Source organism: Breznakia pachnodae, assembly GCF_030814225.1.
GTDB lineage: Bacteria > Bacillota_I > Bacilli_A > Erysipelotrichales > Erysipelotrichaceae > Breznakia > Breznakia pachnodae.
On sequence record NZ_JAUSUR010000003.1, the window covers coordinates 57,672 to 519,044 of the forward strand.

Genomic DNA, 461,373 nt, shown 5'->3' on the forward strand with positions numbered 1-461,373 from the left:
AAAAAGTGCTCGCTCTTTTCTGTGTACTAACTATTCTACTTGTGGGATGTCAATCGGAAGCGGCTAACAATAGCGATACGTCAGAAAAAGAGCTAAAATCAAAAGTAGTTCTGATTGTTGGTCAGGATGATGAGTCAGAAGTTGTGTTGAGTGACGAAGATGCCAAGAAACTTCATGATCTTTTAGATAGTGCGGTTTATGATGGCGACCAATATGATGAAGAAACGAATCCTGATGGTTATCGTTTAAATCTTGCAAACAGTGATTATACATTGATTGAGAAAAAAGGCGATAAAATTGTTCAGACAATTTATGTGTGGAAGGAAACTGACCACATGAAAAAACAAAACAAATGGTATTTCTGTACAGATACAAAAGAACAGATTATAGAAATCGTTGAGAAGTATGTGTAGAAAGCAGTAAAAGTGTGTGGAACTTCCACACACTTTTATTATCTTTATATGCTATAATTTATATATGAAATTGAAAGAAGTAATTGTTGTCGAGGGAAGACATGATACTGTAAAACTGCAAAGTTTTTTTGATGTAGATACAATTGAGACAAATGGTTTACATTTATCTAAAGATAAAATTGAATCAATTCGTAAACTGAATGACAAACGTGGAGTGATTCTGTTTCTTGATCCTGATAGTGCAGGTGAGCGAATACGTAAACGTCTGAATGATGCCATTCCTAATTTGAAGAATGCCTTTATTGATAAAAAGAAATGCAGGACAAGTAAAAAAGTAGGAATTGAACATGCAGATAAAGAAGCGTTAGAAGAAGCTTTGGCACATACAATTACGTATGATAAAGAAATCACAGAAAGTCTGTCTTATACAGATTATCTTTCAATGGGATTTCAGGGACGTGAAGATTCGCGTCAATTAAGAAAGGTTATTGGAAACCATCTCTTTTTGGGAGAGTGCAATGCTAAGACATTGTTTAAGCGTTTAAATATGTTTCAGATAACCAAAGAAGAACTAGAAGAGATGATCGAGGAACTTTATGAGTAAAATAATTGCAACACCATCGAATACCAAAGAAATACTGGAAACTTATGATCTGTATGCGAAGAAGAATTATGGACAAAACTTCTTGGTAGAATCACAGATTGTAGAAAAAATTGCCAGAAACGCAGTACCAAATGACGATACTGTTGTAATTGAAGTAGGACCAGGAATTGGTGCACTTACTCAGTTTTTGGCGAAGTATGCCAAGAAGGTCGTTGCATTTGAGATTGATGAGCGATTAATTCCTGTTCTTGCAGATACATTACAGGATGAAGATAATGTGGAAGTGATACAGGAAGACTTTCTGAATGTTGATTTAAAAGAATTTGTTGGGAAGTATGGAGAGGTCGTAGTTGCCGCAAATCTTCCTTATTATATAACAACACCAATCTTATTTAAGATATTTGAAAGTAATGCAGATATAAAGCAGATTACGGTAATGATGCAAAAAGAAGTAGCAGATCGTTTTGGCGCAGAAGTAAATACAAAAGATTATAATGCTTTGAGTATTATTACACAGTATAATTATGAAGTAAAAACAATTATGAAGATAAGTAAACATGTATTCAATCCAAAACCAAATGTGGATAGTGCAGTTGTTCAGTTTACCTATTGCCCTAGTAATTTAGTAAAGGATGAACAAGGATTCTTTCAAATGGTAAAGGCTTGTTTCAAACAGCGCAGAAAAACGATATTAAATAACTATGGCGAATATTTAAAGGATAAAGAAAAAGCAAAACAGAATCTTGATAAAGCAGAAATTGCTTATGCAGCAAGAGCAGAGAGTTTGCCACAAGAAGCGTTTGTTCGCTTATATGAGGTAGAATGCAATGAAGATTAAGGCATATGGAAAAATCAATTTATCACTGAATGTATTACGAAGAAGAGAAGATGGATATCATGATCTGGATATGATTATGGCACCAATTTCCTTACATGATACACTAGATGTGGAGTTATCAGATGCTGATATGTTTACAAGTAATATCGAGATGGAATTTACTTCAGACAATACCATATGTAAGGCGATTGAATTAATGCGAGAGGCATATAATATAAAAGAATGTTTTAAAATTCATGTGGATAAGCAAATCCCAATGCAAGCAGGCCTTGCTGGGGGAAGTGCAGATGGTGCTGCTATGTTAGTGGCAATCAATGAACTGTGTAAGCTGCAGGTGAGTGAAGAAGAACTCGCAGTGATTGCACTAAAGATTGGTGCGGATGTTCCTTTCTGTTTAAAAAACCAGATATGTCGGGTTCGTGGGATTGGTGAGAAGTTAGAAGCGATTCATACTCAATTGGAATACAAGGTACTGTTGGTGAAGCCGCAAAGTGGTGTCTCTACGAAAGAAGCATATGAAAATATTGATTTTGATACTTGTATTCATCCTGATATTGAAGAAGCATTAAGTCGATTAGAAAACAATGATTCATCGTTTGTAAAGTATCTGGGTAATACCTTAGAGGCTTCAGCGATGAAAGTGAATAAAGAAATTATAGAAGTTAAGCGTAAAATGAGCGATTTCCCCTTCGATTGTGTTATGATGTCAGGGAGTGGTTCATGTGTGTTTGGGCTAACTGCAGATCAGGGGATCATCAATAGTGCGAAAGATATGTTACAGGGACAATATGAATTTGTAGAAGAATGCAAATTGTTGAGTAAAAGGTAAGGTGAGGACTGTGGCTTTATTTAAGAGAAAAGAGAAAAAAAATCACAAAAAGAAAGTTCATAAAATCAAGATTCATAAGGTAAGTGAAAACTGGGAAGTTTACTTCACAGATACTTCTGCTATTCGTTTGGATCTAGGATTGCCAGAGGAACGAATTTTTGATGATTTAAATCATACTTATATCTTACGTGTTTTCTTTGATCACCAGTATGCCAGTGGTTTCCCAACAAAGGATACATCAGCGAAACTTTATAAGATTGAAGATGAGTTTGCTACCAGTTGGGATATGGATGGATTCTATATGGTTGGAGTCAAAACAAATCAGGGAGCACGTGAATTTGTTTTTATGAGTGAAGTAGAGGTTAAGTGGGATGTGATGTGTCGTAAAGTAATGCGTCGTCACAAGAACATGATGTATGAACTGGAATCAATTTTCTATGATGAAGGAGAATACTATAACACAAACTTATATCCTGATATTTATGGATTTAACTGGATTAAGAATCATAAGATTATTAAGAACTTAGAAGCACAAGGTGAAAAGTTTGAAACGAAACGTCAAATTGATTTCTATGCATACTTCAATGATGAAGCAAATGCTAGATTATTTGAAAAAAGTTTAAATGAATCAGAATATGATTTTGAACTTGTGGAAGTAAGCTTAAGTGAACGACAAGATTATCAGGTGTATTTCACGATTAAGGATATTCCAGAGATGGGTTTGATTACAGCAATCAGTGAATATGTTGTACAACTTTGTGAAGAAGGTAAAGGTACTTTTGATGGATGGGGTACAACAATTAGAAAATAAAGAGCAGCACATAATGAATTTTGTTATGTGCTTTTTATAAATAGGAGAGTTATGGAACGTATATACAAACCATTGTCTGAGAAGACAAGAGAAGAAGTAAAAGAAATATTGGAATCAAATGATATGGATGCACTTATCACATTACCATTGTCACTTGGTGAATATGAACCAGACTGGAAGTTTGCGCAAGATACATGTATGAAACTTGCTCAACATGAAGATGAACGAGTGAGGGCGAATGCGGCACTGGGACTTGCCTATGTTGCTCGTACCAAAGGTAAGCTAGAAAAGAATCTTGTAAAGCCAGTGCTGCTGCAACTTCTAAATAATTGTGAAGAGTATCAGTGGAGAGTGATTGATGCAATTAATGATATTAATTTGTATATGAATTGGCGTATTGGGAAAAAGGCAATTAAAAGGATTGAAAAATAGTATAAATTTTTTCATTGAAATTTTATATTAACTATGCGATTATGAAACCATGAAAACAGTAAAAGCAAAAACCATTATGCAAACAATGAAAAATGGAAATAACTGGTTTGGTCCAGATTATAATATGAATCTATACCGTGGATGTTGCCACGGTTGTATTTATTGTGACAGCAGAAGCAATTGTTATCGAGTAGAGAACTTTGATGAGGTAACAGTGAAAGAAGATGCATTACGTATCTTAGATCGCGAATTATCTTATAAGAAAAAAGGAGTTGTAGGCTTAGGTGCAATGTCTGATCACTACAATCCATTTGAAAAAGAAATGAACGTTACTCGCGGAGCACTGGAATTATTAGCCAGACATGGGTATGGTTTATCGATGGAAACAAAGAGTGCTATGATTACTCGTGATATTGATGTATTCAAAAAGATTATGGAACGTCATAACCTGCTTTTAAAAATGACAATTACCTGTGCAGATGATAATCTCAGTCGCAAGATTGAGCCATATGTATCCGTATCAAGTGAGCGCTTTGCAGCGATTAAAGAGTTGAGTGATGCAGGAATCTTTACTGGAGTATTATTTACCCCATGGCTTCCTTTTATTACGGATACAGAAGAAAATGTAAGAGAAGTGGTTAGAAAGTCATATGAAGCAGGTGCTAAGTTTGTCTTTGCCTTTTCTGGGGTTACATTAAGAGAAAATCAGATGGAATACTATTTTGAGAAACTAGATGAATTATTTCCTGGGTTATCAGATAAGTATCGTCAGGTATATCGAGGAAAGTATATGTGTAATACGTTAAATAAAGGATTACATAAATTGTTTGAGAGTGAATGCAGGAAATATGGACTGTTATATCGGATGGGTGATATTATCGCTGCATATAAAAAACCAAGGGGTATTGTGCAGGAAAGCCTGTTTTAAATGTCATGAAAACATTGGAAAATGTACCATGAATGATGGTAAAAAGACTTGATTTATGATAGTATAAGCAGTACAAAATAAGATTTTGGAGGACAACTTATGCAAGACTTAAATATTAAAGGATTAACTATTGGTGAGATGCCATCAAAAATCTGTGTGCCAATTACGGCAAGTACACAAGATACAATTCTTGAAGAAGCAAAAGAAATTACAAAAACAAAAGCGCAACTAGTAGAGTGGCGCTGTGATTATTATGAAGACTGTAAGGATATCGCAAAGGTAGTGGATACATTAAAGAAACTGTCTGCTATCTTAGTTAAACTTCCATTGATTTTCACATTCCGTACAATCAATGAAGGTGGAAACTGTGATATTAAAGCAAGTGAATACTTACTGCTTTATAAAACAGCAATGTTGAGTAAAACAGTAGACTTGGTAGATGTAGAGTTTATGCGTGAAGAAGCAACAATCAACAATATTATAAAACATGCAAAGACAGCAGGTATTGCTGTGATCCTATCACACCATGATTTTGATTCTACTCCACCGCAAGATAAGATTGTCAGTCGCCTTCGTATGATGGAGAAGATGGGTGCTCATATCTGTAAGGTGGCATACATGCCTAGAAATGAGAGTGATGTTGAAAATATGAAAGCATCATGTAACTTGGCAAAAAATGAAGAAATTCGTTTTGTTGCAATCTCAATGGGTGAGTTAGGAAAATCAACAAGACTGGATGCAAGTGAACTTGGAAGTTGTATAACTTTCGCTTCATTTGGTAATGAAAGTGCACCTGGGCAAATTCAAATAAACGAACTGTGAAAATTATTTCCTTATATTGATATACAAAATCAGATATAAGTGAACCTTTTTCCTCTAAAAAGTGTCTTATATATGTAGGGGTTATTTACTAAAAGTAAGATAAAAAGAAGGTAGAGGTTACTAATGGAAATAAGAAGAGACGTTATTCAAGCGGTAAAAGTTGAAATTGAAAATATGCCAGTAAAATACAAATTCATTGCTTTGCTTTGGTATTTTGAGCAGTTTACAGTGGTGGATATTTCTAATATATTAAATATACCAGAAGAGATTGTAGAAATACGGATTGATAAGGTAGAAAGTCTGATTCGACCAAAAATTGATACTCAGGTTGAAGAAAGAATATCAAATTCTTTACAAATGCCTTTCATTGTATCAAGAGCATTTGATCTGATTATTCAAAACTACAAAATGCCATCAGATGCTGAGAACCGTATTTATGGTAATATAATGAATAAATGTTTATCTTAGGGAGCAGAAATTTTCTGTTCCTTTTTGTATCGTTGTTGACGCATAATTTATTCTGTGATATTCTATGTATAAGTTAGCTAAGGCTAACTTAGGAAACGAGGCACATATGAATGATGTATTATATGCGTTTATGCTGACGGCAATTGCAGGCTTGAGTACTGGTATTGGAAGTTGTATTGCCTTCTTCGCGAAACGTACAAATAAAAAATTTTTATCAGTTAGTCTTGGATTCTCTGCTGGAGTAATGATTTATGTATCAATGATTGAAATCTTTGTTAAAGCCCAAGACTCATTAACAAGTGAATTAGGAGAAAGAATGGGAAGTTGGTTAACGGTTATTGGTTTTTTTGGAGGAATGTTAGTTATTGCGATTATTGATAAACTAATTCCATCAGAAGAAAATCCCCATGAAATAAAAGAAATAGATTATGAGGAGACAGATCAGGAACGCTCTGTAAAAGACAAAAAGAGTCTGCTGAGAATGGGAATGTTCACTGCACTGGCAATCGGTATTCATAATTTTCCAGAAGGTCTGGCGACCTTTGTATCTGCTTTACAAGATCCAACTCTTGCGATACCAATTGTAGTTGCTATTGCTATTCACAATATACCAGAAGGGATAGCGGTTTCAGTTCCTATTTATTATGCAACTGGATCAAAAAGAAAAGCATTTGTTTATTCTTTTCTTTCGGGATTGGCGGAACCTATTGGAGCTTTGGTAGGTTGGTTAATTCTGATGCCGATAATGAATGATGTAGTATTTGGAATGATCTTTGCAGGAGTTGCAGGTATTATGGTTTTTATATCATTTGATGAATTATTGCTAGCAGCCAGAGAATATGGTGAACATCACCTTTCTATATATGGTTTAATAGCTGGAATGATTGTAATGGCAATCAGTTTATTACTGTTTATTTAAGGTGTAATTTTTGCTTTTAAACCACAAATATGAAAATTTCTTACGAAAATATGAACGATTTGTCAATTTAAATTGTCTAAATAATGAAGCGTGTTTGTTTGTCTTTTTTCCTTATTTATGTTAATTTTATTATGACATATAGGGAGAATACGATGGCTAGAAAAACGATAGATACCAAATATGTAAAATTATTGCAGCAAGGTGACAGTGAGGCATTTGAAGAGATCTTTCGTTTTTACAAAGATTCCATTTTCTATTTTGCACTCAGTTTCGTAAAAAATAGAGCTGATGCAGAGGAAATTGTTCAGGATACCTTTATTCAGGCATTGAGATATATCAATGACTTGGAGAAGCCTAGTTCCTTTCATTCTTGGATCCACAAAATTGCTTATAACAAGTCAATGACTTTATATAAGCAAAACAGCAAACATGTTCAAATGGATAATGATTTTGATTTAGAGAATATGATTGAAAATAAGGAAGGACCGGAGAATATGTTGGCAAGAAGCGAAATTGTTTCAGTTATTAAAAGTGAAATTGAAAATATGCCTGAAGGTTTAGTTCAGGTTGCTCAATTACGCTACTTTGACGATTTTACGACTCGTGAGATTGCGGATATTATGGATATCCCTGAAGGAACCGTAAAAACGAGATTGAAAAAAGTACGTAAGATAATTCAACCAAAATTATCGGCAAAAGGTTTTACACCTGCAAAATATTTCTCTTTCTTATTTACGCCGATGGTGTTTGAGGCATTCCAACAGATTATTTCTTCAAATGGAATATCTAGCGAATCAACATCGCGACTGATTGGTAATATGGCAAGTGTAACATCTGGACTATTGGCTAGTATTGCAGCAGGTGCTGCAGGAATGGCTGGAGGTGCAGCCAGTGCAAGTGCTGGTGTCAGTACAACAATTGAAACAGCAACTAAGGTTGCAGTAGCAGCGGTATCTGGGGGAGCTGGATTATATGGAGCATATCAGATTGCTCAACCATTACCAGCACATATTGATTCTATTTCTTACTATGAATCAATGACAAATGAAAATATTGAAATCGAAGTAGCTCTTAGTAATACGGAGAGTGAAGATGATATACATATATATTTAGACAACACAGAATTAGCATTTAATCTTAATGAGAATACATTGGTATTTGAAGCAACTCAGAATGGTGACTATATCATTCAGGTCGGCGAAGAAGAACATCAGTTCACAGTTTCAAATATTGATAAGACTTCTCCGGAATTAGCAACTGTAGAAAAGCAAGGAAGTACTCTAAAAATTGCTTCATCAGATGATTTGGCAGGGATCGATTACACCAAATCATACTTGTTAACAAGTGATGGTCAAAAGGCAATGTTGAATGAAAGTGGAGTAGTGGAAGGAGACTACGAAGGTGTAGTTCAGATTTATTTATATGATAACGTTGGAAATGAATCTGTATACAGTGTTGACTTAGATGCATAATGGGGGCGACAGTATGAAAAAAATAAAATTAAAACTATTATCGTTGTTGCTTGTACTTGGTGCATTTGTAGTTAGTGGACAAAGTATATCAGCGCATGAAGATGATGGTATTCAAGATAGTTCTGCAAACGTTAGTGAAAAGTATGGATATTATACATGTCTTCACTGGGATAAAGAAGGCGCGGGAAGAAACTGGGTCAATTTACCTCAAAGTGGAAGTGATGAGTGGATACCAAAAGGATCAGATGTGATTCTTCATATTTATTTGAATAATGCAGAAGGTGAAAGTGCAAATGTAAGTTTACAATTATTAGAAGGTTTGGAATTCATGGATTACACAGATAATGTGTTATGGATTCACAAGAGTGCTGGTGATTATAGATACGCAACAGAAGAGGAATATGAGCAATTTAAAAATGGTGGATTACTTACAGATATCAATAAAACATCAACAATGACATTTACTGTAAGGTTGAAGACAACATCTTCTAGTGCTACTGAAGCAAGAACACAAGTGACAGTAGAAGGTGCAGGAGTGAAGGAAATAAAAGAATATACTCCGTTTTATAGTAATTACCAACAAACATTTCATTATATAAACATATATGATGGACAGAATCTTGCAAATACATATAAATATTTAGAAGGTGATGCTTCGGATTTACCAATTCTTGAAAAAGAAGGATATGATTTTCTAGGTTATAGTTATAGTCCTGATGGTAATGGAGATTATTATCAAGGTGGAGAAGTATATAGTAATATTACTTTATATGCTATCTATCAGAAGAAAACCTTTAATGTAAATTATTATGTTGATGGAAAGATATATGAAACAATCGTGGTTGAATATGGTGAAGATGCACAGTCACTTCAAGTTGATGGTGGTGACAATAGAATTTTCAAAGGCTGGGATGGTGATCTTAGTAATGTGACAAGTGATCGTGATGTATATGCGATATTCACAAAGAAACCAACACCACCTGTTATTCCTAAGCCGGATCCAAAACCGCAACCAGATCCAGATCCGATTGAACCAACACCGGATCCTGAGCCAGAACCAAAGCCAACACCAAAACCTGTGGAGACAGTTAAGGTGAAGGAAGAGGTAGTGCCAGTAGTTGCAGTGGAGCCAATAGCAATCATTGAAGAAGTTGAAGAACTTGTTGAAAAGAAAGAAAATTCTAAGGCAAAGATTCAAAAAACTTCTTCGGTTGATGGAACAACGAAAACAAATAAGAATAAGACGAAGACATTGTATACTGATACAGATAAGAAAACTTCATCATCTGGTGAAAGTAGTGAAGGAAGTAGTGATACTTTAGTTGCTACAAAAACAACAGATGATAACTGGTTGAATAAAATTCTACCATTTGTGATTAGTGGAGCTGGAATTCTGGTGTTAGTTGGAATGCAATTAAAGTCGAAATTTAAAAAATAAGTCCACAATTGTGGGCTTTTTTGATGTTTTTAAAAAAAGTTTTAAAAAATTTGAAAAAAACGTGAACGAAATGCAAACCTATACAGTCTAAACTATGAAGAGGGCGCAATGAATGAAAGGAGCGATGTGATTAGTTAGTTGTGAAAGAATAAATATTAAGAACCTATAAACCTATGACCTATTATTATATGTAAGAAAATACATTGTCCTTGGAGGGGCGGTATATCTAACAAATGGGAACCTAAGCCCATATAATTCAAATGTTAACACCATAATATAGTTAACGCGTATGATGACCTATCGTATATTTGAATATAAAGTTCACAAAATTAGTGAACTTTTTTTATATTAAATACGACTAATGTATGAATGAGTATTTTAATTGTTTTTTTAGGGGAAGTGTGATAAATTTTGTGAACATAAGGAGTTCTCATGAAAAGAAAAAAATTAGATGTAAAATATATAGAACGTATGAAGGATGGTGATATGGATGCCTTCAATACTGTGTTTGAATTTTATAAAGATTCAATTTACTATTTTTCTTTATCGTATGTGAAAAATACAGCCGATGCTGAAGAGATTGTACAAGAAACTTTTATACAGGTATTGAAGAATATTCACAAACTGAGTAAACTCCAAGCGTTTAGTTCATGGATCCATAAGATTGCTTATCATATCGCAATGGATTCTTATAGAAGGAAAGGGAATAAACATATACAATTAGATGAGGAATATGATATCGAAGAGTTATCAATTCAAAAGAAAGGTCCGAGGGAAATGTTAGACAATAAGGAAATCGTTAACATCGTAGAAACAGAAATTGAAAAAATGCCCCCAAAATTATTGAGGGTAGCTCAACTACGTTATTTTGACGATTATACAACAAAAGAAATTGCTGATTTGATTGAGATACCTGAGGGAACAGTAAAATCAAGATTAAATCGTATTCGTAAAATTATACAACCAGTCCTAGAAGGACATGGAGTAAAACCTAGCCGTCATTTTTCAGTTGCCTTTGCTCCGATTATGGCGCAGGTAATGGCCACTACAATTGCCGGACATTCATTGCCTGAAGAAGCAAAAGCACCAATGAAAGAAGCAATTCTGGCACAGGCGCAGACTGAGTGGCAGGATAATGTAGGATTAGAAGAAGAAACGAAGGTTGGCCTTCCAGCAAAATGGAAAGCAGGGATTGCGTTAGCGACTGGTGGAGCTGCGAGTGTGATAGGAATTCATAGTCTTACTAATACAGATGACAGTAGTAGTGATGGTATTAGTCATGTAGAAGAAATACATATACCGGATAAAACCGTAAACCATCCTTTTGAAGTAGAAGTTGTAATGGATCATGATGTAGAGAATGAAGAAATTCATGTTGTTCATAATAATAAGGAAGAAGAATTTGTAGTAGACCATAATATGGTTGTATTTGAAGCGGAAGAAAATGGTGAGTATACGGTTATAGTTGATGATGTGGAAAGTGTAATTCGTGTCATTGATGTAATTGATATGGAACCACCAGAATTTACTGGGATTTCGCGTGTAGAAAATGGAATTATCATTGAAGCAATAGATTACTTATCTGGAATCGATTATGAATTATCTCATATAACATATAATGATAAAACTTATTATATGGATGAAACAGGATTTGTTGAAGGTGAATTCAGTGAAGGAATTGTTCATATATACTTATATGATAGTTTAGGAAATAATGAAAAGTATACTCATAACTTACAACAAATGTAAAACAGCGATATCAAATTTATCGCTGTTTTTTTAAGTTTGCTAAATCAGAGGTACGTTTCTTCTGTTTTAGTTTTTTTAGATTACTTGCAAGAGCTCGTTCGTACTGGCTGTTTTCATTAGGTGTATAAAAGGTCTCGTTACGTATTTCATTTGGAAGATATTGAATCTGATCAACAAGATCCAAACGACCATAATCATACTTATCTTCCTCAGCCATTCCTACAGGAGTATAACGCAAGTAAGGGGGTACAGGATACGCATGCTGTTTAATAATTGCTGTCGCATTACCAATTGCATCAATTGCTGATTTGCTCTTTGGTGACAGACATAAATCAATGATTGTATGTGCCAGAGGGATTCTTCCTTCTGGAAAACCAACTCTTTTTGTTGCGTCAATAGCATTGATGCATCGAGCAACAGCTGCTGGATTTGCTAATCCAACATCTTCATATGCAGTAACTAGCAGTCTACGTTCAATCGATTCTAAATCACCAATTTCAATTAAAATACCTAAATAATAAAGCGCAGCATCTACATCACTACCACGAATTGATTTCTGAAATGCACTTAGTAAATCATAATGGTAATCACCATCACTGTCAGAACTAATATTTGGTATAAATGCATATACTTCCACAAGTTCTTCATCAATATGATCACTTGCAACAGCACAGATTTCCAAAATGTTTAAGGCATAACGAATATCACCATTGCTTTGTTTTGCGATAAGTTCTAATGCAGCATCAGTTGCAGTTACCTTATTGTCCAATCCATCCGGATGTTCAATTGCTCGTTTCAATGCAAAGATAATATCGTTATTCTCTAGTGCCTTGATTTCAAACAAATGAGTTCGGCTGCGGATTGCCGGATTGATTGAGAAGAGTGGGTTTGCTGTAGTAGCTCCAATCATAGTAATTGTCCCATTCTCAATATGTGGCAAAAGTAAATCTTGTTTATCTTTATTTAAACGATGTACCTCATCGATAATTACAACCATTCCAGGAAAGAACTTCGCTTCTTCAAAGATTGTTGTTAGTTCTTTCTTATTTCCAGTTACCGCATTGAATAATCGATAATTGATATTCAACTCATTTGCTAACACCGTAGCCAATGTTGTTTTCCCAGTGCCTGGAGGCCCATAGAAAATCATAGAAAATAATTTTCCCTGCTCTAGGCATTTTCTAATTATTTTCCCTTCTCCTATGAGATGTTGCTGTCCAATGACATCATCTAGTTTTTTTGGTCGCAAGCGAAACGCCAGCGGTTTTTTTATCATTTCGTCCATAGACATATTTTATCATATATTTACATAAATAGATGTTCGATTAAAATTTTCACACCTAATATTATTAGGATGGAACCTCCAAACAATTCAGCATATTTTTGAAATGCACTACCAATTCGTTTTCCCATATGCACGGCAAGGAAACTTAATACAAAGGTAACAGCACCAATAGTAATACAAGCAGATAAGATATTTACATTTAGAAAGGCAAAGCTGACTCCTACAGCTAATGCATCAATGCTGGTTGCTATTCCTAATACAATGATATCTTTCATTGTAAGAGATATATCACAATCTACATCTTTTTCTTCAAATGCTTCTTTTACCATCTTAAGTCCAATAACAAGTAGCAGAATAAATGCTACCCAATGATCAAAATCTTGAATGTAGGTTGCTAGTTCCGCACTGCAGAAATAACCAATGAATGGCATAGCTGCCTGAAAGAAACCAAATACCAGTGCAAATACTAATGCATATTTGGTAGCATCTTTCTTACTAAAACACATACCTTTCGCTAGTGAGACTGCAAAAGCATCCATCGCTAAACCGACACCTGTTAAAATAATTGAAAAAATACTCATAATAAAATCGCTCCTTTTAAGAAAAAAAGACTTATACGAAAAGAATCGTATAAGTCTCGTTTTTTACAATAAGCCAGACCGAAAAGGTCAATATGTTGACTTAAATACTTGCTGGGAAGGCAAGATAACTACTCCCTTATGACTAGTATATTATAACAAGATTGTTTTAAAGATACAACGTTGAATGTTCAACAATTGCGAATTCATGTTAGTAAGCCTTCATTATTAGTTATGGTATACTGGTAACAGGTGATAATATGAAAAAAATACATTATGGAATTTTAAGTACTGCATCAATTGTTCCTCGCTTTATCAAAGGAGTACAGTTAAGTGCAGATGGAGAAGTGGTTGCACTTGCTTCTCGAAACTATCAGAAAGCAAGAAATATGGCAGATCAGCATCATATTGAAAAAGCATATGGTGATTATGATGAGTTATTTCAGGATGAAGATATTGATGTAGTCTATATATCAACACCAAATTATCTTCATTATGAACATTGCATGAGTGCATTAAAAGCATGCAAGCATGTAGTATGTGAAAAACCATTTATGCTTACAAAGAAAGAAGCACTTGAAGTGTTTGCATTTGCAAAGGAGCAGAATCTTTTTGTGATGGAAGCACAGAAGTCAGTTTTTCTTCCAATCAGCAAATGGTTGAAGGAATCAATTGAACAGAAACTAGTTGGTGATATTAGTTTTGTTCGTCTATCTTCTTATTATGCAGCTGGTGATGATAAAGAACACTGGATGTATGATCATAAGAAAGGTGGAGGAGTCTTCTATGGTAGTGGAAGCTATACGATAGAATATATGAAGTATCTGTTTGATAAACCTATTATTTCATCACAAGGTAATGCAATCATTGGACCTACAGGTGTAGATGAGATTGGTACTATTAATTTAAATATCAACAATGAACATCTCATTACCACAACCATCTCTCGACTGGCACCGATTGAAGCAGAGGCAATTTTCTATGGTGATAAAGGAAAGATTAAGGTCCCTTTTTACTGGCGCCCAAAACAGGCTACAGTTGTATACAATGATGAAGTCATTGAAGAAGTACACCTTCCTTTTGAAAGTGAATTTGTTTATGAAGTCGATCATATCAATGAATGTATTAATAAAGGCCTATTAGAAAGTCCAATTATGAGTAAACAGGTAACCCTTGAATGTATTGAAATTATTGAATCAATCGTCGAAAAAGATTATAAATAAAAAAATTAGCACTCTAGTTGACAAAGTGCTAATTGGTGTTATAATATAATCGAAGTTAGAAAGAAGTAGTCTTCTAACTGTAAGAATTTTAGGTAATGATAGGAAAAGAAAAGAGGCGATGTTTATGAAATTCTTACCAAGTTTTGACGTATTTGATGATGTTTTTGATGATACATTTAGAAAATCTTTTTTCTCAAAACCAATGAATAACATGAAAACAGACATTAGTGAAAAAGATGGAAATTATTTGTTGAACATGGAATTGGCAGGTTATGATAAAGATGATATCAAAATCTCATTAAAAGATGGTTACTTAAATGTAACAGCAACAAAAAACCAAAATAAAGAAGAAAAAGATGAAAAAGGAAATGTAATCCGTCAAGAACGTTACAGTGGCACATGCTCACGTAGTTTCTATGTATCTGACAATGTGAAGGAAGACGATATTAAAGCTAAATTTGAAAATGGAGAATTAAAGATTGTAGTTCCTAAAGCAGATAAAAAAGAAATAGAAACTGACAAATACATAGCAATTGAATAAAACTTAATCGAAGGACATCTACCCAGAGTGGCAGATGTCTTTTTTTGTGACAGAAATATCCAAGTATCCATATTATATACATGGTATAATATGGAGGATCAATAATAATGAGGGATTCGTATGAAAGTTTTATTAATTATAGGGTTTGCTGGAATAATATGTTTTTCAATTTTGCTTTATTTAATCAAAGTATTAAACAAACAAAAATCTACTACGAATAAGATTAAATATAAATCAACATTTCAGACAAAAGAACCAAATTCAATTTTATTGATGCATGCACTACAACTAGTTACTTGCATTTGTTTTATATATATATTATTTCGAATTCATGATTATCGTTTTCAGAATGTGATTAAGACAATAGTGAAACAAGAACTAAAAAGTCAAATTATCATGATAGGGTTTTATTTATTCTTATTAATTGGATGTATCTATTCGATAATTCAATGTTTTCTTCATTTTAATTTATACCTAAAAGTTGATAATGATACCTTAAAGATAAGGAATAAATTTAGAAAGCTTTATACTATTGATAAAAGCCAAATTCATCTTATTCAAATAGGTTCAAACAGAAGACCAAGCGATTGTTCATTAAGGATAGAATTTTCAGATAATTCAATTCATCATCGATTTACGATGACAACATCCTGGGAATTTTCTTTATTACTAAATGAGTGGATAAAACATAATGGAATTAGAGACAAGATGAGGAAAAAATAATGATTAGAGAAACACTATTGAAAGAGCCTTGGTTAAAGTGGGCAATTGAAATACAAAGTATAGCTCAAAATGGTCTGGCTTATGTTAGAGATGAGTATGACAGAGAGCGTTATGAGCAGTTAAGAGATATTGCTGCAGAGATGTTAAGTTATCAAAGTGATATTCCCAAAGAAACAGTGAAGTCATTGTTCTGTTGTGATGAAGGATATCAGACGCCAAAAATCGATACAAGAGCAGCGATCTTTCAAGATGGAAAGATACTACTGGTTCAAGAGAAAAACGGTACATGGTCCCTGCCAGGTGGCTGGGTTGATGTGTTAGAGTCTGTGGAATCTAATACAATCAAAGAAGTGAAAGAAGAAGCAGGGTTAAATGTAAAACCAGTAAGAATTATTGCCCTTCAGGATCGTAAGAAACATAATGTACCAGTATCAGCATATGGAATATGTAAGGTGTTTGTGTTGTGTGATTTAATAGATGGAGAGTTTGTACCTAATCTTGAAACAATTGATTCAGGTTATTTTGATTTGAATTCACTACCAAATCTTGCGGTTGAGAAAACAACCTATGATCAGATTAAGATGTGCTTTGATGCATCTAAGGATGATAACTGGGTAACCCAATTTGATTAGGAAAGAATAATATGGATGGAGTTTTGATTATTTTAAATGCAGTTATTTTTGTTACTGCATTAATTCTATTAATATACATTAGAAAGAATAAGAGATAAGTGATTATAAATGAAAGGATAGGGTGTATATGTTTCTATGAGAAGGAAAAACAAAGTAAGACTAATTTTTGTATTTATAATGTGTGGAATAGCTGCAGTTTTATCATTATTTACATTTGATATTATAATAACTTTATTAATTGTACTATGCATGGGACTGTTTGGATTTTCCTGGTATAGAATGAGATAATAAGAAAAAACTTGGTTTAGAATCTTATTAAAGTTTATAAGATTTCAAACCAAGTTTTTATTTATCAAATTTCTTTCTGCGACTAGTAGATTGAATAAATAATTCTTTCATTTTATTAGTATCTTCATTTTCTAAAGTATCCTTAAAATCCTGAAGTGATTCCTGAAAAGATGTAATTTCCTCTAATAAGATTTCTTTATTGAAGAGAAATAACTCACTCCACATATTTTCATTAATCTTTGCAATTCTTGTCAGATCACGAAATGAGTCACCAGTATAATCTACCAGTTTTTCATCATCATGAGTATTCATTAAACTAACAGCAATAACGTGCGTCAGTTGCGATAAGAAACCAATCATACGATCATGTTCCTGGATACTTAGAATACTTATATGGTGGAACTTTAGAATCTCCGCAACTTCCCACATGACATCAATTGCATGTTGAGTATTTTCCTCAGTAGGAACAATAATAAAGTTGGCAGTTAGAAACATTTCCGTGTTTGCATATTCAATCCCACTAGACTCTTTTCCAGCCATTGGGTGAGTCGAAATGAATTCATTGTTCTGTCCTTCCAAGATATCTTGAATTGGCTTCACAACACTCGCTTTGACCCCGCTGATGTCACTTACGATAGCTCCATCCTTTAAATATTGTTTATTTGCTTCTAACCAGTCAATCATAATGGAAGGATATAAACATAGAATTACAACATCAGCTTTTTCTACTAATTTTGTATCTGTGGAACCTTCATCTATATAACTATGTTCTAATGCATAATCAATTGTTTCCTGACGTCTTGCAATCCCATATACTTTGTATCCAGCTTCTTTTAATCCTTTGGCATAACTACCACCAAGCAATCCTAAACCAACGATTGCAAAAGTTTTATCCTTATTCATAGTTCACCTCAATACCTACAGAAGCAAGATCTTCAAAGAAGGTTGGATAAGATTTATTGATAAAGTGTGCCTCATTAATGGTTACTGGTTGTTTGAATAACGTAGCTGCAACTGCCAGACTCATAACGATACGATGATCCTTATGTCCACTTAATTCTTCATTACATTCATATGGTGGATTACCTACTACTTTAATTTCACCTTCTGTAGAATGGATTTCAACTCCACATTTCTTTAGTTCAGTTTCCATTGCAGCGATACGGTCACTTTCTTTATAACGAAGCCTTATCGCATTATAGATTTCTGATTCACCTTTTGTGTAAGCCATTAGAACCGTAAGAATTGGACCCAAGTCAGGACAATCCTGTAAATCTATTTTACCAGGTGTTAATTCACCTTTTTTAATGCTATAACCATCAGCGTTCTCTTTTACTTCAATACCAAAGTCTTTGATAATATCAATAATTTGCTTATCACCTTGTTTACTTTGTGGATTTAATCCAGTTAATGTAAGATCATTGCTGATACTTGCAAGAACTGCAAAAAATCCAGTTTGAGAAAAGTCACCTTCTACAGTATAATCGTTCGCTTTATAAGCCTGTCCACCTTTGATAAACAATGTATTTGAATCACTATAAGTTGCTTCAATACCAAATAATTCCAGAATTTCTAAGGTAAGATCCACATAACTGCGAGATTCATATGGTTCTTTGATATGGATTGTTGAATCTTCGCTTAATAAAGGAAGAGCAAACAATAATCCTGAGATAAACTGAGAAGATACATTACCATCTAACTCATAATTTCCACTTTTTAAAGAACCACCGATTTCAATTTTTTCATCATCTTGAATATACGGAATATTCTGTGACTTAAAGATATCCTCATATATCTTTTGTGGTCGTTTTAATAATCGATTTTCTCCAGTAAAAGCAATTGTCTGATTACATAAAGAGAAGATAGGAATAAAGAAGCGTAATGTAGATCCACTTTCCTTACAAAACACGGTTGGATCTTTTAAGTGTTTAAAGTCTTTGATTCCTTCTACTTCAATAGAATCATCAAAGCATGTAATTTTCGCTCCTAAATTCTTCATTCCTTCAATTGTTGTTGTTATATCTTCACTAAATGCTAAATTTGAAATGGTGCTCTTTCCATCTGCTAGCGATGCAGCGATGATGGCACGATGTGACATACTTTTTGAAGGTGGTATCTTTACAGTTCCACTACAGGTAGAAGGAAAGATGGTAGCCTTCATTAGATATCTCTCCCAATTACCTGAGCAATCTTTCTAGCTTTATCGATAAGTGATTTGAATTTCTTTGGTTTCAGACATTGAGCACCATCTGAGAATGCACATTCTGGGTTATCATGCACTTCAATAATCAAACCATCACATCCAGCAGCTACTGCTGCCAATGATGCCGATTCCACAAGTTTCCAATCTCCTGTTGCATGAGATGGGTCAATAATAATTGGTAAGTGTGTTTTCTCTTTAATGATAGGAATTACACTTAAATCTAATGTATTTCTAGTTTCTGTTTCAAATGTACGAATTCCACGTTCACATAAGATTACTTTTTCATTTCCACTCGCCATAATGTACTCAGCACTCATAATCCATTCATCAATGGTATTAGAGAATCCACGTTTTAATAGAATTGGTTTTGTTGTGCGTTTTCCAAGTTCTTTTAATAATTCAAAGTTTTGCATATTACGAGCACCAATTTGAATAATGTCCACATGTTCCTCAAATTCTTCAATTTTATCACTGCTCATAAGTTCAGAAACAATTGGCAATCCTGTTTTATTACGTGCTTCCACCATTGCCAGAATTCCTTGCGTTTGCATTCCTTGGAATGCGTAAGGACTTGTTCTAGGTTTGTAAGCACCACCACGTAGCATTACTCCACCAGCATCTTTTACTTCTTGCGCTAGTTTGATTACCATCTCTTGGTTTTCTACCGAACAAGGTCCACCAATAACAACAATGTTTTCCTGTCCACCTATCTTAATTCCATTGACATCAATAACGGTGTCTTCCGGATGCATCAAACGGTTTGCCAGTTTGTATTTTGCTGCAATTCTCGTAACATTCTCAACACAGTCATGTGCCTGAATCGCTTTTTCATCAATTGCTGATGTATCACCAGTTAATCCATAAACGTCAAAATTAGACCCTTGAATTTCAAAAGCTGTAACTCCTTGCCTTTCTAAACCTTTTATTAACTTCTTGACCTCTTCGCTATTTGCGTTCTTCTTAATTGTAATAATCATATCTGTTTTCCCCCTATCGATTGATTTCTGTGATATGTTCTTTGTATTCTTTACGTATGCTTTGTACTGTGGATTCAATTGATCCGTTATTATCGACAACAAGTTCTCTTGAGCTGCGATAAAGAGGATCCCTCTCTTTCCATAATGTGGCCACAGCTTCTTTGCTGGAGCTTAGTGGTCGTGAATCATCACTAATTAACTTTTCGATGTCACGATCCAAATATACAATCAACCCATTGTGCTTTAAGTAAAAGACGTTCATTTCGTTTTTTACGATTCCACCACCACAAGAGATGACGCAATTTGCTTTCATGCTTACTTCTTTACATATTCTTGATTCTATTTCGCGAAATGCTGGTTCTCCGTTTTCCGCAAAGAACTCAGAAATCGGCATCTTTATTTCATCAACAATTCTAGTATCAATATCAATAAATTCTTTATTTAGTTTTTTTGCCAATCTTCTGCCAACGGTTGTTTTTCCACAACTTGGCATACCAATTAATACAACATTACTTGTTTCTAATAAAATTTCTTTGTAGATTCGATCAATTTCACTATCATCAATCTTAATATCTTTAAAGAATTCCAGTGCGTATTTTGCCTGTGCAACCAACATCTCCAAACCATTGATTCCTTTGATACCAAGTGCTTGAGCAGTTAATACGAAATCGGTACGTAATGGATTGTAGACCGCATCAATACAAGCAACACAGTTTTTAAATCTTGCGATATCAACGCTGGTACCATCGGTATTTGGATACATTCCAATTGGTGTTGTATTCACAATCACTTCACAGTCCAGATGATCTGCATATACTTCTTCGATACTTAGAATTCCATTTGTCTTTACGATATCCACAATCACCACCTGTTTTGGTTCTTGATTATGAATAACAGCTTGAATTGCTTTACTGGCACCACCGTTTCCCATGATTAATACTTTTTTATCTTTGATTTGAATTTCATGTTTTTGCAGTGTGTATTGAAATCCTAGGTAATCAGTATTATATCCAATCAGTTTTCCATCTTTATTTATGACTGTATTGACTGCGCCAATCTGTTTTGCGGCATCACTCATTTCATCTAAGTATGGGATAACTGTTTGTTTATAAGGAATCGTTACATTGATGGCAGAAAATGTTTTTTCCTTCATAAATGTATCTACTTCATTTTTTTCTAATGGGTGTAATTCATACTCGTAGTTATCAATTAACTGTTCATGTATGATTTTTGAGTAACTATGTCCTAGTTTCTCCCCAATTAATCCGTATTTCATATTATTCTTCTCCCATCCATAAGTAACCGTATCGCTGTGTCAGTAAATCCAATAATCCAATTGCGATTACACTATCAATTACAACACGTGCACGGTGTACGATTGCTGGATCATGTCGTCCTTCAATCTGTAAGACTGTATCTTCTTTTGATTTGAAATTAATGGTATCCTGTTTTTTATAAATAGAAGCAGTTGGTTTCAATACCGTTTTTAATGTTATTGGCATTCCATTACTGATTCCACCATTGATTCCACCATTGTTGTTTGTTTTTGTTTTTACTTCTTCTTTATCCATATAGAAGGTATCATTCACTTCACTTCCTGTGTGATTCACAAAATCGAATCCTAAACCAAACTCAATTCCCTTTACTCCAGGAATACTGAAAATTAATTGTGATAACACACTTTCAATGGAATGAAAGAATGGTTCTCCTACTCCAGCAGGAAGGTTGATAATCGTACTTTCAATAATTCCACCAACACTGTCACCATCGTTTGCATGTTGCTCAATCAGTTGAATCATTTCTTCCTGTTTCTTGTTGTTTAATACAGGGAAGTAAGCATGATTCATTTCGTGAATCTGTTGGATTAGTTCTTTTTCATCTTGTGAGAAACTATCATCTACTAAGTTATTAATTTGCTTCAAATGTGAACCAATCAAGATTCCTTTCTTTTTAAGAATCTGATTACAGATGCTACCAGCAGCTACAAGAGGAGCAGTTAATCTTCCTGAGAAGTGTCCACCACCACGGTAATCCTGAAATCCAAGATACTTCATATTCGCTGTATAATCCGCATGAGAAGGTCTCATCAAATCTTTCGTTTTTGAGTAATCCTTGCTTCTTGTATTACTGTTTTCCATTAAGATACATAATGGAGTACCAGTAGTATGATCATCAAAGTATCCACTTACAATATTCATCTCATCACTTTCTTTACGTGCTGTAGAAATTCTACCTTTAGGTTTACGTAAAGTAAGCTGATGATTAATGTAATCCATATCTAAGGTAATACCAGGACATAATCCATCAATTAATACCCCAATACCATTTCCATGTGATTCCCCAAATAAGGTAATCGATATTGCTTCTCCTATTGTACTTTTCATAAAGGATTCCTTTCTAATATAGCTTTCACTTCACTCAGTGACATTTCTTCTATATATGATTTACCAGGTTCACGAACTTTCACAATACTAATTGTATCTGCATGTGCTTTCTTATCCATAGTAATATAATCAAATACTTTATCTATATCTAAATCAGCATGCGTTGGTAACCCCATCTTTTCCAAAATTTTAATTACTTCTTTTTTTACTTCATCATCATCTAAGAAGTACAACATTCCCATACCGACACACTCACCATGATAATAGGTTTCTAAATTATAATATGCCTCAATCCCATGTCCAATTGAATGGCCAAAGTTTAAGGTCTTTCTTAATCCTACTTCTTTTTCATCTTCTTCCACTACCCACTTCTTCATACACAATGCTTTGTATACGATTTCATCTAAATGATCTTCATAATCATCTTGCTTAAAGATTTCATAGATTGACTTATCGTGAATCAATCCAGCTTTTAATGCTTCTACCAACCCACTTTGAATATGGCGTTTTGGCAGAGTAGCAAGAGTATCAAAATCTATTAATACTAAATCAGGGTGATAGAAACTACCAATGATGTTTTTTACTTTTCCAAGATTAATTGCCGTCTTTCCACCAATACTGCTGTCAATTTGCGAAAGTGTAGTAGTTGGAATACTAATAAATGGAATTCCACGCATATAACTTGCAGCCACAAATCCACCTAAGTCTCCAATTACACCACCACCCAAAGCAATTAGTGTATCTTTACGACTCATATGGAAGTCCAGACAAGCCTGACAGACATCTTCAAATGTTTGTATACTTTTGCTTTGTTCTCCTGGTGCTACCTTATATACGGTGCTGTTAGGACACTGTGCAACGACCTCATCAATCAGCGACTGTGGGATATTTGTATCAGTTAAGATAAAATATCGTTTTGTTGTATCAATATAGGTATCGAGTGTTTTAAGACATCCTCGCTCTAAGATAATGTCATAGGTTTTGTGTTTTACATCTACTGTTAATTTCATGGTAACTCCCCCTTTTAATAAAAAAAGCACCAACTAGAAGTTTGTGCTGTATGTAAATCCCAAATCAATATGAAATAACTAATAACTTTGTATTAGTTGATCTGGGACTATTCAAAATAAAAATAAAATGTTGTACTTAATATCATGTATACATAATAATATAAAATAAAACGAGATGCAAGAAGTTTATGAAATTTTTTCATAAACTTTGAAAACTGTTACATTTCGTTTTGTCTTAATATACTATTGATTTTGATTCATTTCTGATAATTTACTTTCTAGTCTTTCTCTTTTTGCTTCATCAAATGAATATCCAATTTCTGCATTTGCAACTAAATAAATTAAAAGCGCTCCTTCTAAAATAGATACAATGAATGAAAATCCAATTAGCATGTCTGCACTAGAATCATAACCTAAATAATCAAACATTTGAAATGCTTGAAGAAAGCCAATAACCCAAAATACCAACATAGTAACAGCTGCCCAGCGACGACCACTGCAAATACATCCGATAAAAATCCAGTTAATAACCAAACCAAAGAATGTACTGCTATCTAATGAAAGTCCTAATGAACTTGCATAAGAAGCAAGACCAAAGACACCAACAAGCTGCAGACAGACAAATGCAATTGCTACCTTATTACGTTTTGAAATTGCCTTTTCAAGATTAAATGTGTTTGTGTTTTCCATAAAATAAAATCCTCCTAAATTAACACCTATACATCTGTAATACATCAACAGATGGCAGAAAGTTTCAAATTCTTTTGTATTACTCCATTTCAGCAAGTTTTCTTCTCACAATATCAATTTTCGTAATTTCAAAAGAATAACTGATTTCAGGATTTAAAATTAAATAAAAATACAAAACACCTTTTACGATAATGAGTATGGTTGTAATTACAACTATATGATCCCAGTGAGAATTATAACCAAGGTATCCATATAATAAAATTAACTCAAAGATAGAGAAGAACCATACAAACAGTTGTGCTATTGCTCCCCATCGTCGACCAGTGTATGCACATATAACTAAATAAATGGTAAAAAGAAATACCCAGAAACTGCGAATTGGGATTGTTGCAGACATGTTGCTGGCTATACTTGATACAATCAGATACTCTACAATTTCAATACCCAACAATCCTCCAGCAAGTCGTTTTCTTTTCTTATTTGCTTGATCAATATCAAATTCTTTTTTATCTTCCATCATCAGATTCACCTTCCTACGTAATTAAAGACGAACAAACAAGTAAAAAAGTTTCATAAAGAAACAGATAAAAATGATAAATATAAGATTTCTTTGTATAATTAATAAAAAGGGCTTGACCTTGTCACGATGTCAAGGAATAGAATAAAGATGAGCTCAGGAGGAACCCATGTTTAAAATAGGAGAATTCTCAAAATTAACACAGATCAGTGGAAGAATGCTTCGTCATTTTGATAAGTTAGAATTACTGACACCACAACAGATTGATGATAATGGTTATCGTTTATATGCATCTAACCAGTTACAAGATGCCTTAAAGATAACTTCATTACAGCGAGCAGGTTTTCAACTGCAGGAAATCAAACGAATGATGTCAGATGATATTGTAAATGATGAATTGCAGCAAATTATAATAACATGCAGGCAGAGAAAAGAAATGGAATATAAAAAAGTAAAAAAAGAATTATCAATGTTGGATGATATTGATGAAATCTTAAGCAGAGGAACAAATATTCATACATATACATTGGAATTAAAACATATTCCTGGACATATTGTTGCTTCTTTAAGACAAAGAATTCCAAAATACTCAGATGAAGGTAGGTTATGGGGAATGATGATGTCAGAAATCATGCCTCAACAACCAAAGTTTTCAAACTCAATGCGTAAGTTGGCAATTTACCATGATGAAGAATATATGGAAGAAGATCCAGATGTGGAAATCAGAATCAGTGTCGATAATATATATAAGGATACAAAACATGTAACCTTTAAAGAAGTAGATGAAGAAGAAGTGCTGACAATTACATTCCATGGAAGTTATGAACAGATTGGAAATGTAAATGCCGAGGCAATCAGGTGGATGGAACAGAATGGCTATAAATTAGATGGTAAGTTCTATTGCGTCTATCTAAGTGGCCCAGAAAAAACAGAAGAAAGTGAGAAGTGGACAACCGAGTGTTGTTTCCCAGTGAAGAAACTATGAAATATGATTGGCGAAAAGAAGAAAAAGAACTATATGCACCAAAGACAAAACCACAAGTGCAATTAGTACCAAAACAAAAATATATAACAATTAAAGGTGAAGGGAATCCAAATGAACAAGAGTTTGCGGACCGAGTAGAAGTTCTGTATGCACTTGCCTATGGAATTCGTATGGCTCCAAGAAATGGTGTTGATATTGAAGGTTATTATGATTATGGAGTATATCCATTAGAAGGAATTTGGAGTACGAAGAATCCAGACGATGTTTATGATAAGAGTAAATACACATATACTATTATGATAAGACAACCAGATTTTGTGAATCAGAAAGACTTTGATACAGTACTGAAAAAAGTAAAACTAAAAAAGAATTTACCATTATTAGATAATATTAAGTTTGAAGAATTAGAAGATGGTAAGATTATTCAAATCTTACATAATGGAACTTATGATAATGAAACTGCTAGTTTTAATATCATGAAAGAGTATATGAAAGAACATGGTTTGAAACAACGTTGTTTTGAACATCGTGAAATCTATTTGAACGATAGCAGAAAAACTGCACCAGACAAATTAAAGACAATACTTCGTTATTTTTTAGAGGAAGAATAATGAAACATATAATTAAGGGATTTCCTGCAACTGGTGGAAGGCATTGTATTACTAGTGCTTTAAAGCAAGTATTTGCATATTATAAAATTGATATTAGTGAAGCAATGCTGCTTGGATTAGGAGCGGGATTATCATTTATGTATTTAAATGGAAAAGATTCACCAATGGTTTCAGGAAGAACCAAAGTATTTGAATTGGAAGAAAAACTAGCTCAGCGTTTGAATGTAGAACTTGTGTGTAAGAAACCAAAGAACTATGAAGTGGCTGAGGCAAAAGCACATCAGCTATTAGATGAGGATAAACCACTACTAATTTATGTAGATATGCCATACCTATCTTACTTGCAGATGAATGAGGACAGTCACTTTGGTGGTCATGCGATTGCTTTGTTTGGTTATGATGATGAAATGAGTGAATACTATATTAGTGATCGTGATAGTGAGTTGCAACCGATTCGTACCCCTCAGGGTAGTGTAGGAAAAGATTATCACACGATAAGTTATGAAGAAATGAAACTTGCCAGAAACAGTTCTCATCGACCATTCCCTGCCAAGAATAAATATCTTGAGTTTGATTTAAGTACTTATACATTTCCTTCGGATGAGGTTGCTAAGGAAGCAATACTGGAAGTCTGTAATCAGATGTTACGACCAGCAACAAAAATGCTGGGAATTACTGGAGTTGAAAAATTCTCAAAAGAAATTTTGAAGTGGAAAAAATTCACTCCAGAAAAACTGGAACATTCTGCAGTAACAAACTACTTTCAAATCAGTCATGATGGTGGAACTGGTGGAGGAATCTTTCGTAAATTATATGGAGAGTTTCTGCTTGAAATTAATGAACAGCTGAAGATAAAAGAATTAGATATGGTTGGTAATGGTTATCTTGAACTATCAGTTCTGTGGGATGATATCGCTGATGAATTATGGAAGTTATTCCAAAGTAAAGCTGCAACATCTCTGATATCAATAAGCAAACAGATTGATGCTTGTTATCAGAAAGAATATAAATTATTAACAACATTAGAATCAAAAATCAGACGTGAAGTGTAAGAACTTCACGTTTTGGATATTTGAAGGATGTAATCGCTTTAATTAAATAAAATTGCAGGGAAAGCAAAATAATGCTAGAAATAATAATAAAAAGCAGTGAAAATGATGTATAATAATGGTCAAAGAGGTATGCTATGAATAAACTGGAAAATGCACGTAAACAAATCAATCATATTGATAAAGAGATGGCAGAATTGTTTGAGAAGAGAATGCAGGCAGTAGAAGATGTTGTTGATTATAAACTCAGCAATCAGATGCCAGTCTTAGATAGTTCAAGAGAACGTGAACTAATTGATAAGAATTTGAAGTACATCAATGACTGTAAGTATCGAGATTCATATTTATCATTTCTACATCATATGCTTGAAGTTTCAAAAGACTATCAGAAACAGATTATTAATCGTGATGTAATTGCTTATCAGGGGACATATGGAGCATTTTCTTACATTGCCTCAACCAAGATATTTGAAAATCATAAATATCGCTCCTATCCAACCTTTGAAGATGTCTTCAAAGCAGTTGAAAGTCAGGAAGTATCTTATGGAGTTATTCCATTCGAAAATTCTTTTACAGGAGAAGTTGGAGAGGTTAGTGATTTATTAAGAGAATATAACGTTTACATTATTGATACCTATGATTTAAAAGTAGATCAAAACTTATTAGGAAAAAAAGGTGCAAGCGCACAAACGATAAAAAAGGTGTATTCACACCCACAGGCAATTTCACAGAGTTCACAGTTTTTAAAAGGAAGAGGCTATGAAATTATGCCTTATCCAAATACTGCACTTGCAGCGAAGTTTGTAAGTGAACAGGACCGTGATGATCTTGCAGCAATTGCATCCAAAGAAACAGCAGAGTTGTTTGGATTGGAAATTCTGGAATCTAACATTCATACAAGTGGTGATAATACCACAAGATTTATTGTAATCAGTAAGCAGTTAAAACCACAGGGAACCAATTTCCAGATGTTGTTTACAACAAAGAATGAAACTGGTGCCTTAGCAGAAGCAATCAATCTGATTGCATCCTATGGATTTAATATGGAAAGCATCAAATCCCGAGCAATTCCAAATGAACCATGGTCGTATTATTTCCATGTGGAACTGGAAGGTGAACTGGAAAGTAAACAGACCAAAGAGATGTTGAAGAAACTTGAAGATATTTGTACAGATATAAAGATCCTGGGATCTTATACGAAATAGGGAGAAAACTTATGACAAGATTTATTCGTAACCATGTAGACGATACACCAATCGTCGATAACGTATTTGCAGTAGTAGACCTGGCAAAAAAAGCCAAAGCACAATTAGGAGAAGCCGCAGTTGTGGATGCAACAATCGGAGCTCTCTATGATGAAAGTGGACAATTAGTTGCTTTTCGTTCGGTATATCGACCATATAACGAAATTGAAAGTAAGATCAAAGCAAATTATGCAGAGAGTTTTAGTGGCAACCCTGACTTCCGTAAACAGGTATATAACTGGGTAGTACAACAGGCTGATATGCGTTTGGCACATAGTACAATTGCGACACCAGGAGGAAGTGGTGCAGTAAGTACAACCATAAACAATATATTAGATCAGGGAGAAACTCTGATTATTCCTGATATTGCATGGGGTTCTTATCGTTTAATGGCAACAATGAACAACATGGATGTGGAAACCTATAACTTATTTGAAGGTGACCACTTTAATATTGCTTCCTTTAAAGAAGTATGTAAAAGCGTAATGGATAAGCAAAAGAAAGTTCTTGTAATCATTAATGATCCATGTCATAATCCAACTGGTTATTCCTTATCACAGGAAGAATGGGAAGAAGTTGTTATGTTCCTAAATGAAATTGGTGAACAGGGACCAGTTGTAATGTTGAATGACATTGCTTATATTGATTATTCTTATGACTTTAAAAACAGTCGTAATTATTTAGAAACATTCAATGCAATTAGTGACAATGTAGCAATCGTCGTTGCCTTCTCTTCTAGTAAGACATTAACGGCATATGGGCTACGTTGTGGTGCTGCAGTTATTATGGCACAAAGTGACGAAAGTGTACGTCAGATTGAAATCGTTATGGAAAAGAGTGCCAGAGCAATCTGGAGTAATATTCCAAATGCAGCGATGGAAAACCTTGTGTATGTAACTACTGAAGGATTGAATGATTACTTGGAGGAAAAAGATTACTTTGTTTCTTTATTGGAAGAGCGTAGTAAGATTTTCCTAAAGGAAGCAAAAGAAGTTGGATTAAAACACTATCCATATAAAGAAGGGTTCTTTGTAACATTAAAGATTGAAGATAAAGATTTATGTACAAAACTTCATGAAGCTTGCATGAAAGAACATATTTATACAGTACAAGTGAATAAAGGGATTCGTATCGCTTTATGTTCATTAAGTATAGAAAAGACAAAAGGACTGGCGAAAAGAATCAAGGAAATCTTTGATACACTATCGTAAATGTCTGTCTGTATTTATTTGATACAGACATTTTGAGGTGAAGATGAAAAGAAAAGTAATAATGATAGCAGCAGTGCTGTCAGTTATTCTTTGTCTAGTATTTTTAGGATCAATAGCATTATCAAATTCAGATGGAGCATATGGAGAGATGAGTTTGATGATACCCAATATACCTTCTTATGGTATTGTAATTTATGCTGTTGTAATTACAGCTTACATTATTGTATCAATGGTAAGAAGACGAAGAGCAGACGAAGAAGGAAGAAATCCAAGAAGAATATTATTACCAATTGTTATCTTAACGGTAGTGCTTGGTGTCTTGATTGCGTCTGGAAATAGAGAACCACAGCGATCAGGTTACGATACTTTGGCTGATATCAAAGATGGTGATTATCTTGAAATGGATGACTTACCGCCAATTAATATTGTTGGTGATATATCCGAAGATAAGATTGATTATATTATTCGTGAATGTATTGAGAACCAGCCAGAAATATTATTGAAGGAAACAAAACTGATTCATTTGTGTACGCATGATGAATTTGAATCGCTTAAAGAGCGAATGAATGTAAAACAAGCAATTGCCTTTGCAACATCCATTGATAATAATATATATGTTGATTCCTCTATTTATGGATTACAGAGAGTAATAACTCATGAACTGGCACATAACTATGATTTTCGAAATGGATATATTAGTGGACAGTCATGGTTTAAAGCAAAATATGAAAGTATGATTAAAGATGATCGATTTAATTCGTTACATGGTGTAATTGATATTATGTATGCAAGAAGTGATGCCAGTGAGTTTTTTGCTGAAGTAAGTGATGCATACTTCAATCGACCACACCATTTAAAGAAAGATTTCCCTGAATTATATGAGTTATTTAATGGGATATATAAAGAGGAGTAAAGATAGGTATGAAAGTTGTTATTCAAAGAGTAAGTTTCGCTTCTGTAAAGGTTGATGGCAACATAATTGGAGCTATTGATAAAGGATTCTTACTGCTTGTGGGAATCACCCATAGTGATGATGAAAGAATAGTAGAAAAAGTTGCGAATAAGATTATTAATATGCGAATTTTTGAAGATGAAAATCAGAAGATGAATAAAAGTCTTTTAGATGTAGATGGTGCGATTCTTAGTATTTCACAGTTTACATTATATGCAGATTGTAAGAAGGGAAACCGTCCTGGATTCACCAATGCTGCAAAACCAGATGCAGCAAATGCATTGTATGAATATTTTAATGAACTGTTATCAAAACAGATAACAAAAGTAGAATGTGGTGAGTTTGGTACCGATATGAAGGTAGAACTTCTAAATGATGGACCAGTAACAATCGTATTAGATAGTGAGGAGTTATAAATGGATAAAATAGTATATGGGAATGTGATTGCACAAAAAGTAAAAGATCAAATTAAAGTAGAAATCGATCAGCTGAAAGAAGAAGGCAAACGACTTCCTCATTTAGTTGTTATATTAGTAGGAGATGATGTAGGAAGTAAATCCTATGTTGCAGGAAAAGAAAAAGCGAGTATCGCTGTTGGGATGCAGAACAGTACTCTTCGCTATGAAGATACAATTAGTGAAAATGAACTGATTCAGGTAATTCAGGAATTGAACTATGATGACAATGTAGATGGTATCCTGGTTCAACTTCCACTACCAAAACACATAGATACCAACCGTGTACTATTTAGTATCAATCCTGATAAAGATGTGGATGGATTCCATCCATACAATATTGGAAAGATGCTGATTGGTGAGGAAACAGTATTACCTTGTACACCAAAAGGAATTATGAAGATGCTGGAAGAAATTGGATATGATGACTTAAGTGGTAAAAAAGCAGTTGTAATTGGACGTAGTAATATTGTTGGAAAACCAATTGCTCAATTGCTTTTAAATAAAAATGCTACCGTTACCATTACTCATTCAAGAACAGAAGATATTGAGAAAACAACAAGTCAGGCAGATATTGTAATTGCTGCAGTTGGAGTTGCTAAGTTGGTAAAAGGTGACTGGATTAAAGAAGGTGCTGTTGTAATTGATGTTGGAGTAAATCGTGGTGAAGATGGAAAACTTTGTGGGGATGTAGACTTTGATGACTGTATTGATAAAGTAAAATACATAACTCCAGTTCCAAAAGGTGTCGGTCCAATGACGATTGCGATGTTACTTGAAAACACATTAGAAGCTTATCGACAAAGGGAGGATAAATAATCATGGAATACGATTTAAATGATATTGTAGAGATGAAGAAACCACATCCTTGTAAGAAAAGTAATTATTGGAAAATCATTCGTATGGGAGCAGATATTCGAATCAAATGTGAAGGTTGTGGATCATCAGTCATGTTTCCACGTAGAGAATTTGAAAAGAAACTAAAGAAAGTTGTAAAGAGAGCAGGTGAAGGTGATGAGTAAACGATTATTGATTGCATCACTTTTGTTCTTGGCAGTAGGTTGTTCCCAAGAAGAACCAGAGAAGAGTACAACTGTATGTACCTTCAATGATGCAGATTCAGGAATTACCATTGACCAGAAGATTAAATTAACAGCTGGTGATGATGAACTGTATACAATAGAAGACTCTGAATCATTTACGTTTGAAAGCGTAGAACGTTATCAAAGTGATATCGATGCAAGAGTAGAAGATTATAAAGAGAAAAAGAAATGTGGCGAAAAAGTTGGAGACAAGTGCAGTGAAAGTGTTAGCTTTGACTGGGAATTAAAAGATAATGTTCTTTCATCAACAACGACAATTGATATAACCAAAGCAATTGAGAATGAAGAAAAGATTAGTGTCTTTGATGAAATGCCAAAAGATGATGAGTATATTTCTTTAAAACAGACAATCAAATCGTTAAAAGATCAAGGATATACTTGCGAGGATACAAAGAAAGAAAAAGCTAAGTAAAAACGTTCAGGAAAGAGGGGACCATGAAAAGATTATTAAGTGTAATGCTAATATTGGGAATCGTATTGGCAGGATGTAGTGAAGATAAAAAAGAAACTTCAGAAGATAGCGCAAATACTACTATATATAGCAACTTTGAAGACAATGGGTTTAAAACTTTATATCGCTTTGATTATGGGAATAATGCATATTCAAAAGATGTAGTTTGTGAGAACTTTGAAACAGGTGATGAATGTAGTGATGAAGAAGTATTGTTTGAAACAATACTAATTACAATTACAGCAGAAGATGGACACTTCTATCATGCTTATTTAAATGAAGATGGTGAAGTGGAACTTGTGACAATTGGAAAACGTACAAGTGATTCTTCACTCTATTATGTAAATAACCTCAAAGAAGATACAAAAGAGATTACTGCATTTCTTGGTGATGAATACTGTATCGCTATTGTTGGTGAAAATGATACCTGTAGTGGTGAATTAGGTGAACTAATAAACAACTTTGAAGGCGAAGCGCAAGAACTTATGGAAAAAGATAAGGTATCTGTAGACAGCTTAAAGGAGTACTTTAGCTGGCTTTATGACACGGAAGGAAAAGCAGTTGAAAACGATTTAAAATAAAACAATATTGATAATTACATAAACCTGTAATTATCTTTTTTAGGTAAGAAGTAGAATGAGGCATAAAGTCGCTTATTATCTTGCTTATTTAAGGAAAAGATTGTAAACTATAAAAGTTGAGAGGATGATGAAATAATGGCTTTAACAGCAGGAATTGTAGGATTACCAAATGTAGGAAAATCGACATTATTTAATGCGATTACAAAGTCACAGGTGGAAGCAGCAAACTATCCATTTGCGACAATAGAACCAAATGTAGGAGTAGTGGAAGTACCAGACTATCGTGTGGATCGTTTAGTTGAAATTGTAGTACCAAAGAAAACAATTTATACAACTTTTGAATTTACAGATATTGCAGGTCTTGTGAAAGGTGCAAGTAAAGGAGAAGGACTAGGAAATCAGTTCTTATCAAATATTCGTTTAACTGATGCTATCTGTCATGTAGTACGTTGTTTTGAAGACAATGATGTTACCCATGTAGAAGGTAGTGTAGATCCGATTCGTGATATTGAGATTATTAACTTAGAGTTAATCTTGGCAGACTTACAGACAATTGAAAATCGTCTGTCGAAAGTAGAACGTAAGGCAAAAGCAAAAGATGCAGAAGGTATTGCAGAGAAAGCAGTGCTTGAAAAAGTAAAGGCAGCACTGGAAGCAGAAAAACCAGCTCGTAGTGTAGAACTAAATAAAGAAGAATCAGCAGTAGTAAAAGGATTTCAATTGCTTACATTAAAACCAATGATTTATGTAGCAAACATTGGTGAAGATGAAATCAATAACCCAGATAAAAATGAACACTATTGTAAAGTAAAAGAATTAGCTGCAAGTGAAAACAATGATGTAGTTTCTATCTCGGCTAAAATCGAAGAAGAACTATCAGTATTGGATAAAGAAGAAAAAGAGATGTTCCTGGCAGAATTAGGAATTGAAGAAAGTGGTTTGGATAAAGTAATTAGAGCAAGCTATCATATGCTCGATTTATGTACTTACTTTACTGCTGGTGAAGTAGAAGTACGTGCATGGACATTTAGAAAAGGTATGACTGCTCCTCAATGTGCTGGTATTATCCATACTGACTTTCAAAGAGGGTTTATCCGTGCGGAAACAATCTCGTTTGAAGATATGGATACATATGGAAGTGAACAGGCTGCAAAGGATGCAGGTAAACTTCGTTCTGAAGGAAAAGAATATATTGTACAGGATGGAGACATCATGCACTTTAGATTTAATGTGTAAAATCACTACACAACATTAAAAAATCGATAATTTCATGTTATCATAATAGTATAAAGCGAAGGTAGTCACAGAGATTACCTTTTTTAATTCGGTAATTTCTCCTATGGAGATAATAGAAGTACAAACATATAATGAAAGTGGATAGAGGTAATACGATGAGTAAACGATGGATCGATATTATGGATTACTTGGATGAACATACGGTCGCAACAAGCGAAGCCATGGCAGAAGCACTATATGTCAGTCCTAAAACAATTCGAACAGAGCTAAAGAAACTTGGTGCAGTTTTGAATCATCATGGTGCAGAGATTATTTCAAAGCAAAGAATAGGATATTCTCTGATTGTGAATGATGAAAAGAAACTTCGTGATTTTAAGGTGGAATTAAATCAGGAAATCATCAATCATCCAATGACAAAGGAAGATCGCATTCAGTTTCAATTGGAATTACTTTTACTAAATAATGACAAGTACATAAAGATTGATGATATAGCTGATCAACTATACATTTCTAAATCTAGTGTATCGCAGGATTTAAAAGAAGTAAGAACAATTCTGGAAGAATTCAATTTAACGTTAGTTACCCGTCCAAATTATGGCATCAAAGTAGAAGGAAAAGAATTTGATTTTCGACTTTGTACTGCCTCGCATACAATTAAGAGATTAGATTTTAACTATCATGAAGATACCAACGAACAAGTTCGTAAGATTAATTATTGTGTATCAAAACACCTGAATGAATCCAACATCAAAATTAGTGATGTTACTTATCACAACTTACTGATTCATATTTATATTGCAATGATTCGTATTAAAGAAGGACATTATGTTCCAATGAATGTAGATCAATTAAAAGATATGAAGAAAAGTGATGAGTATCGCTTAGCGATGAAGGTAGTTGCAGAGTTAGAAGAAATCTTTGATATTGAAATACCAGAATCAGAAATTGGTTATCTGGCAATACACTTCTCTGGAAAACAGTTTATTGAAATCAAACCAGAGGAAGAGAACTTTGTAGTTACTACAGAAATTGATAAGATTGTAAAACATATGTTATCAGAAATAAAGAGTAGCTATAACATTGATTTGACCAATGATTTTGAACTGAGGATGAGTCTGGCATTACATCTGGTACCAATGGATATTCGTCTAAAATATGATATGTATTTAAGGAATCCACTGTTAAGTGAAATCAAGCAACGATATACATTAGCCTATATGCTGGCAACATCAGCCTGCGGGGTTTTAAGAAAACATTATCAAAAGGATATTTATGAAGATGAGATAAGTTATATTGCTTTGCATTTTAATCTGGCATTAGAAAGAAATAAAAGTACGATTTCAAAAAAGAATATTGTGATTGTCTGTGCAACAGGAAGAGGTAGTTCTTCACTGTTAGTATACAAATTTGAAACCGAAGTAGGTGCGTATCTGAATACGATTGAAACCTGTGATGTAGGACAGTTAAAGTTTTTTGATTTTGACACTGTTGATTATGTAATCACAACGGTGCCAATTCCATTTAGTGTACCCAAACCAATCTTAGAAGTACAGTTCTTTCTTGATGATGGTGATGTAAAAGCGTTAAAGAATTTCTTAAGTGGAAAAACATCATTTTCATTTAGCGAGAACTTTGATCCACGTCTGTTTATCAGTAGTTTATCTGCAAAGACCAAAGAAGAAGTAATTCAAAAAATGGTTGATAGAATTAAAGAAGTAAAAACAATACCAGATAATTTTTATGATTTGGTAATGAAGAGAGAAAGTATGGCAGTAACAGCGTTTGGAAACCTAGTTGCTATTCCACATCCTAGTGAAGTGCTTGGTGATGAAACGTTTGTCTGTATTGCTATTTTAGATGAGCCAATAAGGTGGGAAGCAGTAGAGGTACAATTTATCTTTATGATGTCGATGAAAAAAGAACGTGATGAAGATATGGAATCTTTTTCAACAATGATTTCACGATTGTTACTAAACCCAGCTTATATAAATGAGATGATACGAACAAGAGACTATCAGACATTGGCAAATTGTTTTAATCAGATAGAGAAGGAAATGAGGAGTGAATAATATGGATGAGACTTATGAGGTGTCTTTTCAACTAATCTTGGCTGCCGGAAATTCTAAGTCGGAATCAATGGTAGCAATTCGAAAGGCACGTGAAGGCGATTTTGAAGAGGCACAACAGCATGTGAATAATGCACAAGATTCCCTGACTGAAGCGCATCAGATACAAACGAATCTGATACAGGGAGAAGCAAGAGGAGAAAAACCTGAGGTTACCTTAATTATGGTACATGCACAAGACCATTTAAATATGGCATTACTTACAATGGATCAGGCGAAAGAAATGATACATTTGTATAGAGAAATATATAACTTAAAGAGATAAAGGGAGAAAGTAAGGGAATATCAAGGAAAAAAATAGGAGAAAAATATGAATAAATTTGTTACAGCATTACAAAAGGTTTTAATGCCTATTGCAAACAAAATGAACAAAAACAATTATATTAAGGCAATGCGTGATGGATTCATGTTGGCATTACCATTTACTATGACTGGTTCTATTTTAACTGCATTGGCTTCGATGCCGTTTTTGGCAGATATCTTTTCAGAATCTACATTACAGATGATCAATACATTTGTGGCACCATCTTCGGTATATTCAAATAGTATATATTCATTATTTGTAGTAGTTGGAATATCTTATAGTTTAGCTAAGACTTATGGTATTAATAAAATTCACTGTGCTATGACCGCATTAGTTAGTATGTTGATTACTATTCCAACATCAATCATTACGGAAAGTGGAGAAGTTGTTGAAGGCGCCTTGTCACATTCTCAACTTGGTTCATCAGCCATCTTCACTGCGATGATTATGGCATTTGTAATAACAGAACTATATCGCTGGGCAGTAAATCATAAATTAACAATTAACTTACCAAGCAGTGTTCCAGCATCAATTCAAGATTCATTTACATCATTTATACCATCAACATTATGTATGGTATTTGCATTGATTATTTGTGCAGCATTCAAACAAACATCATATGGAACGATTGGCGCATTCTTATTCACAATGCTTCAACAACCACTGTCAGTATTAGGAAACAGTCCAATTGCGGCAATTGTTGCAGGTGTACTTAATAATATTTTCTGGTTCTTTGGATTGCATGGACAAACATTGGTTAGTAGTATATTCTCACCATTCTGGAAACCGGCAGCAGCTGAAAATATTGCAGCTTTAGCAGCAGGAAAAGCATTGCCAAATCTGATTTCATCAGGATTTGTAAACACATGGATCTGGTTTGGAGGATGGATTTCAATTCCACTTCTAATTGCATTATGGTTATACAGAAAGAAACGTAAAGACTGGAAAGAAGTTTTGAAGATTTCTGCAGTACCTGGATTCTTTAATATCTATGAACCATTAATGTTTGGTTTACCACTCGTACTAAACCCATTTATGTTAATTCCAATGATTCTTACTCCACTAATTAGTGGTACTGTTGGTTATCTGGTAACAGTGGCTGGAATTGTACCATTTAGTACAGGGATTGATTTACCAATTACCATTCCACTAGGATTAAATGGAATACTTGGGTCCAATGATATCTTGACTGGAGTAATCCAATTGTTATGTGTTCCAGTTCTGGTGGCCATCTGGTATTTCTTCTTAAGTGTACAAGATAAATCAGAACGAGAATCTGGTGTTTATACAGATGAAGCATAATAAAGTCTTAGGTGCATTATATGGAGCTGCTTATGGTGATTCCTTAGGTGCAGTAACAGAATTTTGTACCTATGAAGAAATAAAGAAGAAATTTCCTGAGGGAGTACATGAGTATACAGATTCAATAAGTGTAATTACAAACAGCATCGATCCTGGAAGTGTTACTGATGATTTTGGATCCAGCTGTTATGTGATGCAGGAAATTATAAAAAATAAAGGAAGCTTTAATCGTGATATTGCGATTAAAGCAATCCTTACTTGGTCAAAGGACGAAGAAGTATTTGTGAAGTATGCTGGTTCAAATACCAAAGCTGCAATAGAGCGTCTAAGACAAGGAAGTATTGTTGAAGAAAGAGATAAACTATTCCATTTTCAAGGAAAAAACACCAATGGTGGTGCCATGAAAATCTCTCCAATTGCTCTTCTTGGAGGTAATGATAATTCAAAGGTAATCCAATATACAAAAGATTTATGCTGGCCAACCCATTACAATGCATCTGCTGTATCAGCAGCATCTGCAATTGCTTGTGCAATAAGTGAGGCACAACGTGAGACAGCAACGATTAATAGTATAATTGAGCAAGCACTAGCAGGTGCAAGGATTACGTGGGAAGAAGTCAGTAATGAAGGATATGCAACTTTTGGCCCAAGAATTGAAAATCGTATTCAATATGCAGTAAACCTTGGATCTAAATGTACAAATCAAGAAGAACTGTTCGCTGCATTGAATAACGATATTGGTACAGGAATTCAGGTGGCTGAATCCATACCGGCAGTATTTGCAATTCTGGCATATACAAAAGGAGACTTAAAGGAATCTATTTATTGCGCAGTTAATGCAGGAGGAGACAGCGATACAATTGCCTCTATGCTTGGTGCAATTGTTGGTGGATATCAGGGAGTAGATGCTATTCCAATTGATATCAGAAATAGAATAGAAGAGAAAAATGAGAATATCAGATTAAAAGAGACAATTGAAGAATTTACTCAAATAGTTTTATGTAATGATAAGGAGGACATCGTATGAGAATTATGTTGGCATGTGCCTTGGGAATGTCTACTGGAATGCTAGTAGAGAGAATGCGTGAAGAAGCAGCAAAACAAGGTAAAGAGTACAAAATCTGGGCAGTGGATACATCTTCTGTAGACAAGTATGTTGGTGAGTTTGATATATTATTGTTAGGCCCACAAGTAGCATTTGCATTTGATGAAATCAAAGAGAAGTATGATGCGAAAACACCAGTAGCAATGATCAAGCCAGTAGATTATGGAAGAATGAATGGAGCTTCAGTTTTGAAAGAAGCTGAGGAATTGTACAATTCCAGAAAATGATAGAAAAAGGAACACTTCCTTTTTCTTTTCATATCTAAAATGAAAAAGAAATTAATAAACATTCTTTGGATCATTGTTGGTAATTTCATTCTTGCGGTAGGTGTCTCAGCTTTTATTCTTCCTTATGGAATTTTATCTGGAGGAATTGCAGGGTTTGCAGTGGCAACGGAATCAATCTTTCATATCGAAAAAGAGTTCATCATTAATGGCTTTATTCTAACCGCATTTCTACTGGGTGTTCTTATATTAGGAAAACAATTTGCGGCAAAAACCATCGTATCTTCCATTGCTTATCCCATCTTACTAACAATAGTTAAAGCACATATGCCATTGATTGTTGTAGATGAAGCAATTGCCTCTTTTTATGGTGGAGCAATCTGTGGAGTTGGTTTAGGGATTGTAATGCGTTGTGGAGCCAGCACAGGAGGTATGGATGTAATATTGCTCATTCTAAATAAACTGTTCCATTTAAAAGTAAGTAGTGCAGTTTTACTTCTTGATACCTGTATCGCAGTATTAGGTTTCTTTACTTGTGGTATAGCATCGGTTTTAATTGGATATATTGCAATCATCGCAACATCATTTATGGTGAATAAAGTATTGAGTTTTGATAGTGACGGCAATAAAGCGGTAAAAATATTCTCTGATAAATACGAGGAAATTAATACAAGAATTCATCAGGAAATCAATCGCGGAACAACAATAGAACAGGTTCATGGTGGATATACCAAAGAATCTAAGATGATGATTTATTGTGTTGTGAAGTCAGAACAATATATGAAACTAATTCAACTAATTGATGAGATTGACTCTAGCGCATTTGTGATTACTACAAATGCAGTAGAAGCTAAAGGTGAAGGTTTTGATTATGTATTCTCTAAAACATAAAACAAAAAGACTGAAGACAATCAGTAAGTTACTGTTTCATCTTCAGTCTTTTTTTCTATAAAGCTTGTCTCATAGTTTTCAGGAATATGATCATGTCCCCAGTTACACATTGCGTCTAACACAGGTAACAATGACTGACCTTTATCCGAAAGACTATATTCAACCTTTGGTGGAATTTGTGGATATTCTACTCTAGTCACAAGTCCATCCGCTTCCAGTTCTTTTAACTGAACACTAAGCGTTTTATAAGTAATCTTTCCAATCTTACGCTGCAACTCATTATAACGAATTGGCTGATGATCTGAAATAATATATAGAATCAACATTTTCCATTTACCACCAATAATCGATAATGTATATCGAAAGGGAAAACTTTGTACATCCAAATTGGAATATTTATTATCACTCATAGTACTTTCCTCCAAGATAGTATATGTCAAAAAAGTGCATACTAGTTATCTTTATAGCAACATTATATAATGACATCGTACATAAAGCAAAGGAGATTGTCATATGAGAAAAATAGTAGTACTTAGCGGAAGTCCAAGAAGGAATGGGAACAGTGAAAAATTAGCTGATGCGTTCATTAGAGGGGCAGAGTCTGCAGGACATCAGGTAAAGAAGATGTCAGTGATTGATTATCCAGTAAAAGGATGTTTGGGTTGTGATTACTGTATGCGTAATAATGGAGAATGTATTCAAAAGGATGGAATGCAAGCGATTTTTGAAGAATTATATCAGGCAGATATGGTTGTGTTTGCGACACCAGTTTATTACTGGAATATGACTTCACAGTTAAAAGCAGTAGTTGATCGTTTATATGCATCAATTGCAAAACCATTACCAATTACTTCTTCAGCATTGCTAGCTTCTTTAGGTGGAAATGTGCAAGAGGATGGAAAACTAACTGTGGATAACTATAATATCATCACAAACTATATGAAGTTAAAAGATGAAGGAGTTATTATAGCTGATAAAGTAATGAATAAAAATGAAATTGATGGAAACCCAATTCTTGAAGAAGCAGAAATGCTGGGAAGAAGTTTGAAATAATATAAAAATGGATATCTCAAAAGGGATATCCATTTATTACTTTTTATGAATAAGCAATTGTAACTATAGCAAACACAAGCAAAGTGACAACCATATACAAGGATAAGAATGTTGAGAGATAACTTTCATCAACATCATCTTTGTACAAAGGAATTAGTTGTAATGGTGTTGCAAAACCAGTAGGACACATAAAATAAACAATTACACCAATAGCATAAATTTTACTAGTCATTAATTCTGGAAATAAAACAAAGAAACCCAAGATAATTGCTATACTAGTTAGTATTCTAAGTAAAGTTAACTTCAATAAAGGTTTTATAGTTATTGTAGATAACTTAAAATCATATCCAATTGTAAATAAAATTAATCCTGAAATTGAACCAGTCGCTGTTGTAATGGTATTCGAGTAAGTATCAAATAGTGAAGACGCCCTTAATGATTCATATATACCTAGAATGTTTAACAAGATACCAAATAAAACAGCTAAAACAAATGAATTTGTAAAAATTTTAATTATTAGTTCTTTTATACCGACTTCTGATGAAGTCATTTTGGCGACCATAATTGGAATAATTATAAAACCGATTATAACACCAGCTATATCAAATGTAACTGTATTAACAGCATATGCTGAACCAACAATTGAAGTGTAAAGTGGTAGTGCAACACTTCCACCTTCACAAGTCATCATCATGAAAGGTGACAGTTTTTCAAATCTTTCACCTGTCCACTTTCTGAGTACTAAACCAATTATATATGCAATGATAAATGCAATAAGCACATAAATCACAATATATATAGTGGATGAACTTATACTTGATGAAAATAAAATATTGAATATAAGAATTGGAAAAAAGATATTGAATACAACTTTTTTGGTACCATCTTTTTGCTCAGGAGTTACCCAGCCTTTAATCCGGCAGATAATACCTATAATAATCATAAAAAATACAGGGAATAACAAATTAATTGCGCTCATTATAATATACCTCCTAAATCAAATGGTCGCAGTTCTTTTTAATTGAAATAATGAGTATGCAAGTAAATTACATAATATTAATAATTTCATAATTTGATAAAATCAATTCAATAAAATCATCATAGTTTATGCAATCTAATATCTTTTCTGAGGTCTTCTTATCATTAAGAACAGAAACTACAATATTAAATACATCAGGAAACAAAGGGATATCTTTTGGAAGTAACGCAAGCATAAATACAAAATTTACTTTATTGTTGATCCAGGTAACAGGATTACGATTAATATACACAGCAATTGCTGAAGACTTAATATGACTTCCATCACTTAATAAAGGATGGGGAATTGCCACATTATTATACTCAGTCGGTGTAATCTTCTCATGTTCTAAAATATCATTTATAAATTCTTTGTCCACATAATTCATATCCACAAGTTTTTCACATAGAAAACTTATAATTTCATTGCTTTCTGAAAATGGAATATCTGTAAAGAATAAATCTTTTTCAAATAATTGTATGAAAATTTGTCGTATTTTTTCTTTCTCTCGTTTGTTGCGAATGAACTCAACTTTCTCTGCTACATTACGAATATCTTGTTTTGTTAAAAGTTGACTAATTTGTACTTGAGAAACGTCAACTGATGGATTCACACTAAGTGTTGAAAGAATTAAATCAACTTCCTCAATATTTTTAATATCCTCGTATGAAGATACAATATCAGTAAGGTGCAAGTAATTGATTTGAGATGAAATTTGTTCAAAAATTCGATTTCCAAGATTTAAATAATCATACATAACTAGAACACATGAAATGTTCTCAATACTATTTTTTTCATCTGCTAAGAGTGCCCCTAGATGCAACGTTAGATACATTGTTTCATTATCTGGAACCTTACAGTCTATTCCTGTAGAAATCAGTGATGATATATGATTTGCAATCATATATAGAAAAGGGTAATCATCTTTAATTTCTGTTATTGGGTTCAAAGGAATCATAATTTTATCTCTAACTCTAAGAATTAAATTCTTCAAGTGAAAAGCAAAGCGAACAATAAAATCCTCGTTGTTTACATTTATTCCAAAATTATCATATAAGGAACGTATAATAACAGACATTAAATCATTGACCTCACTACCAACATAATTTTCTAAATTTTGTAAGTCAGCCCATTGCTTGTCAGCAGGCATAACTCTAGTAGACATCAACAAAGATGCTTCAGCAATTTGCTCCTGAGTAAAATTACAATCAGGATATACTTCTTTTAATCTTTCATAGGTAGTAACAATAAAGCGATAGAAGTGTGTAGAGAATTCATAATCACTTTTCTCAAAAATATGTTCTGCAGATTGTGGATTCTTAAAACTAGTTTCAATCAGAATTGAAAGATGTAGAACATAATTCAACAGTGAGAAATCATCCAAATCAAAATTTTCTTCCTCTAATATTATTTTTATGATTGTATTAATTTCATTAATATTTGCTATTTTGAAAAAATGTTGAATTGAAGATACATTAAATTGTGAAACTTGCCACTCCTCACTTAACAGGTCCATTAAGAACTTTTGTCTGTCTTTTTCTTTTCCAACAATAAAAATTTGTTCGTTTTTTGTTCGAATAAACAACTTCCTCTGTTTTAATTCATTGCGTAATTTTGCTAAATCTTTTGTAATGGTTAACTCCGAAACATATAATTCATCTGCTAAATCTTGTGCACTTAATAATTCCTTATCCAATAATAATCTTGATAAAATGATTCTCTTTCTTTTTTCATATCCATAATGTGAAAACTGTTTGGAAGCTTGTTCAATTAATATGACAGCATCTTCTCTCTTAGCAATTTCATAACCTCGAGATGTTGAAAGAATAAGATTAGGAGACTCATTATTAAGTTGACTAATATAGTTAATAATACTTCTTCGACTCACTTTAAAAGTATCCTGTAATATAGTGCTCGTTACAGGAAGAGTTTTCGAGTATAGAAACTGTAAAATCTCGTATCTTACATCCATGATTTTTCCTCCGTTTTTGTTAATTGGATTTCGCCATAATTCATTCAAATTAAAAAGAACTTTCAAAATTTTGTAATATCTAAATTACACTTTAATAGTACTGAACGTTATTAAAAATTTCTCTACCATGATTTGCACATCCTGTGTGCAAGTTAAGAATTAATACATACTATAAATCTATTATAAGTTGATTTTGTATGACTGTCGCTTATAGATAGATAATTCGTATTATTTTTAGTGATTATAATAACACTTTTTATAAACTTTTCATTGTATATTATGTCATTTGTTTAAAATGGTAATTATATAAGAATACAATCATTGCTTGCACATCCACTGTGCAAATCATGGTAAAGACAAACTGTAAAAGATTAAGTACTATGAGATTGTAGTTAGCTAACACATTGGATATTACTACAGAAAGGATAGGTAGAAAGATAATTATATGGACTTAATTCAAACAGTTGTCTCAATCATCGCATTTGCTGGGGACAGTCAAAGTGCTTCAAGACAAGCAATAGAATTTGCAAGAGAAGGTAAGTTTGATGAATGTGATGAATATATGCAAAAAGCTAAGGATAGTGCATTGGAGTCTCATAAAACGCATACAAAGTTATTAGCGGAGTGTGCTGGGGAAGAACATGATGTAAATTTCCTTATGGTACATGCATCAAATCACTTATCTGTAGCTGAAATGATGATTTTAACGGCAGAATTATTTATTGAAGTAAAAAAAGAGAAAGTTGGTGAATAGAAATGTTGAATATTGTGTTACTCTGTCAATTTGGCGCAAGTACAGGAATGTTGGCAAAAAGAATAGAAGAAGCTGCGTTAGCTGAAAACGTTGATGTAACAATTAATGCTTACGGAGTGACCGAAATCGGAAGAGTTATTAATGGGGCAGATATTATTCTTCTCGGACCTCAGATGAGGTTCCAATTAAAAGAGTTTGAGGAATCATATGCTGAAAAAAATGTACCTTTTATGGTCATTGATACATTAGATTATGGGATGATGGATGGTAAAAAGGTGTTTCATTGTGTTGTGGAAAAAATTAAGGAATTTGAAGGAGGAAATGTAAAGTGAATAAATTGTTAGATCGTTTAGAAAAATTATTAACTCCTGTTGGAGAAAAACTACAAAAGATTAAAGCGATGTCAGCTATTGCGGAAGCAATGCAGGCAGGAATGCCAATTTTGATTATTGGATCATTTTGTACATTGTTTTTATACTTGGATATTGGACCATGGCAATCAATTGTACAATCAATTCCAGGATTTGTAGATGTATGTAGTAAGATTTCGGCATTTACATCGGATACGTTTGGGTTGTTCATATTAATTCTTTTAACGTATATGTATGGACGTAGGATTGGTCTTAAAGAAAATCTTACATGTATCCCTTTTGCTATTGCTGTAATGTTTATTTTAGCTCCAGTAGCTGAAGATGGAAGCATTCTAAAAAATACAGTTGGTATGCAGGCATTAATATCAGCAATGCTTGTTGGGATCGCTGTGCCTAGAGCAGTTCAATTTTTAATAAACAAAGGGATTGTAATTCGTATGCCTTCAAGTGTACCAAAGTTTGTTGAAGAAGGATTCAAATTATTAATTCCAGGGTTTATAGTTTGTATTCTTGCGGGAATTATTAATACTGCTTTTGTATCTACAGAATTTGGAAGTTTCCAAGGGTTTATATATACAGTGATTCAAACTCCATTGCTTAGTATCGGACTATCATTTGGAGGGTTTGCGCTAATTATTACCTTAGCTTCTGCAATTCTTTGGCCAGGTTTACATGCGAATACAATAATGGGAGTAATTACGCCGCTAACACTTGCTGCATCTGCTGCTAATCAAGCTGCAATTGCTGCTGGAGAAACAATTCCCCATATAATTGATTTTCAGTTTATGATGATTTGTGATCCAGGAGGTCAGGCAGCGTTATTGCTTCCATGTCTAATTGGATTATTTATGAGTAAATCTAAGCAAATTAAACAGGTATCTAAAGTAGGAATTGTACCAGCAATATTTGGTATTGGAGAACCAATTTTATTTGGGTTCCCATGTATGTTTAATGTGTATATGTTCTTACCAATGGTGTTAAGTACATTTGTGAATGTATGTATTTGGTACTTTGCGATTGACTTCGGATTAGTAGGTTATTTTTCAGGAGTGGTACTTCCATGGACAACACCACCAATACTAAATGCATTTTTAGCAAGTACAACTCCAGTTGCAGCTGTCATATGTCAAATTTTCATGTTAGTAGTTGATGGACTTATCTGGTTACCATTTGTTCGCTTATATGACAAAAAATTAATGGAACAAGAACAAGAAGCTTTATCAGACGGTGAAGCAGTAATGCAAACGGAATAGAGGTAGAAAGAAAGGAGATATATAACTTACGGTATAATTAAAACAAGTTATATAAAATAAATATGAGTAGATTTCCAGAGAATTTTTTATGGGGTGGTGCAACAGCCGCCAATCAGATTGAAGGAGCATATGATGTTGGGGGGAAAGGGTTAAGTATTGATGATGTATTTTCCAACGGTAGTTATACACAACCTCGAATCATGTCTAAAGAAACGGAGGATGATTTATATTATCCCAACCGTGTAGGTAGTGATTTTTATCATCATTATAAAGAAGATATTGCACTGATGGCAGAGATGGGGTTTAAAGTATATCGATTATCCATTGCTTGGACTAGAATATTCCCTACTGGTGAAGAAGAAACACCAAATGAAGAAGGTTTAAAATTTTATGACAGAGTATTTGATGAGTGTATTAAACATGGTATTGAACCATTAGTTACGCTATCTCACTATGAAGCTCCATTACATTTAACAAATAAATATAATGGATGGGCTGATAGGAAATTAATCGAAATGTTTAAACGCTATGCTACGGCTGTATTTAAACGATATAAGAACAAGGTAAAATATTGGCTGACTTTTAATGAAATAAATGTAGCAAACTTACCATTAGGAAACTATCTGGTATTAGGAGTACGAAATGAAGGTTCTCGTTACTATACAGAACAAGTGGATAATCCACAAATAAGATATCAGGGGTTACATAATCAACTTGTGGCTGGTGCATGGGCGGCTATTATTGGTCATGAGATTAATTCAGACTTTATGATTGGTAATATGATAGCAATGAATCCGGCGTATCCATATGCCTGTGATCCAAAAGATGTACTTTTGTGCCAACAAAATTGGGATGAAAATGTATATTATTGTGGAGATGTTCAGGTTCGTGGGGAATATCCATACTTTGCACAAAAAATATGGGCAGAAAACAATGTTACGATTGAATGGGGAGAAGAGGATGCAGATGTATTGAAGAAAGGTACAGTAGATTTCTTTTCATTCTCTTATTATCAAACACTTACAGTAACTAATAGAGATGATGTAGAAAAATCAGGCAGTATGCTAGGTGGAGTAAAAAATCCATATTTGAAAGCAAATGATTGGGGATGGGCAATTGATCCAGATGGATTAAGATACACACTGAATATGTTATATGGAAGATATAACATTCCTTTAATTGTAGTAGAAAATGGATTAGGTGCTTTTGACAAACTAGAGGAAGATAAAACGATTCATGATCCATACCGTATCGAATATTTACGTAAACATATTATTAGCATGGAAGAAGCGCTTGCAGATGGTGTTGATTTATTTGGATATACAATGTGGGGATGCATTGATTTGATTAGTGCTGGAACCGGAGAGATGGCAAAACGCTATGGATTTATCTATGTAGATTCAGATGATTATGGAAATGGTACATTTGATCGTTATCGTAAAGATAGTTTCTATTGGTATAAAAAGGTGATTGCTACAAACGGTGAAGATTTAGATTAGACAACTTTAAGAAAGGAGAAACATCGTCCTCATCATTTATAAGTGATGAGGACGATGTAATATACACATGATTAAATCAGTTGAATTTAAAAATAAAACAGGAAAAATGCCAAGCGTTGAATTCAGAAAATATGAAACAAATTTTCTAGTTGCTGGAACTCCAGATATTTTTTCTAATGAAGAAGATGATAATGCAGTAATAACTGTTATAAGTACGTATGGAGAAATGTTTCCAAATGGGAATACAGATGAAAAACCATATTACTTTTTTCGCCATACCAATGGTCTTACTTGGGATACTCGTTTCGTAGGATTTATTGAACTGGGTGATACCCCTTTAGAATATCAAAAGGGAGGGCATATAGATAATTTATCAGTAGATAATGCAAAAAATCCGTATTATAAAAAGATTTCAGATTATCCTAATGAATATTATTCACTAGGTACTGAAGAACCATATTTTGAATATCAGTTTACAGATACCTATGCAATTTTAAAAGAAGGAGATTTTTTTGATGTAAAAGCTGAGTACTTTCCATTTGCAGTTGTTGATCATTCATCGATTTGGAACAATGTTTGTCCAATTTATCAGACTGCATTGTTAACTGGGACATATGAAGGAAAACCAGTGCTAGGACTAGCTCATATTGATCGATCATTCAAACAGCATGGTAATGATAAGTACGAGTTATTAGGTTATATAGATAACGAATTTGATGGAATTAGAGAAGATGGAAGAAGAGAAACAGCAATTATCCATATTGATACAACTACAGAAAAAGTATTTGCATATTATTGGTTGGAAGGGGAAGAGCCAATTGTTTCTGATACAGTCATTATGGAGGCGGAATGGGTAAGACTTCCTTATTGTAATGATGGTACATGTATTTATAAGGAAGCAGTATATCGCTTTGCAGGTAAAGAGATTCATTTTACTGCTAAGTGGGGGACAAAAGGTTTTACAGCACATCCACGTCTAGATAAATATGGACAATCGCAAGTTATGGGTACATGGTATGAGGGTAAAACACCATATAAACATAAATTGTATATGACATTCAATGAAAACCAGGAAGCGTTTGATAATCATATTGAACAACTTGGTTTTGATGTTGTTGATGAGTAATAAAAAAATGAGTAGCTCCTTCTAAAGAGTTACTCATCTTTTTATTACTATTCTGGTTTAACTATACTATGTGTATCTTCGTATAATTTTTGAATATGATTCGGCATTTCGCTAGCAGAGATTGTTTTTACAACTTCTTCACTTCCTGCCTTAGTTGCTGTTTCATAATACCAGCATTTGAATTTAATCATATCCAACGCTTTTTCTAATTCTTGAATTTCATTTTCCATTGTCTCTTTTTGTCTTAAAAACATCTCTTTCCTTTGCTCAAGCGTTTGGTCACCTAGAGTACACCAGTGCATGAATTCCTTTATTTCTTTTATTTGCAAACCTGATTTCTTAAGACAGTCAATAACTTTTAAAGCTTCCAATGATTTATCATTGAATTTTCTGATACCCGCTTCATTTCTTTCAAGATCAATTAGTAAGCCTTCCTTATCATAGAATCTCAATGTTGGGATTGGTAAATTAAACATTTTTGATACTTCACCAATTGTATACATTACTTCACATCCTTTTTTTAAATAAACCCTTGACCTAAAGTTAGGTTTAGGTATTACAATTATGTTAGCACATATAATTACATGGTGTCAAGAAGGAGGAAATAGTTATGAGTAAAGGATATATTCAAGAACTTAGTAATAATGTAGAAAGGATTCATGTCCGTTACAATAATCGATATGGAATCGCAATAGCAGGTGATTTATATATGATAAAAGATATCGATAAGAATAAAAAGTATCCTGCAATTATTGTAGGAGCACCTTATGGTGGAGTAAAAGAACAAGGCCCAAGTGTATATGCAAATGAATTGGCCCAAAGAGGATTTGTAGTATTAACATTTGATCAAGTATTTATGGGAGAATCAGGTGGTGAACCAAGAAATGTTTCAAGCCCGGATATTTTCAGCGAAAGTTTTAGTGCAGCTGTAGATTATTTAGGAGTTAAAATACCTTATGTAGATAGAGAAAGAATAGGTGTTATTGGAATCTGTGGTTCTGCAGGATTTGCTTTATCAGCTGCCCAAGTGGATACAAGAATAAAAGCAATTGCAACCGCAAGCATGTATGATATGAGTGTTGCAGCAAGATTAGGGCAAAATGCAGAACAGATTCAGAACATGAAAGAGGCATTATCACTCAAACGATGGGAAGATGCCCAAAACGGATGTCCAGAATATCTGCCAGGATTTCCTGAAGAACCATTTGATGAAGTTCCTGCTGGAACTCCAGAGCCAGGTGCAGAATGGATGCGATTCTATGCAGTTAAAAGAGGTCACCATTCAAGTGCTAGAGGTGGATTTACAACAACATCAAGCATGGCGATGATGAATTATGATTTATTAACACATATCGATGAAATTACACCAAGACCAATATTATTTGTAATTGGTAATCGTGCTCATTCAAAATTCTTTAGTGAAAGTGCATATGAAAAAGCAAATAATCCAAAAGAAATCTATACAGTTGAAGATGCAGAACATATTGATTTATATGATCGAACAGATCGAATTCCATTTGATAAGTTTGAATCATTTTTTAAGAAGAATATGTAATTTTACCATAAATTGATTAATCTATAAAGTGAGGGAAAATATGATTCGTATAAAGATAAATGACCAAATATTTACAGCGGACTTTAATGATGTTCCTGCAGCAAATGAGTTAATAGAAAAAATGCCATTTACTATTCATATGAGTGACTTAAACAATAAAGAGAAATATTATTATTTAGATTGTTCGCTTTCATCTGCAACTGCATATTGTCCTTCTACCATATATGAAGGAGAGATTATGTGTTGGTCTAGAGATACTTTAGTAATCTTTTATAGGACCTTTTCTAATTCATATGGAGGATATGTTAAGTTAGGGAGAATTAAAGAACTTGATGAGTTAACTTCCTTATTAAAAAAGAATCAATCAATTGAAGCTACATTTAGTTTGTTAGAAGAATAGTATAAATAAAGGAGATGTAATGAAATTAATCAGACAGGAATTATTATCTGGTGAAAGAGCACTATTTAATAGTAATGATTTAGAGATTGTAGATACAACTTTTGAAGAGGGAGAATCTCCTCTTAAGGAAAGCACTAATATTATATTGAAGGACAGTGTCTTTAAATGGAAGTATCCATTGTGGTATTGTGATGTAATAAAAGTAAGTAATACAGCATTACTTGAAACCGCCAGATCAGGTATTTGGTATACAAACAAAATAGAGATTAATGACAGTATTATTGATGCACCAAAAACATTTCGACGTTCTAATGATATTGTTTTAAATAATGTACTACTTACAAATGCTGATGAAACACTATGGAATTGTAAAGATATAAAACTAAACAAAGTAAATGCTAAAGGTAATTATTTTGGTATGAACAGCAAAGATGTTTATGTTGATAATCTTCAATTATCAGGTGACTATGCATTTGATGGTGTAAGTAATATTGAAGTACACAATTCAAAGTTACTATCAAAAGATGCATTTTGGAATTGTGAGAATGTTAAGGTATATAATTCAGTAATTATAGGTGAATACTTAGGGTGGAATTCTAAGAATGTAACATTTGTGAATTGTACAATTGAAAGCTTACAAGGGCTTTGTTATATTGAAAATTTAGTATTAGAAAACTGTAAGATACTAAATTCAGAACTACTTTTTGAATACACTACTGCGAATGCTGAAGTTATCACTGTTATTGATAGTGTTAAAAATCCATCAGGTGGGATAATACAAGCAAAAGGTATTGATGAATTAATTTTAGACGATACTAAAATAGATGTAAGCAAAACTACATTTGTATTGGAGGAAACAGCATGATTTATGACTTTGATAAATTAATCAATCGTCATCATACCAACTCAATGAAATGGGATGTAGATGATATGACATTATCAATGGATATAGCAGATATGGATTTCAAAACTGCTCCAGTAATAATTGAAGCAATAAAAAATAAAGCAGAATTTGGTGTTCTTGGATATCATGATATTCCTAAGGCATATTATGAAGGATATTGTAACTGGTGGAGAAAACACCATAACTTTATAATGAATGGTGATTGGATGATATTTAGTACGGGTGTAGTTCCTGCAATTTCATCGATTGTTCGTAAAATAACAACTGTTGGTGAAAATGTATTAGTGCAAGCGCCTGTCTATAATATTTTCTATAATTCCATTATTAATAATGGAAGAAAAGTCTTAACTTCTGATCTTGTCTATAAAGATTACAAGTATACAGTAGACTTTGATGATTTAGAAAGTAAATTATCAGATTCGCAGACTACATTAATGATTTTATGCAATCCTCATAATCCAATTGGAAAAGTGTGGGAAAAAGAAACTTTAGAAAAGATTGGTGATTTATGTCATAAGTATAATGTTGTGGTTTTAAGTGATGAAATTCATTGTGATATAACACAAAATAATAATTATACACCATTTGCATCTATTAATGATTATTGTAGAGATAACAGTATCACTTGTTTATCAGTAAGCAAAGCTTTTAATTTAGCTGGTTTACAGTCTGCTTGTATTGTTGTACCAAATGAGAATCTTAGAAATAAAGTGAATCGTGGTTTGAATACAGATGAAGTAGCTGAGCCAAATGCTTTTGTTGTAGATGCTACTTTGGCAGCATTTAGAGGTGGAGAAGAATGGTTAAAACAATTGAAATCATACATTGAAAAAAATAAAGCAGTTGCTGAAGAATATATTTTAAATAACATTTCTAATTTAAAATTAGTAAAGTCGGATGCTACATATCTACTTTGGATTGATTGTGAACAAATTACTAACTCCACAGCTTTATTTTGTGATTTCCTAGTGTCGAAAATAGGCCTTAAAATTTCAGAAGGTTCAATGTTTGGTGATTGTGGAAAACAATTTATTCGAATGAATATTGCTTGTCCAACGAAACGAATGTTAGAAGGTCTAGAAAAATTAAAAAGAGGAGTAGAAGAATTTCAAAAGATTTAGATGGGAGCAAATTATGAAAAAAGTTTTAATAATGTCTTCAAGTTTACGTAATAATAGTAATTCAAGTAGTCTGGCAAACGAATTTATGAAAGGTGTACAAGAAGCTGGGCATGAAGTGAAGATGATTCAATTACAAGATAAAGAGATTAAATATTGTATAGGATGTTTATCCTGTCAAAAAACACATCGATGTGTAATAAGGGATGATATGAAAGAAATCAATGATTTAATAAAGGAATCAGATGTAGTTGCTTTTGCGACACCTATTTATTTTTACGAAGTATCAGGGCAACTAAAAACTTTACTTGATCGGACGAATCCGCTATTTCCAATTGAATATAAATTTCGCGATGTATATGTATTAGCTACTGCAGCTGATGAAGAAAATGAATGGATTAAAAGATCATTGAATGCAATTGATGGTTGGGTTGAATGTTTTGATAAAGCAAAGATAAAAGAGAAAATAATTGGTGTGAATGCAGGGATTACTGATTCTGATAATATAACTAATAATATGGAAACATTGAAGAAGGTGTTTGAAACTGGTAAATTGGTTTAATAGATAAAGAAATCTTTCATTTTTAATTCTTGTTGTTTTTTAGGTTGCATTATATACTAAAACTATAAGAGAAAGGAGTCTTATTATGTCTTGTTATTATATTATAGGATTGCGTTTAAGTTATCGTCAGCATAATGCTGTATTATTACAGGAGGAACTGACTAAGTTTGGATGTAATATAAAAATGAGATTAGGTCTTCATGAAACAGATGAAAAATATTGTTCAAATGATGGTCTAATCATCTTGCAGGCATGTGGCGAAAAGGAAGAAGTTGAAAAAATGTTAGATGCATTCAATAATCTTGATGGTGTGTCTGCAAAATTAATGGATTTGAACTAAGGAGCGAAAGCTTCTTTTTTCTTAATAATATTCATCATAGAATTATTTAATTAAGGTAAATTAAGTTTATTATTGACAGTCATATTTTAGTGATATAAAATAATAACAAGTTAGCAGTAGAGAATTCTAAGTGAACCTGCTTGCGGACAAACATCTTCATTTAAATGAAGATGTTTGTTTTTATATTGTTAAGGGATTTAAAATAATAAAAATATTAATGGTATATTAGGAAGAAAGATAAAACTTGTTAATATATTATTAACCCTGCTTATGTAAAAAGTTAACTGTTTAAACTGATTCAAGTAGAAAAAATGATTCTGAGTTTGATGCATGCATTAATGAATAGTATAATAAAGAAAGAGGTGTTTTATGGATAAATTTACAAAAGACATTGATATAGCAAATGCTGAAAAAAAATACTTCGCTAAAAAGAAATTAGAAATTTTGCAAAAAAGGCAGATGGAAGAGATTTTAGAAAGTCATGAAGATATAAAACAAGGTAGGGTTATGAGTGAAGAAGAGTTTTGGAGAAGATTAGATAAAAAACTATGATGTAATAATTACTTATTCATTTTGGAAAGATGCAGATAAAATAACTGATTATTACATTGATAATTTTAAGAATGATAGGTTATTTGAACAACTTTATTATGAAATTAAAGAATGTGTGAAAACACTTAGTGCTTTTCCTAATTTGAAATTAATAATGAATATATTAGAAGATGGTTCAGAAATTAGAAGGTATACTTTAAAAAATCATGTAATAATCTATGAAGTTGATGAGCGAAATGAAATAGTTTATTTAAATCGTATTTATCATCAATTGGAAGATTATTTATCTCATTACAGTTAAAACAAGGTGTGGATTTCCACACTTTTTATTTTGTCAGGTGTTGACATTAAAGTTTGGTTTAATGTTAGTATAGTTGCGAGAGGTACAAATATGTGGACAATTAAAGAAATTTCAAAGCTGACAGGATTAGCTCCTGCAACATTAAGATATTATGACAAGATGGAAATTCTTCCATCAAAAAGATTAGAAAATGGTTATCGTGTATATGATGAATTAGATTTGTTAATTATTCAAAACCTTGTTGTATTAAAGTATGCCGGTTTTCCCTTGGATGATATAAAAGTACTCACTTCTTTATATTATAAGGAAGAAGGGGATGAATGTAATGAAATGGGACGTGAAGTATTTGATCGCCAACTAAAAACAATGAAGCAGAAAATTGATATGCTTCAGGAAGTAATCAAGATTATTGAATCAATTCAGCCATTATTTGAAACCCATGAATTATATAAAATAAATCAGGAAGATTTATATCAAAGAATTCAAGGGTTGTTTCAACGAATTCAAGAAAAGGATTTTGATTTTTTGAAAGTTGAGGAAGACAAGTAATGAGAAAGAAAGTAAAAGTTATGATAATAATTACATCAATTGTTTTAGTGATTGGAGTTGGTTTTGGACTATCTTATCTAAAACGATATAACGATTATAAAAGTGAAGTTGCTGATATAAAAATCAAAGAAGTGAATCTTAATGAAATTGAAGATGGAGTTTATGTTGGTGAATACGATGTAGATTTTATTAGTGCCAAAGTTCAGGTTGAAGTAAAGGATAATCAAATTAAAGTTATTGAATTTATTGAATATCATCATGATCGTGGAGAAAAAGCGAAAAGTATTCTTCAGGATATGGTAGATGAGCAACGAATTGATGTGGACACAATTTCTGGTGCAACGAATTCCAGCAAGGTGATTCAAAAAGCAGTGGAAAATGCACTGAGTGGCAGTTAGATGAAATTTCCTGCTTTGTTGGGATGGTTGAGTCTATTGTGTTGTATTCCATTGTTTCTGGTATCAATAAAGAGTAATAATAAAATAATAAGGTTATGTAGAGAGTATCATTTTGCATTTGGATGGCTAATGCTTCTATTTGCACTATTACATGCTTTATTTTCTATTAGAAGTATAATGGATGTTCCCTTTGGTGTTTTATCACTCTTAGGAGTAATGTGTTTAAATGCAATGTTCTTTATTAAGAAAAAGAAATCGATTCATATAAAATTACATAAATGGATTGCGGTAGGGTTATTAATCACTTTAATACTTCATATCTGGATGAAATTATAAATGGATAGTTATAAGCTAGTAATTTCTGCTCTGGGTACAGAGAACGAACTACATATCTGGGGAGAAGATGCAAAAACGATTGTATATTGTTTGGAAGAGAAGATACATGAGTTGGAAGCAATGTTCTCTTATTATAAAGAAGAAAGTGATATTGGTAGAATTAATAGGAATACTTCCAAAGAGTATATAAACGTCTCTGATGAGGTATTTGAAGTGATAAGGAAAGCAGTAGCCACCTATGAAGAATGCCCTTGTTTTAACGTTTTAATGCGTCCTATGCTGAATTTATGGTATGAAAACCAAAATAACTTGAGTTTTTACCAAAAAATGAAGATAAAGAAGCTTATTGATATGAATGGCATTGAAACGAAAGCACCTAATTATATACGACTTGGATTACATCAGCAGCTGGATTTAGGAGGAATAGCGAAAGGATATATTGCAGATCGATTGATGGATGAAGCAAAACGTTTAGGTGCATGGAAAGCAATTATTAATCTTGGTGGAGATATTGGGTTAATAGATACAAATAATAATTTATTTACTGTTGGAATAAGAAATCCATTTGATAAAGAAGAAGTATTGCTTTCATTATCACTATCAAATAAAGCAATTTCTACTTCGGGGATTTATGAACGTTACAATCCAAACCTAGGAATAGATGCACATCATATTGTGGATACAAGAAAAGTAGCACCAGTAAGTAACAATCTTATGAGTGTCAGTGTGATTGCGAATACAGTAATGGATGCAGATATTTATGCAACTATCTTTCTGATTCTTGGTATCAAACAAAGTATGACATTTATTAAGAAACATCATTTAGAAGTAATCTTTATCACAAAAGATCATGAGGTGATTGCAACCTCTACACTAGAAAAGAAAATAACAGAAACAAAAATAGCAATTCACTTCATTTAAAAGTGGATTGCTATTTCTTTAGAAATTAAAAGAGAACAATAAAAATATTGTCCTCAACTTATGTGTAACTTTCAATTTTAACTATATTCCCACTAAACTGACTAAGAGAGTTAAAGTCACCACTCAATGTAACTTGTGGATAACTAGCACTCACCTTTGGTATATCGATGACAAATTCGACCATTGCACCGCTTGAATCTTGGCATCCATTCACGGTATGTGCATCTGATTTTTCATCAACCTTGATTACTTTGAATACTTGTCCTGTATCAGTAGTAATACGATATTTTGTACCTAGGCTACCATATGTCGAACCAAGAGCTACTGCAATGAATCCATCACTTGTAGTTAATAGTCCATCTTCATTTACGGTTGTTGAAGAATTGATGATTGCCATCTGTGTTGAATTTGAGTTGATCGCTCGATAGTCCATGTATGTCTTTTTGTAAGAACCTACTGTACATACTCCAGCATCAGAATAACGTGCTTCTTCACGTGCGATTTCAGCTAAACGCTCAGCTTCTTTTTGCTTTGCAAGTTCTTCCTGGCGTAGCAATTCTTGTTGACGTTCTTGCGCACCTATGCTGACTTCCTGCTCAAGTTCAATTGTTGATATCTCGTTCATATCAATGCTTAAATTATTAAATGTTCCAACTGGATCTTCATTTACTCTTTGTGGATGACTTTCACTTGCATAAATTGTGTCATAGCTCATCCAAAGAATTAAACATATCAAAATAAATGAGATAATCCAACTGGAGGTGGGAGTTTCAATTTTACTTGCTTTCATAATAGTTTCTTCTCCTTCTACGCAGCATCTGCGGCTAATGATTAGTATCTATTCTTAAGCATACTTTTTCGTTGTGTAAAAAATACACAACCATTGCATTATATACAAAAACAAATAAAAAAGCAAAAAAAATGCTAAAAAAATGTCAAAAATAGCCTTATATGCCTTAAATTATGGTTTTTTTGAGCTTTCGTGTATAATAATCTCATGTGAAAAATGGAGGTAATCATATGAATCAGTATTTATTAATCGTGGCAATTATTACAATTATCTGTATTGTTTCAAGTAAGATATCTGCAAAGATAGGGTTACCTTCTCTGCTCTTATTTATTCTTATTGGGATGTTATTTGGCAGTGATGGAATCTTTAAAATACAGTTTGATGATTTTGTATTAAGTGAGCAATTATGTACCATAGCTTTAATCTTTATCATCTTTTATGGTGGATTTGGTATGAATCTTAAAAGTGCAAAACCAATCATGGGAAAAGCACTTCTGTTATCAACTGTAGGAACTTTTATGACCGCAATGATCACAGGATTTCTTGTACATTTTATATTTAAAGTGTCACTTGCAGAAGGAATTCTAATAGGTTCCGTTATTGGATCTACTGATGCTGCATCTGTATTCTCTATTTTAAGAGGCAAGAAGTTAAATCTAAAAAAAGGATTGGCACCACTTTTGGAAATGGAAAGTGGAAGTAATGATCCAATCTCGTATATGATGACAACTCTAACATTAGGATACATGACAACAAATAGTCTGTCGACCTTACCACAACTACTGATATCACAGATTGGTTTGGGTGTCCTTTGTGGATTTGCAATTGGACAATTGTTCAAGGTTATCCTAGAACATGTAAAGTTTAAAAACGATGGGCTAAAGTCAATATTGTTTGTGGCAATTGCCCTTCTTGCGTTTGCACTTCCAACGATGTGGGAAGGAAATGGATTTCTAAGTGTATATATTGTAGGTGTGATGTTAGGTAATGCTAAGTTAAAACACAAAGTATCACTTGTACATTTCTTTGATGGTGTAACCCAAATGATGCAGATTTTATTATTCTTCACATTAGGCTTATTAGCATTCCCATCACAAATTCCTAGTGTATTGTTACCAGCCCTTGGTGTAATGGTAATTATAACGTTTATCGCAAGACCAATTACAGTTGCTATTCTATTAACACCATTAAAGGTAAAGTGGAATGAGCAATTATTTATATCGTGGAGTGGACTTCGAGGAGCGGCATCTATTGTATTTGCAATTTTGACTGTAGTAAGTCCAGCATATACAAGTAAAGATATCTTTCATGTTGTCTTTGTAGTAGCTCTTTTATCGGTTGCTTTCCAAGGAACCTTATTGCCATATATGGCTAAGAAACTGAAAGTAGAAGATCCAACAAATGATATTATGAAAACATTCAATGATTACGAAGGAATTCGTCAACTTAGTATGATTCAGGTAAGTTTACCAGAGTATCATGGATGGATTGGAAAAACTTTAGCTGATATTGCAATGCCAAATGATATGTTGATAGCGCTTATTGTAAGAGATGGCGAGAATATCTTTCCAAAGGGATCTACAGTTGTTGAAGAACAGGATAGCCTAGTCTTGTGTGCTCCAAGTTTCCACGATGAAAGTGGAATTATATTGAAAGAGGTTATAGTTGATGAAGATAATGATTGGTTAAATAAGACATTAGATGATATTGATAAGGAAAATCGTCTGTTGATTATTTCAATCAAACGAAATAAAAATATCATTATTCCAAATGGAGAAACGATATTAGAGTTACACGATAGTATTGTATATATGGATGTAGGTAATAATGTAATTAAGAGGGCGTAATTATAGCCCTCTTTGCTTTCTGACGATTTTGAAGATATCATATATACAAATAATCAGAAGGAAATAAAAAGCAACCAACCATAAATCAATATTCATATATACGATTAACAAGTAGTTTGAAATTGATTCATTCCAAATATTGAAGAAAAATAAATGAGTAGAAACTCCAAGAAATAATAGATGTGGAAGTAACCAGACCATATCTTTTATATGTGTAGGCTTTGGACGCAATAAAGCAACAACAAATAAATAAATGCAAAGACCAAAATCTCTTAACGAACTGTAAATAATTAATGGTGTAACTTCATAAGTGGAATAAACTAAATTATTAGCATCTACATATAATGTACATAGTATATAGAATACTAATAAGAATCCTGAAGATATCAAAAAATAAGTTGTCTTTTTCATATTCGCTTCCTTCCTTAAACAGAGTGTTTGTTAATTTTATTATAATTCATAAAAACTGCTCATCAAGAGTTTAGTAGTAATTGGTTGTTGTATGGGAATAAATAGCATACATAGGTATAAACTTTATTCAATTTTTGTTTGATATTTGAATTATTATAGTATAATAAGTAGTCAGAGGTGATTTCATGGTAGATATAATCGTAGTGGGTGGTGGACATGCTGGTGTTGAAGCAGCACTTGCCAGTGCTCGTAAAGGAAAAAAAACAATTTTATATTCACTAAGCATTGAGAACATTGCGAAGATGCCGTGTAATCCGTCCGTAGGTGGACCAGCAAAAGGTATCGTGGTAAGAGAAATTGATGCTCTTGGTGGAGAAATGGGGAAAGCAGCAGATGCAACTGCAATCCAATTCAAAATGCTGAACACAAACAAGGGACCAGGAGTTCGTTGTTTGCGTGTGCAAAGCGATAAGTTGGAATATGCTAAATATATGCAACAGACATTACTGAATACACCTAACTTAGAAATACGTGAACAGATGGTTGAACAACTTGTTGTAGAGGATGAAAAAGTAAAAGGTGTTATTGCTGATAATGAAATGGTAGAAGCCCATGCTGTTATTCTTACAACAGGAACTTATATGAGTGGAAAGATATTGATAGGACATACATCAACTGAGAGTGGACCTGACAATGAGCCTACCACAAAAAATCTTTCTGCATCCTTACACGAATTGGGAATTAAAACATTTCGTCTAAAGACAGGAACACCTGCTCGTGTAAAAACAGAAACAATCGATTTTACAAAAACTGAAATACAACCAGGAACGGATGCGTTTGTATCTTTCAGTTATGATACAAAAGAAATTATGCCATTCGATGAGCAAGTGGTTTGTTATCTGACATACACAAGTCCTAAAACTCATGAGATTATTAATACAAATCTTAAAAAGAGTGCAATGTACTCGGGTTTAGTAGAAGGAGTTGGACCAAGGTACTGTCCTTCTATTGAAGACAAATTAGTTCGTTTTAAAGATAAAGAACGTCATCAGATATTTTTAGAACCAGAGAGTTTATCTCTAGATACAACCTATGTGCAGGGATTCTCTACATCAATGCCATATGATGTTCAAGAAGAAATGATTCATTCCCTTCCAGGGCTTGAAAATGCTGTTATTGATAAATATGGATATGCAATAGAATATGATGCAGTAGATCCATTACAATGTAAACCAACATTGGAAAACAAATTAGTGGAGAACTTATATACTGCTGGCCAGATCAATGGAACAAGTGGTTATGAAGAAGCAGCTGGTCAAGGTTTGATGGCAGCAATTAATGCATGTTTAAAAATGGATGGAAAAGCACCATTTATATTGCATCGTGATGAAGCGTACTTAGGTGTGTTGATTGATGATTTAGTGAATAAAGGAACAAAGGAACCCTATCGATTATTAACTAGTCGTGCGGAATATCGTCTGTTATTAAGACATGATAATGCTGACCAAAGACTGAGTCAATATGGATATGAAATAGGATTACTATCAAAAGATCGATACAATAGATTTGAAGAAAAACAACAACAGATTCATGATTTGATGGAGTATCTACGTGAACAGCGATTTACCCCGAAATCAGAGATTAATAAGTATCTTCAAGAAGTTGAAGATGATACGTTGACTGATGGAATATCTGCATATGATTTATTAAAACGGCCAAAAATGAAACTAAAAAATATGCTGGAATATTTAGAAGTTGGTGCAACTGATGAAGTGATTCAGGGTGCTGAAATTGAAATCAAATATGAAGGATATATAGTAAAGGCAAAGAAGGAAGCTGAAAAGTTATTGAATATGGATACAATGAAAATTCCAGAGACAATTAACTATGATGATGTTGACAACCTGTCTTTGGAGGGAAAACAAAAGTTACAACAAGTTCGCCCTTTAACAGTTGGTCAGGCATCTAGAATTAGCGGAGTAAGTCCAGCTGATATAGCGGTGTTGTTAATTGCTTTAAAATCAAAAAACTAAAGTGAGATAGAAATAATTTGCTTTAGTTTTTTTATTTATAAATCAAATATTGACTTACATATAGAATAAGATTACAATAATAATAAATGAATGAATATCATTCACTCATAACCAAATTAAGGAGGTGATCCTAATTTCAAGAATCACAAAAGAGCCAGATATTAGAAAGCAAGAAATTCTTGATACAGCTATGAAGTTGTTTTCGCAAAAGGGATTTGAGCAAACAACAATTAGAGATATAGCTAAAAATCTTGGTGTTTCACAGGGACTTTGCTATCGTTATTTTAAATCCAAGCATGAGTTATTTGATATTGGATTAGAACAGTATGCAAATTATTTTGTTATGGCGACTAAACAGGGATTTAGCGATAAGGCTATACCATTAAAAGATAGGTTACTTGCATCTCCAAATTTTTTCGAACTTGAAAAAAAACTAGACAATTCTTATCTACAATTCTTTTACAAACCTGAAAATAAACAGTATCAGATTTTGTTATCTCATAGAATTTGCAAAAAAATGTGTCCGATTCTATCAGATATGCTCAAAGAAGCAACAGAACAAGGTGAATATAGTTTCAATCAACCAGACACAATTGCTTCCTTTTTACTTTTTGGACAATTAGCTATTTTACTTGATGAATCACGATCTGAAAGTGAACGCGTAAAAGAACTCACAGAATTTATATCTTCCATAATCGATAAATATTTATGATTACTATTTAATAAAGGAAGGAGTATTAAATAATGATAAAACTAATAGCATTTTTTGATTTTTTAGGTAGTTGGTTTGAAGAACTTAGTACATGGCAGACAGTACTAATTATTTTTGGAGGGCTTCTCCTTGTATTGTTTTGGTTAGTTGTAATCACAGGTGCATCAAAATGGCCATGGAGAGAGTGGGCGGAGCATGTCAAGCGATTTCATTGATTATATCCCCCTTCATTCGTAGATAAATAAATTAATTATTTCTAAAGGAAACCTAATTATTGTTTAAGTTTCCTTTAAAATTGTAAACAAAAGGAATGATAATATGAATGTTCAATTTAATAAACTAAATGAGATAATAGATGAAGCTTTAATTTATGCAGTTATCATAGCGAAATACAAAAATCGTTGGATACTTTGCAAACATAAAGAGAGAACAACTTGGGAAATACCAGGAGGTCGCCGCGAACCAGGTGAACCAATCTTGGATACTGCAAAAAGAGAATTATATGAGGAAACGGGAGCAATAGAATTTGATATTAAGCCTATTTGTATTTATACAGCAAACGGAACATCAGGTCTTTTGTGCTTTGCATCTGTTGATGTGTTAGGCGAATTGCCTGATAGTGAGATTGAAAAAGTAGATCTATTTGACGAACTTAATGTTGAGTGGACATATCCTAACATTCAACCTAAATTGCTTGATTATTTCAAAAAAAACTATGATTTCTAAACCGTTTTTCTAATTTAACTATTGTGATTAATTAAAAATTATAAATTTTGTAAGACAAAAAGTTTCCCTAAATTGCCAAAAACAGCGAACCATTTTGCCCTGGAATGAGTCTTAATTATAGAGAGAGTCTTTTAATTAAAAGTAAAAATTCATAGGAGGGAAAATGAAAAGAATTAAATTATTATTCGGAAGCGCTTTAGCACTTGTTTTGGCACTTTCTTTATTTGTGCCTGCAACTGTAAGTGCAGAAGAAACAGATATTACACCTACTGATACGCCAGTTGCAACTGCAGCATACACAATGGATCAAGCAGCGTTTGATGCTGATTACCCAGACGGTGTTAAACAAGGTGAAATTTTTGATATTTCAGATTATTATGATGGAGATATCTCAGAACTATATTTATACGATTATACTGGAGAAGGTTTTGCTTTCTGGGAAATCGATGAAACAACAGGAGCATTCTTAGCTAGTGATATTTGGGTACTTAGTGTAGGTGATGTTAACCTTGAGTTTGTGGATGTTGATGGAAATCTATATGCTTTAGATTTTGATGTAATTGCAAACCCAGTTGATATCGTATTAGATCCAACAACAGTAACTCTTGCACCAGGTGAATCTAAAACTATCTTAATTGATACAGTTCCTGAAGATGCATGGTGGTTCTGGGCAGAATTAGCTTTAGAAGGATCAGATGGTGTAATGGTTAACACAAAGATTTCTGATACTACTGTAATTAAAGTGGAAGAAGCTTATGATGAAAACGATGAATGGATTGGATATACTGTAACTGGTTTAAAAGCAGGAACAGCAACTATTTCTATCGAAACAGAATTAGGACATACTTCAGTAGCAACAATTACTGTTAAAAGTCCTGAAAAACCAATCTCTCAACCACCAGCAACAACTACAACAACTAAACCAGCTGTTGCAGCTAACAATGGTGGACCAGTTACTGGTGATACAACAAACACAACAATGTATATGCTAATGATGCTTGCAGCTCTTGCATCAGTGAGTGGATATGCATTCTTGAAAAAACAAAAATAATTAAATAAATTAATTAATATAAAAAAATCGATGCCACTCTCTCATTAGCATCGATTTTTTCTTATGTTCTTTCTTTTACTATTTTGAAGTCATTTTTCTCTAATTCTTTAATAATTGCTTCAATATGCTCGTGGTTTTTTGTCTCCATTGTTATTTTTAAGAAGCAACTGTTGATATCCATATCCGGATCACCATTGTCATAATCAACGGCAACAACGTTACCACCACATTCACTTATGATTCTACTAACTCCAAGTAATTGTCCTGGTTTATCAACTAAGGCAATCGTTAATGAAGTCTTTCTTCCGCTCATCAGCAATCCACGAGTAATTACACGAGCCAGTATATTAACATCAATGTTACCACCGCTGACGATACAAACAACATTCTTATCTTTGATTGGCAGTTTATTGAACATGGCAGCAGCAACTGAAACAGCACCTGCCCCTTCCGCTACCATCTTTTGCTTTTCCATCAGCATAAGTATTGCTGCAGCAATTTCGTCATCAGTAACTGTAATAATTTCATCTACATATTTTTTGGTTAATTCATATGTTAAATCACCAGCACGTTTTACTGCAATTCCATCAGCAAATGTATTTACTTCATCAAGACTGACAATCTTATCACATTTGCGTGCTTCACTCATACTGGCAGCACCAGCAGCCTGTACACCGTATACTTTACATTCTGGTTTTAACGTCTTTACAGCAAACGCAACACCACTGATTAATCCACCACCACCAATTGGTACTACTACTGCATCTATATTTTCTAACTGATCAAGGATTTCAAATCCAATTGTCCCTTGTCCAGCAATTACATCTTCATCATTAAATGGATGAATAAAGGTATAACCTTTTTCCTTTTGTAATCGAAGTGCATCATCATAAGCATCATCATAAGAACCTTGAGCCAGATGAATATCTGCACCATAACTTTTTGTTGCTTCTATCTTACTGATAGGAGCACTGTCAGGCATACAGATCAAACAAGGGATATTGTTCTTCTGTGCTGCTAATGCAACTCCCTGAGCATGGTTACCAGCGCTACACGCAATAATACCTTTTGCCTTCTCCTCATCGCTTAACTGGCTAATTTTAAAGTACGAGCCTCTAATTTTGAAGCTACCAGTAATCTGAAGATTTTCAGCTTTCAAGAAAATGTTATTTTCGCTGTCAATGTTTGGCGCTGCCATTAATTCTGTTGGACGAATTACATCTTTCAAAACATAGCTAGCTTGGTATATTTTATCTAATGTAAGCATAGTAAACTCCTTTATTTAATGATACAATTATACCATAATTAAGGTGGTGGAAAAGATGAAGTTTAAAGAAATGCAGAAGAAGTTAAATTCTTTAACAATCTTTCGAAGTTTGTTGGATGAAGAGGTTGTAATTAAGCTTAGAAAGCTGTTGGATTGTGATACTCAAGACGTAACAAACTTTATAAATATTTACTGTGATTTCACAGCAGAACTATATCAATATGATACAAATTTAAGTCGTTATTTTTATCGTTATGTTATGAATAGCGAAAACATATTTATTCAAAAAGTAGCTGAAGGAAAACGAATAGATCAAGTTTTGGAACAGGCACTTTTATATGAGTTATCAATTATTCAGGATGTAAGTAAGATTACATCCAAAGAAATTCGTTTTGATGTTCCTTATCATGGGTTTCTGCCAAAGTGGAAAAATAAAAACTATCGTTTTCGCAAAGAATATCTGGAGAAACTGGAAAAACTTCCAGTTGAAGGATATGGAGTATTTGCGAAATACCATGTTTTCACAATGATGGATCAGGGATTAGTACCAGTGAAACATCCAGACCCTCAACAGTTAACTGATTTAATTGGGTATGAACGTGAACGTGAGATGGTAGTTAAGAATACAGAAGCATTCTTAAATGGAATGAAAGCAAGCAATGCCCTTTTATATGGGGATGCAGGAACTGGAAAAAGTTCTACTGTAAAAGCAATTGCAAACAAATATAAAGACCAAGGTTTACGATTAGTAGAAATAAAAAAACATCAACTATTTCATTTGCCTGAATTAATTGATGAGTTAGCTCGTAATCCGTTAAAATTTATTATCTTTATTGATGACTTAAGTTTTAGTGGTAATGATGATAACTTTGTTGCTCTTAAAACAATTCTTGAAGGTGGTGTAAGTGGTAATACCAAAAATATTATTATTTATGCAACAACCAACCGCCGTCACTTTGTGAAGGAAAGTATGAAAGATCGTAATAGTGATGAACTATTTACGAATGATTCAATACAGGAAACAATGAGTCTAGCTGCCAGATTTGGTTTAACAATTACCTTTCAAAAACCAGGGAAAGATTTGTTCTTGGAAATCGTAGAGTCATTAGCGAAAGAACAAGATTTATCACTTCAAGGTGATGAGTTAATCAAACAGGCAGAAGCGTTTGCACTTCGCAACAATGGAAGAAGTCCAAGAACAGCCAAACAGTTTGTAGAATTAGAGAAAATCAAAGAAACAGTAGAATAAACATTAGATACATGGAAACGTGTATCTTTTTCTATCTTTATATTAATTCAGTTAGGTTTTCTTTTGCAGTATCATTGACTTCAATACTGATGGTTTGTTTTGTTAAATGATATAATTCACTGTTGAATTCTTTTAATGGCAAACCAGTACTTACAGACCATCTTTTCATTGCTCGAGCCGCCATGTTTCGATGCGATACAACAGGAGATTGTAAAGCAGCCTTTATAAGGTTTACCCCTTTGTTTGGGTAAGCTCCTAACTCTTGGATAATAGACGTTAAAGACATATATAAAGAATGATTGTCACCAAAGCCTAATGAGTCCCCCATCCCTGTAGCAATTAATGTGAGATCAATACTGTTCTCATATAAATCGAGGATTTCATCAATCAAAATTTTATGTTTAAAGAAGTACCATGTATATGAAGAATATTTTAGATAGTTACTTTTAAGTAGTTTGAATAATTCATCAGCAATATCAATATTCATCTTATTAGCAATATAAACAGCAATCCAAATATGATAATTATCATTTTCATTTAAACTGTTTATTACGATTCTCTCTAGAGGGAGTTGTTCAATTTGGGTTTTGATTGAGTTTATTATAGTAATGGCAATCTCATTTTCTTCATGATTTTCAACAAGATATTCTTCAACATCGGTTAAAAATTTGATTTGTGTACAATCAACAAGTTTATCTTTTATCTGATTATAGAAGTTGCTTAATAATTCAACAGGATGTTCCATATCTGAAATTCCAGCACATGGTGCACCATCTTCGTTGATTAGTGCAAAAATTATTGTTTGTAATCCCACCAATTCTTCTTGTGATAGGTGCTCTTTTTGTACATACTCATAAATATTAATTTTTTGTGCACATTCATAAGATAAGTATCCATCCATTACTGCATTAGAACACCCTTCACTAGCTAACCAATATTTCATCTCATCATTTGTAACTTTTAAGTTCTCTACTGCATTTATTTTCCCCCAACCGTGTGTCTTTTTCGCAATATCAAAAATCCAGTCATTTCCATCTGGGAATTTCTTGAAAATGTAGATTACATAATTTGTGAATGATTCATACAAAGCTATCAGTTTCAATGGTTCTATTAATCTATCACCAAAATTTTCAAAAGAACCTAAAACAATCAAACCGGCTTTTACAACTTCAGGATTTGATGAACTTAGAATACATTCAGATGCGAACGCGTATCCATGATCTCCATCCAAAGTGGAACGGTTCTCGAATATATCATTATAAAGTGTATTATTAGCATCATAAAGAACATCAATAGATTCTTCACTAAGTTGTTTAACTAATATAGATATTTCTTTATCATTAGCCATTAGATATTTCATTACACAACTGGTCTTTTCGGCAGGTTTATTAGAAATTCCTAATATATTTTCTTTTGCCCCAGCTACGAAAGAGAGTTCATTGGGTTTGCGTTGTTCCTTTTTTATAAGTTCAAAAGTATAATCCAATTTTCCTTCAGAATTTAGACTATGCTTAATTTGATTAAGTATAGATGGTATTATATCTGTCATAAAGTTTCCTCGTTTCTTTTCATTCATTTTAGCATATAACTAACGAATAATAAAAAGGGTAGTGACGCTCATCACTACCCTTAAAACTTAAGTATTCATCCATTCATCACGAAGTACACCATAACCAACTGAGTCATAATAGACTCCATTGTAATAACGTACTTTACGAATCTGTTTTTCTAAAGTAAAACCAAGATGTTCACCAATCTTCATCATACCTGGATTACCAGACCATGTAGTATATCCTACACGCTGAATTTCAGGGTATTGATTAAACAACATTGTTGTGTATTGTTTAATACTAATTGTTCCAATGGATCTACCCCAATAATTATCATCATAGATGATAATACCCATTTCTAACCAACGAGTATCTCTGTTTTCCCAATAATGAGAAACTTGTCCAACCAAGATGTCATTATAATAAATGCCAAGACGATGATCAGATTCCAGACTTTTCTTATTATCAATCAGAAACTGATCATAGCTGACAGCTTTGTATTCATTAAAATATGGGGCATTGAAATGTACCCAAGAGTAATCCTCTTCTTTTTCACTTATCTCCCACAAACGTTTATAGTCGCTTGAAGGAACTTGCTTTAATACTATTTTATTGTTTACGTTCATAAATCCTCCTAATAAATAGTGAAGGGTTATTTTATGTACGCCCTCCTCATACAACTAGTTAACTGTTTCATGTAAATTCTCCTCTCTGTTTCTATATTTAGTATAGTTTATTAAGCAGAATATATCAAACAACTGTTGTCTTATCGGATAAAGTTTGTTCCTCTTTTCTTATTTACTGGTGTATCAATTCCATTTGCTTTTCCAACTTCAATACACTTTAGTAACCAAGCCATATTTTTACCTAATGCGTACATAACATCCATACCTTCTTCATCTTGAAGAACCTCTTCTGGAGTATGACCATGTACTTGATTCCAGTATGTAGATGATACAACTGGCATTTCATTGATAGTGAAATACTTATTAATTACATCCAATGAACTTGATGTACCAGCTCTACGTGCACTTACAACACTTGATGCAGGTTTGTGTTTGAATTCCTTTCCACCAGCATAGAATACACGACTAAGTACATTTAATAGTTTTCCTGTAGGATGTGAATAGTGAACTGCACTACCAAAGATAAATCCATCACATTCTTTTGCTTTCTCGATGATTTCATTCACAACATCATTAAATACACATAACCCAGTTGTTTTACACTTTCCACAGGCAATACAATCTTGAATTGGTTTTGCCCCTAAGCTCATAATCTCTGTTTCTATATTTTCTTCATGTAATGCTCCTGCAATATGATCAAGTGCAGTATACGTACATCCTTTTGGATGTGGACTCCCATTAACTAATAATACTTTCATTGTGTCTCCTTTACTCACCAATGACTTTGATGTAATAATTTCTTCTTCTAGGTCCATCGAATTCACAGAAATAGATTCCCTGCCAAATACCTAAGACCAATCTTCCATCTTCAATAATAATAGTTTTCTCACAACCCATAGCACTGCATTTTAAGTGAGCAGCACTATTACCTTCCATGTGACGAAATTCTTCGCGATCAGGGAAAGTTTTGTCTAATGCATAAAGCATATCATGAACAACATCAGGATCAGCATTCTCATTCACAGTGATTCCTGCTGTTGTGTGAGGACAAAATACAACACAGATACCTGATGTGACTCCACTCATGGAAACCGCATCAGAAACCTTTTTTGTGATGTTATAGAAGCCTTCATTATCAGTAGATAGTTCTTGTTTTACAACTCTCATAATAATTCCTTTCTAAGTTTATATCTCACAACCACAGGTGTTAGAAATAACTACACACATTGTGAAATTACTTGTTGTTTTATCTGTGATAGTTTGTAAGGTTTTATATACAAGTGAAGATGACCCTTTCATAATAGTAGACATATCATTAATTGTATAATCTAAATTACTGCTTTGGATAATTTCTAAAACCTGATCAATATCATCTATGTAATCTTCTTTTCCTAATGGATAGAAACTTAACTGACAAGATATTAATTTTTCTTTTTGAATTTCACGCATACAAACCCTCCTTTATCTTCTTTCTTTTTATACTCTGCTTCATGTTGTTTATCATATTCCTCTTCGTTTAAAGTAGGAGAAAGATACAAGCATTCTTTAAAGTCTACAACTTGATTGTTATCTAGATTCTTCAAATCTTCTAATGATAAGAAGGTAGCTTTGGCATATGCTGTATCTTTGCATATATCACTTGTATAAAGCTGATACCATGAGCCACCCTTTTGAATCGTTCCAATAATAATCGAACCATTTGGCTTTAATAAGCGTTGCATTTCCTTATAGATAAGATCTGGATAAGGCATAAATTCAAATGCAGTAACAGAAATAATACAGTCAAAACTTTCATCTTCAAAACTAGTATTCTCTGCATTCATTTCGATAAACTGAATCTTCTCATCTTGTTGTTTTGCTTTTGCATGTTTCAACATATTACCAGCAATATCAATTCCAACACAACTATATCCCATATCTGCAAATTTATAAGTAAAGTTACCTGTACCGCAACCAACATCTAACATCATTGCATTTTCTGGTAAATCAAGAAGGGAAAAGATTGCTTCACTTTCAAGTTCGTCAACAAACTTACCCATCTTCGTCTCATACCATGTATCATAATCTTCTGAAAACTGATTAAAAATCGTATTATTGTTTTTCATTTTCTCTCCCTTATGTTTCTATTGTAACTGTACTACCTTGCTGACTTCTGCTTACCACAATCTTTTGATCAATTTGTGCTTTTAATTCTTCCACATGGGAGATAATACCGACCATGCGATGACTGTCAGCCAGTCTTCCAAGAATTTCCATTGCTTTATCAAGAGAGTCACTGTCTAATGAGCCAAATCCTTCATCAATGAATACAGTGTCTATCTTAATTCCACCAGCAATATTCTGTATAACATCACTAAACCCAAGGCCAGAGAAAGTGCTGCCTTGAATGATTCTCCTCCTGAGAGCGAGCGAACATCACGACGTTTTCCTGACCATTCATCCAGTACTTCCAGATCCAATCCACTTACACTTCTTAGATTTACTGGATCCTCTTTTCTAAGTAATGAATATCGCTCATCACTCATAATAGAAAAGTGTTTGTTTGCTTCGCTAAGTACATAATCGAAATAAGTAGCCTGAACAAATAACTCAAAAGTGATTCGCTGTTTCTGACTCAGATTACCATTGGCAGTATCTGCCAGAGGTTTTAAGCTTTGTAAGGTTTGTTCAAGTTCGCTGTTTTGCTTACGAATCATTTGAATATCATTCAGTACTTCTTGATTTGTTTTGATGAAATGAGAATGATGATCAATTTGTTCATCTAACTCACTCTCTTTTAATTTCTCAACTTGAATCATATCTTCTAAACTTGTCAGATCAATCATCGATTTATCTTTGGTAGCTTCCTCTAAACGAGTGATTGCTTCATTATTTCTGGATTGATTATTCAAAAATTTATTTACTTCATCCTGATAACTATCTATCTGAGTTTCACTTAACCGATAAGGAGTTATATCAATATCTTTAAATGAAGCTAATTCATTTTTCAATTTGGTTTGCTCTTCAGCTAATAAATTTATATTCTCCTGAATCGACTTATTATTGGTTTGTAAGATAGTAGAGTCTTTAGTGATAGAATCTTCAATAGCTTTTATCTGATTACTAATATCTTCTTTTTTCTTTTCATATTCTTGAATCTGCATTTCCATCTTTTTCAATTCTTGTACTGCAATATCTTTTGAATCATAAGCAAGTGCTTCCTTTTGGTTCTTTGCAGTCGTTTGAAGTGTAGTTACCTGTGTTGATAATTCCTGAACATTTCTTTCAGTATCTTTTAGGCCTGATTGAAGTGAAGTTACTTCATTATTAAGCATTACAAGTTCATTTCTTTTGGTATTTAGTAATTGTTCAATAGAAAGGGACTCTTTTATTTCTTGCTGTAACTGATTCAACTCGTTTATGGTTGTTTCTTTCTGTGTGTTAATTACATGTGTTAAATCAATGTAATTTGATAGTTCAATCGATAATGATAAAGAAGAAAGAAGTTCTTCACTTTTCTCTTTACGATTTTCTTGTCGTATATGCAGACTGTCGATTGATGATTGTATTGTTTCTCGCTTTTTGTTTAGATCCTCTTTTTGTTTTCTAAGTATTTCAACTGCATCAAGGGTAACGCTACTATCAATCAGTTTAGCAGGCTGTGGATGGTTTGTAGAACCGCATACCTTACAAGGTTCACCTTCAACCAGTTCCTCTGCCAATAGTCCTGCTTGTTGTTTAAAATAGATGGTTTCTGTGCTTGTTAATTCAGATGATTTTTGGTTGTATTGCTCCAGAACATCTTTGATACTTAGTTGATATTCGCTTAATTGTTTCTCATCCTTATGATAATCTTCTATAAGAATAGAGAGCTGTTGTAATTGCGTTTGCGTAGTCTCCAGTTGTTTTAGCTGAGTTCTATTTTTCTCTATTGATAAAGATATCGATTCATTCTTTTTGATATAAATATCTGCATTTACAATCATTTCATTTTTACTTTGAATTGTTTGTTCAATTTGTTTTTGTTGCTGTTGCTTATTAGCTAACGTTTTATTTACAGAATTAAGTTTTGATATTGTCTCATCATATGCAGTAAATTGAGGTAACGAATTTTCAATTGCTTTTACTTTATAGGATAATTCAGAGAAATCATTCTCTCTTTCATTTAATGTTGATAATTGTTCTTTGTAGTTATTCAACGATGTGTTGTGATTACTAATTGAAATAGTAAGTTGCTTGTTTTGTTGTTCACTACTATTAATCATAGAAGTAATTCTTTGGATATTATCTTCAATTGGTTTGATTTGTCGTAGTACAATTTTTGCGTTTGTAATCAACTGTTTCTTTTCTTCTATTTGAGGTAATTGTTCTTTTAATTGTAGTTGTAAGTTTTTCTCTTTTTCCAACTCTTCAAAATTTTTATTAATGCTAATTGCAGTTGCTTGCTGTTGATAGAGTTTTGCTAAGTTTGTCTGCAATATTTGTTTTTCTTTTAATTGTTCTTTGTTTTCTGTATTAAGTTCCTTAATGTATTGCTCTAATAAAATAACAAATTCTTCTACCTTGTAGGATTCCCCTTTTACATTTAAGAATGCTGGATATAAGTCATGATTCTCATCAATTTTGACACGATCTTCATTGTCCAATATCTGTTGTGATTTTTGTGAATACTGACGTTGAACCTCTAGATACTGATCTCTAAGTTTCAGTTGTAGCTTTTCAAAGAAATGAGTAGAGAAAACTTTACGAAAGATTTCTACTCGATCACTACTAGAAGCAAATAAGAATTTTAGAAACTCTCCTTGGGCAATCATTGAGATTTGTTTAAACTGTTCTCTGCTTAATCCAAGTAAATCAACAATTGTTTCACTTACATCACTGCTTCCGCTTGCGATAACATCATCAGCTTTTAAATAAGCATCTGCATTTTGTTTGGTAACACCATCACCACGTTTTGCTTTTCGCTCATATGCAGGATTACGACGTAATGTATAAATAGTGTCATTATGTTCAAAAACTAACTCTACATAAGTTTCAATATCGCTTTCAACAAAATCACTTCGAAGCATTTCACGTTTACGATTATCTCCACTTGCTTCGTTGTATAATGCAAAGCAGATAGCATCAAAGATGGTTGTTTTTCCTGAACCAGTTTCACCTGATATCAGAAACAATCCATTTTTGAAATTTTGAAAATCAATTGTAGTAAGGTCAGCGAAAGGACCAAATGCGCTCATTGTAAGGGTTAATGGTCTCATAAATCCTCACCTGCTTTCTCGATTGTTTTGGTTAATATTTCTTGTTGTGATTTTGTTAGTTCACTGTTGTTTTGCCATTTATAAAACTTTTCAAATAATTCAATTGGTGTATGTTCATATATTTCCTGTTGTGATAATACAACTCGTTTCTGATTGTTATCACTACGACGATTCTTAAATGAAATCATCATTACATTCGGATAAATACTGCGTACCTTTCCAATCGCATCAATAATCTCTTCTTCATCAGTTAAGGTAACTGCTACATAATTATTTGATGGATAGTCACTTAAAGTTTTCTTATCAAGAATATCCTGAATGGTACTTTCAAACATAACCATATCATGAAGAGGTTGCAGTTTAATGAACTCTAATTGAATATTTCCTTTTTCTTGATATTCAATAATTGTTAGAGATTTATCAATGTTTGCCTCAGAAAAAGAATACTTAAGTGGGGAGCCACCATAGCGTATATATTTACTTCCCATTGCCTGTGGTTTGTGAATATGACCAAGTGCTACATAATCAAAATCTTTGAATACATGGATATCAACATTATCAATTCCACCAAGGGTTTTGGTTTCTGATTCACTCAACTCAGGTTCTTTATTACTTGCAGTCACAAACTGATGGGCTAATAATACATTACGTTTATCTGTATCTACTTTATGAATGTTTAAAATTTCCTGTACAGCTGCTTCATAAGATGGTGCTTCAGTACCAAGAATATGATTCACATAAACTGGTTTCACAAATGGAAGTAAATGAAATACGATTTCTCCAAATTCATCTTCTAATGTTACGGTTTGGACATGTCCTATGTAACGGGCAGAGATATAAATATTAGAATCTTTAAATATCTTTTGTCCAAAGTTTAACCGATCAGCTGAATCATGGTTACCTCCAATCATAAGAACTGGTAAATTTCTGGTATGTAATTCACTTAGAAAATTGTCCAATACTTTGACAGCTTCAATTGGTGGGATATTTCGATCATAAATATCACCACATAATAAAACACAGTCAATTTTCTGTTCATCAATGACTTGTAGTGTTTGATTTAAAATATATTTCTGATCTTCCAACATGGAAAATTCATTTACTTTTTTTCCAATATGCAGATCACTCATGTGTAAAATTTTCATAATTCACCTCATAAAAAAACATCAACGATACTATTATTATATCACTGATGTTTTTAATTTATATTGGTTTATTTCATTACTGCGCCTTTCGCAGCACTGTCTACAAGTTGAGCATAACGTTTCAACCAACCAGTCTTAACGTTAGGTTCTCTTGGCACAAAAGTTTTGCGGCGTTCTGCGAACTCTTCATCGCTGACTTTTGCTTCAATTTTATATTCAGGAATATTGATTTCAATTTGGTCGCCTTCTTTGATCAGACCAATTTCTCCACCACTTGCAGCCTCAGGACAAACATGTCCAATTGATGCTCCACGACTTGCACCACTGAAGCGTCCATCCGTGATTAATGCAACCGTACGATCTAACTTCATACCAGCTAATGCACTAGTAGGGTTTAACATCTCACGCATTCCAGGGCCACCTTTAGGACCTTCATAGCGAATAACTACAACATCACCATCGACAATTTTTCCATTGTAGATTGCATCAATTGCGTCTTCTTCACAGTCAAAGACTCTTGCAGGACCTGTATGTTGCAGCATTTCCTTAGCTACAGCACTACGTTTTACAACACAACCTTCTTTTGCGATGTTACCAAACAGAATGGCAATTCCACCAGTTTTAGAATATGGTGTTTCCACAGGTTTGATTGCATTTGGATTTGTATTGTAGATATTCTTAATATTTTCACCAACACTGAATCCAGTTACAGTTGGTAAAGTTAAATCTAATAAGTTCTTTTTTGCAAGTTCATTTTGAACTGCAGGAATACCACCAGCAGCATCTAAGTCTTGCATATGAGTATCACCAGCAGGAGCTAAGTGACATAGGTTAGGAACCTTCTCACTCATTTCATTGAACATATTTAAGTTTAAGTTAATACCTGCTTCATTTGCAATAGCTAATAAGTGAAGTACACTATTTGATGAACATCCAAGTGCCATATCACAAGCCAATGCATTACGAACTGCTTTTTCGGTAAGGATATCACGAATCTTAATATCATTTTCAACCAAGTTCATGATTGCCATCCCAGCTTTCTTAGCTAACTGTGTTCTCTTTGCACTGATTGCAGGAATTGTACCATTACCAGGTAATGCAATTCCAAGTGCTTCACTTAAACAGTTCATTGAGTTAGCAGTATACATACCAGCACAAGATCCACATCCCGGACAACTGTTTTGTTCAACTTCTGTTAATTCAGCCTCAGTAATTAAGTTTGCTTTAAATGCACCTACTGCTTCGAATGTTTTTGATAGAGATACCTCTTCACCATTTACATTACCTGCAAGCATTGGCCCGCCTGAACAAACAACTGCAGGAATATTTAAACGGGCAGCTCCCATGATCATTCCTGGAACGATCTTATCACAGTTAGGAACAAGTACCAGCCCATCAAATGCATGTGCCATGGTCATTGATTCTACACTGTCAGCAATTAGTTCTCTTGAAGGAAGTGAGTAACGCATTCCTGCGTGACCCATTGCAATTCCATCACATACACCAATCGAAGGAACTTCAATTGGTGTTCCACCAGCCATACGAATACCATCTTTTACTGCCTGTGCAAGTTTATCAAGATGAATATGTCCAGGAACAACTTCACTGTGTGCACTAACCACTCCGATCAAAGGACGGTCCAGTTCTTCTTTTGTATATCCCATTGCATAGAATAAACTTCTTGCAGGGACTTTTTCAGCACCAAGAGTTACATTGGCACTACGTAATTTTTTCTTATCGATCATGTCTCTACTCCTTTAAACAGTCTTGCAACTGTTCTAATCTCTAATATTCTTTCGAAAATAGAAGGCATATGCCTTCTATCTTTTTTATTTCTTTAACCAGCTCATCATTTTTCTTAATTCTTTACCAACTTTACATAATAATGTATCGCTTTCTTTTCTACGAGTTGATAAGAATTTAGCTTGTCCACCAGCGTTGAATTCTTGAATGAATTCAGAAGCAAATGTACCATCTTGAATTTCTCCAAGAACTTTTTTCATTTCTGCTCTAGTGTCTTCTGTAATTAAACGTTTACCAGTACGGTAATCTCCATATTCAGCTGTATTTGAAATTGAGTATCTCATCATTTCAAATCCACCACTGTTAATTAAGTCAACAATTAACTTCATTTCATGGATACATTCGAAGTAAGCCATTTCTGGTTCATAACCAGCTTCTACTAATGTTTCGAAACCAGCTTTCATTAATTCAGTAACCCCACCACAAAGTACTGCTTGTTCACCGAATAAATCAGTTTCAGTTTCTTCTTTAAATGAAGTTTCAAGAATTCCAGCACGTCCTGCACCAATTCCACAAGCATAAGCTAAACCAAAGTCTTTTGCTTTTCCACTCTTGTCTTGGTATACAGCAACTAAACTAGGAACACCTTTTCCTTCTAAATATTGAGAACGAACGGTATGTCCAGGTCCTTTAGGAGCAACCATGATTACATCAATGTAATCTGCAGGAACGATTTGATGGTAATGGATGTTGAATCCATGTGCAAACATCAATACGTCTCCTTCTTTCATATGTTTTTCTACTTGAGTTTTATAGATAGCAGCAGCACTTTCGTCTGGTACTAACATCATTACGAAGTCTCCAGCTTTTGCTGCATCTTCGATTTCCATAACTTTTAATCCAGCTTCTTCAGCTTCTTTCCAGCTTTTAGAAGTTTTTCTTAAACCAACTACAACATTCACTCCACTGTCTTGCAAGTTTAGTGCATGTGCATGTCCTTGTGAACCATACCCTAAAATTGATACTGTCTTTCCATCTAATAACCCAAGGTTACAATCTGTGTCATAATACTTCTTAATCATTTCTATATTTCCTCCCGTTATTCTGTCCCTACAAGGGGACCTCTAGATATACCTGTAATTCCAGTTCGACAAACTTCAATAATTTCATAGCAAGCTACCATTTCCATAAAACCATCTAGTTTTTCTGGAGCACCTGTTAATTCAACAATCATACTGTCTTTTGACAAACTAATAATTTTACCGCGATAAATATCAACGATTTCTTTTACTGCAGAACGAGTCTCTTTTGTAGCAGAGATTTTCATTAATAGAAGCTCTCTGTATAAACTGTTCTCTTTCTCCAATAAAAATATATCTCTCACAACCTCAAGTTTTTGAGTTTGTGTTAAGATCTGTGATAATGTCTGCTCATTACCTGTAAATACAATTGTAATTCTTGATAATTCTGGGTTGTCGGTTGTTGAAACCGTCAAGGAATCAATGTTGAAGCCTCTACGACCAAACAAACTGACTACACGAGTTAATACATTTGCGTGGTTATCCACAAAGATACTAATTACTTCTTTTTTATTAGCCATGTTCTTCCTCCCTTAATCAATATATACATCATCAATGGTTCCACCATTTGGAATCATTGGAAGTACTTTCTCTTCACGATCAATCAGACACTCAATCCAAACTGGACCAGTTTCCTTTAATGCTTTTTGGAATACATCATTGAACTCTTCAATCGTTTCAGCACGATAACCTTTTGCACCAAATGCTTCTGCAAGTTTTGGGAAATCAGTTTTACGCTCTGGTGTTGTCTGAGAATAATGCTTATCATAGAAGGTTGTCTGCCACTGATATACCATTCCAAGAACTTTATTGTTCATGATTACAGTAATAATTGGTAAGTTCTCACTTACAGCAGTACAAGCTTCATTTAAGTTCATATGGAAACTTCCATCACCAGTGATGTGAACAACGCGTTTATCTGGACAACCAATCTGAGCACCAATTGCTGCTCCATATCCATAACCCATCGTTCCTAAACCACCACTTGTAAGGAATGATTTCGTATTTTTATGTTTGATGTATTGAGCCGACCACATTTGGTGCTGTCCTACATCTGTTACATAAATTGTATCATTATCTGTTAATTCATTAATAGAAAATAAGATTTCTTTTGGACGAAGTTTAGCATCCTCCAATTTCATATCTACTTCCTGACGCCATGAGTCAACTTGTTTTACCCAATCGCTGTGATTGTCCTCTTTTACTAATGGTATCAGTTTGTTAAGTGCATCTTTGATGTCCCCAACAATACTGTAATTGATTTCTACATTCTTATTAATTTCACTCGCATCAATATCGATTTGAATAATTGCTGCTTTCTGTGCAAAACGTTGCGTGTTTAATGCAGCACGATCACTGAACCTTGCACCAAGTACAATCAATAAATCAGCTTCCTGTACGGTACGGTTAGCAACCATACTACCATGCATTCCCAACATTCCCAAGTTTTTAGGATCATCACAATCGATAACTCCTGCAGCCATAATTGTATAAGTAGCAGGAATATCTGCTTTCTCAATCAATTTTGCTACTTCATCTTTTGCATCACTCGCAACAACTCCACCACCAAAATAAATCATTGGGCGTTTCGCTTCGTTAATTACTTCAGCGATTTCCTCTACCTGACTCATTTCAAATTCAGGTGTTGGATGTAACTCAAGTGGTTTACCTGGAGTGAACTCACATAACGCATTTGAAACATCTTTTGTAACATCAATTAATACAGGTCCTTTTCGACCTTCGTTTGCAATACGGAATGCATTTCTTAACGCATCCTCCAAATCTTCTACACGATTAACGAAATAATTGTGTTTTGTAATTGGCAGAGTCACACCAGTAATACTAATTTCCTGGAATGCATCACGACCAATTAGACTATCAGCAACATTTGCAGTAATCGCAACCATTGGAATACTATCCATAAACGCAGTTGCAATACCAGTTACCAAGTTTGTAGCTCCTGGACCACTAGTTGCGAATACAACACCAGTTTTACCAGTTGCTCTAGCATATCCATCAGCTGCATGAGCAGCTCCTTGCTCATGTGCTGTCAAAACGTGTCTTATTCTGTCTGAGTAGTCGTATAAAGAGTCGTAAATAAAGAGCGCAGCTCCCCCAGGGTACCCAAAGACGGTATCCACCTTGTGCTCCATCAATACTTCCATAATAATTTGCGATCCTCTTAATTTCATAGACTTTCCCCCATTCATACATTTCTTTTCTATATAAATATAACGAAGTATATTATAAATATTATAACGAGGTTTCACCAAATTGCAACCTAAGATGGCATAAAAATTGATAAAATTTTCATATTTATGAAACTGTTTCATAAATTTACAAGATGTTTTCATAAAATTTCATAGGCAAAAAGAAAAGGTTGCGATTGCAACCTTATATATTATCTACTACTTTTACGCTTAAAGAATGAAACAAATACCATTGATGAGATACCTACAACAGCAATCCATAAACCAATATTTGTAGCGTCTCCAGTAGCTGGAGCAGTTGATGGTTTTGCAGTCGGTGCTGTAATTGTTTTCACAGGAGCAGGCTTTTCAAAACTTACTTCTACTTTGTGATCATTTGCAATACCAGTTAATGCATATGCATCGCCATCTACACTTTGAGCAATATCATTATCTTTTAATGACACTAACTCATAACCTTCATTTGCACTAAAGCTTACGGTGTGTGATGCACCTCTACCAACAAAACGTCCAGAAGAAATAATTCCATTTCCATCCGATTTTGTTGTGATTTGATAAATTGGTGCATCTACTGACAATTCACTTGTCTTTTGTTTTGGCTGACCATTATCTACATAATCATAAGTGTAAGTTACAGGAATATTATTTGCTGTGTAACTTTCACTTGCTGTAGCTTTGGTTTGATCAATTTTAATTCTGAACTGAATTGTATGTGAAGAATTCGGTGCAACATTCAGGTAATTTGCACTTATTTTTCCATCAGCACTTGTAATCGATGCAGCTGTTGTTGCTTCTACAGAATCTTCTACAAGGGTGAAGTTTTCAGGTACAACGATATCTACATTTACTTCAGGAACACTTGATTGAATTGCTGTTGCAATATCTGTGAACACAGTACTTAAATCATCTGTAGATGCATTATAGTATTTCCCAGAAGATGTATCTTGTGCTGCCAGATTAACTAATGTTGTCTCTGCTGAAGAACCAGCATAAATTTCATAACCAATTGTTTTGATTGTTAATCCAGGATACGCACTCAGAAGTGCAGCCGTAGATGCATTATATCCAGCAACATCACTAGTATCGCCATCTGCCAAGACAACTAAAACTTTTTTCGCATCACTGCGACCATTCGTATCAAATTCATTTTTTACTTCATCGATTCCACTTCCCAAATACGTTAATCCATTTGTTGAAATTGTATCGATTGCAGCATGTGTGTCAGTAACTGAATTATTCAGATGAATATAATTGGTTGCATTGGAACCAAAACAGATAACACTTACATTATTGTTTGGGTTTGCTAAGATTTCTGATGCAAATGTTTTTGAATTATCTTTTGCAGTTGCAAGTGGAGTACCACTCATACTTCCTGAATTATCCAATAATAAAACAACATCCAGCTTCTGGTTAGAAGCACCAATCTCTTCTAGCTTCCCATCAAACCCAACAGTTACCAGATATTCATCATCTGTTCCATCAACGACAGATGTAGAAATCGTAGCTGTTTCATTTGTTGAAATGGAAACCGCCCCCACGTTCGCATTCATAAGTATCAATGAGAAGATAAATATGAAGCTAAGACTAAGTCCTTTAAATTTTCTTTTTGCTTTCATTCAAACCACCTTTCATGTATGATTATGTTGTCATACACTATAAAGACGAATTAAATATAAAAAAAGTCTCACAAATTAAAAAAATGGAGGAACTATGAAAATTTTAGAAGAACCATTATTATTAAATAACCTAAGTGATATGCTGGATTTTACGCAGCAGAATGAAAATGATGTTACCTTAGTGAAACGATCGCAGAAAGAAGCAATTGTCGCAATGTCATTAAAGCAGTATAATGATTTACAAGCAAAAATATATCGTTTACAGCAAGAGGTAAAGAAACAAAATGAAAACAAAGATATTTAAGAAAGAAGAACTATCAACAATAAAAGAGTGGATTAAGGATGGAAAAGTAATTGCCTTTCCTACCGATACCGTGTTTGGGCTTGGCGTTCTTTACAGTAATGAAGAAGCACTGAAGAATCTGAAACAGGCAAAACTAAGAGATGGAAATAAACCAATTCCTATGATGGTAAAATCAATAGAGCAACTAGAAAAGGTGGCCTATGTGGATGAGCGAGTAAAACTTTTAGCAGATCGTTTTATGCCAGGAGCTCTAACTTTGATTTTAAAAAGAAGAGAAAGTGTACCAGCATACGTAAGTGATTATAAAGATACAATTGCTTTACGCATCCCTGATGATAATTTTGTGTTATCATTATTAGAAGAACCGATGCTGGTAACCAGTGCCAATCTAAGTGGAGAAACACCAGGCAAGAATGAACACGATGTGTTACTTCAATTAAATGGACGGATCGATGCAATTGTAGAGGGTGAAGCAAAGAGAGATATACCATCAACAATTGTGGATTTAAGTAGTGATAAGGTTATTATTCTGCGTGAAGGTGAGATTTGTGCAGATGATATAAATGAAACATTAACAAAAGGAGATAAGAGATGAAAGTAGCAGTAGCATGTGATCATGGAGCATTTGAATACAAAACAAGAGTAGTTGAGATTTTAAAAGAAATGGGACACGAAGTAGAAGATTTTGGAACTTATGATACCAAATCAATGGATTATCCAGATAGTGTTTATCCAGCAGCAAAATCAGTAGCTGATGGTAAAAACGAGAAAGGAATTGTTCTTTGTGGAACAGGGATTGGTGCAAGTATTACCGCAAACAAAGTAAAAGGTATTCGCTGTGCCCTAGTAAGTGATTTATTCACTGCACAAGTAACAAGAGAACATAACGATTCTAATGTTTTGGCAATGGGTCAGAGAGTCATTGGTGAAAGTATTATGGAATCAATTGTTCGTATTTGGATGTCAACTGAGTTTAGTGAAGATGCACGTCATATCACAAGAATTGATAAAGTAGCAAAGATTGAGGAGATAGAACGATGAAAGATATTGAAGTAAAGAAGGCAATGGATTTAGAAGCAGATCGTCAGTTATACAATATTGAACTGATTGCTTCAGAAAACTATGTATCAAAAGATGTACTTGAAGCAGCAGGATCAATCCTGACCAACAAGTATGCAGAAGGATATCCTGGAAAACGCTATTATGGTGGGTGTGAATATGTGGATATTGTTGAAGATTTAGCACGTGATCGCTTAAAAGAGATTTATGGTGCACAACATGCAAATGTTCAGCCACATTCAGGTTCACAAGCAAATATGGCTGTATACTTAACCGTATTGGAACCAGGAGATAAAGTGTTGGGAATGGACCTTGCAGCAGGTGGCCACCTTACCCATGGTCATCCATTAAACTTCTCTGGAAAACTATATAACTTTGTTTCTTATGGAGTCGATAGAGACAGTGAAGAAATTGATTATGATAAGTTAAGAGAAATTGCATTGGCAGAAAAACCAAAATTATTGGTAGCTGGAGCAAGTGCATATTCAAAAATTATCGATTTTAAAAGAATTGGTGAAATCTGTAAGGAAGTTGGATGTTACTACATGGTCGACATGGCACATATTGCTGGTCTTGTGGCGGCAGGTCTACATCCAAATCCAGTAGAATATGCTGACTTTGTAACGAGTACAACACATAAGACATTACGTGGACCAAGAGGTGGTATTGTATTGTGTAAGGAAGAATTTGCGAAAGACTTAGACCGTAATGTATTCCCAGGAATGCAAGGTGGACCTTTGATGCATATTATTGCAGCAAAAGCAGTATGTTTCTATGAAGCATTACAACCTGAATTTAAAGAATATCAACAACAAGTAGTAAAAAACATGAAAGTGTTAGAAGCTACATTACGTGACGAAGGATTCCGTCTGGTCGCTAATGGAAGTGAAAACCACTTATTGTTGGTTGATGTGAAAAACTCATTTGGATTAACAGGAAAAAGATGTGAGAATGCATTAGATTCTGCAGGTATTACTTGTAATAAAAATGCAATTCCTTTTGATGAAGAAAAACCATTTACTACAAGTGGAATTCGCCTAGGAAGTGCGGCTATGACTTCTCGTGGATTTAAAGAAGAAGAATTCAAAAAAGTTGGATTATGGATTTCAAGAGTTATTAAAAATATTGATAATGAAGATGAAATCAAAAAGGTTCGTGAAGAAGTTAGAGAACTTACAAAAGATTATCCAATCGTTCGTGACTAATCGACACTCGCAAGAGTGTCTTTCTTTTGGTATAATAAAAATCGAGAGATTATTAAAAAGAAAACAAAAAGCGAAAGGATAGTATAAATATGAAAAAGTTTTGGATAGGATTTCTTTGCTTAGGTATATTACTAAGTGGGTGTGGAAGCAGTAGTGATGAAGACACAAAAGAAGATGATACTGCAGACACAACTAAAAAAGAAGAGAAAAAAGAGGAAGAGAAAAAAGAACTAACCGAATTGAAGCAGTTCCCTGAAAGTTTTGCGGATGATACACAAGTAGCTGTTTTTCATACCTCCAAAGGTGATATCACAGTTGCATTATTTCCAGAGGAAGCACCAAAGGCTGTAGAGAATTTTGTAACTCATGCTCAGGAAGGCTATTATGATGGTGTGATCTTTCATCGTGTAATTGCAGATTTTATGATTCAAGGTGGTGACCCTGAAGGAACTGGAATGGGTGGAGAAAGTATCTGGGGTGAAGGTTTTGAAATTGAAGCGAGTGATGAACTATATAATTTCAATGGTGCATTGGCGATGGCAAATACAGGACAGGCAAATAGTAATGGAAGTCAGTTCTTTATTGTTCAAGCATCTACGCTATCATCAAGTTTAGATAATAGTCTACCTCAACTTGTTAAAGAAAAATATCAAGAAGTTGGTGGAGCTAACTGGTTAGATGGAGATTATTCTGTTTTTGGACAGGTAATTTCAGGAATGGACATTGTAAATGCAATTGCTGCAGTTGAAACAGATGAAAATGATAAACCAGTAGAGGATATTATAATCCAAAGTATTACAATAACTACATATGGTGAAATAAAATAATTATAAGGTTTATCAATAGCGAACGCTCGTATTGGTAAACCTTTTTCTTATGTCAATTAAGCAATATATCTATCTTATTGCTTATGATATAATGACATTATTATAGTTTAAATAATAAAATTTATAGAGGGGAAATTTTATGAAGAAGAAATATATAATTATTTCCGTGTTTGCAGTGCTATGTGTACTAATTACTTTTTTAGGAATCTCAGTATTGCAGTATTCAATTACCTATATTTATAGAGTAATAGCAAATCAAGAATCAACAGTAGAGGATTATACTTTTTTTCCAAAAGTAGAAATAAAAAAGAGTGATACAACTTATAAATATAAACGTAATATTGATAATGAAATTGGCAATATGGATATTGAATATCAAGATAGTGATGGAGAAAATAAAAAAGCATTAAAAGAAGTATTGGAAATGAGTGATACAACAAGTTTTCTAATTATTAAAGATGATGAAATCATTTATGATTATTATGGAGAGAATCATGACGAAAGTTCTATTGTGACATCTTTTTCAATGGTAAAATCGGTAGATTCATTATTGATTGGATGTGCAATAGAAGATGGATATATTACATCAGTAGAAGATCCTATTTCGAATTATATAAATGAATTTGAAGGAAAGGAAATTGGTGAAATAACAATTGAAGAATTGTTAGAAATGCGGTCAACTATTGCTTATAGTGAAGGTTCTTTTTTGTGGTATGGTGATGATACACTGACTTATTACTTTGATGATTTAAGAACGCTTGCTCTGGGCAACACAACACTGAATAAAGATATCTCAGGATTTCACTATAATAATTATCATCCATTGTTATTGGGGATTATTTTAGAGAGATCAACAGGAGTATCAGTTTCGCAATATTTGGAAACGAAGATATGGCAACCTATAGGTAGTGAATATGATGCTTCATGGAGTATTGATAGTAAGGAAACATCTTTTGAGAAAATGGAATCAGGACTTAATTTTAGAGCAGTAGATTTCGCAAAAGTTGGAAGTCTTATACTGCATGATGGAAACTGGAATGAGCAACAAATTATAAGTAGTGATTGGATTAAGCAATCATGTTATCCTCAACAAGCCTATAATGAGCAAGAGTATCTGAATACATTTTTAGAAGGAACAGATATTAGCTATAATTATATGTGGTATTCAATACAAAATAGTTATGGTGAAATGGACGTCTTTGCGTGGGGTAAATATGGACAATTTCTATATATATCACCATCACAAAATATAGTAATTGTACGAACTGGAGTAACTGATAATCCAATTGTGAATTGGCCAAATGTACTAATGGAAATAAGTGAATTAAACTAAAAAGGATTACCTTATTATCGAGGTAATCCTTTTTGGTTTTGCTTATTTTTTTATTCTTTTTTTGATAGAACTTAAATTGAAATTAAAAATAGATTGTGGAACATTACATACAGCAGTAATTCCAAAGTAGGCAAGACAACTAATGATTCCCATAACTCCTAAGTAAAGTAGACTTAGGATACGGTTTCCAGTGTAATCAATCATTCCAAATAATCCAAATACTTGAGCGATTAAATAAAATCCTACTAAACCAAGAAACATAAAGAATACTTTACGAAGTGTATACTTCCAATTTACATTGTATGATTTCTGAATAATCAAAACATTCAATCCTGCAAATATTACATAGGCTAAGAAACTTGAGAATACCATACCAGGGACTCCAAACATTGAAATAAACCATCTGTTTGTTGCAATCTTAATAATAGCAAAAATCATGGTTGTAATAATAATCTTTTTTCGTTGTCCCAGTGACATTACAAGAGATGTAAAGATTGGGCAGACAGTAGCTGCCAATCCTTCTAATGCGAAAATTTGTAAGATTTCGGTATAGACTTCTAAATCATTTCCAGTGGGACCATACAATGTATAAATAATCGGACGTGCAAATACAAATAATGCAAAACAGATAGGTAAAGCAATGTAAACAACAGATTCAACACAATTAGATATGTATTTCTTCACTAAGCTAGGTTGTTTCTTTTCTCTTGCTTCCGTTATATATGGATAGATTGCTGAACTAAATCCTGGAGCCAGAATCATTGGTATGGCAATTAATTTCATTGCCTTAAAGTAAACACCATCTTGAAAGAGCGTTATTGTAGCTTTGTCAGTTACTCCATTTGCAGTCAACCCAGGTATAAAATCCCATTGATTTACAAGTGTATCACAGTACCCAAAAGCTGCAGTAATTAAGAATGGTATGGCTAAATAAACGAGTTCTCTAAATATTACAGAAGCTTCAATACCACTACCATCCTGCTGATTTGCAAGTTGTTTAATTGGTGCTATCTTCTTTTTATCGTAGCTCTTAATATAAAGGATCGTAAGAAAACCAGATACTGATGTGGCAATTACTCCAAAATAAACAGCCCACACGCGATCTGCTTGGAAGATATATATTGCAATACAACTCGCACCTAAAAGGAATACGATACGAACAATTTGTTCAATTATTTGAGATGCAGAATAAATTTCCATTTCTTTTAATCCTTGATAAAATCCACGAAAACTGCTTAGTATTGGAATGATAAATACAGCAAGTGACAAAATAATTAATGTAATTCTCATAATCCTAATATTATTACTACCTTCAATTATTTGCTGAGCAATTGGAGCACTAAAAACTACCATGAAGCACATACAAATAAAACCTAATGCTGTCATGGTGTAGAATGATATTTTTTTGACTAGTAATGCACTTTTATAATCACCTCTTGCAACATAACGAGCTACAAGTGTAGCGACAGCAAAAGGCAAACCTGCTGATGCAATCATTAGAATATATGAGTAAACATTATATCCTTGAGAATAAATAGAGCGGTTTGCCTTGGTTTGAAGAATTGTATCAAAAGGGATAGTATAAAATAAACTCAAGAATTTGGAAATTAATAATCCAGCGCTTGAGATTAAACCACCAGCTAATAATGATTGTTTTCTGTTATTATCCATTGTTTATTATTCCTTCATAATTAGTCTAATTGTACATAAATAGTGTTGCATTTGCAACATTTCAAGAAATAATAAAAAGTCGCAAAAGAAAAAAATAGAATATTGAATAAACAATATTCTATCGTATTAAATTAACTGTGTTTACGTTTTGAAATAATAATATATACTACCTCAATTCCTAATAGTCCAATTGCATAGAACAGCAAGCGATTATTATTGTCACCTGTCTGTGGTGCAATTGTACTTGGTTTATTAGCTGTTTGTTTTTCCTTGCTGGTTGGTGTTTGCGGTTTTATATTAGGTTTTTCAGTTTCTACTTCAATTTCTTTTTCAGGTTCAGGAGTAGGTGCTGGTTTCTCTGGCTCAGGTACAGGTTCTGGATCCACTTCTGGTTGCGGTTCTGGTGTTGGCTTTGGAGTGGGTTCTGGCTCTGGAATAGGATCAGGGTTGTTTGGTTCTGGCTCGGGTTCAGGTTGTGGTTCAACAATCTCTTTATCTGTTTTTACTGTAATTGAAAAACCAAAGTCTACATAACGAAATGAGTTAAACGCATTTGGTAAATCCATCCCTATATCAAGTGTATCAATTGTAATGATATCACCATCTTCAATCCATGTATCTTTTACAAATGCTTGTTCAATAGCAGTGGTTGAAGTATCCGTTTTATCAATATATTTTTTTAAACCAATTGCTGGTGCTTCATAGTTTTCTACACCAGTAACATTGATTGGGTATTGGACATTATCAAATGTAATTCTCATACAACGATCATATAGATATTCATATCCCATTGCCAATACTTCAGGGTCACTTTCTAATAAGTTGTAAGTTTTTGTATATGGGTAGTCTGCAGGTGTGAACTTACCACTTCCACTAAATACTCTGGCAACTCCCCAAGTCTGGAAATATTTCAATGATCCATCACTTAAAGCATTTGCAGGTATATAGAAATCATCAGTCCCACCACGATTGCCTTTATAGTTCATAATCGTACTTTGACCATCGGCACCATTTACACTTCCACTACTTCCACTTCCTAAAATGTTTGTCTTTTCAACAATCGATAATTCATCTAACGAGTTTACTCCATAATATGCTTTTAAAAATTGTCCATAGGTTCTAGTTGAATCTGCTTCTAATGTAATATCTACACCTTTACTATTTTTGAATGTATTCTTCTCTTTAATTTTTTCTTCTAAGTTATTCATTTCAATTAGTGTAATCGTAGGTGCACTTGTCTTTTTATATAAAGAAATGATTGCAGGATTGATACAGCGTAATGGAGCGATAACACTACGAACAGGTAAGCCATCAAATCCAGTTGCATTTAATGTCATATCTGAAATCTTGTTTCCCACTAACATTTCATATGGATCACGCCATGCCTGACCCCATCCATAACCACTACCATCTTCTAAAGTAGCACTATTCATATCAGGAATAAATGGTGTGTTTGCTTCAATCTGATTTACTGTATCAAACTCATAATCTTTGTAGGTAACTTTGTATCCTGTATTGTTTACAATCTTTACTGGTACATGAGTTACACGATTTCTCTTGGTTCTCATCATATATGACATATAGTCTGCCAATGGATCTCCATCGATGGTAATCTCACCATTCTCATCGATATCTTCTTCACTCAATGTGTATACAAAATATCCATCTTCATTTGTTGTGATTGAGTTGTTTTCATCAAGCAACCAACTACTTGTTGTAGTAGCAGATACACTTGCTGTACCTGTAAATAATCCAAAGCATAGGGTTGATACTATACTAAATAATATAAGTCTCTTTAATTTCATGTTCTTTCCTCCATTTTTGCGACTGTGCTAGAATATCATGAGAAAATGAATAGATAGGAGAAGATGTTATGTAGGTAAAATAAAATGTAACCAACGAAAAGTTCATGATATAATGAGATGAAGGATGTGAGACTATGGAAAAACCAATCATTGCTATGATGTATGATTTTGATAAAACCCTATGTACAAAGGATATGCAGGAGTATTCTTTTATACCCAGTCTAGGTATGGAATCCATTGATTTCTGGGGTGAAGTAAATGTTCTGGCACAACAGGAAGGAATGGATCGAATCTTGGCTTATATGTATCATATGATTCGCAAGGCACAAGATCGCAGAATTCCAATTCGCAGAAGTGACTTTCAAGAAGCAGGAGATAATGTGGAACTATTTCCTGGTGTAGAAACTTGGTTTGAGCGAATGAATGCTTATGGAGAAAAACTAGGTCTACAAATTGAACACTATATTATTTCTAGTGGATTAAAAGAGATTGTAGAAGGAACACCAATTGCGAAAGAATTTGAAAAGATTTATGCATGTGAATTTCACTATGATGAAAATGGAGTAGCAGATTGGCCAGCACTTACAGTTAACTATACCAACAAAACCCAATTTTTATTTCGAATTAATAAAGGGGTTTTAGAATTATATGAAGATGAGCAACTGAATGAGTTTAAAGAAGATAAAGATCGCAGGATTCCATTTCGTAATATGATTTATCTTGGAGATGGACTCACAGATGTTCCATGTATGAAACTGGTAAAAGTAAATGGAGGACAATCCATTGCTGTATATACAGAAAAACAAAAAGTAGAAAAACTACTGCAGGATCGACGTGTCGATTTCATTACCCATGCGAATTATGAAGAAGGTAATGAGTTGGATTATCTAGTGAAAAAGATACTGGATAAGATGGCGATTGTAAATGAACTTGTAGATGTAAATCACGCTCAAAGAGGCTATGTCAAAGATTGACATAGTCTTTTTTTTCAAAGGGTAGTGTAATTTCTTTAATAAAGTTATATAATATATATGAACAATAAATAAAATTATATAGGAGATAGGTTATGAAGAAAAAAACATTAACGAGAATTGATAATGTAGCATCCATAGTATTATTTATATACATTATAATTACACCAATATTTATAGATCATAACAGAGCGGTTTTTATGGCTGTTACAAGTATTGTAGCAGTTGAGAAACTGATTTACATCAATATAATAAGAGATGATATTTCAAAGCGAAAATATTGGTTGAATGTAGGATTTGAAATACTTATTTTAATTCTTCTTGTATTATCACTGATGAATATTTTACCAATTAAATTCTAGTTATTAAAGTGAAAATTATAATAAGTAAGCTTATGGGAAAGCCAATCTGGTTTTCTTTTTTTCTATTGTTGAAATGACATGCTAACCTCTAAAACTAATGAAAAATTAAGAGTGAAATATATTATTTTTAGTCTGAAATAATTATATTTAAGTATGCTTTTTTAGGTTTGTGATAATTGCAACATATCTTGTAAAAATGTGGTTAATTAGAAATCAAGTTGCTTGCTTTTGTATATGGAAAGGAGTACTTTTTGCTTGAAGATAGATAAGTAGTTTGATTAATAAATAAATGAATATAAATTAAGACTAAGTTAGGAGTCGTTATATGAAAATAAAAAGAAAGAAAAAAAATCTTTTGAGGATTTTTCCCGCAATAATAGTTTCACTATTTTTGATTTTTAGTTTATTTGGAAATAATGTGATGGCATCTGTAGATCAAAATGATACTCCAGATAATGATCCATATTATGATATGATATCTGTTCCTGAAACATCTGCTGTATTGATGGGTGAAGATGGTTCTTCTGCGGATGGCAATGCTATTGTTAATCATAGCAATGATGGAAATGTACTAACAGTTGATTATGGTATATCAAAAGCATTAAATGGAACAGTTCCAATACCAAATAATGTATATAATTCTACTATTACAATTACCAATGATACATCAGATGCATGGGAATTGGATACATACAATTCAATGCAGATATATATGTGGACATACTTAAATGATTCTGCAACATATACTGATTTCCAAGAAGTATTGGATAAATGGATTATGTTTAAGTTTCTTATGGTTGGACCAGATGGAACTACAACAACCATAAGTCCATATGCAACCATTACAGATTATAGTGGATCTGCAAATTATCATTTTCCAAGTGAAAGTGAATCTCATGTTCTGATAGATGATTATTCGTCTTTAAATGGAGGTTATTATGCGAAAGCAACTGTGCCTACTCAAAGTATTATATTAAATCCTGGAGAAAGTATGGAGATTCCATGGAATTTAGGACTTTCTTGGATGGCAGATAATAGTACGCAAAATATGCAAATGGACTTTAATATTCGTTTGAATTTTACTCGTGTTGAAGCGGACACTTACGGTTATCGTGTAAATTATTATAAAGATAATGTAGATGAAAGTAATTTGTTAGGAGTTGAATATGGAAAGTCAACATTTAAAGAATATCATGAGTTAATAGAAATAGATGTTGAAACAGATTTAGGACAAAATTGGATGAACTTGTATCAACCAGCGAATTATGAAGAGGGTACAGTAGAAACTTATCCAGTCATCTCAATTAATGAAGAAGAAAATATGGTCAATGTAGTATATGCACCAATCCCAGCAGCTACAACTTATGGTTATCAGGTAAACTACTATAAAGATAGTATAGATGAGGATAATTTGCTTGCAACAACAAATGGAATAACTGAATTTGAAGCAGATCATCAACTGACAGAAGAAGAAATCGAAACAGATTTAGGACAAGACTGGATAAATGCATATCAACCAGCAGATTATGAAAGTGGAGTAGCAGGAAGTTATCCAGTAATTTCAGTTGAAGAAGATACAAATGTGGTCAATGTAGTATATGCACCAATACCACCAGAAGAAACCTATACTTATCAAGTAAACTATTATAGAGATAGTATAGACGAAGATAACTTGATTGCATCAGAAGAAGGAATAACTGAATTTGAAGCAGGGCATCAGCTGACAGAAGAAGAAATTGAAGCAGATTTAGGAGAGGATTGGATTGATGAATATCAACCAGATGGTTATGCTGATGGAATGATAGGAAGTTATCCAGTAATTTCAATTGATGAAGAATCAAATATAGAAAATGTAGTCTATATATCAATTCCATTAGAAGACACTTATAGTTATCGAGTAAACTATTATAAAGAAAGTATAGATGAAAATAATTTGTTAGCAACAACAAATGGAATAACTGAATTTGAAGCAGGGCATCAGCTGACAGAAGAAGAAATTGAAGCAGATTTGAAAGATACATGGATTGTTGAATATCAACCAGATGGTTATACTGATGGAATGGTAGAAAGTTATCCTGTTATTACCAATGATGAAGCTAACAATGTAATAAATGTAGTTTATAAAAAAGCTGAAGCAGTTGATACCAGTTCCGGTACTACAACCCCTCCAACTACGTCTGATGATACTAATGATTCAGGGGAAACAGCAGAAGAACAAACACCTCCAGTAACAGGACAAAAAGATATATTTTTAGAAAGTGTAGTGTTATTACTTGGAAGTCTAGCTTTGGTATTATGGGTTGTAAAAAAAGAAACAATAAAGAAATAAATTTTATAGAGATAGACAGTTTAAACAGCTGTCTATTTTTTTGTGTTTCTTTTGCTCAATACTGAACAAATGATTAAGTGAAATTATGCACATTTGCACTTATACATATGTTCAACACTGGAATATTGACAACATAAGAGAGCGAAGGTTATATTTCTTGTAAGGGCATACAGACTTTGTGTGAAAGGAGAGCCTTATGAAGAAAATAGTTGATGACCTAAGATTAATTTATAAATGTTGTTGCCTATATTACTTAGATGATATGAGTCAACAAGAAATCTGTAATCATATTGGAATTTCCAGAGCAACGGTTTCACGATTGCTGAAAGCAGGAAGAGATACAGGCATTGTGAATATCCAAGTGAAGAATCCAGTTAGTTTATCTTATGGCGAATTAGAGAGAAAAATAGAGAAAGAGTTTGGCATAAAAGAAGTGGTTGTTGCGAATGGGTCTCCCCTAGATTCAAAAGAAGAACAGATGAACCGAATTAATACCGAAGCATTACGGTATCTGTCCAGATTGTTTAAGGATGGTGACTATGTAGGAGTTTCAATGGGGTCCACATTAAACAATGTGGTGAAAGATACACCAGATGTAAATGAGAAAAGTGAATGTACCTTTGTACCAGTTGTTGGAGGGATTAGTTCTAATCAGCAGTCCGATCGCAGTATTCATGCGAATGAGATTGCAAACAGCTATGCAAATAAGTTTGGTGGAAAAGCAATTCAGTTCTTTGCACCAGCACTGTTTGCTGATATCTCAGTTATGAAAGGATTCATGAAAGAGAAACCAGTTCAGGAAGTATTAAATTATTATGAAAAACTATCAACAGTCGTTATGGGGGTTGGTATTCCGGAAATTGGAGGATCTACATTAGTCCAGCATGGATATGTTGAAAAGCAACAGTTACAAAAGTATATCGATGATGGTGTGGTTGGAGACTTATCCTTAAAATTCTTTGATCGTAGTGGTGATACAGATAAGTTTAAAGAATTTAATGATCGAGTATCAGGATTATCTCTTTCACAGTTAAAAACAATTAGCAATCGAGTGGGGATTGCTTCAGGAAAACAAAAAGCCGAAGCACTACTAGGTGCAATCCGTGGAGGGATGATTAATATTTTGATTACTGACCTAGAATGTGCAGAAGAATTACTAAAGTTAATATGATGGAGGACGATATATGAATCAAGATATGATGTTAATTTTTATGATTGCAATTGCTTTGTTTGGAATGCAGGCGCTTGGAGGGTTTATGCAAATCAAGAACTATAAAGTTGCAATGCGTCGATTACATAAGAAAGGAAATGTTGGAGTTGGTCAGAAAAAAGGAAGATTTCTAAATGGTCATATTGTAATGATTTCCTGTGACTCACAAGGAATTATTACTGGATGTGAAGTTCTTGATGGAATGACTTTTCTGTCAAAGTTTCATTCAGTGAAGGAGTTACTAGATAAACCACTCATTGGTAGAAACATTGAAGAACCATTAAATGAAATTGATGGAATGGGAAAAAGAAAGAAGCATTATAAAGGATATGTAAATGCGTTAGAAGCACTACAGCTTCGTTTGAATACGCAGAACTAGTTAATAATTACGAAGGTGCGCGCGACGTTCGTTTTTATAGAAGTAAAATTTGAAAGGAGAATAATATGGATATTATTTCAGAAATAGCACAGGATTTTATGGGATTATTTCAAGCTGGTGGAGACACATTTGTTAGTTGGGTAACTGGGATTATCCCAATGGTTATCTGTCTGATGACAGCAATAAATTCAATTATTAAACTGATTGGAGAAGAAAGAGTAGAGCGAGTTACGAGAAAAGCAACTGGAAACATTATTACACGATATACGATTGTTCCAGTATTAGCAGTCTTATTCTTAGGGAACCCAATGTGTTATACATTTGGACGATTTGTAGAGGAGAAGTACAAACCAGCATATTATGACTCATGTGTTAGTTTTCTTCATCCAGTAACTGGATTATTCCCACATGCAAATGCAGGTGAGTTATTTGTATATATGGGAATTGCTACAGGTATTACAACCTTAGGATTATCATTAGGAGATTTAGCTATTCGTTACTTTATAGTAGGTTTGATTGTAATTCTGATTAGAGGAGTCTGTACAGAAAAAATCTATTTGTATATGGTTTCTAAATACAAAGGAACACAAAGTGAGGAGGTAGCAGAGAATGTATAAGTCAGTCAAAGTAAACCATGGATCTGGTGGATGGGGAGGACCACTGGTTCTTACACCTAACGAAAAGACAAACAAAGTATTAAGTGTTACTGGTGGAGGTATTCATCCAATTGCTGCATTAATTGCAGAGATGACTGGTGCAGAGGCGTTGGATGGTTTTAAGACAAATGCACCAGATGATGAGATATTGGTTGCAGTTGTTGATTGTGGAGGGACTGCAAGATGTGGGGTTTATCCAAAAAAGGGAATCTTTACCATTAATCTTACACCTGTTGGACAAGCAGGACCACTAGCTCAATATATTACAGAAGAGTTATATGTATCGGATGTAAAAGAGAGTTGCATTAGTTACAGTGATGAAGAAGCAAGTTCACCTGCAAGTGCTACCAAAGCAGAAACACCAAAAGCAGGTGCGCCAAAAACCAAGGAACAGGCAAGAAAAGAATTATCAGATATGAATACAGGTAAGAAACCTGGGATTGTTACACGCATTGGTATTGGTGTAGGTAAAGTAGTAAATAAATTCTTCCAAGCTGGTCGTGAAACCATTGATATGGTAATTAAGAATGTATTACCATTTATGGCATTCACAAGTACACTGTTAGGAATTATTAGCGCAAGTGGATTGGGTGATATGATTGCTAATACGATTTCGCCGATTGCAAGTACCCTACCAGGAATGTTAGTAATTTCATTTATTTGTGCATTACCATTCTTATCACCAATCTTAGGCCCAGGAGCTGTAATTGCCCAAGTAGTAGGAACATTACTAGGGGTTGAAATTGGATTAGGTAATATTCCAGCAGCATATGCATTACCAGCGTTATTTGCAATCAATGCTCAAGTTGGTGGAGACTTTGTACCAGTTGGATTATCATTGGGAGAAGCAGAACCTGAAACGATTGAACTTGGGGTACCAGCAGTATTGTATTCAAGGGTTATTACTGGACCACTTTCAGTAGTGATTGCATTTATCTTCAGTATTGGAATGTATTAAACCATAGGTACCAATATGAAGTATTCAGCAAAAATCACTGGACTTGGACCAGAAGCATTACTGTTTTTGGATGATGAATACTGTAACTTCATTATTATATTTAATGAAGATGCACCTCCTGAATTAGCAGCGATTTCAGTATTACATGAATGTAGTACATTATTGGCTGATCCTAAAGTTGGAGATATTGTGGTGATTTGTGAGAAGGTCTACACAATATTAGACATAGGAGAAGAAGCAATACAAACGCTGAGAGAATTGGGGCACTGTACCGTGTCATTCAAAGGACAACAAAAAGCAGATCGACCAGGAATTATTGAATTGGCGGGAGAACCAATGACAAAAGAAGAAATTATGACTGGTGGATATATTGAGATTTATTAGTCGAAGAGAGAAAAGATGAAACATAGTGAGAATTTCAGAAAGGAACTTGAAATATTATGTTAAACATGAATGAAAAATTAATACAAAGAGAAAAAGAAGGAAAAATAATCAAAACTGGGATTGTCGGAGCAGGACAAATGGGTAGAGGTATGGTTACACAGATGGTACTTATGAAAGGAATTACACCAGCAATCGTATCGGATATAGATATGGATAATGCAGTGAATGCTTTCAAGTATGCAGGAGTAGCCGATACTGATATTTCATGTGTTGACAACTTAGAAGATGCTGATCGTGAAATGGCTGCAGGTAAGTATGTAGCAACTACAAATTCAGATCTTATTTCTAGATGTAAATTAGTTGAATGTGCAATTGATGCAACAGGAGTACCTGATGTAGGTGCTAAAGTAGCTACAGATGCGATCAATAATGGAAAACATGTTGTTATGCTGAATGTAGAGACAGATGTTGTAATTGGTCCTTATTTAAAGAAACTGGCAGATGAAAAAGGTGTAATTTATACTGGCTCAGCAGGAGATGAACCAGGTGCGGTAATGGAACTTTACTGTTTTGCGAAAGCAATGGGATTAGATGTTAAAGTTATGGGTAAAGGGAAGAATAACCGTATTGATAAAGACAGCACACCAGATACTGTATTAGAAGAAGCAACAAGAAGAAAAATGAGTCCAAAAATGCTATGTGCATTTAAAGATGGAACAAAAACAATGGTAGAAATGACTGCAATGTCTAATGCTACAGGACTTGTTCCAGATGTAATTGGAGGTCATGGAATTGCTTCAGATGTAAAGAGTTTAAATGAAACTTATAAATTGAAAAAAGATGGTGGTATTTTAGATAACCATGGAGTTGTGGAATATGTAAATGGTATTGCACCAGGAGTATTTGTAACCGTTTCTACTGATAATGAAGAAATTGCGTATCAGATGTCATACCACAGTATGGGTCCTGGTCCATTATGGACATTATACAGACCATATCACTTATGTAATCTGGAAACACCACTTACAGTAGCAAAAGCTATTATTGATAAAGAACCAACAATTGTACCAAAGGGACAACTTGTTTCTGAATGTATCACAGTCGCAAAACGTGATTTAAAAGCTGGAGAAACAATTGATGGTATTGGTGGATTTACAACGTATGGTTCAATCGCAAAATATGAAGAAGCGAAAGAAAAAGGATATGTTCCATATGGACTTGTAAACAACAAAGCAGTTATGCTAAAAGATGCTAAAAAAGGACAATTACTTACTAGAGATATGATTCAATTAGATGAAAGTACATTAATCTATAAGTTAAGACAAGAACAAGAAAAAATGTTTGATTAGTAAAAATAAGTACTACGCAATCAATGTGTAGTACTTATTTTTTGGGATTTATTAATTCTATTTGTTTTTTTAGGTCCTGGTTGGTTTTGCATATTTTGACAAGTTCATTTGCTAATATTTTAAACGATTCAGCACTCATTAATTGATCTTCTGCATGAATTAACAATAATGAAATTCTCTCTAACATACCATTTGCTTCTTCCTGTATCAACTTTGCATGAGAATGATGACCTTTAATAAATAATTCACATCCGTCTTCAATTAATTGTTCAGCTTTTGTAAAATCTCCATTTTGTGCTTCTTGTATACTATTTATAAAACAACTTCTTGCCATTCCTACATTTGATATTATCTCAAAACAAATTAATTCTAAACCTTCCATAATTTACACCTCTCTTGCAAATTTATTATATGGGGATATGGATAATTCTTTAAGTTATTAAATGTCCTTATCGATAAAGACATTTATTATTGAATAATTTTGGCAATTCTTATTATAATGAAGAAAAGGAGTTAAATGTATTATGGAAACATTTAATCAAAGATTTATTGAGATTATACAACTGCTCTATCACAACCACAGTGATGAGTATTTTTCTGCGGAGAGAATAGCTTCAATATTAGATATTAGTTCAAAAACCGTTTCTCGTACAATGCAAACGTATTCAACTTCAAAAGTATATGATAACTATGGATTTTTTTTGGATATTAAAAGAGGGAATGGATATCTGCTTAAAATTGTAGATGGAAATAAATTTGAGAAGTTTATTGAAAAGTATTTGATTGGTATCGAAACCGAGAATTACAAAGAAGAAAGAGAAGTGGAGATTATCAAAATACTGTTATTGAATGAAGAGAACTACATAACCGTACAAGATATTGCTGATAAGATTTACGTGAGTGAAGCAACGATTTCTTTGGATTTAAAATATATTAAGCATAAATTACAGAAGTTTGGCTTATGTATAGGGAATAAGCCAGCAAAAGGTATCAGAATAGAAGGTAGTGAGATGAGTAAGCGGCTTTGTTATTCTAAATATTTATTTAATCATAAAGAGTTAATTGCAAATGAATTTGAATATTCTAATGAAGATATTCAATACATTGAACAAACAGTGTTAGATATATTAAATATTCATCAGATACAGATGTCAGATATTAGTAGGAATCACTTAGTGTTACATATTGTGATTTCAATCTATCGAATGAGAAGTAATTATTTTATAACTTTTGAAAATGAAGAGGCAAAGCAAATTATTCATACTAGAGAGTTTGTGATTGCTAAAGCAATTGTAGATGCATTAAAAAATCGCTTTTTTATTGCTGATGTAAATGAAGAAATATTGTATATAGCTATTCAGCTATTAGGCAAGAAATCTTTAAGTGGTAAATCACAGTATTTATTAGCAAAAGATATTGAAGAAATTTTAGTAGAAATCTTTTTAGAAATAAAGAAAAAAATGGAGATTGATTTACAAGAAGATGTAGAAGTGTTCAATTATCTAGCAATGCATTTTGAACCAATGCTTACTAGATTAAAGTATGGAATCAAATCAAATAATCCACTGACAGAAGATATAAAAGTACAACAAGCGACTTCCTTCGAGATGGGGCTGATAGCAAAAAAAGTAATTTTAGATTATTACGACTATGATTTAGATGATAACGAGGTAAGTTATTTAGCAATGTACTTTTCTTTAGCTCTTGATAAATTAAAGTATTTAAAAAAGCCAAAGAATGTTCTAGTTGTTTGTGGTCTAGGTGTTTGTAGTTCAAGGATATTACTATATAAAATAAGACAACAATATGGCGATTATATCAATGATATACTCACATGCCAGATTCATGAATTAAGGCAAATTGCATTGAGTCAATTCGATTGTATTGTATCAACTGTAGAAGATCCTATCGCAACTGATCTTCCAGTTATTTATATTGAAGACTTTATTACTGATTTAAGGAATGAAGAATTGGATGAGTTTTTTTTGAATGATAAATATACAAAGTTTGAAATTGAAAAATATGTTCGAAAGGATTTATTTTTAAAAGCAAATACAATGAAGGATGAAGAAGAAGCAATTTCATACATTCTTCAAGAAATAAAAAAAGTCTATGATATTCCAAATGAGTTAAAGAAGAATATCTTAGAAAGAGAAAAATTGTCCTCAACTGCATTTGGAAGTTATTGCGCAATTCCTCATCCAATTATGATGTGTACAGAAGAAACAATTTTTGCAGTTTTAATTTTGAATAAATCAATGATGTGGGATAAGAAAAAGGTGAAATGTATTTTTCTTTTATCTCCAAGCAAGAATAGTCCTGGTGATTTACGATACTTCACAGATACTCTGGCAAAGTTTATAGCCAATCCACAACTGGTTGCGAAATTCAGTAAAAGTCAAGATTACAACACGTTAAAGAAATTATTAACAAGTGTTGAATAAATGTCTTTATCGATACAGACATTCTTTAGATTAAGCAAAAGAATAGTTTCTTATATACTGAGGATGTAGAAAAGTGATCACAAAATTTCTATTTAAAATCGAGGAGGAGAACATATGAATAAGTTTTCGGAATTATTACAAAATAAGTTAGTACCCATTACGAATAAATTTGCTTCATTGCCATTTATGATTGTATTGAGAAGCGCAATTATGACAATCGTACCACTGATGATTGTAGGGGCAGTTGGTACACTTATGACAAACTTACCATTTGAAGCAGCAGCGAATTTTGTTGCACCAGCAGCACCATTCTTTACAGCGCTTACAAATGTCACATCGAATATCTCAGGATTAGTAGTAGTCATTGGGGTTGGTTACTATGGTTCACAGCATTATAATTTAGATCCAATTTATGGAATCACTGCAGCATTGGCATCATTTTTTGCGGCTTCATTATCTGAAGAACTAACCATTGATACAGGTGCTTTCGGAGCAACAGGAATTTTTACTGCAATCATTATTGGATTTATTAGTATCTATATTCTGAATCTATGTAAAAAGTATCGTTTAGAAATAAGAATGCCAGATGGAGTTCCACCAGCAGTAGCGGGGTCATTCTCGGTGATTATTGCATTAGCGATTTCAGTGGCTTTAGTATTATTAGTTAGAATTGGATTGAATTTAGATGTTAATACAGCAATAACAAATCTATTTATGCCTTTGGCAAACATTTTAAATACTTTACCAGGATTAATGTTGTACTCAGTGTTAGCAAGTTTATTATTTATTTGTGGTATAAACCCAGGAGTAATAACAGGATTTCTAGCGCCAGTATTTGCATTGAATGCAGAGGCTAATGCAGCAGCATTAGCTGCAGGCATCTCACCAACAGGATTTGTAACATGGGGAATGTACACAATTATGGCTTGTGGAGGCACTGGTGGAACGATTGGTTTATCATTATTGCTGTTGACATCAAAAGCAAAAGCACATAAAACATTAGGGAAAATCAGTATACTACCATCACTTTTCAATATCAATGAACCAATTATTTATGGGTTTCCAATCATGTTTAACCCAGTTATGTTTATTCCATTTATTCTTGTACCACTAATTAATATAACAGCGACATGGCTGTTGATGTCATCTGATATTATAGGAAGAATATTTATAGATATTCCATGGTCAACACCAGCAATTTTTAATGGATTTCTAATGACAGGAGGAGATATAAGAACAGCAATTTGGACAGGTATAGTGGTTATTATTTCAATGGCATGCTATTATCCATTCTTTAAAATAGCAGAAAAACAAGAACTTGCAATTGAACAAGGTATTGAAGAAAATTAGGAGAAGTTTATGAAAAAAATAATGTTAGTATGCGCAGCAGGAATGTCGACTAGTCTAATGGTTGATAAGATGAAACAAGCTGCCGAAAGTTATGATGAATTAATTGAGATATTTGCAATGTCAGAGGCAGAAGCTCGCAAGATGATGGGACAGGTTGATGTTATTATGCTAGGTCCACAAGTATCTTATGTGTTAAATGATTTCACAAAAAAAGCATTAGAGTTTAATGTTCCTGTAACCCTTATTCAGGCAGTTGATTACGGAAGAATGAATGGAGAAAAAGTATTAAAAGACGGACTGTCTTTAATAGAACAATAACGGAGGAAATATGAAGAAAATAATTGTAGATACATACGATGAATTGAGTGATTTAATGAATTCAATCATAGTTGCAGAAATGACAAAAGATAAGAAAAGTAATATCTCTATTACTGCAGGGGCTAGTCCAAAAGGTGTGTATGAGAGATTAGTGAAATTTTATAAAAAATATAGTAAAGATGTTAAGAATACATATTTCTATAATTTTGATGAAGTTCCAGCAATGAATCCAAATGAGGAGGGAATGACTTTATCATCACTTAGAGAACAGTTTTATACACCAGCAAATGTTGAAGAAGAAAATATAGTAAAGCTAAATTTAGATAATTACGATACATATGATCAAATAATTGAGGATAATGGCGGGTTAGATTTAATGATGATTGGACTAGGAGCAGACGGACATTTTTGTGGAAATATGCCGATGGGAACTGACTTTTCACAATACACTTATAGAATGTATATTAAAGAAGAGTACCCTTGGTATGCGCCAATAAAAGAACAATATGGAGATAATGAGGTTCCAGAGTACTTTGTAACAATGGGACTTAAAAGCTTACTAAAAGTTAAACACTTAGTGTTGATTGTTAATGGAACTTCTAAAGCTGAAGCATTAAAGAAAATGCTGACATTAGATATGACAAATGAGTTCCCAGCAACAGGGTTATTATTACATCCGAATTTTACGATAATTGCAGATAAAGAAGCAGCAGCTTTATTGTAAATAAAATAAGAAAAGATAATTAATATAAAAGCAATACAGTATGATTTTGTATTGTTTTTTTAATTATAATCTTTCCCACTCGACACTGTTTTATTCTAATAATGTATCTATTGAAATAGGTATTGACATTATTCATCTACTCCTTTCATATTTGACTTTTAATAAAATATATTAAATGGCAATCGACTAACTACATATGTAAATACGATTTATAACGGATATCCGATAAATAAAGGTTTTATAACAATCAGATAGACTCACGACTAAACTCATGACTTAATACAATTAGTGTTAAAATATACTTTTGTGGAATAAAATTTATGTGTAAATATACAATAATAACTTATTCCTTTATTAACATAAGAAAAGAAAAATCCTACTTTAATTTTTAAATAAAGTAGGATTGAGTAATTTTAGTGTTTTAATCACTTGTAGTATAAAATAATTATTTTCTTAATGATTATCAATTGCTAACAACAGATTCACAAGAGATGCTGAGACTTCTTCGATAATCTGTTCATCTAACAATTCTTTGCCATCTCGTTTTGTGTGAGTATAGAATACACCTTCCTTATTGAAGTCTTCTACTATAACAGCTAAGGTAGGAATTCCCTGCATCGCGAATGGCATATGATCACCTGCATACCAAGGCTCTCCAATGCATAATTGTTTTTCTTTAGAGACAACATCCTTAATCATTTTAGAATGATTATCCATATTAAAGAGTGATATCTGACTTTTGTTGTTTTTAAAACAAGGAGTATCTATATTTAAGACGTAAGATACTTTCTTATCTTTCAATTGTTCTAGATGAACTAATTCTCCACCTGCATGATAAGTTTCTTCACTATTATAAGGCACAAACTGAATGGTGTGAGAAGTTAAGATTCCATCTAACAACTCTAACATCCTTAGTAATACAAGAGTTCCACTTCCATTATCAATTGCTCCATCTGTATCATCTTTAGAATCCATGTGCGCGCATACAACAATTAGATCATCTTTATTTCCTTTTTTAGTTGCAACTAACTGAGAAGATGTCGCAGGTAATCGTTGTGAGTTGATTTCAATTTCGACAGATTTATTTAAGTGACGCAAAAATAAAGGTAACTTTGATTCTTCAATATATGCAGAAGGAATTTCAAAGTTTCCATCTTCGAATAAAGGAAAAGGATTTAATCCACAGTTTGATGCCTGTCCAGTAAATGCAAGAATTGCTTTTGGTTTTCTTGATTCAAAGATATCATTTATTTCTTTATGTTCATCAGGATAATAGAACGGATAGTCTTTTGCTGAAATAGGATTAGCTGTTAAGTCGCCATATACTAATACGATGCAATTTTCCATATCACACACTCTTAATTCTTCAATTGTAGATACACTGCATAGTTTTCCTGTTGTCTGTACTCCTTTTGAAAATGGACTGGCAAAGATTTCCAACTCCTCTCCATCTAGATTCACATAAGAATATTCTTTCTTCCATGTCATACAATCAAATGGAAGACTATCTACAAGATCACTGGTCTTTTCCATTTGCTGTTTTATATAGTGAACAACCTCATTATTAGTTTCACTACCACATGCTCTCTCCTTAATAATCGCTTCAATATGTTTCGTAAGTTGTGTCATAAACGTACCTCCTGATACAACTATATCAATTGGTTATAGGGTGGTGAGCAAATGTAGGGTTTTTAATTTATTAACAGCATCCTCTAGTGAAGGAATAGAATTAAGAAGTGAGTTTAATTCAATCAACCAACGGTCTCCTGCAGAAAATGCTTCTTCTTTAGAAAGGTTTAATGAAGGTTCATCCGTATCTAGTGCATGAAGACATTGGTGAATAGCATGCATACTAAACCCAACTTGACGAAGTAGATAAATAATTCTACAACGTTTCAGTGCTTCTTCATCAAAGTAACGTTGTTGTGGATCATCTAGAAGCGATGACTGTACAAGATCATTTCTTTCCCAATTACGTACTGTTTCTTTGGTTGTGTCTAATATTGATGCAATTTCTTTACGTGTATAATAATACTCTTGTTTTTCTTTTGTGTTATCTTTCATCCAATGCAGAAGAAGTTGGTTTGCTTGTTGCGCTTTTTGTAATTCTTCTAATATAATGGAATGATAGTCTTCAAGTTTTTCATCAAGTAATTCTACTTTCTGCGCACCACTTGTATAAATGATATCAATTCCTGATTTACGAATTCTTGAATTAGAGTAAGGGAACTCAAATATCTTTCGACAAATGAATAACTGCCAAAAATGGATTTCATCAAATTGACGATATCCATTTTTTAATCTTTTTGCTTCGCTGATGAAGTGTTGTTCTTCATATAAGCGGACCGTGTTTGCGTGTATCTGAAATTGCTTTGCAAGTTCATTTGTCTTATACGTTTTCATAACTACTCTTATTATAGCATGCAAATCTTATAGTTTAATTGTATCTGTATGTTGCATGTCCGGAGTTACGATAAACTCATTTGCAGTAATTTCATAGACATCCAGCATTGGTCCTGCCATTTCTACGGTTTGTTTGAAGCCAGGACTTTTCTTGATAAAAATATCTGCTTTATCAAAAATTGAAGAATCACTTTTCTTGATAACTGCATTGATACTACGGATATGTTTTTGGCTTGCATAAGGTAGTGTTGTAATTGACACTTTATTGTTTGTTTCAAACTCTGCCGTTTTAGGATTTCCTCTGAATGATGTTACATAAACAACATTTGCATCTTTGTCATAGACAAAATCCATAATACGTACATTAGGTGTATTGTCTACACTAGTAGCAACTGCAATATTTTTTGCTTCTTCCATTACTTCATAAAATGTTTCTAAATAATTCATTTTTATTTCCTCCATTGAATCTATTAGTAATTTATCATAGTATTGTTGACACCTGTATGTCATATTTATAAAATAAGTTTAAAGAAGAGGTACTTTTTATGAAAATCGATCGTTTATTATCTATTGTATTTATCTTATTAGAGAAAAAGAAAACGAGTGCCAAAGAGTTGGCAGAAATATTTGAAGTAAGTACCAGAACGATTTATCGTGATATTGATACCCTTACCCTTGCTGGGGTTCCAATTGTGATGTTGCCTGGAGTGAATGGTGGAATTCAAATTCTTGAAGATTATAAAGTAAATAAGAATTATTTTTCATTAAGTGATTTATCAACATTACTGTTAGGATTAAATAGTGTATCACCAACATTAAGTATGGAAGAGGAATCATCAGCTCTATCGAAAATTAAAAATCTGATTCCAAAAGAAACATATGTTGAAGTGGAAAAGAAAATGTCTCAGATATCGATTGATTTAACCTCATGGGCATCAAATAATCAGACAAGTAAAACCTTTAAGAAAATTAAAAAGGCAATTGATCAATCAAAGGTAATTGAGTTTTCCTATTATGATCGAAGTATGAATGCAACAACTCGTATTGTGGAACCATATCGTTTAGTAATGAAAGATACGAGTTGGTATCTTCAGGCATACTGTCTATTACGTGAAGATGTAAGAGTGTTTCGTCTTTCAAGAATGGAGCATGTGGAATTAAAAGATACTTTCGAAAAACGTGAGTTGGAGTTTCAACCATTAAGTGGGGATAAATGGATTGGTGATCGACTGATGATGGTGAAACTAAAAGTGGATCTTCTCGCAAGGGAACGAATTGTTGAACGGGTAGGAGAAGATGCAATTGAATCCATAGATGGAGATGATATGATTGTTAACTTTCCATTTGTTGATGATGACTATGGGTATTCTATTTTACTTAGCTTTGGTGAAACCTGTGAATGTTTAGAACCAGAGTATGTACGTAATAAGTTAGTGGATAAATTGAGGAAGATTCTTTCGGTATATGAGTAATGAAATACACTTTTAAATATGGTATGATTTGCGTATGAAATATAGTACAGTGATTGTTGCCGCAGGCAAAGGAACCAGAACGAATCTGGGTTATAATAAATTATTTTATGAAATGCATGGAGAGATGATGATAGCAAAAACAGTGTCAGTGTTTGTGAATGATCCTGACTGTGAAGAAATCATCATGGTGATTTCTTTGGATGATCGTCAAATGTTTGAACGAATTTTATCAAGTGATAAAATCACATATACAAAAGGAGGAAGTACACGTCAGGAAAGTGTGTTCAAAGGTTTAGAGATTGTGAAAAGTGATTATGTCATGATTCATGATGGTGCAAGACCATATATTGATAAAAAAGAAATAACAAAACTGAAAAGAACGCTGCAGGAAGATGATGCATGCTTGCTTGCAGTTCCAGTTGTAGATACAATTAAAATTGTGAAAGATGGCTACGTTGAGTATTCACCAGAACGTTCTACTTGTTATTCAGCACAGACACCACAATGTTTTAAGACAGATTTAATTATTGAGTGTCATAAAAAAGCTGCGGCAGATGGGTTTGTTGCCAGTGATGATGCACAATTAGTGGAAGCGTATGGGGGAAACATACGAGTGAAGCTAGTACCTGGTGATTATGCAAATAAAAAGATAACAACAAAAGAGGACTTAATTTAAGAACCATATTTACTTAAATTATGTCTAAGTAATAGAAGTATACTGGAGGGAATATGAAATTAGTAAAACTAAGTTGTCCAAACTGTGGGGGAAAAGTAAAAGCAGATCCAGGTTTAAAAACAGCAACGTGTAAGTATTGTCACACTGAATTTATAATTGATACAGAACAGCCAACAATTAATAATTATTATCAGTCAGGAAGTTACCAGCCTGGTAAGAAGCCACCAAAAGCAGCAATTATTGTGATAAGTGTTCTTTTAGCTTTGTCCGCTTGTCTGTTTGTTTTTCTTATGGCTACTATGGATTCTGGTGGGAGTGACAGCAGTGGAGAAATTAGAGATTTACCTGAGAGTGTGGTAATCCAGGAATTTACTTCAACTGTGTTAGAAAAAGATACAAAAGATATCACTACAGATGACCTCAAGCAAATCAAATATGTAAGTATTAATTATGATAGTATTTCTAATTGGTATACATTTGAATATAGTTTTGAAGATTACTATGCAGACAGAGCGAATTTTGAAACAAATAAGAAAAAACTAATGATTGTTGGTAAAGAAGGCATTGATATGAGCGATGTACTAACAATGAAAGGTCTTACCAAGTTAGAAATATATAATGGATGTCGTATGGAATATAATCAGAATTTTTCAGACATGAAAGACCTTAAGGGGGTGTTACTTCATAGTAATCATATTTCACTTTCAGATTTAGATAGTTTCCCTAATCCGGAAAACGTAAAAGAGTTAAGTATGAGTTATTCTGACTATAATTATGAAAAGTTGCAAGAATTTAAAAATCTTGAAACATTGGACTTGTATATTAGTACAGATACAGAGAACTTAAGCGAAATATCAAAGTTGAAAAAACTTGAGTCGTTACGTGTATATACGATTGCAAGTGAAGCTTGGGATATTTCATGGATTTCAAACTGTACTCAAATAAAGAGTTTAGAAGTATCTGATTCGCAGGGAATGGTAACTGATTTTAATTTCTTATATAGTATGAATCAACTAAATGAAGTTAATATTTACTCGGAAAAATTAAAAGACTTAGATTTTGTGAGCAATATGCCAAATTTAAATTCAGTAACCATAGATAATACTTCTGTGATGACATTAGAGCCACTGCGAGATCGTGATTCTATTAGTTCATTAACGATTGGTTATAATTCTTCATTAAATAATATCGATGCTTTAGCGACATTGAAAAATCTGAAAACATTGAATTTACTTGATATAGCAAATGATTACGCTCTAAAAGATTCGTTTAATGTATCAAATATGTCACAACTAGAGAATGTATCGATTAGTGAATATATGTTTCCTGTTCTTGCAAATAAATCAACAATTAAGAATTTAGTTGTGGAATTACCAAGTGATGATGGGGATCAATACTTATATGGATTGAGTGGTTTAGAAACACTGGAAGTAACTGGCGGAAAATTTGAGGATGTAAATGGATTAAGAAGCTTACCAAATTTAAAAAAGGTAATTATTGGTGAAGATACTAGTTTTGGTTATAGTGGAAATGGGGCTGCACTGTTCTCATTACCAATTGAACAACTGGAAGTACGTGCTAAATATTTCTATCTTGATTCAGCATATTCTACTGTCAATCCAACATTAAAAGAATTACGAGTGATAACTGAATATACAGATTATGATCGAGTATCCGGTGGAAGTGATGTAGCGAGTGATTTGGGGATGGGAGACTTTGAGGATATACTTGTTCATCTAACTGGATTAGAAAAATTAGAACTCATCAGTGCTAATGTATCTACATTAGATTTCGTATCTTCAATGCAAAATCTTACTTATATTAATATTGCAAATAATTATGTAAAGGATTTATCACCAATAAAAGACCTTGAACATTTAAAAGTGTTAAATATCAAAGATAATAGTGTACAGGATACAAAGATATTAAGTGATAAAGTTGTAATAATAAAGTAGATTAATCAAATCAAGATAACATAAATATTATGGAGGTACTTTCAATGTTTAATGAAATCTGTATTTATGAAGTAAAACTAAATAAAGAACAGGAAGTTGAAGAACTAATGAGAGAAGTTGCGGATTTTTATAAATCGCAAAAGGGGGTCATTGATGTTTATTATGTTAAACGAAATCATCGTCAAAAAGATTTTAATGCAGTAAAAGAAGGTGTAGCTCCAATACCTTTAACGAGATATGTAGGTAAAATAACTTATGTTTTAGTTTGGCAGGTTGAAAATAAAGAAGTTCATGCAGAGGTTTCAAAACTAGGGATTGAGAAGTTTTATAAAAGATGGACGAGATGTTTAACTACTATGCCTAAGATTATTTTAGGAGAGCCTGTAGAATAGACGCAAATTAAATGAATGAAAGTCATGCAAAATGTATGGCTTTTTCTTATGCTGGTAGCGATTAAGTATTATAATAAATGTATGTGATAAAAGTGAGGACTTATATATGAACACAATTGAAGCAATTAAAACAAGAAAAAGTGTTAGAAAGTTTACTTCTGATAAGATTAGTGACCATGATTTAGCTTTGATTTTAGAAGCAGGAATGGCTGGGCCGAGTTGTGTAAATGCCAGAGATTGGATATTTATTGTAGTTAGAGATAAAGATATGTTAACTAAAATGGCAGATGCAAATGGAAAACCAGCAAAACCTTTGCGTCATGCAGATATTGGCATTTTGGTATGTGGTGATCTTGAACGGGCATTTCCGCATGCAAAGGATTACTAGGTAATCGATGCATCAATTGCTTGTCAGAATACTACCTTAGCTGCTCATGACCTTGGAATTGGTAGTGTATGGTTAGGAACATGGCCACAGATGGACCGTGTAAACGCTCAACAGGAGTTACTTGAATTACCTGAATCCATCATTCCGCATTCTATTCTGGCACTAGGTTATCCAATGGATAAGCAGGTTGATATTCCAGATAAATCAAAGTTGGAATCTGATAAGATACATTATGAAAAATGGTGAGATGTATAGGACTCGAAAATAATGAAATAATCCTTTGCAAATCACCTCTGGGTTTGGTATTATATATTAGCGAGTAAATATAGTTTACTCCTTGCTGTTTACGCTAGATAAACAGCCAAATGACCAGAAGGAGGTGTACAGAATGAGAAAATATGAAATCATGTACATCGTGAACGCATCATTAGAAGATGCTGCTAGAGCAAACGTTGTTGAATCAGTTCATAAAACATTAACTGACAACGGAGCTACTATCGACAAAGTCGATGAGTGGGGAAGCAAAGAGTTCGCGTATGAAATTAACCACATGACTAAAGGTTTTTACTATGTTATTAATGTAACTGCTGGAAATGAAGCTATCGATGAATTCAACCGTTTAACACGTATTAATTCAAATGTAATTCGTTTCTTAGTTATCAAAACTGATGAAGAGAAATAAGGAGGACTAGAGAATGAACAAAGTTTTATTGACTGGTAGAATTACCAAAGACTTAGAACTAAGAAAAACACAATCTGGGACTTCAGTAATCCGTTTTACACTTGCAGTAAACCGTCGCTTTAAACAAGAAGGACAGCCTGATGCTGACTTTATCTCTTGTACAGCATGGGGAAAAACTGCGGAGACAATGGGCCAATATTTACATAAAGGTTCATTAATCGGTGTAGAAGGACGTATCACTACTGGAACTTACCAAGATAAAGACGGAAGAACAGTATATACGACAGATGTAACGATTGAGAACTTTGATTTCTTAGAATCAAGAAGCACTGCTGGTGCTCAAACTCAATCTTATACTCCACAATATGCACCACAAGATCAAGTGCAAAATAGTGGGTATACACAAGATCAATCATCATCAGTTGCAGATGACTTTGCTAATGATACATTAGATATTGCAAGTGATGATTTACCATTTTAATGAAAGGAGTATATCATGGCTTATAAAAAACAAAGAGTTGGACGTAGAAAAGTATGTTACTTTACGAAAAATAAAATTGAAACAATCGACTACAAAGATGTTGAACTGTTAAGAAGATTTATTTCTGCTAATGGAAAAATTATTCCTAGACGTGTTACTGGTACAAAAGCTAAATACCAAAGAATGTTAGCTACTGCTATCAAACGTGCTCGTCAAATGGCATTACTACCTTACGTAGAAGACTAATCTATAACAATAAACAAGCATGTGATAATAATCGTCACATGCTTTTCTTATGCCTTCATATATAGTAGAATATATACGAATCAGTAAAGAAAAAAACACGGTCTGGCTGGTAGTCCAGACGCAGTATAACTGTCAGTAACCTGCCTCCTTGGTTGTCCGTTCTTTGCTTTGAAAACAACAAGGAGGTTTTATTGTGGAAAAAATTCAAAGCAAATTGACAGTGTATTTTGAGAATCCATTTTGGGTTGGAGTTTATGAGATTATAGACAATGGTAATTTAGAAGTTTGTAAGATTACCTTTGGTAGTGAACCCAAAGATTATGAAGTGTATGAGTATTTGAATCATAACTGGTATAGTTTACAATTTAGTAAACCTGTGCAGGCAGAAATGAAGTTTGAGAAGAAGATAAATCCCAAACGGATGCAGCGACAGGTAAAAAAGCAAACACAGACAATAGGTGTAGGGACAAAATCACAGCAGGCGATTAAGAACCAACAAGAAGAAGGTAAACTAGCAAGAAAGAAACAATCTTCTTTAGAACGAAAACAAAGAAGAGAAAAACAGTTTCTGTTGAAACAAATAAAGCGAAAAAGTAAACACAGAGGACATTAATATATGAAGAAACATACATTTAAAATAGATGATATTCCTGCAGTTATTTGGGGAGAACAATCAGAAAACCTATTTATAGCAGTTCATGGTGATCAATCAAATAAAGATGATGAAGTAATACAAATACTTGCGGAAGTTGCAACTAGTAAAGGTTATCAGGTCTTAAGTTTTGACTTACCTGCTCATGGGAAAAGAAAAGAAGAATCCAAAACATGTAAAGTTCAATACGCAGTAGAGGATTTAGAAAAGATAATGTGTTATGCGAAACAACACTACAAAGAGATTAATTTATATGGATGTAGTATTGGGGCATATTTTAGTTTGGTTGCTTATAAGGATGAAGATATTAAACAGACATTATTCTTATCTCCAATGGTAGAGATGAAACAACTTATAGAAAATATAATGATGTGGTTTGATATTAGTAAGGAACGTTTAGAAAAAGAGCAAGAGATTGCTACACCAATGAAGACATTATATTGGGATTATTATCAGTATGTAGTAAATCATCCAATTGTTTGGAAGAAACCAACTTCAATTCTATATGGAGAGAATGATGAAGTTTCCCAGTTTGATTATATAAAGAAGTTTGTAGAAGACTCTAATGCAGGGTTAACCATAGTAGAAAATGGAGAGCATTACTTTCATGCAAATGAACAATTAAAAATATATAAAGACTGGCTAATCAAAACAATGAAGTAGTTCACAATTTGTGGATTACTTTTTTTTATGCGAAAAATTTCTAATTAGAATGAACGATATAAGTGTTATTTACGACTAATGGAAGGAAAAGAAATTTATAAAATAAATAATCAAAAGTTTTACTTGAAAACCCAACCTTTTTTTAAGACTTGTTGCCTTAAGTATTAGGGTAAGTAAAATTTTGGTAATAAGGAGGGCAGTACTATGAAGGATGAGCGACTTACCCAAATTGTAAGAGAAGTCCAAAAGGACATTGAACAATTTGAGTTATTGTACTCATATGTGATTAAAAAAGTATATTTCTGGTGTTATACCATAATTGGTAATGAGGCGGATGCCAGAGATATGTCTCAAGAAGTGATGATTCGTATTTATAAGAATATCCATAGTTTAAAAAGTCCTGAGGCATTTACTTCATGGATGTATCGATTAGCAAGAAACAGTTGTTTAACTTACATACGAAATCATAAAAAGACGGATGTGGAATTTCTATACAATGACAATTATGAAGAGAGCTTTGAAGCAAATATAAAGGAAGAACGAATATATCGTTTACCAAAAGAATCATATGACCTACAACAGACGAAAGATGTTGTAAAAGAATTAATTGAGAAATTACCAAGAAAACAAAAAGAAGCAATTACTCTTCACTATTTAGATGAATTGAAGATTGAAGAAATTGCAAATATATTGGAATGTCCAGTGGGAAGTGTAAAATCGCGATTGCACGATGGAAGAAAAAAACTTCAAGAAAAGATTTCAGATTACCAAGAAGAGAATAATGTAAAACTATATAGCATTACCCTATTACCTTTATTAGCACTTATTCTTGAAGAACATCGAGAGGAACTTGGACAAATACAAGATTTAACATATGATAAAAATAATTTTATCTCTAATAAACTTGTAAGAATATTGAATTCTATTAGTTCAATTTCAAATTATATGTTATACATAACAATCAGTATGGTTTGTATTGTATCAATACTAGTGGTGATTATGACACAAGAAAATATGATAAAGAAACATGACTCCAAAGCGTATGATGAAATTGTAGAGAATGACAATATTATGTATAACAAGTCAAAAGGATATCAATATATAGAAAGTGTATATTATCCTCAATTTCCTAGAAGAGATGGTGTAGAAATAGTAGTTAAGTTACAACAAAGTGTAAATGAAAAAAATATCAATGTTGTACTGGATAATGAAGAACAGTCATTTTCTGTGAATGACAATAGCATTATTATAAAAGCAAAACGTAATGGGAATTTAATTGTTCAAGTGAAAAATGAACAGATATCTGTTGAAATAAATAACATTGATAGTAAAGCACCAGAATTAATTGAAGTATATAATTATGATAATTATATAGAACTAAAGATATCTGATGAGTTTAATCAGGTGGATTATGAAAAATCATATTTAGAATATGAAGGAAAAAAATATCAAATTGAAAACAGGAAGAAAGTGATTGGATTATTTAGGAATGAAATAACAATTGTTATTTTTAATCAAAATAATCAATACATAAAATATAGTATCGACTTCCCATAATCATTATAAAAAATCAAGTATGGAGGAATTATGAAAAAGAATAGTATAAAGAAAAGAATACTTATTAGCCTTTTAGCAATAGGAACATTATTTAGTTTAGCAAGTATAAATACAATTGATGCAACAGAGAATGGTGACTCAAGTAACATAGCTCCACTTTCTACAAGTGAACCAGCATTTCCGGCATCATCACAACCACTGCATGATGCTATATTAAGCATATATCCAGCAGTTGATGGAGCTGATGGTAGTGTCAAAGATGGAGTTATTTCAAAAAGTGAAGCAGCTGCATGGACAGGTACAAAGATCCATGTAAGGAACTTAGGGCTTGCAGGCACAATTACAGGAATTGAGTATTTTACAAACCCAAATCTATCATCATTATATTTAGATAAAAACCAATTTACTGGAGAAATACCTAGTGGTTTGGGAAGTATGAGTGGATTAACAGTTTTAAACCTTTCAGAAAACCACCTGAGTGGTTCAATTCCATCAGACATTGGTCAACTATCAAATTTACAATCTCTGCATTTACATACAAATAACCTTTCTGGATCAATTCCAACTACTTTTGGAAACCTTGGAAGTTTAGAACAATTGGCAATATCTTTTAACCAGTTAACAGGTTCTATTCCAGAAGAATTAGGAAATTGTTCTAGTCTGCGTCAAATATTGTTACATAGTAATTTATTGAGTGGTTCAATTCCTGAGAGTATAGGATATTTACCTCTTACAAGAATATCAATAAATAAAAATAATTTATCAGGAGAAGTTCCAGATTCGCTATTCACAAATTCTACATTAAAAACTTTAGAGTTGTGTGACAACGCTGGATTAACAGGGAATCCAGCAGAAAAAATTCCTGCTGATAGTCAATTGACGAAGGTTAGAATTCAAGGTACAGATATGATACAGGCTCCTGTATATACAACAAATTTGGATGAGAGTACAGGGGGGATTTTTGTATATGATGACTTGGCAGAAAATTTACTAAATACAGATCTTAGTGGACCCGCAGAAGGAATAACACAGGAAGATATTAAAAAAGCTCAAGAGAGTGCAGATTGGATTAGTGACCCAACAGAAAAGCAAAAATGGCAAGATAATATTGACTTGGCTCAAAGTATGCTAGATGCACAAACTGGAGTGGGAAATCTATTGAATGATACAAGAACAGACGTGTTAGATAATGTTACACAAGAGACAATTGATGATGCAAAAGAATTAATAAAAATCTTACCAGATGGTCAGTTTAAAACAGACCTACAAGCAGATATTGATTTAGCACAGGAATTCTTGAATAACAGAACATCAGCACAAGCAAAAGTAGACGCTCTATTCACAGATAGCACACATGAGGATATCAAGGATATAACAAATCAAGATACAATTAATGATGCATTAGCAGTAGTAAATGCATTACCAGATGGATCATTTAAAGAAAACCTATTAGCAGAAGTTGCAAAAGCACAAAGTATGTTAGATGCAAAAGCTGTAGTTGAAAATTTATTTACAGATAGTACACATACAGATATCAAAGATACAACTGACCAAGCTGTAATTGATAATGCTAAAATTGTAGTTAATAAATTGCCAGATGGAAAATTAAAAACAGAGCTTATGGCTGAAATTGATAAAGCACAGGATATGTTAAATGCGAAAAATGTAGTGGGTAATCTATTGGATGATGAGGGCAAGTTAAGTGATGGTGTAACCCAAGAGGATATTGATAATGCTCAGGATTTAGTAAATAAGTTGCCAAATGGTGATTTAAAAGATGAACTTCAAGATATTATTGATGATGCTCAAAAACAATTGGATGATTCAAATAAAGTACCAGTTGTTACAAACCCAAGTACACCAGGTACCAATCCACCAGTTGTGTCTAAACCAAGTATCAGTGGGGAGACTTCAACTACAACAGATGTTACGAAAAACGTGAATACAGGTGATACGACAAACTTATCATTATATGGAGGATTATTACTTCTTTCATTATGTGGTTTTGTAGTTGTCACAAAAAGAAGAAAAGCAGTTAAATAATAGATATATAAAAATGCTACAGCAGTTGTAGCATTTTTATATATAATTGGGGAACTTTATGATTCCATTACTTGTCTTACTACTATACAATAAAGATAAATGGAGGGACTATAATGGGTCTATTTGATAAACAGATAAAAAAGCAGATGGAGAGTTTAAGTATTGAGCAGTTAGAAGAAATGAGAGATCAGGGATTGGATGTTGAAGAGTATTTAGCTGCTGCATATCAAAAACAAGAAGAAGAGAATGCACTACTTGAAACAAATCAGATTGATGTATCTAAGTTAGAAAAGTATGCAAGAGTTCCAAGAGATATCGATAGTGAGTTCTTTGTGGAGATAGCTGGGAAAGCACCAATGCTAGGAAAGGATAAGTGGAGAAACGCTTATATGCATGCGCCAATTGTATACACAGGGATTGTACAGGCGGATGGTGTGTTATTTGCACCAGGGGATGAGACTACAGGATATGTTGCTTTAGTGGTGTTGGACAGAACACATGGTAATGATATTGATTGGATTGATCAGAAAGCAAAAGAGGTACATAAGGTTGTGTATGGAGCTAATGTGCCAAAAGATATGCGAAAAATTGCAGAAGGAATTCGTAAGCAAGAAGGATACTTTACTTATAAATTACCTTCTTCAATTAATGAGGGTATGGATATTTGGGTAACGGTGAATACAGTTAGTCAGAAGATATTGCCAAAAACATTTATTCCAAAACAAAGGGTAATTCCTTGCTTGTTGACAGATGATTTAAAAGAAAACAAAATGCCGAGTCTTAGCGTAATACCTGCAAGATTCTACGAGGTGTAATTATGAAAGTATATTCACCATTAAAAGATTTAGATAAGAAAGTACAAGATAGGGAGTATGGGTATCTAATTGATCGAGTTAATTCTCGTAGAACCGTTTTATTATTGTTGGCAGTAGGATTTATAGCACTAGCTATATTTGTATTTATGAATATGAATTTCTTTGATACAGATTCAGATTTTTATGAGATAGGTAGATATGTACCTTTGGTTATTTTTGGATTAACTGGATTATGGTTAATTAATAAAGCAATGACAAGTCTTGAGTTATATGAAAGAGGATTGATTTATAAGCGTCTGTTAATGAAAAAGCGTTATTCGTATGATCAGCTTTATCAGGTCTATGAAGATCGATCAAACCTTAATGCCAGAAATCATTATAAGTATAGTGGAGATGGATTATTTTCGAGAATGAATTCTTATCATGTATCAATTCTTCAATTTCAAGATGGAAAATCAATTAAACTTAGTACACCTTGCTTTTGGAAGGTAAAAAAGAAAATTAAAGATTTAAATCAAAATTTAGTAGAAGTTAATGAGTAACTGATTTAGTTTGGTATAATGGATAAGAAGAAACGGAGCATATATGAAAGATTCTTATTCTACTATAGAAGTTGCAAATATCATTGGTGTTCACTCAAATACTGTTCGTCTATATGAGGAATGGGGTTTTATAACGAAACCAAAACGAAAGAAAAACGGGTATCGTGTGTTTACTGATTTGCATATTCAGCAAATCAGAATCTTACGATATCTTTTTGAAGTTCCAATCGTACAGAATGGAATGCGTAAAAAAGTAGTAGAGATTGTTAGTGTGGTTGCAAGCCAAGATTATGACAAAGCTCTATTGTTAGTTGCCGAGTATTTAAATCAAATAGATGAAGAAAAGCAAAATGCGGAAGAAGCAATTAAAATTGTAGAGCAGATCCTTCATGGAAAAACTACTGATTCTGATTTGTGTTTGAATCGAAAAGAAACTGCAGATGAACTAGGGATATCAATCGACCGTTTGCGTAACTGGGAATTAAATGGTTTAATTCAGGTAAAACGAAAAAAGAATGGGTATCGTGTTTACTATGAAGATGATATAGAACGTTTAAAAATAATAAGAGCTTTACGATATGCTAATTATTCATTAATGGCGATTATGCGGATGCTGAATCAACTACAACAAGACCCAGATACAAGTATTCGTTCTGTGATTAATACACCTCATCCAGATGAGGATATTATCATGGTATGTGATGAGTTAATATCTTCCCTTGATAATGCAAAGGCGAATACCTTAAAGGCTTGTGACATAATAAAAAAATTAAACCCTCCATTTTAACACCAGACTTTGTTTTGGTGTTATTCTTTTGGAACGAAGGAGGTTTTATGGAGACAATTAACGTAAATAATTTATCAAAATCGTATGATCAATTAGAGGTGGTCAAAGGAATTAGTTTCACTTTAAGCAAAGGTGAAGTATTTGGTTTACTTGGTGCTAATGGTGCAGGTAAAAGTACAACAATCGAATGTATGCTCGGTACAAAACATGCTGATAGTGGAACCGTTTCAATTTTAGAAAAAGATCCTATAAAACAACGTAGAAGTTTATTTGAGAAAGTGGGTGTTCAATTTCAGGAAGCAAGTTATCAGGAAAAAATTACAGTAAAAGAGTTGTGTGAAGAAACATCATCGTTTTATAAAAATCCACAAGAGTATATGCCATTACTGGCCCAGTTTGGATTAAAAGAGAAGATAAAGAATCTGGTAAGTGAATTATCGGGAGGACAACGTCAGAGACTGTTCATTGTGTTGGCTCTCATTCCTAATCCTGAAGTATTATTTTTGGATGAACTAACAACAGGATTAGATACAAAAGCCAGACGTGATGTGTGGAAAGGAATCGCAGAGTTAAAGGAAAAGGGAATGAGTATCTTTCTTACATCACATTTCATGGACGAGGTAGAGATTCTGTGTAATCGAATCGGAATTCTGAAAGATGGAAGGTTTATCTTCTATGGAACTGTAGAAGATGCGATTGAAGAAAGTCCATATGATACGTTAGAAGAAACATATCTGTGGTTTATTGATGAGGAGGATGCATATGTGGAAAGCTTATAAGGAAATGTTGAAAGTAGAATTTAGATTATCAATTCGAGATATGAATATGGTTATATTTGCCATTATTATGCCAGTAGTTGTTATGTTTCTAATTGGTAGTATCTTTGGTGGAAGTGATTCGGGATCTCAGTCAATTGCGCAGTCATTTAGTGCGGTATCAACAATCGGTATTTGTGCTGGAGGTGTCATGGGATTACCAATTGTGGTAGCTGATTATCGTCAGAAGAAAGTATTAAAACGACTTCAGGTTACGCCAATCAGCCCAGTACTCATATTAGTGGTACAGGTAACGATTTATGCAATCTATGCGATTGCTTCATTAATCTTAGTTTATGGAATCGCTGCAATTTTCTTTGGCTATCAGATGCAGGGCTCGCTCATCATGTTTTTAGTTAGTTATCTGTTAACGATGGCATCAATGTTTTCAATTGGTATGATGGTAGGTGGATTGGCACCAAATATGAAGATGGCAAGTGTAATTGCTAGTTTGTTATATTTCCCAATGCTTATTTTCTCAGGAGCAACTTTACCTTATGAGGTAATGCCAGAAACCTTACAGAAAGTAGCTGATGTATTACCGCTGACACAAGGAATTAAGATGCTGGAAGCATCATCAATGGGACTTACAATGAACAATCTATTTGCGCCAATTATGGCAATGATTGTGATTATGATTATCTGTATGGTCTTATCAATAAAATTATTTAAATGGGAATAACCCTGAAAGCAGTGGACTTGTGAAAGAGTCTACTGTTTTTTCTTGCTTAATCTCTTTCATAATAGGCGAAAAATTGGTAAAATGGTAAGTAAGTTGTAGGTGATAATATGAAGTCAAAAACAAGACAGATAACAGAAGGCGCAATGATGATTGCATGTATTGCTGTTATTTTGCTAATTAATCGTCAAAGTGCTAACTTTTTTGAGGATATGATTTTTTGGCTTTTAAGTTTACCAATGATTGTATATGTAGTAAGGTATGGAGCGAAGGCAGGAATTATTGTATTTGTATCCTGTATGTTTACTTCTGTGTTGTTTTCAACATTCACAGGAATATTCTATTTGTTTTCTGCTTTAGGAATTGGTCTTATTTATGGGTATGGTTTAAGTAAGGACTTTAAGAATGGTGTATTACTGGCAATTAGCATTATTGGTCACCTTGTTGTGACTTTTCTAACGGCTGTGGTTATGGCAGGTATCTTTGGTTATAATATAGCTGAAGAATTTGTGGAATTAACCAAAGCACTTGGTGATGTTGGAGCAGTGGTTGATACAAAGACATTAGTAATGTCAGTGATTGCACTTAGTTATATTGGTCTGGCATTATTACAGGGAATTGTTGTTCATGCAGCAAGCCATGTACTACTTGAACGATTACGCATAAAGGTAAAACCATTAAAACCAATTCAGGAGATTGAACTGCCACGATGGCTGGGGTATCCAGTTGTAATCGGTTGGGGTTTGTATCTTCTAAGTGGTTTCGGTATGTTTTCTAAAGATTTAGAACCTTATATTTTTGTGATTTATTTTATTGCATTAATCGTTGGTATAGCAAATGGATTACTTGCACTGTTAAGTTATTTAATTAAGAAACGCAAACGTAACCTGGTTATGTTTGCCATTCTTGCATGTTTTATACCAGGAATTAATAATGTTGTGTTAATGATTGGGATTGTAGATTTTTTCTGGGGATTTCCTCCGGAAACAGGAAGTAGGTGATTCTATGAAGTATATGGAAAATATAAAACTACAGGTAGCAATGGTACTGATGTTGGAAGTCGTAGCATTAATACTTTTAGTTGCACTAGGGATGGGTGATATTGCCTTTGCATTGGTTATTATATTAGTTGTAAATGCAACGTTAGTATTATGGATTTTGTATACCGTACAAAATGAAAAAGAGAATCGTTCGATTGATATATCGCGAATCTTAGGTAAGGAAGCAAAGGGTGCTTTGGAATATGGTCAAGTAGGTATCTTAACTTATAATGATCAGTACGAAGTAACTTGGGTAAGTAATTTTTTATTGGAACGAGATATTCAGTTGGTTGGTAAGAAAGTAACTGCTTTTATTAAACAAGTGGAAGAATTGTTTCAGGGAGATCGTGATACAGTAATTGGAACTTATAACAAGCGTGTATATGAAGTATCAAGAAAAGATCAGGCACATGTGTTATTTATAAGAGATATTACAAGTTACAATGAATTGAAAGCGAACTATGAAAAAGAATCGTTAGTGGTTGGTATGATTCATATGGATAACTATTCGGATATTCAGGCGTTTGAAGATGAAACAACACTTACGAATATTAACCTTAACTTACGTCAGCCAATCGTTGATTGGGCGAAGGATCATCAGATTGTGATTCGTCGTCTGCGTAGTGATCGTTTCTTTTTGGTATTGAATGAAGAAATCTTTAAAAAGATATTGGATGAGAAGTTTGATATTTTAACTTATGTCAGAAAGAAAGCAGCAGAGATTGATGTGAATATTACATTATCCATGTCATTTGCCAGAGGACATACAGAATTAAGAGAATTGGATACGATGGTAAATGATTTACTGGAGCTTGCACAAAGCCGTGGTGGAGACCAGGTGGCAGTAAAAGAATCTGGTGATGATGTTAAATATTATGGTGGAAAGAGCGAAGCAACTTCCACAAGAAGTAGAGTTAGAGTAAGAGTTATGGCACAGGCAATCAAAGAGATTGTTATGGAGTCAGGTAATATATTTATTAGTGGTCATAAGGAAATGGACTTTGACTGTATGGGAGCCAACCTGGCAATTTCAAGCATGGTACAATCGTATGGTAAGAAGGCATATATTGTTTCTAAAAGTGGTGGTATAGAATCTCACTTACAGGAAGCAATGAATTATTATGATGCCCATTTAAGTGAACGTCATATCTTTATCAGTGAAGATGAAGCGCTTAAGTTGATGAGGAAAAATGATTTATTAATCGTTGCAGATTATCATAATCCTTCACAATCAAACGCACCAAAACTGATTGATAAGAGTGAACGTGTAATTGTCATTGACCATCACCGTCGTGGTCCGGATTTTGTGAAGAAACCAATTTTGGTGTATCTGGAATCTAGTGCCAGCAGTACGTGTGAATTACTTAGTGAACTGATTGCTTATCAGCCAGGTAAGTCAAATATTAGTGAAGTGGAAGCAACTATTATGTATCTTGGTATTCTGGTAGATACAAACCGCTTTAAGATGCGTACTGGTTTTAGAACTTTTGAAGCATGTGCTCAACTTAAAAAGTGGGGTGTAGACCCAATTGAAGCGGAGTCTTTACTAAAAGAAAGTTATGATGAATTTGAATCAAAGATTAAAGTATTGAAGTATTCAAAGATGGTAAACGATAATTTAATCGTATCATGCGTTGATGACAGTGAAGTGTTAACGCGTTCACTAATGTCAATTGGTGCTGATTCGATGTTATCGGTTAAGAATGTAGAAGCATCATTTGTCGTTGGACGTATTGATGAAACTCATGTAGCAATTTCAGCACGCAGTAAAGGTGTTGTAAATGTACAGGTGATTATGGAAGCAATGCAGGGTGGAGGTCACTTTACTGCTGCAGCGGTTCAGCGTGAAAATATGACAACCGATGAGTTGTGTGAAGAATTGTATGAAGCATTGAAAAAGTATTTGGATGAGGAGGACCTAGTATATGAAAGTAATCTTGCTTAGTGATGTGAAAAAGGTAGGAAAAAAGGGTGAAGTTGTTGATGTGGCTGATGGATATGGAAGAAACTTCTTAATTGCAAAAGGATTTGCAGTAGAAGAATCATCAAAGAGTAAAGCAATTTTAGATCAACAAAAAGAAGATAAGAAACAACATGAAAAAGATCTTGAGAAACAAGCAATTGAATTAAAAGATAAACTTGCTAAACTGGTAGTTGAATTTAAAGTAAAAGCTGGTGAAGGTGGAAAAGTATTTGGTAGTGTTTCAAGTAAACAAATTATTGAAGGACTTAAGAAACAACACAATATTGCATTAGATAAAAGAAAACTTGTTGATGTACATAATGTAGCATCACTTGGAACAACATTAGTAAAAGTAGATTTGTATAAGAATAAAGTAATTGGAGAGATTAACGTACACTTAAGTGAAAAGTAGGAGAATGATATGAGTAGACAACTACCACATAATAATGAAGCAGAGCAAGCCATCCTTGGTGCGTTATTAATCTATCCAAAAGTAGTCAGTACAGTATACGATCGAGATCTTCAAGGTGATGATTTCTATTTAGAAGCACACAAACGAATTTTTATGGTGATGCAAGATTTAATTGATGAAGGTAAACCAGTCGATCCTACAAGTATGATATCAAAACTACAAGATAAAGAAGAGTTATCGCTTGTAGGTGGTGCCGATTATATTTTGGTACTAAGTGACAGTGCAGTAACAAGTGCCAATGTTGGTTATTATATCGAAATTGTAAAGAACAAAGCAGATGCCAGAAGACTAATTGAAACTGCAGAGAAAATTGCTGCAGAAGGATTTGATACATCAAATGAACTTGATGTGTTGTTAGATGAGGCAGAACGTCAGATTCTTCATGTTACAAGAAACAGAAGAGTAAATGATTTCAAGAACAGTACCATGGTTGTTGAAAACGTTATGAGTGAATTAAGTGAACTGCAAAAATCAAAAGATGGGATTACTGGAGTTAAAACTGGTTATCGTCGTCTTGATCAGATTACCAATGGATTTCAACGTGGTGATTTGATTATTTTGGCTGCCCGTCCATCAGTTGGAAAGACCGCATTTGCATTAAATGTTGGACTTCGTACTTCTAAAAGTAATACAACAACAAGTAATGGAGCAGTTGCTATCTTCTCACTGGAGATGCCTGCAGAACAGTTGATGAAGAGAATGCTGAGTGCACAGAGTGAAGTTGAAGGGAATAAACTGAGAAATGGTCAGTTGAATAATGATGAACTTAATAAACTTTACGAAGCTGCAACTCGATTATCAAAATGTAAACTATTCATTGATGATTCGTCATCAATTAAAATGGCAGAAATTATTTCAAAATGTCGTAAGCTAAAATCAGAGCATGGTTTAGACTTAGTGATTATTGATTATCTTCAGCTGATTGAAGGTAGTGGGAAACGTAGTTCAGATAGTAGACAACAAGAAGTATCGGAAATCTCTAGGTCACTAAAGATGATGGCCAGAGAATTGGAAGTTCCAGTAATTGCCCTTTCGCAATTATCTCGTTCAGTTGAACAACGTGCTGGAGATAAACGTCCAATGTTATCCGACTTACGTGAGTCAGGAGCAATTGAACAAGATGCCGATATTGTTATGTTCCTGTATCGTGAGGATTACCACAACACAAACACGGAAGAGCGAGAACGTGAAGATGAAGTACAAGTAGAAGTATCACTTCAAAAACACCGTAATGGTGCAACTGGAACGTTTGAATTAAGCTTTAAGAAATCAGTGAATGCATTCTTTGATTATGCGCCACAAGGTTTCGAGGGCGTATCATAATGATTAAATTTGCACTGCTGGCAAGTGGTTCTAAAGGAAACTGCTGTCTGATTCGTAACTGTGAAACATCAATTGTAATTGATTGTGGAAGTACGAAGAAATATTTAAGTGGTTGTTTTGAACGTTTAAAGTATGATTACCAAAGTACAAATGCATTGTTTGTAACTCATACGCATACCGATCATATCAGTCAGTTGAAGATGTTTAATGGGATTGATACTTACTCAATGAGTGAACTGGAAACGGATCATTTTTATCAAGTAAGACCATATGATCGTATTGAACTGGATACGCTTAATATCACAGTAATTCCAACATCACACGATGCCGATGATTCATGTGGTTATGTAGTAGAAAGTGATAGTGAAAAATTAGTATATATTACTGATACTGGCTATATTAGTGAAGCAATGAAACCGTATTTAAAGAATGCGGATTATTATATTTTTGAAAGTAATCACGATATTGAAATGCTGATGGCAACAAGACGACCAATGTATGTAAAGCAAAGAATCATTGGCGATTTTGGCCACCTTTGCAATGAAGATTGTGCAAACACATTGGTAGATTTAGTTGGAAATAATACTAAAGAAATCGTTCTTGCGCATATTTCAGAAGAAGGAAACAGCAAGGAAAGAGCAAAAGAGGTTCTGATTGAAACTCTAGCTCAACACAATATCAACTACAATGATATACGGATTGTGAGTGCTCCCCAATTTGAAATAATTGTTGGTGGAAGACATCATTAAAAAAATGTAGTTGACAAAATAATAAAATATTTATATTATATAAATGTAAAGCGGAGTGGTATATATCCCTTTCCTATCTTCTTACTTCGTTTTACGATAATTAGTCTATCATCGGATAGACTTTTTTACTTTTTTCTGATTAAGTTCTTTTTGCGATGGTGATAAACTCTTGTAAGATATCAGAAATCCACTTATCTTTATGATGCATTAGCTGAGCATGAATATTATAATCTTTCTTATAGTTTAACTTAACTAAGGTATGGTTTTCCAACTCCTTTTGTACAACAATTTCAGGAAGAATACATACACCAATTCCACTCATTGTAATTTCTTTTATAACATCTGGACTACTGGTTTCTAATATTACTTTCGGTGAAATAGATACATCATTTAAATATTTTTCGAATTGTTTGCGATAACAACATTCTTTTTCTGTTAAGATTAAAGGTATGTCTATGAAGTCATTGATTGATAGTTTATGCTTTTTACTCAAAGGAAAAGAAGGTGCACAAACCATACTAATTTCTTCACTGTAAGAAGATGCATTTACTAAAATATCATTATCAATAGGTGTGTCTAAAACAAAAGCTATATCAATTGTATTGTTTATAAGTAAAGGTAGATAATTGGTATCCTTTAAAACAGTCAGGAATATTTCCACATTTGGATGTTGATTTTGGAATTGTTTGATTATTTCAGGCAGTCGATAAATACAAAGAGATTCAGATGCCCCAATTGTAATTCGATTCACCTTTTCTTTTTTGAATCGTTTTTTCAAATTATCTGATAGTTGCAGTAACTGTCTCGCTGAAATGACAAGTTCTTCCCCAGCAGATGTTAAAGTTACACTTTTACCAAGTCGCTCAAACAAGCGAACATTTAGTTCATCTTCCAATTTTTGAATTTGTGTGGTTACGTTTGATTGTGCATAATGTAATTGCTCAGCTGTTTTTGTGAAACTTTTAGTTTCGCTTAATACCAAAAAAGTAGTTAGATGTTTTAAGTTCATAATTCTTCTCCATAATTTTCTATCTTGAAATAAGATTGTTTCTATCATATTTATCAATTTCACAGATGGATATCTATATGCTAGCATAAATCTATACAACAACACAAATGGAGGTAATGATGAAAGCAATTAATTTAATGGATGAAGTATCATCACTGGAAGAACTATATGTATATAAAAAAATTGGTATATTAAATGATAATGTACTAAGTGTAGTTCAAGTAGAAAATCGAACTTTGGATTTTCATGTACATGAAGATTCAGATGAATTGTTTTATGTGATTGAGGGAAGTTTCTATTTAGAAACCGAAAAGAAGAAAATAAAAGTGAATGCTGGAGAATATATAATTGTTCCAAAAGGAATTAGACATCGACCAGTAGTTACACAATTGACTAAGTTTCTGATGATTGAATTAGCAGGCACCCTTAATAAAGAGAATAGTGGTGATAAGTATGAGGATTGATACAATATAAATAATTGAAGAACACTAAAAAGTGTTCTTTTCAATTTAATGTCTATGGTATAATGTTGGAAATATATTAGGAGGTCATTATGAATCAAACATTTTGCGAATTAAGCAAACATCCACAAATGATGGAACTATTAGAAACTGTAGAATCATTACATTTAAATCAAGCATGTATTTGTGCCGGTACGATTCGAAATAATATCTGGAATCTTTTGTCTGATAAAGAAGTTGCATTTGATGCAGATGTTGATGTAGTGTTTTATGACCCAAATATTTCCTGGGAAAAAACGATGGAGATAGAGACAAACTTAAAGAATGATCATCCTAAATATAAATGGGAGTTACGTAATCAGGTATATATGCATGAAATGAATTCCGGTACTGAACCATTTGTTTCAGTTGAAGATGCTTTATCAAAGTTTCCTGAAACATGTACAGCGATTGGGATGTATAAGGAAGGGAATGAAGTTAAGATTGTAGATCCATTGGGTATACATGACTTAATGAATTTTATTGTTACTCCTACTCCTCATTTTTTGAATAACAAAGAACGAATGAACGTATTCAAACAACGCTTACAGGACAAGAACTGGGAGAAACGTTGGGATGAGATTGCTGTAGTTATGGATGAGGATTTTGAAGTCGCAGAAAAGTGTGCTGGAGATTTATTAACGCAACATGCCATCAACAATAATAAACCAACTGACAAAAGTGAGTGTGCTTATTCAATTAAGAGAAACGGAGAAATTATTGGTGCAATTACAGCTAAACAGTTTGTAGACGAATTACATGTCTCTTTACTAGCTGTAGATAATAATTATCGTGGAAGTGGGTATGGTCAGGTTCTACTTAGGAAGTGTGAAGAATATGCAGCATCAGTAGGATGTAAGATAATTACCTTAACTACACTTTCATTTCACGCACCAGAGTTTTATAAGAAAAATGGATATACTGTATTCACAACTTTAGAGGATGTTCCTATAAAAGGAGTTACCAGATATTATTTATATAAGAAAGTAGAGGGATAATAATGATTACATTAATTGATGATTATGACAACAATAAAAAAGCAATTATTAATCCAGAAGATATTTTCAAAAAAGAAAATAAGTTTCCAAAGTATATGGTTGGATGCTTCACAAAATCAATTCTTGATTACTTTGGTGAAAAAGAAGAAGTAGAAGTGATTGGACATAACGCTTCTGCAAATGGAGCATCACCAATTTATAAAACAATTTATAATGGTGAAAAAATTGGAATGTGTATGTTTTATGTTGGTGCGTCACCAAGTGCTGCATTAATAGAAGAATTAATTGCACGAGGAGTTGAAAAGTTTGTTGTGTTTGGTTCTTGTGGTGTACTTGATCGTTCTTTAGATGATGGTACTGTAATTATTCCTAAAGAAGCAATTCGTGATGAAGGTACAAGTTTCCATTACTTAGCTCCATCGCTATCAGTGGAAATGGATACTCAGTCGATTGATATATTAGGGAAAACAATGAATGAAATGAATATTCCTCATATTATAGGCAATACATGGACAACGGATGCTTTTTATCGTGAAACAAAATCACGTATGGAAAAACGTATTAAACAAGGTTGTGTATGTGTGGAAATGGAATGTTCTGCATTACTTGCAGTCACAAAGTTTCGTGAAGTGAAGTATGCACAGTTTTTGTTTGCTGCTGATAATTTAGATGAAGAAATATGGCAACAACGTGGATTGCATATTGATCAGGGGTTAACTGCTTGTGATGTCTATATGCAGATAGCTATGAAAAGTGTACTGGAACTATAAATAATGTTTCAGTACACTTTCTTTTATATATCTAATTCCTTCATTAAATCAGTATGTTCCTTGGTGTTAGCTTTTCTTAAATGTTCTAAATAACGTTTATCAGCAAGTTGTATATCATAATCATCTTCAATAATTTCAAAAATAATTTTTTTGATGAAATCACTAACATTCATATTATGCGAATTTGCAGATTTTTGAATCAAATCTTGCTCATATTTGGTAACTTTAATAGAAATGTTTTTATCCACAATTATCACTCCTCTATGATTTTATTCTAACATGATTTTTAAGGTAATTTATTAGATTATTAAATTCTTTTCCCTTAAATCTTTTGTCTTTGTTATAATGAAACCATGATAAAAATTATAGGTATTGGAAAACTAAAAGAAAAACATTTAAAAGCACTATGTGATGATTACCAAAAAAGGATTCAGCCATATCATAAGATTGAGGTAATTGAAGTGAATGATGAATCTATTTCTAATAATGCTTCACCAAAGGAAGAAGAACAAATCAAAGAGAAAGAAGCTTTAGAAGTATTGAAACGAATCAAAGACAATGATTATGTTATTTTATTAGATTTACATGGTAAGACAATGACTAGTGAAGAACTAGCGCAAAAAATCAGTTCAATACAAACTTACCATACAAGTAATATTACGTTTGTGATTGGTGGTAGTTTAGGACTAGGTGAGTCGCTTCTTAAACGAAGTGATTTTCGTTTGAAATTATCAGATCTTACATTCTTGCATCAGATGACTCGTTTGATTCTGCTTGAGCAGATTTATCGCAGTTTTAAGATTTTAGGTAATGAAACCTACCATAAGTAGTGGTGAATAAGATGGAAGAACTATATATTGATGATAAGATTCGTCTTTATGATGAAGATATTCGCGAACCGTTATTTGATCATTTAGAACAAGTATATGGAAAGATTCGTTTCTTTGAAGAAAAGATTATTGGAAAATCAAGAGCTGACGTAATTGCAATTTGTTGTGATCGTATTGTTGGGGTGGAAATCAAAAGTGATGTTGATACCTATGAGCGATTAAAATCACAAGTTCGTAATTACAATAAATTCTGTGATTTTAATTATATTGCAGTTGGAAGATCGCATGAGCGCCATGTAGAAAAACATGTTCCTAAAGAATGGGGTATTCTTGTGGTGTATGTTGAAGATGAAGAAATCTGCATTATGGAACAGCGACCAGCAACATTGAATCCTAAGATGAAGCAGGATATTCAAATATCAATGATGTGGCGACCTGAACTTCAGCGGATTCTTACGAAGAATAAACTGCCACAGTATAAACAAAAAAGTAAGAAGTTTGTCCAGCAGAAGTTAATTGAAAAGATGGAGTGGACAGAACTGAAGTTACAGATGTGTGAAGAATTATTTGAACGAGATTATACGTTATGGGATGAGGAACTTGAACTATATAAGCAAACATCCAAACGAAAATGAGGTATGAGTGTGAAAAAGAAAGTGTTGGTAAGTTCTTGCTTACTTGGTGAAAAATGTCGCTACAACGGCAGTGGTGAAGAAGATGCATATGTTTTAGAATATATAAAGGATATGGAAGTGTATCCAGTCTGTCCTGAGGTGATGGGTGGAATGAGTACACCAAGATCACCTTGTGAGATTTATAAGGGTAGAGTAGTGAGTAAAGTTGGTGAAGATACTACGGATTATTTTGAAAGTGGAGCTAACATGGTCGTGGATTTAGCGAAGCAGGAAGGAATCGATTTGGCAGTTTTTAAGAGTTGCAGTCCAAGTTGTGGATGTGGTCAAATTTATGATGGAACATTTAATGGGATACTTATTCATGGGGATGGTATCTGTGTAAAAAAATTAAAAGAGAATGGTATTCAAGTAATAAATAATGAGGAATTGAAAAAAGAGGTGTAGAAAGCACTGAAATGTCGCAAAATAGCCATATAGTAGAAAAAAAGTGATTGTAAGTGCTTTCGATATGTTGTAAAATAGAGTTGATAGAAATGAGCTTAGGAGGAAATTGAAATGAAACAAATCACAGTAACTGTAATTGATCCAGTTGGTCTACACGCACGTCCTGCAACAGTAGCAGTACATGCAGCTGGAAAATTCAAATGTGAAGTGAACGTAGCATACGGTGGACGTGAAGTTAACATGAAGTCAATTATGGGTGTTATGTCTTTAGGAATCCCTACACAATCAGAAATTACTATTTCTTGTAATGGGGAAGATGAAGATGCAGCTATAGCAGCTATCGAAGATGTATTACGCGCTCAAAAAATTATTGGGTAATTAAAAAGGATGGCTCGACCATCTTTTTTTATTGATAGCTTTAATAAAAACAAGAGTGTTTAAGTCGACTTCAACAACTTAATAAGCTAAAATTTAATAGTAAAATCATGATATTCATATACTAATAGAATTATGAGTATTATAGATAGGAAGTTATAATTTACAGGGCTACAAGAAAGGTACCTGGTATTAAATAATATTTATTTAATATGGTTTCAAAGAAATCATTTTCTTATGGAAAATAGGAGGAATAACACTTATGTACAATAAGGAAAAGGATCAGGAGTATCTTCGTTGGGTAAACAGTCCTAACTTAGATGAAAAGTTACGTAAAGAATTGGATGCAATGAGTGATACAGAGGTTCATGACAGTTTCTATACGCAAATAGAATTTGGAACTGCAGGGATGAGAGGTCTGTTAGGACCGGGGACAAACCGAATCAATGTACACACGATTGCGAAAGCAAATGTAGGATTTGCAAAGTATATTTGCGACAATGGTGAAGAAGCGAAAAAACGTGGAGTGGCGATTGCATATGATAATCGTCATATGTCTTATGAGTTTGCGATGGTAAGTGCAAAAGTACTGGCAAGTTATGGAATTGCTTCTTATGTATTTGAGTCATTAAGACCAACTCCAGAATTGTCATTTGCAACACGTCATTTAAATTGTTTTGGTGGTATAGTAGTTACTGCATCACATAATCCAAGAGAATATAATGGTTATAAACTTTATGATGAAAGAGGATGTCAATTAATTCCTTCTTTAGTAGAGAAAGTAATTAACTATGTGAATGAAGTGACGGATGAATTATCAATCAATATGGATATTACCAAAGAACAGGAATCACTAATTACAGTGATTGGTAGAGATGTAGATGAAGCATACTATGAAGCAGTATTAGGAATTCAACTTCAGCCTGAAATTGATAAGAGTGATGTGAAGATTGTATTTACTCCACAACATGGAACTGCAAACATCCCAGTACAGGAAGTGTTCAAACGTTCTGGATACAACTGTATTCCAGTAGTGGAACAGTGTTCACCAGATCCTGATTTCTCAAATACGAAAACGCCAAATCCTGAAGAAAGTAGTTCTTATGATTTAGCAATTGAATATGCAAAGAGAGATAAAGCAGATATTGTATTGTCTTGTGACCCTGATGCAGACCGTATGGGAGTTGTTGTGGACCAAGATGGAGAATATATCCTATTAACAGGAAATCAAAGTGGAGCGTTGTTACTTGACTATGTGCTATCACAATTGGATGCACAAGGTAAAATGCCTGCTCATCCAGTAATGTTTAATACAGTTGTTACTGGTGACTTAGGAGAAAAAGTAGCGAACTCATATAATGTAGAATGTGAGAAAACTCTAACAGGATTCAAATTCATTGGTGAAAAGATTGCCAAATATGAAGTAACAAATGAAAAACAATATGTATTTGGATATGAAGAAAGTTATGGTAGTTTAATTAAACCATTCGTTAGAGATAAAGATGCAATTCAAGCGTGTCTAATGTTAGCGGAAGCAACTGCTTATTATAAGAAACAAGGAAAAACATTATTTGATGTTCTTCAAGACTTATATACAAAACATGGACACTATGAAGAAAGCCAAGTTTCATTAACTCTTGCTGGTAGTGAAGGGGCTCAAAAAATAAAAGATATTCTTAAGAATTTAAGAGAATCAAAACTAGATCAAATTGGTGACTACAAAGTAGTTCGATTTGAAGATTACAAGGATGCAATTGTTCGCGAAGGTGACAAAGAAAGCAAACTCGAAGGATTTGTACCATCAGATGTATTGAAATACTTCTTGGATGATGGAAGCTGGATTGCAATTCGTCCTAGTGGAACCGAACCAAAATGTAAATTCTATTACTGTGTAAAAGGTAGCAGTAATGAAAATGCACATGTAAAAGGAAATGCTTTAAAGAAAGCAATGGAGAAATATACAGCATGATACGTCATATTGTAATGTGGAAGATCAAAGAAGATTTAACCCCTTTTGAAAAGAAGCAGTTAATGCTTGAATTCCGCCAAAATATGCATGATATCAGTGATATTCTTCCTGGAATCAATAAGATTGAAGTAATTATTAATGAACTGAATTCCAGCAATATGGATATGATGTTGATTAGTGAATTTGAAACAAAAGCTGTTTTAGATGAATATCAACAACATCCAAAACACAAGTCTGCAACAAAATGTCTTTCAAATATGGTAGAAATACGCAGTTGTGTTGATTACGAATACTAACAAAAACAAACTGTCACTTCAAAGTGATAGTTTGTTTTATCTTAGCGTCATTATCAACACAATTATATAGTTCCATTCACATAAATATGTGATATAGTATGTACAAGTAAATGAAAGCGAGGAACGAAGAATGGAAAAGAGAGCCTACGTTTGTCCTAAATGTGGAAACACTCATTATGAGAGTGACCAGTTTCAGGCAACAGGAGGAAATTTTGCCAAAATATTCGATGTGCAAAATAAGAAATTCTTTACAGTAACTTGTACTGAATGTGGATACACAGAACTTTACAAAGGTCAGACAAGCGATGGATGGAATATACTAGATTTCTTTACGAACTAGAAATAGAATATAAGATGGAAACCGAACATTTGCTTCGGTTTTTATTTGCGATTGAATTAATTATAAATTGGTTATATAATATAATAGATATCCGAAATATTGATGAGAAAGAAGAACTTATTATGTATATACTAGACAATATATTGTTTGATTTTTTACTAAAGATAATTGCTGTTGCAAAGAAAAAGAGAAATGATAAAAGGGTTCCACTCATTATTCGATTAGGTTCTTGGTTAGTATGTATAGTGGACGCAGTAGTAAGGTATATTTTAATTCCAGTAATGTTTGGAGTATTTAGTTATATACTATTTGCTCATAAACAATATGCTTTTTTTGCTGTTATGTTATTTGCTTTTATATTTTCGTGTACTCCATACTATAGGTTAATAAAGAAATTTATCAAAAAGCGTAAGGAGTCATCTGTAGATATAAATAATGATCCTTTTGATATGGATAATAAGATAAATCATGTGGAATAATGAAAAATTAGATGAACACGATAAAGCGAGTCATGAAATAATAGCAAATATAATAAATGTATTAGCAATACTTTTATTGATTTTCCCCTTAGTCTTCTTCTTTGTACTCGTTGTTAATCAAGAATATAAAAGTAGTTTGTATTCTGTACAATTTACAATGATAGATATAATTAATGTATTCATTTTTTATATAACTGGAGTTGGCATCTATTATATAAACAAGAATCATAAACATAATATTTACACAGCATGTGTGATTGTAGGTGTTATCGCTTTGAATTGTTTGATGTTTAATTATACTAATTTATCATCTTATCATTTGTTTGAGATTTCTACTATATATGTTGTGGTCGCCATAATAGGATCTCTAGTGTTATCGATTATCTTATTTCGGATTGGAAACAAAATGATTACTCAATATTTTTAATTAGTGAACGAAATCAAGAAAAAAAACGACTAATTAATATAAATAAAAATATATGTATTTTTTTGTTTGAATAAAAGCGAACCTTTAGGAGATGAAGATGATATATATTATGGGTAAGCGGAAAATATGAGTAAAGAAGGAGGGCAAATAATGGATAAGAAAGAAGAACTTACCCAAATAGTAAGCAAAGTACAAGAGGATATAAATAAATTTGAATTATTATACACACATGTAATTAACAGAGTATATTTTTGGTGCTATACAATAGTAAAAAACGAAACAGTAGCACAAGATCTCGCTCAAGAGTCAATGATTTTAATTTATCAAAAACTACATATGCTAAAATCAGCAGAATTATTTGGCCCATGGATGTATACAATAGTCAAAAATAAATGCTATCAATACCTTAAGGCTCATAAAAGAAAAGATAAGTTATTTTTAGATTCTAATCCAGAAGCAAATGATTTTGAAAATATGATAAGTGAAAAGAGAAAAGAACATTTACCAAAAGAAGCCTATGACTTGCAAGAATCAAAGGAATTAATAAAAATCTTTATAGAAAATCTTCCTAGAAGACAACGCGAAGTGATTACACTATTTTATTTAGAAGAAATGAAAATTGCTGAAATAGCTGAGGTTCTTAACTATAAAATAGGTTCCGTAAAATCTCGTTTACATTCAGGGAGAAAAAATCTTGAATTACAAATAAAGAAATATGAAGAGGATAATGAAGATAAACTGTATGGTGTAGTTTTATTGCCATTGTTAGGTTCAATCTTTAAAGAATATCAAAAAGATATATGTTCTAATCAGAGTTTAACATATGATAAAAATATTTATGAATCACTTGAAATAGCAAAAGGAGAGGGCTTTATAAATAGATACATAAAACAATTAATAGTTTATAGTGGCTTTACAGTCGTTGTTCTTGCAACAGTATTTACAGTACTCCTTACAAATAATAGTAACTCTATAGGTAAATTAGATATTGATACAACACTTATGAATAATATAAAAATACTAGATAAAATGTATCATAATTCATATATTGAAAGTGTTAGCTATCTTAGTTATCCTAATAGAACAGCCGTAGATGTAACTATAATATTAAAGGAAGAAGCATTAAAAGAAGATGTGAAAATCTCGTTTAATGAGGAAGAGATTGATTGTGAAATAAATAATAAAGATATCCGTGTACAAGTAAAAGAAAATGGAGAATATGTAATATTAATAGGGGATAGTAAAGTTAAGTTTGATATAGATGTTATAGATATATTTGCACCTGAATTAGTAGAAGTAATAAATGAAGGTGATTATCTACAATTAGTAATAAATGATGAATTGTCTCAAATAGACTATGAAAAATCTTATGCAGAATATCAAGGAAGAGAATACTACATTCAGAATGATTTAAAAGTTAAAGGTAAATTTGAAGGATTTATGAAAATCAAAATTATTAATAAAAATGGTCAGTATATTACATATGGCTTAGATCTTTAACGAACACATATAAAGGAATAAAAGTAAAATAAAAGGAGAACAAAATGATTAAAAAATTTAATATAAAAGTAATAAGTATGCTAGCATTAATTGCAGTTATGCTTACGGTAACTGTAGTTCCAACATATGCTGCTGATGTACCAGCGAATAATGAAGTACTTATTACAGGTAGTAGAACAGAATTTGAAGCAGAAAACCTAAAGGATGGAGATAAAATTTCAGTTTTTATAGATTTATATACTGATCCAAATGCTTATGATTATATAGATTCGCTTAATGTTGCTATGGTATTTGATGAAACGGCATTGTCTTATGATAGAGTTGTGGATGTTGAAAATAATTATAGTGTTATGGCAATGCCAACTGCAGCGAATCAAGTCAATGTTGGTATTATGAATATATACATGACACCAACAGATGCAAATGGATATTGTACAACAGTAGAAATAAGAATGAATGTAATTGATGCTGATAAATTGATTAGTAATGGAGAAACAGCAATATCATTATCATTACATAATAATGATTTAAATGTGAACATTGGTGGGTCTCTCCTTTATTACCAAGATATTGCAGAAGGATTAGAAAATTTTGATATGCCTGTTATTATTACACCAATCAAAATTATTGTTAACAGTGAACCAGAAATAAATGTTGAAATTACTGTGCAACCAAATGCTGTAGAGGTAGAAAAGGGAAGTTCACATCAGTTTAATGCTACTGTAACAGGTGGTGTTGATAATACAGTTAATTGGAGCATAGAAGGAGCAACATCAACTAGTACAACAATTGATCAAAATGGATTACTAACTGTGGGAAGTGATGAAGATGCAACAACTATTACTGTTAGAGCAACATCTACAGAGGATTTAACTGTTAGTGCTATAGCTACAGTAACAATTGTTGAGTTAACGGATCCAACAGACCCAACGGATCCAACAGACCCAACGGATCCAACAGACCCAACGGATCCAACAGACCCAACGGATCCAACAGACCCAACGGATCCAACAGACCCAACAGACCCAACAGTTCCAATCGTTTCAAAACCATCAACGAAACCAAGTGTTATTGGTGAAGAAACGTCTACAACTACTCATGCAAGTGTGAGCACTGGGGATGCAACAAATACTAATATCTTGTATGGATTGTTAGCTTTATCATTAGTTGGAGCTATCATTGTAGTTAGAAACAACTTAAAACACAACAAGAACAAAGCATAATATAGCTTTATTCTATGATTAAATAACTATAGATTTATAAGAGTGACTATCTTTCAAAGGTAGTCATTTTTATTTTATATAAAAATAGTGAACGTTACTTCATATTGTTACGACTAATATAAGGAAAATAAATTTTATATAAAACCCAACCTTTTCTTTATGGGAAACATATAAGTATTAGGGTAAGTACATTTTTATAATCAAGGAGGGCGAAACTATGGATAAGGTAAAGCTTACCCAAATTGTCAAAGAGGTCCAAAAGGATATTGGACAATTTGAGTTACTATACTCACAAATAGTAAATCGTGTTTATTACTGGTGCTATACCGTTATTGGCAATGAGGCAGAAGCAAAAGATGTAGCACAGGAAGCAATGATTCGAATCTACAATAAGTTACACACATTAGAAAATCCTGAAACATTTAGTTCTTGGATGTATATTCTTGTTAGAAATGTTTGTTATGCATTTTTGCGTTCTCGTAGAAGTTCAGATAAGTTGTTTTTAGATTCAGAAGAGTATACTGAAGACTTTGAAAACAATTTAAGAGAGGAACGAACGGAAGTGTTGCCAAAAGAGGCATACGACTTAAAAGCAACAAAAGAAATAGTAGTTAAAATAATTCATGCACTACCAAAGAAACAAAAAGAAGTTATTACATTGTTTTATCTGGAAGAGTTTAAGATCCAAGAGATTGCAGATATGCTGAACTGTAGTGTAGGTACTATTAAGTCAAGGCTGTTTGATGGAAGAAAGAGTTTAGAAAAAAATCTAAGAGAATACCAAGAAGAAAATAATGTGAAGTTATATGGTGTTGCGTTACTTCCATTGCTTGGGTTAATTCTTTGTGAACATCGTGATGAACTATGTGGTAAGCAAGACCTTAGTTACAACGAGGATATTTATAAACTTTCTAAAGCAGGAAATTTTAATAACTTAGTAACATTTATTTCTAATCATATTTTTATGATTATAGGAACGATATTCACAATTACTATTATTACGTTAATTGTATTATTTGCATTTCCTAAAAATGAAGATAATAAGGTATTAAGTGCTTTTGATTTCAATGAGTTACTTACTGATGATATGGATATGTATGATAAGTTGCAAGGGCATCCCTATATTGAAAACATAATTTATTCTACATTTCCAACTAGAACAACAATCGAAGTAACTGTAATTTTAAAGGAAGAAGCAGTTGGAAAAGATGTGAAGATTTTATTTGAGGGAAATGAAATGAATATAAACAGTGAATTAAAAAAAGTAACTTTTGTGGTGGAGAAAAATGGAATTTATTCAATTAGGATTAATGAAAAAAGAACGAAATTACAAATTGATAATATTGATTCGCAGGCTCCAGAACTAGTTGATGCTTATCAAAAGAACGGGTTTCTATATTTGAATGTTTCTGATGAAAGGTCGCAAATCAATTATGAGAAATCATATATTGAATATAATGGGGAAAAATATAAATTATCTTCGAATCTATCTGTAAAGGGAGAATTCAAAGGGATGATAAAAGTAATTTTATACGATAAAGATGAGAATTATATCAAATATAATTTAGATTTTAATACTGTTTAGTGAATAAGAGAATATAATAAGATGGAGGAAAAAATGAAGTCAAATAAAAATAGAATTATTATGAGTTTGTTAGTTTTAGGAATGTTATTTAGTTTAGTAACTGCAAACACACTAAGTGCGAATGAAAATGAAGATATAGAAGAAATAGATGTGGAAACTCCAGTAGATGAATCAACAAATAATAATATAAAAAATACAGCTGTTTCAACAATGAGTGATACAATAACACCATATGCAATAACTGATAGCGTATTTAGTGACAGTTCCAGACCGTTAGAACAGGCAATTATTTCCAATTATGATGGAACGAATGGAACTGTAAAAATTGATACAGATAATGATGGATATATTAGTGCAAATGAAGCTAATGCTTATAGTGGAGCAATTATTTTAAATTCTAAAAATATAACAGGAACAATGGACGGAATCGAAAATTTTCTTAATATAAATAATTTGAGTTTAGCAGGAAATGATTTAATTGGGGAAATACCTGAAGGATTAAAAAATATGACATTGCTAAGAACTGTAATAATTAATGGTAATAGTGAACTAAGTGGTACTTTGGATTTGTCTGGTTCTAAAACAACGTTAATCAATCTTCAATATCACGGAACGGCCATCACTGCAGATTTATCAGGATATAGTTCATTGGCGTATTTATCTATTAGTAATGTGGTGAATCCAACAAATATGAATGCATTAAGAATGTTTTTGATCTCTTCGCCAGAACTTAATTCTATGGTAAGAGTATACGGAAATGCTGGATTTATTTCATGGGATTCACAAACAAACTATTATGTTTTAAATGCTGGAGCATATTATAATGTTTTCCTAGAAAAAGAAGATAAATCTGGGGCGGGAGTTTCACAAAATATTACCCTTACTTCGAATGCTTTGATGGATAGTGTAGGTAATTTAATTGTTGATGCAACACTGGATAATATTGTAGATGGTAAAGTAGTATTACCAAATGGTGGTACTGTAATAACTGCAACAGCAACTTATCACTTCGAAGACTACACAGAAATAGGAGGAGTGAATAGTACAACTACTGGAAGTATTATAATTGAGAAACATGTAGTTGATGGCGGGAGTGTCGATTTCATTGGAAATGTAACAAAAACTGCTAATCCTAATGGTAGTACTATTACAGTTGATATATCAAATAAAGGAGGAACTACAAGGGTACCAGCAGGTTCAATAATTACAAATAACGATAAAAGTATAACCTATGTCATTGATGATGCAACTATGACAAACGATGGAATACTAACTTCTACTGGAATACTAGTTACAGTACCAGAAGAAGCAGTATCATTAATTACTATAAATGGAAAAGAAGATACACTTCCTGCTGGTACAACGGTAACGATGGATGGAGAAACAGTAACTTATCCAGGAACAATTGTAATTGATACAGTAGAAAACACAGTTACATATTTACCAGCAGATTCACTATTTGATGAGACTGGAACAGGTCTCGCTAGTGGTATTACACAACAAGATATTGATGACGCTTTAGCCTTTGTTAATACGATTACTCCAGGATCACTACAAGATGAACTACTAGCAAAAGTAGAGTCCGCTCAAAAGATGATGGATGCTAAAAACAAAGCAGAAGGATTATTAAATAGTAGTCAAGATGACTTAGCTTCAGGAGTTGACCAAAATACAATTACCAATGTAGGAAATTTGATTAATGATTTAGTAGATGGCTCATTTAAAGATGCATTGCAATCACTTGTAGATAAAGCACAGGCTATCTTTGATGCTATCAAATCAGTAAATGATTTATACAACGATGATAAATCAGACTTAGTAGTGGGTGCTACACAAGATATGATTGATAGTGCTCAAAAAGAAGTAGATAAATTGGATCCAAATACAGATAGAGCGAAAGAATTACAAAAGTTAATCGATGATGCTCAAACAATATTGGATAACAGAGAAGCAGCAACAAATGCAGTGGATAACTTGTTTAATGACAAGAAAGATAACTTGGCAATAAATATTACACAAGATGATATTAAAAATGCACAAGACTTAGTGAATAAGTTACCTGATGGTGAGTATAAAGATAACTTACAAAAGGAAATTGATATAGCACAAGCAATGCAAGATGCGAAAGATGCTGCGAATGATTTATTGGATAAAGATGGTAACTTGAATTCAGGTGTAACACAAGAAGATATTGATAATGCTCAGGATTTAGTAAATAAACTACCTGATGGCAAATTGAAGGATGAACTTCAATTAATTATTGATGAAGCACAGAAGCAGTTAGATGAAAAGAACACATCTAAACCATCGACAGCTCCAGGTACAACCGTAAAACCATCAGTAGATTCGACATCCACAACAGGTGGAAGTAATGTAAATACTGGTGATGAAACAAACATGACATTATATATGGGATTGTTTGCTCTGTCATTGGCTGGAATTGTATTGGTAGTTAGAAAAAGAAAAATTAAAGAATAAAAAAAGAAACAAGTGCGAATCTGCACTTGTTTTTATGAACCATCATACGCTTTATGCTTTATTACATAAAACATTTTGACTGCTGTAAATATTATCATGACAATTATATATGTTATTGTTAGTGGATAAACAATATCACTTGCATGAATTGAATACCATCGAAATATTAGATAAGATGACAATACAATACAGACAATCTCACATAACAGAAGTAAGATAATTAAAACAATTCGATTTGCATATTTAAAGAAACTGTCGATATCAATATTGCGAAACCATATAAAGTTATATAGGAAAAAACATCCTATGATAACTAATGTTGATAGAACTGAACTAATCTGTAGAAATATTAGAAAAAATAGTATGTTTGTAATCATATAGGAATTGTATCATAGTTTATGATGACATATGATACAAAATATTGAATTTTATCACTATAATTAGGTAGTTAAAGTTGTGTAAGGTCTCAGAAAAAGGTAAAATAGGTATAAGAATACAAGGAGGTTTGCAATGAAACAAAGAGTAATTAATGCATTTTTTGAAGGACAGTCAATTAACGCATATACTTCATTGGGTGCACATCCTCGATTTGAGCAAATCTCTGGAGTGCGTTTTGCACTATATGCACCTGCAGCACAAAGTGTTCAGGTAATAGGTTCGTTCAATGATTGGAATGGAGAAGGTCATTTCATGGATAAAGTGGATGATCGAGGAATCTGGAGTGTATTTGTGCCAAATGCAAAAGAAGGGGATATGTATAAATATCGCATTGTTCAGACAGATGGAACATCCGTAGATAAGATGGATCCATATGCTTTCTATAATGAGTTGAGACCAAACACTGCATCAATTGTAGTAAATTTGGATTATCAGTGGAGTGATGATGAATGGATGAAGACACGTAATCGTTGTTTTCATAAACCACTGAATATTTATGAAGTTCACTTAGGTGCATGGAAGCATATAAATGATGAAGCGGTCAATTATCGAAGTATTGCCAGTGAATTGGTTTCCTATGTGAAAGAGATGAAATATACGCATGTAGAGTTTATGCCATTAAATGAATATCCTTTCGATGGAAGCTGGGGATATCAGATCAGTGGTTACTTTAGTGTGACATCTCGATATGGGACCCTACAAGATTTAAAATATTTAATAAATGAATTACATAAAAATGGAATTGGTGTTATCTTTGATTTTGTACCAGTTCATTTTGTTATGGATAATTATGCACTTCGCAGTTTTGATGGAACACATTTATATGAATATCAAAATAACTATGATGCATTCAGTGAATGGGGAACAGCTAACTTTGATTTACACAAAGAAGAAGTACGTAGTTTCTTAATGAGTGCAGCTGCATATTTAATTAAAGAGTTGCATGGTGATGGATTACGAATGGATGCAATTTCCAATGTAATCTATTGGCAGGGAAATAAGAATCGTGGAGTAAACGAAGGAGCTCTTACATTTATTAAACGAATGAATTATCTGTTACATCTTAACTTCCCTGAAGTTATGCTGATTGCAGAAGATTCTAGTGACTATCCTGGAGTTACCAAACCTGTACATGACAATGGTTTAGGTTTTGATTACAAATGGGACCTTGGATGGATGAATGATACGTTATCATATTTAAAGATGGATCCAATCTTTCGTCAACATAATCACAATAAGATAAACTTTAGTATGGCATACTTCTATGGGGAAAACTTTATACTTCCATTCTCTCATGATGAATCGGTTCATGGAAAAGCTACCATCGTTGATAAGATGTGGGGAACCTATGAGCAGAAGTTTGCACAGGCACGTATGTTATATACGTATATGTATACACATCCTGGAAAGAAGTTAAACTTCATGGGAAATGAAATTGGTCATTTGCGTGAGTTTGATGAAGATGAACAAATGGATTGGTTCTTACTGGAATATCCAATGCATGATTCGTTTAAACGCTTTATGCGAGATTTAAATACAATCTATACAAATGAAAGTGCATTATATAAGGATGACTTTGACTACAATTACTTTGAATGGATTGATGCTGATAATGCGAATGAAAACTTATTCTCGTTTATTCGTAAAGGTGAAGAAGAAACAATTATTGTTGTACTTAATATGTCACCTAATACATATCATGGTCATCAGTTTGGAGTTCTTGAAGAAGGCGTGTATAATGAGATATTGAATAGTGAAAAAGATATCTATTCTGGTGTGAATATCGTTAATGAAAAAACGATTGTTGCACAAGAAGGTTTTGTAGATTACAAACCTTACTATATTACAATTGATGTTGCTCCATTCGCGGGAATCATAATGAAGCATATTAATAAGAATCATAAAAATAGGTATTTCGAATAGGAGGACATATGATTAAGGACTTTACAAAGGAAAATTTTATTCAAGAATATGAAGATAAGATGGTGGAACTTTTTGGGACGTCAGTTGAAATTGCACATCCTACAGAACAATATTTTGTGTTAGGAGAGATTGTCAGAGAGTATGTGTCACAACACTGGAAAGAAAGTAAAGATGCGAATCACTTAGAACAAAAGAAACAGATTTATTACTTTTCAATGGAATTCTTAATGGGAAGATTGTTCACAAACAATCTTATGAACCTTGGAATTTATGATGTTGTGAAAGATGGATTAGATGAGTTTGGTGTTGATATTAACCAAATTGAAGAAATGGAAAGTGATGCAGGATTAGGAAATGGTGGATTAGGTAGACTAGCTGCCTGTTTCTTAGATTCACTTGCTTCTACGAATTATATTGGACATGGAAACTGTATTCGTTATGAATATGGATTCTTTAAACAACTAATTGTGGATAATAAACAAAAAGAAGTACCTGACTTATGGATGAAGTTAGGGAATGTTTGGGAAGTTAAGAAACCAAAACATACTGTTCAAGTTAGTTATGGTGGAAAAATTCACCAATATATTAATGGTAATGGAAAAGTAAAGATTGAAGTACGTGATGCACAAGTTATTAATGCAGTACCTTACGATGTACCAATTGTTGGTTATGAAACAAAACTTACCAATACACTTCGTCTTTGGTCAGCAGAACCTGCAGAAGAAGGATTGTATAAAGATCATGAGCAATACATCAAAGATGTAAGAGAAATCTGCAACAGTTTGTATCCAGATGACTCTACCCAAGAAGGAAAACTATTGCGTATTAAACAACAGTATTTCTTTGTAAGTGCTGGTGTTCATACAATTATTCGTCAGCACTTAAGAAACTATCCTACTCTTGATAACTTAGCAGATAAAGTAGCGATTCAGTTAAATGATACTCACCCGGTATTGGCGATTCCTGAATTAATGCGTATCTTGCTTGATGATTATGAATATGAATGGGATAAAGCTTGGGAAATAACAGTAAATACAATGGCTTATACAAACCATACGGTATTGGCTGAAGCGCTTGAAAAATGGCCAATTGATTACATTCAAGGTTTAGTTCCTAGAGTGTATATGATTATTCAGGAAATTCAAAAACGCTTTGAATATGATATGCAACATAAATACAATCACCCGGATTTTGTATCGAAATTATCAATATTAAAAGATGGACAGATTCATATGGCACATCTTGCAATTGTTGGTTCTCATAGTGTAAATGGGGTAGCTTCACTTCATACAAAGATTCTTATTGAAGATGTTATGAAGGATTTTTATTCAATTATGCCAGATAAATTTAATAATAAAACAAATGGGATTACCCATCGTCGTTGGTTGATGTACTCAAATCCTCAACTTACTAAGTTGCTTGATGAAACCATTGGTGATAGCTGGAAAAAACATCCGGAAGATTTATCAAAACTAATGGAATATGTAAATGATAAAGAAGTGAAAGACTCATTCTTACAGGTAAAACAAAGACGTAAGGAAATCTTAGCTGCGTACATTAAGAAAGTATGTAATGTAGATGTAGATGTTCATTCTATCTTTGATGTTCAGGCGAAACGATTACATGCGTATAAACGCCAGTTATTGAATGTATTACATATTATTTACTTATATCAAAAAATCAAAGAAGATAAAAATTATACAATGTATCCAAGAACATTTATCTTTGCAGCAAAAGCAGCACCTTCATATGTGTTTGCTCGTAAGGTAATTAAGTTAATCAACTGCTTGGCAGAGAAAATCAATAATGATCCAGATGTATCAAAATATATGAAAGTTGTATTTATTCCAAACTATGGAGTAAGTATTGCGGAAATATTAATGAATGCTGCAGATGTATCAGAACAGATTTCAACTGCTGGTAAAGAAGCGAGTGGTACTGGAAACATGAAGTTTATGATGAATGGTGCACTTACACTTGGTACTCTTGATGGGGCAAATGTGGAAATCGCTGAAAAGGTTGGTATGGAAAATACCGAAATCTTTGGATTACGTGCAGAAGAAGTTGCTCAATTAAAATATGAAAATGATTATGATGTTTGGGATATCTACAACAATGATCCAGAAATCAAGAAAGTTGTGGATTCACTTATGAGTGATGAATTCAGTGATATCGATAAAGATTTTGCAACGATTTATGAAGAGATTCTAAATAAGAATGATGAGTATTTAGTATTAAAAGACTTCTGGGCTTATCATGCTGCTCAACGTGATGTTGAAAGACGTTATGAAAACCGAAGTGAATGGGCAACCATGTGTTTAAAGAACATTGCTTGTTCAGGATATTTCTCAAGTGATCGTACAATTGAAGAGTATGTTAGAGATATCTGGCATGCGGAAAAGTTAGATGTATAAGACTGCAATTGCAGTCTTTTTTCTTATCTGGATGGTTTCGGACAGATATGCGCCAAAGTTGGAAGTGGATAGTAAAATATAACGAATTTTACTAGATTTATAAGCTGAAAAACAAACGAAAGTGAACACTAGGTGAAATTGAGTGTTGATAGTTTTACTCGACTTCCACTTGTGATACAATAAACAGGTGAGGTTACAACGATGGATGATAATAAAAAAATAATTAAGGTCGAAAAACATAAGTGGCCAGATGAAATAATGAAAGAAAAGAAAGCAAGAAGACAGAAACTTCTGATTGTTCTTGCATGTATCCTTTGTTTTGTTGGTGGGATTCTTGTAAGTACAGGATTATCAGGTTCTTCAAGTTCACCAATTGCATCTAGTGGCAGTAATATAAGTGCAGATGATGCAGATAAATATCAGGAAATATATGATATCTTAAGTACACAATGGTACTTTGGTAAAGATATTGATGATATAGATTCTTATCTGATGGAAAAGGCAATCAATGGGATTGCAAATGAAAATGAGTCAGATGAGCATACTCAATATATGGAACCAGAATCAGCAAGTTCACTAATGACATCACTGTCAGGTTCACTTACTGGAATTGGAATTCAATACTATCAAATGAATGATTCTATTCTGGTAGAAAAAGTATATATTGATTCACCTGCAGAAGAAGGTGGAATGAAAGAAGGAGATATCATTCTGAAAGTAGATGGAGTAGATATCGCAGATAAAGAAATTGATGAAATAAAAACAATGATTACGGGTGAATCTGGTACGAAAGTAACAGTACAGGTAAAACGTGGTAGTGATACGATTGATATTGAAATGACAAGAGCGAAAGTTTCGGTTTCAGCTTATGGATATATTCGTGATGGTGTTGGGGTATTGGAGTTATCATCATTCTCTGATAATTCAGCGGAAGAAATTCAACGTTACTTAGAAGCATTCGAAGAAAAAGGTGTAAAGAATATTGTAATTGATCTTCGTGACAATGGTGGTGGATATGTGAATACTGCAATTGATATTGCTGGATTGCTTGTTGGTAGTGACAAAGTAGTATTGTACCAAGAAGATAAAGATGGGGAAGTTACGAGTTATACAACAGGTAGTGTAGATAAAACATATGAGTTTGATAATATGTCAATCTTGGTTAATCAAAATACTGCCAGTGCATCAGAGTTATTGACGGCAGCATTAAAAGAACATCTTGGTGCATCAGTAGTAGGTGTAACGACTTATGGAAAAGGTACAGTACAGAATTCTGTGACTTTTGCAGATGACAGTATTTTTAAGTATACGATTGCGGAATGGTTAACGCCATCAAAAGAAAAAATTCATAAGGTTGGTATTACTCCGGATTATGAAGTAAAATTAGATGATGCAGTCACATATGGATCAACAGGTGATGAAAATTCATATAAAGTAGATTCAGTTGGCTCAGGAGTTGGAGATATGCAGATGTATCTTAGTTTCTTGGGATATAACGTTGATCGTAAAGATGGTTATTTCTCACAGGCTACACTTGATGCGGTAAAGCAGTTCCAAAAAGATCAAGGTCTGGAAGAGACTGGTGAGATTACACCAGATTTAGTAAGTAGTGCAATTTCAGCGACAGCTAGAAAATGGCATGATGGAAAAGATACACTGGATACTCAGATGTTAAAAGCATTGGAGGTAGTGAGTGGAAAATAAACTTTTTGATTTAGTTTCAGATTTCAAACCTCAGGGTGATCAGATTAAAGCAATCGAGGAATTAACCACAGGTTTGGAAGAAGGTAAAAAACAGCAAGTGTTGCTTGGAGCGACAGGGACTGGGAAAACCTTCACGGTATCAAATGTAATAGCCAGAGTAAATAAACCTACTCTGGTTTTTGTGCATAATAAAACATTAGCTGGACAGCTATATAGTGAGTTTAAGGAATTCTTTCCTAACAACCGAGTAGAATATTTCGTTTCTAACTTTGATTATTATCAACCAGAAGCATATATTCCAAATAGTGATACGTATATTGATAAGAGTGCAACAACCAACCAGGAGTTGGATATGCTTCGTATGGCGGCGGAAAACAGTGTGCTGGAACGTAGAGATACAATTATTGTAGCCAGTGTTGCCTGTATCTATGGGGCAAGTAATCCAGAGACGTATCGTAATATGTTCTTTAACTTACGGGTAAATGAAGTTATTGATCGTAAAGAACTGTTGGGTAAACTAGTCGCTCGTCAATACAAACGTAATGATTTGGATTTACAACGTGGTTGTTTTAGAGTTCGTGGAGACAGTATTGAAGTTGCATTGGGACATACAGACAGTTATATCTTACGAATTGAAATGTTTGATGATGTGATTGAAAGAATTGTGGAAGTAGATCCATTAACTGGAAAAGTGTTCCATGCATATCAGGTATATGTAGTATATCCTGCTTCAGGATATGCAACCCCAAAAGATAAGATTGCAAGAGCTTGTCAGACAATTGAAGCAGAGTTAAAAGATCGTCTGGCATACTTTAAAGAAGAAGATAAATTATTGGAAGCACAGCGTCTTGAACAACGTGCACTGTATGATATGGAAGCACTAAGAGAATTTGGTGTCTGTCCAGGGATTGAGAACTACGCTCGCCATATTGATGGTAGAGCACCAGGAGAACGTCCATATACATTGTTTGACTATTTTCCAGATGACTTCCTTTTAATAGTAGATGAAAGTCATGTTAGTTTACCTCAGGTAAGAGGTATGTACAATGGAGATAGAGCAAGAAAAACAACGCTCGTAGATTATGGATTCCGTCTGCCAAGTGCACTGGATAATCGTCCCCTTAAGTTTGAGGAATTTGAATCAATGATTAACCAGGCGATTTTCGTATCAGCAACACCTGGTGATTATGAGTTAGAGAAAACTAATGGAGAAATCGTAGAACAGATTATTCGTCCTACAGGATTATTAGATCCAGAAGTAGAAATAAGAAAAACGATGGGTCAGATTGATGATATTGTGGATGAACTCCATGAACAGATTAAACGCAATGAGCGTACATTAATTACAACATTAACCGTACGAATGGCGGAAGAACTTACGAATCATTTAAAGCAACTGGACTTTAAAGTTGCATGGTTGCACCATGAGGTTACAACCATTGAACGTACGGAAATTATTCGTGAGTTACGTCAGGGTAAATATGATGTTTTAGTAGGAATTAACTTACTTCGTGAAGGGTTAGACCTTCCTGAAGTTTCGTTGATTTGTATCTTAGATGCAGATAAAGAAGGATTCTTACGTAGTAAACGTTCCTTAGTCCAAATCATTGGACGTGCTGCTCGTAACAGCAATGGTCGCGTTATTATGTATGCAGATGGAATGACGGATTCTATGGTATATGCGATAGAAGAAACCAAGCGTCGGCGTGATATCCAGATTGCCTACAACAAGGAACATGGTATTACACCAAAAACAATTATTAAACCAATTCATGAAGCTCTTCATTCATTAGAAACAAAAGAAATGACGAAGAAGTACATGAGTAAAAAATCAAAAGTAACGAAGAAAGACAAAGAGAAGATGTTGGCGAATATCGAGAAAGAAATGAAAGAAGCTGCAAAAGTATTAGACTTTGAAAGAGCGGCAGAACTTCGTGACATATTGATGGAGCTTAGAAATGAGTAGTTATATCTCATCGAAAAAAATGTATATCTTCCTGGCGGTTGTTGCGCTGGAAAGTTTGGCAGCAAACTTTGCCCATCCAATTACCCCGACTTTGATTAAAAATTTAAATTTACCAGACTATATGTTTGGTGTAGCATTCGCAGGTATGTCATTTACCAATTTCTTATTCTCTCCCTTCTGGGCGAAGATGGTAAATCGTATCAGCAGTCGTCTAACGCTTCTTATCTGTTGTTGTGGGTATGGAGTAGGACAACTTATGTTTATGTTATCAACACAACAAGGAACCATTCTGATTGCCAGACTGGTAAGTGGGTTCTTTGTTGGTGGAGTATTTGTTAGTTTCCTTACCTATGTTATTAATAAAGGTGATCCACAAACTCGAGGAAAATTTCTAGCATTAAGTGCAACATGTACAACCGTATTTGGTGCGTTTGGATATCTGATTGGTGGATTTGTAGGAGTGGTATCCATTCCAATTACTTTTATGTTACAGGCAGGAACTTTAATTCTTAGTGGAATTTTATTTTATATCCTCTTGGAAGATGACAAGAAGCATATAGAAGAACGCTTTAGTTTTAAACGAGATGCGAATCCATTCAAAGCGTTTATTGATTCCAAACAGTTTATGACAAAGTTATTTGCAGTACTATTCTGTATTGTATTCTTAACATCACTTGCATCTACAACTTATGATCAATGTTTTAATTATTATATTAAGGATGCCTTTGATTTTAATTCAAGCTATAATGGTACCTTAAAAGCGGTTGTAGGATTTATATCATTACTTGCCAATACAACCATCTGTTTATGGATTATGCGTAATACAGATGTTAGAAAATCATTAGTATATATTTTCTTTGGCGCAAGTACATGTTTATTCTTAATCTTCTTATTAGGGGATATTGCACCATTTATTTTAGTGAATATAATCTTCTTTGCATTTAATGCAATGTATATTCCACTTGTACAGGATTTATGTGCTAGAAATAGTGATGATTCCAATAGTAGTATGGTTATGGGATTCTATAATGCACTAAAAAGTTTAGGAATGGTATGTGGTGGATTATTCGCTGGATTTATTTATGGTGTTGGTCCAAAATTATCGTTCTTATTCGCTAGTATATTTTTTATGGTAGCATTAATTCTAATGGTGTTTTATCGTAACCGACAAATTGCAAAAGAACGTATAGAGAGTAGTAATCTTTCATAAGATAACTATTCTCTTTTATTTTTGATATAATAGATACATTAAAAGGAGAAATACAATGATCGAATTTAGATATGATACACAGTTATTGATCGAAGGACAGGGATTGAATGAAGATGCGATCAATGATTATATTACAGAAAATTTTGAAGGAGACAGTTTGCTGGCAGTGGGAGATGATGAACTTATTAAAATTCACTTCCACACCAACAGACCATGGGAAATATTAGAATATTGTGCTACATTAGGAGAAATTTATGATATCGTAGTAGAAGATATGGACCGCCAATCAAGAGGATTAAAGGGGTAAACAAGTGCTTACTTTTTTTGTTCGTTTATGTTCCTTTTATGATGTGATTGGAACATAAACGAACAATTTTCAATAAAAACTAGGACTTAAGAATAATGAAATCTTAAGTCCTAGTTTTTATATTAACTTTAATTCTTGAAATGCATACTGCATTCCATCTTCGAGAATATGTTTCGTCACAAAATCTGCAACTTCCTTTAGTTGATGAACTCCATTTCCCATAGCGATTCCAATGTCACAATGTTGAACCATTTCTAAGTCATTCAGACTATCACCAATTGCAATCGATTGACTTTTATCAGCACCATAATAATCTAATACCTGATCACTTCCACTTGCTTTAGATACAAATTTGTCATATACTTCACCACCATAGAAATCACTTTCATTTTCTGCCTGTAACACATGGTGGTAATCGTCTTTTATCTTTTCACCAAACGCCTGTAGTGTAGGTAATGACTGAGAGAAGATTGATAGTTTCGCAATTTGATGTTTCGAATCAAAATCATATTCATCAATTTTTCTTGTGCCTATTTCTCTTATATATGCTTCGGTTTTTAAGTGGTCTCGATCATTTTCATCAAAGAAGAAACCAGAGAAAAGTTTGTAGCATCCATCAGTTAGGAAGCACTTTTCTACACCTTCCAATTTATAATCAATTCCCATATCGTTCATTAATTGTACAGTTTGTTTTAAGGTTGTCATCTCTAATGGTCTTATGTCTATAAGTTTATTTTCAACTTCAACTACTGCACCACAAGAAGAGATATAACCATCAAAGCCAATTTCTCTAATTTCTTTATCAATCTCACAATGAGCTCTTCCGGTGCAAATAAATACTTTATGTCCAATATTCTGTGCCTGTTTAATTGCGTTAATTGCAGACTGTGGCGTTCCCTGTCCATGATGGAATAGTGTTCCATCAACGTCTATAAAAATAAATTTCTGATTCATATGTCCCCCTACTTTACTAAAAAATAATATCAACCTGAGTAAAACTCAAGTTGATGATTGAAATATTTGCTATTACTATAATTGTAATCGTAATCTTAATTTCTTTCAATAATTATTGTTATTCTTCATCATCCATATTGATGTATTCAAATACAAGATTCTTAAAGTTCTGAAAGGTTGTACACTCTTTCACCTGATTGACTACTTCTTCTTTACTAAATAATGCTACCAGAGCTTCATAAAGCTCATGGAAGATGCTTTTATCTGCTTTGTTGATAGCAACTAGTAAAATCACATTTACGCTCTGTGAACCCCAGCGAATCCCTTTTTTGGATACACATAAACTGATGCATGTTTTTAATGCTTCCATTTTCATTGCATGAGGAATCGCAATATTACCAAAAGCGGTTGCCGCTGCGTTTTCTCTGGTTAATACTTTTTCCTCAAATGATTCATCTACCAGGTTTAAATCAACTAGTTTTTCAGTCATCATATGTAGTACTTCTTCCTTAGTATCTACTTTGGGATTCTCCAGAAATAACTCTTTACTAAAGAATTGATGGAACTGATGTTTTAGTATCTGATTCTTGCGATTATTAGAAATCTTAGTAATTAGATTATAAATCTCTGCTTTGTCGTGAGCCTGAAGAAATGGTGGAATTAGCAAGACATCCTGATGGATTTTTTCATGTAACTTAATGACGGTAAGACAAAAATCAAAAGAATACTTCTTCAAATCTTCCTCCACTGTAATGGTTTTAATAATATCAATCTGATTACCAAACTCAATCAGTAACTGATTATAAATCTGAGTACTGATTTTCATATAATCAGGACAGAAAAGCACACATTTCAACTTTGAATCATTGGTCTTCTGACGTTCAATCTCCGCACCAACATGTAGCGCTAAGAAAGTAACTTCATCCTCATTGATATGAATATTGTAGTGTTCCATTAATTCTAAAGAAATATAGATAGCAATATCATATACGGTTGGACAAGAAGTCTTGATACTTTGTGTCATTGGATTCTTTGTATACGTTTGGTTCTGTGCTCGTAACACTAAATTTTTTAAATGTAGTGCAAACGGTGTTAAGAAGTTTTCATTATCTAAGTTAATATAATAAAAATCATTTACTTTCTCTACAATATGAAGTGCCTGCTCAATAATTTCGCTACCCACAATCTTGCGTAGTGTTTCCTGACTCGATGGTAAAGAATAATTAGCGTTGGTTTTGAATAACATATAAATTTCATATCGTTCACTATTGTTGAAGGTAATTGAAAACTCTTCTTCAAATGCATTGCATAAATCAGATACCAGTGCTCGCTCATTTTCGTTTTCAATTACAAAATCTTCATTTTGAATATTTACATAGTTACCATCCTTGATTCGATCAATAATAATTGCAAAGTGTAACAGTAAGTTAATATTCGCGAACTCATTAATGTAATAATTATATTTTTCAAAAATAGAACGGATTGTTGAATTGATTCGATCAATTGGTAAGGTATCAAAACTATCTTTGATAATATCGGAATTCATAAAACGATTATTGGTTTCTTCATATATAACATAACTAACTAATTTACGTTTGTTCTTTTCACTACCTAGAATACGAATCGTATCATTCTCAATTACAAACTCTACATGGAAGTTAGAAAAAGCTTTGTTCATTTTAGAAATATCATTCTTTAAAGTAGAGTAACTTACAAATAATAAATCGCATAAATCAAACAGATCCAGATGTGAAGAATGCATAACTAGTAACTGTTTGATAATATAAAAAGAACGTTCCTCACTGGTCTGAGGAATTTGGGTTTCTTCATTTTCCAATAGTTTCGCTGCAATCATTTTATGAATGGTATATCCATTATTAGAGGATACAATCATTTGTTCGTTTGCGAGAATGTTTAGAGAGTTTACATAGTTCTTTATCGAACGTATGGATACATTTAAAGCATTGGAAAGCTCTTTGCTTGTAATTGGATTTTTATGATTGCAAAGATAGTTTATTAACTCTACATGTTGTTTTTTCATAATGATACTCCTTATAAGGTAGTTGTATAAGTACGTAATTTTCTAACTTTATTATAAGAGATGCCTTATTTACTGGCAACTTAGGTTTTGCACCACCCCATGCAAAAGTCTAGTTGAGCGAAAAATAAAATACACTCATAATGAAATTAGCAAAGCGATAACAAGGAGGTGAAACGCATGGCAGATATAAAAATTTTATTGTGTTGTGGAGCTGGGATGTCAAGTGGATTCTTAGCGCAAAAAGCAAGACAGGCTGCAAAAAAGAAAGGTATTATGGCATCAATTGATGCAAGAGCAGAAAGTGAAGTAAATGATTATTTAAAAAGTATTGATGTATTGATGGTTGGACCGCATTATGCAATAAGACTAAATGATTTTGAACAAATGGCAGCACCATATAATGTTCCAGTGGTCTTAATTCCCCAAAACATTTATGCTGGACTTGATGGAAATGCATTATTAGAACTAGCATTAGAATCAAAAAAATAAAAAGCTAAGAATGGTACTCTTAGCTCAAAGATTAGTTGTCAAAACCATCTTTATAAATAGTATACCTCATTTATAAAGAAACTTAAATAAGAGGAGAAATTAAAATGAAAAAATTTATGGACTGGTTAGCAAACTCATTTGCACCAGCAGCAAACAAACTATTTAGTAAACCATGGATTAGTGGGATTTCATCAGCAATGCAAAAGATATTGCCATTTATCTTAACTGGGTCAATTATCTTTTTCTATAACGTATTCAGAAGTTATTTGGAATTCTTACCAGATTTAGGAATTATATCATCTTATACATTTTTCTTAATTGGTATGATTACTTCATTTATGGTAGGTTGCCAGTTAATGGAAAAATTAAACTTACCACATTATAAAGTAAATGTTGGACTAGTATCAATCTGTTTAATGTTTATGTTCTGTATGCAGGCAGCACCTGAAGGAACTGACCTAATGAGTCGTTTAGGTCCGGATAGTATTCTAGTAGGGATGATTTCTGGGATTGTAGTATCAATTGTTTTTAATTTATATGCAAAATTACATGTATTAGAAAATAATCTTACATTACCTGATTTTGTATCAGAATGGATTAATAACATTTTACCAATTCTAGCAACTTTATTAGTTGGAATGGTATTAACAGTAAACTTGAAAATTGATGTATATATGGCAATTATTGATATGTTTATGCCACTACAAGTATTTGGCCAATCATTACCAGGTCTGATTATTTTGGTATTCTTACCAACATTCTTCTATACAATGGGAGTTTCAACTTGGTTATTCTCAGCACTGCAAAATCCAATATTCCTGGCTGGAATTACAGCAAATATTGCAGCAGTCGCAGCAGGGGAGCCAGCTACAAATATTGTAACGAATGAAACGGTATATACAATGGCATTAATTATGCTTGGAGGTACAGGAGCTACCTTGATGCTGAATGTGTTTATGTTATTCTCAAAATCTAAGAAATTAAAGACAATGGGAAGAATTTGTATTGGGCCATCAATCTTCAATATTAATGAGCCAATCGTGTTTGGAGCACCAGTTGTATTTAATCCAGTGTTAATGTTACCAATGTGGATTAATGCAATTGTAGGTCCATGTGTCATCTGGTTTGCTATGAGTTCAGGATTATTAAAAATCCCAAGTTTCTTAATGCAAGTAGGACAAATACCGGCACCATTCTCAAGTGTAATGATTACAAATGATATGCGTGCAGTATTATGGTGGGCACTATTAGTTGTGTTATATGGATTGATTTGGTACCCATTCTTTAAAGTATATGAAAAACAATGTATCCAAGAGGAACAAGCAGAAATAGAAGAAGCGAAGTAGGAGGTGCAACATGGATAAACAGGTACAAGATAATGAATTAGTTGAAGTTGCTATGCAAATTATCTTACATGCTGGTGATGCCAGAATGAAGACAGAAGAAGCATTGGAACAAACAAAGAACTTTGATTTTGCAGGAGCGAAAGAAAAACTGGTAGAAGCGAAAGAGTGTATTCGTAAGGCGCATCATGCACAAACGCAAATTATCCAAGATGAAACAAGAGGAAAAACATATCCACCTAGTTTGTTGTTTAATCATGCACAGGATACGCTTATGACAATTATGAGTGAACTTAATCTGGCGAATTCAATGGTAGAACTATTTGAAATACTGGATAAGAAATATAGTAAAGATGGAGGTAATAATGAGTAAAATAAAAGGATTTCCAAAAGATTTTTTATGGGGTGCATCTACAAGTGCTTATCAAGTAGAAGGAGCAGCACAGGAAGATGGTAAAGGGCTGTCTCAACAAGATATCATCAATCAAGAAAGACGTGAAAAGTTTGGACATGCAGATGCTAGTGTGGCAAGTGATCACTATCATAAATATAAAGAAGATATTGCACTGTTTAAGGAAATGGGATTTACTAGTTATCGTTTCTCAATTTCTTGGGCAAGAATCTTCCCAAAGGGAACAGGTGAAGTGAATGAAGCAGGAATTCAGTTCTATAGGGATCTTATTAAAGAACTAAAGGACAATGATATTGAACCAATCCCTACACTGTATCACTATGATTTGCCTTGGGCATTAGTTGAGAAGTATGGTGGATGGGTGTCAAGAGAAGTTGTAAAAGATTTTGCAGCTTTCGCAAAGTATGTTATTTATGAATTTAAAGATGACATTAAATATTGGACAACCATTAATGAGCAAAGTATCATTGTGCAGTATTGGACACAAAAGTGTTATATTCCTGAAAGTGATCAAAGTAATAATCAGCTTCGTTACCAAATCAATCATCATATGAATCTGGCACAGGCTGCTGCAGTGAAATACATTCATGAGGTAGGAGCACTGGCAGGTCCAGCACTTGGATATTCATCAATTTATCCACTATCTTGTAAACCAGAAGATATGCTGGCATCTTTGAATGCGAATGATTTAAGAAACTATTATTACTTAGATATTTATTTTAAAGGACATTACACAGTTGCAGCTCATAACTATCTTGAAGCAGCTGGTTTAGCTCCAGTGATTGAAGAAGGTGATATGGAGTATATTGCAGCTCACACTTCAGATTTCTTTGCCATTAACTACTACTCAAGTGATTGTGCAAAAGCTTGTCCAGAAGGTGCAGAGAGACGGTGGTCTGGGTATAACTTATCAGGTAAAAAAGGTGATATGTCAGGATTTGAAACACACCCAGGTTTCTACCAGATGTGTGCCAACCCGGAATTAGATACAACGGATTGGGACTGGGCAATTGATCCAGTAGGATTAGAGTATGTTTATCGTGACTTATACACACGTTATCAGATTCCAATGATGATTACTGAAAATGGGTTAGGTGCTTATGATGAGCTTACAAGTGATGGAAAGATTCATGATGAGTATCGTATCGACTATTGGCGTGATCACATCGCTGCAACCAAACGAGCAATTGAAGCAGGGGTTGAAGTAATTGGATTTATGCCATGGTCTGCAGTTGATTTATTATCAACAAGTAATGGATATAAAAAACGTTATGGTTTGATTTACATTGATCGTAGTGATGATGATCCAAAACAGTGTGAGAGAATTCGTAAGGACTCTTTTTACTGGTATCAGAAAGTAATTAAAAGTAATGGAGAAAATTTAGGATAATTAACAGTAAGGCACATCACGTTATGTGTCTTTACTTATTTTAGAAAGAGGTAAAAAATGAAACAAATAAACAAAGGATTTCCAAAAGATTTTTTATGGGGTGGTGCGATTGCTGCCTGTCAGGCAGAAGGTGCATATGATGTAGATGGTAGAGGACTGTCAACTTCAGATATTCATATTTATGATAAGCATATGAATCGTGCCAATATTGAACAAGAAGGTGGAGGAACCCTTGCTTACATCAAAGCAGCGATCGAAGATAAAGAAGGGTATTATCCTAAACGCTATGGGATTGATTTTTATCATACTTATAAAGAAGACTTGAAGTTGATGAAAGAGTTAGGGCTAAAAGCATTTCGTACAAGTATTTCATGGTCACGTATCTTTCCAAAAGGTGATGAAGAGCAGCCAAATGAACAAGGACTTTTATTTTATGACAAATTAATTGATGAAATTATAAAGAATGATATGGAACCAATCATTACCATGTCACACTATGATATTCCTTTGTATTTAGTAACAGAGTATGGAGGATTCGCAAATCGCAAAGTTGCAGAGTTTTTTGAAACTTATGGAAAAATATTGTTAGATAGATACAAAGGAAAAGTAAAGTATTGGATTGTGTGTAACCAAGTAAATTTAGTACCTGTTGTCCAGTTTGGAAGTTTAGGACTTTATGATAATCAGGCAGAGAATATGGAAGAACTGATGTATCAGGCAGTACATAATCAATTTGTAGCAGCAGCGAAAATCGTTGAAGCAGCAAGAACAATTGATCCGAATGCCATCATGGGAACAATGGTAGCGGATGGAACTGCCTATCCAGCATCATGTAAACCAGAAGATGTAGTATTAACAATGAAAAAGAATCGTATGCAATATTACTTTACAGATGTTCAATTGCGAGGAGAGTATCCAGGGTATGCCCTTCGCTATTTTGAGGAAAACAATATTGACTTGAAAATTCAAGATGGTGATGAAGCGGTTATTCGAAATAATACGATGGATTATATGGCTATTTCTTATTATTATTCGTTGATTGTTGATGCTAGTAAAAATACGATGGAACCTTTTGATGCGTTACAAAATCCAAACCTTGAGCCAACACCATGGGAGTGGCGTGCCGATCCATTAGGATTTTATAACAGTCTTTCACAATATTGGGATCGTTATGAAAAACCAATAATGATTGCGGAAAACGGATTAGGTGCAATTGATGAAATTGTTGATGGAAAAATTCATGATACCTATCGTATTGATTATCTTCGTAAACATATTGCCCAAATGAAGGAATGTATAAATGATGGAGTAGATATTATTTCCTATTTAAGTTGGGGGCCAATCGACATTGTAAGTTCATCATCAGCCGAAATGAGTAAGCGTTATGGATATGTTTATGTGGATTTGGATGACTATGGAAAAGGTAGTGGAAAAAGAATGAAGAAAGATTCATTTGACTGGTATCAAAAAGTAATCTCTAGTAATGGAGAGGACTTAGACTAAATGAATAGTATAAAAGACAATTATGGAAGAGGAGCAACTATTGAGTGAATGATAAATAGAATAGTAAAAGTAGTAATTGGTTCTGTTATATTGGGATTTGGAATTAGCCTGGCGGTTTTGTCAGGCCATGGAGGAGATTCGATTTCGGTCTTTTCACAAGGCCTAGGAAAGTGTCTGAATATTTCCATAGGTAATGCATCTATTTTGTTTTATGTAGTATTTCTAATTCCAGCATATTTGATAGATAAACATGAATTGGGGATTGGTACAATCCTATCACCACTGTGTAGTGCAATATCTTTGGATTTATTTCTGGAAATTCTTAATATACAAGTAAATGGAGTGATATCAGTTATAGTGTTATTAATTGGGATTATTTGTATCGGAATTGGACTGGGAATCTATGTAAGTGCAGATGTTGGGCGTTCTAGTTATGATGTAATCATTTTAGGGATTAGTAAAAAATTCAAAGCACCATTATGGTTAAGTAAAAGTGCTTCCGATTTGGTTTTATGTTTTATAGGATATTTATTAGGAGGAACTGTTGGTTTAGGACCGATTATTGGAATTTTGTTTATTGGAATTGTGTTGGATACAACATTAAAACTTATTAAGCGTACATAAGAAATAACACCCTATTTTAAAATAGGGTGTTGCTTTTAATTTGTAATTGACCATATACCACTAATCTGATATTGCAGTGTTTCATAAGACCAAGTTTTATTGGAACGTTCTTCACTATTAGGATCATGGACGATATATTCTCCATTACTGCTTATACCAGTAATTAGGATAAAATGTCCAGTGGATGTGAAATCACCTGGTCGCATACTGCATATTACTAATCCACCATTCTCTAATACACTATCAATAGAATGCTTCATATTAGATATTTCTTCTGCATGCAAACCAACTATATGAGCACCATCACTAATAAATGACCAATCAGTACCAACAGAAGGTACATAGTAACCATATTCTTCGCTTAGTTGAGCGAAGTAATATGGAGTGTATTTATAATCTTTTGAAAGGTACAATGCTGCCATTGAAAGAACCGTTGGTGCACACCCTGTGATAGCATGCAGATTGTCTCCATACATGGTATATCCCCATCGTTTGTCCCATTGATATAACTTAGGGACATTACTTAAATCCAAAGAAGATAAATCGTCGTCTAGGTAATCCTTGTGACTAGGATAATTTAATACAAAGTCTGCTGTTTCGGGATTTTTTTCTGCCAGATCAAGTAATTCATCAGGATAGAGATCTGGATTTTTATTGATTTCATTTAATTGTTGAGTAGAATCATCTTGCTTTTTGTTATTTGTCTGATTTTCTTCTTCAGCTTTGGGATACATGAAGAAAGATACTGCAACTAGTGAGAAAATTAGTATGTTTGCAATAATTAATGTATGTCCTCTGGAGTTTTTCTTTTTCTTCATGGCATTGTTCCTTTCATTCATATTAAACCACGTTCTTAAGTAGTGTTTGTAAAGAATAACACAATGAATTTTAAAGATTTTATAAACTTCGTACTTTTGAATTTAAGAAAAAATTAAGAAAGCAAAACAAGGGTTGTGATACTATAGAAGTGTAAGATTGTTAAATGAGGAGAGAAAATGGCAAAAGTATTAATCGTAGATGATGAAATTGAAATTCTAAATCTGTTGGAGCTTTATTTAAAAAATCAGAATTATGAAGTAATCAAATTTTTGGATCCAAGAGATGTACTAAATAATCTTAATGGAGTAGACATTGCTCTTTTAGATGTAATGATGCCAAATATTAATGGTTTTGATTTATGTCTTTCAATTCGGGATAAAGGATATCAGTTTCCAATCATTATGCTAACCGCAAAAGATGAAGATCGAGATAAAATTCATGGATTGACCATTGGTGCAGATGATTATATTGTTAAGCCTTTCAATCCACTTGAAGTAGTTGCGAGAGTAAGTGCGCAACTTCGCAGAGTCCATATGACAAATGAACAGGTAGATAATGAAGTTTGCTATGAACATCATGGATTACAGTTGTTTCCTGCCATGCATCGTTGTCTGCTTTATGATAAAGAAGTTGCACTAACAAATATTGAATTTTCAATTCTATGTCTGTTATTCAAAAATAAAGGAAGAGTTATCAGTAGTGAAGAAATTTTTGAAAAGGTATGGAAAGAAAAATATTTTGAAAACAATAATACAGTGATGGTACACATTCAAAGTATCCGTAAGAAGTTAAACGATACAGCAAAGAATAAGAAGTTTATCCAGACTGTATGGGGAGTGGGGTATAAAATTGAGGAAACTATATAATTCTTATAACAAAGATGTTATCTTTCGAATGGTATTAACCTTTGTAATCTCACTTATCATAACAGTGGTAGTTGGGATGGCAGTTCGAGCATTATTGTTATTTTATATTAATAATATAGCCGTTGATTATTATGGGATATCTTATGATATTTACCATTTTATATCGGACTATCAGTTTATTATTTATTTTATTGTTCCAATTATTGTGTTGTTTTTACTTTCTGGATGGATTGTAAAACCAGCATTTCAAGAAGTTGCTACGATTGTAAAAGACAATATTTTATTTGAAGAAAGCGATAAAGTATTAGAATTACCAGCACATTTAAAAGAAGTACAGGATGCAATCAATGAAGTGAATAGAGAAATACAATTATGGAAATATGCCGCAAGAGATGCAGAACAGCGAAAAGATGATTTGATTGTGTATTTAGCTCATGATATACGTACACCTCTTGCATCGGTTCTGGGGTATTTGATATTACTAGATGAGAATGCTGAGTTAAGTGATGAACAACGTTTGCGGTTTATTCGCATTGCTTTACAGAAGACCAATCGCATTCAGGCACTGGTGGAAGAACTATTTGAAATCACTAGGTTTAATATTTCACAGATTGAGCTGATGAAGCAGGATGTAAATATTAACATTGTAGTTCAACAGTTACTTGAAGAGCTTGATCAAAGTTTTAAAGCGAAGAATATTACTGTAGAGATTAAGTCAGATGCAAAGTATGTAGTGTTTGCAGATGCTGAAAAGATTGCAAGAGCGTTAGAAAACATTTTAATCAATGCAGCGCGCTATACACCAGTAGATGGGAAAATCACAATCACTTACTACGAGGAAGGAGTAATGAATTGTGTAAGTATATCAAATACAGGAATTGAGATTAGTAAAGGGGAACTAAGTAGAATCTTTGATAAATTCTATCGAGGAGATGAGGCACGTCAATCTACTACTGGAGGTAGTGGATTAGGGTTAGCGATTGCCAAGAATATTATTGATGCACATCATGGAATTATTAGTGCAGAAAGTAATAAAGACCAAACATCTTTCAAAGTGAAACTGCCAAAGAAAAGTGCAGATGTTTAAGGAGGTATATGAAAAAGCTAGGAATATTAATATGCCTTGGGTTCATAATCATTACATCAGGATGTTTAGCAAGTATACAGAACGATTCGAAATATACAGTTAATGAAATTGATGCAGCAAAGCAAGTGGTTGAAGAGGAAGTAGACCAAATGAAGGAAACATGTAATGTTGATGTCGTAAAGCTTTGGATTGAAGAAGGTGACAGAGATTCGAATGAAATTGTTGTTTATTCCAATTTAGAGGTATATGAAGATTCAGGAAAAGGGTGTGCATTTAATCCAAACTCAACTTATGAGGAATGGCTATGGATGCTGGCAAGAAAAGATGAAAAATCCCCTTGGGTATTACAAGATAGTGGATATAATTAAGGTTTTATGAAAAGTTCTCAATACGAGAATTTTTTATTTTGATTGACAAGTGAACAACTGTTCACATATAATATAGGTGAACAGTTGTTCACTGATAAATGGAGGAGAATATTATGCCTAAAAATGAAACAAGAAATACAAAAGAAGTAATAATGAATGTTGCACTAGAACAGTTCTCTAAACATGGTTTTGAAGGAACTGGTGTTCGAGATATCGCAAAAGTTATCGGAATACGTGAAAGTGCAATCTATAAACATTTTGGGAGCAAACAAGAAATATTCAATTCTATTCTGAAAGATATTGAACATCGTTATGAAAAAGAAATGGCCAACTTAGAGTTATCAAGAAATATAAAAGATACAATCAATGAGAATGATAGTAGAACCAATTTATTCTTAATGTGTACAAAGATGTTTGCGTTTTATTTAAAGTCTGAATATGGAATACAATTACGTAGAATGCTTACGATTGAACAATACCGTGATTCAGAAGCGGGAAACGTATTTCGAGAGTTAATTATTAATAATGGATTAACATATATTACTTCCATATTTCAGGAATTGATTGATGCAAAAGTTTATATTGATGAAGATCCAGTGACAATGGCAACGCAGTTTTATTCTCCGCTGTATTTATTATTGAGCAAGTATGATGGCCAAAAAGATGCTTATGATGAAGCTCTCTCTGCGCTGGAACAGCATATAACATTATTTAATAAGGTTTATGCGAGGAGGAAATAATAATGAAAGATTTAGGTATACTTGCAGTAGAATGGATTACAACTGGTTTGATTGTATTTGCTGGATTATCCGGAAAACAGATTTTATTTATTAATGGACCAAGGTCTGCAGTTATAACACTAGGTGCAATTGGTTTCATTATGTGTATGGTGATGCCATCTGTGGGATTGTTTGTAAGAAATGCGCCAGCTCACCCAGTAACGATTGTTGCTTATATTGTTGGATTGGCTGCGTTATTTATAACGTTGGTACAAGTATTCCGCTGGAATATTCCAGTAGTGAATGAGCCAACAATGGCACTGTATATTGTTGCAGGCTGCATAGTAGTGAAATCAATTATAGCCAGATGTGCAACCCTTATATTTTAAAAAAATTCACCACATGGTGAATTTTTACTTTCTATTTTTAAAATATGTTATTGCGATACGTACTCCCATATACGCAGCAGCAATGGCTACAACAATACTTGCAATTACTAATGCAGTATTTTCTAACATTCCTTCGGTAGCAAATAAGTTTGCAATTAATAGAATACCTAAAGCAAAATATAAACACATACGTAGGATTAACCCACCATTGCTTAATTCTGCAAGTTCCTCTCTAGCCTTTTTTGAAGCTTCAGGTTCAAAGTTTTTAAGTCTAGGGAATGATGAAACTAAAGTACGGAATCGATATTCTAAAACTGCAATGATAACAGCTGAGAGTCCAAGGGAAACCCAAATGTTAATCTTGAATAATAATTCACATAAAATAAAACAAACAATTCCTAAAATATAACGATACAACAATGGTTGCATCTTTGGTTCCATTTCTTTTGGGATTACATGTCCAACCTTCGAACGTTTGTTGTAATACACCGCTCGATTGTGTTTATCATAGTAGATATTTGCTCCACTAAGAACTACGTCTTTTTTTGCTTTTGCCATAATATAAAACACCTCTATGCTATATTATAATCGCTTACAAACATAATATCTATAAAGAATTAATAAATTATTTGCACAAATTAACACAATGAATGTATTTGGATTGAATTACTTGAATTATGCGATATATAATGTGTGTGACAAACTTGGAATGAAGGAGGACAGTATGTTATTTAATAAAGATTTAGATACTTGGAAAAAAGAGAACGGGTATTGGACAGCAAAAGAAATTAATCAACAACCAGAGACTTGGAAGAAAACATTACAGCTTGTGAAGGATCACAAAGAGGATATTCAGAAGTTTATTGATAAGGTAATTAAACAAGATGATTTTGATGTGATTTGCACTGGAGCAGGAACAAGTGAATTTGTGGGTAATGCGGTATTCTCATACTTGAACCAAAAGTTGGATCACAAATGTAAGTCATATGCGACAACAGATATTGTTGCATATCCAGAAAACTACCTGTCAAGAACAAAACCAACATTATTGATTTCGTATGGTCGTAGTGGAAACTCACCAGAATCAGTTGGAGCAGTAGAAACAGCAAATGTTGTATGTGAAAATATTTACCATTTATTTATCACATGTAATAAAGATGGTGCATTAGCTAAATATGCAGATGGAAAAGAAAACTGTTATGCAATTAATATTACACAAGAAACTCATGACCAAAGTTTCGCAATGACTTCTAGTTATACAAACATGTATTTAGCTACTGTGCTAAGCTTTAACTTAGATAACTTAGATGAAATGGACAAAAACCTAACAACAATCGCTGATGGAGCAGATCGTTTGTTAAATGGTGGATTTACAAAAATTCAAGATATGATCAATGACTTTGATTTTGATCGTTTAGTATATCTAGGAAGTAACACAAACAAAGGGGTTGCTCAAGAATCAGCACTTAAGATGTTAGAACTTACTGCTGGTAAAGTTACAACAATGTTTGATACACCTTTAGGTTTCCGTCATGGACCAAAATCGATTATTAATGAAAAGACATTAACAGTCGTATATTTGAGTGATAATGAATATACACGAGAATATGAATATGATATTATTAAGGAGATGAGTCCACAACGTCATGGAAACAAAATCTTGGCTGTTTCAACTCATCATGATGACGAAGTCGCTGGTTTAGTGGATTACTTCTATTCGTTTGATAATGATCAACGTTTAGATAATGTATTTGTAGGATTGGAATATATTATTGTTGCACAATTAATTGCACTTTATAAATCATTGTCTTACAAACTTACACCAGATAACCCATGTCCAAGCGGTGAAGTCAATAGAGTTGTAAAAGGGGTAATTATCTACCCTTATGAAAAATAAAGGAGAACTGAAATGATTGGAATCGTAGTAACCGGACACGGAAATTTCGGATCAGGATTAACTAGCTCAGTAAACTTAATTGCTGGAAATCCTGCAAATTATGAATATGTAGACTTTATTGAGTCTTACTCAACTGATGACTTAGATCGTGAACTTAGAAAAGCATTTGATAAACTAAGTGATTGTGAAGGAATTATTGTAATGTCAGACTTACCTGGTGGTTCACCATTTAAGACTGCTGTAATGGTTGGACAAGAATATGATAATATTCACGTAATTGGTGGAACAAACTTACCAATGATCGTAGAAATCACAATGGCAAGAACAATGATTGAAGATGTTGATGCTTTAGTTGATATGGCTCTTACTACAGGTAAAGATCAAATTGTTAAATTTGAAATTAAAAAACCAACACAAGTAGATGAAGAAAGTGATGGAATTTAGAGAGAACGCTGAAAAGTGTTCTTTTTCTTTGGTATACAAAAAAGAATACATCTGTATTTAGAAAAATTATTCGACAAGGACGAACGCAAGGTAAGAATTGATTGTTTATTCTCTTATTATGACGATGGATAAAGGGGATAACTGCTTTTGGTATGGAAATAAATTGCCCAAAAGTGCTAGTTTTTACTTAATGATATTATGGGAAAATGGATTTCTTGCGAACCTTTTTGACAATTCATGCATCTTTACTTATGAGGGAGGGAAATTAGACCAAGTGATACCGCCCAAAAATTTGATTATTATGAACATGCCCAAATAATATGAAAAATTTTTATCATTTGTAACCTCTTTCGCCCTTCAAAAAAGCCACTTCGCTGCCCGAAGTGACTTTTTTAGTTGTAAATTGTTTTTGCATAATCCGTTGGTGTGATACCAAACTGCTGTTTAAACTTCCTTGAGAAGTAGTGGATAGATGCAAATCCTAAAATATTGGATATCTCAGAAATAGTATATTTTGATTCTTTAATTAATAATTTTGATTTCTGTAATTTTAAATCGCTAATATATTGTTTTGGTGCAGTATTCAAATTATTCTTGAATAACTGTTGTAAACTAGAACGACTGATTGAGAATTCCTGACATAATTTTTCAATTGTAATTGCAGTATAAATATTATCATTAATATAAATAAGAACCTCATTTAATAATTCATTTTCGAATTTCTGTTGCATTGGTGTATTCGCAACCGGACTATCATCAATGAAGTCGCTGTAGATAAGTCGAACAACAATCTCTTGTAAATAGCAGATCATCAGATCCTTACTGAAGACTTGGTCATTGCCAGAAGCACGAACAAAATTGTTGATTGTTGTTAGTGCATCACGGTTTGCCTGAAAGACTCGATTCTTTAAATCATCTTCATGTGAACATTCCATATCAAACATAACAGTTAAGTATGAACATGAATGCTCATTGTTCGTGTGTTGTGTATGGTATTGTCTGGGAGCGTATAAGATTAACTCATAGTTATTTAAGTTAAAGTATTCACCATCAATTGAAGTTTCTAATTGACCACTGTCAATAAAAGTTAATTCCCAGTGTCCATGACTTTCGCCAGAGAAGTTATAATTTGCATTACGAACTTGATAGTAACACGCTAATACTTCATTCACTTGAACGTTTGGTAAGATTCGCTCATAAACAAACTCTTCATCAAGTGCATGTTTCTTATTGGAAATATTACTTAATGATGATATTTCGATTTTAGAGTTATTCGTAATACTAATGAAATTAAAATAAACACCAGCTTTAATTTTGATTACACGATGGATAACAAACTGTTCAATTGGAGCTTGGTTAATATCATCAGATACAACCAACATAACAATTCCATCATCAACACGAATGTAAGTATCCTCATCATTGCAGTATAAGAAGTTTACTTTCTTATTTGCAATTTTTAGTATCTTTCTTCCTCCAGGTTTACCTCTTGTTTTATCACGAGATAGATCTTGAAAGATTTCTCCATATTTCTGAAAAATAAAACTTGTAGTTTTGTTAAACATAAGATCACCTTTTCTATATTTTTAGTTTATCATACTTCGAAACGCGTGCAAAATAAAACTATTATAAATTATTTAATATTTATAAGTGTCGTCACAAAAATGGGAAAAAGCACTTCTTTTTGTTGTAAATACAACAAAAATATATGAAAATCACACAACTTTCACAAAAAGTACAAACCGTTTAACAAAAAGTGTAAATACATTTCTTCTTAATATACTAAAATATAAGTGTAGTGAAGCCTGTCTTCTATTTGCACTACAGAAGGGAGAGAGAAGATATGCCAAACATAGTATTAACAAGGATAGACAATCGTTTAATCCATGGTCAAGTGGCTACTCAATGGGCTGGTGTTGTTGGCGCTAACTTATTGTTAGTTGCAAACGATGCAGTTGCTGGTGATGAATTCAGACAAGGTCTGATGAACATGGCTGCGCCTGCATATGCACAGACTAGATATTTTACAATTCAAAAAACGATTGATATTATCGACAAAGCGAGCGATGCTCAAAAAATTGCAATCATATGTGAAACACCTCAAGATGTGTTAAAACTGATTGAGGGAGGTGTTCCGATTAAAAAAGTTAATATCGGTAACATGCATATGGCTGAAGGAAAGCGTCAAGTTGCTACAACAGTTGCGGTTGATGACAGCGATGTGGCTGCTTTCAAAAGAATGCAAGAGTTAGGTGTTGAGCTTGAAATCAAGCGTGTACCTGATACTTCTGCAGAAGATGTAAAAAAATTATTTAAATAGGAATTATTTTAAAAAAGGAGAAAAAATATGGACGTTAATATTTTTCAGGCTCTATTGGTTTTCGTTGTAGCATTTATTGCGGCAATCGACCAATTTAGTTTCTTGGAATCTTTATACCAACCAATCGTACTATGTCCGATTGTTGGGGCAATCCTAGGAAACTTTGAATTAGGAATTGTAGTAGGTGGAGCTTACCAATTAATGCAAATTGGTAGTATGCCTATCGGTGGAGCACAACCACCAAATGCCATCATGGGTGGTATTATGGCGACAGTATTCGCTATCGCTTTAGATTTAAGCCCTACAGCAGATGGTGTTGGAGCAGCTCTTGGTTTAGCTGTACCATTCGCAGTATTCGGACAATACGCTGTTACATTAACATTTACAGTTATGTCAGGATTAATGGCAAAAGCAGATGAATATGCTGCTAAAGCAGACACAGCTGGAATCGCAAAAATTAACTATTTATCAATGTTAATTCTTGGATCATTATTTGGTGTTATCGCTGTTGCTGGACTTTATTCAGGACAAGCACTGGGAGACACTTTACGTGAATTCTCATTGAACAACTCTTGGGTAATGGCTGGACTAGATGCAGCCGGAGGAATGATGAAATTTGTTGGATTCGCTATCCTTATGAAAGTTATGATGAGTAACGAAATGTGGGGATACCTACTTGCAGGTTTCGCAATTACAGTTGTTATGAAATCAATCCCAGAAGTGGATGGAGCTTCATTACTATTAGTTTCATTTATCGGTGTTGCAATTGCATTAGCTGATTACCAAATGAATACAAAGATTAAAAACTCAGCAGGAAGTGCTGGGAATGGAGGTATGAGCGATGGCATCTAACATTACACAAACCCACTATAATGATATGACTCCAGCAAAAAAAGTTAGTAAAAAAGCATTAAACAAAATGATCTGGAGATCATTATTCTTACAAGCATCTTTCAACTATGAAAGAATGCAAGCAGGTGGATGGTTATATGGAATGATTCCTGGATTGGAAGAAATTCATACTAACAAAGATGATTTAGCATTATCAATGAGTCACAACTTAGACTTTATTAATACTCACCCATTCTTAGTAACATTCGTTATGGGTATCGTTCTTTCATTAGAACAAGAAAAAGCTGATATTCAAACAATTCGTTCAGTACGTATTGCTGCAGCTGGTCCACTAGGTGGAATCGGGGATGCAATCTTCTGGTTAACATTAGTTCCAATTACAGCTGGTATTACTGGAAATATGGCAATGAACGACCGTTCGATCTTGGGTGCAATTTTATTCCTAATTATTTTTAATGGAGTACAATTCGCTGTACGTATCTGGTTGATGCACTGGTCATACAACCTTGGTACAAAAGCAGTTTCAGTTCTTACTGATAACGCAAAAGAATTTACGCGTGCTGCTTCTATTCTTGGTATCTTCGTAGTAGGATCTTTGATTGCTGCTTACGGTACTACATCTATTCGTATTATCCTTACAGATCCAGTAGTGGATGTACAAGGATTATTAAATGGTATTTTACCAAAAATGATTCCATTAGCAATTACATTAATGTTATTTGCATTAATCAGAAAAGGATGGTCACCAACTAAGTGTATCCTTCTGTTAATCGTAATTGGTTTATTTGGAACTGCATTTGGAATCCTTGCGGGAGATTCAAAAGCACAAAACGAAGATGGTTCTACTATTCCTGGTGGATATACTCCATTAGTTGAATGGTATGATTATCCAACAGAGTAAAACAAAATAATAGAATTGGACTAGTCTTTGGTTTAAGAAAACTCTCTCAATTCGAAATAGGAGTATCACTTCGGTGGTACCCTTTTTTATATCTCGGAAAAATTGGAAGTATTTGAGAAAAAATTAACAAGTAATGTTGAAATGTTCAAAAAATATAGTAAAAAAGCAGTAATCTTAATTGACAATGGGTTCATATAATCATATAATTTATTGGTACGAAGGAGGACTTTTAACATGGCAGTAAAAGTTGCAATTAATGGTTTTGGACGTATTGGACGTCTTGCATTTAGACAAATGTTTGGAGCGGAGGGATATGAAGTCGTAGCAATCAACGATTTAACAGATCCTAAAATGTTAGCTCATTTATTAAAATATGATTCAGCACAAGGAAGATATGCATTAGCAGACAAAGTTGTTGCTGGAGAATCATCAATCACAGTTGATGGAAAAGAAATCAAAATCTACAGTGAAGCAGATGCTTCTAAATTACCTTGGGGTGATATCGATGTAGACGTAGTATTAGAATGTACTGGATTCTATACTTCTAAAAAAGCTGCTCAAGCACACATTGATGCTGGAGCTAAAAAAGTTGTTATCTCAGCACCAGCTGGAAATGACTTACCAACAGTAGTATTTGGAGTAAACGAAGATGTATTAAAAGCTGATGACACAATTATCTCTGCTGCATCTTGTACAACAAACTGTTTAGCTCCAATGGCTAACACATTAAATAATTTAGCAAAAATCAAAAGTGGAATTATGGCTACAATCCATGCTTACACTGGAGACCAAATGTTATTAGATGGACCTCACCGTAAAGGTGACTTAAGAAGAGCTCGTGCAGCTGCAGTAAACATTGTACCTAACTCTACAGGTGCTGCAAAAGCAATCGGACTAGTTATTCCTGAATTAAACGGAAAATTAATCGGAGCAGCTCAACGTGTTCCAGTTCCTACTGGATCAACAACTATTCTTACTACAGTAGTAGAAGGAACAGTTACAGTGGACGAAATCAACGCAGCTATGAAAGCAGCAGCTGATGGAACTTCATTCGGTTATACTGAAGACCAATTAGTATCTTCTGATATTATTGGAATCACTCAAGGATCATTATTTGATGCAACTCAAACAATGGTAATTCCTCTAGATAACGGAACTACACAAGTTCAAACAGTATCTTGGTATGACAACGAAAACTCATACACTAGCCAAATGGTTAGAACAATCAAATATTTCGCTGAATTAGCATAATTTTGATTTATTAGAAGTTACAACATACGTTGTAGCTTCTTTTTTTTTTGTTGGCTTGATTATAATAAATTTATATTCTATAATTAAACAAAAGGAAGTAATGATTATGGAAGACTTTAAGGAGTATATTTTAAAGAATCATCAAGTAAGAAAAAATAGGAAACAAAGAAAAGCGTTTCGAGAGTGGCTACAACCATACATACAAAGTATGGGATATAACTGTACTTTTCAGGAGTATAAGAAGAATGGAAGAGGTGTGAATGTAATTGTGGGAGATCCTGAAAAGGCAAAGATAGTTCTAACTGCTCATTATGATACTCAGGCAGTAATGCTTCTGCCTGTATGGATGTTTGTGAGTAACTTGTTTATGTTTGTGGTGAGTCAGCTTATATTGCTGATTCCTTATATACTAATGGAAGTATATCTAGCTGATATTATTAATTACTTTATTAATAATGCAAGATGGGCAGAAGAAATAAGTGATATATTAATTCTTTTATATTTATGGCAGGGGGTATTTGGAATAGCAAATAAGCATACAGTGAATGACAATACTTCTGGGGTGATTACATTATTAACAATTATGAAACAGTTAAGACCTGAGTTAAGAGAGGATGTTGCATTTGTCTTTTTTGATCAAGAAGAATTAGGATTACTTGGCTCAAGAGGATTTAAAAGAGAAGGAAGATATGATGTAGATAATATGTTGTTGATTAATTTTGATTGTGTTAGTGATGGTAATAATCTTTGTTTTATTTATAAAGAGCGATTTAAGGAATCCGATAGTTATGACGATTTAAAAATAATTATTGATGAACACCAAAGTGATTCTAAGAAAGTAATGCTTGTATCATCATCTACTTATACCTATATGTCTGATCAAATGAGATTTAAAAAAGGAATAGGGGTAGCAGCATTAAAGAAAGTTCCAGTACTTGGATATTACCTAGACCGTATTCATACACCACTTGATACAAAATACGATCAACGAAATATTGATATACTAAGTAAAGTAACTATTGATTTTATTGAAAAATTATAAGATGATACCTGTAGTTTTAGGGGGTATATATGAAAATTGCAATCTTAGGATTTAGTGGTAGTGGAAAATCAACATTGGCAACAAAATTAGGTGAAATCTATAATGTTCCTGTCCTACATTTAGATTCGGTATTTTTTAAAGAAAGTTGGGAAGAACGTGATAAAGATGAAGCATTAGAAATTGTAGAGTCATTTATGAAAAAAACTGACTGGATAATTGAAGGAAATTATACTGGACTTTACCAGAAAGACCGTCTGAATGATGCAGATAGAATAATATATCTAAATTTTAATCGTTTTACTTGTTTATATCGTGTAGTAAAACGCTACTTCAAATATCGAGGAACTACTAGAGATGATATGGCTGATGGCTGTGATGAAAAGATTGATTGGGAGTTTATTAAATGGATCTTACATGAAGGAAGAAATAAAAATACCAAAAAACATTATCAAGAGATAATGGAAAAATATAATGATAAAGCAGTTATGTGTAAGAATCAAAGACAAGTAGATAATTATATAAATAGTTTATAGCATTGGACTCAGTAGAGTCCTTTTTGTATGATGGGAGAAACAAAAAGGCAACTTAGCATAAAAAGATTGTAGGTTAACGTACTTTTGTTTTAGTGAGATGATGAGTTTGTTATGATGTGCATGAGGAGGCAATGATGAAACTGAAAGTTATTCAAAATAAAGAGTTGAGAGAAGATGAAATAGAAGTGAATACACCGTTTGATGAAACGCATATAAAAAGAATAAGCAACTACATTAGCGCGTTTAATCAGACAATAAGAGTGAAGGATGAGCGAAAGGAAACAGTAGTTTTCATTGATGATATTCAGTATTTGGAATGGGTAGATAAGCAAGTATTCTTATATACAGTGGATGCTATGTATTTTAAAAGTACAACATTACAAGCAATTGCACAGTTACTTGATAAACATTCATTTGTACGGATATCGAAAACAACTATAGTCAATATTCATGCAATCAAACATATAGAGCCATATCCTAATCATCGTTTACTTCTACAACTGATAAGTGAGGAGAAGCTTATTGTAAATCGCAATTATATTAAAAAATTAAGAGATAAAATTAGAGAGGAGACACTATGAAATATTTCTTTAAAAACTATTTGCCATATGGGTGTATGGGGGCGGTGATAGCAACAGTAGTGAATTGTATTTATGCAATTGTGCGTAATGGGAATGAAACCCCAATTGAAGTACTTATCTTGATTGGGATTACTATGGTTCTAACGGTAGTTAGTTATTTATTATCGCAGGTTGATTTTAAAAGCGAACGAATGCTTTATTTGTGTGAGTATTTGTCGTATATGGCAATAATTGTAGTTTCATGTCTTATTGTGGCGAATCCAGATGCAATGCCAAGAATGCTAATTGAATGGTTAGCGTGGGCAACTAGTATTTACGTATTTATTCGCTGCTATGTGAATAAAGTATTTATGGATGATGTAAAAAAGATGAATGAAGATTTAAAGCAACTGCATAAAAACTAAAAAAGGTGGTTTATTTTTCCACCTTTTTCTTATCAAACATCGATAATTGTTTGTGAGTTTTTGGTTGGTAATCAACTTTATTGGTACTTGGAAATCCATACTTTTTGCGTAATTCTCCAATGTATTTATAGAGTACAGTTTTGTAAGGATTACGATCATTCTTATAAGCGTACATCTTTTTTAGTTTTTCATGTTGTTGAGGAAATAGTACTTCTGTTTTCTCAAAGAATACTTTTCGAGTAGGTCCACGTAAATACATGATCCCAGGTAAAACATAATCAACATTACACTCAGCTGCACGGCGATAGATTTCATCAAGATTCACTCTTGTATCAGTAATATATGGAATGATTGGCATCAAGTGAACACCAACAATTGCATCTGTCTCTTCTTTTAATCGTCTCAACATTTCAAAACGGCGTAAGCTTGGTACTGCTCCGGATTCAATTCGTCTACGTACATCTTCGTCCATTGTGGTAATAGTAGCTGCAATATTGATTTCAGCTACTTGTGATAATTCATTCATTAATTCAATATCTCGAAGCAGTAAATCTGATTTTGTGGAGATGGTAATAGGGATCTTATATTTGATACAGATTTTTAATATCTCTGGCATTAGTTGTTCTCGGTTTTCAATTGGTTGATAACTATCGCAGACACCACCAATATTTACTTTCTTTTTTGTCTTCCATTTGGATAGTTCTTTCTCTAATACTTCAGCTACATTTTCTTTGATATAGATTTCATCAAAGTATTCTTCACTATCCATATACTTGTGTGAATACATTGCATAACAGTAGATGCAGTTATGTGCACAACCACGATATATATTTAAGTCGTAGTCAAAAGGAAGACGACCTGGTCTTAGTTTATGTAATGCAGTTTTACAAGTAATTTTTTTATAATTCATAGAATTATTATATCATGATGAAATTCTATTTAAAATCTCATATAATTGTGTTATACTTTTAATACAGTAATACATCCAAGGGCAGTAAATTACATGAGGAGATAGAGAATGAAATTAACAGTAAAAGATTTATCAATGGAGTTTGAGCAGAAAGTAGTATTAAAAGGAATCAACTATACTTTTGAATCTGGAAAAATATATGCGTTATTAGGTCGTAATGGTGCTGGTAAGACAACACTTTTTAATTGTATAGCGTCAGATTTGCAAGCAACAACAATGGAAATTGAATTGGATGATGGAGTGAATGTACGTAATCAACTATTACAGGAAGATGTTGGATATGTAATTTCAACGCCAGTTGTTCCTGATTTTCTGACAGGAAGAGAGTTTTTACGTTTTGTATTGGATATTCATAAAATCGATTACACCAAAGAGGAGTTAGATGGCTATTTTGATTATCTGATTATTGATGAAGCAGACCGTGATATTCTAATGAAGAATTATTCCCATGGGATGAAGAATAAGATGCAGATGCTGGTGAATATAATTACGAAACCAAGTATCTTACTTTTGGATGAACCATTAACATCATTTGATGTGGTAATGGCAGAGCAGATGAAACAGATGTTAAGAGATATTAAAAAAGATCGTATTCTAATTTTTTCTACTCATATTATGGAGTTGGCTCTGGATCTTTGTGATGAAGTATTGGTGCTTCATGATGGGTATATTCAAGAAGTAAATATGGAAGATTTGAGTAAGGATGATGTGAAGACTAAAGTTATTGAGATGTTGAGTGAGGAAACTCTATGATTCAAAACTTTAATATATTACTGAAGTTAGAATTCACAACACGGTTTAATCGATTGGTGTATCGACTGAAAAAATTACCAGTTATAAAGAAAATTATTCCTCAATCATTTTATGGGAACAGTCTTTTAAAAACAGTGCTTTATATTCTTTCAGTATTAATGAGAGTGTTCTCCAATCTTATGAATATAGCGGCTTATGGTTTGTTTTTCTATGGACTACCATTTCTGTTTTTCTTTCCAGGTATCATTGAAGGAAACTGGCCGGACCCTGAAGCGTATCGAGTATACTTTATTACAATCTTTATTGGCGTCAGTTGTATTATAAGTCCCATGGGACGTTTTCATTTCTTGCCTACTGGGAAGTATGATGCAATTTATCTGATTGACAGTCTGCGGATGCGTGCAAGAGATGTGGCAGCAATCTGTTATATCAAACGTTATCTTGTGGATATGGTGAAATTCATCCTGTTCTTTATTGTTTGTGTCATGCTTGGTTGGGTTACCTGGTTGGATGCTGCTGCTTTATTGTTATTGATGAGTGGAAGCAGATGGCTGTTTAACCAAATCAGTATTGTTTACTATAAAGATAAATTATTTTTTGAAAAGAACTTTAAACAAGTAATCGTTGCACTTGTTGTGTTTGCGATTTTTGTAGCAATAGCAATTACGAAAGTAACCTATATTATTCCAAATCTTGTAATATGGTGTCTTGGAATTCTTATGACTGCTTTGGCATTCTTATTGTATTATTCACAGTATCGTACCATGAATTTATATATTCCACTACGTAAAGAAGCACATGGAATTTTAGATACATTAAACTTTGACAGTTCTGCAGCAGTAAAAGAAACCGTCAAGATTAGAGATCAAGACTTTGATGTAGATGAATCTATCAATAATAAAAAAGGATTTGATTTCTTTAATGCAGCATTCTTCAGAAGACATCGTTCCTACTTATGGAAACCAATTCGAATTACAACATTGATTATTCTTGGTGTAGTAATCGTATTGACGTTAGCTATGTTTTTTGTGAAAGAGTTACGAGAAGCAGCACATGGGTTCTTTGATACTCAATTAGCATCATTAATGTTAATTGCATACTTCTTAAATCGTGGAGAGAAGATATGTCAGGCAATGTTCTTTAACTGTGACAGTAGTATGTTGGTGTATCGTTTTTATCGCAAACGTGAAAATTTATTGCAGAACTTTATGCTGCGTTTAAAAACATTGATTCAGTTTCATTTGCTACCAGCACTTGTGATGTCATTAGGTATGGTAGTAATTATGTTAGTTAGTCGATATGATGCATCACCTATTATTTATATTTCAGTATTTCTGTCAGTAGTATTTATGAATCTGATTTTCTGTATTCATTCTTTGGTATTGTATTATTTATTACAACCTTATAATCTGCAGATGGAACAAGTTGGATTCTCTCATCGTATTGTAACTGGTGTAACCTATTTTGTTGTGTATGCATTCTATAGCGTTGATATACCTGTGGTGTGGTTTTCAGTTGGATTGATTACATTGTTTGTAGTATATGCGACAGTAGCAGCAATTCTAGTATACAAAGTTGCACCAAAAACTTTCCGTTTACGTGAATAACTTCTTGGATTATCAATTGCACACGTGGTCATTCCCTGTTATAATCAGTATGAAAATAACCAATGATAAAGAAGAAGAACTATATGGAAATGTACAGAGAGAACTTGGCTGGTGGAAAAGTTTGATGGAAGTATAGAAATGCATCTTTTAGGGAACACGTAGCTGGCGTTAACAGAGAAAAGACCAAAGTAGAGTGGGACCGCGTTATAAACGCCTCTATAGCAGAGGTGTTTTTTTATTACCAGGAGGATTTATGAAACTATATAATTCATTACATAACAAGTTAGAAGAGTTTGTGCCAATTGAAGAAGGTAAGGTCACAATGTATGTATGTGGACCAACTGTATACAATTATCCACATATTGGGAATGCTAGACCGATTGTTGTATTTGATACATTGAAGAAGACGTTGGAAGCAAGTGGGTATGAGGTTTTTTATGTATCAAACTTTACTGATGTGGATGATAAGATTATTAAAAAGGCAATCGAAGAGGAAGTAGCAGAAAGTGAAATCAGTGAACGCTACATCAAGGCGTACAATGAAGATCGTATTGCATTGAATGCAGAGATACCTGATGTAACTCCAAGAGTAACCCAAACAATGGATTCCATTATTGCGTTTATCAAAGACTTGGAAGATAAAGGGTATGCATATGCAATTGATGGAGATGTTTATTTTCGAGTAACTAAAGTAAAAGACTATGGTCAACTTTCAAAACAAAAGATTGAAGATTTAGTAGTTGGTGCTCGTATAGATGAAAATGACAAGAAGGAAAATCCATTGGATTTTACTTTATGGAAGAAAACCGAAAATGGAATCAAATGGGATTCACCATGGGGCGAAGGAAGACCAGGGTGGCACACCGAATGTGTGGTTATGATTGAAAACGAATTCAAACAACCAGTAATTGATATCCATGGTGGAGGAATGGACTTAAAGTTTCCTCATCATGAGAACGAAATAGCGCAAGGCTGTGCGGCGAACCATAGTCATGTGGCAAACTATTGGGTCCACAATGGAATGTTGAACCTGGATGGTCAGAAGATGTCGAAATCGCTAGGTAATGTTATCTGGGCGAAAGATTTCATCAAAGAGTTAGGGGCAAATGTAATTCGTTGGATAATGTTATCAACTCACTATCGTGCACCATTGAATGTAAATGATGAAACAATAGAAACCGCAAAAACAGAATTAGCTAAGATTCAAACATCACTTACACAAGCGTATGTGAAACTTGGATTAGCAAAAGTAACAATCAAAGAAGAATTGGTAGAAGAAGTATATGTACCATTCTTGGATGCGATGCAGGATGACTTAAATACACCAAATGGATTCAAAGCATTGTTTGATGCAAATAAACAACTGAATAGTGTGATTCGTCAACGTGAAATTGATATGGAATTATTAGGTCGTTATGTTTATACGATGCAAAAAATGTTAAAAGTGTTAGGAATTGTTATCGAAGAAGTGAAGTTAGATAATAAGGACATAGAATTGTTTGACAAGTGGAATGAAGCAAAAAAAGCAAAAGACTTTGAGCAGGCTGATGTTTATCGCGGAAAACTTCAGGAGCGAGGTTTACTATAATGGAATTAGCTGGATTAAATGGGACTACTCTGGCATTTATTGGTGATGCAGTATTTTCACTGCAGATTCGAGAGTACTTGGTAGAGTTAGGAAATCAGAAACCAAACACGTTGCAGAAGCTGAGTGTTCAATATGTAAGTGCCAAGGCACAGGATAAATTTCTTAAAACATTTTTAGATAATAATATCTTAAGTGAAGAAGAACAGTTGATTGTGAAACGTGGACGTAATTCAAAGACGCAGACCATCGCAAAGAATGCAGATGTAATTACCTATCGTAATTCAACAGGGTTTGAAGCGTTATGGGGGTATCTGTATTTAAGTAAACAGGAAGAACGACTAAATGAATTGTTAGCTATGATCCTGAAGAAAGGGGAATAATATGACACAATTTGTATATGGAAAAAACGTGGTAAAACAGTTATTAACCGACAAGAAAAAGATTTATCAGATAATTATTAGTGATAATTTTAAGGATAATGAACTTTTGTCGTTAATATATAAGAGTGGAATAAATTATTCGAAAACTGGAAAAAAGAAATTAGACCAATTGAGTGAGTTTCAAAATCATCAGGGAGTGATAGCTGAGATTGATAGTTATCATTATGCACAATTAGAAGATATCACACGTAATCCCAAAGGAAAGTATCCATTGATTGTGATGTTGGATGGAATTGAAGATCCACACAATCTTGGTGCAATCTTGCGTACTTGTGATGCTGTAAATGTGGATGGTGTAATCATTGGTAAACACCGTAGTGTTTCACTGAATCCAACAGTTGCGAAAGTATCTACAGGAGCAATTGATCATGTGCCAGTATGTCAGGTAACGAATTTATCAAAGACATTGTCACAACTTAAGAAGCAGGGGTTCTGGGTTGCTGGTACGGATATGACAAATGCAAAGAACTATCGTGATGCAGATTATGATTCACCACTTGTGTTGGTGATTGGAAGTGAAGGGTTTGGGATATCCGATTTGGTTAAAAAGAATTGTGATTATTTTATTTCATTACCTATGGAGGGGCATGTAACATCGCTGAATGCATCAGTTGCATGTGGTATATTGTTGTATGAGATTTTTAGCAGTAGGAAGGATAGGGAAAATGGAGGAGAGATTTCTAAATGATAATGAATTGCTCTATCTTTATCATCAAGGAGATGAAGAAGCGCTAGCATTATTAATTGAGAAATACCGACGCATTATGGGGGCATATGCTAGAGGTTATTCAGGAAAGGTAAAAACTAGTTGTGAGGTAAGTGATATTTATCAGTTAGCACTGATTTCACTTTACAATGCAGTGAACAGTTACAAAGAAAACATGGGATGTCGATTTAGTTCTTATTTCAAAATTGTGATGGAACGATCAGTTTATAACTATATCCGACATATCTACAGCGATGTATGTAGAGCGAATCGTGAAGCAATATCGATTGATCAGTTGGTTAATGATTATGAAGGTATTTATGTAGTTGATACAATTGCCTGCATGCAACGCCAAAGCGATCCTAGTTGGAATGTGAACATAAATGATATGATGGGTAACGTTAATAGAATTGTAGAAGCATTGTCACTAGAAGAACAAAAAATCTATCGATTATGGGAGAAGGGATTCTCCTATCGTGAGATCGCTGTTTTGGTAGAAGAAAGCGAGAAACGAGTCGATAATGTTTTATACAAAATTAAACGCCTTTTAAGAGAAGGAATTGAAGAGTAAAAAGATTGAAATCGTTAGGAAACATCCATGTTTTTAAAACCGGATGTTTTTCTTTGTTTCATTGACTATTAACTTCCATTGTGATAAAGTAGTAGAGCGATGAGGTGATGATTATGAGTGAAAAAGTAATACTAACGTGTAGCGAATGCTTATCACGTAATTATTCAACTCAGAAGAATAAACAAACCCATTCAAAACGAATGGAAATTATGAAATATTGTAAGAAGTGTGGAAAACACACATTGCATAAAGAAACAAAGTAGGAGGTAAATGGTATGTTGAAATGGTTTAGCATCCGTGGAATTTTTGCAGAAATTAAACGTATTCGCTGGTCAAAACCAAAAGTATTGGCTCAAGACAGTGGAACGGTTCTTATTTTTACTGTTGCATTTGCGTTGTTCTTTTTATTATGTACAACATTCAATGCTTGGTTTATCGCTGACATATTAGGTGTTTAATATGAGTCAAATGCAAAAAGAGTGGTATGTAGTAAATACTTATGCAGGACATGAAAACAAAGTAAAAGATAACTTGCAACGTCGTGTTGAAACGATGGGATTACAAGATTATCTGTTTCGTATCATGGTTGCAGAGGAAAGCGAAATAGAATACAAAAACGGTAAGAAAGTTGAAAAAGTTAAAAACTTATTCCCTGGATATTTGTTTGTTGAAATGATTATGACAGATGAAGCTTGGTATATTGTTCGTAATACACCAGGAGTTACTGGATTTATCGGATCAAGTGGTGGTGGAGCGAAACCATTCCCAGTTGCTGAAGAAGAAATCGATTCAATCTTACGTCGTCTGGGTATGAGCGAAAAGAGAGTTAATATCGACTTTGAAGTTGGTGATCATGTTAGAATTCTAAGTGGTCCATTCGCTAATGTTGAAGGTACAGTTGAAGAACTGAACCATGAAACACAGGTAGCTACCGTGTTAACAACATTGTTTGGTAGAGAAACACCAACTGAAATCGGATTTGGAGACTTGGAGAAATCTGAGTTCACTGATACGTTAGACGCACCAAAGATGGAAGAGGAATAATTCTCATCCATCTTTTTTTACGTAAAAAAGGAGGATAGTATGAAACGACAAGAACTACATAAAGGAATGGATAGTAAAGAATTTTTGGATTACTATTATTTAAAAGAAGAAATGGTTGCTTTCTGTAAACAAGAAGGATTAAAAACAAGTGGACAAAAAGGTGATTTGAAAAAACGAATTGCTCATTATCTGGATACTGGAGAGAAATTAGATTTTAAGCCTGAAAAGAAAGCAAAAGATCCAGATGTATTTGATTTAGATACGAAAATAGAATTGCCATTTACATTTAGTGAAAAGAAGCGAGTTTTCTTTGAAGAACACTTGGGAAAGAACTTTTCCTTTAAAGTAAGTTTTCAAAGATGGGTCAAGGCGAATGAAGGAAAAACCTATCAGGATGCAATCAATGCCTATCCAGAAGTAATCGCAAAGAAAAGTGAAAAAATTGATAAACAGTTTGAATACAATACATATATCCGTGATTTTTTTGCAGACAACAAGGGACGTTCACTAAATGATGCAATTGCCTGTTGGAAGTATAAAAAGTCACTGTCAGGGCATAATAAGTACGAAAAAGCGGATTTAACGTGTCTGGAAGAAGGTTTTTGCTTGTAAGAGTGAATATTCCATGATTTAATTTGAATAGAGGAAAAACGTATGAAAGATATTAGTATATTTGATGTAATTGGACCGAATATGATTGGTCCCTCTAGTTCTCATACAGCAGGTGCACTTCGCATTGCATTGATGGCAAGAAAGATTGTAGCTGATGAAGTAAAAGAAGTGACGTTTCGACTGTATGGTTCATTTGCGAAAACATATGAAGGTCATGGTACCAATCGTGCATTAGTTGGTGGTATTTTAGGATATCAGCCAGATGATGTACGAATCAAAGATTCTTTTGATTATGCCAAAGAACGTAATGTAAAATTTCATTTTGATTTGATTCATGGAGAGAATCCATATCATCCCAACACGGTAGAGTGTTTTATTGAAAGTGTTCATGGAGAAAAAACATTTATTCGTGGTGAATCCATTGGCGGTGGCGAAATGGTCATTAAAAATATTAATGGAGTTGAAATTGACCTTACTGGTGAGTACGATACCATCCTAGTGAAACAGAAAGATGAACCAGGAGTGGTTGCATATCTTAGTAACTGTTTAGCGAGATTTGATGTAAATATTGCATTCATGAAACTATATCGTGAAGATAAAGGTTCGATTGCTTATACGATTATTGAAATGGATGACCCGATTTGCGAAAAAGCATTGGGTGAAATAGAAGCAGATGCATCAATTATGTCTGCAGTTTATATTCCAAGGTAGGTGGATTATGGATTTTAAAAATGTAAAAGAACTGCTTGCTTTGTGTGAAGAACATAACGTAACGATTTCAAAGATAATGATGAAACGTGAATGTGATGTATTTGAAACTACAGAGAAAGAAGTAGAAGATAAATTAAAAGTATCACTGAAGATTATGCGTGATGCAATCAATCAGGCATTAGAAAAAGATATTGAATCCATGGGAGGACTACTTCATGGAGAGTCAAAGAAACTGGATGCTTATTTGAAAAGAAATAAACTATTTGAAAATGAAATCAGTAGTAAAGCTGCAGCTTATGCATTAGGAGTTATTGAAGTAAATGCTTCAATGGGGTTAATCGTTGCTGCTCCAACTGCTGGTTCTAGTGGGGTAATACCAGGCTGTCTGTTTGCTTTGCAGGAAAAAGCACAACTAACAGAAGAAGAGATGTTACAAGGCTTACTAAATGCATCAGCTATTGGTTACCTGATTACACGTAACGCAAATGTATCAGGTGCCCAGGGTGGTTGTCAGGCCGAAGTTGGTTCAGCTGCGGCAATGAGTGCAAGTATGATTTGTGAGTTGCTCGGTGGTACGCCAACACAGTGTACCCATGCAGCAAGTCATGCGCTAATGAATCTGTTAGGTCTTGTATGTGATCCGATTTGTGGGTTAGTGGAAGTACCTTGTCAGACCAGAAATGCGATTGGTGCAAGTGACGCATTTATATCCGCACAACTCGCTTTGTCAGGTGTACCTAATGTACTGCCACTTGATGAAATGATCCAGGTAATGGATGATGTTGGTAGGTCATTACCAATCACTTTACGTGAAACTGCGTTAGGTGGGAGTGCAATTGCACCGAGTGCCTGTAAAAAATGTATAAAATAGTGGAATCAAGGGAACCAAAAAGGTTTCTAAATTGTCTAATATAGTAGTGAATGAAATTGAGGTAGAAAAGGGAAACTTTTTAAACATAACAAAATTAGGAGGGAAAACAAATTGAAAAAGATTATTAGCTTATTTTGTTGTTTAGGATTAGTATTTTTAACAGGATGTGATATGTTAGGTGGTGGCGATTTAGATTACGCTACATTCGCATCAGCAGTTGCAAGTCCTTCAGGATCAACTGCAGCAGATTATGAAGGAGATTCAGTAGAATTTGCGGCAATGATTGTTGGTGAACCATTTGTGATGGAATCAGATGATGAAGACATCAATGGTGATCAATATGTAATTGCTTATATTTCTAGAGATTTCCAAAATTATATTCTACTAAATGTAGAAGATGTAAAAGATGTTCCAGGTGCTTATGAAACAACAGTTGTACATGGTAAAGTAGATGGATACATCTATTCAACTAGTGATAGTGGAAAAGAAGAAGCACTGAATATTAAAGTTAGTGAATTCACAAAACTTAAATCTGAAGATGTAAAGGTTGAAGAAGGATCATCTTATACAATGACAGATGGAACGAAAGCTACGTTTACTCGTGCACAAGTTACAACTGACACATTTGGAAGTACAGTAGCAGTTATCTACTATGAAATTGAAATGGGTGACAGTGTTGTAGGAAGTAGTTATTTACAAGAATTAGAATTGTATCAGGGAGATACACCTCTTGATTCATCAATTTTCTCAGTAAATGCAGAAACGGATCCAAATGCAATGCAGGCATCATACAGTGGATTGAAAGAAGGAGAAAAAGCATTGGTTTACTGTGTATACAGTGGCTTAACGGATGCAACAACGCCAATCTCAGTGGAAGCATATGATGATGAGTTTAACCTAGTTTATTATTATGAATTACCTTTAGGCGAATAAAGGTACAAATGAAAGCAAGAATTCATCGAAAATTCTTGCTTTTCTATTGGTTCTATTATATTATTAAATAGCCTGATTTTAGGTATGCGTGGTAGAAAGTGCGATTCTTTCGTTTCACCACTGCATAAGACAGACAAAGAAATATAGGAGGTGTCTTATGAGTAAGAAAAAAATCGCTAAAGTAGCGAAGCTACAATTCCCTGCAGGGGGAGCGAAACCAGGGCCAGCATTGGCATCTGTAGGTATTAACATGCCTCAGTTTACACAAGCATTTAACGATGCTACAAAGGACCGTCAAGGAGACGTTGTTCCAGTAATCATTACTGCATATGAAGATAAGTCATTTGACTTTGTTCTTAAGACTACACCAGCAAGTGTATTACTTAAGAAAGCTGCTAACGTTAGCAAGGGAGCTGCAGATTCTAAAACTCCAGTTGCAACAATTTCAGTTGACAAAGTAAAAGAAATCGCAGAATACAAAATGCCAGACTTAAATGCAAATGATATTGAAGGCGCAATCAAAATTGTTGCCGGAACCGCACGCAACATGGGTATTGTTGTAGAAGGTTTAGAATAGGAGGAACGTACAATGGCTAAAAAAGGTAGAAAGTATTTAGAAGCTGCAAAATTAGTTGATGCTACAACGTCTTATTCACTAGAAGAAGCAGTAGCTTTAATGAAGAAAGCAAGCTATGTTAAGTTTGACGAAAGTGTTGAATTATCACTTCGTTTAAATGTTGATCCACGTCATGCTGATCAACAAATCCGTGGAGCAATGGTACTTCCAAATGGAAGTGGACGTTCACAAAAAGTTTGTGTAATTGCTCAAGGACCACAAGAACAAGAAGCAAAAGATGCTGGAGCAGATTTTGTTGGTGGTAAAGAATTAATTGAAGATATGAAAAAAGGTTGGTTAGATTTTGATGTTATCGTAGCTACTCCAAACATGATGGGTGAGTTAGGGAAACTAGGAAAAATCTTAGGACCTAAAGGTTTAATGCCAAACCCTAAAACTGGAACAGTTACAATGGATGTTAAAAAAGCTGTTGAAGATATTAAAAAGGGTAAAGTTGAATACCGTGTAGATAAAGATGGAAACATCAACGTATTGATTGGTAAAATGTCATTTGATGACAAAAAGATTATCGAAAACTTTACTGCTCTATACGATGTAGTAGCAAAGGCTCGTCCAGCTGCTGTAAAAGGACAATACTTCTTGAATATTTCATTAAGTAGTACTATGGGTCCTGGAATTAAAGTTGCAGTTTAATATTGACTTTAATTTAAAAACCATATAAAATATTAAATGTTTCAATATGCCATAGACAGTAACGGCTTTATGCTTAATCAGGTTACCGAGGTAGAAAGATATAAATTTTTCACTCGTTTTTGTCTATAATGATAAGGGCGAGTTTTTATACTCTTAGGTATATTGTTCATATATAAATAGGAGGTTAAGATGAACCAAGCAATTTTAGATTCTAAAAAAGCAGTCGTTGATGAAATCGCTGGTAAATTCAATGAATCAGCTAGTACAGTTGTTGTTGAATACCGCGGACTTAGCGTTGCTGAAGTAACTCAACTTCGTCGTGATCTAAGAGAAGAAGGTGTTGAATTCAAAGTATACAAGAATTCAATGGTTACTAGAGCTGCTGAAGTTGCTAATGTAGAAGGTTTGAAAGAAAACCTAACTGGTCCAAATGCAATCGCGTTTGGTGAAGATGCAGTTGCTCCTTCAAGAGTACTTGTAAACTTCGCAAAAGATCACAAAGCATTAGTAATTAAAGCTGGAGTAGTTGATGGAGAAGTTGTTGGTGTTGACACAATCACAAAATTATCGAAATTACCAAACCGTGACGGTATGATTTCTATGATTCTAGGATGTTTCCAAGCACCAGTTAGAAAATTTGCATACGCACTTAGTGCAGTTAGAGATCAAAAAGAAGAAGCATAATTTAACCACAGGAGGAAAATTAAAATGGCAAAATTAAATAAAGATGATGTAATTGCATCACTAAAAGAGATGACAATTTTAGAATTAAACGAATTAATCGAAGCAATCGAAGAAGAATTTGGAGTAAGCGCTGCTGCACCTGTTGCAGTTGCTGGAGCTGCTGACGCTGGAGCTGCTGCTGCAGAACCAACTGAAGTTACAGTTACTATTACTGACATCGGAGCTTCAAAAGTTAACGTAATTAAAGCAGTAAGAGAAATTACTGGACTTGGATTACTAGAAGCAAAACAAAAAGTTGAAGCTACACCTGCAGTAGTTAAGGAAAACATCCCGACTGCTGAAGCTGAAGAAATCAAAACTAAATTGACTGACGCTGGAGCTGTAGTAGAAGTTAAATAATTAACTGATTAATTAAAATAACGCCAAAGGATGTGGTATTATGAATCATTATTTTGATGATAATCAACATTTAAAAAGCAACCGGAAGGAATTCTCTTTCCGGTTTTGGTGTTTTGATTATTCCTTCATAAGTGACCATGGAGTCTTCTCCAAAGATGGCATTGATGAAGGTAGTAAAGTGTTGTTGGAAGCAGTAAAAAAAACGGATATTGGTAAAAAAATATTAGATTTGGGATGTGGTTATGGAACGATTGGAATCATTCTTAAAAAGACCTATCCAGAGAAGCAACTGACAATGGTAGATGTAAATTCGAGGGCGTTAGAATTAGCAAAAGAAAATGCATCTCGCAACAAAGTCGATGTAGAGATTTTGAAATCTGATATTTTTGAATCAATAACTGATCAGACATTTGATTGTATAATTACTAATCCACCGATACGGGCAGGTAAGAAAGTAATCTATCAGATGTTTAAGGAATCGTATGAACATTTACATGCGTTGGGAAAGTTAGTCATCGTAATTAGAAAATCGCATGGTGCAAAAAGTGCACAAAACTACATTGCAGATATATTTGGAAATTGTGAAGTGTTAATGAAAGATAAAGGCTTCTATGTTTTATGTGCTCAAAAATAAAACTGAAGAAACTATTGACAATTTGACATTTTGTTGCTAATATATTAAATTGCATAATATTAAATAATTAGAATGGGGCAGTGTGCCCTAACGTAATTTGAAAACAGAATAGAAAGGATGGCATTCATGGCAAAAAAAGACACTTATCGTACTGTAAAAATCGGTAAAAAAGCGGAACGTAGAGATTATTCAAAAGTAAGTGGGGACCTTGAGTTACCAAATCTTGTTGAAATTCAAACTGACTCTTTTGACTGGTTTAAAGAAGAAGGAATTAAAGAAGTGTTTAATGAAATATATCCTATCACCAACCATGGTGGGAATATTAAATTAAGATTCGTAGATTATGAATTTGAAGAGCCAAAATTTAATGCAGAGGAATCTCTATATCGTGAGATTAACTATGCTACATCTTTAAAGGCAAAAATGGAGCTTGAAATTGAAGATCCAACAACTGGTGAATTAATTTCAAAAGAAGAAGATGTCTTCCTAGGAGATTTCCCATTAATGACAGATAATGGGACTTTTGTAATTAACGGTGCTGAACGTGTAATCGTTTCGCAAATCGTTCGTTCTCCAGGATCATACTTCTCGACTGGTTTTGAAGAAAAAACAGGTCGTGAAACATATCAATCAGAACTTATTCCGAGTCGTGGTACTTGGTTGGAGTTTATGAGTGAAATCAAAAAGCAGACTTCAGGTAGAATCCTGAATATGAGTATTGACCGTAAACGTAAAATGTTATCAACTATTTTATTTAAAGCACTTGGAATGTCAATTGACTTAGATAATAATATTGATTCTTTTGATGCAGAACAAATGAAGATTTTCCTAAAATCTTTGGATCGTGATCTTGTAGAAGATTTACCTGAAGATATGGAAGAGCGTGAGTTCTTAGAAGTTTACTTGAACTTATATGGTTCATACTTTGGTAAATATGAAGAAATTGAAAATACCCTTATGGGGGATAAAGTAGCGACTACACAGGAAGCTCTTTTAAGCATTTATGAGAACCAGAGAGCGGATGAAATTCCTACACTTGATGGATCAATTACATTAATGAATGCTAAGTTCTTTGATCGTCGTCGTTATGACCTTACAAAAGCTGGTCGTTTTAAATTAGGTAAGAAGTTATATGTAGTAGACCGTATGACAAATAACTATCTTGCTCATGATATTTTAGACTCAGATGGTAAAGTGTTCGCTAAGAGTGGAACTCTTGTCAACCGTGAAGTACGTAATGACTTACGTAAAGAAATGAAAAAAGGTATGCATATTTCTGCATTCCCTTATAATACGTTGTTCTATCATGCAGATATTGCAACTGTACCTACATCTTACAACCTTGCATTGGTTGGACGTGTGTTGGCAGAAGATGTTGAACTTAACAAATCAACATTACTTGCAAACTCAGTGTTAACTAGTGAGGATGTAAAAGCATTAGTAAAAGAAGTAGAAGAAGTAAGTGTATTTGCTGGTGTAGTAGCAAAAGAAGTTACATTAAACACATCAAACTTTAAATCAGTAATGAGCTATGGGCAAACATTATATTCTTTGGGTCGTTTAGTTGACGAAAAAGGAAATGATGTAGTTGATAGTGAAGGTGAAGTATATACATTTGAATTCCAACCAAAAGAAAAGAATGCTCCTTTATCTGATACACAGGAAAGTGAATTAAGAGAAAAAGTAGCAAATGGTGATACGATTAGAGCTTATTTAATTGGATGTGCTGTACAGGAAGTTAAAATCCATGATGGAGATAACATTCCAGTAAAACTAGTTGGTAATGATCCATTCATCAACATGCACACAATTACGGTGTCTGATATGTATGCATTATATTCTTACACATTAAACACAATGGAAGGAATTGGGGAAAGTGACGATATCGATATGCTTGGTAACCGTCGTATCCGTTCGGTTGGTGAGTTAATTCAAAACCAATTCAGAATTGGTCTTTCTCGTATGGAAAGAGTTGTTAAAGAAAGAATGTCAATTGCTGAAATTGAAACTTTAACACCTAAGAAACTTACAAACATTCGTCCATTAACTGCAGCAATTAAAGAGTTCTTCTCAAGTTCTCAGTTGTCTCAGTTCATGGATCAACAAAACCCTCTTGCAGAACTTACAAACAAACGTCGTATTTCTGCTTTAGGACCTGGTGGGTTAACACGTGATCGGGCTGGATTTGAAGTACGTGATGTTCATACATCTCACTATGGTAGAATTTGTCCGATTGAAACACCGGAAGGTCCAAACATCGGGTTGATTTCAAACTTGACTACTTATGGAAAAATCAATGAGTATGGATTTATTCAAACTCCATACCGTTTGGTAAATAAAGATGGAAGTGTTTCTCAGGAAGCGATTTACTTAAGCGCTGATGATGAAGCAGATTACGTAATTGCCCAAGCCAATGAGGTAATTGATGGAAAACTGGTAAACGACATGGTCGTTTCTCGTTTGAATGGTGAAACAATTCTTGCAAGACGTGAAGATGTTGAACTAGCTGACGTTAGTCCAAAACAAATCGTTTCGGTTGCGACTGCTTGTATTCCATTCCTAGAAAATGATGATGCGTCTCGTGCACTTATGGGTGCGAACATGCAACGTCAGGCGGTTCCATTAGTAAAACCACAAAGTCCATATGTTGGAACTGGTATTGAAAACAAAATTGCAAAGGATTCAGGTAGTGGAGTCGTTGCAGTTAATGATGGAGTTATCGAGTATGTAGATGCTGATAAAGTAATCGTTAGTGAAAAAGATGGAACACGTGAATACAAACTGAAAAAGTTTGAATGTTCAAATGCTGGTACTAGTATCAACCAAATCCCAATTGTTCAAAAAGGTGAAAAGGTTGAAGCTGGAGATGTAATCGTTGATGGTCCATCTATGCAAAATGGAGAATTAGCATTAGGTCAAAACGTTACAATCGCATACATGACTTGGTATGGATATAATTATGAGGATGCAATTATTATGTCAGAACGTCTGGTACGTGATGATGTATATACATCAATTCATATTGAAGATTACGATATTGACTGTCGTGATACAAAACTTGGACCTGAAGAAATTACAAGAGATATTCCTAACGTGAGTGAAAGTGCATGTCGTAACTTAGATTCACGTGGAATCGTAATGGTTGGGGCTGAAGTAAAAGAAGGAGATATCCTTGTTGGTAAGGTTACACCTAAAGGACAAAGCGAAATCTCTCCTGAAGAAAAATTATTATTAGCAATCTTTGGTGAAAAATCACGTGAAGTACGTGACAACTCACTTAAAGTTCCTCATGGTGGGGATGGAATTGTTCATAGTGTACGTGTATTCAAACGTAGCGAAGGACATGACTTGCCACCAGGAGTAAATGAAACTGTAAAAGTATACATCGTTCAGAAACGTAAAATTTCTGAAGGTGATAAGATGGCCGGACGTCATGGTAACAAAGGGGTTATCTCTAAGATTCTTCCAATCGAAGATATGCCTTATTTACCAGATGGAACACCAGTGGATATCATGTTGAATCCATTTGGGGTGCCTTCACGTATGAACATTGGTCAGGTATTTGAAATCCACTTGGGATTTGCTGCTAAGAAATTAGGAGTTAAATTCGCGACTCCAGTATTTGATGGTATCGATAATGAAGAATTAGCGGACATCATGGATGAAGCGGAAATGACAAAAGATGGTAAAACAGTTCTTTATGATGGAAGAACTGGTGAAGCATTTGATGAACGTATCAGTGTTGGAGTTATGTACATGATTAAGTTGGCCCACATGGTTGATGATAAGTTACATGCTCGTGCAACTGGTCCTTACTCACTTGTTACACAACAACCGCTTGGTGGTAAAGCACAAAATGGTGGACAAAGATTTGGAGAAATGGAGGTTTGGGCACTTGAAGCATATGGAGCTGCTCACACTCTTCAAGAAATCCTTACAATTAAATCAGATGATATTGCTGGGCGTACAAAAACGTATGAAGCAATTATTAAAGGTAAAGACATCCCTGAAGCTGGTATTCCTGAATCATTCAGAGTACTTGTTCATGAACTACAAGCCTTGGCAATCGACGTTAACATGTTCGATGAAGAAGGTAACCCTGTAGACATCAACAAAAAAGAAGAGGATGAAAAACCTAGAAGAGAATTCCCTTTAAACAGTGAAGCAACAACTGCTCAACTGGATGAAGAATTCAAAGACATCAACATTGACGAAGGTGAAGAACTTGTAGCCGAAGAAAATGATGATGACGATGATGATCAAATCGATGAAATCGATGAAGATTTCGATGATATTAAAGATATGGACGCACTAATCAGTGCGTTAGACTAAGGAGGCGTTAAATATGAGTGTTAATAGTTTTTCATCAATTCAGATAAATTTAGCATCTCCTGAAAGAATTTTAAAATGGTCATTTGGAGAAGTTAAGAAACCAGAAACGATCAACTATCGTTCTCAAAAACCAGAACGTGATGGATTATTCTGTGAACGTATTTTCGGTCCTAGTAAAGACTGGGAATGTTACTGTGGTAAGTATAAGAAAGTACGTTATAAAGGAGTAATTTGTGATCGTTGTGGTGTTGAAATTACAAAGTCTAGTGTACGTCGTGAACGTATGGGACATATTTCTTTGGCTGCACCAGTTGCTCATATTTGGTATTTACGTGGTATTCCTTCAAGAATCGGATTGCTTTTGGATGTTACTCCAAAACAATTGGAAGAAGTAGTATACTTCGTTTCTTGGATTATTACAGATCCAAAAGATACAAAATTAGAATATAAAAGAATTCTTTCAGAGAAAGAATATCGTGAAAACGTAGCGCTTTATGGTTCAGATGCATTTACTGCACAAACTGGAGCAGAAGCGGTTAAAACTTTACTTGAACAAGTAGATTTAGAAAAAGAATACAAAGCTATTCAAGATAATCTAAATGGAGCGCAAGGAGAAAAACGTAAGAAATTAATCAAACGTTTGGATACTGTAAATGCATTTAGAAATTCAGATAACCAACCGGAGTGGATGGTACTTACTGAACTTCCAGTAATCCCACCAGATTTACGTCCAATGTTGCAACTGGACGGTGGTCGTTTTGCAACTAGTGATCTTAATGACTTATATCGTCGTGTTATTACTCGTAATAACCGTCTGAAAAAGTTATTGGAACTTGGTACACCTGCGATTATCGTTCAAAATGAAAAGCGTATGTTACAGGAAGCTGTAGATGCTCTTATCGATAATGGACGTCGTAGTAAACCAATCACTGGTGCTGGAGGAAGAGCATTAAAATCACTTTCTCACTCATTAAAAGGTAAGCAAGGACGTTTCCGTCAAAACTTACTTGGGAAACGTGTTGACTTCTCAGGACGTAGTGTTATCGCCGTTGGACCAGATCTTAAAATGTACCAATGTGGTATTCCTAGAGAAATGGCAATCCAACTGTTCAAACCATATGTAATTAATGAAATTGTAAATCGTGAGATTGCAAGTAACCATAAAACAGCAGAGAAACTAATTGATAAATTAGATCCTCGTGTATGGGATATCGTTGAAGATGTTATTGAAGGTCACCCAGTATTACTGAACCGTGCACCTACACTACATAGACTTGGTATCCAAGCGTACTTGCCTAAGCTAGTTGAAGGACGTGCAATTCGTCTTCACCCACTTGTTTGTCCTGCATTCAATGCAGATTTCGATGGGGATCAAATGGCGGTCCACGTTCCATTAAGTGAAGAAGCTAGAGCAGAAGCATATATCTTAATGCTTGGTTCTAACAACATCCTTGGTCCAAAAGATGGTAAACCTATCGTTACACCATCACAAGATATGGTTCTTGGTAACTTCTACCTTACAATGGAAGAAACAAAAGAAGAATTCTATGCGGAAGCAAAAGAATATGAAGAACTTAATTGTCCTCAGGAAGCTGCTGTATGGAAAACATATGGAGATAATGAAGGGCATGCATACCACAGTGTAAACGAAGTAATGATGGCTTATGAAAATAAGCAAGTTCACTTACATACACGTATTGCATTAATTGCATCTTCATTAAATAAAGATGGATTCACAGATGAACAAAAACGTTCATACCTGGTAACTACAGTAGGTAAAGTTATTTTCAATAACATTTTCCCTAAGGATTTCCCTTACATCAACGAAGTAAGTGAAGAAAACTTTGTGGCTACACCAGATAAATATTTCTTCCCAATGGGAACAGATGTGAAAGAAGCAATTACTAAAATGCCAGTAATTGATCCAATGAAGAAAAAGGATCTTGGTCTTGTAATTGGTCAGGTGTTCAAACGCTACTCAACTGTAGAAACATCAGAAATTCTTGATGAAATTAAAAACAATGGATTTAAATATTCAACAATCGCAGGTATTACTGTATCTTTAGCTGATATTGAAGTTGCTCCTAACAAGAAGCAATATGTAGATGTTGGTAAAGAGAAAGCTGCTGTATTGATGGATTTCCGTGAAAAAGGAAAACTTACAATGCAAGAATGGGAACGTCACCTAAACAAACTTTGGGATGATGTTAAGAAAGACATTCTTGTTGAGTTTAAGAAAGCAATTGGACGTAAAAATCCAATTAATATGATGGCTGTTTCTGGAGCCCGTGGTAATGACTCGAACTTTACCCAACTTGCAGGGATGCGTGGACTTATGGCAAGACCTTCGCAATCAAAATCTGCAAAAGGTTACCAGCCATCCGTAATCGAGGTACCTATTTATTCTTCATTCCGTGAAGGATTAAATGTATCTGAATTCTTTACCTCTACCCATGGGGTGCGTAAAGGGTTAACTGATACTGCCTTGAAGACTGCCGAGTCAGGATACTTAACACGTCGTCTGGTTGATGTTGCACAAGATGTAGTAATCAAAGAAGAAGACTGTGGAACTGACCGTGGATACTGGGTTGAAGAAATTCGTGACCGTAGACAAGATTCACGTGTTGAATCATTGTTTGATCGATTAGTAGGTAGATATGCAAAAGATGCAGTTTACCACCCAGAAACAAAAGAATTATTAGTTGATGCAGATGAGTTCATCGATGAAGATAAAGCTCAAAGAATTGTTGATGCTGGAATCGAAGGAATGTTCATCCGTAGTGCATTCACATGTCAATCAGTACATGGGGTATGTAAGAAATGTTACGGTCGGAACATGGCTACAGGTGAAGAAGTTGAACTTGGAGAATCTGTTGGTATCATGGCTGCTCAATCAATTGGGGAACCAGGTACACAGCTTACAATGCGTACATTCCATACCGGAGGGGTTGCCACAGCAGGTGGTGGAGATATTACCCAAGGGTTACCTCGTGTTGAGGAATTGTTTGAGGCAAGAACACCAAAAGGTGCGACTGTATTAGCAAAAATCAGTGGAACAATTACTGATATTACTCAACTTGAAGGTGTTAGTGGTACTGAAGTTACAATTTCAAATGAAACAGAAAGTATCGTTCACAAGATTGGACCTACACAAATTATTCGTGCTTGGTTAGGTGTTGGAAGTGAGATGGTCGCTGGAGATAAGATTACAGAAGGACAAGTTGCACCAAAAGAATTACTTGAGGTTGCAGGAGTTCAAGAAGTACAAAAATATATCCTAAAAGAAGTTAAGAAAGTTTATGCTTCTCAAGGTATTGATATTTCAGATAAGCATATCGAAGTTATGGTTCGCCAAATGCTTCGTAAAGTAGTTGTGTTGGAAGGAAATGACACAAACCTGATCCCAGGAATGCAAATTTCATTAACACAAATTACGAAGATTAACCGTGATGCATTATTATCTGGAGGTAAACCAGCAACATTTACACCAGTACTACTTGGTATTTCGAAATCAAGTGTTGAGACAGATTCATTCTTGAGTGCTGCATCATTCCAGGAAACTACAAAAGTTCTTACGGATGCATCAATCAAAGGAAAACGTGATAACTTAGTTGGTCTAAAAGAAAACGTTATTATTGGTAAACTAATTCCAGCAGGAACTGGTTTAGATGTAGAACGTGGAACTACAGACATGATTATCGAAAAAGCAGCTGAATTGCGTGCAAAGCGTGAAGCAGCAAATGCTATTGATGAAAGTGATGAAGACAAACTAATGTCATTTATTCCAAAAGATAGCCTTCCTCAACCTGAAACGGTTCAGGAAACAATCGCAGAAGATGAATTAACAGTTCAGGAAGCTGAATAAAAACATAGAAAAAGGTGATTAACCAAATTGGTTAATCACCTTTTTTTCAATAATGGGTCAAGAACACTATAGTTTATATTCTTCCTGGTTTTTTATTTTATTCTTTTTAAATGCTTTGTTTAATTTCTCTGCTGTTTTTTTGTCATAATGATAAATAATTGATTTTATGAGTATAAATAGAATAACACTGAATATTGCATTAATAACATACACATATCCTCCTACAAATACCAATCCTCTAATCTTCATCATTGCAATATATATTACATTCAACATAATCACATAGATAACCTGAAATATAAACATCTGGGTATGACTCAAACTCTCAATAAACAAGATAATAGACATTACACTGTATAAAACAGACATAATGAAAAGGGATAGCAGCATTTCATTGTCGATAACAATTCCTAATAACATAAGAATCGCAATCATCCCAACAAAGGAACAACTAAAAATAATAAGCATATTCTTAATAATTCTAAGTGAATGCATATTATACCTCCATCCCCAGTTTGCGTTTTAATACACTGACATAATACCTGGAAATTTTTAAGACCTCTTCATTATCCAATTTTAACTCAAATGTCCCGCTAAGTGAAGGATAAATGGATTCAATCTTGTCTATATTCACAATCATTGACTTGGATATCCTGACAAAATTAAGTTCTTCAAACTTCTCTTCTAACTGATATAACTTTTCCTTGATCTCATATACATTCTTCTGCGAGTATACAAATACTTTTCTTTCCACTGCCTCAAAGTAATAGATGCTCTGCAGATGTAAACGAAAGATTTTATTTTCACTATATCCAATAACGTGCCGTTCCTTCGTTTTTAATAAGTTGATAAGCTTGGTTACATTCTCATCCATATTCATAATTCTTAAATGAAGACTTTCTTCACTAGGCTCATCAACTAACTCGACTTTAATCTTAATGGTATCGCCCTCCATTTCCAAAAAAGTATAATCCTTTAGTCCTTGTAATCATATCATGAAATGACTAGTTACTGATGTATTTCATTACACATTTTCTACCACTTATGTAGCGTATGAACCACTTGTTCCAAATCGATTGAATAAGAATTGTGCTTCGATATAATGAAACTACTCAAGGGGAGATAATGCGTTCATCATTTGTATCCAGGGAAGTTTACAAATAAAACGATTTATATACATTGACTAGGAGGGCAAAATGAGGGAAAAGATAAAAATAATAACTTTGAAAAGTATTTTTGTGACGCTCGTTGTCGCAATTGCAATGTCAGTTATTAATTACGTAGGAGCTCCTATGTTGATTAGTAATGCAGATGACCAGGGAACTTTTCAAGGTTTTTTAGTTAGCGGAGAACTTTACTCAAAGAATGTTGCCTATAACACAGCAAAAGAAGATATTGAATTACCACAAACACTACAAGCATCCATCTTACTCAATGATAGTAATGAAATGGCTGAAGGTGAAGGAACTGAGGAGACTGAAGAAATACAGGATGTTGTAGAAGAAAGAGAAGTAGAAGTTATATGGGATGATCAGGGGCTCTATAATAGTGAAGTTCCTGGAACCTATAAATTTGAAGCAACACCAAAGGAATTCACATACGAGGGTGAAAAGCCTTATATAACAATTGTTGTAGAAGAACAGGTAGAAGAGAAAGAACCTGAAGGTGAAGAGGAAGTTAAAACAGAAACATCTGTAGAAGAGGAAATAGAAGAGGAAATAGAAGAGCCATCAAGTGATACAAATTCATCTGAAACAGTAATAACACCTTTATCAGATAAACCTGCAGGATATCCAGTATATGGAGGAAATGATTATACCGAATATGTAAAGATATTAAGTTGGGATATATTAGATAGTGCAGGAAAACCACTATCTACTACCAATACAGCAAAAGATAATCTGAAGTATACATTTAAATTTAGTTGGAGTATTGAACTGCCTAATAATGGGAAGTTAGCTGCAGATGACCATTTCATTATTCCAATACCAGAAAATAAAAACTCAGGTGATGCAAAAAGTTACTGGAATATGTTGGCATCTGATTGGACTAGTTTTTATTTAAAGGGAACTAATACCGTATTGGGTCAAGTAAGAATCTATAATTCTGGTGGATATAATGAGATACATGTTCGCTTCACTGATGCGGCTGCAGGACAAAATGCTTTGACTGGAATCGAATTTGAATTTAAAGATGCAATAAAAAATCATAGTTTGGTTGCGATTACGCAAGGAGTTGGGTTTGGTTTAGGAACTGCTACTGGAGAAACAATAAAACAGATAAAATTTGAAAAACGCGTTCTGTCACCCAGTGCATGGGATACAAAATTCTTTTCATCAAGTAGTGATAACCTAATGTACTATCAAATTAAATTTAATCATGGAGGTGCCTATGAATTAAGTGGACATTACTACGATATGATTAATACTCCATGGCGCTGGAGTTATCAGGATCGTGCATCAGGTACCTATGACCCGAATAATACTGCACCATATTCTTGGGGAGAATATATGGAATCATCAACCACTGGATATCTGGAAGATAAATTAGATCCAGGAGTTGTTGTAAGTTCTATAGGGATTAACGCTCAAGTTCTAATTCCAATGGATTTGCCGTCTGATGCATCATCAGGAAGAGGTGGTACAGCATCAAAAGACCCAGCATGGAGATCATATTTACTATTTGATAATGGAAGAGGTCCTGAATATCGAGAAGATGGAAAATCCATTGATAATATTCAGTTTCCATCAAAAGCAAATTCCTTTGTGTTAGTAGAGCAGAACCCTGGGGAAAGTGAAACATCATTTCGAACGAGAGTAAAATCATCTCCACAACAATATGGAATATATGTTGATGGAGAAGGTGAAACTGCAGTAAGAACGATTATGATTAACTTTGGAGCAATGGGACCAGGTGGTGATCAAACAAAATACTCAGATTTAACCGATACTGCACTTACAGGAAGAAAAACACTTTACTCTAAAAAAGATATTCCAGTATTTGCAGAAGCAGCAGCAGACTTCTGTATAAGTAATCAATATTACAGTGAATCTGACCGTGATTTACTAGAAGAATATTTTACTGAAACGTATGGTGATACAAATGTTGCAGGTGGACAAGTTGCAACTTATGTAATTGGTTTGCAACTACGTTACTTACCAGGAGAAACATCTGGTACCAAAACCAATACAGCAACAGGACAGTTAAATTTAAGAACAACGAAGACAAAAGATTTCTCTTTAACTGGTTCTGGTAATATGAATAACCCCCGTGGTGATGTCGTTGTTAATAAGAACTCGGTATTACTTCAAAAATACGATGAAGAAACCAATATGGCTCTTACTGGTGCAGTATTTAAACTACAAAGAAAATCAGGGTCAACATGGGTGGATGTTCAGACAAACCTTGCAGTAAATACTGATGGGCAGTTACTGGTGGAAGGATTAGATACCAGTACTGCTGGTGTAGTATATCGATTTGTGGAGACCACCTCCCCCAAAGACTACGATCCTAAGAAGTCCAGTTTCTGGAATTCCACATTAAATGCAGTTGTGTCCAAAGAATTTACATTAAAAGATACTGATTTAAATGGACAGAAAATCTATGTGGGAAATGTGAAAAAAGAAGAAGCAAAATATGTTGTACAGCATTATCTTGAACAAAGTGATGGATCTTATGCAATTTATTCAGCAGATACGCAGTCCTTCTATGGAGTAGTAGGAGAGAGCGTTAGTGCGACAGCAAATGATTATTCAAGTACAGGACATGTATTTGATAATACGATTCCAGGAACCAAAGAATCAGGAGTAGTTCTGGCAGATGGTAGTTTGGTTTTAAAACTGTACTACAAACTGAATAACATGGACTTTGTATTTTATAAAGTTGATCAGTCGGGAACCCCAGTGTCCGGGGTTGAGTTCCAGTTAATGAAATGTACTAAAGCAGGAACATCAGGACACACCCATTCACCACTCGCAACCAATGATGCAGGGAATTGCTGGGATGTAGACAATCCAATAACGGTTGTTAGTGGTACTGATGGAAAGGTTAGCTTTCCTCAGTTAGCAGATGGTGATTATATGCTTGTGGAAACGAAAACAAGAAGTGATTTGGAGTTGCCACAGGGACAATGGCTTATTTCGGTCAGTGTATCTACCCAGAAGATAACAATTACAGCTAAAGGAGATGCATTACCACCAGCTTTCTATACGAAAACAAACGAGCAAGGAGAAACAATTTATTATTTACCAAACTTTCCTAAGAAATTACTAACCATTACTGGAGGTACAGGGACATTAGCCTTTACGGTTGTTGGGATAGTAATTATTGGAACAGCAGTTATGATTGCTGTTGTTTCCAAGAAAAGAAAGCGAAAGGATGAACAAGACGAATAGAAGTTCATCAAACAAATTTGGTTACAACAGTACACGATACTGGTAACAATAAATTTTTATTCAAAGGAGAAGGAGAACAAAAATGAAAAGAATAAAAAAGATTATATATGCAATATTTGCATTAACAATGGTAGTTGGTTTATTTAGTGCCAACACACAAGCAAATGACAGCTTACCTGCTGACACAGGTAGTTTAACAATCCATAAATATTTAATGGATGACGTAAATAATGCAGGACCTAATGGTATTGGTACTGAATTAACTCCAGCACAATTACCAACAGGTGCAGCACCTTTACAAGGAGTAGCGTTTGATTTATATAAGATTGACACTACAGCAGGAGTGCCAATGGGAGGGGATGTTAAGTATACAATTTCAGGAACTACATTAACTGTAGATGACAATGGAACTAAAACTACTTATCCACTTACTTTAGTAAGTCAACAATTAACAGATGTTAATGGGGAAGCGAAATGGTCTGCATTAGCTAAAGGATACTACTTTGCAGTAGAAAACTTAGCTGATTCAACACCAAAAACTGCAGCTGGAGATCCAGTTACAATTGGTACATCAGTTGCACCATTCGTTGTAGCTGTACCAATGACAAACCCAGCAGGAAGTGGATGGCTGACAGATGTTCATGCATATCCTAAAAACGAACCATTAACTGTAGACAAAGAAGTTGATGATACATCAGTAACAGTTGGAGATATTGTGAAATATACAATTAAACCATCTGTACCATCTGATATCGAAACTTCAAAATCATATGTTGTAACGGATCTTTTAGATGAAGCATTAACTTTTGATGCAACTAGTTTAAAGGTATATGAGTTAAATGGTGATGGAAGTGTAAATACTGCAAAAGAAATTGCTGCAAGTAACTATACAGTTGCACAAGCACCATCAGGAACAAGTAATAAAATTACAGTTACTTTTAATGACACAGGACGTAGTACTGCTTTAAAAGGTAAAAAGAAAATTGGTGTTGTATTTAATGCAGCAGTAAACAGCAAAGTGTTAGATAAAATTGATCACTCAGTAGAAAATAAAGCATCAGTAAGCTTTACAAATGAGTATGACCAAGCATCTACTACAGAATCTACACCTACAAATACACATACAGGATCTGTAAAGATTGAAAAGACTGCAAACGATACTAGCAATGCATTAGCAGGAGCTAAATTCCAAATTGCATCTTCATTAGCAAATGCAAAAGCTGGAAACTACTTGAAGAAAGATGCAGCAGGAAACATCATCGACTTTGGTGAAACTGGTTATGCAGCTGCAAACGTATGGGAATTAACAACAGACGCTAGTGGAATCGCTATATTCGAAGGATTGGAAGATTACACAGGAACAGCAGCTTCACCTGTATATAATTCATACTGGTTAGTGGAAACATTTGCTCCAGGTGACTACAACTTATTAAGTGACCCAGTACAAGTAACATTTACTGCGGGAAGTACATCAGCAAATGCGTATACTCATACAGTAGGAGTTGTGAATACAAAAGAATTCGTATTACCTAGTACAGGTGGTAACGGAACTGTAATATTTACAATCGCAGGTATTGCAATTATTGGATTAGCTGGAATTATGTTAATCACAAGCAAAAAATCAAAAAAAGGTAATATTTAATGTACTCAAAGGAGAAGGATTACCTTCTCCTTACCTTTATATAGCATGAGGAAGACTTGATGAAAAAGAAGATATTAACTATATGTTTACTTCTGATTGGAATAGGTGTATTAGCTTATCCAGTTGTTAGTAATTATATTTATGAACTAAATGGTTCTTTTCTAATTGATGATTACTCACAGAGCGTGAGTGAAGAATCAAGTGAAGAGATTGAAGCAATGTGGAAAGAAGCATATGAGTATAATGAGAATTTATTGGGTTCACCAGTAAAGGATCCTTTTATCGAAGGTTCTGGTGTTACCATGCCTAATAACTATTCAGAAATACTAAATGTGAATGGAATGATGGGAAGTGTCAAAATTCCTAAAATTTCTGTTGATCTGCCAATTTATCACACAACCAAAGAGAGCGTGTTGAAAAAAGGCGTAGGTCACTTGGAAGGTTCAACCCTGCCAGTTGGTGGAGAAGGAACTCATGCAGTGCTTACCGGACATACAGGTCTGTCCAATGCGAAGTTATTTACGGATTTAGATTTATTAGAAGAAGGAGATATGTTTTATCTTTATATTTTAGATGATGTGTTAGCTTATGAAATTGACGAGATTACAGTGATCGATCCTGAAGATACGCAAAAGATAAAGAGGGTGGATGGAGAAGATTATGTAACACTATTAACTTGTACACCATACGGAGTGAATTCACATCGTTTATTAGTAAGAGGAAAACGTGTACCATATGATCCAGAAGTAGAGAAGTCAATTGATTCAATTACAAGTTCATTATTTGATACAAACGTAATTGTGGCTGCAATTATTACATCTGTGATTATGTTATTACTAATTTGTCTTGTTTTATATAGGAAGAAAAAAGGCAAAGAACTAAACCTTATAAGACTTATAAAAAAATCTAAGTTGAATAAGTGGGGCGCAGGCGATGAAGAAACATAAACATGGAAAAATAATTTCTTTAATTTTATTGTGTGTTGGAGTAGCTGTTATTGCGTATCCTTATATTGAACAATATTTATATTCCAATAATGTGAATAAGCAACTAGATGCATTTAAAGTAGAAGTAAAAGAAAATGCAAATCAATATCTTGAGTTGTATGAAATGATGAAACAATACAACAAAGATATCTATGATACAAACCAATTAGGATTGAATGAACCTTTTGCTTTTGAAAACCCTAGTTTCAAACTGGAAGATTGGGGTCTTATAGATAATATTGTTGGCTACATTGATATACCAGATATGAATGTAAAGTTACCGATTTATTTAGGTGCAACCAAAGAAAATCTAACCAAAGGAGCTGCTCACTTATCACAAACAAGTGTTCCGATTGGTGGTGAAAATACGAATTCAGTAATTGCCGCACATCGGGGGTATTATAAAGCAGCAATGTTTAGTGATATTGAAAAGTTAGAACTAGGTGATGAAATCTACATTATTAATTATTGGGATACATTAACTTATAGCGTAGTTGAAATTAAAATTATTGAACCTTCACAAATTAATGAAATCTTAATTCAAGAAAACCGAGATTTAGTTACACTTATTACTTGTCATCCAAAATGGGAAGATAACAAACGATATGTTGTCTACTGTGAACGAGTGGATGATTAGTATATTTGTATAAGATTACTATATCATTGATTGCCCCGCCTTCATCTGTATTATATGTATCGTTCGCCCCTTACATATAACTACAATGATTTAATACAACATGCCCTTTCAGTATAGCACTCGCAATCAATTGTTATAGATGGAATACTGCCCTATTCCAGCCCAATAACAACGGACAAATGTTCGTTGTTATATTTGTTTTATTTAAGAAGAGGTGTTTATATGAATCAAGCAACAGTTGAAGCAGTAAAAGCTGTATCCACTTCTATGGTGGTGATTCTTTTGGCATTAATTATAATCGTTATTGTTGTCAGTTATTTAATTGGAAGAATAACAAAAATGAAAGGAATTAAAGAATTAGAATTATTGAAACTAGTATATAAAGATTTAGATACAGAGATACAATCCATCGATTGGGATTCTTTTCATACAATCATAAACAGTTGCAGAGATGAAGAACTGCTTGCACAGGCAAAAACGATTCACTCGCAAATGAAAGATGTTGAAGAAGTGATGGTAACTGTGAACACGCTTATTCATTCGTTTGATAAAAAGAAATTAAAGAATAGTAGGATCAAAGACATTGAGAAAGTAATTACCTATATTAGAAGTATTATTGAATCACAAGAAAGCAAGATTCACAAATTAAAAGATAATATAAATCTGATAACAGAATCAGAACCACAGAGAAAACATAAAGCAGTTCATGCAATTAAGAAAACAATTGAAGTAAAACGAGAACTAGTAAAAGAGGAGAAGAAAAAGATGGATGAAATTAATAACAGTGTGGAACGTGAGCATTCAGTATTTGCAAAAGGATTAGTTATCAATGGTGATGTAAGTATTGATACATCTTTAATTATGAGTGGAGAAATTAATGGGAATCTTACCTGTGAAGAATATGTTGAGTTAGGTGAAAATGCAGTCGTGAATGGTGATGTGTCAGCAGCTTCTCTTGTTGTGCAGAAGAGTAAGGTTGTTGGAAATATTAAAGTTGTCAGAGAAGTTACTATTGGTGATGGAGCTTATGTAAAAGGTGATGTGGAAGCAGAAGTATTAACTGTAAGTGGAATGGTTGAAGGGAATATAAGTGCCAGATCAGAAGTGTCACTGACCAAAGATGCGCAAGTGCTTGGAAATATTGAAGCAGCTTATATTGATATTGAACGTGGTGCAAAAATCTCAGGTTCAATGAAAACAGGTGATGATTCTTCAAATAACAAATAAAGAGTATGCAAAAGTTGCAAAAGGTTGTCTTGTACCTTCTTATCACTGTATCAATTTCAATTATGATGCTATCTCTATTTTTTCTACAACTTTCTGCACCCACTCAAAAGACAAAGAAAAATGATATTTTTGTGTATCAGCAACTTACAGATGGGAATTATCTGATTATTGACTGTTTGGCAGATGAAAAAAGAATAGTTGTTGATAATACATATTTAGAGGGAAAGGTAGTAGGAATTAGTGAGAATACTTTTATTAACAATACAAAATTAGAAGAAATCATAATTTCTAAAGATGTTGAATTGCTAGATAAAACCTTGTTTATCAATAGTTCTAATTTGGAAAAGATTCTTGTAGCGAAAGGCGAAGCTGATAATTATAAGCAACAAATAGATAGTGGAAGGGTTTCTTCAGATAATGTTTCTATATATGAACAAGGATATATTGAAGTATTTGTTGATGGGCAATTAGTTGATGAAGTTGTTGATCAACTACTAATTATTGATTCTGAAGTTGCTGAGATTGAAGTGCGTTCTGTTGCAAAGCAAATTTATCATCTGAATAATGGGAAATGGGAACAAGGTGATGGCAGAGTTATATTAATTGGGGAAGTATCTTGGCATTACAATAATCAAGGAGAACAGCCAATAATTAGTGAAGATGAAACATTAATTATTGATGAATTGAATCAGCAGGAGAGTTATACAGTAATGGTTGATGATGAAATAGTTTTACGGATAGAAAGAAAGAATTCACCATACATAGTGGAAACAGGACAACAAGAAAATTATATTGATAAGTATAGATTGCTTATCTGTTTAAGTATCATAATAATTGGATACATTGCTTATGGAGAATACAAACGATATGAAAAGTAACTCAATGAATCAAAAACGTAAACATCTTAAAAACATGAATCATATTCTGGAGGGATTATATATGATTCGCTTTTCCTTTGGACTGGTATTTATCTTATTAGTTATAATGATATTTCTTGTTCGTCCTGTATATGTACATGGAGATAGTATGTATCCAACCCTCAGTGATGGCGAAATTGGATTCACCAATATGATTGATGTAAAACTTAATGATATTGAACGCTTTGATATTGTAAGTGTTTATAGCGAAGATGAAGATAAGATTTTAACAAAAAGAGTCATTGGTTTACCAAATGAAACATTAGAATATCGAGAGGGAGAACTTTATATTGATGGAGAAGTAGTAGATGAGTCTTTTCTTGATGAACAGTATATAAAGAAACAGACAAATGATGGAAGGCTTTTGTTTACTTCTGACTATGGACCAATTACACTTGATGAAGATGAATATTTTCTTTGTGGTGACAATCGTTTGATTTCTAAGGATTCCAGAATATCAGGACCATATAAAAAGGAAGATATTATTAGTAAACATTTTTACTCTGTACTGAAATGATTTCACATTCTTCTTGCTTCTTTGTCGGATAGTTTATGATACAATATAAAAGAGGAGTAATATTATGGAAGATAAAAACTATAGTATGTTTAGTGCCCCAGTCAGTGGAAAGATTTATCCACTTCGTGATAGTTTAGATGAGGCAGTTGCTCAAGGTTTTCTAGGAAGAGGGATTCTAATATTACCTGAAGATAATATTGTATATTCGCCTTGTCATGGACAGGTGGTACTGGTGTATCCAACCAAACATGCAATCATCATTAAATCAGATGATGGGATTGCCGTTCTGGTTCATTTGGGAATGAATACAGCAGAGTTGAATGGGGAAGGTTTTACAGTACATGTGAAGGATGGCGATTACATTGAACAGGGACAGAAACTGTTGGAATTTGATCTGGCATTTCTTAAAGATAGTAAGTTGTCATTACTGTCGCCAATTGTCTTTCCTAACCTGAATGATCTGGATTTTATGTCAGTATTGCATCTGGGTGAGGCAGCAGCCAATGAACCACTAGTGATGATTTGCAAGAAAGATGATTAATGCTGGTGTTTCCGATATAAAAATTGAATGTAAAAAAATGAAAAGAGTGTTGACATCACTCTTTTATTGTTATATTATTAGATGGCTAGCGAGGTTCCTTTAGGGAACATTTTAAATGCTATGGGATGGCACGCCCGGAAATGTGTGCTAGAATCGAAAGGAGAAAATATGCCTACAATTAATCAATTAGTTAGAAAAGGTCGTAAAGATAAAGTATGGATCATGAAAGCACCTGCTTTGAACAGAGGTTACAACTCTTTGAAAAGTCGTCCAACTAGTCAAGCAGCACCACAAAAACGTGGAGTTTGTACTCGTGTTGGAACAATGACGCCAAAGAAACCAAACTCTGCTCTTAGAAAGTATGCTCGTGTTCGTTTAAGTAACGGAATGGAAGTCAATGCTTATATCGGTGGAATCGGACATAACCTACAAGAACATAGTGTTGTGTTGATCCGTGGTGGTCGTGTTAAGGATTTACCAGGGGTTCGTTATCACGTTGTTCGTGGTACATTAGACTGTGCTGGAGTGAGTGAACGTAACCAAAGTAGATCTTTATATGGAACTAAGAAACCAAAAGCGAAATAGTCGCAATCATGAAAAGGAGGAATTAATATGCCTAGAAAAGGACATGTTGCAAAACGTGATGTATTAGTAGATCCAATCTACAACTCTAAATTGGTCACTCGTCTGATTAACAAAATCATGGTTGACGGTAAGAGAGGAGTAGCTCAAACTATTCTTTACAATGCGTTTGATATTATTGAAGTAAAATCGGAACAAAAACCGATGGAAGTTTTTGAACAAGCATTAGAAAATGTAATGCCTATGCTTGAACTAAAAGCAAGAAGAGTTGGGGGTTCAAACTACCAAGTTCCAGTGGAAGTTTCTCAAGAGAGAAGACTTACATTAGGACTTCGTTGGATCGTCAGTTACGCTCGTTTAAGAAACGAAAAAACAATGGAACAAAGATTAGCAGGTGAAATCATGGATGCAGCTGCTGGAAATGGAGCTTCAGTTAAGAAACGTGAAGATATCCATAAAATGGCGGAAGCAAATAAAATGTTTGCTCACTATCGCTGGTAGGAGGAATGATACATGGCTCGTGAATTTACATTAAAAATGACACGTAATATCGGAATCATGGCCCACATTGATGCGGGTAAGACGACGACAACTGAGCGTATCTTATACTATACAGGGGTAAACCACAAAATTGGGGAAACTCATGATGGTGCTAGTACAATGGACTGGATGGATCAAGAAAAAGAACGTGGAATCACAATTACATCAGCTGCAACAACAGCTGCATGGAAAGGGTACCGTGTTAACATTATCGATACTCCAGGTCACGTTGACTTTACAGTAGAAGTAGAACGTTCACTTCGTGTACTAGATGGTGCTGTTACTGTTCTTGATTCAAAAGCAGGAGTAGAACCACAAACTGAAACAGTTTGGAGACAAGCAACTTCATATGGAGTTCCTAGAATTGTATTCTGTAATAAAATGGATGCTACTGGGGCTGACTTTGATATGAGTTGTCATACAATTGTTGACCGTTTAGGGGCAAAAAGTGCACCTATTCAATATCCAATTGGAGCAGAAGCAAATTTCAATGGTATTATTGACCTAGTTGAAATGAAAGCTTATAACTATACAAATGAGTTAGGAACTGAAATTGAAACAATTGAAATTCCTGCTGATTTAAAAGATAAGGCTGCTGAGTTACACCAAGGATTGATTGAAGCTGTTGCTGATTTCGATGATGAACTTATGATGAAAGTTCTTGAAGGTGAAGAACCAACAGTTGATGAAATTAAAGAAGCAATCCGTAAAGCAGTAATCACTGGTGAATTCTTCCCAGTATTATGTGGATCTGCTTATAAAAACAAAGGGGTTCAATTATTGCTAGATGCTGTAATTGCTTACCTTCCTTCACCTATTGATGTGCCAGCGATTACTGGTACTACACCAAAAGGTGATGAAGAAACTCGTGAATCAAGTGATGAAGCACCATTCAGTGCATTAGCATTTAAGATCATGACAGACCCATTTGTTGGTAAGTTATCATACTTCAGAGTTTACTCTGGAACTGCTAAATCAGGTACTTACGTATTGAATGCAACTAAGAATAAAAAAGAACGTTTCGGACGTATTCTTCAAATGCACTCAAACGAAAGAAAAGAAATCGGTCAAGTATATGCAGGAGATATCGCTGCTGCTGTAGGATTGAAAGATACTACTACTGGAGATACACTATGTGCTGAAAATGCACCTATTGTACTTGAAGCAATGGAATTCCCTGAACCAGTTATTCGTGTAGCAGTTGAACCTAAATCAAAGGGTGACCAAGATAAGATGGGATTGGCTTTATCTAAATTAGCTGAAGAAGATCCAACTTTCAAAACTTACACAGATGATGAAACTGGACAAACAATTATCGCTGGGGTTGGAGAACTTCACCTGGATATAATTGTTGACCGTATGAAGAGAGAGTTTAAAGTAGAAGCAAACATTGGGGCTCCTCAAGTTGCTTACCGTGAAACAATTCGCGAAGCTGCAGATTGTGAAGGGAAATACATTAAACAATCAGGTGGACGTGGACAATATGGACACGTTTGGATCAAGTTTGAACCAAACCCTAATGAAGGATTTGAGTTCCAAGACAAGACGGTTGGTGGATCTGTACCAAGAGAATACATCAAGGCTGTTGGTGAAGGGGTTGAATCTGCTTTACATAACGGTATGTTAGCTGGATATGAAGTAATTGATATTAAGGCTACATTATTCGATGGATCTTACCATGATGTCGATTCAAGTGAAATGGCTTATAAGATTGCTGCTAGTATGGCACTTAAAGAAGCTGCTAAGAAATGTAAACCAGTACTTCTTGAACCAATTATGGAAGTTGAAGTTACTGCACCAACAGAATACCTGGGATCAGTTATGGGAGATGTTTCATCTCGTCGTGGTATGATTGATGGGCAAGAAGAAAGAGGAAATGCAATTAGCGTTCGTGCTATGATTCCTTTATCTGAAATGTTCGGTTATGTAACTGACTTACGTGGGTTCACACAAGGACGTGGAAACTACTCTATGAAGTTTGCTCACTACTCAGAAGTACCTAAGAGTATTGCTGAAAAAATCATGAAAGAACGTGCAAGTGCATAAATCATTTTAGATATTGCTTTTATGATGGATTTGGATTAAAATAAAAAAGGATAACTTAATTATTGGTTATATACCAAAAAATGAAAATTTAACTTAAATTAGGAGGAAATTAAAAATGTCTAAACAAAAGTTCGATAGATCGAAAACGCATGTTAACATCGGTACAATTGGTCACGTTGACCACGGTAAAACTACTTTAACTGCAGCTATTACAAACGTATTAGCTAGTAAAGGTCAAGCAGAAGCACAAGCTTACGACCAAATCGATGGTGCACCAGAAGAAAAAGAACGTGGAATTACAATTAACACTGCTCACGTTGAGTACCAAACTGAAAAACGTCACTATGCTCACGTTGACTGTCCAGGTCATGCTGACTACGTTAAGAACATGATCACTGGGGCTGCACAAATGGATGGAGCAATTCTTGTAGTTGCTGCAACTGATGGGCCTATGCCTCAAACACGTGAACACATCTTACTTGCTAACCAAGTAGGTGTTGACAAAATCGTTGTTTTCTTAAACAAATGTGACATGGTTGATGATGAAGAATTAATTGACCTTGTTGAAATGGAAGTTCGTGAATTATTAAGCGAATACAACTACGATGGAGATAACGCACCAGTTATCCGTGGTTCTGCATTGAAAGCTCTTGAAGGAGAAGCTCAATGGGTTGAAAAAGTTAACGAATTAATGGACGCTGTAGATGCTTACGTACCAGATCCAGTTCGTGAAACTGACAAACCTTTCTTGATGTCAGTGGAAGATGTTTTCACAATCACAGGACGTGGTACAGTTGCTACAGGACGTGTTGAACGTGGACAATTGAACATCAACGAAGAAGTTGAAATCGTTGGTATTAAAGATACTAAGAAAACAGTAGTTACAGGAATCGAAATGTTCCGTAAATTATTAGATTACGCTGAAGCTGGAGACAACATTGGAGCATTGCTTCGTGGAGTTAACCGTGACGAAATCGTACGTGGACAAATTCTTTGTAAACCTGGAAGTGTAACACCTCATACTCAATTTAAAGCACAAGTATATGTTTTAAGTAAAGAAGAAGGTGGACGTCACACTCCATTCGTTTCTAACTACCGTCCTCAATTCTACTTCAGAACTACAGATGTTACAGGAGTAATCACTTTACCAGAAGGTACTGAAATGGTTATGCCTGGAGATAACGTAGAAATGAACGTTGAACTAATTGCACCAATCGCGATTGAACAAGGAACTAAGTTCTCAATCCGTGAAGGTGGACGTACAGTTGGAGCTGGAAACGTTACTGAAATCGTTAAGTAATTATTCTTAAACTTAAGCAATTCTCATTAGAGAGTTGCTTTTTTATTGTAAATATTGATTATTATCTGTGATTTTCTGTCCTTTCAACTATTTGTTTTCAAACTTATTGTCATGAAAAAATATTGATTTTCTTTGGTGCAGTATTATAATTTAGTTGACATCAATCACAAGCTAGAAAGAAATTTAGTCATAATAAATATAGTATCTAATTAATTAGATTTTAATTAACAGCTTCCTGATGCTAGCTTCTATATAAATGAGGAAAATATGATGAAAGATATACGAGGGTTATTTATTAAACTAAATCGAGAAAAGTTAGGATATTCCTTAGAAGCGCTATCAAATGGAATATGTTCTCCTTCGTATTTATCAAAAATTGAAAATGATGAATTAAAGGCTAGTGAAGATATCTATATTCTTTTACTCAATAAACTTGATATTGATTATAATTTCAATGATAATTTGAAAAATGAAAAAGAATGGTTGAATAAATATTTTGAGTTTTATATTTCATCTGATGTACAATGCAAAAAATATGCACTTAAATTAAGAGAGAAAGAGGATATACTTGATGTATCCGATTTGTTTATTTATTTTCAAATTTTTAAACTATATACAAATGATTATATAGAATGGAAAAATATTGTAGAATTAGAGCATTATGTAGTCTATATGAATAGTAAAGAAAAATTTCTTTATTATTTATATAAGGGATTATTAAATGATGAAGATATATCTGATGTATATCTCAATGAAAATGTAAGTCCATTAATTTTTAAATCAAAAGGAAATGCATTATTAAAACAAGAATTATATATTGAAGCATATGACATGTACAGTAAAGGTTTTCAAATAGCAGCACAAATTGGTCATACTACTACTATGTGCGACTTATCAATTGACTTAGGATTTATCTGTAGTTTCTTTGACTTCAAAGCAATGGAAAAGTATTACCAAAGAGCCATAAAGATTTCCCAAAATAATAAAACAGTAATCTCACTTGTTTTTTATAATATAGGATCAATATATTTAACTGATAGATCAAAATGGTCAGATGCATACAAGTATTTGAGTAAAGGTATACAACTATGTGAAGATAAGAAACTGCTAGAAAAATATAAGAATAATTTATTTATATATTATTGTCTAATTAATGATTCTAGTAAAAAGCAAAAGCAATTTAATCTTATTAACAAAGATAATGAATATTATATAATGTTTTCTGAAATGAATAAGAATAATAATTATGACCATGACATTTTATTTTCAGATGAACTTTTTAGAATTTATAAAGAAAATAGTGATAATCGACTATTAGAATATTTATATCATAGAAACTGCATTGCAAATCGAAAATATAAAGAGGTTATTTGCGATGATATAAAAAATAAATATTAAATAAATGCAATGGTATAGCAATGAGGATAATTCTCATTGCTATACTTTTTGTGTTCAACAGGATAAATTATAATAAACTTCTTAAATTGAGAAAAATGAATAATATATCTATCTTAACAGAAGAAATTCACTTAATATTTCACAACTATAAATTATTGAATCTTTGATAATCAAGGATGATAATAATCTTAGGAGGTAAAGAATATGAAAGAATTGTCATTTGATATTAACCTTAATGTTGCTGTTGCATGTGGTGGTATGGCGTGCGGAAACGTTATTTGTTAATATCTGGTATGGCTAAGCAAATTACTTAACCATACCTTTTCTTTCAAAAATAAAATATGAAAACTTTAAGATATAAAAATTTAATTTTAACTACTAAGGACATATTATTCGATGTACAATCATTTAAAATTTTTCGATTAAATGAAAAATATAAACAAGATTTTTCTCAATTATTAGATGGTACATTATCTGAAGAAAAGAGTTTGTTTAAAGACTATTTTAATTTTCAAAAAAAAGAAAACAGATTGCTTAAAATTGTAAAAATCAATATGACAAACTTTTGTAATTTAAAATGTAAATACTGCTTTGCAAATGAAGGTACTTATAACAAAACGGAATGTTTTTTTTCAGGGGAATTAATTGATGAGCTAATAGATTTTTTAATTCAATATCCTAGTGTTGAGTATATTACATTTTTTGGAGGAGAACCTTTATTAAATTTAGAAGGAATTAGAATGATTTGTGAGAAGGCGAGAAAAGTACGTGATAAAATGAAGTTTTATTGTCAGACAAATGGAACCATTATGAATGATGAATTGAAGTCATTAATTAGAGAGTATGATATTAAGTTCACATTATCTGTAGATGGCGAGAAAGAAGACAATGACAGAAATCGTATTTATAAGAATGGTGCAGGATCATTCGAAAAAATTGTTGGTAATTATGCATATTATAAAGATAATACTCAATCAATAGAAGCAACATATGATGGGGAATCTAAGAAATCAAAGAATGAAGTTTCAAAGTATTTGACGAAAACATTTGGTTGTAGAAATATTTCCGTAATTGATCTATTTGGAGAAAGTAGACAAATCAAATTTACAAATCCGAAAAAAGACATTAAGGAAATCATAGATAACGAATATATTCCAATAAGTAGGACTAGAGAATTGATAATAGGTTTCTTTACCAAAGTAAATCAATGCTTCTTTTGTAGTGCTGGAACACAATTAATTAATATTGATTCTGACGGAAAGATTTATCCATGTCATTTACTAATTGATAAAGGAAATAAATATTTGCTTGGAAATTTAAATAACTTTGATAGTATTTCCTTTGAAAGTAAAAGACAAGAATTTATAAGATTATTAGATAAAAATTCATACTCAAAATGTAGAGGTTGCTTTATGTCATGGAACTGTGCGCAATGTTTTGCTGCAAAAGAGTCATTTAGCTTTAAAGATTGCTCTTTGATGAAGAAAAATGGATTAGAGATTTTTGAAGAAATAGCTACAGAAATTATAGATGGACACTTACTGATGATTTTAAAAAAATTTGAAGGTACAGTAAAATATGTTTAAATTAGTGAAAAATAACAAACTGTTATATCTAGTTTCACTATTTCTAATTGTATTATATTCATGTATGGATATCGCAAAGTCAATTTTGATGAGTGAAATTTTTGATAATCAAAAACTTGTTGAGTCTGTTACTTCAGGAATTTGGATCGTATTGATTTTTCTGGGTTTTTATTTAATGATTATAGTATTTCAACAATTTGTTGTTGAAGTTTTAAAAAATAAAATACGTTTTAATTTGAACAAAGGATTATATGGTACATATTTAAAAATGTATCCAAATGAATTCAAGAAATATGATAGCAGTATGATTATAAATGAATTAAATAATGAAGTGAATGTAATTACGGAGCAATATATATCTGCAAAATTAAATGTATTTTTCCTGTTTATATCTTTTATATTAGGGAGTATTTACATAGGAATGTTAAGTCTGGGAATTTTGCTATTTCTATATATATGTGGATTAAGTATATTACTTTTAAATCAATTGTTTTCAGATCAATTTAAAAAGAATCAAAAGAAACTACTGGAATCACAACAGAGATGGATAAAAGTAATAAAGAATTTTTGTGTTAATTTTAAAGTGATTCGAAATTATTCAATTGAAAATAAATTTGAAGAACTGTTGGATAAGTCTAATCGAGATTTGGAAATAAAGACAGTTAAATCAAATGGGTTTATGAAAATAGTTTCTGCTATGAATACAGCCTTTTCACAAATCATGTTTTTTGGTACTTTGCTGTTTGGTGTGGTTCTAATTAATTCAGGGATGCTTACTGTAGGGAAACTTATTGGTATTGTACAGGCTAGTAATATGATTATTATGCCAATATCAAATTATATAAATCTTAAAAATAGTATAAATGCGAGTGTTCCAATTCTTATGGAGTTTGAAGAGAAATTAAAGTATGTTCCAAGTGATGGTACGATAGTTATGGAAAAGCCACTAGAGAATATTAATGTTTCGAATCTTAGTTTTGCTTATGAGGATAAATTGGTTTTAAAGGATGTAAATTTAATATTTGAGAGAGGAAATAAATATTTAATTGTTGGGAAAAGTGGTTGTGGGAAGTCAACATTGCTGGAGTTAATTGCAAAGCAGCAAACTAGTATGAATATAAGTGTTAATAAATATAGATTATCTGATGTTACATTTAGTTCTTATGCATCACACTTTTCTTATTTAACACAAAAGGATTATCTTCTGCCATTTGATTTAAAAACCAATATAACTCTGAATAACAAAAATGATAGTAATTTTGAAGATATACTAAGTATTTTGAATCTAGAAGAATTTGCTAAAAAATCAAAATACAAATTTGCTGATGACGCTCCAGAAATAAGTGGAGGAGAATTACAGAGAATAAATTTAGCTAGAGCAATTTATAATAAAAAAGAATGGTTGTTTTTGGATGAGGCATTTTCTTCATTAGATGAAAAAACTATGATTTCAATTGAAGAAAATTTATTGAAGAGAGATGACTTATCAATAATTGCAATTTCACATAAACTAATACCAGAAACAGTTAAACTTTACGATCAAGTGATTTTAATAAATGATAAGAAAGCGGTTGTATATGACAGTAGAACTTTTATTAGTGAAAAGTTAATTACATAATATTATAAAACTATATGGATAAAAAAAGATAGTTAATTAAGGCAGTATAAAGATTAATTTATTTTAGAATTAATTAGTATAAAAATAGTGATGCAAATAAATATTCTCTTAGTCTGAAGATGATTGTATGTTGCTAAAGGATGAAAAAACCGTTACAATCTAGAAAAAGAGGGAGTATTATGAACATTACAATGACAGAAATCGCAGTAGTAAAGAACGAAGTGGATAAAAAGAAAGATACTTCGTGGGGAAAAGATATATCAATTATAGAATTGAATGAGGAGTATGCAGGAGGATTAGAAGGCTTACAGGATTTTTCACATGTGATTATTATCTATTATTTGGATAAGGCAAAGTATGAGAAAGAAAAACATCTGAAACGTAGAGCTCAAAATCGTGAAGATATGCCATTAGTAGGTATCTTTTCACAACGTGGAAAGGATCGTCCTAATCAAATTGGAATGACTGCAGTATCTGTTGTCTCAGTTGATGAGAGGACTTTAACTGTAAGAGGTTTAGATGCAATAGATGGGACACCAGTTTTAGATATTAAGCCATATTATCCAATGTATGATTTAAAAGAAGGTGCTACTGTTCCTGAGTGGGTCGAGGAGTTAATGAAGGGATATTTTTAGTTGTTTCCTGATATAATAGAAATAAGTAAAGTGAGGGAGTATGGAGTTAAATCAGTTAAAGAAAAGTATGGTTCGATATTTACCAATAAGATTACTGTTCTATTTTTATGCTGTTTTGATTGTTGTAATTGTGGTCTTACCTGTTGTTATATTTGGGTTGTCTTATCTTATAGGAGTGGTAATGATGAATATAGGGATTGCTATTATACTTGTCTTAATTATGATTTCTATATTGGTATGGTTAATTAATAAGATTCTTAATAAGATACCACTATTTCATTTCCCTGAAGAGACTGAATTAATATATATAGGAGATAAGAAATTCTATTTTATATGTGGTGATTCAGGGAGTAGAAGTAGAAGAGCAAACTACAAATACTATAGTATTCATAAAATTAATGATATTAAACAGTTTCCTTTTCTTTGGGAAATAAATTGTGAAGTTAGTTTCATTGAAGACTTTATGGTTCGACGTAAAGAAAATCATAAGAAAAGATTAGAAGATATTGATGATAACATTACGTCAACACAAACTGTACGAATAGGAAAATATTATAATTCAATAAATCGAAAAGAACTTGAACAATTATTTGACCAACTAAAAACCAATCCAAAGTAGGATTGGTTTTTTTGTATATTCAGTTGTCTATAATATTTCTGGATCTACATGAGTAGTTTCTTTTTCAGTCACTTGTACTTGTGGTTGAGGTTCTTCAACTTCTGTGTAGATTTCATTGCTTGGTGTATATCCTTGCATATTTTCAATTGATTTAGTAAATGCTTTTGCTTTCTTGTTTGCAGTATTCATACCTTCCATAACCGTAGGGATTAAACCTAGGAATGCAGAAAGGTAACCAAACCACATAAGTTCAAGGAATAAACTGAATCCACCATAATAGATACGCTTAACAAAATATTGAATTGAGTACCATTGATCATTCATAAAGTATAGTGCAGCTATATAAGATGCATAGACCATAAACAAAGTCCAAACAATTACTAGGATCGTAGGAACAATTCCTGGTTCACCACCTAATAATTTATATCCATAAAATGATCCTAATGGAATTAATGCAAACAGGTATAAGAATTCAGTTTCCATAAATACCATTAATAAGATACTAGGAAGAGCACCAACGATACCTCCTCCAATTAACCCAACAAGGCCAAGAAGAAATTTTGAATTCTTTTCTTTCTCTGCATAGTTTTGGGTAGTTTGTTCAATAAGACTTGATTTACAGCTGCCATGTGCAGGTGTTAAACTGTTTGATTCATTAAAATACATTGAATCACAGTTTCCTTGTCCACATGCAGGACAAGTATAGTTTGCACGTATACCTTGTTCGTTGAGTACAGAATCAATTACTGAGTAAAGATGATTCATATAAGAATGTGGTTCGTCTTTCTTAGAAATCTTTAAAACAAAATGAAGTTGATTCTTCATTGGATATACTTTTATCTTATCTTGTTTTAGTTCCTGATTTAAAAGCTTACCAATATTCTTTGGACTGTATTCATTTGTTGCTTTTTCTGTTGTTGCATCATCTGCAAGATAAATCGTTAATACAGGTAATCCGTTTGCTACATTTGCTAGGGCAGGCATTCCAAGTGATAAAGACACTGGGAAACCATTATGTGATGTTGTATACACATTTTTTAAGTGCTGTGCTTCTGTTTGATTGTAGCCAAGATCAGAAGCTAACTGGTTAAATTTATTTACGTTCATATCGTTCCTCCAAAACACTACATACATTATATAGTAAATGACAATAAAATGAAATATTAGTCGGTTATTAAAATTGTAGTTGTGCTATTTAAATTCTATAATATATCTATATATTTATATTGGGAGGAAAGGAAATGAAAAGTTCAAAGAAGTTGTTATGGTATAATCTTGCTTTTATGGCGTTTGCTTCAGTTTGGAGTTTTGGAAATGTTGTAAATGGATTTGCCAAATATGATGGTTTAAAAGCAATTATATCTTGGATTTTAATGTTTGCACTATATTTTGTGCCGTATGCCTTAATGGTTGGAGAATTAGGTTCTGCGTTTAAAAAGTTTGGGGGAGGAGTTAGTTCTTGGATTAAGGAAACCATAGGTCCTAAGATTGCATATTATGCAGGATGGACATATTGGGTTGTACATATGCCATATATCTCGCAAAAACCCCAGAGTGCATTAATTGCACTTAGTTGGGCAGTTACAGGAAGTGCAGAATATGTAAATGATATGAACCCTCTGGTATTACAGATTGGGTGTTTAGTTGTCTTTTTACTATTCGCATGGATTACAACCAAAGGAATTAATCCACTTAAAAATATTGCAACAATCGCAGGTTCTTCCATGTTCATTATGTCCCTGTTGTTTATTCTGTTGATGGTTGCAGCACCAGCAATTGTTCCTGGAAATACCCATGCAATTGATTGGAGTCTGGATTCATTCTTACCAGCATTTGACTGGAAGTTTCTGACATCTTTATCTATTTTAGTATTTGCAGTAGGTGGTGCTGAACGTATTTCACCATATGTTAATAAGATGAAGGACCCTAGTAAAGGATTTCCTAAAGGAATGATCTTCTTGGCTATCATGGTTGCTTCTACTGCTATTCTAGGTACATTGTCTCTGGGTATGATGTTTGATCCTCAAAACATCCCTAATGATCTGATGATGAATGGTGCTTATTATGCATTCCAACAATTAGGTGCCTATTATGGAGTTGGTAATTTATTCTTAATTGTTTACGCTCTATGTAATGTAGTTGCACAATTATCAGTATTAATTGTATCAATTGATGCACCACTTCGAATGTTATTAGATTCTGCGGATACTGATTACATTCCTAAATGGTTACTAAAACAAAATGATAAGACTGTATATACAAATGGGATTAAAGTAGTAGTTATTATTGTATCCATTTTAATTATCGTTCCAGGATTACTTCCTGGAGACGTAAATGGAATGTTTGAAGCACTGATACAACTGAACTCAGTAACGATGCCGCTGCGGTATCTATGGGTCTTTGTAGCGTACATTGCGCTTAAGAAAGCAAAACAGAAGTTTGATTCAGACTATCAGTTTACCAAGAGTAAAACATTAGGATTAATTGCAGGAGGATGGTGTTTCTTCTTTACTGCATTTGCATGTCTGATTGGTATGTTTAGTGGAGACATTGCACATATTGCAATGAATATCTTAACTCCATTCGTATTGCTAGGTTTGGGATTAATTATGCCAGCAATTGCAAGGCGAGACAAAGCAAAACAAATAGAAGTATAACGTAAAAGATATCTTGAAATTATAATTCAAGATATCTTTTTTTCTTATAGTTCTTCTCCATTACTACTGATTACTTTTTGATACCAGTAGAAACTATCTTTTCTTAATCGCTGTTTACTTCCATTACCTAAGTCATCAATATCAACATAGATGAAGCCATAACGTTTACTCATCTCCGAAGTTGAACAACTTACAATATCAATTGGTGACCACATACAATAGGCAAATAGTTCTACACCATCTTTGATTGCTTCCTTCATTTGCGCAATATGATCTCCTAAATACTTAATACGATAATCATCATGAACCGTACCGTCTTCTACCTTGTCAATCCATCCCAAACCATTCTCCGCAATCATAATTGGTTTCTTGTAACGGTCATAGTAGTTGTTTAAAGCGTTACGAATACCAACAGGATCAATTTCCCATCCCCATTCACTTTCATCTAAGTAAGGGTTCTTATCAAGGTCATATGGATGGTCTGAGTGTTGAGCCGTATTTACTTTACTATAATAGTAACTAAATGACATAAAGTCAGAAGGATAAAGTTTTAGAATCTCTTCATCTCCACGTTCCATCTTAAATGAAATCTTATGTTCATCAAAGTAACGATTCAAATGTCTTGGATATTCTCCATCCAACATTACATCACAGAACACATGTTGCATCTGATTCTTTTTTAGTGTCCTCATTAAATCTTCTGGTTTACATGTCTTAGGATGTACAACCGTATCCGCTAGCATCATTCCTATCTGCATTTCAGGATTGATTTCTTTTGCATACTTTACACATAATGCATTCGCTAAGAACTGGTGGTGTAATGCCTGCCACGTTGCATTCTCTGTATTTTCTACCTGATCTTCCAAGATTCCAAAAGGAATAAATAATCCGCAGTATGTAAGGTTGATCTGGTTAAATGGAATCCAGTATTTTACTTTATCTTTGTAGCGGTTCATTACTACTTTTGCATAATTCATAAAGAAGTCGATTACTTTACGATTGTTCCAGCCATCATAGTTAATAACTAAGTATAGTGGCATCTCATAATGTGAAATCGTAATGATTGGTTCCATTCCATTCTTAATGATTTCATCAATTAGTTCATCATAGAATTTTAATCCATCTTCATTGGGCATTTCTTCATCACCGTTCGGAAATAGACGAGTCCAGTTAATAGAAGTTCGAAAACACTTCATTCCCATTTCTTTCATTAATGCTAGATCTTCTTTAAATGTATGATAGAAATCAATTGCATAACGTTTTGGATAATATCCTTCTTCGTCATTTAATACGGTTTTAATTTCGTCTAATGTATGTGCGAATCCATGAATTTTCTTACGATCCAAATTCGCATTATATAATTCTACATCTGCAATTGATATTCCTTTACGATGTTCATTCCATGCACCTTCTGCCTGATTGGCAGCAATGGCACCACCCCATAAAAAGTTATCAGGGAATTTTGTAAATGGTTGAAATTTATTCATGTTCTATGTCCTCCTGTATCTAATTTCAGTTTATTCTTTCCCTGTTATTCTTACAAATAAATATATTTCCTCGATAGATTTTCCAGAGGAAATTCTTTGAAATAATATGTTTGCGAATTTATCCTTAGCCATATAGAATAGAAGTATGGACACAACAAAACGACACCAGCAGTTATTGGATTACTTATATTATGAAAAAGGATGGGTGAGTGCTAGAAGACTGGCTCAGCTTTTGAATGTATCAACTAGAACGATACGTAACTATGTAACTGCAATCAATCAAAATGAAAAATTAATAACTTCAGCGAAAGAAGGATATATTTTAGATTCTTATAAGATTAATCGTAATGATGCAATGGATCCATCAATAGAGCGGATTATTTATATTGCGGAAGTCTTTTTGTGTAATGAAGAAGTTGATATCTTTGAAGTAGCGGAAGAATTACACGTTAGCACTTCTACAATTGAACGTGAATTGCAGATGATGCGTGAACAGGCAAAACAGCAACAGGTAATGATACATAAGAATAAGTTTATCGTATCGCTGGTTGGTGATGAACAACACATTCGCCAAATCCTATTTGTCTGGCTACAACAGAAAATGATTTATAATCATGTATTGTTTAGTGATGATAAAGTAAATGATGATTATAATAAGATGAAAGAACTGATTAACTCAAATTTTGATGGACTGTTAATCAATACGTTCTTTTTATCTTCGTTTATTATGCATTTATTAATTAGTGTGAAAAGAATTCAAAGCGGGTTTGAACTAAAGAATAAAGAAATTCCTCATTATCCAAAAGAAAAGCATGCTTACTTTGAAAAAATGAAAGAACAGTTAGAGTCTAAGTTTGAATATACGCTTAGTAGCTATGAGTTATATTATCTAATTGAATTGGTGATTGATCATATGACAATTAGTAGTAACTGGAAATCCTGGGTAGGATTAATCACGCAAAATGAACAACGTACAATCAAAGAAATTATTGATAGAATTAGAGTAATCTATCCTTTTGAGGTAAGTGAAAAATATCTGTTTCTATTTGCATTTCAAGTACGTCAATTAGTAAAAAAGATACGTCTGGATGAGGTTGTAGATAATCCATTTGTATTGGATATGAAAAAACATAATTCTGATTATTTTGAACTGGCTGTACTATCTGCAAAAAATATTAATGAAGTGTATGATGTACATTTACAGGATGAACATATTACATTTCTGGCACTTCAGTATGGATTTTATTTAAATGTTGAAAAACCAAAGATTCCATGTATTTTAGTAATCGGAAATTACTTAGCAATGGAAGAAATCTTTATTGCATCATTTAAAAACAGTTATGGTGAATTAATGGAAATCATTGAAGTGGTTAGTAATTTAAAAGAGGTATCAGATGAGTATAAAGATAAACGAGTAATGATTATTTCAACCTATCGTGATTCACATCTGGCAAACTTTAAATTTCATGCATTAGTTTCACCAATATTAAAACAGGAAGATCATTATGAAATTAATAAGGTGTTACATTATTATGACCAAAGCAAACTGAAAGCAGTTATGAAAGAACTGATTGCCAACAGTGAAGTTAGCTATGCTGGTGATGTATACCTTAAGGATGAGGAAGCTTATATTGATTATTTGGGTAAACAGATGGGGTTAAGTATAGAAGATATCAAGGCAGTAAAAAAGCGAGAGCAGTTATCATCTACAGCATTTCATAGTTTTGTAGCAATTCCTCATATGTTTTCTTCTGATTTAAGCAAAACCAAAATTAGTTTTATTATTAATGAAGTTCCTACAAAGTGGAGAGAACATAGTATCAAGGTAATTGCTTTGGTTTGTCCTGCAAAGAAGGAGTTAAGTAGGTTGCCAGAATATATTAAATTAATTAGTGAATATTTTATGGAACGCCCATTTATTGATTATCTGATTCGAGGAAAGAGTGAGGAAGCATTTCATCAACGATTATTTGATTTTGAAATGTATAAGCGAGGGTACTGGTAGTAACTTTCATATAATTGGATAGTGAGATAAAGAAGTGATATACTTAAGAAAGCAGGATACGGGAGGTAAATATGTATAAAAATGATGAATTAATATCTTTTTTAAATAAAAGTGTTAGTAATTTCCATGCAGTGAAAGAAGTCAGAAACCGATTGGAAAAAGAAGGTTTCAAGGAGCTGTCTGAAACTGAATTATGGAAAGTAGAAAAAGGTGGAAAGTATTTCACAACACGTAATGATTCAAGTGTGATTGCGTTTCAGGTAGGTAAAGAATTATCAGATTACCATTATCAGGTAACAGCAGCACATACGGATTCACCTACGTTTAAAGTAAAAGAGAATGCAGAGCTAAAAGGCAAAGGTGGTTATCTGCAGTTAAACACCGAAGGTTATGGTGGGATGTTGGATGCAAGTTGGTTTGATCGTCCATTATCATTAGCTGGAAGAGTGTTGGTAAAAGAAGGAAACCAGATTGTATCGAAGTTATTAAAAATCGATCAGGATTTACTTGTGATTCCTAATGTTGCAATTCATTTGAATCGTGATGCAAACAATGGATTCAAGTATAATCCTCAAGTGGATTTATTACCACTATTTAGTGCAGGAGCGTGCGAGGAAGGGGCATACAAGCAACTTCTGGCAGATAGCCTAGGTGTTGATGTATCAGCAATCCTTGGCCACGATATGACGTTATATAACCGCAACCAGGCAATTGAATGGGGAGTGAAGAAAGAATTTATTTCATCTCCAAGACTGGATAACCTACAATGTACATTTGCGACATTGGAAGGATTTCTAGAAAGTAACAATGAAAATATGATTCGTGTCTATGCTTCATTTGATAATGAAGAAGTAGGTTCTTCAACAAAACAAGGTGCAGGATCTACATTCTTATACGATGTACTACAACGAATTAATACAGCTTTAGGATATGAAGCAGATGATTACTACCAGGCAATTGCGAAGAGTTTTATGCTTTCTTGTGATAACGCTCACGCCGTACATCCAAATCATCCGGAACTATTGGATGCAACTAACTGCTCTTACATGAACAAGGGAATTGTAGTGAAGTACAATGCAAATCAACGCTATACAACTGATGCAGTAAGTAATGCAGTATTTATGGATTTATGTAAGCAGCATAATATACCAACTCAGTTATTTGCGAATCGTAGTGATATGATGGGTGGAAGTACATTAGGAAACATCTCATCAACAAAGGTTTCTATGAAAGCTGTTGACTTAGGATTACCACAGTTGGCAATGCACTCTGCATATGAAACTGCTGGTAGTAAAGATACAGGATATCTGATAGATGCAGCAAAAGCATTCTTCTCATCAAACATTTTAATTAGTGAGAATGCAATTGAAATAAAATAGAATTATTAAAAACTCTAGAGATAAAATCAATTTGATTATTATTTCTAGAGTTTTGTTTCTATTATGATGATTTTCAGTTTAGAGAAATTTGTGTATAATTAGAATATCATGAAACTATTAAGTGGAAAGCAGATGGCTAGTGTAGATAAACGAGCAATTGAGGAATATGATATTCCAAGTCTTCAATTGATGGAACAAGCTGGCACACAATTATACTATGCGATAAAAGATATGGTATCAAAGGATGACCGTATTTTAATCGTGTGTGGAAGTGGAAATAATGGTGGTGATGGTTATGTACTGGCACGATTATTTTATGGAGAAGGCTATCAGGTAGAACTGTTAGCATTAGAAACGAAAGATCTTAGCGAAGATTGCAGAGTTAATTTGGATTTTTGTGCAGATCTTCATTTAGACTTTGCGAGTGAGATTGGAAATCACAATGTAATTGTAGATGCAATCTTTGGTACTGGTTTAAGTAGAAATATAGAAGGCAAATACAAAGACATTATTGAGAAAATTAATACAAGCGATGCGAAAGTGATTAGTGTCGATATTCCTAGTGGGATTAATTCTAGTGATGGTAAGGTGTTGGGGGTTGCTGTTAAGGCAGATATCACGTTGACTCTACAGACTGCAAAAATAGGATTGTATTTATATCCGGGAAGAGTCTATAGTGGAAAGATTTCTGTGCTTGATATCGGAATTCCGCCAATTTTAATTGATGAGGTAAATAGTAATATTTATTTGTCTGATAAGGCAATGATGAAAGGCTTACTTCCAAAAAGAAGTATTCATTCCAATAAAGGAACTTATGGTAAAATTCTTTGTGTTGGTGGAAGTACAAAGATGAGTGGAGCCATTTCAATGGCGGCAATCGCAGCTCTTCGCAGTGGGTGTGGTTTACTGACATGTGCAATTCCTGAAAGTATACGTTCTATCGTTGCAACCAATGTTCTGGAGAGTATGTATCTTCCACTACCTGAAAAAGACGGACAGATTACCAAAGAAGCAACAACTGTTTTAAAAGAGCAGTTGGATAATTATAGTTGTGTGCTGATTGGTTGTGGGATTGGAAGAAGTGAAGATATTGTAGATGTCTTACAGGTGATATTAGACAGTGATGTTCCTTTGTTAATTGATGCAGATGGATTGTATGCTTTAAAGGATTTATTACCACACTATAAACATCGTGAGCATTTAATTATTACTCCACACATGAAGGAGTTCTCTCGGCTGATCAATATTGATGTTGATAAGATTGTTGATGATCCAATTAAACATGGATTACAGTTTACTGCAGAATATCCTAACATAACATTAGTATTAAAAAGTGAAACGTCGTTTGTGATGCAAGGCGATAGAGTTTATATTAATACCTATGGAAACAATGGACTGGCAAAGGGTGGCAGTGGTGATGTGCTTGCTGGAATCATTAGTGGTTTGAATGCACAAAAACAAAATGAGTTAGAGTCTGCGATTCTGGGAATGTTTCTTCATGCATATAGTGCAGATTTATTATTAGAAGAGCAAACCGTATATAGTATTTTACCTAGTGACCTTTTCAAGAAAATAGATGTTATAATAAAAGGGTTAGAAGGTGATACGTTATGATACATGTGATTGAAAAATTACCATATCTGGAAAAAACAGTGCGTGGAAATCTAAATGAAGATAAAGAATTTTTTAGTGAATTTGTAACTTATCGCTTAAACAATACTGCTATTTCATTAAGCAGATATTTAGAAAAGATGAGATTAGAGTTTCAAACATATGGAGTGGTTGGTAATCAGACATATGAGTATACCAATGATATTAAAAACTTCTTTCCAATTCAGATGAATATTCAAAATGAAATGCGAATTCAACTGATGGTTGAAGAAGAAAAGCATTATGAATATACTGAAGAAATTCCTATTTTGGAGAAATGGGAAGAGCGATTATTTTCAAGTATTGTATGTGATCGAATTCATAATGATGATATCAGTGTTGTAATCGAAGATGAATATCATAATAATTCCAGAAGTGTATATGAACTTCATAGTGAGATAAAAGCAAAATCTAGCCTGATGATTGGGTGTGTGCATCCAAAGTATTTGAAAGCATATCCTAAACAATTCTTTAGTGTGCTAGTGATTGACTATGCGAATATTGTGAATAGTTTCCATATGAAACAGCATAAATCGTTATTTGAAATTGGTAACTTTGTAAGAGAAGAACTATCATCACTTGCACGAATCGTTGTATTGAATGTTTCTAGCCATCAATTGGTGGTAAGCTTAAATGGAAAACTATATGCGGCAACGTATATGGTAAAAGATCCGATCCATGGACATTATTTGGATGCCATACTTGCAGGAATTATAAAGTGTTACAGTGAAGATGGAGATATTTATGTCTTATTGAATGAAGCATTATCAAGGAGTGTTGGTGCATCATTATCAAGTGGTTTATATGTTCCAACAGATAAAATATTAATGGATATTAAAACGAAGATTAAGATTCTTTCTCTGGAAGATTCATAATCTTCGTTTTTCATGTCAACCTTTTCGCTTAAATAGGTGTCTAATTAGTGTAAACCTTTGGAGGGGTAGTATGAAAAAAAGAATACAAATCGTTATAATAACATTTATAACACTTTTAAGTGTGTCGGGTTTTTACTATAAAGATACGATACAAGCAGATGAAATGATGCAGTGGGATACAATGATTCAAAAATTAGAATTGTTGGAAACATATGCAGAAGAATATTGTGAAGCAAACAACAAACCACTTACCAATGTGGATGGGTTAGTCACAAACTATATTCGTTCAACAAGGTATACTGGTTGGACATGGACTGCTTTAGCTGGTGGTGTTGACACTGAGTTTGCTACGTATGTAAATAATCAGTCTGCAATTGATAATGTACAGGTATCAGATTTAAAGGCAATTAATGATATCACAACACCTAGTGGAGAAGTAATTGATTATACACATATGTTTGCGACAATGGCAACAATTCAAAAAGGTGGAAACATTAATGGAGATGTAGGAGGCTGGGGTGGTGATTACTCCACTTTAGCGAAAGATGTAATGAATGCGACATCAAATTCTACAGATTATGATATTTTATATAGTAAAGCAAGTGAGTTATTTCGAGGAAGCAGTAGTTTTGGTGAAGCTGACTGGATTTCGGATTTGGATGCATATTTGATTATGCAACAAAGAAGTAGTGGAGAATCTTTTGCAACGATTATGGATAACTATTATCAGGCTGTAACGGAAACATCACGCATATCTGCATTTGCTCAAAGTAGAATAGGACTAGATAGGGATTCAACAATAGAAGATTTCCGCACAATTGTGTATACTCTTTTAGATAATCCATCTAATGGATATTTGCAAATTTTGCATAGTACAAATGGTATTGCTACTAATGCAACATTAAAAAAAGCAACTTCTGATGCAATAGCTGATTATATGTATAGCGTAATTGGAGTTAGTGAAATAGAAACTACATCAAGTGTAGAGGTTGGTTATCAGGATGTAATTGCACTATCTTATACAATCAAACCGTTAACTGCTGCTGATACAACTGTATCGTTTGTATCAAATGATTTAAGTGTTGCTACTGTAGATGCAAGTGGTAACGTGTATGGAATATCTGCAGGGCAAACTACAATTACTATTACAGCAGCAAATGGGATTACAAGAACCGTCACTGTAGATGTAATTCCTAAATATACAGTTACATTTGATTATGGAACATTAGGTCATGATGGAAATGAGCAAACTACAGTTTCAACAGTTTACTTAGAAGGTGATGTATTTGTAGGTCCACAAACACCTATGTTAAATGATGATTCCTATGAATTTGATTATTGGTTAGATATAAATAGCAATCAGAAAGTTAATGGATTTCCTCTAACTGTAGATGAAGATAGTTCTTATCAGGCTGTATATAGGAAACGAGAAGTAAAGACTTATACAGTAAAACATTACATGGAACAAGAAGATGGGAGCTATAAACTGGAGGAAGCCGAAAGTAAATCTGGTTATGTAGATAGCAGCGTTAATGCAGATGGAAATAGTTATGCTGGATATACAGTAGATTATGACAACACTGATACACAAAGAACAGGTGTGCTAGAATCATCTAGTGAGTTAACATTAGCGTTATACTATAAAGCAAATACTGATACAAAGTATGTGAGTAAATATTATCTGCAACAGGAAGATGGAACTTACAAACTAGTTGATGAGATTACAAGTGCAGGAACAACTGGACACACAGTATCTGCAAGTTTTGAATCTTATGAAGATTATGTCTTGGACTTATTTCATAGTGATACGATTGTCAGTGGGAAAATTAATGGTGATGAAAGTCTGGTATTGAAGTTGTATTATAAAATGAATAAGCCAATTGTAGATATACCTAAACCACCAGTAGATAAGGAAAAGCCAATAGATAATAGCGATGATAAGACAACCGATAATGTTGTGGATAAATCAACAGATTCAACCACAGCACAGGTGGGAAAAGATGCGGAATCAAAACCTAGTACATCTCCTGCTTTAGTGGCACCGGGAACAGGTGATTACACAGATAGTAGTATGTATTATGGAATGTTTATTTTATCAGGAAGTATCCTTTGTCTTAATTTGTTTAGAAGAAAAGTAAAACAATAAAGTAAAAATGTCGAGATTTATCTATATCATAAGTCTTGGCATTTTATTAAAAATTCTTAATAAATCTAAAAAAGAATGGGTTTTCAGGTGAAATATGATATTATATACCATAGGTAATTATGGAGGAATACATATGTTAAAGACATTTATTGGGGGAATTGCTGTAGGTCTTGCCAACATCATACCTGGTGTTAGTGGTGGAACAATGATGGTAGTTCTTGGAATGTTTAATAAGGTAATGAACAGTATTGATGGTCTGTTCAGTAGACATAATAAAAACAGATTAGAAGATTTTAAATTTCTATTTGTATTAGGAATTGGAGCGGTACTTGGATTAGTAGTATTCGCAAAAGTACTGGAAATCTGTTTTGCGAACTATCCAACACAAACGATGTTCTGCTTTGTTGGGATGGTAGCATTCTCAATTCCATCATTAGTAAAAACAGAAATGAAAGATGATCGTTTTAGTCCAATTCCATTTGCGGTTGGATGTGCTATTATTTTTGGATTAATGTTTTTAGCTCCAGAAAATAAAGAATTAGTATTAACGACATTTCCTGATATTGATCCTGTTTATTTGATCACAATGGTATTTCTTGGATTGATTGCAGGTGGTGCAATGTTTATGCCAGGAGTTAGTGGTTCGATGATTCTTCTGATTATTGGGAAGTACTATTTATTTAAAAGTTTATTGGCAAATGTGACAAGTTTTCAAATGGATATTATTCTTCCGCTTGGATTTATGGCAGTTGGAATTATCTTGGGAATTATCTTGTGTGGTAAATTATTGAAGTTCTTACTTGCGAATTACCATGGAATGACTATTAACTTTATACTAGGATTAGTTGTAGCGAGTAGTATTGTTTTAATTCCAATTAGTGCCAACTATGATGTGTTTACAATTGTTACTTCTGCACTTGCATTATTGCTTGGTGGAGTCATTGTATTACTGTTAGAAAAATTAGCGTAATTTCATAAGTTTCTCTAAGATTTATTCATAATTTTAGAGAAACTTTTTTGTATAGAAAAGTAGTGAAAAAACATGATGAAAAAGTTGACAGATTTGTTATAATGTAGAAGGTTCAGTAAAATGAAAAAAAACTGGCAAATAATTGTGCTAAAAGGCGCAATTTACCTAGAAATCGCTTTCAATTGGAGGCAAATAGGTCTATAATTAAAATGTTAGAGACATAAAGGAGGACATTTTTAATGGCAAAGAAATTCATGTCTATGGACGGTAACACCGCAGCGGCATATAGTGCGTATGCTTTGACTGAAGTGTCAGGGATTTACCCTATTACACCATCTTCACCAATGGCAGAAGTTACCGATACATGGTCAACGCAGGGGAGAGAGAACGTTTTTGGTCAACTTGTTAAAGTAAGCGAGTTGCAATCAGAAGCGGGAGCTGCAGGTGCAGTTCACGGTGCGTTACAGGGAGGAACTTTAGCAGCTACTTATACAGCATCTCAAGGGTTGTTATTGATGATTCCAAATATTTATAAAATGTCAGGAGAATTATTACCTGGTGTTATTCACGTTGCTGCTCGTGCATTAGCGAGTAGAGCGCTAAACATCTTCGGGGATCACCAAGATGTTTATGCTTGTCGTCAGACAGGTGCTTGTATGCTTGCTTCACATTCAGTGCAGGAAGCAATGGATTTGGGTGGAATTGCGCATTTATCTGCAATTAAAGGCAGTGTGCCATTCATACATTTCTTTGATGGATTTAGAACTTCTCACGAAATTCAAAAAATCGAAGCAATGGATTATGACTTCTTAAAATCACAATTAGATATGGAAGCATTGGAACGTTTTAGAGCAAACGCATTGAACCCTCACACCAACCCAGTAACTCGTGGTGGTGCTGAAAACGATGATATCTTCTTCCAAGGAAAAGAAGCTCAAAATGAACATTATGCTAAAATTCCAGATATCGTAAATGACTACATGGTTGCTTTATCAGAACATACTGGTAGAAACTATGCACCATTTACTTACTATGGAGACCCAGAAGCAGAAAACATTATTGTTGCTATGGGATCTGTAACAGAAACAATTCAAGAAACAATTGATGCAATGAGCGCAAACGGAGAAAAAGTTGGTCTTATTAAAGTTCACTTATACCGTCCATTCTCAACGAAATACTTATTAAATGTATTACCAGCATCAGTTAAGAAAATTGCTGTTCTTGATCGTACAAAAGAAATGGGATCAAGAGAACCATTATACTTAGATGTACTTTCAGTATTGAAAGATAAAGACATCAAAATTATTGGTGGACGTTATGGTTTGGGTTCTAAGGATACTACTGCTCAACAAATTAAAGCAGTATATGATGAGCTAGCTAAAGATGCACCAAAAGAAGAATTTACAATTGGTATTGAAGATGATGTTACTAACTTATCTTTAACACCAGATGAAAGCTTCAAAGTAACAAGTGATTACACTTCTTGTTTATTCTGGGGTCTTGGATCTGATGGTACAGTATCAGCAAATAAAAATGCAATTAAGATTATTGGTGATAACACTGACTTATATTCACAAGCATACTTTGCTTATGACTCTAAAAAAGCTGGTGGGGTAACTCGTTCTCACTTGCGTTTTGGTAAGTCACCAATTCGTTCAACATATTACATTAACCAAGCGGACTTCATTTCTTGTTCACTTGATGCTTATATGTTTAAATATGATTTATTGAAATCATTGAAAGATGGAGGAACATTCCTTCTTAATACGACTTTCTCTAAGGATGAAATCGTAAAACAAATGCCAAACCGTATCAAGGCGATTTTGGCAAAACGTAATGCAAAATTCTATGTTATTGATGCAACTGATATTGCAACTAAAATTGGAATGGGACGTAGAACAAACACGATTCTACAATCTGCATTCTTTGCATTAAACGAACAAATCATGCCTTATGATCAAGCAGTTGGATTGATGAAAGAAGCTGCTAAGAAATCATATGGTAAAAAAGGTGATGAAGTAGTTGAAATGAACTACAAAGCAATCGATGAAGGTAAAGCAGGACTTGTGGAAGTTACTGTTGATCCAGCATGGGCTGACCTTAAATATGATGAATTAGGAAGAACTACTGGTGATGAATACTTCGACAAACATGTGGAACCAATCAATACTCAAATGGGTAATGAAATGCCAGTATCAGCTTTCACAAAATATAACTTGTTAGATGGATCAATGAGAAACAATGTAGCGTTCAAAGAAAAACGTGAAATTGCTACTGAAGTTCCTACTTGGCATCCAGAAAACTGTATCCAATGTGGATTCTGTTCATTTGTATGTCCTCATGCAACTGTACGTCAGTTCATGTTAACGGATGAAGAAATTAAAAATGCACCACAAGAATTCGAAACAATTCCAGCAATGGGTAAAGGTTGTGAAGAATTCAAATACCGTATTCAAATTTCACCAGACAACTGTGTTGGTTGTGGACTTTGTGCAGTAGAATGTCCAGGTAAAGCTGGTAAGAAAGCTCTAGAAATGGTAGAAATTCACGAAATGATCGAAGAAGCTCCATTGGCTGATTACCTATACAAAGAAACGGAACCTAAATTAGGTTACCATACAGCAAATGTTGTAAAAGAATCTCAATTCATGACTCCTTACTTTGAAGTAAGTGGTGCATGTCCAGGATGTGGGGAAACTCCATACTACCGTTTAATTTCTCAATTATTTGGTAAAGATATGATGGTTGCTAATGCAACTGGATGTTCTTCAATCTATTGTGGATCCACTCCATCTACTCCATTTATCGCTGATAAAAACGGAGAAGGGGTTGCTTGGGCAAACTCATTATTTGAAGATAATGCTGAATATGGTTATGGTATGGCATTAGCACAAACATTCAAAGAAGGTACAATCTTAGACATTATGGAACAAAACCTTGATGCTGTAGAACCTGAATTGAAAGAAGCATTTGAAGCTTACATCGCTGCTGATGGTGATCGTAATGCTCAAAGAGCAATTAAAGATAACCTAGTTTCACTAGTTAAGGCTTCAAAAGTTGAAGCAGTTAAACCAATTCTTGAATACGAACGTGACTTAGTTGGTAAGTCTGTATGGATCGTTGGTGGAGATGGATGGGCATATGACATCGGTTACGGTGGACTTGACCACGTTCTTGCAAACGACTTAAATGTAAACATTATGGTATTAGATACTGAGGTTTACTCTAACACAGGTGGACAATCATCTAAGGCTTCTCAAGCTGCTAGTATTGCAAAATTCGCTGCTGGTGGTAAGGCTACATCTAAGAAAGATCTTGGACAAATTGCTATGGCTTATGGTCATGTATATGTTGCAAGTATCGCAATGGGTGCTAACCGTATTCAAACAATTAAAGCATTTAATGAAGCAGAAAGTTACAACGGACCATCACTTGTAATCGCTTATGCTCCATGTATTGAACATGGTATTAAAGGTGGATTATCGAATCACCAAAAAACGCAAAAAGCGGCAGTTGAGTGTGGATACTGGACATTGTATCGTTATGACCCACGTAATGAGGAAAAACCTCTTACAATCGATTCTAAGGCGCCAGACTTCGATAAATTCCAAGACTTTATCTTAAACGAAACTCGTTACTCTCAATTAGTTAAGATTAAGGGAGAAACAGCTTACGAAAGTTTTGCGAAAACGAAGAAAGATGCTGAAAGACGTTACAGTCGTTTAGTTAAATTATCTGAATTCTAGAAATAAACAGTTAATAGCAGAATCATTGATTCTGCTATTTTCTATATTAAGAGAGGAGTGAGAACATGGAATTAAAGGTATTGGAAAATAAGTTTAGTGTTTACAAACTGAATTCACTGAATAATCTATCATTAGATAGTGAGTTTGTGTTTTTATCTAAGACAGATGATGAGTTGTCACTAGTTTGTGATGAGAATATCGTCATTGATAACCACAGTGAAAAGGAAGATGGATGGTCATGTTTCAAGATAGTTGGGGTTTTAGATTTCTCACTAATTGGAATACTGTCAAAGATATCAACAATTTTGGCAGATCATAAGATTGGAATTTTTGTAGTATCTACTTATAACACAGACTATATTCTAGTGAAAACAGAGAACTTGGATGATGCAATAAAGGCATTAGAAGAGAAAAAGTATGTAATTACTTATTAATATCAAATACAATATTTATTGTGAAGAAAATAAGGACTAAGTCTATCATTGATAGCCTAGTCCTTTTGTTGTTTTATCTGAAAAGTGAAAACCAAAATATGTAGTGTCGCGTCTAACAGTAGTGCTTAGAAGATCACAATAGATAAGGAGAGAACAATGAAAATGAGAAAACTTTATAAGCGTTTTATTGGTGTATTTGTTGTAATGGTAAGCTTTGTATCAGTTTTAACTTTGCCCTCAGTAATGTTAGAAGCTGATGCAGCTAGCTATAGTGTATTAACTTCAAGCGTTGATTTAAAAGGTTATGATGCAACGATTACAACACAAAGCAATGGTACAAATGTTCTTACAACAAAAAAGGGAACATACTTGTTGGATGAGAGTGCAGTAATTTATAGTTCAAAGAATCAATTGATTTATTTGAACAATACAACACCAGTTAATATTGATTCGATTTATGCAAAGAAGAATTTGGAGTTTAGAGGGAATGGTACTTTAAATGCAAATACTGCGGGTCAATATGGAATTAATGTTGGTGGTCACTTAAAAGCGTTTAAGTATACAAAGTCTGGTGTAGGGGTAGTGAATGCTACGGGGACTACAGCAGGGTTCTATGTTTATAATGAAATCCAAATGGAAGGTGGAGAAATAAACGGTTATGGGACAAACTATGGTATCTGGTGTTATAACGATATCAAACCATATTATTCATCAATCATTAGGGGTTATGCATCTGGTGCAGACAGTACAGGTATCTGGGCATATAGAGATATTTATGCTTGGAAAGGTGCAACTGTATATGGAGAAGGTGGAAGTTGTGGGGCAAGAACACAGATAGCTCACATCCAAGCGGAAGATAATGGAAGTTCAATTACTGGAGTATCAAGAAACATCAACAGTGGTGTATCAGCTTTACAGGCAGATAAACAAATGTTAAGAGCTTATGATAATGCAGTGGTTAAAGAAATATATTTAAACTCAGGTTTAGTAGTAACTGATGATGTAGCTGTAGATGTAGTAAATACATATTCTACAGTAAAGAGAAATTTAAGTAACATGGGTAATTACTCATGGTATTCTGAACCAGAAGGAGTTTACTACAACGGAACTGGATTAATCGGGGATGCTAATAAAGCAGGATTCAAGGATGGAAACATCGTTGGAACGCGTACAAATGATGCATGTTCAAAAGGTAAAGAAGCAACTCAATTGAAGAAGGGCGGAACTCACCAGGTAGTATTCTCTAATTCAGCAACTTACTATACAGAAGATATTATTATTTATCACTGGTTAGCGGATACTGATGGAGAACCAATTGAAGTATTCTATGAAGAAGTAATTACTTTGGAAGTGGGAACATTAATCGTTGTAGATGATTACCAATACCCATTTGGTAATACAACAGAGTTTGAATATTTTGGAGCTGATCGCCCTGATTTCGTATTAGAAAAATCAGAAGATCCAATCGTAATTAACTACTATTACGATGCTGAAATATAGAGTTATAAGTTAGATATAATAAGGATTTGTATATCATTCTAAGCATGCAGATAAAGGTTATAGAAATATAATAAATTAGGTAATGAAAAGCAACTTGTTGATTGAAATGAGTTGCTTTTCATATGTTATAATGGAGTAAAATTGACATAACTGAATACAATTATATCAAGTATGTTATATCTGATTTCGATATGATTAAGATAGAGAGGAGTATCGTTATGAACTGGATGAATCAAATGAATGCAGTAATTGATTATATAGAAGAAAATCTTCGAGGTGAAATTGATATGAAAGAAGTAGAACGAATTGCACAATGTTCGATTCATAATTATCAGAGAATGTTTTCTTATATAGCTAACCAATCATTAGCTACATATATTCGTAATCGCAGACTGACACTTGCTGCATACGATATCATGAGTGGTAATGATTCTATTTTAGATGTAGCAATGCGGTATGGATATTCATCAAATGAAGCATTCAGTAGAGCATTCCAGAAGTTTCATGGTGTGTTGCCATCACAAATAAGAAAAAGGCGAGTACAATTGACATCCATACCTAAGATCTCCTTTCAGTTAATCACGAAAGGAGATGTAGAGATGAAGTATTCAATTGAAGACTGGCCTGCTTTTGAGGCAGCTGGATTCAAAGAAGAATTAAGAGCAGAAGATGCTTTCAAAGTAATACCAAAGATGTGGGATGATTCTTTAGTCGATGGAAGATTTCAACGTCTTATGGATATCTGTATGCAGGCTGATATGCGCCCTTCTGGAGTACTGGGAATCACAGAAGGTGATGTTGCCAGTGTAGAAGGTGATTTGAATTATTATTTGTCCGTTACAACGTATGTGGATGTAGAGGAATGTGTAAGATGTGAAGTTCCTGAAGATATTGAGAAAATAACAATACCAGCAGCTAAATGGGTTATTATCAATGCTGATGGACCACTTCCTCAATCTGTACAAAATGTATATAAAACATTCTATGCACAATGGTTACCAAGTAGTGGTTATAAGATGGCAGACTTACCAGTAATCGAGTGTTATATGCAAAATGAACATCAGGAAGTATGGATTGCGATTGAATAAGGAGGTATGTAATGGAGTTTGAAACAGTAGTAAAAAATAGAAGAAGTATTCGTAAATATCAGGACAAGAAAGTTGAATCTGAGAAAATAGAAAAACTGATTGAAAGTGCAAGGCTATGTCAATCAGCGAAAAATCGTCAGCCTTGGCAGCTGATGATATTGCAGGATGAAGAAAAAGATCAAGTAGCACAGATTATGCTGGATCTATTTGAAACAAATGTCTATGAATTACCAGGATACATGAATAGTTCAAAATACTCGGCATGGACAATAAAAAGTGCACCTCTCTTAATTTTAGTTTTTAGAGAGAAAGATGAGATATGGGATCTTGGTGATTATGTTTCAATTGGTGCTGCAATCGAACATATTTGTTTGGAGGCAGTGAATTTAGATTTGGGTTCAGTATGGATTCGTGATACTGCATATACAGAAAAAGAAATATGTACGTATGCAGGTTATCCTGATTTGGAACTGGTCTCTGCAGTTGCGATAGGATATCCAGATGAAGATCCAAAAGCAAGACCTCGTAAAGCAATTGATGAAATTGTAATTAAAAAGAAGAGTTAATTTGTCTAATATACTAAAAAAGTCCAAACGGACTTTTTTCTATAACTTCAAATTAATATTAACTTTTACTTCTTTACCTAATTCCACTTTTTCTTTTTTCCGAATTGCTGCTTTCAGTGGAAGCAGATAGGTATCTTTTTTTGTATCAAACCAGATAGCTGTGTTCCATTCACTCTTACCAACTTTAATGGTTGCCTTTAGTCGCCCCCAACCTTCTTCCTGCATTTTGAAGTTTTCTCTAATTTCTATGGATAGTTCTTTTGGAAGTGCTACAAAGGTCCAACCAGTCATTCCCGGAGTTGATGAATAATGATAAGGTTTTGCGCTAAATTCATATTTCATGTTGTGTCCCTCTTAATCTTGGTTTCTTTCATAAACAAATTATACTACATTTTATTGCAATGCAACCATAGGTATCAAAAAAGCAACTGATGATTGATGTTCATTAAAGATTGTAGATGATATACTAAGTTTATAGATGGAGGAGTCATTATGAATTTTTCTCAAAAACTTCAATTACTTAGAAAAAGCAGAGGAATCACTCAGGAAGAACTATCAGATAAATTATTAGTATCAAGACAGGCGGTCGCAAAATGGGAAAGTGGGCAGACATATCCAGATATTGATAATTTAATTCATATTAGTGATATCTTTAAAGTGTCAGTTGATTACCTGGTAAAAGATAATGATTGTGAGGTATCAATTACTGATTCGACTATTACATCAAAAGAGGTATTAACTGAATTCTTATTGAAAGCAAAACATCATACATATGCTGCAAAGCAAGGAAAATGTGAATCTTCAAGACCAAATTCATATGATTATAAGTATGAAGAAAATGACTATTTATATATTGACACTTATCTTGGTAGTGAATACTTCACAGGAGAAGAAGCAGTGTGGATAAAAGAAGTACCAGTGTATTCCATGAATTATGTTGGAAGAGTTTTGGATGATCGATTCAGTGGTGATTTTCTAAAAGAAGCACTGTTGAGAGGTGATAAAAGTAATCCATATCGTGGTCCAAAGTTTTATCAGCAAGGTTCTTACACTTATAGTTGTGAAGTGAATGGAGATATGGATTGGTATCAGGGATATGAAGAAATATATTATGAAAATGATAAGATATATGAATGTTATTTTCATGGGGGAATGGTACGATAACATAAGGTTGTTTCAGTAAGTTGAAACAACTTTTTTTGTTTTATTAGTGGCAGTGTTTCTTTATTTGGTATAGAATATAGGGGCGTATTGAAGTAAAGAGGTTTAGTGTTAAATAGACATGTTAGGAAAAGGAGAAACTACATGATTAAATTAGTATTTATGGATATGGATGGGACCTTATTAAAAGATAATAAAGAAATGCCAAAAAATACCAAACAGGTATTAAAGGCAATTATGGATAAAGGAGTTGTCTGTGGTATTGCAACAGGAAGATCACTTGCATCTCTGTATCGTGACTTTGATGGGATTGCAAAAGAATTGGCTTATATTGCAGAGAATGGAACAATTGCAGTATATGAAGATAAATATTTGTATGCTCAAGAAATGTCGAAAGAATATGTTCATAAGATTTTGCATATTGTAGATAAAATAGATAATGTATTGCCAATTGCTGCTTGTGTGAATCATACATATTCTCTAACTTGTGATGAAAAGATAAAAGAATATCTAAGACAGTATTATCCTACAATTGAAACTGTAGATAGTTTATATGATGTGAAAGATGAAATTGTCAAATTGACACTTTATAATTCTGATAATAATGCAGAAGGAAGAGTCGCTTTATTTGATAATTTAAAAGACGATATTAATATAAGTATTTCCGGTGTTGAATGGATTGACTTCTCCAGCAAGGGTGCAAATAAAGGAAGAGGAATCAAAGCGTTTCAGGAAAAGTTTAATATTAGCAAAGAAGAAACAATGGCATTTGGAGATTACATGAATGATTATGAAATGTTACAAAGTGTGGGTGAGTCTTATGCAATGGGAAATGCTTATCCAAAAATTAAAGAAATTAGTAAGCATGTAATTGGCACAAATGAAGAGGAAGCAGTAATTCAAACATTAATGAAAGAATTTGATGTAAAACTATAGGAGTTACAATATGATCAAAGGTATTAGTCACATTACATTTATTGTGAAAGATTTAGATAAGATGAAGTTATTTCTAGAAACAATATTTGATGCAAAAGAAGTGTACTCCAGTGATGGAAAAGAGTATTCACTTTCAAAAGAGAAATTCTTCCTGATTGGAGATATTTGGATTGCAACAATGGAAGGTGACTCTTTAAAAGAGAAGACTTATAATCATATTGCTTTTCGGGTAGACGATAATGAGTTTTCAGATTATGCAGATAGAATCAGACAACTGGGAGTTGAAATAAAACCAGAACGGAGCCGAGTAGAGGGAGAAGGTCAATCTATATATTTCTATGATTATGACAAGCATCTATTTGAAATTCATAGTGGTACACTAACACAGCGATTACAGCGATATAATCAATAAGAAGCAAGTTATTACTTGTTTTTTTGTGGTATACTATTTTTATAATATAAGAGAGGTTTATCTATGTTAGCAAGCGAGAGATTTATATATATATTAGATCAGTTGGAACAAAGTGGAGTAATAACTTTAAAGGCAATCTGTCAGCAGCTGAATGCATCGGAATCAACAATACGTAGAGATTTCGAAGAACTGGAGAAACAGAATAAATTAAAACGGGTACATGGTGGTGCTACAAAAGTCAGTTTGGGAACACTGACGGATGATAAAGAATTAACAATGCAGCAGAAGAGTGGAATTAATATTGATGCGAAGAAGAAGATTTGTCGATATAGTGCTTCACTGGTGCAGGATGGCGATTGTATCTTTATTGATGGTGGAACAACTTTAATGTTCTTAACCGATTATCTGGAAGGTAAACGAGTAAAGATTGTTACGCATAATAATTTTGTGAAGATCAAAGAAGGAAGTACACTGGAACTGATTCGCGTTGGTGGTAATTATATGCCAAGATATAATATGAATATTGGTTCGATTGCTTTACAGACAGTAGAGATGTTTAATTTTGATTATGCATTTATTGGTTGTGCAGGAGTTGATGTTGTAGAAGGCATTGCTTATACAGCTGAAATGGGAAGTGCTCAAATCAAAAGTGCTGCAATGAAACAATCATTAAAGAAATATCTATTGATTGATTCAGCGAAAATGGATACCAGAGGGTTTTATAAGTTCAGCACTATTAAGGAATTTGATGGTGTTGTTATGGATGCATTTGGGGCAAAATATAAAAAACCAGCAAACCTAATAATTGCTGAATAAGATAGAATTTGAATGTTAATGAAAGATTTTGAACGTTTTTCATTGACATTTTTTATTTCCTTCTCTATACTGTAATTAGAAAGAGGAGGTAACAGTATGAAGCCTACAAAAAAAGCGAGTGAGATGAGTGCTAAGGAATTGGCACGTTATATTGACCAATCAGTATTGAAACCAGAGTTTACACAAGAAGAAATTAAGAAGTATATTCAAGAAGGAATTGATTATGGATGTATTACCGTTTGTGTAAATCCATCATCAGTTGATATGGCAGCAAAGATGTGTAAGGGAACAGATACAAAAGTATGTCCAGTCTGTGACTTTCCTTTTGGAACAAGCACTACAGAGTCGAAAGTTGCACAAGCTGAATTGATTCTTAGTAACTATGCAGATGATATTTTAGAGTTAGATATTGTTGCTAATTATGGATGGATCCGCAGTGGTATGTGGGATGAAGTAACGGCAGATATTAAGGCAGTTGCTGATGTTTGCCATAAATATAATGTAGAGTTAAAGGTTATTTTTGAAACTGATGCACTAACAATGGATGAAGTGAGAAAATCATGTGAGTGTGCTGTAGCAGCAGGAGCTGACTTCGTAAAAACAAGTACTGGTTTCTTAACTGGTATCGAAGCACATGGTGCTAGTTATGAAGTAATTCAAGTGATGATGGATGCAGTAGATGGTAAAGCAAAAGTCAAAGGTAGTGGATGTATTCGCACAAGAGAACATTTCTTAAAACTGATTGATATGGGTATCGATCGTATGGGAATTGGATATAAGTCTACTCCAGTTGTTTTAAATGTCGATGGAGCGAAAGAGACGAAAGATAGTTATTAGGAAAGTGCATATGCACTTTTTTAAAACATATAATTTGAATTATAGGGTTTATCATTGTAGAATGAAGTTGAAAGATATTGGAGGTTTTTAGAAGCCTATGAAAGAAATGCTAGAGTACAAAATAATGAGCAACTGCATTGATGTGGAAAGAATCCGCCGATTGCAGCAAAAAATGGAAAAACGTCAGGCATCAATCTGTTCACAACGGGCTCTTTTATATACAGAGAGTTTTAAGCAGACAGAGGGTGAACCATACATTTTAAGAAAAGCGAAAGCATTTGCTTATACATTAGATCATATGAGTATTTATATTGAAGAAGATAGTCTTATCTTTGGAAATCAGGCTTCAAGAAATTTTGCAGCTCCAATCTTTCCTGAGTACTCAATTGATTGGGTAATTGATGAATTGGATGAGTTTGCATTACGTGAAGGTGATGTGTTTCAAATCGATCTAAAAACAAAGGAAGAATTAAAAAGTATTCATAATTATTGGCATGGCAATACACATGAAGATGAAGTGAAAAAGAATTTACCAGAAGTTAATTTATTGGCAGAAAAACAAGGTGTATTGCATCGTGGTGGTATCTCCATGAGTGGGGATGGACATATTGTCCCTAAACATGAAAAAGTACTGGAAGTTGGATTTCTGGGCTTAATTGAAGAAGCACGTATGCAGTTATCAAAAACGGATGACCAGGATAAAATAGACTTTTATAATGCAGTTATTATTTCTTTGAAGGCATCACTTCGTTGGGTTAAGCGTTATGGAAGACTGGCTGCTGATATGGCACATGATTGCAAGGATGTAAAACGCCGAAAAGAACTATTTGAAATTGCCAGAATGTGTGTTCATTTGCTGGAACGAAAAGCATTGAGTTTTTATGAAGCAGTAGAGTCTGTATATCTAGTTCATATCTTACAGATGATTGAAAGCAATGGACACTCTTTCTGTTATGGTCGTTTTGACCAATATATTGAACCATTCTATGAAGCAGACTTAAAAAATAAAATAATTAATGAAGATAAAGCATTAGAAATTATTACGCATATGTTTATTATGAATAGTAGTTTGAATAAAGTAAGGCCATATGGGCATACTCGTTTCTCACAGGGATATCCACTATATTCCAATCTGATGATTGGAGGATATCGTAAAGATGAAAGTGATGGAACCAATGATTTATCTTACTTATGCATTGAAGCGATGAACTTATGTTCACTTGCTGAACCAAACTTTTCAATGCGTTATAATAAAGAGACACCAGAAGCACTGCTACGACTTGCATCAAAGTTAATTCGTACTGGTTGTGGAATGCCAAGTATGTTTAATGATGATATTATTGTGAAGGCAAAAGAAGATTTAGGAATACCAAAAGAAGATGCACTGGATTATGTAGCGATTGGTTGTGTGGAGACAGGAATACCAGGAAAGTATGGACATCGTGCAACTGGTATGACGTATGTAAACTGGGGGAAATTAGTAGAGATACTTCTAAATAATGGTTATGATCCTTTATCAGGAATTCGCTTAACTACAATAAATAATAATGAAGAAACAAAAGAATCAGACTTTCATTCTTATGAAGATGTATGGCAAGGGTGGAAGAAGCTATTGAAATATTATACTGATTTAGCTGTCGACTGTGACCATATTTGTGATTACTCTTTAGCGAAGTATGATGCCGATCCATTTGCATCAAGCTTAATCGATAATTGTCTAGAAAAAGGAAAAATATTGAAATTGGGTGGAGCACAATATGATATTATTTCTCAATCTAATATTGGACCAAGTGTAGTTGGTAACTCATTTGCAGTACTGAAAAAATTGGTATTCGAAGAGAAAAAGCTGACCCTTGAAGAACTAAAAAAAGCAATGGAAGATAATTGGCAGTCACTAGAATCTAAGAAGATTCATCAGATGGTGAAAAAGGTTGAAAAGTTTGGAAATGATGAAGATTACGTAGATGAAATCGTAGTGGATATATTCAATTCTTATCTCGAATTATTACCAGATTATAAGACAACAGCCTATGGCAAAGGTCCACAAATTAGTAAGTATACAATGTCAACATCAAACATTACATCCTATGTTCCCAATGGCTTAGATGTAGGAGCAACTCCAGATGGCAGAATGGCAAAAAGCCCTTTGAATGAGGGGTGTTCACCTACTGAAGGAACGGATGTAAATGGACCAACTGCAGTAATTAATTCAGTATCAAAATTACCAAATGGACAGGTAGCTGCAGGACAACTTTTAAATATGCGTTTTTCACCAGAAGCACTTGAAGGTGATAATTTAGATACCTTTGTATCATTTTTGAAAGTTTGCTGTAAGAAGGGAATTTATCATAATCAATTTAATGTCGTCGATTCAGACGTCTTAAGACAAGCACAAAAGGAACCTGAAAATTATACGGATTTAATTGTTCGGGTTGCTGGATATTGTGCGCAATTTGTATCATTAATGAGTGATACACAGGATGCAATCATCCACCGCAGTGAGAATCGTTTTTAAAAACAAGATAAAAAGTTGGGAATTCAAAACAATAATTTGAAAAAGCCAACTTTTTACGCTTTTATTTCATAAAAAAGATACACTTCTATTGTGTTATCCCAACAAATAGTTATGATTAGGGTGAGAGGATACATTATGTCACAAAAAACAAAAAAACGTCGAGATGAAATATCAAAAATTGTCATCAGTGAAGGAAAAGTAAAAGTTAAAGATTTGGCTCATCAGTTTCAAGTGTCGAGTGAGACAATCCGAAAAGATCTGCATTTTTTAGATCGCATGGGAGTCATTAGTAAATCCCATGGAGGAGCGACTGTAATTAATGATTATTTTCAGTTGCCTTTGGATGTGAAACTACAAGAGAACTTGGAAGCTAAGAAGCATATTGCCAGAGCTACACTTGACTTAATTGAAGATGGTTCAATGATTTATTTAGATGCTGGAAGTACTTCTATTCAGGTCGCAAAGTTGCTTCGTGTAAAGCGAAACTTAACGGTTGTGACGAACTCAATTCAAGTAGCCAACATTGTTTCTGACAGTGAACACAATGTAATTGTCTGTGGAGGACTATTACAGAAACGAGGAAAAGCACTCATTGGTGGATATGCAGTAGACGTACTGAAAACAATTCACATTGATGTAGCGATTACTGGTAGTGATGGTTTTAAGAATATGGATGGATTTACAACATTTTCTTTGGAAGAAATTGCTGTGAGAAGACAGGTTCATAAGAGTAGTGATGTGAATGTCATTGTTTGTGATGCATCGAAGTTTGATAAAACATCAACCTACATTTATGGGAAGTTTTCTGAGTATGACTATTTTGTGACTGATGAACAGGATCCGATCAGATTAAAACAAGTAAGTGGAGTTAGAAAAATTATAAGCGTAAGGAGTGTATGATTATGAAATTACAGATTGCCTTAGATACATTAACAATTAATGAGTGTGTCGAGTTATTGGATGAAGTAAAAGATTATGTAGATATAGTAGAGGTTGGTACACCGTTTTTATTGGAAGAAGGAAATAAGCCAGTGCGTGTATTTAAAGAACGTTATCCTCAACTGGATATATTAGCAGATACAAAGATTATGGATGCTGGAGAGTTAGAGGCAACAGGAGCATTTAAAGCAGGGGCAGATATTGTAACAGTATTAGGTGTTACCAATGATGAAACGATTATTGGAGCATTAAAAGCTGCTAAAACCTATGGTGGTAAAGTAATGATTGATATGGTCTGTGTCAAAGACTTAGCCAAGCGAGTACAGGAAGTAGATGCAATGGGCGTAGATTATATTTGTTGTCATACTGCATTTGATGTACAAGGTAGTACAAAGAGTCCTTTGGGTGATCTGATTATTATTAATGCAAATGTAACAAATGCAAAATCAGCTATTGCTGGTGGAGTAAAATTAGATTCTTTGGATCCAATTGTGGAAGCAAATCCTGAAGTAATCATTGTTGGTGGAGCGATATCGAACGCAGATAATCGTGCAACAATGGCTCGTACAATGAAAGAAAGAATGAAGTAGGGGGTAACTTATGAATAATCAAGAATATGGAAAGATGGTAATTGAGGAATTATCACAGACATTGGCAAGTATTCCAACAGCAGATGCTGATAAATTTGTAGCTTTGATTAATGAGGCAGATGAGGTATTCTGTGCTGGAGCTGGAAGAAGTGGGTTCCAAATCAAAGGATTTGCGATGCGCTTAATGCACATGGGTGTTCATAGTTATGTGGTTGGTGAAACAACAACACCAAATATAAAAGAAGGTGGATTGTTGGTAGTCTGCAGTGGTTCTGGAGAGACAAAATCACTAGTGAACCATGCACAAAAGGCCAAAGAAATGGGTGCGAAAGTAGCACTGATTACAACGAATGTTGAATCAACAATTGGTCAACTTGCAGATGTTGTTATTGTGATTAATACAGCTTCACCAAAAGTACAGAAGCAAGATGCAATTATTTCGCATCAGCCAATGGCAAGTCTCTTTGAACAATCCGAAGGTATCTTTATGGATATTGTGATTATGATGTTAATGGATAGCAAGGGAATGGATGCAGATACAATGTATGGCCGACATGCCAATATGGAGTAAACAATGGAAAAGAAAATTGTTAAAGTATTGCCGTATTTCGAACCACGGATGTGGGGAGGAAAACGATTACTGGAGAATTTTAATTATAAGACAGAGGTATATCCTGTAGGTGAAGTCTATAATGTTGTTGCATTAGAAGGACATGCAGATTGTAAAATTGAAGGAACCGATTTGATGTTATCTCAGCTTTATGAACAATATCCTGATTGGTTTGAATGTGATACAGCAGAGTTACCAATTCGCGTGAATTTGCTAGATCCGGAAGCGGATTTATCAATTCAGTTACATCCAGATGATACATTCGCGAAAGCGTACAATGGAGGTCGTGGAAAGCCAGAGGCATGGGTAATCTTAGATGCACCAAAAGACGGATATATCGCCTTTGGGCATACAGCAACTACAAGAGAAGAGTTTGCTCAAAAGGTACATAAAAAAGAATTTGATTCATTAATTAAATACATTGATGTAGTAGTTGATGACTACTTAGATATTCCTTGTGGGACAATCCATGCAATTGGAAATGGTGTATTAACATATAATATTTCACGCAATGCAGATTGCACACTAAGGGTGTATGATTATGATCGTATTGATCCTTCTACGGGTGAGAAACGTCCAATTCAAGTAGAAGAAGTAATAGAGAATGTAAATATTCCAGATCGTTCAAAAGGATTTATTCATTTTCCTGAAGTAGAAGTAAATGGTTGTCTGGTTACTTCGTATTGGGATGAACCTGGATTGTATACATTACAAAGAGTAAGAGTACAAAAAGAAGGAAACTTTGATCATTCACGTTTTGCTTTTTATACGGCAGTAGAAGGAAGTGGAATGATCAACGGAGTGAAGATAGAAAAAGGAGAAACACTACTTGTTCCTGCCGGTTTTGGTACATTGAAAATTGAAGGAACCCTAGATTTGTTTATGGCTAGTTATAGAAATAATATTGATTAGTTTCAGATAGGGGGTACATTATGAAACTTACAAAGAATATGGGATTTATGTTTGTATTGTATTTTATCTCGTTTATATCCTTTGCAATACCATATGGATATATGCAAACCTTCCTTTCTCATGTTGGATATAACGTGATGGAAAGAGGAATTATTTTATCAGGAACCGCAGTTGTGGCAATTGTTGGTCAGTTTTTTGTAGGTTATCTTTGTGATAAATTCAATACTGATAAAAAGTTCTATAATCTATTGTTAATTTTATTCGTAATTGCAACCTGTATTATGTATAGCGTAACAGATCGAATCTTTTTCTTACATCTGATTTTTATTTCACTTGTTGGAGGGTTAGCAAGAACCGTAATGGCAGTACAGGATTCCTGGTGTCTGGAAACAGATGATCACTGTAAGCAAAACTATGGTTCCATTCGTGCCTTTGGGGCAATCGGTTGGATGATTGGTAGTCCATTGGGTGCACTGGCAATTCAAAAGTGGGGTTATGGTTCTTTAGGAATTATCTTTGCAGTAATGACGGTGTTTAATATTGGATTAACGTTCTTTATGCAAGATGCGACCAAACATGAAAAAAGTGCAGGAATTAAATTCAGAGATATTCAGATTTTATTGAAAGATAAGAAGTTTGTAATTGTTGTTTTAATTTTCTTAATCATCAATATTATTGCAACTGCTGATATGTATACTGTAGTGGATAAGATGATTGAGTTAGGGGGAGATGAAGGTATTGTAGGTGCTCGTTGGTCAATTCAGGCATTTACTGAATTACCTTTGTTTTTTGCTGGAGGTATATTACTGAAGAAGTTTGGTGATTATAAAATTATGATGTTTGGAACATTCATGTATATTGTTCGTTTCATTGGTTATGCAATTGTGCAAAGCCCAGAACTAGTGGTAGCTGTTTCACTGTTACAAGGTGTTACGTATCCACTAATTATGATTACTTCAAAAACATTGGTTGATGATGCAAGTCCAGTACATATGCGGGCAACCGGACAGACCGTTGCCAGTGCTGTATACGTTGGTGTATCAGCTTTAATTACACCAAGTTTAGCTGGTATTTTAGCTACTGCAGTTGGTATTGATATGACTCTTGTGATTATTGGATTATCCGGTTTTATTGCTTTAGGACTAGGAGTTCTATACAAAAAGATGTAAAATCGCTATAATAAGAATAACGAGTAGAGAGAGGTATATGATATATGGATTCGAATATTATCACAACGTTAATTGTAGTAGTAATCATTGGTTATGGTTTATTTATGGTATTCACAAATGTAAAGAAGTTTATTGAGTGTAATAAAGCGAAGAAAGAATTTCTAGAAGGAAACAAGAATCATCCTGAAATAGTTTCTGACTATATCCCTTGGATTATAGGGTGTGTTCTAATTGCAATATTGGTAGGTGTAGCTGTTGTATTTGAAATGCAAAATAATGGAGAAGCAGTTACCTTAGCAGCTTATGGATTTGTAACCCTTTGGGTACTTTCATTAACTACAGAGTTTATAGTAAGACGTACAATCATATTTACAGAAGATGGATTTTTCTATGAAAAAACATTCCATCGCTTTCGCAGTGTAAATGGTACTACACCAACTGGCGGTATGTTTGGACGTTATGAAGTTCGTCTAACAACAACTTCAGAAAAGATGCAATTGCCAAAGAAGTTTGGTGTAATCTTGAAAGAGCGTTTAGATGCTTACCAACAAAAAAGGAAAAAGAAAAGATGATAAAACTATTTCTAAGTGATTTAGATGGAACGTTATTAGATAAGAATATGCAATTTCGTGACTATGATATTGAAGCAATCAAACAGTTGAAAGATGCTGGTATTGAGTTTGGTATCGTTACTGGGCGCGATCTTGGTGTATATTATACACATGTGAAACCTGTTCTTAAGTTTGATATGGATTATATTGGAAACAATGGTGGAACTGTTTTTGCAGATGAAAAAAAGATTTATGAGATGAATATGAATTCTCAGGAAATATATGAAATGATGAAACACATACAGGATGTATATTTGGAAGATGTATATCCTTTTGTTGCTGATGATCACTGTAATTTTTACTTTTATAATAAGAGACCCAAAGATTTATTTTGGAAAGATGCAATTGAATTTATGGGTCAGGTAGGAACAATTAGTGATATTGATTTGTTGGATTATTTAAGTGAACCCAAAGATGGAATAGTAAAGATTTCTTTTTATACCAGAGAAGTGGATCCTAGTAGAATGTCAAAGAAGCTGCAGGAACTTTATGGTGATAAATTTGAGATATCAATGACCCATTTTCATTTTGTGGAACTTACAACCAAAGGGATTCACAAAGGAACAGCGATTCATAAATTATTAGAATATCGTGGATTACAGCCTGATGAAGTAGCAGTTATTGGTGATGGTGAAAACGATATTCCAATGTTTAAAATGTTTGAACATTCATTTGTGATGGATCGTGCAAATGATGATGTTAAACAATATGGAAAATATAAAGTGGAACGGGTTAAGGATGCAATTTTAATGATTTTAGAGGAGGAGAGAAATGATTAAATTAGCGGTATTTGATGTAGATGGAACACTTGTTGAAGAAGGTAATAAAGGTTTTAGTGAGAAAACGCTTTTAATGTTGAATCAACTACAAAAGAATGGAATAAAAGTTGCTATCGCAAGTGGGAGACCACCTTTTTTTGTGAAAGGTTCCTTGAATAAAGAGTTTACTTTTGATTACTATGTATGTGTGAATGGTGCATATGTAGCAGATAAAAATTTTAAGGAAGTAAATCGTAGTCCTTTATCGTTAGAGGATGTTGAAAGTTTGATTAAAGATTTTATAAAATTTGATGATGCAGTAATGTTTCAATTTGATGATGCAGCATATTGCTACAATGGAAACAAACGAATTACGAGTATGGTATCACACTGGATTGGACGTATTGATGTCTTAGTAGATCATCGTAAAGATAGGAATCGTCATTTGAAAGACCTTCCTTTAGGCGTTGTATGTAATATTGATCCAGCACATATGGACTATTATCAAACAAAGTATCCTCATTTGGCATTTGATGCATTTAGTGAGGATCACTATGATATTCATATGGATAATTACAGTAAAGCTGACGGAGTGAAGATTATTGCTGATGCGCAAGGAATCAAGATGGATGAAGTAATTGCTTTTGGTGATAACTATAATGACTTACAGATGCTAGAAGCTGTAGGGATTGGTGTTGCTATGGGGAATGCACTGGATGAAGTGAAGAAAGTTGCAGACTATGTAGCGAAGAATGTGGAAGATGATGGAACTTACTATACATGTAAGCATTTTGAATTAATTTAAGGAGAACACTATGAAAAAGTTTGTTGATGAAAGTTTTAAGATTGGTTTGGATATTGTAAATAAAATACATGATACGCAAAGTGAACAAATTGCTGCCGCAGGAAAAATGATTGGTGATGCACATCATAATGGCAACACATTTTATGCAACTGGGAGTGGTCACTCACATAGTGTGGCTGAAGAATTTTATGGTCGTGCTGGTGGTCTGGCATTTGTTGTACCAATTATGACAACGGAACTGACACTGAATGAACATCCAACAAAGAGTACCTATATTGAAAATTTAAGTGGATATGCTCATATCTTAGTTGATCTTTATAAAATCAGTGAGGGTGATGTGGTTTTGATTGCTTCAAACTCAGGAAGAAATGCATATCCAGTAGAACTTGCTGTAGAAGCAAAAGAGTTAGGTGCAAAAGTAATTGCTATTACAAATACTAAACACTCGTTAAGTGCGAGTCCACGAAACAAACATGAAAAACGTTTGATGGAAGTCGCAGATATCGTAATTGATAACTGTGGAGAGATTGGTGATTCAGCAACTTATTTTGAAGGACTTACAGTGCCAATGTATCCAACATCATCAATTGCAAATGCCTTTATTTGTGGGGCAATCAGTGTTGTTTGTGCACAACAGTTACATGCTTATGGTGATGAAGTTGAAGTGTTTATTAGTGCTAATGTTGATGGTGGATTTGAAAAAAATAGTGCATTTATGGAAAAATACGGTAGAATGTATAAGTAAAGAGGTGTGTCTATGGCAAAGAAAAATAGTATTCGTAAAACTGCTGCGAAGATGGTAATCGATATCTTTCATAAACATAATGCTTATGATGAAGCAACAGCAATCAAAGTAGAAGAGTTCAAAAATTTAAAACTGACAAGTGCGGTAATATCGTACACGATTGGAAATCTGATCAACGATGGAGTTGTTCATAAAACAGATGATGATCGATATTACTTTGATCAGGACGGTTGGCGTAAGCTAGAGAAAAAAGTAATGCGTGGTTACGGTTTACTGTTTATTGTGCCAGTTGCATTTATTGTAATTTTTCTAGTAATACAGTTTCTTTTATAGTTAACGATAATAAGCATCTATTTCAAAATAGGTGTTTTTATTTACCAAAAATTCCAAAATATGATATTTTAATATAATGTTATAACATTATATTGATTTTGTGTTTTTTTTCTTGTATAATAACTTTAAGGTGAGGTAAAGATATGTATCCATTTAAGTTGAAACCAATATATGATAAAACCATTTGGGGTGGACATCGACTAACTGATATTCGTGGTGATGAAGGTGATGGCTATGGTACAAGCTGGGAAGTGAATGCACATCCTTATTGTCAAAGCGAAATATTGAATGGTGAATACAAAGGACAAAACTTACAGGAAGTTTTAGATGCTCACCAACAGGAAATGTTAGGAGCAGTACCAAAAGAAAAGATTCTTCGTTTAGCATACTTAGATGCAAAAGACGATTTATCAATTCAGGTACATCCATATACAGCATATGCTTTAGAACATGAAAATGATTATGGTAAAACAGAAAGTTGGTATGTACTGGAAGCTGAAGAAAATGCAAGACTGGTAGCTGGTACAAAAATTACTGATAAAGAAGTAATCAGAAAAGCAGTTGAAGAAGAAAACCTTGAACAATATCTGAAGTATCATGATATTAAAGCAGGAGATTTCATTCATATTGATGCAGGTACCTTACATGCACTTGGTGGAGGAATCCTGGCAATTGAAGTAGGAACCAATTCTAATACAACGTATCGTTTCTATGACTATGGCAGAAAAGATGCACAGGGGAATGGTAGAGAATTGCATTTAGAAAAAAGTTTTGATGTAGTTGATCTGACTCATAAGAGTCATGTGGTACATTCACCAGTAGGTGAGAATAAGAAAACAACAATTAAGACGCTAGTCGATTGTGAAGACTATGTAGTTGAATTAATTGATGTGGTTGGAAGTATTACGATTCCAATGAATGATCGATTCAACTGTATATCATTCGTTCATGGAGATGGAACAATCACCTACCAAGATGAAAAAATAGAAAATAAATATACAGACAGTTTGTTTATACCAGCTGCTTGTAAAGAATATACAATCAGTGGAAACTGTAGGGTTATAAGAAGTTATGTGAGATAAATTTAAGGCTATATGCCTTAAATTTAAAGCATCAATTGAAAGCGTTTACAGAAATTGTGACAAATGTAACTAATTTATATATCATAATCATAAACTTTATGATTCAATAACAATTGAAATAGTCAATGTTAATCGTACTATTTGAAGTTTTAGATAAGAAATTAAACCAATCCAATTATGTGATGGTGGTGTGAATAATGTCGCAAACTGTTGAAATGATAAAAAAATTATTGTACGCTAAAGGTAGAGATGGAATCCCTTTCATTTTTACCAAGATAAAACAAAAGGAGAGATGTTATGAAATATGTAATCATGGTGAGTCATGGAGAATTTGCTCCAGGTTTACACAGTGCAGTAGAGATGATGACAGGAAAAAGAGATGATGTTCTTAGTACTAGCTTAACAGCTGATATGGGAACACCAGAGTTTATTGAGAATTTTAAAAAGCTTATTGAACCAATAACTGAAGATGATGAAATAATTTTATTAGCAGACATTTTGAGCGGTTCGCCATTCACTAGTTCACTCAGTGTTCTTGATGAAAAAGGAATGATGGATAAAACAACAGTATTTGCAGGTATGAACATGCCACTTGCAGTTTCTGCAGTACTGATGAAAGACAACATGGATGGAGACATCCTTAAAGAAAGTTTATTATCTGAGGGTCAAGTTGGGTTATGCATCTTTGAACAAGCGTCTGATGACTCAGATGATGATATTTAGTAATCAATAGGAGGACAAAATAATGATTAGTTTTGTAAGAGTAGATGACCGTATTATTCATGGTCAAATTGTAACACGTTGGTCTAAGGAATTCCCTTGTGATGGTATTGTAGCAATCAATGATAAAGCTGCTACTACACCTATATTGAAACAATCGTTCCAAGCTTCAACAGACAAAAAAGTATTTATTTGGACATATGAAGACTGGAAGAAAAAATGTCAAAAGGTTTTAGATAGTGACAAGAGATACTTCTTGATTACTAAGAATCCTGTCGACATGGCTAGAATTTTAGTTGATGATGGATTCAAACCAAGTGACGTTAAGAGAGTTGTTATTGGACCATGTAATGATCGTCCTGGAGCAACAAAGCTTGGGCAAAATCAAAGTATTACACAAGAAGAAGCAGAAGCTTGTGAAAAAATGACAAATGCAGGTTACGATGTTTACTTTGCATTATTAGAAGAAACGGCTATCGGGTCTTGGCCAAAATTCAGATCAAAATTTGGATATTAAAAAGACTTAATTGTAGTAGTCTCAATCTAAATCGGATGTTGGGAGCCAATTTAGATAAAGATAAAAATTAAATAAAATTTGAAAAGGAGATGAGTTTATGGAGATTTCTTGGTTACAAGCGGCTCTTCTAGCGCTTATGGGAGTACTTGCTGCTTCTACAATCGCTGCATTAGGAACTTCAATCGGTAACTATACGCTTAACAGACCTTTAGTAGCATCTTTATTTGTTGGGTTAATATTAGGTGATGTTGAAGGTTGTATCTTAGTTGCTATTCCAATGCAAATTATTTACATCGCATTAGTTACGCCGGGAGGAACAGTAGCTGCCGACTTACGTGCGGTATCTTATATTGGTATACCGCTAGCATATGTGGCATGTAAGTCACAAGGACTGGACTTAGCTGGAGCAGAAGCTCAAGGTCTTGCAGGATCTATGGGTGCACTAGTTGGTACAGTTGGTACAGTTATGTTCTATGGAACAGCTATGATGAACCTTATCTGGCAACACATTGGTTGGGCTAGATTAGATAAAGGGGACTTCAAAATTTTGGGTAAAGTTGAAGTATTATTCCCTTGGTTATCACACATCGTGATTTCATTTATTCCAATCATGTTAATCGTATATTATGGAGCTGGAGCAATTGCAGACTTCCAAGATGCATTACCAATGGATTCTTGGTATATGAAGTCATTATTTACAATTGGTTCATTATTACCAGCAGTCGGAATTGCAATTCTTTTGAAATCAGTGGTTACAAAAGCTTCAGACTTAATTATGTTTGTATTCGGTTTTGCAATCGCTGCATCAATGGGAGTTACTTTATTGGCGGCAACAGCAATCGGTGGTGCATTTGCACTGATTAACTACCAAATCGCTATGGTGAAATTAAGTAGAGCACCAGCGGTGGGTATAGATGACGACGAGGAGGACATTTAATATGAAGAAATTATCTAAGAAAACGTTAAATAGTTCATTCTGGCGTTGGTACTATGGAAACTTAACATGTTTCTCACATGAACATATGCAAACATTTGGATATATGTGGTCAATGTTACCAATTATCCAAGAATTATACGAATCAAAAGAAGAACAAAAACAAAAACTTCAAACATACTATCCTTTCTTTAATACTGAGCCACAAATTGGTGCAATCGTTGTAGGGATTACAGCTGGTTTAGAGGAAGCTAGAGCAAATGGTGCTGATGATATTGACGATGAAATGATCAATGGTATCCGTGCGGGTCTTATGGGACCTCTTGCAGGTATTGGGGATTCATTAATCGTTGGTACTTACATTCCTATCTTATTAGGGATTGCTTTAGGATTAGCTGAAGGTGGTTCTGCAATTGGACCTATCTTCTATATTATCGTTTGGAACATTACAATCATACTATTCATGAAATTTATCTATAATAAAGGTTATGAATTAGGTGGTACAGCTGTAGAGGTAATCGTTGGTGAAAAAGCAACGGCAGCTCGTGAATCAGTAATTGTCCTTGGACAAGTTATCGTTGGTGCGATGGCTGCATCTTGGGTTAATATTACAACTTCATTATCAATTAATAACGGTCAAGTAGAAACTGAAAAAGCTTTCACTATGATCGAAGGTGGAAAAGATGTTGTTGAAAAAGCTACTGGAAAAATTATAGTTGAAGGTGGAGAAATTGTTACAAAATACGTTAAAGTAATGGAAGATTCAATTATTAGTATTCAAGAAAAACTTGATGGAGCGTTCCCAGGAGTACTAACATTATTATTTGTATTATTATGTTGGTGGTTAATGGCTAAGAAAGCTGTTAGTCCTGTAAAAGTTATGTTACTAATGGTTATTGTTGCATTCGTAGGGGTATTCATTGGATTCTTCGATCCAGGATTAACTTACTAGTTTAGTAATTAAAGTTATTTAAACGATCCCTACCTCCCAAGTGGGGATTCGTTTTTAAGAAAGGAAATGATATTTATGAATAAAAGAGAAAAAGAGCAAATGAAGAATGAAATACAAATGAAAAATGTTATGACGAAGAAAATTGGAAACTGGTTTCGTAACAGTGCGATTGCGTGTCTTTTTTTCGCAATACTAACATTCTGGGCATTTAATGGAATGAGTGATAGTTTTATTCAATTTCCTGATTTAGTAGTTAATATCCTTAAATGGTTATTCCTTATCCTTTCAATATTGACTGGAGTGTTTGCGATTATGACGCTTTTAAGTTTTAGAAATTCAAAGAAACATGTATTAGGTTTAATTGACAAATTACAAAAAAGTTAGATTATGTTAGGAGAAAATATGAAAAAAATAGGTGTATTATTTATTTGTGCTTTAATGCTTTTTGGTTGTGGAAGTAATGATGAAAAGACAGTTGATGTATTTGATAATGAAAATTACGAAATTTCTGTTGAGAAAACAGATGACAACTCAATGGTATATATTCAAGATTCAGAAAATAAAGTAACAATAAGTGCGTTATTAAATGGTAATGATGTGGTATTTATTGGGTTTTATGATTTAACTGTTGGTGGTGATGATTACTATACAGTTGATGAAGATGATAAACTAACAGAAGAACAAAAGCTTCATAAGGAATCATATAATGAATGGCTAAAGACAGTTGGGGTTAATGGTCAAGAGTTAAAAGAATATATAATTGATTACTACAAAGAAAATAAGTAAATACTTAAATTGCACTAAGCCGAATTTCATACTGGTGGATTATATCTTTTAGATAATGGTTCGTTGCAAAGATAATCATGAAAAGGATGACAACTCATTCTTTTTTTATTTTGATAAGTTGCGAATCCAAGAAAAAAGTTGGAAAACGACAATTTATTGTTGTAAATGGTCAAAAAAATTGGGTTTCAAAATGATCTATAGACAATTAAGTTGGGTTTCGCTATATTAAGAGAAACGGAGGTTTTTATGGGTAAAATTAAAGATATTACAAAGGCATTTCCAATGACTGATATCTGGGTGGATTCGTTCCATGTAGAAGATCATAAACAAGCAATTGAGTTTGGAAGTGTAGGGGTAACAACTAGTCCAACTTGGGTATCAAGAATGATGCTGAACGAGTTGGGTGAACAAGAAGAAATAGTAAAAGCGATAGCTGATAAATATCCTGAAGATGATATGTTTGAAGTTATGTGGAAGTGGACATTACAGATGGGAGAAGCGAGAAGTAAAGTTATGCTTCCAATCTGGAGGGATGGCAAACCAAAGAAAGGTCGTTTCTCGATTCAGACATCAATTCTGGAATATCGTAATACAGAGCGGATGATAACAATGGCTGAAGAAGTACATGCATTAGGTGAGAATATGCAAGTAAAGATACCTGCTACCAAAGCTGGTATTAAAGCAATGGAAGAAGCAACTTATAAAGGGATTAGTGTAATGGCAACCATCTGTTTCAGTGTTGATCAGGCAGTTGCAGTAGCGCATGCGATTGAAAGTGGTATGAAGCGAAGAGAGAGTGAAGGAAAGTCGAATGAGATGTTGAATCCTGTTTGTGCAGTACTTCTGGGAATGCAAGATGACTGGTTAAAAGATTATACAGAAAGTAATAATATTGTGATAGATCCAGGAGCTATTAACTGGGCAGGAGTTGCGGTATGTAAGGAAGTGGCGAGAATCTTCAAAGCTCGTAATTATAAAACTCGTGTACTGACTGCTTACTATCGTCATCACCTGCACTATTCGCAGTTTATCGGTGGAGATATCATCATGACAATTCCACTAAAATGGCAAAAACGTTTTGATGCCAGTGATATTAAAATTGAAGAAACAATGTCAAAGTCAGTAGATGAAGATATTATGAAAGAACTAAAAAAGCTAGCTCCATTTGAACTAGCGATCGAAGAAGGGTCATTATCAGTAGATGAATTTGATACCTTTCCTCCAGTTGTATTAACGATACGTTATTTTACACAGTGCTATGAAGATGCACTAACTGCAGTGAAAGATATCATGTTACCAGATCCAATCAAATAAAAACTCCAGCGAATGGAGTTTTTTCTATTCTAAATTTGCGTGATATTGCCATAAAGATTTCAAATCGATGTTTTGATCTTTTACCATCATTAGCGCAATGGTATCTCCTAATAATAAGAGTGATTGTTCAAACAGACTTGTCATAATCTGTTGCGATGGAATTTCATCAGGCAGATATAATTTTGTTTGTACAGGTATTCTTACAAACACATCTGTGAATTCACTTAATGGACTTTCAGGGTTGGCGCCAATGTGTGCCACCTTTGCACCAAACTGTTTTGCCTTCTTTGCGATTCCTAAAGGAAACATAGTCTTTCCACTACCAGAACCAACAATTAATAAATCTTTCTCGGTAATAGCTGGCTCCGTAATTTCACCAACGATTACAGTCTGAATTCCTAAGTGAGCCAAGCGTTTGGCAATTGCTTCCAGTGATAGCAGTACTCTACCAACTCCTACAAAGAATACTTTCTCTGTATTATTGATAGCTGTAATTAGACTCTCGACCTGAAGTTCATCAATTGAGTTCATTGTGTTCTTTAGCTCATCCACTACAATCTGTTGTGTAGAATCAAATGATTGTTTCATATTAGAGACCTTCCTTTACTGCTACATCTAAACGTTTCTTATTTTCTTCTAAAGTATCATCTTTCATAAATAGACTAGTACTTCCAAGTACTAAGTTGTCTGCACCTACTTTTACTAACATTGGAATGGTATCAAGTGATACTCTTCCATCAACCTGGATAGTTGCATCATATCCTTTATCATCAATTAGTTTTCTCAGGTCTTCTACTTTTTGTTTTGCATAGGAAACTTGTTTTTCGTTTTTATTAGTCGCAAAACCTGGATTAATTAACATCAACATAATCAAATCTACCTGAGGCAGAATATAATCTAATGTAGATAATGAAGTTGCTGGATTTAAAGCTACACCAACGCCTACACCTCTTTCCTTAATCAAATTAATATAACGATCTACATGAAGACTTGTTTCATAATGAAAAGTAATATGCTGTACACCAATATCTAAAATTTCATTAATAAAGTATTCATTATTTAATGACATAATATGCACATCAAAAGGTAAATCAGTAATTGAACGTAACTTCTTTATGGTATCAATACCAAGTGGCATACTTGGGCTAAATGCACCATCGATAATATCGATATGAAGGGCATCAATACCAATTGCTTCAATCTCTCTTATACTCTTTTCAAGATTGGTTAAATCCATACACATCACGGATGGAGATAGGGTTATTTTTCTCATAAATCTCTTTCTCTCTCTCTCTTTTTATTTAACTATTGTATATATCGAAATAATTCTGATAAAGTCCAGGATCTTCTTCAGCTAGTATTTTAGCTGCGAATAAAGCATTTGGGTACTTCTCAATAATATCTTCAGTTACTTTATCGGCTCCTTGTGATTCAATCCATTTACCACTAGGACCTAGTACACGACAATCATCGTTAATATGATCATCCGCATTGAACTTTTTCAACATCGTAGGAATATACACTTCTTCTGCATACCAGGATAACTTAAATGTATCGGATACATAGTCAAAGTGTTCTACTAATAAAACAGCTGTTTTATGTTTCAAAATGAAATAAGGACTTCCAATAAGAATTTCATCTTCAATTTTTCTGCGTAATCCAAAGGTATTAAATATGGAAGCATTTGCCTTAGAAAAACCACGAGATACTTTTCCAGTTGGAAATGATAATAGGTTTGTCATTGGATAATACTTCAATGTCTTTTTTCTTAACTCACTATCTTCTTTTTCACTGCGATCTACATAATAAAAGTTATTATTGTTTTCTTCTAAATAAGAAACAATATCATTTCTTGATTTAATAGGAATCATTCCATCAGTTAAATTAATATAATAATCAAATCCAATTCCTACTGCTTCTCTCATCTGCAAGATGGTTCCTCTTGCCATTGATAAATCACCTTCCTGTGCAAATTCCTGAATCGATGAAATATGTACTTTGCTACTTTCGGCATAGACAAAATGTATCTGTTCTCTTAAATCATTATCATTAATCATGATAAATACATGATCTCCTTGTTTGATTAATTGGTCGATTGTTTCCACCAGTTCATCATACTCCCGATAAGAGTGGACTAAGTATGCAATTTTCATGAAAAAATCCTCGCTTTCATATATATATTATAACATTATAACTATAACGATTGATACCCCTTATAACGATATTTAAAATAAATATTGACATAAAAATTATAATGTTATAACATTTAAGTGTGGAGGTGTCTTTATGAAGATCTTTGAGCCGAAGGCTAAGCATGATTTTATGAATGGAATACTGCAGGGAGATGCGGTTGAAAAGAGCGTCAAACTGTACAAAGATGCAAAACATTTTTATAAAAATGTAGATGCAGATTTACGTGATGATACAGTAATGTATGAGGTGTATTTGTACAGTAAAGGTGATGATAAAGTTGGAAATTTAAACTGGGGTTTAACCGTATTAAAACCAGTTAGCGTTCTTGGAGAATGTAATATGACTCGAGGACATTTTCATAAAGATCTTAACTGTGCAGAGTTTTATTTTGGATTTGCTGGCAAAGGCTTACTGCTGTTAATGGATGAAGATGGAACTTGTTATAGTGAAAAAGTGTTTCCTGGTTCCGTTCATCATATTGATGGTCGTGTTGCTCATCGCTTAATTAATATTGGTGATGAAGATATGAAAGTAGGGGCCTGTTGGCCAGTACAATCAGGACATGATTATGAGCGAATTGAAAAGTTTCCATTCAAAGCACGGATTTATAAAGATGCTAACGATATAAAAGTTGAGGAGGAATAGCAATGACTTATTTAGATTTTAAATCAAAGTACGATAAGTATCCAACAACAAAGGTGGATAGTTTTGGTGCAATTTGTGGATATGAAAAGATTATCGAGGAATTAAGGAAAACAGTCACAAAAGAAAACTTTGTGATGGCAGTAGATACATACCCTGGGGTAAATGATGAAGAAGTATTACCACAGTTAGAAAAACTGGAGCCAGCTCTCGTAATTTCAATGTATGACATTTTCAAAGATGGAGCAACGATTACAGAACAATTAAAGTATCAGTTAACTGATGATCGAGTATTTGGAAACATGTACTATGGTAAGATTACCGACTTTATTGATATGGATAAATTGGAAGATGCTAAGAAAAAGATTGCAGAGACAAATGGACTAGTATTGGTATATGGATTTGGTGCATATCTTGTGGAAACATTTGATTTAGCAGTTTATCTGGATATGGCAAGATGGGAAATTCAAATGCGTCTTCGTGGCGGTAAAAGCAATTATAAAGCTGATAACGAAGATGAAGATGCACTTAGAAAATTCAAACGTGGATATTTTATTGAATGGCGTGTTGCGGATAAACACAAATTGAAATACTTTAATCGTGTAGATTATTTTATTGATACAAATAAAGCAGGTGAACCAAAGATGATTACTGGTGCAGCACTGCAAAAAGGATTGGATACTATTATTTCTAAACCATTCCGTACCGTTCCTTACTTCGATCCGGGAGTATGGGGAGGACAATGGATGAAGGAAGTGTGTAACCTTGATCCAAGTAAAGATAATTATGCATGGAGCTTTGATGGAGTTCCTGAAGAAAACAGTATCTTACTTGAATACAATGGAATCGTATTAGAATTTCCAGCAATGGATGTTGTATTGAATCGCCCAAAAGAGTTACTTGGACCACAAGTGTATGCTCGTTTTGGTGCTGAGTTCCCAATTCGTTTTGATTTCCTTGATACTATGGAAGGTGGAAATCTTTCATTACAAGTTCATCCTCTGACAGAATATGCAAAACGTCAGTTTGGAATCAGTTATACACAAGATGAAAGTTACTATATCTTAGATGCAGTAGAAGGTGCAAAAGTATACCTTGGATTAAAAGAGGGTATAAACAGTGAAGAGATGATTAGTGATTTACGTAGTGCCAACAAGGGTGAAATTACGTTTGATGCAGAGAAATATATTAATGTCTTTGATGCAAAGAAACATGATCACTTCTTAATTCCAGCAGGAACATGTCACTGTAGTGGTAGTGGGGCAATGGTATTAGAAATTAGTGCCACACCTTATATCTTTACCTTCAAACTGTGGGACTGGGGTAGAGTTGGACTAGATGGTTTACCTCGTCCAGTGCATGTGGAACATGGAAAAGAAGTAATCCAGTGGAACCGTACTACAAAGTGGGTGGAAGAGAACTTGGTAAACGCAACTTATGATGTGGAAGACAAAGGTGGAAGTAAGCGTGTAGAACATACAGGATTACATGAGTTGGAATTTATTGAAACCAGAAGATATACAATTGACGAAGTGTCATATCATAGTACCAATAATACGGTAAATATGCTAAACTTAGTACAGGGAAAAGAAGCAATTGTTGAAAGTACAGATGGTAAGTTTGAACCATTTGTTGTTCATTATGCTGAAACATTTATAATACCAGCAAATGTTGGTGAGTATACAATTCGTCCATATGGATTAAGTGAGCATGAAGAAATAAAAGTAATTAAAGCATATGTAAGGTAGGTGTTGAGAGTGAAACTAAACCATTCAAAAGAGGCAATCCCTCTTTATCTTCAGATTAAGAATCATTTAAAGGAAAAAATTGAGAATAAAGATTATAAAATCAATGATGTAATCCCTGGCGAATTAGAATTAGAAAAAGTTTATAATGTGAGCAGAATAACTGTTCGCCAAGCCATTCTTGAGTTGGAGAAGGAAGGTTATGTTTCCAGAGCACGTGGGAAAGGTACAACAGTTATTTATAATGATAAGATCAATGAGTTTTTATACGAAATCAAATCTTTTACCAAAGAAATGACTGATCGTGGGCTGACTCCTTCAACCAAATCTGTCAATATGAGTAAAGTAGAGGCGGATAAAGATATCGCAAAAGTATTTAAAATCAATGAAGGTGATGAAGTATATTTACTTCACCGTGTTCGTTGTGGTGATGGTGAGCCGATTGTAGTGTTTCACACATATTTGAGCAGTAAACATGATTTACCTATGAACAAAGAATCTTATATGGGTTCAATGTATGATGTATTAGGTGAAGCAGGTATTAAACGACCAGTTCGTGTATGTGAAACATTTGAAGCAATTTTGGCGAGTGAAGAAGTTGCAAAAGAACTTGAAGTTGAAGCTGGTAGTCCAGTATTCTTTCGAGTACGTAGATCTTACGATACCAATGATGATATCGTAGAATATACGTTTTGTTATTACAGAGGAGATAAGTATACTTATTCTATTGAACTAGACAATAGGGGGTAAACGATGGATACAAATAAGTTAGATGAAAGAAGTTTAGCTAAGTATTTTGATCATACATTATTATTTGCATATTCAAGTGAGGAAGACTTTAAAGAATTTGTAAATGATGCAATAAAAATGGAAGTAAAGATGTTGGCAATTAATTCTTGTCAGGTAAAACGATGCAAAGAATTATTAGGTGATCACAAAGGTATCAATGTTGGTGCTGCAATTGGTTTTCCTTTAGGACAAACAACAATTGAAGTAAAAGCATTTGAAACAAAGAAAGCTATTGAAGATGGTAGTGATGAGATTGACTATGTGATTAATGTTGGGAAACTAAAAGATAAAGATTATGATTACATCAAAAAAGAGATGGAAGTTATCGTAGATATTTGTCGGAAGCATAATGTTACCAGCAAAGTAATCTTTGAAAATTGTTATCTTGAGAAGGATGAAATTGTGAAAATGAGTCAAATCGCAAAGGAAGTAAAACCGGATTTTATTAAAACATCAACCGGATTTGGAACAGGTGGAGCAACCTTGGAGGATGTGAAACTGATGCTGGATACAGTAGATGGTGAAGTAAAGGTAAAAGCAGCTGGTGGTATTCGTGATTGGCCAACATGCAAAGCAATGATTGAACTTGGTGTAGAAAGAATAGGAACTAGATCAAGTGCAGCGATATTGGAAGGATTTAAACAGGAAAGGGGTTTGTAAAGATGAAGAAAGTAGCGATTACAGGTGCAAATGGATATTTGGCATCTTTGATTCAAAAGTACAATGAAACAAAATTTGAGTTTATACCAATTACCAGAGAGATGATTGATCTTGAACAGCCACAGCAGGTAAAGGAGTATTTTGAAAACTTAGATTTTGATATTGTATTTCATACTGCAGCAAATGCCAACACAGCATTTGGTGAAGAGCATCCTGAGCTAAGTAGAAAAATTAATACAGAATCAGCAGTCGTGATTGCGGATGTATGTAATGCGAGAGATAAGCGAATGATGTTTATTTCAACGGAGCAATGTTTTAATGGACATACGAAACCGGGACCATTCAAAGAAGAGGATGAATTAATTAGTGTTACCAATTATGGGAAACAAAAAGCAGAAGTAGATGAGTATCTGCAAAAGCATAACAAGAATTTTGTAACGCTTCGTTTGTCTTGGATGATGGGAATGGCACAGCCACAGATTCATCCAAGCCCAAATATTATTAAGAATACGTTGGATGCAATTATGAAGCAGACACCAGAGAAATTTACCGTAAATGAAGTTCGTGGAATGACCTATGCACAAAATCTTGCAAATCAGTTTGAACAAATTACAGACTTACCTACAGGTGTATATCATTTTTCAAATGTGAATATAATGAATACTTATGATGCAGCGGTATATGTAGCAAATGCATTTGGTTTTCCAGAAGATGTAATTGCGAAGTATATCTTACCAAATCATGAACGTTATGCGGATCGTTTCCGTGATTATCGTCTTGATAACAGTAAAATTAAACAACATGGAATCAAACTGGGAACATTTGAAGAAGATGTAGAACAGTGTTTAAAAGATTACGGTTGGAAATAACAAATTCAAGTCAGAAGGATTCATTTTTCTGACTTCTTTTTATTTTTAATTATGATACAAAATGAATGAATTTGGAATATTTTGAACGAAAATGATTGACTGTTAAGCAATTCGATATTATAGTATAAATATAAGGATTTATACTATAATTCCTATCTGTTAGGAGGTACAACATTGAAAACAACAGATGAACGAAAACGAGCGATTTTAGAAAGTTTTAAAGGTGGTTTAATTGTATCCTGTCAGGTTCAACATGATGATCCAATCTATACGGATGATATTGTGGTAAAGATGGCAGAAGCAGCGAAATGGGCAGGTGCCGTGGGTATTCGTGCAAATTCTCCTGATCAGATCAAAGCAATCAAAGATAAGGTAGATTTACCAATGATTGGATTATATAAAATATGGCATGATGATACAGATGTATTTATTACGCCTACCATAGAATCAGCAAAACAAGTATGGGAAGCAGGGGCAGAAATTATTGCTTTGGATTGTACATCGCAAATAACTCATGAAGGTACACAGGCATGGGATTTAATTAAAGAATTGAAAAAGGAAATTCCTGAAGCAATTATCTTCGCGGATGTTTCCACTTATGAAGAGGCAAGAAGAGCGATTGATAATGGTGCTGATATTGTTGCGCCAACATTATATGGATATACAAAAGAAACGCAACATATCGAAGAACCAGATATGCGTGAATTTGCGAAGATGTGTCGTGATTTCAAAGATGAAGCATATGTGATGATGGAAGGACACATCTATACACCAGAAGATGCAATGAAATGTATTTTCTTAGGTGCGCATAGTGTTGTTGTAGGATCTGCAATCACAAGACCACACTTAACAGCGAAACGCTTTGTGGATTTACTTGGAGGATATCAAGATAACTGGAGAGATGCTGAAAAGGCAAAACATTAATAATTACTGGGAGGTAATGTATGTTAGACAAAATTAAAGGAAAATTAGTAGTATCTTGTCAGGCTTTGCCTGATGAACCATTACATTCTTCATTCATTATGGGTAGAATGGCACTAGCAGCCAAACAAGCCGGTGCAGCAGGGATTCGAGCACAAAGTAAACAAGATATCGATGAGATTAAAAAGGTCGTAGATTTGCCTGTAATCGGTATTGTGAAGCGTAACTATGATGACAGTGATATCTATATTACGGCAACTAAAAAAGAAGTAGATGAACTACTTACTACAGGATGTGAAATGATTGCTTTGGATGCAACTGATCGTCCTCGCCCTCATGGAGAAAAAATTGAAGACTTGGTCAATTACATCCATGAGAATGGAGTACTGGCAATGGCAGACTGCAGTACATATGAAGAATGCTTAGAAGCTGAACGAATTGGATTTGATTGTGTATCTACAACCCTATGTGGATATACTCCATACAGTAAGAAAATAGATGGACCAAACTTTGAATTAATGAAACGTTTAATTGATGTATTAAAGACACCTTTGATTGCTGAAGGTAAAATCAATACACCAGAAGACTTAAAGAAAGTTATGGACTTAGGAGCATACAGTGCGGTTGTTGGTGGTGCAATTACCAGACCTCAGCAAATCGCAAAAACATTTATTGATGTATTATAAAATGAGCCGTTGGTTACAAACCAACGGCTTTCTTACTACTTATAACACAAACAATACAACCAATAATGATTACACCAATACTAACTATTAAATCAATAATGTCATACGTTTGCATATTCAGATATGCACTGGTAAGCAGATAGGTCGCAAAACGAATGATACCAGACAGCATAATTACTATACCAAATGAAAAATACACATCCTTCTTCTTTACTGCGATTATATAATAAATAATCCAACAGCTACCTACTACTAGTATACAGAGTGGAAGTGCTAATGGTAACATCCAACCTGAAGTATTTGTAAGTACTTCTATTATATAGAGAAATGGAAGAATCGACCAAGTAAGATTTATCAGTACTAATTTTATCCAATTCTTTTGTATCAATAATGGAGGAACGATAAGAAGACATCCATAGACAATTCCAACCACAGCATATACTGACCAGGTAAACTCTCCTGCCTCATAGTAATCAGCTACCAAACATACAACACTAACAAATATAGATAAACCTAATAATGCGAAACCTGCTATCTTTAAAATTTTAGGTGTATATTCTTTTGGCACCTGTTTATAGAAAGAAGAATGCAAGGAGCGTTCTGGCTCTTCACTCTTATTCCCATGAAGCAAATCATTGATGGAAATATCAAATAAATCTGCCAATGCAGTTAAGTTTTCTATATCAGGAATTCCATTTCCACATTCCCATTTTGAAATTGCTTTATCACTTACATGTAATTTATTAGCCAACTCTTTTTGAGTCATATTATTCTCTTTTCGTAATTGCTGGATTAATATCCCAATATTTTCATTCAAATCTTCATCACCTCTACTCGTATTCTATCAACTTCTAAACAATAGCACAATCTACGAATCGTAGAGTATCATAAATGCTTGTCAAATAGTTAGTTTTATGCAATATTGTAAAGGTATGAAAATAAATAGTAATTGAGTAATTACTATAATATTTAACACTATGAAATGAAATATAGAAAGTGGAGGGACTATATGGAATTCAGTATGATACTTATTTTTCAAATTTTAATTTACATATTTATTGTATATGCTCTGTATCGTGCATTTACAGCAAGTAAAAGAAAAAGAAAAGATATTAGTGAAGAAGCAACGATAATAAAAAAAGAATATTTTAGAGTATCAGGATTAGATTTGGGTTATCCGAAATACGATGATTCTTTTGAAGTTACATTTCAACTGAAAAATAAAGAAAGAACATTTGTTGTTAGTCAGTTTGAATACGAACTATTAGATGAAGGCGATCAAGGAATATTATGTCATGATCGCTATAAGATTATTTCTTTTGGAGATAAACTAAAAAGACCTGAAGATAGTTAATAGAAAGAGGATATTTAAATGTATAAAGATGATGAAGGATATATAATATGTCCTGCTTGTGATTGGAATGGCAGGTTTATGAAATATAGAATTAAAAATTCTAATAGGGATCTATATATGTGTGATGAGTGCAACGCTATTGCAGATACACTTGATGATTTGGATAAAAATATTTTTATTGGAAACATATCTGAATATTTTTTTGGTGATAGTAAGATTACTAAAAGATATGATAAATGGCATCGAATAGGATATATAAAATCATTTGAAATGGAGCAGTTAGAGTATCATATAGAAGAAATTTATCCTGAGTTGAGAGTTAAATACTTCTTTAAGACTGTTCACAAAGATAATTCAGAAGTTAATGATATTTTTTGATGAGATGATGATTGTGTATAAACAGAGGGGGGAATAAGATGAAAAGACTAATATTAGTATATATTGCAGCGCTATTGCTCAGTACTATATATTGTAAACCAGTGGAGGGGAAAGTTATAACGACATTCATAAACTCTATACTGAATACAATTTTATATGTTGGAATATGGTATGTTCTTGTAAAGTGGGAATCCTCAAGGGATGAGAAGTCATGGAGAAAGAAATTATCATATTATTTTTTGATTCCGCTTGGTGTAGTAACTCTGCTCGAAATACTTTTTTTAATTTTAGATCGAAATTTTGGTAATTTTGCAATCGTACTTCCTGCAATGGCTTATACTTATTTAACAATCAATGGTAATAAATACTTTGCATAAAAGTCTGTTCGTTAATTGGATACAAATAATAAAAGAGGCCTTCATTATGATTGCCTCTTGTTTTATATTAGTCCTTTTTTTCTATCTCTACTACTTCCTTAGTAATTAATTCTAATGGAAATGTACCATTACTGAGTTCATCGATATCTTTGGTAAAGTCATCAGTTGATCGTAAGACATAGGTGACTTTTTCTTCGTACTGTTTATCCAAAACAATGATATTGTTCTGGGAAATGTAGTAATCTAATTTTCCAATAAAGGAATAATCAAATGTAATCTGGAAACGGAAAGTATCACACTTTTGTGTAATAACTGCATGTTTTAATGCTTCGCTGGTACTTTTTGAGTAAGCACGAATCAAACCACCAGCACCTAACTTGATTCCACCAAAGTAACGTACAACAATTGCAATAGTATCATTCATATCATTCTTTCTCAGGCATTCTAAGATAGGAACACCAGCAGTTCCGCTAGGTTCTCCATTATCATTGCTTCTTTGTATTTCATCGTGCTCACCAATTAAAAAGGCATAACAGTGATGAGTAGCGTTAGGATGTAACTTCTTTATCTGCAGAAGATACTCTTTTGCTTCTTCTTCACTGAATACACGATTTACATAACAAATGAACTTTGATTTATCAATAATGATGGTATGATTGCTTTCTTCTTTTACTCTGTACATAAGATCTCCTTCCTATATTCTATATAATTATGGAAATATATTCAATTTTTTTCGGAATTAGCGAACCAAAATGCGATTGAGTGAATCTTATATACAGGGGGCTTATAATGTGGAGATAGTTAATTTGTTGTTGAAACCGAATGTATTTCCCTACTTGTTTCTGCTTTTAGCATTAGTAATAATGTGCGGACTCATCTTTTTTGCGTTCAAAGAGTGGCAATTAAAAAGGGCGGTTTTAAAGGAAGAAACGACAATCTTGGGCGAAGATGTATCGATAAGTGATTCTGTTGTGGAGAAGGGTAAAGATCTTCATAATTATGTAAATACGATATTTCAGTCAAAAAAGTCCGAAGATGTGGAAAAACATAATGATCAAGGAGAACTAGAGAAGATGGAACATAACAATTATGAAAATGATGATTACAATGGAATTCAAGTAGAAGATGTAAAGGATGACATGTTATCAAGTGGGCAGAAAGAAAAAACAATTTTTTCTACTACTACAGTGATCGAAGGAAATGTAAGAGTGGATTCTCCACTTATCGTAAAAGGAACGGTTACTGGAGATATTATAAGCAGTAGTGTCGTAGAGATATCTAATGGAGCAGTTATTGAAGGGAATATTCAAGCTAGTAATATTGAAATTGACCATGCCAAAATAACTGGAGATATGGTTGTGAGTGAGCGAGTATATGTAGGAACTGACACACACATCAAAGGATCAATCAGATCGAAGACGATGATTGTGGAAGGTGATATCGAAGGGGATGTTTACGCCAGCGAAGAAACAAAACTAGCGCATAATGCGAAAGTTTTGGGTAATATATATACACCATTAATTGACATCGATCGTGGAGCGAAGATGTCTGGTAGAATTATTAATGATGAACTAAAAAATAATATTGATTAATTGAAAAGCCGAAAAGGCTTTTTATTTTGCCAAATGATGGTATATTCAAACAAAAAAGTGTATTATAATTAGGATGAGAGGTTAAATATATGGCTAACTATTTAATTGTAACGGATACGACAAGTGCAATGAATTTAGAAATTGCAGAGAAACATGGTATTGAACTGGTACCATTAAGTGTTGTAATCAGTGGTAAAGAGTTTAAAGATTTAATTGATATTAGTAATGAAGTATTATATGAAAAATTACGAGATGGCTTAGTTCCAACAACCAGTCAACCAAGTACTGGGTATATTATGGAAAAGATGGAAAAGTGGAAAGAAGAGAATTATGATGCAATCATTATTCTGACTTGTTCCAGTGATCTAAGTGGAACCAATGCCAACTTCCATATGGTGAAAGAACAGTTGGGTATGGACAATGTTTATGTTGTTGATACACGAAGTGTTGGAGCACCTATTTTGGATGGTGCAATACGTGCAAAAGAAATGGCTGATGAAGGTGCCAGTGTTCAGGACATTTTATTGATGTTGGACAAGAAATACCAAAATCAGTTTTCATTCTTGTTTCCAGAGACATTAACGCAGTTAAAGAAAGGTGGAAGAATTTCTCCAATTGCAGCGAATATGGCTTCGCTTTTAAAAATTAAGCCACTTTTGTATTTAAAAGAAGATGGTAGTGTTGTTGATAAGTTTGGGTTTGCTAGAACAGAAGGTAAAATTGTTCAGTTAATCATTGATAAATTCAAAGATTTGAATGTAAACTCGCTTACAAATAAAATTTATATTTCGCATGCTGACAACTTACGAGGAGCACAGAAAGTTGAGCAGTTGTGTAAGGCATTGTTTGATAATATCGATTGTGAAATAGTAGAGCTTCCTTCGGTACTGACATGTCATGGGGGATTAGGCTGTATAGCAGTGCAGTCGACATTAAAGATCTAAGAGGAGAACTATATATGAAAATAGCAGTTATAACCGATAGCGGGAGTGGAATGAACAAAGAGCAGGCGGAAGAATTAGGACTTCATTTCCTGCCCCTTCAAATTGTTGAAGGTGAACAAGTATATCTAGATGGATTTGATGTTACTTGTGCAGAAGTATTTGATATGATTCGCGAAGAAAAATTATTGAAGACTTCATTACCACCAGTAGGAATGGTGGAAGAATTATTTAAAAAATTAAAAGATGAAGGTTATGAACATGGGATTTTTGTTCCACTAACAAGTGGACTTTCAAGTACGATGCAAAATGTAAAAATGATTGCTGATAACAGTGATTTTGATCTTACATGTATTGAGTGTTTTACAACTTGTCACATTCAACACTATGTTGCTACTAGTGCAAAACGTCTTGTGGATGAAGGTGTTGAATTAGAGGAAATTGTTGCTCGTTTAAATGACAGTATTGCTCACAGTAATACGTTAATTATTCCTGATGATCTGGATCATCTGAAAAGAGGTGGTCGTCTTACTCCATTAGCAGCAGCTTTGGGTGGAATGTTGAAGATTAAACCAGTACTGAAACTGAACGAGTCAAGTGAAGGTAAAATCGATACATTTGCAAAAGTAAGAACGATGAGCAAAGCGATGAAGATGGCAGTTGATACATTTGTGGATGAAGGTATTGATGAAAACTATGAATTAGTTGTGCTTCATACGGATGCACCAGAAAGTGCAGAGGAATTAAAGGAAATGTATTTTAGTAAATATCCAGGAAACAATACAACCTTTGGTTATATTGGACCAGTAATTTCCGTACATACGGGAATTGGATGTCTTGGATTACAATATATTAAAAAAGTTTAAAAAGGAGGATTAGTTATGAAAGTTGCTTTTGTTACTGACAGTGGTACAGGACTGAGCGTAAAAGAAGTAGAGGCATTGGGTTGTTATAGTGTTCCATTACAGATCTCTTATGACGATGTTTCCTTGCTTGAAAATGAGGATATCAATGTTGATGGTGTCTATAAATTAATGCAAGAAGGAAAGATGTTAAAAACATCTTTGGCACCAGTTGGAAAAATAGAAGAGTTATTTACTAGATTAAAAGATGAAGGATATGAAAAGATTTTTGCGGTTCCAATTTGTAGTGGATTAAGTGGAACGATTGATGCTATGCAGATGGTGGCAAAACAAGTAGGAATCGATTTCGATTACTTTGATAACCATGTAACAGCAATGGTAGAAAAATACATGGTTGTTCGTGCAAAAAACTTATATGAAGAAGGAAAAACGCTTGATGAAATCAAAGTGATATTATCAGAAATTTGTGATACTACAAATACATTGTTAATTCCTAATGATTTACATCATTTAAAAAGAGGTGGACGTTTAACTCCGCTTGCTGCAACATTAGGTGGACTTCTAAAGATTAAACCAATTTTAGAAATCAATAAAAAGACCAATGGTAAGATAGATGTATTAGACAAAGTAAGAACAATGTCTAGAGCACTAGATCGTACCGTTGAAATTATGAAGAAAGAAATTCTTGATGGTGGAACAGGGTACAGTATTACGGTTGCTCATGTAGTTGCCGAAGAAGCAGGTAAAGGGTTAATTGAAAAATATCAAGAAGTATTTCCAAATGCAAAATATGATTTGATTAAGCTTGTAAGTGTTGTTGGTGTGCATACAGGACTTGGATGTCTTGCAGTACAATATTATAAACAGTTATAAGTTGGTCAAATCAATTATCATCGTTTACTAAATAGGCTATAATTTTATTATAGAGAGGTATAGAGCTATGAAAGACCGTGTCGATAATTTAGTAACAATGATTGATGGCTACGCAATGAGTGGAGGTCATCACCTAAATGTGAATGTATTTACCAGAGAGACACTTCTTGATGCACAAAAGCATCCGGAGAAGTATCCACAACTTACAATTCGCGTTTCAGGATATGCAGTAAACTTTAATAAATTGTCTAAAGAACAACAGGATGATGTTATAAAAAGGACAATGCACAAAGGAATGTAATACAATGGAAACTGTGAGAAATTGCAGTTTCCTTTTTTGGTGGTTGTAATTATCTATCTATGATATAATATAAATGATTTGGCACTAGATGGCGGGTTAGTGCGGGGGCGAGCATGAATAAACAAGTGAATCGGAGAATTGAAACAGCGTATATCCAAAGGCTGAAAGATGGCGATAAAGCAGCCTTCAGAAAGATATACGAGTTTTATAAGGACTCCATCTATTATTTTGCATTAAAAATTGTCAAGAACAGGGCAGATGCAGAAGAGATACTTCAAGAGACATTTACTGTGGTTTACCAAAGTATTGGAACATTAAAGTCGAATGATGCTTTTCATTCTTGGATTTTTTCGATTGCGTTTAATTTTACACAATCAATGTATCGTAAGAAAGCAAAGCATAATGAGTCTGACGTCGGAATTGATGTAGAAGATTTATTTTGGATTGATAATGAACAAAGAACAATGGTAGAACGCAAAGAAATGTACGATGATGTAAAAACAGAATTAAGAAAATTGCCAGAAAAGTTTAAAGATGTTGGAATGATGAAATATTTTGAAGATCTTACGATTGACGAGATTGCACAGGAATTAGATATTCCAAGTGGAACAGTGAAAACAAGATTACAAAAAATTCGATCAGTTATTCAACCGAAGTTAGTAGAAAAGGGTTACTTTAGTGAAGGTTAACCCTTTCTTTTTGTAAAAATTAAATTAAGAATAATTCTTAATTTGGTCTTGAAATTGAAAAGAGATATGATATAATAAGAATGGTTCTTAGTTTGGAGGTAACGTTATGGCGTACAAACATTCAAAGCAAAGGGATCAGATTTTGGATTATATGAAGAGTTTATCAGATAAGCATGTTAGTGCTGAAGATATTCACCAACATTTTAATCGAGGTGATAAGAAAATATCTTTGGCTACAATTTATCGTAATCTGGGAATTCTGGAAGATATGAAAGAAATCAAAAAGATATCTTTGCCAAATGAAAGCAGTATATATGATAAGACGTGTGAACCACACTATCATTTCTATTGCGAAAAATGTAAAAAGTTGTATGATTTAGATGTACCCTACAAACTGGGATTACATGATGAAGTTAGTGATGATTCTGTTATTGGAGTAATAGACAGTCACGAAATCACATTTAAAGGAGTCTGCAAACACTGCACGAGTAATGGGAGGTAGCAAAAATGGACTTAAAAGGATCAAAAACTGAAAAGAATTTATTAGATGCATTTGCTGGAGAATCAATGGCGAGAAATAAGTATACTTACTTCGCTCATAAAGCACAAGAAGAAGGTATGGAACAAATCGCTGACATTTTCTTAGAAACAGCAAGAAATGAACAAGAACATGCTAAATTATGGTTCGCAGCATTACAAGGTGGAGAAATCCATACAACTGCTGATAACTTGAAGCAAGCTGCTGAAGGTGAAAACTACGAGTGGACTGACATGTATAAACACATGGCTGAAACTGCTAAAGAAGAAGGATTCACTAAGATTGCATTCCAAATGGAACAAGTAGCTAAGATTGAAAAAGGACATGAAGAAAGATACTTAGAACTTCTTAAAAATGTAGAAGAAGGAAAAGTATTCAAGAAAGATGAAGATACAGTTTGGGTATGTGCTATTTGTGGATACCACCACACTGGATTAGAAGCACCAAAAGTTTGTCCAGTTTGTGGATTCTCACAAGCTCAATTTGCTCCAGAAGAAGCAAAATTTACAAACAAATAAGGAGTCTTAGACCACTATTTAAGTGGTCTTTTTTAATTTTCATGACATTTTTGGTCTAATATATTTACAAATTAGTTATAAAGTATTACTATATAAATGTGATAAGTTATAATCGAGACTTATTATGCTAAGTTATGAAAATATTGGATCGCCCTCCAAAAGCCCTTTGTAACTTATAAAAAGGTCATCTTCGCCGATGACCTTTTTCTATTTCGCTAATTTATCTATTACCATTTTTAACTCTTCCATTTTCTCTTTTTGGAAGGTCTCATCATTTGATGAGAAACTGTCACTGACACATCCATCAATATGAGCAACTAGGATTTCTTTGCTGGCTTTATTTAAAATGGCTTGACTGGCAAGAATTTGATTCACAATATCAATACAATACTTGTCATCTTCAATCATTTTAAGAACCCCATCAATTTGTCCTTTCGCTGTTTTTAATAAACGTTCAACCTGTTTTCTGTCTGCTTTCATTATGCACCTTCTTTGATTGAAGTTACTTCATAACCAGCATCATCAACAGCTGATGTAAGCACTGCATCGTCAACAGGTTGATCCATTGTTACTGTTGCGGTTTTGTTGTCTAAATCAACTACTGCAGTTACTCCATCTAATTTGTTTAAAGCATCTTCTACTCGTTTTTGGCAATGTCCACATGACATTCCTTCTACTATCATAACTTTTTTCATCTTTGCTCCTCCTTTAGAAATAGTTACTTCTACGCGTTCGTGTGTTTGTTCTGTTATTTCACTTGTCTGATGTTCAGGTTTGAAAAAGCGTAAACGTAGTGCATTTGATACTACGAACAATGATGATAAACTCATTGCTGCTGATCCAAACATTGGGTTTAGTTTAAATCCAAATGCAGGGTAGAATACACCAGCTGCAATTGGAATACCAATAATATTATAAATAAATGCCCAGAATAAATTTTGTTTAATATTATGTAATGTTGCTTTTGATAACTTAATTGTAGTTACAACATCTAATAAGTCACTGTGCATCAATACAATGTCTGCACTTTCAATCGCAATATCAGTACCTGCACCAATGGCAATACCGATATCTGCTCTGGCAAGTGCTGGAGCATCATTGATACCATCCCCAACCATTGCAACTTTCTTACCACTATCTTTGATAGAACGAATATATTGTTCTTTATCTTGTGGTAATACATCAGAGATAATTGATGTAAGTCCAAGTTGTTTTCCGATTGCAGTTGCTGTTTTATTGTTGTCACCACTTAGTAATACAACTTCTTTGTTCATTTTTAATAGTTGTTGAATTGCTGCTTTACTGTTTGCTTTAATCTTATCAGCTAAAGCGATAATTCCTAGAACTTCATTATCTTTGGTAAAGAATAATGGTGTTTTTCCATCATCTGCAAGATTGCTGATGACTTGTTCAAATGATTGAATATCAATCTTATGTTCATCCATCATTTTTTGGTTACCAGCTAAATAAGTCGAATTGTCTCGTTTCGCTACAATACCTTGTCCAGGTACTTGGGTAAACTCATCCATCTTTACTGCGGATAATCCCTGCTCACTTGCTTTTGCTACAATAGCAGTAGCTAAAGGATGTTCTGAAGCATGTTCAATATCTAATGCAATTTGTAGTAATGAAGTTTCATCACCACTGTTTATATAAATATCACTAACAGTTGGTTTTCCTTGTGTTACTGTTCCTGTTTTATCTAATACAATAACTTCGATTGATTGCATAGTTTCTAAACTTTCTGCATTTTTAAATAAGATTCCATTTTCTGCACCTTTACCAGTACCAACCATAATAGCTGTTGGTGTAGCTAGTCCAAGAGCGCAAGGACAACTAATAATTAATACGGCAATACCAATTGATAATGAGAAACTAGTTGAGTATCCCATTAATAACCATGTGGCAGTTGCTACAATTGCAATTGCAATTACAATTGGCACGAATACTCCACTAACTTTATCTGCAAGTTTGGCGATTGGTGCTTTACTAGAGTTAGCATCTTCTACTAACTGAATGATTTGAGCCAGAGTTGTATCTTCACCTACTCGTGTCGCTTTCATCTTAAAGAATCCTGAGACACTGATCGTTCCACCAGTTACTTTTGCTTGTACACTTTTTTCTACTGGCATACTTTCACCAGTAATTGCTGCTTCATCAATGGTTGAATTACCTTCAACAATCACTCCATCAACAGGAACACTGCTACCACTACGTACAACTAGGATATCACCTTTTTGTACCGTTTCTAGTGGAACTTCCTGTTCTACTCCATCTACTTCAATAATTGCTGTCTTTGGTGCCAAGTTCATTAACTTCTCAATTGAATCATTGGTCTTACCCTTTGAACGTGATTCCAGATACTTACCTACGGTAATCAGAGTAACGATAGTTGCTGCTGACTCAAAGTATAAATCCATATGATACATTTCTACTAAATGCCAGTCCTGATAAGCAAGTCCCTGTCCCATCTGTAAGATTGCATAAACTCCATAGACAATCGCTGCAGTTGATCCAATTGCAATTAACGTATCCATCGTTGGTGCTAAATGAATTAAAGTTTTAAATCCATTAATAAAGTATGAACGATTCAAATAAACAATTACCAATGTAATTAAGAACTGACTCATCGCAAAGTTAATACTATTATGTAATCCACTCAGAAATGATGGTAGAGGAATTCCAATCATATGTCCCATTGCGATATACATAAGTACAATTAATAAAATTACAGATGTCCATAAACGTTTCTTAATTGAATCTGTATCCTTATGTAATTTATTTTCGATTGTTGCTGCTGTTTTAGTTACACCCTGTTGAGAGATTCCATATCCAGCTTTTTCAACTGCCTGTTTGATATCATCTGCAGATGTTGTAGCTTCATCATATTCAATCTGCAATACATTCTGCATTAAATTGACATTTGCTTCTTTTGTACCCGAAAGTTTATTTACAGCCTTTTCCACATGATTTGCACATGCTGAACAGGTCATACCGGTTATATCAAATTTTTGTTTCATATATCCTCCTACACCCTGTGGGGGTATCTAAAGTATAGTCCCATTGTCGAAATAAGTCAATGGGAATGATGAAAGTTGTTTTTATACTTCAAATTGTTTGGAGGTCTAGTGTATAATAGTGCTAGGAGGAAGGTGTATGCTGAAAGTTGTGATTGTTGAACAGGAAAAAATTGCAAAGGATGTAATTTTTTTATTACGCAATGTTTTAAATGATGAGTTTACATTTACTTATTATGAAAGAATTATTGATCTGGTGAAAGATCCAGTAAAAGATTATGATGTGATTATTTTGAATGAAGCATACAATAATATTCGAATTACCAGTGCACTGGAGTTTGATAAAACAAATAGCGTCTTTATTTATCTTTGTCATGAGGGATATGCAAATATGAATAATTCTTATGGACGTGTATTTAGTATTCATAGGATGAATGTTGAAAGTGAACTAATGGAAATTAAAGATTTGATTAATTCCAGATTAAGAAAACACCAGGAATATCTGTTCTCTTATAATGGGATTACATTAAAGTTAAAATTTCATGATATATATTATATAGAAAAAGAAGATAAGAATTTAATTTACTATACGAAAAAAGGTGAGTTCTATGAACGTGGAAGTATGAGTAATAAAGCTAAGGAATTTAGTATTTATGACTTTGTTCGTATCAATAGTGGAATCTTAGTAAATTATGAATATATATTTAAAATAGAAGGCGATGAATTGGAACTTCATAATCATGAACGTTTACCAATTTCAAGATCTAGAAAACCAAAGTTACTGGAGTTTATTCGCTCTAAAACCAATCTTTCCAAATAACATGCAAATCTTGCCACCCCCCTTAACAACTTTATTATTCTATATATAATGTAATTAGAAAGAAGTAGAAAGTGAAGGTGGTAAAGAGAAAAAGTTTATCATTTAATCAATAGAAAGAAAGGACTGAGACCAATGGGAACGTAAGTTAGGTTGAATGAAAAAGATTGTAAAATGATAAGATAAAGCAATAGGAATATATAATTAGGATGTTATGTAGGCTTTATCCTCTGTATTTTATAAGGTGAATATACTCAACAAGTAAAAGGAGTTTTGGAGTATTACGATATTATTACATTAATGACTATAAGTATAGCAAGAAGAAAAAAACGATAATGAAAAATGATAATAATAAATATTTTATCTAAGAGTAGTAATTGAGAAAGGAAATACAAAGGAAGATCAAGAGATAAAATTTAAAGTAAGAAACAAATAAAAGCAGAAAGAACTGCTACGAATTCTTGAGATAGAATTTATATATAGAAGGAGAATAATTTGGAAAATTCAAATAGTTGATAGGGCTCGTTATTGAAGATGAAATAATGGGCCCTATTTTTTTGTTTAAGGTTATATCATATTGTATGTTTTATGATATAATGTTAAACATAAGCGAGGTTATGATGGAAGATAAAAAAAATCAGTTTTTAGAAAATTTAAAGAATCATAATCTGGAATTAAACGAACATCAAAAACAACAGTTTGAAACATATGCAGAAATGCTGATTGAATGGAACCAAAAGATGAATCTTACGGCAATTGCGAAGAAAGAAGATATCTATGAAAAACATTTCTTAGATTGTATTTTAATGTCGTATGCAATTGATATGAAAGGTTCCATGTGTGATGTAGGTAGTGGTGCAGGATTTCCCAGTATTCCACTAAAGATCGTATATCCACACTTAAAGGTGTGGATTGTAGAGCCTTTGCAGAAACGATGTACGTTTCTTAATGCACTTGTGAAAGAGCTGGGATTAAGTGATGTAGTTGTAGTTAATGCAAGAGCAGAGGATTATGTAAAAGAAAAAAGAGAATATTATGATATTGTGAGTGCCAGAGCAGTCGCAAATCTTACTATGCTATCGGAGTTATGTATTCCTTTGGTAAAAGTAGGGGGAGTGTTCGTTGCGATGAAAGGACCCAATATCGATATAGAATTAGAGGAAGCGCAGTCGGCTTTAAAGGTTCTTAAAGGAGAAGTTGAGGCAATCGACTATCAGGATTTGAATGGTCAAATCAGAAATAATCTGGTGATCAGAAAGGTTGGCAGTACTCCAAAGAAGTATCCTAGAGCCTTTGGTCAGATTAAAAAGAATCCATTAAGGAGTAAGTAGGAATGAATGAAGTAAAGCAAATCAACATTAATGATATTGAAATCAACCCATATCAGCCAAGAGCCTTTTTTGATGAGGAATCAATAGCGGAACTGGCAAGTTCAATTGAAGAGAATGGGTTAGTGCAACCAATTACAGTAAGAAGTAAAGGGATGCGTTATGAACTGATTGCAGGAGAACGTAGATTAAGAGCATGTAAGTATCTGAATTATGAAGCAGTACCTGCTTATATTATTTCTTCTAGTGACAGTGAGAGTATGTATATGGCTGTTATTGAGAATGTACAGCGTGAGGATTTGAGTGCAATTGAAGAAGCAAAAGCATATTTAAGAATTATGCAATTAAATAATATGACACAGGGAGAACTGGCTCATAAGATTGGGAAATCGCAACCGGCGATTGCCAATAAGATTCGTTTATTGAATTTGAATATTAATGTTCAAAATGCAATTGAATCAAAATTAGTCAGTGAGCGTCATGCGAGAGCAATGTTGAACTTAGAGGCAGAAGAACAAAATGAATTGCTTTCAAAGATTATTAAAAATAAATGGACAGTAGCACAGACAGAAGCTGCCATTAAAAATAAGGATGAAAAAGAAAAGAAACCAAGAAATGTGGAAAAAGGATATTCTAGAAATATTCAGATTGGTGTGAATACACTGAAGAAAGCATGTGAAATGGTGGAAAAGAGTGGGCTTGGAATTACATTTCAGGAAACCAGTGATGATGAATATGTAACCGTAGAAATAAAGATAAAGAAGTAGAGGGTGTAATTTATGGCAAAAATAATCGCAATATCAAATCAAAAAGGTGGAGTTGGGAAAACTACAACATCAATTAACCTAGCTAGTGGGCTTGGTTATTTAGGTAAGAAAGTATTACTTGTGGATTTTGATCCTCAGGGAAATGCTACCCAAGGAATTGGTGCCAGTGATGCGAACAGTAAATTAAGTGTATATAATTTAATCATGGAAGACTATGAAGTAAATCAGATTAAGAAGAAGATTCAGAATCCACCACTTGATATTGTCCCTGCCAATATTTCTTTAGCTGGTGCGGATTTACAGATGGCACAATATGATACAGGTAAAGAAGAATTATTAAAAGTGAAGTTAGACAAGGTAAGAGATCAATATGATTTTATTATTATTGATTGTCCTCCTTCGTTGGGACTTTTGAATACCAATGCATTAACAGCAGCAGATTCAGTTATTATTCCAGTACAGTGTGAATATTATGCACTGGAAGGGTTAATGCAGTTGTTGCTTACAATTCGCTTAGTACAACAGTTATTCAATGAAAAACTTGAAATCGAAGGTGTTGTATTAACGATGTTTGATGCAAGAACAAAACTTTCTTTGGAAGTTCAACAAGAAGTACGTAAACATTTTAAAGAAAAAGTGTATAAATCGTTTATTCCTAGAAATGTTCGTCTTTCTGAATCTCCTTCAAGAGGAATGTCAATTTTTGAATATGATGTTCGCTGTGAAGGGGCAAAAGCTTATGCTGGTTTAGCAGCAGAAGTAGAAAAAGCTAACCGGGAGGAAAAAGAATAATGAGTAATCAAAAACTAGGAAAAGGATTGTCTGCAATTTTTGGTGAAAATGTTGATGATATTTTAGAAGATATCCAGCAAGGCAAAGTAGAAGGTGTCAGTGATACGACATTAATTGATGTGAAGAAGATCAAACCGAATCCTTACCAACCTCGTAAAGAGTTTGATAAGGCTGCGTTAGAAGAGTTATCACAATCAATTGCTACACATGGAGTATTTACACCAATACTTGTAAAAGAAGCAGTAAAGGGATATGAGTTAGTTGCAGGGGAGCGTCGTCTTCGTGCATCGAAACTAGCTGGATTAAAAGAAATTCCTGCAATCATTGTTGAGTTTAATGACCAACAAATGATGGAAATTTCACTGCTAGAAAATATTCAACGTGAAGATTTGAATGTAATTGAAGAAGCAATTGCTTTATCAAACCTTATTGAAAAGTTAGGATATACACAAGAGCAGTTAGCAAAGCAAATTGGAAAGTCTCGTGAGTATGTAACTAACACGCTTCGTTTATTAAAACTACCAGATAAGGTACAACAATATGTTGTAAACAAAAAGCTTACAATGGGACATGCAAGAGCATTGTTAGCACTTGATGACAAAGAAGATATTCTGTTAGTTGCAAAACAGGCAATTAATGAAAAGTTAAGTGTACGTGCAGTTGAAAAACTGGTAAAAGATGCAAAAAATCCTTATGTGAATAAAAAGAAAAAAGAAGATAAAACATCTGCATATGACGGTGTTGTAAAAGTAATGCAAGAAAAACTGCAGACAAAAGTTGTCGTTGATGACACACAAATCAATATCAAATATCAAGGTGTAGATGATTTAAATCGTATCTTAGAAATCTTAGGATTACTGGAAGAGGAAGAGTAGTCAGTAAAACTGATGAAAGCAATTTATAAAGTAATAACTGTTGCCACTATAATTCTTGTAGTGGCAATTATTGTATTCTGTCTCTGGCGATTTGAAAAAAGAGACTACACGAAAACATTTGATGTAGAAAATGATATTGAGAACGTAGAAACAATTCATGTAGCTACCTACAACGTAAAGATATTAAATAACGGAAATGATTTAGATAAAGCAATTAATGACTTAAAACCATTAGACCTGGATATTATCTGTTTACAGGAAGTGGATAAAAATTCACTTCGTTCAAAAGATATAGATATGGTAAAAGAGATTGCAGATGGTCTGGGAATGGACTACTACTATTTTTATAAATCAATGTGGTTATTAGATGGTCATTATGGTTTGGGGATTATCAGTAAGTATCCAATACAGGAAGTATCTTCACAAGAACTTCCAACTGATTTATTTTCAGAACCTAGAGTATTAGCGAAAGCTGAAATAGTAGTAGGAGATGAAATTATTAATGTATATAATACACATCTGACATGGAAATCATGGAATTATCATACCGATCAGATAGCATATATAAAGGAACATATTGAACGAGAGAATACTATACTGATGGGTGACTTCAATGCTTATTGGGATGAAAACAAAGAAACAGTTTTAGACTTGAATCAAATGAATCATGATCTAAATCCTTATATTACATTTCGAGGTGTTGCATCTCCAGATAATATCTTTTATACAGACGATTTTGAAATGATTGAATCAGGAATGGTTGAAACTAGTTTTTCAGATCATAATTCATTGAATTGTGTATTGAGAATAGTAAAAGAATAATGCATTTTATGGAGGGAATAAAATGAGTGATGAACAAATTGAGTCTATGGTAGATAACTATTTTATAAAATCTATGATAATTACAATAGCAGGGTATACTTTATACGGAATTATCTGTATAACTTATGTATTTATATTGTATCAAACAAATAATAAATCTTTGCTTTTTCTTATGCCTTTTATAATTATGGCATTTCTCTTGGTATTAATATTGATTGCAACGTTTATTTCAATGCAATTACCAATGTTTATTAAAATAATTGATGAGGATTGCGATTATGAATCGTATAAAAAAGCTCTTACATATGGATATGAAAAGAATGGATTTCCTAAGCCCGCAAGAGAGATTATGCTTCAATATTATGTTGATTGTTGTGTGATTGGAGGTAATGTAGGAAGAGTTAGGAATTTTTTTGATGATGAACAGTATCAGAATTTGATGCGAAAGAATATTTTTCAAAAAGAATGGATAAACTTTAGAATTGCGATTATTGAAAATGACGATGAACAATTGGAAAAATCTTATCAGTTGCTAAATGATTTTATAAGTAAAAAAAATAATTCTCGATTTCAACAAATTAAAAAGATTTTAGATATAAAATATGCAGAATATAATCACGAGTATGAAACAGCTATTCAAATAATTGAAGAAACAAAAGCATTTTCAAAATCAGATGAGATTGATTTTAATATGAGAAAGGGAAGCTGTTTATATAAATTAGGAAGATGTTCTGACGCCAAAAGCTATTTAGAATTTGTTTTGGAAAATGGTAATACACTTCCACAAGTTAAAGAAGCAAAAGCGATATTGTTAGAATTAAATTAGGAAGAATAGTTTTACTTTATGGAGGAACTAGAATGAGTGATGAACAAATTAAATCCATGATGGATTCATATTTTATAAAATCTAGAATTGTTGATTTTGCAGGACCTATAGTTTTTATGGCTGCAGTAATTTTTATTTCATCTATATTGCTTTCTTCGCCTAGCGAAATTAATAAATTTATTTTTATTTTTGTCTATCTTATCGCTAATGCGATATTATTTTATTCAGTCAATAAAATAAAACTTAAATTGATTGCTCCAATTAATGCAGTATTAGAAGATGATTGTGATTTTGAGTCTTACAAAAAACTTATTAAGTATGGATATCAAGAGTATTATGATGTGAATATTATTAGGAAGATAATGATTCACGCATATATTAGAATTTGCGATCTTGATAAGGACTCAGAAAAGATTAAAGAATTAATGAATGATAATGTTTTCATAAGATTTAATAAAAGAAACAAGATTTACTTGAATTACTTAGATCTCATAATAGCGTGGCACGAAAAGAATGAATTGAAATTTTCAGTATCTTATCAATGCTTAATTGATAAGATAAGAAAAAAAAGAGGAAGTAAATTTGAGAAATTAAAAAAGGAATTAGATTTTTTATATTTTGCATATGATGGTGATTATAAACAAGCACTTGACATCTTGAATGATACAAAATTAGAGACAAATATTTCGCAAGTGCTTATAGCTTTTAATAAAGGTTTAAGTTTAAATAAATTAGAAAGAAATGATGAAGCAATTGAACAATTAAATTATGTTATAGAGAATGGTAATACATTACCTCAGGTCGAAAGAGCCAAGAAATTATTATTAGAGATAAGTGAATAAACTCAAATTTGGAGGTCAAGTATGAGTGATGAACAAATAGAAGCATTATTAAAAAAGAACTTTCAAGGGTTAGCAAATGTTAAAAGAAATATTTGGTTGGTTGTATTTTTGATGTGTGTTGTGATTTTATATGTTGCAACTCAAGTGAAAGGAAGTCTCATATTAATAATACTCATAGCTTTGTCTCTTTTTATAGTTGTGAAATTAATTAATAATCTATATATTAAAAAATTAAATAAACAGTGGAAAAAAATCGAAAAAATACTATATGATGATTGTGATAGTGAGTTGTTTTATCGAATCTTAGCATTCGCATATGATAATTATTCCCAATCAAAAATTGTAAGGTTAATAATTATAAGTAATTATCTCCAAGCTTGTTTAGCGCAACGAATGAGCAATAAGGCAAAAGAATTATTGAAAGATCCGTTTTTTGTTGAGAGAGTTCTTTTGAAAAATCCTGCTACTGCAGCATATACAAATATGGAAATAGCTGCTATTGATAATGATTCTAAACTGTTTGAAAGTAATTATCAGAAACTAATGGATATGGTTAGTAATAATGATGAGAAGGCGGAAGCTATTTTGAAAATGGTAAATATTGATTATTTGTTTTATAAAGGAAACTATAAACAGTTCTTGGATATTCTTCCGAAAACCGAAACAGATACACAATATGCGAAAGTTACTGTATCATATATGAAGGGTTATGCGCTTTTTCAGTTAAGAGATTATAAAGAAGCAAAAGTTAATTTTGAATATGTTATTGAATATGGAAATACATTACCAATTGTGGAAATGGCAAAACAATTATTAATGAAAATAGATTAATATATGGAGGTTACTTATGAAGGATGAGCAAATAAAGCAAATAATAAATACTTATTATAAGAAGTCAAAACGAACTACTACAATTGTTGGAATTGTAATGTTCTTTATTATATTTCCTCCAGCAATTTTATTGCCAGGATTTATTCCAGAAGATTTCTCAGGAAGAATAGTTGTAATTGCAATTTGTTATATTGTGGTTTTGGTTATTGGAGTGGTTGTTGAAAACAAGATTCGCACATCTTTAACAAACCGTGCAATGTTTCCAGTTACTTCAGTGCTAAATGATCAGTGTGACAGTAAATCTTACCTGAAACTGACAACTGAAGGCTGTCAGAGACGAGAGTATGCTAGAAATGCAAAGAATTTTATGGTTACTTTATGTATAGGGGCAAATCGTATTGAAAATAATCTGAAAAAAGCAAAAGAATTATTTAATGATGCTGAATATCAAAGATATTTAAGACGTGATAAAATTACTGCTGCTTTATTTAATTTTCGATTTGCTATTGATGAAAACAATAATGATGATGTGGAGTTGTATCACTCTAATTTGTTGACATTGATGAAAGGGAAGCAACCTCAATTGGCTAAGAAGGTAGAATTGGATTATACAATTTATAAAAAAGATTATGAAAAAGCTTTATTATTGATGGATGAATTTCCTAATTCTACAAAGTATCGTGAAGTAACACATGCGTATTTAAAAGGGAAATGTCTTTATGAATTAAAACGTAAAGATGAAGCAAAAGTATTCTTTGAAGAAGTAGTTGAAAATGGAAATACACTTCCATATGTAGAGGAGTCAAAAAAGTATTTAAAGCGAATTGGATAATGAAGGATAGACGGTGTTCTATTCTTTTTTCTTGTAATGAAACAACATTGTGACACCTATATATGAATGGTATAATTTAAGTATCATAATGGAGAGTCACAGAGGAGGAAACAGGATGGATTTAATAAGAGTAAATAATGAGAATATTGAAGTGGAACATATTTGTTGTGCAATTTCCAACAACGATGATGTTCAGGTAAAGTCAAAGAAGTCTTGGTTAAAGGAACAGTTTGATAATGGACTTGTTTTTTTGAAGTGTGATGTAAGAGGAAAATGTTTTATTGAGTATCTTCCTGCTGAATATGCGTGGGTACCTGTTGATGCAGATGGTTATATGTTTATTAACTGTTTGTGGGTATCAGGAAAATATAAGGGAATGGGTTACTCAAATCTATTGTTGGAAGAATGTATAAGAGATAGTAAAGAAAAAGGGAAGAAGGGATTAGTAATTTTATCTTCGGCAAAGAAGATGGGATTTCTTTCAGATCCAAAATTCATGAAATATAAAGGATTTGAAAGTGTAGATAGTGCGCAACCATATTTTGAGCTATTATATTTACCATTTGATAAAGCAGCTGAAAAGCCTAAATTTAAAGAGTCATTAAAAGAAGCAAATAAAAAGGAAATGCCTTCAGGGTTTGTAATGTATTATACAAATCAGTGTCCATTTACTGCAAAATATGTTCCTATCTTAAAAGAGTATGCAAAAAATCGTGGTGTTGATATCGAAGTGGTTCATATTGAATCAAAAGAACAGGCAGATAAAGCACCAATTCCATTTACAACATTCTCTTTATTCTATAATGGAGAATTAGTATCTCATGAAATATTGTCAGAGAAGAAACTTGAGAAAATACTTGAAAGTAAAGGATATTAAATATTAATAAATTGTAGAAGTGATGGTCGTAATGATTGTCACTTTTATTATTTTAAAGCTATTTTGATAACATTATATTTAAGGTAAATAGTTTCTAGTTTGTGTAAGGCTACAATTAAATGAATTTGTGCTATCATACTTGTATGGAAAGTAAATAGTTAGTAATTGGAAGGTGGTAATAAGATGAAAATAGCAGTGTTAGCCGCTTCTGGAAAACAAGGAAGAAAACTAGTGGAGGAAGCGCACAATCGAGGTTTGGATGTAACCGCATTTGTTCGTAATGAAAAGAAACAGGTGGAAAATGTTCCAAATATCGTAAAGGATATATTTGATTTAACTTATGATGATATTAAGGATTTTGATGTTATCATTGATGCATTTGGTGCATGGGGTGATGAGAATGTAATTCAACATCAGACATCATTAAAGCATCTAGTGTATTTATTGAAAGGAAAACCAAATCGTTTATTGATTGTTGGTGGAGCAGGAAGTTTATATGTTGACTCCAATCGAAGAGTTCGTCTGATTGATACTCCTGATTTCCCAGAGAGTGGAAAATCACTTGCTGCAAGTATGGCAAAGGCATTTAATCGATTAAGCACACACAAGGATGTGAACTGGACGTATGTTAGTCCTTCTATGATATTTGATGCAGATGGAAAACGTACAGGAGAGTACCAGTTAGGTAGTGATGAATTGTTGAAGAATGCAGATGGTAAGAGTTATATCAGTTATGCTGATTATGCAGTTGCAATGATAGATGAAGCTGAGAATGGAAATCACATTAAAGAAAGAATAACCGTAGGGTCAAAATAAAGATCATTCAATAGCGAATGATCTTCTTTTTATATATTTTACAGTATCATCTAATCCATGTTCACTTAAGTAAGTTAGTAAATGCATAATTAGTTTATCAGTGTTGGGGTGAATCAACACATGATTTCTACCATTTAAATAATAAATCAATGCACTGTCATCACGATAATTCTCTTTTTGGTATATTCTGGACGCAACCACACGGTCACAAAACATTTCGATAACATAGTTCTCTGGCATATCCAAAGGCTTGATTCCATTAGGTCCATTGTCTAACCAATATTCCCAGTGATGTTTATTTCTACCTTTATGGTGTAACCACCCAAGTGAGTATCCTTTTACTTCTTTTTCTTTATCAATAGGACTTCTATTTCCTTGGAAATATTTTACTCCAGAAAGAAATTCTACAGGAGAATATTTTGATAAGTCATGGAGTAATCCCTGTTTGTATAAACCACAGCGAAAACATAGAGCAGTAACCTGAATTTTATGTTTAGTGATTGTTGAAAAATGACCCCATAATTTATTCATAAATGCTCCTTTCAAACAGTGCTATTTTATCATTTATTCACTTCGAAATAAAGTAGTATGAAAAAAGAAAAATATGATATAGAATAAAGGTAAGAAAGTTGGAGGTAAAAATGAAATACTTACAATTAAAAGATGATTTAAAAGTATCTCAATTAGCATTTGGATGTATGCGTATTGCAGGTATGAGTGTTGAAGAATTAGAAGATTTAGTAAAAGTTTCTTTGGACCAAGGTATTAATTTCTATGATCATGCAGATATCTATGGTGGAGGAAAAAGTGAAGAATTGTTTGGAGAAGTTTTAAAACGCAATCCTGATATGCGTGAGAAAATGGTAATTCAAACGAAATGTGCAATTCGCAGAGATAAAGTAGGTTACTTTGACTTTAGTAAAGAACACATTATTAACTCAGTTGATGAAAGTCTAAAAAGACTACAAACTGACTATATTGATATTCTGTTATTGCACCGTCCAGATACATTAATGGAACCAAGTGAAGTTGCAGAAGCTTTTAATGAATTAGAAGCAAGTGGAAAAGTAAAATACTTTGGTGTTTCTAATATGAATTCGATGCAAATGGAATTACTGCAAAGTGGAGTAAAACAAAAGTTATTGTTTAACCAATTACAGTTCAGTCCAATCCATGCTGGAATGGTAACAAATGGATTGTTTGCAAATATGAAGGAAGCACAAGCAGTAGATCATGATGGATCAATTTTAGAATACTGTAGACTTAAAGGTGTAACAATTCAACCTTGGTCAATTATGCAAGCTTCTTGGGAAGAAGGAACATTCCTTGATAACCCAGACTATAAAGAATTTAATGACTGCCTGCAAGAATTTGCTGATCAATATAATGTAAGTAAAACAGCAATTGTAATTGCCTGGATCTTACGTCACCCAGCAAATATGCAACCAATCTTTGGAACAACAAAAAGCAAACACTTAATTGAAATGTGTGCTGGTTGTGATATTGAATTATCAAGAGCAGACTGGTATTACATTTATACAAAGGCAATTGGCAGAATGCTACCTTAAACTCATTCAGACGAATGAGTTTTTTAATCGTCTCAGTAGGAAAAGAAGTGCTTATACAATAAAATAATAGTTGTATAGTAATTTCAAAGGAGGAAAGGAAATGAAATATTTAAAACTAGGAGATGATTTACATGCATCTCAATTAATTTATGGAGTTATGCGAACGGCAGACTTAAGTGTAGAAGAAATGGAAGAACTTGTGAAGACTGCTCTTGATGAAGGAGTGAATTTCTTTGATCACGCAGATATTTATGGTGCACCAGATGATGGAGCATGTGAGCAATTGTTTGGTGAAGTATTGAAACGTCATCCAGAATATCGTAAAAAGATGATTCTTCAGACAAAGTGTGGAATTATGCATGGGTCATATGATTTTAGTAAGAAACACATCTTAGAGTCCGTAGACAAGAGTTTAGAGCGACTACAGACTGATTATATTGATATCTTATTATTGCATCGCCCAGATGCGTTATATGAGCCAGAAGAGATTGCGGAAGCATTTGATGAACTTGAACGAGCAGGTAAGGTAAGACACTTCGGTGTTTCCAATATGCCACCAATGCAAATTGATTATCTGCAAAGTAAGCTGAATCAGAAATTGATTGTAAACCAGTTGCACTTTAATCCAGCACATGCAGGAATGTTAGGCCCAACACTGTTTATGAATACACCAGAAGAACCAGCATATGATCGTGATGGATATATTATTGATTACACAAGACTGCATAATATTACAATTCAGGCCTGGTCAATTTTTCAGCCAACATCAAAAGATGGTACTTATTTAGATAATCCTAAATATCAAGAATTAAATGATTGTCTGGAAAAGTATGCAAAGAAGTATAATGTTGAAAAAAGTGCAATTGTAGTTGCATGGATTATGCGCCATCCAGCTCATATTCAACCAATTTTTGGTACAACTAAAGTGGAGCACTTAAAACAGCTTGCGAAAGGTGTTGATATTGAACTGGACCGATTGGAATGGTATGATATCTACAATCACGCAGTACAGGAAGTACAGTAAACTTACTCGAAAATGAGTAAGTTTTTCTTTTTGAAACTTTTTAACTACTTAGATAGTTTTATTAGTGATAGCAATTAGAAAGAATTTCTGTCATACTTAAGAAGTTATTTAAGGAGGGAAAAAATGATAAAGATTAATAATCTATTGGTTAAGTATAAAAACTTAACTGCACTTGAAGTTCGTGAATTAGAATTTCAAGATGGAATTGCTTACGGTATTGTTGGAGAGAACGGTGCTGGTAAGACAACAATGTTTAAAAGTATTACAAATATCATTACAAATTATGATGGTGAAATTTACATTGATGATCAATTGGTCAAAAAACAAAACGAAGTATTAGCTAGTGTAGGTATCGTCCTTGATGGAATGTCAGTATATGCTGATCGTACAGGATGGTTCAACATTCGTTATTTTGCAGGATTAAGAAACTGCTATGATGAAGCTTATGCGATTGAACTAGCACAAGAGTTGGATATTTATGGTGTATTGGATAAGAAAGTAAAAACATATTCTTATGGGATGCAGAAGAAACTAATTCTGTTGATAGCAATTTTAAGTAAACCAAAGTATCTGATTTTAGATGAGCCATTTAGAGGTTTGGATTTTGAAACCGTAAAGTGGTTTAAAGAATACTTATTAAAACTTAGAGATACAGGAACAACACTACTGATTTCAAGTCATGTTCGTAATGACTTAGAAACACTATGTCAGAAAGTACATGTAATCAGTAGAGGTCGTATTGTAGACTTCTTGGACTTAGAAGAAGAAAGCAAAGCAATGATTCGACTAATTGATACTACAAACAACCAAAGAGCAACACAGATTATGCGTGATATGGAATTTGTATTTGATGAAAAAGATGGAAAAATCAGAGCAAGTATTGAACAAGGCAACTGGCAAGAGGTTCGTAATGCAATACAGGCGGAAGGAATTGAAATCATTGAGTTATCAAAAACAAGTAGTCTAGATGGGAGAATGAATTAATATGAGTGCAAAATTAATATTTAAGATGGAGTTTTATAAGTTCCTTAATGATAAAAAGTATTTGATTATTGCAATCGTTCTTGGGGTTGCAAACTTCCTGTTGACGCTTTCTTTGGTAGATAAAATGAATTCTAGTTATTATGGTTACTATGGTTCTTCATCATCTACAGCATCCAGTTTGCTTGGAATGTCAGCGATTATGTCCGTAATCTTCTTGTTTATTTATCCGTTCCATGCACTTGCAATTGATTATAAAAACAATGTAATGGCATTAATGATGGCATCAGGAGTAAATCGTACGAAATTGTATTTTTCAAAAATTGGTGCTACTTTAGTAAGTGCATTCTTACTATTACTGATTGTAGTAGTAATTCCAGTCTTACTTCTTTCATTAAGATATGGTTCTCTATCTGATTTTGGAGAAATATTTGAATCTCTGTTATGGGGATTTGACTACATGGGAGTATCATCAATTCTTTATTTCATTTATATGATTTTAAGTTATTTATCAGTGATTGTAATTATAAATATGGTAGTTATCTTTACCAAAGGATCTTCAGCAAAATCAGTATTACTTTTCTTTGGAATACAGATTGCAATGAGTATTCTAACATCATCGATTTTAAATTCATTCTTTGATTCGTATTGGATGGATGCAAATGATTTAATTATAAATAACATTATTATTTATTCAATTATGATTGTTGGATTTGGATTGTTGTCACTACGACAATTAAAAACACAGAATTTATAAAAAGAGAGCGTTCAGTCGATGAACGCTCTTTACTATTCCTGAATATTTATGATAGCTATTTTACATCCTTCTTCATGATCGAAGTAACCTACGATTGCTTTTCCATAAAGACAAAAGTAGCTCATATCACTAATGTTGATAGAAGAATTATTTTTGGTTGTTAGTTCGCTTTCTATTTTCATTGTTGTAGTATCTAAATTAAAGTAACTTTCATCTTGTTGAATGATAAGATGGGTATCATCAATAAACGCGAGAGAATAACCAAAATCAGAATCTTCATCAAATGAATAAGTAGATATTTTATTCAAAGAAGTTTTATCAAATAAATTAATTGTCAGATCATCATTATCGATGCAAACAAATTTTGTACTGTCATTATTGTTGAAGGTAGGACAAACATAGCATTCATTTCTTAGTCGCTTCATACTAATATCATTATTTTCATAACATATAAAGTAAAGAATACAGCCGTCCTGACCAGCCATTAATTCCAGAATGATTTCATTACTGTTTGGCACAGTACCTAATGAAACATCACTTCGATACAATTCATCCTCAATTGTTTTCGTGAATAGACTTGTTAGGTTGTCATCAAATACTTCAATGGATAAATGATTATCATCAATGCGTCGAATTGCATACAAGTAATCTTTGTAATATAAACCAATATAACTTCCATCAACATTTTTGATTTCATCTCCACTTTGGTTATATAGGTGTAATTTGTTATCATCGCCTGAAATGTATATAAGTTCACCATTTTTATGAATAGCAGTATTTCCTACACGTTTGTATGGAAATGTGATTTCACTAATTACATTAATATCTTTATCAACAATATAACAGTTCGATTCTCTTGTATTAAAAACATAGAAATCCTGTATTGCGGTATTATTAAATAATTCAATTCTGATAGGAAAGATTGTTTCCTTTGTTATTGTACAGTCCATAAGATACCTCTTTCCTTTAATTATAATAAAAAAATCAGTTCACGAAAACTGATTTTTAGGTTAATTTATTTTTCTGCGATTTGTCTTGCTACAAATACACCACTAGCACTTGCGTGTGATAATGAGTGAGTAACTCCACTACAATCTCCAATTACATATAAACCTTTGTGTTCGGTTTCAAGGTTTTTATTTACATCTACCTGAAGGTTATAGAATTTAACTTCCACTCCATATAGTAATGTATCATCACTTGCAGTACCTGGAGCAATCTTATCAAGTGCATAAATCATTTCAATAATGTCATCCATCTGACGTTTTGGAATAACTAAACTTAAGTCTCCAGGAGTTGCAGTTAAACTTGGTGTTACAAATCCACCTTCAATTCTTGAAGGAGTACTTCTTTGACCACGAATCAAATCACCAAAGCGCTGTACTAATACTCCACCACCAAGCATATTTGATAACTTGGCAATACTTTCACCATACTCATTGCTGTCTTTAAATGGTTCTGAGAAATGGTTTGATACCAGTAAGGCGAAGTTTGTGTTATCGCTAAACTTGCTTTCATCTTCATAGCTATGACCATTTACTGTGATAATTCCATTGGTGTTTTCGTTTACAACAATCCCTTTCGGATTCATACAGAACGTACGAACTTTATCTTGGAATTTCTTTGTACGGTATACAATTTTACTTTCATATACTTCATCAGTAATAGTTTCAAAAATTGCTGCAGGTATTTCTACACGGACTCCAATATCAACACGATTTGATTTCGTTTCAATATCCAAGTTGTCACAAATCTTCTGCATCCATTTTGATCCGCTTCTACCAGTTGATACAATTACTTGTTTTCCTAAATACACTTCATCTTTTACATATACTTCATAAGGATCATTAGCGACAATGTTATCCACTTGTTTATGGAATTTAAAGTCAACTTGATCTTTTAGTAGTTCATATAAGTTTTCTAAAATAATATAGTTTAAATCTGTTCCTAAATGACGTACGGATGCATCAAGTAAGTGAAGGTCATTTTCCAGACATTTCTTTTTCAAAGCAGAATTTGCTGTTGAAAACTTTCTGGCATTACTTCCACCATGTTTCATATTGATTTCATCTACATAGTTCATTAGTTCAAGTGCTTCTTTCTTGCCGACGTATTCATGAAGGTTACCACCAAATTCATTTGTGATATTGTATTTCCCATCAGAGAAGGCTCCCGCTCCTCCAAAACCATTCATGATTGCACAAGATTTACAGTTGATACAAGATTTTATTTTTTTACCATCGATAGGGCAGTTACGTTGCGCTAAAGGGGTTCCACTTTCTAAAACCAGTATTTTTAAATCTTTATTCAGTTTTACTAATTCATAAGCGGAGAAGATACCACCTGGGCCTGCTCCTATAATAATTACATCATATTGCATAACAATCACCATCCTATTAAAGTATAGGTATTTTATATAAAAAGGCAAGAATTATTTTATGTATTTATTTGTGGTATAATAATAGAAATATATAATGGAGTAAAAAATATGTTGAATGACAGTATAGCAGCGATATCAACCGCCCTCCAGCAGGGAGCAATTAGTATTGTTCGAATCAGTGGAGATGAAGCATTTGATATAGCAGAAAGAATTTTAACTATTTCAATTAAAGATAAACCAACACATACCATTCATTACGGCTTTGTAGTAGATCCATTAAGTGGAGATAGCGTAGATGAAGTAATGGTAAGTGTTTTTAAAGCGCCTAAAACATTTACGGGAGAAAATATGGTAGAGATTAACTGCCATGGAGGAACTTATGTAACCAAAGAAGTCCTTCGTTTGTGTCTGGAGAATGGTGCAAGAATGGCAAATCGTGGTGAATTCTCACAGCGTGCCTTTCTGAATGGTAAGATGGATTTAACCAAAGCAGAAGCAATTCATGACATGGTAATGGCAATGGATAAGAACAATGCCAGAATGGCGGCGAATGCGCTTCAGGGAAGTGTTAGAAAAGTAATGGATCCTTTACTTGAGAAGTTACTTGATATTATTGCGAACATTGAAGTGAATATCGATTATCCTGAATATGACGATGTGGAAATGTTAAGTGTAGAAACCGTAATTCCAAAATGTAAATCATTACTTAAAGATATGGATGAAGTCTTACGAAAAGCAAATAGTGGTAAGGTATTAAAAGAAGGAATTAAGACAGCAATTATTGGGAAACCAAATGTTGGTAAATCGAGTCTTTTGAATGCCTTATTAGAAGAAGATAAAGCAATTGTATCGGATATTGAAGGTACAACCAGAGATATGGTAGAAGGAAGTGTACGTTTGGATAATGTTACGCTTCATTTGATTGATACAGCTGGAATTCGTAATAGTGAAGATGTGATTGAAAAAATTGGAATTGAAAAAAGTAAACAGATTCTAGAAGAAGCGGAATTAGTAATCGTATTATTTGATGGAAGTCAGCCTCTGGATAATTTAGATAAAGAATTATTAAGTATCACAGAGGACAAAGACCGTCTGCTTGTTTATAATAAGAAAGACATAAAAAGATATGAAGGTATCAACATTAGTGCCAAAGATGAAGATATCGATGAACTGATGAATGCCTTAAATAAAAAGTATGATGAGTATCATGAAGCATATCAGGTACCAATGTTGCAGAACGAGCGACAACTTGCACTAATGCAGAACGCAAGACAGGCACTTATTCGTGCAGTGGATGCACTGGAAGCCGAGATGGAATTAGATTTAGTAACAATTGATTTACAAAGTGCATATTATGCACTTAAGGAAATTTTAGGTGAAGTAAGCAAAGATGATTTGCTGGATACATTATTCTCTAAGTTCTGTTTAGGAAAGTAGCTTATTATGATTCGATTAAAAGAAATTGACTGGAATAATTTCTGGGATGTTGTAAATATAAAAGTGAAAGATAATCAGGTTGATTATCTACCTCCTGTGTCGGTATTTATGGCACAGTCTTATGTGAATTTGAAAAATGGAGATCCAGATGTAAGTCTGGCAATTTACAATAATGATTTATTGATTGGATTTACCAAGATTGTGTATATTCCAAAAGATGGGGAACCATACAAATTAGATAAAACATCTTATATGATTGATGCAGTAGCTATAGATGAAAAGTTTCAGGGACTAGGATATGGTAAACTAGCATTTAATGAAATTATAAGTTTTATAAAAAAGAAACCATTTGGTGATGCAGAAACCATATCGCTTGTATGTAAAGAAGAGAATGTAAATGCGACTAGAATGTATGAAAAGAATGGCTTTGTGAAGAATAAAAAAACTTCAGATACAAAATATTTATTTTTAAGAGATATAGATTAAGGAGAGGACTATGGACTATACATTGATAGATACACATGCCCATCTGACGATGGATCGTTTGTATGTAAGAATTGATGAGGTAATTGAAAGTGCCAAAGAAGTAGGATTCGATAAGGTTGTAGTGATTTGTACAAACTTAGAAGAATTCTATCGTGCCAGAGATTATCAGAAAAAAGAACCAATGATTGATATTGCTTTAGGATTTCATCCTGGCGATGTGCAAGATGTGAAAGAATCTGATTTAGTTGAATTAGAACGAGCACTAAAAGATCATGAAGTAATTGCAGTTGGTGAAATAGGATTAGATTATCATTATGAAGGTTATGTGGAAGCAGACCAAAAGAAACTATTTATTGATCAGATTGAACTGGCAAATAAATATGGATATCCAATTCTTATTCATATGCGTGATGCAACAAAAGATACGCTAGATATTATTAAGGAACATTGTAAGACGAAGTTCTTAATGCATTGTTTTAGTGGAAGCAAAGAAACAGCAACTATTGTTATTAAGATGGGTGGTTATATTTCATTTGCTGGCCCAATAACATTTAAGAATGCTAGAGGATTATTAGAAGTACCTGCGGTTGTTCCAACGGATCGCATATTTGTAGAGAGTGATGCACCGTTTCTGACACCACATCCATTTCGTGGAAAAGAAAATGAATCAAAGTATGTAGCTTATACATTTGAAAAAGTGGCAGAACTTCTTGATGTAGATAAGAAGGCACTTGCAGATCAGATGCAGTTGAATTTTAAAGAGTTTTTCAAGTTGTAAGGGTATTCATTCAAAAAAACATTGACAAGTTTTTCAAAACGTAATAGACTACTAACATACAAAAGCAAAGAGGCTTTACATACATTGATATGTAAAGCCTTTTTTGTTTTTTCATGATGCACAAAGGCGTGGTTTACCTAATGGTAAGCTACGTCTTTTGGCATTTGTGTGGAAAGAGAGGAACTAATTTTATGGATGGTGTATTTTCGTCAGTAGACACGATTTGGGTGTTGCTTGGAGCAACCCTGGTATTCTTCATGCAGGCAGGATTTGCGATGGTAGAGTCTGGATTTACCAGAGCAAAGAATGCAGGGAACATTATTATGAAGAACTTAATGGATTTTGCAATAGGAACAATAATCTTCTGGATTGTTGGATTTGGTTTAATGTTTGGAGAGGACATTGCAGGTTTTGTAGGAAGTTTTGATTTCTTTATTCAGGGAAATTATGATTCTACATTTCCAACCTTTGTATTTGTAATATTTCAGACAGTATTCTGTGCAACTGCTGCAACGATTGTATCAGGTGCTATGGCAGAGCGTACAAAGTTCTCAGCATACTGTTTGTATTCCCTAATTATCAGTGCTGTTATTTACCCAATATCAGGACACTGGATTTGGGGTGGTGGATGGTTAGCGGAAGCTGGCTTCCATGATTTCGCAGGATCAACTGCAGTGCATATGGTTGGAGGTGTAGCTGCATTGGTTGGAGCTAAAATCTTAGGACCACGTATTGGGAAGTATGATAAGAAAGGAAAACCAAGAGCAATTCCAGGGCACTCATTAGCACTTGGGGCACTGGGTGTATTTATCTTATGGTTCTGTTGGTTTGGATTCAATGGTTGTTCAACAGTATCAATGACAGGGGATGCATCACTAATAAGTGCAGGTAATATCTTTGTAAATACAAACTTAGCAGCAGCAAGTGCTACCGTAGTTGCAATGTTAGTTACTTGGTTTATCTATAAGAAACCGGATGTATCAATGACCCTTAATGGATCACTAGCTGGATTGGTTGCCATTACAGCAGGGTGTGATTTAGTAGATCCATTTGGAGCTGCAATCATTGGGGCATTAGCTGGTGGAATCATGATCTTTGCTGTTTGGTTTATTGATCATGTATTAAAGATTGATGATCCTGTTGGCGCGATTGCCGTACATGGTTTCTGTGGAGCTTCAGGAACAATCTTTGTAGGATTGTTTGCAGTAGAAGGTGGTCTATTCTATGGTGGAGGAACTTCAATGCTTCTGACACAGTTAATGGGGGTAGGAGCAGTTCTCATTTGGGTTGTTTGTACAATGACCATTGTCTTCCTTGTAATCAAGAAAACAATTGGACTACGTGTCAGTGAACATGAGGAACTTGTTGGTCTGGATTTAGAAGAACATGGATTACAATCTGCGTATGGTGGATTTGTATTTGAAAATGAATATATTGGTGGAGCAACAGATGTAGATATTCCAGAACCTGCTGTACCTTTAGAAGATGCGGTTCCAGTAGAGGTGCATAGCAAAAAGATACGCGATAAGGAAAAAGCAGAAGGAAAGATGACCAAGGTAGTAATTGTCACTAACCCAGAACGCTTTGATGCATTAAAGACAGCAATGGATCGAATCGGTGTAATGGGAATGACTGTCACAAGGGTTCTGGGATGTGGAACCCAGAGAGGTCAGATAGAGTACTATCGTGGTGCAGAAGTGGATATGGAATTACTTCCAAAACTAAAAGCAGAAATTGTTGTTAGTGCAGTGCCAGTAGAGTTGGTTGTGGAAACAGCGAAAAAGACACTGTATACAGGAAATATTGGAGATGGTAAAATCTTTATTTACGATGTTGAGAATGTAATCAAAATAAGAACTGGTGAAGAGGGTGTTGACGCACTTAAAAATGAGGATTAATATTAGGCATGGATAACAAAGGTTATCCATGCTTTTTAAAGGGAAATAATTCCCACAGAAAATAATACATGATATAATAGACGAAATGGAGAGCAGAATATGATACTAGAATGTCAGGAGTGTAAGAAACCAATAGGGTATAAAGGTAAGAAGGCATTTTCACATATTAATTGTGAACATTGTGGTACTACTTATGAAATGAAACCTTCATCTTGGCGTATTTATATGTTGTTTCCATTTATCTCAGTAGGAATTAGTGTATTTCTGAGTGTGAATTTTATTACGACAGAAGATATATTTATTAAAGCAATCTTTATATTTTCTGTATCCTATATATTATATTATCTCTTATGTGTGTTTATGATTAAGATAAATATGATTCAATATATAAAGAGGTAGGAGGTTCTATGGCAGAGAAAGTACAAACATCAAAAAAGACAATGAAAGAACAAATGAAAGTTCGTTCTTCAGATTATAATCAATATGGCCGTTATTTGGCACAAGACTTTACATATGGAACACTTTGGTTACGATTTATCGGGCAGCTTGGTGACTTTGTTGTTATGCTGTTACCAATGATTCTGTGGGTAGATTTATTTTTACTTGTTGCAAATGGTTATTTAAGTATTGATTTATTATATAGCTTTATGCCAGTAACCTTGGTATTGATTCTTATTTTTACGGTTGTAGGAAATACCTATCTTTCGGTAATGAGTAAAGGTCAGTCATTTGGTAAACTTGGCCTTCGTACAAAAGTTGTAAATAGTGATAATACACAGGCAGATCGAATGACTCTGCTAATACGTGAAGCAGTGGGAAAAGAGATACCACTTATCCTATTATATATATTTACTGGATTATGGGGTGTTCTAGGGTTTTTGGTAGTAAATGGACTAGTTGTATTGATTGACCCTAAGCATCGCAGTATTATTGATTTCTTACTAAAGACAAAAGTAGTTATGTTAAGTGAGATGGGGCGTAAGCCAATTGATGAAAGAATCAAAGAAGAAGTTGTTGTAGAGCAACCAAAGGCTGAGAATACAATTGATTTAAAACTAGTATCGTCATTTTCTCATGATGGAGAGTATGGTGTGGAAGATTTATTGAAACAGGCAAAAGAGGTAGGATTAAAAACTATTTCGATCTGTGATCATAATAGTGTAAAAGCAAATCTGATTGCACAGCGAGTTTCGTCATTCTATGATATTGAATATATCCCAGGTATTAACATTGATTGTCAATACAACGGAAAACCACTTCGTTTACTTGGATACTTTATTAATTCTAATGATGAACGATTTGTCAGTGTTGAATATGAAAACCTAGCAAAAGAAAAAGCAGTGTCACTTCGTCGAATTCAGTTGTTTGAAGAAGCTACTGGACTGATGATTGACAGTGAGCAAATTATTAAGCACAGTCGTTTCCAAGTGATATCACCAGAAATGATTGCAAGGCATGTATTAACGAATGTAAATTATAAGGATCATAAATTACTTCAACCTTATTTGAAAGGTGAAAAGAAAAATTATCCGATTCGTAATTTTGTAGATGATTTCTTCGCAGAAGGGGAAATTGCATATGTTCCAATTGTGCATCCAGCAATTGAAGATATGTTATCGATTATTAAGGCTAGTGGTGGAGTTGCTGTTTTGGCACACCCAATGTATTACTTTAAGGATGAACCTGAATTATTAAATGAAGTTCTGGATTTAGGGATTGAAGCAATTGAAATCTTTAACCCTAGACATTCTAATAAAGATAAACAATACTTATTAAGTCTTGCGAAACAACGTAAACTTTATGTTACTGCAGGTAGTGAGTATCATGGAGAAAGTAAGAAACAATTTATTCTTGGTAAAACAACTTGTCCAGTAGATGGTGAGGTTGTAGTACAAGAATTTATTGATAAATATAAGAAAGTAGATGAAGTTGATCAAGGTGATGAACCAACAATGGATTTGAAATCACATAAATAAACCTTATACAGATGAGAAATCCTAAGCATAATGTGTAAACAGTGCTTAGGATTTTCTTTTGCATAAGGTAATAGTATAGTAAGAGAATAATAAAAATAACCAGTATTTATCGTGTTATTAAGAGATTATACAAAGTAAAAAAATCATACATTAGTTTGACGTTCAAAGCATCTCATATGAAATATGTGAAAATTTGGGATAAGGTTGAGTCAGACATTTGAATGTGATAAAATTACGATTGTAAAATCTGAAAAAAAATTAGAGGAGTGAGAAAATGGATTCCAAGAAAACATTAATCAAACGAATCAATGATTTTAGGATTAAAGGGATAAATAAAATCAATGACACAAAAAGCTATCTAGCACCTAGATTTAACAAAGGGCTAGAAGTAATGATTAAGTTTGCAAGAGCTTGTTGTTCTAAAGCTTATGCAGCTTACAAAGAATTAGAACCTGTATTAGTAGGAATTGCATCATCATGCTTAATTAAAGCAGGAGTTGCATATAGAGAATTAGAACCAGTATTTGTAAATGCTGCTACTACATTCTTATCTACAATGAAAACAGGAGCTACAAACTTAGTAGAATTAGTTGAAAGTAAATTTGGGAAGATTCACTTTGACTTCCGTCACTTTGTTATGACAACAAGTGCCGCAGTAGTTGTATTCGCATTAACTTTTACAGTTACTGGAATGGGACGTTCTAAGGTAAGTGCTGAGGTGTTAGAAACACCAGAAGTAGAAGCTTACAATAATGAAGTAATTGAAGTCAATTATGGAGATGACAGTGCAATCGTTGATGTAGCGAAAGAAATTCTTGCAGATGATGCAGGAAGTGTATACGATGCAAAACCTATTACATTAGCAAATGGTAATGAAGGTTATGAAATCGGTAACTACGTAGTAAGCGTAGATCGTGAAGCAACAAAAGAATTGAAAGACGATCAAATCACACTTACTGTTCAAACAAAAGAAACTTTCGATAAGGAAGACTTTGGTAAAGTTGTTGTAAATGATACAGCAGCAGATATCACAAAAGAAAATGGAACTGTACATACATATGTAATTGATGTTAAATATGTAGATACACAAGCACCAGTTATTAACTTGACTCAAAGTGAAGTTGAAATTGATGATGTTGATTATTTAAACAGATACTCATTTGTTGAATCAATCAGCGACAACTATGATGGTGCAATTGAAGCTTTCGATGTTGTAGGTGAAGTACCTGAAAAAGACGAATTACGTTGGGAACCAGGAGAGTATACAATTAAGTATACTGCTAAGGATTCAAGCGGAAACGTTGGAGAAGCATCTTTGAAAGTTAAAATTAATGCAACTGAAGATGAAGAAGATGAAACTGAAGAAATTAAAGACGCACTATCAAACTCTGAGAGTGGTTCAAGTTCAGACTCAAGTTCTGACACTGGTTCATCAGTACAAGCTCCTCAAGCTTCAACAACGGCAGGAATTGTATATGCAGCAGCAATGAATCAACTTGGGGTTTACCAAGATTGTACAATGCTAGTTACTAATTCATTAGCAGCAGCTGGAATTTACCACCATGGTTGGCCAGCAAGTTACTTAGGATTAGGAACAGTTATATCTGCATCTGAAGCAGTACCTGGAGATATCATCTACTATGCAGATGGTGGAACAGGATGGGCACACGTTGCGGTATACGCAGGTGGTGGACAAGCAATTCATGGTGGTTACTTAGGAAACCAAACAGTAGTTGCATCTGCTTACATGGGCTCAGGTCCAGTATTTATTAGATTACCATAGTAAATGAAGAAGTATGACTTAAATGTTGTACTTCTTTTTTTTATTACAGCATAATCTTACACTAAGAAAGGATTCTGATTCAGAGTCTTTATTTAGTATAAAACAGACAATAATAGTTGTGTGAAAGGTCACCGTAGAAGATTGGTATTAAATTTGTATTAAGATTGCAAAAATAATGAACTAAATGCAATCTTATAACGACTAAATATTGAAGGGCGGTTATTTTCTGTAACACATACTTTTTGATTAGTGACATATTGGCTCTATGTCATTGTTATAGAATTATAATTGCTTTAAGAAAGTAGATATTTTCGGAGGGCAAAAGAATTATGAAAAGATTAAAGAAACTACTTAATACGACTGGGCGTCGTTTCTTAGTAGCTTTGATTTGTGGTTTTTTGCTGCTTGGAGTTTACCAAGCGGGTAATAACCATATTTCAGGTGAAGAAACAATAACTCAAAGTGATGATGTTGTTCAACAAGAACAGCCACAAGCAAGAGATAATCAATATCTCGACAGTTATTTGATTCGGTATACTGGAATCCGTTTTGGCGGTGTTGAGAATAAAACGGGTGCTCCTATTACGATTCAAAGTGGAGCATCGATATCGGCATCAGTTGCATTTACTTTGAATACAGAAGACGGTACTACTACATCCAGTGGTATTGTTGAAAAAGGCAGAATAGCATTTCGTTTTAAAATACCTAGTTATGTAACAATTGGAACCAATACAGGTATTATTGATTACAGAGAAGGATCTGAAAATGACCCGAATGGTGTGTATGATAATGGAGATTATCGCTACTATTGGGGATTTTTAAGTGAAGACTTAGTTGTTGGTTCTGGGTCTACGGCTTCCGTTTCATTAACACCATATTTAAATGGAGTTACTGATGATGAAACAACAGTAGCAATAGAAGTGGAAGCATTTGATTTCTATAATAATCAATTGAAGCAGGTTGGTGTAATTGACAGTAGTAATGAAACTGCACTGAAAAATACAATAATTGCCAATACTGACCAATTTTCATGGAAAAGTGCAACTGTCACTCCTTCTTATACAACAAGTAGTAATGGTCCATCAAACGCAATGTTAAATGATTTAACATTTACATTAGCTGCATCTTCTGCGACAACTTCCACTACAACAGGTGTTGGTTATGCAAAACAGATAACTTATGAGAGTACATTTCAGTTACCAGTGGATGGCGATGGAAACCCATATATTGAAATAAGTAAAGCTAACTTTTTTGATGTGAATGGTACACAATTGTCAGATTCGGAAATCTCAATTGATACTGAAAACAATACTTTTACAGTAAGGCATATAGTAGTGAATCCAGATGAGTCAAAAGAGTTTATGGATACAGGATGGAAGTTTGTGATTAAAGGTGCAACAATTGATAAGACAAATACTGATTTGCAGGATGTTGAAGCAAACAAGTCAAAGACTTTCTCAATTACAGCTGTGGGCGGATCACATCAAATTGATCCAGCTGTGAAGATGGATGTAACAGTTGCTAATCCATATGTAATTGGACAAAACACAATGAATGCAGTTGTAATTACGTATACAGTACCGAAAGTACAAGTTGGTGATGAATCTTATAAAGAACCAATTAAGTATATTTCAAAAATTAATCAATCATCACAAATCAATGGAACTGATGATGGTGGAAAACCATATAAAGTTATGCCTGGTGATTTGATTACTTATCAGTTAGCAGCAGAACATATTAAAAACATCCAAAGTACGGATGATATGAATGGTGGAATAATTGAAAAGATTTCCTATAAAGAAGTTGAAAGCACAAATTTTGATATTAATCAGTTGATCCCTCAACAAATTAATGCGGGAACATGGACTAATTTTACTACAGGTAAGATTACTATAACGATTGAATACAATGATGGTTTACCAACAGATACTTTAGAAATCACTCCAGCTACTGCAAGCGGATCTAGAGAAATTAAAATTGATGATACAAAGCGCAGTAAAGTGAAGAGCTTTGAAATTAAGTATGAAGATGTGAATTCAGGATTCCAGATTGATACAGGTCCATTGGTGACTTATTTGGTAAAAGACCAAAAAGATATTCGTAAAAATGGAATGGTTATTTCAAACTCAGTAGAGTCTACTTATAAAAATACGTCTTCTCAAGAAATTAATAAAACAAAAACATCGAATGTAGTTGATGTAATTTATAACAGTATCTCAATGAGTGACGAAGGAATCTACGAACATAATAAAACTGGATTGAATTTAGGTGGCGCTACAACCCGTACTTTCCCTGTTGAGAATGACGTATTACTATTTGTGATTGAACTTAAAAACACAGAAGGAACACCTTTAAAGATAGATGAAGTAGCTGATATATATACAAATCAATATTTAGCGCCATATAATGGAGATACTACTACCGTTGGTGGTGCAAATCCAATTGATGGACGCTATATTAATGCTTCAAATATGATGAACCTTACATATTGGGAGAGCGATCCATTAGTTAATGGAAACAACCCAGTAACTAATAATGGTGTGAGTGTTTCAGCAGAGGGTTCAGATGAATTATCAATTAAGTTTACTAATGATGTAGTGATTCCAGCAGGAGAAACTTATTATCTGACTTATACAATGTCAGCAACAAGTAATATTCATACAAATGCAACTATTGGGAATACCTTCCAATCGTTCTATGAAGATAATCTAGTTGGAGAAGGTGCGTTCTATTGGGGACCACAAACTTCAGGAACAGGATTTACATCATTAAAGAATCACTATAATGTAACTGGTCCAGATGGGCTAATTGATGCAGTGAAACCTTATGCAGGTGATGTAATAGTATACAAAGCAACAATTAATAATATTACAGATACCGATTGGGGTCCTGGAATGAGTGTTACTGACACATTCTCAAATAATTTGACTCCATGGTCAACTGATCAGGGTTTTAATACAACAGGAACATATGGAAAGAAGCTAAATCTAAACACAACAATGAATTTAGGTGTGGCAGTAGATGAGTCAACAGGAGCAACTGTTGGAACAATTACAGCAACTGTAACTGGAAACAATGAATTTAAGATTGATTTAGGTAACACTAAAATAGAAAGTGGTGGAAAATTAGTTTTATATTACACAATGAAAGTAACAGATGATGTAAAAGCAGGTGATAAATTAGTCAATACTTATACGGTTTATTCTGATGATGATTCACAGTTAACAAGAGGGCAAGATATTTGGGAAGTAAATGCTCAACAAAATTATGAAGGTATCGTATCACTTACAAAAGGAGCTGCAGAACAAGCGTCTAATAATGAAAAACATTCTTCAGACCGTTTACGTGATAGTGATATTATTGAGTATACAGTAGCTGTATCAAATTTGAGAATTCGCAATGATGATGGAGTTACATTCCAAACAATTCAAGATACATTACCAGAAAATATGGAATATGTTGATGGGTCATTAAAAATTAAATTTCAATTATTAGAACGTAAGTATGATAAGAACAATGAAAATAATCCAGATACTGAGATTGTTAAAACAGAGCAATTAGATTTACCTGATGATGCAAAAGATTATACAGTATCAAATAGTAATGGGGTTCTTAAAGTTGCATTTGATAATCCAGTTGTATTGAATGATCGTTATTATACAAATGATTATGAACATATAAATGAATATCAATATGTTATTACCTATAAGTTAAAAGTAAATACAGATGATATTCCTGAAACAACAAGATTAAAAGAACAAACAAATACAGTAAAAGTGTTCTATCAAAATGAAATGACTAAAATAAAATCATTAAATGGTACACTTGCTGCAGATACATCAAATGAAGATGGAAATTCAACTACGCAAACATCTCATAAAGGTAGTGCAAAAGTAACACTATTAAATGATAACTATGTATATGGTGGAATTGAAAAAAATTCACTTGTTGATATTGAAGGAAAAGCAACAGGTACCAATATTGCAAATGCAAATGTAAATGTTGATATGAAAACAAATCGTATTTATAATGTGAATATTTATAACTATGGTGCGAAAAGTTTACCAATTGATAAAGTGATTGATATCCTGCCACAGTATGAAACGATTGTTGATGGAAGTATGATATTGATTGAGGATCCAAATGATCCTACAACTACAAAAGAATTGTCATTTACAACTGAAAAAGTAATTATAGATGGTGTTAACTACCAAATGATAACAATGGATGAAGACTTTGAAGTGGCATCAAATGGTGCAGCAAATGCATATTACCAAATTCGTTATGAAACAACGATTGATCGTACTTCTGTAAAGAACGTTCTTACAGAAACACAGACTAATTCAATTTCTGGACTTAAAAATCAAGTGTCATTCTATCTTCAAAAAAGTGATGGAAAAGAAGCAAAAATGATTATCACTGATAATAAAGGGAAAATCATGGATGATGCTGGTTCAGAAGTAAAAGACAACTGGGATAATAATGATGAAACTACAAAACGTTATCAAGCGGATTATGCTGTCATCGATAGTGCAAACTATATTAGTCCATTAATTGATATTAAGGGACAAACGGTTACCAAAGCAATGAGTAGTAATGTTGAAACATATAAAGACTATAGTACTACAACACCAGTAGAACCTGCAGAAATGGTTGCGTGGACAATTCGTATTGGAAATGGAAACCAGACTGATACACAAACGATTAAGGCAGGGTCAAAAGTCTATGTAGTATTACCAGATGGTTTGGATTATCAAGGATTTGGACAAGATGCATCAGGAAATGAGTCAGTTCCAGGGTACCTGGATGAAGATTCATTTAGCAAAGTTACAGATGCATATGGAAATACTGTACTTTCATGGCAGGTAAATAAAACATATGACAAAAATAAAAATGATTTATTTAGAATTCGTACAAAAACAAAAGCATTTACATATACTACATATTCTGTGAAAGGATACTTTGTACCTTTACAAGATGCTGATCAAGAGTTTTATGATCAACAATTGATGAGTAGTACAGAATATAAAACCACTTATATGTATTCAATTGCAAATGAATTTGAACTACTTAGCAAAGTAGATCCGAGTTATACAAGTAAAACTCATTATGTAAGTGATAGTACTTACATGGATGTTTATGGTGAACTTGGTGTTGCTGCAATGCTTACAGAAACCGATACAGTGGGTGGAACGAAAGTTACTACTCGTGATGATGATAGAGTCATGGATGTTGCTGACAAGACTGATACGGTACGCTACACAATGCGTTTAGAATCAGTGCAAGGTTCAGCAACAATGAAAGATATTGTCTTTGTGGATCGTTTACCTTCAGTAGATGATACACGGAATCTGGGATTAAAGTCTAGGGGAAGTGAAGCAAACGCTCGTTTGGTTGGTGATGGTAGCTTTGTTGTTCGCTATAAAGCAAATGGGACAGCAGCAGTAACAACATTAGATGATACGCAATATCGTGTAGAATATTTCTTTGGTTCTGTAAATGAACAGTTTTATGGTGATGACTATAAAGATGTTATTGTAAGTGACCGCTGGTTAGATAAAAATCAAATTGCTAGTGATGGCTTAGATTATATAAATGCAACAGCTATTCGTGTGGTAATTACTGATGATGCAGTAGAAGTTAAAGGATTAGGAAACATTGAAGTTGATTATGATGTAAAACTTCATGAATACTACATTGGTGGTAGACAGGTTATCAATACCTTTGGATACCGTACAGTAGTTGGTGCTGATACAGAACTGATTGCAGAAGTACTTCCAGTTGCCTATAAAACAGAAATTCTAAAAGACCGTGTTCAGATTAAGAAATATTTGAATGACAGTAGTGAAACACCAGAGGATACTTCGTTTGAAGTTCGTCTAACTGGTAGGAATACATCAACAGATGAAATAGAATATGATGAAATTCATACCGTTACAGCGGATACTCAAGATGGTGATCGCTGGACTGGTGATACTTGGGTTTATGAACTTCCATTTGGCTTAGAGTATAGTATTGAAGAAGTTCAAAATCCTAATTTTAAAACACCAGTATATGCAAAACCGGATATTAGTGTTTCAAGTGATGGAACAACAGAATGGATCTTTAAGCTTACAAATGAAAGAGATCCAAGAATTCTTGAAGCAGAAAAAATTTGGTTAGATGCAAATGGTGAAGAATTAAAAGATGAAAGTTTAATGAGTGCAGTAAACGTGGAACTATATCCTGCCGATAAAGATGGCAACATTACTGGTGATAGTATTGAAACAATTGTTCTCGATGAAGATAATAATTGGAAAGCATCATTTAGTGGTGTGAATCGATATGACAGTGATGGTAAGGAACTGTACTATACAATTAAAGAGGTTGATGTTGAAGGATATACTGGTGAATTTGTATTAGATGAAGATGTATTTACACTTACAAATACGCTAATTCCTGGAGATGTTGAATTACAGAAAGTGAGTGATAAGGAAGATGCCAGTCTGGAAGGCGCACAATTTGAATTGTACGATGCGAAAGATAATGTCATCGGAGAATACACTACAGATAAGAATGGATTGATTCAAGTAGATGAATTGACTCCTGGTAGCTACTACTTTGTAGAAACGAAAGCACTAGAAAGCCATGTTCTCGATGAAACTCCAGTTGAATTTGTGATTGAATTCAACCCACAAGAAACAGTTAACGTTTCTATGCTGAATACATATAAAGCACCTGTAGTGGATCCAGAGGAACCGAAAGAGCCGGAGGAAGAAGATACATCCAAACCAAATAAGAAACCAGAAAGTAATGATAAAGAAACTGTGAAAGACACGGTGAAAACTGGAGATGATACAAATCTGACATATCTAGTAGTTATGTTTGGAGTATCTTTATCATTAATCGTTGGTTTAAAGAAATACAAAAAAACACATTAAAATACAATATAATAAAACACATTGAAAATAGCTATAAAGTTTTATGACTTTATAGCTATTTATTATATATGCTTGAAAGAAATGCTTCTGCTTTCACTTTTCTGGATAAAATTATGATATTATATTTTTGGTAGATTAACACAATAAAGTAATTAATAATAGAAAGGTAGAATTATATGGATGAATTGAATATAGAAAATTTAGATGAATTATATGAGTTCTTACTATATGAGTCAGAATTATCGAAAAGTGAATTAGGTAAACACAAAGCTACAACAGTAAATTTGATTAATCAGTTTGGTATTAACGAAGACAGCGAACAACTTTTTTCATTATTATGTTTACTGCTAAATAAACAAGAATTAGAGGAAATAGTAAATAAAGAATATTTTGATGATAATGAAGAGTTCTTCTATACTCTTCAAACTACATATAAAGAGTTATACATATCGTCAAAGGAAAGTGGTTATGCAAGTAAAGAATTGTTGAAAGATTTTTTATTAACACTAGCAAATGTATGCGATGTACTAGGTTATGGTGTGCATTTGAATGGTTTGATTACAATCACTAGAGCAAGTGAAATTGATAATCATGAAGGTATTTCATTAGAGTGGTATCAATCGAATTCAGTGTTTGATGAAGAAGACTTTGGTTACTATGATGGAATTGAAAATAACGAAAATCATTATAATGAATTATGGAATGAGTTAACTGAAGAGTTGAAACAAGAATTGAAGGCATAGAAATAAATAGATAATGCTAATTAGTTAAGCAATACAAATAATTAGGGGAAACAAGATTAATTATTTAATAATGGCTACTGATTAAAAATGGTTTGTTCGAATGAACGTAAGTATAACCGTGAGAAAAAATAAGGAGGGAATTTATGTCAACATTAGTTTTTGCTTGTCCAGGTTGTGGGTCAAACATTAAACATGAAGATGATGGTAAGGATTATACATGTCCATACTGTAAGAGGGTATTAACGTTTGATGAAATTAAAAGGTTAAGTGAAGATAAAATAAACGCCAATAAGGAAAAGGCGATTAGTGATTTAGAAAAGGAAATGAGTAATACAAGTGTCATTTATACTTGTAAGAATTGTGGTGCTGAGATTACAACAAATGAAAATACAGCAGCTACGTTTTGTTTGTATTGTCATTCATCAAATGTTATTCAATCAAGACTAGTTGAAGTATATACACCAGATAAAATTATTCCATTTAAAATTAATGAACAAGATGCAAAAGAAGCATTTAATAAATGGACCAGTACAATTAAGTTTTTACCTGATGATTTTGTTAGTGAAGATCATATTGATAAAATAAGAGGACTGTATGCGCCATTCTGGTTGTTTGATATAAATGCTGATTTTGAATTGCATGCAAGGGTAAGCGAGATAACAACAAGAACGACTGGTAATTATCGTTATCGTAAAGAAAGTATTTATGAAATAAATCAGGCAGGTAATATGTTATATGAAACAGTTCCAGTAGATGCATCATTGGCTCTAGAAGATGAAACGATGGCATTGCTAGAACCATATGACTATAATGAATTGGTTGATTTTGAAGTTGCTTATTTGATTGGTAATTATGCGGAGAAGTATGATGAAAATCAAGATGATTTGTATAAAGGGATTGAACCGGATTTATATAGTAATGTAAATATAAGAATGAAAGGTTCAGTAAATAAATATAGTAATGTTAGAATCAATAAAGAAGAAAGTAAAATTAATGTAGATGATGCTAAGTATGCATTTTTCCCAGTTTGGTTTTTAAATTATCATTATGAAAATAAAGACTATAAATTTACGATTAATGGGCAGACGGGAAAAGTTGTAGGTGAATTTCCTATTGATAAAATCAAACAGAGAAATTATATGCTGAAGAATACGCTTATCGCCTTTGTTGTATTTGTTGCTATTATTAGTGGATTAGTGTTTGGAGGGATTCTATAATGAAGAAGATAATATTATCATTATTGATCCTATTTAGTTTTACGAATATGGTAACTGCAGATGAAACTGCAGTTTATGATGAAGCAAACCTGTTACAGGAAAATCAGATTGTAGAATTAGAGAATAAGATTTCTTCAATTGAAAATGAATATGGTATCGATATTGTTTTATTAACAATCAATGATGCTGAAGGGAAAAGTGCTCAAGTATATGCAGAGGATTATTTGGATGCTTTATACTATGATGGTGTGGTAAGCGATGATAGTATGATTTTATTATTGGATATGGATAATCGAGAAATATATGCAAGTTATACAGGGGAAGCAATTCGATATTTTACGGATAATCGACAAGATGATATTTTAGATGTTATATATGATTATGTTGCAGATGGAAATTATTATGAAATGTTTAATCAGTATTTATCTGAAGTAGATTACTATTTAGATGCAGGTATTCCTAGTGGACAATATACAGTGTATGAGAAGAATTTTAGTGAGAAGATGATGACGATTGCCACATATTCTATTTTTGCATTAATTCTTGCACTGATTATTGGTTTTATATCAATGAAAACAGCAACGAAAAAGGGAAGACATTACTCTAAGGAAGTGCTGGCAAAAAACAGAGCTCCACTTACAGTAAATTATTTCCGAGATGAGAAGGTATTGGTTGATACAAAGGAAACTAGGACGATAATAAGTACTGGAAGTAGTGGGAGAAGTGGTGGTTCACGAAGCAGTGGTTCACGAAGTAGTTCACATCGTTCCAGTAGTGGAAGAAGTCATAGTGGAGGAGGTAGACGTTTTTAAATGTCTGCTTCTTTTTTATATAAAAAAGAAGAACTAATCGTTCTTCTTGCGGTTATCTAGAAATAATTTAATTCGTTCTAAAGCAATTTTGATTTCGTCGATACTATATGCATAGGATACACGAATGAATCCTTCTCCAGAATTACCAAATGCAGTTCCGGGTACACAAGCAACTTTCTGGTCCTTTAGTAACTCTTCACAGAATTCCTCTGAAGTTAATCCAGTAGGACGAATATCTGGAAAGATATAGAAAGCTCCTTTTGGCAGATGGGTTGGTAAACCAAGTTTATTGAATCCATCCACAATATAGTTTCTTCTAGCTTTATATGCATCACGCATCTTGGCTACTTCATGATCACCATTCTTCATTCCTTCTATTGCAGCGTACTGCGACATAATAGGAGCACACATGATGGTGTACTGGTGAATCTTGGTAACAGCAGCAACAAGCGTTGCATCACCTAATACGTACCCTAAACGCCAACCAGTCATCGCAAATGCTTTACTGCATCCACTGATAATCAACACCTGGTTTTTTATTTCTTCAAAGCATGCCAATGAAGCATGTTTTTCACCATAAATTAAATCAGAATAAATCTCATCACTAATAACAATTAATTCATGTTCTTTAATAATTGGAACTAACTCAGCGTAATCTTCATGGCTCATTGTCCCACCAGTTGGATTTGAAGGATAGTTTAATAATAAGATTTTTGTTTTGTCACTAATTGCACCAAGTAAATCCTCTTTTGTGATTTTGAACTCATTTTCACTTTTTAGGTTAATGTATTTACATACACCACCACCTAAAATGACGGCAGGTTCATAAGCTACATAACAAGGATTTGGTATGATTACTTCATCTCCAGGATTCAACAGTGCACGAAAGCAGTTGTCAATTCCTTCACTACCTCCAACCGTTACAAGTATTTCCGTATTTGGATCATAACTTAAGTTGTAATGACGCTTCTGATATCTGCTGATTTCTTCTCTTAGTTCAATAAGTCCTGCATTTTCAGTGTAGGTTGTTTTACCTGACTCAATTGCATAAATTGCTGCTTCTCTGACATTCCATGGAGTATCAAAATCTGGTTCACCAACTCCAAGTGAGATTGCACCTTCTACCTGTTTAGCAACATCAAAGAATTTTCTGATGCCGCTTGGTTTAATTGTCTGTACTAATGTACTTAAATATTTTGATGTATCAATCATGGTGTAATCAACAACCTTTCACTAGGTTTCTCATCTTCTGCCAGGATGATACCATTTGCTTTATATGTCTGTAATACAAATAATGTGGTAGTTGATGTAACTCCATCAATACAAGCCAGTTTTGTTGCGACAAAGTTCGCAACTTCTTTCATTGTTCTACCATGAATAATAATAATGAAATCATTTTTACCACTAGTTAGGTACATTGATTCTACTTCAGGGTATTTATAGATTTTTCTTGCTACATAATCATAACCACTATCACGTTTTGGTGGTGCATCCACATAAATAATAGAAGTAACTATCTCTTCGTGGGTTTTATCCCAGTTAATAATTGTGTGGTAACCACAAATGATTTTTTCTTTTTCGAAGGCGGCGACTTTATCCAAAATAACTTGTTCATCTGTTTGCAAGATGATAGCTAAATCTTTTGGTTCATATTTAGCATTGTTTTCTAATAGATTTAATAATTCAATGTCTTTCATAATTTTTGCCTCCGTTTTAATTGGTTATATTGTACCTCTTTGAAAACAATTAGTAAATATTTTTTAAGGTTTAGGAAGTAGATGGTATTTCGTGAAGTATAGATTGGTGATCATATGAAATGTAAACGTTGTAATAATTCAGATAAAGATAAGTTTTATAAATGGAATGGAAGTTGGTATTGTCGTAACTGTATAAGGTTTGGAAAAGTGGAAGTAAATCAGGAAATTATTCCACCTGATTTAACAAGTAATCAGATTGATACTTCTTATGTCTTGGACTACGAGTTAACAAATGAGCAGCAGGAGCTGATGGAAGAGATAGACAGTCGAATTCATGAGAAACCGATGCTTATTTATGCTGCATGTGGGGCAGGGAAAACTGAAACCACAATGGAGCAGATATCAAACTATATTCGCGAAGGAAAGAAGGTAGGATATGCAATATCACGTCGTCAGGTGGTGTTAGAGATTGCAGAACGTCTTTCTCATGCCTTTAAAGAAGTAAAGGTGACTCCGGTGTGTGCTGGCTATACAACAGAAGTGGATGGCGACATTATTGTATGCACAATGCATCAGTTACATCGTTATCATCAGACGTTTGATTTACTCATCATGGATGAGATTGATGCTTTCCCATATGAAGGAAATGTTATATTACAGTCGCTTGCACAGAATGCCTGCAGAGGAGAACTGTTACTGTTAACAGCAACACCAAATGAACAACTTAAGGAACAGGTACGAAAGAACGAAATCAATCAGGTAACGCTATTTAAAAGACATCACGGGCATCCATTGGTTGTGCCTAAAATTTTGTGTATGCCAAAAGTAGTGCAGTATCTGTTTTTGATGTATCTGTGTTTAAAACATAAAGATAAAAAGTGGATAATCTTTCTGCCAACGATTGCACAGGTTCAACAAGTCTTTCATGCAATGAAGTATTTATGTAAATGTTCCAATATTACATCTAAAAGTGAAGACAAGGAACAAGTAATGGAGGATTTGCGATGTGGAAAGATTCAAGTTGTATTTGCCACAACTATTTTAGAAAGAGGGATTACGATTGCAGGTGTGAATGTATGCATCGTAGGGGCAGAGCATCAGGTATATAAAGAATCGAGCTTGATTCAAATGGTGGGCAGAGTAGGAAGGAAAAGAGAATATCCAAGTGGTTATGCTTATATACTTGCAAGCAAAAAAACAAAGGAGATGAAACAATGTGTTCAAACTATAAAATGGATGAATCAAGATCATTCAAATGTCTGATTTGTTTTGAAGATATTCAAAATGGTATCTCATTTTTTGATTATTTTAAACGACCGGATTGTATTTGTGGAAATTGTCGACAGAAGTTTGTGATTTTGAATAAAGAAGTGAAAGTAAATGGATTATCCATTTATGCACTATATGAATATGATGATTATTTAGAAGATCTTATGTTTACATTTAAAGAAAATAAGGATGTAGCATTACACCCGATTTTTCTATATCCATATCAAAAATTATTGAGAAAGAAATATCGAAAAGAAACCATTGTTTTTGCTCCTTCTTCATTGAAAAAAGAAATGGAAAGAGGGTTTCAGACATTGCCTTTGCTATTTCAGGGGATAAAGTTACCAACAATACAGTTATTTGAAAAAGAGAAGGACTATAAACAATCTTCAAAGCCCTTTCTGAGGCGTAAAGATATTAAGGGAGTCATTCATTTGCGTAAGAGTGTAGAGATGCCTGAGCGAATGGTGCTGGTGGATGATATGTGTACAAGTGGAGAAACCTTAAAACGAATGTATGAGTTAGTGAAACATAAAGAAAAGGTAAAAATCTTTACGATTGCAATCAATAAAAAACTTCTCGAATGAGAAGTTACTTTTTGATGAATGCTTGATTGTATGGGATTTCTATTCCTTCTTTATCAAAGCGTTTCTTAATTGAAAAACGAAGGTCCGATAGCATTTCAAATCCTTTAAAACTATTTTCAGAGTTTACAGTGCAACGAAGCATCATCGCATATTGGCTGAACTCGATACAACGAACTACAATGGGTTTTACACCTGTAGAGATTTCCAGTGGAGTACGAGTGTCTACGAAGTCAGGATGTGCCATACATTCTTCTTCAATGATTTTAGTGGCTAAATCGATATCGGAATCATAAGATACTGGAACTAGGAAATAGTTTCCTTTAGTTGAATCAATCAGGGTTGCATTTTCGATGGTTGCCTGATTAATCTGATTATTAGGAACGATAATACGATTATTTTCATAGGTGCGAATGATGGTATGACGTAACGTGATTTCTTCTACAAACCCAATTAACTGTTCACCATTGATTTTAATTAAGTCACCAACAATAAATGGTTTGGATGCAACAACCATAATTCCACTTAACAGATTTCCTATGGTATCCTGTGCTGCAATACCAGCAATTAATGCAATAATACCAGAACTGGCAATAATTCCCTGAGCGATACTTGAGAAGATATGAAATCTTGATAATATGATTAATACTAAGATAATCCAGAAAAGCCCACGTACAATGTTTAGGATACTTTTCTGGTTGTCTAAATGTCTTGTTTTCATAAAACGTTTTACAAATACAAAACAGATATAAAAGAATAAGGCAAAACTTGCAATAACAATAGCGGAACCAAACAGTCCATCAATTAAGACGTTATCGCCAAAGGTTGTCCAGTCAAAATTTTCCATAGAAGAATCCTCCTTTTATGAAATATTATACTATAACTGTTTACTTAAACAAGGGAAGTTCACAGAAAATTATGTGAATAAACAGTTTTATAATTGTTTTGATTTGAATGCATAGGATTTTCTATTTAATTGGATAATAAATAGAATGAGCTACTTTATGAAAGTGAAATCCCCCCCAAAAAAATGAATCAGATTATTGGATAATATGAATGCAAGATATTTATCCTGTAAGTGGTGGGAAGGAGAGGAAAGCGATTACAAAATGGGTTAGTCAATGAAGTTAAAAAGTAGTTTCATCCCATAGATAGTAGGGTTTATCAGTGAAAAACTTCACAATATCATTTTCTAACAAATTGTGGAAAAATTTGTGTTTTTCATTAATAAATAGTACAATATGAATATGTAGTATAGTTATTGCATAGAAAGGTCATAGGTTATTAGGTTAATGCAAGGAAAAGTAAAGATGTTTAACCCTGAAAAGGGTTTTGGTTTCATTACAATTGAAGATGGTAGTGATGTGTTCTTCCACTATTCACAATTAATGATGGAAGGATTCAAAACAATTGAATCTGATACAGAAGTTGAATTTGAAGTAATTGAAACTGATCGTGGATTACAAGCTCAGGATATTAAACCAATCGCTTAGTTCACTAATAAGAGTAAGGTGTGTGTCTTACTCTTTTTTTGTGTTTTTTTGAAGTGTGCTTTTCTGAGATAAAATATAGTTTTTCTAATATAAATGAGGTATAATAGAAAAAGATTGTGGAGGTAAGAATATGAGCATTCTAAATCGTTTGTTTAATGGAGATACGAAACGTGTGTCAAAACTAGAAAAGGTCGCTGAAAAAGTTGGTGCCCTTGGTCCAGAAATGGAGAAGTTAAGTGATGAAGCGTTAAAAAATAAGACTGCAGAATTTCAAAAGAGATATCAGGAAGGGGAAACGTTAGATGACTTAATGGTAGAAGCTTTTGCGACATCTCGTGAAGCTGCGAAAAGAGTTATTGGCGAATATCCTTACCCAGTACAAATTATGGGTGCTGCAGTTATGCATGGTGGAGATATTGCGGAAATGAAGACTGGGGAAGGGAAAACCCTAACTTCAACAATGGCAGTATATTTAAATGCCCTTTCTGGAGAAGGTGTACACGTTGTAACGGTCAATGAATATCTGGCTGCTCGTGATGCTGAATGGATGGGTCAAATCTATCAGTTCTTGGGATTAAGCGTAGGTGTTAATATGCGTGCCCTTACAGCATCTGAAAAACGTGCTGCATATGCATGTGACATTATGTATACAACAAACTCAGAGTTAGGATTTGACTATCTGAGAGATAACATGGTTACTGATAAAAAAGACCGTGTTATGCGTGGTTTAAAAACGGCACTTGTCGATGAGGTCGATTCAATTCTGGTCGATGAATCAAGAACACCACTGATTATTTCAGGGGGAGCAAAAAAGACAGCGAACTTATATCAGACAGCTGATCGCTTTGTGAAGTCTTTAAAACCAAGTGATTATGAAATTGATGAAAAGACACGTCAAGTACGTTTAACTGAAAGTGGAGTTGGTCGTGCAGAGCGTTCTTATAAAGTAAAGAACTTATATGATGTAGAACACAGTCAGTTAGTTCACCATATTACTATGGCATTACGTGCAAACTACATAATGCAAAGAGATGTTGAATATGTAGTTGCTGATGATGAAATTGTAATCGTTGACCAATTTACTGGTCGTTTAATGAAAGGTCGTGCGTATTCTGATGGATTGCATCAAGCAATTGAAGCAAAAGAAGGCGTTAAGATCAAAGAAGAAACATCAACACTTGCAACAATTACATACCAAAACTTCTTCCGTTTATACGATAAGTTGTGTGGTATGACAGGGACTGCAAAGACTGAGGAAGAAGAATTCCTTTCAATCTATAACATGCGTGTTATTGAGATTCCTACAAACCGCCCAGTGGTACGTGTGGATCATCCAGATGCAATCTTTGCAACTCCTGAATATAAATTCTTGGCACTTGTGGAAGAAGTAAAAGCTTTACATGAAAAAGGACAACCAGTATTGGTTGGTACAATTTCGGTAGAAGTATCAGAACACATTGCACAGATGCTGAAAAAAGAAAGAATTAAACATGAAGTATTAAATGCAAAGAATCACGAACGTGAAGCGGATATCATTAAGAAAGCTGGGCAAGTTGGAGCGGTAACAATTGCAACCAACATGGCTGGTCGTGGTACCGATATTAAGCTTTCTGCTGAATCAAAAGTATTAGGTGGATTAGCAGTACTTGGTAGTGAACGTCATGAATCACGTCGTATTGATAATCAGTTACGTGGACGTTCAGGTCGTCAAGGTGACCCTGGGTTCTCACGTTTCTATGTATCTTTAAAAGATAGTCTGATGATTCGTTTTGGTAAAGAAACATTACTAGATAGTGCATTCTCATCTTTAGAAGGTGAAGCAATTGAATCAAAGATGGTTTCAAAAGCAATTGGAAATGCGCAAAAACGAGTGGAAGGTCAAAACTTCGATGTTCGTAAACAATTACTTGAATATGATGATGTATTACGTCAACAACGTGAAATCATTTATGATTTACGTAATCATATTTTAGATAATGAAGATGTACATGATATCGTAAAAGATATGTTTACAAGAGTTACAGATGCAGTTGTAAATGCTAATGTAGATGGTAATGGTGAAGTAGATCCTCAATCACTTGCAAAAGGATTTGAAGTGTTAGGATTTGAAGAAGGAAGTATCAAACCGGAAGCATTTATTGGACAGGCAAATGAAGAAGTAAAAGAAAAAGCATTTAATTATGCTTGGGATTTCTATGATTCTAAATTAGAAGGAATCAGAGAACAATATGCTAAATTTGAACGTAATGTTGTACTTCGTACAATTGACCGTAACTGGATTGATCATATTGATACAATGAGTAAACTTCGTGATGGTATTCACTTACGTAGTTATGCACAAGGAAATCCACTTCAACAATACGTTCAAGAAGGATTTGATATGTTTGATGATATGTCACAAAATATTGCCAGAGAAATCGTATTCTTTGCAATTAAAATAAAGATTGAAAGAAAAGAGGCATAGTTATGGAATTATATGAGATTAAAGCTCATTTAAAGGACTATAGTGAGAAGCTGAAACAGCTTGGTGATTCACTTTGACTTATCTGCTAAGAAAAGTCAAATCGAAGAATTGGAGAAAGAACAGGTTGCAGAAGGGTTCTGGGATGATTATAAAAAGGCTCAGAGTACCGTGCGCGAACTGAAACTATTAAAGGATTATGTGGAAACATATAATCGCTTAAATGGAGAATATGAGAATCTTGAGGAAGTGTTTGAAATGCTGAATCAGGATGCTGATAGTGAATTACAGGAAATATTTGAGGAGGACTTTACGTCATTTGAGGCTTCATTAGAAGACTTTGAAATCAAGGTCCTTCTTTCTCATGAATATGATCAGTCCAATTGTCTTTTGGAACTTCATCCAGGAGCAGGGGGAACCGAATCATGTGACTGGTGTGAAATGTTATATCGTATGTATACAAAGTATGCAGAAACAAAAGGGTTTAAAGTTAGTGTGATGGATTACTTACCAGGTGAAGTTGCTGGTATAAAATCGGTTACTGTATTAATTGAAGGTCCAATGGCATATGGTTATCTGAAGAGTGAAAAGGGAGTGCATCGTTTAGTGCGTATCTCACCATTTGACTCTGGAGGAAGAAGACATACATCGTTTGCATCGGTAGATGTAATTCCTGAATTTAATGAGACAACAGAATTAGAAGTAGACGATAAAGATTTAGAGGTTGAAACAATGCGTTCCAGCGGGGCAGGTGGACAGCATGTCAATAAGACCGATTCAGCCGTAAGGGTAACCCACATCCCTACTGGTATCAGCGTGAAGTGTCAAAGTGGACGTTCACAACATGATAACAAAGACAAAGCAATGATGCTGCTTAAGAGTAAGCTGTATCAGTTGCAGGTGGAAGAACAGATGAAGAAAGTGGCAGAAATCAAGGGAGAACAGAAACTGATCGAATGGGGATCACAAATTCGTTCTTATGTATTTCAGCCTTATAAATTAGTAAAAGATAATCGTACAGAATATGAAACAACAGATGTACAGGGTGTAATGGATGGAAAGCTGGATAATTTTATCTTTGCTTATCTGAAAACACTGGTAAAGTAGGAGGCGTATGGAAAAGAAAGAGTTTGTGAAAGATATAATATTTGTTGTGGTAGGAAACCTCATTTTAGCAGCAGGTGTTTCATTCTTTTTAGTACCAAACTCAATCTTATCAGGTGGAGTTGCTGGGATTGCGATTGCAATAGAACCAGTTGTACATATCCATCCCAATACGATGATTACAATATTAACTGTTATTCTGTTTCTGGTCGGCGCGGTGTTTCTTGGTAAAGGTTTTATGTTTAAAACTGCCTTGTCGAGTGTAATATATCCGATATTTGTTTCTGTACTAACAAATTTTGCCGATGTGATTGAAATAACCAGTGACCCAATTCTTGCTTCCATTTATGGTGGAGTATTTGTTGGTGTTGGATTAGGAATTGTGTTTCGAACTGGAGCATCTACAGGTGGAATGGATATCCCACCACTTATTATTCATAAATATACCCATATTCCAGTACATACATTAGTATTGGCAGTTGATGCATTAACAGTGCTGTTGGGAATGTTGATTCATGGTATAGAGCCTGCATTAATTGGACTTATTTCAGTTTGGGTTTCTTCGGTGATGGTGAATAAGGCGATGATGTTTGGATTGCATGAAGCACAATCAATTATGATTATTAGTGAAAAGCATAAGGAAATTCTGGAAGAGATTTCCAAACAATTGGATCGTGGTGCTACTATCTTAGAAGGACAAGGTGGTTACACCAATGAAAAACGTCCGGTACTGATGGTTGTTATCTTTAGAAAGCAATTTCCAGTATTGAATCGGATTGTGGAACATATTGATCCAAATGCATTTGTAATTGTACATGATGTAAATGAAGTACAGGGCGAAGGATTTACCTATAGCGAAACCTAGAGGCAATATGCATATATAAATTATAAAATATATGTATATGTTATGGATGTTCGTTGAGGTTTTATAAGTAGTTTGTTATAATAACTAAAGTAGGAGTGATTGCTATGATAGATTTGATGGGTGTGTCAAAAACATATAAGAATGGTGTTCATGCAATAAAAAACATGACTCTTCATATTGATGAAGGGGAGTTTGTATATATAATAGGGCCAACAGGATCAGGAAAATCAACGTTTATTAAATTAATCGATGGTGAAGAAATTCCTGACAGTGGTACAGTAATTGTGGCTGGTACTGATGTTGGAAAGTTAAAATTTAAAAAAGTTCCGTATTATCGACGTAATATCGGGGTTGTTTTCCAAGACTATCGTCTTTTGCCAAATCTAACGATTTTTGAGAATATCGCATTTGCGTTAGAAGCGATTGGACAAGATAAAGCAACGATCCGTAAACGTGTCAGAGAAGTATTGGAACTTGTTTCTTTAGAAGAGAAGGCACGTAGTTTTCCACGTGAATTAAGTGGAGGACAGCAACAAAGAGCAACCATTGGTCGTGCAATAGCGAATAAACCAAAAGTATTGGTTGCGGATGAACCTACAGGGAACTTAGACCCTGAGAAGTCAAATGAAATTATGCGTCTTTTAGAGAAAATTAACGAAGAAGAAAAAACAACAGTTGTGATGGTAACCCATGACAGCACTCTTGTAGACGAATTTAAAAAGCGTACGATTGCGCTTGAAGAAGGTTATGTAGTTGCTGATATGATGAAGGGTGGCTATATCAAACATGAGTAAATTTTTAAGAACTCTACCAGTACATTTTCGTAGAGCTTTTTATAATATTAAGCGTAATTTCGCCAGTACATTGTCAAGTGCATTTGCAGTTATGATTACTTCGACTTTGATTTCGGTCTTTTTGATATGTGCATTTAATGTTGATTCGTTTGCACAACGAATTGAAGATACAATTCGTATTGCTGTGCGAATAGAAGACAATGCTGATAAAGATAAAATTAAAACTGAACTGGAAGATATGAAGTATGTTTACGAAGTAAATTATTCAAGCAAAGAAGAACAGTTGGAAGACTTTATCAATAGTGATCAAGGTGGCGAAAAATATCGGATGTTTGAAGATGATAATCCAATGTATGCTACATATTTTGTGGATATAAGCGATCCAAACCAGTTTGAATCAGTGGCAACTGCTGCTGATAAATTAGAAGGTGTAAAAGATACATCTTATGGTGGAACTGCTTCTAGAGATATTGTTAATATTTTTAATAATGTACGTATTGGTGGTGCTGCTTTAGTAGGAGCATTATCGCTACTGGCAATTTTCCTGATTTCAAATACGATAAAAATTAATATTAATAATCGTAAAGATGAAATTGGAATTATGCGTAATGTAGGAGCCAGCAACTGGTTTATCAAGATACCATTCCTAATTGAAGGAATGCTGATTGGAGTCATTGGTTCGATTATTCCAATATTGGCTACAATCTTTGGATACGGTTTCTTATATAGTTATGCAGGTGGACAGTTCTTTACATCAATTCTTAAGTTGTATGCACCCGCTCCATTTGTTTATCAGATTAGTTTAGTATTATTGGGAGTAGGTATTGTTGTAGGATTACTTGGTAGTTTACTTTCAGTAAATAAGTATTTGAAATGGAAACGTTAGAAGCATATTTGAGTGATGGTTCTAAGTTTGTTATAATATTGTAGATAATTAATTAAATGAATTTAACGAGATGAAAGGTCAGGACAGTTACATGATTACATTTTTCAAATCATTACCTTTTCATATAAAAACAGCAATGAATAGTATTCGCAGAAACCTAGGAAATGCTGTTTCAAGTGTATTCGCAGTAACGGTGACATTGATACTGATCATGCTGTTTGCTGTGGTTGCTTTAAACGTAAGCGGGTTTACAGTGAATATTGAGGATAATGTGCAAATTTTTGCGAGAGTGGATAACATTAATGACAACCATGAACAACTGCAGGAGCAAATAGAAGATATTGCTCATGTAGATAAAGTTGTCTATTCTGATGCAGATGAACAATTAGAGAAAGTAATGAGCAATGGTGAAGGGTTAGTAAGTATTGAAAATGAAAACCCACTACCAGCTGCATTCTATATTGATGTAGATCAAGGTAAGAATGTAGAAGCGGTTACTGATAAAATAGAGTCAATGGATGGAATTATGGATGCCAGTTATGGTGGTGATACTATTACTGAGATGATTAACAGTTTTAATTCACTTCGAGTATATGGTGGTATATTTGTAGGAATCATTTCACTTCTGTCAGTATTCCTGATTTCCAACACGATTCGAGTGAATATTTTCAGTCGTCGTAATGAGATTGCGATTATGAGAAATGTAGGAGCAAGTAACTGGTTTATTAAAGTCCCATTTTTGATTGAAGGGATGTTTATTGGAATCATTGGATCAATTGTTCCAATTCTGGTTACCATATTTGGATATGGTTTCTTGTATGATAGTTTAGGTGGACAATTCTTTACTGCCATGTTTAAACTACGTGCACCAATGCCATTTGTTATGCAAATTAGCGGTGTATTACTAGGTGTAGGTGTTATAGTAGGGTTAGTAGGAAGTTTTATATCGATTAATAAACATTTAAAGTGGAAACGTTAATTGAAAAGAGTATAGAGAGGTATTTATGAAGAAAATGAAGAGATTTAGTATAGTGGCCGTTGCCTTGGTACTTATGCTTACTGCTGTGTTATATAAAGGTAGTGAAGTAGAAGCGAATGATTTTGAAGGTAATGAATCTTACTGGACCGATGTTTGTTCTCAATACATAACAGATGCAAGTCTGAAGCAGACATGTAATGAGTACAAATCTTACTTACAAAATAAAGCAAATGAGAAGCTGGATGAAGCTTCAAAAGTGCAAAGTCAGGTTGATGAAGTAGAAGGTGATTTAGCTGCTTTAGGTGAACTTGCTTATTCATATAAAGATCAGATTGCACAGGTTGAATCTGAAATCAGTGCAAAGGAAGCATCAATTGCAGAATTGGATGCAAGTATTGCAGCTGTAAATGAAGAAATAAGAGTACAAGAAGAAAAGATTGCTCAACGTAAAGAGAGTATTAAAAGCCGTATGGTTGATCTTCAATATTCAATGAACTCAAACGAATATATTAATTATATTATGGGTGCTGAGGATTTAGTTGATTTCATTCAACGTTCTGAAAGTATCGGAACATTTACTGAATATGACAATACAAAGATGGATGAGTTAAATGATGAAATTGCAGTTCTTGCAGATCAAAGAGAAGAACAGCAACGGATGCAAGAAACGCAAGAAGCTGAAAAAGCTGTTCTTGAACAAGAAAAAGAACGTGTATCAGCAATGAATGACGAAAATGAGAAATTGCTAGCTACACTTGAAACTAAGAAAACAGAACTTGCAGGGCAACAGGCAGCAGCGAGTGATGCTGCATCAGCTTACTCTAGTTTGATGCCATCTGAGGCGGTTTATATACCACCTTCAGTTGGTCAAGAAGGTGGAGGAAATGCTGGAAATGCGGCAAATTCTGGAGAAATTAACTTCTATAGTGATTGGTATAAATCTCCATATAATATTATTAGTAATGTAAACTTAACTGGTCAATGTACATGGTTTGTACATGGACGTGTTGGTGAGAAGTCTAATGGTGCTTATCGTAATTCGATTCCAACAGGGAATGCAAATACATGGTATGCTGCAGCAGGTCTTCCAAAAGGGTCAGAGCCAAGATCTAATTCACTTATTGTCTGGGGTAATGGTTCTTATGGACATGTGGCTTATGTAGAGTCATACGATAGTGCAACAGGAACAATTCGAATCACTGAAGGGAATGTAAATGCACCTAATGGTGGTTTAGGATATGGTACTAGCCTTGCAACAGCAATTGCATACACTAACGATATGACATTACCATATAGTTCATTAACTTCATCACGTGGAGCACCAATTGGATTTATTTATCTATAAAGTGAAAGCGACGCAAGTCGCTTTTCGTTTGGATTTATATATTAGATAAGACCAAAACCTTTCAATATTCTAATTAAATTATATTTAATTAATACAATTTGTCATACAAATCAGTAGCAAATGTAATGGAATTGATGTTATAGTGGAATTAGTAAGTAATACTATATTGACTAATAAATATTTGAGATGGTAGCGTTAATGAAAAAAGTATGAAGAGGTATTTATGAAAAAAATGAAGAGATTTAGTATCGTGGCTGTTGCCTTGGTACTTATGCTCACTGCTATACTATATAAGGGTGGTGGAGTAGAAGCTAATGATTTTGAAGGTAATGAGGCACATTGGACTGGTGTTTGTTCTCAATACATAACAGATGCAAGTCTAAAGCAGTCATGTAATGAGTACAAATCCTACTTACAAAATAAAGCAAACGAGAAGCTGGATGAAGCTTCAAAAGTGCAAAGTCAAGTAGATGAAGTGAAAGATGATTTAGCTGCTTTAGGTGAACTCGCTTATTCCTATAAGGATCAGATTACCCAAGTGGAATCTGACATCAGTGCAAAAGAAGCATCAATTGCAGAATTGGATGCAAGTATTGCAGCTGTTAATGAAGAAATAAGAGTGCAAGAAGAAAAGATTGGTCAACGTAAAGAGAGTATTAAAAGTCGTATGGTTGATCTTCAATATTCAATGAACTCAAATGAATATATTAATTATATTATGGGTGCTGAAGATTTGGTTGATTTCATTCAGCGTTCTGAGAGTATTGGAACATTTACCGAATATGACAATAAAAAGATGGCTGAGTTAAGTGATGAAATTGCAGTTCTTGCAGATCAAAGAGAAGAACAGCAACGGATGCAGGAAACACAAGAAGCTGAAAAAGCCGTTCTTGAACAAGAAAGAGAACGTGTAGTTGCAATGAACGAAGAAAATGAAAAGTTGCTAGCTACTCTAGAAACTAAAAAAAGTGAACTTGCTGGCCAACAGACAGCAGCGAGTAATGCAGCATCAGCATACACAGATTTAGTACCAACACCACCAATGGATTTACCACCAGAAGTTAGTGGAAATAATGGAAACAGTGGAAATAACGGAAACAACGACAATGGCGGAAGCAATGAAAACGGTGGAAGCAACGAAAATAGTGGAAACAGTGGAAACAGTGGAGGAACTGCAGGAAATGCAGCGAATTCAGGAGAAATTAACTTTAATAGTATCTATTATTCTTCTCCATATAATCCTATCAGCAATGTGGCTTTGACAGGACAATGTACATGGTTTGTCCATGGTCGTGCTGGTGAGAAGTTTAATGGAGCTTATCGTTATTCAATTCCAACAGGGCATGCAGGTACATGGTATGCAGCAGCAAATCTTCCAAAAGGATCAGAGCCAAGAGCTAATTCGATTATTGTTTGGGGTGGAGGTTCTTATGGTCACGTTGCTTATGTAGAGTCATATGATAGCGCAACGGGAACAATTCGAATAACCGAAGGTAATGTAAATTCGGGAGGAGCTTTGGGTTATGGTGCTAGTCTTTCTCTGGCTATTCAATACACAAACGATATGACATTGTCATATAATGGATTAGTATCATCTCGCGGTACACCAGTTGGATTTATTTATCTATAAAATGAAAGCGGCGAAAGTCGCTTTTCGTTTGGATTTTTATTATTGGTAAGGTGTGTTACAATACTCATAGAAGGATATGGTGAAGTATGAATGAGATGTATAAAACTTATCTGGATGGATTCCATTTAGTCACAATAACACGAAGAAAAGATACCATAACGGATAAACCAGTTCGTTATTATTTAGAAGACCAGGACAACGCACAAATTGAGTTGACAGTGAAGAATACAGAGGAAACACTTGATACATTTACGTATCAGTGTGAGCTGTATGAAACAATTGTTTTTGGTCATCATTATGAAACAGTAAATGAGATGGGTAGAAGAACTCCCCTGATTTTTCGTGATGTTGTGAAGAGTGAAGTCTTTGATAAATTGTTTTATTACCCAGGAAATGATTTAGGATATACCTATGATGAAACAGGAACAATGTTTAAGTTATGGGCGCCAACAGCATATAGTGTTGCACTTGAACTAACATTCGCAAATCATACCTCACCATTACCAATGAAACGTTCAAGTTTTGGTGTGTATGAAATAGAAGTTCTGCAAGATTTAAAAGATGTACGTTACAACTTTTTAGTTGGCGTGAACGGTGAACTGCATCGTTGTCTGGACCCATATGGAAAAAGTGTAGATACTAACTCAAAACATAATATTGTAGTAAAAGTTGAAAAACCAGAATTAAATAATGAACAATTGCCAATGCTTAATTCTTACTGTGATGCAATTATTTATGAGGCAAGTATTCGTGATTTTACGCCTGAACAAACAATTGCAGCGTTTACCAAAGAACGCGAAGATGGAAGTGGATTTACCCATCTTTGTGATTTAGGAATTACCCATGTGCAATTGATGCCAGTACTGGACTTTGCCAGTGTAGATGACAGCAGACCAAAAGAATTTTATAACTGGGGTTATGATGTAAATGCATGGATGGCTCTGGAAAATACATATAGCAGTAATCAATACAATCCTGAGCAGGTAATATATGATTTGCAGAAGTTAGTAAGCGACTGTCATGAAAAAGGCATTCGTGTATCCTTAGATGTAGTATTTAATCATGTGTTTGAACTAGACACATCAGCACTCCAACAAAGTGTTCCTTATTATTATTTTCAGTTAGATGAAAATAATAATTATTCAAATGCTACGATGTGTGGAAATGATGTCGATTCTACACGTAAAATGTGTTCAAAACTAATTGTAGATGCATGTGTTTATTTACTTGAATATTTTGATATTGATGGTTTACGCTTTGATTTAATGGGAATTTTAGATATAGATACATTAAATAAAATAGTAAGTGAAATGAAATCAAGAAAAGCTGACTTTATGGTTTATGGTGAAGGATGGAATATGCCTTCAACCTTAGCAGTAGAGAAGCGAGCAAGTTTACAAAACAACCAACGGATGCCAGAAGTGGCACACTTCTCAGATGTGTTTAGAGATACAATTAAAGGTCATCAGATGAAAAATTATCTGGAGTATGGTTATGCTCTTGGCAATACGGATTTGATGTTTAAAGCAATGAATACACTAAGTGCAAGTGTTGGTGACTTTGGCTTTGAACGAGTGTTTACTTATCCAACCAATGTTATTAATTATGTAGAGTGTCATGACAATATGACTTCTTGGGATCAGATTGATGTTGCTATTAATGATAGTGAAGAAATTAAAAAGAAATATCATAAACTGATGTTGGCAATGGTGCTGTTGGCACAAGGGATTCCATTCCTTCATAGTGGACAGGAATTTATGAGGACTAAACATGGGAAAAATGATACCTATAATGCTGGAGATGAAATTAATCATTTAGATTATGAGAGAATGAAAGAACATCAGGATGTAGTTCAATATTGCAAGGATTTAATTGCAATACGTAAACAATACAGTTTATTTCGTATGAGCACACCTGAAGAAGTTTATCAGATTCATTATGAACATATCGATGATAAAGTGATTTCCTATATCTTAGGGTATGGTGATGAACAATTAGAAGTAATTTTTAATCCAACAAGAAATAGTTATGTTAAACAATATGAGGATGAAAGAAAAATAATTTTCTTAAATGGAATATGTGAAGATAAGTATGGAAAAGAGTTTCCTATTTCACCATTAGATGTTATAATTTTATCCAAAAAAGAGGAGAATTAATATGGTTAGAAAAAAAGATATTGTTGTCAGTGTTTTGTTAAGTATATTCACATGTGGAATTTATACTTTATATTGGACAGCAACAATTACAAATGATGTGGCAGATATCTTACGTGACAGTAGATATCGTACTGGAGGAACAGTTGTATTACTGACAATTTTTACTTGTGGTATTTATCGTATCTATTGGACATATGTAACTAGTAGAGACATTTACTACGCAGAACAAGACTTAGGAATGCGTACAAGTGATAATACAGTTCTTAATGTAATTTTAGGAATATTTACGGCAACGATTATTCCTATGGTAATTATGCAAAAATCAATAAACGATATAAGTGATGAATTATACAACGCTTAAGAAATTAGGTTTTGTAGCAATTGTTGGATTTCTCTTACTATTTGTAGTGGACACTTTTTGTCCAATTGAAAATATTATAGGAATTCCATGTCCTGGATGTGGTATGAGTAGTGCATTTTATCATCTGATACATTTAGATTTAAACAGTGCAATGTTCTTTCATCCATTAATTATTCCATGTTTACTTTATTTTGTGGGAATTGGAATTGCATATTTGCGTTATCAAAGTTTTAATAATAAACCAGTAAAAATACTTACAATAATATTTATGGTTGCTCTAGTTGTGGTATATGTATATCGAATGATTACAATATTCCCAGAGTATCCAATGATGTATAATAATGATAGTTTACTCGGAAGAATTATAGAGTTTATAAATTAAAAATACGATTTCTGTTTGATACAGGAATCGTATTTTTTTAACAACATTGCCAATCGTAATAAACATTTTCAAAGTTTAAATTAATTAAATCTTCTTTAGAAATTATAAATGTACAGTTTCCACTGTCACCAAACATAATTCCACAAGTATCATCCACATCAAGTTGAAGTAAGAGGTCATATTTATTTTCGTCATAATATTCTGGTGGTGATTGAACAAACAGTGGATATCCATTCACTCGGGAACCCTCAGCATAGCATACATCATAGAGAGCATTCCACTCATCTTTAGACACTTTGTCAAAGAATCGGTCATGGAATGTATCACATTCAGTTGATATTAACATTTCTCTTTGAGTGAATATCATTTTTCCTTCGTGATTAAATGGAGTATGACCAACATACTGGTCTTCATAAGGGTTTCTAGAAATTGCCTGGAGTGTGCTTTTCTTGTATTCAGGAATATATCTTACCGTACATTTATCATCATATCCTAGACAATCATTGTCTTCAATATAAAACTGTAGTAATCCTTTGGATGGAAAATTAGGAAGCGATGGCATTTCTTCAAGATTTAATTGTGCTAAAAACATCATTGGTTTTTTATTTGCTCCAATAGGATAATCATTCATGTTTTCTAAATATGGGCATCCACCACATTTACTATCCCAAGGCAGCGTAGTCCTTTTCTCGAATGTGATTTCATTTGATAAACGAAGTGTAGATTCTAGAAAGTGAGAATGCTTGTTTAGAATTTCAGGTAATTTCATAATTGGTCTCCTAGTATATTGTATTTGATGATATTAGTATATCATCAAATACATAGAAAAAGACGACTTCTTATGGAAATCGTCTCTTAATTATATAATTTCAATAAATCGTACTTCACCTTTTTTTAATGGTAAGAATACATGATCATGATTTAAAATCGAAGGAATTGTTTTCTTTTTGGTAGAATAGATATCCTTTAATTTTGTAAACTGGCGATCAAAACGTTGTTTTAATGGTTCCAGGTTTCCATAAATTTCATGGTCATGTTCCAAGTCAGTGTTGGCAACTACTAATAGAATTCGATCTTTTTTTACTAAGTAACTTCCTAATGCGTAAGTATCTTCGTTACGGAAGATAGCGGCCATGTTCTTTGACTTGCTATGCAATTCTTTGATGTAATCATGACGTAAGTCTTTTAAGTCAATTAACATATTACGAAGTGTTGGATCATAATCATTATAAGTGAAGTAGAAAGGATCAAACAATGCTAGTTTATTGTAGCGTGGATCACTTTCTGGTAAGTTATAACGTTCACTCTCATCACAATCCAGACCTAAGTTCATTGGTTGGATTTCAAATAGTTCCTGTCCTGAGTTCAGGAAGGCTACAGTATTGGGGAAGAACAGATTCATAGCTGTAAGCATGATATTCAAATCTTTCTTTCCTGGTTTTGAAGTAACGCGACAAGTGTCGTGTGATTCACTATATCCAAACACTGGACAAGCCAGTGTTGGAACTTTTGCATAGAATGTTTTTAACTTCCCTTGCTGGATTCTGCTTTCTTCACTAAATCCATTTCCAATGATGACGTTATATCCTTTTTTCTTGGATGCAGCAGCTTTACCAATATCAAGTTCTTCATCAATAAAACAGATATTAGGGTCATAATCCCTTGCTTTACTTATAATCTGCTGTACCAGCGGTAACGGTAGTGCGTGTCCCATATCGATACGCACACCGTCAATACCAAATGTTTTCTGGTAGTAAGGAACAATGTTTGCTATTTGGTCCCATAACTTCTGATTGGGCTTCTGACAAGGATACAGACTTGATTTCGCACTGTCAAACAATAGGTATGGTGCATGGTCATTTGCCACATGACAGCTCGCTAAATCGTTGTTATCAAGATACATTCGCAGATAAGTTACATCACTCCATACTGGTTGTGGGTCATTGATCCAATCGGAGAATGCAGGTGCTACTACTAAATTAAATTCTTCCTTGATTGCATCAAGCAGAGATGTATTCTCTTCTTTGCAACGTTTCACTAATTCTTTATATTTTTTTTCATCTAATGTTTTAGGATCATATTGGAAATACTTCAAGAACTCTCTTGTCTGTTCTTGGGTATAGACAACTTCCATGTGTTTTTTAGTAGCAGGAATTAATTTTTCCAACATATCGTAATATGGTAGTGCATATTCCTGTTCTTTATCCGCTTGAATCCAATAGAACCAATCTGGATGTTTTTCAATCCAAACACTATCACGTGCACTGGTTCTAGGAATAATATCCATAATGACACGAATATCATAGAAGTGACAAGCTTCAAAGAATGCTTTCGCCTGTTCTTCCAGAGTCATTTCATCCAGCATTGGGTCGTAAAGATTTTCATCCAATGCCATTGGATTAGAAATAGCATAAGAAGAACCAAAGTCACCTTTTTTATATGCTTCACTCGTTTTAAAGAATGGAAGCAAATATAAAGTATCAATTCCCATCTCCTTAAGATAAGGCAAGATAAAAATTTGTTTTAGGAAGGTTCCACTTTCTTTAAATCCATCATGGTTAGTCACTTCCATTACTTTATTTTGGTCATGGTCATAACTACTGCTGGTACGAACCATAGAAGAATAAACAAATGCCTTTTTAATCCAGTTACCACCATTCTTCTTTTCATCGTGCAGTAATGAGATTGGCTGCAGATAATTTCTAGTTGATCTACGTTTATAAATATACTGTAATCCACTTGCATAGAAATCATAAGGATTTATCTGCAAGTTATGTTTTGATACTTCTTTAGAATCTTGATATGGAAAAAACTGAAACATATCAGGAACTATATAACTTATGCCCTCCTGGAATGTATCTTTTTTCTTTTCTAAATTCTTAATTGCTTTCTTAATAAATTTCATAAATACCTCGCCTAGATAATTATAGGATATTGTTCCTATAAAATAAACTAAAATATGATATAATTTCAACTGATGGGGGTGTTTGTATGGATATTGAAAAAATAGTGAATGAAGAGAAGCAGAAGGACTATTTTAAACAACTAGCTAGATTTGTTAATAGCCGATATATCAATTCTACCGTATATCCACCAAAAGAAAAGTTATTTGCTTGTTTAAAAACATGTGATATGAATGATGTGAAAGTAGTTATTCTTGGACAAGATCCATATCACCAAAGAGGACAGGCGATGGGTCTTTCTTTTTCGGTGCCTAGAGGAATTAAGGTGCCACCTAGCTTAGTAAATATCTATCAGGAATTACATGATGATATTGGAATGGATATTCCAATACATGGAGATTTAACTGCTTGGGCAAAACAAGGAGTACTATTACTTAACACTGTGCTCAGTGTAGAAGACAGTAATCCCAATTGTCATCGAGGTAAAGGATGGGAAATATTTACTGATCGTATTATGAGTGAATTAAATAATTATGATAAACCACTTGTATTCTTATTGTGGGGAAAACCAGCACAAGAGAAAGCAAGACTGATAACGAATCCAAAACATTTATTATTAAAGACTGTGCATCCATCACCATTGAGTGCATATCGTGGATTTTTTGGATGTCGACATTTTTCACAGGCAAATGCCTTTTTGAAACAGAATGGAAGAACACCAATAGATTGGAGAATAGAAGCGTGAGATTTAATAGTTCCTATGAAGTGATTGAAAAGATTGAAATAAAGAAACGTAATGGTATTGAGTTAAAAGCTTTCAAAGCGTTTATGGATTCAATTGGCAATCCACAATTAAAATTAAAATGTATTCATGTCGGTGGGACAAATGGAAAAGGGAGTACAACCAATGCTCTTCGCAGTGTCCTTCAACAGAATTATAAAGTGGGTACATTTACATCACCATATTTAGAGACGCATCATGATCGTATTCGTATCGATGATGTTTTTATTGATGATCAGAGTATTGTTGATTATGCAAATGAATATTATGATGCATGGCTAGAATATGGATTAAGTATGTTTGAAATTGATATGTTTATTGCAGTTCAGTACTTTATTGATCACAATGTTGATATTGCAGTATTTGAAGTAGGTCTTGGAGGAAATCAGGATGCTACTAATATTATTGATCCAATGGTAAGTGTTATAACTAATATTGGACTTGATCATATGGAGTTTTTAGGAAATACGTATACATCGATTGCAACTGCAAAAGCAGGAATTATCAAAGAAGGAAAAGCACTGATTACAGCTGAAAAGCGAGAAGAGTGTTTATCTGTGTTTAGAACTACTTGTGAAGAAAAACATGCACAAATGATTCAGTGTAGTGAACTTAGTGATATTTATGTTGATGATGTTCTTCACTTTACTTATCGTGGTTTAAAAATAAAACAAAATACAATTGCGAAATATCAGGCATACAACTCTGCGATTGCGATTGAAACATTATTTTATTTAAGAGAAAATAATTATATTGAATGTAGTGATACGGAAATTAAAAAAGGAATTTATAATGCAGTATGGAAAGGACGTTTTGAGGTTGTCAGCAAACATCCTTTGGTGATTGTTGATGGCGCTCATAATGAAGAAGGAATGCGTGCACTAGTTGACTCGTGTGCAGATTATGATAATATTAGAATATTGTTTAGCGCATTAGCAGATAAACCTTATCATAAAATGCTGAAGCAACTATATCGTTTAACGGATGATATTACGGTGTGTGAATTTGATTTTCCACGTGCTGCTAAAGCTGAAGTGATTGCAGAAGGATTTGATGTAAACATCATTCATGACTACAAAAAAGCAATTGATACATTAGTAAATGAAGATAAGACTTTGCTGATTTGTGGTTCTCTGTATTTTATTTCTGATGTGAGAGACTATTTTCTGAAGAAAGGAGAGTCTACTCTTTAAGTAGAAGTTTTAGAATGTACGCGTTTTTAAAACGCGGAATTTACGCCTGTGGAGTGCACGCACGTTTGAAGCAGGAATTCTATTGCTCATAGTGAGTAGCAATTATTGAAATGTCAATGAATGCAATTATTAGTCAAGTAGTATGTTTTTTATGTTTAGCAGGATTATTTGGATATGTATTTAAGAAATATCCATTAAAGCCAACGATTAAAAATCTGGTATTAGCATCGCTCTTTGTATTATTAGCGGTTATCCTAAATGCCATATCGGTGATGATTCCCTTGTTTGGGGTTCCATCCGTTAAATTATCGTTTGCTTTATTACCATTGATGATCGCTGGAGCTGTCTTATCGCCAAGTTGGTCATATCTGGTAGGATTAATATTTGATCTGGTAGGTCTAATGATTACACCTACATCGTTTCCGTTTTTAGGATTTACCCTAAGTCATGTGTTAGTGTCAACACTGCCATCGCTGTGGTATAAGCGAAATGTGAAACTAAAACCACAGAATATTTATCGTCTAATCAATATCAGTTTTATTGTGTTAGGATTGATTGCTTCTGCATATGTAGTTCAGGTAGATACCATACAGATCAGTGAACAGAGTTATGAAATTACAATGATTATGAAATTAGCTGTTATTGCCTTTATTACTGCAGCGATTCTAATTATCTTCCTTATCTTATATTATTTAAGAAAGAAGATGAATCAGGAGGTCGCTGAAGATCTGGCAAAATGGATAGTTGTCGCACTACTTTGTGAAGTGTTGTACAGTATGATACTGACACCACTCTGGTTGGATGTAATGTATGGAATTCCATGGTGGATTTCAACATTCATTCGAATTGTAAAAGCATGTGTGATGATACCACTCAATATCATTGTTGGATATAGTGTACTTAAAATAGTAAGAAGAGTTTATCATTAATAAAATAAGGAAGTCCAATTTGGACTTCCTTTTATACACCTTCAATTACGTTTAATAATTTTACAAATTCACAGATACCTTTTTCCATCATTTCAAAATCAATGTTTTCACCATGTTCTTTTTGATAATGCTTATATCTTTGTTCCAGCATTTTTAATATGCTTTTTACTGTAGCTTCCCCTTTTTCAGTAAGGATTAAATTTACTACACGAACATCTTCATTGTTGCGTTTACGGACAATGAAACCTAACTCTTCGGATTTTCGACAAAGTGTAGATGCATTTGTCTGTTGAATATCAAACGCTTTTGTTACACTACCAACACTCGTTAGACTTCCTGAGTAGATTCCCATTATTAATGCCATTTGATTTGTGCTTAAATCCTCAGTCCCAGCAATTCTCGACATGAGTTTAGAAAGCTGTACACGCATTTCCTGTCCACCAGTAATTAAATCTTTCCAACCGTGCTTTTGTGTTTTTATCATTTTACTTAACTCCTTCAACCTATTTGTAATACAATTTATCACTACTATTATCATATCACGTAATTAAGTAAAATGCGTGATTTTTCTGTGACAGTTTTTTAATGTTTTATGTGAAACAAAATATTAAAGATAAGAGAACTTAATAGATAGAATTGTTAAAAATCATGTTGAAATATTAACTGCTTCTGTCACTCATTGTTTGATAATAAATTCACATGTTAGAATGTTATTTTTCCCTTTTGTTAAAGGGGAAATGAGAGTATAATAAGTATGGTTAGTTATAAAGGAAAAGAGGTAATTAGATGTTAACATGTATGCTTGATAAGATTAATGGTAAGAATGTGCGTATTGTATTCCCGGAAGGAACAGATGATCGAATTCTGGAAGCAGCATTAAGACTGCACAAAGAAGAGATTTTAGTTCCTGTTTTGTTAGGAAACAAGGATGAAGTTAAGGCAAAGGCTGATGAACTAGGATTTAATATTGAAGGGATTGAAATTGTAGATCCACTGACGTATGAAAATATTGATGATATGGTTCAAAAAATGGTTGTTCTTAGAAAAGGGAAAATGGATGCAGACCAATGTCGAGAAGCATTAAAGAAAACAAACTACTTTGGAACAATGCTTGTAGCAGAAGGACTTGCTGATGGTCTTGTTGGAGGAGCTACGTATTCAACTGCGGATACAGTACGTCCAGCACTTCAGTTAGTAAAAACAAAACCTACATCAAACATTGTATCAAGTGCATTTATTATGGCACGTGGACAAGAAAAATATGTAATGGGTGATTGTGCAATCAACATTATGCCAAGTGAAGATGACTTGGTGGAAATTGCAATTGAAACAGCAAACACAGCTAGAGTGTTTGGGGTAGAACCAATTGTAGGGATGTTGTCATACTCAACACTAGGATCTGGTAAAGGTGAAGCAGTTGATAAGGTTAGAAATGCAACAGAACGTTTAAAAACAATGAAAGTTGATTTTGCAGTAGATGGAGAATTCCAGTTTGATGCAGCAATCTCACCAACAGTTGCTCAAACCAAAGCAAAGGATTCAGATGTTGCAGGTAAATGTAATACATTTATCTTCCCAAATATTGAAGCAGGAAATATTGGATATAAAATTGCACAACGTCTGGGAGGTTTTGAAGCATGTGGACCAATCCTTCAGGGATTGAATGCTCCAATCAATGATTTAAGCCGTGGATGTAATGCAGAAGAGGTATATAAAGTAGCAATTATTACAGCTGCTCAAAAATTTATTTAAGTTTTAAGAACTTCAGAATTTTCTGAAGTTTTTTGCTGTTTAATGATAAATTGATATTACTTAAGGTTTGTGATACATTTTGAAGGAAGATATAAAAGAGGTATATTAATGAAAACAAAATGGTCTCATCACTTATATTCATATTTAAATAAACAGGATAGTGTTAATTGGAATGTTAGTTTTACGATTAATAATGAAGAATTATATGTGAATACTTCAGAGCGTATTCTTAAAACAATTGAAACAGCAGATAATAAAATAGCACATGTGTTTTCTGGTGAATATGTAGTAAAAAAAATTCATCTGAATATTACAGATGGTAAAATAATAACTATTGATAAAAAAGTAAGCTCTTCTATTAATCGAAAAACAACTAAAATAATATCTCCTGATTCCAAGCATTATTACTTTGATGAGTATGATGTGTTTATGTCTGCAAAGTGGACAATGTCTTGCCGAAACGTAAAGACAGATGAAATCATATGGAATCGAAATATTCGACATTGGCTATATACAGAGGTAGAACATAAAAGTGGAATTTTATATTTTAGTACACAAGGGAATGGAGGTCTTTTCTATGCATTGTGTTTGGCGACAGGGGAGATACTATTTTCTTATTCAAATAGTGCTGTTGAATACTATTGGATAAAAGATAACATTTTAATATGTGATAAAAATCAATATTGGATTCTAATTGATAAACAAAATGGATTCGTAATTGATAAATGTCCAGTACCAGGAGATTTGTTATATGTAAATGATAATTATATTTATCTTTTATATAAAAAGTATAATCGTTCAAATAGAACGTATGAGTCAAATTTATGTTGTATAGAATTATAATATGTATAAGAAAATATCTTTAAAATTTAAAAAGATATTTTTTTTGTTTTTTTGTGAACGATTTAGAAAAAAAATACGACTAATGTTTGGAAACAAGGCAAACTACCAAGAAAAATATGGTACTTTTTTCACTACTACATAGGGTCATTGCAGAAAATTCCATTTATTGACCGAAAACGACATGATTTCATTTGAGTGCGTGGCAATTGTAGTGAGAACGTAGTATATTTAAGGTAGATATTAAACGCACGAAGGGGGAAGACACATGAGAGCTAATAATATGATTGCAATGATTCTGGCTGGTGGTAGAGGTTCAAGACTTCACGCACTAACGGATAAAGTTGCAAAGCCTGCAGTTCACTTTGGTGGGAAGTATCGTATCATCGATTTTCCATTAAGTAACTGTGCCAATTCCAACATTGATATTGTTGGAGTTCTGACTCAATACGAGTCAATTTTACTGAATGCCTATGCTAGTCAGGGGCAACGTTGGGGGTTAGATACCTTCGATAGTGGGGTATATGTATTACCACCACGAGAAAAAGCAGATTCTGATTTAGACGTGTATCGTGGTACTGCTGATGCGATTACACAAAACATTGATTTTCTTGATCAATATAATCCAGAATATGTTTTAATTTTATCCGGTGACCATATCTACAAAATGAACTATGAAGAAATGCTTCGTTATCACCGTAAGATGAAAGCAGATGCAACAATTGCGGTTTTAGAAGTAGATATAAAGGAAGCCAGTCGTTTTGGAATCATGAATACCGACAGTGAACAACGAATTGTTGAGTTTGAAGAAAAACCAGAAAAGCCAAAAAGTAATCTGGCAAGTATGGGGATTTACATCTTTGATTGGAAACTACTACGTAAGAAACTGATTGATGATGCGAAAGACAAACAGTCAAGTCATGATTTTGGAAAGGATATCATTCCAAACTTATTGGATGAACATAAGCGTCTATATGCTTATACATACAATGGATATTGGAAGGATGTAGGAACCATTGATTCCCTATGGGAAGCAAATATGGATCTGCTCTACAAGAATGATGAAATAAATTTAAATGATCCAGACTGGAAAATTTATACGGAGGATACTCCTTCGGTTCCACAATACATCAGTGAAACTGGTGAAGTTATTCACTCTTATGTAAATCAGGGGTGTATGATTGAAGGAAAAGTAGAACGTTCAGTTTTATTCAATGGAGTAAAAGTTGGCGTTGGCGCAAAAGTAACGGATGCTGTATTAATGCCAGGTGTTGAGATTGGTGAGAATGCAGTGGTAAATCGTTGCATTATTGCAGAAGGAGTAAAAGTTGGTGCGAATACAAAGGCAGGAAATGCAAAAGCAGAGCATATTGAGCTTATTTCCCAAAATGTAAAAAGTGACAATAAAAAGAAGAAAGGGGGAGTGAACAATGTGTAATGCATTTGGAGTGCTTGTTTTCTCAGGAAGCAATGTTCATATCGATGGGTTGGAAGACTATCGTTCAGTTGGTTCTATCTCGCTGTTAGGGAGATATCGTATTATTGATATTCCGTTATCAAATATGACGAACTCAGGAATTGAAACGATTCAGATGTATGTAAATCGTAGTCCTAGAAGTATTATTGATCATGTTGGAACTGGTAGACATTACAATATTAACACCAAAAGAGGTGCATTGAATATTATGTTTGGTCCTGATCGATCATTATCAAAGTTCTACTTAAATGATATTGCTTCATTTAACTATAACCGAGCTGCAATTGAAGCGATGAACCAGAAGTATGTGGTAGTAACAACGAACTTTATGTTGTATAGTGTAGACTTTAATGATGTGATTGAAGAACATCGTCAGACAGGTGCTGATATCAGTGTACTCTACAAGAGTGTAGATGATGCGAAAACTAATTTTATTAATTGTGATACATTGCATTTAAATAAGCAAAAAGGTGTATTGTCGATTGATCGTAATCAGGGAAATACCAAAACAAAAAATATTTCATTAGAAACATATGTAATGAGTAAAGATATTTTCTTGGCAATGATTGATCAGGCAGTTCATACAAGTTCATTATATTGGATGCGTGATATTCTAAATGATGCAGCTAGTTACTTAGATATTCGTGGTTACCAATATCGTGGATACCTTGCAGCAATCAATTCATTTGAATCTTATTATCGCTGCAATATGGAGTTATTAAATCCAAAAGTTCGTTCTCGCTTATTTAAGGAAGAATGGCCAATTTACACAAAGACAAATGATTCTTCGCCTACTCATTATTTTGAGACAGGTAGTGCAACTAGTTCTATCGTATCGAATGGATGTTGTATTGAAGGTCGTATTGAAAATAGTGTAATCGGACGTGGATGCTTTATTAAAAAGGGCGCGATTGTTAAAAATAGTATCATTTTCCCAGGTAGTGTTATTGGAGAAGATGTAAAATTGAATAATGTAGTTGTCGACAAACGTGTTGAAATTAATCAGGTGAAGGATGTAAAAGGAACAGATGAACATCCGGCATATGTTCGACGAAACGATCGGATTTAGGTGGTGATGCTATGAAACAAATATTATTTGTAGCAGCAGAAGGATTACCGTATGTGAAAAGTGGTGGTCTTGCAGATGTGATTGGATCTTTACCAAAAGCCTTGCAGCATCAAGGTGCAGAGGTAAGAGTCATTATCCCCCTATATCTGCAGATAGCTAAGAAGCATCGTAAGGAGTTTAAATTCGTAGTTGAGTATACCGTTAATATTAATTATCAGGAAGTACCTGTTAGAGTATATCAGGGTGAACATCAAGGTATTACCTATTACTTTGTGGAACACCAGGGATACTTTGAAAGGGGTGTTTTATACGGCTACGATGATGATGGCGAACGCTTTGCATATTTCCAGAAAGCAGTACTAGAATTACTTAATCAGTTGGATTATTTTCCTGATATTCTTCACTGTCATGACTGGCATACAGGAATGATTCCGGTAATGTGCAAAGAGAATTATCAAAATGATAAACGTTATCATAATATCTATCATGTGTATACGATTCATAATCTTGCTTATCAGGGGAATTTCTCTCGTGATATGCTAGACAGTTGTTTAGGTTTAGATATGAGTTTATATGACAATGGAAATGTTCGCTTTGATACAGGTATCAGTTTTATGAAGAGTGGAATCGTCTATGCGGATCAGGTGACAACAGTATCGCCAAATTATGCGCAGGAAATTCTGACTTCTGAGTATGGTGAACATCTGGAGCATGTACTTCAGATGCGGGCGCATAATTTAACTGGTATTGTAAATGGTATTGATACCGATGAATGGAATCCAAAAGATGATAAGTTTATTCCTTGTCACTACAATAAAGTAAGTGTGTTCAAGTGTAAGAGTGAAAACAAACTTGCTCTGCAAAAAGAGTTAGGCTTAAAACAGGATAAAGATATATTCTTACTTGGTTTAGTTACCAGACTTACAGATCAAAAAGGTCTTAACTTAGTTCTTGAACAAATGAAGTGGATGATTGAAGCAAATATGCAGGTAGTGATTCTTGGTAGTGGTGATGGTTATATTGAAGATGAATTCAGAGCAGTAGAGGCTGGTAATAAAGGGAAGTTTGTATTCTATTGTGGATATAATGAAATTCTAGCTCATCAGATTTATGCAGCTTCTGATGGATTCTTAATGCCATCAAGATTTGAACCATGTGGAATATCACAGTTAATCTCACTTCGTTATGGTACGCTTCCTCTAGTTCGTGAAACTGGTGGATTAAAAGATACCGTTATTCCATATAATGAATTTACTGGTGAAGGTACTGGTTTCTCATTTGCTAATTTCAGTGGCTGGGAAATGATGGAGTGTATTCATCGAGCACTGTATGTTTACTATGAAAAACCGAAAGCTTTTCGTCAGTTGATGAGACAGGCAATGAATGTTGATGTCAGCTGGGAAGTAAGTGCAAAAGAGTATATGCAACTCTATAATCAAAAATAAATTATAAAGAATGAAAAGACATCGTGAGTTACTGAAACAAGCGATGTCTTTTTCAGTAACAAGAAAATGTATTTTCATTCGATAAACAGTTGACTTCATGAATTAAAGTTTTATAATATATACAATTAAATCATGAGAAAAACGTAAGGAGGATTATCATTTATGGCATTTTATTTTAAAGAACCATCACGCACATTCAGTGAATACTTATTAGTTCCAGGTTACTCATCACCAGAGTGTACACCAGACAAGGTTTCACTAAAAACCCCACTTGTGAAATTCAAAAAGGGTGAGCAACCAGCAATTACGATGAACATTCCAATGGTGAGTGCAATTATGCAATCAGTATCTGGTGAGCGAATGGCAGTTGCGCTTGCAAAAGAAGGAGGAATCTCTTTCATTTACGGTTCGCAGACGATCGAAGAAGAAGCAGAGATGATTCATAGAGTAAAATTGACAAAAGCAGGATTTGTTCCTAGTGATTCAAATATCAGACCAACCGACACATTAAGAGATGTTGTTGCACTTAAGAAGAGCACAGGGCATGGTACAATCGCAGTTACTGATGATGGTACAGCAGAAGGTAAAATGGTTGGAATGGTCACTACACGTGACTACCGTGTGTCTAGAATGAGTTTAGATACAAAAGTTTCTGAATTTATGACACCATATGAAAAGTTAATCTATGGAAAAGATGGAATTAGCTTATCAGAAGCAAATGATATTATCTGGGATAACAAGTTAAATGCGTTACCAATCATAGATGATAAACAACGTTTAAAATATTTTGTATTTAGAAAAGATTATGATTCTCATAAAGAAAATCCAAATGAATTATTGGATGACCAAAAACGTTACATTGTAGGAGCTGGTATTAACACCAGAGACTACGCAGAGCGTGTTCCTGCATTACTTGCAGCTGGAGCAGATGTATTATGTATTGATTCAAGTGAAGGGTTCTCAGAATGGCAGAAACTAACAATTGAATGGATTCGTGAAAACTATGGAGATACAGTAAAAGTTGGAGCAGGAAACATTGTCGACAGAGATGGATTCCGCTTTCTGGCAGATGCTGGTGCTGACTTTATTAAAGTTGGTATTGGTGGTGGTAGTATTTGTATCACTCGTGAACAAAAAGGAATTGGACGTGGACAGGCAACTGCATTACAGGAAGTTGCTGCAGCACGTGATGAATACTATGAAGAAACAGGAATTTATGTTCCTATCTGTAGTGATGGAGGAATTGTTCATGATTACCACATGACACTTGCATTAGCTATGGGATCAGATTTCTTGATGTTAGGACGTTACTTCTCAAGATTCGATGAAAGTCCAACAAAGAAAATTAATATGAATGGTACTTATATGAAAGAGTACTGGGGAGAAGGAAGTGCACGTGCACGTAACTGGCAACGTTATGACGTTGGTGGTGAAGGTGAACTTTCATTTGTGGAAGGTGTAGATTCTTACGTTCCTTACGCAGGTCCATTAAAAGATAACATTGGCTTATCATTAAGCAAAGTTAGACATACAATGTGTAACTGTGGTGCATTAAGTATTCCTGAAATGCAGGAAAAAGCAAAAATTACGCTTGTATCTTCTACTAGTATTGTAGAGGGCGGGGCTCATGATGTAGTTGTTAAAGAGAACAATTACGACCAAAATAAATAATTCAATTTAGAGCTGACAAATAAGTTGGCTCTTTTTTTGAACTCTTTTTTAAATTTTTACGACTAATTTACGTAATTGACTTGACCTTTTTTAGACAACTGAGGTCATTCTAGTGAAAGAGAAAGACAAGGAGTATCGAATGGGCAGAAAAATAGATCCAAAATATGTAAAAGCACTGCAGGAAGGCGAGACTGGGGCTTTTAGTGAAATCTATGAATTTTATAAGCAGCCACTGTTTTACTTTATCTTATCAAAAGTAAAAAATGTATCGGATGCTGAAGAAGTGTTACAGGAAACTTTTATTAAAGTGTATCGACACATTCATTCTTTAAAATCAACAGATTCTTTTCATGGTTGGATTTTTTCAATTGCCTATAATGAAGCAAATCGCAGTTTTACAAAAAAACGTGATTTAACAAGTGATGATGAGGAATACAACATAGAAGAAGCAGTCGTCGCAAATGATAACCCATCATCTGACATCTACAAGAAAGAAGTGCTAACAGCAATTACAGAAGAACTAGCAAAGCTATCACCCAAATATCGGGAAACAGCTGAGATGCGATATCTGGCTGGTTTATCAATCAAAGAAATAGCACAACAGTTAGATGTTGCACCAGGAGTTATTAAAAGTCGCTTATACAATGTACGTTCAACGGTAAAACCACGATTAAAAGAACGTGGTTATGAAACCAGATACTTCTCTTTTGCAGGAATACCTTTATTATTACTGTTGATGAGACAGGTGTGGAAAAACGATACAGTTTCTAAAAACTGTACCAACGAGCTCTATCAGGAATTAGATATTGAGCAGAGGTCTACTACACCAAAGTTTTATCATTCCCTTCTAAACGGTAGTCTTATAAAAATAGTAATGGCTGTAATTGTCTTTTCGATTTCATTGACACTAATCTTACGAATGACATTCCCTGATAATCAAATCAGAAATTACATTCAGTTTGGTGATAACAGTATAGATACAATTATTGAAAAGTATAGAAATGGAGAACGTGATGGATTTGGAGATATTTCTTATGATCAAAACCCAACTAGAGAATCAGTTAAAGTAGAAATTGATCTTATTAAAGAGTTGGATGAGCAAGAAATCAAAATCTTATATGTAAAGACTGAACAAGAATTTGAAATAAGAAATAATCAATTACTCTTTTATGCCCAAGAAAATGGAGAATATGTAGTAGAAACATCTAACTGGAAAGAGCAAATCGTTATTTCCAATATAGATCCATACACACCTGAAGTTACAGATGCACTTAAATATAATGATAAGGTAGTATTTCGTATCTTGGATGAGCAAAACAAGATTGATTATAAGAATTCTTACTTTGAGTATAAAAATCAAACCTATACGTTTACATCTAGCCATCAGATAGATGGTTACTTTGATGGAAAAGCAAAATTAATAATTGTAGATAATACTGGACAAAGAAAAGAGTATAACTTTGATTTTTCACTTCAGTAATCATGAAGGGTATACTGAAGAAATTAAAATTATACATAACTAGAATGTTCAAGGAGGAAAACATGAAATTGAAAAAGGGCAAATTAATTCTGTCTATGTTAGTTGCGACAATGTTATGTGCAAGTCTGTTTACAGGAATGACACAATTGTCAGCAGATGAGATTGAACAAACAGAAAATGAAGTAGAAACTATAGAAAATGAAATAGAAGAAGATGTTATAAAAGAAGAAGAATCGCAGGAAATAGAAGAGACGACTGATGAAGCAAATGTAGAGACAACAACAAACCAAACTGTAGATGCGGTTGTGCAAACAAGTGGGATTACTACTTATGCATTAACTGATCCAGCTTTTCCTGCATCTTCACAATCATTACACGATGCAATTTTGCTAAACTATTCATCAATTGATAGCGATGGAGATAATGTTATTAGTATTGGTGAAGCGAATGCTTATACAGGAACAATATCTTTGAATAACAAATCAATTACAGGAACACTAGATGGGATTGAAAATTTCATTAATATAAAACGTATTTACTTAGCAGACAACCAATTAAGTGGATCAATTCCTAGTGGAATCGGAAATCTAGGATTTATGGATATATTACATTTATATAATAATCAATTAACAGGAAGTATACCTGAATCATTAGGGAATAATACTTCATTAACACAGTTACGTTTGCAGTTTAATGAATTAACGGGAGAAATTCCTTCATCACTTGGGAATCTTACCTCTTTGTCTATTCTTTACCTACATGAAAACCAATTAAGTGGTTCAATTCCTACTACTTTAGGAAATTTATCATCACTTACTTATCTTTGGTTGTATGGTAATAATTTAACAGGAAGTATCCCTTCAGAGTTAGGGAATCTTACTTCATTAATACAATTGCAATTGAATAGAAATGATTTAACAGGAGAAATACCTGCATCTTTAGGAAATTTATCATCACTTACATATTTATCATTATCTATGAATAATCTAAGTGGAGAAATCCCTGTGGAGTTGGGGAACATGTCTTCTCTGAAAACCTTGTTTTTGTATACAAATAATCTTACAGGGAATATACCAGTTGAATTGGGTAATGTAACTACCTTGCAGGATATAAGACTTTATGGCAATCAGTTAAGTGGTGAAATACCAAGTGAATTAGGTAATCTTACAAGCCTACTGCATTTACGTTTACAATACAATAACTTATCAGGTTCAATTCCAAGTGAACTGGCAGGACTTACATCATTAACTACAATATACTTACATGAAAATAATTTATCAGGAGAAATACCTTCATCTATCAGTACGATTTCAACTTTGGAAGAACTAACGATTAATGATAATCCTAACCTTACAGGAAATATTGCAAATTTATTTAATACACATCCAGCCATAAAGATAATGATTGTAAAAGGAACTAATACTGTTCAAGATAAACCAACCGCTTCAACTTTAGAAATCTATATTGCAGATATTTTGAATGATGATAGGGATAATTTATTAGATGGAATGACACAGGCTCAAATTGATGAACAATTAACACTAATTGATTCTTTGATTCAATTAAAAAATGTTGAAGCAGGGTCAGGAACAATTTATGATGTCATAATTGAAAAATTAAGAACTGAATTAGTCGCTGCACAAAACATGGTAGAAGCAAAAGATTTAGTTGTTGATTTATTGAAACCAGATGGAACAAACCTTAACGATGGTGTTGGACAAGCAGAAGTTGATAGTGCACAAACTGCTGTAGATAAACTTCCAGCAGGAGAACTAAAAGATGAACTACAAAAAGAAATTGATACTGCACAAAATATGCTCAATGCAATTGAAGCAGTAGATAATTTATTTGACGCAGATGGAACAATTAAGGATACAGTAGTGCAAACTACAATAGATGATGCACAAGACTTGGTAGATTTATTACCATCTGGAGAATTGAAAACACAACTTCAAGATAAGATTAATGAAGCACAAAGACAACTAGACGAAAAAGATGCAAAAGCCAAAGTAGAAGATTTGTTTACTGATGGAAGTCATACAAATATAAAGGATACAACTGATCAAACTGCAATTGATAATGCTCAGGATGCAGTCGATAAACTTCCTATTGGAACAGCGAAGGATGAATTGCAAAAAGAAATTGATAAAGCACAAGATATGCTAGATGCAAAAGATGCAGTGGAAGATTTATTCAATGAAAAGAAAGATAACTTAGCTGATGGTATAACTCAGAAAGATATCGACAATGCACAAGATTTAGTGAATAAGCTTCCAAATGGAGATTTGAAAGATCAATTACAAAAAGAAATTGATAAAGCACAAGAAATGTTAGATGCGAAAAATGTGGTAAATGATTTATTGGATAAAGATGGTAATCTAAATTCTGGAGTAACCCAAGAGGATATTAATAATGCACAAGATTTAGTAAATAAGTTACCTGATGGGGAACTGAAAGATCAATTACAATTAATTATTGATGAAGCTCAGAAACAATTGGATACATCTGTTATTCAAAACCCTTCAGTAGATATACCAACGGTTGTAAAACCGTCTGTAACACCAAATACAAGCGTTACAAACAATGGTACAGTGAATACAGGAGATATGACAGATACTACTGCACTATGGATGTTACTTCTATTATCAGCAGGATATCTGACAATAAGAAAACTAAAAACAAGATAATAATGTTAAGAGGACAGTGATGTCCTTTTAATTTTGATTTTTCTCAGTCATATGATTAGTCTTCCAATTGTTGAAATGATACACTATGATTGTAAATTTGAAACATAAAGGAGAAGAACAATGAAATTTATTAAATGTGAAGAATGTGATTCGATTGCTGTTGTATTAACAGATGGAAAGTTTTGCTCAGGGGAAGAAAATGAACTTACTCCTAATACGGTAGATGCAGCTACTGAAAAACACGTACCATATGTTACTGTAGATGGAAACACTTTGAAGGTTCAAGTTGGGGAAGTGGAGCACCCAATGGTAGAAGAACACTTTATTCAATGGATTGTGGTTGAAACTAAGGATGGAATGATGATGAAGAAATTACATCCAGCAGAAAAACCATATGCAGAGTTTAATATTGAAGGTGAAGAAGTTGTTGCAGTTTATGAGTACTGTAATTTACACGGTCTTTGGAAGAAGGAAATGTAAAACTGGGATGGAAACATCCCTTTTTATTTGGACTATTCTAAATCATCTTAGAAGTCATATAAAAAGAAGCGACGTTTAATACGCTGCTTCTTTTAGTTCATTGATAATTTTGGTTACTTCATTCACATCGATATTAGAATATAAGTCATCATAGTATTCAACTAGTTTCACTTCATCGTTAGCATCGACAATAAATACTGATTTTACTAATGAACTGATTTCATAAATATAAGTACCAGTATATCTTGCAAAGTTACGAAGTTTGAAATCGGATAAGAATTTAAAGGTTTTTAATTTCTTTCCTGATCCTAAACGTTTTTGGGTATATACAGGTTCATTTGAAATCAGATAGAAATCAATATCTTCAAAGTCCGCAAAGATAATATCAAGCTTTGCAATTTCTTTCATGATTGCATGATTTCCAAATGATGGAACACTAATATATACTTTATTCTTTTTAATTGAGTGAAGATCGATTTCTTCTTCACGATTATCATTGATAATAATATTCGGTAATCTGTTTCCCACCGTAAGCGGTTCCAGATTTCGCGTATAAATCTGTTTCTTCTGCATAAAAAATCTCCTTGTTATTATTATAGTATAAATATCTAAAATATAGTAGTTTAAAAATGTGAAAATATTCTCAAAAGCCTTTAACTAACAATTGTTAAGTGTTATAATGATAACGATTTGAAAATAGGAGGCTAGTATGGCAAAGAGAACTGTAAAAGATTTAGATGTAGCAGGAAAACGCGTTATTTGTCGTGTTGACTTCAACGTCCCAAGAAAAGACGGAGTTATCACAAATGATAATCGTATTGTGCAGGCATTACCAACAATTAATTACTTAATTGAAAATAACGCAAAGGTTATTTTGATGTCTCACTTAGGTAAAATCAAGACAGAAGAAGATAAAGCTAAAAACAACATGGATGTTGTTGCGAAAGCATTAGCAGAAAAAGTAAACACAAAAGTTGTTTTCTCTTCAGTAACTAGAGGAGAAGAATTAGAAAATGCAGTAGCTAATATGAAAGATGGAGAAATCGTTCTTGTTCAAAACACACGTTACGAACCAGGAGAAACAAAAAATGATCCTGAATTAGCAAAATACTGGGCAAGTCTAGGAGACTTATTCGTAGAGGACGCATTTGGTTCTGTTCATAGAGCACATGCTTCTACAGTAGGAATTGCTTCTATCTTACCTAACGCACTTGGATTCTTAGTAGAAAAAGAAGTTACAATGTTAGGAAAAGCAGTAGACAACCCTGAAAGACCATTTGTTGCAATTATTGGTGGAGCGAAAGTTTCTGATAAAATTGCAGTAGTTGATAACTTGCTTAAGAAAGCTGACAAAGTTATTATTGGTGGAGGTATGGCTTATACTTTCATGAAAGCTATGGGTGGAGAAATCGGAACTTCTCTATTAGAAGAAGATAAAGTTGCTCTAGCAAAAGAATACTTAGACAAAGCAGGAGACAAACTTGTATTACCAGTTGATAATGTATGTGCTGACAAGTTTGCTGCTGATGCAGATATTCAAGTGTGTGAAAGTGGAAAAATTCCTGAAGGTTGGATGGGATTAGACATCGGACCTAAAACAATCGAATTATTTGAGGAAACATTACAAGGTGCAAAAACTGTTGTATGGAATGGACCTATGGGTGTATTCGAAATGGAACCTTTCGCAAAAGGTACATTAGCTGTATGTACTGCAATTTCTGAATTGCCAGGTGCTACTACTGTAATCGGTGGTGGTGATAGTGCAGCTGCTGCAATCCAATTAGGATTCGCTGACAAGTTCTCTCATATCTCTACAGGTGGAGGAGCTTCATTAGAATACATGGAAGGAAAAGAATTACCAGGTATTGCGGTAATTTCTGATAAATAAGGAGAACAAACATGAGAAAACCAATTATTGTTGGAAACTGGAAAATGAATAAAACAATCGCAGAAGCAAAAGCTTTTATTGAAGCATGTGATGCGAATGCACATGATGGAGCAACGTTTGGTGTTGCAACTTCATTTATTGCGTTGAATGATGCAAACAAGTTAGCTAAGAACTTAATCGTAGCTGCTGAAAACTGTCACTTCGAAGACAATGGAGCATTTACTGGAGAAGTATCTGTACCAATGTTGGAAGAAATCAATGTTAAATACTGTATTATTGGACACTCTGAAAGAAGAGAAATGTTTGGTGATACTGATGAAACAGTAAACAAGAAAGCAAAAAGATTAATTGATGCTGATATTACACCTATCCTTTGTATTGGTGAAACAGAAGCTCAATATGATGCTGGAGAAACTGAAAAAGTTATCCGTGATCAATTGACTGGATCTCTTGCTAACCTTTGTCCAAAATGTGTTTCAAACATGGTTATTGCTTATGAACCAATCTGGGCAATCGGAACTGGAAAAAGTGCTACTAAAGAAGATGCGCAAAACTGTTGTGCAATCGTACGTGACCAGGTAAAGGTTATGTATGGTGATGATGCTGCAAATGCTGTTAGAATTCAATACGGTGGATCAGTGAAACCTGAAAACATTGTTGAATATATGGCATGTCCAGATATTGATGGTGCTTTAATTGGTGGAGCTTCTCTAAAAGAAGATTCATTCAATGACATTATGTCAAAAGTAAAATAATTTAAATACAAAGTAATCTTGTTGAAGTAGAAAATGGTTCTCTACACACCTTGTTTATATGAGGTACCTGAGATGATGGATACACCGCCCATCCAACAATTTATTTTGAAACCTTGCCGCCTGATACTGGGTGGCTTTTTATGTGTTACAATTAGATGGTGTTATTAACTGATTGGAGAAAAGAGATGTTGAAAAGTAATCGATTAAAACATATTGGTAAAGATAGAGTTGTTATTGATAGTAATGATAGTTTTGCCTATGTATTACCATGTGATAAGTTACAACATTTAATATCTAATTTTACGATAACTTTTCCAGATGAAATTGATATTTCAGATAACTATACTGTGTTACCTCATGGAAGTGTTACATTAGTTTTCTTCAATAATGCTACTGGATTACATAGTTTATTGTTTGGCCCCACAACGCAACCAAAGGTAGTTGGAGATATGGCGAATAAATGTGATATTATTTTTATTATTGAATTTCAACCAGCAGGATTCTTTCCGTTTAGTAAGATTAAACAAAATGATTTAATAAATGAAATCTATTCATTTTCATTTATTAATCCAGTTCTTGATTTTAAGATGAAAGAGATATTTAAAAAGACTGAGACAGCAGAAGAATTACTTACAACTATGGAAGAATTATTACTACAAAATATCCAGTATAATTATCCAGTACAGCTTGCTTCTGCGATATCACTGATTACGCAAAAATCAGGAATGATTACAGCTGAAGAAGTATCATCAGTAGTTGGATATAGTAATCGTCAGTTGAATCGATTCTTTAATGAGTATCTGGGGATGAGTATGAAGGCATTTTCTAGAATTGTTAGAATTAATAATTCCTTTCGATTATTAAATAATTCAAAAGAATCACTGTCAGTAATAACTGAAAAATTAGGATACTATGATGTTTCGCATTTTGTGAAAGACTTTAAAATTGTTTGTGGTATTCGTCCAGATGAATATCGTAAAAACTTGTCCGATTATTACAGTGAAGTTTCTAAGTTTTAGTTTTATACTTACCTTACATATAAAAGAAAGGATGAAACTATAATGGAATTTAAAGGAACATTACTTGTCGTAGAAGATATAGAAAAGGCAAAAGTATTTTATCGCGATGTTTTAGATCAGAAAGTCACAATAGATTTAGGAGATCATGTAGCATTGGAGAATGGGCTTGCTTTGCAGGCAAATTATGCACAGGTTGTTGGGCAACCAATGAACACAGTTTATGGAGCGAACAACTTTCAGATATATTTTGAAGTGCAAGATATAGTAAAGTATGTGAATCGTATAAAAGAGGATGGATCAATTCATTTTGTTCATGATGTAAGAGCGTATCCTTGGGGACAACAGGCTTTTCGAATTTGTGATACAGATAAGAATGTTATTGAAATTGCAGAGGATATGAATGTTGTGATAAAAAGATATCTTGATAAAGGATTATCGGTTGAAGAAGTATCAGAAAAAACAATGTATCCAGTTGAATATATTAAAACGATAATGTAAAGAAATGCCAGTTACTATATGATTAGTAATTGGCATTTCAATTTTAATATTTTGATATGTTGTAATAAAAGTTTGAAATATTATCACGATATTCCTGAGGAGTAATTCCACATACTAATTTGAAGTCATGGGTAAAATGTGGTAAGTCATGAAATCCTGCAGTTGCGGAAATATTAGTTAAACTATTGTCAGGTTTCTTAAGTAAACGGAAGGTGTTGTTGATTCTAAGTAACCTTAAATATGACTTTGCGCTAATACCTACATATTGTTTAAAAATTCTATTTAACTGACGTTCACTGTAGTAACTGTTTTCTGATATTTCTTTTACTGTAATATCTCCACTACATTCTTTTATAAGTTTTAAAATTCGTCTTAACTCAGGATGATATTTTGGATTCATATTTGATAATAATAAATCATCTAGGTTTGTAACTATTTCGTGAATACTGTCAGCATCTTCAATTGCTTCTAATAATAACTTGCTGATAATAGGGTCAATAGCTGCAAGTGAAAGGTTTTCATCAGCTAACTCACTTTGGCTTATTTTAGTTAATGCATATAATCCAGCTGGTTTAAATTCTATCGTTACCATAATTTCCAGTTGATTCGATTGTTTACCAACAGTGTATGGTTTTGTTACAGGTCCATGTAATTCAATGTACATTCCATCCTTATCCTTTTTAATTGCAATGGTTGAACATCCACAAGGCATCACAGTAAAACTGTTGGGCATTAACTCTTTGGTTGGAAATGTAATGTTATAATTTGAAATGTATTCACTTAATTCAGAATGAGGAACAATACATATATATTCTTCTGTTTGAAGTAATATACGACTAGAATCCTCAAATTTCTTAATATCTTTTTTGAAAATCATAATCCCACTCCTATCGATTGATTAATACTCTAATTATAGCAGAAAGTATGTTTTGAAACAGTTCTAATAAATGAAAATAATTGAGTTCTTTAAATGGAATATTTTCTTTTACTATCTATAAATTTATGTTACAGTTATGAAAGACTTGAGGAGGAAAGTTTGTATATGAAAAAGTTTGGATTATTTGCCTTAGTGTTAGGGCTAATGACATTAAGTGCATGTGGAGGGTCTGATGATGAAGCCACAAAAGATGAAAAAAAGGAAGATGAAGTTGCGGATGAGCAAAAAGATACGCTAACAACATGTTCTGTAGAAAATGAAACAGGTGAATTGACAGCTGTTATTCATGATATGGATGAGAATGTTGTTAAATTTGAAGTTACTTCTACAATGAAATACAGTGATGGTATGACAAAAGAAGATGCAGAATTGAGTATTGCTGAAAGTAAAGAATCTGCACCAGAGGGTGTAATATTTGGTGGAGAAGCAAATGATGATTCTTATACAGTTGTTATGGAAATCGATTTAACTGAAATTTCAGATGAAAATTTAAAAGAACTTGAAGGTTCATTCCCAGTTGAGAATGTGAAAACAGGATCAGCAGAAGACTTTGTCAAAGGTTGGGAAGAAATGGGATTAACTTGTAAATAGAAATAAAAAAAGGAAGAATTTAATATCTTCCTTTTTAAATGTCAATTTTTGAAAATACTTCACCAATTGGTTGATTAATTACTAAGTCAGCCTGATGAGTTTCTTTGGTTGGTGTTTTGTTGATTTCAATCAGATGTTTTCCATTAAAGTTGTCAACTAACCCAGCAGCTGGATATACAACGAGTGATGTTCCACCTACAATAAGTGTATCAGCTTGTTGAATATATTCTATAGCTTTGTTTAAGTCATTTATGTTGAGGCTTTCTTCATATAATACAACGTCTGGTTTAACAATCCCATCACAAACAGTACAGTGAGGAACTCCATCACTGTTGGCAATAAATTCAGCATCATAGAACGTATGGCATTTCATACAATAATTGCGATGAATACTGCCGTGAAGTTCAATTACATTGTTAGATCCTGCCAATTGATGCAACCCATCAATATTCTGTGTAATTACTGCTTTTAATTTTCCTGTCTTTTCTAATTCTGCCAGTTTTATATGAGCAGGATTTGGTAATGCTGTTAAACAGATGACCCGGTCTTTGTAGAACCTGAAAAACTCTTCGCTAAACTCATCAAAGAAAGTACGACTAATTATGGTTTCAGGAGGGTAAGCATATTTTTGATTATACAATCCATCTTTGCTGCGAAAGTCGGGGATACCACTTTCTGTTGATACCCCAGCTCCACCAAAAAAGACAATATTATTGCTGTTTTTAATAATCTCATTTAGTTGTTCTATTGGTTGTGTTTTCATAAGTAAATCCTCTATGATTAATTATAAATCAAATTATAAAAAAATACAGCCATCTATAGTAAGTGGCTGTATTTAAGTTTATTATGCAGTGTATTTGTTCATCCAATCTGTAATTTCTTGCAGTCTGACTAAACGGTTGTTTGGTTTACCACTACGACTTAGTTCATGGTTTTCACCATGGAACAATACCATTCTTGTTTCTACACCTAAATCTACTAAAGCGGTGAAGAATTGTTTTCCTTGTTCTTCTGGACAACGATAGTCTTCATCACTATGAATGATTAATGTTGGTGTCTTCACATTCTTAATGTATTTAAGAGGTGAGTGTTCCCAAAGTTTTTCTGGAGTATCCCATACATTTCCTTTGTTTTGATCTTCAGTGAAGTGGAATCCAATATCACTTGTTCCATACATAGAAACCCAGTTACTAATACTACGTTGGGTTGCAGCACTTGCAAAACGATCCGTGTGAGTTACAATCCAATTGGTCATAAATCCACCATAACTTCCACCAGTAACGCCAACACGTTTATTGTCAATTGCTGGATACTTGTCTAAAACAACATCCGTGAATTTCATTAAGTCATCATAATCGATAGTTCCATATTTTCCAAAGATATCCATAAAGTCATTTCCTCTTCCATCACTTCCTCTTGGATTAGTGAAGAAGACAAAGTAACCTAGGTTTGCCCATGCCTGCATTTCATGGTAATACACAGTTCCATAAACCGTTTTTGGTCCACCGTGAATATCCAAGATTGCTGGATATGTCTTATTAGGGTCATAATCATAAGGTAATAGTACCCAACCTTTGAAATCAATACCATCATTTTCGAAAGTAACTTCCTGAGGTGCTGCTACATATTTACCATCTAGTGCAGTATTGGCATTTGATAGTTTTGTAACTGTACCATCATATTTATATACTTCCTGTAAATCAGTATCGTTCATTCCAACGTAATAAATTGTATCTTCATAGATATCAAAGCAATCGATACTTCCGTTGATAGAATGTGCTTTTTTTATTTCATTTCCATCATATACATATAGTGAAGCAAATTCATCCACTGTGCTTAGGAAGTAGAATTTATCACCTACTACTTTTTGTGAACGACCACCTCCATAACGACAGTCACTACCAACACTGTTCCAAGTACTCATATCTGGATTAATAAGAAACTCAACAGTTTTGCTTTCCTTATTATATAAGAAGAACTTTATGTTTTCGTTATTTCCATGTGTCACTTCTTTGTTAGCCATAAATAGAATATTGTCTTTATAGTAGAACGCACCTGCCATTGAATATTCTTTTTCTTCAACCAATTCAGTTATATCATTAGTTGTTAGATTTACTTCCCATAAACTTTCTTTTAATGTAGGTCTGGCAATTGCTTTTGATGCAACAAATAATAATTTATCGTTTGAAGGATGAATTTCAAAGTCATATACATCAATAGCTGGATCGCTTAGTGGTGTTAACTTGTCTTCCTTACTATTATAGCGATACAGACGGGTTACCTTTTTATTTGTATAGCCACCACCATTCATTACGAATGGAATTGATGTAAGAACTTCAAAACCTTTTAAGCTGTCTTTCTTCTTCAGCATCTCATCCTTTTTACCATCATCAATCAAGTGTCCATAACGCGTATCATATCCAATTAACAGAATATATTCATCATCACTTAATTTTTCAATTTTAGAAACTGGATAAGGTATTTCAAATGCTTTTACAGCTTCTCCACCAGTTAATGATAGCTTATAGAAAGAAGTGAATTCTTCTCCTTTTTCAAGACGTTCCTTCTCACTTTTCTCTCTTGCTGCAGGAAACATAATTGTATCATTATCTAAAAATACATAACCTCTTACATCATGAGAACCAGTTAGTGAAATCGTTTTATTATCGCTAATCATTTCAATATCACTTTGGTAATTATCATTATCTTTATCAGGTGTGTGTTTTACATACAACACACGATTTCCATCTTTACTAACATTTAAATTACTTAAGAATTTAAATTGCAGAAAATCATCTAATTGAATTTTATTCATTGTATTTTACTCCTATAGACCGTAGATCTTACGATACTTGTTAGTTAAGTATTCAACATAATACTTAGGGTTGAATGTTTCACCAGTAACATCCAATAATAATTCATCAAATGTTTTTGATGCACCATATTGGTGAATGTTTACTTTTAACCATTCTGAGATTTTTTCAAATTCATTATTTCTAAGAGCTGAATCAACATCTACATCTTTTTCTAATTGATTATAAAATTGAGCAGCAAATGCACTTCCTAATGCATATGTAGGGAAGTAACCAAAGTATGCTGCACCCCAGTGCATATCTTGAAGGATACCGTCTGCAGTTGTAGTTGGACGTACACCTAAATACTCTTCATATTTATCTGCCCATAATACATCTAAGTTATCGCAGTCGATTGCACCATCAAAGATTTCTTTTTCTAGTTCATAACGAATTACTATATGTAATGGGTAGGTTAGTTCGTCAGCTTCAATACGGATAAGACTTGGTGTAGATACATCCATCATTTCCATAAACGAATCTAGTGATACATCTTTCAATTGTGCAGGGAAAATTGCCTGAAATTTAGGATAGTTTGCCTCCCAGAACGCACGGTTTCTACCGATGTGGTTTTCCATTAATCTGGATTGTGATTCATGCATTGCGAATCCAATCTCAGATGAGAATGTTGTTTTCTCAAACTTAGGATCTACTTGTAATCCATATTGTGCGTGTCCATATTCATGGATTGTTGCCAGTACTGCTGACATTACATTATCAGCATGATATCTGGTTGTGATTCTTGCATCATTTCCTGAGAAGAACGATGTAAATGGATGCACACTCTCTGTTAAGTAACATTTTCTAGGATTTATATTTAAGCTTTCCTTTAATACTTCAGTGAATTTAATTTGATCCTCAACATCAAAGTTTTCAAATAAAGGTGAATTATCAATCTTTTTACCTTTTTCACCAATTTCTTTAATTAAAGGAATTAGTCCATCTTTTACTTCTTTAAAGAAAGCATCGTATTTTTCTTTGTTCATACCAACTTGGAATTGATCCAGTAAATAATCGTATGCACTACCTTCAAAGTCAAAGTATGTAAGCATATGTTTGCGTTTTTCAATTAATCCCATCAGGTGTGGTTTGAAAAGCGCGTAATCATCTTTTTCCTTTGCTTCTTCCCAAACATATTGGCTGTCAGCTACAGCTTTTTGAAAATCTACATATACTTCTTTTGGTAATTTACTAATCTGATGTAAATCACGAAGACGTAACTCAATTTCTTTCTTTTCTAAAGGATCACTTGTTTCCTTATATAATTCTTCGATTCTTTTAATGTTTTCAGGATCAGTACTATATGCAAATGCTTCTCCTGACAAAAAAGATACTACTTCATTAGAGTAAGGTACTCCATCTTTCGGTGCAACAGTTGCCTGATCAAAGTAAATTGACCCCATAGCATAAGAGTATGCACTCGTTTTATTCTTGTATTCTTCATAAAAAGTTTTTAAATCTTTCATTTCATTTTCACTCCTTATTTCCTATTTATTAAGTATATCATGTATGGAAAACTAGGGCAAAAGCAATGAAAAAATTTTCAGATTGTGTGAAAAATGTAACAAAAATGTAAAAATGTGTACAAAGTATGTTGTTTTTGTTACAAAATTAGTGTAAAATTAGGATATTCAAAAGATAAAGAAAAGAGGAGGCTTATCAAAGTGAAAAAAGTATTGACGATGTTTACTTGCTTGTTAATGGCAATGTCACTAGTGGCTTGTGATTCAAGTGAGAGCTCTGATACTCTAATTATGGGTGCAGAGAAGTTAACAGGAACATTCTCTCCATTATACTACTCAAGTAGTTACGATGGATATGTTGTTGACTTGGTTTACGATAAATTATTGGACTACGATGAAAACAATGAGTTAAGACCAGAATTAGCAAAGGAATTACCTGAATTTACTAATGAAGGAAAAACTATTACTTTCAAATTACAAGAAGGTATTAAGTTCTCAAATGGTGAAGAATTCACTGCTAATGATGTAGCGTTTACATATAGATTATTGGCTGATCCTGATTATGATGGAAGATACCAACCATATGTACAATACATTGAAGGTTATGAAGCATATAAAGCAAGTGGTAAAGTTGAAGACTTTACTGGAATTAATGTAATCGATGATTACACAATCGAATTTACATTTACAGAAGCTAGAAGTGACAACGTTCTTAACGTTGGTAACTCTGGAATCGTAAGTGAAAGTGCTTACCCTGATTACAAATTTGGAGACATGTCTTCAGTTAAAGACCAAAACAAAACTCCAATCGGAACTGGACCATACGTTCTAAGTAGCTGGGATGCATCTTCTGGAGCAGTATTCGCTAAAAATGAAGAATACTGGGGAGAAGGATTCTCAATTGAAAAAATTATCATCAAGCCAGTTGAAATGACAACTGACTGGGATGAATTGAAAGATGGAAGTGTTGATTTATTAGCAGGAATGATCGAACCTAAAAAGGTTGGACCAGCATCTGCAACTGACAACATTGAATTATCTTCATACCCACGTTCTGGTATGGGATACATTGAAATGAACTCTGTTACTGGAGCAACTCAAGATGTTGCTGTACGTAAAGCATTAGTTTATGCATTCGACCGTCAAGGATTTGTTGATTCTTACTACGAATGTGACGATTGTAAAGGTATTGATGGTGTAGGAGCTTACGTTCCTGGAACTTACCAAAACCCTGCTTCAGCTATGGGTGAAGTAGTACGTAACAATGAAGAAGTTGAAGGATTAGATACTTGGGAATACGATATTGAAAAAGCAAAAGCAACTCTTGACGAAGCTGGATGGGTTGTTGGTGATGATGGTATCCGTGTAAAAGATGGACAACGTCTTGAAATTAAAGTTCTTAGTATGAAAGACCACGATATCTTATCTAACCTTGTTCCTATGTGGCAAAAAGACTGGAAAGAAATTGGAGCTGAAGTAAGTGTAGCTACAGTTGACTTCAACACATTATTAGACAAAGTATACAACGAAGAGTCATTAAACGAATGGAACGTATTCTTCATGGCTACAAGTTGGACAAACGATGACATGGGAGGAATCTACAGTTCATTCCATTCAACACAAGCATACAGTGGTGGAGATAACACAAGCAGAATCAACGATCCTGAATTAGATGGATTATTAGATGAAGCTATGAAGACAGTTGATGATCAAGATAAAGCGATCGAATTGTACCATGATGTAGCTGTAAGACTTGGAGAACTTTGTGTAAAAGTACCAGTTTATGGAAATACTTATTTCGACTTATACGATGGTGATAAAATCGAAGGATTAAAAACAAACACATTATATCCTTGGACTTCTGCGATTCAAAACGCATCACTTAAATAATTTAAGATAAGAAGCACATTGTAGAAATGAAACAAAAGAGCAAGTTTGTCTTGCTCTTCTTTGTTTGTTTTTGGTATAATCTATAGTGATGTGCAAAAAATATAATAAGTAAACATAAAGGAGGTTATTATGCTTAGGTTTGTATTAAAGCGATTATTAAACCTTATTCCAGTTGCTTTTATAATATCAATATTGATTTTTATGACAGTAAAAGCGATGCCTGGAGATCCAGTTAACGCATATTTGGGTGCAGGGTCAAAAGTATCACCTGAAATAAGGGAAGAAATTCGCGAGAAATTAGGCTTAAATGATTCACTTCCAGAACAGTATATTAATTGGATTACTCGTTTTGGGTCAGGAGATTTAGGGGAATCATTAAAGTATAAACAGTCAGTTAGTAGTTTGATTATGGATTATGTTTGGAATACTTTTTTATTGAATGCTATTTCGCTGATTGTAGCGGTATTGGTATCAATACCAATTGGAATTCGGCAGGCAGTAAAAAAATATTCGAAATTTGATAATTTCTGGACAGTATTCTCACTCTTGGGGGTATCTGTACCAACGTTCTTCTTCGCATTATTGTTGATATTCTTCGTAGCGATGAATACGGGATTACCAATGAATGGAATGCGAGACCCAGTGCTTTCAGCATGGGGATACAGTAGTATCTTTGCAGAGATAATAGATATTGCACGACATATGTTGTTACCAGTTATTGTACTTGCGTTCAGTAGTTTCTCTACGTTCTCAAGATATGTGCGTAACTCAATGATTGATGTAATTAATCAGGACTATATTCGTACTGCAAGGTCAAAAGGTTTAAAAGAAAAGGTGGTTATCTATCGTCATGCATTTAAGAATGCATTGATTCCACTAGTAACACTATTGGGAGCTTATATCCCTTCTCTTTTCAGTGGAGCAATTATTCTTGAATCAGTTTTCTTGTGGCCAGGACTTGGTACACTGTTAATCGAATCAATTACACAACGTGACCAAAGTGTTGTTACTGCTTGTTTATTGTTCTCAGCAATCCTGATGTTATTAGGTAACTTACTTGCTGATGTGATGTACTCAGTAGTCGATCCGCGGATCAAGGCAGAATAGGAGGGACTTATGAAAAAAGATCAAGTAATCGATAATGTAGTATTAAAAGAAGAAGATCAAGAAATTTTAGGTCCTTGGCGTCTTGCGTGGAATCGTTTTAAGAAAAATAAAATTGCAATGGTAGGACTTGTTATATTTGTCATTATTATATTAGCTGTAATTTTCGTTCCTATTATAATGGGGAATGATGTTATGGATTTCGACTTCGCGGCAAAAAGTAAGGGTCCAGGAGTTGATGGACATATTTTAGGAACGGATGAACAAGGTCGTGATGTTTTATTCCGTCTGTTCTTAGGTGGAAGAATTTCAATCCTTGTAGGAGTTGTTTCAGCAATCATCACTGTAATCTTTGGGGTTACAATTGGAGGAATCGCTGGATACTATGGTGGACTTGTGGATAACTTATTAATGCGTTTTACTGAAATCGTTTATTCGTTACCATTTACACCAATGATTCTGGCATTAAGTGCTGCAATGTTATGGACTCCGGCAAATACGAAAATGATTGTAATCTCATTCTTGATAGGGATGTTGTCATGGCCGACGTTAGCACGTCTGGTTCGTGGGCAAATCTTATCATTACGTGAGCAGGAATTTATGCAAGCATGTGAATCTTTAGGAATTAGTGATAAATCAAAAATCTTTAAACATTTAGTACCGAATGTACTTTCAGTTGTAATCGTTAATGCAACGCTTACAATGGCTAGTGCAATTCTTACAGAAGCAGGACTTTCATTCTTAGGGATGGGGGTTACAGAGCCAACGCCTACATGGGGGAACTTAATGAACCTGGCGCGGCAGTCTGCTGTATTTAAAAACTTACCATGGGTTTGGATACCTGCAGGGGTAATGTGTTTCTTGACGGTAATTTCAATCAACTTAGTTGGTGAAGGATTAAGAGATGCGCTTGATCCTAAGGATGCAAGGTAGAGGTGTATTATGGCAGAACTAGTAAGAAATAAGAAATTATTAGATGTTAAAGATCTAAAAGTATATTTTTATACAGACAAAGGTACTTCAAAAGCAGTTGATGGAAATTCATTTAGAATGTATGAGAATGAAACATTGGCGATTGTTGGAGAATCTGGATGTGGTAAGAGTGTTACTGCAATGTCGATTTTAGGACTGGTTGATAAACCAGGTAAAATTGTTGAAGGCAGTCAAATTGAATACGATGGGAAAAACTTAGTTACAATGAAAGAAGATGAACTTCGTAAAGTTAGAGGAAATGAAATTTCTATGATTTTCCAGGAACCAATGACTTCACTGAATCCAGTATTTAAAATTGGAAAACAGATTACAGAAACAATTCTTCTTCATGAAGATGTAACAAAAGAAGAGGCAATGAAAAGAGCAGTTGATATGCTTGGATTAGTTGGTATCTCTAGACCGGAAAAAGTAGTAAATGATTATCCTCACCAATTATCTGGAGGGATGCGTCAGAGAGTTATGATTGCGATGGCATTGGCCTGTGATCCAAAACTGTTGATTGCTGATGAGCCGACAACGGCACTTGATGTTACAATTCAGGCACAGATTCTTTCACTTATGAATGATCTGAAGAAGAAAACAGGAACATCAATTATGTTAATTACCCATGACTTGGGAGTTGTTGCTCAAATGGCAGATAATGTAAATGTTATGTATGCTGGTAAAGTTGTTGAAACAGCACCAGTAAAGGAATTATTTAATAATCCTAAACATCCATATACAAAAGGGTTGATGCAAAGTATGCCATCACTTAATATGGATGGTAACCGATTAAATACAATTGAAGGTAATGTGCCAAATGCACTTTACTTACCAAAAGGTTGCTATTTCGCTGATCGTTGTCCTCATGTAATGGATAAATGTCGTGAAAATCAACCTCCAACATGTAAAATCAAATCTAGACATCATGTAAGTTGTTTCTTATATGAAGATGAAGATTTGAATAAGAAGGAGGTAGAGTAAGATGGCTGAAAAGAATGTAATCTTAGAAGTTAATAATCTGACGAAACACTTCCCGGTTGGAAAAGGAAGAAACAAACAGACAGTTAAGGCTGTTGATGGTGTAAGTTTTAAATTATATGAAGGTGAAACATTAGGACTGGTTGGAGAATCAGGATGTGGTAAGTCTACACTTGGACGTGCAATTATCCGTTTACATGAACCAACAAGTGGTGAAGTAATCTTTAGAGGTGAAAATGTACTTGCGAAGTCTCGTAAAGAAATGCGTAAGTTACGTGAAGATATGCAGTTTATCTTCCAAGATCCATATAGTTCATTAAATCCACGTATGAATATTTATAATATCTTAAGTGAACCATTGGTTGCTCATGGATACTTCAAACGTGGTGAAGAGTTAAAGAAAAATGTTCTAGACTTAATGGAAAAATGTGGATTGCCACCTTATTACTGTTATCGTTACCCTCACCAATTCTCTGGTGGGCAAAGACAAAGAATTGGGATTGCAAGATCACTTGCATTAAATCCTTCATTCATTATTTGTGATGAGCCTGTATCGGCACTGGATGTTTCTATCCAATCACAAATCTTGAACTTAATGATGGATTTGCAGGAAGAACAAAAAATCTCATATATCTTTATCTCACATGACTTGAGTGTTGTAAAACATATTAGTGATCGTGTAGGGGTTATGTATTTGGGTTCAATTGTAGAACTGGCTGATAAGGAACAAATCTTTAATAATCCTCAGCATCCATATACAATGTCATTGATGGCGGCGATTCCAAAACCTGATCCAAATGAAAAAATGGAAATGGAAATGATTAAGGGAGAAATTCCAAGTAATGTTAATTTACCTTCTGGATGTAAATTCCACCCTCGTTGTCCATTTGCGAAAGATATCTGTAAAGAGAAAGACCCTGAAGCAAGAGAAATCGCACCAGATCATTTTGTTAAGTGTCACTTTGCAGGTGAGTTTTAATGGCAGAAAAGCGACCAAAACCAAAATTTCGCGATTTAATGAAAAAGCGCGAAGTTGAGGAAGGAAAAGATGTAGATTTAGAGAAAGGCGACTTTCTAGCAATCTTAATTGCTGCAGCAAGTGTAATCTTGCCAGTAATTCTTGGTTTACTGCTGTTTATATTCCTGTTCATTACGGTATGGGGATGGATATTCTAAATTGTAAGTAGAAACATCATATGGTGTTTCTACTTTTTAAAAGAGGTAGTTTATGAGTATAAGTTATAAAAATGAAATACCTACAATAGAAGAACTGGAAGAATTATATCAAAGTGTTGGTTGGGAAAACTATGGAAATGGTTTGGATAAACTGCAGGCTTATAAGAATTCATTGTGTGTACTATGTGCACGTGAGGAAGGTAAGTTGGTTGGTGTAGTTCGAGTTGTTGGTGATGGTGTTTCAATAATTTATGTACAGGATGTGATTGTTCATCCAAAGTATCAGCGCAATGGTATTGGCAAAGCAATGTTTCAGAAAATGGAAATGCTGTTTGAAGATGTATATCAGAAAGTGCTGATTACAGATAATCTGAAAGAACGTAAGGATTTTTATAAATCATTGGGTTATAGTACGATTAGTGAGAATCATTGTTGTACCTTTATTAAAGTAAATTTAGAGAAGAAGCGTTAAAGTTTCTTCTTTTTTATTATTTTTGTAATATAATGGTACTAGTGAGGTGGAAAATATGAAATTTCAAGATTACCAATATGAAAGAATTAATATTGATGAATTACGTAATGAAGTAAATTCATATGTAGACAAATTAAAGAATGCAACAGAATATAATGAGTTCTTAAACGCATTTAAAGAAGTATATCGTGTATTTTCTCATGTAGATACAATGGCAACTCTTTGTGAGGTGCGTTACACGATTAATACGGAAGATGAATTCTACAGTAAGGAAAATGATTTCTGGGATGAGAATTCACCGTTTGTTCAACAATTACAGACAGATGTATCAAAGGTAGTATTAGCTAGTTCTTATAAAGAAGAATTAAAGAAAGATGTTCCACATACATATTTCTTACTATCTGAATTTGCTTTAAAAGCATTCGATGAAAAGATTATGAGTGACTTACAGGAAGAAAATAAACTAGTAAGTGATTACCAGAAGTTAATTGCTGGTGCTAAAATCGAATTTGACGGCGAAACGTACACGCTGGCAAGTCTTGGTTCGAAAATGGAGGACAAGGATGAGTCGGTGAGAAAAGGCGCTTACAAGGCTTACTGGGGCTATATGGAAGAACATGAAGCTGATATTGATAGTGTATATGATAAGTTAGTAAAACTAAGAGACAGTATTGCAAAGAAATTAGGATTTAAAAACTTTGTGGAACTGGGATACTTACGTATGAATCGTATGGATTATAACGAACGTGATGTAAGTAACTATCGTAAACAAGTATTGGAAGATGTTGTTCCTGTAGCAACAAAACTATACAATGCGCAAATGAAACGCATTGGTGTAGATAAACTGGAAGTATTCAATAATAACTTTGAGTTTGTCAGTGGAAATCCTACACCAAAACATTCAAAAGATGAAATGGTGAAGATTGCTCAAAACATGTATCATGAATTATCAGAAGAAACAGGTGAGTTCTTTGACTTTATGATTGAACATGACTTATTGGACCTAGAAGCAAAACCAGGTAAGATGGGTGGAGGATACTGTACGTATATGTCAGATTATAAATCACCATTTATCTTCTCGAACTTCAATGGTACCAGTGGTGATGTAGATGTATTAACACATGAAGCAGGACATGCATTCCAAGTATTCTCTTCAAGATGGATTGAACCAGGAAACTGTATGTGGCCAACGCTTGAAAGTGCAGAAATTCATTCAATGAGTATGGAATTCTTTGCGTGGCCATGGATGAAGAACTTCTTTGAAGAAGATACTGATAAATACTATTACACACATTTAGGTGATGCAGTGAAATTCTTACCTTATGGAGTATTGGTTGATCACTTCCAGCATGAAGTATACAACAATGTAGATATGACTCCAGAAGAGCGTAAAGCAACTTGGAGAAGATTAGAAAAACAATACCTTCCTCATAAGAACTATGATGCAATTCCAGTGTTAGAAAAAGGAACTTGGTGGTTTAGACAACAACATATCTTTACCAACCCATTCTATTACATTGACTATACATTAGCTCAAGTATGTGCATTCCAGTTCTGGTTAAGATTACAAGAAAACGATCCTACAGCATTCCATGACTACTATGAAATTTGTAAGGCAGGTGGAACAATTTCATTTGGCCAAATCGTAGCGAAAGCAAACTTGAAGTCACCATTCCAGGATGGATGTCTAAAAGATGTAATGAAATCAATTGATACATACTTATCATCATATGATGATTCAAAATTCTAAGATGATTCAGAACTCTCGTAAGGGAGTTCTTTTATAATTCATGACAGTTCCAATATAAAAAACTAAATTCTTATATAATATAACTATGGAAAGATAAAAGGTAATGTTATGGCTGATAATATAAGAAAAGTGTTAGCTGGAATATCTAGTGTCATGCTAGTACTAATTTTGTTTGTATTCAGTGACGAGTATATAGAATATTGGTGGTTGGTCTTTGGTATTTTATTATCTGTAGAATGTTATTTGGAGTATAAGGTAAAGGATCGAATCTTTCAAAAATACCTAGCTATTTTTTTCGCAGCGGCTGCTGTTTTTGAAATTTTTATGATTCTTTTTTACTAGTGAAAATCAGAAGTATTCTTAGGCTGAATAACAGGAAATAATTACCTCCTAAATAAAGAAATCGTTTACATTTTAAAGGGGTCTAAATGAGGTTGTGAAAAAATTAATTTTTCTTTCATTTGCATAGTGTTTATGCTATACTAAGTTCGTGATATATAACACAAGGAGGAATTTAGAAAATGCCAATTATTATTGATGTTTACGCTAGAGAAGTAATCGACTCTCGTGGTAATCCTACAGTTGAAGTTGAGTTAACTACACAATCAGGTGCTTATGGACGCGCCATGGTTCCAAGTGGAGCTTCAACAGGAGAAAGAGAAGCGTTAGAATTACGTGATGGAGATAAAAGCCGTTTCGAAGGAAAAGGTGTATTAAAAGCTGTTGCTAACATTAACGACCAAATTGCTGATGCAGTTATCGGTTTAGATTGTACTGACCAAAGTCTTGTAGATAAGACAATGATCGAATTAGATGGAACACCTGACAAATCAAAATTAGGAGCAAACGCTATCCTAGGTGTATCTATGGCTTCTGCAATTGCAGCTGCTGATTACTATGGAATGCCTTTGTTTAAATACTTCGGTGGATTCAATGGTAAAACTTTACCAGTTCCAATGATGAACGTTGTTAACGGTGGGTCTCATGCAGATTCAACTGTGGACTTCCAAGAATTCATGATTATGCCAGTAGGAGCAAAAGATATTCAAGAAGCTCTTCGTATGGGTGCTGAAACATTCCACAAATTACGTGGTGTATTAAAAGCAAAAGGTTACAACACTAACGTTGGTGATGAAGGTGGATTCGCACCAAGCTGTAAAGATGGAAATGAAGAACCATTACAACTTATCGTTGCTGCTATTGAAGCTGCTGGATATGTTCCTGGTAAAGACATTTACATTGCAATGGACGTTGCTGCTAGTGAGTTCTACAATGCAGACACTAAAAACTACGACTTAGCTAAATCAGGTCAAGGTACAAGAACTACTGACGAAATGATTGATATGTATGCTGAGTGGGTAGAAAAATACCCAATCATCTCAATTGAAGATGGACTTGGTGAAAATGACTGGGATGGATGGAAAAAACTTACTGACCGTCTAGGAGCAAAAATCCAATTAGTTGGAGATGATTTATTTGTTACTAACCCAGCAATCTTAAAAGAAGGAATTGAAAAAGGAATTGCTAACTCAATCCTAATCAAAGTAAACCAAATTGGTACATTAACTGAAACTTTCGATGCTATTGAAATGGCTAAGAAAGCTGGATATACTTGTGTAGTTTCTCACCGTTCAGGAGAAACTGAAGATTCAACAATCGCTGATATCGCTGTTGGATTAAACGCTGGTCAAATCAAGACAGGATCTATGTCAAGAACTGACCGTATTGCGAAATACAACCAATTATTAAGAATTGATGACGAAATCAATAGCCGTGGAGAAGAACAAATTTCTGTTTACCCACAACTATCAGCATTCTATAACATTAAAAAATAATAAATGTTAACTTTAAGGAGTATCACAAAATTGTGGTGCTCTTTTTTTTATGCTGTTACTGTTTTTTTATTACAAATTGTCTAATGTGTAGAGGTGGAAAGAATCAATAAAGTGAAATCATTTTATTTTAAATGAACGTTTATATAATTTTTAACGACTAACTATAGAGCGAATATGTAACCTATTTATACTTAGGGGAGTCAAACTAATGGTTAAGTAGGAGTTTGGAGGGCGCAAACTATGAAAACGGAACGTATAAATAATGATGTTGTCAGTAGGTTTCAAAAGGGGAGTCATGAGGCTTTTGAAGAGGTTTACAGACACTATAAAAACACACTGTATTTTTTTGCATACACTTTTGTGAATAATCAGGCTGATGCAGAGGAAATTGTGCAAGAATCATTTATTAAGATTTATCGGAATATTAAATCTTTAAATAATCTTGATGCATTTCATTCTTGGATTTTTATGATTACAGCAAATACAGCAAAATCAATACGTAACAAGAAATCAAGAATACTGATTGTAGATGATGATATGTATATGGAAGAGGTGGTAACAGGTAGTGCAAATCCAGTTGAGGATTATGAAAACAAAGAGATTGTAGAACTGGTGAAAAATGAAATAAACCAATTACCACTAATTTATATTCAAACGGCGACTCTGCGATATTTAGAAGGATTATCGTTGAATGAAATATCAGAAGTATTAGATGTAAAAGTGGGAACAATAAAGAATCGTTTGAATCGAATTCGTGGCTCTTTACAATCTGGTCTTAAAAGTAAAGGGATGGATCCAACAAAATACTTGTCACTTGGATTGTCTCCTTTTGTCGTACAAGCATTTGAAATGATGGAGTCACAGACCCCAATGAATGTTGCTGCAAGTGATGCGGTATATACGAATATCTTAGCATCTACCCAAAACAAAACTAGTGTCCTTTCATCAACAATGACAAAGGTATTGCTGGCAATATGTCTAGGTGGTAGTGGGTATGCACTATATGCAAACTTGGCAACAACAGAAGCTGATGAACCAGTAACAATTACTCAAATTGATTATAGCAATGAATATACTAGTGATACTGTTCCAGTTGAAATAACACTAACTAATTCAGTGGATGATGAGGATATTAAAATTCAAAAAGATGGAAAAGATATTGAATTTTATAACAAGAATACAACCATCGTATTTGAAGCTAAAGAAAATGGTGCTTATTCAATACAGGTTGAAGATGAAGTTGAGATGATTAATATCAGTGGAATTGATATGGAAGAACCAATACTAAATGATGTTGTTTATGAAAATGGAATTCTTATTCTTGATGCAGATGATGAATTAAGTGGTCTATCATTTGAAGATTCATATGTAGAGTATAATGGCACAAAGTATCAACTTGATGGAACGATGAAAGTCACAGGAGATTTTGATGGAACAGTTTATGTTCACTTATGCGATTTCCTAGGAAATAGTGCTACTTATGAAATGAATATTTCTAAGGAGCGAGTGGAATGAAACAAACAGTAATGATAAAAGCAGTAATTGCTGCATTGTTGCTGGGGTTATTTACTTTTTCATATCAAACAGTGTTAGAAGCTAATACGTTTGAGGTGAAATGTAAAAGTAAAATTTATATGATTGAAGATGGGACGACTAAAGAATTGGATGGTAATGATACAAACTTACAACAGGGAGATACTTTGCGTTTTAGTTTTTGGTTATCAAGTGAAAGTGGTGATGTACCTGTAAAGATTATTTTTAATGAACTTACAGGAGTGGATTCGTTTTCATCGATAATAGTGAATGGAGATCGTTTAGAAAATACAAAATCAATTGATTCTTATTTACTTACTGGTAATGAAGTTAGGATTGATGTTGAAGGAATCTATTCAGGTATTGATATTAGTAATATAAAATCTGAGTTATCAGTTACATCATTAGATAATAAACAAGATGGAAATCATTCTTTTGGGTTTTCATATTTTAGTATGCAGAGTCCAATTGTTCAATCCAAAAAGTATACAGTGAATTTTTATGGTGTTCATTCAACTATTATTGAATCAAAACAAGTTGAAAAAAATGAAACTGTAATTGAACCAAAATATGAACTGGTTGGATATGATGTTCTTGGATTTAATGAAAAAACAGATGGTAGTGGAGATTACTTTAATAATGGTTTTATTGGTAAAGACAGTGATTGGTTTGTGGTGGTAAAACCGAAAGAGTTTGTTGTTTCTTATTATGTAGATGGTGAGTTATATAAGGCAAGTAAGTTGTTTTATAACGAAGATGCATTTTATATAGAACCACCGCAAAAGGAAGGGTATGAATTTGTAGAGTGGTTTGGAAATCTTCATAATATTAAAAATAATGTAAGTCTACATGCAGTTTATAAACATATTGAAACACAGGAGTACTATATTTCAGAGCAAGCAGAAGCAATTGAAATGGAAGAGAATTATATATCGACCATTGATTATAAAAAAATTAAATCAGATAAAAAGACAAATCAAGGAAAGAGTCTAGAAGAGTATTATATATCAGTAAGCAAAGGTGAGGATATTAGCTATGTAAATAATTCGGATTTATTGGTACAGGTTGAAACTGCTTTGAAAGGTGGGTTGAAATCGCCACTTGGAATTGGGTTGTTTTTACTACTGATTTTATTAATAATTATTTTCTTTTATAAAATTGTAACAAAATCAAAACGACTTAAGTCTAACTTATGATTGTTGGAAAAAATGATTTTCACGATTTAAGGAGGGCAAAATGAAAAGAGTAAAACTAACAAAGTTGTGGAAACTTAGTTTAGCGTTATTTATTTCGTTAGCGAGTATCGGAACCCTAATAAATTCAATGGATTTATTAGCTAGTGAAGAATTCGATATAAATGAAACAATAACAATGAATGAAGAGAGTACACAAGCAACGATTACTTTGGATGTAAGTAATATAGATGAAAAATATACAATCCAAAGTATTCAAAATCCAGATGGTTCAGTTATGGATGTTGTAAATGATCCATCCTATATGGTTAAGGAGAATGGTTTATATACATTTGTAGTTAGCTATATAGATACTACTTCTGAAGAAGTGGAAGAGTTAATCTACAACAAAGAGGTAGAAGTTACTCAAATAGGAGTAGATGAACAGAAAGAAGAAATGAAAACTACTGATAAAGTAGAGTCAAAACAACCGAAAACAGTAACAAATCCAAGTGGGGATAGTCTAACGGTTGAATTTGAAAAAGATGGGGCTGCTAATGTTGATTGGTCAGATGCATCACAAGTTGACTGGAATTTCTATGGTACAGAAAAAGTTGTTATTACAGCAGTTTTTTCTGGAAAAGGAAATGATAAAGTTAGAGAAATTGATATTGATATACCTGATGGATATCAGATAATTGGTTACTCAGCTAAATCTGGAACAACTTCACAAAATGGAGAATCAATTTTAACAACTACTGAAGAAGTACAACAGGCAATGGAAACTAGTGTACTTACATCACAAAATGGTGGTGCTTTTGGTAGTGAAAAAGTGGATGGATATAAAACTACTAGTAATGTTGATTATACTGAAGCTAATAAAAGTGGAAAAATTAAATATACATTTAATTCAGATGCAGATACTGTTGTATTAACATTGCAGTTAGGTATTGATAAAAAACTATATGATTATTCTGATACAAGAGAAGAGTATTCTGATGCACAAGGAACAGTAAGTGAAGGAACGTCTAATGGAAAAGTATTAGAGGATTTAAAAGTTACACAGACATCAGGCAGCCAAGTGTTAGAAGAAACAACAAATGCAAATGTTAAAAAAACGATTGAATCAATGTATTTACATACAGATGGAAGACAGGAGAATATCTATATTGATGATGATGGACTTTCTCCAAATTTTAAACCTTATGGAAAACAGATTCATTATGGTAATACCGTAAATACATTTAATATGATGGTTGATGAACTTGTAATAACTTACAATTATCCTGAAGGTGCACAGTTTGTTGGTATGCCAGAAGACACTACATTTTCAAAAGCAGCAAATATGACATATGTTGATGATCCAGTATCTAGAACACTTACAGTTACCTATACAAACTTTGTGGCAAGTGGACCAATTTATGATGTTGTTCAACCATTGTTTAAATTGGACGGAGATGTATATGGGACAGATGGAATAAAAAATCCAACTGCAACTTTTACTTCAACGATGGCTACAAAAGTATATGGTAATGAAAACTACTATATTACAAATAGTTCGTTTGTAACTAATCTAATTGATAAAGATGTTCCATTAACGATTGTAGGATATGATCAAAAAGTATATGATTATAAACTTAATGGTTATGAAGATGGCTATCAATTTTTAGGTAATTACTCGGTTACAAATCCATCTTATGTAAATAAAGAGGATATAGATTTGGAGTGGACATTTGACAGCAGTCTGGGAATTCGAATTGTAAGATTAGCATTACCTACTGGAACTAAGATTTCAGATGTGAAAATATATACGACAAAGAGTCCAAGTGGAATATCTTTAGCAGATATGAAGAGTATAAATTCAACTACTGGTGAAGGTGCAATTATAGACGCAGATAAATTAGGGTTAGATAACGATGACTATATCACAAAGGTTGAAGGTGTAATTGATTCCTATACTGCACAAGCAAACAATAACGTGGCGTGGGCTATGAAAACATTTGGATATTGTGCGTATGGAAGTATTCAAAATGGTAGTGGAGGAAGCCATACTCTTACAATTGATGGTGTAACTGCTACATCAAATATTACCACGACACCAGATCGAATAATTAATGGAGGTCCAGTAACAACGAATACATTAAAAGGAGCATATTATCCTGGTGATTCAATTTCTGTACAAACAAAATTTACAACATATATAAATACATATAATCGTTCAAAACAAGTTACTGATGATTTTCTTCAAGATCCAAATGTATATATAAGAGTACCAGAGGGGTTCTCGCTGGATGAAACTAGTCTGAAACTAACGTGGAATAATACAGATGTAACAGACGAGGCGACGTTAGTCAGTAAGTACGTAGATACTAATGATGGAGCTACTGTTTATAAATATTCATTCACTGATGAATTTAGTGTGATGGTAGGAGTTCAAACAAAAGGTGATTCAGCAGGATATAATGATAATATTAATCTTACTGTAGATTTCAACTTAAAAGTATCAGTTAATAACCAGGGTACAGCTGCAATTCCTTTGAGGGATATTGTGATGGTAGAGGGAAAAGGAAATTTTGTTGGTTATGATGGTCACCAAAATTATATTCGAACTGATGATTTTGGATTAACATCAACTGGGAATAATTTAATGGCACCAGATACAACACGAACAATTACAGTGGTAAAATTACCAGAACTTCAAGTATCTTCAGGTATTCGTGTGAAAGACTCTGGAAATAGCTTTTCTACTTATGATGGTAGCGATAGTTCAATTGCTGGATTATCTAGAAGTAAAAAAGCAGAAATAGAAATTTCTTATTTCAATAATGCACCTAATACATTTGGAACTGCAAGTATTTATTTCCCGATTCCTAAAGAAGGGAAAGATTATGGTAAATACTTTAATAATAAAGCATTAAGCGATCCGATTAATAATCCGGATTCGGCACCATTTACTTGGAGCGCAAATCTTACTGGAGAAATATCAATTCCAGGATTTACAACATATTATGCAACTGATGGATCAGAAAATACAACGGCAAATGATGGAACGGCTGATTGGGAAGCATTTGAACCAGCAAGTGGATGGAAAACATATGCACAAGTATCAAGTAATTTAGATAAAGTTGTATTTGTTAAGTTTGTAGCAAATAACCCAATCACATCAGGAGCTACAGGTTCGTTTACTTTTGAACTTGAAGTAGCCGCAGACTCACCAGTAGATGAAATTAATTACTGGAGAACATACTCAAGTGCAATTGCCCAAGGCTCTACAACACCATCATGGGTAGTGGGTTCAGTGTTGGCAGCCAGCCCATCAATTGGTGAAATTAGTGGATTGGTATTCTATGATAACAACGCAAATGGAAAATATGATATAGGGATTGATGCAATCTATACAGGTAGTGATTTAACAATAAATCTTACTGAAAAAGATGGAAAGATATCAACTACACCATTAACGATTAATAGTGATGGTACCTACTCAATTGAGCAATTGAAAGAGGGAGACTATACCATTAGTGCAATTAATAGTGATAGTGGAAATTACCATTTCTCTAAAACAACAGCAAGTACATCAAGTGTAATAGGAAGTAATGTAACTGCAAATGCTACGCATACCGAAGGTAAGTATACAGGTATGATAGTAAAAGCAGGAGATACTGAAACATATACAAATGTAGGAATTGGATTAGTTTCTAAAATTGATACTAATTACGAATTTGAAGAGCGAGTAATGAATGACTTAACACTTAGTGGAAAAGCGAAAATAGTAATATCAGGAACGCAAATTGAGCATAATGGTACACTAATAAATAATGCATTCCCACAAGAAACATTTTCAATAACACCAAATGTAGTATTGCCAGAAGGTATGTCATTTGTTGGATGGCAATTATATAGCGTAGATGGAAGTAACGTTAAAACTAAAATTGGTGATGTAATTTCAAATTCAGACCTTAAAGATACCGCAATTCCTTCTGTAGCAAATGGGTCTAGTTTGCTGGCAAAAGCAGTGGTAAGTTATGGACCAATCATTGATGCATCTAATCTTACAAAATATGTAGGAGATAGTGTCAATTTATTAGATGGTGTAACTGCTACAAATGAAAGTGGTAGTTCGATTACCCTAATTACAGGAGTGCTTGGAAATACTGAGGTAAACCATAGTATCCCAATAGCAGGAAATGAATATACAACAGCTGGAACTTATGAAGTAACTTATAAAGTTAAAGATATAACAACAGGTTCTTCTAGTACAAAGGTTCGAATTGTAAAAGTACATGAAGCACCAACAGTAACTGCAACACACCAAGAATACTTCATAAGTGATACAACGATTATGAGTTCAGTGTTGGCAGATCCAAGCGCAACTTGGAAAGAAGCACAAGCAACTGTAGGCTCAACACCATTAGTGCATACAATTAATGGGCCAGCTACTACAAAAGGTGGAGCGAATAAAATCAAAATAGAAATTAGTGGACCTAGTACTGACTTTAGTGTAACAGGCGAATATGAGGTAACATATACAGCGACGGATACAAATGGAAAAACGGGAAGTAAAACAGTTGATGTATTAATCTTATCTGATAATGCAAAACAATATGATAAGCTAACAATTGATGCACAAGGGTTTACGGTTAAGAATGCAGATGCAAAAGACTTAACTGAAACGATTGTGAAAAGCAGTACTCATGCAGGAGTAGTGGCATATCAAAAGACAGTAGATGAAAGTGATAATGTTACTGGATATACAAATATCACAAGTGATGTAACAATTAAAGCATCACAGTTAAGAGAAATTCAGGATGCTCCTATTAGTGGTGGTATCTATGATCTTACATTTACTATTGAAAAAGATGATAAAACGGTATCAATAACGGTAAAAGTGGTAGTGGAAGGTACAACAACACCAGAACCAGAGCCAACACCAGATGGAGATGAATTAGCGATTAGCGCAACATCATTTGTTCTTGAAAATAGTGAAGCAGCATTACAAAATGATGTTTCAGTAATTACAAAAGGTAATGCAACAGCAGTTCTTGTGAAGGCAGGAAATGAAATTAGCAATATTACAGTGGATTCAACACAACTAGCAGCTATAAAAAGTGTAAATGAAGGTGGAGGAATCTTTGACTTAACTTATACAGCAGAAGATCAAGGTATAACTATTTCTACAACCGTAAAAGTTATTGTTAAAGGAATTGTTACACCAGAACCAAAACCAACACCAGATGGCGATAAACTGGCAATAACAGCAAATGGATTTATCATTGAAAATGCAGATGCTTCATCTTTGAGCACAACAGATGCAAAGACAAATTCAAATGTTGTAGCATACTTAATAAATGCAAAAACTAATATAACTGATATTACAGTAGATACTGCGCAGTTAGATGCAATCAAAGCTGCACCTGAACAAGGTGGATTCTATGAACTAACATTTACTGCAAAAGATCAAGGAGTAACAAACTCAACAACAGTAATGGTTATTGTGAGAGGGACTAGTACTCCTGATCCAATCCCAACACCAGATGGCGATAAGTTGGCAATTACAGCAGAGGGATTCAGAATTAAGAATGTAGATGCTGCAAAACTTACAAGTGTAGCAGCGATTACAAAAGGAAACGCATTATCTACATTAGTAAAATCTGGTAAACCAATTACTGATATTACAGTGGATGGAACACAGTTAGCAGTGATTCAAGCAGCACCAGAAGGTGGAGGAATCTATGATTTAACGTATACTGCGAGGGATCAAGGGAAAACAATTACAACAACAATAAAAGTAGTGGTAGAAGGAATCAACACACCGGAACCAATCCCAACACCAGATGGTGATGAATTGGCAATAACGGCAGAAGGATTTACAATTGAAAATGCAGATGCATCATCATTAAGTGATACAACAGCGAAGACAAATTCAAATGTAAAATCAGTTTTAGTAAAAGCAGGGACTAATATAACTGATATTACCGTAAAAACTAGTGATATGGATGCAATCAAAGCAGCACCTGCATCAGGTGGAATTTACGATTTAACCTTCACTGCGAAAGAGCAGGGGAAAGAAATTTCGACAACCGTGAAAGTGGTTGTGAAAGGGACAACAACTCCAGAACCAAAACCAACACCAGATGGCGATGAGTTAGCTATTAGTGCACAAGGATTTACGATTACAAATGTAGAAGCAAAAATTCTAACGGATTCTTCTGCAATAAATAATGGAATTGCTAGTGCGTGGTTAGTGAAGTCTGGAAAACCAATTACAAACCTTAAAGTGGATGCAACTCAATTAACAGCAATTCATAACGTAGGAGTAGCTGGTGGAATCTATGATTTAACTTATACAGCTGAGGATCAAGGAGTCACAATTACAACAACAATAAAAGTAGTGGTAAGAGGAGTGACAACCCCAGAACCAGTCCCAACGCCAGATGGTGATGAACTGGCAATCACAGCAAAAGGATTTACAATTGAAAACGCTGCAGCATCTGGATTGGATGCAACAGTATCAATTACGAATGGAACAGCAAGCGCATGGTTAGTGAATGCAGGTACAAACGTTAGTGACCTTAGTGTAGACACAGCACAACTAGCAGCAATTAATGCAGCAGGTAAAGAAGGTGGAATTTACGATCTTACGTATACTGCAAAGAATCAAGGGGTTTCAATTACAACAACCGTGAAAGTAGTAGTAAAAGGAACAACTACACCGGATCCTAAACCAACACCAGATGGTGATAAATTAGCAATTAGTGCAAAAGGATTTATTCTAGAAAATAGTGAAGCATCAGGACTAGATAATGCTTCATCAAAAACAAAAGGTCAGGTTGAAGCGTGGTTAGTAACTGCAAAAACAGCAATTACGGATATAACAGCAAAAGCATCAGATCTTACAAAAATTCAAAATGCACCAAAATCAGGTGGAATTTATGATTTAGCATATACTGCAAAAGATCAAGGGATTGATATCACTTCGACAGTTAAGGTAGTGGTGAAAGGAACAACAACTCCAGAACCAGTCCCAACCCCAGATGGTGATAAGTTGGCAATTACAGCGCAAGGATATATTCTTGAAAATAGTGATGCGGTGTCATTAACAGATGGAACAGCAATTACAAATGGAAGTGCAAAAGCATATCTAGTAAAGACTGGAACAGCAATTACGAATATTACAGTTGATGCAACACAGTTAGCTACAATCAATAGTGTTGGTTCTGCAGGAGGAATCTATGATTTAACTTATACGGCTGAAGACCAGGGAGTAGTGATTTCTACGACTGTAAAAGTAGTGGTAAAAGGGATTAATACACCAGAACCAACTCCAACCCCAGGTGATGATATTCTTGCAATTACGGCGAATGGATTTGTCATTGAAAATGTAGATGCAAGTTCATTAACTGATACAAAAGCAATTACTACTGCAAGTGCAGAAGCATGGTTAGTAAAAGCAAATTCACAGGTAACGAATATAAGTGTTGACCAAAAAGAATTAAAAGCGATTCAAAATGCTCCAAAAGCAGGAGGAGTCTATCTGTTAACTTATACAGCAGAGGACCAAGGTGTAAGTGTTTCTACGACAGTCAACGTATTAGTGTTGCCTGCAAAAGGTGATCCTATAGGACGTGTAGCAATCGATGCATCTGGATATGTCCTTTCATATGAAGAAGCACTAGCACTAACCCAAGAACAATCAATTAAAGATGGTAAAGCAATTGGTTATGAAGTAATTGTGGATATAACTGGAAAGATTATAGATATACAAACAATTAGTGTAACTGTTGATAAAGTACAGTTGGCTGAAATCAATGCAACAAGTATTGATGGTGGAGAGTTTAAGCTTAAATACTCAACTACAAATGGTATTGATACAGCAGAAATTGAAGTAACCGTTTTAGTTAATCCTAAAGATAGTGAAATTGATAAAGATACAAATGTTGTATTAAGAGCACAAGGGTTTGTTCTTGAAAACAGTGAAGCGTCTTTATTAAATACTGAAAAAGCAATATCTTCAGCAAATGGAAATGCACTTGCATATAGAGTGGATTACACAGATGGCGAAGTAACAGGACGTACTGATTTAAGCGATAAAGTTACAATAAATACTGATGACCTTAAAGCGATTCAATCTGCACCAGTAACTGGTGGAATTTATGAATTGAAATTTACAGTGAAAGATGGTGGAATCACCGTTAATAAAACCGTCAAAGTGTTAGTAAAACCTTTGGGTAGTGTAAGTGATAGCAGTGAAAGTGTAACAATCTATGCAAATGGATTTACATTAGAGTATGATGTCGCAGCAACTTTAACTGATGCAGATTCTAAGACAAAAGGAACTGCACTTGCATATAAAGTAGAATATGATGACGATGGAGTTATTACAGATATCAAGCTAGCTACAAAAGAAATTACAGTAGATCAAACAGAACTAAAAGCAATTAACTCTGCGCCAACACAAGGTGGAATTTACGACTTAACTTATACAATTGAAGATGGTACTAATAAAGCTTCAATTACCGTGAAAGTATTTGTGAAACCAAAACATATGATTGAAGAAGATGTTCTTGTATTAGGAGCAAATGGATTCACGATAAAGAATAAAGATGCTGTATCATTAGATGCTGCAACTGCAATTCTTCAAGAGAATGGAAATGCTTCAGCGTTCAAATATGTATATGATGCAAGTGGTAACCTAATTGGTTATAGCGACATTACATCTAAGATTACAGTGGATGCTAAAGAATTGGAAGTTATCAACAAAGCACCAAAAGAAGGTGGAATCTATAATCTTACATTCTATGTCACAGATACTGTGAAAAAGGATGGGAAGGATGTAGAAGTAACTTTAGAGAAAACAGTGAAGGTAGTAGTAGAGGGTACTACAACACCTCCAGTGGTTGCTACTCCAGATGGTGATGAGCTGGCAATTCATGCTGATGATTTCACAATCAAATACACACAGGCAAATACATTGGATGATACACAAGCAACGGTACTATCAAATGTGGAAGCGTGGTTAGTGAAAGCAGGGACTCCTACAGAAGTTAGTGTAAATGTGGAAGAACTTGAAGTAATTCAAAAAACACCAAAAACTGGTGGAGTATATGATCTTACATTCTATACCCAAGTAGAAGTGGATGGAAAAGTTGTGAAGAACCAAGTTACAATTAAAGTAACAGTAATACCAGAGGAAGAAACAACTGGTAAACCATCAACTGCACCAACTACAAATGGTACAAATACTCAAACTACTGGTAATGGAGTAGATACAGGTGATATGACAAATATGAATTTATATCTTGGATTCGCATTTGTATCACTGAGTTATTTGGTGTTTAGACGTAAAAATAAAGGGGCAAAAGAGTCGTAAAAGGGAAAAGGTTAGTCGAAAAAACGAACCTTTTGGCTACTCAATGTGTCTTACATATGGAAGATACCCGCCCTTCAAAAAATCTTTCTATGAGGGATATTGGACTAAAAACAGGTTGTACAGCCTGTTTTTTGTCTTTTTAGTCAAAAGAGCTTAGCAACGTGTTAGGTGTGATTTGAAAGGTTTATGATGAAATTCTTGAAGAAATTTAAAAAGTTTCTTAGAGTGGCTTATTTGAAGTGATAGAGTCTGTTATCACCTTACAAAAGATACAAGTTTATGGTAGTATCATGAGCGATGCGATTTTTATGATTAATATTGTATTTTGGTTGACTTGTGGTATAATAATATGGCAATGAAAGGAGGATGTTGATATGTTAGATGTTTTATTAATGACTGTTGCAGTTGCTATTATCATCCTTTCGTTATTACAAGGTGGTAAATCGGATGGAATCAGTGGTGCTTTTACTGGTGGTGAAGGTTTGAATTTATTTGCCAACGTAAAAGAGAGAGGACCAGAGAAAATAATAGCAAGAATTACTTTAGCGTTAGGTATTGTTTTCTTTATATTAGTAATATTGATAAGAAGAGGCCTATAAGGTCTTTTTTTTATCAAATTAAAAAGTAAGAAATATTTAGGATAAAGTAAACGAATTGATAATAAATAAGTATGAGAAAAAAAGAAAGGGGGAAAAGTATATGGATTATATGAATCTAATAATGGACATGATTCATTCAACGAAATATCGTGGTTTGGATGTGGATGGATTTAAACAAGCTTTTTCTATAGAAACAAGTAAAGAATTAACCGCACTTATGAAATCACTTAATCAACTAGAGAATGAATACATTATTATTCAAAATGAAAAGAATCAGTATTTCCCTTTAGAGAAATTAGGATATTTTGTAGGTGAATTAAGAAAGAACCCAAAAGGATTTGGGTTTGTTGAAAATGGTGAACTAAGTGTATATGCCAATCGTTATGAAATTGCCAAACTAATGGATGGTGATGAAGTATTAGCGAGAATTATTCACAACCCTGATGGTAGTGCTGAGTGTGAGATTATTAAGGTAATATCACATTCCAAACATACTGTAATTGGGGTAATCAAGAAACGTAACAATCGTACTTGGTTTTTACCAGATACACCAATGCCGGATCAGAAGTTTAAAATTATAAACTTAAAAGATTTTAAATTGGTGAATGATACCAAAGTTCAGTTATATATTGAAAAGTTTGGAAAGACATTAGAATGTAAGATATTACAGATTCTTGGACATAAATACGATCCGGGAATTGACATTTTAAGTATTCTGTTAGAACATGATATTGAACCAGCATTTCCTAAGGTTGTATTGAACGAAGCCAATGCAGTTAGTGAAACTATCTCTGAAGCGGAAAAAGTTGGACGTGTAGATTTTACACAGGAATTAACGATTACAATTGATGGTGCAGATTCTAAGGATTTAGATGATGCAATCAGTATCAAGAAGAAGGGAAGAAATTATGAGCTTGGAGTTCATATTGCTGATGTGTCTCACTATGTAAGACCAGGAACAGCAATTGATAAAGAAGCTTATAAACGTAGTACGAGTGTCTATGTAGTAGACAGAGTGGTACCAATGCTTCCACATATTCTTTCGAATGGTATTTGTAGTCTGAATGAAAATGTGGAACGATTGACCTTATCTTGTGTGATGGAAATCAACCTAGTTGGTGAAGTTGTTGACTATAAGATTGTGCCATCTTTTATTAAAACAAGAAGAAGGATGACCTATACCGATGTGAATCGAATCATTGAAGGTGATATTAAAACACGTAAGAAGTTTAAAGAAATACTTGAGATGGTTGAAGATGGATTAACGTTATCAAAGATTTTACGTAAGCGAAAAGAAAAACTTGGTGAAATTGATTTTGATAAGAAAGAAAGCAAGATTATTGTTAATAGTAAAGGTAAAGTAAAAGATATCGTTTTACGTGAACGTAAAGAAGCGGAGCGAATGATTGAAGACTTTATGATTGCAGCGAATGAATGTGTGGCAAGTCATACCAAACATCTGCAGTCACCAAGTATCTATCGTATCCATGAAACACCAGATCCTAAGAAGATGAGAGAATTTGCTTCTCTATCAAGTGCTCTAGGGTTTCCACTGAAAGCAGATGTACAACACGTATATCCTAAGCAGTTACAGGAATTACTGAGCAAGGCAAAAGGTGCGGATTCGTTTGACGTATTATCTACGTATATGTTACGTAGTATGCAGAAAGCACGCTATGATCGAAATTGTCTAGGACACTTTGGATTGGGACTGGAAGAGTATACACACTTCACATCACCAATTCGTCGTTATCCAGACTTGATTGTACATCGGATGTTACGTAAGTATTATTTCAATAATGTAACGGATTTGGAAGAAATACATAAAGATGAAGAGTTTATTGAAGAAGCTGGAGAACATACATCAAAACAGGAGCGCAATGCAATTGAAGCAGAACGTGATGTGGATGATATGAAAAAATGTGAATACATGGAAGATTATATCGGACATAAGTTCAATGGTGTAGTGTCCTCAGTTACTCGATTTGGAATGTTTATAGAATTAGAGAATACAATTGAAGGTTTAGTGCATGTTACCAGTTTAAAGAATGATTATTATCACTATGACGAGCAGGCGAAAGCGCTTGTTGGTGAAAATACTGCACATATTTATAAGATGGGACAGAAAGTTGTTGTGAAGGTTGTTGATGCATCAAAGTTTAGAAAACAGATAGATTTTGAAATCGTTAACGGAAAGGAATAACAATGAAAAAGATATTTCTATTATTACTGGCATTTACTTTAGTTGCATGTTCTTCTAGTGAAGATACTGCAGATAACACAAAAGATGATTCTAAAAAGGATGAAACCAAACAGGAAGAAGAAGTAAAGGAAGATGAAATTGTTGATATTTCTTTTTCGGCTGTAGGTGATAACCTGATTCATGGTGCAATTCCTTACTATAATCAAACTGCTGATTTACAGTATACATTTGATTATATTTATGAGCCATATAAAGCACTGAATGAAGGTGTTGATATTTCTTATATCAACCAAGAAACAATTTGTGCAGGACAGGAGCTTGAGTTGTCAAGTTATCCAACCTTCAATGGGCCATACGAGATTTTAGATGCAGTACATAGCGCTGGTTTTAACTGGTTGTCTACTTCTAGTAATCATACAATGGATCGTGGAGAACAGGGAATCTTAAATCAGTTGAATTATTTGTCGAAGTATCCTGACTTAACGGTTACAGGAACCCAGGCATCAGCGGATGAAGGAAGAACCAGAATCAAAGAAGTAAATGGTGTAAAAGTAGGAATGGTTGGTTATACCTATGGATTGAATGGATTTGAAGTTCCAGAAGGTAAAGATTATCTGGTAAACTTAATTGATAAAGATTTAATCAAAGAAGATATGGAATTACTAAATGAACAAAGTGATATTCAGATTGTCAGTATGCACTGGGGTGAGGAATATCAGTTTGAACCTAGTACAGAGCAAGAAGAGTTAGCACAATATTTGAGTGATCTTGGTGTTGATGTTATTATTGGAGGGCATCCTCATGTAATTCAACCAATGGATTATCTTGAAGGTAAAGATGGAAATCAAACACTTGTTATGTACTCACTAGGTAATTTCTTATCAGCACAAGATGAGAATTATCGAATGCTGGGTGGAAATGCAAGATGGAATATTTCCTACAACAAAACAACAGATGAGTTTGAATTCAAAGATGTAGAATTTTGGCCAACAATAACGTTGATTAAAAATAACTATGCATATTACCAAGTATATCCATTAAAAGATTATACGGATGAAATGGGTAATGAGCATACATTGCATGTAACTAAAAATCAGGATTTATCAAGACAATATTTTATTGATCTAGTAAATTCAGTTATGAATGATAAAGTAGAAATTGTATATTAGAAGGAGGTAACGATGCGAAAGGTAATAACCTATAATCGAAAAGCAAAACATGATTATTTTATCGAAGATACTTTCGAAGCAGGTTTGGTACTGCATGGTACAGAAATTAAATCTATTCGCAAAGGATCAATCCAACTAAAAGAATCATTTATTACGTTTATTAATGGCGAAGCATTCATTAAGAATATGTATATCCCTCAGTATGAGTTTGGAAATCAATTTAATCATGATGAAGTAAGAGAACGTAAGTTACTTTTACATAAACATGAAATTAAAAAACTCCAGCAAAAAACAAGATTACAAGGATACACAGTAGTTCCACTTTCACTTTACTTGAGTAAAGGAAAAGCAAAGATGGAAATAGCTCTTGCAAAAGGAAAAGATTTGCATGATAAACGTAATGTGGAGAAAGAGCGAGACGCAACACGAATGATGCAGAAAGCTCTAAAAAGATCATATTAATATGCTATAATAGTTTCTGTTATAGCATACCTATGGGGCTGTAAAGGTTTCGACAGGAATACGTTTGGTATTAACTGCAGTCGTGTGACCCACGTAAATCGTCAATCCAATTTAACTGGAAAAACTAAATTATCAAGCTTCTTTGGTGGAAACCAAAGTGTAGCTTTCGCTGCTTAATTTAACCTAAAAACTGGTTTGCAGCCTGATGTTGTTGCGTAGCTTTCCGTTTCAATATCTAGTACAGATGAAAGATAAGGCAGTGTGCTGATCTAGAGCACTGCTCGAAAACTTAATAGATCACATTAATAGATTATCGGTGTTTATAACGTACTATTAATTATAAGAATAAACTAAACTGTAGAGGTTAATACGTGGGACTGTTTTTGGACAGGGGTTCGACTCCCCTCAGCTCCACCATAAAGTAAAAAAAGCAATCAGTGCACTTAATGCATTGATTGCTTTTGTTATCTTTCGATTAATTGAAACTTAATGATTTGACTTCCTTGGTTGTTTTATCATAATCAACATCTATATTTGCTGTATCACTTGTTAAATTAATGATAGTTTTACCACTATCGAACACGGAAGTATCTGATTTGAACCAATCATTTAAAGTGGACTCATCGATTTCCATAACATCAACACCATTGTACTCAGCAAAGCCACTATTAACATACCTATAGTCAAATCTAATGTTCTTAATAGTTCCTGATTGAATCGCCTGTTGATATTCTTCATTAATGTCAGCTTGATTTCCAAACCAGTCAGTAGTGACAGAAATTGATACGGTAGATTTACCATCAGTATATTTCAAAGTGAATGTTACAGTGTTCATTTTTGTGCTAATAGTTCCTTGATTAAACGAACTTTCATTTAAAGTTAGATGTCCTAATGATTCGACAGTATCAGAACCATCAAAAGCGATATCTTCACCGGCCAATGTGACAGTTGTTGGTAGTTCTATTGCTTCTTCATCTTTTTCTTTTTCTGCAGCTTCATTGTTTGAAGTGCCAGTACTGCAGGCACTAAATAATAGTGCAATAAATAATAAACTAATAATCTTTTTCATTTACTTATATCCTCGTCTCCAGATTATATTATAAATGACCTGGTGTAATTTAGAAAGGAATATTTTTAATGTGAAATAATTCTTTTGAATTTATTAGGAATTTTTTCAACTAAAGTAAAACTACTATTGGAGGAATCTTCTATGAAAGAAGTAACTCTTTGTGTAGATGGTGAACGGAGGATGTTATGTACGAGATTATTCTTGTACTATGCTTGTTGGTTATTATAATCAAGCATAATAATTAATTGATAGTAAGCCATCTACACAATAAAAGGCACATTGTAACAAGCAATGTGCCTTTCTTGGCTGATAGTAAGCCACTGTCAATATTATAACTTAGTGGAATCAATAATTCAATAGATGTAGGATTTCTTAACATCGTACATGGGAATGAAAAGTTATATAGTGAATGCATTCAAACTATATAACTATTTTGTTACTTTTCTTGCTAGAATTCACTGTACTTTCAAGTATGAAATGTTATACTCAATAGTATGTGGATATGATTGGTAAGAGGAAGTAAGAATAAGGAATAGTATAGTGAGGTAGAAGATGAAGAAGACAAAGATTATATGCACAATTGGGCCGAAAACAGAAAGTCCAAAGATGCTTAGAGAATTGGTTAATGCAGGAATGAATATCGCAAGAATAAATTTTTCTTATGGTGATAATGAAGAACATATAAGAAGGATTAATGATATTAGAGAAATGAATAGAGAATTAAACTCGGGGATTGGAATTTTAGTAGATACTAGAGGACCTGAAATTCGTTTAGGTGATTTTGAAAATGCCTTTGAAACATATAGTAAAGGTGAAGAAGTTACAATTGTGAAAGAGAAGATATTGGGAACACATGAGAAGTTTTATATTCATCGTCCAGAACTATTTGATGTTGTATCTGTAGGTGATGTTATTTTGATCAATGAAGGAATCGTGAAGTTAACTGTTATTGATAAAAACGATAAAGAGTTGAGATGCAGATTTGAAAATCCAAGTACAATTGAAGGAAAGATGAGATGTAATATTCCAAACATTGAATTGGATTTACCATTTCTTTCTGCGGATGATGAGAGTGACATTCGCTTTAGTTGCGAAATGAAAGTAGACTATATTGCAGTATCATTTACTAGAACGAAAGAAGATGTTTTAACAATTCGTAAAATATTGGCAGAAGAGAACTGTGAAGATATTCAAATAATTGCGAAAATTGAAAATCAAGAAGGTTATGATAACCTTGATGAGATACTAGAAGTGGCTGATGGTATTACAGTTGCACGTGGAGAATTAGGAATGGCTGTATCAGTTGAAAATGTTCCTATTTATCAAGAACGAATGATTACAAGAGCAAATGCTTTAGGTAAGCCAGTAATAACAGCATCACATATGATGGAAAGTATGCAGCATAATCCTAGTCCTACTAGAGCTGAAACAAGTGATGTTGCTAATGCGATTTTGGAGGGTACTGATGCAATTATGCTTTCTGGAGAAAGTGCCATTGGTATGTATCCAATTGAAGCAGTAAAGACAATGGTGATGATTACAGAAATCAATTGATACAAGTAAACAAACGGGGGATGATGCCATTGGAATATCGGTAGCGAATACAGTTTTGGTTTTAGATGTAGCAGCAATTGTAGTGTTTACGGCAAGTGGAACCAGTGCAAAACGAATTGCGAAATTCAGACCTGCATGTCCCGTGTATGCGGCAACGTTTGATGATCGAACAAGAGATAGTTTAGCAATCCATTGGGGTGTAACATCAGTTGTTGTTGAAAAGTTCGATGAAGTAGATAAGGAAACAAAGTTGGCAAGAGATATTGCATTAAGCCATGGATGTAAAAAGGGTGATGAAATTATTATTGTTACTGGCTATCCTTTTGGGTCAAATGCAACGAATTCTATGAGAATAATAGAAGTATAATAACGATAGAAATGTTAAAATGACAGTAATGGAGGTAACCAGATATGAAAGACTTATATGAGAAATTTGCATATGATTATGATGAGTTTGGTGCCATTGAAGAATATTTAGGTGATGAGAAACGTTTTTTTGAAGAAGTGTTTCAACAATATAAAGTGAGTAATGTGCTTGATTGTGCCTGTGGAACTGGACAACATTTATTAATGTTATTACAGTCTGGATTCCATGTTGCTGGATCGGACTACTCCAAATCAATGATTGAAGTTGCCAAAAGAAATTTAGATGGTTATGGATATAAACCAAAACTGAAACAATGCGATTTCAGATATCTGGAAAAGGTGTTTGATGAAACCTATGATGCAGTTATCTGCCTTACCAATTCATTACCTCATTTGCATAGTGATGAAGATCTTGTTACTGCACTAATATCAATGAGGAAACGAATAAGAGAAGGTGGAATCCTAGTTTTAAGTTCTGGAACGACTCATGCTACATTGCAATACCCACCTATTGAAGTGGTAGTAAATCGACAAGATTTTTCTCGCGTGTTTGTAAAGGAACATGATGAACAATTTCAAACAATTCACATTGTAGATTTATTTCATGATGAACATCATGTAGAAAGTAATCAATATGATATTAAATATCGGTTATTGTTGGATGAAGATTATAAAAAGTTACTACAGGAAGCAGGATATAAAAAGATAAATATCTATGGTGATTATAGTCAAAATCCATATGATAAGAATAGTATGAAGTTAATTATAGTAGCTGAAGTATAGAAGGTAAAAGGGAGAACTTATGAATGCATTTATATTACTGATACCACTTATACTTATAAGATATGGACTTCCATATTTTTTAGATAAGAAAGCTTTGGTACGTGCAGCACACTATCCACCTTTTGATAATGATAAGAAAATATTCTTATCATTATATCAACTTGCTACGATAGTGTTATTGATCATTCCATTCTTTTTGAAAATTCAACCTGTATCAGCAATCACATATGTGGGATATGGAATTTATGGTTTAGGAATTTTAATTCTAATTCTTTCAACTATTAACTTTGCAAAACCAAATAGTAATAATTTAAATACAAATGGATTGTATCGTTTTTCAAGAAATCCAATGTATGTAGGTTACTTTGTGTATTTCTTGGGTTGTGCATTAATTACACATTCTATTTTGATGTTTGTGGTATTAGTTATATTTCAGGTTTCATGCCATTGGCTTATTTTAGCTGAGGAGAAGTGGTGTCTCAATCATTTTGGTGATGAATATAGGAATTACATGAAAAGTGTAAGGAGATATTTGTAAATAATATAGAAATTGTATGGTGGAATCTATCATACTTTTTTATTTTCATTGGGTCTTATGGTATTATATATTTAATGGAATATACTGTTAATTAGAAGATGGAACTATTAATAGGAGGGTAGACAAAATGGAGGAAATAAAAAAGATTTTAGATGAAGTGGTTGAAACACTTTCTTCGGTAAATGGAGTGCAGGCAATTGTACTTGGTGGATCAAGGGCACGGGGTACAGACACAGTGGATTCTGATATTGATATTGGGATTTACTATGATGCAGATAAATTAGATATACCTGCACTAAATGTTGCTGCAAGTAAAATGGATGATACTCATGGTGAAGATTTGATTGCATTACCTGGTGAATGGGGTGAGTGGGTCAATGCTGGTGGTTGGTTAATGATTGACAACTATCATGTTGACTTTATTTTGCGTGATATGAATCGAGTGGAAACGATTGTGAAAGAAAGCCAGGAAGGAATTGTAACCCCACATTATCAGACAGGGCACCCACATGCTTATATGAGTGTGATGTATCGAGGAGAATTGGCAATCAGTAAAATTCTTTGGGATGCGAATGGTAGAGTAAGTGAATTGCAGAAAGTAGCAATGGATTATCCATTTGATTTGAAAGTGAAACTTATTGAGTCATTTATATTTGAGGCAAGGTTTTCTTATATGTTTATTGAGAATAATGTAAATAGAGATGATATTTATTATGTAACAGCACATATTGTTCGAGTGATCTCTGCTTTGAATCAAGTGTTGTTTGCATTAAATGAAGAGTACTGTTTGAATGAGAAAAAGGCCGTTCGTATGATTGAGACATTTCCAATAAAACCAGTGCGATACAAAGACAAAGTGGATGAGATATTCAGAGATGTTGGTATGAATGTAGGTAATGCATCATTACGACTAAAGAAGCTTATTGATGAAGTGACATTATTATTTTAGATAAAACTACAAAACTGGAAGTTTGCTTTTAAGGTAAACTTCTTTTTCTTACTGATATTTCCAATCTGAATACAGAATTATACAGATGCATTGTTTCAAAATTCATTTATTATATAATAAAATCAGACTAGAGTTTTAGGATTGTGATAGGTGAAAAAAGGAGAAACATATGAAAAAGAATGGATATGTGAAGTATGGAAGAGATTCGATAGCTGTAGTTCGTACTGGTGAAATTATTAAACTTGATACTATAAAGAAAGCAGAAGTGAGAGTTCTAACACTCCAAGAAGTGACTGGTAATGAAAGCGAGAAGGTAAATGTTTTTCTGAATATTGAAAGAACGGATTCTACTCCTACAATCATTCGGCTAAACTTAAAACCATTGGTAAAGGATACTCATGATTTTCATGAGTATATTCGAGAAGCTCAAGAAATTACTAATGATATAATAGAATGCAAAAAAGCCTCAATTTGATTTGAGGTTTTTTGTTGACAAAGAAAAACAATTACCTTTTTTAGGTAACTGTTCCGGTAAACATATACGATATCCCTGTTCTATCTTGCTTCCTTTGTTTACACCTTGATTCTATTCCAAATATCAAAATGTGTAAATCGTTTTATTGGAAAGTGGAATTATTGGGTTCATATATGGAAGAATCAATCCTAATAAAACAATTAGTATTTATTTGCTATTTTTCAAGGAAATAATGACTACGTATATTGATTGAATTTTTTTCTTTCTTATAAGCATATCTTGCGATAAACGTTCTTGCTGCAAGTATTGCAATTGCAGTAATGATAGCTACAGTGATAAATGAAATAAACAATAGATTGTCATCATAAATATCAACAGCAACCATTGCATAGATTATAAAATTTATGAAGATTAGTGCAAGGATTGCAATTAGACTATAGGCAATAATACTGTATTTCTTTGGATGCGTAATAATAAACTCGTTATCACAGTATGGACACTTTGGTGTCGTAAATGTATATTTATAAGTTAAGTAGTTCTCAATTGTGATATCCCCTTCACAATTGGGACAAGGTATATTCTTCTTTTCCATCTTTCGTCCTAACCTCCCTGAGTAAAGCAATTATACCATATGGAATATCAATACAATTGAATAGACAAATGAGAAGTATAATGGTATGACGCAAAAAGAAACAAAATGAATGATTATGAAACATATTGATTGACTATGACCGAAAGTGGTGGTATATTGAAAATGGATAAGGATTGACATAGAGGTGAACAAAATGGCAAGAATCAATATAGAAGGATCACAGAATGTAGAAGTAAGTGTTAGGATTCCAAGTGAGAAAACGCCACAGGAACAATTAACAATTATGGAGGCTTATACGCAGGCACATAAGGATGGTGCGAAGTTAGATAAAGCACAAAGAGAGATTAATTGTCTGAAGACAATTTTCCCTACTTTATTTCGTTCTGTTGAAGATGATGACTTATTGGCAGGACGATTGGATTTTTTACCAATCGGTTTTGGTAGCGTTACAAGTATTGGTGGAGTGGGTCACTATTGTGTGTTTCATAAGTTACGTGCGTTCAAAGATGAACTAAGTAGTGATGAAGAAAAGAAACGTGTAGATGAGTTGTATCATTACTGGGAAGATCATGATGTGAAAGCTATTTATTGCCAGGATGTTTTAAATGATACAACGACAGGACGCTTTATTGATTGTCATTATCCTTTTATGGCAACCGCTCGATTAAGTGGAATGATGCTGAATTATCGTAAACTGTTAGATAATGGAATCAATGGTCTAATCGATATTATGCATAAGCAAAAGCGAACAGCATTTATGCAGTCATCTATCGAAAGTATACAGTTATTAAAAGAAGTAATAGAGCGTCAAAAAGAACTAGTGAAAGATGCAATGAATAATGCAGATGGACAACGTCAAAAAGATCTGCAGTTAATGTATGATGATTTGGGTTTTATCAAAGAACGAAAACCAGAGACATTTCATCAGGCACTACAATTGTTTTGGATTTATGCGTTATGTGCAGGAGTCATCAACTATGGCCGAATGGATATTGTGTTAGGACCATATCTGAAACGAGATATTGATAATGGATTGATTGATGAAGATGAAGCATATCGTTATCTGAAATCATTATGGCTGATGATTGAAAACAGAAGAACGACAGTGAATGGAAGAATTATAGTTGGTGGTTATGGTAGAGAAGATGAGGAAGCATGTGATTTGTTTGCGAAAATCTGTCTTCGTGTCTGTAAGGATACACGCTATGTAGAGCCACAGTTTACTCTAAGATTAACTAAAGATACACCAGAATACATTAAGGAAATGGCATATGATTGTATCGCATCAGGGGCTACATATCCAACTTTATATAATGATGAAGTAAATGTACCTGCAGTAGAATATGCTATGCGAGTAGATCGTAAGACTGCTGAGCAATACATTCCCTTTGGATGTGGTGAATATGTTATTCAAGGAAAAAGTGTAGGGACACCAAATACCTTGTTGAACCTTTTGAAAATCCAGCAGATGGTATTAAATGAAGGTAGAGATCCAATGGATGGAATTGTGAAGTCAGGTCCAGTAACTATTCCTAAAGTTTCAGAGTACAAAACGTTTGATGAGTTCTATACTAAATATAAAGAACTATTAGAGTACTACTATGATTTAAGTGTAAAAGCACAAATGCATAGTTATACAGTTATGAATGAACAAGTTTCATTCTTATTCAACAGTATTTTAATGGACGATTGTATTGGTAGAGGGAAAGCATTACTTGATGGTGGTGTAGAGATTCTTGGTGGTACCAATGAAACATATGGAAATATTAATACTTCAGATGCACTTTATGCAATTAAGAAATTAGTGTTTGATGAAAAGAAATATACATTGGAAGAATTAAATACAGCAGCATTACATAATTTTGAAGGATACGAAAAAATTCAGCGAGATTTATGGAATGTTCCTAAATATGGAAATGATGATAGTGAATGCGATGAGTTGGCAAATGACTTATATGAGCATGTCGCTAAGGGGATCCGTCAGCGTGGAATTGAAAATGGCATGGGGTATTATCTGATTGTAATTAGTAATAATCAGACCAATACGGATTGGGGGCATGAAACCGCAGCATCACTTGATGGAAGAAGAGCAGGTGTCTATATGAATCCTGCCAACAACCCTCAAGGGGGAGCAGCGAAGAATGGACCTACAGCAACCTTAAATTCATTATCAAAATTCAATGCGAAATATCATGGAGGTAGTGTACAAAATATTAAGTTTACACCAAGAATGATGCATGATGATAAAGTAAAAGTACAGGCATTATTTGATACCTATTTCAAAAGAGGTGGTTGTCAGTTGATGGTAACTGTTGTAGATCATGGAATTTTGGAAGATGCACAAAAGCATCCAGAGAAATATCCGGATCTGATTGTAAGAGTAGCAGGGTATAGTGCAGTATTTGTGAATCTTACAAAAGATATTCAAGAAGAACTGTTAAGTAGGGAATTGTATGATTAACGTATTTAATATAGAACGATTTGCTACACATGATGGCGATGGAATACGTACGGTTGTATTTCTGAAAGGCTGTCCACTTCATTGCCCATGGTGTGCCAATCCGGAATCATGGGATCCTAATCCACAACTATTGTATGATAAAAAGAAGTGTATCAAATGTCGAGAATGTGAGAAACATTGTAAGAGTGGTGCAATCTATTTTAAAGATAATGAATTTCATTATGATAAAAACAAAGGTGACTTATGTAAGGAGAGTATTGAGAATTGTCCTACTGGTGCATTATCAATTGCAGGTGAACCAATGAGTGTAGAAGAAATTGTGTATGTAGTAATGAAGGATATTGATTATTATGAAAACAGTAATGGGGGAGTTACAATTTCTGGGGGAGAACCTTTTACTCAATATGAAGGGTTACTTGCATTATTAAAAGCATTCAAAGATAAGGGTTTAAATACTGCAGTAGAAACAACAGGACATTGTGATTCAGAACAGTTCAAAACAGTTGAACCATATGTGGATACTTTCTTATTTGATATCAAACACTTAAATTCTCCTTTATTAAAAAAGACAACGGGAATCGATAAGGATAGGGTAATGGCAAACTTCCAATATATCGCAAATACCTGTCCAAACAAGATAGTAATTCGTGTACCCGTTATTCCAGGTTTTAATTATGATGATACATTCTTAAATGAAGTTATCATGTTGGGAAAAGAAAATAAAGTAAGAGAGATTAATTTGCTGCCTTACCATACGCTTGGAAAAAGTAAATGGGATCAGGTGATGAAAAACTATTATTCAGATCAGAAGATGTTAGATAAAAAAGCATTGGAGAAATATAAAACAATTGGACAAGAGATGGGAGTGTATGTGAAAATAGGAGGGTAATCACAACGACTATAAGTGAGGTATCTATGTTATCAAAAGAACGTAAATTTCGAATTATGAATATACTAAATGAACAGACATTTGTGACAGTTAGTGAACTGACCAAAAAGTTAAATGCATCACGTTCTTCTATTAATCGTGATCTGATTGATTTAGAGAAACAGGATTTGCTGCAACGTGAACGCGGAGGTGCTACGCTAAAAGATGCAATGAGTATGGTGTCGGAGCTGAATGAAAAACCAGTGTTTGATAAAGAGAATATTAATGCAGAGGCAAAAAAATCAATTTGTGATTGTGCCGCATTAAATATCAAGGATGGTGACTGTATCTTTATTGATTCAGGAACAACACCTGCATATCTGCTTCCACATCTAGCAAAGAAGAAGATTCAGATTGTTACTTCCAGTATTTATCTGATTCGCAAATTACCAGCTTCATTTCAAGGGGATATCTATTTGTTAGGTGGTGCATTTGATCGAAAGTATGATATGTCACTGGGACCAATTACTTTGGAAATTATAAATCAGTTTAATTTTGATCATGCATTTCTAAGTTCGAATGGGATAAATTTAGAAAATGGAGAAGTCTATATTTTTGATTTTGCTGTAGGTGCAGTTAAAAAAGAAATCATGAAACGATGCCATAGAAATTATTTATTGGTAGATGATTCAAAGTTTACAATCAAAGCCGTATGTACATGGGCATCAATTAAGGATTTTACGAAAGTATATGTAAATGCTGTTCCCAAAGAAGTAGAGTGTCCTGATAATTTTATTATATGTAATGAAACATAAGTAGAAATGTTTATGTTAGAATAGAGGCATAGGTCAATTTTGACCTATGCTTTTTTAGGGGGATTATATGCTTGATATAGAATGTTTAATATTTGATATGGATGGTTTAATGTTTGACAGTGAAAGAATAGCAACAATTTCACTGCGAGAAGCTGGAAAGAAATTTGGTTATGAAATCAAAGATGAAGTTCGAAATCAGTTACTTGGAAGAAATAAAAATGATGGAATTCGAGTGATGAAGAATACTTATGGAGAAGATTTTCCTGTAGAAGAAGTATTTAAGTATAGTATGGTTGTACGTGACCAATATATAAAAGATAATGGGTTGCCAATAAAAGAAGGGCTCATGGAATTGTTAAATTATGCCAAGGCCAAAAAGATTAAGATGGTAGTTGCATCATCATCCAGTCGTGATGTAATTAAAGCGAATTTGTCGCTCACCAATACTACATCCTATTTTGATGATATTATTGGTGGTGATGAAGTAGTAAATAGTAAACCAAATCCGGAAATATTTTTAAAAGCATGTGAAAAGTGTGGAGCAACTGCTGATAAGTCACTTGTGTTGGAAGATTCAGAGAGTGGAATATTAGCTGCGAAAAATGCAGGGATTAAGGTTATCTGTATTCCTGATATAATTACTCATCCTAAAGAAATAAATGATATAGCTTATAAAGTACTGAATAATTTAGAAGAAGTAATAGAGGAAATTAAATAGATTTTCTCTTTTTTAAAATTTGGAGGAATGAAGCATGAATAAATGGTTTACAGTAGAAACAATTGATGATTACACATATGCAATTAGTGAATACAAGCATTGGGAACAGGTGCATAGTTATCTGCTGGTTGGTAAGACAAAAGCAATACTGATTGATACTGGATTAGGTGTAGTTAATATCAGAGAAGTAGTGGATTCACTTACATCGCTTCCTGTTTTGGTAGTGACAACACATGTGCACTGGGATCATATAGGAGGGCATCAGCATTTTAAGAATATAGCAGTACATAAAGATGATGCAGAGTGGTTAAGTAAGTTTCCATTACCACAGCAACAAGTACAGAAAGATATGATGAAAGAAGATTGTGAGTTTCCTGAATCTTTTAAAATAGAAGATTATAAACCATACCAGGGAGGTGCTTCGAAACTGTTAGAAGATGGAGAAGTAATTGTATTTGATAATCGAGAATTAGTTATTATTCATACTCCTGGTCATTCCCCAGGTCATATTTGTCTATTTGAAAAGGCAAGTGGATATTTGTTTAGTGGCGATCTATTATATAAGGGTTATCTGGATATGTTTTATCCATCAACGAATCCAATAGACTTTTATGCATCAGTAAAGAAGTTAAGAGATTTTCCAGTTAAGAAGATTTATCCAGCGCATTATGAGATAGGATTGGATTCACAGTTTATTGAAGAAGTAATAAAAGAGTTTCAAAAATTAGAAGCAGAAAATAAGTTGTATCAAGGCTCAGGAGTTTATACATTTAATAATTTTGGATTTCATATGTAAGGTACAAATTCTTGTGTTCTATTGACAAAATTGGCATTTCATGTTATTTATATAATATAAATAGAAAGAAAATATTATATTAACTATTTCATTTATTCTTTACTGTAACTGTGGATCTGATGCATGGATGGCAAGGCAATGTATTGTTGGAGGGAAAGGGATTAGACAGGCGAATAACAAAATTGGATAGAACATCTTTGGATACTATCGATATAACTTGCTTTGGATATGCAGCAGCTGCCAACAGTTCCCATAAATAAATTTATTTCCTGAACTCACTTTTACGTAACTGTGTACTCGCGAGTGATCGAATAAATTGTATTCACTTCATTATAAAGAGGCTGAAAAATATCCGAACATTATATTTGATGATATACTGATTTGACTCATGAGTATATCAATAGTGTCGAATTGATCTGCAGTTACAGGGTGTTGTGAAAAATGCATAAGTTAATCAATGTTATCAATTAAGTGACACTCGTCACATAAAAATAACATTTTTCTTTTGGAAACGCTTGCATTCGCTTTTTTACTGTGATATTATTTGTACGTAAGTTGGATAGTGATTGTTTTACAAGCTAAACCTGTTTACTAATAAAATGTGTTTTTCATGTTTTTTAGTGGATAGGTTTTTATTATTTAGAAAGAGGATCATGTAATGAAAATAGAAAAAATCTTGAATAATAATGTGGTTGTAATTCACGATGAAAAAGGATTAGATAAAATTGTAATGGGGTGTGGTTTAGCTTTTAAGAAAAAAGTTGGAGATAGCGTAGATCCAGCTATGATAGATAAAGAGTTTTTTATGGCAAACCCTGATATGAACAATCGATTTCAGGAATTGATTGTAGACATTCCTTTGGAGTATGTTGAACTGGGTGAAGAAATCGTGACCTTTGCTAAAACCCATTTAGGTAGAAAACTAAATGATTCGATATATATTTCAATCGTTGATCATATGTATACTGCAATTATTCGATTTCAGGATGGTATTGCAGTCAAAAATGCGTTATTATGGGATACAAAGAGATTTTATCCTGATGAGTATGAAGTTGGAAAACGTGCATTGGATATGATCGAGGATAAGTTTGGTGTTCGATTACCTGCAGATGAAGCAGGGTTTATAGCTCTTCATGTGGTAAATGCACAGATGGAAGAAGATATTGAAGATGTTTATGAAATAACGCAGGTTATGCAGGAAGTCTCAAATATCGTCAAGTATTATTTCAATGTGGAGTTTGATGAGGATTCGGTATATTTCTATCGTTTTATTACTCATTTGAAATTTTTTGCCCAACGATTAATTCATAAGAATACATATACAGGTGGTCAAGAAGATGATCTTCTGGAAGTGATTAAAGTGAAATACAAGAATGCATATGAATGTGTCCTTAAAATCACTAAGTTTATTGCTGAGAAGTATGATTATGTATTATCGAATGAAGAACAGTTATACCTTACGATCCATATAGAAAGGGTAATCTATAAGAGTGATAAGTAATGAGTAAAAAAGTAGTGTTTTTAGATGTAGATGGAACGTTGTGTCTGGATGATGCAACAACGGTTCCACAAAGTGCAATGGATGCTTGTGTAGAAGCAAGAAAAAATGGGCATAAATTATATTTATGTACAGGAAGATCAAAGCCAGAGATTTTCTCTCATATATTAGAAATTGGTTTTGATGGGATTATTGGTGCCGGTGGAGGATTTTGTGAACACGAAGGAAAAATGGTGTTTCATAAACAGGTAACTGAAAATCAATTACAACATGCAGTTAGTTTCTTCCATAACCATAATATTTCTTATTATTTAGAAAGTAATGGTGGGTTATATGGAGCGTTGGACTGCGTGCCAATCCTAAAGCGCTTAATGTATGGTGATTTAAGTGAAGAAGAAATGGATAAAGCTTACAAAGCGAAACCACATCCATTTATATCAACACTGAAAGATGGAAATGCAGTCAAATATCCTGAGGAAGTTAACAAGATTTGTTTCTTGGGAAATGACAAGATTCCATTTGAAGAAATCAAAGATGAATTTAAAGATGAGTTTGAAGTCATTCACTGTACAGTACCAATATTTGGTGATAACAGCGGGGAACTTGCAGTTGCTGGAGTAAATAAGGCAAATGCAATTGAAGCTTTATTAAACTATCTGAATATCGGACGTGAACATACGCTCGCTATTGGAGATGGTTTAAATGATTTGGAGATGTTTACATATTGCAATACAGGTATTGCAATGGGCAATGCAGAACAGCAATTGAAAGATGTTGCGGATGATATTACTGCAAGGCATGATGAAGATGGTATTTATAAAGCGTTTCAAAAATATGGTTTGATTTAGTGAGAGGAGGATTACAATAATTTCAAACGCTTTACAAAAATAAATTGGATGGTGACATTAAGTTGGCCAAACCTTCAGATTTCATATAAAACTATTTAGTACAGAAAGATGGAGGTAATTAAAATGGGAAAATATGAACAATTGGCGAAGGATATCGTCGCAGAAGTTGGTGGAAAAGAAAACATCAACAGTTTAACACACTGTATTACAAGACTTCGTTTTAAATTAAAAGACGAAAGTATTGCGAACACAGAAAAATTAAAAAACATGGAAGGTGTAGTTACTGTAATGCAATCAGGTGGACAATACCAAGTAGTTATTGGAAACCACGTATCACATGTATACGATGATGTATTAGCATATACAGGATTATCTACTGAATCATCAAATGATGGTGGAGGAGGAAGTTTCTTCGACCGTGTAATTGATGTTCTTAGTGGAACATTCCAACCATTCCTAGGTGTATTATGTGCCTGTGGGATGATGCAAGGGGTAAATGCTCTATGTACATTCTTAGGGATTTATGACAATACAACAGGTATTTATATCTTCTTAAACGCAGTTGGGAACTCAGTATTTACGTATTTACCACTTTTCGTAGGATATAATGCTGCGAAAAAATTTGGTTTAAAACCAATGATCGGTTTAGCTATTGGGGCATCATTATGTATGCCAGCGATTCAAGCGGATACATTATCAGCAGCAGCTGAAGGTGTAGCACCATTTAGCTTATTTGGATTAGATTCTTATGTGAAACTTCTAGGTATCCCTTGGGTAGCACAAAACTATACAAGTGGAGCGATGCCAGCATTATTTATTGTAATGTTTGCAGCACAAGTACAAAAATTGGCAGTGAAGATTGTTCCTGAAATTATTCAAACATTCTTTGTACCTTTCTTTGTATTAATCATTTCAATGTTCGTAGGATTCTTAGTAATTGGACCAGTAATGGGATTATTGATGGAATACTTAATGCAAGGATTTGAATGGTTAATGGATTTCTCACCACTAATTTATGGTGGGGTTCTTGGATTAGTATGGCAAGTACTTGTAATCTTTGGATTACACTGGAGTGTCGTACCTCTTCACATTATTTCAATTTCAACTTTAGGATACAGTTCAATTCTTATTGGTACATTCGGAGCAAGTTTCGCACAAACTGGTGCAATTACTGCAATGTGGTTAAAAGCGAAAAACCCTGTATACAAGCAAGTTGGTCCTGGTGCAATTATTTCAGGAGTATTTGGAGTTACAGAACCAGCAATTTACGGTATGTCATTACCAGCTAAAAAACCTTTCGCATTCTCAATGGTAGGAGCGATGATTGGTGGAGCTATCATGGCCGGAGGAAGTGCAATTGCATATACTTCTGGTGGACTTGGAATCTTCGGTGTAGTTAACTATATTACTCCTGATGGAGATGCAGCTGGAATGTGGGTAGCAATCATTGCTGTTGCAGTTTCAACATTAATCGGATTCTTATTGACATTCTTCTTCTGGAAAGATGAATACCAAGAATCAACAGTAGTAATCGATGAAGAGCCATTAGTTAAAAAAAAACAATCAGTAGCTAGTCCTATCAAAGGAACAGTAATGCCATTATCTTCAGTAAACGATGATGCATTTGCACAAGGAGCTTTAGGTAAAGGTATTGCAATTGAACCTAGTGAAGGAAAAGTAGTTGCACCATTTGATGGAACAGTTACAACATTATTCCCTACAAAACATGCAATAGGATTTGTATCAGATGATGGTATGGAATTATTAATTCATATTGGAATGGATACAGTGCAATTAGAAGGAAAACACTTCGAAGCACATGTTGCACAAGGTGATAAAGTTAAACAAGGACAAACAATTGTTACATTCGATATGGATGCAATTAAAGAAGCTGGCTTTAGTTTGATAACTCCAGTTGTAGTAGTTAACACAAAAGATTATTTAGACTTAGTGGAAACACAAGAAACTGAAATCAAACGTGGAGACGAAATTATAATTGGATTAGTATAAGAGACGAATCGAAAGCATTAGAGGTTTCTAATGTTTTCGTTTTTTTTCAAAGGAAAGAGAGGTTAACATGGGTTTTAAAAAAGATTTTTTATGGGGAGGAGCAACAGCTGCGAACCAATACGAAGGTGGTTATTTATCTGGTGGTAAAGGACTTTCAACATTAGATGCAATTGCAGGTGGAAGTCACGAGAAGCCAAGAATGATTACGTACAAGACAAAAGAGGGAAAGTTAGAAACAGGTTGGAGCAGAGGTTCATTACCAGAAGGAGCTACAGGATACATCGATCCTGAGTTGTTCTATCCTAGTCATGAAGCTACTGATTTTTATCATCATTATAAAGAAGATATCGCATTATTTGCGAAGATGGGATTTAAGTGTTTTCGTTTATCAATTTCGTGGGCAAGAATTTGTCCAAAGGGAACAGATGAACTAAATGAAGAAGGATTGCAGTTCTATGATAATGTGTTTGATGAACTGTTGAAATATGGAATTGAACCAGTGGTTACAATGAATCACTTTGACACACCAATGTATTTAGCGGATAATTATGATGGTTGGTCTGATCGAAAACTAATTGATTATTTCTTATTTTTTGCGGAAACAATTTTTACTCGTTACAAAGATAAAGTAAAGTATTGGATGACATTCAATGAAATTAACTTCTTGAGAAACTGGACTACAATCGGTGTTCATACAGCAGATGATCAACACAAGTATCAGGCTGCTCACCACTTGTTTGTAGCAAGTGCTAAGACGGTACAATTGGGTCACAAAATCAATCCTGATTTCCAAATTGGAATGATGGTTGCTTATATTCCAAGTTATCCAATGTCATGTCGTCCTGAAGATGTAATGGAATCTGTTTCATTTAACCGTGAACAGGAATTCTATATGGATGTTCAGGTAAAAGGATACTATCCAGCACAAAAACTAAAAGCTTTTGAGAGAACAGGAGTTGTAATCAAAAAAGAAGAAGGTGATGATGAAATCATCGCTGCTGGAACCGTTGACTATATTGGATTCAGTTATTATATGTCAACAGTATCAAGTGCAAATCCAGAGAATGTAAAACTGATTGGTGGAAACCAACAGCCAGCTGTTAAGAATCCATACTTGGAAGAATCAGCTTGGGGTTGGGCAGTGGATCCTTTAGGATTACGTATTTCTTTATGTAAGTTATACGATCGCTACAATGTTCCATTATTTGTAGTAGAAAATGGATTTGGTGCAGAAGATAAGATTGAAGCAGATGGTTCAATTATTGATGATTACCGTATTGATTACTTCAAGAAACATGTGGCAGCGATGAAAGATGCTGTTGATTTGGATGGAGTAGATTTAATGGGATATACACCTTGGGGATGTATTGACTTAGTTTCTGCAGGAACTGGAGAAATGAAGAAACGTTATGGTTTCATTTATGTTGAAAGATATGATGATGGAACTGGTGATTTCTCTAGAAGAGAGAAGAAATCATTCAATTGGTATAAACAGGTTATTGAATCAAATGGTGAAAATTTAGACTAACGACGTAAAGTACAGATAAGGAAGGAGTTAATTATGAGTAGATTTCCAGAAGGTTTTTTATGGGGAGGAGCAACAGCTGCGAACCAATGTGAAGGTGGTTATAATGAAGGAGGAAGAGGTCTAGCAAATGTAGATGTGATTCCTCATGGAAAAGATAGATTTGCAGTAATGCTTGGAGATAAAAAAATGTTTGATTTTGATAATGAACATTATTATCCAGCACAAACAGGTATTGATATGTATCATCACTACAAAGAAGATATTGCTTTGTTTGGTGAAATGGGTTTTAAAACATATCGTTTATCAATTGCTTGGACTCGTATTTTTCCAAATGGTGATGAAGCAGAGCCAAATGAAGAAGGATTAAAGTTCTATGAAGATTTATTTAAAGAGTGTCATAAACATGGGATCGAACCATTAGTTACAATTACACACTTTGACTGCCCAATGTATTTGATTGAAAAATACGGTGGATGGAAGAACAGAAAACTAATTAGTTTGTACGAAAACTTATGTAATGTAATTTTCAGAAGATACAAAGGATTAGTAAAATACTGGTTAACGTTTAACGAAATCAATATGATTCTTCACTTACCATTTATGGGTGCAGGATTATACTTTGAAGAAGGTGAAAATAAAGAACAAGCAATGTATACAGCAGCTCACCATGAGTTGGTTGCAAGTGCATTAGCTACTAAGATTGCACATGAAGTAGATCCAAACAATATGGTTGGATGTATGCTGGCTGCTGGAGAAACGTATCCATACTCTTGTAATCCTAAAGATGTATGGAAAGCAGCAGAAGCAAATAGAGATAACTATTTCTTCATTGATGTACAATCAAGAGGAGCATATCCTGCGTATGCATTACTTGACTTAGAAAGAAAAGGAATCAAGATTCCTTTTGAAGATGGAGATAAAGAAGTACTGAAAAAATATACAGTAGACTTTATTTCATTCTCATACTATTCATCAAGATGTGCAAGTGCAGATCCAAAAATGGAAACTGCAGGAAATGTATTTGCATCAGTTAAAAATCCTCACTTACAAGCAAGTGAATGGGGATGGCAAATTGATCCATTAGGACTTAGAATTACCTTAAACAATCTATATGATCGTTACCAAAAACCATTATTTATCGTAGAAAATGGTTTAGGTGCTAAGGATACTCCTGATGCAGATGGATATGTAGAAGATGATTACAGAATTGATTACCTAAGAGAACACGTGAAGGCAATGGGTGATGCTGTTGAACTAGATGGTGTTGAATTATTAGGATATACAATGTGGGGATGTATTGACTTAGTCAGTGCAAGTACTGGTGAAATGAGTAAGCGTTATGGATTCATTTATGTCGACAGAGATGATGAAGGAAATGGAACATTAAAACGTAGCAAAAAGAAAAGTTTTGACTGGTATAAAAAAGTTATAGCAACAAATGGGGAAGAACTAGATTAATTTCTAGTTTTTCCTTTTTTAATGGAAAAAAGACTTGACTGTATAGTTCCTATACAGTTTATGATAGTAGTATAGCGAAATAAAAGGAGATGCAACATGAAAAAATTAAAAATTGCAACGATTGGTGGAGGAAGTAGTTACACTCCAGAATTAATTGAAGGATTTATTAAACGTAAAGATGTACTGCCAATTAAAGAAATTTGGTTAGTCGATATTGAAGAAGGAAAAGAAAAATTAGAAATCGTAGGTGCGATGGCACAACGTATGGTGAAAGCTGCAGGTTTGGACTGGGAAGTTCATTTAACACTTGATCGCAGAGAAGCATTAAAAGATGCCGACTTTGTATCTACTCAATTCAGAGTTGGTTTATTAGATGCACGTATCAAAGATGAAAGAATTCCATTAAGCCATGGTATTCTTGGTCAAGAAACAAATGGTGCAGGAGGGATGTTTAAAGCATTCCGTACAATTCCAGTTATCTTAGGAATCGTAGAAGATATGAAAGAATTATGTCCGGATGCATGGTTAGTAAACTTTACCAATCCATCAGGAATGGTTACAGAAGCAGTTATGCGTTATGGAAACTGGAACAAAGTAGTTGGTTTATGTAATGTGCCTATTGTATGTCGTAAGATTGCAGCTGGTGGATTAAACACTACTGAAGACCAATTAACATTTAAGTTTGCAGGATTGAACCACTTCCACTGGCACCGTGTATGGGACCGTGAAGGAAATGAACAAACACAATACTTATTAGACAATATTTACGCTACTGAAGATGGTATGAGTGTGGCAATGGGTAATGTAATGTCAGGTTTAGGAAAAGGAGAAAAAGATGAAGCAATGAGTGATTCGGGAGTTAAGAACATTCCAATGATTTCATTCCTAAAAGATCAAGTAAAAGATTTACATATCATTCCATGTATGTACCACAGATATTACTACATTACAGATGATATGCTTCAAGAAGAAATTGAGTCATACAAAGAAGGTAAAACAAGAGCAGAAGAAGTAAAACGTACAGAAGCTCGTTTGTTTGAACTATACAAAGATCCTAACTTGGACTACAAACCAGAAGAATTAGGACAACGTGGTGGTACTTACTACTCAGATGCAGCATGTGAACTTATTTCAGCAATTCACAATGACTCAAGAGTAGAAATGGTAGTATCAACAAAAAACAATGGTGCAGTTCCTGATTTACCAAGTGACTGTGTAGTAGAAGTAAATGCAGTTATCCGTTCAAGTGGTCCTCAACCAATTTCTTGGGGAAGATTTGAACCATCAACAAGAGGATTGTTGGAACTAATGAAAGATATGGAGCTTACTACAATTGAAGCTGCATATACTGGTAACTATGGAAAAGCATTACAAGCATTTACAATTAACCCACTTGTACCAAGTGGAAAAATCGCAAAAACATTATTAGATGAAATGTTAGTAGCACATAAAAAACACTTACCTCAATTCAAAGATAAAATCGCTGAATTAGAAGCTGAAGGAGTTACTTACAATGGGTAATTTTCCGAAAGGATTTTTATGGGGAGGAGCAACTGCTGCAAACCAATGTGAAGGTGGATATTTAGAAGGTGGAAAAGGCCTTTCTGATCCTGATATTTGTACAGGTGGAAATCATACAACAAGTAAACGTATTACACCAGTTCTGGAAGAAGGAACATTCTATCCATCGCATGAAGCAATTGATCACTATCATCGTTATAAAGAAGATATTGGATTGTTTGCAGAGATGGGATTCAAAACATATCGTTTTTCAATTAACTGGACTAGAATCTTTCCAACTGGTGAAGAAAGTGAACCAAATGAAGAAGGTTTAAAGTTCTATGAAAATTTAATTGATGAATGTTTGAAATACAATATTGAACCACTTGTTACGATTTCTCATTATGAATTGCCATATGAGTTAACTAGAAAATACAATGGTTGGACATCACGTCTATTGATTGATTTATATGTAAAATACTGTGAGGTACTGTTCAATCGTTTCAAAGGAAAAGTAAAATACTGGCTAACATTTAATGAAATTAACTGTGGAACAATGCCACTAGGTAATTTTCTTTCATTAGGAATTTTGAATGATGGTACGAAAGACTTTATGAATCAGGTAGATGTACCACAACTTCGTTTCCAAGGATTACACCACCAATTTGTAGCAAGTGCAAAAGTAGTAAAAATGGGACATGAAATTGACCCTAACTACCAAATTGGATGTATGATTGCATACTCCACAAGTTATCCATTAACTTGTAATCCTGATGATGTTTTATTAACACAAGAAAGAAATCGTGTTATGAATCACTTCTGTGGTGATGTTCAGGTGCGTGGAGAATATCCAAGTTATATGAATCGTTATTTTGAAGAGAATAATATCACGATTAAGAAGGAAGCTGGAGATGATGAGATCTTAAAAGATGGATGTGTGGATTATTATACATTTAGTTACTATATGTCTACATGTCAGACTGCAGATCCAGAAAAATTAACTGCTGGTAATCTTACAGGCGGAGCTGCTAACCCGTACTTAAAAGCAAGTGACTGGGGATGGCAAATTGATCCAAAAGGATTACGTTATACATTAAATGAAATTTATGATCGTTACCGTATTCCGTTGATGGTTGTAGAAAATGGATTGGGTGCTTATGACAAGATTGAAGATGATGGAAGTATCAATGATGACTACCGTATTGATTATCTTCGTGAACACATTGAACAAATGGGTGAAGCACTAAAAGATGGAGTAGACCTTATTGGTTATACGCCTTGGGGTTGTATTGACTTAGTAAGTGCATCTACTGGAGAAATGGCAAAACGTTATGGATTTATCTATGTTGAAAAATACGATGATGGAAGCGGAGACTTTGCTAGAAGAAAGAAAAAATCATTTGACTGGTATAAAGAAGTTATTGCCTCAAATGGTGAAAAACTATAGAAGGAGAACGTAAATGAATACATTTCCAAAAGGATTTTTATGGGGAGGAGCGACAGCTGCGAACCAATGTGAAGGTGGTTATAGAGAAGGTGGTAAGGGGTTATCAATTTCTGATATCTGTACTGGTGGATCTAGAACTCAAGCAAAAAGAATTACTCCAGAATTAGAAGAAGGTACATTCTATCCATCTCATGAAGCGGTTGATATGTACCATCACTATAAAGAAGATATCGCAATGTTTGCGGAAATGGGATTTAATGTTTACCGTTTCTCAATTGCATGGTCACGTATTTTCCCTAATGGAGATGACTGTGAACCAAATGAAGAAGGTCTGAAATTCTATGACAGTATGATTGATGAATGTTTGAAACACAACATTGAACCATTGATCACAATCTCTCACTATGAATTACCATATAACTTAACCAAAGAATATGGTGGATGGGCAAACCGCAAACTAATTGATTTCTTTATGAACTACTGTACTGCTATTTTCAAGCGTTACAAAGGTAAAGTAAAATATTGGCTAACATTTAATGAAATCAATGGAGCGATGGGTAAACTTGGTGGTTTCCTTTCATTAGGTATTCTTAATGAAGGAACAAAAGATTTTATGAACCAAGAAGATGATCCTCAAAAAAGATTTCAGGGATTGCACCACCAATTTGTGGCGAGTGCTAAAGCGGTTCAATTAGCTCATGAATTAGATTCTAACTACCAAGTTGGAAACATGATTATTTATGCAACAACGTATCCACTGACTTGTAAGCCAGAGGATGCAATTGCTGCACAAAAACAAAATCAAAATTTTAACTACTACTGTACAGATGTACAAGTTAAGGGACAATATCCTACATTCGCACAACGCGTTTGGGATGACAACAATGTGAAAATTGATATTGCTGATGGTGATTTAGAAACTATTAAGAATGGAACAGTAGACTTTATTTCATTCTCATACTATATGTCAAGTTGTACATCAGCTGATCCTGCTAAACAAGGAGAAGGAAACTTGTTAGGTGGAACACCAAACCCTTACTTGGAAGCGAGTGAGTGGGGATGGCAAATTGACCCTCAAGGATTACGTTATGCGTTAATTGATCTATATGACAGATACCGTGTTCCATTAATGGTTGTTGAAAATGGATTAGGTGCAATTGATAAAATTGAAGAAGATGGTTCAATCAATGATGATTACCGTATTGATTACTTACGTAAACATATTGAAGCAATGAAAGAAGCAATCCAAGATGGTGTGGACTTACGTGCATTTACCCCTTGGGGATGTATTGACTTAGTAAGTGCTTCAACAGGTGAGATGGCAAAACGTTATGGATTCATATATGTTGAAAAATATGATGATGGAAGTGGAGATTTTGCTAGAAGAAAGAAAAAATCATTTGATTGGTATAAAGAAGTTATTGCTTCTAATGGAGAAAAACTATAATCATTTCTATATCAAATACAAGAAACAGGGAAACCTGTTTTTTGTTTTGGTGTTTATAAGAAAGTTATGTTAGGGTAATTTATCAATAAAAACACTTGGTCATTTCGGGCATAGCCTTTATAATAGTAACGTGGTAAGTTTTTATTGTATTTTATGTAATAGCACTAAATAGGATAAAAGTTTATGATGAGGGGGATTCTATGTTTGATCGTTTTTTTAGCGGATTACAGCGAATTGGAAGAAGTTTTATGTTGCCTATTGCTATACTACCAGTAGCAGGGTTATTTTTAGGTATTGGTGAATCATTGACGAATACGGCAATGATTGAAGCATACAATCTGCAAGGTATTTTAGGTGATGGAACCTTTTTAAATATTCTTTTTACCATCTTTCAAAAAGCTGGGAATATTGTTTTCAGTAATTTACCAATTATTTTCGCAGTAGGTGTGGCAATTGGGATGTCAAAAAAAGAGAAGGCAGTAGCGGCATTAGCCGCAGTAATTGCTTTTTTTATTATGCACCAGTCAATATCAATACTGCTTGAAATCAATGGTCAGATTGTAGATGGTCAAGTTGCTGATTTTGTAACGGATGGAACTATTTCATCCGTATGTGGAATACTATCATTGGAGTTAGGTGTGTTTGGTGGAATTATCGTTGGTTTAGGAGTTGCATTCCTACATAATCATTTTTATAAAATACAGTTGCCTGAAGTATTATCGTTCTTCAGTGGAACTCATTTCGTGCCAATTATATGTTCGATTGTTTATTTATTTGTAGGTGTTTTACTATACTTCTTATGGCCCAACATACAAAGTTGGATTTATACATTCAGTGATATTATTCAAAAGAGTGGATATCTAGGAACCTTATTGTTTGGATTAATCAAACGGATGTTATTACCATTTGGTCTGCATCATGTGTTCTATCTTCCATTTTGGCAAACTGGTCTTGGTGGAAGTATGATGATTGGTGGAGAACTGATTCAAGGTGGACAAAATATCTTCTTTGCGCAACTGGCATCACCAGATGTGGTACAATTTAGTTCAGATGCTACACGCTTCTTTTCAGGAGAATTCATCTTTATGATTTTCGGTTTACCTGGTGCTGCACTTGCAATGTATCGATGTGCTGATCCAAAGAAAAAGAAACGGGTTGGTGGATTATTGCTTTCGGCAGCAGTTACATCCATGTTGACAGGAATTACAGAACCAATTGAGTTTTCATTCTTATTCGCTGCTCCAATATTGTTTGTAGTTCATGTGGTACTGGCAGGTTCTGCTTATATGATTGCTCATATTTTAAATGTAGCTGTTGGATTAACCTTCTCTGGAGGAGTTATTGACCTATTCTTATTTGGAATTTTACAGGGAAATGCGAAAACGAATTGGTTATGGATACCAATTGTTGGGATTATTTATTTCTTCTTATACTATTTTATCTTTACATTCCTGATTAAGAAGTTTAATCTAAAAACACCAGGAAGAGAAGACGATGAAGTAAAACTGTATACAAAAAAAGATTATCTTGAACAAAAAGATGAAAAGAAGAAAACCGAGAGAGAAACAATTCTCGGAGTGGATGATTTATCCAGTGATATCGCAGAAGGTCTAGGTGGGGCAAAAAACATTTTGGATGTAGATTGTTGTACATCCAGATTAAGAGCCACACTGGCTGATGTAGAGCTTGTGGATGAGGAAAAAATTAAGCAGACAGGTTCAGCAAGAATCTTTAAGCGTGGAAAAGGAATTCAGATTACTTATGGTCCACAGGTGTTAATAATTAAGTCAAATCTAGAAGACTATCTGGAGAAGATGTCACAGATAGATTCATAAGGAAATATAAGTTATAATAGAAGTACTATGGGAGGAAAAGATATTGATAAATTCACAAAAATATTGGGTAGTTAAGTCTTTGAACCATAATGGAATTCTGGCAAAAACAGATCAGGGAAAAGAAGTGATTTTGCTTGGAAAAGGAATTGGTTTTGGCTTAAAACCTGACCAGGAAATTAGTGGGTTGGATAAAAATGTAAAGTGTTATGGTTTGGAAAATGATGATGAATCACTACATGATATTGTCAAGGATTCAGATCCTATTTTTCTTGAAATAACCAGTGAAATTATAGCGGAAGCAGAAAAAGTATTTCAAAATTTTGATACAAATATTCTAATTCCTCTAGCAGATCATATTGCTTTCTCAATTGAAAGAATTAAGGGGAATACCAACATTACCAACCCTTTAACTGATGATATAAAACTGTTATTTAAAGAAGAATATAAGGTTGCTGAAAATGCTCGCAGAATCATTGAAGAAAAAATTGGTTTTACAATCAGTGATGATGAAATAGGTTATATTTCACTGCATGTTCATTGTGGTGTAACTCAAGAAAAACCAGTACAATCAATGCAGTTTGCTCAGATTGTTCACCAGACAGTATCGATGGTAGAGGAGGCATTTGATATTACGATTGATGATGATTCTGTATCATATATTCGCTTGTTGAATCATATAAAGTTTTTATTGGTTCGACTGGAACGAGATGAAGAAGTGATGATTAGTATTAGTGACTATACAGAAAAAGAGTTTCCTGAATCCTTTGCGATATCAGAAAAAGTATGTGCTTATATTTCTTCACTCTTAAGAGTAGAATTATCCAGTGAAGAAAAGGGATATCTTGCTTTACATATCGAGAAGGTACGACATGCATTAATTGATGCGTGATAAAATTTCGTGCTTGGATGTTGACAGGAATCGCTTACAATGTTATTATGAGTCCGACAAAAGAATAATGCATAGTGTGTAATTGTAGACTATCATGTTATTACAAGCATAAACTTGCAGATGAATATGTTTTTTAGACATTTTTATTTGTGCAGTTTATGCTTTTTTGTTTTGTTGGGTGTAGAGTGATGGCAAACAATAACAATTGTTAGCTGGAAGATCGGGAGGTCGATAAAAGGGAAGCGGAAAGGAAGTAGTGTTTGGTGATTACTGTGATAAGGGATAAATCATAATTGAAGAATTACAGTAATCACATTATATGTTTATAAAAAATATTAAATACATAGAGATATATTACATTACAATAATCTGGTTGGGATGCATGCAAAACATTTCTAGAATTAATAATAGAAAATATTTATTGTGATTGATGTATTGATGTATGTATATAAATATTTCTTATAACAAGGATTGTTTAAGATTTATTATAGAAAGGATGGATGTACAAAATGGTAGGAATTATCCTAGCGTCGCATGGCGGTTTGGCTGAAGGTGTGTTGAATTCAGGTGAAATGATTTTTGGACAACAAGAAAACATTAAAGCAGTATCATTGGAACCAAGTGAAGGTCCTGAAAACATTAAAGAAAAAATGGAAACAGCGATCAAAACATTTGAAAACCAGGATGAAGTATTATTTCTTGTTGATTTATGGGGAGGAACCCCATTCAATCAGGCAAATGGTTTAATCAAAGGACATGACAACTGGGTCATTGTTACAGGTTTAAATTTGCCGATGTTAATTGAAACATTCTCTGCAATAATGTCAATGGAAAAGGCGAAAGAAATAGCAACACATATTCTAAGTGTTGCAAGAGATGGAGTGAAAGTTGCTCCAGCTGAGTTAGAGCCAAAAGAAACAAAAGTATCAAATACAAATAATCAAAAAGGGAAAGCATTACCAGAAGGAACAGTTGTTGGTGATGGACACATTAAGTATGTGTTAGCTCGTATTGATTCACGTTTATTACATGGTCAGGTAGCAACTGCATGGACAAAAGAAACACAACCAAGTCGTATTATTGTTGTTTCTGATGAAGTTGCGAAAGACACTCTTCGTAAAGAGTTAATTGAACAGGCGGCTCCTCCGGGAGTAAAAGCGAATGTAGTACCTGTAGATAAAATGATTCAGGTTGCAAAAGATCCACGTTTTGGAAATACAAAGGCAATGTTATTGTTTGAAAATCCTCAAGATGTACTTCGTGCAGTTGAAGGTGGAGTAGACTTAAGTGTTGTTAATGTTGGATCAATGGCACATTCAGTTGGTAAAGTTGCAGTTAATAAAGTTATCTCTTTAGGAAAAGAAGATATCCAAACATTTGATCAACTAGAAGCAAAAGGAATCAAGTTTGATGTACGTAAAGTACCAGCTGATTCAAAAGAGAATATGGATGAAATTATTAATAAAGCAAAAAAATCATTTGCAAATTCATAAGAATAAGGAGGTATTATAATGTCGATTATCACAATTATTTTAATAGTTATCGTAGCATTCCTAGCTGGAATGGAAGGGATTCTTGATGAATTCCAATTCCACCAACCACTAGTGGCATGTACGTTAATTGGATTAGTATCTGGACAATTAGAAGCAGGAATTATTTTAGGAGGAACGCTTCAAATGATCGCTCTTGGATGGGCAAACATTGGAGCAGCAGTAGCTCCGGATGCAGCACTGGCATCGGTTGCATCTGCCATCATTCTGGTCCTTGGTGGACAAGGAGTAGATGGTGTTAGTACTGCAATCGCAGTTGCAATTCCATTAGCAGTAGCTGGATTATTCTTAACAATGATTGCACGTACAATTGCAGTTCCTATCGTTCATAGAATGGATGCTGCAGCAGCAAATGCAGAATTTGGAAAAGTAGAATTATGGCACATATTAGCAATCTGTATGCAAGGATTACGTATTGCAATTCCTGCAGCAGCATTACTTTTCATTCCTTCAGATACAGTAGCGAATTTCTTGAATTCGATGCCTGCATGGTTAACTGATGGTATGTCAATTGGTGGAGGAATGGTTGTAGCTGTTGGTTATGCAATGGTTATTAACATGATGGCAACAAAACAAGTTTGGCCATTCTTCGCAATTGGATTCTGTTTGGCAGCTGTTACTCAATTAACATTAATTGCTCTTGGAGTTATCGCAGTTGCATTAGCATTCTTATATTTAGACTTGTCAAGCAAAGGTGGCTCTGGTGGTGGTAACAACAACATCGGTGATCCATTAGATGACATTCTAAATGATTATTAGACTTGAAGGAGGAAAATGAAATGGCTGACAAAATTAGTTTAAGTAAAAAGGATAGATTATCAGTAGCATGGCGTTCTACGTTCCTTCAAGGTTCATGGAACTACGAGCGTATGCAAAATGGTGGTTGGGTTTATGCAATGATTCCAGCTATCAAAAAATTATATACAAATAAAGATGACCAAGTAGCTGCGCTACAACGTCACTTAGAATTCTTTAATACGCACCCTTATGTTGCATCACCAATTATTGGTGTTACATTGGCATTAGAGGAAGACCGTGCAAATGGTGCTCCTGTTGATGATGTTGCAATTCAAGGGGTAAAAGTTGGTATGATGGGGCCACTTGCTGGAGTTGGAGATCCAGTGTTCTGGTTTACCCTTCGTCCAATGCTTGGAGCGTTAGGTGCTTCACTGGCAATGTCTGGAAATATTCTAGGACCAATTATTTTCTTTGCAGTATGGAATATTGTTCGTTGGGCATTCATGTGGTATACGCAAGAGTTTGGATATACTGCAGGTACAAAGATTACACAAGACCTTTCAGGAGGTTTACTACAAAAAGTAACACAAGGAGCTTCTATCCTGGGAATGTTTGTTCTAGGGGCTCTGGTACAACGATGGGTATCAATTAGTTTCCAACCAGTCGTATCAACAGTTACCTTAAGTGAAGGTGCTTACATTGACTGGAGCAGTCTGCCATCAGGAGTTGATGGTATTAGAGAAGCTCTTACACAGTTCTCTTCTGGACTGGCATTATCAGCAGATAAAGTTACAACTTTACAAGATAACTTGGATTCATTAATTCCAGGATTAGCTGCATTGTTGTTAACATTATTATGTATGTGGTTACTTAAGAAAAAAGTATCACCAATCGTGATTATCATTGGATTATTCATTGTTGGTATTGGTGGACACGTAATCGGTTTACTATAATTATCAAGCTCGGATTACTTCCGAGCTTATACCTAATTTTGAAAGGAGAACACAACTATGGTTCAATCAATTAATACAAAAGTAGATATGGTAGTAGATGCAACTTCTTATATAGGATTTACTAGCTATGGAAAAATCATGATTGGTGATAAAGGATTTGAATTCTATGATGATCGTGATGCAAATAACTATATTCAGATTCCATGGAAAGAAGTAGACTATGTAATTGCATCCGTTCTATTTAAAGGAAAGTGGATTCCACGTTATGCAATAAAGACAAAAGCAAATGGAACCTATACGTTTTCATCAAAGAAACCAAAGGTGATGTTGCGTGCAATCAACAAGTATGTTGATTCTGATCATATTGTACGTTCTTTAGGCTTCTTAGATGTAGTTAAAAGAGGTTTCAAAATGAAGTTCAAAAAGAAGTCAGTAGAAGCCTAGTTGAGTTTTTAGTTGAAAATCTCAACTAAAGGCATTGACAAATATGAAAGCGCTTGCTATTATAATGACATGGATTGTAACTCTTCGAGGCATTACCTGACAAAATAGTTTTTTGTTTGTGGTTGCAAGGGAGAGTTTTTTTATTATTAAAGGAGTAAGGAAGAAAATGTTTAATATTTTTAAGAAAAAAGAAAAAGAAATCGACGAAAAACTATATTCACCAGTGAGTGGTGAAATGATAAGCATTGAGGATGTTCCAGATAAAGTATTCAACTCAAAGATGATGGGTGATGGAGTTGGATTCAAGTACGAAGGTGCTGAAGTAGTTGCTCCTTGTGATGGAACGCTGACAATGATTGCAAACACAAAACATGCATTTGGAATTACAATGGAAAATGGTGCTGAAGTTCTAATTCACATTGGATTAGATACAGTTGAGTTTCAAGGAGAAGGATTCGAAATTCTTACACCGCAAGGTTCCAAAGTAAAGAAGGGAACTCCAATCATTCGAATTGACCATGATTTCATGAAAGAAAAAGGAGTAGATTTAACAACTCCTCTAGTAATAACAAATACAGCAAGTTATGATATTACACCTTTGAAAGAAATTGGTAAAGTAACGGTAGGAGATGCAATCTTTGAATTAAAGCAGAAGTAACGAAAGCGGGGAATCAGCTACATGGAAGTAATTAAAAAGATAAACAACAATGTTGCTGTCTGTATTGATGACAATGGTCGTGAATTAATTGCTTTTGGAAGAGGGATTGGGTTTGGCGAAATGCCATATGAGTTAGATGATTTAAATCTAATCGATCGAACGTATTATGGAGTAGATTCTCAATACTTTGGTTTACTGAATGAACTACCCGAGAATATATTTGATGTTACAATGAGAATTGTAGAATATGCAAGAAGTAAAATTACTTGTGAGTTGAGTCCTAATATATTATTTACATTAGCGGATCATATTAACTTTGCAATTGAACGATATAAAAAGAATATTATGATAAAGTCACCATTGTTTTACGATATTGAGAATTTGTATGAAACAGAAATAGATGTCGCAAGACAGGCAGTAAAACTTATACAAAGTGAACTGAAAGTTCATTTGCCAGAAGGTGAAGTTACCAGTATTGCACTGAATTTAATCAATGCGGAAGAACAGTGTTGTATTCCTGGTGGTGATTATGATAGTGATGAAGTAATTGATGATGTAACGAAGATTATTGAAAAGAAAACTGGTCGTGTAATCGATCGAAGAAGTTTTAACTTTTCAAGGTTTGCTACACATCTGCAATATTTATTAAAACGTAAGGAAACAAATCGACCTGTTTCAAGTGAAAATATGCGAATGTTTGAAACGATGAAAGATGGTTTTCCACAAACGTATGATTGTGTATTGGATATTCTCGATTATTTTCGAGAGAAGATTCAGTGGAATCCAAATGATGAAGAATTATTATACTTGATGTTACATATAAATCGTTTATGTACAAGAGAGGATTGTAACCAATAGTTTGGGCATTACCTCAGTACAGAAATACAGTTATCCTGTTTTTCTAGTGCTGGGGTTTTTATTTTGGCAAATACAATACAAACGCGCGAGTATTGTTTGCATATATAGGTAAAACAAGGAGAAAATATATGGCTAAGAAAGAAAGATATGATGTATTAGCAGATAAAGTTTTAGAGTATATAGGCGGTAAAGAAAACATTAGTTTCTTTACTCACTGTATAACAAGGTTGCGTTTTAATTTAAAAGATCAAAGTAAAGTTGACGTAGAAGCAATTGAAAAAGTCGATGGAGTCATTGGCACACAATGGCAAAGTGGACAACTGCAGATTATTATTGGTCAGGCAGTTGGTGATGCTTATGCATTGATTTGTGAGAAAGCTGGTTTAGATGAACAAGAATCAGTAAATGAAAATTTAGATGGAGAAAAAACAAAATTTAGTATTGGCAAAATATTTGATGCAATCTCAGGATGTGTTACGCCATTAATTCCACTTCTAATTGGAGCAGGAATGGTGAAAGTAATCGTACTTCTAGGTGAAATGAGTGGACTTATTGAAGTAGGTACCAGTACACATACTGTTCTAACTTTTGTAGGAGATTCAGGATTCTATTTTCTGCCAGTTTTTATAGGTGCAACAGCTGCACGTAAATTTGGTGCAAATATGGGACTTGGAATGCTTGTTGGAGCAATGTTAATTCATCCAACATTTATTGAAAATGTAACTGCAGGGGAAAGTCTGTCGTTATTTGGATTACCAATTCACTCAGCATCTTACAGTAGCACAATCTTCCCGACGATTATGGCAGTATTTGTAATGGCGTATGTGGAGAAATTCTTTGCTAAGATATCACCTGATGCAGTACGTTCAATTACTGAACCATTACTTACTCTAGTTGTGATGGTTCCATTAACATTATGTCTGATTGCACCAATTGGATCAGTATTAGGTGTATACTTCTCAGATGCAATTGTTTGGTTATTTGAAACAACCGGATTCCTTGGGGTTGCAGTACTATCAGCAGTATTCCCATTTGTGGTTATGACAGGAATGCATACAGCATTCACTCCTTATATGTTACAGACACTTGCAACTCTTGGATATGAACCAATTATTTGTTTAGCCAATGTAATAAGTAACTTTAATCAAGGTGCAGCTTGTGCAGCAGTAGCAATTCGTTCAAAAGATGTTCAACTGAAATCAACAGCTGCATCCTGCGCGATAACAGCAATTGTTGGAGGAGTAACAGAACCAGCAATGTATGGTGTTAATCTAAAATTAAAGAAACCAATGTATGGGGCAATGATCGGAAGTTTCTTCGGAGCTGGATTTGCTGGAATAATGGGAGTATATGCTTATGCTTTCCCAGGTAGTGGTGGAATATTTGCACTTCCTGTATTTGTTAGTTCAAATGGAATGACTTTGATCTGGATGATCGTAGGTAGTTTAATTGGTGTTGTTGTGACATTCATTGCGACATTAGTTTTATATAAAGATGAAGAAAAAATAGCTTAATATATAGAAAGGAGATGCTATTATGAGTTTTTCAAAAGATTTTTTATGGGGTGGTGCTACGGCAGCCAACCAATGTGAAGGTGCTTACTTAGATGATGGAAAAGGATTGAATACTGCAGATGTAATGACTGCAGGAGATGCAAAGACAGAACGCCAAATAACAGATGGAGTTATTGAAGGTAAGAATTATCCAAGTCATGTTGCAATTGACCATTATCATTATTTTAAAGAAGATATTGCTTTGTTTGCAGAAATGGGGTTTAAGACATACCGTATGTCAATTTCATGGGGAAGAATTTTCCCTAATGGCGATGATGCAGAACCAAATGAAGCAGGTTTAAAACATTATGACGAAGTGTTTGATGAATGTTTAAAATATGGTATTGAACCATTAGTAACATTAAGTCATTATGAAACACCATTAAATTTATTAAAATATGGAACTTGGACAAATCGTAAAGTTGTAGATTTCTTTGTGAAGTATTGTGAAACAGTATTTAACCGTTACAATGGAAAAGTAAAATATTGGCTTACATTCAATGAAATCAACAGTATGTCAATGTCGCCATGGATGGCTGGAGGGGTTAGTCTTGATGCAGATGAACAAACAAGAATGACAGCAGCTTACCACCAGTTTATCGCAAGTGCAAAAGCAGTTAAAATGGCACATGAACTCAATCCAGAAATGAAAGTTGGAATGATGTATGGTGGATTGTTCTCGTATGCAAATACATGTGACCCTAAAGATGTAATGGCAAACGATAAGTTTATGAAGGAAATGTTGTTCTATCCTGATGTACAATGTCGTGGATATTATCCTGCATACAAACTAAAAGAGTTTGAGCGCAAAGGTATAACATTACCTAAACTAGATGGTGATGATGAGATCTTATTAGAAGGAAAAGTAGATTTCTTATCATATAGTTACTATTTCTCAATGGTTTGTGGTCAAGAAACAAAGGGCTTCTCAGTTGACTGTGGAAGCATGAATACTGGATATTCTAATCCATACTTACCAACAACTGATTGGGGATGGACGATTGATCCAATGGGATTACGTTACTCATTAAATTTATTCTATGATCGTTACCAACTTCCATTGATGATTGTTGAAAATGGACTAGGCGCATATGATAAGGTGGAAGATGATGGAAGTATTCATGATCCATACCGTATTGATTACTTGAGAGAACATATTGCTGAAATGAAAAAAGCAGTAGAGATTGATGGAGTTGAATTACTTGGATATACACCTTGGGGTTGTATAGATATTGTAAGTGCAGGAACTGGAGAAATGAAGAAACGTTATGGATTTATCTATGTTGATGTAGATGATGAAGGTAATGGAACATTTAATCGTTCTCGTAAAGATTCTTTCTACTGGTATAAAAAAGTTATTGAAACGAATGGTGAAAATTTAGACTAGAAGACAAGCGAAAGCTTGTTTTCTTTTAGCTTAACTTTTGTTTAATATTTATAATTTTGTTATATTATAAATAGGAGATTGATACTATGGAAGATATTATGCTAATAGTTTTTATAGTAGTTGCAATAATTGCATTACTAATTGCTTTTTGGAATGCTCGCTATCGTTTGCCAAAATCGGCATTTGAACCACATGTATATATTGATGAAGAAGAACCAAGAATTGAGTTCTTTAATTTTCATGAGTCTAGAAATTCAGAGATGAAAAAATTCTATAAAGAATACTATGTAGGACTTGTTATTGCATATAATGACAGAAATTTTGTAGTTACTAAAATTGATAAAGTTTTAAACTCAAATGCAAAAAGTCCAAAACGAAATATGAAGATGGTAGTATATTTGAAGGAAAAAGAATTGGCTGATTAGAGCCAATTCTTTTCATAATAGATTTCTTTTTTTATTTTGTCTTCTTGTTCATCGCCTTGTAGTGTTTTGATAATTAATAATGCAAAATCAATAACTGCAGCAACACTTCGGCCAGTAATTAATTTACCATCAATTGCTGTATACGTATCCAGATAAGTACCACCAAAACTTTCATTCATGCTAGTAAAACAAGTATAAATCTTGTTCTCTAGATATCCCATTCTTCCTAAAATGGTAGGAGCAGCACAAATTGCAGCCACATATTTATCTTTTCTAAAGAAGTGATGAATGATTTCTTTCACATCTTCATTTTCTTCTAGTGTACGGTAGTGTGGTCCACCAGGTAAGAATAAACAATCATAATTATTAAAATCCAAATCTTGGATATTTTTTAATTCAGTAATCTTTGTTTCATATTTTCCAGTCGCATCATACCCATTTAATGAATAAACATCCACAGTTAAACCAGAACGACGTAATAATGCGACTGTTCCAATTGCTTCAACCTCTTCAAATCCATCGCTGACAATGCATAAAATTTTCATAGGCTACCTCCTCGTTTTTCTTATTATATCACGAATGAAATTCTGATTTAAATCATACACTTATATTTCCTTGGAAATAGGAAAACTAATAAATCAAAGTCAATAAGATTATGATATAATTGATAAGGAATGTTCCCGTGGCGCAATTGGATAGCGTATTTGATTCCGATTCAAAAGGTTGCAGGTTCGAGTCCTGTCGGGAACGCCAATCACGCCTCCGTAGTTAAATGGATATAACAAGCCCCTCCTAAGGGCTAATTGTGAGTTCGATTCTCGCCGGGGGTACCATTAAAAAATAAGCTGAAAACCTTTAATATTAAGGGATTCAGCTTTTTGTTATCATATTACTATTTTCGGTTATCATGAAATTGATTTACGTACACTAACTTCTTTAGAAATTAATTTATCTATATGTTCCGCATTCTCATTTGTCAGTTGAAAGAGCATTCCATCATTACGACATTTTTTATGTGTGTCACCATTTAAGGCATAAACAAATCCTCGAACACAAACAGGACTACAAGCATTAGGATCCATCAGTCTTATACAATCACGAGATTCTATCATTTTCGTTTGCATATTGGTAGGCAGGGAAGTAATTATATCCCTGTCTTTACAAGCATTATCTCCATAAATGCGTGCTAAAATACCAGCTTTACGAAATACCCAATTCATAACTGATTTCTTCTTCAGTTGGTATGTAACAGTATATCCACTTTTTGCTTTCTTGATTACAAGGTCACAGCCTTGTTCAATAAGTTTTTGATTAAGTTTTTCAACAAATACTTGGTGCTCTGGTGCAACTGTTGAAAGAAACTCATTGAATGAATTCATTTCTTTTGCCATAGTACTCCCTTCTTAAAGTTTATTTTATTAATATAATTATAGTATAGAAGTTTTAAGGTTACTATACAAGTTGTTATTTTTTATGGATATTATATAAAAAACACTACTTAAATCTAACAAGATTACAGTAATGCTAATATATGTCGTTCTTTTAAAAAAGAATTTTTAATTATTATTTGGAAGAGTTTGCATAAGTGCAAAGAAGTATTCAGCTTTACCAGTATTGAAATAATTATACCAAGCATCCAATGTATCTGGTTGAAAAACACCTAAGTGCTCAATAATTTGTTTTGATAGTAATAATCCTCCAGTTGAACTAGCAGTAATAAGGTTATTGTCGGCTACAGATGGTTCATCTATGTATAGACTTTGTCCTTTATAAGTAGGAGATACCATGTCAAGAAATCCTACTCCATTACTAGTGTGTGAACGATTATCTAACAAACCATGATTTGCAAGTGCAGCAGTGGCACCACAAATTGCACCTACCATTCCACCAGTTGAAAGAAGCTCACTTGCTTTTTCAATAATAGCAGCATGTTTTGGATCATTCCATGTATCTGCACCTGGCAGTAATAATACACTTGACTCATTCACAATAATATCATCAATTGTACAGTCTGGTGTGATTGTCATTCCTCCCATAGTAGTAATTGATTCTTTAGAATAACTAACTATCTTTAATTCCACAACTGGCGCATCCTTCTTAAAAAAACGACCTGTATTTAATTCTGAAGTAACATGTCCCAGTTCCCAATCAGCTAAAGTATCTAGAACGTAAACGTAAATTGTAAACATATAATTTCCTCCTGTTTATAGTCACAGTATATCATGCAATTGTTGACACCATTATGTCAGCAATATATAATTTAATAAAAGAAATTTTGAAAGGTGAATATTCGATGAGAGTTGATAGAATGATTAGCATTATAATGACGTTACTTGATAAGAAACGTATAAGTGCGCAACAACTAGCAGATATGTATGAAGTTTCCTTACGTACCATCTATCGTGATATTGATGCGATTGATCTTGCAGGTATTCCAATTCGTTCAACGCCAGGAGTGGGTGGTGGATTTGAAATCATGCCAAAATATAAGGTTGATAAGAATGTCTTTTCAACTGCTGATCTTTCAACTATTTTAATGGGACTTTCAGGAGTTTCTAGTATGATGCAGGGGGATGAAATGAAACATGCACTAGCAAAGGTGAAGAGTTTTATTCCTGAAGATAGTGCAAAAGATATCGAACTTAAAGTAAATCAGATACATATTGATTTAAATTCATGGATGGGTAATAAAAGTATCCAACAATATTTGGAAATTATTAAAGTAGCGCTAGAAGAGAAAAAGCTTCTTTCATTTGAATATGCGAATCAACATGGAATTATGACTACACGAACGATTGAACCATATCAACTTGTATTAAAAAGTAATCATTGGTATTGTCATGGATATTGCTTAAAAAGAAAAGATTTTCGTTTGTTTCGATTATCACGTATGTCAAATTTAAAAATGAAAAAGAAAGTTTTTATAGCACGTGCGTATCAAAAACCTCAACTAGATTTTACGGGTACCTTAGAAACGATGCAGACTAAGATTAAAATACGTATTCATAAATCGATTATGGATCGAGTACTTGATTATTGTCCTTATGAAGATTTTACCTTGGATGGTGAGCATTATATCGTTAATTTTCCTTTTATAGAAAATGATTATTACTTTGATATTCTTTTAGGGTTTGGAACTAAATGTGAATGTCTAGAACCATTACATATTCGTAATGAAATGAAGCAAAAAATTAATAGTATGGCTACCATATATGAAAGTTAAATAGCTGGAAAATATTGCTGGGTTCTTATGAGAACTCAGTTTTCTTTTTGTGTAATTAATAAAAAGTTTATTTCATATTGTGCAGAAAGAGGAAAGAACGTATAGTTATAGTAGATAAACTAAATGGAGGTGTAATGAATGGAAGTAAAAAAGCATGTATTTATGAAAGATATGACATGGCCAGAATTAGAAGAACGATTTAAGAATACTGATATTGCATTAATCCCTGCAGGTCAAACTGAGCAGCATGGGAAGCATTTACCAATTGATGTAGATAATATCATTTGTACTGGAATAGCTGAACGTGTGGCTCTTGCAACCTATGATACGGCAAAACCAGTAGTAGCACCAACGATCCCTTTTGGATATGCAGATATTCCATATTTTCGTGATTTCCCAGGAACATTTTCTCTGCGTGCTGAGACATTAGTTGATGTATATTATGATGTTTGTATGTCACTAATTCGTCAAGGAGTAAAGAAGATAATTTTTATTAATGGGCATTATCCAAATCCACCATTCATTGATGAAGCAGTACGTAGAGCAATCAAAGCAACAGGAGCTTTCTTTGCCGTATGTAATTTCTTTGTTGTACCAGGTGAGGAAGTGAATGCGATATTTGAAGAAATGGGAAGAGAACCAGTCTGGGGTCATGCGTGTTTAATAGAAACATCTGTTTCCCAAGTATTTGGTGCTGAAGTAAGACATGATTTGGTAGAAGGTAATATCCCTGGACCATTTGTCGCTGAACTGAAAGACTTTGTACCAATTGCACCTGCTGGAATCAGTATTCAGTCTTATGAGTATGAACCTACTGCAAAAGGTCAGTGGAATGTTCCTAATGCACCAGGACCTCAAGGTGATCCAAGCGGATATAGTGATGAAATTGGTGAACGTGTAATAAAAGCAACAGTTGATCCAATTGCTAAATTAATCAATGATATTAAAGAGATGAAAGTAGAAATAAAAAAAGAATTTTTTGATCCAGATTTAAGAAAATTCTAATTATAAAAAGCTTACAGAATGATTTGTTATTCTGTAAGCTTTTTGCTAGTATCTATATAAAATTGATTCTAAGGTTAATCGAGATTAGATCCATTAGATTCAATCACTTGTTTATACCAATAGAAACTTTTTTTCTTGTATCGATTGAATGAACCAACACCATAGTCATCTGCATCAACATAAATAAAGCCATAGCGTTTCGACATCTCTGATGTAGACATACTGATAATGTCAATTGGACCCCACACAGTATATCCAATTAAATCTACACCATTATTTACTGCTGCTCTCATTTCTCTAATATGACTTCGTAAATAATCGACTCTTTGAATATCTTCAATACTATTGTTTTCATTTAAGGATTCTTTTAAGCCAATACCATTTTCGGCAACAAGAAGAGGTAACTGATATCTATCATATAACTTTTCTAAAGTTATTCGCAATCCTACAGGATCTATTTGCCATCCCCATTCATTGCTTTGTAAATAATTATTCTTAACCCCACTTACTAAGTTTCCAGTTGTTAATTCAGTATTTTCATCAATTTCATATTTTGATAATACTGTCATATAGTAACTGAAAGAAACATAATCTATGGTATTATTTCTTAATAATTCATCATCAGTATCCTCGTAGTTAATATGAATATTATTTTCTTTGAAAAAAGCATTCATATAACTAGGATAATATCCTCTAGCCAATACATCTGTAAAGAAAAGATTTTTTTGATCATCTATAACGGATTGCAAAACATCAAGTGGATTACAGGTAGCTGGATAACCTTCTCGGCGCGCTAACATTCCTCCCATTTTCGCTGTTGGCGAAATTTTTTTCATAACTTTTTTTGCTATTGCACTAGCTAAAAATAAGTGGTGAATAACTTGGTATAAATCATTTTCTTTATTTTTAATAAAGTCTTTTGGCACAGCACCTCCAACATAAAAACTATGTTGAATAACATTAATTTCATTAAATGCCATCCAATATTCGACATAATCTTTGAATTCATAAATAACAGTTTCACAATATCTTTCAAAGAACACAAGCAGTTCTCTATTGATCCATCCCCCATACTTAATTGCAAGATGAACTGGTGTTTCGTAATGAGAAAGGGTTACGATGGGTTTTATTTTATTTTTTTTAAGTGTCTTAAAAATATTTCTGTAAAACTCAAGACCTTCTTTATTAGGTTCTGTCTCATCACCTTTGGGATAAATACGAGACCATGATACAGATAATCTTAATGTTTTAAATCCCATTTCTGCTAGCAATGCAATATCTTCCTCATATCTTTCATAAAAATGATTTCCCCATCTTTTAGGATAATATCCATCTTTATCGTTAAGTCTATCTTCTATTTCGGCAATTGTTAATTCATCAAATGCTTCATATGTTGAATAGTTTTGGTTTTGATTATATGGTGCAGTGTCAGCAATTGAAGCACCACGACCTCCTTGATTCCAAAAACCTTCTGATTGATTGGCTGCAATAGCACCACCCCATAAAAAATCTTTAGGGAAAATTGTTTTTTTTGACATATAATTTACCTCCCTACTGTCAGTTCTCATGATAGTGGATGTCTATCATTTAATCAATGAATTTTGGGTCATGGTGCAAATGTTGTAACCTGAATGAAAAAGGGTGCAAATATTGTCACTCTGATATTATGGAATAAAGGTATGATATACACATAAAGAGATCGCTCTTTATGTTGAAATGTGTAAGTTAAAAAATAGAAAACAAATTTAAAAGGGGGTTTATACTATGAATTTTGAACTTATATCAAAGGAATTATTAGATATCATCGATAGTAGAAATATTGATAATATTACTCACTGTGCTACTAGGCTGAGAGTTAATGTGAAAAATATTAACGAGATTGATACAACTAGAATTGAAAAAGTAGAAGGAGTTTTAGGAATTGTGAAACAAGGGAATACTTTACAGATTATTTTCGGGCCAAATGTTCAACAAGTGTATGATTCATTTACATTATTATATGGAGCAGATAACCCAGAAATAAAAACATCAGATAGAAACAATAATTCTAAAAGTAAAGAGAATTTATTTTCAAGAGCATTAAGTTTCTTAGCAGCAGCTTTTCTACCAACAATGCCAATTGTTGTAGCAACTGGTTTAATTTCTGCAATTTTAAATATTTTAGTCTTAACAATCGGTTTATCAACGGAGTCACCTACTTACACATTAATCAATGCGATTGCAAGTACAGGTTTTTATTTCCTACCATTATATGTAGGGTATGGATGTGCTAAACAACTGAATATTAATCCAATATACGGAATTTTCTTAGGCGCAGTATTGTTGAATCAAAGTATTAATGGTGTAGAAAACTTAAATCTATTTGGGTTACCAGTTGTAGCTACTACGTATTCTTATACAGCACTACCAGTTTTATTAGGTGTAATTATAATGGCTCAAACACATAAATTTATTTATAACAAAATACCAAGTTATCTTAAAGATGTATTGATACCATTAATCGTTATAGCTGTTGGAACACTTGCAACTTTATTGATTGTTGGTCCATTAGGAGTTATTTTAGGGGATTGGATGACAGATGGATTTGTATTTATTCATGATAAAATAGGGTGGCTTGCTCTTGGGCTTGTTGGTGCCTTATTTGGCTTTACAGTTCTTACAGGAACAAACAAAGCATTGGTTCCAATAATGGTTACATCATTAGCAACACAAGGATATGATACATTTCTAATTCCAGCAATGTTAGGGACAAATATTGCAATTGCTACAGCAACATTAGCGGTTGCTTATCTTGAAAAAGATCCAATTAAAAAAGGAACACAGCTGTCTGCAGGGGTTACTGGACTTATGGGAATTTCTGAACCATCTTTATTTGGTGTATTAATTAATGATAGAAAAGCCTTGTATGGTTCTATGATTGGAGGAGCAGTTGGGGGTATTTTGGCTGGTATTACAAATTTAGCACAGAATTCAATTGTCTCTGGTATTCCAGGATTACCAACAATGGTAATTTCAATACCACCATACAGTGGTCTAACAAATATGTACTGGGGAATTGCAGTAATTGTAGTTTCAGGGGCTGTAGGATTCTTAGCAACAATTTTCTTGAAGAAAAGAGGGCAATCGTAATTATATAAAAAAGAAACTGCCATATAAAATTGTGGCAGTTTTCCTTTGGTTATTCCTCTTTGCTATCTTTTTCCCCTCTATATAGAGTGGCATATTCATAGTAGAGGAAATCAAAAAATAGATTTGTTGCATATTTTCTGTTTACAACTTCCTTTTTTATTGTTTCATTAGAAATTTGGTCTGTATAGTTATATAAAATATCATCAGTCAAACGTATGATATCAGTGAATACAGGATGATTATATTGAGTATTTAGAGTTACTAAATAAATAGGGCAGTTAATAGTCTCTAACTCAGCCACAATGGTATTGGCTAACACAGCACTTGATGAGGCAACGATTACAATATCATTATGCTTAATATCAATTTCTTTGCTTTTCTCAAAGTTAATAACAATATCCCAAAAGGAATTAAACTGTAGAAATTGCATTTGCATATCTTCTACCATTCTTGTAGTTGATGTGGATGTTAACCAATATATATTATTAGAATGATACATCATATTTGCTAAGTTTTTAATTCTATCAAGAATATGCGATTTGTTGTTTTTAAAGAATGACTGAATTTCACTGATTTGGTGAATATGTTCATCAACATAATTTTCTCTGTCTAATTCTTTTTCAAACATACTAATATCATAAGGAACAGTGAATTCGTTTTTGAAATCTAAAAAACTTTCGTGATCCAGTTTTAAAAAGAATCTTCTAACCGTTGCTCTTGATACATGACATTCTTCAGATACATCATAAATATTAATATTTTTAATGTTGTTAAATCTTTGTAAAAAATATTTAGATAATATTTTCTCAGTTGAGTGTAGAGGGGATTCGTTATATAAGCGCAACAACAATAAAAAAGTACCATATCTTTCTACAGACATAAATCTATCCTTTCTTGAATGCTTTATCATCTATTGTTAAACATTCTATTTCTTTCATCTTTATCTTATCAAAACTTTGTTCTTATTCATATGTTTGTGAATAGGAAAAATAGCAAATATTATTTGAATGTTTGCTATTTCTTTCTTTCCTTATTCAATTTTGTTATTGCTTTAGTTTTTTGATATATTCCTGAAACCAATAAAAACTATCTTTCTTATATCGTTTATTACTCCCAGTTCCGTTGTTATTCAAATCTACATAAATATACCCATATCTTTTTTCCATTTCTCCTGTACTATCACTAACCAGATCAATTGGCCCCCAAGATGTATAGGCTAAAATATCTATTCCATCATTTGCTGCCTCAATGACTGCATCAATATGCTCTTTCAAATAGTTAATTCGATTTATATCATGAATTTTCCCATCTATAAATTGATCATAGTTACCGTACCCATTTTCTGCTATCATAATAGGTTTTTGATAAATCTGCCAGTATTCATTTAACGCATATCGTAATCCAGTAGGATCAATTGCCCAATTCCAAGGAGTAGTCTTTAGATAAGGATTTTGTTTCCTATTACCACTTTCATCATAAGTATGAGTGAAGTAATAACTAATTGCTAAGAAATCGGCTGTGTTATATTTTAAGAGAGATTTTTCTTCCTCTGTAACTTTGATATCAATATTGTTATCTTTAAAATATCTATAAATATATTTTGGGTAAATACCTCGAAGCAAAACATCTAAAAAGAAATAATTCCTTAGTTGATTTAATTGTGCAGCTTTAAAAACGGTTTTTGGATTACATGAATCGGCATATTGTAAATCACTAACATTCATAACTCCAATTTTGTTATTTGTGTTTATCTGATGTGCTAGTTTTGTTACTTTTGCACTTGCTATAAATTGATTATGTATTGCTTGGTATCGTGCTTGTTGCCAATTATCATGTTCTCCTTTTACTAAGCCTAAACTTGCAAAATCACCATGACTAACACCATCTTCTTCAAAAATTTCAATCATATTAATTTGGTTGAAAGGAATCCAGTAGTGTACTTTGTTGTTATACCTTTTAAATAAAATTTCAGCATAACTAACAAAGAAATCAATAAGTTTTTGATCAGTCCACCCTTTATAATTAAGAACTAGATTTATTGGCATTTCATAATGTGATATTGTAACAATTGGTTCCATTCCATTAGTTATGATTTCGTCTATTAAACTATCATAAAAATTTAATCCTTCCTCATTAGGCTCTTCGTCATCTCCATTTGGAAAAATTCTAGTCCATGCAATTGAAAATCTGAAACACGTAAATCCCATTTCTTTTAATAATGCAATATCTTGCTTATATGTATGATAGAAATCTATAGCTTTACGTCTTGGAAAATAAGATGATGTATCCTTCATCAATTTTATAATTTCTGCTTTTGTATGTCCCATTCCATAAAATCTAGATGTATCAATTTCTTTGGGTTTTGGTTTTATATCCGCAATACTTATTCCTTTTCCACCTAAATTATATGCTCCTTCTGTTTGGTTTGCAGCAATTGCACCACCCCATAGTATTTTATCTTTTGCCATAGTTGATCCTTTCTGTTGAATTCTTATATCTTTTTGTATTATATAGATTTTATCGAATATCTGCGTAACACTATTTGTAACATGTAGTTTAAGAAGTGTGATTTTGAGTTAAGGATACATAAAAGCCAGGAGCTCTATTTAAGATCCTGGCTTATAACACTTCTTGATTCGAATATGATACAACTTATTTATATTTATTTTGTAGGTTTTTAACTATTTCAACTAAAAGCTTAATGGTATTTTGAATATCTTCTTTCGTTGTTTCTGGATTAATAGAACAAACCCGCAAAACCGTTTTTCCATTGAGTGAGGTTGTTAGAATACCTACATACCCACTATCAAGAATTGCTTTGGATATTGCTTTATTAAACTCATCAACTTGTTGCTTATTAGCATTTACAGGAACATATCGGAAATTTAAAATTGCCAGATGAGCAGATGAAATGATTTCCCAATTATCATATGTTTTTAACTCATTTTCCATATATTCAACCAGTTGTATACTGTGTTCAATTCCTTCACTGATGTTATCAATACCTAATGTTTGCAAAGTTAACCATAGCTTTAAACTTCTTGCAGGACGTGTTAGTTCTGGACCAAAGTCCCAGTAGTTGATTTGTTCATTATTTGTTTGCGCATCTTTCAAATATTCTGGATGGGTTGAAAACATACTAATCAAATGATTCTTTTCTCTTATAAGTATTGTGCTGCAGCTATATGTCTGCAGTAGCCATTTATGAGCATCCCAACTAATACTGTCTGAACGTGATATTCCATCTAATAGATGTCTATATTTATCTGATACCAAAACTGTTGCACCATATGCTCCATCTACATGAAACCATAATCCATACTTATCACAAATATCTGCTATTGAATGTAAAGGGTCAACACTACCTGTATTGGTTGTTCCTGAAGTTGCAATGACTGCAAAGGGAATGAAACCCTTTGCCTTATCCTCACAAATGATTGTTTCAAGTGAATCAACATCTAATTGATAGTTTTCATTTGTAGGAACTTTACGTATCTGATCTTCTCGAAATCCTATTATCTTTAAACCTTTCGCAACTGATGAATGTGTCTGATCAGATACATAAGCAATACCTTTCGGATACTCATCCTCGGCAAGTTTAACATTTCTAGCGGTTGTTAAAGCGGTAAGGTTTGCCATAGAACCACCAGAAACGAAAAGCCCACCAGAGGTATCAGGATAGCCTGCTAGTTTACACATCCACTCGATTATTTTGCTTTCAATACAGCTGGCACTTGGACTTTGTAGCCAACTTCCTCCATGAGGGTTAAAAGCACTTGTCATTATTTCTCCAGCCCAAGACAGTAAAGAAACTGGACTAGGAATAAAAGCAAAGCACCTTGGATGTTGCATATATGCCTGATTACTATAAACTAAATTTTGCATTTCCTGCATTACTTCATTTATATCTCTACTTTCTGAAGCAAATGGTATTTCTTTTAATTTTGATATTTTATCGTTATTCATATCTGGAAAGACTTTTTTGGAGTCAATGTTATTTTGAAAATTATTGTAGTAATTAACAAAATTTAAGATACTTTCAAATATTAATTCATTATTCATCAATGTTAGCTCCTTTTTTATTATTGAAGTTACTTCATTTGTAGTTTATCATTAAAGTGTAGATTAGTTAAATTCATAGATTTTATGATATTCATTAAAATTAATAATAAGAGGTGAATGATGGAAATAAGAAATATTAAATCATTTCTAAAAGTTACAGAATTACAGAGTTTTACGAAAGCTGCACAGCAATTAGGATATTCTCAATCTGCTATAACTGTGCAAATAAAACAACTGGAAAATGAGTTAGGTGTACAGTTATTTGAACGAATTGGAAAGCAAATAAAGCTAACAAACTATGGTCATAACTTTTTTCAACAAGCCATGGTTATTCTTAGAGATATTGAAATGGCGAAAGAAGTAGTGCATATGAATGAACAACCTGTAGGTACATTACATATTGGAGTAATAGATTCTTTATCTACAAGTGTATTGCCTAATATCCTTATTAATTACCAAAAACAGTATCCATTGGTAAAAACAACAATTAAAACTGGAGTAAACGCGGAAATGTTCGATTTGGTAAAAAGAAATGAAATTGACTTAATATACTTTTTAGATAAAAAACTATATTATCCTGAATGGATTAAAGTAGTTGAAAGAGCAGAACCAATTGTGTTTGTTACATCTACTGAACATACTTTTGCTAAGAATAAGAGTATAACATTAGATATGATTTTAAATGAATCACTTATTCTAACAGAGCGTGGACTTAGTTATCGATATGATCTGGAGCAATACCTTGCTTCTAAAGGAAAGGAACTCAAACCAGTCTTGGAAATAGGAAATACAGATATAATTATTAAACTGCTTCTTGATAACTTGGGGATTTCTTTTTTACCTTATTATGTAGTACATGATTTAGTGAAACAGAGGAAACTAAAGATTTTGGAAGTTAAGGAAATTAAAGTAGAAATGTGGAGCCAACTTGTTTATCACAAAAATAAGTTATTAACACCTCAAATGAAATCATTCATCGAAACTCTAAAAGAAAGTATTTAATATTATATATTACTGTTTATAACTAAAATAACTGCACTTAATAGTGCAGTTATTAGTTTGATAGACTTCTAATCTTATAATAAGCCAAAATGTTCACACGCTTTGTAGATACCGTCATTATCAACCGTATCTGTTATATGAGTAGCAATTGCTTTTAAATCATTTACTGCATTTCCCATAGCAACTGAATGAGAAACAGCACCAAACATTTCTAAATCATTTTCTTCATCGCCAAAAACAATTGCCTCAGTTTTATCAAAATTGAAGATTTCTAAGACCTTTTCAATACCTGTTGCTTTTGACACTTCTTTTGGAATAATATTTATGATAATAGGTCCCACCATTTTTGCTTTTAACTCTTTAGAAGAAAGGCTAATTTTATTTTTAACATCTTCTCCTAAAACTGCAATTTCATATGTTTCATATTGTTTGATTTTATCAATATCATATCCAATCGCTTCTTCTTTTGTTTTAAGTCTTTTTCTCATGTTATCTGACACTTTAATAACAACATTACCTTCAGTAGTTTCTAACATAATTGCAATGTCTTCGATATCAATAATATCATCTAATACACTTGTTATTTGATCTAAAGTAAGAATCCTTTTAAAAACCTCTTCTCCCTCATGTGTTACACTTAAACCATTTGCTGATATGTAACTGTCCATTTCTAATATCTCTACAATATCTGCAATTGATTTCTTACCTCTTCCTGTTGCAATCATTGGGATTATACCATTTTCTTTTAGTTTCTTAATTGCAAGTTTAGTTGATGCGGGAATTCTATCATCAATACTTTTAGTCATATCAGTATTACTGGCCAATGTGCCATCAATATCAAAAAATGCTATTTTTATTTGTGATTTCATTTTATTTGTCCCTCTCTATAATTATCTTTTAAACGGAAATGATATGCTATATTACTATTATTTTACGTTTATAAGTTTGACTAGTCAAGAAACTACGACAATAACAAATCCTTGACTCTTCCTTTAGGTAAGCGTTTATAATATTACTATGAGAAATAAGTGAGGGAGACTATATAATGAGTAATTTAATTAAAATTAGGGATGTATCAAGTAAGTATGACATAACAGCACGTACATTACGATATTATGAGGATATGGGACTATTGAATAGTACAAGAAGTGAAGATGTAGCATATAGAATGTATGATGAAACTGCAATTAGACGTCTAGAACAAATTCTTATCTTACGTAAACTAAATATTAGTATAAAAGATATTCAACGCATTTTCAAAGCTTCTGGTTCAGATGTAGTGTTAGATGTGTTAGGGAAAAAGGTAGAAAATATTGATGAAGAAGTATCTCTTCTACATGAACTGAAAAATATTGTATTGGACTTTATAAGAGAAATAGAAAGTGTAAATTTTACGGATAATGCAGATATAAAGCAATTGTATGATAAAGCGAAAGAGATAGAGACTCAGTTTGTAAGTGTTGATTATATTGGCAAACCTTCTAAAGTGAATCGATTACTAGAAATAACAGAGAAATTGGATAAGAAAGTACCAGATGTAATGGTAGTTAGAGTACCTGCATTTAAAGCTATATCGTCTGGTGATCAGACATGGATGGATATATTTAAAAAAGGTGGTTATATGTTTCAGTTATGGCAATATTATCCTTTATATAAACAAGTGATGTTTGATTGTGTTGATTTTATATTACCTAAAAATGATAAAGCAGAGATGATCTGTGCGCTTAAGGATGATACCACAATTGAAGACATCAGTCCTTTATCAATAACTGATTTTCCAGGTGGATTATATGCGATGGCAGTGAGTATTGATGAAGATGATGAAAGTATTCAAAAAGTGCATGATAAGATTAACAGATGGATAGAAAATACGAATTTTGAATTAGATGATAGTAGAGATTTCATGTTTAATATGCCTTTCTTAGATGAAGAAAATAATTTCAATAATGATATTGAAAAAGGATTGGGATATAAACAAATGCAACGCTATGTACCAATAAAGTTAAAGGAAGAATAGTATTGCTTCCTATGGTATGATAAATGTAGAGAATTATTTACGAGGTGAACGATGCGAAAGACATTAACAGAGTTAGCTGAATACTTACAAACGATTTTGGTTCCTGAAACGGACGAAAAGTATTCGATTCATTCAGATTATCAAAGTATCTTTGATGAAGAAACATTAAGAAAAGGTATTTGTGGATATAGAACTTTTTTGAATCATCTCTTTAAAGAACTATCACTCTGTGGAGATATGTATGACAGTCATAAAAAGGTTGCACATGAATATGAGAATCGTACGACACTTTCAGGATACTATCCGTTTCTTCACGCTATAAATAATCTATTGATTAGAATAGGTTATTATGGTGTACTCGATAAAAGTAATTCATATTTAATTTGCGAAAGTAATATATTTAATGAGAAAATACCTGTTTCGAAAACAATGGAATGCTTACATTTCTTAAATGATTGTGGCATAGAGTTTGTTGGTATTGATTTAGATGAAAAGAAACCTAACTTATCAGAGATAGAAACTATAAAAGTTTCATATTCTGATAATCCAGTTATGTTAATTGGAATGAAAGTGATGGCAATCGCAGAAGTTGACCACAGAACCCTTATAAATCAGGATGTATTTTTACGATGTGACTATAGTGTATTAAAAAGTAATGAGACAGATGTGATTACAATCATAAGAAACACAATAAGAACATTACCAGTCGATATTCAAAACTTTGTATTACAACTGCATCAACGTTATTTGGATAAAGGAATGAAATGTGTTGTAGAGATAAAGGGATTTCATGTATATGTTAAATATATGTATAAAAGAAAAGAACTATGGGGAATAAATGCATCCCTCAACAATGGTTTTCATATAAATGTGAAAACCCAAAAGATGGATCAGTATGATGATGTTATTGAAACATTCCCTCCATTTCTAAGGAAGATAATTAAGGAAGGGTATGGATGTGGAAGAAAGATAGAAGCAATTGGTCATTGCAATGGAGGTTGTAGAGGGATGACAATACCATTAGATTCTACTGTGTTAAATATGAGTAATGGTATAAAGAAGTGGTTTGACGCAGAACTAGAATATTTATAATGTAGAATAGTAAACTGAAGTCTTTTTGATAGTGAAGATTTCAGTTTTTTATTGTTTCATTAAAGCGCATATTTCTCTTTCAATTTTCTTGCATTTAATCTTTTGAGGACTATAATATCCTATGAACAGAAAGTTATGAAAGGAGTGGTGTCGTATGAGTTTATTGATGCCAAGTAAAGAAGAAATGGAAGTTTATGTTGCAAACATTGGAATAATGCCTAAACATAACTATCTTATTGTTTATCGTAAAATGAAGGATTCTACAAAGTCTTTTCTTAAACACTTTGCTAGATCAGCAAGTGTTATTACTAGGGGTAATGAAAAACCATATTACCTTATAGTTACTAAAAATGAGTTAATATTACAGGAAATGAAAAAGCATAGTGAGATGATAAAATTCCTAAGAGAGGACTTAAAGGAATTTATGGTTAGTGATGGAGAAGGGGAAACGAAAGTAATTGAATTTAATTATAGCGGAGAGACTTACTCTTTTATTGCTCATAAGGATTCAATTGATCGAGTGCGATATGTTGCAGATAATCTGCAATACTTAGATCAGCATCACTGGTTGGAAGAAATTGAACTATAAAAAAAAGTACTACTTTTTATTGAGTAGTACTTTTTTTATAGTTTATTGATAGTATTTGAACTCGGAAAATAATTTTTTAGTATCATTTACATCTTTTTGTATTTCCTCTAGATTGTCTAGAGCAAGTTTAATAAAAATACTATCAACGATTAACATTTGTAGAATTAGAGAAGTTTGTGAAGCTAATCGTAGATTATTTTCAATATTCGTAGTTAATAATGTTACGGTTGAATGCTTGTTTGTAATTTCGTTTCCATATTGAGTAATAATAATTGATTTCGCATTTTTTTCATTTGCTATTTGAAGACAGTGATGAGCATGTACAGATTTACCAAGTGTTGAGAATACAATTAACAAATCATCTTCAGTAATATTTGTAATGCTTTCTAGAGATAAGTGAAAATCCTGATAAAAAATAGTTGGTATATTTAAACGCATGAACTTAATTTGTAGATCTGTAGCAATAACGCTACTTGCACCAACAGCAACAATATAAATATTTTTTTTATTTTCATGAGCAGTTCGAATTAAATCAATTGCTTTATCGAAGTCATCATTGTTTAATGTTTCGCAAGTATTCTTTATTGATTGAATTGTTGTTTCAGAGACTTTTTGAAATATTGCTAATGAAGAATCATATTGTGATATATCATCAATTGAATTAACTTCCATATTAGGTGTAAGGCTTTTAGCTAATTCAATTTTAAAGTCTGAATATCCTTTTAATCCTAATTCTCTACATAATCTAACAACTGTGGGTTCACTGACTTCACAGTCTTTTGCCAGTTCTTTAATTGACATAGATAAAATATTTTCTCTGTATAATAATATATAATTTGCTACCTTTGCTTCTGCATTTGTTAAATGTGGTAGTAATGCTTCTAATTTTATTAATAGGCTGTTCATAAAAATAATCCTCCTAATTAGCATAATATAGTTAAAAGTACAACTTGTCAATATCTATTTGTAGTAAAACTACAATTATTATTAAAACTATTGTAATTTAACTACACATGATGTATAATCCACGTATAAGAATTCTTATGTAACGATATTAAATTGAATTTTATTTCATGGTTTTTTATTATGCAGTCTGACACAATCTAGTGTTAATCATGCATTATAAGTAAATAAAATTATAGGTATTTAGACTTAGAAACTTTAATTTAATTAGGAGGATAAGATGTCAAACAAGAAACTAAATGTAGCAGTGGTAGGAGCTGGAATATATGGAGTTAATCATATCCATGCATATTTAGATAATGAGCATGCAAATTTATTGGCAGTTTGCGATTTTAATGAAGAGATTCGAAAAAGAGTAGAAAAAGAGTTTGGAGTGAAAACATATAGTAGTGTAGATGAAATGCTAGAAAAAGAAAATCTAGATGCTATTTCAGTGGCTACTCCAGATGCATTTCATTTAGATCCAACGATTGCTGCAATAAAAAAAGGTTTACATGTATTAGTAGAAAAACCACTTGCAACTACAGTGGAGGATGCTAAAAAAATTGTAGAAGCTGCTAAAGAATACAATGTACGAGTTGCTGTAGATTACCATAAGCGATGGGATCCAGCAGCAATAAATGTTAGAAATGAATTAAGAAAAGCAGATACTGGGAAAATAATTCGTGGATATATGAGTATGGATGATGTTATTGATGTACCAACAAAATGGTTTAGCTGGTCAGATAAATCATCACCAGTTCATTTTTTGGGAACTCATTGTTTTGATCAAATTAGATGGTACACTGGGTGTGAAGTGAAAAGTGTTTATGCAGTCGGTTGTAAACGCTTATTGAAGTCAAAAGGAATTGATACTTATGACTCAATCCAAACTTTAGTAGAGATGGAAGATGATAGTTATTGGACTGTTGAAAACTCGTGGGTATTTCCATCAGGGTTCCCTAAAAACAATGGTGGAAGAACTGAGATACTATGTGATAACACGTTGTTCCGTCTTGATTCTCAAAACAGAGGATCTGAGATTTTCACAAATGAAAAAGGAAAAACACCAAATTCTTATTTCATAATTGAAAATAATGGAAGACCATATGGATTTGGTATTCAACCAATTAATGATTTCGTATCATGTATATTAAATGATTTACCATTCATTGCAGATGCAAATGATGGATTACAGGCTGAGTTGATTGCGGATGCAGTACATAGAAGCCTAGAAATAGGAAAACCAGTAGTTATAGAAAAATAAAGATTTTAGAGGGTGAATAGAATTGACCAGAGAGGATAATAAAATGTTGAAATTGAAATATGGAGTTGTGAGCACTGCATCTATTGTGCCAAGGTTTATAAATGCATTAAATGAAAGTGGAACAGGGGAAGTGATTGCAATAGCTTCACGTACCTTAGAAAAAGCAGAAGAGAAAGCAAGAGAATGGAACATAGCGAAAAGTTATGGAAGCTATAATGAAATGTTTAGTGATGAAGAGATTGATGTTATTTATGTAGCAACAATTAACAGTGAACACTATACTTATGCATTGGCAGCGCTGCAGCATGGAAAGCATGTTGTATGTGAAAAACCATTTACGTTAAAAAAATCAGAAGCAGAACATCTGTTTAAGGTGGCGAAGGAAAACAATCTCTTTATTGTTGAAGCTCAAAAAGTAGTTTTCTTACCAGTAATGAAAGATATTAAAAATATTATTGTATCTGGTAAACTTGGAAAAATTCATTTAATTGATATGACTAGTTCTTCAGGAAGTGGATATAATCGATGGCTTCATTCACTAGAAAATGGTGGAGGCTCGCTTTATGGAAATGCTAGTTATGGAATTCATTTATTACGATACTTATTTGATTGTGATTATGATGACTATATGGCATTTTGTACAAAGGGTTCTTCTTCAATTGATGAGCAATGTGTTTTAAACTTGAGACTAAAGAACGATATTTTAGCAGTTAGTAAAATTTCAACAAATATTGATGCAATAAATAAAGCTTATATTTATGGGGAGAATGGGTATATTGAAATTGAGAATTATTGGAAGGCAAGAAGTGCAATTGTTCATTACAATGACAAAGAGCCTGAAGTTATCAATTATCCATGTGAATATGAATTAGTTTATGAAGTTTCACATTTTAATGAATGTATTCTTAGTGGTCAATTACAAAGTCCAATTATGAATGAAAATATGACAGTTCATAGTGTTGAAATGTTGGAAAATATTCAAAATAGTTGGAAAAAATAAGTTTCTAAGGTCTTTTGGGGAACAAAATATTACAAATCGTTCATTATACACATAGAAATGAATACGGGAGGAAGTAATGCCGAATATTGTATTAGTAAGAATAGATAATCGTCTGATTCATGGACAAGTTGCTACGCAATGGTGTGGAGTAGTGAATGCAAATTTACTGCTAGTTGCGAATGATGCAGTTGCTCATGATGATTTCAGACAAGGTTTATTAGATATGGCAGCACCTGCGTATGCACAGACTCGTTATTTCACCATTCAAAAAACAATTGAGATTATCAACAAAGCAAGCGAAACTCAAAGAATTGCTTTGATTGTAGAGACACCAATTGATGCTTTGAAATTAGTTGAAGGAGGAGTGCCAATAAAGAAAATAAATATTGGTAACATGCATATGGCAGAAGGAAAACGTCAAGTTGCAACATCGGTTGCGGTAGATGATGCAGATCTTGATGCATTTCGAAAAATGCAAGAATTGGGTATTGAACTAGAAATAAAAAGAGTACCTGATATTGCTTCAGAAGATATCAATAAGTTATTTAAATAATAAAAAGTTATAATCGGAAGAAATTATTAATGGAGGTAATTATGGCTGATTTTAATATTATAGAAGTCTTGTTGCTTGCAGTAGTGACATTTATACTAGCAATTGATCAGTTCTCATTTACAGAATTGCTTTATAGACCAATCGTGGCATGTACACTCATTGGATTGGTTTTAGGTGATGCAAATATAGGGCTTGTAGTAGGGGGAACATACGAATTAATAATGATTGGTAATATGCCAATTGGAGGAGCACAACCACCGAATGCAGTTATCGGAGGTGTTATGGCAGTTATATTCGCAGTGAAGTCAGGAATCGCAGTAAACGCAGCAATTGGGTTGGCAATTCCATTCTCACTGTTTGGACAATATGCAGTTACATTAACATTTACACTGATGTCAGGACTTATGGTAAAAGCGGATAAAGCAGCTGCAGAAGCTGACCCAGATGGAATTGTGAAGATTAATCTTCTGTCAATGGCAATCTTAGGAGGATTATTTGTAGTGATTGCGTTATTAGGTTACTTTGGTGGAGCAGCATTTGGTACAAAACTTACGGAACTATCTGAAGACTTTGGATGGTTAATGGGAGGATTAGATGCAGCTGGAGGAATGATGCGTTATGTAGGATTTGCTACATTGATGAAAATAATGATTTCAAGCAGATTATGGGGATTCTATTTTATGGGATTCGTTATGGCTGTTATCTTGGGACAACTACCAGCATTGGGAGGTTCAAAGTTATTACTGATTGCAGTAATAGCAGTAGGAATTGCAATCTATGATTTCCAAAGTAAAATATCACAAAAGCAAGCAGTTGCAGAAAGTGGAGGTGACGCAAATGGAATCTAAAGAAATGTTACAATATAATGATTTAACACCTGCACAACCACTTGATCAAAAAACTTTAAATAAGATGGCGATTCGATCAATGTTTCTTCAGGCATCTTTCAACTATGAAAGATTTCAAGCAGCAGGTTGGTTATATAGTATTCTTCCAGGATTGGAAAAAATTCATACAAACAAAGAAGATTTAGCTGCATCAATGACACATAATATGGAGTTCTTAAATGTTATGCCATTTCTACCTACGTTGTTAATGGGAATTGTATTGTCAATGGAACAGCAAAAAGCTGACATTAATACAATTCGTTCTGTAAGAGTTGCAACAATGGGACCACTAGCAGGAATTGGCGATTCACTTATCTGGTTTACATTGGTTCCAATTACAGCAGCTATTACTGCTAACATGGCAATCAATGGATCATTCTTAGGACCAATTCTGTTCTTTGTAATCATGTTTACAATTCAAATGGTAATGCGTTTTGGTTTGATGAACTGGTCTTATTCAATTGGTGAAAAGGCAGTTACAACATTAACTAAGAGTGGAAAAGAATTTACAAATTCTGCATCGATTCTTGGAATTATAATTGTAGGTGCACTTACGGCAAGCTTTGGTGGTACATCAATGAAAGTTGTTATTGAAAATGGAGATTCTCCAGTTGATTTTCAAGCAATTTTAGATAATATCTTACCAGGATTTATTCCTTTAGTTTTAACACTAATGTGTTTCTGGTTAATTAAAAAGAAAAACTTCAGTGCAGTAAAATGTATTGGGTTACTATTAGTATTAGGAATTGTAGGAGCAGTCTTTGGAATATGGTCTGGAGATTATGCACCACTTGTTAGTTGGTATTAAATATTATAAAAGCTTTACTCTCATTTGAAAGTAAAGCTTTTTCTACAATTTATTTATTAATTTGTGATAGATAACAAGCATATCTTTTTCTCTTACTACATTATCTAAGTTATCTACATTTATCCATTTAACTCCTGATGTTTCATCTTCATTTACGATTAGTTGTTCCTTTTCATCTACTATAAATAAGTAGGTAAGATTCAGATGTAAATGAGCTGGTACCCAAGAGCCTCGTTTTATGTGTTGAAATACTGGTGCAATCTCAAGTGAGAAGATTTCTGGAAAAGCCTCAATATAGTTTTTAATTCCACTTTCTTCTTCCAACTCTTTTTTAGCTACTTCAAAACAGTTTGGATTACCATCATTATGACCACCCATCCAACTCCATGACTGATAGATGTTGTGATAAATCATTAACACTTTAGTTTTATCTTGATTCATTACCCAACATGAAGAAGTGATATGATATAGTAATTGTTTTCTTAATAAGATATCAGGATCATCCAGTAGTGATAGAATCGTTTTTTTATCCAGTTCTTCTAATTCATCGGTTGGTTGATAAGATAAGATATCTTGTTTTAACTGATTAATTCCACTTGTCATAGTGCCTCTCCTTGTTTGTGCATATGTATCCATTATATAAGATATAGAGCTTTTATTCTACCATGTAAACAAAAAGATTCACTCCTTAAACAGAAATGAATCTCCTTTTTATTATTTAACTATTTTTTAAGCGATTCTAAATTTGGTAATGGAGGAAGTGGACTGTTTTCTTGAAGAATCCATGCAATTAATCCTTTAGGAAGTGCAAGTGAATCAAGAATTTCAGGAGATACTTGAGTTGTAATCTCATTACTTCTTCCTTCTTTTATTTTTGCAGCAAAGTGAGGTTCAATAAGTGAAGCTCTACCAATTGCAACTAGGTCACCATGATCAAGTGCTTTGTTGGCATCTTCTTCGCTAAAGATACCAGATACAATAATTACTGCTGCTCTATTATTTACTAATTCTTTAAAGATTTGACCAAATGATTTATCACTGTTTGCAGGTTTTTCATCATAACTAGCAAATACTGAGATATGAACATAATCCAATCCTTCATCAACAATCTTTTCAATTAATTGTTTTGATTCACTAACATCATATCCTACATTATCACCATGAATTTCTTCTGGGCAGAAACGATATCCAACAATGAAATCATCTTTTGCATACTCTTTCACAACACGTTTTACTTCTTTTAAAATTTCTAGAGAGAAACGCATACGATTTTCTAAAGAGCCTCCCCACTGGTCTGTTCTGTGATTTGAGAATTTAGAGAAGAATTGTTGAAGCAGATAGTGATTTGCACCATGTATTTCTACTCCATCAAAACCAGCATCAATTGCTCTTTTTGCAGCCTCTCCAAACGATGTAATAATTCGTTTGATTTCCTCTTCAGTTAATTCACGAGGTATATATGGTAAGAATGAGAATTCAATTGCACTTGGTGCCACAACTTCATGAAATAAGTTGTATCCACCAACAGCTTCTCTACCACCATGGTATAACTGCATTATTGCTTTATTTCCTTTTTCTTTCATTGTAGCAGCTAGTTTTGTAAGTCCAGCAACTTCTTCATCTTTAGAGGCACCTATCTGATTATCAAAACCTCTACCGCCATCTTCTACTGCAACAGCACCTGTGATAATCATTGCAGCTACATCACTACGTATTCTAAAGTAGTTTAAATCTTCATCTGTCACTTGTCCACCCTTCGTTGAACCTTGAGCAACCATTGGAGCCATTACAATACGATTATCCAAGACAGCACCACTATTAAACGTATATCCATCTTTAACATTTGACATATTATGTCCTCCTTTTACTTAACTTCATGGTATACCTCAATGGTAGGGATGTAAAGAAATTAACTCATAAATTGATAGCAATAAAAAACCTGAAGTTCCTATGAGAATCTCAGGTTAAATATAGTTTATATAGTTTTTTTCTATTTCAATATTCTTTTCATAATCAGGAATACCGTTTTTAATAATGTTTATGTTTTCATCAATGTGTTCATCCATGTTGAATGTATGGCCTAGCCAGATATAATCAAATGGAGAATAAAAGCTAAGAAAATCAGACTTTCTGAGAATGGAATCTAACTCTTTGCATCCATAATACTTTATTATTTTATCTACAAAGTTTTGATTAAAACCTTCTTCTTGCGTATGTAATAAACATATAAAATCAATATCTTGGTCATAAATTGCAATATCTCCAAAATCGACGATACCACAAATTTCATTAGTTTCTATATCAAAAAATACATTGCTTGCACCAAAGTCAGTATAGACCAAACTTTTTGTATAGGTAAATTCACAATTTAATATTTTTTCATACATAGTGTCAATCTGATTTCTTACAAATTCATTTAATTTAGGATATGCAGCTTCTTTAACTGCTTCATATTCTTTTCTGCATTTCTCTTTCTTATCAACTTCTAAGCCTTCAATAGGTGTTTGTAGTTTAATACCATGCAATGATTTAAAGAATGCAGCTAATTCTTTCGCAAGTCGCTCTTTTACTTCTTCATCTAAGGTATTAAATATTTCTGGTGTTATTTCTGTTCCTTCTATTTTTTCATAACCTACAAATTTCATCGTATTTTCTTTTTCACAGGTAAATATGATAGCTGGAACTTTAATTGGTAACTGATCTCTGATTTCGAGAAGTACCTTTGCTTCTTTGTATAAATTTCTAGCTGCTAATTCATGTTTTGGAAATTTGAATACATACTCATTATTTATTAGATAGGCATCACTGTCATATCCTGATCCTAGTGATGTAATAGATGTAATTATATAATCTGGATATTGAGAAGTTATTAGTTTTTTAATTTCTATTTTATTCATATTATTTGTGTAGCTGCTCTTGTAGAAAAACAGTTGTCCTTTCTTTTGCTTCCTCTGTAGATGCATTATTATAATTAGGTGAATGTAAATCCATAAATCCATGTTTTCCTTCTATAATAATTACTGTTGTATTCTTTTTTGAATTAAGTTCTTTTGAAATAGTATTAGGATTAAAAGATACTTCTTCTTTTGCGAATATAAGGAGTGTAGGACACTCAGGATTAATATTCAAATGGTCTCTTATGCGAGAACCACAATATCCTATGATACAATCAAACACTTCAATTTCAGATAATAGCCATGCAAGGGTTGCACCTACACTATATCCAATAACAGTAATTGTCTGATATTGATTTTTTAATTGAAGTCCTAATTCTTTGATCTGATGAAAAGAATCTTCAAATACTTCTTCACTAAAATTTATATATGCTTTCTCTTGTTCGTTATAAGTATATGCAGACTTTCTGTTAATTAGATTAGGGCAAAATACATCATAACCCATTTTAAAATAATCATCACATGTAGTTTGAATGTGTTGATTGATACCGTATATCTCATGCAAGATAATAACTGCATGAGTATTTCCGTTTTGTAGTTTCATCTTTTCCCTCTCTAATTTATATATCTATACTAACATAGAATTGGTTTCTTTCGTTGATTTATTGATATTTAAAAGTGTTGTTGAGTCATTAAAAATGATACCGTATAATGAAGAATATAAAGAGAATATCTATAAAGGAGTGTTTGTTATGAAGCAATATGAAGGTAAAAATGAATATGTGAATAGAATCAATAAAGTTCAAAATTATATAGAAAGAAATATCACAAAAACATTTACTCTTGAAGAGTTATCTGAAGTGGCAGGTTTCTCGAAATATCACTTTCATCGTATTTTTAAGGCAATCACTCATGAATCATTACTTCAATATGTAAACCGCATTAAATTAGAAGTATCAACAGGATTATTAAGTCATCGCCAGGATATGAGCATAACGGATATCGCATACTATCTTGGGTTTAGTGATTCCGCAGTATATTCAAGAAGTTTTAAACAGTATTATGATGTAAGTCCAAGTAACTATAGAGATGATTATCGCAAGAATTGCAAAGACCAGTATAATATTTCTCGATACAATAAGGATGTATCAGATAAGTTGAATCAAAGCGTATCCAAACAGGAAATTGAAGGTAAGGTTGAAATTATTACGATGGATAGTATAAAGGTTGCATATCTTCGTTTTACTGGGGCATACATTGAATTGTCTAAGCAACTTCCCAAGTTGATGGAGCAGTTGTTTATAAATGCATACAATCAAAATCTTCTTATAGAAGGAGAGACGAAAGTGCTTTGTATTTATCATGATAATCCAGAGTTTACAAACCCAGATGATTTGAAGACAAGTATATGTATTACTCTTCCTGATGGAGCAGTGGTTGATGAGAATAGTGAACTGAGTGTTATGGAAATACCAGCTGGTGAGTATATGGTGGGACATTTCTATATTCGACAAGATCAGTTTAGTGCGATGTGGGATTATATATATGAAGAATGGCTTACAAACAGTGGCTATGTACCAAGTGATAATGCACCATTTGAAGTGTATATGAATGATTATCGAAATGATAAACATGGGATACATTTAGTAGATATTTATTTACCAGTTCAACCATTCGCATTTTAATTCAACTCTTATCTGCTATACATCAATATAATAAAGAGGTGAATAATGAAAGAGATAAAAATAAAAGGAGCAAAATTACATAATTTAAAAGATATTGATATTTGTATTCCTAAGAACCAATTGATTGTTGCAACCGGTGTGAGTGGAAGTGGGAAGTCAAGTTTGGCTTTTGATATTATTTTTGAAGAAGGACGAAAACAATATTTACAATCACTAGGTGCACTAACAACAATTGATGATACTTATAAGTTTGATTCAATTGAAGGAATTGGACCTACGATTGCTGTACAGCAGAATACCATTCGACAAAGTAACCCTAGGTCTACTGTAGGAACCAGAACAGGAATACTTACAATGCTTGCACTGCTTTACTCAGGAGAAGGAAAGGTGAACGAAGGTTCTGATTTTGAAGCAGATGAACATTTTAATCCTAGTTTCTTCACTTATAATTCTCCGAGTGGAATGTGTATGAAATGTTCTGGAAAAGGCGCATATTATGAAATTGATATCAATAATCTGATTAAGGATGAACAAATGACCTTATCAGATGTTTTTAAACATGCAGAAGTGACACCTGGATATATGAATGTACTAAAGAGAAGATTCAATGAATACTTTGATATGCCATTTATAAAACTTCCAGAGGAAGTAAAAAATGAAGCAATCTATGGGCGATATGAGAATGGTAAGAACAGTTATGCACTTCTAAGAGCATATGGAAATCGACATCAAAAAGGAGAGGCTGTAGATGATGTTTATTCTCTGTATACTTGTGATGAGTGCAATGGGTATCGGGTTGCAGAGGAAGCAAGAAGTGTTTGTATTGCAGACAAGCATATTGGAGAATTGTGTTTGATGACTCTTTCCGATTTATATCGCTTTCTTCATACAAAAGTAAAACTTTATTTATCTACTCAGATAGGTAAGAATTTAGTGATAGATATTTTAAATAAATTAAATCACTTAATAAATGCAAAGTTAGGTTATCTTACATTATATCGTGAAATGTCTACGCTAAGTGGTGGTGAATTACAAAGACTGTTTCTAAATGAACACTTGGATACAAAGATGGATTCATTAATTTACGTATTAGATGAGCCAACAGCAGGACTACATGCTTCAGAGAAGGAGACTATTGTTTCGTCAGTAAAGCAACTAAAGGAAATAGGGAATACGGTAATTGTTGTTGAGCACGACAAAGGTATGATTCAGGCAGCAGAACATATTATTGATATTGGGCCAAGAGCAGGCAAGTATGGTGGAGAAATTGTTTATCAGGGTGACATAAGTGGATTATTAAAGTCAGAGTCATCAATAACAGGAATGTATTTGTCTGGAAAAAAGGAGATTCCATTAAGGGATACTTCTAGATATGATAAAGATGGTTATGAACTAACACTTCATCATGCGAAAACGAATAATTTAAAGGATATTACTATATCTTTTCCACTACATTCTATCGTTGGAATTGCTGGTAAATCAGGTAGTGGAAAGAGTTCACTGATATCAGATACATTATTACCACTACTACGTAATAATTTTAAATATCAGATAGAAGAAAATCCTATTGATTCTACTGTAAAGATGGATTCGAAGGGTTTGGATGGTATGGAATATATTTCTGGGTTTGCAGAGATTTCACAGTCTCCAATAGGAAGAAACAGTAATTCGAATCCTGCAACCTATATTGGTATTTGGGATAAAATAAGAAGTATATTTGCGAATCAGAAAGAAGGTTATACCGCAAGTCATTTTTCTTTCAATTCCAAAGGAGCATGTGAAGAATGTAATGGAAGTGGTTACGAAAGAATCTGGATAGGAACACAGATGAGTATTAACAAGACTTGTCCAAAATGTCATGGAAAAAGATTCAATGAAGATGCTTTATCGATTCAATATAAAGATAAAAATATCTTTGATGTATTAGCGATGAGTGTAGATGAAGCAGTTTTATTTTTTGATGACCATCCAGCAATCTTGAACACATTAACGATTCTTCAACAAATTGGAATGGGATATATAACACTAGGACAACCTACTCCGACATTAAGTGGAGGAGAATCTCAAAGAATTAAATTAGCAAAGGAAATTGGAAAAAAGAGAAAAGGTAATATTCTTTATATTCTTGATGAACCAACAACTGGATTAAGTCAATATGACATATCTAAATTAGTTACTCTATTAGATCAACTTGTGGAAAAGGGAAATTCAATTATCGTGATTGAACATGATATTGATGTATTAAAAATCTGTGATTATCTGATTGAGTTAGGACCAGAAGGTGGTAATGATGGTGGATATGTTATTGCGAAAGGAACACCAGAAGAGTTAAAGAAAAATTCGAAATCAATTACTGGGAGGTATCTGTGATGAATAGAACAAACCAGATATTATCATTTGATCCAATTAACCCAAGTGATGTGGGAATGAGAGAAGATACACTCTTAGAAATGGATAGAATAATTCCAAGCCAGTTTAAGAATCTTAATGGAATTATTATTGTACGTTCAAACAAAACGATATTTGAACGTTATTATAATGGTTATGATATTGATGATACCTGTCATATTGCATCAGTAACTAAAAGTGTTTTATCAGCACTGATTGGGATTGCAGTAGACAAAGGTTATATAAAAGATTTGGATCAAAGGGTGTTAGATTTCTTTCCAGAATATAAGTGCTCACCTGCTGAAGTGCAGAAGCAGGCAGTAACTATTCGTAACTTGCTTACGATGAGAGCACCCTATATCTTTAAACCGCTTCAGGAGCCAATGGAAAAAATGGTAAGAAGAAAAGACTGGATTACCTTTTCACTTGATATGATGGGAAAGAATGGAAAGATAGGTGAATTCAAATATGCAAATAGTAGTGCGAATTTACTTTCTGCAATCTTAATTCGAACAACAGGAAAAAGTGCAAGAGAGTTTGCTAATGAATATTTATTTAAAGAAATAGGAATAAAGGAAATTCCAGATAACCCAAATCAGACATTTGATTATGAAGGATTATTTGGTAAGGATTTAAAAGGATGGGCAAAAGATCCTTCAGGTAATTCTACAGGTGGATGGGGATTAAAATTAACGACAAGAGATATGGCGAGATTTGGTTCTCTTTATATCAACAATGGAATGATAAATAATAAGCAGATTATTTCTAAAGATTGGATTCAAGCGTCAATAGAAGGAATACCATTAGAGAAAGATATTCATGTAGTATTTCAACGCTATGGTTATTTATGGTGTATCTATGAAAAGGATGGACTCTTTGCTTATATGGCATTGGGGGATGGGGGAAATATGATTTGTTGTATTCCTGAGTATGAACTAGTGGTAGCAATTGCATCAGATACGATGCGTAAGCCAAGAGATCGTTGGGAGCTAGTTGAGAATTATATTCTACCTTCCATAATCAAATAAAAAAAGAAAAGTTCATGAGCACAGTATAAAATGTGTCATGAACTTTTTGCGTATATAAGATATGATTATCCACTAAAAGATGAAAATGTATATTCATATAAATCAGAACGATAATAAGAGCAAGTGTAATGTGCAGGAGTACCATCATCTAAGTAACGAATAGAAATACTATTTAAAATAGCCTTACTTTTTGTTTGTAGTAACTCTGCTTGTTCTTCTGTTGCTTCTACTGCTTTTAATCTGGTAAAGAAACTTTCAATGTTTAAACCAATCTTCTTTGCATAATCCTCTAGTGATTCTACAATTGCATTTAAATCTAAGTTTGGAAAATACTTCATTGGCATATAACTTTCTTGAATTGCAATTGGTGTTCCATTTCCTGTACGTAAACGGCATAGAAAGTATAACGATTCACTAGGATCAATTTTTAGTTCATTTGCGATATCTGGAACATCACTACCTTTGATTGTTTTAAACTCCAGCAACTGACTTCCAGGGATCATTCCAATATTTCTCATATCTTCTGTAAAACTTAATTTCTTTTGAATATTTCTGGTTACTGGCTTTGATGCCACAAATGAACCCTTGCCAGGCATTCGATCAATAATACCTTGAATTGCAAGGTCAGATAATGCATTGTGAATCGTTTGCCTTCCAAAGTTGAATTTCTTAACCAGTTCAGCTTCCGATGGTATTTGGTCTCCTACTTTAAAATTACCATTGGTAATTTCTGATAATAAGTAATTGATAATGATACTCTTCTTAGATGACTGTTTTTCTTTCTTTTCCATGTCTCCTCCTAAATAGTTATATATAGATGTACAATAATTGAATAATTATATGTACTATTCATAAATGTATGATTATATAGATTTATAATAAATCAATAATTCTATAACTGTATCTTCTTTGAATGAAAATAAGTGATTGCCTTTGATGTGGAAAGATTTTTTATCTATGGAAAGACGCAAATTATCCTTTATATAAGCAATCATTTAATATGTTCTCATATATCTAAGTATAGAAGAAAAATGATATTTAATCAATATAGATAAGGTATTATTAGTAATATTTAATAGATAATAATGTATCAATAAGTGTTGTAATTGCAACTATTATATTTATGCAAAACCATCAAATGTACGAAATATTACGAAATGTATGGACATTTAAAAAATCTTGTGATATTTTAAATATATAAACAGTGATTAATTGCAATTAAAACTGATTAGTGGACAAAGTCCATGCTTTAAGAAAGGAGCATATATGAATTTTTTTACGATTCTAATTATTAGTTTGATCACAGGTTTGGCATATTTACAACGTAGAGCTTTAGGGGATTGTCAATTAGAGAGACCATTAGTATTAGGACCAGTAGTTGGGTTAATACTTGGTGACTTTATGACAGGTCTTCAAGTTGGAGCATCACTTGAATTAGTATTCATGGGTGCACAGGCAATTGGAGGATCAGTTCCTTCAAATGTGGCAATTGGTAGTGCTTTAGGGACAACAGTAGCAATTACAAGTGGAACTGGTTTAGAGGGTGCAATGGCAATTGCAGTACCAGTAGCAGTAGTGGCTAGTACATTTGAAATGTTTGCGAAAACAATCTGTGCATTTACGGTACATATTGCAGACAAGTATGCAAATGATGATAATTCAAGAGGCATCAGTATGATGATGCATTTAGGGAACTTTATTCATTTCCTTGCATATTTTGTGCCAACATTTTTGGCATTATATTTTGGAGCAAGTTACGTAACCGAATTGATGAATGCAGTACCAGATAATATTATGGCTGGTATTCAGGCAGTAGGAAACTTATTACCTGCACTTGGATTTGGATTACTATTAAACAACTTAGCAACAAAACAATTTATTCCGTATTTCTTTATTGGATTTGCGATTGCAGCTTATGTACCAGCATTTGGAGTTATGGGAATCGCCTTCCTAGGTATTGCATATGTTAGTTTATACGCATTAAGCGATCGAAACGAGGAGGAGAACTAATATGAGTAACGAAGTAGGATTATCAAAAAAAGATTTAATGAAGTTATTTGTTCGTTCTAATGCAGTACAATCTTCATTTAACTTCGAACGTATGCAGGCACTAGGGTTTGAATGGGCTTTATTACCTGTTCTAAATAAATTATACGCAGATGATAAAGAAGCAAGAATACAAGCATATCAAAGACATTTAAATTACTTTAACTCACACCCTTGGACATGTGGACCAATCTTTGGGATTGTGGCTTCTATGGAAGAGCGAAAAGCACAAGGTGAAGATGTAAGTGAAGAAAATATTCAAGCAGTAAAAGGAGCGTTGATGGGACCTCTTGCTGGAATTGGAGATTCATTATTCTGGGGAACAGTACGTCCGATTTTCGCAGGTATCTGTGCTTCATTAGCGTTAGCGGGTAATTCATTTGCACCAATTATCTTTGTATTAGGATTAAATGCAATTCACTTTGGTTTCCAATACTGGGGTGTAATGAATGGATATAAATTCTCTGATACATTCATGCAAAAAATGGAAAGCATGAAAATCAAGAGATGGATGACAGCAGCAACAATTTTAGGGTTAATTGTTGTTGGTGGATTAAGTGCTACTTGGCTGAATATTTCGACTCCACTTGTTTACTCAGTGGGAGAAACTTCAGTTAGTGTGCAAGATACATTGAATATGATATTACCTAAATTATTAGCACTAATTTCTACACTGGCAGTATATACACTGCTTAGAAAAGGAAAGAGTTCTACATGGGTAATGATGTCAATAATTATAGTGGGATTCGTTTTAGGTTTCTTTGGAATATTAGCATAAAAAGGAGATACATATGAAATTTACCTTAGTAAGAATTGATGATCGTCTAATTCATGGACAAGTTGCACTTGGATGGACTAGATCAAAAGGAATTGAATGCATTTTAGCTGTAGATGATGAAACATCTAAAGATAGCTTCAGAGTTTCTTTATTAAAGATGGCAACTCCTACGGGAGTAAAGTCATTCATTATTGATCAAGATACAGCAATTGAAAAAATTAACAGTGGTTCTTTTGATAATAAGAGAACAATGTTACTTGTGAAAAGCACAAAAACACTATTGGATTTAATTAACAAAGGAATATCAATTGATGAAGTAAATGTAGGTAATTTACGAAATGATGCGGGGAATAAGCTATTAAACTATGTTTATGTAAATGATGAAGAAATAGCTGATTTTAAAGAAATGAGGAATCAAAATGTTAGCTTTTTTGCGCAGTCTCTTCCGGACCAACAAATCACAGACTTTAACTCTATCATTGACAAAATTTAGAAGGAGGAATTTAAATGGTTTTTGATGTTTTAAATCAACCATATGGAAAGAGCAGATACAGTGTTAGTGCAAATAAAGGAATGGTTTGTAGCAGTAATCCATTAGCTTCTTCTGCTGGATTAGAAATATTAAAAAAAGGAGGAAATGCAGTAGATGCAGCAATCGCAACAGCAGCAGTGCTTACGATTGTAGAACCTACGAGTAATGGATTAGGTGGAGATGCTTATGCAATTGTTTGGATGAAGAATAAACTTTATGGTTTAAATGCTTCTGGATATTCACCAAAGTCTATGACAATTGAAAAACTTAAAGAACAAGGGTATACAGAAATGCCAAAGCATGGATGGATACCAGTAACAATACCAGGACAACCAAAGGCTTGGGCAGCATTGATCAAAAAATTTGGAAACTTAGAATTGATTGATGTATTACAACCAGCAATACGATATGCACAAGAGGGATTCCCGTTATCACCAGTTGTGTCATTCCTTTGGGAAAAATATGTAAAGAAGAATAGTGAAGAATTTAAGGATAATCCGATTTTCGCAGAATGGTTTAAAGTTTTTACGAAAGAGGGAAAATCGTATAAATTTGGAGATATTGTTAAATTTCCAGATCATGCAAAATCGCTAAGGTTAATTGGAGAAAGTTATTCTGATGAATTCTATAATGGTGAGATTGCCAATAGAATAGTGGAACAAAGTAAAAAGCATGGTGGTTATATTGAGTTGGATGATCTTAGAGAATACAATGTGGAATGGGTTAATCCTATATCTCTCAATTATCGTGGATATGATGTTTGGGAATTACCACCAAATGGACAAGGTATTGTAACACTGATGTCTTTGAACATATTGAAGAACTTTCCTTTAGAAGAGAAAGAAGATGTAGATACTTATCATCATCAGTTTGAAGCGATAAAACTTGCATTTGCGGATGCATTATCGACAGTTACTGATTTGGATGCAATGAAGATTGATTTCCATAAATACTTAAAAGATATTTATGGTGAATCACGTTCAAGTGAGATTGCAGACTATGCAAAAGATCCTGCACCTTTAAAACAACCAACAAGTGGAACTGTTTACCTGTGTACAGCTGATAAAGATGGAAATATGGTATCTTATATTCAAAGTAATTATATGGACTTTGGATCAGGTATTGTTGTTGAAGACTATGGTATTGCTCTTCAAAATAGAGGGTTTGATTTCTCTTTAAATCCAGAAGATGCAAATGCTTTGTCACCAAGAAAAAGAAGTTATCATACTATTATTCCAGGATTCTTAACCAAAGATGATAAAGCAGTTGGTCCATTTGGAGTAATGGGTGGATATATGCAACCACAGGGACATCTTCAATTGATGATGAACTATGTTGATTTTCATTTAAATCCACAAATGTGTATAGACTCACCAAGATGGCAATGGAAAGATGGGAAACACTTTCTAGTAGAGCCAAACTTCAATAAAGATATTATTGAAAAATTAAGGGAAAAAGGACACGATATAGAAGTGTCTGAGAACTGTTTCTCATTTGGAAGAGCACAAATGATTGTTAAGCTAGAGAATGATGTTTATGTAGGTGCAACTGAATCAAGAACAGATGGTAGTATCTGTTGTTATTAGTTGTATATAGATAATATAGAAAACTAGAAATCTTAGGGGAAAAACAGTGAAAAATTACACGAAAGGTTATTTGTTTATGTCGATGCTAACTTTCATTGGTGGTTTTTTAGATGTATATACGTTTATTACTAGAGGTGGAGTATTTGCGAATACACAAACTACAAATCTAGCAAGGTTAGGATATAATATTGCTACTCAGCAGTTCGCGGATTGTATCCAGTTTATCTTACCAATTATCTCATGTATCATTGGGGGAATTGTATCTACGATACTGATGAAAAAAGGAAAAGATGAATTACATAAGAATCTGCTGATTCTTGAAATACTAATTCTTGTGAGTATTGGCTTTATAACAAATCAAGAATATGATTTAGTAATCAATAGTGTATTATCGTTCATAACCAGTTTTCAGTTAAATCTATTTAGAAAATATGGAAGTCTTGCACACAATACAACGATATCAACAGGTAACCTAAGACAAGTAGGAGAGCTGATTGGAAACTTTATACTAAGCAAAAAGAAGTCAGAAAGAATTCTGTCTATGAAGTATGCATCATTAGTATTTATGTTTGTAGTTGGTGCAGCCATGTCAGTATTTCTAACAGCTATCTTCTCTGAAAAGAGTATTTGGTTTTGTGGAGTGATATTAATTATACTTATTGTGATAGGAACGTATGTTGATTATAAACAAGATGATAAAGAATATAGTATTCAAGTATAATATTAAAAAGACATAAGAAACAAAGAATTTATAGACCATGTAGAACGAGAACATCTGCATGGTTTTCTTTTGTGTATCTAAGTCCGAAAACAGCGAGTTTTTATGATTGTCCTATGGTATACTCTTAGTAGAGGAACTAGAAAATGACACAAAAGAACAACGGCTTCTATGAAGCATTTAAATCAAAAGACCCAAGATTTGATGGCAGATTCTTTGTTGGTGTATCATCCACAGGAATTTATTGTCGACCTGTATGTAAGGCAAAACTCCCGAAAGAAGAGAATTGTACATTTTATGATACTTCTGCTGAAGCTGAGGCCAATGGATATCGTCCATGTCTAATCTGTAGACCAGAGTTGGCACCAGGAACATCTACAACAGATGCAATTCAATCGCTTTCTTATCGTGCTTCTAAAATGTTGGAAGAGACTTGTAGTAGTGGGCAAAGCGTAGAAGAGATTGCGCAGTATCTGGATTGTAGTGATCGTCATCTAAGAAGAGTATTCGCATCACAATACCATGTATCACCAATACAATATCTACAGACATGCAGGTTACTGTTGGCAAAAACTTTATTGACGGATACAAAACTATCAATTTTGGATGTTGCTATGGCATCTGGATTTGGAAGTCTGCGAAGATTTAATGATGTATTCAAAGAACACTACAAACTGACCCCTACAGGATTTCGAAAGAATGCGAAAACAAAAGAACTTCAACCTGAAGATATAACGGTAGCCTTAGGGTATCGACCTCCATATAACTGGGATGAAATGCTAACCTTTTTGTCAGCTCGTGCAATCCCAGGAGTTGAAGTTATTAAAAATCAGACATATTATCGTACTGCATCTTTTATATCAGATAATAAACGTATCAAAGGAACAATTGCAGTTAGTAATGATTCCAAGCGTAATGTTTTAAAAGTAACGGTTGATGTTTCATTATTACCAGTATTACCACAAGTGCTTTCCAGAGTTCGACATTTATTTGATTTATCATGTGAACCACAAATTATTCATGAAAAGTTGTCAGTGATGAATAAGTTAAATCCTGATTACTGTCATTTAGGAACAAGACTACCTGGTAGCTTTGAACCATTTGAAATGTGTGTAAGAGCAATTCTAGGTCAGCAAATAACTGTAAAAGCAGCAAGAACTTTAGCAGGAAGAATGGTGGATACGTTTGGAACACCAATCGAAACTAATATTGATGGATTGACCCATATCTTTCCAACTCCAGACAAAATTATATCTTTAGAAGATAATATTGAAGAGCATCTAGGTTTATTGGGAATTATTAAGACTAGGTCTAATACAATACTGGCATTGGCTCATGCATTTGAAGACAGAAGCATTGATTTTTATCATCCTGCAAGTCCACAAGAAGAAATAGAAAAACTAATAGAGTTGCCAGGAATTGGAATGTGGTCAGCTCAGTATATTGCAATGAGAGCAATGGGATGGACGGATGCGTTTCCTCATACTGATCTTGGAGTTATGAAAGCACTTGACACGCTAAAGTCAAAAGAGATTTTAGAAGCAGCAGAGATGTGGCGGCCGTGGCGAGGATATGCAACAATAAATTTATGGAATTATGAAACCAGAAAGGAACCAAAGAAATGATATACAATACATATTATGACTCACCAATTGGTAAACTAATGTTGGCTAGTGATGGTGATAGTATCATAGGATTATGGATGGAAGGTCAAAAGTATTATGGTGGAAGTGTAAAGGGAGAAATGAAAGATGATGATACACTATCAATATTCATCAAAGCAAAAGATTGGTTAAAGAGATACTTTAATGGAGAGAAACCTGGTATTAATGAATTATCATTATCACCAATCGGTAGTGATTTCCGCCAGGAAGTGTGGCAAATGCTGTGTTCCATTCCATATGGAGAATTAATGACCTATGGTGACATAGCAAAAGCAATTGCCAAGAGAAAAGGAAAGGAAACAATGTCAGCACAAGCTGTAGGTGGTGCAGTGGGACATAATCCAATCTCTATCATTATTCCGTGTCATCGTGTAGTTGGTACAAATGGAAGTCTTACAGGTTTTGCTGGAGGAATTGATAAAAAAATAAAACTATTGGAAC

Annotated in this window: 448 protein-coding genes, 2 tRNA genes, 1 other RNA gene, 1 pseudogene and 1 other annotated feature (2 of these 453 running past the window's edge); of the genes and pseudogenes, 366 read left to right on the forward strand and 86 right to left on the reverse strand. The window is 33.6% G+C overall.

What is annotated here, in order from left to right; translation table 11 throughout:
- From J2S15_RS08650 to J2S15_RS08710, 13 genes are all read left to right on the forward strand, one after another.
- Positions 1 to 413, forward strand: partial view of a hypothetical protein gene (locus J2S15_RS08650; RefSeq protein ID WP_307407365.1) — the 3' portion only. 4 nt of this gene lie to the left of the window's left edge; the window shows 413 of its 417 coding nt (coding positions 5-417); the start codon falls outside the window, past its left edge; its stop codon occupies positions 411 to 413.
- Positions 414 to 477: 64 nt separating this feature from the next.
- Positions 478 to 1,017 (forward strand): ribonuclease M5, encoded by a 540-nt coding sequence (rnmV, locus tag J2S15_RS08655; RefSeq protein ID WP_307407367.1) that lies wholly within the window; start codon positions 478 to 480, stop codon positions 1,015 to 1,017.
- Entirely contained in the window at positions 1,010 to 1,855 is an 846-nt protein-coding gene (gene rsmA, locus J2S15_RS08660) for a 16S rRNA (adenine(1518)-N(6)/adenine(1519)-N(6))-dimethyltransferase RsmA (protein WP_307407369.1), read from the forward strand. Before rnmV ends, rsmA begins: the two co-directional genes overlap by 8 nt.
- A complete protein-coding gene (ispE, locus tag J2S15_RS08665) occupies positions 1,845 to 2,684 on the forward strand; it encodes a 4-(cytidine 5'-diphospho)-2-C-methyl-D-erythritol kinase (RefSeq protein ID WP_307407371.1) in 840 nt (279 codons plus the stop codon). Before rsmA ends, ispE begins: the two co-directional genes overlap by 11 nt.
- 10 nt (positions 2,685 to 2,694) lie before the next feature.
- Positions 2,695 to 3,495 carry a DUF695 domain-containing protein gene (locus J2S15_RS08670; RefSeq protein ID WP_307407373.1) on the forward strand — a complete coding sequence of 267 codons (801 nt, stop codon included), beginning with the start codon at positions 2,695 to 2,697 and terminating at the stop codon, positions 3,493 to 3,495.
- A gap of 51 nt (positions 3,496 to 3,546) precedes the next feature.
- The gene (locus tag J2S15_RS08675; RefSeq protein ID WP_307407375.1) at positions 3,547 to 3,927 is read left to right on the forward strand and encodes a hypothetical protein; all 381 of its coding nucleotides are present in this window, start codon (positions 3,547 to 3,549) and stop codon (positions 3,925 to 3,927) included.
- 49 nt (positions 3,928 to 3,976) lie between these two features.
- Positions 3,977 to 4,855 carry an SPL family radical SAM protein gene (locus tag J2S15_RS08680; RefSeq protein WP_307407377.1) on the forward strand — a complete coding sequence of 293 codons (879 nt, stop codon included), beginning with the start codon at positions 3,977 to 3,979 and terminating at the stop codon, positions 4,853 to 4,855.
- A gap of 99 nt (positions 4,856 to 4,954) precedes the next feature.
- On the forward strand, positions 4,955 to 5,677 hold the full coding sequence (aroD, locus tag J2S15_RS08685; protein WP_307407379.1) for a type I 3-dehydroquinate dehydratase: 723 nt from the start codon (positions 4,955 to 4,957) through the stop codon (positions 5,675 to 5,677).
- 123 nt (positions 5,678 to 5,800) lie between these two features.
- On the forward strand, positions 5,801 to 6,145 hold the full coding sequence (locus J2S15_RS08690; protein WP_307407381.1) for a hypothetical protein: 345 nt from the start codon (positions 5,801 to 5,803) through the stop codon (positions 6,143 to 6,145).
- 106 nt (positions 6,146 to 6,251) lie between these two features.
- Positions 6,252 to 7,064, forward strand: coding sequence for a zinc transporter ZupT (gene zupT, locus J2S15_RS08695; RefSeq protein WP_307407383.1), 813 nt, complete (start codon positions 6,252 to 6,254; stop codon positions 7,062 to 7,064).
- Between the two features lie 152 nt (positions 7,065 to 7,216).
- The gene (locus J2S15_RS08700) at positions 7,217 to 8,536 is read left to right on the forward strand and encodes an RNA polymerase sigma factor (RefSeq protein WP_307407385.1); all 1,320 of its coding nucleotides are present in this window, start codon (positions 7,217 to 7,219) and stop codon (positions 8,534 to 8,536) included.
- A gap of 13 nt (positions 8,537 to 8,549) precedes the next feature.
- Positions 8,550 to 9,974 (forward strand): hypothetical protein, encoded by a 1,425-nt coding sequence (locus J2S15_RS08705; protein WP_307407387.1) that lies wholly within the window; start codon positions 8,550 to 8,552, stop codon positions 9,972 to 9,974.
- A gap of 432 nt (positions 9,975 to 10,406) precedes the next feature.
- Positions 10,407 to 11,723 (forward strand): RNA polymerase sigma factor, encoded by a 1,317-nt coding sequence (locus J2S15_RS08710; RefSeq protein WP_307407389.1) that lies wholly within the window; start codon positions 10,407 to 10,409, stop codon positions 11,721 to 11,723.
- A 16-nt stretch (positions 11,724 to 11,739) separates the two neighbouring features.
- Here J2S15_RS08710 and J2S15_RS08715 read toward each other — a convergent pair whose 3' ends face one another.
- Positions 11,740 to 12,996 (reverse strand): replication-associated recombination protein A, encoded by a 1,257-nt coding sequence (locus J2S15_RS08715; protein WP_307408244.1) that lies wholly within the window; start codon positions 12,994 to 12,996, stop codon positions 11,740 to 11,742.
- Between the two features lie 32 nt (positions 12,997 to 13,028).
- Complete coding sequence (locus tag J2S15_RS08720) at positions 13,029 to 13,589, reverse strand: manganese efflux pump MntP (RefSeq protein WP_307407391.1); 561 nt, start codon at positions 13,587 to 13,589, stop codon at positions 13,029 to 13,031.
- Between the two features lie 257 nt (positions 13,590 to 13,846).
- Here J2S15_RS08720 and J2S15_RS08725 point away from each other — a divergent pair, with 257 nt between their 5' ends.
- The 4 genes from J2S15_RS08725 to J2S15_RS08740 all read left to right on the forward strand — a co-directional run bounded on the left by J2S15_RS08725 (position 13,847) and on the right by J2S15_RS08740 (position 16,705).
- Positions 13,847 to 14,809, forward strand: a complete 963-nt coding sequence (locus J2S15_RS08725; protein ID WP_307407393.1) for a Gfo/Idh/MocA family protein — start codon at positions 13,847 to 13,849, stop codon at positions 14,807 to 14,809.
- Between the two features lie 124 nt (positions 14,810 to 14,933).
- A complete protein-coding gene (locus J2S15_RS08730; protein ID WP_307407395.1) occupies positions 14,934 to 15,350 on the forward strand; it encodes an Hsp20/alpha crystallin family protein in 417 nt (138 codons plus the stop codon).
- Positions 15,351 to 15,470: 120 nt separating this feature from the next.
- Positions 15,471 to 16,073 (forward strand): hypothetical protein, encoded by a 603-nt coding sequence (locus tag J2S15_RS08735; RefSeq protein ID WP_307407397.1) that lies wholly within the window; start codon positions 15,471 to 15,473, stop codon positions 16,071 to 16,073.
- On the forward strand, positions 16,073 to 16,705 hold the full coding sequence (locus J2S15_RS08740; protein ID WP_307407399.1) for an NUDIX hydrolase N-terminal domain-containing protein: 633 nt from the start codon (positions 16,073 to 16,075) through the stop codon (positions 16,703 to 16,705). Before J2S15_RS08735 ends, J2S15_RS08740 begins: the two co-directional genes overlap by 1 nt.
- 345 nt (positions 16,706 to 17,050) lie before the next feature.
- Here the strand turns inward: J2S15_RS08740 and J2S15_RS08745 are convergent, their stop codons facing one another.
- The 8 genes from J2S15_RS08745 to J2S15_RS08780 all read right to left on the reverse strand — a co-directional run bounded on the left by J2S15_RS08745 (position 17,051) and on the right by J2S15_RS08780 (position 24,774).
- Positions 17,051 to 17,896, reverse strand: a complete 846-nt coding sequence (locus tag J2S15_RS08745) for a prephenate dehydrogenase (protein ID WP_307407401.1) — start codon at positions 17,894 to 17,896, stop codon at positions 17,051 to 17,053.
- Positions 17,889 to 19,154, reverse strand: coding sequence for a 3-phosphoshikimate 1-carboxyvinyltransferase (aroA, locus tag J2S15_RS08750; RefSeq protein ID WP_307407403.1), 1,266 nt, complete (start codon positions 19,152 to 19,154; stop codon positions 17,889 to 17,891). Before aroA ends, J2S15_RS08745 begins: the two co-directional genes overlap by 8 nt.
- Positions 19,154 to 20,173, reverse strand: coding sequence for a 3-deoxy-7-phosphoheptulonate synthase (aroF, locus tag J2S15_RS08755; protein WP_307407405.1), 1,020 nt, complete (start codon positions 20,171 to 20,173; stop codon positions 19,154 to 19,156). Before aroF ends, aroA begins: the two co-directional genes overlap by 1 nt.
- 13 nt (positions 20,174 to 20,186) lie before the next feature.
- A complete protein-coding gene (locus J2S15_RS08760; RefSeq protein WP_307407407.1) occupies positions 20,187 to 21,449 on the reverse strand; it encodes a shikimate kinase in 1,263 nt (420 codons plus the stop codon).
- A 1-nt stretch (position 21,450) separates the two neighbouring features.
- On the reverse strand, positions 21,451 to 22,557 hold the full coding sequence (gene aroC / locus J2S15_RS08765) for a chorismate synthase (protein ID WP_307407409.1): 1,107 nt from the start codon (positions 22,555 to 22,557) through the stop codon (positions 21,451 to 21,453).
- Entirely contained in the window at positions 22,554 to 23,567 is a 1,014-nt protein-coding gene (aroB, locus tag J2S15_RS08770) for a 3-dehydroquinate synthase (protein ID WP_307407411.1), read from the reverse strand. The genes aroC and aroB overlap by 4 nt, the downstream gene beginning before the upstream one ends.
- Positions 23,568 to 23,810: 243 nt before the next feature.
- Positions 23,811 to 24,257 carry a hypothetical protein gene (locus tag J2S15_RS08775; RefSeq protein WP_307407413.1) on the reverse strand — a complete coding sequence of 149 codons (447 nt, stop codon included), beginning with the start codon at positions 24,255 to 24,257 and terminating at the stop codon, positions 23,811 to 23,813.
- 79 nt (positions 24,258 to 24,336) lie between these two features.
- On the reverse strand, positions 24,337 to 24,774 hold the full coding sequence (locus J2S15_RS08780; RefSeq protein WP_307407415.1) for a hypothetical protein: 438 nt from the start codon (positions 24,772 to 24,774) through the stop codon (positions 24,337 to 24,339).
- A gap of 169 nt (positions 24,775 to 24,943) precedes the next feature.
- Here J2S15_RS08780 and J2S15_RS08785 point away from each other — a divergent pair, with 169 nt between their 5' ends.
- From J2S15_RS08785 to J2S15_RS08870, 18 genes are all read left to right on the forward strand, one after another.
- Entirely contained in the window at positions 24,944 to 25,759 is an 816-nt protein-coding gene (locus J2S15_RS08785) for a MerR family transcriptional regulator (protein WP_307407417.1), read from the forward strand.
- Entirely contained in the window at positions 25,756 to 26,370 is a 615-nt protein-coding gene (locus J2S15_RS08790) for a GyrI-like domain-containing protein (protein WP_307407419.1), read from the forward strand. Before J2S15_RS08785 ends, J2S15_RS08790 begins: the two co-directional genes overlap by 4 nt.
- Complete coding sequence (locus J2S15_RS08795) at positions 26,370 to 27,422, forward strand: BtrH N-terminal domain-containing protein (protein WP_307407421.1); 1,053 nt, start codon at positions 26,370 to 26,372, stop codon at positions 27,420 to 27,422. Before J2S15_RS08790 ends, J2S15_RS08795 begins: the two co-directional genes overlap by 1 nt.
- Before the next feature lie 134 nt (positions 27,423 to 27,556).
- Complete coding sequence (locus tag J2S15_RS08800; RefSeq protein WP_307407423.1) at positions 27,557 to 28,624, forward strand: chorismate mutase; 1,068 nt, start codon at positions 27,557 to 27,559, stop codon at positions 28,622 to 28,624.
- Between the two features lie 11 nt (positions 28,625 to 28,635).
- Entirely contained in the window at positions 28,636 to 29,874 is a 1,239-nt protein-coding gene (locus J2S15_RS08805) for a pyridoxal phosphate-dependent aminotransferase (protein WP_307407424.1), read from the forward strand.
- A 43-nt stretch (positions 29,875 to 29,917) separates the two neighbouring features.
- Positions 29,918 to 30,787, forward strand: a complete 870-nt coding sequence (locus tag J2S15_RS08810) for a zinc-dependent peptidase (protein WP_307407426.1) — start codon at positions 29,918 to 29,920, stop codon at positions 30,785 to 30,787.
- Positions 30,788 to 30,795: 8 nt separating this feature from the next.
- Positions 30,796 to 31,242 carry a D-aminoacyl-tRNA deacylase gene (gene dtd / locus J2S15_RS08815; protein ID WP_307407428.1) on the forward strand — a complete coding sequence of 149 codons (447 nt, stop codon included), beginning with the start codon at positions 30,796 to 30,798 and terminating at the stop codon, positions 31,240 to 31,242.
- Positions 31,243 to 32,100: a bifunctional methylenetetrahydrofolate dehydrogenase/methenyltetrahydrofolate cyclohydrolase FolD gene (gene folD / locus J2S15_RS08820; protein ID WP_307407429.1), complete on the forward strand. Its 858-nt coding sequence runs from the start codon at positions 31,243 to 31,245 to the stop codon at positions 32,098 to 32,100.
- A 2-nt stretch (positions 32,101 to 32,102) separates the two neighbouring features.
- Entirely contained in the window at positions 32,103 to 32,303 is a 201-nt protein-coding gene (locus tag J2S15_RS08825; RefSeq protein ID WP_307407432.1) for a DUF951 domain-containing protein, read from the forward strand.
- Positions 32,296 to 32,796, forward strand: a complete 501-nt coding sequence (locus tag J2S15_RS08830; RefSeq protein WP_307407434.1) for a hypothetical protein — start codon at positions 32,296 to 32,298, stop codon at positions 32,794 to 32,796. Before J2S15_RS08825 ends, J2S15_RS08830 begins: the two co-directional genes overlap by 8 nt.
- A 23-nt stretch (positions 32,797 to 32,819) precedes the next feature.
- A complete protein-coding gene (locus J2S15_RS08835; RefSeq protein WP_307407435.1) occupies positions 32,820 to 33,416 on the forward strand; it encodes a hypothetical protein in 597 nt (198 codons plus the stop codon).
- Between the two features lie 135 nt (positions 33,417 to 33,551).
- Positions 33,552 to 34,652 (forward strand): redox-regulated ATPase YchF, encoded by a 1,101-nt coding sequence (gene ychF, locus J2S15_RS08840; RefSeq protein WP_307407437.1) that lies wholly within the window; start codon positions 33,552 to 33,554, stop codon positions 34,650 to 34,652.
- 155 nt (positions 34,653 to 34,807) lie between these two features.
- The gene (locus J2S15_RS08845) at positions 34,808 to 36,721 is read left to right on the forward strand and encodes a BglG family transcription antiterminator (protein WP_307407439.1); all 1,914 of its coding nucleotides are present in this window, start codon (positions 34,808 to 34,810) and stop codon (positions 36,719 to 36,721) included.
- Position 36,722: 1 nt separating this feature from the next.
- Complete coding sequence (locus J2S15_RS08850) at positions 36,723 to 37,043, forward strand: PTS sugar transporter subunit IIA (protein WP_307407441.1); 321 nt, start codon at positions 36,723 to 36,725, stop codon at positions 37,041 to 37,043.
- Between the two features lie 45 nt (positions 37,044 to 37,088).
- The gene (locus J2S15_RS08855; RefSeq protein ID WP_307407443.1) at positions 37,089 to 38,384 is read left to right on the forward strand and encodes a PTS sugar transporter subunit IIC; all 1,296 of its coding nucleotides are present in this window, start codon (positions 37,089 to 37,091) and stop codon (positions 38,382 to 38,384) included.
- Positions 38,374 to 39,411: an ADP-ribosylglycohydrolase family protein gene (locus J2S15_RS08860; RefSeq protein ID WP_307407446.1), complete on the forward strand. Its 1,038-nt coding sequence runs from the start codon at positions 38,374 to 38,376 to the stop codon at positions 39,409 to 39,411. Before J2S15_RS08855 ends, J2S15_RS08860 begins: the two co-directional genes overlap by 11 nt.
- Entirely contained in the window at positions 39,408 to 39,716 is a 309-nt protein-coding gene (locus tag J2S15_RS08865; protein ID WP_307407448.1) for a PTS sugar transporter subunit IIB, read from the forward strand. Before J2S15_RS08860 ends, J2S15_RS08865 begins: the two co-directional genes overlap by 4 nt.
- Before the next feature lie 39 nt (positions 39,717 to 39,755).
- Positions 39,756 to 40,604, forward strand: coding sequence for a YitT family protein (locus J2S15_RS08870; protein WP_307407450.1), 849 nt, complete (start codon positions 39,756 to 39,758; stop codon positions 40,602 to 40,604).
- 20 nt (positions 40,605 to 40,624) lie between these two features.
- On the opposite strand, the gene J2S15_RS08875 is transcribed toward J2S15_RS08870, so the two are convergent.
- Entirely contained in the window at positions 40,625 to 41,014 is a 390-nt protein-coding gene (locus J2S15_RS08875) for a winged helix-turn-helix transcriptional regulator (protein ID WP_307407452.1), read from the reverse strand.
- Positions 41,015 to 41,117: 103 nt separating this feature from the next.
- Between J2S15_RS08875 and J2S15_RS08880 the strand changes: the two genes are divergently transcribed.
- Positions 41,118 to 41,657, forward strand: coding sequence for a flavodoxin family protein (locus J2S15_RS08880; protein WP_307407454.1), 540 nt, complete (start codon positions 41,118 to 41,120; stop codon positions 41,655 to 41,657).
- A 43-nt stretch (positions 41,658 to 41,700) separates the two neighbouring features.
- Here J2S15_RS08880 and J2S15_RS08885 read toward each other — a convergent pair whose 3' ends face one another.
- Both J2S15_RS08885 and J2S15_RS08890 read right to left on the reverse strand, forming a co-directional pair.
- On the reverse strand, positions 41,701 to 42,636 hold the full coding sequence (locus tag J2S15_RS08885) for an AEC family transporter (RefSeq protein WP_307407457.1): 936 nt from the start codon (positions 42,634 to 42,636) through the stop codon (positions 41,701 to 41,703).
- A gap of 67 nt (positions 42,637 to 42,703) precedes the next feature.
- A complete protein-coding gene (locus J2S15_RS08890) occupies positions 42,704 to 44,647 on the reverse strand; it encodes a BglG family transcription antiterminator (RefSeq protein WP_307407459.1) in 1,944 nt (647 codons plus the stop codon).
- A gap of 445 nt (positions 44,648 to 45,092) precedes the next feature.
- On the opposite strand from J2S15_RS08890, the gene J2S15_RS08895 reads away from it, so the two are divergent.
- The 5 genes from J2S15_RS08895 (at position 45,093) to J2S15_RS08915 (ending at position 49,650) form a co-directional block, all read left to right on the forward strand.
- A complete protein-coding gene (locus J2S15_RS08895) occupies positions 45,093 to 45,401 on the forward strand; it encodes a PTS lactose/cellobiose transporter subunit IIA (protein ID WP_307407461.1) in 309 nt (102 codons plus the stop codon).
- A 2-nt stretch (positions 45,402 to 45,403) separates the two neighbouring features.
- Positions 45,404 to 45,733, forward strand: a complete 330-nt coding sequence (locus J2S15_RS08900; RefSeq protein WP_307407463.1) for a PTS sugar transporter subunit IIB — start codon at positions 45,404 to 45,406, stop codon at positions 45,731 to 45,733.
- On the forward strand, positions 45,730 to 47,025 hold the full coding sequence (locus J2S15_RS08905) for a PTS sugar transporter subunit IIC (RefSeq protein WP_307407465.1): 1,296 nt from the start codon (positions 45,730 to 45,732) through the stop codon (positions 47,023 to 47,025). Before J2S15_RS08900 ends, J2S15_RS08905 begins: the two co-directional genes overlap by 4 nt.
- Positions 47,026 to 47,087: 62 nt before the next feature.
- Entirely contained in the window at positions 47,088 to 48,524 is a 1,437-nt protein-coding gene (locus J2S15_RS08910) for a glycoside hydrolase family 1 protein (protein WP_307407468.1), read from the forward strand.
- Positions 48,525 to 48,591: 67 nt separating this feature from the next.
- Positions 48,592 to 49,650 (forward strand): hypothetical protein, encoded by a 1,059-nt coding sequence (locus J2S15_RS08915; protein WP_307407470.1) that lies wholly within the window; start codon positions 48,592 to 48,594, stop codon positions 49,648 to 49,650.
- A gap of 47 nt (positions 49,651 to 49,697) precedes the next feature.
- Here J2S15_RS08915 and J2S15_RS08920 read toward each other — a convergent pair whose 3' ends face one another.
- Positions 49,698 to 50,153 carry a MerR family transcriptional regulator gene (locus J2S15_RS08920; RefSeq protein WP_307407473.1) on the reverse strand — a complete coding sequence of 152 codons (456 nt, stop codon included), beginning with the start codon at positions 50,151 to 50,153 and terminating at the stop codon, positions 49,698 to 49,700.
- A 107-nt stretch (positions 50,154 to 50,260) separates the two neighbouring features.
- On the opposite strand from J2S15_RS08920, the gene J2S15_RS08925 reads away from it, so the two are divergent.
- From J2S15_RS08925 to J2S15_RS08975, 12 genes are all read left to right on the forward strand, one after another.
- Positions 50,261 to 51,205, forward strand: a complete 945-nt coding sequence (locus J2S15_RS08925; RefSeq protein WP_307407476.1) for an alpha/beta hydrolase — start codon at positions 50,261 to 50,263, stop codon at positions 51,203 to 51,205.
- 40 nt (positions 51,206 to 51,245) lie between these two features.
- Positions 51,246 to 51,605: a cyclophilin-like fold protein gene (locus tag J2S15_RS08930; RefSeq protein ID WP_307407478.1), complete on the forward strand. Its 360-nt coding sequence runs from the start codon at positions 51,246 to 51,248 to the stop codon at positions 51,603 to 51,605.
- 19 nt (positions 51,606 to 51,624) lie between these two features.
- Positions 51,625 to 52,470, forward strand: coding sequence for a DUF3737 family protein (locus J2S15_RS08935; RefSeq protein WP_307407481.1), 846 nt, complete (start codon positions 51,625 to 51,627; stop codon positions 52,468 to 52,470).
- Complete coding sequence (locus tag J2S15_RS08940; protein ID WP_307407483.1) at positions 52,467 to 53,630, forward strand: MalY/PatB family protein; 1,164 nt, start codon at positions 52,467 to 52,469, stop codon at positions 53,628 to 53,630. Before J2S15_RS08935 ends, J2S15_RS08940 begins: the two co-directional genes overlap by 4 nt.
- A gap of 13 nt (positions 53,631 to 53,643) precedes the next feature.
- On the forward strand, positions 53,644 to 54,189 hold the full coding sequence (locus J2S15_RS08945) for a flavodoxin family protein (protein WP_307407485.1): 546 nt from the start codon (positions 53,644 to 53,646) through the stop codon (positions 54,187 to 54,189).
- Positions 54,190 to 54,274: 85 nt separating this feature from the next.
- Positions 54,275 to 54,529: a CPF_0552 family protein gene (locus tag J2S15_RS08950; RefSeq protein WP_307407487.1), complete on the forward strand. Its 255-nt coding sequence runs from the start codon at positions 54,275 to 54,277 to the stop codon at positions 54,527 to 54,529.
- 369 nt (positions 54,530 to 54,898) lie between these two features.
- Positions 54,899 to 55,081, forward strand: a complete 183-nt coding sequence (locus J2S15_RS08955; protein WP_307407488.1) for a hypothetical protein — start codon at positions 54,899 to 54,901, stop codon at positions 55,079 to 55,081.
- 7 nt (positions 55,082 to 55,088) lie between these two features.
- The gene (locus J2S15_RS20305) at positions 55,089 to 55,382 is read left to right on the forward strand and encodes a type II toxin-antitoxin system RelE/ParE family toxin (RefSeq protein ID WP_370872519.1); all 294 of its coding nucleotides are present in this window, start codon (positions 55,089 to 55,091) and stop codon (positions 55,380 to 55,382) included.
- Between the two features lie 90 nt (positions 55,383 to 55,472).
- Positions 55,473 to 55,931 carry a MerR family transcriptional regulator gene (locus tag J2S15_RS08960; protein ID WP_307407490.1) on the forward strand — a complete coding sequence of 153 codons (459 nt, stop codon included), beginning with the start codon at positions 55,473 to 55,475 and terminating at the stop codon, positions 55,929 to 55,931.
- Positions 55,931 to 56,329, forward strand: a complete 399-nt coding sequence (locus tag J2S15_RS08965; RefSeq protein WP_307407493.1) for an FMN-binding protein — start codon at positions 55,931 to 55,933, stop codon at positions 56,327 to 56,329. The genes J2S15_RS08960 and J2S15_RS08965 overlap by 1 nt, the downstream gene beginning before the upstream one ends.
- The gene (locus J2S15_RS08970) at positions 56,330 to 56,665 is read left to right on the forward strand and encodes a hypothetical protein (RefSeq protein ID WP_307407494.1); all 336 of its coding nucleotides are present in this window, start codon (positions 56,330 to 56,332) and stop codon (positions 56,663 to 56,665) included. It begins immediately after the preceding gene.
- Positions 56,666 to 57,586 (forward strand): FAD:protein FMN transferase, encoded by a 921-nt coding sequence (locus tag J2S15_RS08975; RefSeq protein WP_307407496.1) that lies wholly within the window; start codon positions 56,666 to 56,668, stop codon positions 57,584 to 57,586.
- 58 nt (positions 57,587 to 57,644) lie between these two features.
- Here the strand turns inward: J2S15_RS08975 and J2S15_RS08980 are convergent, their stop codons facing one another.
- Complete coding sequence (locus J2S15_RS08980) at positions 57,645 to 58,376, reverse strand: hypothetical protein (RefSeq protein WP_307407498.1); 732 nt, start codon at positions 58,374 to 58,376, stop codon at positions 57,645 to 57,647.
- Positions 58,377 to 58,606: 230 nt separating this feature from the next.
- Here J2S15_RS08980 and J2S15_RS08985 point away from each other — a divergent pair, with 230 nt between their 5' ends.
- Positions 58,607 to 60,223 (forward strand): potassium/proton antiporter, encoded by a 1,617-nt coding sequence (locus J2S15_RS08985; RefSeq protein WP_307407500.1) that lies wholly within the window; start codon positions 58,607 to 58,609, stop codon positions 60,221 to 60,223.
- Here J2S15_RS08985 and J2S15_RS08990 read toward each other — a convergent pair whose 3' ends face one another.
- Positions 60,224 to 60,634, reverse strand: a complete 411-nt coding sequence (locus J2S15_RS08990; RefSeq protein ID WP_307407502.1) for a hypothetical protein — start codon at positions 60,632 to 60,634, stop codon at positions 60,224 to 60,226.
- Positions 60,635 to 60,819: 185 nt separating this feature from the next.
- On the opposite strand from J2S15_RS08990, the gene mnmG reads away from it, so the two are divergent.
- The 5 genes from mnmG to J2S15_RS09015 all read left to right on the forward strand — a co-directional run bounded on the left by mnmG (position 60,820) and on the right by J2S15_RS09015 (position 65,156).
- Positions 60,820 to 62,667 carry a tRNA uridine-5-carboxymethylaminomethyl(34) synthesis enzyme MnmG gene (gene mnmG / locus J2S15_RS08995; protein ID WP_307407504.1) on the forward strand — a complete coding sequence of 616 codons (1,848 nt, stop codon included), beginning with the start codon at positions 60,820 to 60,822 and terminating at the stop codon, positions 62,665 to 62,667.
- A 124-nt stretch (positions 62,668 to 62,791) separates the two neighbouring features.
- Positions 62,792 to 63,379, forward strand: a complete 588-nt coding sequence (locus J2S15_RS09000) for a TetR/AcrR family transcriptional regulator (protein WP_307407506.1) — start codon at positions 62,792 to 62,794, stop codon at positions 63,377 to 63,379.
- 32 nt (positions 63,380 to 63,411) lie between these two features.
- Positions 63,412 to 63,594 carry a hypothetical protein gene (locus tag J2S15_RS09005; RefSeq protein ID WP_307407508.1) on the forward strand — a complete coding sequence of 61 codons (183 nt, stop codon included), beginning with the start codon at positions 63,412 to 63,414 and terminating at the stop codon, positions 63,592 to 63,594.
- Between the two features lie 103 nt (positions 63,595 to 63,697).
- Positions 63,698 to 64,105: an NUDIX hydrolase gene (locus J2S15_RS09010; protein ID WP_307407510.1), complete on the forward strand. Its 408-nt coding sequence runs from the start codon at positions 63,698 to 63,700 to the stop codon at positions 64,103 to 64,105.
- Positions 64,106 to 64,268: 163 nt separating this feature from the next.
- On the forward strand, positions 64,269 to 65,156 hold the full coding sequence (locus J2S15_RS09015) for an LPXTG cell wall anchor domain-containing protein (protein ID WP_307407511.1): 888 nt from the start codon (positions 64,269 to 64,271) through the stop codon (positions 65,154 to 65,156).
- Positions 65,157 to 65,217: 61 nt separating this feature from the next.
- On the opposite strand, the gene ilvA is transcribed toward J2S15_RS09015, so the two are convergent.
- Positions 65,218 to 66,423, reverse strand: a complete 1,206-nt coding sequence (gene ilvA, locus J2S15_RS09020; protein ID WP_307407513.1) for a threonine ammonia-lyase — start codon at positions 66,421 to 66,423, stop codon at positions 65,218 to 65,220.
- A 55-nt stretch (positions 66,424 to 66,478) separates the two neighbouring features.
- On the opposite strand from ilvA, the gene J2S15_RS09025 reads away from it, so the two are divergent.
- A complete protein-coding gene (locus tag J2S15_RS09025; RefSeq protein ID WP_307407514.1) occupies positions 66,479 to 67,672 on the forward strand; it encodes an ATP-binding protein in 1,194 nt (397 codons plus the stop codon).
- Between the two features lie 37 nt (positions 67,673 to 67,709).
- Here the strand turns inward: J2S15_RS09025 and J2S15_RS09030 are convergent, their stop codons facing one another.
- From J2S15_RS09030 to J2S15_RS09090, 13 genes are all read right to left on the reverse strand, one after another.
- Entirely contained in the window at positions 67,710 to 69,221 is a 1,512-nt protein-coding gene (locus J2S15_RS09030) for a hypothetical protein (RefSeq protein ID WP_307407516.1), read from the reverse strand.
- A gap of 87 nt (positions 69,222 to 69,308) precedes the next feature.
- The gene (locus tag J2S15_RS09035) at positions 69,309 to 69,848 is read right to left on the reverse strand and encodes a GNAT family N-acetyltransferase (RefSeq protein ID WP_307407518.1); all 540 of its coding nucleotides are present in this window, start codon (positions 69,846 to 69,848) and stop codon (positions 69,309 to 69,311) included.
- 140 nt (positions 69,849 to 69,988) lie between these two features.
- Entirely contained in the window at positions 69,989 to 70,606 is a 618-nt protein-coding gene (locus tag J2S15_RS09040; RefSeq protein WP_307407520.1) for a flavodoxin family protein, read from the reverse strand.
- Between the two features lie 10 nt (positions 70,607 to 70,616).
- Positions 70,617 to 71,015 carry a secondary thiamine-phosphate synthase enzyme YjbQ gene (locus J2S15_RS09045; RefSeq protein WP_307407522.1) on the reverse strand — a complete coding sequence of 133 codons (399 nt, stop codon included), beginning with the start codon at positions 71,013 to 71,015 and terminating at the stop codon, positions 70,617 to 70,619.
- An 18-nt stretch (positions 71,016 to 71,033) separates the two neighbouring features.
- Positions 71,034 to 71,297 (reverse strand): YkoF family thiamine/hydroxymethylpyrimidine-binding protein, encoded by a 264-nt coding sequence (locus J2S15_RS09050; RefSeq protein WP_307407523.1) that lies wholly within the window; start codon positions 71,295 to 71,297, stop codon positions 71,034 to 71,036.
- Positions 71,270 to 71,953 carry a class I SAM-dependent methyltransferase gene (locus J2S15_RS09055; protein WP_307407525.1) on the reverse strand — a complete coding sequence of 228 codons (684 nt, stop codon included), beginning with the start codon at positions 71,951 to 71,953 and terminating at the stop codon, positions 71,270 to 71,272. Before J2S15_RS09055 ends, J2S15_RS09050 begins: the two co-directional genes overlap by 28 nt.
- A 210-nt stretch (positions 71,954 to 72,163) precedes the next feature.
- Positions 72,164 to 75,085: an AAA family ATPase gene (locus tag J2S15_RS09060; RefSeq protein WP_307407527.1), complete on the reverse strand. Its 2,922-nt coding sequence runs from the start codon at positions 75,083 to 75,085 to the stop codon at positions 72,164 to 72,166.
- Positions 75,082 to 76,230: an exonuclease SbcCD subunit D gene (locus tag J2S15_RS09065; protein ID WP_307407529.1), complete on the reverse strand. Its 1,149-nt coding sequence runs from the start codon at positions 76,228 to 76,230 to the stop codon at positions 75,082 to 75,084. The genes J2S15_RS09060 and J2S15_RS09065 overlap by 4 nt, the downstream gene beginning before the upstream one ends.
- A gap of 68 nt (positions 76,231 to 76,298) precedes the next feature.
- Complete coding sequence (ilvD, locus tag J2S15_RS09070; protein WP_307407530.1) at positions 76,299 to 77,975, reverse strand: dihydroxy-acid dehydratase; 1,677 nt, start codon at positions 77,973 to 77,975, stop codon at positions 76,299 to 76,301.
- Between the two features lie 84 nt (positions 77,976 to 78,059).
- Positions 78,060 to 79,055, reverse strand: a complete 996-nt coding sequence (gene ilvC, locus J2S15_RS09075; RefSeq protein WP_307407532.1) for a ketol-acid reductoisomerase — start codon at positions 79,053 to 79,055, stop codon at positions 78,060 to 78,062.
- A 17-nt stretch (positions 79,056 to 79,072) separates the two neighbouring features.
- The gene (ilvN, locus tag J2S15_RS09080) at positions 79,073 to 79,573 is read right to left on the reverse strand and encodes an acetolactate synthase small subunit (RefSeq protein WP_307407534.1); all 501 of its coding nucleotides are present in this window, start codon (positions 79,571 to 79,573) and stop codon (positions 79,073 to 79,075) included.
- 12 nt (positions 79,574 to 79,585) lie between these two features.
- Entirely contained in the window at positions 79,586 to 81,244 is a 1,659-nt protein-coding gene (gene ilvB, locus J2S15_RS09085; RefSeq protein WP_307407535.1) for a biosynthetic-type acetolactate synthase large subunit, read from the reverse strand.
- A gap of 209 nt (positions 81,245 to 81,453) precedes the next feature.
- Positions 81,454 to 82,878: a vWA domain-containing protein gene (locus tag J2S15_RS09090; RefSeq protein WP_307407537.1), complete on the reverse strand. Its 1,425-nt coding sequence runs from the start codon at positions 82,876 to 82,878 to the stop codon at positions 81,454 to 81,456.
- A gap of 94 nt (positions 82,879 to 82,972) precedes the next feature.
- Between J2S15_RS09090 and J2S15_RS09095 the strand changes: the two genes are divergently transcribed.
- From J2S15_RS09095 to J2S15_RS09120, 6 genes are all read left to right on the forward strand, one after another.
- Positions 82,973 to 83,182: a hypothetical protein gene (locus tag J2S15_RS09095; protein ID WP_307407539.1), complete on the forward strand. Its 210-nt coding sequence runs from the start codon at positions 82,973 to 82,975 to the stop codon at positions 83,180 to 83,182.
- A complete protein-coding gene (locus J2S15_RS09100) occupies positions 83,163 to 83,777 on the forward strand; it encodes an L-threonylcarbamoyladenylate synthase (RefSeq protein ID WP_307407541.1) in 615 nt (204 codons plus the stop codon). Before J2S15_RS09095 ends, J2S15_RS09100 begins: the two co-directional genes overlap by 20 nt.
- Complete coding sequence (gene rpiB, locus J2S15_RS09105; RefSeq protein ID WP_307407542.1) at positions 83,774 to 84,223, forward strand: ribose 5-phosphate isomerase B; 450 nt, start codon at positions 83,774 to 83,776, stop codon at positions 84,221 to 84,223. Before J2S15_RS09100 ends, rpiB begins: the two co-directional genes overlap by 4 nt.
- The gene (gene glyA, locus J2S15_RS09110) at positions 84,220 to 85,446 is read left to right on the forward strand and encodes a serine hydroxymethyltransferase (protein WP_307407544.1); all 1,227 of its coding nucleotides are present in this window, start codon (positions 84,220 to 84,222) and stop codon (positions 85,444 to 85,446) included. The genes rpiB and glyA overlap by 4 nt, the downstream gene beginning before the upstream one ends.
- Positions 85,447 to 85,535: 89 nt before the next feature.
- Entirely contained in the window at positions 85,536 to 86,273 is a 738-nt protein-coding gene (locus tag J2S15_RS09115) for a peptidylprolyl isomerase (RefSeq protein WP_307407546.1), read from the forward strand.
- Between the two features lie 139 nt (positions 86,274 to 86,412).
- Positions 86,413 to 87,606 (forward strand): serine hydrolase domain-containing protein, encoded by a 1,194-nt coding sequence (locus tag J2S15_RS09120; protein WP_307407548.1) that lies wholly within the window; start codon positions 86,413 to 86,415, stop codon positions 87,604 to 87,606.
- A gap of 42 nt (positions 87,607 to 87,648) precedes the next feature.
- On the opposite strand, the gene J2S15_RS09125 is transcribed toward J2S15_RS09120, so the two are convergent.
- The gene (locus tag J2S15_RS09125) at positions 87,649 to 89,277 is read right to left on the reverse strand and encodes an oligosaccharide flippase family protein (RefSeq protein ID WP_307407550.1); all 1,629 of its coding nucleotides are present in this window, start codon (positions 89,275 to 89,277) and stop codon (positions 87,649 to 87,651) included.
- 131 nt (positions 89,278 to 89,408) lie between these two features.
- The gene (locus J2S15_RS09130) at positions 89,409 to 91,082 is read right to left on the reverse strand and encodes a hypothetical protein (RefSeq protein ID WP_307407552.1); all 1,674 of its coding nucleotides are present in this window, start codon (positions 91,080 to 91,082) and stop codon (positions 89,409 to 89,411) included.
- A 134-nt stretch (positions 91,083 to 91,216) separates the two neighbouring features.
- Here J2S15_RS09130 and J2S15_RS09135 point away from each other — a divergent pair, with 134 nt between their 5' ends.
- The 9 genes from J2S15_RS09135 to J2S15_RS09175 all read left to right on the forward strand — a co-directional run bounded on the left by J2S15_RS09135 (position 91,217) and on the right by J2S15_RS09175 (position 99,680).
- The gene (locus J2S15_RS09135) at positions 91,217 to 92,056 is read left to right on the forward strand and encodes an HAD family hydrolase (protein WP_307407555.1); all 840 of its coding nucleotides are present in this window, start codon (positions 91,217 to 91,219) and stop codon (positions 92,054 to 92,056) included.
- A gap of 92 nt (positions 92,057 to 92,148) precedes the next feature.
- A complete protein-coding gene (locus J2S15_RS09140) occupies positions 92,149 to 92,415 on the forward strand; it encodes a hypothetical protein (RefSeq protein WP_307407558.1) in 267 nt (88 codons plus the stop codon).
- 325 nt (positions 92,416 to 92,740) lie between these two features.
- Positions 92,741 to 94,744, forward strand: coding sequence for a hypothetical protein (locus J2S15_RS09145; RefSeq protein ID WP_307407559.1), 2,004 nt, complete (start codon positions 92,741 to 92,743; stop codon positions 94,742 to 94,744).
- Between the two features lie 196 nt (positions 94,745 to 94,940).
- Positions 94,941 to 95,915 carry a sugar-binding transcriptional regulator gene (locus J2S15_RS09150; protein WP_307407561.1) on the forward strand — a complete coding sequence of 325 codons (975 nt, stop codon included), beginning with the start codon at positions 94,941 to 94,943 and terminating at the stop codon, positions 95,913 to 95,915.
- 13 nt (positions 95,916 to 95,928) lie between these two features.
- On the forward strand, positions 95,929 to 96,333 hold the full coding sequence (locus J2S15_RS09155) for a transcriptional regulator GutM (RefSeq protein ID WP_307407563.1): 405 nt from the start codon (positions 95,929 to 95,931) through the stop codon (positions 96,331 to 96,333).
- 65 nt (positions 96,334 to 96,398) lie between these two features.
- Positions 96,399 to 96,950: a PTS glucitol/sorbitol transporter subunit IIC gene (gene srlA, locus J2S15_RS09160; RefSeq protein ID WP_307407565.1), complete on the forward strand. Its 552-nt coding sequence runs from the start codon at positions 96,399 to 96,401 to the stop codon at positions 96,948 to 96,950.
- Positions 96,943 to 97,947 carry a PTS glucitol/sorbitol transporter subunit IIB gene (gene srlE, locus J2S15_RS09165; protein ID WP_307407566.1) on the forward strand — a complete coding sequence of 335 codons (1,005 nt, stop codon included), beginning with the start codon at positions 96,943 to 96,945 and terminating at the stop codon, positions 97,945 to 97,947. Before srlA ends, srlE begins: the two co-directional genes overlap by 8 nt.
- A gap of 15 nt (positions 97,948 to 97,962) precedes the next feature.
- Positions 97,963 to 98,331, forward strand: coding sequence for a PTS glucitol/sorbitol transporter subunit IIA (locus J2S15_RS09170; RefSeq protein WP_307407568.1), 369 nt, complete (start codon positions 97,963 to 97,965; stop codon positions 98,329 to 98,331).
- Positions 98,332 to 98,387: 56 nt separating this feature from the next.
- On the forward strand, positions 98,388 to 99,680 hold the full coding sequence (locus J2S15_RS09175; protein ID WP_307407570.1) for an NAD(P)H-dependent oxidoreductase: 1,293 nt from the start codon (positions 98,388 to 98,390) through the stop codon (positions 99,678 to 99,680).
- A gap of 34 nt (positions 99,681 to 99,714) precedes the next feature.
- On the opposite strand, the gene J2S15_RS09180 is transcribed toward J2S15_RS09175, so the two are convergent.
- On the reverse strand, positions 99,715 to 100,062 hold the full coding sequence (locus J2S15_RS09180) for a PTS sugar transporter subunit IIA (RefSeq protein WP_307407572.1): 348 nt from the start codon (positions 100,060 to 100,062) through the stop codon (positions 99,715 to 99,717).
- Between the two features lie 142 nt (positions 100,063 to 100,204).
- Between J2S15_RS09180 and J2S15_RS09185 the strand changes: the two genes are divergently transcribed.
- The 4 genes from J2S15_RS09185 to J2S15_RS09200 all read left to right on the forward strand — a co-directional run bounded on the left by J2S15_RS09185 (position 100,205) and on the right by J2S15_RS09200 (position 104,516).
- Positions 100,205 to 102,124 carry a BglG family transcription antiterminator gene (locus tag J2S15_RS09185; RefSeq protein WP_307407574.1) on the forward strand — a complete coding sequence of 640 codons (1,920 nt, stop codon included), beginning with the start codon at positions 100,205 to 100,207 and terminating at the stop codon, positions 102,122 to 102,124.
- 114 nt (positions 102,125 to 102,238) lie between these two features.
- Positions 102,239 to 103,474 (forward strand): PTS sugar transporter subunit IIC, encoded by a 1,236-nt coding sequence (locus J2S15_RS09190; RefSeq protein WP_307407576.1) that lies wholly within the window; start codon positions 102,239 to 102,241, stop codon positions 103,472 to 103,474.
- Between the two features lie 9 nt (positions 103,475 to 103,483).
- Positions 103,484 to 103,792, forward strand: coding sequence for a PTS sugar transporter subunit IIB (locus tag J2S15_RS09195; RefSeq protein WP_307407577.1), 309 nt, complete (start codon positions 103,484 to 103,486; stop codon positions 103,790 to 103,792).
- A gap of 10 nt (positions 103,793 to 103,802) precedes the next feature.
- Entirely contained in the window at positions 103,803 to 104,516 is a 714-nt protein-coding gene (locus J2S15_RS09200; protein WP_307407579.1) for a glucosamine-6-phosphate deaminase, read from the forward strand.
- A gap of 453 nt (positions 104,517 to 104,969) precedes the next feature.
- Here the strand turns inward: J2S15_RS09200 and J2S15_RS09205 are convergent, their stop codons facing one another.
- From J2S15_RS09205 to J2S15_RS09215, 3 genes are read right to left on the reverse strand one after another with little or no spacing between them, the layout of a single operon-like run.
- The gene (locus J2S15_RS09205) at positions 104,970 to 106,145 is read right to left on the reverse strand and encodes a M28 family peptidase (protein WP_307407580.1); all 1,176 of its coding nucleotides are present in this window, start codon (positions 106,143 to 106,145) and stop codon (positions 104,970 to 104,972) included.
- A gap of 33 nt (positions 106,146 to 106,178) precedes the next feature.
- Positions 106,179 to 106,919, reverse strand: coding sequence for a MerR family transcriptional regulator (locus tag J2S15_RS09210; protein ID WP_307407582.1), 741 nt, complete (start codon positions 106,917 to 106,919; stop codon positions 106,179 to 106,181).
- A 27-nt stretch (positions 106,920 to 106,946) separates the two neighbouring features.
- Complete coding sequence (locus J2S15_RS09215) at positions 106,947 to 107,366, reverse strand: pyridoxamine 5'-phosphate oxidase family protein (RefSeq protein ID WP_307407584.1); 420 nt, start codon at positions 107,364 to 107,366, stop codon at positions 106,947 to 106,949.
- A 98-nt stretch (positions 107,367 to 107,464) separates the two neighbouring features.
- Between J2S15_RS09215 and J2S15_RS09220 the strand changes: the two genes are divergently transcribed.
- The 23 genes from J2S15_RS09220 (at position 107,465) to J2S15_RS09330 (ending at position 127,311) form a co-directional block, all read left to right on the forward strand.
- Positions 107,465 to 108,391 carry a helix-turn-helix transcriptional regulator gene (locus J2S15_RS09220; RefSeq protein WP_307407586.1) on the forward strand — a complete coding sequence of 309 codons (927 nt, stop codon included), beginning with the start codon at positions 107,465 to 107,467 and terminating at the stop codon, positions 108,389 to 108,391.
- A 34-nt stretch (positions 108,392 to 108,425) separates the two neighbouring features.
- Positions 108,426 to 109,067, forward strand: a complete 642-nt coding sequence (gene ispD / locus J2S15_RS09225) for a 2-C-methyl-D-erythritol 4-phosphate cytidylyltransferase (protein WP_307407588.1) — start codon at positions 108,426 to 108,428, stop codon at positions 109,065 to 109,067.
- Between the two features lie 53 nt (positions 109,068 to 109,120).
- Positions 109,121 to 111,022, forward strand: coding sequence for a hypothetical protein (locus J2S15_RS09230; protein ID WP_307407590.1), 1,902 nt, complete (start codon positions 109,121 to 109,123; stop codon positions 111,020 to 111,022).
- A gap of 44 nt (positions 111,023 to 111,066) precedes the next feature.
- Entirely contained in the window at positions 111,067 to 111,414 is a 348-nt protein-coding gene (locus J2S15_RS09235) for a hypothetical protein (protein ID WP_307407591.1), read from the forward strand.
- Positions 111,415 to 111,520: 106 nt separating this feature from the next.
- Complete coding sequence (locus tag J2S15_RS09240; RefSeq protein ID WP_307407593.1) at positions 111,521 to 111,802, forward strand: nitroreductase family protein; 282 nt, start codon at positions 111,521 to 111,523, stop codon at positions 111,800 to 111,802.
- Between the two features lie 15 nt (positions 111,803 to 111,817).
- Positions 111,818 to 112,048, forward strand: a complete 231-nt coding sequence (locus J2S15_RS09245; RefSeq protein ID WP_307408246.1) for a nitroreductase family protein — start codon at positions 111,818 to 111,820, stop codon at positions 112,046 to 112,048.
- Positions 112,049 to 112,190: 142 nt separating this feature from the next.
- Positions 112,191 to 112,484 (forward strand): 30S ribosomal protein S6, encoded by a 294-nt coding sequence (rpsF, locus tag J2S15_RS09250; RefSeq protein WP_307407595.1) that lies wholly within the window; start codon positions 112,191 to 112,193, stop codon positions 112,482 to 112,484.
- A 13-nt stretch (positions 112,485 to 112,497) separates the two neighbouring features.
- Complete coding sequence (locus tag J2S15_RS09255) at positions 112,498 to 112,965, forward strand: single-stranded DNA-binding protein (protein WP_307407597.1); 468 nt, start codon at positions 112,498 to 112,500, stop codon at positions 112,963 to 112,965.
- Between the two features lie 15 nt (positions 112,966 to 112,980).
- A complete protein-coding gene (rpsR, locus tag J2S15_RS09260) occupies positions 112,981 to 113,211 on the forward strand; it encodes a 30S ribosomal protein S18 (RefSeq protein ID WP_307407599.1) in 231 nt (76 codons plus the stop codon).
- A 193-nt stretch (positions 113,212 to 113,404) separates the two neighbouring features.
- Positions 113,405 to 113,824: a YjdF family protein gene (locus J2S15_RS09265; RefSeq protein WP_307407602.1), complete on the forward strand. Its 420-nt coding sequence runs from the start codon at positions 113,405 to 113,407 to the stop codon at positions 113,822 to 113,824.
- 3 nt (positions 113,825 to 113,827) lie between these two features.
- Positions 113,828 to 114,526: an alpha/beta hydrolase gene (locus J2S15_RS09270; RefSeq protein ID WP_307407603.1), complete on the forward strand. Its 699-nt coding sequence runs from the start codon at positions 113,828 to 113,830 to the stop codon at positions 114,524 to 114,526.
- Positions 114,527 to 114,730: 204 nt separating this feature from the next.
- Positions 114,731 to 116,083 carry an RNA polymerase sigma factor gene (locus J2S15_RS09275; protein WP_307407605.1) on the forward strand — a complete coding sequence of 451 codons (1,353 nt, stop codon included), beginning with the start codon at positions 114,731 to 114,733 and terminating at the stop codon, positions 116,081 to 116,083.
- Between the two features lie 30 nt (positions 116,084 to 116,113).
- Positions 116,114 to 118,126: a toxin Cry1Ac domain D-VI-related protein gene (locus tag J2S15_RS09280; protein WP_307407607.1), complete on the forward strand. Its 2,013-nt coding sequence runs from the start codon at positions 116,114 to 116,116 to the stop codon at positions 118,124 to 118,126.
- A gap of 113 nt (positions 118,127 to 118,239) precedes the next feature.
- Complete coding sequence (locus J2S15_RS09285) at positions 118,240 to 118,941, forward strand: hypothetical protein (RefSeq protein ID WP_307407609.1); 702 nt, start codon at positions 118,240 to 118,242, stop codon at positions 118,939 to 118,941.
- A gap of 2 nt (positions 118,942 to 118,943) precedes the next feature.
- Positions 118,944 to 119,483, forward strand: coding sequence for a DUF6585 family protein (locus J2S15_RS09290; RefSeq protein ID WP_307407611.1), 540 nt, complete (start codon positions 118,944 to 118,946; stop codon positions 119,481 to 119,483).
- Positions 119,484 to 119,526: 43 nt separating this feature from the next.
- A complete protein-coding gene (locus J2S15_RS09295) occupies positions 119,527 to 120,270 on the forward strand; it encodes a MerR family transcriptional regulator (RefSeq protein WP_307407613.1) in 744 nt (247 codons plus the stop codon).
- A 47-nt stretch (positions 120,271 to 120,317) separates the two neighbouring features.
- Positions 120,318 to 121,049 (forward strand): ABC transporter ATP-binding protein, encoded by a 732-nt coding sequence (locus tag J2S15_RS09300; protein WP_307407615.1) that lies wholly within the window; start codon positions 120,318 to 120,320, stop codon positions 121,047 to 121,049.
- The gene (locus J2S15_RS09305) at positions 121,033 to 121,767 is read left to right on the forward strand and encodes an ABC transporter permease (RefSeq protein WP_307407616.1); all 735 of its coding nucleotides are present in this window, start codon (positions 121,033 to 121,035) and stop codon (positions 121,765 to 121,767) included. The genes J2S15_RS09300 and J2S15_RS09305 overlap by 17 nt, the downstream gene beginning before the upstream one ends.
- Before the next feature lie 107 nt (positions 121,768 to 121,874).
- On the forward strand, positions 121,875 to 122,765 hold the full coding sequence (locus J2S15_RS09310) for a DUF2232 domain-containing protein (RefSeq protein ID WP_307407618.1): 891 nt from the start codon (positions 121,875 to 121,877) through the stop codon (positions 122,763 to 122,765).
- 4 nt (positions 122,766 to 122,769) lie between these two features.
- The gene (locus J2S15_RS09315) at positions 122,770 to 124,749 is read left to right on the forward strand and encodes a GGDEF domain-containing protein (RefSeq protein ID WP_307407619.1); all 1,980 of its coding nucleotides are present in this window, start codon (positions 122,770 to 122,772) and stop codon (positions 124,747 to 124,749) included.
- The gene (gene rplI, locus J2S15_RS09320) at positions 124,730 to 125,179 is read left to right on the forward strand and encodes a 50S ribosomal protein L9 (protein ID WP_307407620.1); all 450 of its coding nucleotides are present in this window, start codon (positions 124,730 to 124,732) and stop codon (positions 125,177 to 125,179) included. The genes J2S15_RS09315 and rplI overlap by 20 nt, the downstream gene beginning before the upstream one ends.
- Before the next feature lie 9 nt (positions 125,180 to 125,188).
- Positions 125,189 to 126,562, forward strand: coding sequence for a replicative DNA helicase (gene dnaB / locus J2S15_RS09325; RefSeq protein WP_307407621.1), 1,374 nt, complete (start codon positions 125,189 to 125,191; stop codon positions 126,560 to 126,562).
- Complete coding sequence (locus J2S15_RS09330; RefSeq protein WP_307407623.1) at positions 126,562 to 127,311, forward strand: MBL fold metallo-hydrolase; 750 nt, start codon at positions 126,562 to 126,564, stop codon at positions 127,309 to 127,311. The genes dnaB and J2S15_RS09330 overlap by 1 nt, the downstream gene beginning before the upstream one ends.
- Positions 127,312 to 127,450: 139 nt before the next feature.
- On the opposite strand, the gene J2S15_RS09335 is transcribed toward J2S15_RS09330, so the two are convergent.
- Positions 127,451 to 128,320: a LysR family transcriptional regulator gene (locus tag J2S15_RS09335; protein ID WP_307407625.1), complete on the reverse strand. Its 870-nt coding sequence runs from the start codon at positions 128,318 to 128,320 to the stop codon at positions 127,451 to 127,453.
- Between the two features lie 119 nt (positions 128,321 to 128,439).
- Here J2S15_RS09335 and J2S15_RS09340 point away from each other — a divergent pair, with 119 nt between their 5' ends.
- The 3 genes from J2S15_RS09340 (at position 128,440) to J2S15_RS09350 (ending at position 130,588) form a co-directional block, all read left to right on the forward strand.
- A complete protein-coding gene (locus tag J2S15_RS09340; RefSeq protein WP_307407627.1) occupies positions 128,440 to 128,784 on the forward strand; it encodes a cupin domain-containing protein in 345 nt (114 codons plus the stop codon).
- Positions 128,785 to 128,873: 89 nt separating this feature from the next.
- Positions 128,874 to 129,818 (forward strand): nucleotidyltransferase family protein, encoded by a 945-nt coding sequence (locus tag J2S15_RS09345; protein WP_307407628.1) that lies wholly within the window; start codon positions 128,874 to 128,876, stop codon positions 129,816 to 129,818.
- Positions 129,819 to 129,820: 2 nt separating this feature from the next.
- On the forward strand, positions 129,821 to 130,588 hold the full coding sequence (locus J2S15_RS09350) for a nucleoside phosphorylase (RefSeq protein ID WP_307407630.1): 768 nt from the start codon (positions 129,821 to 129,823) through the stop codon (positions 130,586 to 130,588).
- Between the two features lie 23 nt (positions 130,589 to 130,611).
- On the opposite strand, the gene relB is transcribed toward J2S15_RS09350, so the two are convergent.
- Positions 130,612 to 130,836 carry a type II toxin-antitoxin system RelB family antitoxin gene (relB, locus tag J2S15_RS09355; protein ID WP_307407632.1) on the reverse strand — a complete coding sequence of 75 codons (225 nt, stop codon included), beginning with the start codon at positions 130,834 to 130,836 and terminating at the stop codon, positions 130,612 to 130,614.
- Between the two features lie 105 nt (positions 130,837 to 130,941).
- Between relB and rlmH the strand changes: the two genes are divergently transcribed.
- From rlmH to J2S15_RS09445, 18 genes are all read left to right on the forward strand, one after another.
- Positions 130,942 to 131,418 carry a 23S rRNA (pseudouridine(1915)-N(3))-methyltransferase RlmH gene (gene rlmH, locus J2S15_RS09360; protein ID WP_307407634.1) on the forward strand — a complete coding sequence of 159 codons (477 nt, stop codon included), beginning with the start codon at positions 130,942 to 130,944 and terminating at the stop codon, positions 131,416 to 131,418.
- A gap of 11 nt (positions 131,419 to 131,429) precedes the next feature.
- Entirely contained in the window at positions 131,430 to 132,053 is a 624-nt protein-coding gene (locus tag J2S15_RS09365; RefSeq protein ID WP_307407636.1) for a sce7726 family protein, read from the forward strand.
- A 9-nt stretch (positions 132,054 to 132,062) separates the two neighbouring features.
- A complete protein-coding gene (locus J2S15_RS09370) occupies positions 132,063 to 132,497 on the forward strand; it encodes a 2-thiouracil desulfurase family protein (protein WP_307407638.1) in 435 nt (144 codons plus the stop codon).
- A gap of 111 nt (positions 132,498 to 132,608) precedes the next feature.
- A complete protein-coding gene (locus J2S15_RS09375; RefSeq protein WP_277490367.1) occupies positions 132,609 to 132,875 on the forward strand; it encodes an HPr family phosphocarrier protein in 267 nt (88 codons plus the stop codon).
- Between the two features lie 259 nt (positions 132,876 to 133,134).
- The gene (locus J2S15_RS09380; protein WP_307407641.1) at positions 133,135 to 134,841 is read left to right on the forward strand and encodes a phospho-sugar mutase; all 1,707 of its coding nucleotides are present in this window, start codon (positions 133,135 to 133,137) and stop codon (positions 134,839 to 134,841) included.
- Complete coding sequence (locus tag J2S15_RS09385; protein ID WP_307407643.1) at positions 134,838 to 135,137, forward strand: Dabb family protein; 300 nt, start codon at positions 134,838 to 134,840, stop codon at positions 135,135 to 135,137. The genes J2S15_RS09380 and J2S15_RS09385 overlap by 4 nt, the downstream gene beginning before the upstream one ends.
- Before the next feature lie 130 nt (positions 135,138 to 135,267).
- Positions 135,268 to 135,477: a zinc ribbon domain-containing protein gene (locus J2S15_RS09390; RefSeq protein ID WP_307407644.1), complete on the forward strand. Its 210-nt coding sequence runs from the start codon at positions 135,268 to 135,270 to the stop codon at positions 135,475 to 135,477.
- A gap of 14 nt (positions 135,478 to 135,491) precedes the next feature.
- The gene (locus J2S15_RS09395) at positions 135,492 to 135,956 is read left to right on the forward strand and encodes a hypothetical protein (protein ID WP_307407646.1); all 465 of its coding nucleotides are present in this window, start codon (positions 135,492 to 135,494) and stop codon (positions 135,954 to 135,956) included.
- A gap of 577 nt (positions 135,957 to 136,533) precedes the next feature.
- Positions 136,534 to 137,883 carry an RNA polymerase sigma factor gene (locus tag J2S15_RS09400; protein ID WP_307407648.1) on the forward strand — a complete coding sequence of 450 codons (1,350 nt, stop codon included), beginning with the start codon at positions 136,534 to 136,536 and terminating at the stop codon, positions 137,881 to 137,883.
- A gap of 44 nt (positions 137,884 to 137,927) precedes the next feature.
- Positions 137,928 to 139,106: a hypothetical protein gene (locus J2S15_RS09405; protein WP_307407650.1), complete on the forward strand. Its 1,179-nt coding sequence runs from the start codon at positions 137,928 to 137,930 to the stop codon at positions 139,104 to 139,106.
- 217 nt (positions 139,107 to 139,323) lie between these two features.
- Positions 139,324 to 140,691, forward strand: a complete 1,368-nt coding sequence (locus J2S15_RS09410; protein ID WP_307407652.1) for an RNA polymerase sigma factor — start codon at positions 139,324 to 139,326, stop codon at positions 140,689 to 140,691.
- Positions 140,692 to 140,724: 33 nt separating this feature from the next.
- Complete coding sequence (locus J2S15_RS09415) at positions 140,725 to 143,169, forward strand: toxin Cry1Ac domain D-VI-related protein (protein ID WP_307407654.1); 2,445 nt, start codon at positions 140,725 to 140,727, stop codon at positions 143,167 to 143,169.
- A gap of 510 nt (positions 143,170 to 143,679) precedes the next feature.
- Complete coding sequence (gene glgB, locus J2S15_RS09420; protein WP_307407656.1) at positions 143,680 to 145,530, forward strand: 1,4-alpha-glucan branching protein GlgB; 1,851 nt, start codon at positions 143,680 to 143,682, stop codon at positions 145,528 to 145,530.
- An 8-nt stretch (positions 145,531 to 145,538) separates the two neighbouring features.
- Complete coding sequence (locus J2S15_RS09425; protein WP_307407657.1) at positions 145,539 to 147,944, forward strand: glycogen/starch/alpha-glucan phosphorylase; 2,406 nt, start codon at positions 145,539 to 145,541, stop codon at positions 147,942 to 147,944.
- Positions 147,945 to 148,145: 201 nt separating this feature from the next.
- Positions 148,146 to 149,648, forward strand: a complete 1,503-nt coding sequence (locus J2S15_RS09430; protein WP_307407659.1) for a S41 family peptidase — start codon at positions 148,146 to 148,148, stop codon at positions 149,646 to 149,648.
- Entirely contained in the window at positions 149,638 to 151,614 is a 1,977-nt protein-coding gene (uvrB, locus tag J2S15_RS09435; RefSeq protein ID WP_307407661.1) for an excinuclease ABC subunit UvrB, read from the forward strand. Before J2S15_RS09430 ends, uvrB begins: the two co-directional genes overlap by 11 nt.
- On the forward strand, positions 151,607 to 152,824 hold the full coding sequence (locus J2S15_RS09440) for an MFS transporter (protein WP_307407663.1): 1,218 nt from the start codon (positions 151,607 to 151,609) through the stop codon (positions 152,822 to 152,824). The genes uvrB and J2S15_RS09440 overlap by 8 nt, the downstream gene beginning before the upstream one ends.
- A 55-nt stretch (positions 152,825 to 152,879) precedes the next feature.
- A complete protein-coding gene (locus J2S15_RS09445; RefSeq protein WP_307407665.1) occupies positions 152,880 to 153,131 on the forward strand; it encodes a fatty acid kinase subunit FakA-related protein in 252 nt (83 codons plus the stop codon).
- Between the two features lie 117 nt (positions 153,132 to 153,248).
- Here J2S15_RS09445 and J2S15_RS09450 read toward each other — a convergent pair whose 3' ends face one another.
- Both J2S15_RS09450 and J2S15_RS09455 read right to left on the reverse strand, forming a co-directional pair.
- Positions 153,249 to 154,085 (reverse strand): HAD family hydrolase, encoded by an 837-nt coding sequence (locus J2S15_RS09450; protein ID WP_307407667.1) that lies wholly within the window; start codon positions 154,083 to 154,085, stop codon positions 153,249 to 153,251.
- A gap of 118 nt (positions 154,086 to 154,203) precedes the next feature.
- On the reverse strand, positions 154,204 to 156,126 hold the full coding sequence (locus J2S15_RS09455) for a BglG family transcription antiterminator (protein ID WP_307407668.1): 1,923 nt from the start codon (positions 156,124 to 156,126) through the stop codon (positions 154,204 to 154,206).
- A gap of 177 nt (positions 156,127 to 156,303) precedes the next feature.
- Here J2S15_RS09455 and J2S15_RS09460 point away from each other — a divergent pair, with 177 nt between their 5' ends.
- The 6 genes from J2S15_RS09460 to J2S15_RS09485 all read left to right on the forward strand — a co-directional run bounded on the left by J2S15_RS09460 (position 156,304) and on the right by J2S15_RS09485 (position 161,887).
- Positions 156,304 to 156,615, forward strand: a complete 312-nt coding sequence (locus tag J2S15_RS09460; RefSeq protein ID WP_307407670.1) for a PTS sugar transporter subunit IIB — start codon at positions 156,304 to 156,306, stop codon at positions 156,613 to 156,615.
- Positions 156,616 to 156,719: 104 nt separating this feature from the next.
- The gene (locus J2S15_RS09465) at positions 156,720 to 157,961 is read left to right on the forward strand and encodes a PTS sugar transporter subunit IIC (RefSeq protein WP_307407673.1); all 1,242 of its coding nucleotides are present in this window, start codon (positions 156,720 to 156,722) and stop codon (positions 157,959 to 157,961) included.
- Between the two features lie 10 nt (positions 157,962 to 157,971).
- Entirely contained in the window at positions 157,972 to 158,331 is a 360-nt protein-coding gene (locus J2S15_RS09470) for a PTS lactose/cellobiose transporter subunit IIA (protein WP_307407675.1), read from the forward strand.
- Complete coding sequence (locus J2S15_RS09475; protein WP_307407677.1) at positions 158,324 to 159,760, forward strand: glycoside hydrolase family 1 protein; 1,437 nt, start codon at positions 158,324 to 158,326, stop codon at positions 159,758 to 159,760. Before J2S15_RS09470 ends, J2S15_RS09475 begins: the two co-directional genes overlap by 8 nt.
- Positions 159,761 to 159,817: 57 nt before the next feature.
- A complete protein-coding gene (locus J2S15_RS09480) occupies positions 159,818 to 161,263 on the forward strand; it encodes a glycoside hydrolase family 1 protein (protein WP_307407679.1) in 1,446 nt (481 codons plus the stop codon).
- 48 nt (positions 161,264 to 161,311) lie between these two features.
- Positions 161,312 to 161,887: a YczE/YyaS/YitT family protein gene (locus J2S15_RS09485; protein ID WP_307407681.1), complete on the forward strand. Its 576-nt coding sequence runs from the start codon at positions 161,312 to 161,314 to the stop codon at positions 161,885 to 161,887.
- Between the two features lie 35 nt (positions 161,888 to 161,922).
- Here J2S15_RS09485 and J2S15_RS09490 read toward each other — a convergent pair whose 3' ends face one another.
- Positions 161,923 to 162,726: a C39 family peptidase gene (locus J2S15_RS09490; RefSeq protein WP_307407683.1), complete on the reverse strand. Its 804-nt coding sequence runs from the start codon at positions 162,724 to 162,726 to the stop codon at positions 161,923 to 161,925.
- A 156-nt stretch (positions 162,727 to 162,882) separates the two neighbouring features.
- Here J2S15_RS09490 and J2S15_RS09495 point away from each other — a divergent pair, with 156 nt between their 5' ends.
- From J2S15_RS09495 to J2S15_RS09515, 5 genes are all read left to right on the forward strand, one after another.
- Positions 162,883 to 163,572 carry a response regulator transcription factor gene (locus J2S15_RS09495; protein ID WP_307407685.1) on the forward strand — a complete coding sequence of 230 codons (690 nt, stop codon included), beginning with the start codon at positions 162,883 to 162,885 and terminating at the stop codon, positions 163,570 to 163,572.
- Entirely contained in the window at positions 163,556 to 164,659 is a 1,104-nt protein-coding gene (locus tag J2S15_RS09500; protein WP_307407687.1) for a sensor histidine kinase, read from the forward strand. Before J2S15_RS09495 ends, J2S15_RS09500 begins: the two co-directional genes overlap by 17 nt.
- Positions 164,660 to 164,667: 8 nt before the next feature.
- Positions 164,668 to 165,027, forward strand: a complete 360-nt coding sequence (locus tag J2S15_RS09505; protein WP_307407689.1) for a hypothetical protein — start codon at positions 164,668 to 164,670, stop codon at positions 165,025 to 165,027.
- A 113-nt stretch (positions 165,028 to 165,140) separates the two neighbouring features.
- Positions 165,141 to 165,767 carry a TetR/AcrR family transcriptional regulator gene (locus tag J2S15_RS09510; RefSeq protein WP_307407691.1) on the forward strand — a complete coding sequence of 209 codons (627 nt, stop codon included), beginning with the start codon at positions 165,141 to 165,143 and terminating at the stop codon, positions 165,765 to 165,767.
- Positions 165,768 to 165,769: 2 nt separating this feature from the next.
- Positions 165,770 to 166,135 (forward strand): hypothetical protein, encoded by a 366-nt coding sequence (locus J2S15_RS09515; RefSeq protein WP_307407693.1) that lies wholly within the window; start codon positions 165,770 to 165,772, stop codon positions 166,133 to 166,135.
- 24 nt (positions 166,136 to 166,159) lie between these two features.
- On the opposite strand, the gene J2S15_RS09520 is transcribed toward J2S15_RS09515, so the two are convergent.
- Positions 166,160 to 166,693, reverse strand: coding sequence for a hypothetical protein (locus tag J2S15_RS09520; protein ID WP_307407695.1), 534 nt, complete (start codon positions 166,691 to 166,693; stop codon positions 166,160 to 166,162).
- Positions 166,694 to 166,859: 166 nt separating this feature from the next.
- Here J2S15_RS09520 and J2S15_RS09525 point away from each other — a divergent pair, with 166 nt between their 5' ends.
- Both J2S15_RS09525 and agaF read left to right on the forward strand, forming a co-directional pair.
- Complete coding sequence (locus J2S15_RS09525) at positions 166,860 to 168,032, forward strand: SIS domain-containing protein (RefSeq protein WP_307407697.1); 1,173 nt, start codon at positions 166,860 to 166,862, stop codon at positions 168,030 to 168,032.
- 12 nt (positions 168,033 to 168,044) lie between these two features.
- Positions 168,045 to 168,476, forward strand: a complete 432-nt coding sequence (gene agaF, locus J2S15_RS09530; RefSeq protein WP_307407699.1) for a PTS galactosamine/N-acetylgalactosamine transporter subunit IIA — start codon at positions 168,045 to 168,047, stop codon at positions 168,474 to 168,476.
- A gap of 392 nt (positions 168,477 to 168,868) precedes the next feature.
- Here agaF and J2S15_RS09535 read toward each other — a convergent pair whose 3' ends face one another.
- Positions 168,869 to 170,041 carry a helix-turn-helix transcriptional regulator gene (locus J2S15_RS09535; RefSeq protein ID WP_307407700.1) on the reverse strand — a complete coding sequence of 391 codons (1,173 nt, stop codon included), beginning with the start codon at positions 170,039 to 170,041 and terminating at the stop codon, positions 168,869 to 168,871.
- 278 nt (positions 170,042 to 170,319) lie between these two features.
- Here J2S15_RS09535 and agaV (J2S15_RS09540) point away from each other — a divergent pair, with 278 nt between their 5' ends.
- The 8 genes from agaV (J2S15_RS09540) (at position 170,320) to J2S15_RS09575 (ending at position 176,360) form a co-directional block, all read left to right on the forward strand.
- On the forward strand, positions 170,320 to 170,796 hold the full coding sequence (gene agaV, locus J2S15_RS09540) for a PTS N-acetylgalactosamine transporter subunit IIB (RefSeq protein WP_307408248.1): 477 nt from the start codon (positions 170,320 to 170,322) through the stop codon (positions 170,794 to 170,796).
- 27 nt (positions 170,797 to 170,823) lie between these two features.
- Entirely contained in the window at positions 170,824 to 171,648 is an 825-nt protein-coding gene (locus J2S15_RS09545) for a PTS mannose/fructose/sorbose/N-acetylgalactosamine transporter subunit IIC (RefSeq protein WP_307407702.1), read from the forward strand.
- Positions 171,638 to 172,549, forward strand: a complete 912-nt coding sequence (locus J2S15_RS09550) for a PTS system mannose/fructose/sorbose family transporter subunit IID (protein ID WP_307407704.1) — start codon at positions 171,638 to 171,640, stop codon at positions 172,547 to 172,549. Before J2S15_RS09545 ends, J2S15_RS09550 begins: the two co-directional genes overlap by 11 nt.
- A 234-nt stretch (positions 172,550 to 172,783) precedes the next feature.
- A complete protein-coding gene (gap, locus tag J2S15_RS09555) occupies positions 172,784 to 173,800 on the forward strand; it encodes a type I glyceraldehyde-3-phosphate dehydrogenase (RefSeq protein WP_307407706.1) in 1,017 nt (338 codons plus the stop codon).
- 106 nt (positions 173,801 to 173,906) lie between these two features.
- Positions 173,907 to 174,842, forward strand: coding sequence for a M28 family peptidase (locus tag J2S15_RS09560; protein WP_307407708.1), 936 nt, complete (start codon positions 173,907 to 173,909; stop codon positions 174,840 to 174,842).
- Between the two features lie 29 nt (positions 174,843 to 174,871).
- Positions 174,872 to 175,375, forward strand: a complete 504-nt coding sequence (locus J2S15_RS09565) for a DNA topology modulation protein (RefSeq protein ID WP_307407710.1) — start codon at positions 174,872 to 174,874, stop codon at positions 175,373 to 175,375.
- A 134-nt stretch (positions 175,376 to 175,509) separates the two neighbouring features.
- Positions 175,510 to 175,956 (forward strand): LytTR family DNA-binding domain-containing protein, encoded by a 447-nt coding sequence (locus J2S15_RS09570; protein ID WP_307407711.1) that lies wholly within the window; start codon positions 175,510 to 175,512, stop codon positions 175,954 to 175,956.
- Positions 175,953 to 176,360, forward strand: a complete 408-nt coding sequence (locus J2S15_RS09575; RefSeq protein ID WP_307407713.1) for a DUF3021 family protein — start codon at positions 175,953 to 175,955, stop codon at positions 176,358 to 176,360. The genes J2S15_RS09570 and J2S15_RS09575 overlap by 4 nt, the downstream gene beginning before the upstream one ends.
- A gap of 10 nt (positions 176,361 to 176,370) precedes the next feature.
- On the opposite strand, the gene J2S15_RS09580 is transcribed toward J2S15_RS09575, so the two are convergent.
- Positions 176,371 to 177,270, reverse strand: coding sequence for an SPL family radical SAM protein (locus J2S15_RS09580; protein ID WP_307407714.1), 900 nt, complete (start codon positions 177,268 to 177,270; stop codon positions 176,371 to 176,373).
- 108 nt (positions 177,271 to 177,378) lie between these two features.
- On the opposite strand from J2S15_RS09580, the gene J2S15_RS09585 reads away from it, so the two are divergent.
- From J2S15_RS09585 to rpoC, 21 genes are all read left to right on the forward strand, one after another.
- Positions 177,379 to 178,083, forward strand: a complete 705-nt coding sequence (locus J2S15_RS09585; RefSeq protein ID WP_307407715.1) for an ATP-binding cassette domain-containing protein — start codon at positions 177,379 to 177,381, stop codon at positions 178,081 to 178,083.
- Positions 178,080 to 179,690, forward strand: coding sequence for a hypothetical protein (locus J2S15_RS09590; RefSeq protein WP_307407716.1), 1,611 nt, complete (start codon positions 178,080 to 178,082; stop codon positions 179,688 to 179,690). Before J2S15_RS09585 ends, J2S15_RS09590 begins: the two co-directional genes overlap by 4 nt.
- A 4-nt stretch (positions 179,691 to 179,694) precedes the next feature.
- Entirely contained in the window at positions 179,695 to 179,826 is a 132-nt protein-coding gene (locus J2S15_RS09595; protein ID WP_307407718.1) for a hypothetical protein, read from the forward strand.
- A 117-nt stretch (positions 179,827 to 179,943) separates the two neighbouring features.
- A complete protein-coding gene (gene cysS / locus J2S15_RS09600; protein ID WP_307407719.1) occupies positions 179,944 to 181,278 on the forward strand; it encodes a cysteine--tRNA ligase in 1,335 nt (444 codons plus the stop codon).
- Complete coding sequence (locus J2S15_RS09605; protein ID WP_307407721.1) at positions 181,278 to 181,658, forward strand: Mini-ribonuclease 3; 381 nt, start codon at positions 181,278 to 181,280, stop codon at positions 181,656 to 181,658. The genes cysS and J2S15_RS09605 overlap by 1 nt, the downstream gene beginning before the upstream one ends.
- Before the next feature lies 1 nt (position 181,659).
- On the forward strand, positions 181,660 to 182,406 hold the full coding sequence (rlmB, locus tag J2S15_RS09610) for a 23S rRNA (guanosine(2251)-2'-O)-methyltransferase RlmB (protein ID WP_307407723.1): 747 nt from the start codon (positions 181,660 to 181,662) through the stop codon (positions 182,404 to 182,406).
- A complete protein-coding gene (locus tag J2S15_RS09615) occupies positions 182,384 to 182,995 on the forward strand; it encodes a sigma-70 family RNA polymerase sigma factor (RefSeq protein ID WP_307407725.1) in 612 nt (203 codons plus the stop codon). Before rlmB ends, J2S15_RS09615 begins: the two co-directional genes overlap by 23 nt.
- Before the next feature lie 113 nt (positions 182,996 to 183,108).
- Entirely contained in the window at positions 183,109 to 183,258 is a 150-nt protein-coding gene (gene rpmG / locus J2S15_RS09620) for a 50S ribosomal protein L33 (protein WP_307407726.1), read from the forward strand.
- Between the two features lie 12 nt (positions 183,259 to 183,270).
- A complete protein-coding gene (gene secE, locus J2S15_RS09625) occupies positions 183,271 to 183,453 on the forward strand; it encodes a preprotein translocase subunit SecE (protein ID WP_307407728.1) in 183 nt (60 codons plus the stop codon).
- Position 183,454: 1 nt separating this feature from the next.
- Complete coding sequence (gene nusG, locus J2S15_RS09630) at positions 183,455 to 184,039, forward strand: transcription termination/antitermination protein NusG (protein ID WP_307407729.1); 585 nt, start codon at positions 183,455 to 183,457, stop codon at positions 184,037 to 184,039.
- Between the two features lie 39 nt (positions 184,040 to 184,078).
- Entirely contained in the window at positions 184,079 to 184,651 is a 573-nt protein-coding gene (locus tag J2S15_RS09635) for a DUF6434 domain-containing protein (protein ID WP_307407731.1), read from the forward strand.
- 42 nt (positions 184,652 to 184,693) lie between these two features.
- A complete protein-coding gene (gene sdaAB, locus J2S15_RS09640; protein WP_307407733.1) occupies positions 184,694 to 185,362 on the forward strand; it encodes an L-serine ammonia-lyase, iron-sulfur-dependent subunit beta in 669 nt (222 codons plus the stop codon).
- A gap of 7 nt (positions 185,363 to 185,369) precedes the next feature.
- Positions 185,370 to 186,233, forward strand: a complete 864-nt coding sequence (gene sdaAA / locus J2S15_RS09645; protein WP_307407734.1) for an L-serine ammonia-lyase, iron-sulfur-dependent, subunit alpha — start codon at positions 185,370 to 185,372, stop codon at positions 186,231 to 186,233.
- 111 nt (positions 186,234 to 186,344) lie between these two features.
- A complete protein-coding gene (locus J2S15_RS09650; RefSeq protein ID WP_307407736.1) occupies positions 186,345 to 187,166 on the forward strand; it encodes a DUF4352 domain-containing protein in 822 nt (273 codons plus the stop codon).
- A 157-nt stretch (positions 187,167 to 187,323) separates the two neighbouring features.
- Entirely contained in the window at positions 187,324 to 187,743 is a 420-nt protein-coding gene (rplK, locus tag J2S15_RS09655; RefSeq protein WP_307407738.1) for a 50S ribosomal protein L11, read from the forward strand.
- A gap of 12 nt (positions 187,744 to 187,755) precedes the next feature.
- Positions 187,756 to 188,436 carry a 50S ribosomal protein L1 gene (gene rplA / locus J2S15_RS09660; RefSeq protein ID WP_307407740.1) on the forward strand — a complete coding sequence of 227 codons (681 nt, stop codon included), beginning with the start codon at positions 187,756 to 187,758 and terminating at the stop codon, positions 188,434 to 188,436.
- A 31-nt stretch (positions 188,437 to 188,467) separates the two neighbouring features.
- Positions 188,468 to 188,593 (forward strand) — a sequence feature (ribosomal protein L10 leader region).
- A gap of 32 nt (positions 188,594 to 188,625) precedes the next feature.
- Positions 188,626 to 189,120 (forward strand): 50S ribosomal protein L10, encoded by a 495-nt coding sequence (gene rplJ, locus J2S15_RS09665; protein ID WP_307407742.1) that lies wholly within the window; start codon positions 188,626 to 188,628, stop codon positions 189,118 to 189,120.
- A gap of 24 nt (positions 189,121 to 189,144) precedes the next feature.
- Positions 189,145 to 189,519 (forward strand): 50S ribosomal protein L7/L12, encoded by a 375-nt coding sequence (gene rplL, locus J2S15_RS09670; protein ID WP_307407744.1) that lies wholly within the window; start codon positions 189,145 to 189,147, stop codon positions 189,517 to 189,519.
- A 40-nt stretch (positions 189,520 to 189,559) separates the two neighbouring features.
- Positions 189,560 to 190,153: a class I SAM-dependent methyltransferase gene (locus J2S15_RS09675; protein ID WP_307407746.1), complete on the forward strand. Its 594-nt coding sequence runs from the start codon at positions 189,560 to 189,562 to the stop codon at positions 190,151 to 190,153.
- 126 nt (positions 190,154 to 190,279) lie between these two features.
- Positions 190,280 to 194,485 carry a DNA-directed RNA polymerase subunit beta gene (rpoB, locus tag J2S15_RS09680; protein ID WP_307407748.1) on the forward strand — a complete coding sequence of 1,402 codons (4,206 nt, stop codon included), beginning with the start codon at positions 190,280 to 190,282 and terminating at the stop codon, positions 194,483 to 194,485.
- Positions 194,486 to 194,498: 13 nt separating this feature from the next.
- Complete coding sequence (gene rpoC, locus J2S15_RS09685) at positions 194,499 to 198,350, forward strand: DNA-directed RNA polymerase subunit beta' (RefSeq protein ID WP_307407750.1); 3,852 nt, start codon at positions 194,499 to 194,501, stop codon at positions 198,348 to 198,350.
- Positions 198,351 to 198,416: 66 nt separating this feature from the next.
- On the opposite strand, the gene J2S15_RS09690 is transcribed toward rpoC, so the two are convergent.
- The gene (locus J2S15_RS09690; RefSeq protein WP_307407752.1) at positions 198,417 to 198,845 is read right to left on the reverse strand and encodes a hypothetical protein; all 429 of its coding nucleotides are present in this window, start codon (positions 198,843 to 198,845) and stop codon (positions 198,417 to 198,419) included.
- A gap of 1 nt (position 198,846) precedes the next feature.
- Positions 198,847 to 199,305, reverse strand: coding sequence for a LytTR family DNA-binding domain-containing protein (locus J2S15_RS09695; RefSeq protein ID WP_307408249.1), 459 nt, complete (start codon positions 199,303 to 199,305; stop codon positions 198,847 to 198,849).
- A 241-nt stretch (positions 199,306 to 199,546) separates the two neighbouring features.
- Here J2S15_RS09695 and J2S15_RS09700 point away from each other — a divergent pair, with 241 nt between their 5' ends.
- From J2S15_RS09700 to J2S15_RS09780, 17 genes are all read left to right on the forward strand, one after another.
- The gene (locus J2S15_RS09700) at positions 199,547 to 202,744 is read left to right on the forward strand and encodes a SpaA isopeptide-forming pilin-related protein (protein WP_307407754.1); all 3,198 of its coding nucleotides are present in this window, start codon (positions 199,547 to 199,549) and stop codon (positions 202,742 to 202,744) included.
- A gap of 82 nt (positions 202,745 to 202,826) precedes the next feature.
- Entirely contained in the window at positions 202,827 to 204,386 is a 1,560-nt protein-coding gene (locus J2S15_RS09705; RefSeq protein ID WP_307407756.1) for a SpaH/EbpB family LPXTG-anchored major pilin, read from the forward strand.
- Between the two features lie 59 nt (positions 204,387 to 204,445).
- Positions 204,446 to 205,333 carry a class C sortase gene (locus J2S15_RS09710; RefSeq protein WP_307407758.1) on the forward strand — a complete coding sequence of 296 codons (888 nt, stop codon included), beginning with the start codon at positions 204,446 to 204,448 and terminating at the stop codon, positions 205,331 to 205,333.
- Positions 205,320 to 206,009, forward strand: coding sequence for a class C sortase (locus J2S15_RS09715; RefSeq protein WP_307407760.1), 690 nt, complete (start codon positions 205,320 to 205,322; stop codon positions 206,007 to 206,009). The genes J2S15_RS09710 and J2S15_RS09715 overlap by 14 nt, the downstream gene beginning before the upstream one ends.
- A 222-nt stretch (positions 206,010 to 206,231) precedes the next feature.
- Positions 206,232 to 207,236, forward strand: coding sequence for a bactofilin family protein (locus tag J2S15_RS09720; protein ID WP_307407762.1), 1,005 nt, complete (start codon positions 206,232 to 206,234; stop codon positions 207,234 to 207,236).
- Between the two features lie 5 nt (positions 207,237 to 207,241).
- Entirely contained in the window at positions 207,242 to 208,114 is an 873-nt protein-coding gene (locus tag J2S15_RS09725) for a hypothetical protein (RefSeq protein WP_307407764.1), read from the forward strand.
- A gap of 61 nt (positions 208,115 to 208,175) precedes the next feature.
- The gene (lepB, locus tag J2S15_RS09730) at positions 208,176 to 208,670 is read left to right on the forward strand and encodes a signal peptidase I (RefSeq protein ID WP_307407767.1); all 495 of its coding nucleotides are present in this window, start codon (positions 208,176 to 208,178) and stop codon (positions 208,668 to 208,670) included.
- A gap of 64 nt (positions 208,671 to 208,734) precedes the next feature.
- Positions 208,735 to 209,211 (forward strand): PTS sugar transporter subunit IIA, encoded by a 477-nt coding sequence (locus tag J2S15_RS09735; protein WP_307407769.1) that lies wholly within the window; start codon positions 208,735 to 208,737, stop codon positions 209,209 to 209,211.
- 168 nt (positions 209,212 to 209,379) lie between these two features.
- A complete protein-coding gene (gene rpsL / locus J2S15_RS09740) occupies positions 209,380 to 209,796 on the forward strand; it encodes a 30S ribosomal protein S12 (RefSeq protein ID WP_307407770.1) in 417 nt (138 codons plus the stop codon).
- 27 nt (positions 209,797 to 209,823) lie between these two features.
- The gene (rpsG, locus tag J2S15_RS09745; protein WP_307407772.1) at positions 209,824 to 210,294 is read left to right on the forward strand and encodes a 30S ribosomal protein S7; all 471 of its coding nucleotides are present in this window, start codon (positions 209,824 to 209,826) and stop codon (positions 210,292 to 210,294) included.
- Between the two features lie 12 nt (positions 210,295 to 210,306).
- The gene (gene fusA, locus J2S15_RS09750; protein ID WP_307407774.1) at positions 210,307 to 212,379 is read left to right on the forward strand and encodes an elongation factor G; all 2,073 of its coding nucleotides are present in this window, start codon (positions 210,307 to 210,309) and stop codon (positions 212,377 to 212,379) included.
- Between the two features lie 115 nt (positions 212,380 to 212,494).
- Complete coding sequence (gene tuf / locus J2S15_RS09755) at positions 212,495 to 213,679, forward strand: elongation factor Tu (protein WP_307407776.1); 1,185 nt, start codon at positions 212,495 to 212,497, stop codon at positions 213,677 to 213,679.
- Positions 213,680 to 213,949: 270 nt separating this feature from the next.
- Entirely contained in the window at positions 213,950 to 215,077 is a 1,128-nt protein-coding gene (locus tag J2S15_RS09760) for a helix-turn-helix domain-containing protein (protein WP_307407778.1), read from the forward strand.
- Between the two features lie 554 nt (positions 215,078 to 215,631).
- Positions 215,632 to 216,663 (forward strand): radical SAM/SPASM domain-containing protein, encoded by a 1,032-nt coding sequence (locus tag J2S15_RS09765; protein WP_307408251.1) that lies wholly within the window; start codon positions 215,632 to 215,634, stop codon positions 216,661 to 216,663.
- Complete coding sequence (locus tag J2S15_RS09770) at positions 216,656 to 218,281, forward strand: ATP-binding cassette domain-containing protein (protein ID WP_307407780.1); 1,626 nt, start codon at positions 216,656 to 216,658, stop codon at positions 218,279 to 218,281. The genes J2S15_RS09765 and J2S15_RS09770 overlap by 8 nt, the downstream gene beginning before the upstream one ends.
- Before the next feature lie 179 nt (positions 218,282 to 218,460).
- Complete coding sequence (tsaA, locus tag J2S15_RS09775; protein WP_307407782.1) at positions 218,461 to 218,916, forward strand: tRNA (N6-threonylcarbamoyladenosine(37)-N6)-methyltransferase TrmO; 456 nt, start codon at positions 218,461 to 218,463, stop codon at positions 218,914 to 218,916.
- Between the two features lie 40 nt (positions 218,917 to 218,956).
- Positions 218,957 to 219,535 (forward strand): hypothetical protein, encoded by a 579-nt coding sequence (locus J2S15_RS09780; protein ID WP_307407784.1) that lies wholly within the window; start codon positions 218,957 to 218,959, stop codon positions 219,533 to 219,535.
- 27 nt (positions 219,536 to 219,562) lie between these two features.
- Here J2S15_RS09780 and J2S15_RS09785 read toward each other — a convergent pair whose 3' ends face one another.
- On the reverse strand, positions 219,563 to 220,642 hold the full coding sequence (locus tag J2S15_RS09785) for a hypothetical protein (protein WP_307407786.1): 1,080 nt from the start codon (positions 220,640 to 220,642) through the stop codon (positions 219,563 to 219,565).
- Between the two features lie 134 nt (positions 220,643 to 220,776).
- On the opposite strand from J2S15_RS09785, the gene J2S15_RS09790 reads away from it, so the two are divergent.
- Positions 220,777 to 222,192, forward strand: a complete 1,416-nt coding sequence (locus J2S15_RS09790) for an APC family permease (protein WP_307407788.1) — start codon at positions 220,777 to 220,779, stop codon at positions 222,190 to 222,192.
- Between the two features lie 44 nt (positions 222,193 to 222,236).
- Here J2S15_RS09790 and J2S15_RS09795 read toward each other — a convergent pair whose 3' ends face one another.
- Positions 222,237 to 223,679, reverse strand: a complete 1,443-nt coding sequence (locus J2S15_RS09795; RefSeq protein WP_307407790.1) for a glycoside hydrolase family 1 protein — start codon at positions 223,677 to 223,679, stop codon at positions 222,237 to 222,239.
- A 145-nt stretch (positions 223,680 to 223,824) separates the two neighbouring features.
- Between J2S15_RS09795 and J2S15_RS09800 the strand changes: the two genes are divergently transcribed.
- The 11 genes from J2S15_RS09800 (at position 223,825) to J2S15_RS09850 (ending at position 240,038) form a co-directional block, all read left to right on the forward strand.
- Positions 223,825 to 225,684, forward strand: a complete 1,860-nt coding sequence (locus tag J2S15_RS09800) for a BglG family transcription antiterminator (RefSeq protein WP_307407792.1) — start codon at positions 223,825 to 223,827, stop codon at positions 225,682 to 225,684.
- A 71-nt stretch (positions 225,685 to 225,755) separates the two neighbouring features.
- Positions 225,756 to 227,063 (forward strand): M18 family aminopeptidase, encoded by a 1,308-nt coding sequence (locus J2S15_RS09805; RefSeq protein ID WP_307407794.1) that lies wholly within the window; start codon positions 225,756 to 225,758, stop codon positions 227,061 to 227,063.
- 108 nt (positions 227,064 to 227,171) lie between these two features.
- Complete coding sequence (locus J2S15_RS09810; RefSeq protein WP_307407796.1) at positions 227,172 to 228,677, forward strand: NAD(P)H-hydrate dehydratase; 1,506 nt, start codon at positions 227,172 to 227,174, stop codon at positions 228,675 to 228,677.
- Entirely contained in the window at positions 228,674 to 229,588 is a 915-nt protein-coding gene (locus J2S15_RS09815; RefSeq protein ID WP_307407798.1) for a hypothetical protein, read from the forward strand. The genes J2S15_RS09810 and J2S15_RS09815 overlap by 4 nt, the downstream gene beginning before the upstream one ends.
- 70 nt (positions 229,589 to 229,658) lie before the next feature.
- Complete coding sequence (locus J2S15_RS09820) at positions 229,659 to 231,734, forward strand: Ig-like domain-containing protein (RefSeq protein ID WP_307407800.1); 2,076 nt, start codon at positions 229,659 to 229,661, stop codon at positions 231,732 to 231,734.
- 133 nt (positions 231,735 to 231,867) lie between these two features.
- Positions 231,868 to 232,704: a DUF368 domain-containing protein gene (locus J2S15_RS09825; protein WP_307407802.1), complete on the forward strand. Its 837-nt coding sequence runs from the start codon at positions 231,868 to 231,870 to the stop codon at positions 232,702 to 232,704.
- 239 nt (positions 232,705 to 232,943) lie between these two features.
- The gene (gene nifJ / locus J2S15_RS09830; protein ID WP_307407804.1) at positions 232,944 to 236,450 is read left to right on the forward strand and encodes a pyruvate:ferredoxin (flavodoxin) oxidoreductase; all 3,507 of its coding nucleotides are present in this window, start codon (positions 232,944 to 232,946) and stop codon (positions 236,448 to 236,450) included.
- A 65-nt stretch (positions 236,451 to 236,515) separates the two neighbouring features.
- Positions 236,516 to 236,884, forward strand: a complete 369-nt coding sequence (locus tag J2S15_RS09835; protein ID WP_307407806.1) for an ACT domain-containing protein — start codon at positions 236,516 to 236,518, stop codon at positions 236,882 to 236,884.
- 156 nt (positions 236,885 to 237,040) lie between these two features.
- Complete coding sequence (locus J2S15_RS09840; RefSeq protein WP_307407809.1) at positions 237,041 to 238,384, forward strand: hypothetical protein; 1,344 nt, start codon at positions 237,041 to 237,043, stop codon at positions 238,382 to 238,384.
- A 218-nt stretch (positions 238,385 to 238,602) separates the two neighbouring features.
- Entirely contained in the window at positions 238,603 to 239,472 is an 870-nt protein-coding gene (locus J2S15_RS09845; RefSeq protein WP_307407811.1) for an AraC family transcriptional regulator, read from the forward strand.
- Between the two features lie 11 nt (positions 239,473 to 239,483).
- On the forward strand, positions 239,484 to 240,038 hold the full coding sequence (locus tag J2S15_RS09850) for a nitroreductase family protein (RefSeq protein ID WP_307407813.1): 555 nt from the start codon (positions 239,484 to 239,486) through the stop codon (positions 240,036 to 240,038).
- Positions 240,039 to 240,077: 39 nt separating this feature from the next.
- Here J2S15_RS09850 and J2S15_RS09855 read toward each other — a convergent pair whose 3' ends face one another.
- Positions 240,078 to 240,380, reverse strand: a complete 303-nt coding sequence (locus J2S15_RS09855; RefSeq protein WP_307407814.1) for a DUF1905 domain-containing protein — start codon at positions 240,378 to 240,380, stop codon at positions 240,078 to 240,080.
- A gap of 150 nt (positions 240,381 to 240,530) precedes the next feature.
- Here J2S15_RS09855 and J2S15_RS09860 point away from each other — a divergent pair, with 150 nt between their 5' ends.
- From J2S15_RS09860 to J2S15_RS09975, 24 genes are all read left to right on the forward strand, one after another.
- Positions 240,531 to 241,202, forward strand: coding sequence for a DUF5680 domain-containing protein (locus tag J2S15_RS09860; protein ID WP_307407815.1), 672 nt, complete (start codon positions 240,531 to 240,533; stop codon positions 241,200 to 241,202).
- 141 nt (positions 241,203 to 241,343) lie between these two features.
- The gene (locus J2S15_RS09865; RefSeq protein WP_307407816.1) at positions 241,344 to 242,135 is read left to right on the forward strand and encodes an HAD family hydrolase; all 792 of its coding nucleotides are present in this window, start codon (positions 241,344 to 241,346) and stop codon (positions 242,133 to 242,135) included.
- A gap of 10 nt (positions 242,136 to 242,145) precedes the next feature.
- Positions 242,146 to 242,547, forward strand: a complete 402-nt coding sequence (gene fosX, locus J2S15_RS09870) for a FosX/FosE/FosI family fosfomycin resistance hydrolase (protein ID WP_307407818.1) — start codon at positions 242,146 to 242,148, stop codon at positions 242,545 to 242,547.
- Positions 242,548 to 242,610: 63 nt separating this feature from the next.
- Entirely contained in the window at positions 242,611 to 243,363 is a 753-nt protein-coding gene (locus J2S15_RS09875; protein WP_307407820.1) for a DeoR/GlpR family DNA-binding transcription regulator, read from the forward strand.
- Between the two features lie 96 nt (positions 243,364 to 243,459).
- Positions 243,460 to 244,200 (forward strand): deoxyribose-phosphate aldolase, encoded by a 741-nt coding sequence (gene deoC / locus J2S15_RS09880; RefSeq protein WP_307407823.1) that lies wholly within the window; start codon positions 243,460 to 243,462, stop codon positions 244,198 to 244,200.
- A 97-nt stretch (positions 244,201 to 244,297) separates the two neighbouring features.
- Positions 244,298 to 246,715, forward strand: coding sequence for a glycyl radical protein (locus J2S15_RS09885; RefSeq protein ID WP_307407825.1), 2,418 nt, complete (start codon positions 244,298 to 244,300; stop codon positions 246,713 to 246,715).
- Between the two features lie 135 nt (positions 246,716 to 246,850).
- The gene (locus tag J2S15_RS09890; RefSeq protein ID WP_307407827.1) at positions 246,851 to 247,615 is read left to right on the forward strand and encodes a DeoR/GlpR family DNA-binding transcription regulator; all 765 of its coding nucleotides are present in this window, start codon (positions 246,851 to 246,853) and stop codon (positions 247,613 to 247,615) included.
- Between the two features lie 2 nt (positions 247,616 to 247,617).
- On the forward strand, positions 247,618 to 248,244 hold the full coding sequence (gene hxlA, locus J2S15_RS09895; protein ID WP_307407829.1) for a 3-hexulose-6-phosphate synthase: 627 nt from the start codon (positions 247,618 to 247,620) through the stop codon (positions 248,242 to 248,244).
- 10 nt (positions 248,245 to 248,254) lie between these two features.
- Positions 248,255 to 248,815, forward strand: coding sequence for a 6-phospho-3-hexuloisomerase (gene hxlB / locus J2S15_RS09900; protein WP_307407831.1), 561 nt, complete (start codon positions 248,255 to 248,257; stop codon positions 248,813 to 248,815).
- Between the two features lie 3 nt (positions 248,816 to 248,818).
- A complete protein-coding gene (locus J2S15_RS09905) occupies positions 248,819 to 249,766 on the forward strand; it encodes a class I mannose-6-phosphate isomerase (RefSeq protein ID WP_307407833.1) in 948 nt (315 codons plus the stop codon).
- A gap of 20 nt (positions 249,767 to 249,786) precedes the next feature.
- Entirely contained in the window at positions 249,787 to 250,935 is a 1,149-nt protein-coding gene (locus J2S15_RS09910) for an MFS transporter (RefSeq protein ID WP_307407835.1), read from the forward strand.
- A 44-nt stretch (positions 250,936 to 250,979) separates the two neighbouring features.
- Positions 250,980 to 251,507 (forward strand): DUF986 family protein, encoded by a 528-nt coding sequence (locus J2S15_RS09915; RefSeq protein ID WP_307407837.1) that lies wholly within the window; start codon positions 250,980 to 250,982, stop codon positions 251,505 to 251,507.
- Entirely contained in the window at positions 251,504 to 252,325 is an 822-nt protein-coding gene (locus J2S15_RS09920) for a Cof-type HAD-IIB family hydrolase (protein WP_307407839.1), read from the forward strand. The genes J2S15_RS09915 and J2S15_RS09920 overlap by 4 nt, the downstream gene beginning before the upstream one ends.
- Positions 252,318 to 253,109: an HAD family hydrolase gene (locus J2S15_RS09925; protein WP_307407840.1), complete on the forward strand. Its 792-nt coding sequence runs from the start codon at positions 252,318 to 252,320 to the stop codon at positions 253,107 to 253,109. The genes J2S15_RS09920 and J2S15_RS09925 overlap by 8 nt, the downstream gene beginning before the upstream one ends.
- A 10-nt stretch (positions 253,110 to 253,119) precedes the next feature.
- On the forward strand, positions 253,120 to 253,854 hold the full coding sequence (locus J2S15_RS09930; RefSeq protein ID WP_307407843.1) for an SIS domain-containing protein: 735 nt from the start codon (positions 253,120 to 253,122) through the stop codon (positions 253,852 to 253,854).
- Between the two features lie 12 nt (positions 253,855 to 253,866).
- A complete protein-coding gene (locus J2S15_RS09935; protein ID WP_307407844.1) occupies positions 253,867 to 254,187 on the forward strand; it encodes a hypothetical protein in 321 nt (106 codons plus the stop codon).
- Between the two features lie 143 nt (positions 254,188 to 254,330).
- Positions 254,331 to 255,269 carry a type I phosphomannose isomerase catalytic subunit gene (locus tag J2S15_RS09940; RefSeq protein WP_307407846.1) on the forward strand — a complete coding sequence of 313 codons (939 nt, stop codon included), beginning with the start codon at positions 254,331 to 254,333 and terminating at the stop codon, positions 255,267 to 255,269.
- Between the two features lie 297 nt (positions 255,270 to 255,566).
- Complete coding sequence (locus J2S15_RS09945; protein WP_307407848.1) at positions 255,567 to 255,992, forward strand: PTS sugar transporter subunit IIA; 426 nt, start codon at positions 255,567 to 255,569, stop codon at positions 255,990 to 255,992.
- 22 nt (positions 255,993 to 256,014) lie between these two features.
- The gene (locus J2S15_RS09950) at positions 256,015 to 256,506 is read left to right on the forward strand and encodes a PTS sugar transporter subunit IIB (protein WP_307407850.1); all 492 of its coding nucleotides are present in this window, start codon (positions 256,015 to 256,017) and stop codon (positions 256,504 to 256,506) included.
- Positions 256,507 to 256,603: 97 nt separating this feature from the next.
- A complete protein-coding gene (locus tag J2S15_RS09955; RefSeq protein WP_307407852.1) occupies positions 256,604 to 257,443 on the forward strand; it encodes a PTS sugar transporter subunit IIC in 840 nt (279 codons plus the stop codon).
- 1 nt (position 257,444) lies between these two features.
- The gene (locus J2S15_RS09960; RefSeq protein WP_307407854.1) at positions 257,445 to 258,392 is read left to right on the forward strand and encodes a PTS system mannose/fructose/sorbose family transporter subunit IID; all 948 of its coding nucleotides are present in this window, start codon (positions 257,445 to 257,447) and stop codon (positions 258,390 to 258,392) included.
- A 75-nt stretch (positions 258,393 to 258,467) separates the two neighbouring features.
- On the forward strand, positions 258,468 to 258,776 hold the full coding sequence (locus J2S15_RS09965) for a hypothetical protein (protein WP_307407856.1): 309 nt from the start codon (positions 258,468 to 258,470) through the stop codon (positions 258,774 to 258,776).
- Positions 258,777 to 258,794: 18 nt separating this feature from the next.
- A complete protein-coding gene (locus J2S15_RS09970; RefSeq protein ID WP_307407858.1) occupies positions 258,795 to 259,178 on the forward strand; it encodes a hypothetical protein in 384 nt (127 codons plus the stop codon).
- Positions 259,179 to 259,424: 246 nt separating this feature from the next.
- Complete coding sequence (locus J2S15_RS09975; protein ID WP_307407860.1) at positions 259,425 to 260,492, forward strand: transaldolase family protein; 1,068 nt, start codon at positions 259,425 to 259,427, stop codon at positions 260,490 to 260,492.
- 24 nt (positions 260,493 to 260,516) lie between these two features.
- Here the strand turns inward: J2S15_RS09975 and hxlB (J2S15_RS09980) are convergent, their stop codons facing one another.
- The 3 genes from hxlB (J2S15_RS09980) to J2S15_RS09990 are packed head-to-tail and all read right to left on the reverse strand — an operon-like array spanning position 260,517 to position 262,645.
- Positions 260,517 to 261,080, reverse strand: a complete 564-nt coding sequence (hxlB, locus tag J2S15_RS09980; RefSeq protein WP_307407863.1) for a 6-phospho-3-hexuloisomerase — start codon at positions 261,078 to 261,080, stop codon at positions 260,517 to 260,519.
- Position 261,081: 1 nt separating this feature from the next.
- The gene (locus J2S15_RS09985) at positions 261,082 to 261,765 is read right to left on the reverse strand and encodes a ribulose-phosphate 3-epimerase (protein WP_307407865.1); all 684 of its coding nucleotides are present in this window, start codon (positions 261,763 to 261,765) and stop codon (positions 261,082 to 261,084) included.
- A 28-nt stretch (positions 261,766 to 261,793) separates the two neighbouring features.
- On the reverse strand, positions 261,794 to 262,645 hold the full coding sequence (locus J2S15_RS09990; protein ID WP_307407866.1) for a beta-1,6-N-acetylglucosaminyltransferase: 852 nt from the start codon (positions 262,643 to 262,645) through the stop codon (positions 261,794 to 261,796).
- 133 nt (positions 262,646 to 262,778) lie between these two features.
- On the opposite strand from J2S15_RS09990, the gene J2S15_RS09995 reads away from it, so the two are divergent.
- From J2S15_RS09995 to J2S15_RS10025, 7 genes are all read left to right on the forward strand, one after another.
- The gene (locus J2S15_RS09995; RefSeq protein ID WP_307407868.1) at positions 262,779 to 263,330 is read left to right on the forward strand and encodes a glucose-6-phosphate isomerase family protein; all 552 of its coding nucleotides are present in this window, start codon (positions 262,779 to 262,781) and stop codon (positions 263,328 to 263,330) included.
- 2 nt (positions 263,331 to 263,332) lie between these two features.
- Positions 263,333 to 265,075 carry a class I mannose-6-phosphate isomerase gene (locus J2S15_RS10000; RefSeq protein ID WP_307407870.1) on the forward strand — a complete coding sequence of 581 codons (1,743 nt, stop codon included), beginning with the start codon at positions 263,333 to 263,335 and terminating at the stop codon, positions 265,073 to 265,075.
- Positions 265,076 to 265,084: 9 nt separating this feature from the next.
- On the forward strand, positions 265,085 to 265,822 hold the full coding sequence (locus J2S15_RS10005) for a GntR family transcriptional regulator (protein ID WP_307407872.1): 738 nt from the start codon (positions 265,085 to 265,087) through the stop codon (positions 265,820 to 265,822).
- 3 nt (positions 265,823 to 265,825) lie between these two features.
- Entirely contained in the window at positions 265,826 to 266,521 is a 696-nt protein-coding gene (gene deoC / locus J2S15_RS10010) for a deoxyribose-phosphate aldolase (protein ID WP_307407874.1), read from the forward strand.
- Between the two features lie 2 nt (positions 266,522 to 266,523).
- Positions 266,524 to 267,390: an SDR family oxidoreductase gene (locus J2S15_RS10015; RefSeq protein WP_307407876.1), complete on the forward strand. Its 867-nt coding sequence runs from the start codon at positions 266,524 to 266,526 to the stop codon at positions 267,388 to 267,390.
- Between the two features lie 174 nt (positions 267,391 to 267,564).
- Entirely contained in the window at positions 267,565 to 268,314 is a 750-nt protein-coding gene (locus J2S15_RS10020; RefSeq protein WP_307407877.1) for an N-acetylmannosamine-6-phosphate 2-epimerase, read from the forward strand.
- Between the two features lie 20 nt (positions 268,315 to 268,334).
- Complete coding sequence (locus J2S15_RS10025) at positions 268,335 to 268,997, forward strand: N-acetylmannosamine-6-phosphate 2-epimerase (protein WP_307407879.1); 663 nt, start codon at positions 268,335 to 268,337, stop codon at positions 268,995 to 268,997.
- Between the two features lie 13 nt (positions 268,998 to 269,010).
- On the opposite strand, the gene J2S15_RS10030 is transcribed toward J2S15_RS10025, so the two are convergent.
- Positions 269,011 to 269,814: a helix-turn-helix domain-containing protein gene (locus tag J2S15_RS10030; RefSeq protein WP_307407881.1), complete on the reverse strand. Its 804-nt coding sequence runs from the start codon at positions 269,812 to 269,814 to the stop codon at positions 269,011 to 269,013.
- Positions 269,815 to 270,006: 192 nt separating this feature from the next.
- Between J2S15_RS10030 and J2S15_RS10035 the strand changes: the two genes are divergently transcribed.
- From J2S15_RS10035 to J2S15_RS10045, 3 genes are read left to right on the forward strand one after another with little or no spacing between them, the layout of a single operon-like run.
- Positions 270,007 to 270,351, forward strand: coding sequence for a DUF2500 family protein (locus tag J2S15_RS10035; RefSeq protein WP_307407883.1), 345 nt, complete (start codon positions 270,007 to 270,009; stop codon positions 270,349 to 270,351).
- Between the two features lie 18 nt (positions 270,352 to 270,369).
- The gene (locus tag J2S15_RS10040; protein ID WP_307407885.1) at positions 270,370 to 270,729 is read left to right on the forward strand and encodes a hypothetical protein; all 360 of its coding nucleotides are present in this window, start codon (positions 270,370 to 270,372) and stop codon (positions 270,727 to 270,729) included.
- Positions 270,730 to 270,767: 38 nt separating this feature from the next.
- Positions 270,768 to 271,106 (forward strand): hypothetical protein, encoded by a 339-nt coding sequence (locus tag J2S15_RS10045; protein ID WP_307407887.1) that lies wholly within the window; start codon positions 270,768 to 270,770, stop codon positions 271,104 to 271,106.
- Positions 271,107 to 271,173: 67 nt separating this feature from the next.
- Here the strand turns inward: J2S15_RS10045 and J2S15_RS10050 are convergent, their stop codons facing one another.
- A complete protein-coding gene (locus J2S15_RS10050) occupies positions 271,174 to 271,788 on the reverse strand; it encodes a YigZ family protein (protein WP_307407889.1) in 615 nt (204 codons plus the stop codon).
- Between the two features lie 109 nt (positions 271,789 to 271,897).
- On the opposite strand from J2S15_RS10050, the gene J2S15_RS10055 reads away from it, so the two are divergent.
- The 8 genes and pseudogenes from J2S15_RS10055 to rbr all read left to right on the forward strand — a co-directional run bounded on the left by J2S15_RS10055 (position 271,898) and on the right by rbr (position 277,421).
- Positions 271,898 to 272,698 (forward strand): bactofilin family protein, encoded by an 801-nt coding sequence (locus J2S15_RS10055; protein ID WP_307407890.1) that lies wholly within the window; start codon positions 271,898 to 271,900, stop codon positions 272,696 to 272,698.
- An 89-nt stretch (positions 272,699 to 272,787) separates the two neighbouring features.
- Positions 272,788 to 273,642 (forward strand): DegV family protein, encoded by an 855-nt coding sequence (locus J2S15_RS10060; protein ID WP_307407891.1) that lies wholly within the window; start codon positions 272,788 to 272,790, stop codon positions 273,640 to 273,642.
- 14 nt (positions 273,643 to 273,656) lie between these two features.
- Positions 273,657 to 274,505 (forward strand): DegV family protein, encoded by an 849-nt coding sequence (locus J2S15_RS10065; RefSeq protein ID WP_307407892.1) that lies wholly within the window; start codon positions 273,657 to 273,659, stop codon positions 274,503 to 274,505.
- Between the two features lie 15 nt (positions 274,506 to 274,520).
- A complete protein-coding gene (locus J2S15_RS10070) occupies positions 274,521 to 275,375 on the forward strand; it encodes a DegV family protein (protein ID WP_307407894.1) in 855 nt (284 codons plus the stop codon).
- Positions 275,376 to 275,445: 70 nt separating this feature from the next.
- Positions 275,446 to 275,676: pseudogene (locus J2S15_RS10075) on the forward strand (glycine radical domain-containing protein); the annotation flags it as partial.
- Between the two features lie 113 nt (positions 275,677 to 275,789).
- A complete protein-coding gene (locus tag J2S15_RS10080; protein ID WP_307407896.1) occupies positions 275,790 to 276,365 on the forward strand; it encodes an RNA polymerase sigma factor in 576 nt (191 codons plus the stop codon).
- A gap of 106 nt (positions 276,366 to 276,471) precedes the next feature.
- On the forward strand, positions 276,472 to 276,867 hold the full coding sequence (locus tag J2S15_RS10085; protein WP_307407898.1) for a Fur family transcriptional regulator: 396 nt from the start codon (positions 276,472 to 276,474) through the stop codon (positions 276,865 to 276,867).
- Between the two features lie 5 nt (positions 276,868 to 276,872).
- The gene (rbr, locus tag J2S15_RS10090) at positions 276,873 to 277,421 is read left to right on the forward strand and encodes a rubrerythrin (RefSeq protein ID WP_307407899.1); all 549 of its coding nucleotides are present in this window, start codon (positions 276,873 to 276,875) and stop codon (positions 277,419 to 277,421) included.
- 207 nt (positions 277,422 to 277,628) lie between these two features.
- Here the strand turns inward: rbr and J2S15_RS10095 are convergent, their stop codons facing one another.
- Positions 277,629 to 277,901 (reverse strand): metal-sensing transcriptional repressor, encoded by a 273-nt coding sequence (locus J2S15_RS10095; RefSeq protein WP_307407901.1) that lies wholly within the window; start codon positions 277,899 to 277,901, stop codon positions 277,629 to 277,631.
- Positions 277,901 to 280,441 (reverse strand): heavy metal translocating P-type ATPase, encoded by a 2,541-nt coding sequence (locus J2S15_RS10100; RefSeq protein WP_307407903.1) that lies wholly within the window; start codon positions 280,439 to 280,441, stop codon positions 277,901 to 277,903. Before J2S15_RS10100 ends, J2S15_RS10095 begins: the two co-directional genes overlap by 1 nt.
- A gap of 136 nt (positions 280,442 to 280,577) precedes the next feature.
- Here J2S15_RS10100 and J2S15_RS10105 point away from each other — a divergent pair, with 136 nt between their 5' ends.
- The 12 genes from J2S15_RS10105 (at position 280,578) to J2S15_RS10160 (ending at position 290,863) form a co-directional block, all read left to right on the forward strand.
- Positions 280,578 to 281,258 (forward strand): LytR/AlgR family response regulator transcription factor, encoded by a 681-nt coding sequence (locus J2S15_RS10105; protein ID WP_307407905.1) that lies wholly within the window; start codon positions 280,578 to 280,580, stop codon positions 281,256 to 281,258.
- Between the two features lie 617 nt (positions 281,259 to 281,875).
- Complete coding sequence (gene rsmG / locus J2S15_RS10110) at positions 281,876 to 282,586, forward strand: 16S rRNA (guanine(527)-N(7))-methyltransferase RsmG (protein ID WP_307407907.1); 711 nt, start codon at positions 281,876 to 281,878, stop codon at positions 282,584 to 282,586.
- Positions 282,587 to 282,588: 2 nt separating this feature from the next.
- Positions 282,589 to 283,350, forward strand: coding sequence for a ParB/RepB/Spo0J family partition protein (locus J2S15_RS10115; protein ID WP_307407909.1), 762 nt, complete (start codon positions 282,589 to 282,591; stop codon positions 283,348 to 283,350).
- A 12-nt stretch (positions 283,351 to 283,362) separates the two neighbouring features.
- Positions 283,363 to 284,142, forward strand: coding sequence for a ParA family protein (locus J2S15_RS10120; RefSeq protein ID WP_307407911.1), 780 nt, complete (start codon positions 283,363 to 283,365; stop codon positions 284,140 to 284,142).
- The gene (locus J2S15_RS10125; protein ID WP_307407913.1) at positions 284,142 to 285,017 is read left to right on the forward strand and encodes a ParB/RepB/Spo0J family partition protein; all 876 of its coding nucleotides are present in this window, start codon (positions 284,142 to 284,144) and stop codon (positions 285,015 to 285,017) included. Before J2S15_RS10120 ends, J2S15_RS10125 begins: the two co-directional genes overlap by 1 nt.
- Positions 285,018 to 285,029: 12 nt before the next feature.
- Entirely contained in the window at positions 285,030 to 285,839 is an 810-nt protein-coding gene (locus J2S15_RS10130; protein ID WP_307407915.1) for an endonuclease/exonuclease/phosphatase family protein, read from the forward strand.
- Between the two features lie 22 nt (positions 285,840 to 285,861).
- A complete protein-coding gene (locus J2S15_RS10135) occupies positions 285,862 to 286,665 on the forward strand; it encodes a hypothetical protein (RefSeq protein ID WP_307407916.1) in 804 nt (267 codons plus the stop codon).
- Positions 286,666 to 286,697: 32 nt separating this feature from the next.
- Positions 286,698 to 287,507 carry a hypothetical protein gene (locus tag J2S15_RS10140; RefSeq protein ID WP_307407918.1) on the forward strand — a complete coding sequence of 270 codons (810 nt, stop codon included), beginning with the start codon at positions 286,698 to 286,700 and terminating at the stop codon, positions 287,505 to 287,507.
- A gap of 21 nt (positions 287,508 to 287,528) precedes the next feature.
- Entirely contained in the window at positions 287,529 to 288,338 is an 810-nt protein-coding gene (locus tag J2S15_RS10145) for a hypothetical protein (RefSeq protein WP_307407920.1), read from the forward strand.
- A gap of 16 nt (positions 288,339 to 288,354) precedes the next feature.
- On the forward strand, positions 288,355 to 289,170 hold the full coding sequence (locus J2S15_RS10150; RefSeq protein WP_307407922.1) for a tetratricopeptide repeat protein: 816 nt from the start codon (positions 288,355 to 288,357) through the stop codon (positions 289,168 to 289,170).
- Between the two features lie 115 nt (positions 289,171 to 289,285).
- The gene (locus J2S15_RS10155) at positions 289,286 to 290,047 is read left to right on the forward strand and encodes an N-acetyltransferase (RefSeq protein WP_307407924.1); all 762 of its coding nucleotides are present in this window, start codon (positions 289,286 to 289,288) and stop codon (positions 290,045 to 290,047) included.
- 183 nt (positions 290,048 to 290,230) lie between these two features.
- On the forward strand, positions 290,231 to 290,863 hold the full coding sequence (locus J2S15_RS10160) for an NAD(P)-dependent oxidoreductase (protein WP_307407926.1): 633 nt from the start codon (positions 290,231 to 290,233) through the stop codon (positions 290,861 to 290,863).
- A gap of 3 nt (positions 290,864 to 290,866) precedes the next feature.
- On the opposite strand, the gene J2S15_RS10165 is transcribed toward J2S15_RS10160, so the two are convergent.
- Positions 290,867 to 291,394, reverse strand: a complete 528-nt coding sequence (locus J2S15_RS10165) for a DUF5662 family protein (protein ID WP_307407928.1) — start codon at positions 291,392 to 291,394, stop codon at positions 290,867 to 290,869.
- A gap of 110 nt (positions 291,395 to 291,504) precedes the next feature.
- Here J2S15_RS10165 and J2S15_RS10170 point away from each other — a divergent pair, with 110 nt between their 5' ends.
- The 4 genes from J2S15_RS10170 (at position 291,505) to J2S15_RS10185 (ending at position 295,193) form a co-directional block, all read left to right on the forward strand.
- The gene (locus J2S15_RS10170; RefSeq protein WP_307407930.1) at positions 291,505 to 292,431 is read left to right on the forward strand and encodes an aldo/keto reductase; all 927 of its coding nucleotides are present in this window, start codon (positions 291,505 to 291,507) and stop codon (positions 292,429 to 292,431) included.
- Positions 292,432 to 292,531: 100 nt separating this feature from the next.
- The gene (locus tag J2S15_RS10175) at positions 292,532 to 293,455 is read left to right on the forward strand and encodes an aldo/keto reductase (protein ID WP_307407931.1); all 924 of its coding nucleotides are present in this window, start codon (positions 292,532 to 292,534) and stop codon (positions 293,453 to 293,455) included.
- 123 nt (positions 293,456 to 293,578) lie between these two features.
- On the forward strand, positions 293,579 to 294,439 hold the full coding sequence (locus tag J2S15_RS10180; RefSeq protein ID WP_307407933.1) for an ABC transporter ATP-binding protein: 861 nt from the start codon (positions 293,579 to 293,581) through the stop codon (positions 294,437 to 294,439).
- A gap of 1 nt (position 294,440) precedes the next feature.
- Entirely contained in the window at positions 294,441 to 295,193 is a 753-nt protein-coding gene (locus J2S15_RS10185; protein WP_307407935.1) for a hypothetical protein, read from the forward strand.
- Between the two features lie 32 nt (positions 295,194 to 295,225).
- Here the strand turns inward: J2S15_RS10185 and J2S15_RS10190 are convergent, their stop codons facing one another.
- Positions 295,226 to 296,143, reverse strand: a complete 918-nt coding sequence (locus J2S15_RS10190) for a hypothetical protein (RefSeq protein ID WP_307407936.1) — start codon at positions 296,141 to 296,143, stop codon at positions 295,226 to 295,228.
- Positions 296,144 to 296,208: 65 nt separating this feature from the next.
- Positions 296,209 to 297,573 (reverse strand): NAD(P)/FAD-dependent oxidoreductase, encoded by a 1,365-nt coding sequence (locus tag J2S15_RS10195; RefSeq protein ID WP_370872513.1) that lies wholly within the window; start codon positions 297,571 to 297,573, stop codon positions 296,209 to 296,211.
- Between the two features lie 108 nt (positions 297,574 to 297,681).
- Between J2S15_RS10195 and mnmE the strand changes: the two genes are divergently transcribed.
- The 11 genes from mnmE (at position 297,682) to J2S15_RS10250 (ending at position 315,623) form a co-directional block, all read left to right on the forward strand.
- Positions 297,682 to 299,010: a tRNA uridine-5-carboxymethylaminomethyl(34) synthesis GTPase MnmE gene (gene mnmE / locus J2S15_RS10200; protein WP_307407938.1), complete on the forward strand. Its 1,329-nt coding sequence runs from the start codon at positions 297,682 to 297,684 to the stop codon at positions 299,008 to 299,010.
- Positions 299,011 to 299,016: 6 nt separating this feature from the next.
- A complete protein-coding gene (locus J2S15_RS10205; protein WP_307407940.1) occupies positions 299,017 to 299,496 on the forward strand; it encodes a GNAT family N-acetyltransferase in 480 nt (159 codons plus the stop codon).
- Between the two features lie 10 nt (positions 299,497 to 299,506).
- On the forward strand, positions 299,507 to 300,274 hold the full coding sequence (locus J2S15_RS10210) for a TatD family hydrolase (RefSeq protein WP_307407942.1): 768 nt from the start codon (positions 299,507 to 299,509) through the stop codon (positions 300,272 to 300,274).
- 191 nt (positions 300,275 to 300,465) lie between these two features.
- Complete coding sequence (locus tag J2S15_RS10215) at positions 300,466 to 302,172, forward strand: ammonium transporter (RefSeq protein ID WP_307407944.1); 1,707 nt, start codon at positions 300,466 to 300,468, stop codon at positions 302,170 to 302,172.
- Between the two features lie 99 nt (positions 302,173 to 302,271).
- Entirely contained in the window at positions 302,272 to 302,571 is a 300-nt protein-coding gene (locus tag J2S15_RS10220; RefSeq protein WP_307407946.1) for a hypothetical protein, read from the forward strand.
- Between the two features lie 8 nt (positions 302,572 to 302,579).
- A complete protein-coding gene (locus J2S15_RS10225; RefSeq protein ID WP_307407948.1) occupies positions 302,580 to 304,148 on the forward strand; it encodes an RDD family protein in 1,569 nt (522 codons plus the stop codon).
- A 274-nt stretch (positions 304,149 to 304,422) separates the two neighbouring features.
- The gene (locus J2S15_RS10230; RefSeq protein ID WP_307407950.1) at positions 304,423 to 305,931 is read left to right on the forward strand and encodes an NlpC/P60 family protein; all 1,509 of its coding nucleotides are present in this window, start codon (positions 304,423 to 304,425) and stop codon (positions 305,929 to 305,931) included.
- Between the two features lie 329 nt (positions 305,932 to 306,260).
- Entirely contained in the window at positions 306,261 to 312,851 is a 6,591-nt protein-coding gene (locus J2S15_RS10235) for a SpaA isopeptide-forming pilin-related protein (RefSeq protein WP_307407952.1), read from the forward strand.
- A gap of 176 nt (positions 312,852 to 313,027) precedes the next feature.
- Positions 313,028 to 313,594 carry a hypothetical protein gene (locus J2S15_RS10240; RefSeq protein WP_307407954.1) on the forward strand — a complete coding sequence of 189 codons (567 nt, stop codon included), beginning with the start codon at positions 313,028 to 313,030 and terminating at the stop codon, positions 313,592 to 313,594.
- A gap of 143 nt (positions 313,595 to 313,737) precedes the next feature.
- Positions 313,738 to 314,811: a TFIIB-type zinc ribbon-containing protein gene (locus J2S15_RS10245; RefSeq protein WP_307407955.1), complete on the forward strand. Its 1,074-nt coding sequence runs from the start codon at positions 313,738 to 313,740 to the stop codon at positions 314,809 to 314,811.
- Positions 314,811 to 315,623, forward strand: a complete 813-nt coding sequence (locus tag J2S15_RS10250) for a TPM domain-containing protein (protein WP_307407957.1) — start codon at positions 314,811 to 314,813, stop codon at positions 315,621 to 315,623. The genes J2S15_RS10245 and J2S15_RS10250 overlap by 1 nt, the downstream gene beginning before the upstream one ends.
- 33 nt (positions 315,624 to 315,656) lie before the next feature.
- Here J2S15_RS10250 and J2S15_RS10255 read toward each other — a convergent pair whose 3' ends face one another.
- Both J2S15_RS10255 and J2S15_RS10260 read right to left on the reverse strand, forming a co-directional pair.
- On the reverse strand, positions 315,657 to 316,832 hold the full coding sequence (locus J2S15_RS10255) for an aminotransferase class I/II-fold pyridoxal phosphate-dependent enzyme (RefSeq protein ID WP_370872521.1): 1,176 nt from the start codon (positions 316,830 to 316,832) through the stop codon (positions 315,657 to 315,659).
- Complete coding sequence (locus J2S15_RS10260) at positions 316,832 to 317,320, reverse strand: Lrp/AsnC family transcriptional regulator (RefSeq protein WP_307407961.1); 489 nt, start codon at positions 317,318 to 317,320, stop codon at positions 316,832 to 316,834. Before J2S15_RS10260 ends, J2S15_RS10255 begins: the two co-directional genes overlap by 1 nt.
- 114 nt (positions 317,321 to 317,434) lie before the next feature.
- Here J2S15_RS10260 and J2S15_RS10265 point away from each other — a divergent pair, with 114 nt between their 5' ends.
- Both J2S15_RS10265 and J2S15_RS10270 read left to right on the forward strand, forming a co-directional pair.
- Positions 317,435 to 318,583 (forward strand): helicase-related protein, encoded by a 1,149-nt coding sequence (locus J2S15_RS10265; protein ID WP_307407963.1) that lies wholly within the window; start codon positions 317,435 to 317,437, stop codon positions 318,581 to 318,583.
- Entirely contained in the window at positions 318,535 to 319,176 is a 642-nt protein-coding gene (locus tag J2S15_RS10270) for a ComF family protein (RefSeq protein WP_307407964.1), read from the forward strand. The genes J2S15_RS10265 and J2S15_RS10270 overlap by 49 nt, the downstream gene beginning before the upstream one ends.
- A gap of 4 nt (positions 319,177 to 319,180) precedes the next feature.
- On the opposite strand, the gene J2S15_RS10275 is transcribed toward J2S15_RS10270, so the two are convergent.
- Positions 319,181 to 320,020: a mechanosensitive ion channel family protein gene (locus J2S15_RS10275; protein WP_307407965.1), complete on the reverse strand. Its 840-nt coding sequence runs from the start codon at positions 320,018 to 320,020 to the stop codon at positions 319,181 to 319,183.
- Between the two features lie 445 nt (positions 320,021 to 320,465).
- Between J2S15_RS10275 and J2S15_RS10280 the strand changes: the two genes are divergently transcribed.
- The 12 genes from J2S15_RS10280 to J2S15_RS10335 all read left to right on the forward strand — a co-directional run bounded on the left by J2S15_RS10280 (position 320,466) and on the right by J2S15_RS10335 (position 333,629).
- Complete coding sequence (locus J2S15_RS10280) at positions 320,466 to 320,666, forward strand: cold-shock protein (RefSeq protein ID WP_307407967.1); 201 nt, start codon at positions 320,466 to 320,468, stop codon at positions 320,664 to 320,666.
- A gap of 130 nt (positions 320,667 to 320,796) precedes the next feature.
- The gene (secA, locus tag J2S15_RS10285) at positions 320,797 to 323,130 is read left to right on the forward strand and encodes a preprotein translocase subunit SecA (protein WP_307407969.1); all 2,334 of its coding nucleotides are present in this window, start codon (positions 320,797 to 320,799) and stop codon (positions 323,128 to 323,130) included.
- A 2-nt stretch (positions 323,131 to 323,132) separates the two neighbouring features.
- A protein-coding gene (gene prfB, locus J2S15_RS10290) for a peptide chain release factor 2 (RefSeq protein ID WP_307407971.1) occupies positions 323,133 to 324,234 on the forward strand; the annotation gives its coding sequence in 2 pieces (ribosomal slippage) (positions 323,133 to 323,201 and positions 323,203 to 324,234; 1,101 coding nt in all).
- A gap of 7 nt (positions 324,235 to 324,241) precedes the next feature.
- On the forward strand, positions 324,242 to 325,096 hold the full coding sequence (locus J2S15_RS10295; RefSeq protein ID WP_307407972.1) for a YitT family protein: 855 nt from the start codon (positions 324,242 to 324,244) through the stop codon (positions 325,094 to 325,096).
- Positions 325,097 to 325,200: 104 nt separating this feature from the next.
- Complete coding sequence (ftsE, locus tag J2S15_RS10300) at positions 325,201 to 325,890, forward strand: cell division ATP-binding protein FtsE (protein ID WP_307407974.1); 690 nt, start codon at positions 325,201 to 325,203, stop codon at positions 325,888 to 325,890.
- Positions 325,883 to 326,776: a permease-like cell division protein FtsX gene (ftsX, locus tag J2S15_RS10305; protein ID WP_307407976.1), complete on the forward strand. Its 894-nt coding sequence runs from the start codon at positions 325,883 to 325,885 to the stop codon at positions 326,774 to 326,776. Before ftsE ends, ftsX (J2S15_RS10305) begins: the two co-directional genes overlap by 8 nt.
- Before the next feature lie 91 nt (positions 326,777 to 326,867).
- Complete coding sequence (gene ftsX, locus J2S15_RS10310) at positions 326,868 to 327,755, forward strand: permease-like cell division protein FtsX (protein ID WP_307407978.1); 888 nt, start codon at positions 326,868 to 326,870, stop codon at positions 327,753 to 327,755.
- Positions 327,756 to 327,780: 25 nt separating this feature from the next.
- Entirely contained in the window at positions 327,781 to 329,100 is a 1,320-nt protein-coding gene (locus J2S15_RS10315) for a coiled-coil domain-containing protein (protein WP_307407980.1), read from the forward strand.
- Positions 329,101 to 329,323: 223 nt separating this feature from the next.
- Complete coding sequence (locus J2S15_RS10320) at positions 329,324 to 330,730, forward strand: coiled-coil domain-containing protein (protein ID WP_307407982.1); 1,407 nt, start codon at positions 329,324 to 329,326, stop codon at positions 330,728 to 330,730.
- An 86-nt stretch (positions 330,731 to 330,816) separates the two neighbouring features.
- Entirely contained in the window at positions 330,817 to 332,886 is a 2,070-nt protein-coding gene (pulA, locus tag J2S15_RS10325; RefSeq protein ID WP_307407984.1) for a type I pullulanase, read from the forward strand.
- 1 nt (position 332,887) lies between these two features.
- Complete coding sequence (locus J2S15_RS10330; protein ID WP_307407986.1) at positions 332,888 to 333,247, forward strand: DUF4234 domain-containing protein; 360 nt, start codon at positions 332,888 to 332,890, stop codon at positions 333,245 to 333,247.
- Complete coding sequence (locus J2S15_RS10335; protein WP_307407988.1) at positions 333,228 to 333,629, forward strand: DUF2752 domain-containing protein; 402 nt, start codon at positions 333,228 to 333,230, stop codon at positions 333,627 to 333,629. The genes J2S15_RS10330 and J2S15_RS10335 overlap by 20 nt, the downstream gene beginning before the upstream one ends.
- A gap of 37 nt (positions 333,630 to 333,666) precedes the next feature.
- Here the strand turns inward: J2S15_RS10335 and J2S15_RS10340 are convergent, their stop codons facing one another.
- Together J2S15_RS10340 and J2S15_RS10345 are read right to left on the reverse strand one after the other, a co-directional pair.
- The gene (locus J2S15_RS10340; protein WP_307407990.1) at positions 333,667 to 334,398 is read right to left on the reverse strand and encodes a YwqG family protein; all 732 of its coding nucleotides are present in this window, start codon (positions 334,396 to 334,398) and stop codon (positions 333,667 to 333,669) included.
- A 90-nt stretch (positions 334,399 to 334,488) separates the two neighbouring features.
- The gene (locus J2S15_RS10345; RefSeq protein ID WP_307407992.1) at positions 334,489 to 336,534 is read right to left on the reverse strand and encodes an alpha-amylase family glycosyl hydrolase; all 2,046 of its coding nucleotides are present in this window, start codon (positions 336,532 to 336,534) and stop codon (positions 334,489 to 334,491) included.
- 86 nt (positions 336,535 to 336,620) lie between these two features.
- Between J2S15_RS10345 and ung the strand changes: the two genes are divergently transcribed.
- From ung to J2S15_RS10360, 3 genes are all read left to right on the forward strand, one after another.
- The gene (gene ung, locus J2S15_RS10350) at positions 336,621 to 337,277 is read left to right on the forward strand and encodes a uracil-DNA glycosylase (RefSeq protein WP_307407994.1); all 657 of its coding nucleotides are present in this window, start codon (positions 336,621 to 336,623) and stop codon (positions 337,275 to 337,277) included.
- A complete protein-coding gene (locus J2S15_RS10355) occupies positions 337,274 to 338,506 on the forward strand; it encodes a bifunctional folylpolyglutamate synthase/dihydrofolate synthase (protein ID WP_307407995.1) in 1,233 nt (410 codons plus the stop codon). The genes ung and J2S15_RS10355 overlap by 4 nt, the downstream gene beginning before the upstream one ends.
- Before the next feature lie 110 nt (positions 338,507 to 338,616).
- Positions 338,617 to 339,435, forward strand: a complete 819-nt coding sequence (locus J2S15_RS10360; RefSeq protein WP_307407997.1) for a folate family ECF transporter S component — start codon at positions 338,617 to 338,619, stop codon at positions 339,433 to 339,435.
- Positions 339,436 to 339,466: 31 nt separating this feature from the next.
- On the opposite strand, the gene J2S15_RS10365 is transcribed toward J2S15_RS10360, so the two are convergent.
- On the reverse strand, positions 339,467 to 339,919 hold the full coding sequence (locus J2S15_RS10365; RefSeq protein WP_307407999.1) for a MarR family winged helix-turn-helix transcriptional regulator: 453 nt from the start codon (positions 339,917 to 339,919) through the stop codon (positions 339,467 to 339,469).
- Positions 339,920 to 340,221: 302 nt separating this feature from the next.
- Between J2S15_RS10365 and pta the strand changes: the two genes are divergently transcribed.
- The 9 genes from pta to J2S15_RS10410 all read left to right on the forward strand — a co-directional run bounded on the left by pta (position 340,222) and on the right by J2S15_RS10410 (position 352,336).
- Positions 340,222 to 341,187, forward strand: a complete 966-nt coding sequence (pta, locus tag J2S15_RS10370; RefSeq protein ID WP_307408001.1) for a phosphate acetyltransferase — start codon at positions 340,222 to 340,224, stop codon at positions 341,185 to 341,187.
- A 108-nt stretch (positions 341,188 to 341,295) separates the two neighbouring features.
- Positions 341,296 to 342,030 (forward strand): hypothetical protein, encoded by a 735-nt coding sequence (locus tag J2S15_RS10375; RefSeq protein WP_307408003.1) that lies wholly within the window; start codon positions 341,296 to 341,298, stop codon positions 342,028 to 342,030.
- 265 nt (positions 342,031 to 342,295) lie between these two features.
- On the forward strand, positions 342,296 to 343,465 hold the full coding sequence (locus tag J2S15_RS10380) for a glucose-1-phosphate adenylyltransferase (protein ID WP_307408005.1): 1,170 nt from the start codon (positions 342,296 to 342,298) through the stop codon (positions 343,463 to 343,465).
- Entirely contained in the window at positions 343,458 to 344,573 is a 1,116-nt protein-coding gene (gene glgD / locus J2S15_RS10385; RefSeq protein WP_307408007.1) for a glucose-1-phosphate adenylyltransferase subunit GlgD, read from the forward strand. Before J2S15_RS10380 ends, glgD begins: the two co-directional genes overlap by 8 nt.
- Positions 344,574 to 344,584: 11 nt before the next feature.
- Positions 344,585 to 346,018 carry a glycogen synthase GlgA gene (glgA, locus tag J2S15_RS10390; RefSeq protein WP_307408009.1) on the forward strand — a complete coding sequence of 478 codons (1,434 nt, stop codon included), beginning with the start codon at positions 344,585 to 344,587 and terminating at the stop codon, positions 346,016 to 346,018.
- 162 nt (positions 346,019 to 346,180) lie between these two features.
- Complete coding sequence (locus tag J2S15_RS10395) at positions 346,181 to 347,689, forward strand: IMP dehydrogenase (RefSeq protein ID WP_307408011.1); 1,509 nt, start codon at positions 346,181 to 346,183, stop codon at positions 347,687 to 347,689.
- A 139-nt stretch (positions 347,690 to 347,828) separates the two neighbouring features.
- The gene (locus J2S15_RS10400; RefSeq protein WP_307408012.1) at positions 347,829 to 349,169 is read left to right on the forward strand and encodes an RNA polymerase sigma factor; all 1,341 of its coding nucleotides are present in this window, start codon (positions 347,829 to 347,831) and stop codon (positions 349,167 to 349,169) included.
- A gap of 62 nt (positions 349,170 to 349,231) precedes the next feature.
- On the forward strand, positions 349,232 to 351,856 hold the full coding sequence (locus J2S15_RS10405; protein ID WP_307408014.1) for a toxin Cry1Ac domain D-VI-related protein: 2,625 nt from the start codon (positions 349,232 to 349,234) through the stop codon (positions 351,854 to 351,856).
- Between the two features lie 120 nt (positions 351,857 to 351,976).
- Complete coding sequence (locus J2S15_RS10410; RefSeq protein ID WP_307408016.1) at positions 351,977 to 352,336, forward strand: desulfoferrodoxin family protein; 360 nt, start codon at positions 351,977 to 351,979, stop codon at positions 352,334 to 352,336.
- A gap of 75 nt (positions 352,337 to 352,411) precedes the next feature.
- Here the strand turns inward: J2S15_RS10410 and J2S15_RS10415 are convergent, their stop codons facing one another.
- Complete coding sequence (locus tag J2S15_RS10415) at positions 352,412 to 352,909, reverse strand: thioredoxin domain-containing protein (protein ID WP_307408018.1); 498 nt, start codon at positions 352,907 to 352,909, stop codon at positions 352,412 to 352,414.
- Between the two features lie 136 nt (positions 352,910 to 353,045).
- Here J2S15_RS10415 and J2S15_RS10420 point away from each other — a divergent pair, with 136 nt between their 5' ends.
- From J2S15_RS10420 to J2S15_RS10435, 4 genes are all read left to right on the forward strand, one after another.
- Positions 353,046 to 354,224: a phosphoglycerate kinase gene (locus J2S15_RS10420; protein ID WP_307408020.1), complete on the forward strand. Its 1,179-nt coding sequence runs from the start codon at positions 353,046 to 353,048 to the stop codon at positions 354,222 to 354,224.
- An 11-nt stretch (positions 354,225 to 354,235) separates the two neighbouring features.
- On the forward strand, positions 354,236 to 354,979 hold the full coding sequence (gene tpiA / locus J2S15_RS10425) for a triose-phosphate isomerase (protein WP_307408022.1): 744 nt from the start codon (positions 354,236 to 354,238) through the stop codon (positions 354,977 to 354,979).
- Between the two features lie 185 nt (positions 354,980 to 355,164).
- Positions 355,165 to 355,998 (forward strand): helix-turn-helix domain-containing protein, encoded by an 834-nt coding sequence (locus tag J2S15_RS10430; protein ID WP_307408024.1) that lies wholly within the window; start codon positions 355,165 to 355,167, stop codon positions 355,996 to 355,998.
- A gap of 42 nt (positions 355,999 to 356,040) precedes the next feature.
- Positions 356,041 to 356,496 (forward strand): VOC family protein, encoded by a 456-nt coding sequence (locus tag J2S15_RS10435; RefSeq protein ID WP_307408026.1) that lies wholly within the window; start codon positions 356,041 to 356,043, stop codon positions 356,494 to 356,496.
- Between the two features lie 43 nt (positions 356,497 to 356,539).
- Here the strand turns inward: J2S15_RS10435 and J2S15_RS10440 are convergent, their stop codons facing one another.
- On the reverse strand, positions 356,540 to 357,373 hold the full coding sequence (locus J2S15_RS10440; RefSeq protein WP_307408029.1) for an AraC family transcriptional regulator: 834 nt from the start codon (positions 357,371 to 357,373) through the stop codon (positions 356,540 to 356,542).
- A gap of 165 nt (positions 357,374 to 357,538) precedes the next feature.
- Between J2S15_RS10440 and J2S15_RS10445 the strand changes: the two genes are divergently transcribed.
- Positions 357,539 to 358,024, forward strand: coding sequence for a hypothetical protein (locus J2S15_RS10445; protein ID WP_307408032.1), 486 nt, complete (start codon positions 357,539 to 357,541; stop codon positions 358,022 to 358,024).
- A gap of 34 nt (positions 358,025 to 358,058) precedes the next feature.
- Here the strand turns inward: J2S15_RS10445 and J2S15_RS10450 are convergent, their stop codons facing one another.
- The 3 genes from J2S15_RS10450 to J2S15_RS10460 all read right to left on the reverse strand — a co-directional run bounded on the left by J2S15_RS10450 (position 358,059) and on the right by J2S15_RS10460 (position 362,342).
- On the reverse strand, positions 358,059 to 358,787 hold the full coding sequence (locus J2S15_RS10450; protein WP_307408034.1) for an NAD-dependent protein deacylase: 729 nt from the start codon (positions 358,785 to 358,787) through the stop codon (positions 358,059 to 358,061).
- 81 nt (positions 358,788 to 358,868) lie between these two features.
- On the reverse strand, positions 358,869 to 360,839 hold the full coding sequence (locus tag J2S15_RS10455) for an alpha/beta hydrolase family protein (protein WP_307408036.1): 1,971 nt from the start codon (positions 360,837 to 360,839) through the stop codon (positions 358,869 to 358,871).
- 12 nt (positions 360,840 to 360,851) lie between these two features.
- The gene (locus J2S15_RS10460) at positions 360,852 to 362,342 is read right to left on the reverse strand and encodes a carboxypeptidase M32 (RefSeq protein ID WP_307408039.1); all 1,491 of its coding nucleotides are present in this window, start codon (positions 362,340 to 362,342) and stop codon (positions 360,852 to 360,854) included.
- Between the two features lie 198 nt (positions 362,343 to 362,540).
- On the opposite strand from J2S15_RS10460, the gene J2S15_RS10465 reads away from it, so the two are divergent.
- The 18 genes from J2S15_RS10465 to ssrA all read left to right on the forward strand — a co-directional run bounded on the left by J2S15_RS10465 (position 362,541) and on the right by ssrA (position 389,444).
- Positions 362,541 to 364,229 carry an ABC transporter substrate-binding protein gene (locus J2S15_RS10465; protein ID WP_307408041.1) on the forward strand — a complete coding sequence of 563 codons (1,689 nt, stop codon included), beginning with the start codon at positions 362,541 to 362,543 and terminating at the stop codon, positions 364,227 to 364,229.
- A gap of 129 nt (positions 364,230 to 364,358) precedes the next feature.
- Positions 364,359 to 365,336 (forward strand): ABC transporter permease, encoded by a 978-nt coding sequence (locus J2S15_RS10470; protein WP_307408043.1) that lies wholly within the window; start codon positions 364,359 to 364,361, stop codon positions 365,334 to 365,336.
- Between the two features lie 9 nt (positions 365,337 to 365,345).
- Positions 365,346 to 366,266 carry an oligopeptide ABC transporter permease gene (opp4C, locus tag J2S15_RS10475; protein WP_307408045.1) on the forward strand — a complete coding sequence of 307 codons (921 nt, stop codon included), beginning with the start codon at positions 365,346 to 365,348 and terminating at the stop codon, positions 366,264 to 366,266.
- A 9-nt stretch (positions 366,267 to 366,275) separates the two neighbouring features.
- Complete coding sequence (locus J2S15_RS10480) at positions 366,276 to 367,289, forward strand: ABC transporter ATP-binding protein (protein ID WP_307408046.1); 1,014 nt, start codon at positions 366,276 to 366,278, stop codon at positions 367,287 to 367,289.
- A gap of 1 nt (position 367,290) precedes the next feature.
- Positions 367,291 to 368,265 carry an ABC transporter ATP-binding protein gene (locus J2S15_RS10485; protein ID WP_307408048.1) on the forward strand — a complete coding sequence of 325 codons (975 nt, stop codon included), beginning with the start codon at positions 367,291 to 367,293 and terminating at the stop codon, positions 368,263 to 368,265.
- Positions 368,265 to 368,462, forward strand: a complete 198-nt coding sequence (locus J2S15_RS10490; protein ID WP_307408050.1) for a hypothetical protein — start codon at positions 368,265 to 368,267, stop codon at positions 368,460 to 368,462. Before J2S15_RS10485 ends, J2S15_RS10490 begins: the two co-directional genes overlap by 1 nt.
- Before the next feature lie 52 nt (positions 368,463 to 368,514).
- A complete protein-coding gene (locus tag J2S15_RS10495; RefSeq protein WP_307408052.1) occupies positions 368,515 to 368,934 on the forward strand; it encodes a GNAT family N-acetyltransferase in 420 nt (139 codons plus the stop codon).
- A gap of 55 nt (positions 368,935 to 368,989) precedes the next feature.
- Entirely contained in the window at positions 368,990 to 370,684 is a 1,695-nt protein-coding gene (locus tag J2S15_RS10500) for a M3 family oligoendopeptidase (RefSeq protein WP_307408054.1), read from the forward strand.
- 108 nt (positions 370,685 to 370,792) lie between these two features.
- A complete protein-coding gene (locus tag J2S15_RS10505) occupies positions 370,793 to 371,026 on the forward strand; it encodes a hypothetical protein (protein ID WP_307408056.1) in 234 nt (77 codons plus the stop codon).
- A 179-nt stretch (positions 371,027 to 371,205) separates the two neighbouring features.
- Entirely contained in the window at positions 371,206 to 372,519 is a 1,314-nt protein-coding gene (gene eno / locus J2S15_RS10510; protein ID WP_307408058.1) for a phosphopyruvate hydratase, read from the forward strand.
- 240 nt (positions 372,520 to 372,759) lie between these two features.
- A complete protein-coding gene (locus J2S15_RS10515; RefSeq protein ID WP_307408060.1) occupies positions 372,760 to 374,034 on the forward strand; it encodes an RNA polymerase sigma factor in 1,275 nt (424 codons plus the stop codon).
- A complete protein-coding gene (locus J2S15_RS10520) occupies positions 374,031 to 375,248 on the forward strand; it encodes a hypothetical protein (RefSeq protein WP_307408062.1) in 1,218 nt (405 codons plus the stop codon). Before J2S15_RS10515 ends, J2S15_RS10520 begins: the two co-directional genes overlap by 4 nt.
- Positions 375,249 to 375,288: 40 nt before the next feature.
- On the forward strand, positions 375,289 to 384,594 hold the full coding sequence (locus J2S15_RS10525) for a beta strand repeat-containing protein (protein ID WP_307408064.1): 9,306 nt from the start codon (positions 375,289 to 375,291) through the stop codon (positions 384,592 to 384,594).
- Between the two features lie 374 nt (positions 384,595 to 384,968).
- A complete protein-coding gene (gene secG / locus J2S15_RS10530) occupies positions 384,969 to 385,193 on the forward strand; it encodes a preprotein translocase subunit SecG (protein ID WP_307408065.1) in 225 nt (74 codons plus the stop codon).
- Positions 385,194 to 385,293: 100 nt separating this feature from the next.
- The gene (gene rnr / locus J2S15_RS10535; RefSeq protein WP_307408067.1) at positions 385,294 to 387,396 is read left to right on the forward strand and encodes a ribonuclease R; all 2,103 of its coding nucleotides are present in this window, start codon (positions 385,294 to 385,296) and stop codon (positions 387,394 to 387,396) included.
- Between the two features lie 2 nt (positions 387,397 to 387,398).
- Positions 387,399 to 388,565 (forward strand): CapA family protein, encoded by a 1,167-nt coding sequence (locus tag J2S15_RS10540; protein WP_307408069.1) that lies wholly within the window; start codon positions 387,399 to 387,401, stop codon positions 388,563 to 388,565.
- Positions 388,566 to 388,577: 12 nt separating this feature from the next.
- Positions 388,578 to 389,027: an SsrA-binding protein SmpB gene (smpB, locus tag J2S15_RS10545; protein ID WP_307408071.1), complete on the forward strand. Its 450-nt coding sequence runs from the start codon at positions 388,578 to 388,580 to the stop codon at positions 389,025 to 389,027.
- A gap of 34 nt (positions 389,028 to 389,061) precedes the next feature.
- Positions 389,062 to 389,444, forward strand: a transfer-messenger RNA (tmRNA) gene (ssrA, locus tag J2S15_RS10550).
- A 58-nt stretch (positions 389,445 to 389,502) separates the two neighbouring features.
- On the opposite strand, the gene J2S15_RS10555 is transcribed toward ssrA, so the two are convergent.
- Complete coding sequence (locus tag J2S15_RS10555; protein WP_307408072.1) at positions 389,503 to 390,096, reverse strand: hypothetical protein; 594 nt, start codon at positions 390,094 to 390,096, stop codon at positions 389,503 to 389,505.
- A gap of 552 nt (positions 390,097 to 390,648) precedes the next feature.
- Between J2S15_RS10555 and pyk the strand changes: the two genes are divergently transcribed.
- The 6 genes from pyk (at position 390,649) to J2S15_RS10580 (ending at position 394,761) form a co-directional block, all read left to right on the forward strand.
- Positions 390,649 to 391,650 carry a pyruvate kinase gene (gene pyk / locus J2S15_RS10560; RefSeq protein WP_442319964.1) on the forward strand — a complete coding sequence of 334 codons (1,002 nt, stop codon included), beginning with the start codon at positions 390,649 to 390,651 and terminating at the stop codon, positions 391,648 to 391,650.
- 55 nt (positions 391,651 to 391,705) lie between these two features.
- Positions 391,706 to 392,017, forward strand: coding sequence for a pyruvate kinase alpha/beta domain-containing protein (locus J2S15_RS20375; protein WP_442319965.1), 312 nt, complete (start codon positions 391,706 to 391,708; stop codon positions 392,015 to 392,017).
- A gap of 44 nt (positions 392,018 to 392,061) precedes the next feature.
- On the forward strand, positions 392,062 to 392,799 hold the full coding sequence (locus J2S15_RS10565) for a class I SAM-dependent methyltransferase (protein WP_307408074.1): 738 nt from the start codon (positions 392,062 to 392,064) through the stop codon (positions 392,797 to 392,799).
- A 19-nt stretch (positions 392,800 to 392,818) separates the two neighbouring features.
- Positions 392,819 to 393,337 (forward strand): methyltransferase family protein, encoded by a 519-nt coding sequence (locus J2S15_RS10570; protein ID WP_307408076.1) that lies wholly within the window; start codon positions 392,819 to 392,821, stop codon positions 393,335 to 393,337.
- 127 nt (positions 393,338 to 393,464) lie between these two features.
- The gene (locus J2S15_RS10575; protein ID WP_307408077.1) at positions 393,465 to 394,286 is read left to right on the forward strand and encodes a nucleotidyltransferase domain-containing protein; all 822 of its coding nucleotides are present in this window, start codon (positions 393,465 to 393,467) and stop codon (positions 394,284 to 394,286) included.
- Positions 394,287 to 394,455: 169 nt separating this feature from the next.
- A complete protein-coding gene (locus J2S15_RS10580) occupies positions 394,456 to 394,761 on the forward strand; it encodes a hypothetical protein (RefSeq protein ID WP_307408079.1) in 306 nt (101 codons plus the stop codon).
- 214 nt (positions 394,762 to 394,975) lie between these two features.
- Here the strand turns inward: J2S15_RS10580 and J2S15_RS10585 are convergent, their stop codons facing one another.
- Entirely contained in the window at positions 394,976 to 395,353 is a 378-nt protein-coding gene (locus J2S15_RS10585) for a hypothetical protein (RefSeq protein WP_307408081.1), read from the reverse strand.
- Positions 395,354 to 395,546: 193 nt separating this feature from the next.
- Here J2S15_RS10585 and J2S15_RS10590 point away from each other — a divergent pair, with 193 nt between their 5' ends.
- The 24 genes from J2S15_RS10590 (at position 395,547) to J2S15_RS10705 (ending at position 424,037) form a co-directional block, all read left to right on the forward strand.
- Positions 395,547 to 397,814 (forward strand): pyruvate formate lyase family protein, encoded by a 2,268-nt coding sequence (locus J2S15_RS10590; RefSeq protein WP_307408084.1) that lies wholly within the window; start codon positions 395,547 to 395,549, stop codon positions 397,812 to 397,814.
- On the forward strand, positions 397,807 to 398,703 hold the full coding sequence (locus J2S15_RS10595) for a glycyl-radical enzyme activating protein (RefSeq protein ID WP_307408086.1): 897 nt from the start codon (positions 397,807 to 397,809) through the stop codon (positions 398,701 to 398,703). The genes J2S15_RS10590 and J2S15_RS10595 overlap by 8 nt, the downstream gene beginning before the upstream one ends.
- Positions 398,704 to 398,729: 26 nt before the next feature.
- Positions 398,730 to 399,497, forward strand: a complete 768-nt coding sequence (locus J2S15_RS10600; protein WP_307408088.1) for a DeoR/GlpR family DNA-binding transcription regulator — start codon at positions 398,730 to 398,732, stop codon at positions 399,495 to 399,497.
- A gap of 67 nt (positions 399,498 to 399,564) precedes the next feature.
- A complete protein-coding gene (locus J2S15_RS10605) occupies positions 399,565 to 400,215 on the forward strand; it encodes an HAD family hydrolase (RefSeq protein ID WP_307408089.1) in 651 nt (216 codons plus the stop codon).
- Between the two features lie 34 nt (positions 400,216 to 400,249).
- Complete coding sequence (locus J2S15_RS10610; protein ID WP_307408091.1) at positions 400,250 to 401,011, forward strand: MBL fold metallo-hydrolase; 762 nt, start codon at positions 400,250 to 400,252, stop codon at positions 401,009 to 401,011.
- A 658-nt stretch (positions 401,012 to 401,669) separates the two neighbouring features.
- Positions 401,670 to 402,512 (forward strand): BglG family transcription antiterminator LicT, encoded by an 843-nt coding sequence (gene licT, locus J2S15_RS10615; RefSeq protein WP_307408093.1) that lies wholly within the window; start codon positions 401,670 to 401,672, stop codon positions 402,510 to 402,512.
- On the forward strand, positions 402,512 to 403,357 hold the full coding sequence (locus J2S15_RS10620) for a Cof-type HAD-IIB family hydrolase (protein WP_307408095.1): 846 nt from the start codon (positions 402,512 to 402,514) through the stop codon (positions 403,355 to 403,357). Before licT ends, J2S15_RS10620 begins: the two co-directional genes overlap by 1 nt.
- A gap of 123 nt (positions 403,358 to 403,480) precedes the next feature.
- A complete protein-coding gene (locus J2S15_RS10625; protein ID WP_307408097.1) occupies positions 403,481 to 405,367 on the forward strand; it encodes a beta-glucoside-specific PTS transporter subunit IIABC in 1,887 nt (628 codons plus the stop codon).
- Between the two features lie 67 nt (positions 405,368 to 405,434).
- Positions 405,435 to 406,895 carry a family 1 glycosylhydrolase gene (locus J2S15_RS10630; protein ID WP_307408099.1) on the forward strand — a complete coding sequence of 487 codons (1,461 nt, stop codon included), beginning with the start codon at positions 405,435 to 405,437 and terminating at the stop codon, positions 406,893 to 406,895.
- Positions 406,896 to 406,928: 33 nt separating this feature from the next.
- Complete coding sequence (locus tag J2S15_RS10635) at positions 406,929 to 408,353, forward strand: 6-phospho-beta-glucosidase (RefSeq protein ID WP_307408101.1); 1,425 nt, start codon at positions 406,929 to 406,931, stop codon at positions 408,351 to 408,353.
- A gap of 96 nt (positions 408,354 to 408,449) precedes the next feature.
- Positions 408,450 to 409,874 carry a 6-phospho-beta-glucosidase gene (locus tag J2S15_RS10640; protein ID WP_307408102.1) on the forward strand — a complete coding sequence of 475 codons (1,425 nt, stop codon included), beginning with the start codon at positions 408,450 to 408,452 and terminating at the stop codon, positions 409,872 to 409,874.
- Positions 409,867 to 411,300 (forward strand): glycoside hydrolase family 1 protein, encoded by a 1,434-nt coding sequence (locus J2S15_RS10645; RefSeq protein ID WP_307408104.1) that lies wholly within the window; start codon positions 409,867 to 409,869, stop codon positions 411,298 to 411,300. Before J2S15_RS10640 ends, J2S15_RS10645 begins: the two co-directional genes overlap by 8 nt.
- Positions 411,301 to 411,313: 13 nt before the next feature.
- The gene (locus J2S15_RS10650) at positions 411,314 to 412,747 is read left to right on the forward strand and encodes a glycoside hydrolase family 1 protein (RefSeq protein ID WP_307408106.1); all 1,434 of its coding nucleotides are present in this window, start codon (positions 411,314 to 411,316) and stop codon (positions 412,745 to 412,747) included.
- Positions 412,748 to 412,947: 200 nt separating this feature from the next.
- Complete coding sequence (locus J2S15_RS10655; protein WP_307408108.1) at positions 412,948 to 414,582, forward strand: PTS transporter subunit EIIC; 1,635 nt, start codon at positions 412,948 to 412,950, stop codon at positions 414,580 to 414,582.
- 43 nt (positions 414,583 to 414,625) lie between these two features.
- A complete protein-coding gene (locus J2S15_RS10660; protein WP_307408110.1) occupies positions 414,626 to 415,471 on the forward strand; it encodes a PRD domain-containing protein in 846 nt (281 codons plus the stop codon).
- 509 nt (positions 415,472 to 415,980) lie between these two features.
- Positions 415,981 to 416,964, forward strand: coding sequence for a mannose/fructose/sorbose PTS transporter subunit IIA (locus tag J2S15_RS10665; protein WP_307408111.1), 984 nt, complete (start codon positions 415,981 to 415,983; stop codon positions 416,962 to 416,964).
- A gap of 18 nt (positions 416,965 to 416,982) precedes the next feature.
- On the forward strand, positions 416,983 to 417,780 hold the full coding sequence (locus J2S15_RS10670) for a PTS mannose/fructose/sorbose transporter subunit IIC (protein WP_307408112.1): 798 nt from the start codon (positions 416,983 to 416,985) through the stop codon (positions 417,778 to 417,780).
- 20 nt (positions 417,781 to 417,800) lie between these two features.
- Positions 417,801 to 418,712: a PTS system mannose/fructose/sorbose family transporter subunit IID gene (locus J2S15_RS10675; protein ID WP_307408113.1), complete on the forward strand. Its 912-nt coding sequence runs from the start codon at positions 417,801 to 417,803 to the stop codon at positions 418,710 to 418,712.
- 57 nt (positions 418,713 to 418,769) lie between these two features.
- A complete protein-coding gene (locus J2S15_RS10680) occupies positions 418,770 to 419,156 on the forward strand; it encodes a DUF956 family protein (protein WP_307408116.1) in 387 nt (128 codons plus the stop codon).
- A 166-nt stretch (positions 419,157 to 419,322) separates the two neighbouring features.
- Positions 419,323 to 419,814, forward strand: coding sequence for a PTS sugar transporter subunit IIA (locus tag J2S15_RS10685; protein ID WP_307408118.1), 492 nt, complete (start codon positions 419,323 to 419,325; stop codon positions 419,812 to 419,814).
- Positions 419,815 to 419,835: 21 nt separating this feature from the next.
- Positions 419,836 to 420,672, forward strand: a complete 837-nt coding sequence (locus J2S15_RS10690; RefSeq protein WP_307408119.1) for a PRD domain-containing protein — start codon at positions 419,836 to 419,838, stop codon at positions 420,670 to 420,672.
- 128 nt (positions 420,673 to 420,800) lie between these two features.
- On the forward strand, positions 420,801 to 422,186 hold the full coding sequence (locus J2S15_RS10695) for a PTS transporter subunit EIIC (RefSeq protein WP_307408121.1): 1,386 nt from the start codon (positions 420,801 to 420,803) through the stop codon (positions 422,184 to 422,186).
- A 22-nt stretch (positions 422,187 to 422,208) separates the two neighbouring features.
- Positions 422,209 to 423,612, forward strand: coding sequence for a 6-phospho-beta-glucosidase (locus tag J2S15_RS10700; protein WP_307408123.1), 1,404 nt, complete (start codon positions 422,209 to 422,211; stop codon positions 423,610 to 423,612).
- Between the two features lie 86 nt (positions 423,613 to 423,698).
- Positions 423,699 to 424,037 (forward strand): hypothetical protein, encoded by a 339-nt coding sequence (locus tag J2S15_RS10705; RefSeq protein ID WP_307408124.1) that lies wholly within the window; start codon positions 423,699 to 423,701, stop codon positions 424,035 to 424,037.
- On the opposite strand, the gene J2S15_RS10710 is transcribed toward J2S15_RS10705, so the two are convergent.
- Positions 424,034 to 424,582, reverse strand: a complete 549-nt coding sequence (locus J2S15_RS10710; RefSeq protein WP_307408126.1) for a DJ-1/PfpI family protein — start codon at positions 424,580 to 424,582, stop codon at positions 424,034 to 424,036. The genes J2S15_RS10705 and J2S15_RS10710 overlap by 4 nt on opposite strands.
- 131 nt (positions 424,583 to 424,713) lie before the next feature.
- Here J2S15_RS10710 and J2S15_RS10715 point away from each other — a divergent pair.
- Both J2S15_RS10715 and J2S15_RS10720 read left to right on the forward strand, forming a co-directional pair.
- Positions 424,714 to 424,790 (forward strand) — tRNA-Arg (locus J2S15_RS10715).
- A 5-nt stretch (positions 424,791 to 424,795) separates the two neighbouring features.
- Positions 424,796 to 424,870: transfer RNA gene (locus J2S15_RS10720), tRNA-Arg, on the forward strand.
- Between the two features lie 72 nt (positions 424,871 to 424,942).
- On the opposite strand, the gene J2S15_RS10725 is transcribed toward J2S15_RS10720, so the two are convergent.
- Positions 424,943 to 425,428, reverse strand: a complete 486-nt coding sequence (locus J2S15_RS10725; RefSeq protein ID WP_307408128.1) for a hypothetical protein — start codon at positions 425,426 to 425,428, stop codon at positions 424,943 to 424,945.
- A 165-nt stretch (positions 425,429 to 425,593) separates the two neighbouring features.
- Positions 425,594 to 426,226, reverse strand: a complete 633-nt coding sequence (locus tag J2S15_RS10730) for a DJ-1/PfpI family protein (RefSeq protein ID WP_307408130.1) — start codon at positions 426,224 to 426,226, stop codon at positions 425,594 to 425,596.
- A gap of 104 nt (positions 426,227 to 426,330) precedes the next feature.
- Here J2S15_RS10730 and J2S15_RS10735 point away from each other — a divergent pair, with 104 nt between their 5' ends.
- Together J2S15_RS10735 and J2S15_RS10740 are read left to right on the forward strand one after the other, a co-directional pair.
- A complete protein-coding gene (locus tag J2S15_RS10735; RefSeq protein ID WP_307408132.1) occupies positions 426,331 to 427,260 on the forward strand; it encodes a helix-turn-helix transcriptional regulator in 930 nt (309 codons plus the stop codon).
- A 138-nt stretch (positions 427,261 to 427,398) separates the two neighbouring features.
- The gene (locus J2S15_RS10740; protein ID WP_307408134.1) at positions 427,399 to 428,265 is read left to right on the forward strand and encodes a creatininase family protein; all 867 of its coding nucleotides are present in this window, start codon (positions 427,399 to 427,401) and stop codon (positions 428,263 to 428,265) included.
- A 74-nt stretch (positions 428,266 to 428,339) separates the two neighbouring features.
- On the opposite strand, the gene J2S15_RS10745 is transcribed toward J2S15_RS10740, so the two are convergent.
- Positions 428,340 to 429,803 carry a glycoside hydrolase family 1 protein gene (locus tag J2S15_RS10745; RefSeq protein ID WP_307408137.1) on the reverse strand — a complete coding sequence of 488 codons (1,464 nt, stop codon included), beginning with the start codon at positions 429,801 to 429,803 and terminating at the stop codon, positions 428,340 to 428,342.
- A gap of 226 nt (positions 429,804 to 430,029) precedes the next feature.
- Between J2S15_RS10745 and J2S15_RS10750 the strand changes: the two genes are divergently transcribed.
- On the forward strand, positions 430,030 to 431,394 hold the full coding sequence (locus tag J2S15_RS10750) for a PTS transporter subunit EIIC (RefSeq protein ID WP_307408139.1): 1,365 nt from the start codon (positions 430,030 to 430,032) through the stop codon (positions 431,392 to 431,394).
- Positions 431,395 to 431,443: 49 nt separating this feature from the next.
- On the opposite strand, the gene J2S15_RS10755 is transcribed toward J2S15_RS10750, so the two are convergent.
- The 3 genes from J2S15_RS10755 to J2S15_RS10765 form a co-directional block, all read right to left on the reverse strand.
- Positions 431,444 to 432,274 carry a MurR/RpiR family transcriptional regulator gene (locus tag J2S15_RS10755; RefSeq protein WP_307408141.1) on the reverse strand — a complete coding sequence of 277 codons (831 nt, stop codon included), beginning with the start codon at positions 432,272 to 432,274 and terminating at the stop codon, positions 431,444 to 431,446.
- 163 nt (positions 432,275 to 432,437) lie between these two features.
- Positions 432,438 to 433,862, reverse strand: a complete 1,425-nt coding sequence (locus J2S15_RS10760; RefSeq protein WP_307408144.1) for a glycoside hydrolase family 1 protein — start codon at positions 433,860 to 433,862, stop codon at positions 432,438 to 432,440.
- A gap of 184 nt (positions 433,863 to 434,046) precedes the next feature.
- A complete protein-coding gene (locus tag J2S15_RS10765) occupies positions 434,047 to 435,456 on the reverse strand; it encodes a pyridoxal phosphate-dependent decarboxylase family protein (protein WP_307408145.1) in 1,410 nt (469 codons plus the stop codon).
- Between the two features lie 120 nt (positions 435,457 to 435,576).
- On the opposite strand from J2S15_RS10765, the gene J2S15_RS10770 reads away from it, so the two are divergent.
- Positions 435,577 to 436,458 (forward strand): LysR family transcriptional regulator, encoded by an 882-nt coding sequence (locus J2S15_RS10770; protein ID WP_307408146.1) that lies wholly within the window; start codon positions 435,577 to 435,579, stop codon positions 436,456 to 436,458.
- 74 nt (positions 436,459 to 436,532) lie between these two features.
- On the opposite strand, the gene J2S15_RS10775 is transcribed toward J2S15_RS10770, so the two are convergent.
- On the reverse strand, positions 436,533 to 437,327 hold the full coding sequence (locus tag J2S15_RS10775; RefSeq protein ID WP_307408147.1) for a Cof-type HAD-IIB family hydrolase: 795 nt from the start codon (positions 437,325 to 437,327) through the stop codon (positions 436,533 to 436,535).
- Positions 437,328 to 437,503: 176 nt separating this feature from the next.
- Here J2S15_RS10775 and J2S15_RS10780 point away from each other — a divergent pair, with 176 nt between their 5' ends.
- The 3 genes from J2S15_RS10780 (at position 437,504) to J2S15_RS10790 (ending at position 440,156) form a co-directional block, all read left to right on the forward strand.
- Positions 437,504 to 438,475: a MerR family transcriptional regulator gene (locus J2S15_RS10780; protein ID WP_307408148.1), complete on the forward strand. Its 972-nt coding sequence runs from the start codon at positions 437,504 to 437,506 to the stop codon at positions 438,473 to 438,475.
- 51 nt (positions 438,476 to 438,526) lie between these two features.
- Positions 438,527 to 439,567, forward strand: coding sequence for a hypothetical protein (locus J2S15_RS10785; RefSeq protein ID WP_307408149.1), 1,041 nt, complete (start codon positions 438,527 to 438,529; stop codon positions 439,565 to 439,567).
- A gap of 154 nt (positions 439,568 to 439,721) precedes the next feature.
- A complete protein-coding gene (locus J2S15_RS10790) occupies positions 439,722 to 440,156 on the forward strand; it encodes a hypothetical protein (protein ID WP_307408150.1) in 435 nt (144 codons plus the stop codon).
- A gap of 42 nt (positions 440,157 to 440,198) precedes the next feature.
- On the opposite strand, the gene J2S15_RS10795 is transcribed toward J2S15_RS10790, so the two are convergent.
- Complete coding sequence (locus J2S15_RS10795; RefSeq protein ID WP_307408151.1) at positions 440,199 to 441,062, reverse strand: MurR/RpiR family transcriptional regulator; 864 nt, start codon at positions 441,060 to 441,062, stop codon at positions 440,199 to 440,201.
- 277 nt (positions 441,063 to 441,339) lie between these two features.
- Between J2S15_RS10795 and J2S15_RS10800 the strand changes: the two genes are divergently transcribed.
- The 5 genes from J2S15_RS10800 (at position 441,340) to J2S15_RS10820 (ending at position 445,613) form a co-directional block, all read left to right on the forward strand.
- A complete protein-coding gene (locus J2S15_RS10800; protein ID WP_307408152.1) occupies positions 441,340 to 442,365 on the forward strand; it encodes a Gfo/Idh/MocA family protein in 1,026 nt (341 codons plus the stop codon).
- 43 nt (positions 442,366 to 442,408) lie between these two features.
- A complete protein-coding gene (locus tag J2S15_RS10805) occupies positions 442,409 to 443,365 on the forward strand; it encodes a Gfo/Idh/MocA family protein (RefSeq protein WP_307408154.1) in 957 nt (318 codons plus the stop codon).
- Between the two features lie 76 nt (positions 443,366 to 443,441).
- Positions 443,442 to 443,918, forward strand: a complete 477-nt coding sequence (gene agaV / locus J2S15_RS10810) for a PTS N-acetylgalactosamine transporter subunit IIB (RefSeq protein ID WP_307408156.1) — start codon at positions 443,442 to 443,444, stop codon at positions 443,916 to 443,918.
- A gap of 41 nt (positions 443,919 to 443,959) precedes the next feature.
- Positions 443,960 to 444,766, forward strand: a complete 807-nt coding sequence (locus tag J2S15_RS10815; RefSeq protein ID WP_307408158.1) for a PTS mannose/fructose/sorbose/N-acetylgalactosamine transporter subunit IIC — start codon at positions 443,960 to 443,962, stop codon at positions 444,764 to 444,766.
- Entirely contained in the window at positions 444,756 to 445,613 is an 858-nt protein-coding gene (locus tag J2S15_RS10820) for a PTS system mannose/fructose/sorbose family transporter subunit IID (protein WP_307408160.1), read from the forward strand. The genes J2S15_RS10815 and J2S15_RS10820 overlap by 11 nt, the downstream gene beginning before the upstream one ends.
- A 42-nt stretch (positions 445,614 to 445,655) precedes the next feature.
- On the opposite strand, the gene J2S15_RS10825 is transcribed toward J2S15_RS10820, so the two are convergent.
- The 4 genes from J2S15_RS10825 to J2S15_RS10840 form a co-directional block, all read right to left on the reverse strand.
- A complete protein-coding gene (locus J2S15_RS10825) occupies positions 445,656 to 446,216 on the reverse strand; it encodes an NUDIX hydrolase (RefSeq protein ID WP_307408162.1) in 561 nt (186 codons plus the stop codon).
- A 119-nt stretch (positions 446,217 to 446,335) separates the two neighbouring features.
- Positions 446,336 to 447,463, reverse strand: a complete 1,128-nt coding sequence (locus tag J2S15_RS10830; protein WP_307408164.1) for an NADH-dependent flavin oxidoreductase — start codon at positions 447,461 to 447,463, stop codon at positions 446,336 to 446,338.
- Positions 447,464 to 447,577: 114 nt separating this feature from the next.
- Positions 447,578 to 448,510: a phosphotransferase family protein gene (locus tag J2S15_RS10835; protein WP_307408166.1), complete on the reverse strand. Its 933-nt coding sequence runs from the start codon at positions 448,508 to 448,510 to the stop codon at positions 447,578 to 447,580.
- Between the two features lies 1 nt (position 448,511).
- Positions 448,512 to 449,111, reverse strand: coding sequence for a dienelactone hydrolase family protein (locus J2S15_RS10840; protein ID WP_307408168.1), 600 nt, complete (start codon positions 449,109 to 449,111; stop codon positions 448,512 to 448,514).
- Between the two features lie 148 nt (positions 449,112 to 449,259).
- On the opposite strand from J2S15_RS10840, the gene J2S15_RS10845 reads away from it, so the two are divergent.
- The 3 genes from J2S15_RS10845 to J2S15_RS10855 are packed head-to-tail and all read left to right on the forward strand — an operon-like array spanning position 449,260 to position 453,608.
- Positions 449,260 to 450,192, forward strand: coding sequence for an AraC family transcriptional regulator (locus J2S15_RS10845; protein WP_307408170.1), 933 nt, complete (start codon positions 449,260 to 449,262; stop codon positions 450,190 to 450,192).
- Positions 450,193 to 450,237: 45 nt separating this feature from the next.
- Positions 450,238 to 452,562, forward strand: coding sequence for an excinuclease ABC subunit UvrA (locus tag J2S15_RS10850; RefSeq protein WP_307408172.1), 2,325 nt, complete (start codon positions 450,238 to 450,240; stop codon positions 452,560 to 452,562).
- A complete protein-coding gene (locus tag J2S15_RS10855) occupies positions 452,562 to 453,608 on the forward strand; it encodes a serine hydrolase domain-containing protein (protein ID WP_307408174.1) in 1,047 nt (348 codons plus the stop codon). The genes J2S15_RS10850 and J2S15_RS10855 overlap by 1 nt, the downstream gene beginning before the upstream one ends.
- Before the next feature lie 65 nt (positions 453,609 to 453,673).
- Here the strand turns inward: J2S15_RS10855 and J2S15_RS10860 are convergent, their stop codons facing one another.
- Positions 453,674 to 454,399, reverse strand: a complete 726-nt coding sequence (locus tag J2S15_RS10860; RefSeq protein WP_307408176.1) for a GntR family transcriptional regulator — start codon at positions 454,397 to 454,399, stop codon at positions 453,674 to 453,676.
- A 475-nt stretch (positions 454,400 to 454,874) separates the two neighbouring features.
- Here J2S15_RS10860 and J2S15_RS10865 point away from each other — a divergent pair, with 475 nt between their 5' ends.
- The 7 genes from J2S15_RS10865 to J2S15_RS10895 form a co-directional block, all read left to right on the forward strand.
- Entirely contained in the window at positions 454,875 to 455,618 is a 744-nt protein-coding gene (locus tag J2S15_RS10865; RefSeq protein WP_307408178.1) for a PTS mannose/fructose/sorbose/N-acetylgalactosamine transporter subunit IIC, read from the forward strand.
- 1 nt (position 455,619) lies between these two features.
- Positions 455,620 to 456,432: a PTS system mannose/fructose/sorbose family transporter subunit IID gene (locus J2S15_RS10870; protein ID WP_307408180.1), complete on the forward strand. Its 813-nt coding sequence runs from the start codon at positions 455,620 to 455,622 to the stop codon at positions 456,430 to 456,432.
- Between the two features lie 13 nt (positions 456,433 to 456,445).
- Positions 456,446 to 456,925 carry a PTS sugar transporter subunit IIB gene (locus J2S15_RS10875; protein ID WP_307408182.1) on the forward strand — a complete coding sequence of 160 codons (480 nt, stop codon included), beginning with the start codon at positions 456,446 to 456,448 and terminating at the stop codon, positions 456,923 to 456,925.
- A 14-nt stretch (positions 456,926 to 456,939) separates the two neighbouring features.
- Positions 456,940 to 458,550 (forward strand): gamma-glutamyltransferase, encoded by a 1,611-nt coding sequence (ggt, locus tag J2S15_RS10880; protein ID WP_307408184.1) that lies wholly within the window; start codon positions 456,940 to 456,942, stop codon positions 458,548 to 458,550.
- 46 nt (positions 458,551 to 458,596) lie between these two features.
- The gene (locus tag J2S15_RS10885) at positions 458,597 to 459,271 is read left to right on the forward strand and encodes a YoaK family protein (protein ID WP_307408186.1); all 675 of its coding nucleotides are present in this window, start codon (positions 458,597 to 458,599) and stop codon (positions 459,269 to 459,271) included.
- A gap of 143 nt (positions 459,272 to 459,414) precedes the next feature.
- On the forward strand, positions 459,415 to 460,893 hold the full coding sequence (locus J2S15_RS10890; protein WP_307408188.1) for a DNA-3-methyladenine glycosylase 2 family protein: 1,479 nt from the start codon (positions 459,415 to 459,417) through the stop codon (positions 460,891 to 460,893).
- Positions 460,890 to 461,373 carry the 5' portion of a methylated-DNA--[protein]-cysteine S-methyltransferase gene (locus J2S15_RS10895; RefSeq protein WP_307408190.1) on the forward strand. 56 nt of this gene lie beyond the right edge of the window, so 484 of the gene's 540 nt are visible here — the first part of the coding sequence; the start codon lies at positions 460,890 to 460,892; the stop codon falls past the right edge of the window. Before J2S15_RS10890 ends, J2S15_RS10895 begins: the two co-directional genes overlap by 4 nt.

Excerpts from the sequence above, each read along its gene's own strand:
- J2S15_RS10120 (WP_307407911.1), top strand. The coding sequence starts at position 283,363 with ATGGCAAAAATAATCGCAATATCAAATCAAAAAGGTGGAGTTGGGAAA.
- J2S15_RS10470 (WP_307408043.1), top strand. The coding sequence starts at position 364,359 with ATGCTTAGGTTTGTATTAAAGCGATTATTAAACCTTATTCCAGTTGCT.
- J2S15_RS10570 (WP_307408076.1), top strand. The coding sequence starts at position 392,819 with ATGAATGCATTTATATTACTGATACCACTTATACTTATAAGATATGGA.
- J2S15_RS09385 (WP_307407643.1), top strand. The coding sequence starts at position 134,838 with ATGATACGTCATATTGTAATGTGGAAGATCAAAGAAGATTTAACCCCT.
- J2S15_RS10630 (WP_307408099.1), top strand. The coding sequence starts at position 405,435 with ATGGGTTTTAAAAAAGATTTTTTATGGGGAGGAGCAACAGCTGCGAAC.
- J2S15_RS10785 (WP_307408149.1), top strand. The coding sequence starts at position 438,527 with ATGCGAAAGACATTAACAGAGTTAGCTGAATACTTACAAACGATTTTG.
- J2S15_RS09905 (WP_307407833.1), top strand. The coding sequence starts at position 248,819 with ATGGAAAAGAAAATTGTTAAAGTATTGCCGTATTTCGAACCACGGATG.
- J2S15_RS09060 (WP_307407527.1), bottom strand. The coding sequence starts at position 75,085 with ATGAGACCATTAACCCTTACAATGAGCGCATTTGGTCCTTTCGCTGAC.
- J2S15_RS10265 (WP_307407963.1), top strand. The coding sequence starts at position 317,435 with ATGAAATGTAAACGTTGTAATAATTCAGATAAAGATAAGTTTTATAAA.
- J2S15_RS10650 (WP_307408106.1), top strand. The coding sequence starts at position 411,314 with ATGAATACATTTCCAAAAGGATTTTTATGGGGAGGAGCGACAGCTGCG.
- dnaB (WP_307407621.1), top strand. The coding sequence starts at position 125,189 with ATGAGTAGACAACTACCACATAATAATGAAGCAGAGCAAGCCATCCTT.
- J2S15_RS09470 (WP_307407675.1), top strand. The coding sequence starts at position 157,972 with ATGGATAAACAGGTACAAGATAATGAATTAGTTGAAGTTGCTATGCAA.
- J2S15_RS10585 (WP_307408081.1), bottom strand. The coding sequence starts at position 395,353 with ATGGAAAAGAAGAATATACCTTGTCCCAATTGTGAAGGGGATATCACA.
- J2S15_RS10865 (WP_307408178.1), top strand. The coding sequence starts at position 454,875 with ATGAATTTTTTTACGATTCTAATTATTAGTTTGATCACAGGTTTGGCA.
- J2S15_RS09310 (WP_307407618.1), top strand. The coding sequence starts at position 121,875 with ATGAAGTCAAAAACAAGACAGATAACAGAAGGCGCAATGATGATTGCA.
- J2S15_RS10840 (WP_307408168.1), bottom strand. The coding sequence starts at position 449,111 with ATGAAACTACAAAACGGAAATACTCATGCAGTTATTATCTTGCATGAG.
- J2S15_RS10315 (WP_307407980.1), top strand. The coding sequence starts at position 327,781 with ATGAAGAAAATGAAGAGATTTAGTATAGTGGCCGTTGCCTTGGTACTT.
- sdaAA (WP_307407734.1), top strand. The coding sequence starts at position 185,370 with ATGGATTTTAAAAATGTAAAAGAACTGCTTGCTTTGTGTGAAGAACAT.
- J2S15_RS10855 (WP_307408174.1), top strand. The coding sequence starts at position 452,562 with ATGAATAGAACAAACCAGATATTATCATTTGATCCAATTAACCCAAGT.
- J2S15_RS08680 (WP_307407377.1), top strand. The coding sequence starts at position 3,977 with ATGAAAACAGTAAAAGCAAAAACCATTATGCAAACAATGAAAAATGGA.
- J2S15_RS10610 (WP_307408091.1), top strand. The coding sequence starts at position 400,250 with ATGAATAAATGGTTTACAGTAGAAACAATTGATGATTACACATATGCA.
- J2S15_RS09450 (WP_307407667.1), bottom strand. The coding sequence starts at position 154,085 with ATGAATCAGAAATTTATTTTTATAGACGTTGATGGAACACTATTCCAT.
- J2S15_RS08775 (WP_307407413.1), bottom strand. The coding sequence starts at position 24,257 with ATGGAAAACACAAACACATTTAATCTTGAAAAGGCAATTTCAAAACGT.
- J2S15_RS10875 (WP_307408182.1), top strand. The coding sequence starts at position 456,446 with ATGAAATTTACCTTAGTAAGAATTGATGATCGTCTAATTCATGGACAA.
- tuf (WP_307407776.1), top strand. The coding sequence starts at position 212,495 with ATGTCTAAACAAAAGTTCGATAGATCGAAAACGCATGTTAACATCGGT.
- J2S15_RS10280 (WP_307407967.1), top strand. The coding sequence starts at position 320,466 with ATGCAAGGAAAAGTAAAGATGTTTAACCCTGAAAAGGGTTTTGGTTTC.
- J2S15_RS09525 (WP_307407697.1), top strand. The coding sequence starts at position 166,860 with ATGTTATTTAATAAAGATTTAGATACTTGGAAAAAAGAGAACGGGTAT.
- J2S15_RS10500 (WP_307408054.1), top strand. The coding sequence starts at position 368,990 with ATGAAATTTCAAGATTACCAATATGAAAGAATTAATATTGATGAATTA.
- J2S15_RS09690 (WP_307407752.1), bottom strand. The coding sequence starts at position 198,845 with ATGCATTCACTTAGAATTATTAAGAATATGCTTATTATTTTTAGTTGT.
- J2S15_RS09405 (WP_307407650.1), top strand. The coding sequence starts at position 137,928 with ATGATTAAAAAATTTAATATAAAAGTAATAAGTATGCTAGCATTAATT.
- J2S15_RS09490 (WP_307407683.1), bottom strand. The coding sequence starts at position 162,726 with ATGAATGAAAGGAACAATGCCATGAAGAAAAAGAAAAACTCCAGAGGA.
- rpsG (WP_307407772.1), top strand. The coding sequence starts at position 209,824 with ATGCCTAGAAAAGGACATGTTGCAAAACGTGATGTATTAGTAGATCCA.
- rpsR (WP_307407599.1), top strand. The coding sequence starts at position 112,981 with ATGGCTTATAAAAAACAAAGAGTTGGACGTAGAAAAGTATGTTACTTT.
- J2S15_RS09515 (WP_307407693.1), top strand. The coding sequence starts at position 165,770 with ATGAAAGATTTAGGTATACTTGCAGTAGAATGGATTACAACTGGTTTG.
- J2S15_RS09425 (WP_307407657.1), top strand. The coding sequence starts at position 145,539 with ATGATTAAGGACTTTACAAAGGAAAATTTTATTCAAGAATATGAAGAT.
- J2S15_RS09970 (WP_307407858.1), top strand. The coding sequence starts at position 258,795 with ATGAAAAAAATAGGTGTATTATTTATTTGTGCTTTAATGCTTTTTGGT.
- dtd (WP_307407428.1), top strand. The coding sequence starts at position 30,796 with ATGAAAGTTGTTATTCAAAGAGTAAGTTTCGCTTCTGTAAAGGTTGAT.
- J2S15_RS09445 (WP_307407665.1), top strand. The coding sequence starts at position 152,880 with ATGATCGAATTTAGATATGATACACAGTTATTGATCGAAGGACAGGGA.
- J2S15_RS09045 (WP_307407522.1), bottom strand. The coding sequence starts at position 71,015 with ATGAGAGTTGTAAAACAAGAACTATCTACTGATAATGAAGGCTTCTAT.
- J2S15_RS08800 (WP_307407423.1), top strand. The coding sequence starts at position 27,557 with ATGAATAAACTGGAAAATGCACGTAAACAAATCAATCATATTGATAAA.
- J2S15_RS10060 (WP_307407891.1), top strand. The coding sequence starts at position 272,788 with ATGGCTAACTATTTAATTGTAACGGATACGACAAGTGCAATGAATTTA.
- J2S15_RS08855 (WP_307407443.1), top strand. The coding sequence starts at position 37,089 with ATGAATAAATTTGTTACAGCATTACAAAAGGTTTTAATGCCTATTGCA.
- J2S15_RS09150 (WP_307407561.1), top strand. The coding sequence starts at position 94,941 with ATGAAGAAAATAGTTGATGACCTAAGATTAATTTATAAATGTTGTTGC.
- J2S15_RS10235 (WP_307407952.1), top strand. The coding sequence starts at position 306,261 with ATGAAAAGATTAAAGAAACTACTTAATACGACTGGGCGTCGTTTCTTA.
- J2S15_RS09860 (WP_307407815.1), top strand. The coding sequence starts at position 240,531 with ATGAATTTTTCTCAAAAACTTCAATTACTTAGAAAAAGCAGAGGAATC.
- J2S15_RS09615 (WP_307407725.1), top strand. The coding sequence starts at position 182,384 with ATGGAGGAGAGATTTCTAAATGATAATGAATTGCTCTATCTTTATCAT.
- srlA (WP_307407565.1), top strand. The coding sequence starts at position 96,399 with ATGGATATTATTTCAGAAATAGCACAGGATTTTATGGGATTATTTCAA.
- J2S15_RS09840 (WP_307407809.1), top strand. The coding sequence starts at position 237,041 with ATGAAAATGAGAAAACTTTATAAGCGTTTTATTGGTGTATTTGTTGTA.
- J2S15_RS09510 (WP_307407691.1), top strand. The coding sequence starts at position 165,141 with ATGCCTAAAAATGAAACAAGAAATACAAAAGAAGTAATAATGAATGTT.
- J2S15_RS09400 (WP_307407648.1), top strand. The coding sequence starts at position 136,534 with ATGGATAAGAAAGAAGAACTTACCCAAATAGTAAGCAAAGTACAAGAG.
- J2S15_RS08835 (WP_307407435.1), top strand. The coding sequence starts at position 32,820 with ATGAAAAGATTATTAAGTGTAATGCTAATATTGGGAATCGTATTGGCA.
- J2S15_RS09315 (WP_307407619.1), top strand. The coding sequence starts at position 122,770 with ATGAAGTATATGGAAAATATAAAACTACAGGTAGCAATGGTACTGATG.
- J2S15_RS09380 (WP_307407641.1), top strand. The coding sequence starts at position 133,135 with ATGTACAATAAGGAAAAGGATCAGGAGTATCTTCGTTGGGTAAACAGT.
- J2S15_RS10085 (WP_307407898.1), top strand. The coding sequence starts at position 276,472 with ATGGCGTACAAACATTCAAAGCAAAGGGATCAGATTTTGGATTATATG.
- J2S15_RS09460 (WP_307407670.1), top strand. The coding sequence starts at position 156,304 with ATGGCAGATATAAAAATTTTATTGTGTTGTGGAGCTGGGATGTCAAGT.
- J2S15_RS09335 (WP_307407625.1), bottom strand. The coding sequence starts at position 128,320 with ATGAACTTAAAACATCTAACTACTTTTTTGGTATTAAGCGAAACTAAA.
- ilvB (WP_307407535.1), bottom strand. The coding sequence starts at position 81,244 with ATGAAATTAAGAGGATCGCAAATTATTATGGAAGTATTGATGGAGCAC.
- J2S15_RS09200 (WP_307407579.1), top strand. The coding sequence starts at position 103,803 with ATGAAGAAAATAATTGTAGATACATACGATGAATTGAGTGATTTAATG.
- J2S15_RS10360 (WP_307407997.1), top strand. The coding sequence starts at position 338,617 with ATGTCAATGAATGCAATTATTAGTCAAGTAGTATGTTTTTTATGTTTA.
- J2S15_RS09100 (WP_307407541.1), top strand. The coding sequence starts at position 83,163 with ATGAAAACAAAGATATTTAAGAAAGAAGAACTATCAACAATAAAAGAG.
- J2S15_RS09210 (WP_307407582.1), bottom strand. The coding sequence starts at position 106,919 with ATGAAAACGTATAAGACAAATGAACTTGCAAAGCAATTTCAGATACAC.
- J2S15_RS10685 (WP_307408118.1), top strand. The coding sequence starts at position 419,323 with ATGTTTAATATTTTTAAGAAAAAAGAAAAAGAAATCGACGAAAAACTA.
- sdaAB (WP_307407733.1), top strand. The coding sequence starts at position 184,694 with ATGAAAGATATTAGTATATTTGATGTAATTGGACCGAATATGATTGGT.
- J2S15_RS10540 (WP_307408069.1), top strand. The coding sequence starts at position 387,399 with ATGAAAAAGATATTTCTATTATTACTGGCATTTACTTTAGTTGCATGT.
- J2S15_RS09810 (WP_307407796.1), top strand. The coding sequence starts at position 227,172 with ATGAAACTATTAAGTGGAAAGCAGATGGCTAGTGTAGATAAACGAGCA.
- srlE (WP_307407566.1), top strand. The coding sequence starts at position 96,943 with ATGTATAAGTCAGTCAAAGTAAACCATGGATCTGGTGGATGGGGAGGA.
- J2S15_RS08890 (WP_307407459.1), bottom strand. The coding sequence starts at position 44,647 with ATGGATGTAAGATACGAGATTTTACAGTTTCTATACTCGAAAACTCTT.
- J2S15_RS10275 (WP_307407965.1), bottom strand. The coding sequence starts at position 320,020 with ATGGAAAATTTTGACTGGACAACCTTTGGCGATAACGTCTTAATTGAT.
- J2S15_RS10665 (WP_307408111.1), top strand. The coding sequence starts at position 415,981 with ATGGTAGGAATTATCCTAGCGTCGCATGGCGGTTTGGCTGAAGGTGTG.
- J2S15_RS09035 (WP_307407518.1), bottom strand. The coding sequence starts at position 69,848 with ATGAACGTAAACAATAAAATAGTATTAAAGCAAGTTCCTTCAAGCGAC.
- ftsX (WP_307407978.1), top strand. The coding sequence starts at position 326,868 with ATGATTACATTTTTCAAATCATTACCTTTTCATATAAAAACAGCAATG.
- J2S15_RS09280 (WP_307407607.1), top strand. The coding sequence starts at position 116,114 with ATGAAAAAGAATAGTATAAAGAAAAGAATACTTATTAGCCTTTTAGCA.
- rplI (WP_307407620.1), top strand. The coding sequence starts at position 124,730 with ATGAAAGTAATCTTGCTTAGTGATGTGAAAAAGGTAGGAAAAAAGGGT.
- licT (WP_307408093.1), top strand. The coding sequence starts at position 401,670 with ATGAAAATAGAAAAAATCTTGAATAATAATGTGGTTGTAATTCACGAT.
- J2S15_RS10105 (WP_307407905.1), top strand. The coding sequence starts at position 280,578 with ATGCTGAAAGTTGTGATTGTTGAACAGGAAAAAATTGCAAAGGATGTA.
- J2S15_RS09805 (WP_307407794.1), top strand. The coding sequence starts at position 225,756 with ATGTATAAAAATGATGAATTAATATCTTTTTTAAATAAAAGTGTTAGT.
- J2S15_RS10025 (WP_307407879.1), top strand. The coding sequence starts at position 268,335 with ATGTTAGACAAAATTAAAGGAAAATTAGTAGTATCTTGTCAGGCTTTG.
- J2S15_RS09255 (WP_307407597.1), top strand. The coding sequence starts at position 112,498 with ATGAACAAAGTTTTATTGACTGGTAGAATTACCAAAGACTTAGAACTA.
- J2S15_RS10675 (WP_307408113.1), top strand. The coding sequence starts at position 417,801 with ATGGCTGACAAAATTAGTTTAAGTAAAAAGGATAGATTATCAGTAGCA.
- J2S15_RS10155 (WP_307407924.1), top strand. The coding sequence starts at position 289,286 with ATGGATTTAATAAGAGTAAATAATGAGAATATTGAAGTGGAACATATT.
- rpoB (WP_307407748.1), top strand. The coding sequence starts at position 190,280 with ATGGCAAAAAAAGACACTTATCGTACTGTAAAAATCGGTAAAAAAGCG.
- J2S15_RS09415 (WP_307407654.1), top strand. The coding sequence starts at position 140,725 with ATGAAGTCAAATAAAAATAGAATTATTATGAGTTTGTTAGTTTTAGGA.
- J2S15_RS08980 (WP_307407498.1), bottom strand. The coding sequence starts at position 58,376 with ATGAAAGCAAGTAAAATTGAAACTCCCACCTCCAGTTGGATTATCTCA.
- J2S15_RS08790 (WP_307407419.1), top strand. The coding sequence starts at position 25,756 with ATGAAATATGATTGGCGAAAAGAAGAAAAAGAACTATATGCACCAAAG.
- J2S15_RS09480 (WP_307407679.1), top strand. The coding sequence starts at position 159,818 with ATGAAACAAATAAACAAAGGATTTCCAAAAGATTTTTTATGGGGTGGT.
- aroF (WP_307407405.1), bottom strand. The coding sequence starts at position 20,173 with ATGATTATTACAATTAAGAAGAACGCAAATAGCGAAGAGGTCAAGAAG.
- J2S15_RS08960 (WP_307407490.1), top strand. The coding sequence starts at position 55,473 with ATGTGGACAATTAAAGAAATTTCAAAGCTGACAGGATTAGCTCCTGCA.
- J2S15_RS08705 (WP_307407387.1), top strand. The coding sequence starts at position 8,550 with ATGAAAAAAATAAAATTAAAACTATTATCGTTGTTGCTTGTACTTGGT.
- J2S15_RS10655 (WP_307408108.1), top strand. The coding sequence starts at position 412,948 with ATGTTTGATCGTTTTTTTAGCGGATTACAGCGAATTGGAAGAAGTTTT.
- J2S15_RS09955 (WP_307407852.1), top strand. The coding sequence starts at position 256,604 with ATGGAGATTTCTTGGTTACAAGCGGCTCTTCTAGCGCTTATGGGAGTA.
- rpoC (WP_307407750.1), top strand. The coding sequence starts at position 194,499 with ATGAGTGTTAATAGTTTTTCATCAATTCAGATAAATTTAGCATCTCCT.
- rpsL (WP_307407770.1), top strand. The coding sequence starts at position 209,380 with ATGCCTACAATTAATCAATTAGTTAGAAAAGGTCGTAAAGATAAAGTA.
- J2S15_RS10620 (WP_307408095.1), top strand. The coding sequence starts at position 402,512 with ATGAGTAAAAAAGTAGTGTTTTTAGATGTAGATGGAACGTTGTGTCTG.
- ilvD (WP_307407530.1), bottom strand. The coding sequence starts at position 77,975 with ATGATCGATAAGAAAAAATTACGTAGTGCCAATGTAACTCTTGGTGCT.
- J2S15_RS10330 (WP_307407986.1), top strand. The coding sequence starts at position 332,888 with ATGGTTAGAAAAAAAGATATTGTTGTCAGTGTTTTGTTAAGTATATTC.
- J2S15_RS09570 (WP_307407711.1), top strand. The coding sequence starts at position 175,510 with ATGAAACTGAAAGTTATTCAAAATAAAGAGTTGAGAGAAGATGAAATA.
- J2S15_RS09915 (WP_307407837.1), top strand. The coding sequence starts at position 250,980 with ATGGATTCGAATATTATCACAACGTTAATTGTAGTAGTAATCATTGGT.
- J2S15_RS10825 (WP_307408162.1), bottom strand. The coding sequence starts at position 446,216 with ATGACAAGTGGAATTAATCAGTTAAAACAAGATATCTTATCTTATCAA.
- J2S15_RS08720 (WP_307407391.1), bottom strand. The coding sequence starts at position 13,589 with ATGAGTATTTTTTCAATTATTTTAACAGGTGTCGGTTTAGCGATGGAT.
- J2S15_RS10035 (WP_307407883.1), top strand. The coding sequence starts at position 270,007 with ATGGAATTCAGTATGATACTTATTTTTCAAATTTTAATTTACATATTT.
- J2S15_RS09090 (WP_307407537.1), bottom strand. The coding sequence starts at position 82,878 with ATGAAAGCAAAAAGAAAATTTAAAGGACTTAGTCTTAGCTTCATATTT.
- ung (WP_307407994.1), top strand. The coding sequence starts at position 336,621 with ATGGATATTGAAAAAATAGTGAATGAAGAGAAGCAGAAGGACTATTTT.
- J2S15_RS09565 (WP_307407710.1), top strand. The coding sequence starts at position 174,872 with ATGAAAATTGCAATCTTAGGATTTAGTGGTAGTGGAAAATCAACATTG.
- J2S15_RS10000 (WP_307407870.1), top strand. The coding sequence starts at position 263,333 with ATGACTTATTTAGATTTTAAATCAAAGTACGATAAGTATCCAACAACA.
- J2S15_RS08940 (WP_307407483.1), top strand. The coding sequence starts at position 52,467 with ATGATTTATGACTTTGATAAATTAATCAATCGTCATCATACCAACTCA.
- J2S15_RS10490 (WP_307408050.1), top strand. The coding sequence starts at position 368,265 with ATGGCAGAAAAGCGACCAAAACCAAAATTTCGCGATTTAATGAAAAAG.
- J2S15_RS10395 (WP_307408011.1), top strand. The coding sequence starts at position 346,181 with ATGGCATTTTATTTTAAAGAACCATCACGCACATTCAGTGAATACTTA.
- J2S15_RS09675 (WP_307407746.1), top strand. The coding sequence starts at position 189,560 with ATGAATCATTATTTTGATGATAATCAACATTTAAAAAGCAACCGGAAG.
- J2S15_RS10870 (WP_307408180.1), top strand. The coding sequence starts at position 455,620 with ATGAGTAACGAAGTAGGATTATCAAAAAAAGATTTAATGAAGTTATTT.
- J2S15_RS10400 (WP_307408012.1), top strand. The coding sequence starts at position 347,829 with ATGGGCAGAAAAATAGATCCAAAATATGTAAAAGCACTGCAGGAAGGC.
- J2S15_RS08955 (WP_307407488.1), top strand. The coding sequence starts at position 54,899 with ATGGATAAATTTACAAAAGACATTGATATAGCAAATGCTGAAAAAAAA.
- J2S15_RS10050 (WP_307407889.1), bottom strand. The coding sequence starts at position 271,788 with ATGTACAGAGTAAAAGAAGAAAGCAATCATACCATCATTATTGATAAA.
- J2S15_RS10240 (WP_307407954.1), top strand. The coding sequence starts at position 313,028 with ATGGATGAATTGAATATAGAAAATTTAGATGAATTATATGAGTTCTTA.
- J2S15_RS10890 (WP_307408188.1), top strand. The coding sequence starts at position 459,415 with ATGACACAAAAGAACAACGGCTTCTATGAAGCATTTAAATCAAAAGAC.
- J2S15_RS09015 (WP_307407511.1), top strand. The coding sequence starts at position 64,269 with ATGAAAAGAATTAAATTATTATTCGGAAGCGCTTTAGCACTTGTTTTG.
- J2S15_RS10185 (WP_307407935.1), top strand. The coding sequence starts at position 294,441 with ATGAGTGCAAAATTAATATTTAAGATGGAGTTTTATAAGTTCCTTAAT.
- J2S15_RS09590 (WP_307407716.1), top strand. The coding sequence starts at position 178,080 with ATGATTCAAAACTTTAATATATTACTGAAGTTAGAATTCACAACACGG.
- J2S15_RS09910 (WP_307407835.1), top strand. The coding sequence starts at position 249,787 with ATGAAACTTACAAAGAATATGGGATTTATGTTTGTATTGTATTTTATC.
- J2S15_RS09925 (WP_307407840.1), top strand. The coding sequence starts at position 252,318 with ATGATTAAATTAGCGGTATTTGATGTAGATGGAACACTTGTTGAAGAA.
- J2S15_RS10220 (WP_307407946.1), top strand. The coding sequence starts at position 302,272 with ATGATACTAGAATGTCAGGAGTGTAAGAAACCAATAGGGTATAAAGGT.
- J2S15_RS09635 (WP_307407731.1), top strand. The coding sequence starts at position 184,079 with ATGAAACGACAAGAACTACATAAAGGAATGGATAGTAAAGAATTTTTG.
- J2S15_RS10750 (WP_307408139.1), top strand. The coding sequence starts at position 430,030 with ATGAATTTTGAACTTATATCAAAGGAATTATTAGATATCATCGATAGT.
- J2S15_RS10670 (WP_307408112.1), top strand. The coding sequence starts at position 416,983 with ATGTCGATTATCACAATTATTTTAATAGTTATCGTAGCATTCCTAGCT.
- J2S15_RS08830 (WP_307407434.1), top strand. The coding sequence starts at position 32,296 with ATGAGTAAACGATTATTGATTGCATCACTTTTGTTCTTGGCAGTAGGT.
- J2S15_RS10250 (WP_307407957.1), top strand. The coding sequence starts at position 314,811 with ATGAAGAAGATAATATTATCATTATTGATCCTATTTAGTTTTACGAAT.
- J2S15_RS09040 (WP_307407520.1), bottom strand. The coding sequence starts at position 70,606 with ATGAAAGTATTATTAGTTAATGGGAGTCCACATCCAAAAGGATGTACG.
- J2S15_RS09410 (WP_307407652.1), top strand. The coding sequence starts at position 139,324 with ATGGATAAGGTAAAGCTTACCCAAATTGTCAAAGAGGTCCAAAAGGAT.
- J2S15_RS10765 (WP_307408145.1), bottom strand. The coding sequence starts at position 435,456 with ATGAATAATGAATTAATATTTGAAAGTATCTTAAATTTTGTTAATTAC.
- J2S15_RS09735 (WP_307407769.1), top strand. The coding sequence starts at position 208,735 with ATGGAAGATAAAAACTATAGTATGTTTAGTGCCCCAGTCAGTGGAAAG.
- J2S15_RS09180 (WP_307407572.1), bottom strand. The coding sequence starts at position 100,062 with ATGGAAGGTTTAGAATTAATTTGTTTTGAGATAATATCAAATGTAGGA.
- J2S15_RS08700 (WP_307407385.1), top strand. The coding sequence starts at position 7,217 with ATGGCTAGAAAAACGATAGATACCAAATATGTAAAATTATTGCAGCAA.
- J2S15_RS09965 (WP_307407856.1), top strand. The coding sequence starts at position 258,468 with ATGAATAAAAGAGAAAAAGAGCAAATGAAGAATGAAATACAAATGAAA.
- agaF (WP_307407699.1), top strand. The coding sequence starts at position 168,045 with ATGATTGGAATCGTAGTAACCGGACACGGAAATTTCGGATCAGGATTA.
- deoC (WP_307407874.1), top strand. The coding sequence starts at position 265,826 with ATGGATACAAATAAGTTAGATGAAAGAAGTTTAGCTAAGTATTTTGAT.
- J2S15_RS09885 (WP_307407825.1), top strand. The coding sequence starts at position 244,298 with ATGAAAGAAATGCTAGAGTACAAAATAATGAGCAACTGCATTGATGTG.
- J2S15_RS10190 (WP_307407936.1), bottom strand. The coding sequence starts at position 296,143 with ATGGACTGTACAATAACAAAGGAAACAATCTTTCCTATCAGAATTGAA.
- J2S15_RS09440 (WP_307407663.1), top strand. The coding sequence starts at position 151,607 with ATGAGTAGTTATATCTCATCGAAAAAAATGTATATCTTCCTGGCGGTT.
- J2S15_RS10205 (WP_307407940.1), top strand. The coding sequence starts at position 299,017 with ATGATTCGATTAAAAGAAATTGACTGGAATAATTTCTGGGATGTTGTA.
- J2S15_RS10335 (WP_307407988.1), top strand. The coding sequence starts at position 333,228 with ATGAATTATACAACGCTTAAGAAATTAGGTTTTGTAGCAATTGTTGGA.
- J2S15_RS10160 (WP_307407926.1), top strand. The coding sequence starts at position 290,231 with ATGAAAATAGCAGTGTTAGCCGCTTCTGGAAAACAAGGAAGAAAACTA.
- glgA (WP_307408009.1), top strand. The coding sequence starts at position 344,585 with ATGAAACAAATATTATTTGTAGCAGCAGAAGGATTACCGTATGTGAAA.
- J2S15_RS09240 (WP_307407593.1), top strand. The coding sequence starts at position 111,521 with ATGAACACAATTGAAGCAATTAAAACAAGAAAAAGTGTTAGAAAGTTT.
- J2S15_RS10695 (WP_307408121.1), top strand. The coding sequence starts at position 420,801 with ATGGCTAAGAAAGAAAGATATGATGTATTAGCAGATAAAGTTTTAGAG.
- J2S15_RS08825 (WP_307407432.1), top strand. The coding sequence starts at position 32,103 with ATGGAATACGATTTAAATGATATTGTAGAGATGAAGAAACCACATCCT.
- ggt (WP_307408184.1), top strand. The coding sequence starts at position 456,940 with ATGGTTTTTGATGTTTTAAATCAACCATATGGAAAGAGCAGATACAGT.
- J2S15_RS09930 (WP_307407843.1), top strand. The coding sequence starts at position 253,120 with ATGAAAAAGTTTGTTGATGAAAGTTTTAAGATTGGTTTGGATATTGTA.
- J2S15_RS08760 (WP_307407407.1), bottom strand. The coding sequence starts at position 21,449 with ATGAAATACGGATTAATTGGGGAGAAACTAGGACATAGTTACTCAAAA.
- J2S15_RS10690 (WP_307408119.1), top strand. The coding sequence starts at position 419,836 with ATGGAAGTAATTAAAAAGATAAACAACAATGTTGCTGTCTGTATTGAT.
- mnmE (WP_307407938.1), top strand. The coding sequence starts at position 297,682 with ATGTTGAATGACAGTATAGCAGCGATATCAACCGCCCTCCAGCAGGGA.
- J2S15_RS10295 (WP_307407972.1), top strand. The coding sequence starts at position 324,242 with ATGGAAAAGAAAGAGTTTGTGAAAGATATAATATTTGTTGTGGTAGGA.
- J2S15_RS08900 (WP_307407463.1), top strand. The coding sequence starts at position 45,404 with ATGTTGAATATTGTGTTACTCTGTCAATTTGGCGCAAGTACAGGAATG.
- J2S15_RS09770 (WP_307407780.1), top strand. The coding sequence starts at position 216,656 with ATGTTTAAATTAGTGAAAAATAACAAACTGTTATATCTAGTTTCACTA.
- J2S15_RS10580 (WP_307408079.1), top strand. The coding sequence starts at position 394,456 with ATGAAAAAGAATGGATATGTGAAGTATGGAAGAGATTCGATAGCTGTA.
- J2S15_RS09140 (WP_307407558.1), top strand. The coding sequence starts at position 92,149 with ATGAAGAAAAAAACATTAACGAGAATTGATAATGTAGCATCCATAGTA.
- J2S15_RS09455 (WP_307407668.1), bottom strand. The coding sequence starts at position 156,126 with ATGAAAAAACAACATGTAGAGTTAATAAACTATCTTTGCAATCATAAA.
- folD (WP_307407429.1), top strand. The coding sequence starts at position 31,243 with ATGGATAAAATAGTATATGGGAATGTGATTGCACAAAAAGTAAAAGAT.
- J2S15_RS09395 (WP_307407646.1), top strand. The coding sequence starts at position 135,492 with ATGGAAACCGAACATTTGCTTCGGTTTTTATTTGCGATTGAATTAATT.
- J2S15_RS08920 (WP_307407473.1), bottom strand. The coding sequence starts at position 50,153 with ATGTATACAATTGGTGAAGTATCAAAAATGTTTAATTTACCAATCCCA.
- J2S15_RS09475 (WP_307407677.1), top strand. The coding sequence starts at position 158,324 with ATGAGTAAAATAAAAGGATTTCCAAAAGATTTTTTATGGGGTGCATCT.
- J2S15_RS09340 (WP_307407627.1), top strand. The coding sequence starts at position 128,440 with ATGAAAGCAATTAATTTAATGGATGAAGTATCATCACTGGAAGAACTA.
- rsmG (WP_307407907.1), top strand. The coding sequence starts at position 281,876 with ATGGAAGATAAAAAAAATCAGTTTTTAGAAAATTTAAAGAATCATAAT.
- J2S15_RS10180 (WP_307407933.1), top strand. The coding sequence starts at position 293,579 with ATGATAAAGATTAATAATCTATTGGTTAAGTATAAAAACTTAACTGCA.
- J2S15_RS10555 (WP_307408072.1), bottom strand. The coding sequence starts at position 390,096 with ATGAAAAAGATTATTAGTTTATTATTTATTGCACTATTATTTAGTGCC.
- J2S15_RS08975 (WP_307407496.1), top strand. The coding sequence starts at position 56,666 with ATGGATAGTTATAAGCTAGTAATTTCTGCTCTGGGTACAGAGAACGAA.
- J2S15_RS10230 (WP_307407950.1), top strand. The coding sequence starts at position 304,423 with ATGGATTCCAAGAAAACATTAATCAAACGAATCAATGATTTTAGGATT.
- J2S15_RS10605 (WP_307408089.1), top strand. The coding sequence starts at position 399,565 with ATGCTTGATATAGAATGTTTAATATTTGATATGGATGGTTTAATGTTT.
- J2S15_RS09130 (WP_307407552.1), bottom strand. The coding sequence starts at position 91,082 with ATGAAATTAAAGAGACTTATATTATTTAGTATAGTATCAACCCTATGC.
- J2S15_RS10245 (WP_307407955.1), top strand. The coding sequence starts at position 313,738 with ATGTCAACATTAGTTTTTGCTTGTCCAGGTTGTGGGTCAAACATTAAA.
- J2S15_RS09155 (WP_307407563.1), top strand. The coding sequence starts at position 95,929 with ATGAATCAAGATATGATGTTAATTTTTATGATTGCAATTGCTTTGTTT.
- J2S15_RS09485 (WP_307407681.1), top strand. The coding sequence starts at position 161,312 with ATGATAAATAGAATAGTAAAAGTAGTAATTGGTTCTGTTATATTGGGA.
- J2S15_RS10640 (WP_307408102.1), top strand. The coding sequence starts at position 408,450 with ATGAAAAAATTAAAAATTGCAACGATTGGTGGAGGAAGTAGTTACACT.
- J2S15_RS09390 (WP_307407644.1), top strand. The coding sequence starts at position 135,268 with ATGGAAAAGAGAGCCTACGTTTGTCCTAAATGTGGAAACACTCATTAT.
- J2S15_RS09350 (WP_307407630.1), top strand. The coding sequence starts at position 129,821 with ATGATTACATTAATTGATGATTATGACAACAATAAAAAAGCAATTATT.
- J2S15_RS10365 (WP_307407999.1), bottom strand. The coding sequence starts at position 339,919 with ATGATAAAAACACAAAAGCACGGTTGGAAAGATTTAATTACTGGTGGA.
- rpmG (WP_307407726.1), top strand. The coding sequence starts at position 183,109 with ATGAGTGAAAAAGTAATACTAACGTGTAGCGAATGCTTATCACGTAAT.
- nusG (WP_307407729.1), top strand. The coding sequence starts at position 183,455 with ATGAGTCAAATGCAAAAAGAGTGGTATGTAGTAAATACTTATGCAGGA.
- J2S15_RS09520 (WP_307407695.1), bottom strand. The coding sequence starts at position 166,693 with ATGGCAAAAGCAAAAAAAGACGTAGTTCTTAGTGGAGCAAATATCTAC.
- J2S15_RS10680 (WP_307408116.1), top strand. The coding sequence starts at position 418,770 with ATGGTTCAATCAATTAATACAAAAGTAGATATGGTAGTAGATGCAACT.
- J2S15_RS09875 (WP_307407820.1), top strand. The coding sequence starts at position 242,611 with ATGTTAGCAAGCGAGAGATTTATATATATATTAGATCAGTTGGAACAA.
- fosX (WP_307407818.1), top strand. The coding sequence starts at position 242,146 with ATGATCAAAGGTATTAGTCACATTACATTTATTGTGAAAGATTTAGAT.
- J2S15_RS09815 (WP_307407798.1), top strand. The coding sequence starts at position 228,674 with ATGATACATGTGATTGAAAAATTACCATATCTGGAAAAAACAGTGCGT.
- J2S15_RS08950 (WP_307407487.1), top strand. The coding sequence starts at position 54,275 with ATGTCTTGTTATTATATTATAGGATTGCGTTTAAGTTATCGTCAGCAT.
- J2S15_RS08870 (WP_307407450.1), top strand. The coding sequence starts at position 39,756 with ATGAAAAAGAAATTAATAAACATTCTTTGGATCATTGTTGGTAATTTC.
- J2S15_RS10210 (WP_307407942.1), top strand. The coding sequence starts at position 299,507 with ATGGACTATACATTGATAGATACACATGCCCATCTGACGATGGATCGT.
- ilvC (WP_307407532.1), bottom strand. The coding sequence starts at position 79,055 with ATGATTAAGAAGTATTATGACACAGATTGTAACCTTGGGTTATTAGAT.
- J2S15_RS08885 (WP_307407457.1), bottom strand. The coding sequence starts at position 42,636 with ATGAGCGCAATTAATTTGTTATTCCCTGTATTTTTTATGATTATTATA.
- nifJ (WP_307407804.1), top strand. The coding sequence starts at position 232,944 with ATGGCAAAGAAATTCATGTCTATGGACGGTAACACCGCAGCGGCATAT.
- J2S15_RS10480 (WP_307408046.1), top strand. The coding sequence starts at position 366,276 with ATGGCAGAACTAGTAAGAAATAAGAAATTATTAGATGTTAAAGATCTA.
- J2S15_RS09795 (WP_307407790.1), bottom strand. The coding sequence starts at position 223,679 with ATGAATAAATTTCAACCATTTACAAAATTCCCTGATAACTTTTTATGG.
- aroB (WP_307407411.1), bottom strand. The coding sequence starts at position 23,567 with ATGAAATTAACAGTAGATGTAAAACACAAAACCTATGACATTATCTTA.
- J2S15_RS09725 (WP_307407764.1), top strand. The coding sequence starts at position 207,242 with ATGCAAAAGTTGCAAAAGGTTGTCTTGTACCTTCTTATCACTGTATCA.
- J2S15_RS10450 (WP_307408034.1), bottom strand. The coding sequence starts at position 358,787 with ATGAAAACACAACCAATAGAACAACTAAATGAGATTATTAAAAACAGC.
- rplL (WP_307407744.1), top strand. The coding sequence starts at position 189,145 with ATGGCAAAATTAAATAAAGATGATGTAATTGCATCACTAAAAGAGATG.
- J2S15_RS09170 (WP_307407568.1), top strand. The coding sequence starts at position 97,963 with ATGAAGTATTCAGCAAAAATCACTGGACTTGGACCAGAAGCATTACTG.
- J2S15_RS08910 (WP_307407468.1), top strand. The coding sequence starts at position 47,088 with ATGAGTAGATTTCCAGAGAATTTTTTATGGGGTGGTGCAACAGCCGCC.
- rsmA (WP_307407369.1), top strand. The coding sequence starts at position 1,010 with ATGAGTAAAATAATTGCAACACCATCGAATACCAAAGAAATACTGGAA.
- J2S15_RS10525 (WP_307408064.1), top strand. The coding sequence starts at position 375,289 with ATGAAAAGAGTAAAACTAACAAAGTTGTGGAAACTTAGTTTAGCGTTA.
- J2S15_RS09275 (WP_307407605.1), top strand. The coding sequence starts at position 114,731 with ATGAAGGATGAGCGACTTACCCAAATTGTAAGAGAAGTCCAAAAGGAC.
- J2S15_RS10590 (WP_307408084.1), top strand. The coding sequence starts at position 395,547 with ATGGCAAGAATCAATATAGAAGGATCACAGAATGTAGAAGTAAGTGTT.
- J2S15_RS10565 (WP_307408074.1), top strand. The coding sequence starts at position 392,062 with ATGAAAGACTTATATGAGAAATTTGCATATGATTATGATGAGTTTGGT.
- J2S15_RS09785 (WP_307407786.1), bottom strand. The coding sequence starts at position 220,642 with ATGAACGTAAATAAATTTAACCAGTTAGCTTCTGATCTTGGCTACAAT.
- J2S15_RS09270 (WP_307407603.1), top strand. The coding sequence starts at position 113,828 with ATGAAGAAACATACATTTAAAATAGATGATATTCCTGCAGTTATTTGG.
- J2S15_RS10805 (WP_307408154.1), top strand. The coding sequence starts at position 442,409 with ATGTTGAAATTGAAATATGGAGTTGTGAGCACTGCATCTATTGTGCCA.
- J2S15_RS09975 (WP_307407860.1), top strand. The coding sequence starts at position 259,425 with ATGGGTAAAATTAAAGATATTACAAAGGCATTTCCAATGACTGATATC.
- J2S15_RS09790 (WP_307407788.1), top strand. The coding sequence starts at position 220,777 with ATGAAAAGTTCAAAGAAGTTGTTATGGTATAATCTTGCTTTTATGGCG.
- J2S15_RS09765 (WP_307408251.1), top strand. The coding sequence starts at position 215,632 with ATGACAAACTTTTGTAATTTAAAATGTAAATACTGCTTTGCAAATGAA.
- J2S15_RS09185 (WP_307407574.1), top strand. The coding sequence starts at position 100,205 with ATGGAAACATTTAATCAAAGATTTATTGAGATTATACAACTGCTCTAT.
- ilvA (WP_307407513.1), bottom strand. The coding sequence starts at position 66,423 with ATGCTTACATTAGATAAAATATACCAAGCTAGCTATGTTTTGAAAGAT.
- J2S15_RS10130 (WP_307407915.1), top strand. The coding sequence starts at position 285,030 with ATGAAAGCAATTTATAAAGTAATAACTGTTGCCACTATAATTCTTGTA.
- J2S15_RS09695 (WP_307408249.1), bottom strand. The coding sequence starts at position 199,305 with ATGGAGGGCGATACCATTAAGATTAAAGTCGAGTTAGTTGATGAGCCT.
- J2S15_RS08990 (WP_307407502.1), bottom strand. The coding sequence starts at position 60,634 with ATGAAAAAGACAACTTATTTTTTGATATCTTCAGGATTCTTATTAGTA.
- J2S15_RS10445 (WP_307408032.1), top strand. The coding sequence starts at position 357,539 with ATGAAAAAGTTTGGATTATTTGCCTTAGTGTTAGGGCTAATGACATTA.
- J2S15_RS09945 (WP_307407848.1), top strand. The coding sequence starts at position 255,567 with ATGAAATATGTAATCATGGTGAGTCATGGAGAATTTGCTCCAGGTTTA.
- J2S15_RS10710 (WP_307408126.1), bottom strand. The coding sequence starts at position 424,582 with ATGAAAATTTTATGCATTGTCAGCGATGGATTTGAAGAGGTTGAAGCA.
- J2S15_RS08935 (WP_307407481.1), top strand. The coding sequence starts at position 51,625 with ATGAAATTAATCAGACAGGAATTATTATCTGGTGAAAGAGCACTATTT.
- J2S15_RS09010 (WP_307407510.1), top strand. The coding sequence starts at position 63,698 with ATGAATGTTCAATTTAATAAACTAAATGAGATAATAGATGAAGCTTTA.
- J2S15_RS08675 (WP_307407375.1), top strand. The coding sequence starts at position 3,547 with ATGGAACGTATATACAAACCATTGTCTGAGAAGACAAGAGAAGAAGTA.
- J2S15_RS10135 (WP_307407916.1), top strand. The coding sequence starts at position 285,862 with ATGAGTGATGAACAAATTGAGTCTATGGTAGATAACTATTTTATAAAA.
- J2S15_RS09465 (WP_307407673.1), top strand. The coding sequence starts at position 156,720 with ATGAAAAAATTTATGGACTGGTTAGCAAACTCATTTGCACCAGCAGCA.
- J2S15_RS09850 (WP_307407813.1), top strand. The coding sequence starts at position 239,484 with ATGGAGTTTGAAACAGTAGTAAAAAATAGAAGAAGTATTCGTAAATAT.
- J2S15_RS09865 (WP_307407816.1), top strand. The coding sequence starts at position 241,344 with ATGATTAAATTAGTATTTATGGATATGGATGGGACCTTATTAAAAGAT.
- secA (WP_307407969.1), top strand. The coding sequence starts at position 320,797 with ATGAGCATTCTAAATCGTTTGTTTAATGGAGATACGAAACGTGTGTCA.
- glyA (WP_307407544.1), top strand. The coding sequence starts at position 84,220 with ATGAAAGATATTGAAGTAAAGAAGGCAATGGATTTAGAAGCAGATCGT.
- J2S15_RS10140 (WP_307407918.1), top strand. The coding sequence starts at position 286,698 with ATGAGTGATGAACAAATTAAATCCATGATGGATTCATATTTTATAAAA.
- J2S15_RS10380 (WP_307408005.1), top strand. The coding sequence starts at position 342,296 with ATGAGAGCTAATAATATGATTGCAATGATTCTGGCTGGTGGTAGAGGT.
- J2S15_RS09135 (WP_307407555.1), top strand. The coding sequence starts at position 91,217 with ATGGAAAAACCAATCATTGCTATGATGTATGATTTTGATAAAACCCTA.
- J2S15_RS09215 (WP_307407584.1), bottom strand. The coding sequence starts at position 107,366 with ATGAATTATTTAGAAACATTTTATGAAGTAATGGAAGAAGCAAAAAAT.
- rnmV (WP_307407367.1), top strand. The coding sequence starts at position 478 with ATGAAATTGAAAGAAGTAATTGTTGTCGAGGGAAGACATGATACTGTA.
- tsaA (WP_307407782.1), top strand. The coding sequence starts at position 218,461 with ATGAACATTACAATGACAGAAATCGCAGTAGTAAAGAACGAAGTGGAT.
- J2S15_RS08880 (WP_307407454.1), top strand. The coding sequence starts at position 41,118 with ATGAGAAAAATAGTAGTACTTAGCGGAAGTCCAAGAAGGAATGGGAAC.
- rlmB (WP_307407723.1), top strand. The coding sequence starts at position 181,660 with ATGACACAATTTGTATATGGAAAAAACGTGGTAAAACAGTTATTAACC.
- rplK (WP_307407738.1), top strand. The coding sequence starts at position 187,324 with ATGAGTAAGAAAAAAATCGCTAAAGTAGCGAAGCTACAATTCCCTGCA.
- ychF (WP_307407437.1), top strand. The coding sequence starts at position 33,552 with ATGGCTTTAACAGCAGGAATTGTAGGATTACCAAATGTAGGAAAATCG.
- J2S15_RS08690 (WP_307407381.1), top strand. The coding sequence starts at position 5,801 with ATGGAAATAAGAAGAGACGTTATTCAAGCGGTAAAAGTTGAAATTGAA.
- smpB (WP_307408071.1), top strand. The coding sequence starts at position 388,578 with ATGCGAAAGGTAATAACCTATAATCGAAAAGCAAAACATGATTATTTT.
- tpiA (WP_307408022.1), top strand. The coding sequence starts at position 354,236 with ATGAGAAAACCAATTATTGTTGGAAACTGGAAAATGAATAAAACAATC.
- J2S15_RS09560 (WP_307407708.1), top strand. The coding sequence starts at position 173,907 with ATGGAAGACTTTAAGGAGTATATTTTAAAGAATCATCAAGTAAGAAAA.
- J2S15_RS09710 (WP_307407758.1), top strand. The coding sequence starts at position 204,446 with ATGAAAAAGAAGATATTAACTATATGTTTACTTCTGATTGGAATAGGT.
- J2S15_RS09235 (WP_307407591.1), top strand. The coding sequence starts at position 111,067 with ATGTTTAATGAAATCTGTATTTATGAAGTAAAACTAAATAAAGAACAG.
- J2S15_RS09935 (WP_307407844.1), top strand. The coding sequence starts at position 253,867 with ATGGCAAAGAAAAATAGTATTCGTAAAACTGCTGCGAAGATGGTAATC.
- J2S15_RS08795 (WP_307407421.1), top strand. The coding sequence starts at position 26,370 with ATGAAACATATAATTAAGGGATTTCCTGCAACTGGTGGAAGGCATTGT.
- J2S15_RS10600 (WP_307408088.1), top strand. The coding sequence starts at position 398,730 with ATGTTATCAAAAGAACGTAAATTTCGAATTATGAATATACTAAATGAA.
- J2S15_RS09285 (WP_307407609.1), top strand. The coding sequence starts at position 118,240 with ATGGGTCTATTTGATAAACAGATAAAAAAGCAGATGGAGAGTTTAAGT.
- J2S15_RS10745 (WP_307408137.1), bottom strand. The coding sequence starts at position 429,803 with ATGTCAAAAAAAACAATTTTCCCTAAAGATTTTTTATGGGGTGGTGCT.
- J2S15_RS10070 (WP_307407894.1), top strand. The coding sequence starts at position 274,521 with ATGAAAGTTGCTTTTGTTACTGACAGTGGTACAGGACTGAGCGTAAAA.
- J2S15_RS08805 (WP_307407424.1), top strand. The coding sequence starts at position 28,636 with ATGACAAGATTTATTCGTAACCATGTAGACGATACACCAATCGTCGAT.
- J2S15_RS10730 (WP_307408130.1), bottom strand. The coding sequence starts at position 426,226 with ATGTTTACAATTTACGTTTACGTTCTAGATACTTTAGCTGATTGGGAA.
- fusA (WP_307407774.1), top strand. The coding sequence starts at position 210,307 with ATGGCTCGTGAATTTACATTAAAAATGACACGTAATATCGGAATCATG.
- J2S15_RS10150 (WP_307407922.1), top strand. The coding sequence starts at position 288,355 with ATGAAGGATGAGCAAATAAAGCAAATAATAAATACTTATTATAAGAAG.
- hxlB (WP_307407863.1), bottom strand. The coding sequence starts at position 261,080 with ATGAAACAATCATTTGATTCTACACAACAGATTGTAGTGGATGAGCTA.
- J2S15_RS10215 (WP_307407944.1), top strand. The coding sequence starts at position 300,466 with ATGGATGGTGTATTTTCGTCAGTAGACACGATTTGGGTGTTGCTTGGA.
- J2S15_RS09190 (WP_307407576.1), top strand. The coding sequence starts at position 102,239 with ATGAATAAGTTTTCGGAATTATTACAAAATAAGTTAGTACCCATTACG.
- J2S15_RS10595 (WP_307408086.1), top strand. The coding sequence starts at position 397,807 with ATGATTAACGTATTTAATATAGAACGATTTGCTACACATGATGGCGAT.
- J2S15_RS10520 (WP_307408062.1), top strand. The coding sequence starts at position 374,031 with ATGAAACAAACAGTAATGATAAAAGCAGTAATTGCTGCATTGTTGCTG.
- J2S15_RS10850 (WP_307408172.1), top strand. The coding sequence starts at position 450,238 with ATGAAAGAGATAAAAATAAAAGGAGCAAAATTACATAATTTAAAAGAT.
- agaV (WP_307408248.1), top strand. The coding sequence starts at position 170,320 with ATGCCAAACATAGTATTAACAAGGATAGACAATCGTTTAATCCATGGT.
- J2S15_RS09300 (WP_307407615.1), top strand. The coding sequence starts at position 120,318 with ATGGAGACAATTAACGTAAATAATTTATCAAAATCGTATGATCAATTA.
- J2S15_RS09365 (WP_307407636.1), top strand. The coding sequence starts at position 131,430 with ATGGAAGAACTATATATTGATGATAAGATTCGTCTTTATGATGAAGAT.
- J2S15_RS09605 (WP_307407721.1), top strand. The coding sequence starts at position 181,278 with ATGGAATTAGCTGGATTAAATGGGACTACTCTGGCATTTATTGGTGAT.
- J2S15_RS08785 (WP_307407417.1), top strand. The coding sequence starts at position 24,944 with ATGTTTAAAATAGGAGAATTCTCAAAATTAACACAGATCAGTGGAAGA.
- J2S15_RS10790 (WP_307408150.1), top strand. The coding sequence starts at position 439,722 with ATGAGTTTATTGATGCCAAGTAAAGAAGAAATGGAAGTTTATGTTGCA.
- J2S15_RS09720 (WP_307407762.1), top strand. The coding sequence starts at position 206,232 with ATGAATCAAGCAACAGTTGAAGCAGTAAAAGCTGTATCCACTTCTATG.
- J2S15_RS09845 (WP_307407811.1), top strand. The coding sequence starts at position 238,603 with ATGAACTGGATGAATCAAATGAATGCAGTAATTGATTATATAGAAGAA.
- rplJ (WP_307407742.1), top strand. The coding sequence starts at position 188,626 with ATGAACCAAGCAATTTTAGATTCTAAAAAAGCAGTCGTTGATGAAATC.
- J2S15_RS10830 (WP_307408164.1), bottom strand. The coding sequence starts at position 447,463 with ATGTCAAATGTTAAAGATGGATATACGTTTAATAGTGGTGCTGTCTTG.
- J2S15_RS10225 (WP_307407948.1), top strand. The coding sequence starts at position 302,580 with ATGGCAGAGAAAGTACAAACATCAAAAAAGACAATGAAAGAACAAATG.
- J2S15_RS08740 (WP_307407399.1), top strand. The coding sequence starts at position 16,073 with ATGATTAGAGAAACACTATTGAAAGAGCCTTGGTTAAAGTGGGCAATT.
- J2S15_RS09990 (WP_307407866.1), bottom strand. The coding sequence starts at position 262,645 with ATGAAAATTGCATACTTAGTCCACTCTTATCGGGAGTATGATGAACTG.
- J2S15_RS10860 (WP_307408176.1), bottom strand. The coding sequence starts at position 454,399 with ATGGAAAAGAAAGAAAAACAGTCATCTAAGAAGAGTATCATTATCAAT.
- rnr (WP_307408067.1), top strand. The coding sequence starts at position 385,294 with ATGGATTATATGAATCTAATAATGGACATGATTCATTCAACGAAATAT.
- J2S15_RS09005 (WP_307407508.1), top strand. The coding sequence starts at position 63,412 with ATGATAAAACTAATAGCATTTTTTGATTTTTTAGGTAGTTGGTTTGAA.
- J2S15_RS10195 (WP_370872513.1), bottom strand. The coding sequence starts at position 297,573 with ATGCAATATGATGTAATTATTATAGGAGCAGGCCCAGGTGGTATCTTC.
- J2S15_RS10320 (WP_307407982.1), top strand. The coding sequence starts at position 329,324 with ATGAAAAAAATGAAGAGATTTAGTATCGTGGCTGTTGCCTTGGTACTT.
- J2S15_RS09575 (WP_307407713.1), top strand. The coding sequence starts at position 175,953 with ATGAAATATTTCTTTAAAAACTATTTGCCATATGGGTGTATGGGGGCG.
- J2S15_RS08810 (WP_307407426.1), top strand. The coding sequence starts at position 29,918 with ATGAAAAGAAAAGTAATAATGATAGCAGCAGTGCTGTCAGTTATTCTT.
- J2S15_RS09375 (WP_277490367.1), top strand. The coding sequence starts at position 132,609 with ATGAAACAAATCACAGTAACTGTAATTGATCCAGTTGGTCTACACGCA.
- J2S15_RS09220 (WP_307407586.1), top strand. The coding sequence starts at position 107,465 with ATGAAAATCGATCGTTTATTATCTATTGTATTTATCTTATTAGAGAAA.
- pta (WP_307408001.1), top strand. The coding sequence starts at position 340,222 with ATGTTAACATGTATGCTTGATAAGATTAATGGTAAGAATGTGCGTATT.
- J2S15_RS10170 (WP_307407930.1), top strand. The coding sequence starts at position 291,505 with ATGAAATACTTACAATTAAAAGATGATTTAAAAGTATCTCAATTAGCA.
- J2S15_RS10455 (WP_307408036.1), bottom strand. The coding sequence starts at position 360,839 with ATGAATAAAATTCAATTAGATGATTTTCTGCAATTTAAATTCTTAAGT.
- aroA (WP_307407403.1), bottom strand. The coding sequence starts at position 19,154 with ATGAAGGCTACCATCTTTCCTTCTACCTGTAGTGGAACTGTAAAGATA.
- J2S15_RS10780 (WP_307408148.1), top strand. The coding sequence starts at position 437,504 with ATGAGTAATTTAATTAAAATTAGGGATGTATCAAGTAAGTATGACATA.
- J2S15_RS10095 (WP_307407901.1), bottom strand. The coding sequence starts at position 277,901 with ATGAAAGCAGACAGAAAACAGGTTGAACGTTTATTAAAAACAGCGAAA.
- J2S15_RS09345 (WP_307407628.1), top strand. The coding sequence starts at position 128,874 with ATGAATCAAACATTTTGCGAATTAAGCAAACATCCACAAATGATGGAA.
- J2S15_RS10645 (WP_307408104.1), top strand. The coding sequence starts at position 409,867 with ATGGGTAATTTTCCGAAAGGATTTTTATGGGGAGGAGCAACTGCTGCA.
- J2S15_RS10015 (WP_307407876.1), top strand. The coding sequence starts at position 266,524 with ATGAAGAAAGTAGCGATTACAGGTGCAAATGGATATTTGGCATCTTTG.
- J2S15_RS09030 (WP_307407516.1), bottom strand. The coding sequence starts at position 69,221 with ATGACAGATATAATACCATCTATACTTAATCAAATTAAGCATAGTCTA.
- J2S15_RS10145 (WP_307407920.1), top strand. The coding sequence starts at position 287,529 with ATGAGTGATGAACAAATAGAAGCATTATTAAAAAAGAACTTTCAAGGG.
- J2S15_RS08735 (WP_307407397.1), top strand. The coding sequence starts at position 15,471 with ATGAAAGTTTTATTAATTATAGGGTTTGCTGGAATAATATGTTTTTCA.
- J2S15_RS09835 (WP_307407806.1), top strand. The coding sequence starts at position 236,516 with ATGGAATTAAAGGTATTGGAAAATAAGTTTAGTGTTTACAAACTGAAT.
- J2S15_RS10065 (WP_307407892.1), top strand. The coding sequence starts at position 273,657 with ATGAAAATAGCAGTTATAACCGATAGCGGGAGTGGAATGAACAAAGAG.
- J2S15_RS10725 (WP_307408128.1), bottom strand. The coding sequence starts at position 425,428 with ATGGCAAAAGAAATGAATTCATTCAATGAGTTTCTTTCAACAGTTGCA.
- J2S15_RS09195 (WP_307407577.1), top strand. The coding sequence starts at position 103,484 with ATGAAAAAAATAATGTTAGTATGCGCAGCAGGAATGTCGACTAGTCTA.
- J2S15_RS08875 (WP_307407452.1), bottom strand. The coding sequence starts at position 41,014 with ATGAGTGATAATAAATATTCCAATTTGGATGTACAAAGTTTTCCCTTT.
- J2S15_RS10340 (WP_307407990.1), bottom strand. The coding sequence starts at position 334,398 with ATGAAATTACCTGAAATTCTAAACAAGCATTCTCACTTTCTAGAATCT.
- opp4C (WP_307408045.1), top strand. The coding sequence starts at position 365,346 with ATGAAAAAAGATCAAGTAATCGATAATGTAGTATTAAAAGAAGAAGAT.
- J2S15_RS10740 (WP_307408134.1), top strand. The coding sequence starts at position 427,399 with ATGGAAGTAAAAAAGCATGTATTTATGAAAGATATGACATGGCCAGAA.
- J2S15_RS08865 (WP_307407448.1), top strand. The coding sequence starts at position 39,408 with ATGAGAATTATGTTGGCATGTGCCTTGGGAATGTCTACTGGAATGCTA.
- rpsF (WP_307407595.1), top strand. The coding sequence starts at position 112,191 with ATGAGAAAATATGAAATCATGTACATCGTGAACGCATCATTAGAAGAT.
- J2S15_RS10735 (WP_307408132.1), top strand. The coding sequence starts at position 426,331 with ATGAGAGTTGATAGAATGATTAGCATTATAATGACGTTACTTGATAAG.
- J2S15_RS10420 (WP_307408020.1), top strand. The coding sequence starts at position 353,046 with ATGGCAAAGAGAACTGTAAAAGATTTAGATGTAGCAGGAAAACGCGTT.
- J2S15_RS10435 (WP_307408026.1), top strand. The coding sequence starts at position 356,041 with ATGGAATTTAAAGGAACATTACTTGTCGTAGAAGATATAGAAAAGGCA.
- J2S15_RS10760 (WP_307408144.1), bottom strand. The coding sequence starts at position 433,862 with ATGGCAAAAGATAAAATACTATGGGGTGGTGCAATTGCTGCAAACCAA.
- pyk (WP_442319964.1), top strand. The coding sequence starts at position 390,649 with ATGAAGAAGACAAAGATTATATGCACAATTGGGCCGAAAACAGAAAGT.
- J2S15_RS10705 (WP_307408124.1), top strand. The coding sequence starts at position 423,699 with ATGGAAGATATTATGCTAATAGTTTTTATAGTAGTTGCAATAATTGCA.
- J2S15_RS10175 (WP_307407931.1), top strand. The coding sequence starts at position 292,532 with ATGAAATATTTAAAACTAGGAGATGATTTACATGCATCTCAATTAATT.
- glgB (WP_307407656.1), top strand. The coding sequence starts at position 143,680 with ATGAAACAAAGAGTAATTAATGCATTTTTTGAAGGACAGTCAATTAAC.
- J2S15_RS08985 (WP_307407500.1), top strand. The coding sequence starts at position 58,607 with ATGAATCAGTATTTATTAATCGTGGCAATTATTACAATTATCTGTATT.
- J2S15_RS10485 (WP_307408048.1), top strand. The coding sequence starts at position 367,291 with ATGGCTGAAAAGAATGTAATCTTAGAAGTTAATAATCTGACGAAACAC.
- J2S15_RS10755 (WP_307408141.1), bottom strand. The coding sequence starts at position 432,274 with ATGTCTGTAGAAAGATATGGTACTTTTTTATTGTTGTTGCGCTTATAT.
- J2S15_RS09580 (WP_307407714.1), bottom strand. The coding sequence starts at position 177,270 with ATGAATTATAAAAAAATTACTTGTAAAACTGCATTACATAAACTAAGA.
- J2S15_RS09290 (WP_307407611.1), top strand. The coding sequence starts at position 118,944 with ATGAAAGTATATTCACCATTAAAAGATTTAGATAAGAAAGTACAAGAT.
- J2S15_RS08895 (WP_307407461.1), top strand. The coding sequence starts at position 45,093 with ATGGACTTAATTCAAACAGTTGTCTCAATCATCGCATTTGCTGGGGAC.
- J2S15_RS09095 (WP_307407539.1), top strand. The coding sequence starts at position 82,973 with ATGAAAATTTTAGAAGAACCATTATTATTAAATAACCTAAGTGATATG.
- J2S15_RS10795 (WP_307408151.1), bottom strand. The coding sequence starts at position 441,062 with ATGAACAGCCTATTAATAAAATTAGAAGCATTACTACCACATTTAACA.
- eno (WP_307408058.1), top strand. The coding sequence starts at position 371,206 with ATGCCAATTATTATTGATGTTTACGCTAGAGAAGTAATCGACTCTCGT.
- J2S15_RS10815 (WP_307408158.1), top strand. The coding sequence starts at position 443,960 with ATGGCTGATTTTAATATTATAGAAGTCTTGTTGCTTGCAGTAGTGACA.
- J2S15_RS08730 (WP_307407395.1), top strand. The coding sequence starts at position 14,934 with ATGAAATTCTTACCAAGTTTTGACGTATTTGATGATGTTTTTGATGAT.
- rpiB (WP_307407542.1), top strand. The coding sequence starts at position 83,774 with ATGAAAGTAGCAGTAGCATGTGATCATGGAGCATTTGAATACAAAACA.
- J2S15_RS09025 (WP_307407514.1), top strand. The coding sequence starts at position 66,479 with ATGAAGTTTAAAGAAATGCAGAAGAAGTTAAATTCTTTAACAATCTTT.
- J2S15_RS09550 (WP_307407704.1), top strand. The coding sequence starts at position 171,638 with ATGGCATCTAACATTACACAAACCCACTATAATGATATGACTCCAGCA.
- ilvN (WP_307407534.1), bottom strand. The coding sequence starts at position 79,573 with ATGGCTAATAAAAAAGAAGTAATTAGTATCTTTGTGGATAACCACGCA.
- secE (WP_307407728.1), top strand. The coding sequence starts at position 183,271 with ATGTTGAAATGGTTTAGCATCCGTGGAATTTTTGCAGAAATTAAACGT.
- J2S15_RS08745 (WP_307407401.1), bottom strand. The coding sequence starts at position 17,896 with ATGAATAAGGATAAAACTTTTGCAATCGTTGGTTTAGGATTGCTTGGT.
- J2S15_RS08860 (WP_307407446.1), top strand. The coding sequence starts at position 38,374 with ATGAAGCATAATAAAGTCTTAGGTGCATTATATGGAGCTGCTTATGGT.
- J2S15_RS08845 (WP_307407439.1), top strand. The coding sequence starts at position 34,808 with ATGAGTAAACGATGGATCGATATTATGGATTACTTGGATGAACATACG.
- J2S15_RS09940 (WP_307407846.1), top strand. The coding sequence starts at position 254,331 with ATGTATCCATTTAAGTTGAAACCAATATATGATAAAACCATTTGGGGT.
- J2S15_RS08710 (WP_307407389.1), top strand. The coding sequence starts at position 10,407 with ATGAAAAGAAAAAAATTAGATGTAAAATATATAGAACGTATGAAGGAT.
- J2S15_RS10820 (WP_307408160.1), top strand. The coding sequence starts at position 444,756 with ATGGAATCTAAAGAAATGTTACAATATAATGATTTAACACCTGCACAA.
- J2S15_RS10405 (WP_307408014.1), top strand. The coding sequence starts at position 349,232 with ATGAAATTGAAAAAGGGCAAATTAATTCTGTCTATGTTAGTTGCGACA.
- J2S15_RS09920 (WP_307407839.1), top strand. The coding sequence starts at position 251,504 with ATGATAAAACTATTTCTAAGTGATTTAGATGGAACGTTATTAGATAAG.
- deoC (WP_307407823.1), top strand. The coding sequence starts at position 243,460 with ATGAAGCCTACAAAAAAAGCGAGTGAGATGAGTGCTAAGGAATTGGCA.
- J2S15_RS09175 (WP_307407570.1), top strand. The coding sequence starts at position 98,388 with ATGTTAAACATGAATGAAAAATTAATACAAAGAGAAAAAGAAGGAAAA.
- J2S15_RS08780 (WP_307407415.1), bottom strand. The coding sequence starts at position 24,774 with ATGGAAGATAAAAAAGAATTTGATATTGATCAAGCAAATAAGAAAAGA.
- ftsE (WP_307407974.1), top strand. The coding sequence starts at position 325,201 with ATGATAGATTTGATGGGTGTGTCAAAAACATATAAGAATGGTGTTCAT.
- J2S15_RS10040 (WP_307407885.1), top strand. The coding sequence starts at position 270,370 with ATGTATAAAGATGATGAAGGATATATAATATGTCCTGCTTGTGATTGG.
- J2S15_RS09780 (WP_307407784.1), top strand. The coding sequence starts at position 218,957 with ATGGAGTTAAATCAGTTAAAGAAAAGTATGGTTCGATATTTACCAATA.
- J2S15_RS10345 (WP_307407992.1), bottom strand. The coding sequence starts at position 336,534 with ATGAAATTTATTAAGAAAGCAATTAAGAATTTAGAAAAGAAAAAAGAT.
- J2S15_RS09545 (WP_307407702.1), top strand. The coding sequence starts at position 170,824 with ATGGACGTTAATATTTTTCAGGCTCTATTGGTTTTCGTTGTAGCATTT.
- J2S15_RS09230 (WP_307407590.1), top strand. The coding sequence starts at position 109,121 with ATGAAATTAGTAAAACTAAGTTGTCCAAACTGTGGGGGAAAAGTAAAA.
- aroC (WP_307407409.1), bottom strand. The coding sequence starts at position 22,557 with ATGAAAAGTACAATAGGAGAAGCAATATCGATTACCTTATTTGGGGAA.
- J2S15_RS09305 (WP_307407616.1), top strand. The coding sequence starts at position 121,033 with ATGTGGAAAGCTTATAAGGAAATGTTGAAAGTAGAATTTAGATTATCA.
- J2S15_RS09430 (WP_307407659.1), top strand. The coding sequence starts at position 148,146 with ATGGATGATAATAAAAAAATAATTAAGGTCGAAAAACATAAGTGGCCA.
- J2S15_RS10775 (WP_307408147.1), bottom strand. The coding sequence starts at position 437,327 with ATGAAATCACAAATAAAAATAGCATTTTTTGATATTGATGGCACATTG.
- J2S15_RS09760 (WP_307407778.1), top strand. The coding sequence starts at position 213,950 with ATGAAAGATATACGAGGGTTATTTATTAAACTAAATCGAGAAAAGTTA.
- agaV (WP_307408156.1), top strand. The coding sequence starts at position 443,442 with ATGCCGAATATTGTATTAGTAAGAATAGATAATCGTCTGATTCATGGA.
- J2S15_RS09065 (WP_307407529.1), bottom strand. The coding sequence starts at position 76,230 with ATGAAAATTTTACACATGAGTGATCTGCATATTGGAAAAAAAGTAAAT.
- J2S15_RS09985 (WP_307407865.1), bottom strand. The coding sequence starts at position 261,765 with ATGAGAAAAATAACCCTATCTCCATCCGTGATGTGTATGGATTTAACC.
- J2S15_RS10515 (WP_307408060.1), top strand. The coding sequence starts at position 372,760 with ATGAAAACGGAACGTATAAATAATGATGTTGTCAGTAGGTTTCAAAAG.
- rplA (WP_307407740.1), top strand. The coding sequence starts at position 187,756 with ATGGCTAAAAAAGGTAGAAAGTATTTAGAAGCTGCAAAATTAGTTGAT.
- gap (WP_307407706.1), top strand. The coding sequence starts at position 172,784 with ATGGCAGTAAAAGTTGCAATTAATGGTTTTGGACGTATTGGACGTCTT.
- J2S15_RS09295 (WP_307407613.1), top strand. The coding sequence starts at position 119,527 with ATGAAAGATTCTTATTCTACTATAGAAGTTGCAAATATCATTGGTGTT.
- J2S15_RS10430 (WP_307408024.1), top strand. The coding sequence starts at position 355,165 with ATGTTGAAAAGTAATCGATTAAAACATATTGGTAAAGATAGAGTTGTT.
- J2S15_RS09715 (WP_307407760.1), top strand. The coding sequence starts at position 205,320 with ATGAAGAAACATAAACATGGAAAAATAATTTCTTTAATTTTATTGTGT.
- J2S15_RS10495 (WP_307408052.1), top strand. The coding sequence starts at position 368,515 with ATGAGTATAAGTTATAAAAATGAAATACCTACAATAGAAGAACTGGAA.
- J2S15_RS10100 (WP_307407903.1), bottom strand. The coding sequence starts at position 280,441 with ATGAAACAAAAATTTGATATAACCGGTATGACCTGTTCAGCATGTGCA.
- mnmG (WP_307407504.1), top strand. The coding sequence starts at position 60,820 with ATGGTAGATATAATCGTAGTGGGTGGTGGACATGCTGGTGTTGAAGCA.
- J2S15_RS08850 (WP_307407441.1), top strand. The coding sequence starts at position 36,723 with ATGGATGAGACTTATGAGGTGTCTTTTCAACTAATCTTGGCTGCCGGA.
- J2S15_RS08915 (WP_307407470.1), top strand. The coding sequence starts at position 48,592 with ATGATTAAATCAGTTGAATTTAAAAATAAAACAGGAAAAATGCCAAGC.
- lepB (WP_307407767.1), top strand. The coding sequence starts at position 208,176 with ATGATTCGCTTTTCCTTTGGACTGGTATTTATCTTATTAGTTATAATG.
- ispE (WP_307407371.1), top strand. The coding sequence starts at position 1,845 with ATGAAGATTAAGGCATATGGAAAAATCAATTTATCACTGAATGTATTA.
- cysS (WP_307407719.1), top strand. The coding sequence starts at position 179,944 with ATGAAACTATATAATTCATTACATAACAAGTTAGAAGAGTTTGTGCCA.
- J2S15_RS10770 (WP_307408146.1), top strand. The coding sequence starts at position 435,577 with ATGGAAATAAGAAATATTAAATCATTTCTAAAAGTTACAGAATTACAG.
- J2S15_RS09585 (WP_307407715.1), top strand. The coding sequence starts at position 177,379 with ATGAAATTAACAGTAAAAGATTTATCAATGGAGTTTGAGCAGAAAGTA.
- J2S15_RS09825 (WP_307407802.1), top strand. The coding sequence starts at position 231,868 with ATGTTAAAGACATTTATTGGGGGAATTGCTGTAGGTCTTGCCAACATC.
- zupT (WP_307407383.1), top strand. The coding sequence starts at position 6,252 with ATGAATGATGTATTATATGCGTTTATGCTGACGGCAATTGCAGGCTTG.
- J2S15_RS09050 (WP_307407523.1), bottom strand. The coding sequence starts at position 71,297 with ATGCGTGAAATTCAAAAAGAAAAATTAATATCTTGTCAGTTAAGTTTC.
- J2S15_RS09505 (WP_307407689.1), top strand. The coding sequence starts at position 164,668 with ATGAAAAAGCTAGGAATATTAATATGCCTTGGGTTCATAATCATTACA.
- J2S15_RS09705 (WP_307407756.1), top strand. The coding sequence starts at position 202,827 with ATGAAAAGAATAAAAAAGATTATATATGCAATATTTGCATTAACAATG.
- J2S15_RS09535 (WP_307407700.1), bottom strand. The coding sequence starts at position 170,041 with ATGTTTAACAAAACTACAAGTTTTATTTTTCAGAAATATGGAGAAATC.
- J2S15_RS09115 (WP_307407546.1), top strand. The coding sequence starts at position 85,536 with ATGAAAAAGTTTTGGATAGGATTTCTTTGCTTAGGTATATTACTAAGT.
- J2S15_RS10800 (WP_307408152.1), top strand. The coding sequence starts at position 441,340 with ATGTCAAACAAGAAACTAAATGTAGCAGTGGTAGGAGCTGGAATATAT.
- J2S15_RS10700 (WP_307408123.1), top strand. The coding sequence starts at position 422,209 with ATGAGTTTTTCAAAAGATTTTTTATGGGGTGGTGCTACGGCAGCCAAC.
- ftsX (WP_307407976.1), top strand. The coding sequence starts at position 325,883 with ATGAGTAAATTTTTAAGAACTCTACCAGTACATTTTCGTAGAGCTTTT.
- J2S15_RS10410 (WP_307408016.1), top strand. The coding sequence starts at position 351,977 with ATGAAATTTATTAAATGTGAAGAATGTGATTCGATTGCTGTTGTATTA.
- J2S15_RS10045 (WP_307407887.1), top strand. The coding sequence starts at position 270,768 with ATGAAAAGACTAATATTAGTATATATTGCAGCGCTATTGCTCAGTACT.
- J2S15_RS09495 (WP_307407685.1), top strand. The coding sequence starts at position 162,883 with ATGGCAAAAGTATTAATCGTAGATGATGAAATTGAAATTCTAAATCTG.
- J2S15_RS10575 (WP_307408077.1), top strand. The coding sequence starts at position 393,465 with ATGGAGGAAATAAAAAAGATTTTAGATGAAGTGGTTGAAACACTTTCT.
- J2S15_RS08965 (WP_307407493.1), top strand. The coding sequence starts at position 55,931 with ATGAGAAAGAAAGTAAAAGTTATGATAATAATTACATCAATTGTTTTA.
- J2S15_RS10165 (WP_307407928.1), bottom strand. The coding sequence starts at position 291,394 with ATGAATAAATTATGGGGTCATTTTTCAACAATCACTAAACATAAAATT.
- hxlA (WP_307407829.1), top strand. The coding sequence starts at position 247,618 with ATGAAATTACAGATTGCCTTAGATACATTAACAATTAATGAGTGTGTC.
- J2S15_RS09145 (WP_307407559.1), top strand. The coding sequence starts at position 92,741 with ATGAAAATAAAAAGAAAGAAAAAAAATCTTTTGAGGATTTTTCCCGCA.
- J2S15_RS10505 (WP_307408056.1), top strand. The coding sequence starts at position 370,793 with ATGGCTGATAATATAAGAAAAGTGTTAGCTGGAATATCTAGTGTCATG.
- J2S15_RS09820 (WP_307407800.1), top strand. The coding sequence starts at position 229,659 with ATGAAAAAAAGAATACAAATCGTTATAATAACATTTATAACACTTTTA.
- J2S15_RS09950 (WP_307407850.1), top strand. The coding sequence starts at position 256,015 with ATGATTAGTTTTGTAAGAGTAGATGACCGTATTATTCATGGTCAAATT.
- J2S15_RS08945 (WP_307407485.1), top strand. The coding sequence starts at position 53,644 with ATGAAAAAAGTTTTAATAATGTCTTCAAGTTTACGTAATAATAGTAAT.
- J2S15_RS09890 (WP_307407827.1), top strand. The coding sequence starts at position 246,851 with ATGTCACAAAAAACAAAAAAACGTCGAGATGAAATATCAAAAATTGTC.
- J2S15_RS10270 (WP_307407964.1), top strand. The coding sequence starts at position 318,535 with ATGTGTTCAAACTATAAAATGGATGAATCAAGATCATTCAAATGTCTG.
- J2S15_RS10635 (WP_307408101.1), top strand. The coding sequence starts at position 406,929 with ATGAGTAGATTTCCAGAAGGTTTTTTATGGGGAGGAGCAACAGCTGCG.
- J2S15_RS10115 (WP_307407909.1), top strand. The coding sequence starts at position 282,589 with ATGAATGAAGTAAAGCAAATCAACATTAATGATATTGAAATCAACCCA.
- J2S15_RS10625 (WP_307408097.1), top strand. The coding sequence starts at position 403,481 with ATGGGAAAATATGAACAATTGGCGAAGGATATCGTCGCAGAAGTTGGT.
- J2S15_RS10260 (WP_307407961.1), bottom strand. The coding sequence starts at position 317,320 with ATGAAAGACATTGAATTATTAAATCTATTAGAAAACAATGCTAAATAT.
- hxlB (WP_307407831.1), top strand. The coding sequence starts at position 248,255 with ATGAATAATCAAGAATATGGAAAGATGGTAATTGAGGAATTATCACAG.
- J2S15_RS10125 (WP_307407913.1), top strand. The coding sequence starts at position 284,142 with ATGAGTAATCAAAAACTAGGAAAAGGATTGTCTGCAATTTTTGGTGAA.
- J2S15_RS09205 (WP_307407580.1), bottom strand. The coding sequence starts at position 106,145 with ATGACACAACTTACGAAACATATTGAAGCGATTATTAAGGAGAGAGCA.
- J2S15_RS08925 (WP_307407476.1), top strand. The coding sequence starts at position 50,261 with ATGAGTAAAGGATATATTCAAGAACTTAGTAATAATGTAGAAAGGATT.
- J2S15_RS10440 (WP_307408029.1), bottom strand. The coding sequence starts at position 357,373 with ATGATTTTCAAAAAAGATATTAAGAAATTTGAGGATTCTAGTCGTATA.
- J2S15_RS08970 (WP_307407494.1), top strand. The coding sequence starts at position 56,330 with ATGAAATTTCCTGCTTTGTTGGGATGGTTGAGTCTATTGTGTTGTATT.
- secG (WP_307408065.1), top strand. The coding sequence starts at position 384,969 with ATGTTAGATGTTTTATTAATGACTGTTGCAGTTGCTATTATCATCCTT.
- J2S15_RS09960 (WP_307407854.1), top strand. The coding sequence starts at position 257,445 with ATGAAGAAATTATCTAAGAAAACGTTAAATAGTTCATTCTGGCGTTGG.
- J2S15_RS08725 (WP_307407393.1), top strand. The coding sequence starts at position 13,847 with ATGAAAAAAATACATTATGGAATTTTAAGTACTGCATCAATTGTTCCT.
- J2S15_RS09855 (WP_307407814.1), bottom strand. The coding sequence starts at position 240,380 with ATGAAATATGAATTTAGCGCAAAACCTTATCATTATTCATCAACTCCG.
- J2S15_RS10415 (WP_307408018.1), bottom strand. The coding sequence starts at position 352,909 with ATGCAGAAGAAACAGATTTATACGCGAAATCTGGAACCGCTTACGGTG.
- J2S15_RS09330 (WP_307407623.1), top strand. The coding sequence starts at position 126,562 with ATGATTAAATTTGCACTGCTGGCAAGTGGTTCTAAAGGAAACTGCTGT.
- J2S15_RS09055 (WP_307407525.1), bottom strand. The coding sequence starts at position 71,953 with ATGAAAAACAATAATACGATTTTTAATCAGTTTTCAGAAGATTATGAT.
- rbr (WP_307407899.1), top strand. The coding sequence starts at position 276,873 with ATGGACTTAAAAGGATCAAAAACTGAAAAGAATTTATTAGATGCATTT.
- J2S15_RS08930 (WP_307407478.1), top strand. The coding sequence starts at position 51,246 with ATGATTCGTATAAAGATAAATGACCAAATATTTACAGCGGACTTTAAT.
- J2S15_RS09125 (WP_307407550.1), bottom strand. The coding sequence starts at position 89,277 with ATGGATAATAACAGAAAACAATCATTATTAGCTGGTGGTTTAATCTCA.
- J2S15_RS10375 (WP_307408003.1), top strand. The coding sequence starts at position 341,296 with ATGAAAACAAAATGGTCTCATCACTTATATTCATATTTAAATAAACAG.
- J2S15_RS09700 (WP_307407754.1), top strand. The coding sequence starts at position 199,547 with ATGAGGGAAAAGATAAAAATAATAACTTTGAAAAGTATTTTTGTGACG.
- ispD (WP_307407588.1), top strand. The coding sequence starts at position 108,426 with ATGAAATATAGTACAGTGATTGTTGCCGCAGGCAAAGGAACCAGAACG.
- J2S15_RS09800 (WP_307407792.1), top strand. The coding sequence starts at position 223,825 with ATGGACACAACAAAACGACACCAGCAGTTATTGGATTACTTATATTAT.
- J2S15_RS10835 (WP_307408166.1), bottom strand. The coding sequence starts at position 448,510 with ATGAATAAAATAGAAATTAAAAAACTAATAACTTCTCAATATCCAGAT.
- pulA (WP_307407984.1), top strand. The coding sequence starts at position 330,817 with ATGAATGAGATGTATAAAACTTATCTGGATGGATTCCATTTAGTCACA.
- aroD (WP_307407379.1), top strand. The coding sequence starts at position 4,955 with ATGCAAGACTTAAATATTAAAGGATTAACTATTGGTGAGATGCCATCA.
- rlmH (WP_307407634.1), top strand. The coding sequence starts at position 130,942 with ATGATAAAAATTATAGGTATTGGAAAACTAAAAGAAAAACATTTAAAA.
- J2S15_RS09120 (WP_307407548.1), top strand. The coding sequence starts at position 86,413 with ATGAAGAAGAAATATATAATTATTTCCGTGTTTGCAGTGCTATGTGTA.
- J2S15_RS09995 (WP_307407868.1), top strand. The coding sequence starts at position 262,779 with ATGAAGATCTTTGAGCCGAAGGCTAAGCATGATTTTATGAATGGAATA.
- J2S15_RS10080 (WP_307407896.1), top strand. The coding sequence starts at position 275,790 with ATGAATAAACAAGTGAATCGGAGAATTGAAACAGCGTATATCCAAAGG.
- J2S15_RS10845 (WP_307408170.1), top strand. The coding sequence starts at position 449,260 with ATGAAGCAATATGAAGGTAAAAATGAATATGTGAATAGAATCAATAAA.
- glgD (WP_307408007.1), top strand. The coding sequence starts at position 343,458 with ATGTGTAATGCATTTGGAGTGCTTGTTTTCTCAGGAAGCAATGTTCAT.
- J2S15_RS10460 (WP_307408039.1), bottom strand. The coding sequence starts at position 362,342 with ATGAAAGATTTAAAAACTTTTTATGAAGAATACAAGAATAAAACGAGT.